The sequence below is a fragment of the Paenibacillus aestuarii genome (assembly GCF_027789125.1).
GTDB classification, from domain to species: Bacteria; Bacillota; Bacilli; order Paenibacillales; family NBRC-103111; genus Paenibacillus_E; species Paenibacillus_E aestuarii.
The window spans coordinates 57,672-435,080 of record NZ_JAQFVF010000023.1 but is presented as its reverse complement, the minus strand read 5'-3'; the positions used below and the strand labels follow the sequence as shown (position 1 = coordinate 435,080).

371 protein-coding genes, 1 tRNA gene, 2 riboswitches and 3 other annotated features are annotated in these 377,409 nt (G+C 49.8%); of the genes, 289 read left to right on the top strand and 83 right to left on the bottom strand.

All coding sequences use genetic code 11. From position 1 onward, the window contains the following. Window positions 1–258: transposase (locus tag O9139_RS10710; RefSeq protein ID WP_270879451.1), on the top strand; the 258-nt coding region annotated here is incomplete at its 5' end. A gap of 863 nt (window positions 259–1,121) precedes the next feature. Here the strand turns inward: O9139_RS10710 and O9139_RS10705 are convergent. After that, window positions 1,122–1,194 (bottom strand) — tRNA-Val (locus O9139_RS10705). A gap of 346 nt (window positions 1,195–1,540) precedes the next feature. Between O9139_RS10705 and O9139_RS10700 the strand changes: the two genes are divergently transcribed. Further along, the gene (locus O9139_RS10700) at window positions 1,541–1,735 is read left to right on the top strand and encodes a hypothetical protein (protein ID WP_270879450.1); all 195 of its coding nucleotides are present in this window, start codon (window positions 1,541–1,543) and stop codon (window positions 1,733–1,735) included. A 104-nt stretch (window positions 1,736–1,839) separates the two neighbouring features. Here O9139_RS10700 and O9139_RS10695 read toward each other — a convergent pair whose 3' ends face one another. Both O9139_RS10695 and O9139_RS10690 read right to left on the bottom strand, forming a co-directional pair. Next, window positions 1,840–2,049, bottom strand: a complete 210-nt coding sequence (locus O9139_RS10695; protein ID WP_270879449.1) for an alpha/beta-type small acid-soluble spore protein — start codon at window positions 2,047–2,049, stop codon at window positions 1,840–1,842. Window positions 2,050–2,193: 144 nt separating this feature from the next. After that, window positions 2,194–2,388 carry a hypothetical protein gene (locus O9139_RS10690; protein ID WP_270879448.1) on the bottom strand — a complete coding sequence of 65 codons (195 nt, stop codon included), beginning with the start codon at window positions 2,386–2,388 and terminating at the stop codon, window positions 2,194–2,196. Window positions 2,389–2,690: 302 nt separating this feature from the next. Here O9139_RS10690 and O9139_RS10685 point away from each other — a divergent pair, with 302 nt between their 5' ends. The 4 genes from O9139_RS10685 to O9139_RS10670 all read left to right on the top strand — a co-directional run bounded on the left by O9139_RS10685 (window position 2,691) and on the right by O9139_RS10670 (window position 4,662). Next, entirely contained in the window at window positions 2,691–3,017 is a 327-nt protein-coding gene (locus tag O9139_RS10685) for a hypothetical protein (RefSeq protein ID WP_270879447.1), read from the top strand. Window positions 3,018–3,117: 100 nt separating this feature from the next. Further along, window positions 3,118–3,669: a superoxide dismutase family protein gene (locus O9139_RS10680; protein WP_270879446.1), complete on the top strand. Its 552-nt coding sequence runs from the start codon at window positions 3,118–3,120 to the stop codon at window positions 3,667–3,669. Window positions 3,670–3,691: 22 nt separating this feature from the next. Further along, the gene (locus O9139_RS10675; protein ID WP_270879445.1) at window positions 3,692–4,255 is read left to right on the top strand and encodes a hypothetical protein; all 564 of its coding nucleotides are present in this window, start codon (window positions 3,692–3,694) and stop codon (window positions 4,253–4,255) included. 218 nt (window positions 4,256–4,473) lie between these two features. After that, window positions 4,474–4,662, top strand: coding sequence for a hypothetical protein (locus O9139_RS10670; RefSeq protein WP_270879444.1), 189 nt, complete (start codon window positions 4,474–4,476; stop codon window positions 4,660–4,662). Window positions 4,663–4,698: 36 nt separating this feature from the next. On the opposite strand, the gene O9139_RS10665 is transcribed toward O9139_RS10670, so the two are convergent. Beyond that, entirely contained in the window at window positions 4,699–5,118 is a 420-nt protein-coding gene (locus O9139_RS10665; RefSeq protein ID WP_270879443.1) for a CBS domain-containing protein, read from the bottom strand. Window positions 5,119–5,254: 136 nt separating this feature from the next. On the opposite strand from O9139_RS10665, the gene O9139_RS10660 reads away from it, so the two are divergent. Further along, a complete protein-coding gene (locus tag O9139_RS10660) occupies window positions 5,255–5,713 on the top strand; it encodes a divergent PAP2 family protein (RefSeq protein WP_270879442.1) in 459 nt (152 codons plus the stop codon). Window positions 5,714–5,801: 88 nt separating this feature from the next. Then, complete coding sequence (locus O9139_RS10655; RefSeq protein WP_377527147.1) at window positions 5,802–6,242, top strand: GNAT family N-acetyltransferase; 441 nt, start codon at window positions 5,802–5,804, stop codon at window positions 6,240–6,242. Here O9139_RS10655 and O9139_RS10650 read toward each other — a convergent pair. From O9139_RS10650 to O9139_RS10640, 3 genes are all read right to left on the bottom strand, one after another. Beyond that, the gene (locus O9139_RS10650; protein ID WP_270879441.1) at window positions 6,235–7,857 is read right to left on the bottom strand and encodes an ATP-binding protein; all 1,623 of its coding nucleotides are present in this window, start codon (window positions 7,855–7,857) and stop codon (window positions 6,235–6,237) included. The two genes, O9139_RS10655 and O9139_RS10650, sit on opposite strands and share 8 nt — an antisense overlap. Before the next feature lie 184 nt (window positions 7,858–8,041). Then, window positions 8,042–8,251, bottom strand: a complete 210-nt coding sequence (locus tag O9139_RS10645; protein WP_270879467.1) for a DUF3892 domain-containing protein — start codon at window positions 8,249–8,251, stop codon at window positions 8,042–8,044. 74 nt (window positions 8,252–8,325) lie between these two features. Continuing rightward, window positions 8,326–9,075 (bottom strand): MBL fold metallo-hydrolase, encoded by a 750-nt coding sequence (locus O9139_RS10640; protein ID WP_270879440.1) that lies wholly within the window; start codon window positions 9,073–9,075, stop codon window positions 8,326–8,328. Between the two features lie 170 nt (window positions 9,076–9,245). Here O9139_RS10640 and O9139_RS10635 point away from each other — a divergent pair, with 170 nt between their 5' ends. From O9139_RS10635 to O9139_RS10620, 4 genes are all read left to right on the top strand, one after another. Next, complete coding sequence (locus O9139_RS10635; protein WP_270879439.1) at window positions 9,246–9,749, top strand: CcdC family protein; 504 nt, start codon at window positions 9,246–9,248, stop codon at window positions 9,747–9,749. A 26-nt stretch (window positions 9,750–9,775) separates the two neighbouring features. Then, window positions 9,776–10,660 carry an alpha/beta hydrolase gene (locus O9139_RS10630; RefSeq protein WP_270879438.1) on the top strand — a complete coding sequence of 295 codons (885 nt, stop codon included), beginning with the start codon at window positions 9,776–9,778 and terminating at the stop codon, window positions 10,658–10,660. 80 nt (window positions 10,661–10,740) lie between these two features. Then, window positions 10,741–11,358: a stalk domain-containing protein gene (locus O9139_RS10625; RefSeq protein WP_270879437.1), complete on the top strand. Its 618-nt coding sequence runs from the start codon at window positions 10,741–10,743 to the stop codon at window positions 11,356–11,358. 92 nt (window positions 11,359–11,450) lie between these two features. Further along, window positions 11,451–11,759, top strand: coding sequence for a DUF1292 domain-containing protein (locus O9139_RS10620; RefSeq protein ID WP_270879436.1), 309 nt, complete (start codon window positions 11,451–11,453; stop codon window positions 11,757–11,759). A gap of 65 nt (window positions 11,760–11,824) precedes the next feature. Here the strand turns inward: O9139_RS10620 and O9139_RS10615 are convergent, their stop codons facing one another. Further along, window positions 11,825–12,244 (bottom strand): DUF1885 family protein, encoded by a 420-nt coding sequence (locus O9139_RS10615; protein ID WP_270879435.1) that lies wholly within the window; start codon window positions 12,242–12,244, stop codon window positions 11,825–11,827. Window positions 12,245–12,334: 90 nt separating this feature from the next. Next, entirely contained in the window at window positions 12,335–13,804 is a 1,470-nt protein-coding gene (locus tag O9139_RS10610) for an aminotransferase class I/II-fold pyridoxal phosphate-dependent enzyme (RefSeq protein ID WP_270879434.1), read from the bottom strand. A 171-nt stretch (window positions 13,805–13,975) separates the two neighbouring features. Here O9139_RS10610 and O9139_RS10605 point away from each other — a divergent pair, with 171 nt between their 5' ends. Then, window positions 13,976–15,229 carry an MFS transporter gene (locus O9139_RS10605; RefSeq protein WP_270879433.1) on the top strand — a complete coding sequence of 418 codons (1,254 nt, stop codon included), beginning with the start codon at window positions 13,976–13,978 and terminating at the stop codon, window positions 15,227–15,229. A 35-nt stretch (window positions 15,230–15,264) separates the two neighbouring features. Then, window positions 15,265–16,434, top strand: a complete 1,170-nt coding sequence (locus O9139_RS10600) for an MFS transporter (protein WP_270879432.1) — start codon at window positions 15,265–15,267, stop codon at window positions 16,432–16,434. A gap of 65 nt (window positions 16,435–16,499) precedes the next feature. On the opposite strand, the gene O9139_RS10595 is transcribed toward O9139_RS10600, so the two are convergent. Both O9139_RS10595 and O9139_RS10590 read right to left on the bottom strand, forming a co-directional pair. Beyond that, the gene (locus O9139_RS10595; RefSeq protein ID WP_270879431.1) at window positions 16,500–17,198 is read right to left on the bottom strand and encodes a hypothetical protein; all 699 of its coding nucleotides are present in this window, start codon (window positions 17,196–17,198) and stop codon (window positions 16,500–16,502) included. 104 nt (window positions 17,199–17,302) lie between these two features. Beyond that, a complete protein-coding gene (locus O9139_RS10590; protein ID WP_270879430.1) occupies window positions 17,303–17,956 on the bottom strand; it encodes a DUF1054 domain-containing protein in 654 nt (217 codons plus the stop codon). A 200-nt stretch (window positions 17,957–18,156) separates the two neighbouring features. On the opposite strand from O9139_RS10590, the gene O9139_RS10585 reads away from it, so the two are divergent. Then, window positions 18,157–19,002, top strand: a complete 846-nt coding sequence (locus tag O9139_RS10585; protein ID WP_270879429.1) for a stalk domain-containing protein — start codon at window positions 18,157–18,159, stop codon at window positions 19,000–19,002. Between the two features lie 54 nt (window positions 19,003–19,056). On the opposite strand, the gene O9139_RS10580 is transcribed toward O9139_RS10585, so the two are convergent. Then, window positions 19,057–19,167, bottom strand: coding sequence for a YjcZ family sporulation protein (locus tag O9139_RS10580; RefSeq protein WP_270879428.1), 111 nt, complete (start codon window positions 19,165–19,167; stop codon window positions 19,057–19,059). Between the two features lie 291 nt (window positions 19,168–19,458). Here O9139_RS10580 and O9139_RS10575 point away from each other — a divergent pair, with 291 nt between their 5' ends. From O9139_RS10575 to O9139_RS10560, 4 genes are all read left to right on the top strand, one after another. Beyond that, on the top strand, window positions 19,459–20,055 hold the full coding sequence (locus O9139_RS10575) for a hypothetical protein (RefSeq protein WP_270879427.1): 597 nt from the start codon (window positions 19,459–19,461) through the stop codon (window positions 20,053–20,055). Between the two features lie 244 nt (window positions 20,056–20,299). Further along, window positions 20,300–21,292: a LacI family DNA-binding transcriptional regulator gene (locus tag O9139_RS10570; RefSeq protein WP_270879426.1), complete on the top strand. Its 993-nt coding sequence runs from the start codon at window positions 20,300–20,302 to the stop codon at window positions 21,290–21,292. 31 nt (window positions 21,293–21,323) lie between these two features. Then, complete coding sequence (locus tag O9139_RS10565; RefSeq protein ID WP_270879425.1) at window positions 21,324–22,298, top strand: N-acetylglucosamine kinase; 975 nt, start codon at window positions 21,324–21,326, stop codon at window positions 22,296–22,298. Window positions 22,299–22,318: 20 nt separating this feature from the next. Next, window positions 22,319–23,620, top strand: coding sequence for a 6-phospho-beta-glucosidase (locus O9139_RS10560; RefSeq protein ID WP_270879424.1), 1,302 nt, complete (start codon window positions 22,319–22,321; stop codon window positions 23,618–23,620). Here O9139_RS10560 and O9139_RS10555 read toward each other — a convergent pair. Next, a complete protein-coding gene (locus tag O9139_RS10555; RefSeq protein ID WP_270879423.1) occupies window positions 23,613–23,735 on the bottom strand; it encodes a hypothetical protein in 123 nt (40 codons plus the stop codon). The genes O9139_RS10560 and O9139_RS10555 overlap by 8 nt on opposite strands. Window positions 23,736–23,861: 126 nt before the next feature. Here O9139_RS10555 and O9139_RS10550 point away from each other — a divergent pair, with 126 nt between their 5' ends. The 5 genes from O9139_RS10550 to gndA all read left to right on the top strand — a co-directional run bounded on the left by O9139_RS10550 (window position 23,862) and on the right by gndA (window position 29,983). Then, window positions 23,862–24,869 (top strand): LacI family DNA-binding transcriptional regulator, encoded by a 1,008-nt coding sequence (locus O9139_RS10550; protein ID WP_270879422.1) that lies wholly within the window; start codon window positions 23,862–23,864, stop codon window positions 24,867–24,869. An 18-nt stretch (window positions 24,870–24,887) separates the two neighbouring features. Then, on the top strand, window positions 24,888–26,177 hold the full coding sequence (locus O9139_RS10545) for a nickel pincer cofactor-dependent isomerase, group 22 (protein WP_270879421.1): 1,290 nt from the start codon (window positions 24,888–24,890) through the stop codon (window positions 26,175–26,177). Beyond that, window positions 26,155–27,723, top strand: coding sequence for a gluconokinase (gene gntK / locus O9139_RS10540; protein ID WP_270879420.1), 1,569 nt, complete (start codon window positions 26,155–26,157; stop codon window positions 27,721–27,723). Before O9139_RS10545 ends, gntK begins: the two co-directional genes overlap by 23 nt. Window positions 27,724–27,740: 17 nt before the next feature. After that, entirely contained in the window at window positions 27,741–28,508 is a 768-nt protein-coding gene (locus tag O9139_RS10535; RefSeq protein WP_270879419.1) for an SDR family oxidoreductase, read from the top strand. 65 nt (window positions 28,509–28,573) lie between these two features. After that, window positions 28,574–29,983 (top strand): NADP-dependent phosphogluconate dehydrogenase, encoded by a 1,410-nt coding sequence (gndA, locus tag O9139_RS10530; RefSeq protein ID WP_270879418.1) that lies wholly within the window; start codon window positions 28,574–28,576, stop codon window positions 29,981–29,983. Window positions 29,984–30,013: 30 nt separating this feature from the next. Here gndA and O9139_RS10525 read toward each other — a convergent pair whose 3' ends face one another. After that, entirely contained in the window at window positions 30,014–30,313 is a 300-nt protein-coding gene (locus O9139_RS10525; RefSeq protein WP_270879417.1) for a hypothetical protein, read from the bottom strand. Between the two features lie 352 nt (window positions 30,314–30,665). Continuing rightward, on the bottom strand, window positions 30,666–30,881 hold the full coding sequence (locus O9139_RS10520; RefSeq protein WP_270879416.1) for a hypothetical protein: 216 nt from the start codon (window positions 30,879–30,881) through the stop codon (window positions 30,666–30,668). Between the two features lie 282 nt (window positions 30,882–31,163). Between O9139_RS10520 and O9139_RS10515 the strand changes: the two genes are divergently transcribed. After that, window positions 31,164–31,691, top strand: a complete 528-nt coding sequence (locus O9139_RS10515) for a shikimate kinase (protein WP_270879415.1) — start codon at window positions 31,164–31,166, stop codon at window positions 31,689–31,691. 3 nt (window positions 31,692–31,694) lie between these two features. On the opposite strand, the gene O9139_RS10510 is transcribed toward O9139_RS10515, so the two are convergent. Next, window positions 31,695–31,985 (bottom strand): rhodanese-like domain-containing protein, encoded by a 291-nt coding sequence (locus tag O9139_RS10510; protein ID WP_270879414.1) that lies wholly within the window; start codon window positions 31,983–31,985, stop codon window positions 31,695–31,697. Window positions 31,986–32,263: 278 nt separating this feature from the next. Here O9139_RS10510 and aroA point away from each other — a divergent pair, with 278 nt between their 5' ends. From aroA to O9139_RS10495, 3 genes are read left to right on the top strand one after another with little or no spacing between them, the layout of a single operon-like run. Next, window positions 32,264–33,559: a 3-phosphoshikimate 1-carboxyvinyltransferase gene (aroA, locus tag O9139_RS10505; protein ID WP_270879413.1), complete on the top strand. Its 1,296-nt coding sequence runs from the start codon at window positions 32,264–32,266 to the stop codon at window positions 33,557–33,559. 34 nt (window positions 33,560–33,593) lie between these two features. Next, entirely contained in the window at window positions 33,594–34,415 is an 822-nt protein-coding gene (locus O9139_RS10500) for a C39 family peptidase (RefSeq protein ID WP_270879412.1), read from the top strand. 41 nt (window positions 34,416–34,456) lie between these two features. Next, window positions 34,457–34,882, top strand: coding sequence for a CoA-binding protein (locus O9139_RS10495; protein ID WP_270879411.1), 426 nt, complete (start codon window positions 34,457–34,459; stop codon window positions 34,880–34,882). 60 nt (window positions 34,883–34,942) lie between these two features. Here O9139_RS10495 and O9139_RS10490 read toward each other — a convergent pair whose 3' ends face one another. Continuing rightward, on the bottom strand, window positions 34,943–35,509 hold the full coding sequence (locus O9139_RS10490; RefSeq protein WP_270879410.1) for an NAD(P)/FAD-dependent oxidoreductase: 567 nt from the start codon (window positions 35,507–35,509) through the stop codon (window positions 34,943–34,945). Window positions 35,510–35,763: 254 nt separating this feature from the next. Here O9139_RS10490 and O9139_RS10485 point away from each other — a divergent pair, with 254 nt between their 5' ends. The 7 genes from O9139_RS10485 to O9139_RS10455 all read left to right on the top strand — a co-directional run bounded on the left by O9139_RS10485 (window position 35,764) and on the right by O9139_RS10455 (window position 43,319). After that, window positions 35,764–36,393 carry a hypothetical protein gene (locus O9139_RS10485; RefSeq protein ID WP_270879409.1) on the top strand — a complete coding sequence of 210 codons (630 nt, stop codon included), beginning with the start codon at window positions 35,764–35,766 and terminating at the stop codon, window positions 36,391–36,393. A gap of 146 nt (window positions 36,394–36,539) precedes the next feature. Then, on the top strand, window positions 36,540–38,429 hold the full coding sequence (locus O9139_RS10480; RefSeq protein ID WP_270879408.1) for a glucose PTS transporter subunit IIA: 1,890 nt from the start codon (window positions 36,540–36,542) through the stop codon (window positions 38,427–38,429). Then, the gene (ptsP, locus tag O9139_RS10475; protein WP_270879407.1) at window positions 38,426–40,201 is read left to right on the top strand and encodes a phosphoenolpyruvate--protein phosphotransferase; all 1,776 of its coding nucleotides are present in this window, start codon (window positions 38,426–38,428) and stop codon (window positions 40,199–40,201) included. The genes O9139_RS10480 and ptsP overlap by 4 nt, the downstream gene beginning before the upstream one ends. Window positions 40,202–40,251: 50 nt before the next feature. Further along, window positions 40,252–40,782, top strand: coding sequence for a type 1 glutamine amidotransferase domain-containing protein (locus O9139_RS10470; protein WP_270879406.1), 531 nt, complete (start codon window positions 40,252–40,254; stop codon window positions 40,780–40,782). A gap of 139 nt (window positions 40,783–40,921) precedes the next feature. Continuing rightward, window positions 40,922–41,329, top strand: a complete 408-nt coding sequence (locus O9139_RS10465; protein WP_270879405.1) for a hypothetical protein — start codon at window positions 40,922–40,924, stop codon at window positions 41,327–41,329. A 240-nt stretch (window positions 41,330–41,569) separates the two neighbouring features. After that, window positions 41,570–42,574: a catabolite control protein A gene (gene ccpA / locus O9139_RS10460; RefSeq protein WP_270879404.1), complete on the top strand. Its 1,005-nt coding sequence runs from the start codon at window positions 41,570–41,572 to the stop codon at window positions 42,572–42,574. Window positions 42,575–42,617: 43 nt separating this feature from the next. Further along, window positions 42,618–43,319: a 5'-methylthioadenosine/adenosylhomocysteine nucleosidase gene (locus tag O9139_RS10455; RefSeq protein WP_270879403.1), complete on the top strand. Its 702-nt coding sequence runs from the start codon at window positions 42,618–42,620 to the stop codon at window positions 43,317–43,319. A gap of 56 nt (window positions 43,320–43,375) precedes the next feature. Here O9139_RS10455 and O9139_RS10450 read toward each other — a convergent pair whose 3' ends face one another. After that, window positions 43,376–44,563 (bottom strand): acetoin utilization protein AcuC, encoded by a 1,188-nt coding sequence (locus tag O9139_RS10450; protein ID WP_270879402.1) that lies wholly within the window; start codon window positions 44,561–44,563, stop codon window positions 43,376–43,378. Between the two features lie 33 nt (window positions 44,564–44,596). Continuing rightward, entirely contained in the window at window positions 44,597–45,235 is a 639-nt protein-coding gene (locus O9139_RS10445; RefSeq protein WP_270879401.1) for a GNAT family N-acetyltransferase, read from the bottom strand. Window positions 45,236–45,454: 219 nt separating this feature from the next. Here O9139_RS10445 and acsA point away from each other — a divergent pair, with 219 nt between their 5' ends. Further along, window positions 45,455–47,179: an acetate--CoA ligase gene (gene acsA / locus O9139_RS10440; RefSeq protein ID WP_270879400.1), complete on the top strand. Its 1,725-nt coding sequence runs from the start codon at window positions 45,455–45,457 to the stop codon at window positions 47,177–47,179. 274 nt (window positions 47,180–47,453) lie between these two features. Here the strand turns inward: acsA and O9139_RS10435 are convergent, their stop codons facing one another. Then, on the bottom strand, window positions 47,454–50,579 hold the full coding sequence (locus tag O9139_RS10435; protein WP_270879399.1) for a transglycosylase domain-containing protein: 3,126 nt from the start codon (window positions 50,577–50,579) through the stop codon (window positions 47,454–47,456). A gap of 130 nt (window positions 50,580–50,709) precedes the next feature. Beyond that, window positions 50,710–50,988: a binding site (T-box leader), on the top strand. A gap of 49 nt (window positions 50,989–51,037) precedes the next feature. On the opposite strand from O9139_RS10435, the gene tyrS reads away from it, so the two are divergent. Continuing rightward, window positions 51,038–52,297, top strand: a complete 1,260-nt coding sequence (gene tyrS / locus O9139_RS10430) for a tyrosine--tRNA ligase (protein WP_270879398.1) — start codon at window positions 51,038–51,040, stop codon at window positions 52,295–52,297. 54 nt (window positions 52,298–52,351) lie between these two features. Here tyrS and rpsD read toward each other — a convergent pair whose 3' ends face one another. Next, a complete protein-coding gene (gene rpsD, locus O9139_RS10425; protein WP_270879397.1) occupies window positions 52,352–52,951 on the bottom strand; it encodes a 30S ribosomal protein S4 in 600 nt (199 codons plus the stop codon). Window positions 52,952–53,305: 354 nt separating this feature from the next. Here rpsD and O9139_RS10420 point away from each other — a divergent pair, with 354 nt between their 5' ends. The 4 genes from O9139_RS10420 (at window position 53,306) to O9139_RS10405 (ending at window position 56,923) form a co-directional block, all read left to right on the top strand. Further along, a complete protein-coding gene (locus O9139_RS10420) occupies window positions 53,306–55,282 on the top strand; it encodes a diguanylate cyclase (RefSeq protein ID WP_270879396.1) in 1,977 nt (658 codons plus the stop codon). A gap of 183 nt (window positions 55,283–55,465) precedes the next feature. Then, complete coding sequence (locus O9139_RS10415) at window positions 55,466–56,149, top strand: TVP38/TMEM64 family protein (protein WP_270879395.1); 684 nt, start codon at window positions 55,466–55,468, stop codon at window positions 56,147–56,149. Window positions 56,150–56,260: 111 nt separating this feature from the next. Next, entirely contained in the window at window positions 56,261–56,509 is a 249-nt protein-coding gene (locus tag O9139_RS10410; RefSeq protein ID WP_270879394.1) for an HPr family phosphocarrier protein, read from the top strand. A 126-nt stretch (window positions 56,510–56,635) separates the two neighbouring features. Next, window positions 56,636–56,923: a YlaN family protein gene (locus O9139_RS10405; RefSeq protein ID WP_270879393.1), complete on the top strand. Its 288-nt coding sequence runs from the start codon at window positions 56,636–56,638 to the stop codon at window positions 56,921–56,923. A gap of 178 nt (window positions 56,924–57,101) precedes the next feature. Here O9139_RS10405 and cax read toward each other — a convergent pair whose 3' ends face one another. Then, window positions 57,102–58,148: a calcium/proton exchanger gene (gene cax / locus O9139_RS10400; RefSeq protein WP_270879392.1), complete on the bottom strand. Its 1,047-nt coding sequence runs from the start codon at window positions 58,146–58,148 to the stop codon at window positions 57,102–57,104. Between the two features lie 170 nt (window positions 58,149–58,318). Between cax and O9139_RS10395 the strand changes: the two genes are divergently transcribed. Beyond that, a complete protein-coding gene (locus O9139_RS10395) occupies window positions 58,319–58,699 on the top strand; it encodes an Asp23/Gls24 family envelope stress response protein (RefSeq protein ID WP_270879391.1) in 381 nt (126 codons plus the stop codon). Window positions 58,700–58,714: 15 nt separating this feature from the next. Here O9139_RS10395 and ftsW read toward each other — a convergent pair whose 3' ends face one another. Further along, a complete protein-coding gene (ftsW, locus tag O9139_RS10390; RefSeq protein ID WP_270879390.1) occupies window positions 58,715–59,887 on the bottom strand; it encodes a putative lipid II flippase FtsW in 1,173 nt (390 codons plus the stop codon). A 13-nt stretch (window positions 59,888–59,900) separates the two neighbouring features. Continuing rightward, entirely contained in the window at window positions 59,901–60,248 is a 348-nt protein-coding gene (locus O9139_RS10385) for a YugN family protein (protein ID WP_270879389.1), read from the bottom strand. Window positions 60,249–60,456: 208 nt separating this feature from the next. Between O9139_RS10385 and O9139_RS10380 the strand changes: the two genes are divergently transcribed. From O9139_RS10380 to O9139_RS10350, 7 genes are all read left to right on the top strand, one after another. Further along, a complete protein-coding gene (locus O9139_RS10380; RefSeq protein ID WP_270879388.1) occupies window positions 60,457–61,626 on the top strand; it encodes a M20 family metallopeptidase in 1,170 nt (389 codons plus the stop codon). Window positions 61,627–61,718: 92 nt separating this feature from the next. Further along, window positions 61,719–62,162: a CBS domain-containing protein gene (locus tag O9139_RS10375; protein WP_270879387.1), complete on the top strand. Its 444-nt coding sequence runs from the start codon at window positions 61,719–61,721 to the stop codon at window positions 62,160–62,162. 208 nt (window positions 62,163–62,370) lie between these two features. Continuing rightward, window positions 62,371–63,531 (top strand): Gfo/Idh/MocA family protein, encoded by a 1,161-nt coding sequence (locus O9139_RS10370; RefSeq protein ID WP_270879386.1) that lies wholly within the window; start codon window positions 62,371–62,373, stop codon window positions 63,529–63,531. 33 nt (window positions 63,532–63,564) lie between these two features. Continuing rightward, on the top strand, window positions 63,565–64,638 hold the full coding sequence (locus O9139_RS10365) for a Gfo/Idh/MocA family protein (RefSeq protein ID WP_270879385.1): 1,074 nt from the start codon (window positions 63,565–63,567) through the stop codon (window positions 64,636–64,638). Between the two features lie 158 nt (window positions 64,639–64,796). Continuing rightward, window positions 64,797–66,524 carry a DNA repair helicase XPB gene (locus O9139_RS10360; protein ID WP_270879384.1) on the top strand — a complete coding sequence of 576 codons (1,728 nt, stop codon included), beginning with the start codon at window positions 64,797–64,799 and terminating at the stop codon, window positions 66,522–66,524. Further along, on the top strand, window positions 66,499–68,529 hold the full coding sequence (locus tag O9139_RS10355; protein WP_270879383.1) for a helicase-associated domain-containing protein: 2,031 nt from the start codon (window positions 66,499–66,501) through the stop codon (window positions 68,527–68,529). Before O9139_RS10360 ends, O9139_RS10355 begins: the two co-directional genes overlap by 26 nt. A gap of 71 nt (window positions 68,530–68,600) precedes the next feature. Continuing rightward, on the top strand, window positions 68,601–69,041 hold the full coding sequence (locus O9139_RS10350; protein ID WP_270879382.1) for a YlbF family regulator: 441 nt from the start codon (window positions 68,601–68,603) through the stop codon (window positions 69,039–69,041). An 8-nt stretch (window positions 69,042–69,049) separates the two neighbouring features. Here O9139_RS10350 and O9139_RS10345 read toward each other — a convergent pair whose 3' ends face one another. After that, window positions 69,050–70,054 (bottom strand): asparaginase, encoded by a 1,005-nt coding sequence (locus tag O9139_RS10345; protein ID WP_270879381.1) that lies wholly within the window; start codon window positions 70,052–70,054, stop codon window positions 69,050–69,052. A gap of 47 nt (window positions 70,055–70,101) precedes the next feature. Here O9139_RS10345 and O9139_RS10340 point away from each other — a divergent pair, with 47 nt between their 5' ends. The 6 genes from O9139_RS10340 to O9139_RS10315 all read left to right on the top strand — a co-directional run bounded on the left by O9139_RS10340 (window position 70,102) and on the right by O9139_RS10315 (window position 75,236). After that, window positions 70,102–70,365 carry a YlbG family protein gene (locus O9139_RS10340; RefSeq protein ID WP_270879380.1) on the top strand — a complete coding sequence of 88 codons (264 nt, stop codon included), beginning with the start codon at window positions 70,102–70,104 and terminating at the stop codon, window positions 70,363–70,365. A 223-nt stretch (window positions 70,366–70,588) separates the two neighbouring features. Then, the gene (locus O9139_RS10335) at window positions 70,589–71,026 is read left to right on the top strand and encodes a hypothetical protein (protein ID WP_270879379.1); all 438 of its coding nucleotides are present in this window, start codon (window positions 70,589–70,591) and stop codon (window positions 71,024–71,026) included. A 131-nt stretch (window positions 71,027–71,157) separates the two neighbouring features. Continuing rightward, a complete protein-coding gene (locus O9139_RS10330; protein ID WP_270879378.1) occupies window positions 71,158–72,069 on the top strand; it encodes a selenium metabolism-associated LysR family transcriptional regulator in 912 nt (303 codons plus the stop codon). A gap of 74 nt (window positions 72,070–72,143) precedes the next feature. Then, window positions 72,144–72,992 carry a PHP domain-containing protein gene (locus O9139_RS10325; RefSeq protein WP_270879377.1) on the top strand — a complete coding sequence of 283 codons (849 nt, stop codon included), beginning with the start codon at window positions 72,144–72,146 and terminating at the stop codon, window positions 72,990–72,992. A gap of 5 nt (window positions 72,993–72,997) precedes the next feature. Continuing rightward, window positions 72,998–73,879, top strand: a complete 882-nt coding sequence (galU, locus tag O9139_RS10320) for a UTP--glucose-1-phosphate uridylyltransferase GalU (RefSeq protein WP_270879376.1) — start codon at window positions 72,998–73,000, stop codon at window positions 73,877–73,879. A gap of 28 nt (window positions 73,880–73,907) precedes the next feature. Then, the gene (locus O9139_RS10315; protein WP_270879375.1) at window positions 73,908–75,236 is read left to right on the top strand and encodes a UDP-glucose dehydrogenase family protein; all 1,329 of its coding nucleotides are present in this window, start codon (window positions 73,908–73,910) and stop codon (window positions 75,234–75,236) included. Between the two features lie 51 nt (window positions 75,237–75,287). Here O9139_RS10315 and O9139_RS10310 read toward each other — a convergent pair whose 3' ends face one another. Next, a complete protein-coding gene (locus O9139_RS10310) occupies window positions 75,288–77,042 on the bottom strand; it encodes an Rqc2 family fibronectin-binding protein (protein WP_270879374.1) in 1,755 nt (584 codons plus the stop codon). Between the two features lie 189 nt (window positions 77,043–77,231). Here O9139_RS10310 and O9139_RS10305 point away from each other — a divergent pair, with 189 nt between their 5' ends. The 19 genes from O9139_RS10305 to spoVM all read left to right on the top strand — a co-directional run bounded on the left by O9139_RS10305 (window position 77,232) and on the right by spoVM (window position 98,047). Then, complete coding sequence (locus O9139_RS10305) at window positions 77,232–80,036, top strand: calcium-translocating P-type ATPase, SERCA-type (protein ID WP_270879373.1); 2,805 nt, start codon at window positions 77,232–77,234, stop codon at window positions 80,034–80,036. Window positions 80,037–80,316: 280 nt separating this feature from the next. Next, window positions 80,317–81,153: a diaminopimelate epimerase gene (gene dapF, locus O9139_RS10300; RefSeq protein ID WP_270879372.1), complete on the top strand. Its 837-nt coding sequence runs from the start codon at window positions 80,317–80,319 to the stop codon at window positions 81,151–81,153. Window positions 81,154–81,181: 28 nt separating this feature from the next. Further along, the gene (locus O9139_RS10295; RefSeq protein ID WP_270879371.1) at window positions 81,182–83,050 is read left to right on the top strand and encodes a bifunctional homocysteine S-methyltransferase/methylenetetrahydrofolate reductase; all 1,869 of its coding nucleotides are present in this window, start codon (window positions 81,182–81,184) and stop codon (window positions 83,048–83,050) included. A gap of 47 nt (window positions 83,051–83,097) precedes the next feature. Next, entirely contained in the window at window positions 83,098–83,970 is an 873-nt protein-coding gene (locus tag O9139_RS10290) for a YicC/YloC family endoribonuclease (RefSeq protein WP_270879370.1), read from the top strand. 32 nt (window positions 83,971–84,002) lie between these two features. Then, window positions 84,003–84,263 carry an extracellular matrix/biofilm regulator RemA gene (remA, locus tag O9139_RS10285; RefSeq protein ID WP_009672664.1) on the top strand — a complete coding sequence of 87 codons (261 nt, stop codon included), beginning with the start codon at window positions 84,003–84,005 and terminating at the stop codon, window positions 84,261–84,263. Beyond that, complete coding sequence (gene gmk, locus O9139_RS10280) at window positions 84,253–84,891, top strand: guanylate kinase (RefSeq protein WP_270879369.1); 639 nt, start codon at window positions 84,253–84,255, stop codon at window positions 84,889–84,891. Before remA ends, gmk begins: the two co-directional genes overlap by 11 nt. Before the next feature lie 3 nt (window positions 84,892–84,894). Continuing rightward, window positions 84,895–85,110, top strand: a complete 216-nt coding sequence (gene rpoZ, locus O9139_RS10275) for a DNA-directed RNA polymerase subunit omega (RefSeq protein WP_270879368.1) — start codon at window positions 84,895–84,897, stop codon at window positions 85,108–85,110. 65 nt (window positions 85,111–85,175) lie between these two features. Beyond that, window positions 85,176–86,384, top strand: a complete 1,209-nt coding sequence (gene coaBC, locus O9139_RS10270; protein WP_270879367.1) for a bifunctional phosphopantothenoylcysteine decarboxylase/phosphopantothenate--cysteine ligase CoaBC — start codon at window positions 85,176–85,178, stop codon at window positions 86,382–86,384. A gap of 14 nt (window positions 86,385–86,398) precedes the next feature. Continuing rightward, a complete protein-coding gene (priA, locus tag O9139_RS10265; RefSeq protein ID WP_270879366.1) occupies window positions 86,399–88,912 on the top strand; it encodes a primosomal protein N' in 2,514 nt (837 codons plus the stop codon). 41 nt (window positions 88,913–88,953) lie between these two features. Further along, a complete protein-coding gene (gene def, locus O9139_RS10260) occupies window positions 88,954–89,436 on the top strand; it encodes a peptide deformylase (RefSeq protein ID WP_270879365.1) in 483 nt (160 codons plus the stop codon). Beyond that, window positions 89,433–90,401, top strand: a complete 969-nt coding sequence (fmt, locus tag O9139_RS10255) for a methionyl-tRNA formyltransferase (RefSeq protein ID WP_270879364.1) — start codon at window positions 89,433–89,435, stop codon at window positions 90,399–90,401. Before def ends, fmt begins: the two co-directional genes overlap by 4 nt. A gap of 15 nt (window positions 90,402–90,416) precedes the next feature. After that, the gene (gene rsmB, locus O9139_RS10250) at window positions 90,417–91,883 is read left to right on the top strand and encodes a 16S rRNA (cytosine(967)-C(5))-methyltransferase RsmB (RefSeq protein WP_377527104.1); all 1,467 of its coding nucleotides are present in this window, start codon (window positions 90,417–90,419) and stop codon (window positions 91,881–91,883) included. 102 nt (window positions 91,884–91,985) lie between these two features. Further along, on the top strand, window positions 91,986–93,053 hold the full coding sequence (gene rlmN, locus O9139_RS10245; RefSeq protein WP_270879363.1) for a 23S rRNA (adenine(2503)-C(2))-methyltransferase RlmN: 1,068 nt from the start codon (window positions 91,986–91,988) through the stop codon (window positions 93,051–93,053). Window positions 93,054–93,068: 15 nt separating this feature from the next. Further along, window positions 93,069–93,824: a Stp1/IreP family PP2C-type Ser/Thr phosphatase gene (locus O9139_RS10240; protein WP_270879362.1), complete on the top strand. Its 756-nt coding sequence runs from the start codon at window positions 93,069–93,071 to the stop codon at window positions 93,822–93,824. A 6-nt stretch (window positions 93,825–93,830) separates the two neighbouring features. After that, window positions 93,831–95,933 carry a Stk1 family PASTA domain-containing Ser/Thr kinase gene (gene pknB, locus O9139_RS10235; protein ID WP_270879361.1) on the top strand — a complete coding sequence of 701 codons (2,103 nt, stop codon included), beginning with the start codon at window positions 93,831–93,833 and terminating at the stop codon, window positions 95,931–95,933. Beyond that, the gene (gene rsgA, locus O9139_RS10230) at window positions 95,933–96,859 is read left to right on the top strand and encodes a ribosome small subunit-dependent GTPase A (RefSeq protein ID WP_270879360.1); all 927 of its coding nucleotides are present in this window, start codon (window positions 95,933–95,935) and stop codon (window positions 96,857–96,859) included. Before pknB ends, rsgA begins: the two co-directional genes overlap by 1 nt. A gap of 4 nt (window positions 96,860–96,863) precedes the next feature. Beyond that, the gene (gene rpe / locus O9139_RS10225) at window positions 96,864–97,514 is read left to right on the top strand and encodes a ribulose-phosphate 3-epimerase (protein WP_270879359.1); all 651 of its coding nucleotides are present in this window, start codon (window positions 96,864–96,866) and stop codon (window positions 97,512–97,514) included. A gap of 17 nt (window positions 97,515–97,531) precedes the next feature. Further along, window positions 97,532–97,774, top strand: coding sequence for a hypothetical protein (locus O9139_RS10220; RefSeq protein ID WP_270879358.1), 243 nt, complete (start codon window positions 97,532–97,534; stop codon window positions 97,772–97,774). A gap of 192 nt (window positions 97,775–97,966) precedes the next feature. After that, complete coding sequence (spoVM, locus tag O9139_RS10215) at window positions 97,967–98,047, top strand: stage V sporulation protein SpoVM (protein ID WP_014652194.1); 81 nt, start codon at window positions 97,967–97,969, stop codon at window positions 98,045–98,047. Between the two features lie 70 nt (window positions 98,048–98,117). Here spoVM and rpmB read toward each other — a convergent pair whose 3' ends face one another. Further along, on the bottom strand, window positions 98,118–98,306 hold the full coding sequence (rpmB, locus tag O9139_RS10210) for a 50S ribosomal protein L28 (RefSeq protein ID WP_134754871.1): 189 nt from the start codon (window positions 98,304–98,306) through the stop codon (window positions 98,118–98,120). Window positions 98,307–98,599: 293 nt separating this feature from the next. Here rpmB and O9139_RS10205 point away from each other — a divergent pair, with 293 nt between their 5' ends. Genes O9139_RS10205 through recG form a run of 4 tightly spaced genes read left to right on the top strand, consistent with a single transcriptional unit; the run spans window position 98,600 to window position 103,668 of the window. Then, complete coding sequence (locus tag O9139_RS10205; protein WP_270879357.1) at window positions 98,600–98,959, top strand: Asp23/Gls24 family envelope stress response protein; 360 nt, start codon at window positions 98,600–98,602, stop codon at window positions 98,957–98,959. Between the two features lie 27 nt (window positions 98,960–98,986). Next, a complete protein-coding gene (locus O9139_RS10200) occupies window positions 98,987–100,735 on the top strand; it encodes a DAK2 domain-containing protein (protein WP_270879356.1) in 1,749 nt (582 codons plus the stop codon). Window positions 100,736–100,760: 25 nt separating this feature from the next. Next, window positions 100,761–101,618, top strand: coding sequence for a DegV family protein (locus tag O9139_RS10195; RefSeq protein WP_270879355.1), 858 nt, complete (start codon window positions 100,761–100,763; stop codon window positions 101,616–101,618). A gap of 4 nt (window positions 101,619–101,622) precedes the next feature. After that, window positions 101,623–103,668, top strand: coding sequence for an ATP-dependent DNA helicase RecG (gene recG, locus O9139_RS10190; protein ID WP_270879354.1), 2,046 nt, complete (start codon window positions 101,623–101,625; stop codon window positions 103,666–103,668). A 50-nt stretch (window positions 103,669–103,718) separates the two neighbouring features. Here recG and O9139_RS10185 read toward each other — a convergent pair whose 3' ends face one another. Continuing rightward, on the bottom strand, window positions 103,719–104,555 hold the full coding sequence (locus tag O9139_RS10185) for an AraC family transcriptional regulator (RefSeq protein ID WP_270879353.1): 837 nt from the start codon (window positions 104,553–104,555) through the stop codon (window positions 103,719–103,721). A gap of 131 nt (window positions 104,556–104,686) precedes the next feature. Between O9139_RS10185 and O9139_RS10180 the strand changes: the two genes are divergently transcribed. The 4 genes from O9139_RS10180 to O9139_RS10165 all read left to right on the top strand — a co-directional run bounded on the left by O9139_RS10180 (window position 104,687) and on the right by O9139_RS10165 (window position 107,426). Beyond that, window positions 104,687–106,006 carry an alpha-L-fucosidase gene (locus O9139_RS10180; RefSeq protein WP_270879352.1) on the top strand — a complete coding sequence of 440 codons (1,320 nt, stop codon included), beginning with the start codon at window positions 104,687–104,689 and terminating at the stop codon, window positions 106,004–106,006. Window positions 106,007–106,234: 228 nt separating this feature from the next. After that, entirely contained in the window at window positions 106,235–106,534 is a 300-nt protein-coding gene (locus O9139_RS10175) for a DUF1294 domain-containing protein (protein WP_270879351.1), read from the top strand. Window positions 106,535–106,662: 128 nt separating this feature from the next. Next, entirely contained in the window at window positions 106,663–106,950 is a 288-nt protein-coding gene (locus O9139_RS10170) for a stage VI sporulation protein F (RefSeq protein WP_270879350.1), read from the top strand. A 104-nt stretch (window positions 106,951–107,054) separates the two neighbouring features. Then, entirely contained in the window at window positions 107,055–107,426 is a 372-nt protein-coding gene (locus tag O9139_RS10165) for a hypothetical protein (RefSeq protein WP_270879349.1), read from the top strand. Window positions 107,427–107,482: 56 nt separating this feature from the next. Here O9139_RS10165 and tlp read toward each other — a convergent pair whose 3' ends face one another. Next, entirely contained in the window at window positions 107,483–107,698 is a 216-nt protein-coding gene (gene tlp, locus O9139_RS10160; RefSeq protein WP_270879348.1) for a small acid-soluble spore protein Tlp, read from the bottom strand. A gap of 283 nt (window positions 107,699–107,981) precedes the next feature. On the opposite strand from tlp, the gene O9139_RS10155 reads away from it, so the two are divergent. The 8 genes from O9139_RS10155 to O9139_RS10120 all read left to right on the top strand — a co-directional run bounded on the left by O9139_RS10155 (window position 107,982) and on the right by O9139_RS10120 (window position 115,121). After that, window positions 107,982–108,344, top strand: coding sequence for a CidA/LrgA family protein (locus tag O9139_RS10155; RefSeq protein ID WP_270879347.1), 363 nt, complete (start codon window positions 107,982–107,984; stop codon window positions 108,342–108,344). Next, window positions 108,334–109,026 (top strand): LrgB family protein, encoded by a 693-nt coding sequence (locus O9139_RS10150; protein ID WP_270879346.1) that lies wholly within the window; start codon window positions 108,334–108,336, stop codon window positions 109,024–109,026. The genes O9139_RS10155 and O9139_RS10150 overlap by 11 nt, the downstream gene beginning before the upstream one ends. 166 nt (window positions 109,027–109,192) lie before the next feature. Then, complete coding sequence (locus tag O9139_RS10145; protein ID WP_270879345.1) at window positions 109,193–109,963, top strand: GNAT family N-acetyltransferase; 771 nt, start codon at window positions 109,193–109,195, stop codon at window positions 109,961–109,963. Window positions 109,964–109,982: 19 nt separating this feature from the next. Beyond that, window positions 109,983–110,954 carry a lysophospholipid acyltransferase family protein gene (locus tag O9139_RS10140; RefSeq protein WP_270879344.1) on the top strand — a complete coding sequence of 324 codons (972 nt, stop codon included), beginning with the start codon at window positions 109,983–109,985 and terminating at the stop codon, window positions 110,952–110,954. 34 nt (window positions 110,955–110,988) lie between these two features. Beyond that, a complete protein-coding gene (locus O9139_RS10135; RefSeq protein WP_270879343.1) occupies window positions 110,989–111,987 on the top strand; it encodes a metal-dependent hydrolase in 999 nt (332 codons plus the stop codon). Window positions 111,988–112,157: 170 nt separating this feature from the next. Further along, window positions 112,158–112,673: a PulJ/GspJ family protein gene (locus O9139_RS10130; RefSeq protein WP_270879342.1), complete on the top strand. Its 516-nt coding sequence runs from the start codon at window positions 112,158–112,160 to the stop codon at window positions 112,671–112,673. After that, window positions 112,657–113,187, top strand: coding sequence for a prepilin-type N-terminal cleavage/methylation domain-containing protein (locus O9139_RS10125; RefSeq protein ID WP_270879341.1), 531 nt, complete (start codon window positions 112,657–112,659; stop codon window positions 113,185–113,187). Before O9139_RS10130 ends, O9139_RS10125 begins: the two co-directional genes overlap by 17 nt. A gap of 14 nt (window positions 113,188–113,201) precedes the next feature. After that, a complete protein-coding gene (locus O9139_RS10120; RefSeq protein WP_270879340.1) occupies window positions 113,202–115,121 on the top strand; it encodes a hypothetical protein in 1,920 nt (639 codons plus the stop codon). Between the two features lie 22 nt (window positions 115,122–115,143). Here O9139_RS10120 and O9139_RS10115 read toward each other — a convergent pair whose 3' ends face one another. Continuing rightward, window positions 115,144–119,844, bottom strand: a complete 4,701-nt coding sequence (locus O9139_RS10115; RefSeq protein ID WP_270879339.1) for a DUF5057 domain-containing protein — start codon at window positions 119,842–119,844, stop codon at window positions 115,144–115,146. Window positions 119,845–120,229: 385 nt separating this feature from the next. On the opposite strand from O9139_RS10115, the gene O9139_RS10110 reads away from it, so the two are divergent. From O9139_RS10110 to O9139_RS09970, 29 genes are all read left to right on the top strand, one after another. Next, on the top strand, window positions 120,230–121,894 hold the full coding sequence (locus O9139_RS10110) for a GspE/PulE family protein (protein ID WP_270879338.1): 1,665 nt from the start codon (window positions 120,230–120,232) through the stop codon (window positions 121,892–121,894). A 25-nt stretch (window positions 121,895–121,919) separates the two neighbouring features. Next, window positions 121,920–122,972, top strand: coding sequence for a type IV pilus twitching motility protein PilT (locus tag O9139_RS10105; RefSeq protein ID WP_270879337.1), 1,053 nt, complete (start codon window positions 121,920–121,922; stop codon window positions 122,970–122,972). After that, window positions 122,972–124,180 carry a type II secretion system F family protein gene (locus O9139_RS10100; protein ID WP_270879336.1) on the top strand — a complete coding sequence of 403 codons (1,209 nt, stop codon included), beginning with the start codon at window positions 122,972–122,974 and terminating at the stop codon, window positions 124,178–124,180. The genes O9139_RS10105 and O9139_RS10100 overlap by 1 nt, the downstream gene beginning before the upstream one ends. A 30-nt stretch (window positions 124,181–124,210) precedes the next feature. Next, window positions 124,211–124,684 carry a type II secretion system protein gene (locus tag O9139_RS10095; protein WP_270879335.1) on the top strand — a complete coding sequence of 158 codons (474 nt, stop codon included), beginning with the start codon at window positions 124,211–124,213 and terminating at the stop codon, window positions 124,682–124,684. A gap of 84 nt (window positions 124,685–124,768) precedes the next feature. Then, window positions 124,769–125,524: a prepilin peptidase gene (locus O9139_RS10090; protein ID WP_270879334.1), complete on the top strand. Its 756-nt coding sequence runs from the start codon at window positions 124,769–124,771 to the stop codon at window positions 125,522–125,524. 15 nt (window positions 125,525–125,539) lie between these two features. Next, window positions 125,540–127,123, top strand: a complete 1,584-nt coding sequence (gene pilM, locus O9139_RS10085; RefSeq protein WP_270879333.1) for a pilus assembly protein PilM — start codon at window positions 125,540–125,542, stop codon at window positions 127,121–127,123. Continuing rightward, the gene (pilO, locus tag O9139_RS10080) at window positions 127,107–127,709 is read left to right on the top strand and encodes a type 4a pilus biogenesis protein PilO (RefSeq protein WP_270879332.1); all 603 of its coding nucleotides are present in this window, start codon (window positions 127,107–127,109) and stop codon (window positions 127,707–127,709) included. Before pilM ends, pilO begins: the two co-directional genes overlap by 17 nt. Before the next feature lie 77 nt (window positions 127,710–127,786). Further along, window positions 127,787–128,002, top strand: a complete 216-nt coding sequence (locus tag O9139_RS10075; RefSeq protein ID WP_270879331.1) for a hypothetical protein — start codon at window positions 127,787–127,789, stop codon at window positions 128,000–128,002. A 213-nt stretch (window positions 128,003–128,215) separates the two neighbouring features. After that, on the top strand, window positions 128,216–130,462 hold the full coding sequence (locus O9139_RS10070; protein WP_270879465.1) for a DEAD/DEAH box helicase: 2,247 nt from the start codon (window positions 128,216–128,218) through the stop codon (window positions 130,460–130,462). 88 nt (window positions 130,463–130,550) lie between these two features. Beyond that, a complete protein-coding gene (locus tag O9139_RS10065) occupies window positions 130,551–131,954 on the top strand; it encodes a ribonuclease H-like domain-containing protein (protein ID WP_270879330.1) in 1,404 nt (467 codons plus the stop codon). 79 nt (window positions 131,955–132,033) lie between these two features. Further along, the gene (mutM, locus tag O9139_RS10060) at window positions 132,034–132,843 is read left to right on the top strand and encodes a bifunctional DNA-formamidopyrimidine glycosylase/DNA-(apurinic or apyrimidinic site) lyase (RefSeq protein ID WP_270879329.1); all 810 of its coding nucleotides are present in this window, start codon (window positions 132,034–132,036) and stop codon (window positions 132,841–132,843) included. A gap of 14 nt (window positions 132,844–132,857) precedes the next feature. After that, window positions 132,858–133,700: a deoxyribonuclease IV gene (locus O9139_RS10055; RefSeq protein WP_270879328.1), complete on the top strand. Its 843-nt coding sequence runs from the start codon at window positions 132,858–132,860 to the stop codon at window positions 133,698–133,700. Beyond that, window positions 133,697–134,044, top strand: coding sequence for a cyclic-phosphate processing receiver domain-containing protein (locus O9139_RS10050; protein ID WP_270879327.1), 348 nt, complete (start codon window positions 133,697–133,699; stop codon window positions 134,042–134,044). Before O9139_RS10055 ends, O9139_RS10050 begins: the two co-directional genes overlap by 4 nt. A gap of 54 nt (window positions 134,045–134,098) precedes the next feature. Continuing rightward, complete coding sequence (locus tag O9139_RS10045) at window positions 134,099–134,872, top strand: ABC transporter ATP-binding protein (RefSeq protein ID WP_270879326.1); 774 nt, start codon at window positions 134,099–134,101, stop codon at window positions 134,870–134,872. Window positions 134,873–134,915: 43 nt separating this feature from the next. After that, the gene (locus O9139_RS10040) at window positions 134,916–135,953 is read left to right on the top strand and encodes an SAM-dependent methyltransferase (protein ID WP_270879325.1); all 1,038 of its coding nucleotides are present in this window, start codon (window positions 134,916–134,918) and stop codon (window positions 135,951–135,953) included. Between the two features lie 85 nt (window positions 135,954–136,038). Next, window positions 136,039–137,685: a serine/threonine-protein kinase gene (locus O9139_RS10035; protein WP_270879324.1), complete on the top strand. Its 1,647-nt coding sequence runs from the start codon at window positions 136,039–136,041 to the stop codon at window positions 137,683–137,685. Window positions 137,686–137,729: 44 nt separating this feature from the next. Then, window positions 137,730–138,245 (top strand): acyl-CoA thioesterase, encoded by a 516-nt coding sequence (locus tag O9139_RS10030; protein ID WP_270879464.1) that lies wholly within the window; start codon window positions 137,730–137,732, stop codon window positions 138,243–138,245. 272 nt (window positions 138,246–138,517) lie between these two features. Beyond that, window positions 138,518–139,636 (top strand): P-loop NTPase family protein, encoded by a 1,119-nt coding sequence (locus O9139_RS10025; protein WP_270879323.1) that lies wholly within the window; start codon window positions 138,518–138,520, stop codon window positions 139,634–139,636. After that, window positions 139,633–140,247 carry an ATPase, T2SS/T4P/T4SS family gene (locus O9139_RS10020; RefSeq protein ID WP_270879322.1) on the top strand — a complete coding sequence of 205 codons (615 nt, stop codon included), beginning with the start codon at window positions 139,633–139,635 and terminating at the stop codon, window positions 140,245–140,247. Before O9139_RS10025 ends, O9139_RS10020 begins: the two co-directional genes overlap by 4 nt. Continuing rightward, window positions 140,214–141,167, top strand: coding sequence for a hypothetical protein (locus O9139_RS10015; protein WP_270879321.1), 954 nt, complete (start codon window positions 140,214–140,216; stop codon window positions 141,165–141,167). Before O9139_RS10020 ends, O9139_RS10015 begins: the two co-directional genes overlap by 34 nt. Next, on the top strand, window positions 141,151–143,448 hold the full coding sequence (locus O9139_RS10010; RefSeq protein ID WP_270879320.1) for a hypothetical protein: 2,298 nt from the start codon (window positions 141,151–141,153) through the stop codon (window positions 143,446–143,448). The genes O9139_RS10015 and O9139_RS10010 overlap by 17 nt, the downstream gene beginning before the upstream one ends. Further along, window positions 143,445–144,131 (top strand): TadE/TadG family type IV pilus assembly protein, encoded by a 687-nt coding sequence (locus O9139_RS10005; RefSeq protein ID WP_270879319.1) that lies wholly within the window; start codon window positions 143,445–143,447, stop codon window positions 144,129–144,131. Before O9139_RS10010 ends, O9139_RS10005 begins: the two co-directional genes overlap by 4 nt. A 30-nt stretch (window positions 144,132–144,161) precedes the next feature. Continuing rightward, entirely contained in the window at window positions 144,162–144,677 is a 516-nt protein-coding gene (locus O9139_RS10000; RefSeq protein WP_270879318.1) for an A24 family peptidase, read from the top strand. Window positions 144,678–144,690: 13 nt separating this feature from the next. Further along, window positions 144,691–146,172, top strand: a complete 1,482-nt coding sequence (locus O9139_RS09995) for a DUF6382 domain-containing protein (protein ID WP_270879317.1) — start codon at window positions 144,691–144,693, stop codon at window positions 146,170–146,172. Between the two features lie 24 nt (window positions 146,173–146,196). Continuing rightward, a complete protein-coding gene (locus O9139_RS09990; RefSeq protein ID WP_270879316.1) occupies window positions 146,197–146,643 on the top strand; it encodes a GNAT family N-acetyltransferase in 447 nt (148 codons plus the stop codon). A 99-nt stretch (window positions 146,644–146,742) separates the two neighbouring features. Then, window positions 146,743–147,033: a Dabb family protein gene (locus tag O9139_RS09985; RefSeq protein WP_270879315.1), complete on the top strand. Its 291-nt coding sequence runs from the start codon at window positions 146,743–146,745 to the stop codon at window positions 147,031–147,033. Window positions 147,034–147,137: 104 nt separating this feature from the next. Then, window positions 147,138–148,187: a M42 family metallopeptidase gene (locus tag O9139_RS09980; protein WP_270879314.1), complete on the top strand. Its 1,050-nt coding sequence runs from the start codon at window positions 147,138–147,140 to the stop codon at window positions 148,185–148,187. Continuing rightward, window positions 148,184–150,124 carry an ABC transporter ATP-binding protein gene (locus tag O9139_RS09975; RefSeq protein ID WP_270879313.1) on the top strand — a complete coding sequence of 647 codons (1,941 nt, stop codon included), beginning with the start codon at window positions 148,184–148,186 and terminating at the stop codon, window positions 150,122–150,124. The genes O9139_RS09980 and O9139_RS09975 overlap by 4 nt, the downstream gene beginning before the upstream one ends. A 37-nt stretch (window positions 150,125–150,161) precedes the next feature. Next, a complete protein-coding gene (locus tag O9139_RS09970; RefSeq protein ID WP_270879312.1) occupies window positions 150,162–151,775 on the top strand; it encodes an ABC-F family ATP-binding cassette domain-containing protein in 1,614 nt (537 codons plus the stop codon). A gap of 47 nt (window positions 151,776–151,822) precedes the next feature. Here the strand turns inward: O9139_RS09970 and O9139_RS09965 are convergent, their stop codons facing one another. After that, window positions 151,823–152,035, bottom strand: coding sequence for a hypothetical protein (locus O9139_RS09965; RefSeq protein ID WP_270879311.1), 213 nt, complete (start codon window positions 152,033–152,035; stop codon window positions 151,823–151,825). A gap of 71 nt (window positions 152,036–152,106) precedes the next feature. Between O9139_RS09965 and O9139_RS09960 the strand changes: the two genes are divergently transcribed. From O9139_RS09960 to O9139_RS09950, 3 genes are read left to right on the top strand one after another with little or no spacing between them, the layout of a single operon-like run. Next, a complete protein-coding gene (locus tag O9139_RS09960; protein WP_270879310.1) occupies window positions 152,107–152,625 on the top strand; it encodes a hypothetical protein in 519 nt (172 codons plus the stop codon). 1 nt (window position 152,626) lies between these two features. Then, complete coding sequence (locus tag O9139_RS09955; protein ID WP_270879309.1) at window positions 152,627–152,950, top strand: thioredoxin family protein; 324 nt, start codon at window positions 152,627–152,629, stop codon at window positions 152,948–152,950. Between the two features lie 20 nt (window positions 152,951–152,970). Continuing rightward, window positions 152,971–153,366 carry a kinase-associated lipoprotein B gene (locus O9139_RS09950; RefSeq protein ID WP_270879308.1) on the top strand — a complete coding sequence of 132 codons (396 nt, stop codon included), beginning with the start codon at window positions 152,971–152,973 and terminating at the stop codon, window positions 153,364–153,366. Here O9139_RS09950 and O9139_RS09945 read toward each other — a convergent pair. Next, a complete protein-coding gene (locus O9139_RS09945) occupies window positions 153,363–153,584 on the bottom strand; it encodes a hypothetical protein (RefSeq protein WP_270879307.1) in 222 nt (73 codons plus the stop codon). The genes O9139_RS09950 and O9139_RS09945 overlap by 4 nt on opposite strands. 298 nt (window positions 153,585–153,882) lie before the next feature. Here O9139_RS09945 and O9139_RS09940 point away from each other — a divergent pair, with 298 nt between their 5' ends. The 11 genes from O9139_RS09940 (at window position 153,883) to O9139_RS09890 (ending at window position 163,078) form a co-directional block, all read left to right on the top strand. Next, the gene (locus tag O9139_RS09940; protein WP_270879306.1) at window positions 153,883–154,956 is read left to right on the top strand and encodes a Gfo/Idh/MocA family protein; all 1,074 of its coding nucleotides are present in this window, start codon (window positions 153,883–153,885) and stop codon (window positions 154,954–154,956) included. A 19-nt stretch (window positions 154,957–154,975) separates the two neighbouring features. Then, the gene (locus O9139_RS09935; protein ID WP_270879305.1) at window positions 154,976–155,629 is read left to right on the top strand and encodes a trimeric intracellular cation channel family protein; all 654 of its coding nucleotides are present in this window, start codon (window positions 154,976–154,978) and stop codon (window positions 155,627–155,629) included. Window positions 155,630–155,647: 18 nt separating this feature from the next. Beyond that, window positions 155,648–156,133, top strand: coding sequence for a hypothetical protein (locus O9139_RS09930; protein ID WP_270879304.1), 486 nt, complete (start codon window positions 155,648–155,650; stop codon window positions 156,131–156,133). Window positions 156,134–156,260: 127 nt separating this feature from the next. Beyond that, on the top strand, window positions 156,261–156,413 hold the full coding sequence (locus O9139_RS09925; protein ID WP_270879303.1) for a hypothetical protein: 153 nt from the start codon (window positions 156,261–156,263) through the stop codon (window positions 156,411–156,413). A 34-nt stretch (window positions 156,414–156,447) separates the two neighbouring features. Further along, the gene (locus O9139_RS09920) at window positions 156,448–157,158 is read left to right on the top strand and encodes a YhcN/YlaJ family sporulation lipoprotein (RefSeq protein ID WP_270879302.1); all 711 of its coding nucleotides are present in this window, start codon (window positions 156,448–156,450) and stop codon (window positions 157,156–157,158) included. Window positions 157,159–157,216: 58 nt separating this feature from the next. Then, on the top strand, window positions 157,217–157,438 hold the full coding sequence (locus O9139_RS09915) for a hypothetical protein (protein ID WP_270879301.1): 222 nt from the start codon (window positions 157,217–157,219) through the stop codon (window positions 157,436–157,438). 65 nt (window positions 157,439–157,503) lie between these two features. Then, on the top strand, window positions 157,504–158,391 hold the full coding sequence (locus O9139_RS09910; RefSeq protein WP_270879300.1) for an ATP-binding protein: 888 nt from the start codon (window positions 157,504–157,506) through the stop codon (window positions 158,389–158,391). Window positions 158,392–158,449: 58 nt separating this feature from the next. Beyond that, window positions 158,450–160,327 (top strand): nitric oxide reductase activation protein NorD, encoded by a 1,878-nt coding sequence (locus O9139_RS09905; RefSeq protein ID WP_270879299.1) that lies wholly within the window; start codon window positions 158,450–158,452, stop codon window positions 160,325–160,327. Between the two features lie 142 nt (window positions 160,328–160,469). Then, window positions 160,470–161,648, top strand: a complete 1,179-nt coding sequence (gene purT / locus O9139_RS09900; protein WP_270879298.1) for a formate-dependent phosphoribosylglycinamide formyltransferase — start codon at window positions 160,470–160,472, stop codon at window positions 161,646–161,648. A gap of 58 nt (window positions 161,649–161,706) precedes the next feature. Beyond that, window positions 161,707–162,192, top strand: a complete 486-nt coding sequence (locus tag O9139_RS09895) for an acyl-CoA thioesterase (RefSeq protein ID WP_270879297.1) — start codon at window positions 161,707–161,709, stop codon at window positions 162,190–162,192. 91 nt (window positions 162,193–162,283) lie between these two features. Continuing rightward, a complete protein-coding gene (locus O9139_RS09890) occupies window positions 162,284–163,078 on the top strand; it encodes a TIGR00266 family protein (protein WP_270879296.1) in 795 nt (264 codons plus the stop codon). 58 nt (window positions 163,079–163,136) lie between these two features. On the opposite strand, the gene O9139_RS09885 is transcribed toward O9139_RS09890, so the two are convergent. Genes O9139_RS09885 through cysT form a run of 4 tightly spaced genes read right to left on the bottom strand, consistent with a single transcriptional unit; the run spans window position 163,137 to window position 166,993 of the window. After that, window positions 163,137–164,237, bottom strand: a complete 1,101-nt coding sequence (locus O9139_RS09885) for a sulfate ABC transporter substrate-binding protein (RefSeq protein WP_270879295.1) — start codon at window positions 164,235–164,237, stop codon at window positions 163,137–163,139. 22 nt (window positions 164,238–164,259) lie between these two features. Continuing rightward, window positions 164,260–165,345, bottom strand: coding sequence for a sulfate/molybdate ABC transporter ATP-binding protein (locus tag O9139_RS09880; protein WP_270879294.1), 1,086 nt, complete (start codon window positions 165,343–165,345; stop codon window positions 164,260–164,262). A gap of 41 nt (window positions 165,346–165,386) precedes the next feature. Then, window positions 165,387–166,190, bottom strand: a complete 804-nt coding sequence (locus tag O9139_RS09875) for a sulfate ABC transporter permease subunit (protein ID WP_270879293.1) — start codon at window positions 166,188–166,190, stop codon at window positions 165,387–165,389. After that, window positions 166,187–166,993, bottom strand: a complete 807-nt coding sequence (gene cysT / locus O9139_RS09870) for a sulfate ABC transporter permease subunit CysT (protein WP_270879292.1) — start codon at window positions 166,991–166,993, stop codon at window positions 166,187–166,189. Before cysT ends, O9139_RS09875 begins: the two co-directional genes overlap by 4 nt. 1,063 nt (window positions 166,994–168,056) lie before the next feature. On the opposite strand from cysT, the gene O9139_RS09865 reads away from it, so the two are divergent. From O9139_RS09865 to O9139_RS09855, 3 genes are all read left to right on the top strand, one after another. After that, entirely contained in the window at window positions 168,057–168,887 is an 831-nt protein-coding gene (locus tag O9139_RS09865; protein WP_270879463.1) for an alpha/beta hydrolase family protein, read from the top strand. 21 nt (window positions 168,888–168,908) lie between these two features. Next, on the top strand, window positions 168,909–169,118 hold the full coding sequence (locus tag O9139_RS09860; protein WP_270879291.1) for a YezD family protein: 210 nt from the start codon (window positions 168,909–168,911) through the stop codon (window positions 169,116–169,118). A gap of 111 nt (window positions 169,119–169,229) precedes the next feature. After that, entirely contained in the window at window positions 169,230–170,177 is a 948-nt protein-coding gene (locus tag O9139_RS09855; RefSeq protein WP_270879290.1) for an alpha/beta fold hydrolase, read from the top strand. A 6-nt stretch (window positions 170,178–170,183) separates the two neighbouring features. On the opposite strand, the gene O9139_RS09850 is transcribed toward O9139_RS09855, so the two are convergent. The 4 genes from O9139_RS09850 to O9139_RS09835 all read right to left on the bottom strand — a co-directional run bounded on the left by O9139_RS09850 (window position 170,184) and on the right by O9139_RS09835 (window position 173,103). After that, window positions 170,184–170,603 carry an ester cyclase gene (locus O9139_RS09850; protein WP_270879289.1) on the bottom strand — a complete coding sequence of 140 codons (420 nt, stop codon included), beginning with the start codon at window positions 170,601–170,603 and terminating at the stop codon, window positions 170,184–170,186. A 99-nt stretch (window positions 170,604–170,702) separates the two neighbouring features. Next, window positions 170,703–171,686 (bottom strand): electron transfer flavoprotein subunit alpha/FixB family protein, encoded by a 984-nt coding sequence (locus O9139_RS09845; RefSeq protein ID WP_270879288.1) that lies wholly within the window; start codon window positions 171,684–171,686, stop codon window positions 170,703–170,705. Window positions 171,687–171,705: 19 nt separating this feature from the next. Further along, window positions 171,706–172,467 carry an electron transfer flavoprotein subunit beta/FixA family protein gene (locus tag O9139_RS09840; protein ID WP_270879287.1) on the bottom strand — a complete coding sequence of 254 codons (762 nt, stop codon included), beginning with the start codon at window positions 172,465–172,467 and terminating at the stop codon, window positions 171,706–171,708. A 48-nt stretch (window positions 172,468–172,515) separates the two neighbouring features. Next, a complete protein-coding gene (locus O9139_RS09835) occupies window positions 172,516–173,103 on the bottom strand; it encodes a TetR/AcrR family transcriptional regulator (protein ID WP_270879286.1) in 588 nt (195 codons plus the stop codon). Window positions 173,104–173,411: 308 nt separating this feature from the next. Here O9139_RS09835 and O9139_RS09830 point away from each other — a divergent pair, with 308 nt between their 5' ends. The 8 genes from O9139_RS09830 to O9139_RS09795 all read left to right on the top strand — a co-directional run bounded on the left by O9139_RS09830 (window position 173,412) and on the right by O9139_RS09795 (window position 186,068). After that, complete coding sequence (locus O9139_RS09830; protein WP_270879285.1) at window positions 173,412–175,448, top strand: (Fe-S)-binding protein; 2,037 nt, start codon at window positions 173,412–173,414, stop codon at window positions 175,446–175,448. A gap of 67 nt (window positions 175,449–175,515) precedes the next feature. Next, the gene (locus O9139_RS09825; RefSeq protein WP_270879284.1) at window positions 175,516–177,909 is read left to right on the top strand and encodes a 3-hydroxyacyl-CoA dehydrogenase/enoyl-CoA hydratase family protein; all 2,394 of its coding nucleotides are present in this window, start codon (window positions 175,516–175,518) and stop codon (window positions 177,907–177,909) included. Between the two features lie 30 nt (window positions 177,910–177,939). Next, window positions 177,940–179,121, top strand: a complete 1,182-nt coding sequence (locus tag O9139_RS09820) for an acetyl-CoA C-acyltransferase (RefSeq protein WP_270879283.1) — start codon at window positions 177,940–177,942, stop codon at window positions 179,119–179,121. Window positions 179,122–179,180: 59 nt separating this feature from the next. Beyond that, on the top strand, window positions 179,181–180,953 hold the full coding sequence (locus O9139_RS09815; protein ID WP_270879282.1) for an acyl-CoA dehydrogenase family protein: 1,773 nt from the start codon (window positions 179,181–179,183) through the stop codon (window positions 180,951–180,953). A gap of 38 nt (window positions 180,954–180,991) precedes the next feature. Then, entirely contained in the window at window positions 180,992–182,671 is a 1,680-nt protein-coding gene (locus O9139_RS09810) for a long-chain-fatty-acid--CoA ligase (RefSeq protein ID WP_270879281.1), read from the top strand. A gap of 70 nt (window positions 182,672–182,741) precedes the next feature. Then, window positions 182,742–183,158, top strand: a complete 417-nt coding sequence (locus O9139_RS09805) for a PaaI family thioesterase (protein ID WP_270879280.1) — start codon at window positions 182,742–182,744, stop codon at window positions 183,156–183,158. A 223-nt stretch (window positions 183,159–183,381) separates the two neighbouring features. Next, window positions 183,382–183,777 carry a DUF4259 domain-containing protein gene (locus tag O9139_RS09800; RefSeq protein ID WP_270879279.1) on the top strand — a complete coding sequence of 132 codons (396 nt, stop codon included), beginning with the start codon at window positions 183,382–183,384 and terminating at the stop codon, window positions 183,775–183,777. A 680-nt stretch (window positions 183,778–184,457) separates the two neighbouring features. Beyond that, window positions 184,458–186,068, top strand: coding sequence for a PucR family transcriptional regulator (locus tag O9139_RS09795; RefSeq protein WP_270879278.1), 1,611 nt, complete (start codon window positions 184,458–184,460; stop codon window positions 186,066–186,068). A 199-nt stretch (window positions 186,069–186,267) separates the two neighbouring features. Here the strand turns inward: O9139_RS09795 and O9139_RS09790 are convergent, their stop codons facing one another. Then, window positions 186,268–186,993, bottom strand: coding sequence for a metallophosphoesterase (locus O9139_RS09790; protein WP_270879277.1), 726 nt, complete (start codon window positions 186,991–186,993; stop codon window positions 186,268–186,270). A gap of 158 nt (window positions 186,994–187,151) precedes the next feature. On the opposite strand from O9139_RS09790, the gene ytxJ reads away from it, so the two are divergent. Continuing rightward, window positions 187,152–187,493 (top strand): bacillithiol system redox-active protein YtxJ, encoded by a 342-nt coding sequence (gene ytxJ / locus O9139_RS09785; RefSeq protein ID WP_270879276.1) that lies wholly within the window; start codon window positions 187,152–187,154, stop codon window positions 187,491–187,493. A 59-nt stretch (window positions 187,494–187,552) separates the two neighbouring features. Here the strand turns inward: ytxJ and O9139_RS09780 are convergent, their stop codons facing one another. Continuing rightward, entirely contained in the window at window positions 187,553–189,640 is a 2,088-nt protein-coding gene (locus O9139_RS09780; protein WP_270879275.1) for a sensor domain-containing protein, read from the bottom strand. 220 nt (window positions 189,641–189,860) lie between these two features. Between O9139_RS09780 and O9139_RS09775 the strand changes: the two genes are divergently transcribed. Then, on the top strand, window positions 189,861–190,769 hold the full coding sequence (locus O9139_RS09775) for a DMT family transporter (protein ID WP_333742558.1): 909 nt from the start codon (window positions 189,861–189,863) through the stop codon (window positions 190,767–190,769). Continuing rightward, complete coding sequence (locus O9139_RS09770) at window positions 190,756–192,057, top strand: MFS transporter (RefSeq protein ID WP_270879274.1); 1,302 nt, start codon at window positions 190,756–190,758, stop codon at window positions 192,055–192,057. Before O9139_RS09775 ends, O9139_RS09770 begins: the two co-directional genes overlap by 14 nt. 58 nt (window positions 192,058–192,115) lie before the next feature. Here O9139_RS09770 and O9139_RS09765 read toward each other — a convergent pair whose 3' ends face one another. Then, window positions 192,116–193,279: a M20 family metallopeptidase gene (locus O9139_RS09765; protein ID WP_270879273.1), complete on the bottom strand. Its 1,164-nt coding sequence runs from the start codon at window positions 193,277–193,279 to the stop codon at window positions 192,116–192,118. A gap of 129 nt (window positions 193,280–193,408) precedes the next feature. Between O9139_RS09765 and O9139_RS09760 the strand changes: the two genes are divergently transcribed. Together O9139_RS09760 and O9139_RS09755 are read left to right on the top strand one after the other, a co-directional pair. After that, window positions 193,409–193,690 (top strand): hypothetical protein, encoded by a 282-nt coding sequence (locus O9139_RS09760; protein ID WP_270879272.1) that lies wholly within the window; start codon window positions 193,409–193,411, stop codon window positions 193,688–193,690. Between the two features lie 90 nt (window positions 193,691–193,780). Further along, window positions 193,781–194,434 (top strand): GDSL-type esterase/lipase family protein, encoded by a 654-nt coding sequence (locus O9139_RS09755; protein WP_270879271.1) that lies wholly within the window; start codon window positions 193,781–193,783, stop codon window positions 194,432–194,434. Here the strand turns inward: O9139_RS09755 and trhA are convergent. Continuing rightward, entirely contained in the window at window positions 194,431–195,060 is a 630-nt protein-coding gene (gene trhA / locus O9139_RS09750) for a PAQR family membrane homeostasis protein TrhA (RefSeq protein ID WP_270879270.1), read from the bottom strand. The two genes, O9139_RS09755 and trhA, sit on opposite strands and share 4 nt — an antisense overlap. A gap of 46 nt (window positions 195,061–195,106) precedes the next feature. Between trhA and O9139_RS09745 the strand changes: the two genes are divergently transcribed. The 5 genes from O9139_RS09745 to O9139_RS09725 all read left to right on the top strand — a co-directional run bounded on the left by O9139_RS09745 (window position 195,107) and on the right by O9139_RS09725 (window position 200,416). Then, window positions 195,107–195,877, top strand: a complete 771-nt coding sequence (locus O9139_RS09745) for an SDR family NAD(P)-dependent oxidoreductase (RefSeq protein WP_270879269.1) — start codon at window positions 195,107–195,109, stop codon at window positions 195,875–195,877. Between the two features lie 17 nt (window positions 195,878–195,894). Further along, window positions 195,895–197,541: a GAF domain-containing sensor histidine kinase gene (locus O9139_RS09740; protein WP_270879268.1), complete on the top strand. Its 1,647-nt coding sequence runs from the start codon at window positions 195,895–195,897 to the stop codon at window positions 197,539–197,541. 12 nt (window positions 197,542–197,553) lie between these two features. After that, complete coding sequence (locus tag O9139_RS09735; RefSeq protein WP_270879267.1) at window positions 197,554–198,201, top strand: response regulator; 648 nt, start codon at window positions 197,554–197,556, stop codon at window positions 198,199–198,201. 504 nt (window positions 198,202–198,705) lie between these two features. Next, window positions 198,706–199,554, top strand: coding sequence for a DegV family protein (locus tag O9139_RS09730; RefSeq protein WP_270879266.1), 849 nt, complete (start codon window positions 198,706–198,708; stop codon window positions 199,552–199,554). A gap of 19 nt (window positions 199,555–199,573) precedes the next feature. Then, window positions 199,574–200,416, top strand: a complete 843-nt coding sequence (locus tag O9139_RS09725) for a DegV family protein (protein WP_270879265.1) — start codon at window positions 199,574–199,576, stop codon at window positions 200,414–200,416. A 73-nt stretch (window positions 200,417–200,489) separates the two neighbouring features. On the opposite strand, the gene O9139_RS09720 is transcribed toward O9139_RS09725, so the two are convergent. After that, window positions 200,490–202,652, bottom strand: a complete 2,163-nt coding sequence (locus O9139_RS09720) for a HelD family protein (RefSeq protein WP_270879264.1) — start codon at window positions 202,650–202,652, stop codon at window positions 200,490–200,492. A gap of 188 nt (window positions 202,653–202,840) precedes the next feature. On the opposite strand from O9139_RS09720, the gene O9139_RS09715 reads away from it, so the two are divergent. The 4 genes from O9139_RS09715 (at window position 202,841) to O9139_RS09700 (ending at window position 205,018) form a co-directional block, all read left to right on the top strand. After that, complete coding sequence (locus tag O9139_RS09715; protein ID WP_270879263.1) at window positions 202,841–203,320, top strand: glutathione peroxidase; 480 nt, start codon at window positions 202,841–202,843, stop codon at window positions 203,318–203,320. Between the two features lie 275 nt (window positions 203,321–203,595). Beyond that, window positions 203,596–203,970, top strand: coding sequence for a hypothetical protein (locus O9139_RS09710; protein ID WP_270879262.1), 375 nt, complete (start codon window positions 203,596–203,598; stop codon window positions 203,968–203,970). 232 nt (window positions 203,971–204,202) lie between these two features. Next, window positions 204,203–204,739, top strand: a complete 537-nt coding sequence (locus O9139_RS09705) for an MOSC domain-containing protein (protein WP_270879261.1) — start codon at window positions 204,203–204,205, stop codon at window positions 204,737–204,739. 81 nt (window positions 204,740–204,820) lie between these two features. Next, a complete protein-coding gene (locus tag O9139_RS09700) occupies window positions 204,821–205,018 on the top strand; it encodes a hypothetical protein (protein WP_270879260.1) in 198 nt (65 codons plus the stop codon). Between the two features lie 54 nt (window positions 205,019–205,072). Here O9139_RS09700 and O9139_RS09695 read toward each other — a convergent pair whose 3' ends face one another. Both O9139_RS09695 and O9139_RS09690 read right to left on the bottom strand, forming a co-directional pair. Then, window positions 205,073–206,785: a vWA domain-containing protein gene (locus tag O9139_RS09695; protein ID WP_270879259.1), complete on the bottom strand. Its 1,713-nt coding sequence runs from the start codon at window positions 206,783–206,785 to the stop codon at window positions 205,073–205,075. 12 nt (window positions 206,786–206,797) lie between these two features. Continuing rightward, the gene (locus O9139_RS09690) at window positions 206,798–208,099 is read right to left on the bottom strand and encodes an AAA family ATPase (protein ID WP_270879258.1); all 1,302 of its coding nucleotides are present in this window, start codon (window positions 208,097–208,099) and stop codon (window positions 206,798–206,800) included. 115 nt (window positions 208,100–208,214) lie between these two features. Between O9139_RS09690 and O9139_RS09685 the strand changes: the two genes are divergently transcribed. The 4 genes from O9139_RS09685 to O9139_RS09670 all read left to right on the top strand — a co-directional run bounded on the left by O9139_RS09685 (window position 208,215) and on the right by O9139_RS09670 (window position 213,620). After that, window positions 208,215–208,712, top strand: a complete 498-nt coding sequence (locus O9139_RS09685; protein ID WP_270879461.1) for a metallophosphoesterase family protein — start codon at window positions 208,215–208,217, stop codon at window positions 208,710–208,712. Window positions 208,713–208,807: 95 nt separating this feature from the next. Further along, window positions 208,808–211,075, top strand: coding sequence for a type IA DNA topoisomerase (locus O9139_RS09680; RefSeq protein ID WP_270879257.1), 2,268 nt, complete (start codon window positions 208,808–208,810; stop codon window positions 211,073–211,075). Between the two features lie 15 nt (window positions 211,076–211,090). Further along, on the top strand, window positions 211,091–211,768 hold the full coding sequence (locus O9139_RS09675; RefSeq protein ID WP_377527055.1) for a uracil-DNA glycosylase: 678 nt from the start codon (window positions 211,091–211,093) through the stop codon (window positions 211,766–211,768). 157 nt (window positions 211,769–211,925) lie between these two features. Further along, window positions 211,926–213,620: a M3 family oligoendopeptidase gene (locus tag O9139_RS09670; protein ID WP_270879255.1), complete on the top strand. Its 1,695-nt coding sequence runs from the start codon at window positions 211,926–211,928 to the stop codon at window positions 213,618–213,620. Here O9139_RS09670 and O9139_RS09665 read toward each other — a convergent pair. Next, a complete protein-coding gene (locus O9139_RS09665) occupies window positions 213,617–214,546 on the bottom strand; it encodes a zinc dependent phospholipase C family protein (RefSeq protein WP_270879254.1) in 930 nt (309 codons plus the stop codon). The two genes, O9139_RS09670 and O9139_RS09665, sit on opposite strands and share 4 nt — an antisense overlap. A gap of 183 nt (window positions 214,547–214,729) precedes the next feature. On the opposite strand from O9139_RS09665, the gene O9139_RS09660 reads away from it, so the two are divergent. Beyond that, entirely contained in the window at window positions 214,730–216,967 is a 2,238-nt protein-coding gene (locus O9139_RS09660) for a PAS domain S-box protein (RefSeq protein WP_270879253.1), read from the top strand. Between the two features lie 58 nt (window positions 216,968–217,025). Here O9139_RS09660 and O9139_RS09655 read toward each other — a convergent pair whose 3' ends face one another. Continuing rightward, window positions 217,026–217,259, bottom strand: a complete 234-nt coding sequence (locus tag O9139_RS09655; RefSeq protein ID WP_270879252.1) for a hypothetical protein — start codon at window positions 217,257–217,259, stop codon at window positions 217,026–217,028. A 360-nt stretch (window positions 217,260–217,619) separates the two neighbouring features. Here O9139_RS09655 and O9139_RS09650 point away from each other — a divergent pair, with 360 nt between their 5' ends. The 10 genes from O9139_RS09650 to rocF all read left to right on the top strand — a co-directional run bounded on the left by O9139_RS09650 (window position 217,620) and on the right by rocF (window position 225,991). Then, window positions 217,620–218,276 (top strand): deoxynucleoside kinase, encoded by a 657-nt coding sequence (locus O9139_RS09650; protein ID WP_270879251.1) that lies wholly within the window; start codon window positions 217,620–217,622, stop codon window positions 218,274–218,276. Between the two features lie 426 nt (window positions 218,277–218,702). Next, window positions 218,703–219,698 (top strand): NAD-dependent epimerase/dehydratase family protein, encoded by a 996-nt coding sequence (locus O9139_RS09645; protein WP_270879250.1) that lies wholly within the window; start codon window positions 218,703–218,705, stop codon window positions 219,696–219,698. Window positions 219,699–219,704: 6 nt separating this feature from the next. Then, entirely contained in the window at window positions 219,705–219,944 is a 240-nt protein-coding gene (locus O9139_RS09640; protein ID WP_270879249.1) for a helix-turn-helix domain-containing protein, read from the top strand. 63 nt (window positions 219,945–220,007) lie between these two features. Next, on the top strand, window positions 220,008–220,316 hold the full coding sequence (locus tag O9139_RS09635) for a DUF4870 domain-containing protein (protein WP_270879248.1): 309 nt from the start codon (window positions 220,008–220,010) through the stop codon (window positions 220,314–220,316). Between the two features lie 126 nt (window positions 220,317–220,442). After that, window positions 220,443–220,688, top strand: a complete 246-nt coding sequence (locus O9139_RS09630) for a hypothetical protein (RefSeq protein WP_270879247.1) — start codon at window positions 220,443–220,445, stop codon at window positions 220,686–220,688. 269 nt (window positions 220,689–220,957) lie between these two features. Then, entirely contained in the window at window positions 220,958–221,950 is a 993-nt protein-coding gene (gene cyoA, locus O9139_RS09625) for a ubiquinol oxidase subunit II (protein ID WP_377527049.1), read from the top strand. Window positions 221,951–221,981: 31 nt separating this feature from the next. Next, entirely contained in the window at window positions 221,982–223,952 is a 1,971-nt protein-coding gene (locus O9139_RS09620) for a cbb3-type cytochrome c oxidase subunit I (protein WP_270879246.1), read from the top strand. After that, window positions 223,952–224,569, top strand: coding sequence for a cytochrome o ubiquinol oxidase subunit III (cyoC, locus tag O9139_RS09615; protein WP_270879245.1), 618 nt, complete (start codon window positions 223,952–223,954; stop codon window positions 224,567–224,569). Before O9139_RS09620 ends, cyoC begins: the two co-directional genes overlap by 1 nt. A 1-nt stretch (window position 224,570) precedes the next feature. Beyond that, window positions 224,571–224,912, top strand: a complete 342-nt coding sequence (gene cyoD / locus O9139_RS09610; protein ID WP_270879244.1) for a cytochrome o ubiquinol oxidase subunit IV — start codon at window positions 224,571–224,573, stop codon at window positions 224,910–224,912. A 140-nt stretch (window positions 224,913–225,052) separates the two neighbouring features. After that, complete coding sequence (gene rocF / locus O9139_RS09605; RefSeq protein WP_270879243.1) at window positions 225,053–225,991, top strand: arginase; 939 nt, start codon at window positions 225,053–225,055, stop codon at window positions 225,989–225,991. 186 nt (window positions 225,992–226,177) lie between these two features. Here rocF and O9139_RS09600 read toward each other — a convergent pair whose 3' ends face one another. Continuing rightward, a complete protein-coding gene (locus O9139_RS09600) occupies window positions 226,178–226,312 on the bottom strand; it encodes a hypothetical protein (RefSeq protein WP_270879242.1) in 135 nt (44 codons plus the stop codon). Window positions 226,313–226,480: 168 nt separating this feature from the next. Between O9139_RS09600 and O9139_RS09595 the strand changes: the two genes are divergently transcribed. Both O9139_RS09595 and O9139_RS09590 read left to right on the top strand, forming a co-directional pair. Beyond that, window positions 226,481–227,971 carry a L,D-transpeptidase family protein gene (locus O9139_RS09595; protein WP_270879241.1) on the top strand — a complete coding sequence of 497 codons (1,491 nt, stop codon included), beginning with the start codon at window positions 226,481–226,483 and terminating at the stop codon, window positions 227,969–227,971. 76 nt (window positions 227,972–228,047) lie between these two features. Beyond that, window positions 228,048–228,485, top strand: a complete 438-nt coding sequence (locus O9139_RS09590; RefSeq protein WP_270879240.1) for a carboxymuconolactone decarboxylase family protein — start codon at window positions 228,048–228,050, stop codon at window positions 228,483–228,485. A gap of 64 nt (window positions 228,486–228,549) precedes the next feature. On the opposite strand, the gene O9139_RS09585 is transcribed toward O9139_RS09590, so the two are convergent. Beyond that, the gene (locus O9139_RS09585) at window positions 228,550–229,665 is read right to left on the bottom strand and encodes an aminopeptidase (protein ID WP_270879239.1); all 1,116 of its coding nucleotides are present in this window, start codon (window positions 229,663–229,665) and stop codon (window positions 228,550–228,552) included. Between the two features lie 147 nt (window positions 229,666–229,812). On the opposite strand from O9139_RS09585, the gene O9139_RS09580 reads away from it, so the two are divergent. Both O9139_RS09580 and O9139_RS09575 read left to right on the top strand, forming a co-directional pair. After that, a complete protein-coding gene (locus O9139_RS09580; RefSeq protein ID WP_270879238.1) occupies window positions 229,813–230,355 on the top strand; it encodes a hypothetical protein in 543 nt (180 codons plus the stop codon). After that, complete coding sequence (locus tag O9139_RS09575) at window positions 230,345–231,523, top strand: MFS transporter (protein WP_270879237.1); 1,179 nt, start codon at window positions 230,345–230,347, stop codon at window positions 231,521–231,523. Before O9139_RS09580 ends, O9139_RS09575 begins: the two co-directional genes overlap by 11 nt. Window positions 231,524–231,547: 24 nt before the next feature. On the opposite strand, the gene udk is transcribed toward O9139_RS09575, so the two are convergent. Both udk and O9139_RS09565 read right to left on the bottom strand, forming a co-directional pair. Next, window positions 231,548–232,183 carry a uridine kinase gene (gene udk / locus O9139_RS09570; RefSeq protein WP_270879236.1) on the bottom strand — a complete coding sequence of 212 codons (636 nt, stop codon included), beginning with the start codon at window positions 232,181–232,183 and terminating at the stop codon, window positions 231,548–231,550. 117 nt (window positions 232,184–232,300) lie between these two features. Then, a complete protein-coding gene (locus O9139_RS09565; protein WP_270879235.1) occupies window positions 232,301–232,618 on the bottom strand; it encodes a hypothetical protein in 318 nt (105 codons plus the stop codon). 334 nt (window positions 232,619–232,952) lie between these two features. On the opposite strand from O9139_RS09565, the gene O9139_RS09560 reads away from it, so the two are divergent. The 10 genes from O9139_RS09560 to O9139_RS09515 all read left to right on the top strand — a co-directional run bounded on the left by O9139_RS09560 (window position 232,953) and on the right by O9139_RS09515 (window position 242,256). After that, on the top strand, window positions 232,953–233,330 hold the full coding sequence (locus tag O9139_RS09560) for a hypothetical protein (RefSeq protein ID WP_270879234.1): 378 nt from the start codon (window positions 232,953–232,955) through the stop codon (window positions 233,328–233,330). Between the two features lie 13 nt (window positions 233,331–233,343). Continuing rightward, window positions 233,344–234,879, top strand: a complete 1,536-nt coding sequence (locus tag O9139_RS09555; RefSeq protein WP_270879233.1) for a sensor histidine kinase — start codon at window positions 233,344–233,346, stop codon at window positions 234,877–234,879. Further along, on the top strand, window positions 234,876–236,438 hold the full coding sequence (locus O9139_RS09550) for a DUF3369 domain-containing protein (RefSeq protein ID WP_270879232.1): 1,563 nt from the start codon (window positions 234,876–234,878) through the stop codon (window positions 236,436–236,438). Before O9139_RS09555 ends, O9139_RS09550 begins: the two co-directional genes overlap by 4 nt. 315 nt (window positions 236,439–236,753) lie before the next feature. Beyond that, the gene (locus tag O9139_RS09545; protein ID WP_270879231.1) at window positions 236,754–237,611 is read left to right on the top strand and encodes a patatin-like phospholipase family protein; all 858 of its coding nucleotides are present in this window, start codon (window positions 236,754–236,756) and stop codon (window positions 237,609–237,611) included. A gap of 276 nt (window positions 237,612–237,887) precedes the next feature. Then, window positions 237,888–238,946 (top strand): ABC transporter substrate-binding protein, encoded by a 1,059-nt coding sequence (locus O9139_RS09540; protein ID WP_270879230.1) that lies wholly within the window; start codon window positions 237,888–237,890, stop codon window positions 238,944–238,946. Between the two features lie 26 nt (window positions 238,947–238,972). After that, window positions 238,973–239,263, top strand: a complete 291-nt coding sequence (locus O9139_RS09535; protein WP_270879229.1) for a thiamine-binding protein — start codon at window positions 238,973–238,975, stop codon at window positions 239,261–239,263. Further along, window positions 239,264–240,031: an ABC transporter permease gene (locus O9139_RS09530; RefSeq protein ID WP_270879228.1), complete on the top strand. Its 768-nt coding sequence runs from the start codon at window positions 239,264–239,266 to the stop codon at window positions 240,029–240,031. Window positions 240,032–240,050: 19 nt separating this feature from the next. Next, window positions 240,051–240,827, top strand: coding sequence for an ABC transporter ATP-binding protein (locus tag O9139_RS09525; RefSeq protein WP_270879227.1), 777 nt, complete (start codon window positions 240,051–240,053; stop codon window positions 240,825–240,827). Beyond that, window positions 240,811–241,614 (top strand): TatD family hydrolase, encoded by an 804-nt coding sequence (locus O9139_RS09520; protein ID WP_270879226.1) that lies wholly within the window; start codon window positions 240,811–240,813, stop codon window positions 241,612–241,614. The genes O9139_RS09525 and O9139_RS09520 overlap by 17 nt, the downstream gene beginning before the upstream one ends. Before the next feature lie 81 nt (window positions 241,615–241,695). After that, entirely contained in the window at window positions 241,696–242,256 is a 561-nt protein-coding gene (locus tag O9139_RS09515) for a DNA-3-methyladenine glycosylase I (RefSeq protein ID WP_270879225.1), read from the top strand. A gap of 125 nt (window positions 242,257–242,381) precedes the next feature. Here O9139_RS09515 and O9139_RS09510 read toward each other — a convergent pair whose 3' ends face one another. The 3 genes from O9139_RS09510 to O9139_RS09500 form a co-directional block, all read right to left on the bottom strand. Beyond that, entirely contained in the window at window positions 242,382–242,681 is a 300-nt protein-coding gene (locus O9139_RS09510) for a hypothetical protein (RefSeq protein ID WP_270879224.1), read from the bottom strand. A gap of 479 nt (window positions 242,682–243,160) precedes the next feature. After that, window positions 243,161–244,135, bottom strand: a complete 975-nt coding sequence (locus O9139_RS09505; RefSeq protein WP_270879223.1) for a YpdA family putative bacillithiol disulfide reductase — start codon at window positions 244,133–244,135, stop codon at window positions 243,161–243,163. Between the two features lie 146 nt (window positions 244,136–244,281). Next, the gene (locus O9139_RS09500) at window positions 244,282–244,467 is read right to left on the bottom strand and encodes a hypothetical protein (protein WP_270879222.1); all 186 of its coding nucleotides are present in this window, start codon (window positions 244,465–244,467) and stop codon (window positions 244,282–244,284) included. A gap of 166 nt (window positions 244,468–244,633) precedes the next feature. Here O9139_RS09500 and O9139_RS09495 point away from each other — a divergent pair, with 166 nt between their 5' ends. Continuing rightward, window positions 244,634–244,888, top strand: coding sequence for a DUF2164 domain-containing protein (locus tag O9139_RS09495; protein WP_270879221.1), 255 nt, complete (start codon window positions 244,634–244,636; stop codon window positions 244,886–244,888). 32 nt (window positions 244,889–244,920) lie between these two features. Beyond that, the gene (locus O9139_RS09490) at window positions 244,921–245,547 is read left to right on the top strand and encodes an NUDIX hydrolase (RefSeq protein ID WP_270879220.1); all 627 of its coding nucleotides are present in this window, start codon (window positions 244,921–244,923) and stop codon (window positions 245,545–245,547) included. Between the two features lie 63 nt (window positions 245,548–245,610). Here O9139_RS09490 and O9139_RS09485 read toward each other — a convergent pair whose 3' ends face one another. Further along, a complete protein-coding gene (locus O9139_RS09485) occupies window positions 245,611–245,775 on the bottom strand; it encodes a hypothetical protein (RefSeq protein ID WP_270879219.1) in 165 nt (54 codons plus the stop codon). A 15-nt stretch (window positions 245,776–245,790) separates the two neighbouring features. Further along, a complete protein-coding gene (locus O9139_RS09480) occupies window positions 245,791–246,045 on the bottom strand; it encodes a DUF2533 family protein (protein WP_270879218.1) in 255 nt (84 codons plus the stop codon). 148 nt (window positions 246,046–246,193) lie between these two features. Here O9139_RS09480 and hrpB point away from each other — a divergent pair, with 148 nt between their 5' ends. The 11 genes from hrpB (at window position 246,194) to O9139_RS09430 (ending at window position 255,508) form a co-directional block, all read left to right on the top strand. Then, window positions 246,194–248,683 (top strand): ATP-dependent helicase HrpB, encoded by a 2,490-nt coding sequence (hrpB, locus tag O9139_RS09475; RefSeq protein WP_270879217.1) that lies wholly within the window; start codon window positions 246,194–246,196, stop codon window positions 248,681–248,683. Window positions 248,684–248,705: 22 nt separating this feature from the next. Beyond that, a complete protein-coding gene (locus tag O9139_RS09470) occupies window positions 248,706–249,458 on the top strand; it encodes an alpha/beta hydrolase family protein (RefSeq protein ID WP_270879216.1) in 753 nt (250 codons plus the stop codon). Window positions 249,459–249,472: 14 nt separating this feature from the next. Then, window positions 249,473–249,727, top strand: coding sequence for a hypothetical protein (locus tag O9139_RS09465; RefSeq protein WP_270879215.1), 255 nt, complete (start codon window positions 249,473–249,475; stop codon window positions 249,725–249,727). Window positions 249,728–249,753: 26 nt separating this feature from the next. Then, window positions 249,754–250,380: a class I SAM-dependent methyltransferase gene (locus tag O9139_RS09460; protein ID WP_270879214.1), complete on the top strand. Its 627-nt coding sequence runs from the start codon at window positions 249,754–249,756 to the stop codon at window positions 250,378–250,380. 181 nt (window positions 250,381–250,561) lie between these two features. Further along, window positions 250,562–251,665: a GntR family transcriptional regulator gene (locus O9139_RS09455; protein ID WP_270879213.1), complete on the top strand. Its 1,104-nt coding sequence runs from the start codon at window positions 250,562–250,564 to the stop codon at window positions 251,663–251,665. A 382-nt stretch (window positions 251,666–252,047) separates the two neighbouring features. Beyond that, window positions 252,048–252,338: a glycosyl hydrolase family 18 protein gene (locus O9139_RS33180; RefSeq protein ID WP_333742554.1), complete on the top strand. Its 291-nt coding sequence runs from the start codon at window positions 252,048–252,050 to the stop codon at window positions 252,336–252,338. After that, on the top strand, window positions 252,322–252,465 hold the full coding sequence (locus tag O9139_RS33175; protein ID WP_333742553.1) for a hypothetical protein: 144 nt from the start codon (window positions 252,322–252,324) through the stop codon (window positions 252,463–252,465). The genes O9139_RS33180 and O9139_RS33175 overlap by 17 nt, the downstream gene beginning before the upstream one ends. 156 nt (window positions 252,466–252,621) lie before the next feature. Further along, entirely contained in the window at window positions 252,622–253,623 is a 1,002-nt protein-coding gene (locus O9139_RS09445; RefSeq protein ID WP_270879212.1) for an aldose 1-epimerase, read from the top strand. Window positions 253,624–253,722: 99 nt separating this feature from the next. Further along, entirely contained in the window at window positions 253,723–253,902 is a 180-nt protein-coding gene (locus tag O9139_RS09440; protein WP_270879211.1) for a hypothetical protein, read from the top strand. Window positions 253,903–254,014: 112 nt separating this feature from the next. Next, window positions 254,015–254,809, top strand: coding sequence for an ABC transporter ATP-binding protein (locus O9139_RS09435; RefSeq protein WP_270879210.1), 795 nt, complete (start codon window positions 254,015–254,017; stop codon window positions 254,807–254,809). A 156-nt stretch (window positions 254,810–254,965) separates the two neighbouring features. Further along, window positions 254,966–255,508 carry an NUDIX hydrolase gene (locus O9139_RS09430; protein WP_270879209.1) on the top strand — a complete coding sequence of 181 codons (543 nt, stop codon included), beginning with the start codon at window positions 254,966–254,968 and terminating at the stop codon, window positions 255,506–255,508. 4 nt (window positions 255,509–255,512) lie between these two features. Here the strand turns inward: O9139_RS09430 and O9139_RS09425 are convergent, their stop codons facing one another. Then, window positions 255,513–256,205 (bottom strand): class I SAM-dependent methyltransferase, encoded by a 693-nt coding sequence (locus tag O9139_RS09425; protein WP_270879208.1) that lies wholly within the window; start codon window positions 256,203–256,205, stop codon window positions 255,513–255,515. Window positions 256,206–256,347: 142 nt separating this feature from the next. Between O9139_RS09425 and O9139_RS09420 the strand changes: the two genes are divergently transcribed. Next, entirely contained in the window at window positions 256,348–257,070 is a 723-nt protein-coding gene (locus O9139_RS09420) for an AAA family ATPase (RefSeq protein WP_270879207.1), read from the top strand. Here O9139_RS09420 and O9139_RS09415 read toward each other — a convergent pair. Next, window positions 257,067–257,495 carry a threonine/serine exporter family protein gene (locus O9139_RS09415; RefSeq protein ID WP_270879206.1) on the bottom strand — a complete coding sequence of 143 codons (429 nt, stop codon included), beginning with the start codon at window positions 257,493–257,495 and terminating at the stop codon, window positions 257,067–257,069. The genes O9139_RS09420 and O9139_RS09415 overlap by 4 nt on opposite strands. Continuing rightward, complete coding sequence (locus tag O9139_RS09410; protein WP_270879205.1) at window positions 257,495–258,271, bottom strand: threonine/serine exporter family protein; 777 nt, start codon at window positions 258,269–258,271, stop codon at window positions 257,495–257,497. The genes O9139_RS09415 and O9139_RS09410 overlap by 1 nt, the downstream gene beginning before the upstream one ends. A gap of 152 nt (window positions 258,272–258,423) precedes the next feature. Between O9139_RS09410 and O9139_RS09405 the strand changes: the two genes are divergently transcribed. The 9 genes from O9139_RS09405 to msrA all read left to right on the top strand — a co-directional run bounded on the left by O9139_RS09405 (window position 258,424) and on the right by msrA (window position 264,970). After that, window positions 258,424–259,248 (top strand): metallophosphoesterase family protein, encoded by an 825-nt coding sequence (locus O9139_RS09405; protein ID WP_270879204.1) that lies wholly within the window; start codon window positions 258,424–258,426, stop codon window positions 259,246–259,248. Between the two features lie 32 nt (window positions 259,249–259,280). Further along, window positions 259,281–259,736: a GNAT family N-acetyltransferase gene (locus O9139_RS09400; protein WP_270879203.1), complete on the top strand. Its 456-nt coding sequence runs from the start codon at window positions 259,281–259,283 to the stop codon at window positions 259,734–259,736. A gap of 21 nt (window positions 259,737–259,757) precedes the next feature. Beyond that, a complete protein-coding gene (locus tag O9139_RS09395) occupies window positions 259,758–260,303 on the top strand; it encodes a DUF1697 domain-containing protein (protein WP_270879202.1) in 546 nt (181 codons plus the stop codon). A 1-nt stretch (window position 260,304) separates the two neighbouring features. Next, a complete protein-coding gene (locus O9139_RS09390) occupies window positions 260,305–260,733 on the top strand; it encodes a DUF6157 family protein (protein WP_270879201.1) in 429 nt (142 codons plus the stop codon). A gap of 132 nt (window positions 260,734–260,865) precedes the next feature. Then, complete coding sequence (locus O9139_RS09385; RefSeq protein ID WP_270879200.1) at window positions 260,866–261,621, top strand: DUF2087 domain-containing protein; 756 nt, start codon at window positions 260,866–260,868, stop codon at window positions 261,619–261,621. Window positions 261,622–261,650: 29 nt separating this feature from the next. Next, window positions 261,651–262,007, top strand: a complete 357-nt coding sequence (locus O9139_RS09380; RefSeq protein ID WP_270879199.1) for a GIY-YIG nuclease family protein — start codon at window positions 261,651–261,653, stop codon at window positions 262,005–262,007. 125 nt (window positions 262,008–262,132) lie between these two features. Beyond that, window positions 262,133–262,882, top strand: a complete 750-nt coding sequence (locus O9139_RS09375) for a polysaccharide deacetylase family protein (protein WP_270879198.1) — start codon at window positions 262,133–262,135, stop codon at window positions 262,880–262,882. A 95-nt stretch (window positions 262,883–262,977) separates the two neighbouring features. Continuing rightward, window positions 262,978–263,910 (top strand): manganese-dependent inorganic pyrophosphatase, encoded by a 933-nt coding sequence (locus O9139_RS09370; protein ID WP_270879197.1) that lies wholly within the window; start codon window positions 262,978–262,980, stop codon window positions 263,908–263,910. Window positions 263,911–264,016: 106 nt separating this feature from the next. Further along, window positions 264,017–264,970 carry a peptide-methionine (S)-S-oxide reductase MsrA gene (msrA, locus tag O9139_RS09365; RefSeq protein ID WP_270879196.1) on the top strand — a complete coding sequence of 318 codons (954 nt, stop codon included), beginning with the start codon at window positions 264,017–264,019 and terminating at the stop codon, window positions 264,968–264,970. 46 nt (window positions 264,971–265,016) lie between these two features. Here the strand turns inward: msrA and O9139_RS09360 are convergent, their stop codons facing one another. Continuing rightward, entirely contained in the window at window positions 265,017–265,907 is an 891-nt protein-coding gene (locus O9139_RS09360) for a cation diffusion facilitator family transporter (protein ID WP_270879195.1), read from the bottom strand. Between the two features lie 295 nt (window positions 265,908–266,202). On the opposite strand from O9139_RS09360, the gene O9139_RS09355 reads away from it, so the two are divergent. Both O9139_RS09355 and O9139_RS09350 read left to right on the top strand, forming a co-directional pair. Next, window positions 266,203–267,291, top strand: coding sequence for a M24 family metallopeptidase (locus tag O9139_RS09355; RefSeq protein ID WP_270879194.1), 1,089 nt, complete (start codon window positions 266,203–266,205; stop codon window positions 267,289–267,291). A 55-nt stretch (window positions 267,292–267,346) separates the two neighbouring features. Further along, the gene (locus tag O9139_RS09350; RefSeq protein ID WP_270879193.1) at window positions 267,347–267,610 is read left to right on the top strand and encodes an HPr family phosphocarrier protein; all 264 of its coding nucleotides are present in this window, start codon (window positions 267,347–267,349) and stop codon (window positions 267,608–267,610) included. Window positions 267,611–267,733: 123 nt separating this feature from the next. On the opposite strand, the gene O9139_RS09345 is transcribed toward O9139_RS09350, so the two are convergent. Further along, entirely contained in the window at window positions 267,734–268,612 is an 879-nt protein-coding gene (locus tag O9139_RS09345) for a LysR family transcriptional regulator (protein WP_270879192.1), read from the bottom strand. Between the two features lie 137 nt (window positions 268,613–268,749). On the opposite strand from O9139_RS09345, the gene O9139_RS09340 reads away from it, so the two are divergent. Further along, window positions 268,750–270,075, top strand: coding sequence for a uracil/xanthine transporter (locus O9139_RS09340; protein ID WP_270879191.1), 1,326 nt, complete (start codon window positions 268,750–268,752; stop codon window positions 270,073–270,075). Between the two features lie 40 nt (window positions 270,076–270,115). Then, window positions 270,116–271,147, top strand: a complete 1,032-nt coding sequence (locus O9139_RS09335) for a Gfo/Idh/MocA family protein (protein WP_270879190.1) — start codon at window positions 270,116–270,118, stop codon at window positions 271,145–271,147. A gap of 317 nt (window positions 271,148–271,464) precedes the next feature. Here O9139_RS09335 and O9139_RS09330 read toward each other — a convergent pair whose 3' ends face one another. After that, window positions 271,465–272,331 carry a YitT family protein gene (locus O9139_RS09330; RefSeq protein ID WP_270879189.1) on the bottom strand — a complete coding sequence of 289 codons (867 nt, stop codon included), beginning with the start codon at window positions 272,329–272,331 and terminating at the stop codon, window positions 271,465–271,467. A gap of 42 nt (window positions 272,332–272,373) precedes the next feature. Further along, complete coding sequence (locus tag O9139_RS09325) at window positions 272,374–272,733, bottom strand: hypothetical protein (RefSeq protein ID WP_270879188.1); 360 nt, start codon at window positions 272,731–272,733, stop codon at window positions 272,374–272,376. A gap of 189 nt (window positions 272,734–272,922) precedes the next feature. Between O9139_RS09325 and O9139_RS09320 the strand changes: the two genes are divergently transcribed. From O9139_RS09320 to O9139_RS09310, 3 genes are all read left to right on the top strand, one after another. Beyond that, window positions 272,923–274,839, top strand: a complete 1,917-nt coding sequence (locus O9139_RS09320) for a DUF2334 domain-containing protein (protein ID WP_270879187.1) — start codon at window positions 272,923–272,925, stop codon at window positions 274,837–274,839. 123 nt (window positions 274,840–274,962) lie between these two features. Continuing rightward, a complete protein-coding gene (locus O9139_RS09315) occupies window positions 274,963–275,163 on the top strand; it encodes a hypothetical protein (RefSeq protein ID WP_270879186.1) in 201 nt (66 codons plus the stop codon). Between the two features lie 201 nt (window positions 275,164–275,364). Continuing rightward, the gene (locus O9139_RS09310) at window positions 275,365–276,690 is read left to right on the top strand and encodes a polysaccharide deacetylase family protein (protein WP_270879185.1); all 1,326 of its coding nucleotides are present in this window, start codon (window positions 275,365–275,367) and stop codon (window positions 276,688–276,690) included. Between the two features lie 74 nt (window positions 276,691–276,764). Here O9139_RS09310 and O9139_RS09305 read toward each other — a convergent pair whose 3' ends face one another. Next, window positions 276,765–277,016 (bottom strand): hypothetical protein, encoded by a 252-nt coding sequence (locus tag O9139_RS09305; protein WP_270879184.1) that lies wholly within the window; start codon window positions 277,014–277,016, stop codon window positions 276,765–276,767. A 139-nt stretch (window positions 277,017–277,155) separates the two neighbouring features. Between O9139_RS09305 and O9139_RS09300 the strand changes: the two genes are divergently transcribed. Beyond that, a complete protein-coding gene (locus O9139_RS09300; protein WP_270879183.1) occupies window positions 277,156–277,689 on the top strand; it encodes an HXXEE domain-containing protein in 534 nt (177 codons plus the stop codon). Window positions 277,690–277,826: 137 nt separating this feature from the next. Beyond that, on the top strand, window positions 277,827–278,546 hold the full coding sequence (locus O9139_RS09295; RefSeq protein ID WP_270879182.1) for a YebC/PmpR family DNA-binding transcriptional regulator: 720 nt from the start codon (window positions 277,827–277,829) through the stop codon (window positions 278,544–278,546). A gap of 54 nt (window positions 278,547–278,600) precedes the next feature. Here the strand turns inward: O9139_RS09295 and O9139_RS09290 are convergent, their stop codons facing one another. Further along, window positions 278,601–279,047: a hypothetical protein gene (locus tag O9139_RS09290; RefSeq protein WP_270879181.1), complete on the bottom strand. Its 447-nt coding sequence runs from the start codon at window positions 279,045–279,047 to the stop codon at window positions 278,601–278,603. Window positions 279,048–279,191: 144 nt separating this feature from the next. Next, a riboswitch (Fluoride riboswitch) is annotated at window positions 279,192–279,252 on the top strand. A gap of 70 nt (window positions 279,253–279,322) precedes the next feature. On the opposite strand from O9139_RS09290, the gene O9139_RS09285 reads away from it, so the two are divergent. The 23 genes from O9139_RS09285 to O9139_RS09175 all read left to right on the top strand — a co-directional run bounded on the left by O9139_RS09285 (window position 279,323) and on the right by O9139_RS09175 (window position 309,398). Continuing rightward, the gene (locus O9139_RS09285; RefSeq protein ID WP_270879459.1) at window positions 279,323–280,630 is read left to right on the top strand and encodes a voltage-gated chloride channel family protein; all 1,308 of its coding nucleotides are present in this window, start codon (window positions 279,323–279,325) and stop codon (window positions 280,628–280,630) included. Window positions 280,631–281,169: 539 nt separating this feature from the next. Then, entirely contained in the window at window positions 281,170–282,087 is a 918-nt protein-coding gene (locus O9139_RS09280) for an ATP-dependent DNA ligase (RefSeq protein WP_270879180.1), read from the top strand. Window positions 282,088–282,293: 206 nt separating this feature from the next. Continuing rightward, window positions 282,294–283,892, top strand: coding sequence for a type 2 periplasmic-binding domain-containing protein (locus O9139_RS09275; protein ID WP_270879179.1), 1,599 nt, complete (start codon window positions 282,294–282,296; stop codon window positions 283,890–283,892). 130 nt (window positions 283,893–284,022) lie between these two features. Beyond that, window positions 284,023–284,235, top strand: coding sequence for a hypothetical protein (locus O9139_RS09270; protein WP_270879178.1), 213 nt, complete (start codon window positions 284,023–284,025; stop codon window positions 284,233–284,235). 575 nt (window positions 284,236–284,810) lie between these two features. Then, window positions 284,811–286,709: a glycoside hydrolase family protein gene (locus O9139_RS09265; RefSeq protein WP_270879177.1), complete on the top strand. Its 1,899-nt coding sequence runs from the start codon at window positions 284,811–284,813 to the stop codon at window positions 286,707–286,709. 174 nt (window positions 286,710–286,883) lie between these two features. Continuing rightward, window positions 286,884–287,858, top strand: coding sequence for an acetylxylan esterase (locus tag O9139_RS09260; protein WP_270879176.1), 975 nt, complete (start codon window positions 286,884–286,886; stop codon window positions 287,856–287,858). A gap of 735 nt (window positions 287,859–288,593) precedes the next feature. Beyond that, on the top strand, window positions 288,594–290,273 hold the full coding sequence (locus tag O9139_RS09255) for a cache domain-containing sensor histidine kinase (RefSeq protein ID WP_270879175.1): 1,680 nt from the start codon (window positions 288,594–288,596) through the stop codon (window positions 290,271–290,273). 16 nt (window positions 290,274–290,289) lie between these two features. Further along, window positions 290,290–291,792 carry a response regulator transcription factor gene (locus tag O9139_RS09250; protein ID WP_270879174.1) on the top strand — a complete coding sequence of 501 codons (1,503 nt, stop codon included), beginning with the start codon at window positions 290,290–290,292 and terminating at the stop codon, window positions 291,790–291,792. 94 nt (window positions 291,793–291,886) lie between these two features. After that, window positions 291,887–293,845, top strand: coding sequence for an ABC transporter substrate-binding protein (locus O9139_RS09245; RefSeq protein ID WP_270879173.1), 1,959 nt, complete (start codon window positions 291,887–291,889; stop codon window positions 293,843–293,845). Window positions 293,846–293,956: 111 nt separating this feature from the next. Beyond that, window positions 293,957–294,955, top strand: a complete 999-nt coding sequence (locus O9139_RS09240; RefSeq protein WP_270879172.1) for an ABC transporter permease — start codon at window positions 293,957–293,959, stop codon at window positions 294,953–294,955. Between the two features lie 8 nt (window positions 294,956–294,963). Then, complete coding sequence (locus O9139_RS09235; protein WP_270879171.1) at window positions 294,964–295,788, top strand: ABC transporter permease; 825 nt, start codon at window positions 294,964–294,966, stop codon at window positions 295,786–295,788. 1 nt (window position 295,789) lies between these two features. Further along, window positions 295,790–296,794, top strand: coding sequence for an ABC transporter ATP-binding protein (locus O9139_RS09230; RefSeq protein WP_270879170.1), 1,005 nt, complete (start codon window positions 295,790–295,792; stop codon window positions 296,792–296,794). Next, a complete protein-coding gene (locus O9139_RS09225) occupies window positions 296,772–297,821 on the top strand; it encodes an ABC transporter ATP-binding protein (RefSeq protein ID WP_270879169.1) in 1,050 nt (349 codons plus the stop codon). The genes O9139_RS09230 and O9139_RS09225 overlap by 23 nt, the downstream gene beginning before the upstream one ends. Before the next feature lie 17 nt (window positions 297,822–297,838). Next, window positions 297,839–298,945, top strand: coding sequence for a glycoside hydrolase family 172 protein (locus O9139_RS09220; RefSeq protein WP_270879168.1), 1,107 nt, complete (start codon window positions 297,839–297,841; stop codon window positions 298,943–298,945). A 166-nt stretch (window positions 298,946–299,111) separates the two neighbouring features. Continuing rightward, entirely contained in the window at window positions 299,112–299,750 is a 639-nt protein-coding gene (locus tag O9139_RS09215) for a YfbR-like 5'-deoxynucleotidase (RefSeq protein ID WP_270879458.1), read from the top strand. Between the two features lie 290 nt (window positions 299,751–300,040). Beyond that, entirely contained in the window at window positions 300,041–301,879 is a 1,839-nt protein-coding gene (locus O9139_RS09210) for a sigma-54-dependent Fis family transcriptional regulator (RefSeq protein WP_270879167.1), read from the top strand. Window positions 301,880–302,007: 128 nt separating this feature from the next. After that, window positions 302,008–302,967, top strand: coding sequence for a 2-keto-3-deoxygluconate permease (locus O9139_RS09205; RefSeq protein WP_270879166.1), 960 nt, complete (start codon window positions 302,008–302,010; stop codon window positions 302,965–302,967). A gap of 33 nt (window positions 302,968–303,000) precedes the next feature. Next, window positions 303,001–304,311 carry a four-carbon acid sugar kinase family protein gene (locus O9139_RS09200; RefSeq protein WP_270879165.1) on the top strand — a complete coding sequence of 437 codons (1,311 nt, stop codon included), beginning with the start codon at window positions 303,001–303,003 and terminating at the stop codon, window positions 304,309–304,311. Further along, the gene (gene pdxA, locus O9139_RS09195; protein ID WP_270879164.1) at window positions 304,304–305,302 is read left to right on the top strand and encodes a 4-hydroxythreonine-4-phosphate dehydrogenase PdxA; all 999 of its coding nucleotides are present in this window, start codon (window positions 304,304–304,306) and stop codon (window positions 305,300–305,302) included. Before O9139_RS09200 ends, pdxA begins: the two co-directional genes overlap by 8 nt. Window positions 305,303–305,426: 124 nt before the next feature. Continuing rightward, a complete protein-coding gene (locus O9139_RS09190) occupies window positions 305,427–305,855 on the top strand; it encodes a hypothetical protein (protein ID WP_270879163.1) in 429 nt (142 codons plus the stop codon). A 584-nt stretch (window positions 305,856–306,439) separates the two neighbouring features. After that, entirely contained in the window at window positions 306,440–307,378 is a 939-nt protein-coding gene (locus O9139_RS09185; RefSeq protein WP_270879162.1) for a ring-cleaving dioxygenase, read from the top strand. Window positions 307,379–307,439: 61 nt separating this feature from the next. After that, window positions 307,440–308,369 carry a DMT family transporter gene (locus tag O9139_RS09180; RefSeq protein ID WP_270879161.1) on the top strand — a complete coding sequence of 310 codons (930 nt, stop codon included), beginning with the start codon at window positions 307,440–307,442 and terminating at the stop codon, window positions 308,367–308,369. A gap of 165 nt (window positions 308,370–308,534) precedes the next feature. Beyond that, on the top strand, window positions 308,535–309,398 hold the full coding sequence (locus tag O9139_RS09175) for an RMD1 family protein (RefSeq protein ID WP_270879160.1): 864 nt from the start codon (window positions 308,535–308,537) through the stop codon (window positions 309,396–309,398). Window positions 309,399–309,457: 59 nt separating this feature from the next. On the opposite strand, the gene O9139_RS09170 is transcribed toward O9139_RS09175, so the two are convergent. The 3 genes from O9139_RS09170 to O9139_RS09160 form a co-directional block, all read right to left on the bottom strand. Then, complete coding sequence (locus tag O9139_RS09170) at window positions 309,458–309,550, bottom strand: YjcZ family sporulation protein (protein ID WP_270879159.1); 93 nt, start codon at window positions 309,548–309,550, stop codon at window positions 309,458–309,460. Window positions 309,551–309,665: 115 nt separating this feature from the next. Then, entirely contained in the window at window positions 309,666–311,192 is a 1,527-nt protein-coding gene (gene mctP / locus O9139_RS09165) for a monocarboxylate uptake permease MctP (protein ID WP_270879158.1), read from the bottom strand. Window positions 311,193–311,207: 15 nt separating this feature from the next. Further along, window positions 311,208–311,417, bottom strand: a complete 210-nt coding sequence (locus tag O9139_RS09160) for a DUF3311 domain-containing protein (RefSeq protein WP_270879157.1) — start codon at window positions 311,415–311,417, stop codon at window positions 311,208–311,210. 195 nt (window positions 311,418–311,612) lie between these two features. On the opposite strand from O9139_RS09160, the gene O9139_RS09155 reads away from it, so the two are divergent. From O9139_RS09155 to O9139_RS09130, 6 genes are all read left to right on the top strand, one after another. Then, window positions 311,613–312,956: an MFS transporter gene (locus O9139_RS09155; protein ID WP_270879156.1), complete on the top strand. Its 1,344-nt coding sequence runs from the start codon at window positions 311,613–311,615 to the stop codon at window positions 312,954–312,956. A 38-nt stretch (window positions 312,957–312,994) separates the two neighbouring features. Next, a riboswitch (ZMP/ZTP riboswitch) is annotated at window positions 312,995–313,074 on the top strand. A gap of 50 nt (window positions 313,075–313,124) precedes the next feature. Beyond that, window positions 313,125–313,970 (top strand): bifunctional 5,10-methylenetetrahydrofolate dehydrogenase/5,10-methenyltetrahydrofolate cyclohydrolase, encoded by an 846-nt coding sequence (locus O9139_RS09150; RefSeq protein WP_270879155.1) that lies wholly within the window; start codon window positions 313,125–313,127, stop codon window positions 313,968–313,970. A 100-nt stretch (window positions 313,971–314,070) separates the two neighbouring features. Beyond that, on the top strand, window positions 314,071–314,592 hold the full coding sequence (locus O9139_RS09145; RefSeq protein WP_270879154.1) for a GNAT family N-acetyltransferase: 522 nt from the start codon (window positions 314,071–314,073) through the stop codon (window positions 314,590–314,592). Window positions 314,593–314,867: 275 nt separating this feature from the next. Then, a complete protein-coding gene (locus tag O9139_RS09140) occupies window positions 314,868–315,503 on the top strand; it encodes an FMN-dependent NADH-azoreductase (RefSeq protein ID WP_270879153.1) in 636 nt (211 codons plus the stop codon). Between the two features lie 200 nt (window positions 315,504–315,703). Continuing rightward, on the top strand, window positions 315,704–315,868 hold the full coding sequence (locus tag O9139_RS09135; RefSeq protein ID WP_270879152.1) for a hypothetical protein: 165 nt from the start codon (window positions 315,704–315,706) through the stop codon (window positions 315,866–315,868). A gap of 323 nt (window positions 315,869–316,191) precedes the next feature. Further along, a complete protein-coding gene (locus O9139_RS09130) occupies window positions 316,192–316,923 on the top strand; it encodes a class I SAM-dependent methyltransferase (RefSeq protein WP_270879151.1) in 732 nt (243 codons plus the stop codon). Window positions 316,924–316,963: 40 nt separating this feature from the next. Here the strand turns inward: O9139_RS09130 and O9139_RS09125 are convergent, their stop codons facing one another. After that, window positions 316,964–317,779: a DUF2935 domain-containing protein gene (locus O9139_RS09125; RefSeq protein ID WP_270879457.1), complete on the bottom strand. Its 816-nt coding sequence runs from the start codon at window positions 317,777–317,779 to the stop codon at window positions 316,964–316,966. A 58-nt stretch (window positions 317,780–317,837) separates the two neighbouring features. Between O9139_RS09125 and O9139_RS09120 the strand changes: the two genes are divergently transcribed. Next, the gene (locus O9139_RS09120) at window positions 317,838–318,887 is read left to right on the top strand and encodes a sulfite oxidase (protein WP_270879150.1); all 1,050 of its coding nucleotides are present in this window, start codon (window positions 317,838–317,840) and stop codon (window positions 318,885–318,887) included. A 385-nt stretch (window positions 318,888–319,272) separates the two neighbouring features. Continuing rightward, window positions 319,273–320,994 carry a methyl-accepting chemotaxis protein gene (locus tag O9139_RS09115; protein ID WP_270879149.1) on the top strand — a complete coding sequence of 574 codons (1,722 nt, stop codon included), beginning with the start codon at window positions 319,273–319,275 and terminating at the stop codon, window positions 320,992–320,994. 52 nt (window positions 320,995–321,046) lie between these two features. Here the strand turns inward: O9139_RS09115 and O9139_RS09110 are convergent, their stop codons facing one another. After that, window positions 321,047–321,619: a GNAT family N-acetyltransferase gene (locus O9139_RS09110; RefSeq protein WP_270879148.1), complete on the bottom strand. Its 573-nt coding sequence runs from the start codon at window positions 321,617–321,619 to the stop codon at window positions 321,047–321,049. A 150-nt stretch (window positions 321,620–321,769) separates the two neighbouring features. Between O9139_RS09110 and O9139_RS09105 the strand changes: the two genes are divergently transcribed. Beyond that, window positions 321,770–322,207: a GNAT family N-acetyltransferase gene (locus O9139_RS09105; protein ID WP_270879147.1), complete on the top strand. Its 438-nt coding sequence runs from the start codon at window positions 321,770–321,772 to the stop codon at window positions 322,205–322,207. Window positions 322,208–322,268: 61 nt separating this feature from the next. On the opposite strand, the gene O9139_RS09100 is transcribed toward O9139_RS09105, so the two are convergent. Continuing rightward, a complete protein-coding gene (locus tag O9139_RS09100) occupies window positions 322,269–323,249 on the bottom strand; it encodes an aldo/keto reductase (RefSeq protein WP_270879146.1) in 981 nt (326 codons plus the stop codon). Between the two features lie 103 nt (window positions 323,250–323,352). Beyond that, complete coding sequence (locus O9139_RS09095) at window positions 323,353–324,021, bottom strand: hypothetical protein (RefSeq protein WP_270879145.1); 669 nt, start codon at window positions 324,019–324,021, stop codon at window positions 323,353–323,355. Window positions 324,022–324,229: 208 nt separating this feature from the next. On the opposite strand from O9139_RS09095, the gene O9139_RS09090 reads away from it, so the two are divergent. Beyond that, entirely contained in the window at window positions 324,230–325,645 is a 1,416-nt protein-coding gene (locus O9139_RS09090) for a LysM peptidoglycan-binding domain-containing protein (RefSeq protein ID WP_270879144.1), read from the top strand. A gap of 335 nt (window positions 325,646–325,980) precedes the next feature. Here O9139_RS09090 and O9139_RS09085 read toward each other — a convergent pair whose 3' ends face one another. Then, window positions 325,981–327,702: an ABC transporter ATP-binding protein gene (locus O9139_RS09085; RefSeq protein WP_270879143.1), complete on the bottom strand. Its 1,722-nt coding sequence runs from the start codon at window positions 327,700–327,702 to the stop codon at window positions 325,981–325,983. A 228-nt stretch (window positions 327,703–327,930) separates the two neighbouring features. On the opposite strand from O9139_RS09085, the gene O9139_RS09080 reads away from it, so the two are divergent. The 4 genes from O9139_RS09080 to O9139_RS09065 all read left to right on the top strand — a co-directional run bounded on the left by O9139_RS09080 (window position 327,931) and on the right by O9139_RS09065 (window position 332,099). Then, complete coding sequence (locus O9139_RS09080) at window positions 327,931–328,500, top strand: TetR/AcrR family transcriptional regulator (RefSeq protein WP_270879142.1); 570 nt, start codon at window positions 327,931–327,933, stop codon at window positions 328,498–328,500. 426 nt (window positions 328,501–328,926) lie between these two features. Beyond that, a complete protein-coding gene (locus O9139_RS09075) occupies window positions 328,927–330,243 on the top strand; it encodes a M14 family metallopeptidase (protein ID WP_270879141.1) in 1,317 nt (438 codons plus the stop codon). Window positions 330,244–330,323: 80 nt separating this feature from the next. Then, the gene (locus O9139_RS09070) at window positions 330,324–330,920 is read left to right on the top strand and encodes a DUF1003 domain-containing protein (protein WP_270879140.1); all 597 of its coding nucleotides are present in this window, start codon (window positions 330,324–330,326) and stop codon (window positions 330,918–330,920) included. Between the two features lie 261 nt (window positions 330,921–331,181). Further along, window positions 331,182–332,099: a phosphotransferase family protein gene (locus O9139_RS09065; protein WP_270879139.1), complete on the top strand. Its 918-nt coding sequence runs from the start codon at window positions 331,182–331,184 to the stop codon at window positions 332,097–332,099. A gap of 168 nt (window positions 332,100–332,267) precedes the next feature. Here O9139_RS09065 and O9139_RS09060 read toward each other — a convergent pair whose 3' ends face one another. After that, complete coding sequence (locus O9139_RS09060) at window positions 332,268–333,047, bottom strand: class I SAM-dependent methyltransferase (RefSeq protein WP_270879138.1); 780 nt, start codon at window positions 333,045–333,047, stop codon at window positions 332,268–332,270. A 269-nt stretch (window positions 333,048–333,316) separates the two neighbouring features. Here O9139_RS09060 and O9139_RS09055 point away from each other — a divergent pair, with 269 nt between their 5' ends. Next, the gene (locus tag O9139_RS09055; protein ID WP_270879137.1) at window positions 333,317–334,240 is read left to right on the top strand and encodes a tyrosine-type recombinase/integrase; all 924 of its coding nucleotides are present in this window, start codon (window positions 333,317–333,319) and stop codon (window positions 334,238–334,240) included. A gap of 61 nt (window positions 334,241–334,301) precedes the next feature. Here the strand turns inward: O9139_RS09055 and O9139_RS09050 are convergent, their stop codons facing one another. The 3 genes from O9139_RS09050 to O9139_RS09040 form a co-directional block, all read right to left on the bottom strand. After that, window positions 334,302–335,480 carry an NAD(P)/FAD-dependent oxidoreductase gene (locus O9139_RS09050; protein ID WP_270879136.1) on the bottom strand — a complete coding sequence of 393 codons (1,179 nt, stop codon included), beginning with the start codon at window positions 335,478–335,480 and terminating at the stop codon, window positions 334,302–334,304. A gap of 21 nt (window positions 335,481–335,501) precedes the next feature. Then, window positions 335,502–335,933 carry a DUF1641 domain-containing protein gene (locus O9139_RS09045; RefSeq protein WP_270879135.1) on the bottom strand — a complete coding sequence of 144 codons (432 nt, stop codon included), beginning with the start codon at window positions 335,931–335,933 and terminating at the stop codon, window positions 335,502–335,504. A 272-nt stretch (window positions 335,934–336,205) separates the two neighbouring features. Then, window positions 336,206–337,186: an aldo/keto reductase gene (locus O9139_RS09040; RefSeq protein WP_270879134.1), complete on the bottom strand. Its 981-nt coding sequence runs from the start codon at window positions 337,184–337,186 to the stop codon at window positions 336,206–336,208. A 247-nt stretch (window positions 337,187–337,433) separates the two neighbouring features. Between O9139_RS09040 and O9139_RS09035 the strand changes: the two genes are divergently transcribed. From O9139_RS09035 to O9139_RS09020, 4 genes are all read left to right on the top strand, one after another. Continuing rightward, window positions 337,434–338,657 (top strand): MFS transporter, encoded by a 1,224-nt coding sequence (locus O9139_RS09035; protein ID WP_377526992.1) that lies wholly within the window; start codon window positions 337,434–337,436, stop codon window positions 338,655–338,657. Window positions 338,658–338,736: 79 nt separating this feature from the next. Beyond that, window positions 338,737–339,243, top strand: a complete 507-nt coding sequence (locus O9139_RS09030; RefSeq protein ID WP_270879132.1) for a GNAT family N-acetyltransferase — start codon at window positions 338,737–338,739, stop codon at window positions 339,241–339,243. A 120-nt stretch (window positions 339,244–339,363) separates the two neighbouring features. Next, window positions 339,364–339,616 (top strand) — a binding site (T-box leader). A gap of 47 nt (window positions 339,617–339,663) precedes the next feature. Beyond that, on the top strand, window positions 339,664–342,744 hold the full coding sequence (gene ileS, locus O9139_RS09025) for an isoleucine--tRNA ligase (protein WP_270879131.1): 3,081 nt from the start codon (window positions 339,664–339,666) through the stop codon (window positions 342,742–342,744). 114 nt (window positions 342,745–342,858) lie between these two features. After that, window positions 342,859–343,383, top strand: coding sequence for a DinB family protein (locus O9139_RS09020; RefSeq protein WP_270879130.1), 525 nt, complete (start codon window positions 342,859–342,861; stop codon window positions 343,381–343,383). Window positions 343,384–343,444: 61 nt separating this feature from the next. Here the strand turns inward: O9139_RS09020 and O9139_RS09015 are convergent, their stop codons facing one another. Beyond that, entirely contained in the window at window positions 343,445–344,536 is a 1,092-nt protein-coding gene (locus O9139_RS09015) for an AbrB family transcriptional regulator (RefSeq protein WP_270879129.1), read from the bottom strand. A gap of 218 nt (window positions 344,537–344,754) precedes the next feature. Between O9139_RS09015 and O9139_RS09010 the strand changes: the two genes are divergently transcribed. From O9139_RS09010 to cysI, 4 genes are all read left to right on the top strand, one after another. Continuing rightward, window positions 344,755–345,648: a TetR/AcrR family transcriptional regulator gene (locus O9139_RS09010; RefSeq protein WP_270879128.1), complete on the top strand. Its 894-nt coding sequence runs from the start codon at window positions 344,755–344,757 to the stop codon at window positions 345,646–345,648. A gap of 146 nt (window positions 345,649–345,794) precedes the next feature. Continuing rightward, entirely contained in the window at window positions 345,795–346,730 is a 936-nt protein-coding gene (gene cysK, locus O9139_RS09005; RefSeq protein WP_270879127.1) for a cysteine synthase A, read from the top strand. A 145-nt stretch (window positions 346,731–346,875) separates the two neighbouring features. Beyond that, entirely contained in the window at window positions 346,876–348,699 is a 1,824-nt protein-coding gene (locus O9139_RS09000) for an assimilatory sulfite reductase (NADPH) flavoprotein subunit (RefSeq protein WP_270879126.1), read from the top strand. Window positions 348,700–348,743: 44 nt separating this feature from the next. Further along, window positions 348,744–350,465, top strand: coding sequence for an assimilatory sulfite reductase (NADPH) hemoprotein subunit (gene cysI, locus O9139_RS08995; RefSeq protein WP_270879125.1), 1,722 nt, complete (start codon window positions 348,744–348,746; stop codon window positions 350,463–350,465). A 96-nt stretch (window positions 350,466–350,561) separates the two neighbouring features. Here the strand turns inward: cysI and O9139_RS08990 are convergent, their stop codons facing one another. Continuing rightward, window positions 350,562–351,437, bottom strand: coding sequence for a LysR family transcriptional regulator (locus O9139_RS08990; protein WP_270879124.1), 876 nt, complete (start codon window positions 351,435–351,437; stop codon window positions 350,562–350,564). Window positions 351,438–351,565: 128 nt separating this feature from the next. On the opposite strand from O9139_RS08990, the gene O9139_RS08985 reads away from it, so the two are divergent. The 5 genes from O9139_RS08985 (at window position 351,566) to O9139_RS08965 (ending at window position 356,071) form a co-directional block, all read left to right on the top strand. Continuing rightward, the gene (locus O9139_RS08985) at window positions 351,566–352,309 is read left to right on the top strand and encodes an SDR family NAD(P)-dependent oxidoreductase (RefSeq protein WP_270879123.1); all 744 of its coding nucleotides are present in this window, start codon (window positions 351,566–351,568) and stop codon (window positions 352,307–352,309) included. Window positions 352,310–352,514: 205 nt separating this feature from the next. Next, complete coding sequence (nagA, locus tag O9139_RS08980) at window positions 352,515–353,675, top strand: N-acetylglucosamine-6-phosphate deacetylase (protein WP_270879122.1); 1,161 nt, start codon at window positions 352,515–352,517, stop codon at window positions 353,673–353,675. Next, window positions 353,665–354,648 carry an ROK family protein gene (locus tag O9139_RS08975; protein WP_270879121.1) on the top strand — a complete coding sequence of 328 codons (984 nt, stop codon included), beginning with the start codon at window positions 353,665–353,667 and terminating at the stop codon, window positions 354,646–354,648. Before nagA ends, O9139_RS08975 begins: the two co-directional genes overlap by 11 nt. A gap of 20 nt (window positions 354,649–354,668) precedes the next feature. Next, complete coding sequence (locus O9139_RS08970; RefSeq protein ID WP_270879456.1) at window positions 354,669–355,490, top strand: arylamine N-acetyltransferase family protein; 822 nt, start codon at window positions 354,669–354,671, stop codon at window positions 355,488–355,490. A 2-nt stretch (window positions 355,491–355,492) separates the two neighbouring features. Continuing rightward, the gene (locus O9139_RS08965; RefSeq protein ID WP_270879120.1) at window positions 355,493–356,071 is read left to right on the top strand and encodes an AAA family ATPase; all 579 of its coding nucleotides are present in this window, start codon (window positions 355,493–355,495) and stop codon (window positions 356,069–356,071) included. Between the two features lie 53 nt (window positions 356,072–356,124). Here O9139_RS08965 and O9139_RS08960 read toward each other — a convergent pair whose 3' ends face one another. Then, the gene (locus O9139_RS08960; RefSeq protein ID WP_270879119.1) at window positions 356,125–357,117 is read right to left on the bottom strand and encodes a hypothetical protein; all 993 of its coding nucleotides are present in this window, start codon (window positions 357,115–357,117) and stop codon (window positions 356,125–356,127) included. A gap of 128 nt (window positions 357,118–357,245) precedes the next feature. Here O9139_RS08960 and O9139_RS08955 point away from each other — a divergent pair, with 128 nt between their 5' ends. The 8 genes from O9139_RS08955 (at window position 357,246) to O9139_RS08920 (ending at window position 367,136) form a co-directional block, all read left to right on the top strand. Beyond that, a complete protein-coding gene (locus tag O9139_RS08955; protein ID WP_270879118.1) occupies window positions 357,246–358,652 on the top strand; it encodes an MATE family efflux transporter in 1,407 nt (468 codons plus the stop codon). A 218-nt stretch (window positions 358,653–358,870) separates the two neighbouring features. Continuing rightward, window positions 358,871–360,106, top strand: a complete 1,236-nt coding sequence (locus O9139_RS08950; RefSeq protein WP_270879117.1) for a response regulator — start codon at window positions 358,871–358,873, stop codon at window positions 360,104–360,106. Between the two features lie 21 nt (window positions 360,107–360,127). Further along, window positions 360,128–361,906, top strand: a complete 1,779-nt coding sequence (locus O9139_RS08945; protein WP_270879116.1) for a cache domain-containing sensor histidine kinase — start codon at window positions 360,128–360,130, stop codon at window positions 361,904–361,906. A gap of 129 nt (window positions 361,907–362,035) precedes the next feature. Continuing rightward, window positions 362,036–363,442 (top strand): ABC transporter substrate-binding protein, encoded by a 1,407-nt coding sequence (locus tag O9139_RS08940; protein WP_270879115.1) that lies wholly within the window; start codon window positions 362,036–362,038, stop codon window positions 363,440–363,442. A 17-nt stretch (window positions 363,443–363,459) separates the two neighbouring features. Next, complete coding sequence (locus O9139_RS08935; RefSeq protein ID WP_270879455.1) at window positions 363,460–364,413, top strand: carbohydrate ABC transporter permease; 954 nt, start codon at window positions 363,460–363,462, stop codon at window positions 364,411–364,413. Between the two features lie 12 nt (window positions 364,414–364,425). After that, window positions 364,426–365,259: a carbohydrate ABC transporter permease gene (locus tag O9139_RS08930; RefSeq protein ID WP_270879114.1), complete on the top strand. Its 834-nt coding sequence runs from the start codon at window positions 364,426–364,428 to the stop codon at window positions 365,257–365,259. A gap of 15 nt (window positions 365,260–365,274) precedes the next feature. Then, window positions 365,275–366,270, top strand: coding sequence for a Gfo/Idh/MocA family protein (locus tag O9139_RS08925; protein ID WP_270879113.1), 996 nt, complete (start codon window positions 365,275–365,277; stop codon window positions 366,268–366,270). Then, on the top strand, window positions 366,267–367,136 hold the full coding sequence (locus O9139_RS08920; RefSeq protein WP_270879112.1) for a sugar phosphate isomerase/epimerase family protein: 870 nt from the start codon (window positions 366,267–366,269) through the stop codon (window positions 367,134–367,136). The genes O9139_RS08925 and O9139_RS08920 overlap by 4 nt, the downstream gene beginning before the upstream one ends. A 54-nt stretch (window positions 367,137–367,190) precedes the next feature. On the opposite strand, the gene O9139_RS08915 is transcribed toward O9139_RS08920, so the two are convergent. Further along, complete coding sequence (locus O9139_RS08915; protein WP_270879111.1) at window positions 367,191–368,444, bottom strand: ATP-binding protein; 1,254 nt, start codon at window positions 368,442–368,444, stop codon at window positions 367,191–367,193. Window positions 368,445–368,671: 227 nt separating this feature from the next. Between O9139_RS08915 and O9139_RS08910 the strand changes: the two genes are divergently transcribed. From O9139_RS08910 to O9139_RS08860, 11 genes are all read left to right on the top strand, one after another. Then, window positions 368,672–368,929, top strand: coding sequence for a hypothetical protein (locus O9139_RS08910; protein WP_270879110.1), 258 nt, complete (start codon window positions 368,672–368,674; stop codon window positions 368,927–368,929). A gap of 175 nt (window positions 368,930–369,104) precedes the next feature. Further along, a complete protein-coding gene (locus O9139_RS08905; RefSeq protein WP_270879109.1) occupies window positions 369,105–369,494 on the top strand; it encodes a cupredoxin domain-containing protein in 390 nt (129 codons plus the stop codon). A gap of 109 nt (window positions 369,495–369,603) precedes the next feature. Then, a complete protein-coding gene (locus O9139_RS08900) occupies window positions 369,604–369,906 on the top strand; it encodes a hypothetical protein (RefSeq protein WP_270879108.1) in 303 nt (100 codons plus the stop codon). A gap of 147 nt (window positions 369,907–370,053) precedes the next feature. Then, window positions 370,054–371,331, top strand: coding sequence for a S1C family serine protease (locus O9139_RS08895; RefSeq protein ID WP_270879107.1), 1,278 nt, complete (start codon window positions 370,054–370,056; stop codon window positions 371,329–371,331). A 129-nt stretch (window positions 371,332–371,460) separates the two neighbouring features. After that, the gene (locus O9139_RS08890) at window positions 371,461–372,369 is read left to right on the top strand and encodes an aldo/keto reductase (RefSeq protein ID WP_270879106.1); all 909 of its coding nucleotides are present in this window, start codon (window positions 371,461–371,463) and stop codon (window positions 372,367–372,369) included. A 16-nt stretch (window positions 372,370–372,385) separates the two neighbouring features. Further along, window positions 372,386–372,910 (top strand): GNAT family N-acetyltransferase, encoded by a 525-nt coding sequence (locus O9139_RS08885; RefSeq protein ID WP_270879105.1) that lies wholly within the window; start codon window positions 372,386–372,388, stop codon window positions 372,908–372,910. A gap of 87 nt (window positions 372,911–372,997) precedes the next feature. Beyond that, window positions 372,998–373,264, top strand: a binding site (T-box leader). A gap of 132 nt (window positions 373,265–373,396) precedes the next feature. After that, entirely contained in the window at window positions 373,397–374,482 is a 1,086-nt protein-coding gene (gene asd / locus O9139_RS08880; RefSeq protein ID WP_270879104.1) for an aspartate-semialdehyde dehydrogenase, read from the top strand. Window positions 374,483–374,778: 296 nt separating this feature from the next. After that, on the top strand, window positions 374,779–375,243 hold the full coding sequence (gene lspA / locus O9139_RS08875; RefSeq protein WP_270879103.1) for a signal peptidase II: 465 nt from the start codon (window positions 374,779–374,781) through the stop codon (window positions 375,241–375,243). A gap of 36 nt (window positions 375,244–375,279) precedes the next feature. Then, window positions 375,280–376,506: an MFS transporter gene (locus O9139_RS08870; protein ID WP_270879102.1), complete on the top strand. Its 1,227-nt coding sequence runs from the start codon at window positions 375,280–375,282 to the stop codon at window positions 376,504–376,506. A gap of 96 nt (window positions 376,507–376,602) precedes the next feature. After that, window positions 376,603–376,956 carry an ASCH domain-containing protein gene (locus tag O9139_RS08865; RefSeq protein ID WP_270879101.1) on the top strand — a complete coding sequence of 118 codons (354 nt, stop codon included), beginning with the start codon at window positions 376,603–376,605 and terminating at the stop codon, window positions 376,954–376,956. An 8-nt stretch (window positions 376,957–376,964) separates the two neighbouring features. After that, window positions 376,965–377,399: a DUF2269 family protein gene (locus O9139_RS08860; protein WP_270879454.1), complete on the top strand. Its 435-nt coding sequence runs from the start codon at window positions 376,965–376,967 to the stop codon at window positions 377,397–377,399. Window positions 377,400–377,409: the final 10 nt, after the last annotated feature.

Genomic DNA, 377,409 nt, shown 5'->3' with positions numbered 1-377,409 from the left:
TGGACGGGACAGATGAAAATAAGCAAACGCGGAAGATCTCGCCTCCGTCGTTTCATCTACATGATGACCATGAGTATGGTGGGGAACAATCCAGAATTCAAAGCCATGCATGAATACAATGTACAGGTGAAAAAGATGAAGAAAATGAGATCTCTAATGAAATTGTGTGGTAAATTGGCTCGAATACTCGTTGGAATGGCCCGCAGCAACGAACCCTACAGCCCTGCTAAAACAATGCCACTTCAGTTAGCAGCTTAAGTAATAACCAATCGTTTCGTCTTACGAATTTTGGCTTATTCGCAGGATTTCAAAAGAAAGCACGGGGTACCGGATGTATTGAACCAAAGGGCAATGACCCGTAACGTTAGCAAGACCGGCCTCCACCCCTTGGACAGGCGTAACGAAGGAATGAGAGGGCAATGACCCGTTGAGACATGGGAGTGAAAACCTCCAGGGACGGTGTGGAGAATGCGTGCAGTATATGGAAATATATGGGGTGTAAACTTCCCCCTCTGTTTCAGTGCGCCTTCGTGTTGCCAAGGTCTATTACGGTGACTCTATTCCAAACCTCCTGTCTTTTAACAAGGGTGAAATCCTGCGAATAAGCGAGTATACGTGAGAAAACTTAATCGAACCGAGGGAGTTCAATAACGACATAACAGCATCCAGCACACGATCGATTGCCTTTGTTATTTGAGTAAATAGAGCTCGTTGTTACTTATGAATTATTGGATATGTTTTTTGAATTTGGCATATGGTCGTCAAAATATCTTGAAGAAACGAAGTTTTAAATGATGAAAATGCTTGAAAAAGTCGGTCAAACCCTTAAATTACAAGGATATTTTCATAAAGTCCTGCCAAATTAAAACGGCGACCGCTTGCGCGAACGCCTCATGGGAGAAGAGCGAATGTGCTTCTACTCTTTTTAAAATTGGAGTAGGCTAGTCGGGTGGAAATGATCTTTTTGGATTAATCGGAAAGAGTGATAACAGATTTGAAGGATTTGGTACCCCATTCGTACCCCAACGAGCGAAAATGGCATCTGTTATATACGAAAAAACAAAGCTGTACTAATGAAGAAAACCCGCGTCGCTCAAGGCTTCGCGGGTTTCTCTGTTATATGACCTGTAGTGGGCTCGAACCACTGACCCCCACCCTGTCAAGATGGTGCTCTCCCAGCTGAGCTAACAAGTCGAATGTGAAGACAATTACTAATATATCAACGAATTTGGATAATGTCAACAAAAACTTTATTTTTTCCAAAATGTAAAAATTCGTTGAAAGAAGCCTAACCCTCTCCGCTTCCGTTTAGATCGGGGTAAATACGTCTCGTTCTCCAGCGGTTGAGGCGGAGAATTGGATAAGAGCATGGAAAGTTCTTCTTGTGTAACACCTTGTGATGACATGTCTATGTTCTCAACCTCTCTACACATCGATGAATATAATGTAACATAATTAGGATCTATAAGATAGTTGGACTTTCATCTTTCCTTGATTTATGGTAACTTGTTGTCATTAGAGCAAGTAGGAGGCATACATAATGACCAAACAGCAGCATAGATGGAATCTGCGGTTAAAAAGCAGTAATGTATATTTAGGAACGGTTTATTTAGGGGATCCGCTACCGGAAATCGAAGACGTCATCATGATCGGAGATAAAAAATATACGATCTTGGAACTTGGCAGCTCCAGAGATGCCAGTGATGTTTTTGTGGAGGAAGTTAAGAAGAAATAAGACCCCACGTCGCCACGTTACAACATGAAAAAAGACTGTCATTCACTCTAAGGAGGATGGAGTGAAACAGTCTTTTTTGCTTTGCTTGCTCCTACATCAAAGGATTAGCGTTTAAAGCTGGACAGTTGCTGTTCAGCGATTTGCACCAATCGCTTCGTAATGTTGCCGCCGATGGCGCCTGCATCACGTGTAGCGAGATTACCGTTGTAGCCAGTTGGGGAGAGAGGAACACCAATTTCCTGAGCGACTTCGAACTTTAGTTGATCTAATGCTGCCTTTGCTTGTTGCACGACTAAAGTGTTGTTGTTAGCCATTCAAATTCATCTCCTTTTATATGGTACACCAGTATTATTTGAATGTTCAGTTTATTTATGCGCGGATTTGAAAAAAATTTTAAATCAGGAGAAAACAATAAACCCCCTTTCTTATTGAAAGGGGGGAACGTATATGTAATGAAATTATTCCTCTTCGGATTCGGAGCTTTCTTCAGCAGCTGCAACTTCTTCGACAGCTTCTGCTTCTTCAACTGCCTCTTCCGCAACAGCCTCTTCAACAGCGGCTTCTTCGTTAACGATTTCTTCGCTAACAACTTCTTCAGTGGACTCTTCAACTTGCTCTTCATTTACAGGAACTACTTCTTCTTCGTGGCTCATTCGGTCACCTCCCTATTGAATATACTCTAATTGTAAGCCCTTTCATAGCAGTTAACAAGTAGGGCAAGTCCCTTTCAAACAGATTTAGTGTAATCTTAATGTGCATGTCGGAAAACGGTGAAGTTGCGAGATGCATATTAGCGAATCTACACGGATTATACAAATAAATGCCGTTTCGCCAAGTGCTGCAGTCCCATGACAGCAAGGTTGTCCATTTCTCCGCTGCTGACAAGCATGTTTCCATTCTATGTGAATATATATGAGGCAAGAAGATTTGAAGGAAGAAGAATGGGGGAATGCGCATGAAGCGGACGGAAGTGATTTTGGAGTTGCAAATCGTGCCCGAATTGTTAAAGCAAGCTGAGTCCATGTATGTCGATGCGGTGAATGATTTGGCTTTGGCCAAGCATCAGCTGCTGTCGAAGGAATGTGAGGTCATTAACGAAGGATTGGTTACCGGCAAAAATGAAATGCAACGCCAAGCGGAAGTGTGGCCATATACGAAGGAACTTCAAGAGCAAGTGCTGCGAATGGCGGCTACCGTGGAGCATACCAAGGTCGAGTATCATTTTTACACCAGGAAACTGGAAAATTTACAGACGATCGCCAGACTTATGTCCATCATCTAGTCGAAAATTGTTCATCCTGGACGTTTACGCGTGAAAGCAGTTGCGCATCCTAAGGGTAGATTTGGTTATCACGCCTAGCAACCAGGAGGAACGATTCGACATGAAAGCTATGAAAACTATTGTAACTACAAGCATAATGGCGCTGATGTTAAGCGGCTGCCAGACGGCTCATCAAACGACGTCAGCCCAAGCCGAAGCGCCTAGCCAGCCGCGCATCATTAACTTGATCGGAGCGAGCGGCCAGACCGTTGGCACCGCGAAGCTGACGGAAGTACCCGAAGGCGTCCGGTTGGAGGTGCAGGTCAGCGGCCTCAAGCCCGGCTTGCACGGACTCCACTTCCATGAGAAGGCGCTCTGCGAAGGGCCAACCTTCGATTCTTCCGGGGCCCACCTGAATCCGACGCAAAAGCAGCATGGCTTTAACAATCCGAAAGGATACCATGCCGGGGATCTGCCAAACTTAGTGGTGGATGCGCAAGGAAACGGCAAATTCGACGCTGTCTCCAAATCGGTTGTCCTGCAGCCGGACAAGCCAAATTCATTGCTGAAGCCTGGCGGTACAAGCATCATCATTCATGAAATGGAAGACGACTATAAAACGGATCCGTCAGGCAACTCAGGCAAGCGGATCGCTTGCGGTGCGGTGAAATAATCGAAAGGGTTGAAGTAACAGCATGATCAAGACACAAGACCTGAAGCTGCAAATCGACGAGCTGACCAAGCAAAACGATCTGGTACTTATTGAGCTGGAACAGCTCAAAAAAATGTTAGGAAACAGCGATAATCAGCAAAATAATCAAGATAGCGGTCAAGGTTCTTATCAGAGCCAGGGCCAAGGACAGGGCCAAAATCAAGCGCAAGGGCAAGGCGGTAACCAGAGCAATCAGAACGGCAATCAACAAGCCTCAGGGACACAAGGACAGGGACAAGACTCTTATCAAGCACAGATGGGCCAGAATCAAAATCAAGGCCAAAATCAGGGTCAAGGGCAGAACGCGAATCAAAGCGGCGGCTCGAATAGTCAACAAGTTTCCGATTTAGCTTATGAATTATTGAAAATCAAAGATCTCGTCGGAAAGCTCGAGCAAAAAACGTCGCAGTACGTAAGCAGCCAGTCCCAAGGGTCTTTAACAGAGAAAGATGCAGTCAATCTCGTTCTAACGCTCATGAATGGCATGGTGGATTGGGCAAGTGAATTTGTTTCGTCCAAAGCTTCTTCCAATGGACAAGTACAGTAGAATCGTGTCTAACCAAAGGAAAGAGCCGCGAAACCGCGGCTCTTTTCCTTTTTTTGTCGAGATTATGCTCATTTCATCAATTTCAATTCATTTTGCTTTGATTGATTCTTTAGACGATTCGACAATATGCACTTATTTACAGGAACTGGATTGACCGATAAAGTATACAGTAGTAAGAGAGGTAGACAGACATTAATGAGCTGAAGAGGTGCGCGGCTATGAAAGAAATCGATATTAACCAATTAGTGCTTCAACTTGGCATTTCATCTGCAGCTTTCGTGAGCTGGCAGGAGAAGGATAAAGACAAGCCGCATACCCTAGAGGTTGCTGTCGTCTCCCTTGAGAAATCCGACGTCAAGCTGTCGCATGAATCTTCCATGGAAACCATCAATTTTCTTCTTGATTGACCCAACGCGCTAATCATTCCTCGCTGCACTTTAATGTCATGAACTCGAAGGTGTTTTAAACATCTGTTTCGCGCAGTATTCAATAATATCGCTCCGTCTAACGATCCCAATGAATTTGTCAGAGTCATCAACGACGGGAACAAAGTTTTGAACTTTCGCCAGATCAATGAGGTCATCCATTTTGGCATGAATGTGTACCGGCTTATTTTTCATACGCAGCGGAACTTCCTGCAGCAGATGGCGGTGAGCGTTTTCAAAAGTAACGCCTTCTGCGTTTTTAAGAAACCAGAGCAAGTCTCCTTCCGTGATAGTTCCTACATAATGTCCTTGATCGGATAAAATGGGCACGGCCGTGTATCGGTGATATTCCATACGTTCTAAGGTCTGGCGCAAGGTGGCCTGCATCGTGGTTGTAATGACTTCGGATTTGGGTAATAGGAAAAAGGCAATATTCATGAGTAACACTCCTTGGGGTTTTGCTTATTGGGCAAAACTTGTACATAAACATGAGGTTTATAATTTCACCTTCATTGTACCAAAAAAAGCGAATAGAATCTAAACCTGCGAAGGATTCTATGAGTGAGGTGAGCTTATGAATCGAGCGTTATCGACAGCCTTAATTGGAATAGGAGCGGCACAAGCGTTAAAGATCCCTTTATTTTATGCAAAAACGAGAGAGTGGGATTGGACCCAAGCCATACAATCCGGCGGGATGCCCAGTTCTCATTCAGCGGGTGTAACCGCCTTGACGACGTATATTGCTCTGAAGCGGGGTATATCGGCGATTGATTTTGCGGTCAGCACTGTGTTTGGCGCTGTTGTGATGTATGACGCCATGGGGGTTCGCCTAGCGGCAGGGGAGATTGCCTACGAAGTCAATGAAATCGACATTCAGGTAGAGAGGTTGGCCAGGCAGCACCCAGGACTGTATCATACGCGGCGGCGCAAAGAGTTGAAGGAACGACTAGGGCACTTGCCGCGAGAAGTGTTAGGAGGCGCTTTGTTGGGCCTGGCGGTCGGGGCGATCAGTTATGGATTGGAGCGAAAGTGACGGCAGGCGTACACATGTATAGACAACCTTTTGAGAATGGGATAAGATCAAGGAATGTGCACCAGTCTCAGAAAGGATGTCAATCGATATGGAAACCATTCGCGTCACTACAATGGAAGAGCTGCGAGCTTGTTTTGAAGTTCGTATGCAAGTGTTTGTTGAAGAACAGAAAGTGCCTGAAGAGTTGGAGATGGATGAGAAAGATGAGTCTCCTGAATCTTGTCATCATTTCCTTATTATGGATGAAGGTAAGCCGGTGGCTACCGCCCGTTGGTATTTTTATAAAGAAGATACGGCGAAGTTCCAGCGTGTTGCCGTCCTTGCCTCTCACAGAGGCCGTGGCTTAGGGAAGCAGCTGATTGTAGAGATGGAGAAGCAAGCGCGTGAGCTGAATGCCAAATACGCCCTGCTGGATGCGCAAGTTCAGGCAGAGGGTTTCTATACGCAGCTGGGATATAAGGTGATCTCGGAAGAACCGTTTTACGATGCTGACATCTTACATGTAAGAATGAAAAAGCCGCTTATCTAAAAGCGGCTTTTTCCATTTCATTATGGCTTTCTTCATCCGTGATCGGAAAGGTAATGATGAATCGTGCACCTTGGCCAGGCTGACTTTCCACTTCCAACGTGCCATAATGGTCTTGCACGATCTTGTGACAGATCGATAAGCCCAGGCCAGTGCCGGTTTCCTTCGTCGTATAGAATGGGTGAAATATTTTTTCAAGCAGCTCGCCTGGAATGCCTGGACCGTTGTCCTCGATGACCAGACTCGCATTCTTTTGATCGCGGCTTAATTTGATTTGGATAATTCCACTTTCTTCCATCGCTTCGAAAGCATTCTTCACCAGATTGAGCAGCAGCTGGATCATCTTATCCTGGTCCATCATCATATAGATCGGCTGGAAGGACTCGCTGTAATGGATTTCATGACCAAGCCGGGTCGCTTCGGATTCGGTGAGCGAGATCACCTTCAGCACACATTCATGCAGCGAATGGACCCGGAACTGAGTGGCGTGTGGCTTGGAGAACTGGAGGAATTCCGCGGTCAATTCGCTCATGCGATCGATTTCGTCCATAATCATGGAATACCAGTTCTCGATGTTATAGCCGTTCGCTCGAGAGATTTGCAGAAAACCGCGCACCGTCGTTAGAGGGTTGCGGATTTCATGCGCCATTCCCGAGGCCAGCTCGCCAACGACCCGCAGCTTCTCCGAACGCAGCATATGTTCTTCGCGTTTCAGCCACGCTTCGCGCTTCTTCGTAAACAAGTTATGCTCCGCCAGCAAAATTAAATCATCTTTCGTCTGCACTTCAGCCGGATAAGTGGCGATGCCATATGTAATTTGAATGCCGGTCAACTTTGGCAGCTCGGAATCTAACAGCAGCTGATACGAAGCGGAGTTCGGGTTGTCTTCTTTCAACGGGATGACGACGGCAAATTCATCACCGCCATACCGGGCGATAAATAAGGCGTCGGAGAATAAAATTTTGAGCAGCTCGGCGATCTGCTTCAAGATCAGGTTGCCCGCTTGAAACCCGCGTGTCGTATTCATCGATTTTAAATCGGTACAGTCAATTAAAATGAGAGCAATGCTTTGCTTATTTTCGACCAGCCGTTCTAGGCGCCGGTGGCTTTCTTCATAATTGTACAAACCGGTTAAGGAATCTTGCTTGGATAGCAGTACCTGTTCTTTTTTGAAAAGCTCGCATTGATTGAAGTTGATACGACTGGTGCGGGTAAGAATGGCGGCGGCTGCGAAATGCATCGCGCTGACGATCATATACAACCAGGGAACAGGGACTCCCTGATGGACCCACACGTAATAGATGCCGGTCATGTAAGCCAAGGCGTGAACAACGGTTAATATCCAAACCCTTGTTCGGTTGTCATCGACATTCATCTCTTTGCACAAAATCAGCAGGTACAGCGGCAAAGTCCAGTTGAGCTGGCTGACCCCATGAAAACAGATCATTAACAAAAGACGGATCCAAGGCATCAATGAGCCCATCGGTTTCATGGCCAAGCTCAAGACGAAAAGCAGACAGCATAAAATTAGGAGCAGCGGGCTAATAGCGGTATGCATCATATATGCACAAACTGTTAACACGCCGACATAAGTATACAGAATCCAGTTGAATGCCACCAAATCATCTCCTGCGTGCAATTGTCGGTATGTTTACACGTTCGATTGAAACTTGTCTAGTGATAAGTTCTCTGTCAAGATGAAAAACCCTGCCAAACTTCATGAAATTATAGGAAATAATCGCGGATTTGCACGAAAAAAAGAACCTGACGGCAAATCGTGCCGCCAGGTTCCGGTTTATGCTTTAAAAAGTGGGCAGTTGGTCCAAATTATTGGTCGGGTCGCCATCCGCATTGGAACGCAGATGCTCGTCGCCGTCGCGACCGCGAAACACATTGACATTCTCGATTTGTCCAGCTTTGGCCATCGCTTGCGCTTGCTTGTAGTCGACGACAGCTCCCGAGGACAGCTGCAGTTGAATGATGTCGCCATCACCATTTTTTCTGACTGCCATGACTTGCTCTTTGTTGCGGTTTGTATCCACAACCATCACCTCCCACAGCTTATTATGGAAGCTTCGGGAGTAAATTATGCATCAAGTGCAATGATTTGATGCTGCTGAATGAACCTCATGCGTCCGGTCTGACCGATGTATTGCGGCATCGTGTCATCATAATGCATGAGGTAGATGCGCTGCTGCACATCCGCCGGCAGTGTCAGCAGCTCGGCCAGCGTCGCATGGACGGCGCCATGCCCGGTTAATTGACAGTCATGCAGGATGGTGTGACAACCACGCTCATGCACGACCTGGAGAAGCAGTTGTTCATTGAAGCGAACGTCTGCGCTGTAGAACGTCTTATTATTAATGAAGAACGAATAGCTGATTTTATCCTGTATGTGCAAAGTGCGAATAGGTTCAATAACCAGCCCGGGCAGGAGCTTCGCCGGAGTATTCTCTGCTAGGAAGGTAACGTCAAAATAATCCGTTAAGCCTGTGAAACCTTCCGCCAGGTTATGCATGCTGCCTTTGAGCGTATGCTCCCAGAGGATCTCAGCCAGCGGTTCGGTGATGAAAAGCTTGATGCGCTTGTTGTTATATTGATAAAGCAAACGAAAGGCGATTTCCTCTAATCCGGCAACATGGTCAGCGTGGATATGCGAGATGACGATACCGTCCAGTTGATCCGGCTGGATGTTCAATTCATGCAAAGCTTTAGGCACACTCGCGCCGCAATCGATGAGAATTTTACCGTATTCGTTGATCAATAGCGCACTCGTGTTGTACAGCGTTTTGGCAAACGCGCTGCCGGTTCCGACCATTTGAATGTGTAAACTCATTCAGCCGCCTCCAATAATCGACAAAATAAAAAACCTTTTCCTACTGTAGCATGGTGTCTTGCGCAATTTCAACCTTTACGTGAAAGCCTTTGATCCGCATGGGGCAGGTGTTATAATGAAGAGTGAGGGTAGTTGAAGTTTAATATGAAGTTGTAATAGGAGGCAGTACGATGTCATTCACATTTGCTTCCCACCTGCATATGATCTCATTGATCGGGTCGATCGGTGCGGCGTTAGCGGTTATGTTCGTCCGCTTGCGTGCTACCTCGAAACCTGTTAACGCGATGAAAATTATTATGCCGCCGGTAGGGATGTCAACAGGGTTTCTAATGTTCGTGGCACCGATGGTGCGAATACCGTTCTTGTGGGGAATCGTCGCATTTCTCGTCGGAGCCGTGTTGTTTGCCTATCCGCTCATTCGAACGTCTACGTTCCATGTACAGGACGGCCTGGTGTATTTGAAACGATCCAAAGCGTTTCTCGGTATTTTGTTGATCTTGCTGATTATTCGGTTAACGCTGCACGAATACGTTGAGACCTACGTCTCGATTTATCAAACGGGGGCATTATTTTTCATCCTGGCCTACGGGATGCTGCTGCCTTGGCGGGTCGCCATGTATATGCAGTATCGCAAGCTGCTCAGCCGCTCGGATGTAGGGAAAGAAGCAGTATAGCGCTTAGAATGAGGTGTACGTAGAACATGATGGTGCTCTTCGTTGTCTTACTCATTATCATCGTTGCGGCCTTGGTCGGCATGTCGATCTATGTAGGCTGGCGTCTGACACATCCAGAACGCAAGCCTGTCGATGAGGCTCCGCAGGATTACGGCCTGCAGGCGCAGACGGTCACGTTCCCCAGCCGGACGGGAGATGTGCAGCTGCAAGGCTGGTTTATTCCGTCATCGAAGCAAGATTCGCCGCCGTTGACGATCATTTTATCGCACGGCTACGCCGGAACAAGGCTGGAGAAGGGTTTGCCTGCCTTGGCGCTGGCCGCCTCGCTGGTGCAGGCGGGTTATCATGTGCTGATGTTCGATTTTCGCAATTCAGGTTTATCCGAAGGACATCTGACGACTGTCGGCTATTTGGAAAAAGAAGATTTGCTTGGCGCCATCGATTGGGTCAAAGCGCATGTTCCCGGCAAAATCGGCTTGCTCGGATTCTCCATGGGGGGCAGCACCTCGATTCTGGCTGCAGCCGAAGAGCCGGCTGTGCAGGGCGTTGTCGCGGACAGCCCGTTCAGCCAATTGAGCCCGTATCTTCGGGCTAATTTGCCGGTCTGGTCCAAGCTGCCGCGCTATCCGTTCACCCCGCTCATCCTGGCCATTCTGCCGCGCTTAATCGGCGCCGACCCGCGACACGTGGATGCGCTTGCAGCGGTGGATCAGGTATACCCGCGACCGCTTCTGCTCATTCACAGTGAAGATGATTCGGCGATTCCGTGGAACAACAGTAAGGAAATGTGGAATAAGCATCCCGACACCTTTGATCTCTGGATTACCCGCCATGCCGCGCATGTAGGTTCCTACAGACTTCAGCCGGAGGCATACACCGAGCGCGTGATCTCTTTTTTTTCAAAAATATAAGACGTGCGCAACTCTTCCTCAGCTGTGGAGTATAAAGATGCATACACAAAGTCAGATCACAAGAGCTGGAGGTTAAGAGGATGAAGGTTCAGCGTATATTTGCGTTGATGCTGGTGTTTTTCGTACTTAGTACGGCTGGAGTTGTAGCCTCATCGGTATGGGGGGATTATAAAGGGTTTAGCATTGCTCGTCTTGTTGTTAACGGTCAAAATGGGGAATTTAGCGATTCGGACGTTCCGCCGTTAATCGTCGATGGTAAAACCGTTCTGCCGCTCCGTGCGCTTAGTGAGGCGCTGCAGGCGTTGGTGAAATGGGATAACACGTCCAAAACGGTTTCCCTATATAAGCCTAATGTACATATGTTCTTCACAACAGAAGTGCGCAAAGATTCAGCCATCGTTCCATTTGGCGTTGTGGAGCGTGGGAAGTCAGCCGATTTCATCGTGTTTGCCCAAGTGGATAACTTGAAGACGACGATCAACTCCGTACAGGTATCCGTGATTTCGCCAAGCGGGCAGAGCGTCGTGACACCGGTGGAGAAAGCAATCAGCGAATCGAAGGAGTCGTTCTGGCTGAAAGTTCCGCTTTACGGCGTATCCTTTGACGAGTCCGGGACGTATGTGGTGAAGTTCGCCATGAGACCTGAGGGCTCGAACGAGTATTCGGTTGTTTCCGAGAAGCAGATCCAGTCGGAGTAGAACTAGACTCCCAATATGTGGTTTGACCTCTTCATATGAAAATGTTACGATATTCACGTAACTAATTATTAAAATGAAATGAGGTTCTGCCTGTGAGCGATCAAAAGCACGATCATGTGCACGGCCCGGACTGTGACCACGATCACGAACATGGGGAAGATATTTTTATCGTAACCGACGAGAGCGGTGAAGAGCATGAGATGGTAATGGTATATACATTCCAATCTCAAGAGCAAGCTTATGCCGTATTACTCGATCGTAACGATCCTGAGGCAGATGGTGTCATTTTCCGTATTGAAGAAGAGGACGAAGACGCATACCTGGTCAATATCGAAGATGAAGAAGAATGGGAACGCGTAGTGACCATCTATAACGAAATTGTAGCTCAAGAAGAAGAATAAGAGCTATACATACGAGAAGAACCCCCTTTCAGACGTGGAAGGGGGTTTCTGCTTTTACGTGAAGTTTATTTTCTTGGGTTAAAATACATGATGCGACCATTAAATAGATGAAGTTCGGCTTTCAATAGTTTTCCGAGATATTTGCAAAACTCATTGCCTTTGGCCTTGTCTCCGTGAGTGGCATCGTCTGGCAGAACGACTTGCACATAATGACGGGCTTGTTCTTGATCGCCCTCGCTGCCGACACCGATGACGATGTATTTGTAGAGCGGCGTTCTACCTTTAAGATAGAACCATTTGCCTTCGCCTTCCGGTTTGGTTTCGATCGTATAAGGAAATCCGGCGTCATCGTACTCCCAGCCGAGCTGCTTGGCCGTCAACGCCAGCTGATCCTTGTAATGAAGCAGCCGTTGCTTCAGCTCGTCCAAGGATAACGCAGGGACAGCGGAGCCTGTTACGAATTTAATATAAGCGCTCTGAGCCATTGCTTTGATCACCTCGTATACTAAACGTCACACTCATCATAGCACCATGTAAACGGTTTTACAATATTTGCCGAAAAGGAAAAACGCAGGCTAAAAGATCGCCTGCGTTTCTACAATGACTTTCACAAATTGAACGCTGCGGTCTTCAGGTCCTTTAACCGGAAGGCCGACTTCGACGTGCTCAACGATATAGTCGATAAGCTCTTGCGTGATAACTTCGCCCGGCAGCAAGATCGGAATACCCGGTGGGTACACGTAAATGAACTCGGCGATGATCCGGTCGTGCGCGTCTTTGAACGGTATCGTCTCGGTTTCGCCGTAGAACGCGTCGCGCGGTGTCAGCGTCAGCTGAGGGATGGCCGGGATTTTGATCACGACCTCTTTCACATCCGTGGCATTGTCATTGATATGGGAGAGCTGTCGCAGCGCCTCCAGCAGAGTTTCGACATTATCACGTGTGTCGCCCGGTGTAATCAAGCAGAGGATATTGTACATATCGCTCATCTCGACTTCGATATTGTAATGCTCGCGCAGCCAATTCTCCGCTTCGAATCCGGTGATGCCCAGCTTGCGCACGTGCACGCATACTTTGGTCGGATCGTAGTTGAACGTCGCTTCCTCGCCTAGAATCTCCTCGCCAAAGCAATAAAGGTTGGTGATTTCATTGATTTGTCTGCGGGCGTATTGGGCAAGCTCGATCGTCTGCTCCGCCATCGCTCGGCCATTGAGCGCCAAATGTCGGCGAGCCGTGTCCAAGGAGCCCAGCAGAATATAGGATGTGGATGTCGTCGTCAGCATACTGATGATCGTCTGGATGCGTTTCGGATTCACGCGGTTGCCCTGCACATTCAGGACGGAGCTTTGGGTCATAGAGCCGCCAAGCTTATGCACGCTGGTTGCGGCCATATCGGCGCCGGCTTCCATCGCGGACATCGGCAGCTTCTCGTGGAAGTGAATCAAGACGCCGTGCGCCTCGTCGACGAGAACAGGAATATTGTAACTGTGCACGAGGTCTACAATCTCTTTGAGATTCGTACAGACGCCGTAGTACGTCGGGTTAATGACCAGCACCGCTTTGGCATCCGGGTGCTTCTCCAGCGCCCGGCGTACGGAGCGGGTCGGAATGCCGTGGTCGATACCGAGATTTTTATCGCGCATCGGTTGCACGAAGACAGGCTTGGCGCCGACAAAAATAATCGCGGCCAGCACGGATTTATGTACGTTACGCGGTACGATAATTTTATCGCCTTCGGAGCAGACGGTCATAATCATCGTCATAATCGCTCCGCTAGTTCCTTGCACGGAGAAGAACGTATGATCGGCGCCATAAGCGTCCGCAGCAAGCCTCTGGGCTTCCTCGATCACGCCCATTGGTTGATGCAGGTCATCCAGCGGTGCTATATTGATCAGGTCGATGGACAGGGCGTTGTCCCCAATAAAGGAACGAAATTCCGGGTCCATGCCGACTCCTTTTTTGTGGCCAGGTATGTGAAACTGAATCGGGTTCTTCTCTGCATGTTGAATGAGTGCGGAGAACAGGGGGGTACGGTTATGATCCACCTGATTATCGCTTCCCTTCTATCGTGGATTGCTTGTCGATCTTTGCAACAAACAAAAAAAGTATAACAAAATAAGTTTGACATGCAAGCTAAATTTTTGAAAATAGTTTATGTAGAAAGCGGAAAAACTAACAATATTCCTTAAAAATGCTGAAAACAGGGGGAGAAAACCGTGAATCTGCTGCAAAAATGGCAGCAAAACCGCTTATTTTCGCCATTTGTCCTGGAATTGCTTGTCATTATGTTTGTTGTCGAATTTGTGAAGGGCGCTTTGCTGCTAACGATTTTGCCTGTTTATATGAAAACATCGCTCGGCGCATCCGCGTTCGTCATCGGGTGGACACTTGCCGCCCAATATATCGGAGATAACCTGCTGCGTACGCCGGTCGGCTGGATCATTGATCGGATCGGCTATCGCTGGACGATGCTGACAGGCGTGCTGCTGACGTTCATGGCCGTCGTGGTCATTGCCACCACGACACAGTACATATGGACGATAGCCGCTTGCGCCATGCTCGGTTTCGGCACAGCGCCATTATGGCCGTGTGTCATTACCGGCACAACGGAAGTCGCCGGTGATGAAGCAAAGGGGACGATCATGAGCGTTGTTTATATGGCGTGGTTATCCGGCGTCGGGCTGGGGCCTGTGGCGATTAATTTTTTTATTCACGGCACCCAGTACAGCCTGGCCTTCCGCCTGCTGCTCGGCTGCATGACTGTGGTCGTGCTCGTCGCCTTGCTGCTGCCGAAGAAACAAGGAAAACATGGGGAAGAGGAGAAGGCGGCGACACTTGCAGTCACGGAGCGTAGGGAAGGCACATTCATACAAAGAGTGGCGGCCTACATGAAAGAAGTCCGCCGTTCCTTATCGGTAAGTCCGCTGATGTTCCCGGCGATGTTCGCTCAAACGTTCGCACTCGGCATCTTGACGCCTATTCTCACGCTTTACGCCAAAGAAGTGCTGAAATTATCTTCGTTACAGTACAGCATGTTTCTCATCGCCGGCGGCGCGGTTACGGTGATTTGCTTAGTCCCGATGGGCAAGCTGGTGGACCGGATCGGGATTCGTCCCTTCCTTATCCCAGGTTTTGCGATCAGCGCTGTAACACTTCTCTGTTTCAGCTTTACGAAATCGATGGCGCTGCTGTATGTCTTGGTCGCTGCACTGGGCATCGGCTATGCGCTGATTATTCCGTCCTGGAACGCGCTTATCGCATCCGCCATACCGCCGGAGAAACGCGGCACGGTGTGGGGCTTTTTCCTAACGATTGAAGGGTTGGGGATGATCGTAGGTCCTATCGTTTCGGGCAAGCTGTGGGATGTCTACGGTTATCATGCACCTTTCTTGATGAGCGGCAGCGTCCTGGTCGTCCTGCTTGTTCTCCAAATGTTCATTTCCATCGGAAAAAAAGGTATGGTACGATAATGGAAAACGTTTCATTTGGAGGATAGGCGAGCAACATGAACAAACAGATTGGAATCATCATGCTATTGTTGATGACCATATTTATCGGTTTCGGCATCATAATTCCCGTGCTCCCGGAAGTTGTGAAAGGAGCGGGTGCCGAGTATCATAACGCCCTGCTGCTCTCGGTTTATTCAGCCGCGTCGTTCCTGATGTCACCCGTATGGGGAGGGATTTCAGATCGGATCGGGAGAAGACCTATCATTTTGATCGGGCTTATCGGATTTTGCATTAGCTTTTTCATTTTCGGGCTGGCGAACGGACACCTATGGGTGATGTATGTGTCACGCGCATTCGGCGGGCTATTCTCCGGTGCGGCTACGGCATGCGCCGTTGCTTATGTCGCTGATATTACGACAGCGGATAACCGGACCAAAGGCATGGGTATGGTCGGCATGTCGATCGGTCTTGGTTTTATTTTCGGCCCGGCGCTCGGCGGCATCTTAAGCCGCTGGGGGACGGAGCTGCCGTTCTTCGCTGCAGCCGCTCTGGCGTTAGCCGCTTTCGTCTTCGCAGCGGCGATCCTTAAGGAATCGCTGCCGGTGGAGGGGCGCTCGTTGCAAAGAGAGAGCAAGCCATCGCGCTGGACGGCGTTCGCGGGTGCATCCAAGTATTTGTACGTCTTGTCCTTCTTTGTGTCCTTCACACTGGCGGGCCTTGAAGCGACGCTGCAATACTTTCAGATGGCCAAGATCGGCGCGACGCCATTCGATATCGGCATGATGTTCCTGGCCAGCGGCATCGTCGGCGCGCTCATCCAGGGCGGAGTCGTCCGCCGCTTGGTCAAGAACGGGTCCGAGCCGCGCGTGATCGCCATCGGACTGCTGTTATCGGCAGCAGGCTTCTTCCTGCTGCTGTATTCGACGAACGTTGCGACAGCTGCGCTCTACCTGTCCATATTCGGCGCTGGCAATGCGCTGATCCGCCCTTGTGTGACGTCGCTGATTACCCAGCGGACGAAGGTTGGGCAGGGCGTCGCGACAGGCCTCAGCTCCTCCATGGACAGCTTGGGCCGCATCGCCGGCCCGCTGCTCGGCGGCGCGGTGTTCACGATCGCGCACTCGCTGCCGTTCATCATTGGCGGCGTGCTCTGCCTCGCGGCTATCTTGCTGCTGCTGCGCTTCATGCTGCTGGACCGGCAAGCGCCGGTGCAGCAGGCGGCCTAAATGAAGAAGAAGCTGTACACTCACCCACAAGGGTGGTTGCACAGCTTCTTTTTTTGGTTGGCCGCTTATTCAGCCTTCCACTTGCGGTCGACCATTTGCTCGATGGACGGTGTCAACTGCTCCTTAATGGTGGCGACCAATTTGTCCTTGGACATCCCTTTGGCTTTGGCGATTTCCGTTAACGACTTGCCCGCTTTCAGTTGCGCGCGCAGCTCTTCCTTGCTCATACCAAGCGTCTGCGCCAGCTTCTCCTTGTCAGGCTTCAGCCCATGGCGGTGCCACTTGCCGTGCTGTTCTTTGGCGAATAAGTTCTTCTCGTTGAGAATGAACTTGAGATGCTCGTTCAGCCGCTGCTTCATGTGATCGCCTTGCTCGGCGGTCAGCTGCCCGTCTTTCACGGCTGCCTCGATTTTGCTCGTGCGCAGCTGCTGCAGCTTGGCGGTTAAATCGGCTTCGCTGACGCCTTTCTCCGCAGCGATTTGGACAATGCTCTTGCCGTCCTTCAGCGATTTCATCATCGCCTCTTTATCGATGCCGAGAATATTCGCGGATTCTTCCACAATCGGCCATTTCCGGCCGCGGTGGCCTTTGCCTTGTTCATCCGCGCTTTGGTCCACTTCGGCTTGCTGCTGCGCAAGCTGCTGAGCAGGGGCGGTGCCCTGTGCATGGGCGCTCGAACCGCTAAAGGCGAGCGAGCCTGCACTCAGCGCCAACGTAAAGGCGATGGAGCTGATGATGCGTTTTTTCATCGTATTAGGGTTCATGGAAAAACCCCTCCTTTCCGGTAGTTTCGGAATTACAGATTTTAGTCTGTACAGGAGGGGTTTATTTTAATTTAAAGTAACCTTAGGCTAACCTAAATTTTTCCTTAAACGGTCAAGGCGTCAGCAGCGCTTGCGCGAACGGCTGTTTGGTACAAAGGCATGAGCGTTTCGAACGTTTGTTTCACCAGCTGTTCCAAAGCGTCGCCCTGCGCAAGCAGCGGATCGGAGGCTTCCAGATTGCGGCCGATCAGCAGTTCAGCTTTCTTTACATCACGGAAGCGGGTTAGTGCGCTCTTCCAGCCCTCATCGTCCAAGCCTTGGACAGGCACGGTATCTTTTTTCATATGATCAAAAGAAAGCAGGAAATCGCCAGGCAGCATCGCGCGCAGCTCATCCAGTTCATTCATGTAAGCCGTCGCAATCTGGCCCTTGTTCGGAAGCTCATAAATCAACGCTAGCCAAATGAAAACCCGGTCGTCGAATAAGCCGACTTGGAAGTGGGGTACTTGCTTATATCCACGTTTGTAAGGGCAGATGGCCATCCAAGTATCGACGGGCGGATTCACGGTACGACGGGCATGCTTAGCGATATGTAGAAACATTTCGGTGCCGGATAATACGGACAAGTCGCCACAGAGCGAATCCCCAAGCGCTTTGAATTTCGGCTGAATGCGCTCGCGAATCGCCTCCATTCGGCCGTCCAGGCCCTCAATGGCGAAAGTTTCAAAATCGTGACGGGTAAAACCGGTAAAGTTCATGGCAAGGTTCCTCTCGTTTCACATCAATTGATCTTTAGTCTAAAACAAAATGGCGAAACTCGCAATCATCGCCGCCTATGGAGTGAAACCAGTAGTACTTTTGACATATTATGTTGAAAAAAGGAGGATTAATAGCAAAAACTGGCGAATATGTTTGACAAGGAAAGAACTGACTGATGGAGATAGGAGACTACCACCTCATGAAAATGCCTAAATGGATGAAACTGACAATCGCCGGCACCTTGATGGGGGCATGCTTTACTGCAGGTGTGTATGCGGACGATATCATTGAACGCGTTGATGCTTATTTGCGCCCTGATTTCAATATTGTCGTAAATGGTCAAACGGTCAAGCTGGAGAACCCGCCGCTGATTTATAACAATGCAAGTTACTTGCCCGTGAAGGAGATCGGCACCTATCTGGGGGCTGTGGTGAATTGGAAGGAAAGCAACAAAACGATCTACGTCAACAGCCGGATTAACCAGGGGCAGCCTGAATCAGGCAATGACACGAATTATACGGACATCGTCCTGGTATCGCCAAGTGCGCAATACGTGGAGTATCTCGGAGGCGTTTATCCGGTACTGCTCAACTATACGGATCAGCTTTATTACCGTTTGAAAGATATCGACCGTATGGGCATCGATACGCAAGGCTTGCGCAAGGCGAAAGACCGATATACCGGAGACCTCTATGTGAACGAGACGGAGCTAAAAACAAGATGGAAAGAGACGCCTCAACCGACCTACTTGGCTGATGAGCCTGTGGTTATTACGGGAGAGACGGATGCGTCTAAGCGCAAAGCGATTCAGAAATACGTTGACGACTTCCGTTATTATCAGATCGGCAAAGATTACTTTGCTGACGCGCCGATCATCGTCGATGCCCTGCTTGAAGAGAATACATACAGCTACCTGCTCTCGCAGAACGGTCATTTTTACCGAACAACGCTTAGGCTGACCAAGTCAACGGAATTCACCAATTCGACGACCTACATTGTCGGCAGCTCTTCCAAAGAGGATATTCAAGTGACGAGTGCTCAATAAGATGCAAAAAAATAAGGGCTGCCTGCTCGCACAGGTCAGCCCTTTTTTATTTGGTTAGATAACGAAAGCGCTGGTAATGATAACCAACAAAATGAAAAGAACCAAAATAGCTGCTGTCGAAGAGCCAACACCATATCCACAACCTACACCTGCTCCATAGCTCATTCCCGTTCACCCTTTCGTATTGAACTATTCAGTTACGAGATAGCATATGGCTGGTTCCGCTTTTAGGAATGGGCGAAAAGGCAAGCGGCGAATGATTGTGCTTCTGTCCTTAACCCAGCAAAATAGGCGCCGCGCGTTCAAACAGGCATTTATATTTTTGTGCTCATTTGCTTAAAAAAATGTCAATAATCCAAGTTGCTAAAACATAGAATTCATAATAAGATAAGGGTAAGAGGATAAGTTGTCTGAATATTTAAACAATGTAACTGATTCGATATGGAGGGGATTGCCGTGAGTAAAAGTCACGAAGTGGAATACTGCAACCTAGAACTACGATTTGATCGTCGGCTAATCCGGAATTTCATCAAAGCACTTATTCAGGAAGGTTATTCTTTGTACTGGAACGAAAGTGAGCAACAATTCATCATTTCGATTCGGACCGGACGCAAGCTGATCAAGCTGAAGTTCGAACGAATTGGTGAGAAATATAAAATCGTCGGCAACTATTCTTTCAAGGACGAGAAGCTGGCTGAAATGATGGAGAAATTGATTGGCGACACCCGCGGACATGCAGTTGTAAAGAGGTTTAAAGATCGGCAAATTCTCATCGAGAATATTATGTTCGGTGAAATCATCCGCATGGTGGAAATCAGCGGCATCGAGCATAAAGTGCTGTATCAGAAGGAGCCTGCCGTGACAGTAGAAGAAGTGATGCAAGCGCTTAGATCCAAGCGGACAGACGAACGCATACCGATTTTACGCATGGAACTCGATTATGAATTAGCAACCCTCCATGATGCCATAGCAGCCGGGGATCAACGGGCGGCGATGGAAAGCAAGCTGAAGCTGGCTGAGATGAGACAAGAGATGCTGTTATTGGAGATGTGAGATGATTATACTTATGTTTTAACGAGAGAGACGTATCCAGATACGGTCTCTCTTTTGTGTATTAAGCGCTTGTGCATCTGTGGGGCTTCGGTTATAATGACTGGGGTAGAAAGTTAAAGTGCTTTAACTTTTATAAATGATTTTTGCAAATTTAGACTTTGATTCGAGTATGGAAATATTTTTTTGAAGCAAAAGTTAAAGCGGTTAAACATTTATGCGCACGGCGCACGGGAGTTGCAGCTTGATGAAAGTAAGTATATTTGATGTCGCAAAGAAAAGCGGGCTTTCGGTCGTCACCGTATCGCGCGTTATTAACCAGGCGGGCACGGTACGAGAAAAGAACCGGCAAAAGGTACTGCAAGCGATGAAAGAGCTGGACTACCGGCCGAACGCCGCTGCGCGAAGCCTGGCCCGGGGTAAGACTGGGATTATCGGTCTGGCGATTACGACGCTGCACGATTCGTTCATGGATGCTGTCGTTAAAGAGATCAATGAACGACTGACGGCGCGAGGCTACTTTTTGGCTTTAGCCATTTCGCCGGAGGTGTTCTCGTCGTTCGAGCAATCGTTGTTTCAGGAGGACCGGGTGGACGGGGTAATTCTGCTTTCTCCGGTTCACGAAGACTCAGTCGTAATGGAGTTGAAAAAGAAGAAACTGCCCTTCATTTTGCTGGATAATCAACACGTTCACGCCTCCGTCTCTTCTGTCCTAGTCGACAATTTTAAAGGCGGATATGAGGCGACGAAGCATCTGATTGAGCTTGGTCATACGGAGATCGCGCATATCCGTGGGCGCAATTTGTTTCTGAGCAGCATTGAGCGGGAGCGCGGGTTTGTGATGGCCATGCAGGAAGCGGGATTAGATCCGTCGTGGATCGAGGAGGGCGATTTCAGCATCACGTCGGGGTATCAGGCAGTAAGCCGGTGGATGCAAGCAGGGCGAAGACCAAGCGCGGTGTTTGCTGCGGATGATTTGACGGCATTCGGTGTGATCGACGCGTACAAAAATCACGGATTCCAAGTACCGCGCGATTTATCAATCGTCGGCTTTGATGATCAGATCTATTCATCGGAGTTTCGCCCTATGCTAACAACCGTTAGGCAGCCTGCGGAGCAGATGGGCAAGCATGCCGTTGAAATGCTGCTGAAACGGATCGATGGGGAAACCAAGCGCAATGCGACCGTTGTACTGGAGCCGGAGCTCATCATCCGGGAATCGACAAGGAGTAAAGAATAATCATCAGGGAACTGCGAGGAGAGCTGGGGATATGAACTATTATCTGGGTGTGGATGCAGGCGGCAGTAAAACGTATACGCTCATTACGGATGAGCTAGGGAAGATCATCGGCAAAGGGGAGGCTGGCAACGGTAACCACCAAACCGGCGTAGAGCGGGCGCGAGCGAATATAACGAGCTCGGTGGAAATGGCTTTGCAGCAAGCGGGGCTTACACGCGAGGAGATTGCTTTTGCTTTTTTCGGCTTGGCGGGCGCAGACCGGCCGATTGATTACACGGTGCTTCGGCCGATGATCGCCGAGCTCGGTTTTGTGCGGCATGCCATCGATTGCGATACGATGATTGCCCTGCGCGCAGGAACGACGCAGCCGTTCGGCGTCGTGTTGATTTGCGGTACGGGTACGAACAGTGCAGGCCGCAACCGGCAGGGCGAGTTTTACCAATGCGGCGGCTTTACGTACCAATTCGGGGATTTCGGCGGGGGCGGCACCTTGGCGGTGGAAGCCTTTCGCTCGGTCATCCGGGCTTGGGACGGCAGGGAGCAGCCGACATTGCTGACGGAACTGCTGTTGAAAGAGTTGAACTATCGCAGTGTGCAGGAGATGTTCGACGATTTCATGGATCATAACAAGCGCGTGCCGCTGCATACGGCGAAGCTGCTCTTTCAAGCCGCTGAGCAAGGCGATGAGGTGGCATGCCGGATTCTAAGAATTCAGGGCGAAGAACTCGGGAAAGCCGCGACCGCCGTGATTCGCCGTTTGCACATGGAGCAGGAAACATTTGATGTCGTTCTGGCAGGCAGCATTGTCTCTAGAGGCGATGGCCCTTTTGTTCAACATTATATCGATCAGGCAGTCTTGGAGGCAGCGCCTTTGGCCAAGATCGTGAAGTTGAACGTGGAGCCCGTAGTCGGTGCCGTTTGGTTAGCGATGGAGGCCGCAGGTCAGCAGGTGACGGAAGCAGCTTACGAAAATTTGAGACAGATATCTGATTATCACCAAATCTAAAGGATGAGGATGTGTAAGCGATGAGAGGCGCATTGAAAATTGCAATCATTGGCGGAGGTTCTTCCTACACGCCGGAAATCGTAGAAGGCTTTATTTTGAGATATGCACAGCTGCCTGTAAAAGAGCTTTGGTTTGTTGATGTGGAAGCGGGTAAGCATAAACTGGAAATTGTGGGTAATTTGGCTAAACGAATGATCGAGAAATCTGGCCTGCCGATTGACGTTCATTTGACGCTGGACCGCCGCAAAGCGATTGAAGGTGCTGATTTTGTGTCCACCCAATTGCGCGTTGGACTCCTAGAAGCCCGCAAGTGGGATGAGCACATTCCTAATAAATACGGCGTAATTGGTCAGGAGACGACGGGACCAGGTGGTATGATGAAGGCGCTGCGGACGATTCCTGTGCTGCTGGATATATGCAAAGACATCGAGGAGTTGGCGCCGAATGCGTGGCTGTTGAATTTTACGAATCCTGCGGGCATGGTGACGGAAGCGATACATAAATATGGCAAAGTGAAAAGCATTGGTCTCTGCAACGCCCCGATCGGCATGCAAAAATGGCTGATGAAGAAATACAGCGTTCCCGCCGAGCAAATATATACGGAATTCGTCGGGATCAATCACCTTCATTGGGTCACGCGGGCTGAGATCGGCGGCGAAGATAAACTTCCCGAGCTGCTGGACCGTAGGGAAGAATATAGCGGCAAGAACGTCCCGGCCAGCGAATGGGATGCTGATTTCTTACGCTCGCTGCAGGCGCTGCCGTCGTATTATTTGAAATATTTTTATATGACTGATGTTATGGTGCAGGAGCAATTGGCATCGATGAAGGAAAGCGGCACGCGCGCCGAAGTCGTCAAACGGGTGGAAGACGAGCTGTTTGAATTGTATAAAGATCCGAATCTGCAGGAGAAGCCGAAGCAGCTGGAAAAACGGGGCGGAGCTTACTACTCAGAGGCGGCTGTGAATCTGATGGATTCTTTGTATAACGACAAACGGGATGTTCAGACGTTGAATGTCATGAATGGCAATATTATCGATTTTCTGCCGCAAGATGCGTGCATTGAAGTGAACTGCATTGTGACGGCGCAGGGACCGATCCCGGTCGCTTTGACGAAGGTGCCGGAGCATATCAAAGGGCTTATGCACGCGGTCAAAACCTACGAGCGCTTGACGATCGAGGCGGCGGTGCAGGGCAGCCGGGATTTGGCGCTGCAAGCGTTGGTGCACCACCCACTTGTGCCATCTGTCGGCATCGCAAAGCCGATGCTGGAAGAGATGCTGGAGCAGAATAAGCCGTATTTGCCGAACTTTTTTAAGTGAGGCAAGGAGCCCGGCTGCTCGCGCCGCCTCGCAGGTAACGGCGTGTCCAGCGATGCCCCTTGATCCGGCCAGCAGCGGGATTTCCACGCTGCTCGCGCCACCAAGTAAATAACATCAGCGCGCCTCCACAAAGGCCTGCCCCCGTCAATCTGATATGACGGAGGGCAGGCCTCCATTTTTTATCAAAGTCACTATTGTTAACGTGTGCATAAAGTGATATTCTTGCTTTAGAGGTGAATGTATGAGCGTTACCATAAAAGATATCGCACGATTGGCTGGCGTCTCGCACACCACCGTATCCAGAGCGCTTAATGACAGTCCCTTGATTACGGAGGAGACGAAGGAACGCATTCGCACAATCGCAGCAGAACTCGATTATTCTCCGAATTTCAGCGCGAAGAGTCTTGTGCTGGATCGTTCGTATAACTTAGGTCTATTCTTTACCACACTAAGCCAAGGAACATCAGCCGGCTTCTTCTATGAAGCCATTCGCGGCGTTAACAGTGTGATTCAGGACCGCTATCAACTTATCGTCAAAGGGATTGACGACTATACCAGCTTCCACGGCATCACACGCAAAAGCTTCGACGGCATCATCGTCGTCAGCCAGAGCGAAGAGGACCAGCCGTTCATTGAACACGCGGCAGCGAAAGGCATTCCGCTCGTCGTTTTGAACCGGCCTGTGGAAACGGCCGGCGTCCTGAACGTGCTTTCGGACGAAGAGCAGGGCGCGTTCCATGCAGCCTCCTTTTTGATCGAACAAGGGCATCGCCAGATCGCGCTCATCGAAGGCCGCGCCGGTTTTCAATCGGCACAGGACAGAAAGAACGGTTTCGAGCGGGCGATGAAGCACCATAACGTGGACGTCAAGCCGGGATCTCGTTACCCGGGCCTCTATGACCTGGAGAGCGGCTACTTGGCGATGCGGCAATTTTTGCAGCTGCCCACGAGCATGAGGCCGACTGCCGTATTTTCCTGCAACGACGAAATGGCGCTCGGTGCTATGAAAGCGATCTCCGAAGCCGGCATGCAGGTGCCGCGCGATATTTCGGTCATCGGCTTTGATGATACCGTTTTTGCCGCCTATGTGAATCCGGCGCTCACAACCGTCCGGAGGCCTATTGAACAAATCAGCAAAGTCGGCGCCATGCGCCTTCTTGGCAATATAGAAAACAAACAGCATCAGACAGAGCAAGTACGCATCAAGACAGAACTCATCATACGGGAATCCGTACAGAAGCTGACTTAACCACGGGAGGTTCAAACAATGAGCATTCTAAGAGAGTTACTGAAAGATATTCCAATTCCGCAAATGGTGCGTATTCGCCAGAAGTTCGACCGTACACGCCTCGAGCATCCGGAACAGGAGCTGCAAGCCAAATTGGCCGCCAGCAGCGCAATGGACAGCATTTTGCCCGGCCAGCAAGTCGCTGTTGCCGTAGGCAGCCGGGGGATTGCGAATATCGACGGCCTGACCAAAACGACGCTGGACGCGATCAAAGCCCGCGGCGCGCATCCGTTCATCGTCCCTTGTATGGGCAGCCATGGCGGGGCGACGGCGGAAGGGCAAGCGGAAGTGCTGAGCCACTTCGGCATTACAGAAGCAACGATGGGCGCTCCGATCCGCTCGTCGATGGAGGTCGTGCAGATCGATCAGCTGCCTAACGGCCTGCCCGTGTACGTGGACAAAATCGCTTCGCAAGCTGACGCCATCGTCGTCATTAACCGCGTGAAGCCGCATACAGCGTTTCGCGGACGCATTGAGAGCGGGATCATGAAAATGATCGCGATCGGTCTGGGCAAGCAAAAAGGCGCTGAAGCGTGCCACCAGCTCGGTTTTAAATATATGGCGGAAAATGTGCCAGCCATGGCCAGCATCATGATCGAAAAGCTGCCGATTGTGTTCGGCGTTGCGATCGTGGAGAATGCGTATGATGAAACGTGCCGCATTGAAGTGCTGCCGGCGGCGGAGATCGAAGCGCGCGAAGAAGAGCTGCTGGTCGAAGCGAAGTCCCGACTGCCCAAAATTTTGTTCGATGAGATTGACGTTCTGGTCATTGACTATATCGGTAAAAACATTAGCGGCGACGGCATGGATCCGAACGTGACAGGACGTTACCCGACTCCTTATGCACACGGCGGACCGGAAGTGTCCAAAATGGTCGTGCTCGACTTGACGCCGGAGACAAAGGGGAATGCTAACGGCGTAGGTACGGCGGATTTTACAACACAGCGGTTGGTTGACAAGACGAACCTGGAAGCCACTTACGCGAACGGCTTGACATCGACAGTATGTGCGCCGACCAAGCTCGCGACAACGCTGGAGAACGATTTTTATGCCATCAAAGCTGCGGTGAAAACGTGCAATATTCTGGATTATACGACCTGTAAGCTCGTGCGCATTCAGGATACACTGCACCTGGGCGAAATCGAAATTTCGGTGAACTTGCTGGAGGCTGCGCGTCAGCATGCGGATATTGAGATTTTGACGGAGCCTTTTGACCTGACATTTGACGCAGAAGGGAACATTGTTCATGACAGACCTCAAAGCCACTAAACCTTATGTGTTAGCGGCGGATATCGGCACGACCAGTACCAAAACGCTGCTGATCGATCGCCAAGGGCGCGTTCAGGCTTCGCACTCCATTGAATATCCGCTGTTTACACCGGCTCCCGACCGTGCCGAGCAGGATCCGCTGCAAATTTTTGACGCGGTTGTGCAAGGCATCGGAGCCGTTGTCCGCAAGCTCGGCATCAGCGCTGAAGAGGTGCTCTGCGTCTCGTTCAGCTCGGCGATGCACAGCTTGATCGCAGTTGATCGCGACGGCAACCCGCTTACGCAGTGCATCACGTGGGCTGATAACCGCAGCGCGAGCTATGCGGATAAGCTGAAGCAAAGCGGCTTGGGACAGCAGATTTATTCCCGCACAGGGACGCCGATTCATCCGATGTCGCCGCTGCTTAAGCTGATGTGGTTCCGGGATCAGATGCCGGAGCTCGTCAGCCAAACCTATAAATTCATTGGCATCAAGGAATTTGTGTTTGCCAAGCTGTTTGGCCGCTATATGATCGATCACTCGCTGGCCAGCGCGACAGGCATGTTCAACTTCCTGACCATGGACTGGGATGAGGAGGCGCTTCATCTGACTGGCGTTAAAGCTGATCAGCTCTCTGAGCTGGTGCCGACAACGCATCGCGTCGAAGGCCTCCAAGCCGAGCACGCTGCTGCGATGGGGCTTGCCGCGGACACGCCCTTCATCGTCGGGGCCTCCGACGGTGTGCTCGCCAATCTTGGCGTAGGCGCATTCGATCCTGGCGTGGTGGCAGTCACCATCGGGACTAGCGGCGCTGTGCGCAGCGTTGTGTCCAAGCCGCAGACGGATCCGGACGGAAAGCTGTTCTGCTATGCGCTTACCGAAGATTTCTGGGTCGTCGGCGGACCGATCAACAACGGCGGCATCGTGTTCCGTTGGGTACGCGACCAGATCGCAACGCTCGAGGCAGAGGAAGCGCGCCGCCAAGGCATCGATCCGTACGATTACTTGACGGAGCTGGCCTCGCAGGTTCCGGCTGGCTCGGACGGGCTGCTCTTCCTGCCGCTGCTGTCCGGTGAGCGTGCACCATACTGGAACGCGAATGCCCGCGGCGTCTACTTCGGACTGTCGCTGAGCCATCAGAAGAAGCATATGGTTCGCGCCGCACTCGAAGGCGTCATGTTCTCCATCCATGCTGTTTCCACCTCGCTGGAGCGAATGATGGGTCGCCCTTCTGTGATTCGGGCCTCCGGCGGTTTCGCCAGAAGCGAATTTTGGCGTCAAATGATGGCGAATATGATCGGCACGGAAGTAACCGTACCAGACTCGATCGAGAGCTCGGGGATCGGCGCTGCACTGCTGGGTCTGCTGGCTATGGGCGAGATTGAGGATTTAAGCTATGCGCATAATTGGATTCAGGTAGGCAAGGCTCATGAGGTCGTTGAAAGTGAATATCGCATCTATCAGCAATTGACATCTATTTATACAAGCGTATATCATCAGTTACAAGATCAATTCGATGCTATTACCGCCTTTCAACAGCAGCACCTTCAGAGCCCTCAAACATAAATGAAGGGATGAGAAAGATGAACTTATTTGATCTTTCAGGCAAAACAGCCGTCATTATTGGCGGTAACAGCACATTAGGCGGGTCGATGGCGGTAGCCATGGGCGGCCATGGCGCTAAAGTCGCGGTCGTCGGCCGTAACCAAGAGAAAAGCGAGCAAGTGCGCCAGAGCATTGAAGCGGCAGGCGGCGAAGCGAAATGCTTCCAAGCAGATGCCACCAGCCGTGAGGATTTGGAGCTTCTGTTGAAAGATGTGCTGGCATGGTCGGGCAGCGTAGATATTTTGATGAATTGTCCGGGTAAAAATAGCGCAACGCCTTTCTTTGACATTTCCATGGAAGAATGGGATTCTATAATGGAAGTGAATTTGAAAAGCGTCGTGTTAGCTTGCCAAGTATTTGGGAAATATATGGTCGAGCGTGGCGAAGGCGGAAGCATTATTAACATTTCGTCCGTTTCTTCGGATCCACCTCTTTCCCGCGTATTTACATACTCGGCATCCAAGGCAGCTGTTAACAATATTACGCAAAACTTGGCTCGCGAATTTGCTCCTAGCCGTGTGCGCGTGAACGCGATCATTCCTGGTTTCTTCCCAGCTGAGCAAAACCGGAAAATTTTGTCCCCAGAACGCATTGAATCCATCATGCGCCATACGCCGATGAACCGCTTCGGCGAAGCTGCTGAGCTGCAAGGAGCAGCGGTATTCTTGGCGTCCGAGCAAGCTTCCAGCTTTGTGACGGGTTCCGTGATTCGGGTTGACGGCGGTTTTGGAGCCATGACGATCTAACGTTTCCTGCGTGAGCTAAACACACGAATGATTCTACCTATTTATCGGAAGGGTGTATGAGAGAGATGTCTAAACAACAAATTGGTGTCGTCGGACTTGCGGTTATGGGTAAAAACCTGGCCCTGAACATTGAAAGCAGAGGGTTCAGCGTATCGGTGTTCAACCGTTCTCCAGAAAAAACGAAGGAGCTTCTTGCGGAAGCCCCTGACAAAAATCTGGTTGGTACATACAGCGTAGAGGAATTCGTACAATCTTTGGAAGTTCCACGCAAAATTTTGATCATGGTTAAAGCGGGCGGTCCTACGGACGATACGATCAACCAATTGCTGCCTCACCTTGACAAAGGTGACATTTTGATCGATGGCGGCAACGCGTTCTTCCCGGACACACAGCGCCGCAATAAAGATCTTGAAGCGCATGGCATCCGTTTCGTCGGTACAGGCGTATCCGGCGGTGAAGAAGGCGCTTTGAAAGGCCCATCTATTATGCCAGGCGGACAAGAGGACGCGTACAAATTGGTGGAGCCGATCCTTACAGCGATCTCTGCAAAAGTAAACGGCGATCCTTGCTGCACATACATCGGACCAGACGGTGCTGGCCACTATGTGAAAATGGTGCATAACGGCATCGAGTACGGTGACATGCAGCTGATTTGCGAAGCATATCAATTGCTCAAAGATGTGCTGAACGTAAGCACAGAAGAGCTGCACGAAATCTTCACAGAATGGAATAACGGCGAGCTCGACAGCTACCTGATCGAGATCACAAGAGATATCTTCACTAAATATGACCCTGAAACCGGCAAGCCGATGGTCGATGTTATTCTGGATTCGGCAGGACAAAAGGGAACAGGAAAATGGACCAGCCAAAGCTCTTTGGATCTTGGCGTACCGCTTTCCATCATTACAGAATCCGTGTTCTCCCGTTTCATCTCGGCGATGAAGGAAGAGCGCGTAGCGGCTAGCAAAGTGCTCAAAGGGCCTGCTGCTCCAGCATATACAGGCGATCGCAAAGCATTTATCGAAGCGGTTCGTCAAGCATTGTATGCTAGTAAAATTTGCTCTTATGCACAAGGCTTCGCTCAAATGAGAGCTGCTTCTGAAGAGTACAACTGGAACCTGCAGTACGGCAATATCGCGATGATTTTCCGCGGAGGCTGCATCATTCGCGCTAGATTCCTGCAAAACATCAAAGATGCTTACGACCGCAATCCAGAGCTCAGAAACTTGCTGCTCGATTCTTACTTCCAAGGCGTTGTTGAGAACTATCAAAATGCTTGGAGACAAGTTGTGGCTGAAGCGGTTACCCGCGGTGTGGCCGTACCAGCTTTTGCATCTGCGCTGGCTTACTACGACAGCTACCGTACGGAAAGATTGCCGGCTAACCTGCTGCAAGCGCAACGCGACTACTTCGGTGCGCATACATTCCAGCGTGTGGACAAAGCAGGCACATTCCACTTCAACTGGATGGATTAATAGCAGGCCCATGCTGATGGCAAGGCGTGCTTAACGATCCTCCTGTAAGCCGTATGCCGCTTCTTGAAGCCACATTTTCAGGCGGCTGGCTTCTTGATCGAAGCCGCTCCGCTTGTGAAGCAGCATCATCGCGACTTCGGCAAAATATCGAAAATTTTTCATTAAGCGTGGTTGAGCAAGACCTTGAAGTCCGGGGTCTTCTTCAGCCACTTTTTTCTTAATAAATTCCAGAATCCAGATGACGTCATCTTTGCAAAGCGGATAGTTGGGATGCAAGATTTGGTCCAGCCTGCTTTTCGTATGGTTCGGATAGGCGACAGTGTGGTTCAAAGTCCATCTCTCCTTGTCGACATAGGTTCTATAGTTCCATTTTTAGCTGTTCATGCTGGAATTTATTCACACTACTATATGTTTTTTTGAAGTATAATATGCTGAATTGCGGTCTCCTGTCTATGCTTGGTTTTACACATAGCTGCTTACTGAATTGCTGAATTTATTATACATTTTATTCCATATTTAAAAAATAATTTCTATTATAAAAGCGATCACTGAGTAGAAAAAAACGACACCAAAATTTTAGTGTCGGCTTGTTATTTTATTTATTATTCATCCGCGTAACTATTCGTGTCTGCCACCAAGGGGGATATGTAATTGCGGAAGATTAGTGTCAATTGCAAGCTGTCTAAAAAATAGGTACTCGCGCTTTATTTCCATCAATGGAATAAATAATGGCTTCAGAAGCAAATAAGTCGACTCGATCGATGGACTGAATGAGATTAATCATGGTCAACCTGTTGTAGCGTAAGGCGTTTATCAGTGCGGGAAGCAATCTGTGATCCGTACCGCCATTAAAGTTGACTAAGACTGTTCTTTTGTTAAACAAGATGCTCATGCTCAACGAATATCATCTCCTAAGAAGTTTTTCTATACAGCCTATTCGGTTATTCTTTGAAATTAGCATGAAAGATGTGTGCAAATTGTGTCAGTTTTTTTCAAAGAATAGCTTGTTCGATACGAAATGAGCCTTCTTAAGAATAACAAGATCCGGACAAAAAGTTGCTCGAAGTTTGACGATGAATTATGAAGATTTTTTTAACAGATTGTATTCATGACTTGTTTGCTTGTGGTATGATGTTGGGAAATGTTTTGTATGAAGCACCAAAGGGAAAAGGGGAGCATTGTGATTACGAACAATATCGTGCTTGTCGGTTTCATGGGGACGGGAAAATCTACCGTAGGGCGTTTATTGGCTGAGCGCTTGGGCTGGAATTTCCTGGACTCGGATGCCGAAATTGAGAAAAATGAGCAAACGTCAATTGCGGAAATTTTTCGTTTGCATGGCGAAGCACACTTCCGGCAGTTGGAGAGCCAAGCGCTTGCGGATATTTTGGCCGGGAGCGGACAAGTGCTGGCCACCGGCGGGGGAGCGGTGCTTGCCGAAACCAACCGTACCTGCATGCTTGGCAGCGGATGTGTCGTCGCGCTGCAAGCGACGCCGGAGAAGATCATTGCGCGTGTCAGCAGTGACCAGAGTCGCCCGCTCTTGCAAGGCAATCTGGAGGAACGTGTGCATGCCTTGATGGAAACGCGGAAGTCCGCCTATGACTTCGCGACGATGGCGATTGATACAACGGAGTTGACCGTGGAGCAGATTGTCGAGGAGATTATTGCCAGGACAGGGTTGAATCAAAAAGAAGGACAAGCGTAACGCTTAGTCCTCCCATTCCATCATGCCGCCTGTCATATTTTTGAGACCTTTGTACCCGAGCGATTCCAGGTAACCTAATGCCCGGCCGCTGCGGTTGCCGCTGCGGCAGACGAGGATGATTTCATCCGCTTTCGCGATTTCCTCATGCCGCTCCGGAAGCTGGCCGAGCGGGATATGCTTGGCACCGGGGATCATGCCTGCGGCGACTTCTTCGTCCTCGCGAACGTCGACGATCGTCAGCTTCTCGCCGCGACCCAGTCTTTCTTTAATTTCCGATGGTAAGATTGTATCCACGTGAAAGCCTCCTGGTTGTTTCAATATGCGAGGGAATCGTTCCCAACGTAAGTAATGATAGAAAGTTTTAAACCTGATGTCAAACGATATGCGTGTGAAACACGACGGCTTAACCGGCAAACATTCCCAAGCTGTAAGCCATATGGTACACTGACTGTAAAACTATTGGATTGTATGCTTATATGCCTTATAGCTATATCTGTGACATTTTATTAGCGTTCATAAGTTATTACATATAATTAGAATGATGCATTGCGTACAAAGGAGAGATCGTCCAGATGAAAGCTATTGTCAAACCAACAGCCCGACTGCAGGGTGAAATCAATGCCTTATCTTCCAAAAACTACACGACTCGTTATTTGCTGGTCGGCGCATTGGCGGAAGGGACAAGCACGATCTACTATCCTGCCCATAGTGAAGATAGCGATGCAATGAGACGTTGTGTCCGCGATCTCGGAGCCGTTATTGAGGAAGACGAAGAGAAAATCGTTATTACCGGCTTCGGCAAGCATCCTAAGCCTATCTCCGAACTTAACGTCGGCAATGCCGGCGCAGTTTTGCGCTTCTTAATGTCGATTGCGGCATTTTGCCCGGATTTGACGTTCGTCAATACATATCCCGAGTCGCTCGGTAAGCGTCCGCATGACGATTTAATTGACACTTTGCAGCAAATGGGTGTGGAAGTACAACATTCTAACGGCCGTCTGCCGATAACTATTAAAGGGGGACAACCCCACGGCGGTAAGTTAACCGTTTCCGGCAACGTCAGTTCGCAATTTTTGAGCTCACTGCTCTTTATGACGCCGCTTCTGGAAGAAGACACGGAAATTGAAGTGCTGCATGACCTGAAGTCCAAAATCATCGTTGGACAAACACTGGAAGTTCTTGGACAAGCTGGGATTATCGTGCATGCCAGCGAAGATTTGATGCACTATCGGATTCCAGGCGGACAATCCTATCAAGCGAAGGAATATGTCATTCAGGGAGACTATCCGGGCTCGGCTGCGATTTTGGCAGCAGCGGCAGTTACGGATTCCGATGTTCGCGTGCTCCGCTTGGAGGAGAACAGCAAGCAAGGCGAGCGTGCTTGTGTGGATGTGCTCAGAGCCATGGGCGTCGATTTGACCCATGATAACGGGGTTGTCCATGTGCGCGGTAACCAAAAGTTGAAAGCCGGCGAATTCGACGGCGACCATTTCACCGATGCCGTTCTGGCGATGGTGGCGGCGGCCGTATTTGCTGAAGGGACTTCCCGTTTCTATAATGTCGAGAATTTGCGTTACAAAGAATGCGACCGGATTACAGATTACTTGAATGAGCTGCGTAAAGCCGGAGCCGATGTCGAAGAGCGCCAGAGCGAAATTATCGTGCACGGCAAACCGCAAGGTGTTGAAGGCGGCGTAGAGATCAATGCGCATTATGACCACCGCGTCATTATGGCCTTGACGGTCGTCGGTCTTCGCTCCAAACAAGGGCTGATCATTAAAGACGCCCATCACGTAGCGAAATCTTACCCGCAATATTTTGATCATTTGCGCTCGATTGGTGCTCAAGTTGAACTCGTGAGCGAGTGATCATCACGTCAACGACTAGCAGGTGATAATCAACATGAGGATTATTTGGCAAGGATTGAAGGTGACGTTCGGTTTTTTTCTCGTCGCTGGACTCGTGTTTGCCAGCAGTGTTTTTGCCGTTTTACTATATGGGAAGGCAACCGGGAACTACCCGGTCGTGTTCGCGAACGGTCCGGTTATGCGCGAGGCTGCAAAAGCCGCCGCCGGGACAATAGCCGCGCCTACACCAATATCGCTGCCGGTACAGTCTAGGCAGACTAGCGCGATGTTGGATGCTCCCGCGATCAGACAGTTCCCTGAGCTGCCGGCTGGGTGCGAGATTACGACCTTAACGATGCTATTGCAGTTCAAGGGCATTCAGAAGGGCAAGATGGAACTTGTGGAAGAAATGCCGCGCGATAACACACCGATTAAGCTCAATGCGGACGGTACGCCTGCGTACTGGGGCAATCCGAACATCGGTTTCGTCGGTGATGTGACCCGCAAGGGGAGAGGCTTCGGTATTTATCACGCCGGCCTGTTTCCACTCTTGAAGAGCTATGTGCCGACTGCGATTGATGTGACAGGTGAATCCTTTGAGATGTACGAAGATCAAGTGGCGAGCGGAATTCCTGTCATGGTTTGGACGACAATTGATTATAATATGCCATATAAATGGGTGACGTGGGATACGCCGGTCGGCCCTATCCAAACCTCATTTTCTGAGCATGCCGTCCTGTTAGTCGGTTTTGATGAAGAGAATGTATATGTGAACGATCCGTATAACGGCAAGAAACAGTTCCAGGTGAACAAAGCGCAATTCATCCAAAGCTGGGAAGCGATGGGGAAACAGGGTTTGACCTATTTGAACAAGTAATGGCCCTGAAGTTAGGAATGTGAATAGAGGAGGACATGACAATGGCATTTGAGAATCCATCCCGTGAACACATTAAAGAAATTTTGGCGGGGGCAGGCAATATTGCTGTCGTCGGATTATCCGACAAACCGGACCGCACTTCGCACATGGTCGCTGCTGCGATGCAAAGCCGCGGCTACCGCATCATTCCGGTCAACCCTAATGCAACGGAAATTTTGGGTGAAAAGAGCTACGCGTCCTTGACAGATATTCCGGAGCCTGTCGATATCGTGAATGTGTTCCGACGCGCTGATCAAGTCGTGCCGATTGCGGAAGAAGCCGCGAAGATCAAAGCCAAAGTATTTTGGCTGCAGCTGGATATCGTGAATGACGAAGCAGCGCGCATCGCCAGCGAGGCGGGGCTCGAGGTCATCATGGATCGCTGCATCAAAGTCGAAGACGCGGTCTTGAACCCGCGCAATAACTAAAAGCAAAAACCGCCCTGCGCTTACGGATGTAAGTGCAGGGCGGTTTTTTTATTTCGCTGATTAAGCTTTCAATACATCGTGATCCACGTAGCGCGCGCCATTCAGCTCGCTGATGACATTAATGGCAACGCGGGCGCCGTCGCCGGCTGTAATAATCGTGTGCATGCTAACGCCGCCAATCGTACCGGCAGCCCATACGCCTGCAACATTGGTACGGCCTGCTGCATCGACGTCCGCAATCGTTTTGATGCGGGGCTCAGTGCCTGGTTTCGTTTGAATGCCTGAGGCTTCGAGCAAGTCGGCGAACAGGCCGGTACCCAGAATAACGTGAGTGCCTTCGTAGGAACCATTTTCTGTCACGACGCGAATGCCGGCATCGGTTTTTTCCAGCTGCGTAGCTTTGGCTTGCACGAATTCAGCGCCAAACTTGGCGGCTTGTTTTTTGCCGATTTCCACTAAATCCGGACCGCTAATCGCATCTACGCCGTAATGGTTCTCAATCCAAGCCCGTTTGGTTACGCTTTGGTCGCTGTCGATGACAAGTGTTTTCTTACCTGCTTTTGCGGTGAACAAGGCTGCGCTGGAACCGGTAGGTCCTGCTCCAATAATAACGACATCGTAAGACATAACGTCACTCCTCACTCCGTTTGCAAATTTTGGTACAAGGGCAATTATGCCATATTCGGCTTTACTTAGTCAACTTCTATGTATAGAAAGTATTTATTCGCACCGCCATTCGAAAACTTTCCTGCTAAACTCTTGGCAGCAATACCACTGATCACCAACTCCCCTTGTAAATAATATTAAGTGCAGCGGAAAGAATAAAAAAGGCTCTTTGACAGGGCTACACATCGAAAGAACTCAGAGGAGGATTTAACTACATGTATAACAAAAACTTCAGCAGCTTTGGTTCGACGACGTATGGCAATGCACAGCATTCTACAGGCACTCAGAGCTATAATAATCAGTTTACGGGCAGCCAGAGACAGTATCAGCCGGTAGGCATTGTACAGTCCTATTATGGGCAAAATACTGCGTCTCAAACAACGCAAAATTACCGAACACAACCTGTACAGCAACATATGCAGCAGCAAAACGTTTCCCCTGAGTCCTTTCATATGGCTAATTATCGCGGCTATCAGAATCAAAACCAAAATCAAAATATATCGCCAAGCTTTGGCACTAGCACAACAAGCAGCTATGGGATGAATAACTACAATACTAATCAGACGCAGACGCAAACCGGTGGATATGCTTCCCAGCAGCAGCAATTCAGCCCTTACGGCAGTTCTGCGCAATCCGGCGTCTACAACCAAACGATCGTATCACCGAACGCCTTCCACACGGCGAATTACAAAGGAAATATGAACCAGAACTTTGATTTCGGCACAACAAGCCGGACATCTGGGCAGACACAATCTGGATATATAATCCCTAATACGCCAACGCATCAAACAATGTCTGCAAATGCATTTAATCAAAATACTTCTTATGGATATAACTCCTTTTAATTGCTGAAGGGTATGAAAGGATATCCAAGCAGGTCGGTCGCCGGCCTGCTTATTTTGTTTTGACAAACAGGCTGACAAGCTATACGATTTGTATAGAAAAAGGTGACAAGTTGAACTTGTGCAACTTTTAAGGAGGTAGCCATCGGTTGAACTGGATGGGAAATTTACAACAACTCGGCCGCTCTTTAATGCTGCCTACCATTGCGCTTCCCATTGCGGCCGTGCTGCTTCGTTTAGGCGACCTGCCATGGGGTGCCATTCACGCTTCCAGTTTCGGAAACATGCTGCTGTTAGCCGGAAATACGGTTTTTGATTACATACCGATTATTTTCGCTGTAGGCGTTGCCCTGGGTTTGACGGAGAGCGCTGGGATTGCCGGCTTGTCCGCGATGTTGGGCTACTTTATGTTTACAAGGCTCGTTGAACACCAGCTGGGCTCCGATTTCCAATTGGGCGTATCCGGCGGAATTCTGATTGGATTGCTGTCCGCCATTATTTATCATCGGTTCAAAGAGGTTAAGCTTCCCGAATATATCCAGTTTTTCGGCGGGCCGCGCATTGTGCCGCTCGTGATGGGGCTTGCGACGCTCATCGTATCTTACATCATGATCGCTGTAGGCCCATATCTCGCGTTGGTGATGGGCAAGCTCTCCAGCGCGCTGCTCGGTATGGGCGGCTTCGGTACTTTCTTGTACGGGATCGCCCACCGTTTGCTGGTTCCATCCGGATTGCATCATATCCTCAACAATTTTTTCTGGTTTCAATTGGGCAGCTACCGCGCAGTAGACGGGCACACCGTGTATGGCGATTTGCCGCGCTTTTTTGCCGGTGATCCTACAGCGGGCGTTTACATGGCCGGATTGTACCCGATCATGATGTTTGCGCTGCCGGCGATAGCCTTTGCCATCATTGGCGAAGCGCGCGAAGATTTAAAGCCCAAGATCAAAGCCACCTTTTTAACTGCGGCGTTGGCTTGTTTTTTAACGGGAGTCACGGAGCCGATTGAATTTGCGTTTTTATTCGTTGCGCCGTACCTCTTTGTGATCCATGCGGTGCTATCCGGGTCGGCGATGTGGATTGCGTACTATCTCCATATTCGCCATGGGTTCTCTTATTCCGCGGGAGCGATCGATTATGTGATCAATCTCCATCTGTCCGATCATGGATTGCTGCTGATCCCGATCGGGATCGTTTACGGACTGCTCTATTATTTCTTATTCCGCTGGGCAATCCGTAAGTTTCAAATCCCGACTCCCGGCAGGGAAGAAGGATCGCCGCTGGAAGAGTGGGCCGGCGATATCCCGTACCGCTCCCCTCTTATTCTGCAAGCGCTCGGCGGCAAAGACAATATTAAGAAGATTGAAGCCTGCATCACTAGACTGCGACTGACATTGGGGAATGATCGACTGATGGACATCACGGCATTACGGCATTTGGGAGCAGCAGGCGTCATTCGTCTTGGGGGAGGCAATGTTCAAGTCGTGTTCGGAACATTCTCAGAACTGATTCGCGAAGAAATCATGAAAGTTTTACGCAAAGATATTCATGTCGTACTGTTTAATTCGCCGATGCAGGGGCGGATGATTCCGATTGAAGAAGTGCCAGACCGGATTTTTGCATCCAGACTGGTCGGCAACGGAGTGGCCTTTTTCCCGGAAAAAGGAGAGCTGCTCTCGCCTGTAGCCGGGACGATCATGCATATTTATCCGACCATGCACGCGCTTGGCATTTTGACCGATGAAGGGCTTGAAGTGCTGTTGCATATCGGGATCGATACAGCGAGCATTCCGGGGAAATGTTTCTCCGCAGTTGTAAAAGAAGGAGATCGTGTAGAGCCGGGTCAATTGCTGGTGAAATTCAATCTCAATAAAGTGAAGAAATTTGCTTCATCATTGGCGACACCTATGATTATTACGAATCCGGATCTTGTCAAGTCATGGAGCTTTGCTCCATTCAAAGCCGTGAAAAAAGGCCAAGGTTCCGTCATGTCCGTCGTCTTAAAGCCTACTAAAACGTCAGGAGGGGCAAACGGATGATCAGAGGGATAGGAGCTTCTTCAGGTATTGCGATGGGAAAAGCGTTCGTCATTCCGACATGGGAATGGGATTTTCCTGAAAAAATGATCGAAGTGACCGACCTCGCTTACGAATTCGAGCGGTTGTATGACGGCATTCGATCCTCTAAGGATGAGCTGGAACTCATTAAGCAAGAGATCAAAGAAGTTGTCGGACAGGATCAAGCCTATATATTTGATGCGCATTTGGCCATCTTGGAAGATCCGATTTTTATGAAAGAGATTCAAGGCATCATTGAGCTGCAGTACAAGGCGGCTGAAGTAGCAGTGAAGGAAGTTATTGACAAATTCGTTGAAATGTTCAATCTCATCGATGATGAATATATGAAAGAGCGGGCGCTCGACATTAAGGATGTGGGGAACAGGCTGCTAAAGCACCTGTTGGGCGATACGAGCTCGAATCTGCCTCCGGTGGATCATCCCTATATCCTCGTTGCCAAAGAGCTGACACCGTCGCAATTGGCGCATCTGGACCCAGGTAAAGTGCTGGGGCTGCTGACAATTCTCGGCGGCACGCATTCCCATGTATCGATCATGGCCCGGGCGATGTCGATTCCCTATGTCCTTGGTCTGGAGGGCAAGCTGCTGCGACCGATTCAAAACGGCGATTTCCTGATCATCGACGGTCAAGAAGGCACGCTGTATATCAATCCTGACCCGTTAACCATTGAGCGTTATCAGGCACGCAAGCGCAATTGGCTGGAATTCAAGGAAAGCTTGCAGGAGATTGCCGACGTCGCCCCCGTCACCTTGGATCACAAGCACGTGCATCTGCATGCGAACATGAACTCGGTGATGGAAATCGATCAAGTGCTGCGCAACGGCGCTTCGGGGGTCGGGCTGTTCCGCACGGAGTATTTATACATGGACCGCGACGCACTGCCCAGCGAGGACGAGCAGTTTGAGGTTTACCGCCATGCGGTGAAACAGCTGCAGGGCCGGCCGATCATCATTCGCACGCTAGATATCGGCGGGGATAAGAAGCTGGATTATTTGCCGCTGGCTAAGGAAGATAATCCGTTTCTCGGCTACAGGGCAATCCGCATATCGCTGGACCGTAAGGATCTGTTCATGATCCAGCTCAAAGCGATCCTGCGGGCAAGCAGTTACGGTCCGGTGAAGATCATGTATCCGATGGTGTCCTCACTCGATGAAGTGCGCAGAGCTAATGCGCTGTTGGAAGAAGCGAAGCAAGAGCTGCGCGAGAAGGGCATCGACTTCAATCCGCACATCGAAGTTGGGTTGACGATCGAGGTGCCTGCCGCGGCGCTGATTGCCGATGTGCTGGCCAGTGAAGTCAATTTCATCAGTATCGGCACGAACGATCTGGTGCAGTATGTGTTAGCCGTAGACCGGATGAACGAAGCGATCGCTCATCTCTATGAACCTTATCACCCGGCGGTAATCAGGCTGCTTAAGCATGTGATCGACTCGGCGAAGCGCGTAGGCATTCCTGTTGGTGTTTGTGGCGAAATGGCCGGAGATATCCGCGCGCTGCCGATCTGGCTCGGCCTGGGAATCGAAGAGCTGAGCATCTCCGTGCAGACGCTGCTGCAGGTCAAACACCGGCTGCTTGCGAGTGACGCCTCCAAGTGTAAAGAGCTGGTGGAGCGTGTGTTGGCCTGCCAGACCAGCGATCAAATCAAACAATTGCTTGCTGTGACGGAAGCTGCGGTCGAAGATGGCGATGAGTCTTCGCTGGCTGATGCCGGCTTCTTGGGGAAGAACGTTTAAGCGAGTATAAGGGTTGCGTTTAAAATGGAATAAAATGGAGGGGATCAACGATGGAATTAACAGGACAAAGAGTCCTTGCTTTTGTGGATGAAGAATTTGAAGATCTGGAAATGTGGTATCCGGTTCTTCGCTTAAGAGAGTCGGGAGCGGCTGTCGATATTGTCGGGCCTAAAGCGAAAACCGTCTATCACGGCAAATACGGTGTACCGATCACGACTGATTATGCCTTTGACGAAGTGAAGTCGTCCGATTATATCGGCCTGTACGTGCCTGGAGGCTGGGCGCCGGACAAGCTTCGCCGCTATTCGGATGTGCTGCGGCTAACGCAAGAGTTCCATGCCGCGGCAAAGCCGATCGCACAGATCTGCCATGCCGGCTGGGTGCTCATTTCTGCGAAGATTGTGCAAGGCTATACGATGACCTCGACACCGGGCATTCGGGACGATATCGAGAATGCCGGCGCGACTTGGGTGGATGAAGAAGTGGTCGTCGACCGCAACCTCATCTCCGGTCGCAGACCACCGGATCTTCCGGCGTTCAGCAAACGATTTGTCGAAGAACTAGCCAAGTTTAGTAAATAACTGGTTATCCGTAGTCCGCCTTCCAAGCGTGGCAAAAACTACTACTCTTTTTCAGAAGGAAAATAGGCGAGTTGATAGAATAACTTTAGTACAAAGTTTGATGTGTACTTGTCGTCTTTTTCATGAAGGAGTGTATAGGATGCAGAAGTATTGCAAGTGCGGACGGACAATGAATCTTCGTCTGCGCACAGTTATTTATCAAAATAAGGTCGACATTGAGAACGTGCCGATTTACTCTTGTGAAGCATGCGGCAGGAGCGAAGTCGTTCCTCATGTTAAACCTGAACTGACTGGCTTGATTGGCAAGCTGGGCAGCAAACCCGAGAAGCAGCAATACTTTTTCCATGAGATGTCAGAAATCGCTTATTTGCTGCTGAAAGTAACGGAAAAAGAACATATGAACGATTCCATGGAGAAGATCGTCGAGGAGCGCATCAATGAGCTGCTGGACATTCTGCTGCTTGCGCAATCGCTGGGCGATGAGCCATGGGCAGAGGAAATCCGCAGCCGTCTGTCACAAATTACACAAAATACAATGACAACCTAACAGCAACGAACGAGGGGAGGGGAAGCTTTCCCCGATTCCGGTTGTCAGGTATATGTTGACCAATCTCCAGTGAGGTTGGTTTTTTATTTAACCAAAAGTGTGGATTTGAAAATAAGTATGAAAATCTGTAAAATAGTTTTCAAAGCATTTTCAATATTAATTGCAAGATGTGTGAAAGTGTCGTATCATTACTGTAAATGATAGGATCGCAGAATAATTTGGGATATGGAGAGAGTAGCCGTGACCGTAACCATTTACGATGTAGCAAGAGAAGCTGGTGTCTCAATGGCAACCGTTTCCAGGGTTGTGAACAACAATCCGAACGTGAAGCCGCAAACTCGCAAAAAAGTTTTTGAAGCGATTGAACGTCTCGGTTATCGTCCGAATGCTGTGGCAAGAGGATTAGCGAGTAAGAAAACGACAACCGTTGGGGTTGTCATTCCCGATATTTCCAACTCGATCTTTGCCGAGGTTGCACGCGGAATCGAAGATATCGCGAACATGTACCATTACAACATTATTTTGAGTAATGCGGATAAGAAGAAGGAGAAAGAGATTCGCGTCATCAACACACTACTGGAGAAGCAGGTTGACGGTCTGTTGTTCATGGGCGGTGTTGTGACCGAGGATCACATCCAGGCATTTAAGACGTCCTCCGTACCCGTTGTCCTGTGTGGGACCAAAGATGAGAATAACACGATGGCCTACGTGGATATCGATCATGAAAAAGCGGCATTCGACGCCGTGAACGTCTTGATCGCCGCCGGCCACCGCGATATCGCGATGATTTCCGGTACGCTGCAAGACCCTGCGAACGGTTATGCGCGTTACCAAGGATATAAGAAGGCGTTGGAAGCTGCCGGCATTCCGCTTCGCGACGAATACGTCCGCATCGGCAACTACCGGTATGAGTCCAGCGTGGACGCAGTCAATCACTTCTTGCAGCTGTCACCGCGGCCCACAGCGATTTTCTCGGCAACGGACGAGATGGCCATCGGAGCCATACACACGATTCAAGATAACGGCCTGAGAGTGCCTCAGGATATTGCCGTCATCAGTGTGGATAATATTCGTATGGCTTCCATGGTAAGACCGACGCTGACGACAGTCGCTCAGCCTATGTATGACATCGGTGCCGTATCGATGCGCTTGTTGACCAAGCTGATGAATAAAGAAACGACAGATCACATGCAAGTGATCTTGCCGCACGAGATTATTCAACGCCAATCGGTGGCTCATTCCTAATGAGCCATCTTTTCATTTTAAGATAAGAAAGAGGATTCCGCCCATGACTTGGAATAAAATCGCCTTAATCGGCGCTATGAATGAAGAGATTGAGCTGCTGCTGTCTCATATGCAGGATGTCAAAGAGACGGTCAAGGCCGGCATTACATTTCGTGAAGGGCAATATTTCGGTAAAAACGTCGTTGTCTGCCGCACAGGCGTTGGCAAAGTGAATGCCGCTGTCACAACGCAGATTCTGATCGACCATTTCGCGGTACAGGCTGTCATCTTCACCGGCGTCGCAGGCGCACTGGACCCTGAGCTGAACATCGGCGACATCGTCGTTTCCAGGGAGTGCTTGCAGCACGATATGGATGTGACGGCGCTTGGATTCAAACGCGGCGTCATTCCTTACGAAGCCAAATCGGTTTTCGAAGCGGATGCGCAATTGGTCGAGGCGGCCATGGCTTCCGGAGAGCGCTTATTCAGTGGCAAAATGAAAAAGGGAGTTGTGCTGTCCGGCGATCAATTCGTCGCCAGCCGTGAGCTTGTCGCTCAGCTTCATCAAGAGCTCGGAGGAACTTGTGTGGAGATGGAAGGGGCTTCGGTCGCTCAAGTTTGCTCCATGAACGGAATCCCTTACGTGGTGATTCGCTCTATGTCCGATAAAGCCGATGGCTCGGCGCATGTGAACTTTGCCGAATTTACCGTTCAAGCTTCGGAGAATTCCTATAAAATGGTTGAAGATATGGTGAAGCATCTGTAAAAAAGAAAGCTCAGGAGGCGAGCCGCTGGCGCGGTGCTCCTGAGCTTTTTGGCATTTTATTTAAGATACATCATGGCGATTTCTTTCGTCTGCCGGTTTTTGTCAGTGATGATCTGGCGCCGCGGAATCGGCGTCCAGGCGTGCACCGGGTCCAGCCATGTCTCAGGCAGCGGACCCGGACTCTTGCCACCCCAGGCGTCCAGCCACGCCTGGGGTAGCCGCAGCTGGGGCTGCGCCTCCAGCTGGCCGATGATCGCCTGCTCGCTCATCACGAGCCAGAGCAGGCTCCAGGCACGCGGTACGACACGCCAGATGTCGTACCCGCCGCCCCCGAGCGCAATCCACTTCCCGTCGCACCACTGATGCGCCAGGGTGTGGATCAGCTCGGGCATGGCCTTGTACACGCGCATGGAGCAGCACACATGCGCGAGCGGGTCGAACGCATGGGCATCGCAGCCATGCTGGGAGACAATGACGTCCGGCTGGAAGCGTGCGATCGTCTCGGTGAGCACCTCGCCGAAGCATTCCAGCCAGGATTCATCCTCGGTGTAAGGCTCCACCGGGATATTAATGCTCGTGCCGAACGCTTCGCCTTCACCGCGTTCGTTCACAGCACCTGTGCCGGGAAATAAATATTTCCCGGTTTCGTGAATGGACAGCGTGCATACGCCGGGCTCGGTGTAGAAGCTCCACTGCACGCCGTCTCCGTGATGCACGTCCGTATCAACGTACAGCACCTTGGCGCCGTACTTGTCGCGAATGTGCGCAATCGCCGCCGAGGCGTCGTTGTAGACGCAGAACCCCGCGCCTTTGCTGTGCAGCGCGTGGTGCAGGCCGCCGCCCAGATGGAGCGCGTGCGGCGCGGCGCCGGACATCACCAGGTCCGCGGCGGTGATGGAGCCGCCGACGACCCGGGATGTGATGTCATGCATCCCGGCAAAATACGGCGTGTCGTCGGTATCGAGGCCATAGCGCCCTGCAGCCTGCACCCACGTATCCTCCGGTACTGGCGCGCTAAGCGCTTTCACGGCTTCGATATACGCAAGAGCATGCACGCGCAGCAGCTCGGCCGCTGTCGCCGGCCGGGGCAAGCACAGCGCGCTGTCGGGCAGCGCGCCGCATTTGCGCAGCAGGTCGACGGTCATGAGGAGCCGGTCTTGGTTGAACGGGTGATCTTCGTTAAACTTATACTGAATCTCTTGATCATCATAAATGAAGACGGGATTACTCGTTAATGTTTTCATATCTCCAAACTCCTCCAGAAACCATTGCAGTGCTTAATACATAAAACGCTGCTGAAAGCGTACGCGGTCGAACTGCTCGACAGAGGAGAGCGGCACCTTGCTGCCAATTCTGACCATCAGACAATTCGCCGGATGCGAGCAGATCTCGGGATCATCGGTAGCGAACCATACCATGTCCACGCATTTCATCAGCTTTTCCATCATTTGCCGATACTCCCATACGGTTAACCCGCAGGCTTCCAAATCCCAATGCCAATAGTATTCCGTTGTAAAGCAGATCACGTTTTCCATTTGCTCGTCCGCAAAAGCGAGCTGGATCATTTTTTTTCCCAATCCGATCGAACGGTACTCGTCCGCAACTTCAATAGCGCCAAGCTCGATTAAATCCTGCATGTTGCCTTGTGACCAGCGCTCGATTTCATCAGGGTAATGAAAGGTGACGTAGCCGACGATCATTGCGCCAGCCCGCGCCAAAATAATACGCCCTTCCGGTAATTCAGCAATTTCGACAAGTGCTTCATGCTGCTCTTTCGGTCTACGGAACGCATCCAGTTTGGGATGCATAGTTAATTCTTTTAAACTGTCCGGGGAAACCGGGCCTTCGATGATGATCTCAGGTTGCTCTGGAGCCGTGCATAAGCTTTGCGAGTGATATCGCTTGATATGCTGCATAACTTTTGCTCTCCTTTTGAAAAAAAACATGGGGATATTTCCTTTGTTATGAAGTCATAGTATATTCATATCAAATTTTGTATGGAAATAAAAGCATATTTAGCATAGGCGAAAAATTAGCGTTGTGTTATAATAGAATATGTCAAAAAGCGATCACATTTTGCGCGAAAAGATCACTAAAATGAAAGCGTTTAAATTCGTGAGGAGGGTTTTACGTAGATGGAACCGTTGAAAGTTGAACTCATTGAAGCAGTATCCCCAAACCCAAACATGAAAAGCTACGAGCAAGCTCGTGCAGAATTTGATTGGTCTGAAGTCGAGAACAGTTTTTCCTGGTCCGAAACCGGTAAAGTGAATCTGGCCTATGAAGCTATCGACCGGCATGCGGATTCCTCCAAAAGAGACAAAATTGCTTTATATTACAGTGACGCCGCACGCGATGAAGCGATCACGTTCGGAGAAATGAAAGCGAAATCAAACCAGTTCGGCAACGTACTGCGCAGCTTAGGTGTAACCAAAGGGGAGCGCGTCTTTATTTTCATGCCTCGTTCGCCGGAGCTGTACTATGCGCTGCTTGGCACGATTAAGGTTGGGGCCGTCGTAGGGCCGCTGTTCGAAGCCTTTATGGAAACAGCTGTGCGCGATCGTCTGGAAGACAGCGCAGCGGTAGCGATTGTGACAACGCCAAGCTTGCTGTCGCGGGTGCCGGTAAGCGAGCTTCCACATTTGAAGCATGTGATTCTCGTAGGTCAGGACATCGAGCTGGGCGAGGGTCAAGTTGACTTCTACAAACAAATGGAAGCGGCTTCGCCGGAGCTGGAGATCGAGTGGGTGGACCGCGAAGACGGACTGATCATTCACTATACATCCGGGTCTACTGGCAAGCCTAAAGGCGTATTCCACGTCCACAATGCGATGCTGCAGCATTATTATACAGGCAAGATTGTGTTGGATTTGCAAGAGGATGATATTTATTGGTGTACAGCGGACCCAGGCTGGGTCACAGGTACGTCGTATGGCGTATTCGCACCTTGGCTCAATGGAGCTACCAATGTGATTCGTGGCGGACGTTTCAGCCCGCAGGATTGGTACCAAACGATTCAAAAATACGGCGTAACGGTATGGTACAGCGCTCCGACTGCCTTCCGGATGCTGATGGGCGCGGGTGACGATGTTGTCAAGCAGTTTGATCTGTCTTCGCTTCGCCACGTGCTGAGCGTCGGCGAGCCGCTCAACCCGGAAGTTGTAAGATGGGGGCTTAAAGTCTACAACCAGCGTATACATGATACTTGGTGGATGACGGAAACAGGCGGGCAATTGATTTGTAATTACCCGTCTATGACGATCAAACCAGGTTCCATGGGACGTCCGATTCCAGGTGTGGAAGCGGCGATCATCGATGATGCGGGGAATGTTCTGCCTCCGTATCGAATGGGGAATCTGGCGATTAAGACGCCTTGGCCATCGATGATGCGCAAAATTTGGAACAATCCGGCCAAATACGAGGAGTACTTCCGTCTGAGCGGCTGGTACGTATCCGGTGACTCGGCTTATCAGGACGAGGACGGCTATTTCTGGTTCCAAGGCCGTGTCGATGACGTCATTAACACCGCCGGTGAGCGTGTAGGCCCGTTCGAAGTCGAGAGCAAGCTGGTTGAGCATCCGGCAGTTGCTGAAGCGGGCGTTATCGGTAAGCCGGATCCGATGCGCGGCGAAATCATCAAAGCTTTCATCGCGCTGCGCGAAGGATTCACACCATCCGATGAGCTGAAGGCGGAAATCTCCAAATTCGTCAAAGAAGGGCTCTCCGCACATGCGGCGCCACGTGAGATCGAATTCAGAGATAAGCTGCCCAAGACACGAAGCGGTAAAATTATGCGCCGTGTCCTCAAAGCTTGGGAGCTGAACTTGCCGACAGGTGATTTGTCGACTATTGAAGATTGATAGATGGCAGCAAGCCTTCTTCTTACCGGTTATCCGGTGGGAGGGGGGCTTTTCTTTTTTTCAGAAAATAGTTCTTTAACTATGGCCTCACCGACAATTAGCTCAACGTGCAGTATAGCGTTTAAGACCACCTGCAGCAGATGTTAGTCTTGTCACATGTGCTCTAGTCCGATTTTGCCGACATAATTGCAGCCTGCCTCCTCACGATAACCCGGTTGAGGCTTTTAAAAAAAACAGACCCGATGGACTCGGGTCTGTTTGTTCTGTTGAGCGATTAATTATTATAAGCGATGGCAGCGGACTGCTTGGATTCTCCGGCGTCGTTCACCGCGCTCACTTTGTAATAACCGTTGTACACAGCTGCAAAATAATGGAACTCGTTAGCGTTTTTGACGGACCCAAGCTTGGTGAAGGGGCCCTTTTCCTTATCGCTGAAGTATACATTATATTGCTTCACTTTATCTTTGCTAGGGTTCGCCTTCCATGTCAGCGTCAGACTGGAGGCGTCTTGCTTGGCTTTAAGGCCTGATGGCGCTGCCGGCAGGTCTTTAGTTTTGCCGTCATTAGCGCCGCCATCTTGCGCGTCATTCCCGCCGGCTGCCCCGTTACCGGAGTCCGGGTTCGCGCCCGGAACTTGGCTGCCGTCGGCAGGAGGGACGAACAGCGTATCTAGGGAGCTTCCGTCTGTGTAAGCGGAACGGCTAGGCGCTGATTCTTTGCCGGCTACGTCTACAGCGGTAATATAGTAGCCTTCAAGGCTTGACGGCGGAACCTGGTCAGTAAATTTCGTTTCAGCGCCGGCAAGTACCACTTTGCCGCCTATAAGCTGGAATTTACCGTGATTGTCCGACCGGTAGATACGATAGCCGACCAGATCCGGGCTCGGGCTCCCCTGGAAGGTGATCACGGCTGTATCGCCTGATTTGGTAGCGACAACCGTTGCCGGCGGTGTCGGAGCTTTGCCGTCATCGACGCGCGGGTCCGTCTCGGACGGTGCATCATCATCGTAATCGGTTGGCTTGTAATTATCGATCGGCTTTCTGCTTTTCTCCGGCAGTTTGCTCATCGCGTCTTCGACTTCTTTAAGCAGTTCGCTGATCGATTTTTGCCGCTTAATAACCGTTTTCTCTTGTACAAAATCGGCCGGCGTCCCGTCCTGCGCCAAATAATTCAATCCGTTGTAGGAGCTGATTTTGGCGTTGACCATCACGTTGTCGACATCGGTCGGCACGTATTTCTTATTGAAAATATCGGTCACGAGGTGATTCGTTTTCGAGGTCAGTTCGCTCGGCAGCTTGCCGGAGAGATCGGACACGGTTGCCGTGACGATACCGTCCGGCTTGGCAAATGCTTTGTTCGGGAACAACTCAGGCTTCTGTTCGATCGTGCTGTTCATGATCAAGGCCCAAATGTCCTTGGCATGGTACGTTTGCTGCGTCTTAGCATTCAGCTTATTAACCGGTTGGTCATAGCCAATCCAAACCCCGACAGTGATATCCGGCGTAAAGCCCATGAACCAGGCGTCCGCATCATCTTGCGTGGAGCCGGTTTTACCGGAAATCTCGATCTTGCCGTACGATTTGAACTTTTTCATCAAATCTGTCGCTGTACCTTCTTTGATCACAGTTTTCATCATATCGGTAATCAAATAGGCGGTTTGCTCGGAATACACCTGTGTTGGCTTTTGCTGATGCTCATAGATGACCGTGCCGTTCGAATCTTTAATTTGGCGAATCATGAAAGCATCGTTATAGGCGCCTTTGTTCGGAATCGATGTATAAGCGCTGGTCAGCTCTTCGACCGAGGTACCTTTGCTGAGTCCCCCGATAACGCCGGTTTGCGCATAGTAATCATCTTTTTGAATGGAGGTGATGCCTAATTTCTTGGCAAAATCCCACGCATCATTGATCCCGACTTTATTTAAAAAGATATCGATTGCCGGAATGTTATACGATTGATTCAAAGCTTTGCGCGCTGTCATCAGCCCGTGGAACTTGTGATCCCAGTTTTCCGGTAAATGGAAGCCCTTGACTCCGTCTTTCAAAATCAACGGTACATCATCGAGAATGCTGGCCGGTTGGATCAGCCCTTTGTCCAAGGCCGGTATGTATGCGGCGATCGGCTTCATCGTCGATCCTGGCTGGCGGTACGCCTGAGTGGCGTGATTCAGCTGTTCGTCGAAAAAGTTGCGGCCTTCGATCATGCCTTTGATCGCGCCGGTCTTATCAATCATGATGGCGCCGACTTGTTCATCGCCTTTTTTGTCATCTTTAGGCGCGAAGTTTTTCGGATTGGCGGCAATTTCGTGCATCGAGTCATAAATCGTTTTATCGATGGTCGTATAAATTTGATACCCGCCGCGCAGGAGCTGGGCTTGAACCCCTTTTAGCGCTTCATTATATGCTGCTTGATTTTTGACCGGATCGAGGTCCGGGTTTTGGACTTTGAGCAAAATTTCCGCCGCTTCTTTTTCCGTTTCAATCATTAAATACGGATAGGTCGTGTAGGCTTTCTGCGACGGAGCCGGCATGGAAGCCTTTAGATCGAATTTCAGCGCGTCCTGATATTGCTCATTCGTTATTTTGTTCTCTTCCAGCATCCGCTTAAGGACAAGCTGTTGACGCGTGACCGCGCGCTTGAAGTTATCCTCGTCAAACGTCGGCTTGCTGGTGAAGGCCGAGTACTGCGAAGGCGATTGCGGCAGTCCCGCCAAATAGGCCGCCTGCGCGACGTTCAGCTGTTTCAGATCGTCGATATTGAACAAGCCTTTGGCCGCCGCTTTGATCCCGTAGAGGTTATAGCCGGTCGCGCCGTTCCCATAAGGGATTTTGTTTAAATAGGCAAGCAAAATCTCGTCTTTGGACATCAATCGTTCCATACGCAGTGCGAGCAGAATTTCGCGGGCTTTACGCCCGTCATCGCGGTCCAGCGTTAGGAACACCCGTCTGGCCAGCTGTTGAGTAATCGTACTGCCGCCGGTCTGCACTTCTTCATTCAGCAGCTTTTGGGTCACCGCGCGATAAAGTCCGCGAATATCGATGCCTCGATGATTGTAGAAGTCCTTATCTTCGATGGAGAGGACGGCGTCCAGGACCACTTGCGGGATGTCCGCCAGTTCAACCAGCCGTCTGTCTTCTTCCGTTCGCAGCTGTCCGATCACTGTATCGTCATTGAAATAGGCGAATCCTGTGATAGCGTTATCCTGCATTTGCTGACGGATTTCTTCTTGGCTGCGCACCGGATCCTTCTTCACCAGAGCGCTCGTGTATCCGAATGCAGCCGCCCCGCCAGCAAGTCCCACCAAAAAGACGGTGATGAATGTCCATTTGAGTGTAATCCATGTTACTTTGAAGGTCGTTCTTACCCAAGGGCGATTCCATTTCGCAAAAATATTACGCATAAGTTCCAAATTCCTCCTTACATGAACGGTTCTAGTATACCATATCTGCCTGTATAGCGGTAACATTAGGAAACAAACAGGGGCTATGCTAATGTTTGACTTTCGTGCATGAGCTGTGATATAAATTGAATCAAATGCGTGGATAGATCAGCAGTAGGTAGCTTACGGATGCTTCCAGAGAGCCGGTGGATGGTGCGAACCGGTACCTGTATGCTAGTTGAATTACGGTCTTGAGCAGCAAATGGGAACCTGCAGCAGTTGGCTGCAGCAGTAGTGTTTGCCGGGTAAACTCCGTTACCGGTTATGAAGTGAAAATAGCCAGCGCGCCCCTTAACGAATTCCGTTATAGAGTACGAAGCTGCTGTTTTAATTAGGGTGGTACCGCGAGTTGAGCCTTCTCGTCCCTTTGTGGATGAGAAGGCTTTTTTGCATGTCAACAAAAGGAGAGATGGATGTCAATGAGTATTTTGAAAGATTTGGAATTCCGCGGCTTGCTGCATCAAATTACGGACCGCGAAGGCTTGGAGAAGAAACTGAGCGAGGAGAAAGTGGTGCTGTACTGCGGATTCGATCCGACAGCAGACAGCTTGCATATCGGAAGTTTGCTGCCGATTCTGACCTTGCGGCGCTTCCAGCTTGCCGGCCATGTGCCTCTGGCGCTGGTTGGCGGCGGGACAGGCTTGATCGGCGATCCGAGCGGTAAGGCGAATGAGAGAACGCTGAACGGACCTGAAGTGGTGGAAGCGTGGTCACAAAGCATTAAGAATCAATTGTCCCGTTTCTTGGACTTCAACGAGAATTTGGACAATCAGGCAGAGCTTGTTAACAACTATGACTGGCTGGGACCGCTGAATGTCATTGAGTTTTTACGCGATATCGGCAAAAGCTTTACGGTCAATTACATGCTCGCTAAAGATTCTGTTGACTCGCGGATTACGAAAGGCATTTCGTTCACGGAATTCAGCTATATGATCCTGCAATCGTACGATTTCCTCAAGCTGAGCGAAACGAAAAATTGCTCGCTGCAAATCGGCGGCAGTGATCAGTGGGGAAATATTACTGCAGGGCTCGAGCTGATTGGCAAAACAACGGAAAAACGTGCTTATGGCGCAACGCTGCCGCTTGTGACGAAGAGCGACGGGCAGAAGTTCGGCAAGACGGAAGGCGGCGCGATTTGGCTTGATGCGGACAAAACATCGCCTTACCAGTTCTATCAGTTCTGGGTGAACACAGATGATAACGATGTCGTGCGCTTCCTCAAATACTTCACGTTCATCAGCCATGAAGAAATCGAGCGTCTGGAGCAAGAAGTGAAGCAGCAGCCGGAGAAGCGGGAAGCGCAAAAAGTGCTTGCGCGTGAAGTGACGAAGCTCGTGCATGGGGAAGAAGCGCTGCAAAGCTCGCTCAACATTACTGCGGCATTGTTCAGCGGTAATATCCAGGAATTGTCCCGCACGGAGATTGAAGAAGCATTCAAGGATGTGCCTTCCACCACTCTGGAGCAGGACGATATGGCTCTGGTAGACTTGCTGATCGCTGTCGGCGCTGCGCCTTCCAAACGTCAAGCGCGCCAAGATATCGAGAGCGGGGCTGTGACTGTGAATGGCGTGCGTATCCAGCAAGTGGATGCGGTTGTAAACGAGCTGGGCAAATTGGGAGAATCGTATCTGATTGTCCGCCGCGGCAAAAAGAACTATTATCTTGTGAAGTTTGCTTAACCTATAAACACAACAAACCCCTTAGGGAAGTCCCTAAGGGGTTTATGTTTCCGATTAACGGCTGTAGAACTCGACGATTTGTTTCTCGTCAATTTCTTGTGGCAGTTCAGAACGCTCAGGCAGACGGATGTACTTGCCTTCTACGCTGGACTCGCTGAACTCCAGGTAAGCTGGCAGGTAGTTGCGGTTAGCAAGAGCTTCTTTAACTGTGGAAAGATTTTGGGATCTTTCACGCAGGGAGATAACGTCGCCAGTTGCAACGATGTAAGAAGGGATATCCACTTTCTTACCGTTCACTGTTACGTGACCGTGAGCGACCAATTGACGAGCGCCTGCACGGGAGTTGGAAAGACCAAGACGGTATACCAAGTTGTCCAGACGGCTTTCCAGCATGATCATGAAGTTTTCACCCGCGATACCTTTAAGCTTCGTAGCTTTGTCGAACAGGTTGCGGAATTGTTTTTCGTTCAAACCGTACATGTGACGCAGTTTTTGCTTCTCTTGAAGTTGAACGCCGTAACCGCTCAATTTTTTACGTTGTCCTGGGCCATGTTGACCTGGAGGGAAAGGGCGTTTCAATTCTTTACCAGTACCGCTCAAAGAAATACCAAGACGGCGGCTTAATTTAAATTTAGGTCCTGTATAACGTGACATGTAGGAAAAACTCCTTCTTTTTTACAAATAGTTAGTTAAATTGCTCTAAGGTGTCGGGGTGAAGACATGTGCCTGGTTTTGCTTAACGAATCGAATAATAGGATTCCCTGACAAGAGTAGTTCAGCCGCTGTCTTGTTAGGAGCAAAAGCAGTGAGGGTGATCACAAATGGCATTCACCAAATCATGGTTGTACTCGACTTCTAATTTTATTAAAAACAGAAGGCGGTGTCAAGTCTCAATCGTTAGGCTAAATCTGAAAAAATAGTGCATTGTGACTAGAAAAATAGTATGATATATAAGCATATTATTGCACGTTTCTATGTATTTTAAACTTTTCGGCAAAGGAGGGGCCTATGTACGAATTACTTCGCAGTAAAGATCAGCATCGTTGCGCGGAACACTTCGAAGAGTTCCTCCGTCATGGACTCTGTCTTCCTGCCGAAATTGCCGATATAGCGCAAGACGCCACGCAAGCGCTGCGCATACTTGTACCTGCTTGGCTGAACGAGGCGGGGGCGGCGATGCTGCCTCCGCAGACAGGGATCTGCTGCTGGAGCGCTGAGCTTGATGCGTTGGAAAGCTGCGCCGGAGGCTTAGGCTTAGCGCAAGAAGGCCTGTCAGCGTTTACAGACGAGCTTCTCAGCCGCGTTTGTCGCACACAATCGTTTCAGTGCCTCAGCGGAGCTGAAACGGGCGCCATGCTGCCTATTGAGGTTGCCGGGGCAGTAATTCCTATCAAGAACAGGCATGGCGGCGTATGCTGCGGATATTTCGCTTTATTTTCCACGCTCATCACGCAGCCCGCGGAACTGACCAATCTGCTGTATACCCTCAGCATTGCTCTAACCGGGAGCGCACAGCTTGCGGCAGAGCGCCATAAGTATCAGCAGCTGCTTAAATTGAATCAACAAACGGAGCGGCAAGCGCGGAAGCAGGATGTATTGTTTGAAGCTTCAAAGAAGCTGCACGCCCAAATTGATGTCGATGCCGTACTTAATGAAGTCATAGAGAGCATTCATAGTATATATCCTTTAATTCAAGTCGATTTACTGCTGTCCCAAGATAACGATAGTACCAATTTGCCGGTTAAACCGCTCAGTTTTCAAAATCAGGAAGATGATATTTGCACCCGCGCTTTTAAGGAGGGGCATTTGATTTATCAGCCTGCCTTGGATGTGAAGGGAACCGGAAGCACGGCGGTTAGTCAGCTCGCCGTCCCGTTGTCAGGCAAGCAGGGCGTTTACGGCGTTCTGCATCTGCAGATGGAGCCGGATGTGATTCAAGCTTCCGATTTGCAGTTTATCTCTTTGCTGGCGGATACGGCTGGCACCGCTTTCGAAAATGCTAAGCTGTATGAGCAGTCGAATTCCCTGATCAATGAGCTGCGGCTGATCAATGAAATTACGAAACGGTTAAACCAGAGTTTGCGTCTGAATGAGGTTTTCGATTTTGCTTCAGCGGAGTTGCTGGCGATCTTTGCTGCCGAATATTGCAGTATTTTGCAAATAGACCCTGGCAATGAGCGGCTCATCATGCAAGCGAGCAATCTGCCCGCACTGTACCATGAAACGTATTCGGTCTATGAAGGTTATTCGGGACAGATTTTCACTAGCAAGGAACCTGTCATTATTTCGGATTATGCAACAGGGTCCCAAGTGACATCGAAGTTCATGCAGATCTCCGGGGCGCGTTCGTTGATCGGTTCACCGATTATCATGAACGGCAAAGTTGTCGGGGTTATTTTAGTGGCGCATAGCAGCCCGAACTATTTTTCCTATGACAACTTTAAATTACTGGAGGCCTTGTCCGGGCACATCGGTTTGGCGGTGTCTAATGCCTCGCTGCATGCCGAAGTGAAGCGCATGGTCATCACCGATAATTTAACAGGATTGTATGCCCGCCATTACTTGGATGAGCAGGCGAATTTATTGCAGAAGAAAGATTTCTGCGGTTCGCTGATCGTTGTCGATATCGATAATTTCAAACGCGTGAACGATACGCACGGGCATCAGGTTGGCGATAAGATTTTAATCCAAGTGAGCCAAATTATCCGCTCCAGCATCCGCGATACGGACATCGCGGCGCGTTGGGGCGGGGAAGAGATTGCGGTGTATTTGCCGCAAGTGACGAAGGAGCAGACGCTGCGGATTGCCGAACGAATCCGTGCGCGCGTTCAGCAAGAGACGAACCCTCAGGTCACGGTGTCATGCGGCTTGTCCGATTGGAACTGGGAGCAGGACAAAATCAGCGTTGAGGCGCTCTTTTATCGGGCGGATATGGCTTTATATCAAGCGAAATATAACGGCCGCAACCAGATCAAAGTCGGCTGAAGCAGCGTCAGGGCACTTGTCTTCGGACAGGTGCTTTTTGTTGGCTGGATGCTGCACGTCAAGCATCGACATATTCCGTTGCGAGGCGGGGGAAATTCCATAAGGGAGAAGTCCTATATTTCTCTTTCTGAACTTCATCTAACATGATACAATAGTTGGGAATCAGGGAAGGATGGTCGAATTTTGTCATTATTTAAGAGATCGCGGCTGTTGCAGCTGTTCATTCTACTTGTAGTCGGCGGGGGCCTGATCTACTTTTTCTTTTTTAATAAGATGGGCATCAAGTTGACGCATACCAATATGCATCAATTATCCGATCATCTCCGTGATCTCGGATGGACAGGCCGCTGGATCGGCATGCTGTTAATCGTTGTGCAAACGTTTTTTCCGTTTGTACCGTTTGTGCTGGTCGCCGGAACGAATGTTGCCATTTGGGGGATCAAATGGGGCTTCATCGTGAACTATGTGATGTCGTGCGTGGGCGCAATCGCATCCTTTTATTTTGCCCGGTATTACGGACATGCCTGGGTGGAAGCGAAGCTGCAGAAGTTCCCTGTCGTGCAGCAGTTCAGCGTGCGTCTGGAGAAGCACGGGTTTCTCTATGTGCTGTTAGGCCGGTTGATTCCGGTTCTTCCATCCTCGGCGATTAATTTCGCTGCAGGTTTGACGCGGGTCCGGTTTATTCCGTTTCTATTGGGTACGCTAATTGGGAAATTGCCGATCGTTTTCCTGGAATCGATGATCGCTCATGACCTGTTCCACTTCCAAAAATATAAGGGAAGATTGTTGTGGCTTTTGTTTGTTTTTGTTGTTTTGCTCGTTCTGGGCAATGTCGTCAAGAAAGTGCTTACATCCAATCGTAAGTAGGGTTTGGGATTGGAGAATGAAGGAAATTTTTTGTTGCACTTTCCTACCCATTCAAGTTATCATAGAGGAAGTAAGTCGACCTATTGAAATGTGAATAATGGAGGAATGTACATGCCAAGTGCAAATAATGCAGCAATCGTTGAGATTTCTCAGACTGCTAACAAATTTAGATCGTCTATTGTATTGCAGTATGATAATAAGTATATCGATGTGAAAAGTATCCTCGGATTGTTCACAACATTGCTGAGCTCCAGCAACTACGACCTGCATGTTCATGGTCCAGATGCTGAAGAAGCGAAGAAAGCAATGGCTGAAGTGTTTGCGAAGCACAACTTGGGCGTTAACGTCGTTCAAGAATAGGATAAGCCGCTAAAAAGAAGGTACTCTCAGAATCTCTGAGGGTACCTTCTCTTGTATCTTGGCGCGATTTCGCTTAATATAGATCATATAAGGACGGATGACTTAGCGTATGGGGGGAAAGTTGGAATGTCTTCATCTGATCTAATGCTAAATTTGAATCAAAAAGCGCTTAGTCTTCTACAGGAAGATGCAGATAAAATCGAAAAGCTGATCGAAGTGCAGATGGAGAACTTGACAACTCGTCAATGTCCGCTGTATGAAGAAGTATTGGATACGCAAATGTACGGTCTTTCGAGAGAAATTGATTTTGCGATCCGTGCAGGCCTCGTCGCCGAAGCCACTGGCAAACAAATTCTCGTCAAGTTGGAACGTAATCTTGCCCAGCTATATGAAGCGCTTAACGCGAAAAAGTAACCCTGAAGGGTTACTTTTTTTTGTGAAAATGAGCAAAATCCTAACGACTGCCGCTCATCATCGCTACTGACACGTATGCGTGGTTCTTTACCACAATCGGAAGGCGTCGAAGAAATTAAAAAGGCTATGAAAATTTATCATAGCCTGTGACCCGGCCGAGGGTCATGAAAGGTTTTGTTTACACGAGGAAGAACACGACGCCAAGAATGATATAGACAACAAGCAGCAGCAAGCCTTCATACCAGTTAGTCGAGCCGTCTTGGGAGATGGACTTCGTAATGAACACGGCTACGGCGATGGCTGCCAGCTCATACGTGGAAAAAACGATATTCATGGGTGTGCCGCCAACAAAGAAGCTGACAATGACAAGGACTGGCGCTACGAACAAGGCAATTTGCAGGGAGCTGCCGATGGCAATTTCGACAGCGGCGCCCATCTTATTCTTCAACGCCATCATGACGGCGGCGCTATGTTCGGCCGCATTCCCGATGATCGCGATGAGGAAGGCGCCGACGAACAATTCGGACAAGCCGAATTTGTGCGTGACCTCTTCCAACGTGCCGACAAGCCATTCACTCGTGAAGGCCACCATTGCGGTAGCGAGTACGAGGAAAATAATCGAGGTCGACTTCGACCATGCGGCTTCCCCATGTTCAATGGCCTCATCCGAGAGAATATTCTTATGCGTGACCATGGAGAAGAGGAGCCAGAGCAAGTAAGCGGCGACCAGTAGGATCGCCACGATCATGCTCATCGAAGACGTCTCCTTCGTCGTAAGGCTGCCGGAAAATACAGCTGGAATAAACAAGGCGATGACGCCAAGCAGCATCAGCGACGAGTTATGCGAAGCCAGCTTGACATTAAAAGATTGCTCTTTGAACTTCAAGCCGCCGGCAAATACGCTGAGTCCGAGAACCAGCAGCAGGTTGCCGATGATAGATCCCGTCAAGCTCGCTTTAACAACATCGAATAGGCCGTCTTTGACCAGGAAGATCGCGATGATCAGCTCAGCCGCATTGCCAAAGGTGGCGTTCAGGAAGCCGCCGATGCGTTCTCCGGCGTAATGGGCTACACTTTCCGTTGCTTTGCCGAGGAAGCCGGCTACGAAAATAATGGCGATGGCGGCGATTATAAATTGAACCGTGTGGTTCCAGCTGGTAAAATGGGCAATGGCGCTAAGCCCAAATGTAACAATTAAACCTATATAAAACAATTTACCTTTCAAAATGTAAACCTCCGACTTGGTATTGGGATTTGGCATTTTTTGACTTCTTTAAATATACATATTTTGCATTGCAATGTAAATTCGAATCTTTGTTAAAGAGGGCCTGTCCTTGCATTCATCTAGCGAACTTATTACAATAGATTTATACCAAGAATTGGGGAGTGATCCATATGTCCGAAGAGAACCAAACCGGCTTAATTCGTATATCTGATGACGTAGTATCGACAATCGCAGGACTTGCTGCCCTGGAAACTCCAGGAATTGCAGGCATGTCCGGAGGCATCTCAGAAGGCTTGGCCAAGCGGTTAAGCGGCAAAAACGTTCAAAAAGGCGTGTCTGTAGAAGTAGGTCAAGTAGAGGCCGCTATCGATCTTCGTGTTATCGTGAATTACGGCTCCCGGATTCAGGACGTATGTCGGAATCTCCAGGAGAACGTACGCGAAGCGGTAGAGAACATGACGGGTTTGAATGTCGTCGAGGTGAATGTGAAGGTGGAGGGCGTAGCTTTCAAGGAAGACGAAATAGTCGATGACCCGAACCGGGTGAAATAATAAAGGGAAAAGACCCTATCGAATGGACATTCGAAGAGGGTCTTTTTTAGGTTCCGCGGCTGTTTTGCGGGTCTGTTCTCGGGATATGCTGAGCATGATGCCCATGCTAATCAGAGAGACCATCATGGAGGATCCGCCGGATGAGATGAAAGGGAGCGTAACACCGGTTAACGGCATCGCGCCTGTCACACCGCCGATATTAATGACGGTTTGAAACGCGAACATCCCCATGATGCCGACACCGGCAACCATTCCGAACATATCTGGGCTTCGCACCGCAACGAGGATACCGCGCCAGATGAACAGCAGGAACGTTAGAATGAACAAGGCGCTTCCCACGAATCCGAATTCTTCGCCAATGATCGCGAAGATGAAGTCGTTGTGCGCTTCAGGCAAATAGTGCAGCTTCTGGATGCTTTGCCCGAAGCCGGCGCCTGAAAAGCCGCCATGACCGAACGCATACAGCGATTGAACAACCTGGTAGCCTGTATTCGAGTGGTCGGAGAAAGGATCCATGAAAGAGGTCAAACGACCGACCCGATAGTTCTGATCATCGGAGTTCTGGTGAAGCAATAATGAAACACTGATAATCAGAGCACCGATAACGGCCAGGCCTGTCCCTAATGTAAAAATATGCTTCAAATTCGATCCGCCGACAAAAATGACGATCATCGAACATGCAAGCAGAATCATACAAGAACCAAAGTCAGGCTGCAGCATGATCAGCGTACAGACGAAGCCGACAATGACCAGAGCGGGAAAGAGCCCTTTCTTGAAATCGCGGAACTTCTCCTCTTTATTGCTGATCAGTGAAGCTAGGTAGAGAATTACAACCAACTTGGCGAACTCCGTCGGTTGGATCCCGAATCTGCCAATACTATACCAGCTTGCCGCGCCATTGGCTTTGTCCGTAAAAATAACGAAGATTAGGAGAACCACGGTAATAAAAAAGCTGGGAATCACCAGCTTTTTAAATTTGGAGTAATGTAAATTCATGCAGAAGAGCATAACTACCGAACCCAAAGCAACCGCAGTCAACTGTTTTTTGGTGAAGTACCAAGGATCATCCCATCTGTAAGCGCTTGTCATGGAACTGGCGCTGAATACCATAGCTAGTCCGAAGCAGACGAGAACGATAGTCAAGAACAGCAGCAAAAAATCCGGCGTTCCTCTGCGAGGGGGATTCATGCCGATTCCCCGCTTATTCCGCTAGCATTTGCTGCAATTGGGACAACTTTTGCGAAGAAGTCTTCATCACGGCATCAGGGACCGGAGAGTTGTAATCCAGACCGTGAGGGAATGTTTCTCTACCTATGTAAGCATCTTCAAGAAAAAGCACAGCATAAGGGGATTCTAGCTTGCCAGATTCTACGCGAGCGTTAACACGCAGGAAATAGTTCTCTTTGCCGGTTTTATCTTCAATTTTGAGGTCGTAAGTCGCACGGGTATATTCCCACTGCCAACGAACGAAGCCGAGCTTGGATGTCACTTCGTCCAAATGTGCAAGATCGCTTTTCATGCCTTTTAAGCCTTTTGATTCAATAATCACTGATTAACGCCTCCATATTGTACGTATGCATTCTTTATTCATGATAGTATGTTTCTACGGGTTCTGCAAGTCAACAGCTGGGTATAATTTCTACTATTTGATGGCGCTTAGCAGATGAAACCAGCGCTGGAATTTGATAGAATAGGTACAAATGTCGGCAGTAGTTAAAATTTAGCAACAAATTTGGATGACCGGAGGGTTTATTTAAATGAAAGAATTCGAAAACGGTTTTGAGCAAATTTTTGCTGAGATGGTAGGCTGGAGACGGTATTTGCACCAGCATCCCGAGCTCTCTTTTCAGGAGTACCGCACCGCAGAGTTCGTCGCCAATCACCTTCGCGAGTGGGGGCTTGAGGTCCGCACGCAAGTCGGCGGCAATGGCGTAGTAGGGCTGCTCCGCGGCGCGGGTCAAGGCCCGACTGTCGCGCTCAGAGCGGATATGGACGCGCTGCCGATTCAAGACGAGAAAAGCTGCGAGTACGCTTCGCTTGTCCAGGGGGTCATGCATGCGTGCGGTCACGACGCGCATACGTCGACGCTGCTTGGCATCGCGAAGGTGGCGAGCCAGCTCAAAGAGAAGCTGAAAGGTAACCTCGTGTTCCTCTTTCAGCATGCCGAAGAGACGACGCCTGGCGGAGCCAAGTCGATGATTGAAGCCGGCGCCCTGGAAGGCGTGGACGCCGTGTTCGGTGTGCACCTATGGACGCCGTTTCCTGTCGGCCATGTGTATGCCAAAGCCGGCCCGATGATGGCGGCGCCGGACGAGTTCACGATCCGCATCCAAGGCAAGGGCGGCCATGGCGGGCTGCCGCATCAAGCGGTAGACAGCATTCACGTTGGCGCGCAAGTCGTCGTCAACTTGCAGTCGATCGTGAGCAGGCAGGTGGATCCGATCGAGCCTTGCGTCGTGAGCATCGGTTCGTTCCACGCCGGGTCCAGCTTTAATGTCATTGCTGAGACTAGCACGTTGAACGGGACGGTGAGAACGTTCAGTTCCCAGCTTCAAGAGGAAGTGAAAGAGCGGATGGGGCGTATCGTAGATTCAGTCTGCAGCATGTATGGCGCTTCCTATACGTTCGATTATAAAATGGGCTATCCGCCGGTGGTGAATGATGCGGGAGAAGCTGCGCGGTTTGTCAAAGTGGGAGCCGAGCTGTTCGGCGAAGCGCATGTGCATGAAGCTCCGCTTGTTATGGCCGGAGAAGACTTCTCCTACTATTTGCATCATCGTCCGGGCTGCTATATGTTTGTGGGGGCCGGCAATGTGGAAGCCGGCATTGTTCATCCGCATCATCATCCCAGGTTCGATATCGATGAGCGTTCGATGTTGAATGCGGCCAAACTGCTGATCGGGATGGCTTTGGATTATATGGCATGAATGCTTTCTCCTTTTTCGACAGACGCTATCTTTGAAGCTGATCGCCCCGCGGGCGATGCTGATCATGGATACGTTAAGGAGGAGTAACGGATATGGCAGATGCAAGAACAGTGAAACAAATTATGGCGACAGATTGTGTGACGGTGACGTTGCAGGATAATGTCTATGAAATCGCCCTGAAAATGAAGCAGCACGATATCGGGTTTATCCCTGTCGTGGACGGCAAGAAGCTCGTCGGCGTCGTCACTGACCGCGATCTCGTGATTCGCGGCTATGCAGAGAAGAAATCCGGTTCGACGGCGGTGGCTGAAGTGATATCTAAAGATATTACGTCCATTGACGCGAATACAACTGTGGAAGAAGCCGCGAAAATCATGGCGAAAGACCAAATCCGACGCCTGCCTGTTGTGGAGAACGGCAATCTGGTCGGCGTCGTGGCGATCGGTGACCTTGCTGTGCGCGGCAAGTTTGAAGATGAAGCGGGCGAAGCGCTAAGCGTCATTTCGTCGGACCGCACGCCTGTCGGTGCCAGATAAGCTTTGAATAGGGATGAAGACCAGGAAACTGGTCTTTTTTTTATGCGCTTAGAGCGGCTGATTTGTAATACGGCTGCTGGGCTTCTTTTTGGATAACTGTCAAAGTTCGCAATAAGGTGGTCAATATGTGTCAAGATGGGGCTAGGTCAAATATGGTACAGTGAAGGAGTGTTAGGCGGATAATCACGATGATAAAGGTGGCTATGACATGGAAAAAGTACGGATTGGCATTATCGGTCTAGGCAATATGGGAACTGGACATGCCAACTATTTGATTAAACAAGAAGTTAAAGGCGCTGAGCTTTCAGCGATTTGCGAACCAAGACCCGACCGTCAACAATGGGCAAAAGAAAATTTGGGCGACAATGTGCAAATTTTTGACGATCTGGATAAGTTCCTTTCCTCAGGTACAATCGATGCCGTTCTGATCGCAACGCCACATTATGATCATCCAGAAGTGGCTATTAAAGCCTTTAATAACGGTCTGCACGTGCTTTGCGAGAAGCCTGCAGGTGTATATACAAAATCAGTTCGTCAAATGAACGAAGCGGCTAAAGCTTCCGGCAAAGTGTTCAGCATGATGTATAACCAAAGAACGAATCGGCTGTATAAGAAGCTGAAAGATCTGGTTTCCTCCGGCGAGCTGGGCGAGATTCGCAGAACGAATTGGATCATTACCAATTGGTACCGCTCCCAAAGCTATTATAATTCCGGCGGGTGGCGTGCGACTTGGGCTGGAGAAGGCGGCGGCGTACTGATTAACCAAGATCCGCATCAATTGGATCTCTGGCAGTGGACGATCGATATGATGCCGAAGCGCGTGCGCGCATTCTGTTATTTTGGCAAGCACCGGGATATTGAAGTAGAGGACGATGTAACCGCATTCGTCGAGTATGAGAACGGAGCAACAGGATTGTTCGTCACGACAACAGGCGAAGCGCCGGGAACGAACCGATTCGAACTGTCAGGCGACCGCGGCAAAATCGTTATCGAGGACGGCAAGCTGACCTTCTGGCGCCTGCGCGTATCGGAAAAAGAATTTAACGAGACGTTCACGGGCGGCTTTGGCCAGCCGGAATGCTGGAAATGCGAAATTCCCGTTGAAGGCAAAGAAACCGGACATCTGGGCATCACGCAAAACTTCGTCGATGCGATTCTGCACGGCACGCCGCTTGTTGCGCCAGGGGAAGAAGGCATTAAAGGGCTGATGCTTTCCAATGCGATGCTGTTATCCACTTGGACAGACAATTGGGTGGATCTGCCGATCGATGAGGATCTGTTCTATGAGCATCTTCAAAACAAGATCGCTAACTCCAAAGTGAAAAAAGACGCAGGCTATAAAACGCTTGAAGTAAAAGGAACTCATTAATTTTTTTGATCACATGATCACGGGGGAGAAACCATGCAAAAGAGCGATGGAATGAATTATGCACCACAAGGGAAGCCGAATGCGGTTGTCGGCAAGGGAGAATTCAAATTCGCGGCAATTGGTTTGGATCACGGTCATATTTACGGCATGTGCAACGGGTTGCTGGAAGCGGGAGCAGAGCTGAAATCCGTTTACGATAAAGATCCGGAGAAAGTGCAAGCTTTCTGCCAAAAGTTCCCACAAGCGCAAGCAGCTTCGTCAGAAGAAGAGATTCTGCAGGATCCGGAAGTTCAGCTGGTTGCCGGGGCCATCGTGCCTTCGGAACGCGGACCGCTCGGTCTTCGCGTCATGGAAGCAGGCAAAGATTACTTCACGGACAAAACGCCGTTCACCTCGCTGGAGCAGCTGGAAGCGGCGAAAGATAAAGTGAAAGAAACAGGCCGTAAGTATGCCGTTTACTACAGCGAGCGTTTGCATGTAGAGAGCGCTGTTTTTGCCGGTCAACTGATTCAAGAAGGGGCGATCGGCCGCGTCGTTCAAGTCCTTGGACTCGGGCCGCATCGTCTGAATGCACCATCCCGTCCGGAATGGTTTTTCAAGAAAGAAAATTACGGCGGCATTCTGTGTGACATCGGTAGCCATCAAATCGAGCAGTTCCTGTTCTATGCAGGCTGTAAAGATGCGAAGCTGGTAAGCTCCAAAGTGGCGAATTACAACAGCAAAGACTATCCGGAGCTCGAAGATTACGGGGATGCGACGCTTGTCGGCGATAACGGCGCAACGAACTATTTCCGCGTGGACTGGCTGACGCCTAAAGGGCTTGGCACATGGGGCGACGGCCGCACCGTGATCCTGGGCACCGAAGGCTACATAGAGCTGCGCAAATACATTGATGTAGCCCGCGATCCGCAAGGCGATCAGCTGTATTTGGTCAATGGCGAAGGCGAGAAGCATTTCAGCCTGAACGGCCAAGTTGGCTTCCCTTTCTTCGGCCAATTGATCTTGGATTGCATCAACCGTACGGAAAATGCAATGACACAGGAGCATGCGTTTAAAGCTGCGGAGCTGTGCTTGTTGGCGCAATTGCACGCTGAGCGCGTAGAATAGTTGCAATCATGAGAGGTTGTTCACTAAGTCATCATAATGGCTTAGGAGCAGCCTCTTTTTTCATTTCGGGGCGAGCAAGCTTGGATGTTTAAATCATAGGCATTCCTTTCATACTAGTTAAAAGAAAATAGCCTATGAAGCAAGGAGGCGGCAGCTGCATGAAATGGGATCCGACACGACCGCTCATCGTCCAAAACGATATGTCCGTGCTATTTGAAACAAACCACCCGGATTATGAAACCGTTCGTCAGACATTAGTGAAGTTCGCGGATTTAGTGAAAAGCCCTGAACACTTACATACATATCGAATTACACCGTTATCTTTATGGAATGCGGCGGCAGGCGGGATGCGTTTCGCGGAAATGACCGTATTCCTGCAAAACTATGCGAAATTCGGCGTTCCTACCGCTGTACTGAGCAGTATGCGCAAATATGTGAAGCGATACGGTCTTTTACGTATGGAAAATGTAGGGGATGAGCTGTACCTGGTGAGTGAAGATACGGTAGTGCTTAAAGAAATATGCGCGTTAGATTCTCTCCAAAGCTATTTGCACGACAGACGAGGCGACAGGGCTATCGCCATTTCGCCTGCACATCGAGGCCATCTGAAGCAGGAGCTGACCAAGCTGGGGTACCCTGTCGAAGATGCGGCTGCTTACCGACAAGGCGAGTACGTGCCGATTTCACTATGCAGTGATACGGATCATGCGGACAAGCCGTTTCAGCTTCGCGATTATCAAAAGCAGGCGGTCGATGCCTTCGAGCGGATCGGCGACGGGCGCAGCATAGGCAGCGGCGTCTTGGTGCTGCCATGCGGGGCGGGCAAGACGATCATCGGCATCGCGGCGATGGCGAGGTGCAGCTGTGCGACGCTGATTCTAACGTCCAATGTCACTTCGGTGAGGCAGTGGAAGCGGGAAATTATCGAGAAGACGGATCTCACGGAAGATCAGGTAGGCGAGTATAGCGGCGCAGTCAAAGAGGTACGGCCGATCACAATTGCCACCTATCAGATTATGACGCACCGCGGGAGTAAAGATGATCAATTCTCACATATGCAGCTGTTTCATGAGCGGGAGTGGGGGCTGATCATTTACGATGAGGTGCACTTGCTTCCTGCGCCTGTATTCCGGGCGACCGCAGACATTCAAGCGACGAAAAGGCTTGGGCTTACGGCGACCTTGATTCGCGAAGACGGCCGTGAAGAAGATGTGTTTTCGCTGGTCGGGCCTCGGCGCTACGAAATGGCGTGGAAGGAATTGGAAGCAAAGGGCTGGATTGCGACGGTGGCGTGCAAAGAGATTCGCGTGCCGTTGTCCACAGCCGATCGTGATCAATATGCAGCTTCCGGCGCACGGCAGCAATTCCGGATCGCCGGTGAGAATGCGGGCAAGCTGGATGTCATTGACCATCTGCTAAAGCTGCATGCTAAGGAGCAAAAGCTGATTATCGGTCAATATCTGGATCAGCTGGAACGGATCGCGGCGCATACAGGGGCTCCGTTGATCAGCGGCGAGATGGCGCATGATGATCGGGAGAAGCTGTATCAGCAGTTCAAGGCCGGCCGTCTTCCGCTGCTTATCGTCTCCAAAGTAGCGAACTTTGCCGTCGACCTGCCTGACGCGGCCGTCGCAATTCAAGTCTCAGGCAGCTATGGCTCTAGGCAGGAAGAAGCACAACGGCTCGGCCGTATTCTTCGCCCCAAACGGAACGGCGAGAATGCGGCTGTCTTTTATACGATTATTAGCGAAGACACGAAGGAACAGGATTTTGCCTTGAAACGGCAGCTGTTTCTCGTTGAACAAGGCTACCAATACAGCATCAGCGCATGGACTGAGCAAATTCAGGAAGGAGAGCGGGATGAAGTACGAGCATATCTTTCATAAAATGCCGCAGGCATTGCAAGCGCGAATCGCCGCTCAGCCGTGGTGCCAGGCATGGACGGGTCAAGGACTCCCTTTGATCCGAATTCTAACGCACCATAAGTATTTGGCGCAGTTGGTGCCAACGATGACGATGGCTGAATTGAAAACGCTGCGTCTGCTGATTTCGGCATTCGGCTGTGAGCCTTTTCACAGAGAAGCGCTTGAAAAGTATGGGCTAGCGCGCATGGCTGGAGCTGAAATCGCAGTCGGCCTGACCGGACTCCGCAGACTAGGCATCATCGCCGCGCTGCGTAAATCATGGGGGGAGCCCCTGTATGTGCTGCCGGAGGATGCTTTTAGCGTATGGCAGGAGCTCCTGCTGCCGGATGTTCAGCTGCAAACGCTTGATGCGGAGGATAACGACTTGGACCCGCTGGAAACGCCTGGCATGAGCGCGCGTGGTCTTGCTCAGCTTTTGTTTCATTTTTTGCTGGCATGTTCGCAGCAGGATTCGTTGCCTTTGACCAGCAAAGGTACGCTTCATAAAAAACAAATTCAAAAACTATCTAAACATCCCGTATTGCCGCAGGGTTCGTTTCAGGAAACCGGATTGACGTACGCTTTCCGCGACATCTATGAACCCGATGTGGCGATTTTGTTAGAAATGAGTATGCAATTAGGCATTTTGCTCCATGATGGTGACCGATACGTCTTGGATCACCATGCGCTGCACACGTGGCTAAGCCAGACCTATGAAAAGCAGCAACTGGGGCTCTATGCGATTTGGCGACAGCTATATATGCCTGCTCCTGCCACGCTGATGCACGGAATCGCGGTTTTGGAGCGTTGTCCAGCAGCGTGCTGGTGCAAGGTGGCGGATGTTGCCGCGGCGGCCAGTCTGCTCTCGTTTGTTCAGGAGCCAGAAGATGGGGCAACTGCTCTTATGAGGCAATGGATCCAGCCTCTGCATGCGTTCCGGTGGTTAGAGCTTGCCACGGATCATGATGGGCAGATTTGGGTGAAATGGCTCATTCCGGTCGGCAGCGGGAATGCACATGAGGAGTTAGCGGAGCTAGAAGGGCTTGAAGAATTGGCAAAGCGAGAAGAGCCGGCAGAAGGCCCATGCCTTTACGTGCAGCCAGACTTCGAAGTGCTGCTTGCACCGCATGCTTCGCTGTATGGCGAATGGCAGATTGCCGCTTTTGCCGTACTGCAGTCCTCGGATTTGATGCGCACGTACCGGATCACAAAGGAAAGTTTCCATCGCGCGGTAGAGAACGGGAGCAGTAGTGAGCGGATTTTACATGTGCTGCAAAAGAACGCATATTACGAAGTCCCTGAGCATGTGCAGACGACTTTGCAGCAGTGGGACCAACAGTCCGGGAAGCTGCAAATTGCGGAAGTGCTTCTGCTCCGCTGCGAATCGGCGGAAGTCGCGGATGCGCTCGCCCGGCATGAAGCGTGCGGGCAATTGCTGCAAGAGCGAATCGGCGCAGCGCACTTTACGATTCGCCCCGAACATCTGCACAGCCTAAGCAAGTGTCTCGAGCAGATGGGCTATCAACCGCGGTTCCTCGACGCCGGGCTCAAGGCGAAAGCAAAAGCATCGACAGCGGCAGCGGAGAAGCCGCGAAATCCGCAAGCCCACCAAGCCCCGGGGACGGCGCAAGGACTATTTTATACCCGTGATACTGTTCAGCTTTATGAGATGGATCCTGTGTGGCCGGAATGGGAAGAACTTTATCCCGCAATGAAAGATGTACCGGCCTTATGGTTAAGAGAGTTCAGGGATTACCACGGCTCCACCCGCAAGGAGATGATCCGCAAAGCGATTGAATGGAAAAGTCTGTTGCAACTGCGCAGCGAAGGTCGCAACCGTACGATTATTCCGCGGGCAATCTATGAGGAAAGATCAGGCTGGGTGTTCGTTGGGATGGAGGAGCACCAAGAGGTCACACTAAGAAGTGACGACTGGGCGGAGATGAAACTCATTTTGCCTGGCGTGAACGATGAGGAGAGTTTTTAAACACATCCGTATAGATCTGTGGTATGATAGAAAGTGTTATACCTTTAGAAAGGAAGGATGTTGATCTTCGTATGAATACGATTGAATTGGACACGCTCGATATGTCAGCAGTGCTTATGCAGGCTTACGACATGGGAGATATGATTAATTCCTCTGCCGAAGTTGCAGATTACTTATATTGGAAGTCCGTCGTAGACAGCAGTGAGGAAGTTCGCAAGATGAAGGCAGTATTCGCTAGAAAGAAAGAGTTGTTTGAGGAATGTGAACGTTTTGGCCACTACCATCCGAGTTATCATGAAGCGATGGATGCCGTGAAAGCGGCGCAAGCCGAACTTGATAAGATTGAGGCAGTCAAGCGGTTCAAAGAAGCCGAAGATCGTTTGGACGATTTGCTGTTTACGGTCTCGACGACGATTGCCCATGCCGTCTCGGATTCGATTAAAGTGCCGAGCAATAATCCCTTGCCAACCGGCAAAGGCTGCAGCTCCGGCGGAGGCTGCAGCTGCGGCTGATCACTTTCTTACAGATGAAAATCAGGCTGGATATAACCGACTTTCGTTCCTTGCCAGTTATGGACCGAAGGGATATGATAGCTTGCTAAGGCGTTAACCTCTAATTCTTGGAGCAAGCCCAGTTGCATTAAGGCTTCGACAACAGCCGGATACATGGCGCGTTGATTGCCGTCTTCGATTTTCAAGACGAAGCCTAGGCCTTGCTCCGGAATCGTGAGTGCATAGATGCCTTCAGCCCCCATTTTACCGATGATACGTCCGTTCGTCACCTCGATTAAGCTCGTGTCGAAGCGATCGCTGCCGGCGAGGTAATGCGGATATTGACGCAGTGCGGCAATGATTCTTCGGCAAGCGCTTGCACGTGTCGCATCGAGCTCGTCCAGTGATCCGATGCGTGCATACGCAAGGGCAAGCTTGTTGATCGGCATGCCGAACACCGGAACCCCGCAGCCGTCGATACCTAGCTGCATCTGATTGGTCGGCACGCTGGCCATTTCGCTGACTGCTTTCAGCATCAGCTGCTGCACAGGGTGTCCGATGCTCATATACGTCTCTGGCGAAGCTCCCAGATGCGCGCACAGCGCCAGCATCCCGGAATGCTTGCCTGAGCAGTTGTTATGCAGCGTCGTCGGCACCATGCCTTGCTCCCGCATCGCCTGCGCAGTCGGCGCATGGTAAGGGTCGTGAGCGCCGCATTGCAGGTGCTGCGGCGTGAGGCCGAGCTTGCCCAGAATGCCTTGGGCTGCGCTCACATGTTCCGCTTCCCCGTTGTGGGAAGCGCAGCATAGGGCGATTTCGGCTTCTCCGAGGCCGAAATGATCAGCCGCGCCGGATTCGATGATCGGCAGCGCTTGAATGAGCTTCGCCGTCGAACGGGCGAAGGTTAGCAGGTGCGGGTCGCCGGCCTGGTGAAGCAGCGTCCCTGCGGTATTCACGACCGCGAGATGAACGCGGTGGGTGCTTTCGGTAATAGCGCCGCGGTAGACGCGGACGATGGTGTCAGATGGCTTCATGTGTTAGTTTCACTCCACAGTAGGATAATTGAAAAGAGGTTGAGATCATGATGATTGAACGAAGCGGATTAATTGTTTGGGTCAACGATACGAAAGCGGCAAGAAATTTGGAACGCTTCGGTTCTCTCCATTACATATCCAAGAAAATGAATTATGCTGTCCTTTATATACACGCCAGTAAGCTGGATGAGACGATGCGCAGTCTGCAGAAGCTGCCTTATGTCAAGAAGATCGAGCGCTCCTACCGCAACGAAATCAAAACGGAATACAGTAGTAATATGCCGGACAAAACTAGATTTTACACCCTTTGAGGCTGCAGTGCAAAAGAAAGCTTCGAAAGAAGCTTTTTTATTTTTCGTTATTTATTGTTTGAATTTTTAGAAAATACGCATTTTTTTCAGATATCACAAATATTTATTAATAAATTTATAAAATTTCACATGGAAAAAATAGAAAGTATCAAGTAAAATAAAACTGACATTATCGGTTTAAATAGGTGGTAGGGCTTATTTTTATAGGAAAGGAGTTGTGATCATGAAAGACAAGGTCATGGGGAGATGGAGTACTTATGAACCATTCTTCGTACAGTTAGGAGACAAAAAGGTAGCGGATATCGTGATCACGAATCATGCTAGGCTGCGATGGAACGATCGCATTTCCGAGCAGAACAGTTCATTGGAAGAGATCTGCGCTTTTCTGTGGGAAAAGCTGAAAAATAATAAAATTATCCCTTACTACCGAAACGAAGAAGATGTCTATTTGGTCGATGAAGATCTCGTTGTGGTCGCAGAGTTTGCTCATCTGGAGAACGAAACCGACATCGCCGGCAATCCCCTCCATAAAATGATCATCGTCACCTTCTTGGGCAAAATGTCCGAGACCATTGAGCTTCGGGATCTGAAATCGTATTATTCTTGGCTGCGTCACTCCCGCCGGATGACTCTGATCAAGAACAGCCGCAAACGCCGCTAACTACATAGGCTTTACCCTATAGAGTATGCCCTCTAACAGCGGCATGCTCTTATTTTTTTGAGCGCAGCGTTGGCAAGATGGACTCCTAACCCGGATTCCCCTATAATGAAGGCAAAGAGAGGCGGAAAATCATGGCATTGAATTTTCATCAATTACATATTTTTTACACAGTCGCAGAAAAAGGAAGTTTTTCCCATGCGGCTGTTGCTTTACATATGACGCAGCCGGCAGTTACGATGCAGGTTCAGGCACTGGAGGACTATTTCGGCGTCAAGCTTTTTCACCGCAGCACGAAAAAAATCGAATTGTCAGAATCCGGCCGCGCGTTGCTGCCGTTCGCCAAGCGCAGCATCGAACTCATTCGCGAGACGGATGTGGCCATGTCCAAATTCACGAAAATGATCGATGGCAGACTGCAATTAGGGGCAAGCTTGACGATGGGCGAATATATTTTACCACGGCTGCTTGGTCCGTTCAGCAAAGACTACCCGAACATTTCGGTGTCGATGAAAGTGATGAACACGGCGCAGATTTTGGACGAAGTGTTGGGGCATCAGTTGAACTTTGGCCTTGTGGAAGCGCCGATTCATCATCCCGATGTACATACGGAAGCGATCCTTAGCGATGAGCTGAAGCTGATCGTGCCTGTCGGTCATCCTTTGGCCGATATGGATGTGATCACCTTTGATGAAGTGTTGAAATATCCGTTCGTGCTTCGTGAACAAGGTTCTGGAACGAGACGTGTGATGGAGGAGGAGCTTGCCCGGCTCAATGTCGATTACAGCGGGATGAAGATTGTCATGGAGCTTGGCAGCACGGGAGCCATCAAGTCAGCGGTAGAAGCGGGTTTGGGGATTTCGATCTTATCGCAGTCCTCTGTCAAGCATGAAGTGGCGCTAGGTTTAGTGAAGGTCAAACAAATCGAGAACATTACGTTTGCCCGTAACTTTTATGCGATCTACTTAAGCTCGACGCTGCTGCCGATATCGGCGGTCAGCTTCATGACATTTTTGCGGCAGGAAGATCTGAGCCGCTGGCTGTAATTTTTACATAATGAAGCAGCTTGCTTAATGCCTAGCTAATACAGGCTGCTTAAGATAAGAAGGGAGAACGATTTATGACTGCACGTAATGAAGCGGATTTGCATACGCATACAACGGCTTCAGACGGAACGCAAAAGCCTGCGGATAATGTCCGCATGGCGTACGCAGCCGGTCTGGGCGCAATCGCGATCACCGATCACGATACGGTCTCGGGCGTCGATGAAGCGCTGGCGGAAGGCCGCAAACTGGGCATTGAGGTCGTGCCTGGTGTCGAAATCAGCACCGTCGCTCGGGGACAAGATATCCATGTATTAGGTTATTACATAAATGTGCATGATAAACAATTGCTGGAGCGTCTGGAATCTCTCCGCGAGACGAGGGATTTACGCAATGCGATGATGCTTGAGCGCCTTCAGCAGCTCGGGCTGAGCATCACGATGGACGAGGTGCTGCAAGCCGTCGAGCATGTCAAAACGAAAGGCGATACGGTCGGCAGGCCGCATATTGCGGCTGTACTGCTTGCCAAAGGCTACGTTGCTTCCATAAGCGAGGCCTTTGAGCGTTATTTAGGAAAGGGTGCCGCAGCTTATGTGAACCCTCCCCGCATTGAACCGGAAACAGCAATTGCGTGGATTCATGAAGCAGGAGGGTCCGCAGTGCTAGCGCATCCGGGCATATACGGCGATGATGAACTCGTCGAATTAATTACGCAGCAAGGCCTGGACGGAATTGAAGTTTACCACTCCGACCATACGCCTGAGGATGAGGCGAGGTATTTACAACTTGCTGAGCAGAAGGGGCTTCTCATTACAGCCGGTTCCGATTTTCACGGAGAACGCGGAGGCGTGGTATTCCATGCGCCGATTGGAGCTAGACGCGTAAGCATTGAAGTACTTCACAATCTGCAGCAAAAGAGGGAGTAGTCTTGATGAAAAAAATACGCAAAGCGATCATTCCTGCCGCAGGCTTGGGCACCCGTTTTTTGCCAGCGACCAAAGCGCAGCCCAAAGAAATGCTGCCAATTGTCGATAAGCCTGCTATTCAATATATCGTGGAAGAAGCAATTGAATCCGGAATCGAGGATATTATCATTGTGACCGGCCGCAATAAGCGTGCAATTGAGGATCATTTTGACAAGTCCGTCGAGCTGGAGATGATGCTGGAAGAAAAAGGGAGCCAGAAACTGCTGGACATTGTGCAGTCGGTTTCCAACTTGGCGGATGTCCATTACATCCGGCAGAAGCAGCCGCTGGGGCTTGGCCATGCCATCTTTTGCGCCCGTAAGTTTATCGGCGATGAGCCGTTTGCGGTACTGTTAGGCGATGATATTTTGCAATCGGACCCGCCGGGACTCAAGCAGATGATCGATGTGTATGAACAGACGGAAACTTCCGTAATTGCTGTGCAGGAAGTGCCTTGGGAAGATGTCGATAAGTACGGAATTGTCTCTCCAGCTCACAGCGCTAACGGTTTTAAGTGGATTGAGGATTTAGTGGAAAAACCGGACCGCGAGCATGCTCCATCGAACTTGGCGGTCATAGGCCGCTATATTATTATGCCGGAAATTTTCCATATTCTTGAAGGGCAAGAGCCGGGAAGAGGTGGTGAGATTCAATTGACCGATGCGCTTCGCGTGCTCAATGCGCAGCAGCAGATGGTGGCTTATTTGATGCATGCCAAGCGTTACGATGTCGGCGACAAGCTCGGTTATATTGAAGCGACCATTGAACTCGCATTGCAACGCCCGGATTTACAGGACCAAGTGAAAAATTATCTCTTCTCATTGATTCGCAGCTGGGAAATCAAATAGAGGACACATACTTGGGAGGTAGAGTTAGATGGTTGTTGAGCGTATTGCAGTTATTGGAACAGGATATGTGGGTTTGGTTTCTGGAACAACTTTTGCGGAGCTGGGGCATTCGGTCATTTGCGCAGATTTGGATGAAGCCAAAATCGCCATGCTGCAGAGAGCGGAAATTCCGATCTATGAGCCCGGTTTGCAGGAGCTTGTTACATCCAATGTGCAAAAGAACCGTCTTGCTTTTACCTCTGACATTGGGGAAGCGATCCGTTCATCAGATATTCTTTTGATTGCGGTCGGCACACCGACACTGGAAAGTGGCGATGTTGACATGAAGTATGTGCACCATGTGATCGCCACCATCGTTTCGCATACGACGAGCGCGAAAGTGATTGTAATTAAGAGCACCGTGCCGGTCGGCACAGGCCGTCGAGTAGAACAAGAGCTGCGCACGGCACTTCCGCATATTCAGATCGATGTGGTCTCGAATCCGGAGTTTCTGCGCGAAGGCTCGGCGATCCATGATACGTTCCATCCGGATCGGATCGTGATCGGCGCCGAGCAGGCGGAAGCCGGCAAGCGCATCGCTGCGCTGCAGTCCGCCCTGCCAGGTGAGCTGCTCCTTACGGACCGCGAGAGCGCAGAGCTCATCAAATATGCTTCCAACGCCTTCCTGGCCGCCAAAATCTCTTTCATTAATGAGATGGCCCATGTTTGTGAAAAAGTAGGCGCAGATGTCGGTCTCGTCGCCAAAGGAATGGGACTGGATAAGCGCATTGGGCCTCATTTTCTGAATGCTGGGATCGGCTATGGCGGCTCCTGTTTTCCGAAGGATACGCGAGCCCAGCTCAAAATCGCCCAAAATGTTGATTACGACTTTAAAATACTGAGCGCCGTGATCGAGGTCAACCAGCTTCAGCGGGAGCGCTTCGTGGACAAAATCAAGGATACGCTCGGCGGCAAGCTTCATGGCAAACGCATAGCGGTGTTGGGGCTGGCGTTTAAGCCGAACACCGACGATCTCCGCGATGCTCCGGCGCTTGACGTCATCCATGCGCTGCAATCGCTCGGCGCAGAGATTCACGCGTATGATCCGGCAGCGCTCCACCACGCGTCCAAGCTGCTCAGGGACGTGCAGATGTACGATGATCTCTACGACGCGGCTTACGATGCCGACGCTATCGTCATCGCGACGGAGTGGGAGACGATACGCCAGATGAATGCCGAACGGATACGCAGCCTGATGAGATACCCGGTTATCATTGATGGGCGCAATATGTTCCGACCGGATGAGATGAGCAGGCTCGGGTTTACCTACGTGTCTGTCGGTCGGGCGGCTGCGATTCATATGGAAGCGGCCATATAAAAAGAAGCTGATCTGCTAGGCGAATAGCGCCTTACAGATCAGCTTCTTTTATTATTTGATCGTCACGCTGAGCTGCTTAATCTTGCTCTCATCCGGAGTGACGTACACCGTTTTTTGATTGACATAGATGACAAACCCCGGCTTGGAGCCGTTCGGCTTATGCACATGCTTAATCAATGTGTAATCGACTGGCACTTGACTCGACTGCTTCGCTTGGCTGAAATAAGCGGCTAGCTGGGCAGCTTCGAGGAGTGTCTCATCGGAGAAGTTATCGCTGCGGATGACGACATGCGAACCGGGAATATCTTTCGTATGCAGCCAGGTGTCCATCGGACTCGACAAGCGGTTCGTCAAATATTCGTTCTGCGTATTGTTCTTCCCGACATAGATCGGAACCCCATCCGTCGACGTATAACAAGCCAAAGCAGGCCGATCCTGCTTTTTCTTTTTGCGCTGCTTCTTGTTGCGGTCACGCAGATAGCCTTGTTCCATCAGCTCGTCGCGAATCTCCTCGATGTCCTGCAAGGATGCGACGCTTAGCTGCTGGAGCAGTGTGCTTAAATAGTCGATCTCCTGATGAGTCTGCGCGATCTGATCTTCCACGATAGCCGTGCTATTTTTCATTTTCGTATATTTTTTAAAGTAACGTTGGGCATTGTCCGATGGCGTGAGCAGAGGATCGAGTGCGATGCGGATCATCGCTTGTTCTTCATCGTAATAGTTGACCGTCTGCAGCTCTTTGTCGCCACGTTTGATTAGATGCAGAGACGCGGTCAGCAGTTCACCGAGAATCCGGTGCTTATCGGCATCCTTGGAATCTTCTAACGTTTCATGCAGTTTTTCTAGTTTTTTGACATTTTTATTTTTCTCGTTTTGCAAAAAGCGCAGCAGATCGGCTACGCGCTGCTTCACCGTGTCGCGCTCGGCCTTGTCGCCGTAAAACTGCTCCAGACAAGCGCTGGCCGTCGGATAGGTGGCGGAAGGGCCTTCAATGTGCGTCAGCGGGGTCATCGCAAAAAACAGTTTGCCGTTGGCCGATTGCTCCACAATGACAGGCTCGTACTTGTGCTCGCGCACCGCCGTCATGATCTCCGCAAACGCCTGCCATAGAGCTTCAGGTGCAAAGCTGAACTGGCCTCCAGGCCCAGGCGCATAGTTTCGGCTGCGGTACGTGATCTCTTTGGCGATCAACGGGCTTAGCCCGCTGAATGCGGCGACGATTCGCTGTTCAGGTTCATCCCGAGAATCGGTGTCAAAAACGCGGAGAAATGCCGCTTCATTGGTTTCCAGCGGATTCATTTTCTCTTGTTCAGGCGGGGCGACATATTGGCTGCCCGGCATGACGATCCGATAAGCGCTGATGGACGGAGTTACATGATGGATACCGTCGATAATCGTGTTCGTGCTTGGATCAAGCAAAATCATATTGCTGTGGCGTCCCATAATTTCCACAACAATCAATTTGCTGCTCATATCGCCCAGCTCATCGCGATGCCGCACCCGCATGTGCAGGATGCGCTCCATGCCTACCTGATCGACAGCTTCAATGATGCCGCCTTCCACATGTTTGCGCAGCAGCATGCAAAACATCGGCGCTTCCACAGGGTTCACATACGGTAATTCCGTGGCATGGACACGCGGATATGTCGGATTTGCCGATAACAACAGCTTGATGTTCTGTCCTTGTGCCCTGATATGCAGAACGACATCATTGTCGGTCGGCTGGTGAATTTTATTGATGCGGCCACCTACACACGCTTGTAATTCATGTACAACCGCATGCAGAACGAGTCCGTCTAATGCCATGATGCATACAACTCCAATCTATGATGAAAACAGTAATGAAAACAACGCTACGTATTATCATGCCATACTTTTCATAAAAACTTAAGCGCCTTTCTCCTGAAAAGATGATTAAAGGGATATTCTCCGGCTTGTCTGAATACAAATACGTAAGGACAAGAAACAACTGGCAATTGGGAGGGAGAAGGGCGGATGAGTCAGAACAAGTGGTACCAGATGACAGCGGAGGAGACCTTGCAATCTCAGCAGGTGAGTATGGAGCAAGGTTTGCCCTGGGAAGAAGCTTTGAAGCGGCTGGCGGATCACGGTAGGAATGAACTTTCAGAAGGGCAGCGCGTCTCACCGATCACGCTGTTTCTGAATCAATTTAAGGATTTTATGGTGCTGGTTTTATTGGGAGCCACCTTGATATCCGGGCTGCTTGGGGAGTATTTGGACGCGATTACAATTGTAATCATCATTATGATGAACGGTATCCTTGGCTTCGTACAGGAATTCCGTGCCGAGCGCTCGCTGCGTGCGTTGAAAGAGTTGTCAGCCCCGAATGCAAAAGTATGGAGGGAGCAAGGCGTTCATCAAATCCCGGCCCGCGATCTCGTTCCCGGCGATATCGTGCTTCTGGAAAGCGGTGACCGCGTTCCGGCAGATGTGCGCTTTTTGGTCGCCAACGGCATGTATATTGAAGAGTCAGCGCTTACCGGGGAATCTGTACCTGTGAGCAAGACGACGGAAGCGCTCATGGGGACAGATATTCCACTTGGCGATCAACGCAACCTGGGCTTTATGGGGACGATGATTGCCAGAGGAACGGGCAAAGCGGTCGTTGTCCGTACCGGCATGAATACGGAGATGGGGAAAATCGCCGATTTGATTCAAAATACCGAATCGATGGAAACCCCTTTACAGCACCGTTTGGAACAGTTAGGCAAAATATTGATCATTGTCGCCATCGCTTTGACGATTCTCGTAGTCGTCGCCGGTATCATGCACGGACAACCGCCATACGCGATGTTCCTTGCCGGCGTGAGCTTGGCTGTAGCAGCCATTCCGGAAGGATTGCCGGCGATTGTGACGATCGCCCTGGCGCTTGGCGTGCAGCGCATGATCAAACGCAAAGCCATCGTACGCAAGCTGCCTTCGGTCGAAACGCTTGGCTGCGCATCCGTGATTTGCTCTGACAAAACCGGTACCTTAACGCAGAACAAAATGACCGTAACCCATCTGTGGGTCGGCGGCGATGTGATGGAAGTGACAGGTGATGGATACTCGCCGGTCGGCGAAGTCCAGGTTGGCGGCCAATTGGCAGATCTGCGCAAGCATCCGATGCTGGTGAAGCTGCTTCAGCTCTCCGTGCTGTGCAACAATGCCATGTTGGTGGAGGAGAAGCAGGAACAGAAACGGAAGAAAGGCAAGGACAGCAAGGATAGCAGTGCGGAGACCGATTCGGTTTGGAACATTAAGGGGGATCCGACTGAAGGCGCGTTGGTCGTGCTCAGCGCCAAGAATGGGATCACTCACGAATCGCTCAGCGAACAATTCAGCCGCATCGCTGAATTCCCGTTCGATTCCGAGCGCAAGCGAATGTCCGTGCTTGTTACCTATAACGGCGGACGGATGGTATGCACGAAAGGCGCGCCGGACGTGCTTCTGCAGCACTGCAGCTATATTTTGTGGGATGGCAAGGTGATTCCGTTCACACAAACGCTTAAGCAGAAGGTGATGTCAGCCAATGAAGGGATGGCGAAATCTGCCTTGCGCGTGCTCGGGCTTGCTTATAGAGAGCTGAAAAGCAGCGACCGCTACGACGAATACGATGATGTGGAGAATAGTCTGGTCTTTGTTGGCTTGACGGGCATGATTGACCCGCCGCGTAAAGAAGTGCGCGATGCGATCGTCAGATGCCGCAAAGCGGGCATTAAGACCGTCATGATCACAGGCGATCATCAGACAACGGCGGAAGCGATCGCCAAGCAGTTAGGCATGATGCCGGCGAACGGCATCAGTCTAAGCGGCCAGCAGCTGTCGCAGTGGTCGGATGAGGAGCTGGAAACGCGCGCAGAAGATATTTACGTCTACGCACGTGTCTCTCCGGAGCACAAGCTGCGTATCGTCAAAGCGCTGCAGCGCAAAGGCCATGTCGTCGCGATGACAGGCGATGGCGTCAACGACGCGCCTGCGATTAAAGCCGCCGACATCGGTATTGCGATGGGAATTACCGGAACGGATGTGACGAAGGAAGCCTCGTCGCTCATTCTTAGCGACGATAACTTCTCCACGATCGTTGCCGCCATCGAAGAAGGGCGCGGTATCTATGAGAATATTCGCAAGTTCATCCGCTACTTGCTGGCTTCCAACGTCGGCGAGATTATGACGATGTTCATCGCCATGATGGCAGGCCTGCCGCTGCCGCTGGTGCCGATCCAAATTTTATGGGTCAACTTGGTCACCGACGGACTGCCGGCCATGGCGCTTGGTATTGACCAGGCGGAGAAAGATCTGATGCAGCACAAGCCGCGTTCATCGAAAGAAAATATTTTTGCCAGACGATTGGGCTGGAAAATTATTTCGCGCGGCATTCTGATCGGGGTCTGCACGCTCGGCGCCTTCTGGCTGGTGCTGAGAGGGGCTCCAGACGATGCTGACAACCTGCTCAGAGCGCAAAGCGTCGCATTTGCTACACTGGTCATGGCACAGCTGATTCACGTGTTTGACTGCCGAAGTTCACGCTCTATTTTTCACCGCAATCCGCTGCAAAACAAATATTTGGTGCTCGCCGTGCTATCCTCACTCATTCTAATGCTTGCAGTCATGTATGTGGATGAGCTGCAGCCGATTTTCAAAACCGTGCCGCTGGGCTGGAAAGATTGGATTCTCGTGCTGATTGCCGCAGGCATCCCGACGTTCCTCATGGGGCTGGGCAGTGTGCTGTCGCCGAAGAAGACGAAGCGTTCCGGACCTGTCCGTTACAATTCAAATTCGAAGCCGAGCTTTAGATAAGAGAAAGAAAGCCGCCTTATGAGCAGCAAGTCTGCTTGTAGGGTGGCTTTTGTTCGTTTGCAGCCGATGTACGGAATCCGCGTGGGGCGGTGCAGGTTGTTGAGAGTTGCAAGGCGGAAAGTTGCTTTAGCCGGTCCGACTGGTGAGCGAAGGGACACTGAAGAGCGTAAAAGTTGGTTTGCAGCGCCCTGTCAATCCCATTTCCATGGAAAACACTATGCATTCCACCTCTTTTGCGCTAGAATAAGGGCTAAAACATGAATGTGGAGTGCTGATGACCATGAATTTTACCAAAATGCACGGCTTAGGCAATGATTTTATTGTCATCGCTGGTGAACAAGAGCTTCCCGGTAACGTCGCCGACTTGGCTGTGCGATTGTGCAACCGATTTTTTGGCATTGGAGCCGACGGTTTAGTATATATTCTTCCGTCTGAGCAAGCGGATTTTAAAATGCGTATTATAAATTCTGACGGCACGGAGGCGGAGCAATGCGGCAACGCTATTCGCTGCGTGTCCAAATATGTGTACGATAACGGACTGACCGATCAACAGGAAATTACGGTCGAAACTTTGGGCGCAGGCGTGCAAAAAGTACAGCTCAGCGTGCAAGAGGGGAAAGTAGCCACTGTCCGCGTGAATATGGGGCAGCCCATTCTGCAAGGCCTGCAAGTGCCGACGACCGTCAATCAAGAGCAGGTCGTTGATTATCCGCTGGAAGTGGATGGTCATCAATTCCGGGTTACGGCCGTATCGATGGGCAATCCGCACTGCGTGATTTATGTGGAGGATGCGGTGAATTTTGATCTGGCCGTCTGGGGACCTAAGCTGGAAGTTCATCCAATGTTCCCGCGCAAAACGAACGTGGAGTTCGCAACGGTGCAAAACCGCACATTTACCGACATGCGGGTTTGGGAACGCGGAGCGGGTCCTACGCTAGCTTGCGGCACAGGAGCTTGCGCCACGCTGGTCGCTTCGGTAATGAACGGATTGGCCGACCGGGAGGGCACGGTGTCGCTGAAAGGCGGAGATTTGTTCATCGAATGGGATGAAGCCGACAATCATGTATACATGACAGGCCCGGCTGAAGAAGTTTTCAAGGGAAAGCTTGACATTTAAATTTGATAAAAACGGGTGGGAGCAGGTCATGAAAGCGGATCTTCGCACTGCGCTGTCGCGTGATATTCTGGTCGGCGACGGCGCCATGGGGACATATTTATACCAGATGGGTTTTCCCGTCGGCATTTCGTATGAAGAATTGAACTTGCTGCATCCAGAAACGATTGCCGAAGTGCATCGCCGCTACTTTGAGGCAGGCGCGCGTCTGATTGAGACGAATACTTTTTCGGCAAACAGGGAAAAACTGTCAAAATATGGCCTCGAAAGCGATGTCGAGGCGATCAACCGCGCAGGCGTGGAATTGGCGCGGAACGTGGTCGGCGATAACGCTTACGTGGTCGGCGCCATTGGTTCGATCCGCGCGGGCAAACGCAAAAACGTCCGCACCGCCGATGTCGAGCTGGCGCTGCGCGAGCAGATTGGCGTCCTCTTGGACTCGCCGGTGGACGGGCTGCTGTTGGAAACGTTTTATGATCTGGAGGAGCTGCTTCTGGCGCTGCGAATCATCCGCAGCATGAGCAGTCTTCCAGTTATTTGCCAATTTGCCAACGAAGGAACAGGCAGCACGCAGGACGGCGTTCCGCTGCAGGAAGCGTTTGAGCGTCTGCGGGACGAGGGCGCAGATGTGCTCGGCTTCAACTGCCGGGTAGGCCCGAACGGGATTCTCCGTTCCATCGAGAAACTATCGCCGCTCACCGGCGTGCCGTATTCGGTGTTCCCGAATGCAGGGCTGCCCGACTATGTGGACGGGCATTATACATATGCGGCGACACCGCAGTATTTCGCCGAGAGCGCGCTGCGCTTCGCCGACCTCGGCGCGCGCATCATCGGCGGGTGCTGCGGCACCACGCCGGAGCACATCGCCGCCATGGCCAAGGCGCTGCATGGCTACGTCCCGGCTGCGCCGGGTGTGGCGCGTACCGAAGAGGCTGTACGCGTGAAAGAGCCGGCGCCGGCCAAGCCTGCGCCGCCGGCGGTCAAACCGACGCTGCTCGACCTGGTCCGGCAGCGCAAAACCGTCATTGTCGAGCTGGACCCGCCGCGGGATCTCGACATTGAGAAGTTCATGCAGGGGTCCAAAGCCCTGCAGGATGCCCATGTCGACGCCATCACGATGGCCGACAATTCACTGGCGGTGACGCGCATGAGCAACCTGGCCCTCGGCCACCTCGTGCAGGATAAGCTCGGCGCGCGCCCGCTCATCCATATCGCGTGCCGCGACCGCAACATGATCGGGACGCAGTCCCATCTGATGGGCTTGCACGCGCTTGGCATGGACCACGTGCTGGCCGTGACCGGCGATCCCGCCAAATTCGGCGATTTGCCAGGGTCCAGCTCGGTGTACGATCTCACATCCTTTGAGATCATCCGTATGATCAAACAGCTGAACGACGGCATAGCTTTCTCTGGCAAGCCGCTCAAGCAAAAGGCGAATTTTATCGTCGGTGCAGCTTTTAATCCGAACGTCAAGCATTTGGATAAAGCTGTACAACGTCTGGAACGCAAAATCGAAGCAGGCGCCGATTACATTATGACGCAGCCGGTTTATGACGCTAAGCTGATCGAGCGGATTTATGCGTCTACGAAGCATTTGAACGTTCCGATTTTCATCGGGATCGCACCGCTGGCCAGCGGAGGGAACGCGGAATATTTGCATAACGAGGTGCCCGGCATTCAACTGTCCGATGAAGTCAGAGGCCGGATGAGCGGATTGAAAGGTGAAGAAGGCCGCGCGATGGGCGTGGAGATCGCCAAGGAGCTGCTCGATGCCGCGATGAACTATTTTAATGGAATCTACTTGATGACGCCATTTTTGCTCTATGAAATGTGCGTGGATCTGACCCAATATGTGTGGGAAAAGTCAAATCGCCATGATTCCCACTTGTACCCACTATGAAAATGAATTAAAATAGGTTAATGGATGTGATGAGGATGATTTGCAGTATGACCGGATTCGGACAAGCGAATCGTTCTTTTGCGGGATACAAGGTATTTATCGATGTCAAATCGGTCAATCATAGGTATTGTGAAGTAGCTGTGCGTATGCCCAAGGAATGGGCGGCTTTTGAGGACGCTTTGAAGAAGACCGCGCTGCTAGCGGTGAAGAGAGGGCGTGTTGACGTCTTCATTACAGCTGAGCGTGAAGCGGCATTAGCCAAGAACGTGACAGTTGACTTTGCATTGGCTGACGCCTATCTTCAAGCTGCCGAGCAGCTGAAGGAGCGCTATGGTTTTACAGAGCGGCTGGAACTCAAGGATTTGCTCAGATTGCCTGATCTTGTGCAGATGAAAGAAGAGCGCACAGACCCGGATGAGCAGATTCAAACCGAGCTGTGTGCCTGCCTTCTAGACGCCGTTACCCGCTTGACAGAGATGCGGCTGCGTGAAGGCGCATTCCTGGAGCAAGACATTCGCCTGCGGTTGAATGAGCTGAAGCGGGTCCATGCGGAGCTGCACGTTTATGCTCCTCAGGTCGTGCTTGATTATTCGGCGAAACTGAGCAGCCGGATCAATTCCCTTCTGCAGGATCAATCGCCAATCGATGAACAGCGATTAGCCGCAGAAATTGCAATCTTTGCCGAACGCTCGAACGTGGATGAAGAATTGACACGTCTGCAGAGTCATTTTCAACAGTTCGACAGCCTGCTTATCGATAGCGAGCCTGTTGGACGCAAGCTTGACTTCCTGATTCAGGAGATGAATCGCGAAGTGAATACGATTGGCTCCAAAGCGAATCATGCTGAGCTTACAACGAGAGTCATTCAAATGAAAGCAGAGCTTGAGAAAATGCGAGAACAAATACAGAATATCGAGTGAGGCAGCATGGGGCTTCACGAGGAGGAAGTTGAATGGCTATCAAATTAATCAATATCGGGTTCGGGAACATCGTATCGGCGAACCGCATTATCTCGATCGTCAGTCCGGAATCGGCGCCGATCAAGAGAATCATTCAGGAAGCACGTGACCGCCACATGCTGATTGACGCTACGTACGGAAGAAGGACCCGGGCCGTAATTATCACCGACAGCGATCACGTGATTTTGTCGGCGGTACAACCAGAAACGGTAGCGCATCGACTTTCGAACAAGGACGATGATCATGACGAGTAATACGAACACTCTCGAGCGTGAGAGAGGCATTTTAATTGTGTTGTCCGGTCCATCCGGCGTTGGCAAAGGTACGGTTTGCGCTGAACTGCGCAAATGTTCTCCTGATATTGTTTATTCGGTATCCGCGACGACGCGCTCGCCGAGACAAGGCGAAGTCGATGGCGTTAACTACTTTTTCAAGACGCGGGAGCAATTTCAGCAGATGATCGAAGCGGACGAAGTGCTGGAATGGGCAGAATATGTGGGTAATTATTACGGCACACCTAGACGATTTGTTGAAGAGACGCTGCGCGCCGGCCAAGATGTCATTCTGGAGATTGAAGTTCAGGGTGCGCTGCAGGTGAAGCAGAAGTTTCCAGAGGGCGTGTTTATTTTCCTGCTGCCGCCGTCGCTAGACGAGCTGGAGAACCGGATCGTGACCCGCGGTACGGAAACGGACGAAGTCATTCGCAGCCGGATGTCGGTTGCCGTGGATGAGATTCGCTTGATGGAGCATTACGATTATGCTATCGTTAATGATCGCGTTGAGACGGCTTGTTCCAAAATACAAGCGATTCTTTCGGCCGAACACTGCAAGAAAGACCGGATGTATCCGAAAGTCATACAATGGATTGGTGAGGTGAACTAAAATATGCTATATCCTTCAATTGATAAGCTGCTCGATAAAGTAGACAGCAAATATTCCTTGGTCGTTGCTGCTGCTAAGCGTGCAAGATTGCTGCGTGACGGCGCGAAATCCGATTTGAGAGGGCAAAAATCTCATAAACAAGTCGGCGTTGCTCTGGAAGAACTGTACGGCGACTATATCGCTTACGAAAAAATTCAGACCAAAGAAATCGTGAAATAATGCATCACCCCGACAACCCTTAGTGGTTGTTATTTTTTTCTTTTTTATGCAAAGGAGGATGTAGGGTGAGTGTTCTGCGTGGGAAAACAATCGTACTTGGAGTATGCGGAGGTATTGCCGCTTATAAAGCGGCCGCATTGACCAGCAAGCTGACGCAGGCGGGAGCGCATGTCCGTGTCATCATGACAGCGTCTGCGGTCCAATTCGTAGCGCCGTTAACGTTTCAAACGTTGTCGCGTCACCATGTGTTTGTGGATACGTTTGACGAGAAAGATCCTTCCGTCGTGTCGCATATTGATTTGGCGGACAGCGCCGATCTGGTGCTGATTGCGCCGGCTACGGCAAATATGATCGGCAAGGTAGCTTTGGGCCTTGGGGATGACATGCTCAGCACGACCCTGCTCGCGACAGAAGCGCCAATCTGGGTAGCCCCGGCGATGAATGTGCACATGTACGCGAATCCGGCCGTGCAGCAAAATATGCAAACGCTGCTGGATCGCGGCGTGCGCTTCATTGAGCCTGGCGAAGGGCAGCTGGCTTGCGGCTATGTCGGCAAGGGCCGTTTGGCGGAGCCAGAGGAAATCGTCGCTGCGCTTGAGCGTTATTTTGCCGGCAGCGCAATACTGCAAGGTAAGCGAGTGCTGGTCACAGCAGGCGGCACGATCGAGCGGATCGATCCGGTGCGCTATATCACTAACGATTCCTCAGGCAAAATGGGATACGCTATTGCAGAAGAAGCGGCGCGTATGGGCGCGCAGGTTACCCTCGTGTCGGGTCCGACGGCGCTGCCAGTACCGAAGGGCTGCCAACTCGTGCCGGTGAAGTCTGCTTTGGATATGCGCGAAGCGGTTCTGTCACGATTAGATGCCAGCGATTTGATTATTAAAGCGGCTGCAGTTGCCGACTATCGGCCGGCGGTTATCGAACCGCAAAAGATCAAGAAAAAATCGGATTCGCTCACCCTGGAGCTCGTGAAGAATCCTGACATTTTACAGGAAATCGGCACGTTAAAAAAGGAACAATTTGTCGTTGGCTTTGCGGCGGAGACGGAAAAATTGGACGAGCATGCGCTCGATAAGCTGCAGCGTAAAAACTGCGATTTGATCGTCGGCAACGACGTTTCGCAGGAAGGCGCCGGATTCAGCGGAGATACGAATGCGGTGCGGATTTTTGACCGCAACGGCCTGGTCGAGGCCCTTCCGGTGCAAAGCAAACAGGCGGTTGCTCGCAGACTGCTTGAAATCGCTGCGGCTCGGATGAAGCCTAAGCGTTAAGAAGGAGAATACGGATGTATGCAAAAGTCATTGTCGATGTGCCGGCGAAGCAAACGAATCGGGCATTTGACTATGAAGTGCCGGCACATTTGCACAAATGGGTTGAAGTAGGAAGCCGGGTCGGTGTACCATTTGGTCCGCGGACTTTGCAGGGGTTCGTCGTCGGGCTCCGCGAAGACACGCAGATGGACGTGGGGCGCGTGAAGCCGATCCAGAGCGTGCTGGATTTAGTTCCACCACTCACGGGTGAGCTTGTTAATTTGGGCCGTTGGATGAGCCGCAAATATTTGTGCCATGAAGTTTCGGCACTGCAAGCGATGCTTCCCGCCGCATTGAAAGCGAAATATGAGCGGGCGGTGCAAATCGGCGATGAAAGAGCTGTGCAGGCGATGCTGGATTTGCCCGATCTGCACGAAATCATTGAATTCGTAAGGGTTAAAGGCACTGTTTCGATGGACGCTCTCATGGAACGGTATGCAAGCGCCGGCGCACTGATCAAAGAATTGCTGGCCGCAGGCGTGCTTGCAGAGGTGCAGATGGTGAAAGACCGCATGTCGACGAAAAAAGCGTTGACGGTTTTTCCGCCGGAGGGCGGCGCAGGTCTTGAAGAGGCGCTGGCAGAGCTGCCGGCGAGGGCGAACAAGCAGCAGGAGGTGCTGCGGTATCTCATTGAGAATCCGTTCACGATCAAGCTGACGGAGCTTATGGAGGCCGTGCAGGTCGGCGCCGGGACGGTCAAAAGCTTGGCTGACCGCGGTTGGATCGAGCTGCGCGAAGTGGAAGTGCTGCGCGATCCGTACGCGGGACGCTCGTTTACACGGACGCAGGCGTTGCAACTAACGGAGGAGCAAAGCAGTGTATTCGCCCCTATCCGCAGCGCGGTTGCCGAGAAGCGGCATGAAGTTTTTTTATTGCATGGCGTCACGGGCAGCGGAAAGACGGAAGTTTATTTGCAATCCATCCAGGAATGTCTGGATCAAGGACGCGAAGCGATCGTGCTCGTACCGGAGATTTCGCTGACACCGCAGATGGTGGAGCGATTCAAAGGGCGGTTCGGCGATCTGGTCGCCGTTCTGCACAGCCGCCTCTCGGGTGGCGAGCGCTACGATGAATGGCGCAAAATTACCCGCAAGCAAGTCAAGGTAGTCATTGGCGCGCGTTCGGCGATTTTTGCTCCTTTTACGCAAATTGGTCTTATCATTATTGATGAAGAGCATGAATCGTCGTACAAACAGGAAGAAAGTCCCAAATATCATGCGCGCGATGTGTCGATTGAACGGGCCAGGCAGCATCATGCCGCTGTCGTACTGGGTTCTGCTACGCCTTCGCTAGAGAGTATTCAGAAAACGATGCGGACGCGCTCGCAACCGGTGCCTCCTTTTCAATTGCTGACGATGAAGGAACGGGTCGCTGGCAGACCGCTGCCCGCAGTGGAAATTGTTGACATGCGCGAGGAGCTGAAGGCGGGAAATCGTTCGATGTTCAGCAAGCCGTTGTATAAAGCGATCGAAGAACGGTTACACAAGGAAGAACAGACTGTTTTGCTGCTGAACCGCAGAGGCTACGCAACTTTTGTCATGTGCCGCACATGCGGGTACGTGGCAACTTGCCCGCACTGCGATATTTCCCTGACGTATCACCAGAGCTCGCGCATGCTGCGCTGCCATTACTGCGGGTATGCGGAACGTGAAGTTACGAAATGTCCAAGCTGCACTTCGGAGCATATCCGCCACTTCGGGACCGGGACGCAGCGCGTGGAAGAAGAGTTAAGCAAGCTGTTCCCCGGCATTCGCGTCATCCGCATGGATGTGGATACGACAACGGAAAAAGGCTCGCACGAAAAATGGCTGACGATGTTCCGTGAGAAACAGGCTGATGTGCTGCTGGGGACGCAAATGGTCGCGAAAGGCCTTGATTTTCCAGATGTGACGCTGGTGGGGGTTATTGCTGCCGATACGGTGCTGAATTTACCGGATTTCCGCTCGGCTGAACGAACGTTCCAACTGCTGACGCAGGTTGCGGGGCGCGCCGGACGTCATGAGAAGCCGGGTGAAGTCTTCGTGCAGACGTATACCCCTGAGCATTACAGCATCCAAAGCGCAAGCCGGCATGATTACATGGGCTTCGCCCGCCAAGAGCTCGATATTCGAGTCAATTTGGGCTATCCGCCGTATCAGAAGTTAATTCTGATCACGTTCTCCCATGAGGAGTTGACGCTGCTCGTTCGCTTTGCCGAAGTTTTCGTAACCCGACTAAAGGAATTCGTTGCCGAAGAGCTGAACAAACCCGCGGACTTGTTTCTCGACTTTACGAGCCCAAGTGAACCGTTCACGATGGAGGTTCTGGGGCCGGTCGCTTCGCCGATTTCCCGAATCAAAGATAGATATCGATTCCAATGCGTGGTAAAATATCGGGGGGATACACAGGCTGCAGAGCTTGTCGGCCGTACGGTCGCGTGGTTTGAAGAACGTACAGCGAAGGATAAGCTGCAAATCAGCGTCGATGTTGACCCGCAATTTTTGATGTAATCATGATCAAGAGAGACAGAAAATAGAGGTAGGTGCACGTTATGGCTATACGTATTATTGTTAAAGATCCGGATCCTGTACTGCGGGAGAAGGCGCTCACTGTAACTAAATTTAATGCAAATCTGCATAAACTGCTCGATGATATGGCTGACACGATGTATGATGCTGAAGGCGTAGGCCTCGCTGCTCCGCAAATCGGCATTTTGAAGCGCGTTATCGTGATGGATTGCGGCGAAGAGCACGGCGGTTTGATCGAAATGGTAAATCCGGAGATCGTGTCCGCAAGCGGCGAGCAGGACGGACCTGAGGGCTGCTTAAGTATCCCGGGTATTCGCGGAGATGTAAAAAGACCGATGAACGTCGTGGCCAAAGGTCAAGACCGCAACGGCAATCCAATTGAAGTTACCGGCACAGAACTGCTGGCGCGCTGCGTTTTTCACGAAATTGATCACCTGAACGGTATTCTGTTCACCGATTTGGCGTCCAAAACGTATACGAGTGAAGAAGAGGAAGAATTCGAGTGAATATCATTTTCATGGGTACGCCTGATTTTGCCGTACCCTCCTTGCGGGCGCTGCTCGCGGAAGGGTACAACGTTACGGCTGTGGTTACGCAGCCGGATCGGCCCAAAGGCCGCAAGCGCGTGCTGACGCCTCCGCCTGTGAAGGTGGAAGCGGAGAAGCACGGCATACCGGTTTTTCAACCGGAAAAGCTGCGCCAGGCCGATGCGGTCGAACAGCTGCGTCAATTCAAGCCGGATTTGATCGTGACAGCGGCTTACGGTCAAATTTTGCCGAAATCGGTGTTGTCGATGCCTGAGCACGGATGTATTAACATCCATGCCTCGCTGCTGCCCAAATATCGGGGCGGCGCGCCGATTCATCATGCCATTCTGCGTGGCGAGCCTGTTACGGGCGTGACCATTATGTACATGGCCGAAGGGCTGGATACCGGCGATATGATCAGCAAGGTGGAAGTGGCGATTGAAGACACGGACACGACAGGCACAATGTTCGAGAAGCTGAGCTTGGCGGGAGCGGACCTGCTGAAGCGCACGCTGCCGGATCTGCTGGCTGGGCGCATTCAAGCGGTTGCTCAGAATGAAGCGGATGCCGTGTATTCCCCGAACATCCGTCGTGAAGACGAGTTGATCGACTGGTCGCGCTCCGCCGTTGAGATTTGGAACCAAGTTCGCGGCTTAAACCCGTTCCCGGGCGCATATACGCTCTGGAATGGCGAAGTGATGAAAGTTTGGGCAGCAGCGAATCCACAGGCTGCACAGCCGAAGAGCCGAACGGACGTTCAGCTTGGCGGCGCAACACCGCAGCCGGGCACTGTGCTGCAAAGCAGCGAGCAGGGGATAGAAGTGATGACCGGCAGCGGCACCATCTGGCTGACTCAAATTCAACCAGCCGGCAAGAAGGCCATGCCTGTCGCCGAGCTTATCCGAGGTTTAAAGCTTTCAGAAGGTACCGTATACGGAATTTAATTGATAAAAAGAGGTATGCATTTGTCGACGCAAAAACCAAACCGTCCACAATCCGGAACGAGCCACAAGCCGCAGAAGCCTGCTAAGGCTTCTGCTTCCAAATCATCCTCGGGCGCTGCGAAGAGCAGCGCTATTCAGCGTTCCGCCCGCGATGCGGCGCTGGAAGTGCTGACGCGCGTTGAGGAGGATCAGTCCTACAGCAACTTGCTGCTCAATCAAACGCTGCAAAAATATGCGTTAGACCGGGCTGACGCAGGTCTGGCCACGGAGCTTGTTTACGGAACGATCGGACGTAAAAATACAATCGATTTCTTTTTGGAGCGCTTTGTCAGCAAAGGGCTAGCCAAGTTGGAGCCGTGGGTAAGATGTTTACTCCGGCTTAGTTTTTATCAGCTTCACTACCTCGACCGCATCCCAGATCATGCGGTGGTGAGCGAAGCTGTCAACATTGCCAAGCGCCGGGGCCATCAAGGCATCTCCGGCATGGTCAACGGCGTGCTGCGGGCCGTGCTCCGCAGCAAGGAAGAGCTAACGCTGCCGGCTGCGCTCGGCGACGTGAAGCGCATCGCACTCACCCATTCCCATCCGGAATGGCTGGTGCGGCGCTGGATTCGTCAGCTCGGACCAGAGCTGACGGAACAGATCTGTGCGGCGAACAACGAGCCGCCGCAGGTGAGCATCCGCGCGAACGAACGGCGCCGTACGCGCCAGCAGCTGATCGAGCAGCTGCTGGCGGAAGGCGTCAGCGCAGAAGCGTCGAAGCTAGCGCCGGCCGGTGTGCTGGTGCACGGCGCTGGCAATATGGCGCTCGACCCCGGCTTCAAGCAGGGCGACTTCTCCATCCAAGACGAGAGCTCGATGCTCGTCGCCGAGGCGCTCGCGCCAAAGCCGGGGATGAAGGTGCTCGACTGCTGTGCCGCCCCGGGTGGTAAAACCGCGCATATCGCCGAGAAAATGGACGATATCGGGGAGATTTGGGCTTGTGATCTGCATGAGCACAAGCAGAAGCTGATTGCCGATCAGGCGGATCGGCTCGGATTAACATCCATTCAGACGTTGGTGATGGATGCGCAGAAGCTGGATGAGCATTTTGCGGCGGAGTCGTTCGATCGCATTCTGCTCGATGCGCCGTGCTCCGGATTCGGCGTGATTCGGCGCAAGCCGGATTTGAAATGGGCGAAAGATGAGTCCGAGGTTGCCAGCATCAGCGAGCTGCAGCATGCGATTCTAAGCCGGGTGCACCGGCTGCTCAAGCCGGGCGGGGTGCTGGTGTACAGCACTTGCACGATTGAGCGGTCGGAGAACGAAGACATGATAGAGCGCTTCCTGTCACAGCACAGCGAGTTTGAACTGGCGCCGCTTCCAGCGGATGCATTCGCCGGTGTTGAGCCGCAGGCGGCAGCATCCGGCATGGTGCAGATCATGCCGCAGCAGTATCATTCGGACGGCTTCTTTATCGCCCGGCTGCAGAAACGCGCATAGTTTGGCAGAGCACAAGGACGTGTGTTCGGCATCCTTTTGTGATAAAATAGACAAGATCGTGAACGAAAAATATACGAAATAATTACAGGTTGTGATGAAAAGATGTCTTTGAAACCATATTTGAAAGAGAAACCTTTTGTATACGATTTAAACTGGGATGAGTGGCAAACTTGGGTGAAAGAGAACGGTGAGTCCTCTTTCCGTGCAGGCCAAATATTTGATTGGCTGTATATCAAGCGCGTCTTCAGTTTCGATGAGATGTCGAATTTGCCCAAATCGCTGCGCGACAAGCTGAAGGATTCCTTCGAGTTTGTGACGCTGGGGGAGATCACGAAGTACCAGTCACAGGACGGAACGGTTAAGTTTTTGTTTGAGCTGGAAGATAAGAATGCGATCGAAACGGTTGTTATGAAGCACAACTATGGCAACAGCATTTGTGTGACGACGCAAGTGGGCTGCCGTGTCGGCTGTACGTTCTGCGCCTCAACGCTCGGCGGCTTGAAACGTGATCTGCGCCCCGGTGAAATTGTCGCCCAGGTCGTCAAAGCGCAAAAGCTGCTTGATGAGACAGGGGAGCGCATCAGCTCCATCGTTATCATGGGGATTGGCGAACCGTTCGAGAACTATGAGTCGACGATGAACTTTTTGCGCATCATGATTCATCCGAAAGGTTTGAACATTGGCCAGCGCCATATTACTGTGTCGACAAGCGGGATCGTACCGAATATTTATAAGTTTGCCGATGAGAATTTGCAGGTTAATCTGGCGATTTCGATCCATGCGCCGAACGATGAGCTGCGCTCGAAGTTGATGCCGGTTAACCGGAGATTCCCATTCGTTGATTTGATTGAAGCATGCAAATATTACATCGCCAAGACAGGCAGACGGATTACGTTTGAATACGCGTTGATGGGTGAAGTCAATGACCAGCCTGAACACGCGGAAGAGCTGGCGAAAGTGCTCAAAGAAATGCCGCTGAGCCACGTGAACCTGATTCCCGTCAACTTCGTGGCGGAGCGGGATTTCAAGCGCACGCCGCGCGACGATATTTTTACGTTCCAGCGCATTCTCGAGAAGGGCAAAATTAATGCGACCATACGCCGTGAACAAGGCAGTGATATCGCTGCAGCCTGCGGTCAGCTGCGGGCAAAGCATATGGAGAGCAAGTAATGGGGTGAAATCGGGATGAAGATGGTGAGCCGTACCGATATTGGCAAAGTCCGTCAAGTAAATGAGGACCGTGCCGCCATTCATCATGAGCTTAATGGTCTTTCCCTTGCTATCGTGGCCGATGGCATGGGAGGGCATCAAGCCGGGGATATCGCGAGTCAAATGGCGATCGACATCATAGAGAGCGAGCTGCGGACGATCCATTGGGGCATGCCTGTGGAGGATTGCAAGATGGCCTTGCGCCAAGCGATTGAGCTGGCGAATGAGAAGATCTATGAATTTGCTTCAGGGCGAGAAAATTACCATGGCATGGGGACGACCGTCGTCGCTATGATCGCCTCGCAAGAGCTATTGATTATCGGGCACATTGGCGACAGCCGCGCCTACAAAATCAGCGGGGATGCGATTACCCAGCTGACGGAAGATCATTCGCTCGTCTATGAGCTCGTGAAGAACGGTCAAATTACACCGGAGGAAGCGGACCACCATCCGCGACGTAACTGGATTACCCGTGCACTAGGCACAGAGCCAGGCGTTGAAGTGGATCTGTACGAGTATGCATGGCGTGAAGGCGAGACGGTGCTCATATGTTCCGACGGACTGAGCGGACTCGTGGATGCCAATGAAATATGGAAAATTATTCGAAATAATCCGGAACTGGATACAGCGGCGGAGCGCTTGATCGCACGTGCGCTGGATGCCGGCGGAGACGATAATGTTACAGTCGTGTTACTGGCTCACGGTCATGATGCAAACGAGGAAAAGGGGTGATGAGGGTTGATCGGTAAAAAGCTTGGAGGCCGCTACGAAATATTGGAGAGAATCGGCGGAGGCGGCATGGCTTTGGTTTACAAAGGGCATGATCTTTTATTAAATCGAAAGGTCGCAGTGAAAGTGCTTCGCCAGCAGTACGTGCATGACGAAGAATTCATTCGCCGATTCCGCAGAGAAGCTCAAGCCGCCGCTTCACTTTCTCATCCGAATGTCGTCAGCATCTATGACGTCGGGCAAGAAGGCGAAGTGCATTACATTGTCATGGAATACATAGAAGGCACCACCCTGAACGATTTGATTAAGGAAAAAGCGCCTTTGCAGGTAGAGGATGCGGTTCATTACGCGGGTCAAATCGCCGATGCGCTCGATCACGCGCATCATAATGAAATCATTCACCGCGATATTAAGCCGCACAATATCCTAATCGGCAAGAACGGCCGGGTTAAAGTGACGGATTTCGGTATCGCGCGTGCGGCGACGTCATCCACGATCACGCAGACCGGATCGGTCGTCGGTTCTGTTCACTATTTTTCACCTGAACATGCGAAAGGAACGAATACCGGGGAGAAATCCGACTTGTATTCGCTTGGGATCGTCATGTATCAAATGCTGACAGGCCGCCTGCCATTCCTCGGCGAAAGCCCGATCAGCGTGGCGCTCAAGCATTTGCAGGAGGATGTGGAAGAGCCGCGCAAGGTGAACCCGCTTATTCCGCAAAGCGTTGAGAACGTGATCTTGAAGGCGATGCGCAAAAAGCCGGAGGAGCGTTACCAGTCGGCGAAGCAAATGATGGCGGATCTGGAAACGTGCCTCAGCCCGGAGCGCCGCAACGAGCCGAAGGTCGCGTTCTGGGATGCGGAGATGATGGATGAAGAGCGGACGCTCGTCATGCCGGCCATTCGCCCGAACCAGCTAGCTGACTACAAGGATGAAGAGGACGAGAAGCCTGCATACCGCGAAGAGCCCGAGCCGGTGAAGAAAAAGAGCTCGTGGGTAAAACCGACGATTTGGATCATCATCCTGCTCATTATTTTGGGCGGCATGTGGTATTTGGTCGGCTATGTGAAAAAGATGTTCGCGATCGAAACCGTCGAGGTTCCGAATGTCGTCAATGAAACGCTGACGCAGGCGCAGGCCGATCTGACGGCTGCGAAACTGAGCTGGACGATTGAGCACGATAAAGACAGCAAGCTGCCGAAGGACACGGTCGTCCGGCAAGATCCGAACGGCATTCGGATGAATGTCGGGACGAAAGTGACCTTGTACGTCAGCGATGGCGTGCCGAAGGTCAAGATGGAGAGCTATATCGGGCAATCGATCAAAGACGCCAGGCTGAAGCTGCAGGCGCTCGGAATCAAGGACGAGCAGATCACCGTCACGCAAGGGACGACAGAAGATACGCCGGATATCATTCAAAAGCAAACGCCGCTGGTCGGCGAAGAATTTGAAGTGGAGAAGGTGGCGATCGCCTTTACGGTGAGCAAAGCGAAGGAAACGTTCAAAATGCCGGATCTCGTCGGGCTATCGGAATCCGATGCCAAAGCGCAGATCGCTAAGCTGAATCTGAAGCTGCCTGTCAACGGCATTACGCGCGAGAAGAGCTACAAACAGCCGAAAGGGAAAGTCATTCAACAGTTTCCTTTCGATAAGAACGCTGACGTGTCAGCCGGATCGGAAATTAATCTGGTTATCAGCGACGGTCTGCCGGAAGATGCCGGACAGCTGAATGTCAGTATTCCGGTGAAACCGACGGAAGAAGGCAAAGATTCGGAATTCAAAATCGTCGTCAGCGATGCGCAATATGAGAACTTTGAGTATAAAACGGAGAAAGTGACCAAACCGCAAAATCTCGACGTCAAGGTCATCGTATCTCCTGATAAAAAAGCGGTTATTTTGATCAAAGAAGGCGACAACCTGGTGAATTCCATTACCCGCACGTATCAGGACTATCTGGACCAGAAAAATGGCAAAAACGTCGCGCCTACGCCAAGCCCGACACCTGGCATTAAGCAGCAGCAAAATAACGGGCCGGCCATTCCAGCCGGGGGCACAGGCAGCGGGACGAATGGCAGCACCTCGAAACCAGGTACTGGGGGAGGCAATTAATGCCACAAGGAGTTATCGTTAAGGCATTAAGCGGCTATTACTATGTGCTGCCGGAGGGAGCAGACCTGCGAACAGCAACGACCGTGACTTGCCGCGCCAGAGGCGTTTTTAAGAAGAAAAATATATCTCCCTTGGTCGGAGATGTCGTGACCTATGAGCTGACGGAGAACGGGGAAGGAACGGTTGTCGAGATCTTTCCCCGCACCTCCGAGTTGATCCGCCCGCCAATTGCTAACGTCAATCTTGTCGTGCTCGTGTTTGCCGTAACGGAACCGGTGCTGAATCTGCAGCTTCTGGACAAATTCCTGGTACATATCGAAAATACGGGTATCGACGTCCTGCTTTGCTTCACGAAGCGGGATTTGCTCACGGACGATCACGCGCCGGAATCGAAAGAAATGACGGTGTCCGAGCTCGAGCGGATCACGCGCTTATATGAAGGGATTGGCTATGATGTGCTGACGACCAGCTCGAAGCTGCATGAAGGCGTGGAAGCCATTTCGCAGCGTTTGAAGGGTGCGGTCAGCGTATTTGCTGGACAATCCGGCGTGGGCAAGTCATCGCTGCTCAATGAAATGATCAGCGGGGTCGATCTGGAGACGAACGCCATCAGCCAGCGGCTCGGCCGGGGCAAGCACACGACCCGCCATGTCGAGTTGCTCTCGCTCGACGAAGGCGGCTTGGTTGCGGATACGCCGGGCTTTAGCCAGCTTGATTTCATGGAGCTTGAAGTCGAGGGACTGGGGAGCTGCTTCAGGGAATTCGCCGAGTTCTCGGAAGGCTGCAAATTCCGCGGCTGCCTCCATCTGCACGAGCCAAGCTGCAAGGTCCGCGAGGCAGTCGCCGAAGGTTCGATCGCTGACTCGCGATATGAGCATTATTTGTTGTTTTTAACGGAAATGAAAGAGAAGAAGAGGAGGTATTAGACGAATGGTATATGTGGCACCTTCGATTTTATCAGCTGACTTTGCCAAGCTGGGTGATGAGATTCAGGAAGTCGAGCGCGGCGGCGCGGACTGGATCCACGTCGACGTCATGGACGGCCACTTCGTGCCGAATATTACGATCGGCCCGCTGGTGGTGGACGCGATCCGGCCGAAGACGAAGCTTCCGCTGGACGTGCATCTCATGATCGAGCAGCCGGACCGGTATATTCCGGATTTCGTCAAGGCGGGGGCCGATCTGATCTCGGTTCACGTTGAGGCTTGCACGCATTTGCATCGCACGCTGAACCTGATCAAGCAAAGCGGAATCAAGGCGGGTGTGGTGCTGAATCCGGCAACCCCGCTCACGATGATTGAGCATGTGCTGGACGAGCACCTGGATTTGGTGCTGATCATGACGGTCAATCCCGGGTTTGGCGGGCAAGCTTTCATTCCCGGCATGCTGAGCAAGATCCGTGCCTTGCGTGAGCAAGCCAACGCCAGAGGGCTTCACGGCCTCCATATCGAAGTGGATGGCGGGATCAATGATGTGACGGCTCGCCAAGTGGTGGAAGCCGGAGCAAACGTACTGGTGGCCGGTAACGCCGTATTCGGCCAGTCTAATCGGGCAGAGGCAATTCAGCGGATTCGGGGGTAGAAAGGGGACGGGGCAAGGTGAGAATTCTCTGGCTGTTCATTTACAGCGTCCTTTGCGGCGTGCTGCTGACCTTATATACGAACCTGCATGACATGTCCAAGTTTATCTTCTCGCTGGGTGCCCTTTATGCGGGCATCCGCTTTTTTCGCCGTTATGAACAGACGGGCCAGCGTGTCTGGTTTATCGTCCTGTCGGTTTTATTCTATTTCATTTTCAGTTTTGGATTTGCCTTGTATACACAAGTGCGCATAACCCCATAGATCTTGCATACATATAGTTACAAGAGCGGCATGCTCTTGTAGCTTTTTTTGCTTTCTGGAAGCTTAATTATGAGGGAGCCAGTAAATAGGAGACACATTTTTGCGGATTAGGCATATACTGTTGTGACGATTGTTGAGGCGCAGTGAAGATGCCATCTGTAAGCTCATGAAATCGCTGAGGAGGGGTAGAGTATGAAGTTCTACACAATCAAGCTACCAAAATTTTTGGGTGGATTCGTGAAGGCTGTACTGAATACGTTCAGCAAAAATTAACGGACATATACTTGAACCCAGAAATGCAAAAAAAGCACCTAAAAGGTGCTTTTTGTCTATCTTGCCGCGATTAAACGCGAGTCACTTTACCGGATTTCAACGCACGAGCGCTTACGTAAACACGTTTAGGTTTACCATCAACGAGGATGCGAACCTTTTGAACGTTAACTCCCCAAGTACGCTTGTTCTTGTTGTTAGCGTGAGAAACGTGATTTCCAGTGCCTGGACTTTTACCTGTAATAAAGCATTTGCGGGACATGTTTGACACCTCCTTCGGCAGTATACAAAGCAGCCTGGGTGGCAAGCCTAAGCTTGACATGACAGCTTTCCTCAAATTTAGACTTGGTTTTTACATCTTTACGATCGATAAGCAAAAACACACTTAGATATAATAGCATAGCGCCCTGAACCTAGTCAACGAATTACCTGTATTTTTACCGTTTATTTATTTATTATGTTATAGTACAATGAAGATTAGTCCATAATCGTCATACATAGAGAATTTCTTTTGCGACAGCAAAATGACATAAACATCGAAGGAGTTGTAGAAAGATGCCGATTGAGCTCACAACCGAATACGGAAAAGTTTACGTTACGAATGAAGTGATAGCAACTCTGGCAGGATCCGCTGCTTTGGAGTGTTATGGGCTTGTAGGCATGGCCACCAGAAAGCAGTTGAAAGACGGAATTGCCGAGCTGCTCGGCCGCGACAATTTGACCCGCGGAGTTGAAGTCCGTCGACAAGATGACAGAGTTGAAATCGATCTATATATCATTGTCAGCTATGGAACGAAAATTTCGGTTGTCGCCGGTAATGTCCAAACGAAAGTTAAATATATTTTAAACGAAGTCGTAGGACTCCATGTAGACGAAGTAAATATTTTTGTTCAAGGTGTTCGCGTAGCTAAGTAACCCCGATAATCAGGAAGGAGAATCGCTTTGAGTAAGCGCTTTATTTCAATAAATGGAAATGACTTCACAGCCATGGTCCTGGCAGGTGCGGAGAACCTTCGTCGCAATGTTGACAAGGTCAACGGACTGAACGTATTCCCCGTACCCGACGGAGATACTGGCACCAACATGAATTTAACCATCACCTCCGGGGTGGAGGAACTGAAGAAGAAGCCATCCTCTCATATTGGGAAAGCAGCGGACGCGTTGTCCAAAGGGCTACTGATGGGCGCGCGGGGGAACTCAGGCGTAATTTTGTCGCAGCTGTTTCGCGGATTCGCCAAGTATGTGCATGATTACGAATCCGTGAATGTCCAGCAGTTTGCGGCGGCTCTCCAGCAAGGGGTCGAGACAGCCTACAAAGCGGTAGTCAAACCGGTTGAAGGCACGATTCTGACCGTTTCCAAAGAAGCGGCCAAGCACGCAATGCAATATCGCCGCGGCGGCGATATTACGGATCTGATGCAAGAGGTGCTGCAGAAGGCGAAAGAAGCCCTTGCCAGAACGCCTGAGCAGCTTCCTGTGCTCAAGCAGGTCGGCGTCGTTGATGCCGGTGGACAAGGGCTTGTGTGCGTCTACGAAGGCTTTGTGACGGCGCTAAACGGTGGTCTGACCGATGCAATCGTTCAAGACGAATATGCCACCATGGACACGACGCTTGATCATGTTAACGTGGTGCCGGCGATGAATTTGGCCAAGGAAGCGCACGAGCTGCTCCCGGCGCAGGCGCATTTGGCAACGGAAGATATTGAGTTCGGCTACTGCACAGAATTTATGCTGACCATCCAACAGGGCAAAGTCAAAGGGATGGTTTTCGAAGAAGACCGCTTCCGCGAGCAACTGAGCAAATTGGGCGATTCCTTGCTCGTCGTCGCTGATGATGAGTTGGTCAAAGTGCACATTCATGCGGAATATCCGGGCGAAGTGATGAATCAAGCGATGAAGTACGGCGCTCTGAGCCGGATCAAAATCGAAAATATGCGCGATCAGCACACTCATATTCTGGAGGATGCTGCGTTAGGATATGCGGCGCCGGATGAAGCGGCTATTGATGTTGTCGTGCCTACTGTAGTGAATAAAGACTATGGGTTCGTGTCCGTCGCTTTGGGCGACGGCATTACTGACATTCTAACGAGCGTAGGCGTCGATGTCGTGCTATCCGGCGGACAAACGATGAATCCGAGCACAGAGGATATCGTCAATGCCGTGAACAGCATTGATGCGGATACGATTTTCGTGCTGCCTAACAACTCCAACATCATCCTAGCCGCGCAGCAAGCGGCAAGTTTGGTTGAAGGCAAGACGCTCGTCGTCATTCCGTCGAAGTCGATTCCGCAAGGGCTTGCCGCGATTTTGGCTTTCCAGGAGAAGGCGGATGTGAAGACGAACACGGAAGCCATGAGCGAATCGCTCCAGCGGGTGAAATCAGGTCAAGTGACCTATGCCGTGCGCGATACGAACATGGATGGCATCGAGATCAAGCAAGGACATTTTATCGGCATTCAAGACGGTAAAATCAAAAGCTCGGAAGCGAGTTTGATGGATGCTTGCAAAAAGCTCCTGGAAGAGATGGTCGAGGAAGGCAACGAAATCGTAACGATCCTGACAGGTGAAGACGCCAAAAAAGAAGAGACGGAAGAACTGGAAGCTTTCATTCAAGAGAAATATCCGGACATGGAAGTTGAGCTGCATCCTGGCGGTCAGCCGCTATATGCGTACCTGTTCTCTGTGGAGTAAAATATGATTAACTGAGGTGATCCCTGTGAAGAACATTCGGATTGTGACCGATAGTACGGCTGACATTCCATCGGCGCTAAGGGAACAACTCGGTATCGAGATGGTGCCGTTAAAAATACATTTTGGAAGCGAAGAATATTTGGATGCCGTGACGCTGCAGTCCAGTGCATTTTATGAGAAGTTGCAGTCGTCGCCGCATTTCCCTCGCACTTCGCAGCCTTCGCCGGCTGAGTTTCTGGGCGTATATCAGAGGCTGTTAGCCGAGCCGGATACGACGGTGATCTCCATCCACTTGTCATCATCGCTCAGCGGAACGTACCAGTCAGCTCTGCTCGCGTCCACGATGCTGGAAGAAGAAGCGGGAACCGTTCACGTGGTAGATTCACACTCCGCGTCTTATGGAATCGGCGCGCTGGTCGCTGCCGCTGCGGAAGCTGTTCAAGCAGGCCGGAGCGTGGAGGAGATTTTACAGCTCATCCAGACGATGCGCGATAACTTTTATATTTATTTTTTAGTGGATACACTAGAATTTCTGCAAAAAGGCGGAAGAATCGGCAAAGCGTCGGCTTTGTTTGGTTCTCTGCTGAATATCAAGCCGATCTTATCCCTGGATGCCAAAGGTGAAGTAGAGGCGATTGATAAGGTCCGTGGTCATAAAAAGGCAATTGCACGCATCCTGGAACTGTTGTCGGCGGATGTGTCCGGCCGCAGTATCAGGCAGTTGCACATTGCCCATGCGAATAATTTGGAAGGCGCGGAGCAGCTGCGCGAGGCGATATCGGGGCAATTTACCGTCGATCAAATCGGTTATATTACGCTCGGTCCGGTCATTGGCGCACATGCAGGGCCGGGGACGATTGCTGCTTTCGTGAGCATGGTGTAGGACAATGGAATTGAATCAATGCGAAGTACGCGAAGTCCATGGCGTTGGCGCTCAAAAAGCACTTGAGCTGAACGCCATGGGCATTTTTACGGTTATGGATTTGCTCGAATACGTGCCATTCCGCTATGAGGATTATACGGTTCGCGACTTGGCGAGCGTCAAAGACGGCGATCGGGTTACGGTGCAAGGCGTGATACTTGGTGAGCCTGTTCTGCAGCGCTACAGCGGCAAATCCCGGCTATCCTGCAAAGTGATGGTCGATCAGTTCTTGTTGACGGCGGTATGGTTCAACCGACACTTCCTGAAGGACCGGTTACGCCCGCAGCAGGAGATTGTATTAACCGGTAAATGGGACGCGAAGCGCAGGCAAATGAGCGTGTCCGACTCGGAGTTCCCCGGACAAGGCGAGAGCAAAACCGGCACCGTGCAGCCGGTCTACTCCATTGCCGGCACGATCACTCAGAAGTGGATGCGCAAAGTAGTTGCTCAGGCGCTAACGCAGTACAGCGCCATGATCAGTGAAGTGCTGCCGGCGGCGATCATGAGCCGGTATGGGTTCATGCCGCGCAGCAAGGCCTTGGCTGTGATCCACACACCGAGCGGTGTGGAGGAGGGCAAGCAGGCGCGCCGGCGCATGGTGTACGAGGAGCTGTTCCTCTTCCAGCTCAAGCTGCAGGCATACCGCGCGGTGACGCGAAGCCGCGCGGATGGGGTGAAACAGCAGGTGGATCTGCCTGCTGTCCGCGCCTTCGTGCGCGCGCTGCCCTTCCAGCTGACGGAGTCGCAGAAGAGGGTCGTCGGCGAGATCCTTCACGATATGCAGGAGCCATATTGCATGAACCGGCTGCTGCAGGGAGACGTCGGTGCCGGTAAGACCGTCGTGGCGGCGATCGCGCTGTTCGCGACGGTGAAGGCCGGCTTCCAAGGCGCTTTGATGGTGCCGACGGAGATTTTGGCCGAGCAGCATAAGCGCTCGCTTGACAAGCTATTCGAGCCGTACGGCTTGCAGGTCGCGCTGCTGACAGGCAGCTCGACTGACCGCCAGCGGCGCGACCTGCTGGCCTCCTTGCAGATGGGCATGATCGACGTTATCGTCGGTACGCATGCCCTGATTCAGGAGGACGTGTACTTCCGCCAGCTCGGCCTTGTCGTCACCGACGAGCAGCACCGGTTCGGGGTGAACCAGCGCAGCATTTTGCGGCGTAAGGGCATGAACCCCGATGTGCTGACGATGACGGCGACCCCGATTCCACGGACGCTGGCGATTACGGCGTTCGGCGATATGGACGTCTCGACGCTGCGTGAGCTGCCGAAGGGCCGCAAGCCGATCAAGACGTATGCCGTGCAGCATTCAATGCTGGAGCGCGTGCTGGGCTTTATACAGCGCGAAGTGGCGGCAGGCCGGCAAGCTTATGTCATCTGTCCCTTGATCGAAGAATCGGACAAGCTCGACGTACAAAATGCGATCGATGTGCACATTCAATTGCAGCAGCATTTTCCGCAGATGAAGATTGGCTTGCTGCACGGGCGGATGAGCGCGCAGGAGAAGGAAGCGGTCATGGCCGCTTTCAAAGAAGGAACGTTGTCGACGTTGGTTTCGACGACGGTAATTGAGGTCGGCGTGGATGTGCCGAACGCCACGCTTATGGTCATTTACGACGCCGATCGCTTCGGCCTGTCGCAGCTGCATCAGCTGCGCGGCCGCGTCGGCCGCGGCGAGCACCAGTCCTTCTGCGTGCTCATCGCCGACCCGAAGACGGAGGTCGGCAAGGAGCGCATGAAGGCGATGACGGACACGGCCGATGGCTTCGAGATCGCACGCCGCGATCTGGAGCTCCGCGGTCCGGGCGACTTCTTCGGCACGAAGCAGAGCGGCGCGCCGGAGTTCCGGATCGCCGACATGATGATCGACTTCGAGATCATGGAGCAGGCTCGCGACGATGCGGCGGAGCTTGTCGGCGACTCGAACTTCTGGACCAGCGCCGGCTTCATGCCGTTGCGCGCTTATTTGCAGCGCGCACAAGTGTTCGAGAGCGAAGTGCTGGATTAATAGAAAAAACGCTGGAATCGATAGAGCAAGTGAATCGATTCCAGCGTTTTTTAGTTTTGGCTGCGCACGTGGCTGCGGTATTCCGTCGGGGGAAAGCCGGTGTCTTTACGGAAGCTTTTGGTAAAGTGATTCGTGTCCTCGTAACCGGTCTGCTCGGCGATCTCTTTCATGCTCATCGCGGTGGTGGTGAGCAGGAATTTCGCTTTATCAATCCGCTTGCGGTGCATATATTTCGCTGGCGGCATGCCAAAATGCTTTTTAAAATATTTAATAAAATAGTTGGGGTGCAGGTGAACGCTCTTCGCCATCTGATCGACGGTGATGCTGATATGTAAGTTGGTTTCAATATAATGGCGCAGCTGATCGAGCCTGTCCATATCATCCGCCCGTTTCTGAAGCAGCTGGATCGGAACACTCTCCAAATAATTGGAAATAATTTGCAGGAGCAGCGCTTTTTCCCGCAGCTTGGAAGTCAAGTCCGGCTTGCCGAACAAGTGTGTGAGCTCTTGGAACCAGGCGGTCATCAGAGCGGGATCAGTCACCTGGATACATAAAGGGATGTCCAGCCATTGAAATAAATCGTACGAGCCGATATTCGCTGTAAAATGGCACCAATATTTCAAATAAGGGCGATCGCTAATCGTCGCGTACGATTGCAGCGAATGTGCGGGCAGCAGGCAGAGCTGGCCAGGCGCCGGATGAAAAGCATGATGGTCGGATTTGACCCAGCCTTCGCCGTCGATAATCCAGTACAGCTTGTTGTACTCGGGCGTGTAATCATAAGCTTGCCAATTGCTTGTGCATTGGGTCAGATGGGCTTCAAGTACATGAATCTGCAAGTTGTGCAGCATGTCGGAGAGAAAAGTCTGTTGCGGCGTTGTAATCATTCTGCTCACCTATTCAAGTTAATTATATCCTGATCAAGGTTAGTTCTGTACCTGTCGATTATAGCATATCCTTGCTAGACTTAGGCTGGGAAAAGAAATAATCGACCGAGGAAAGGTGAGTGTAGCGATCTATGACAAATGATAATGCGAATGTACAAGAGCGCATGGGGCGTACACAATGGTTTTTGGAGGACCGGTTCGGCATGTTTATCCATTGGGGCTTATATGCAATTCCGGCGAGAGGCGAATGGGTGCGGAGCGTGGAACGCATCACGGTAGAGGATTACCAGCCTTATTTTGACCAGTTTGATCCTGTGCGTTATGATGCTGCTGCTTGGGCGCGTGCGGCGAAACAGGCCGGTATGAAATACGCGGTGCTGACGGCCAAACATCATGATGGCTTCTGCCTTTTTGACAGCGCTCTCACAGATTATAAATCGACGAATACACCGGCAGGCCGTGATCTCGTACGCGAGTTTGTGGAAGCGTTTCGCGCCGAAGGGTTGAAAGTCGGGCTCTACTATTCGCTGATTGATTGGCATCATGAAGATTATCCGGCTTATGGCGACCGGATTCATCCGATGCGCGATAACGAGCAGTATAAGCGAAATCCGGAAACGTTTGACCGCTATTTAACCTATATGCATGGGCAGGTTCGCGAGCTGCTTACCGGGTACGGCAAGCTGGACATTATGTGGTTTGATTTTTCTTATGAGGAGATGATGGGTGAAAAGTGGAAAGCTTCGGAGCTGATGGCGATGATTCGCTCCTTGCAGCCGCATCTGATCGTGGATAACCGGTTAGAAGCGAGCGGTGAGCACGGCGGCAGCATTTTCACGAGCCATCCGAGCAGCTATGCCGGTGATTTTGCTTCGCCAGAACAGATTATTCCGCCGCAAGGTTTGACCGATAGCGATGGTCATTCCATTCCGTGGGAAGCATGTATTACTTTGAACAATAATTGGGGATATGCTGCCAATGATCAAATGTATAAGTCAGCGTCGACTGTCATCCGCAAACTGGTCGAATGTGTAAGCAAGAACGGCAATCTGCTGCTTAATGTCGGGCCAAATGCGCTTGGGGAGATTCCGCAGGCTTCGCTCGATATTTTGGCGGAAGTCGGGGCCTGGATGACTAGCAACAGCGCCAGCATTTATGGCTGTGCCCAAGCCGATTGGCCAAAGCCGGAGTGGGGGCGATATACACAGAATGGAAATAAGCTGTATGCCCATCTGTTTGAGGAGAGTGTGGGGCCGATTAATTTAAGCGGGCTGGCAGGTAGAGTGAAGCAGGCGAGATTGCTGGCGGACGGTTCGGAAGTGTTCGTTACCCGGCCATGGAATACGGCTCAATATCCGCATGATGCTTTTGTTAGCCTGGCGATGCCTGCGCATGCCAGTTATCCGCTGCCTGACCGCAGGGATACGGTGATAGAGTTGGAATTGGAGTAAAAAGCGAATCTTACAAGGATGCTTCTTTAGCCTGAGCTGAGCTCAGGCTTTTTGCTGCTGCTGAAATATAAGATTCGCGATCAGCTGACTTTGCTTTCGTGCGCCTCGGCTGTCCGGTTACTGACATTGATTGCAGCGCAGACATGCTGTATATGGCGACTTTATTCCAAGGGTTTCTAAGAATCAGTATTTGACCCGGAACGCTTTCGATTTTAAGATAATAGTAGATTGCTATTATCGATAGAAACGAAGGTAGAGCTTATGACGTACTTCCTCTGTTATTTGCTGTTAATGAATGTGATTACTTTCATCGAGATGGGGCATGACAAAGCCCAGGCCAAGAAGGGCGGTCAGCGCGTGCCGGAGAAGCGGTTGTTTCTGCTTGCTGCCATTGGCGGCGGCATCGGCGGCTGGCTCGGGATGAAAGCGTGGCGCCACAAGACGAAGCACACGTCCTTTATCGTCGGGATGCCGCTGCTTACCGGACTGAATGCCATCTGTGTCATCGCGGTCGTCATGAATATGTAGAAGGAGATTCAGCTGCCCGGGATGGCGGCTGTTTTTTTATGCCGATTTTGTGCCGTTCCGCTCAGCTAGTCAAGATTCGCTGAGCTTGCACATAAAATAGGAGCAAGACCTTGATTGGAGGTGCAGGCATGAGCTACCGACAGTATGGGATTGAACCGGCCCTCGTGGAGCGGGTTAAGTTCAAGTTGAAAAATCCGGAAGTCAAAGATCGCATGACCGTGCTGCTGCAAGGGGTGACGAAAACGGATTTGCAGGATCGCATGAAGGTGGCGGCGTTGGTTCAGGCGGCAGCCAGTGCCATTGGCGAGAATGTGATGGCCAGTCAGGCGAATCAGATTGTTGAGTTTGTGCTGGCGCAAAAAATTAATCCGTCGAGCACGCTGCATTTAATTCGTTTATGGGCAATGTTCCGATAATCCACCGCGTGGGAACGATCATCAATATTCGCTTGCATAACGAACAGGTGTTTGGTGTATAATGATATACGAATACATGTTCGCTTTTGGTGGTGATTGGACAGATGAACAGCCTATTGAGCAGGGATACGGATGAAGATGTGCAGATTATAAAATGTATGACGCTGCTTCCCATCTTGCGGGATATGGTGGCCAGAGACATGGAAGAACTTAGAGGCAATAAAGATAAAATCATTTATAATCATCTCATTTATTATCTTCGCGATCTCGAGCAATTGATATCGGCGGAACTGCAGGATATGATGCGGATTATGACCAAGCGCGATATGAGAATTGTACGTACCGAGCTGAAGTCGCGAGGGATCTATGTGGAATACAAGGCGCGCGGGTATCTCCATCATTATATGATGCTTCGCAGTCTGGTGAAGGCAGAGCTAATGACGATGCTGATGAAGATGCGGGGGAATTTGAACTAAAATTGATCCGGTTCGCTGTCTATGAGGCAGCAAACCGGAAGGGGACTGGCCAGGGACTAAACGTTCTGTTCGTCCTTCTTTTCCTCAATGAACCCGTTGATGGCTTGTTGTCTTCTTTGATTCTTCTCTTCGATGTTCTGCTTGTCTACCGCGGAAATTTCATCCGCATGCTCGTCCAAATAATCTTCGGCTTCATTCATATTAGCGAGCGTGTGGTCAATCGCGTTTTGCAAGCGAGCCGGGTTGTTGGAGCGATCGTCTGGTTTTGCCATTAGTCAGGTTCCTCCTTGGGTTGCGTGGATGTAAGGTTGATATTGACCCTCCCATACAATGCCTCAATCGGAAGAAGATTATACAAAACAAGTCAAGTTTAACGTGTTCCGTTCATACACTATCTTTGAGTATGTAGATAGAGGTGAATGGTATGGGAATTACGCTCGCGGAAGTGCTGCTTTCCATCTTTATATCCTCCATTTTTTATGTTATGTTGAGAGAAATCAGAAACGCTTGCAAAGACTCTCAATAGAACCGGTCTGCAGCTGAAACGGGGAAGTTATGCTAGGACTTGCTATTTTATTCGCATTTAATTTACTAGGTTATGCGATCCAAATGGGCCTGCACGTGCCGCTTCCCGGCAATGTGATCGGGCTTATTCTGTTTACGGCCGCACTGTTCGCCAAGTGGATCAAGCTGGCGTGGGTGGAAGAGGCAGCTTCCATGCTGACTAGGCACATGATGCTCTTCTTCTTACCCTTTACGGTCGGGGTGATCGCGTTCTTGCCGCTGCTCGGCAGCAATTGGTTGTCAGTGTGCGGCGGATTGTTCGGCGCCACCTTCGCCGTGCTGGCTGTTACAGGATGGGTGGCTAAGCGGCTGGGCATAGGGTCGCGGGAAGAAGGTGCCGCCCATGGGAAATAGCTTTGTCGGTCAACCGCTCTTTGGCTTATCACTGAGCGTCATTGTGTATACAGGCGCCTATATGCTGCAACAGCGGTGGCGCTTTTTACATCCGCTTTTTGTCTGTACAGGCTTGGTCATTCTCATCCTCATCAGCTTTCACATCCCTTATGAAGCTTACAAGCACGGCGCGGACTTCTTGACGCTTCTGCTCGGGCCTGCCACAGTAGCGCTCGGTGTGCCGCTATATAAGTACGCTTCGCTCATCCGTCAGCATTATAAACGCGTCTTGCTCAGCGTGCTTGCCGGTGCCCTTACGGGCATTACGGCGAGCGCCTTACTGGCCGGCCTGCTCGGCGGCAGCCGTACAGTGATTTTGAGCATGATGCCCAAATCCGTCAGTTCGCCGATTGCCCTAGAAATCGCCAGCCATTTGGGCGGCATCCCTGAATTGACCGCTGTCTTGACAACGTTGACAGGGCTTGTCGGCAGCATGTTTGGCACCCGCTTCCTGCGTTGGTTGGGCATCTATGATGACATTTCCATTGGCATCGCGATGGGAACGGCTGCCCACGGCATCGGGACGGCCAAAGTGCTGAAGGATTCCGAGCTGCAGGGAAGCTTCAGCGGGTTATCAATGGGCATATGCGGAATACTGACATCCATTCTTTTTGTTCCGCTGTATTTTTTGCTCGGCCATTAAATCAAATCAGCAAAGAACAAGGCAGATTCCTTTCTCGGGGAGTCTGTCTTTTTTATGTAGGCGCTTTAAAACTTACAAAACTTTTACAACACGAAAATGAGCGCTTAATAAAACTCTGCTAACCTTAAAGTTGAGTCGACACCACCAGTTGAAAGGCGTGAAGAGGATGAGTCAAAACCTTCTGAATTCGGCGCCGCAGCATGCCAAGCTGTCTGTCATGCTTGCTACAAGCGCTCATGAAATTGAACAGGCTATGCGTTTGAGGTATGAGGTTTTTGTAGAAGAAGAAAAAAATATGCGGATGCGAAATGAAGAAGGTTTAGAGCAGGACGCCTATGACGCGTATTGCGATCACTTAATTGTCAAGGATCTCGACGTAGACCGCGTGGTTGGTACGTATCGGCTGCTTCCGGGGGAACGCGCTCGGGACGGCATAGGCTTTTATTCCGAAACGGAGTTTGATTTGAGCGCCTATGAACCTTTTGCCAGGCAGACGTTAGAGCTGGGACGCAGCTGCATTGCTCCTGCTTATCGCGGGGGAAAAGCGATTCAACTGTTATGGGAAGGTATCGCCACCTACATTCAAGAGCGGAATTATTCGTATTTGATCGGCTGTGCCAGTGTACATATAAACGATATTGATGAATTAAACCTGATTTATTCCATGCTGCGCCAGAAGCAGGTAATTACCGACCGATTTGGCATTCAGCCTTTATCCACTCACCGTATCGCCGGCCTGAAGCAGCTGGAACTGGATATGAATGAGAAAGAATTGTTCCGCAAGCTGCCGCCGCTTATGAAGGGCTACCAGTGGCTTGGTGCGGAGATCGGTGGAGACCCTGCGTTTGACGAGCTCTTCCAGACGGTCGATTTCTTTATTATTTTGCAAAAAGACCGTGTGACTCGCCGCTATCAGCGCCATTTCCTGAATCAATAGAGAGAAGGGGGGAGCTGCAATGTACGATTGGATCGCAAAACTGACAAACGACGATACGGCTCTGCGCCGAATCGGAGGCGTGCTCGGTGTCCTGCCCGGATGGCTGATGGCAGCGCTGTGCCGATTGTTGGCCCGGCTGCTTTATATCGCCTCGCGCAGCAGCGTGCGCAGACGAATTGAATCCAACATGGCTGATGTGTTGAATTTACATCAGCCAGGCGTGCTGAATACGATCAGCTTGAACTATTTTCGGAACCTGGTCTATACGTTGTACGAAATTTTGTTCAGGTCTTACCGTTTAGATCGTGACGCATCCGGTACTTTTGCCGTGCAGGGACAGGCGAATTTTGATGAAGCGATGGAGCGCTCCCAAGGCAAGGGGCTGATCGTGTATACGCCGCATTTGGGTAATTTCTTTTATGCCTATTGGCATTTAACGCGCAAATATAACTGCTTGACGATAGCTTCTGCCGGCAGTGAGGAGCTGCGTCCGATGTATTTGAAATTTCAGGCGATGGGCTGCAGAGGGCTGGATTATGACAGCACACCACCGCTGGAAATGTACCGCACGTTAAAAAAACATTTGTCCGAAGGCGGTATCCTCTTTATTCTCGGCGATTTCTGGCGGCCGACATTTCCGACGTCCCGGTTATTCGGGAGGTTGACGCGTACGCCGGAAGGCGCTGCGATGCTCGCTCTTGAAAATAAGGTGCCTGTCGTGCCGTTCTACAGTTATCGGCTCAAGGGCTTTCAGCATCAGCTCGTTTTTGAAAAGCCGCTGTATCTCGATGAGCAGTTTACTCGCACTCAGCGTTCGGATGCCAATCAGGTTCTGAATGCGTTCATGGAGCAAGCGATTCGCGAGCATCCGTCCGAGTGGTTCTACTGGTTTAATGTGCATGAGCGCTGGGAGCCCGTACGGGCGGCGGATGATGCTGGGGAAAGTGAACAAGCGGAAGGTGAGCGGAACGTTTCCGGGAAAGCCGGATAACAACAAAGATGAGAGAAGGACAGGTGATCGGCCTATGGATACAGGGAGCCATTTGCTTTTTGGAGTCACACTTGCCGGATTGGCTTGCTTGGAGCCTGCCGTTGCGCAAGAGCCCGAGCTTGCCCATGCCATACTGACATGCACGCTGATCGGATCGCATGCGCCCGATTTTGACACCTTAGCCAGGCTGCGCGGTTACGCCAGCTATGTGCGCATTCATCGCGGGATTACGCACTCGCTGCCAGCGCTGCTGCTCTGGCCGCTCGTGATCAGCTTGCCGATTGCCGGCTTGTTCGGCGTCTGGGAACATCTGCTGAGCCTATATCTATGGACGTTTGCCGCAGTAAGCTTTCACGTGTTTCTTGATCTATTCAATGTGTATGGCGTTCAATGCTTCCGTCCGCTTTCCAAGAAATGGTTTCATTTGGATACGCTATGTCTCTATGAACCGTTTTTATTCGGCCTTCATAGTGCCGGGCTGCTGCTCTGGATCTTCCTTTGGCAGTTGCATGGCGGCAGTTTGATCGGCGTGATGTTCGCCTGGATTTACGGCATCACCTTTGCTTATATCGCCATACGCTTCGTACAGCGCCATTCGTTGATCCGCCGGGTGAAAAGCGCGCTGCAGCGCGACGGCATCTGTCACCTTATTCCAGGCCTGCACTGGTTTCACTGGCAGTTCGTACTGGAGAGCGATGACAGCTTCTATCTTGGCGTTATTCGCTACGGCAAGGTAGAAATTGATGAATCATTTGCCCGTACCGATTATATCGGGGATGACTCGCATCCGATCATTCGCGCTACGCTGTCCACGGATGGTGTGCGGGCGTTCCTGCATTTTGCACAGCGCATCTATGTGTGCTGGCGGGAAAAGCAGGACGGGGAAGGTTATGAGGTGCAGTGGCGCGATGTGCGCTTCTGGCACAAGAAGAAGCTGCCCTTTGGCGTCAATGTGCAGCTAGACCGTGACATGAACGTGGTCAGTGATACGCTCGGCTGGGATAAGAAAGCGTGGGACCCGCCATACGTGTGAATGTTTCATATGCAGCCTTGTTCTCTGAGGAGAGCGGGGCTTTTTTTATTAAAAATAAGCCTTGTTTGTCACTTTTTTACAAAAGAATACAAGCCTCAAGCCGCTCGGAATATGGTACAATAGAACTAGTGTTGTAGCGAAATATGACAAATGTTCAGGAGTAATGATGAATGAAGAATGGGAAATCCCGCGAAGCGGGTTTTACGCTGATCGAGGTGCTGGCATCGGTCGTTATTTTATCGATTGTATCGATCGCGATGTTCGCTTTTTTTAACAATGCGATGAGCTATAACAAAGGGAATCAGAACAAGACGGTGATGATTAACTTGGCGAGAAATACGCTTTTTTACATGGAGAAGCAAAGTTTTGATGAGTTGGATACTTATTTTGGCTCCCATGATCAAATTACGTTGGATGATTGCGATAGCAATATGGGATGTTCGCTGGGAAATGCGCTGCCCTCGATGAAAAGCAGCATCTACAACGTTTTTCATGCCGAGATCAATGGGATCAAGTACATATCAACAGTCACTTATCAACGGTCTCTCGTTGACGGTGACGGCAAGTGGACCTATTTATTGCCGATTAAAGTCACTGTGAAAGAGGAAGATGCCCCCTCTAGCAAAAACGGCAAACGTTACGAAGCGGATGTGGAGGGCTATGTAGTCGATGAAGCGATTCGTTAAATGGATGAAGCAAGAGGAAGGATTTACACTAGCTGAATTAATTGCCTCTTTGACGATACTTGGCATTGTGAGTGGCACCATCTATGCGGTGATCACATTCGGCTTTAATTCTTATAACAAAGTGACGGTTGAAAATGCGCTGCGTGACGAGGCCGATCTTATTATGTCATCTACGATGACGGAGCTGTATACGTTAGGACCAACTTCGATTAAGCAAGTGACGGACGGAATTGAGTTAACACGGACAGAGAAAGATTTGGAAGGCCATACCATTACCCACAATAGCCAGATTATGCTGAAGGAGTTAAGTGGCAAAGTTGGCTTATTCACAGGGGAAACGGGAAAACCAGCAACGATCGATGCTGATCTCAGTGGTTCCACCATTACGCTGGACTGTTCGGGTAAAGCTTCGGAGTGCAGCAGCGGACTTATTGAGATTGATTTGCATTTGGCGCAAAACGATAATCGGGGAACTGTGCATCGCATCAATCTGACGAGCAGGTTCGGATTTTGAAAAGGGGTGATGGTGTGAACCGGTTGCAAGACGAACGAGGCTCAACAATGCTGCTTGTGTTATTTATTATCGTGATTTTTACATTGTTAGGTCTTGCGGTTGTCAGCGCCAGCATCGGTGGAGCCGTCAGAACGGAGACGAAGCAAAAAGATGTGCAGAGCTTGCATTTGGCGGAAAAGGCGTTGAACGAAGCCGTAGCGATGGTGCAGGGCATGCTGAAGAAAGAGACGTCGATCAATATTGAGCAATTGCCAACCAAGCTAAATGCATTGAATGAAGCGATCAATCACCATGAAGTGAGCAGTCAATATGCGAATACTGTCGTTACAGATGCGGAGCTTGTTAAAGAAGAGCCGCCAATCATCGAGGTCCATGTCACGGCGACCATTGATGGTGTGAAACGAACGCTTACACAAAGGTTGGAAGTAAGCAATTTCCCGGATGTTCTGCGATATTCCGCAGGTTCAGAGAAAGGAAGCTTAATTATTAACGGGAATCCCTACTTTAATAATGGCGAAAGTGATGATCCTGAAGTAGGCGGTTTATATGCCGGAGAAGAGATTCGTATTAAAAATAGTGCCGAATATATGTATGACAATAATTCGGATTTAAGAGAACCGACCTGGTTTCCGGAATTGACCGGGACCGCTTACGTACATTCAATCAACAATATTAAATATTGCCAAGCTAAGGCGAACGTTCCTGAATCTTGTGCGTCTGCAACTGACTTTAATACGGTAAGGGAAGCGGATGGAAATACCCAGAATGAACCTGTTCAAACGGTACTTGGTCTGCAAAGTATTGCCGAAGTGAAAAGCGAGAAAGAGTTTGTCGGCATGAATATGCAAGAATCGTTCATCGATAAACTGACGGAAGCCATTGGGGGGACGGAAGCTGACCGCAATGAAATGGATGCGAGCTTTAAAGTCAGTCCTAGTCAGGCGGTTCAAACGGTAATCACGAAGCTCTCCGATGGGCTAGTAAGTCCTGACACTATTAATGGAGATGACAGCACAGAGGTCATCCAAGCCAAAAATAATGCTTGGTCTAGTTATAAGCAAGCGTTAAATGGACCTATTGGCAATATGACCATCGTACATAGGGGCAATCTAACTTTAGATCACGGCGATTATATGGGCATCAACTATTTGCCGCCGGTGTTAGGCTTGACAGGCGAAGAAGAGAATAAACAACCAGGCAAACAGTTCAGGGAAGCCATTCCAGGAAATCCTGGGTTTTATCACAGCAATTGGTTAATTGTGGATGGGGATCTTGATATTTATAACCCATTGAATGCGGCACCGCTCGATATTCGCGCTAATATTTTGGTTACGGGTGATGTTAATATTAGCGGTCAAGTTCGAATGGATGCCACCATTCTAGCGCTAGGTCAGACGACCATTCAAGATGCGTCGATTGAAGGGATGGAAAGGTACCAGAGCAATGGTGTTGCAGAGGCAGAAAAAAGTGAACTGGTTCTTTTTAGTCAAGGCAGCATTCTCATCACGAGAGTGAATACGAATACGGACGGGACCTTTAAAGATATTTCAGATTCAGCCTATCAAAACGTTTTCAAAGATTCGAAACCTGATCCAGGCGGGCTAACCAAATTGGACGCCTTCTTTTATACGGATGCTACGGCTGAATTATATGGCGTTGGTTCGATTTTCTGGATTAATGGCGGTTTCTTCTCAAAATATGATTTGAAAATTAATGCGGTGCGAGGCGATGTGCAGGTGAATTCGACCGGGACCGAAATTGAACTTAATAATGAGAATCAAAAAGATTTGGCATACAATCGTGCGCGATTCATCATTACGTATAACAGCAGTATTCTCGAACATCAATCGGCTGCTCTTCCGCGCGTGACTTCCTACCAATTGAAAAAAGGCAAAAAAATCATGAGCAATGAACAAACCCCGGTATCTCCTTAGAGATTCCGGGGCTTTTTTGTTGCTAATATTTGTTTTGTGAATTTCTTGGCGATTCAACGATAACCGTAACCGTATCGCGTTGTTGCGTACCATCATCATTGGTGTATGTCGCCGTCACTGTAGCCGTACCTTTGTTCACACCGGTTACGACACCGTCCACGACTTTAATGACGCTGCTGTCGGAAACGCTCCAATTCACTTGATCTTTGATCTCGCTTTTCATGGAGGAAGGAACGACAGTTGTCTCATTCCACAAATCGCGGGCGCTGTTCGTCGCCGATCCCAAAGTTAACTTGATCGGACCTTCCGGCAATTGGATGGCCGTCATGTTTTCTTTGACATTGATGGTTATTGTAGATGATTTTTCTTCGTTGTATTTACCTATCACGAGAAGCTTCACGATAACATTGCCGCGTTTTCTCCCTGTAAAGGTAACCTGTGAAGAGCTATCGGAACTTAAGGCAGCGCCGCCAGTTGTACCTTCTTCAAGAATGAACCATTTGTAACTGCTCACGGCTGCGCTGGAAGGTGTGATGACAGCTTTAAGGTTGACGGAATCATTCACATTCACAGGCGCTGTCGAGTTGTCTGCACGCGTAATGTCGACCGATTGAATCGGGTTTTTCACATGAATCGTGAAAGGCTCGGACGTGTACTTCACGCCTGCTGTCGTTGTGACCGTTACTTTACCAGTCACCGTGCCTTCTTGCAGTCCTTTAAAAGTTTTCGTTGCGCTTTTTCCGGATGGCGTGATGTCCGTCGCATGGCTAGCATCTGTAATTTCCCATGTCGGATCTTCAGCTAATTTCTGATTCGATGAGTTGAAACTCGCCGTAAGCGTAATCGCATCACCGACATTTAAATCCACAGATCCATTGACCAGCAGCTGCCCATTAAGATCAATCGTAACCGGATACTGCGACACAGTGATCGTCGCTGTGTCCTTGATATTCGGATTGTCCTTGGAAGTGACAGTGATAGTGGCCGTACCAGCAGCATTGCCTTTTATCATTCCGTTGCTGTCAACAGAGACAACGCTTGTGTTGCTGGAACTCCAATCGTAATTGGAGCTGACAAGGCCTGCCGGCGCTAACACCGGGTTCAGCGTAGCGGTTTCGCCTACGAGCAATTTGGCGTCATCCAGGTTAAAGTCGTATACCGTAACATGGAAGCTTGCCGGGTTCACGGTAGTCGGATAGGTATTGCCTTTATCTGTTGTAATGCTGATTGAGCCGTTAATGACTCCCGGGGTCTTGCCGAGCAGATTGCGAACCAAATCGTTATGGTCGGCGTTCTCCGTAAATGTTGCTTTCTGCTGATCTTCAGCAGTAACTAGCCACTTCACGCTGCTGATTTGTTCGTTAACCGTATCGAGATTAGCTTGGATCGTAATCTTATCACCGACTTTGACCATCGTTGGGCCATCGAACGTGAGAGAAGGCTTCTTCACGGTAATCGTCGCTGTGCTTGACAGATTGCTGCCGTCGGTCGATTTGACCGTTACCGATGCAGTTCCAGGCGCTAGACCTTTGATCGTGCCGCCGCTGACATCGACGATGCTTGGCTGGGTTGTGCTCCAGCTAAGCGTGGTGTTGCGGGCATCGACCGGTCCGTAGGCTGCACGGATCTCTTCGCCGACACGAATCGTCGCATCTTGAATCGATAAGCTTGTCAGTGGCTGGTAGACAGTCACTGTATAGGTTTTGGTATATGTCTGGCCTTTATCCGTTGTGACCGTAACTGTCACGGTGACAGTACCAGGTTGTTTACCTGACAATGTGCCTGTCGGCTGGTCGGCCACCGTAAATTGCGCAGTTGCATTATTCGACGAGCTCCACTGCAAAGAGGTGATGGCTTCATTGCCCGCTGTAACCAAGGCAGCCTGCAGATTGATGGCCGAGCCAACCGCAACTTCTGATGGGCCAGCAATGTTAAGTCCCGGTTCGATGACCGAAACGGTGCCCGTTGCCGTAAGACCGCTGCCGTCTGTTGCCGTAACCGTAATGCGAGCTGTACCTGCGTTGACCCCAGTCACTTGACCGCTGCTTGTAACGGTTACGTTACTTGTAGCGTCAGACGACCAGGTAAAGTTCTCGTTGCTATGGTACGTCGCGTCATCAGGACTATATTTCGGTAACAGCTTGGTGACATCGCCTTTCGCAATCGTAATGTTATCCAAGGATAAGGAAGTTAACTTTGTATAAGCTGAGAACACCTTATTCGGGAATTGAACGCTCTGCGAGCTGGTGCTGTTCAAATAATCCCGATAGCTTAATAGGGCATTCGTAAGCGAATAATCGCCATTGGTCGTTGGTTGCACGACGATCTGGAAGTTGTAGTTGTCTGCCACGAACTTATTGCCTTCCCGGCGGTAAGTAATGTTCGGCAGGTCTCCTTCCAGTGTGAAGCCGTTAGCCAATGTGCCTGTTTTTGTCAGTGTTGTTGGATAGTTGCTAAGCTGCAAATTAGCTGGGAATGTTTCCCGGTAATGAATCCCGCTAATCGTCAAATCACTGACATTCGTTGAAGCGCTGTAATCTTTAGCCGTTGGTTTGATCGCATAGTTGACCGTGATCGAACTATTTTTCTCCACTTTATCGGCAGAGATGGTCCGATCCGGCGTCAAGTTCGTCGATGTAATGACCTTGACGACGACTTCTTTTGTTTCCATAGCGCCTTGAGCGTCTTTCGTCGTCACCGAAATCGTGAGATCGCCGCCTGTCGCTGCCAACGGATTGGTAAAGGTTTTGGTAACCGTTTCGCCTTTAACTGTTTCGGTATCCGGCATGACAGTGTTCGTTATGACACGGCCGGACGCATCCGTGTATTTGAACGTAATTGAAGAGGTCACCTTCTTATCGTTCAAATCCAAATCGTTCGGCTTGAAGCTGACGGAAATGTCACTATTCGATGAAATATAGTTCTTATCCGTTGCTGAGAAAGGAACAGGAGCCAGGATGTCCAAAGTTGGCTTATGGTTCGAACCGATAAAAGCACGGAACATCGTGTTGACAAAAAGCTTTTGCTCCCAATCCGGGAAGTTGCTGTTTAGCTTGGAACCGACAAAGTTGTGACCCGTACCTGAATAGGTGACATTCCCTTTGGAATACGTGTAGTAGTGATTCCAACTGTCATCCTTATCTCGTGGACTGCCGTCAATGTTATACCATGGAATGAGCGACTTATCCTCTAAATCAAGTTTATAATATTGATCATGCGTCGTAGCGACCGCAGGCGTCGTTCCACTGATGTAAAAAGGATACTGGGTTAACAAGCCTTCGTTCACTTTTTTAGTTGATGTCGAAGAATAAGGGGCACTTAACCCCAAGTTCGTTTTCGTTCCGGTCTGGCCCGTTGCAATCTGGAAGTTCGTTATCCATGTCTGGTTACCTTCGTAAACCGTATCATGCGTAAACATGACGCCTTGGCCTGTTCGAATGAAGTCTTTTACAGCATCAGCCGGCGTTTGCGTAATGTTAGCCGTTTTGTTGTACTCATCGTTAAAGCCGAAAATAAGCATGTCATATCTGCTGTTCAGCTTTGCATACTCCGAGGCGTTGAACGTAGAGAAGTTCATTACAGAAATTTTGATTGTATAATCCTCTTGGTCCAAATAGCTCTGCGTCAAATTAGTGCTGTTTAGCAAACTGCTGGCGTTGCTCGTATTATCCGGAAGCACCTGAAGAACGTTAATAACCGGTTTTTGATCCTTAAAACGGAAAACTCCGGAAACGGCATCTTTCAGCTTGCCTGTGCTTGTCTGATCGACAACCTCCAGCCGCCAATAGTAAAGGCCGGAATAGCCCTTCGGCAGCGTAAATGAAATCGTATTGCCGTTCAGCGACGTGACAGGCGCTGTAGCGACCAATTGATTGGCATTGAAGCCAAGGACGCTGTCGACGCCCAAATACAGATTCGCTACGAGATTACGCTGGCTGATATTGCTGACACTGGATAGATCGAAATTATACGTTAGCGTGTCCCCAGCTGTATAACTGAAACTTTGATTGGCAGCAACCGTATAATCCTTCGGACCGCTATTTAACGTTATTTGAGGCCTAGCGCTCGCACGCGATGTGATATTTGTTTTGGTAATAAAATTGCTCTTGCTGGAAATATCCGAACTACTTACAAAGATGACGTTATCGTTTGGTTTAGGTGTAGCGTTATAAGGAGCAAATAAGTCGTAGAGCTTCTTATGGCTGGCAACGTAGTTGTTATTGCTATTCAGATAACCTTGCTGCAGCGCCCCGCGATGCCCGGTACTGTCGTCATACACGATAACCGGTAAACCTTTGCTTATGTACTTATCCCGGATTTCATCCGATTTAAGCGTTGTGATGTCGTTCTCTTCATAACGCGTATTATGATTGCGGGGACTTCCACTGCCTGTCTCCGGCGTAGGATTGAACAAGCTTTTGCCAAAATAAATGGCATCGTACTTGCCGTCCAGCTCGTCGCGAAGAGCGACGAATTTCTTCATGCTCACGGTTTCAACTTTAAATGTGTTGTCTGATCCGAGAATCGGACTTAAATCAGAAGTGATGGTGTCCGTATCACCACTTGCAGGTTTGTCCAAGTCTTTAATCTCAAGAATTTTAACAACTTTGCTCGCGCCAGTCGCATGGGCTGGTGTCGGCGGTATGCCGGCGAGACTAATTAAGCTTGTACTGAGCGAAGCGATCAATAAAAGACTGATCTTCTTTTTTTTCAATCGGTACATAGTTCTCTCCTCCTGTAATCTAGCAGCATGTTTCATTTGTTAAGCTGCACATGACTATTTTACTACTATTCCTAACATGAAAGAAATACTTTTTGTGCACATGACCGCGAAAAGTTTTCGATTAATTTCAGAATATGTCATTAATTGTCGAAACGAGCAAAAAAACGATAAAGCAATGATTAAATCTAGTATTTTTGCACGATGTTGCAAATATTACCTGCGAAATCTGCATGACTTTAAGCGGTAATTTATATACAAATTGTATCCTCGTACTGTATAATAGCCTTGTCTCTAACTAATTTAGCGAGAAGTCTTATCTACGTAATAGGACTTTGGAACTATATTGAAAAAAATATTAAGATTTTCGTTACGGGGTTGATTGAAAATGGCACTTGTTAGAAAAAGATTAGGAGACTTGTTAGTCGAAAGTGGCATTATTTCTGAAGACCAACTCCAAGAAGCGCTTAAAGAACAGAGCAAAAGCAAGCAGAAGCTCGGCGATTTGCTCATTACACAAGGATACATAACGGAACAGCAGCTGATTGAGGTGTTGGAGTTCCAGCTGGGCATTCCACACGTAAGTTTGTTCAAATACCAGATCAATCCGGACATTGCCAAGATTATTCCGGAAAGTATGGCGCGCCGGTATCAAGCGATACCGCTGCATAAAGAAGGCGGCAAGCTGATGGTCGCGATGGCCGATCCACTCGATTATTTCGCCATTGAAGAGTTGCGGATGAGCACAGGTTTCCGCATTGAACCGGCGATTTCCAGCAGGGACGAGCTGCAGCGCGCGATTGCAAGGCATTACGGCTTGCAGGATTCGATGAGCCAGATGATGACGGACATGCCCAATGCGGATGAGATTAAGGAAACGGAGATTACCGATGAAGATGCTCCGATCGTCCGCTTAGTGAACCAAATGATCCAGCAAGCGGTTCAGTTAAGGGCATCCGATATCCACGTCGATCCGGGTGAAGCGAATTTGACCATCCGTTATCGGATCGACGGTCATCTGCGGACTGAACGGGTCATCCCAAGGCAGATGCAGGGCTTTATTACGGCCCGCTTGAAAATTATGGCCAAGCTGAACATCGCCGAACGCAGGCTGCCGCAGGACGGAAGGATTAAAATGCATGTTGAATTCAAACATGTGGATATCCGGGTTTCTACGCTGCCGACCATTCATGGCGAGAAGATCGTGCTCCGGATTCTTGATTTGACGGCAGGGGTTAAGCCGATTGAACAACTGGATTTTGGCGCACGCAATATGACGGTGTTTAAAGAGATGATTGAGCAGCCGTACGGCATTCTGCTCATTACGGGTCCTACGGGAAGCGGGAAGACGACTACGCTTTATTCAGCGCTAAGCCATTTAAATAAAGAGAACGCCAATATTATCACGATTGAAGATCCGGTCGAGTACCAACTGCAAGGGATTAATCAGGTTCATGTCAATCCGACGATCGGACTAACGTTTGCCGCAGGGTTGAGATCGATTCTCAGGCAAGATCCGAACATCGTCATGGTCGGGGAAATTCGCGACGCAGAGACGGCAGAGATTGCAATTCGCGCCTCACTGACCGGGCATTTGGTGCTGTCAACCTTGCATACGAACGATTCCGTCAGTACGATTACGCGGTTCCGCGACATGGGGGTTGAACCGTATCTGATTGCATCGTCCTTGATTGGCGTCGTCGCCCAGCGATTGGTTCGCCGGATCTGCACGGAATGCAAGACGGCATACACGCCGACCGAGCAAGAGCTGATTTTTATGCAGAATAAACGCATTCATGCGGACAAGCTCTACAAAGGCGCAGGCTGTGGTGCTTGTAACCGTACCGGTTACCGCGGACGGGTGGCGATCCACGAAGTGCTGAAAGCCGACGATTCCTTGCGACAGCTCGTCAGCGACACGTCCACGCTTCAGGAATTGCGTGAAGCCGCGGCGAAGCAGGGGATGATCCAACTGCTGGATGACGGCATCCATAAAGTTGTGCAAGGGATTACGACCTTGCAGGAAGTCATTCGGGAGACAGTCGCACATTAATGCGCGGAAGAGAGGGGATGAAGCATTGCATACATCGCAGCAAGACATCTTTGCACTTTTGAGAACGGCCTATGAATCTAAAGCTTCCGATTTGCACTTGTCTGTCGGCTCTGCACCGGTACTCCGTGTGCATGGCATGCTGCAAGCCATCCCGCAGGAGCCTCTAACCGCAGAGGATACCCGAGCTATGGCCGAAGCGCTGCTTAGCCAGGAGCAAATTGCGCGGTTCCGCGAAGCGGGGGAGCTGGACTTCTCGTATGAGCTGGAAGGCATGTCCCGTTTCCGAATCAATGCCTACATGCAGCGCGGCCGTGTCAGCGTGGCGATCCGGACGATTCCGGCCAAGATTCCGAGTTTGGAGCAGCTCCAGCTGCCAGCCGTCATCAGCCAGCTTGCGCTCAAGCCGCAAGGTCTGGTGCTTGTGACGGGGCCCACCGGAAGCGGCAAATCTTCAACCCTCGCAGCGATGATCGATTACATTAATCGCCAAGAGAAGAAGCACATCGTCACACTGGAAGACCCGATTGAGTTTCTGCATCAACATGCATCGTCAGTGATTGACCAGCGGGAAGTTGGCAGCGATACGCGAAGCTTCGCCAATGGTTTAAGGGCTGCTCTGCGACAAGATCCCGACGTCATCCTGGTTGGCGAGATGCGAGATCTGGAGACGATCTCCGCAGCGGTCACAGCGGCGGAAACCGGTCATCTGGTATTTGCGACGTTGCATACGACAGACGCGCCGCAGACGATTGACCGGATCATCGATGCTTTTCCGGCGCATCAGCAGGGGCAGATCCGCGTCCAACTGGCAGCCGTACTGGCCAGTGTCGTTTCCCAGCGCTTGTTTCCGAAGCCTGGCGGACAGGGCCGGACTTGCGCAACGGAAATTATGATCAATACGCCAGCCGTAGCCAATCTCATTCGTTCGGAGAAGGTGCATCAGATCAAGAGCGTGATGCAGACGGGCCGCAGCCAAGGGATGCACACGCTGGACACGTCCATTAAGGAACTGATGCAGCGAGGGCTGATCGATCCCTTGGCCGCTAAAGGCTATTTGGTTGAAGCAGGAGTGATGTAATGCCGGAATATATTTACCTGGTCAGAGCCCCGCGCGGTAAACAGCAAAAAGGCAAAATTACAGCCTCGGACAAGTCCATTGCGGTTCAAGAGCTGCGAAGCAAAGGTTACATTGTTCTGTCAGTGAAAGAAGAACAGTTCAAAGCATTGAAGATGGATATATACATAGGCAATCCCGTGAAGGCGATACACTTTATTGTATATTGCAGGCAATTCGCAACATTAATACGCGCCGGCGTCAATATCGTCGAAGCAACGAACATCTTGGCCGCACAAACGGAAAGCAAGCCATTGCGCAAAGCTTTGATCCAAGTTGCAGCGAGCTTGGCGAAAGGGGTGTCGTTGTCGCAATCGATCATCGAACATAAGAAAATATTTCCATCGGTGTTCGTGAACATGATTCGTGCCGGGGAAGAAACCGGGGATTTGGACGGTACCCTCGATCGGATGGCGAAATTTTATGAGAAAGAGCACGTGACTCGCGAGAAAATTAAATCGGCGTTAACCTATCCGGTTGTCGTCGGGCTCATGGCCATGGCGGCTGTTGTTTATTTGTTAAAATCGGTTGTGCCGCAATTCGTCTCCATGTTTGAATCGATGCACGCTGAGCTGCCACTGGTTACAAAGTTTGTTCTGGCGCTTAGCAAGAGCGTTCAAAATCAGTGGTATGCCTGGGTGTTCGCGATCATTGCGATCATATTGATTTATCAAGTCGCCAAACGGACGCCTCAAGGCGCTTACGCGATCGATTATGCCGTGCTGAAAGCGCCTGTATTCGGCAAGCTGAGACAAAAAGGCGCGATCGCACAATTGACGCGGACGCTGTCCTCCCTATACGCAAGCTCGGTTCCGGTGCTCCAGTCCTTATCGATCGTCGAAGAAACCGTAAATAATCGCGTCATCGGCAGTTATATCCGCAAGTCGGCCGACTCACTTCGCCAGGGCAATCCGCTGTCGGAGCCGCTCAAGAAAGCTTGGGTATTCCCACCGCTGGTTACCCAAATGATCGCGATTGGTGAAGAGACCGGCTCGCTGGATCTGATGCTGGAGAAGGTTGCGGATTTCTATGAGATGGATGTAGAGAACACCGTTGACCGTCTCAAATCATTAATCGAGCCCTTGCTGCTCGTATTTTTGGCCGGCGTCGTCGGCACCATTGTGGCCGCGATTATGGTTCCGATGTTTACAATTTATTCTAATATTGGTTAATACAATCAATTATCCTGGGGAGGATTTTACATGAAATCATTGCTTAACAAATTCAAAAAAAATGAAAAAGGCTTTACACTGATCGAGTTGCTGGCAGTTATCGTTATTTTGGCGGTTATTGCGGCAATTGCGGTGCCACTGATTAGTAATATCATCAACAAGTCCAAGAATGACGCTGATATCGCAACTTTCCGTCAAGTTATGGATGCTGGCAGACTATATGTGACTGCTGAGTTAGCGGGAGATGCAAAAAATGTGACAATTCCAGTTATTAGCGGAACATTAAACAGTCAGACAAAAGGGCTGCAATTGCAAGGATACCTTGATAACAATTTAGTGCTTCCAAGTACAAAGAGTACAATTACAGGTGGAAGCGTGAATTATGACAGCAATGGGACATTAATATCGGTTAGTTTAACAACTGCTAATGGAACAGTTACTCAGCCTGCAAGTGTTTTAGTTGGATCTACAGCAACACCTACACCTACACCTACATCAACTTAATTTTAACCACCTATAACAACCCCAACAGGAGTCGGTTCATTCCGATTCCTGTTTTAAAATTTCAATAGAAAGCGATCCAACGCCATGACGACTCTTATTGCCATCTATTTGTTCATAATCGGTCTCGTGTTCGGCTCCTTTTTTAACGTGGTCGCCTTGCGCGTGCCTGCCGGACAATCCGTTCTGCATCCGCCGTCGTCATGCCCGAATTGCAAAACTCGTCTGAAGGCGAGAGATCTTTTACCAGTAATCAGCTATTTAGTGTCCGGCGGCAAATGCCGATATTGTGACTCGAAGGTAAGTGTGCTGTACCCGTTCGGAGAATTCGCAACAGGCTTGGCTTATGTATGGGCATATCTACACTTTGGCTTTACTTGGGAAGCCCTGACGGCATGGCTCCTCATCAGCTTGCTCGTTATCATCACGATTGCAGATTTGGTCTATATGCTCATACCCAACAAAGTTCTGCTCTTCTTTCTTCCACTGTTCATCATCATGCGGGTGATTAGCCATGAACTACCTTGGTGGCATTATGTAGTAGGGGCCATTGCAGGCGGAGGCTTGATTGTGCTCATAGCTGTGGTGTCCAGAGGCGGAATGGGAATGGGGGATGCCAAACTTATGCTGCTTTGCGGCTTCGTGCTGGGCTATTCGCAAATCATCATGGCATTGTTGTTAGCCTGTTTGATCGGCACAATAATAGGTGGCGTGCTGCAAGCACTGGGCATAACAAAACGAAAGCAACCGATACCATTTGGCCCGTATTTGGCTTTGGGAATTGGGATCGCGTATGGCTATGGATCGGATTTAATAAACGCATATCTTACATTAATCGGATAGCAGGATGTGATCATAATGTTGCTCGGCAACAAGCGAATTGGCATTACGATAGACTCAACGGGGGTTCGTTATGTTAAATTAAGAAAAAGAAAAACTTGGGAAATTGATGTCCGCGGACATCTGGCTATTCCTGAAGGCATCCTGTCCGAGGATCAAATTATTAATCATGAATCGCTAACCTTGCAAATGAAAGCGTGGGCGAAAGCGGAAGGGCTGAAAGGGGCGCATGCCATCCTAGCTATTCCCGTCTCACAAGTGATTATTCGCAAAATGACCATTCCGAGCGTCAAAGCGCATGAGTTGAAGCAGCTCGTCGAATTTGAAGTCGAAACGGCGCTTCATCTGCCATTTGAAGATCCTGTCTATGATTTCATCAAAGTCAGCCATGACGACGAGAATACGCAAATTCTGTTATATGCGGCGCCGAAAAAATATATTTTGGGCTATGTAAAGGCGCTGGAAGAAGCTGGGATCCATGTCAAAGCAGTGGAGTTCTCCGCGGTAGCGCTCGCTAGAGCGATTGCGGAGCAGCAGGACGAGCTGTTTGAAGAGTCGATGCTGGTGAGCTTGAACGAAGCTTCGCTAGATGTACATATGTTCCAAAATGGGAACCCGATCTTCATGCGGAGCATTGCGCTTTATGATCGAGGCGATTATGAGGACGGCCAATTAATGGCGGATCAAATCGGCGAAATTGTCGCGGAAATCTCACGGATGCTCAGTTTTTATCAATACAGTATTCAAGAAGGGGCAAGCCGCATCAGCTATATCATTGTGACGGGTACTGGGGAAGGACGGATGCAGCTGTGCAGCGAACTCAGTCAAGCGATGACAGAGATCCGGGTTACAGAGGCGGCTTTTGACGGATTCGCCAAGAAGCGCACGACTCGCTCGAATGTGAATGCATTCCGGGTCGGAATCGGCCTGGCTTTACAGAACAGGAGCAATGCGCGCGTTAATTTGCTGCCGACCGTCAAAACAGAAACCAAACTCAAATATATCGCCATCGCTTTGGTCGCTCTCGTCTGGGTCGCCGGCATGGGGTATACGGCAAATAATTATTTGACGAATCGAGCGCTCGTTCAGAGCAATGACACGAAGCTGGCTCAGCTGGCGCAGAGCAAAACGGCGCTGGAGGCGAAGTTGACGAAAAGCAGTGACACGCAGAACGACCCTGTGGTCTTCATTCAATCGATGAAAGCGAAGCAGAACGACGTCGTCGATGTCATAACGAATCTCAAGAATCCGCTGCCGGTTGACGCGCAGATGAGCACGGTTGCTTTTTCAGGTGAATCGCAGATTGCCTTAACGGTTATTTTTACCAGTATCGATGACTCCTCGAAATATTTGTTTGAATTGCGCAAATTAAATTTCGGCCAAAATGCGACGCTTCAAGCGATCACCGAAACGACTAGCGGCGCGACAGCCGCTGCCGATCCGAACGTAAGTGGCGGCGTCCAAGTCATAATGGGGCCGAAGCTGTATACGGCGAATTACGTGATCCCGTTGAAGAAGGATGCGGCCATACCGGCTAATGCGGCCAAAGACAGCACAGCAGCTGCTAAAGGAGGAGGCACTGGCAATGCTCAGCAAAAATAATTCACAAACGTTCATCCTTGCAGGCGCTGCCTTGCTGTTCCTCTGTTTATTCGCACTCTATTACTTGCTGCTGATGCCAAGCAAAAGCAAATTGAATGAGCAATCTTTGCAAATTAGCAATGCCCAGGCGCAAGTAGAGCTGATATCCAAAAAGGTAGCAGAAAAACAGAAATCCACACCAACCATGCCAATAAAAGATATCCAAGCGGCTCTGCCGCTCTGGGATAATATTGAGCAGCTGACACTCGATTTGAACAACCTGAAAACAGCTACCAATGTATCTTTTAGTAGTATCAGTTACACAACTGTAGATAAACCGCAGCAGCAAGCGGATGCAAGCACCAAGCTGACCAACCCGAATGTGAAAGAGGTGAAAGTAACGGCGGCCCTTTCCGGCACGTACGATGAAATCATCGCCACAATTGCCAAGCTGCAGAAGCTGCCACGAATCATTACAATTGAGACCGTCAATTTTGGCAGCCTGCCGAAAGATTTAACAAAGAAAATAACAGCAAATTTATCGTTCAAGGCTTACTACGATCCTTCTTATAAATCGAAAGTTGATAAAGTAGAATCTCCATACTAACCCCCTGTATGCTTATGATGGAAATAGGAAAAACTAGAAGTTATGAAATCATGAGCCAAGAGAGGTGCGTTCAGACGGTGAATTTTACAAGTCATGATGTTGCTATAATTGAAAGAGCCTTACGGACAGCGATCAAGGTTGAGCATGAAGAGCCCCGTTCCAGAGATTACATTGAAGTGCTGCTCAAGCTGCAGGAGAGCGCTAAGCAAGCTTTATACATGCATCCGCAGGTCGCCAGAGCCGAACATGATGGAATCACCTATGATTATGACGACTCTTCGGATCTGATGTAGACATACGAACGTGTATTCTGTAGAATAGAAGAAACGGATGCGTAAGGAGATTCGGCAGATGAATCCTTTAACAGGCATAGTTTCTTTCATCTCAGACAGGATAAGCATACGATACCCACGCGTGAACCGAAGTGGCCCACTTGCTGCCGGTTTGTTCGAGGGTATTTGTGCTGCTCGTAAATATAGAATGATTCATGGAGTGAAATATAGATGATTCGAAAAAAATCGTTAACAGAACTGATCCAGGGCCTCAAAGGCAATGAAAATATCGTCAATTGGCATGAAGTGGAGCCGCAAGAGGCGAGAACGCGCCCGATGCCGGAGGGCGTAGATCCGCGAATACGGCACGCGCTTGCGCAAAGAGGAATCGGCCAGTTGTACACGCACCAGCATACCGCTTTCGAAACCGTACGGCGTGGTGAGAATATCGTCGCTGTAACCCCGACAGCTTCGGGGAAAACGCTTTGCTACAACTTGCCGGTTCTTCAAGCGATTGCCGAAGACGACGGCAGCCGCGCGCTTTATTTATTCCCGACGAAGGCGTTGGCGCAAGACCAGAAGAGTGAATTAAACGAGATCATCACCGAAATGGGGATCGATATCAAGAGCTTCACCTATGACGGCGACACATCACCGGCGATCAGGCAGCTGGTCAGGACGGTCGGACATATTGTCATTACGAATCCTGACATGCTGCATGCCGCGATCCTTCCTCATCATACGAAGTGGGTCAGTTTATTCAGCAATCTGAAATACATTGTCATCGATGAGCTGCATACATACCGGGGCGTTTTTGGCTCGCATGTGGCGAATGTCATTCGGAGGCTAAAGCGAATTTGTAAGTTTTACGGCAGCAATCCGCTGTTCATTTGCACCTCCGCGACGATTGCCAACCCCAAAGAGCTGGCCGAGCAACTGACAGGCGAGCCTATGCGGCTAATTGACGATAACGGTGCGCCAAGAGGAAGAAAGCATTTTGTGTTTTATAATCCGCCTATTACCAATAAAGCGTTAAACATCCGCAAAAGTTCTATGGTGGAAGTCAATCATTTAGCTAAGGAATTTTTATCCAATAAAATTCAAACGATTATTTTTGCGCGCAGCCGCGTGCGGGTTGAAATCATTTTAAGTCATATCCAGGAACTGGTAAAAAATGAGATCGGGGCCAAGTCCATCCGCGGTTATCGCGGTGGCTATTTGCCGAATCAACGCCGGGAAATCGAGCGGGGACTACGGCACGGGGAGATTTTGGGCGTTGTCAGTACGAACGCTTTGGAGCTCGGCGTAGATATTGGACAACTGCAAGTGTGCATCATGACAGGGTACCCTGGCAGTGTCGCCAGCACCTGGCAGCAAGCCGGGCGAGCCGGTAGACGGCATGGGGAAGCACTCGTGCTGATGGTCGCGGGCAATACGCCGATCGATCAATATATCGTGCATAATCCGGAATATTTCTTCGATCGTTCTCCGGAATCGGCGAGAATTAACCCCGAGAATCTGATTATTCTCGTCGATCATTTGCGCTGTGCCGCTTATGAGCTCCCATTCAAACAAGGGGAGGAATTCGGTCCGCTAGAAATCGAAGACCTGCTCGAGTACTTGGTGGAAGAGCGCGTTCTGCATCGGGCAGGGGATTCTTTTTATTGGGCGAATCAATCGTTCCCGGCCAGCGAAGTGAGCCTGCGCTCAGCCGCACAAGAGAATGTCGTCATTGTCGATCAATCGGACATTGCCAACGTTCGAATTATCGGCGAAATGGACAGATTTAGCGCCATGACTCTTTTGCATGATGAAGCGATTTATTTGCATGAAGGCGTCCAGTATCAGGTCGAAAAGCTGGATTGGGATCACAAGAAGGCGTACGTGAGGGAAGTAAGTGTTGAATATTACACCGATGCGAATTTGGCCGTGAAGCTGAAAGTGCTGGAAGTTGACCGCACGGAAAAGAGGCGGACCGCTTCCATTCATTATGGCGACGTGCAAGTGAATGCCATGCCGACATTGTTTAAGAAAATCAAATTGACCAGCTTCGAAAACATCGGCTACGGTCCGATAAACTTGCCAGAAGAAGAGCTGCACACGAGCGGGACTTGGATCGAGCTGAATGAGGTAGACCCCGACATCGGGACGAAGACGCTGGAACAGCTGCTCTTAGGGATTTCCCATGTATTCAGGCATATCGTACCTATTCATGTAATGTGCGACCGGAGCGATATTCACGTCGTCTCGCAGATCAGGGCTGAGCATACGCAGCTGCCGACGATTTTCATCTATGATCATTACCCGGGAGGCATTGGGCTGGCTGAGGATGTGTACAGAAGATTTGATGAAATCAAAGCGGCGGCAAGGCATTTGATTCGCAAATGTCCATGCGAAGACGGCTGTCCTTCTTGCATCGGCACGGAGATTGAAGGAACTAAGGCCAAGCAGAAGAGCATCGAATTGCTAGGTATGCTATAACGATTTTCTATTATTGATAAATATGATCGGAAAAGGATGGGATGATGATGTGGAGCATCATGCATGTGCAGCCTGAAGGCGGTGCCCGATGAGCGGGCTCCGCGAGAAGCTCAGCCGCCTCCGCAAGCCCGAGGCGGCTGAGAAGGCACCGCCGCCGGCGCCAGAGGCCGGCGGCGAATGGGCGCAGCTCGGCGCCCATGTGGAAACGAGCCCGGCCGGCTCGTTCATTATGCGACGCCGTACGTACGGCGCGGACAGCATGCACGGCAAATATCGGCTGCGGGAGCTGGCCGATCATGCGCAGCAGCTGTCCTGCTTTCACGACCGCGACGCCGACGTCCGGATCGAAGCGCTGCTCTTCTTCGACACCGAGACGACCGGACTCGGCGTCGGTGCGGGCAACGTGCCGTTCATGGTCGGCATCGGCTATTATACTGGCGAGCTGTTCACCGTCGAACAGCTGCTGATCCGCAACCCTGCGGAAGAGCAAGCGATGCTTGTCTATTTGCAGGCGTTGCTATCGCGATTCACCCATATCGTCTCGTACAATGGGCGCACGTTTGACTGGCCGATCTTGAAGAACCGGTATGTGTTGAACCGGCTTCAACTGGACGATTCGGCGCTTCTGCAGCTCGACTTGTTGTATCCGTCGAGAAGTCTGTGGCGCAACACGCTGCCATCGTGCAGGCTGAGCAAAGTGGAGGAAAGCCGCCTTGGCTTCGAGCGGGCGGACGATGTGCCGGGATCGCTGGCGCCGACGTTGTATTTTCAGTATTTGGCTGAGAAAGATCCGGCAGTATTGCTGGGCGTCTTTGTCCATAATGAGCACGATATTGTCACGTTAGCGGCGCTGTCCATTCATTTTGGCCGGTTACTGGGTGGAGAACCGGGCTTGGCGGAACCGCTGCAGCATTTAGCGGGTATCGAACTGGAAGAGATATACCGGACAGGGCTCTGGCTGGATAAAATGGGGCGCAAAGCGCTGGCGGACATCTATTTGGACACGCTGTATGCGCGGCTGCTTGCGGAAGAACCGCCAACCGGGACTCAGGCGAATGAGGAGTCGGCGCTGCAAGCGCTAGCTGCCTTTTATAAGAAGAATGGCCAAGATGAGCGGGCCGTCGTCCTGTGGAAGCGCTGGGTCGAGGCGAAGCAGGCTTCCATGTTGCTGCAGCTTGAGCCTTATATGGAACTGGCGAAATATTACGAGCATCGCGAGAAAAATTTGCGCGAAGCGCTTCACTACGCCGAGGAAGCGTGGACGAAGCTGTGGCGGCGCCGTTCTTTGCAGCGCGGCAGCAGCAAACACCGAGAGATCGAGGAGGCGCTGGAGCATCGCATCCGCAGATTGAAGGAGAAGCTGACGAAGCTCGAGCAGGAGAAGCCGGAGCGTAAGCGGGCTGCCGCGTCCGGAGCTGGCGCCGGAGCTGGTGCTGGCGTAGCGAACAAGCGCCGGGTCAAGCCTGTGTATGCGAGCGAGGGGTTATTATGAGCCGCAAATAGGCGTCGAGCCGTTTATCTTGCCTTTATTTTGGACATAAAAGGAAGAAAACGGCAAGGAGCATTCGAGCATGCCAGAGCTTCCGGAGATGGAAACATATCGCCAGCAATTAGCGCCGCTGATCCAGGGTGTACCAATCACCGGCGTTGAAGTGACACGGCCAAAATCATTGAATGTCGAGCCCGAACAATTCGCACAATTGTTGAGGGGCAATCGCATTTTACAAATAAATCGGAGAGCCAAACATTTGCTATTCATCCTGGCTACGGGCGAACTGCTGGTCCTGCATTTGATGCTGGGCGGCTGGATGTATGTTGGCTCTGATGAGGATAAGCCAGACCGGACGTTTCAAGTGACGATTCATTTTGGTGCCAAAAGTCTGTACTTTATCGGCCTGCGGCTTGGCTATTTACATGTCCACCTGCCAGAGGAAGCCGAGGCTATATTTAAGAAGCTGGGGCCGGAGCCTTTGCAGGCTGATTTTACGTTTGAGCGGTTTCGGCAGACGCTGCAAGGGAAAAGAGGCAATCTCAAGGTGACGCTTGTCGATCAATCGGTCATATCGGGCATTGGCAACTGCTATTCCGATGAGATTTGCTTTTATGCCCAATTGCTGCCGACACGTAAAATTAACGATCTGAGCGAGGAAGAACTGCAGCGTCTGTACCAATCGATGCGGACAGTTCTGCTCGAAGCGATTCGTTATGGCGGCTATATGGAGTCGCCGCTGTATGCCGGTGATCGGTTGACCGGCGGATTTGATTCGCGCTGCCGCGTCTACGATCGTGAAGGCGAGCCCTGCGTGCGCTGCGGCCATCCGCTCGTCTTTGAGGAAGTGTCCAGCCGCAAATGCTTCTACTGCGCGAATTGCCAGGCATAAGGGGGCGGTTATGCATGTTTATCGGCTCACATGTTAGCACACGAGGCGGCTATATTGGTGCGGCCAAGACGGCGGTAGCGATTGGCGCGAATGCTTTTCAATATTTTCCGATGAATCCGCGCAGTTTGGCGACGAAAACAATCAATCTGAAGGATGCACAAGCATGCGCTGCGTATTGCCGTGAGCACGGCTTGTTGTCGATCGGGCATGCGCCTTATCCGCTGAATCCAGCCGCTGATGAGCAGGAACGCAGCTTGATGGTGCAGCTTTTGATCAATGGCCTGGAAATTACCGATGCCTGCGGTTCGGTGGGGCTTGTGGTGCATTTTGGAAAATATGTTGGGAAAGACCCGTTACAAGGGTACAAAAATATAATACAATGTTTGAATAGCGCTACGCGTGAATATAGAGGAAAATCAGTGATTTTGCTCGAAAACCAAGCTGGTGAAGGGTCGCAGCTGGGACTTGCCCTTGAAGAGATGGTGCAAGTACGCAAGCTCTGCGAGCAGCCGGAGCTCATCGGTTTTTGTCTGGATACGTGCCATGCTTTTGCCAGCGGCTTGTGGCAGGGGAGCAATTGGAAAGAACTGGAACGGCGCGGTGAGCAGTTGGACTATTTTCCCCATTTGAAAGCCATCCATCTCAATGACTCCGTTTATGCAGCGGGTTCGCGCCGGGACCGGCATGCGGCTATCGGTCAAGGGCATATTGGCGATGCGAATTTTAGCACGTTTTTAGCATCCAAATATGTCAGGCAAATCCCTATTGTCTTGGAGACGGGAACAGGCAGAGACGGGACCCACCGTGAGGAAATTTTGCATGTAAAATCGTTGATTGGAAAGGAAGGCTCTTCGTGATCCATGTCTATTTAGATGATCAGCGACCGTGTCCTCAGGGATTTGCACTGGCCAAAAATGCCGAAGAATGCATCCTGCTGCTGGAGTCCTGTGAAGTTGATATTTTAGCTTTAGATTATGATTTAGGGTGGAACACGACGGAGACGGGGATGGATGTCGTTTCTTGGATGATCAGCCAGCAAATTTTTCCCAAGCGCGTATACTTACACACATCCAATTCTTCTGCATGTACGCGGATGTATCAGATGCTGTATACGGCAAAGCCGGAAACGATGGAGCTCCATCCCCATCGGATGCCGGATGATCTGCTTTGGCAGATCGCGACAGATCAGGGAACGGCGTAAAGCGCTGTGTTATGATTGCGGTTGCGGTTCACCTATAGAAAGGAAGTTGGAATCATGATTCGGTTATCCGGTATTCATTTTATTCGTGAAGAAAGACACATTTTGCAAGATGTCAATTTGCATATGCAGCAAGGGGAACACTGGGTGTTGCTTGGACGCAACGGTTCCGGAAAAACGACCTTGTTGGAGATGATGAACGGCTATGAATTCCCGAGCAGAGGCAGCGTTGAGGTGCTGGGTAACCGGTACGGTCAATGTGACGTCAGAGAAGTTCGCAAGAAGATAGGCTACATCTCGCAATCGTTATTCGAAAAGCTCAATTTGAGCGACCCGGTATGGGAGGTTGTGGCGACAGGCGAATATGCCTTCCTGCGCTTTTATGAGGATATCCCGGCGGAAGTAAAAGAGCGGGCGCTGCAAATGCTGCAGAGGGTTCGCATCCTGCACCTGGCCGATCAACCGCTGGGCACTTTATCGCAAGGTGAACGCAAGAAAGTGATGCTTGCGCGCTCGCTGATGATGCAGCCCCATATTCTTGTCATGGATGAGCCTGCAGCAGGCCTCGATTTATATGAGCGTGAACGCTTGCTGACCGATATTAATGAACTGAGCAAGCAGGATATTATGGTTGTTTATGTCACCCATCATATTGAAGAAATCATACCCTTATTTACGCATGTTGCTCTCATTGAACAAGGTCAACTGATTGCTGCCGGACCGAAAAAAGAGGTATTAACCCCCGAGAACCTCCATCAGGCTTTCGGTGTCGAGCTTTCCATTGAATGGTCCAATGAGCGTCCATGGATTCAAGTTTTAAGCTCAAACTAATAGACTACAACATCATGTGTTTGTATAAGTAAAGGATGTCGCTATGACTACGTTAGCCAAATGTATTTGCACGTCGAATCACGGATTTGCCCAGTATGCGCAGGAAGAGATCCGCAGGCTGTTTCCAGCCGCCAAGTTTTCGCTGCTTGTGCCGACGGAAGTGTTCCTGTTCGAAACTGCTGCAGATCTGCAAGAAGTATTCACAACCTTGAAGGAGCAGGAGCCGATTTTTCTAAGGCATATCCAGCCGGTGCAGCAGGAATGGGAGCTGAGCCGCTCGGATGAGGACTTGGATGCGCTGCAAGCTTGGCTCGCGGATTTACCGTCCCAAGGGCTGGTACAGCCTGGGGATAAAATTGCCGTGCAAGTGCGCAAAGAGGAAAAGGCCGACGTACCGTATGCGCCTTTTGCCGTGAAAGCAGCGCTGGATGAAGTGATAACGGGTGAACTTCAAGCTGAGCCTGTCGTCCGGTATGCCGATCGCATCGTCTCGGTCTATGTGAGTGCGAACAAGCTGTATGCCGGCATTTCCGCGCCTGCGGATAATTTATCCGACTGGTCGGGCGGAGCGATTCGCTTCCATAAGGAAGAAGATCAAATATCCCGTGCCAAATTCAAGCTGCTGGAAGCTGAGCAGCGCTTTGGGCTGGATTTCAGCTGCGCTCGTGCTGCATTGGATATTGGCGCCGCTCCTGGCGGATGGACGTCGTTCCTGCTCGAACGGGGCTTGCGCGTGACGGCCATCGATCCTGCCGCCATGCATCCCAGCTTGCTTGGGAATCCGATGCTGACCGTATATAAGAAGAATGCCGGTGACGTCAAGCTCAGGCAAGATGAGTTCGATCTGCTCGTCTGCGATATGAGCTGGAGTCCGCGTCAGATGGCACGGCTTGTCGCCGATCTGTTGTACGCGTTGCAAAGCGGTGGTACGGCGATTATTACGGTGAAGCTGATGCATAAAAAACCGTTCCAAACGATTCGCGAACTGATGCAAGTGTTCGAGTCGTCTATGTTTCTTATTAAAGCCAAGCAATTGTTCCACAACCGTGAAGAGCTGACGCTCTATTTGCAAAAGTTATAGAAATTGGAAAATTAATCTAGATTTTTAATTGTCCCCCTCTTATAATCAAGGTGAAACTTATCAGTAGAGGGGGCGATTTGTTTACGTGCCTAATCAACAAAGAATCATTGGCGCTGATTTAGGCGGCAGATATCGGATTCTTTCCTTGCTCGGTCAGGGCGGAATGGGAAAAGTGTATTTAGCTGAAGATCTGAAGCTGAAAGGAAAGCGCTGGGCGATCAAAGAGTGTGCTGGATTTGCCGCTGATCCTGATTCCTTTTTGGAAGAGGCGGAGATGCTGGCGAGGTTGCAGCACCCGCAGATGCCGCAATTAGTGGATTATTTTTCGACGGATACCGGCAGCTGTTATATGGTTATGGATTATATTCAAGGTCCGACCTTGCAGGATCTGTTTGAACAACAAGGCAGGGAGCTACCGTTATCGCAAGTGATCCAGATTGCCATTCAATTGTGCGATTTGTTTCATTATTTGCATACATTTCAGCCTCGGCCGATTATTTATCGCGATTTGAAGCCGTCCAATGTAATGCTTGGCGAGCACGACATGGTGAGACTCATCGATTTTGGCGTTGCCAGGCATTACGCGATCGGACAGCAAGCGGATACCGTGCAAATCGGCACGGTCGGTTTTGCGGCACCGGAGCAGTTTATGGGCTTGCAAACGGATGCCCGTTCGGATTTATACACGCTGGGGGCCATGCTGTACTATTTGCTGACACGCGGGCGGTACGCCTATCAACGGCAGCACATGGGGAGCTTGCGCGCTAAAGTGCCGGAGCCGTTAGCGTCGACGATTGAGCTCCTGCTGCAAGAGTCGCCTGAGCTGCGCTGCCAGTCGGCGTTGGAAGTGAAGCATCGGCTTCGCGCACTTGATGCGGATACGGCGCGCGTGGCAGGCGAGCCGAAGGGCAGGATGAGCCGCAAGCAGCCAGTGTCTACGCAGGTGTCGGACAAGCTGATCCTTGTCGGGGGCTTATTTGCCGGAGCAGGATCCACCTTTGCCGCCGTTTCGCTGGCAAGGCTGTTGGATCACCTGCAAGTTCCTCATGCCGTCGTCGAGCATCCAGCTATAGAGCCGGATTTGTATATGCTGCTTTATGGCGATCAGCAAGCGCCTGCCCATTATGCCTATGCGGCTGCTGTGCTTTCCTCCGGCCAATCGCCGGTGGATACTGTGCCATGGCGTAGAGGGTTTACCACGTGGGTGCCCCTTCAGCCGGAGGGGTTTCAAGGAACGTGGCAGCCGTCTGATTCTTTTAAACTGCTGCATGCTGTGAAACAGCCGGTCGTGATCATGGACATATCTACAAAGTGGCAGGATGCCTCAGTGCAGGAGCTGATGGCTTGCGCAGACGAGATCGTCGTTGTATTGGATGCGTCTCCGGGCAAATGCAATCGCCCAAGCTCGCTGGCCCTTTTGCAGCTATTGGAGTCTTACCGTGCGCGAGGCATACATGTGCGCTATCTTGTCAATCGGCTGGAAGTCGGACAGTTGCACAAGGAATGGGTGGATTCGCTGCCTGAAGCGCCATTTTGCACCATTCCGGAAATATCCGCGGAAGTGGTCATGCGCGCAGTCCAGAAAGGTGAATGCGTCCAAGATCAGCAGCAAGTCTTGTCGCGTCTAGAGCAGACGATGCAGCCCTTGCTTCGGGCTATTATGCCTGAAGCTGTATTGTTGCGGCAGCGGCCACGGGCTAGGGTATCATTATTTTCCCGATTCAGAAGATGAAATGATTGAAAAGAGGGTCTATGGAAATGGAAATGGAAATGGAAATGGAAAAACGTTTTTCAAGAGAGTCCAGATGCTTCAAAACTTCAAGGATCTTCCCAACGGATGTGAACAATCATAATACGCTGTTCGGCGGCAAGCTGATGTCGTATATTGATGATATCGCCTCGATCGCTGCACACAAACATTGCCGTCGCTCCGTCGTTACAGCTTCCACGGATTCTGTAGACTTTTTGTATCCGATCCACACGTCGGATTCCGTTTGTCTCGAGTCATTTGTAACTTGGACAGGGAAAACATCGATGGAAGTTTTTGTGAAAGTGGTAACCGAGGATCTGAAAACCGGTGCACGGCGAATTGCGGCAACCTCGTTTCTGACCTTTGTCGCTTTGGATGATAATAATAAGCCGGCAGCGGTTCCTATAGTCGTTCCGGAGACGGAAGAAGAGATCAAACTGCACGAATCTGCGCCTCAACGGGCGGAAATTCGCCGTATTCGCCGAGAAGAGAGCAGGAAGTTAGCAGGACATTTCACAATGAAATATCCGTGGGAAATATAGATTGATTTTGCCATATTTTGTGATATAATGAATTTAATTGTATAATAACGAAGCGGAAGCACCGTTGATGGTGGAGAGCATTTCTCTACAATCAGCGGTGCTATTTGTTTTGTTCCTATGCAAATTTGTGAAGCCGATTAACAAGGAGTGTGATGCATGAAGCAGGCGACAGCAGCTCGAATTGCGATCGTCATGGGGATTATCAGTTGTGTGATCATCGCAAGCGGTTTTTTGGTGTGAATGGCCATTCATTTCCGGTAAAGGAGACCTCGATGAATAAAATTCAGCTTCATGTCCTGGATCAGGATACGGTTTATGCGGAGCGTCTAGCATCTTACATCCGCAGTTCCGAGTACGCAGAGCAGCTGCAGGTCAAGCTATTTTCGCAAGCGGAGCTTGTGCAGGAACTTGTGAATCGGCCGCAGCAGGATGGGATATTTTTATTTTCTGATTCGTTTATGCAGCTTTTTCAAAACAAAGGTATGTCCGTATGCATTATTAGATTGAGTGACACACAGGCAGTACGTGAGGAGAAAGAATCGAAATTCCCTTCTGTTTATCGATTTCAATCGTTGAATCAGTTGACGGCACGAATCATTGCTCTATATGCAGAGTCTGGTCAAGTTCCTGCCGCCAGTCAGATTAGCCGGCATACGCGGATCGTTTCCATCTATGGCAGCACAGGCAGCAACGGTAAGACGATGACCGCCATCCACTTAGCGAAGCAATTATGTTTTCGCGGAGAGCGAGTGTTTTATTTGAGCTTGGAGACGGTCAGTTCGGCGACGTTGTGGCTGCAGGGTGATCGAGCAGGATTGTCCCAGTTCTTATATTATGTGAAAAGCAAGCCCGAACTGAGCGGTCCCAAGCTGGAGCTGCTAAAATCGCACGATCCCAGATGGCGGGTCGACTATTTGAGTCCAACTGGGCACATAAGGGAAATGCATGACATGACGGGGGAGGATGTCAGTCTGCTGCTTGAAACGCTTGCTTCGTTAAACAAGTATGATGTGATCATTGTTGACTTGGAAGCATCTGTTCATCCAAGAATTATCAAGTGTTTAGAGCTAAGTGATCATGTGTTGTGGCTGATAATGGATGATTTAAATGATCTTTTTAAAACAAGGGAATTCATGCAAATGTTAGGGGATACCCGCAATGTTCATTTTCTTATTAGTAAATACACGGGCAAAATCGTTAATGACTTTTCCATGCTCGGATCACATGTGATTAGCGGCTATTTGCCATATATTCCGGAATGGAAATCCGTTCATGCGGCAGAGCAGGTCTGGCAATTTCCACTGTTTTCCGAGCAGGTGTATGATGCCTATCAAGCTTGTTTATTTGGTTCCCCACCCCGCCTGAGTGAACATATTGGAGCAGCAGGTTGATATATCAAACCGTGTACCTTGAATTGAAGCAGCAGATCAAGGAAAGGCTCGATCTCTCCAGCACGGTGAGTGATGAGCAGCTTAGTGAGCTGATTGAAGAGGCCGTATTTGGGAAGGCTGCGCAGATGGGATGGACATCCAGTGAAATTCGGGACGCAGTGCTGCGGATTTTTCATTCTTTCCGCGGGCTGGATGTTTTGCAGCCGTTGCTTGACGATCCATCCGTGACAGAAATTATGGTTAACGGTCCTAATGATATTTTTATCGAGCAGCATGGAGCTGTACAGCGGTTTGGTGACGTTTTTGAGAGTGAGGAAAAGCTGGAAGATCTGATTCAAACGATTGTGGCCAAAGTGAATCGCATAGTGAATCAAGGGTCACCTATTGTTGACGCTCGTCTGCAGGATGGATCCAGGGTCAATGTCGTGCTTCCGCCTGCTTCGCTTAGCGGCCCAACGCTCACGATCCGGAAATTCCCTGATAAGCCGATGCTGATGGTTGATTTGATCCGCAGAGGAAGCTTGACCGAGGAGGCGGCTGAGCTTCTGCGGATTATGGCGAACAGGGGAGCTTTACGATGGAAGCTTCTCTTATATTTCCGGCAATTCTAGTCTGCACCATAACGTTACTGTTCATCGGGATGTATGTGTATCAAAAAGTTTATGTCGAGCAAATGGCCCGAACAACAGCGGAACGGCTTGCTTACACATGGGACAACTCTCACAAAGACGTTGTGACGGGTCATTTTAATCCGAAAGAAAGAGACGGTTTGTATTGGCGGTTGGCACAAGACAGTATGTCAGATCTATTCGGCATGTTATTTACAAAGGGCTCAACGGAAGTCAATGTCCCTTCTGCCGGCAGTGAGGGGATGGGGCTCGTAGAAAGCAAGCTAGCGAGGTCAAGGGAAATTTTGCCTTCCGGCATCAATGGCGTAGTTCGATACTCCAATTACTTACTTGTGCGAAAAATTGAGGTCAATCTTCATAAACCGTTTTTGTTCCCCACTTTTGCGCTTAAACTGTTTGATTCCGGGGTCACGACTGGCCAATCGATCGCTTATGTTGTCGATCCCGTGGAACTAATTCGAATTACGGATATTACCCGCACATATATGAAAGAAATTAAAGGCCGCATAACCGCTCAAGAAGCAAAGGCTGCGTTGAAGGAGCCGGCACAAGGCTTGTCTGGCGAAGGCGTCAAGATCACTTCAGAGCGTCAAGCCGCTGCCTATCTAAAATCGTTGGTGGGTGGCAAAGAAGTTGTCTTCAGTACACCATCTGGTAAAAGCAGGACGATTGACGCCCTGGATGCTCAAGGCATCGCGCATCAAGCCTATTATAGCGTGATGGAATCGCAGCTAAGAAACGACCAAATGCTCAAAGATGTAGAACTGCTGGAACAAGGAACACAGGTGAAAGGGGTGGTCTGGCATTTCTTCAAAAAAGGAACGAATCAAAAGGAAGTACCTTCAGCAAATTTTCGTAAAGAATTGGAACGCAAAGGCATCGTTGTTGTCATTCACAATTAGCAGAGGGGATTTCTTACATAATTTTTCCAAATCCCAGCGCGGCACCGTGTCCATTTATTTAATTTTAATCATTGTACCGATCTTTTTCTTTCAAGCTGTTCTCATAGATTTTGCCAGGATAAAGCTAGCGGAAAAAGAAAGTGAAACAGCGGTAAAGACCGCTGTTCGGTCCGTGATGTCAGCTTACGAACCCGATTTGCAAGCGATGGGGCTGTACGGTTTAGGACTGAATAGGGAAGAAACAGAGAGCGTGTTCAGTAACGTATTTGCGCAAAACCTTTCCAGTTCGGTGTCACCTGGCTCATTTCACTATGTCGACAACAAGCCGCTAGATAATGCTTCTCGCATAACACCTGTATATTCCTTGGCCAGTCATGTTATTTTTAAGCAGCAAATTTTGGAGGACATGAAAATTAAGGCGCCAATTGAGTATACGCTGGAAATTCTCGACAAATTCAAAAAGAGTGGTGCATCCGATCATTTCCAGGAGGGCTCCGAGTTTTCCCAACATGCGGATGAACTTGGCCGTTTATTGGAGCAGCGGGAAGAAGCGCTTGATGAAGCATGGCGTTATGCCGAGGAAATGCACGCCAAAACGCTATCCTATCATACCTTTTACCAAGATCGTATCCGTCAATTAGACGGTATCGCTTCCCAAGTAGGCGTGCACACCATTGATGGCGTTCGAAGTGAACTAAATAATGTCAAGGTTCAATTAACGTCTGTCCAGAAATCAATTTCCGATGCGAACATGTCAATCGTTGCTCTTAGCCAGGCTGGAGCTCAAGCAGCAGCAAGTATTGGAGCGATTATACAAAACATACGAGCCCTGGAAGCTCAAGCGCGAGCGTTAACGCAAAAACAGTCTGATTTAGAACGAATTATAAATCTATTGCTACAGTATGCCGAATTAATTACGGTGATTAAACAGGAAGTTGTAGCGAATGGCGCGAAGATCAGCGAACTGCAGCAGCGGATTGAGCCTGTATTGCGCAAAGCGAAGCAAAAAAACGATGAAATTCGTGAGAAGCTAGGAGGGCTGCAAGAAGAAAATGGCAATCAAACCAAAGCGTATGAAGCGTTTCAAAGCATAGTCGTTTATGGCGATGACTATTTCTATAATTATCAGACGGCGGCTGCCGAAATCTCCGCTTTGTTCACTGCTTTTCAGCAAATTGTAGAATCCGTTTATTTGTATACCACGGACAATACGAATAAAGCCTTAACAGCCAATGATGCTTATAACAGCCGCTCAAATGATTTTTACGGCAAACAAAACGCGCTGGAGCAAGCAAGAATGAGTAAAAGCGGCTCCATTAAACAGCGCTCGAGTGAGCAAAAAAATAAAATACAGGTTGTGCTGGATCAAGTGAAGCAATCAATTGGCGGATGCAGTATGCTGCTTGGGCCCAATAGTGAGCGCGACTACTTTCAGCGTCTTCAAGGAAATGGGAGCGGGAATAACGGCTATTATCAGAAATATCGGGAAGTGAATGCGCAAGAATCATCCATCGGGAGTGAAATCGCCTACGACTTGGATAAGTCGGAGACTGCTAGTTTAAAGGCGATGAACATGCTCAGCATGTTTACCCAGGCGGCAGCCACATTAAGGGATGAGCTCTATGTGAATGAATTCGCTTTAACCAAATTCAACTATCGAACGTATGGGCTGGAGCAAGATGCCTCGGGTAATCCCAAAGTCGCTCACGAGATTGTCGATGTGGGTTCACATATGTTAACTAATCAAGAGGTTGAGTATCTGATTTACGGTTTCTCTTCATGTGCGGCTAATATGTCTTCCGCTTACGCGGAAATGTTCTCATTTCGCCTTGCGATCCGTACGCTTGAAGCGCTCATGGATCCTGAGAAAGAGCTGCTGAATATCGGATCGCCGTTGCTCGTATTTTTAACTGCAGCTGCTGAAGGGGCAGTGAAGGCTCTTCAGGATATGCAAAAATTAACCAAGGGCGACGCAGTGGAACTAACGTCCAAGCTGTCTGTCTCCGTGCTTAATTTGACATATAAGGATTATTTACGCATCTTCCTGTTGATGCACAGTAATAATGAGAAGCTAATGGCCCGTATGCAAGCGTTGATTGAACTCCAAACAGGAAAAAATTTGCTTGAACATGCAACTTATATGCAAGGATCAGCGGTCAGCAGCATTCGACTATGGTTTATTCCGCAATTGATGAAAATCATGGATAATTCTGGCCTGCTCGGCTGTCAGGTCGTACGCAGCAGATGTCAGATGACGTCGATAGCAGCTTTTGCCTATTGAGAAGCAAGGAGGTACGCATCATACGCAAGTTCACCAGCGATCAAGACGGGGGCATGGTGCTTGAGGCATCGCTCATACTGCCTATTTTTATCGTATTTGTTGTGGGACTAATAATTTGCATACAAATCGCAGTCATCGAAATCGCTTTGCAAACAAGTGTTTCGGAAGCAACTCGTTCCATTGCTGGACAAATATACCCAGCAAGGCTGCTTGCACAGGAGGCGAAAGTGAAGTTTGATCAGAGCCCTGCAGGCGAAAGGATTACATCCGCGATCCAACTAGTTCAGTCTACTCGAGACAAAGTGCTGGGAGCAGAACAATTGGCTGACGATTATGCCGCATATATTCCGGATTCTTTGTTGGAACTACTGAAATGGGAGCAGGAGCTGCGTGTCTCAGTCGAGGAGAAAGCGCAAGGTCAGCTTATAGAGATCTATGAGGAACATGTGGCCTCGCGGATTTATGCAGCGTTAACACCTGTTGTTTACGGATTTGGCGAAAGCAGAGCGATCAAAAAAGATAATTTTAAAGTTATTTCCGTAATCATGCCCGATTTGATAGGTGAAGGAGAGCCCTACTTCGGTATCGAAGCTCAGGTTACCTATAAGTTGCCAATACCCTTTTTCTCACAAACGATCACTTTGAAAAAAAGAGCTTACGAACGTGCGTGGATTGGCAAGTAAATTGTCAAATCCGTTGGAGCATACGGGGGGATGATGATGGTTCACGCAGCACTATTTATGTTAGTGGGGATTGCTTTTATTATTGATGCCAGGAAATCAATGATTCCTAATCGGTTGACTGTCACCGGCGTGATCACCGGCGGCATTATGCATACATGTACGCAAGGCTGGAATGGGCTCTGGTTTGCGCTGGTTGGGGCATTGAGCGGATTTTTGGCACTTATTGTATTGTATGCCCTTGGTGCACTAGGCGCAGGAGATGTCAAGTTATTCGCTGCTATCGGTTCAATCATGGGGACAGCCTTCGTTATCCAGAGCATTTACTATGCCCTCCTGTTTGCCGGCGTAATTGGCATTGGGTTATTAATTGCTAGCAAAAAAATGGCTGAAACAGGACATAAACTGGCAGGATGGTTGATTTCATTGACAATATTGAGAGACAAAAGCTTCATCACGGGAATGAAAAGACAGATCAATATCAAATTTCCTTTTATGTACGCAGCATTGCCAGGGGTTCTATTAGTCTGGTACGAAAATTTTATTTGAAGGAGGCCGTATTTTGAATCAAGAAATTTTTGGTTTGAAGTACGATTTTATATATCGTCAAGGTCATTATATGGAATTGTACCAAGATGAAGGGATCGCGCCTGAACAACTATCTGCACTGCAGCTGCGCATGCTGGAAGCGAATCAAGTTCCTCATTTGCTGCCCTTTGAGGTGAGGGAGTTCGATAATCGGTTGAGTCTGCTTTATAAATTATCACCCAGACGCATGCTGAATCAAGCGCTGAAGAACGAATCGCTTAACCAACAAAATTTTGCCAAACTCTTCTATGCCATTATTAGCGCTTTGGAGGAAAGTCATCATTACATGCTGCATCAGGACGGGTATGTGATGAAAGAAAATTTTATCTTTTTAGGAGTAGATTGGTCGGATGTATATTTGACTTATGTGCCGCTCACTCATATCGATGAAGGGGGGAGACAGCTTGAAGATTTTGGCTTGTTGATGGAGCGGATCGCTGATAAAGTGAGGGATGAAGATCTTCCGCATGTGAAAAGCATGATAGAGGAAATGAGCCTTATACATGATCATTCGCGATTAAAAGAAAAGCTGCTGGCAAGGATGCAGCCACCGCAAGCGGAAAAGCAATCGGAAAGAAACCATTTCCAGGGAAACCGGAATGAACTCACAGCTGTACAGGGGCTAAAGTCTCAGCAAAGCGTTGAATCGCCGATCTATCGCGGATTGCCAAAGCCAGTTTTGAACCAGCAACCGAGGCTCACTCCGATGCCAAGCGAAATCTATGCCCCTGCTAACGAGCCTTTGCATATGACAAATACGAAAGCTTCTTTCCTCAAGCTATCTAATAGGTCGCAGCTAATCGTTGCTGCAGTTTGTTTTCTGCTCGTCGCCTTCTTGTGGAAAAATTATATGACTTATCCAGCCGATGCAACATTGCGCTTTACAGTTGGATTAACGCTGCTGTTTGCTGATATTTGTTTCATAGTAACATTCATCGGCATTCCGCTGTTGAAAAGGGAACAAAGTGTAAAACAAGCACCATCCAGACATCAAGATATCTTAATAGAACAAAAGCTGCAGATCTCAGAAGCCGATCAGCAAGTAAGCGTAGAAGAATATTATCGTAATCTTCATATGCATACCACACTGTTGAACCCATCTGAACCGGATCAAACCGTCTATTTAGGATTAAATAATCACATGACACGCGCTCCCGAAATCATACTGGAGTACATCAAAGAAGGCCAGAGCCAGTCCGTCCACATAACAAGCAAGAGGTTTACGATTGGACGAGGCGAGAAGGGAAAGCTGGATCATGTCATCGATGTACCTGGTGTTTCGAGAATGCATGCTGAAATTAATCAACTTGAAGGAACTTATGAGCTTATCGATCTGGGCTCGACGAATGGAACTTCCGTGAATGAGCAGGCACTCGCTGCTCATCAGCCATATGTGCTGCAAGATGGAGATGTGATCCGGATTGCTAGTGTCGAACTGATCTTTCGCCTTAAATAAACCAAAAATGAAAGCAGGGGTTTAATGAACTTACGTACGCTGCATGAATCCGATTGCTACGAAATCCGCTCTGTGGTTAATGAATGGTGGGGAGGCCGTCAAATGACCCATTTACTGCCCCGCTTATTTTTTGAACATTTTCAAAACACAAGCTTTGTCATGATGTCGGGAAGCAAAATCGTTGGATTTGTAATTGGATTTATCTCTCCATCGAAAGAAAACGAGGCTTATATTCACTTCGTTGGCGTGCATCCTGACTTTAGAAAACAAGGGGTGGCACATCGACTCTATAATAAATTTTTTGAAGAAGTACGAGAGCGCGGTTGTGATACAATTCGCTGTATCACTTCACCAGTAAATGTCAAATCAATCGACTTTCATCATCGAATGGGCTTTACAGCAGATTATGCACCCGACTATGAAGGGCCCGACGAAGATCGGATCTTGTTTGTGAGGTACTTGAACTTGTAAACAGCTTTTTTCTATTTCTTGTCTGATCGCATCAGTGGTATAATAAGGTATTGCTAATAAGAACACACCAATTATCCGTTATCCATGGAGGAATGAGACTTGTTAACTCATGTCGTACTATTTAAACTTAAGGATCGCAGCCCGGAATCCGTGGAAGCGACGAGACAGGTTCTTGTCAATATGGAAGGCAAAATCCCAGTTTTGAAGCATATTGAAGTAGGTGTGGATGTGCATCATTTGGAGCGTTCGTATGATCTCGTATTGATTACGAAATTTGACTCTCCCGAAGATTTGCAAGTGTATGACACGCATCCCATACATGAAGAAGTGAAAGCTCATATGAAAAAAGTTTTGGACGGCACATCGGTTTGCGTTGATTTCCTTAGCTAAAGTGGTTTGAAAAACGAAGAAAAACAGTGTAGTATCCTTAGAAGAGGCTGCACTGTTTTTGTGTGTAAAAAAGCACTCATACTAGAATAAGGGTGGAATCCCGTTTGAAAACGAAACTGAACCAAGCCTACATGACGGAAATACTCGAAATGCTGCTGCGTACGCCAAGCCCGACAGGCTATACGCATCATATTATGAAAAAAGTGCAAGATCAGGTGAATCAACTAGGTTACGAGCTTACATATACAAACAAAGGCTGCGGCATCGTAACGATCCCTGGGGAACAAAGCGATCGTACGATCGGCATTTCCGCTCATGTCGATACGCTCGGAGCGATGGTCCGGTCGATCAAAGAAAACGGAAACTTGAAGATGACGTTTCTCGGTGGTTTTATGATGGGCGCCATTGAAAACGAGTATGTGCAAATTCACACCCGGGACGGTCGCGTCTATGACGGCACGATTTTAACGACGCGTCCTTCCGTACACGTGTACGAGGATGCGCGAGAGTTCAAACGCGAAGAGGCGAGCATGGAAGTTCGGATCGACGAGCTGGTGAAATCGAAGAATGATGTCGAAGCGCTGGGCATTCGTGTCGGGGATTATATTTCCTTTGATCCGCGTGTGCAAATCAAGGATAACGGATATGTAAAATCACGTCATCTCGATGATAAAGCCAGTGTCGCCTCCTTGTTCGGCTTGCTACGGCTTATCAAAGAGCAAAACTTGAAACCAGCGTACACCGTGAAGCTGTTTTTCTCGAATTATGAGGAAGTAGGACACGGCTCTTCCTTTATTCCGGACGATATCACCGAGCTGATAGCGGTTGATATGGGCGCTCTCGGCGACGATCTCAGCGGCAGCGAAAGAGATGTATCGATCTGCGCCAAAGATTCCTCGGGTCCATATGACTATCATATGACTTCTAAAATGGTTGATCTGGCCCAAAAACTGGAAATCGGCTACGCGATCGATATTTATCCACGCTACGGATCGGATGCATCCGCAGCGCTGCGCGGCGGCCGAGATATTCGCGCCGCTTTGGTAGGACCAGGCGTGCATGCTTCGCATAGTATGGAGCGGACGCATATGGATGCGGTTGTAAACACAGCTGCGCTGCTTGCTGCTTACATCATGGAGCCAGCTCAAGCATGAATATCCTCAGCGTGCAAAATATAACCAAAACTTATGGAGAAAAAGTGTTGTTCGATGATATTACGTTCACGGTGAACGAGAAGCAGCGCATCGGACTCATCGGCGTGAACGGCACAGGCAAGTCCACGCTGCTCAAACTGCTGGCGGGACTGGAAACCGCGGATCACGGCAAGCTTGTGCACGCGAACCATTTCCGGGTGGAATACCTGCCGCAGAACCCGGAGTTCGACCCGAACTCTACGGTACTGGAACAGGTATTCCACGGCGAAACGCCGCTCATGCAGACGCTACGCGACTATGAGCGTGCCTTGGCCGAGCTGGAGCAGGACCCCTCCAGCGAGGCCAAACAAGCGCGGCTGTTCAAAGCCCAGCAGCGCATGGAAGAGCACGGCGCATGGGAAGCGGCGACCGTGGCGAAAACAGTGCTGACGCGGCTCGGCATCAGCGAGTTTAATAAGCCCGTCGGCCAGCTGTCGGGCGGTCAGCGCAAACGCGTGGCCATGGCCCGCGTTTTGATCCAACCGGCCGACCTGCTCATCCTCGATGAGCCGACGAACCATATCGACAACGAGACCGCGATGTGGCTCGAGGAGTTCCTCAGCAAATGGCGCGGCGCGTTGCTGCTGGTTACGCACGACAGGTATTTCCTGGAGCGGGTGACAAACCGCATTCTGGAGCTGGACCGCGGCAAGATCTATAGCTACGAGGGCAACTACGAGGCGTTCCTCGAGAAGAAAGCGGAGCGGATGGAGTCCGAAGCCGCCAGTGAAGATAAGCGGCAGAACTTGCTGCGCCGCGAGCTCGCTTGGCTGCGCCGTGGCGCAAAGGCGCGCACGACGAAGCAGAAGGCGCGCGTGCAGCGCGCCGAGGAGCTGCGGGACCGCAAGGTCGACGGACCCGCGGAGAAGCTCGACATGGCGCTGGCTGGCAGCCGCCTGGGCAAGAAGGTGATGGAGCTCGAAGCCGTCACCAAAGCGTTCACGAGCGGGAAGCCGCTGATCCGCGACTTCAGTTACATCGTGATGCCAAACGACCGGCTCGGCATCATCGGTCCGAACGGCAGCGGCAAATCGACGCTACTGAATATGCTCGCTGGCCGCATCCAACCTGACAGCGGGACGATTGAGACCGGCCAGACTGTCAAGCTGGCGTACTACACGCAAGAGAACGTCGAGATGGACGAGAAAATGCGCGTCATCGAGTATATCAAAGAAGCCGCGGAAGTCATCCGCACGTCTGACGGCGAAGCGATATCGGCTTCGCAAATGCTTGAGCGCTTCCTGTTCTCTCCGACGCTGCAGTGGACGCCGATCGGCAAGCTGTCCGGCGGTGAGAAGCGCAGGCTGTACCTGCTGCGCACGCTCATGGGCGAGCCGAACGTCCTGCTGCTCGATGAGCCGACGAATGATTTGGACATCCAAACGCTGACGATTTTGGAAGATTATTTGGAGCAATTTCCAGGAGCTGTCATTACGGTATCGCATGACCGCTACTTTTTGGATCGGACCTGTACGCATCTGTTCGCTTTCGAAGGCGAGGGGCGCATCGAGCCGTTCATCGGCAATTATTCCGATTACTTGGAAGAAAAGCGCCAGCAGGAAGAAGCGGAGCAGCAGCGCAAAGAATGGCTGAAGCAGGCTGCGCCGGAGAAACCGGCGGCTGCTCCCACGGCCACCTCGCAAAGCGGGAGCAATCGTCCGAAAAAGCTCACATTCAAAGAGCAGAAAGAATGGGATGACATCGAGAACGTCATCGCTTCGCTGGAAGATAAAGCGTCAAGCTTGAAACAGCAGATTGAGACGGCGGGTAGCGATTTTGACCGTGTTCGGGAGCTCTATGAAGAAGAACAGAAAACGGCCGCAGATTTGGAAGCCGCGATGGAAAGATGGACTTATTTATCCGAGCTGGTAGAAGAAATAGAGCGAAATAAGGTATGATAGAATCAAACTAAATGAAAGCAGGTAAGTCTTATCCATGATAACTGTAAATAACGTAACGCTTCGTTACGGCAAGAGAGCGCTTTTTGAAGATGTCAATATCAAATTTACACCAGGCAACTGTTACGGTTTGATCGGGGCCAATGGCGCCGGCAAGTCCACATTTTTGAAAATTTTGTCTGGCGAGATTGAAAGCAATACAGGTGAAGTGAGCATCACACCAGGCGAGAGAATGGCTGTCCTGAAACAAAATCATTACGAATTCGATGAAATCGAAGTTTTGAAAACCGTCATCATGGGCCATGCGCGCCTTTTCAAGATTATGGAAGAAAAAGATGCTTTGTATGCCAAAGCGGATTTCTCCGAAGAAGACGGCATGAGAGCAGCTGAGTTGGAAGGCGAATTCCAGGATCTGGACGGCTGGCAAGCTGAATCCGATGCGGCTGAGCTGTTGATTGGTCTTGGCATCCCGACGTCTTTGCATGATACGAAAATGAAAGATCTGGAAGGCAACGAGAAAGTACGTGTTCTCCTCGCTCAAGCGCTGTTCGGCAGCCCGAATATCCTGCTGCTCGATGAGCCTACGAACCATTTGAACTTGGAATCCATCCGCTGGTTGGAACACTTCCTGGCGCGTTTTGAAGGCACTGTTATCGTGGTATCCCATGATCGCTACTTCTTGAACCAAGTATGTACGCATATCGCGGATATTGACTTCGGTAAAATCCAAATGTACGTCGGTAACTACGATTTCTGGTATGAGTCCAGTCAATTGGCCCTTAAGCTTGCTCGTGATGCGAACAAGAAAACCGAGGAGAAGCGTAAGGAACTGGAAGCCTTTATCGCGCGTTTCAGTGCGAATGCCTCCAAATCCAAGCAAGCGACTTCCCGTAAAAAGCAGCTCGAAAAGCTTACGCTTGAAGATATTCGACCTTCCAGCCGTAAATATCCGTTCATCAACTTTAAGTCCGAGCGTGAAGCTGGTAAGCAATTGTTAGCCGTTGAAGGATTGACGAAAACGGTCGACGGCGTGAAAGTGCTTGATAACCTGTCATTTACGATCAATAAAGGGGATAAAGTAGCTTTTGTTGGTCCGGACGGTATTGCCAAAACGACGCTGTTCAAAATCATTATGGGCGAATTGGAAGCGGACAGCGGTACTTACACGTGGGGGGTTACAACTTCACAGGCTTACTTCCCGAAAGACAGCCAAGAGTACTTTAATGTGGATATGAACCTGGTGGATTGGCTGCGTCAATATTCCAAAGACCAGGATGAATCGTTCCTCCGCGGCTTCTTGGGCCGCATGCTGTTCTCCGGCGAAGAAGCGCTGAAAAAAGCGAATGTGCTTTCCGGTGGCGAAAAAGTTCGCTGCATGTTCTCCAAAATGATGCTGAGCGGTTCCAACGTGCTCATTCTGGATGAGCCGACGAACCATTTGGACTTGGAGTCGATCACGGCGCTCAACAACGGTCTAGTTGACTTCGACGGCACAATTCTGTTCGTCTCCCATGACCATCAGTTCATCCAAACGATTGCCAACCGTATTATGGAAATCGGACCGAATGGTTTCATCGACAAGATGATCACATACGATGAGTATCTGGATAGCGAAGATGTAAAAAAACAACGCGAAACGCTGTACGCGTAAATAAAAAAAGCGCCCTGATCGGAATGCTCCGCAGGGCGCTCTTTTTGCTAGCTGCCGCCAGTCCGGCGACGTTGATTGTTGACTTTTTTAGTCATTTGGCTTTTCGCTGATTGATTACCCCCGCCTGCATAGTTGGGGTTGCCTTTTTGGTTCGCTTGATCTGCTTTTTTCTGTGCAAGCTTTTGCTTAATGGCATCAGCTAAGCTGACTTTTTTCTGACCAGCTTGCGATTCAAGCTGATCTTCAGGCTTGTCTGACATGGAAACACCTTCTTTACGTGATATTCTTTTAGTATAATCGAATCAAAGCAAAGATGAAAGAAGGTGGGCCTGTGTTCGACCCGACAATCTATGAGAATTTAAAGGTTGTGCTTGAAGGCGCAGTGTATGACCTGGACTTGAGCGGCCATATACTGGTGACGAAGCGTGCGGACCTTATTGATCTGTCCACCATGTCACGCTCGTATGTCATTGATTTTACGAAAAAAACGACCCGTCCAAGCAAAGCGGAACTTTGTTTGCATGTGCACTTGAGCGATCTCGCTGCGGAAATTTTGGAAAATCCGTCCGCCTCTCCAGGATGCACGCTGGAGATCAAATTGTATACCAAAGTAACCGACGCGGAGAAGGATTGTGCTGAAATTGAAAAGCAGTTGCTTCAGATTTGGGAGCATCGTCCGAAAATATCGCAGCAGCTTTCGTTTATGTATGGATCTGCGGTGTCATTCATGAACAATCAGATTACGCTATCGTTCGGAAGAAAAATCAATGAGAGTCATATCGATGATTTCTCGAGGCTGCTGGACTACGCCATGGACAGCCTGGCATGGCTGGATGAGCGAGGGATGTAGGATGGAAGAACTGTCGCAGCAGCAGCTCTATAACCGAGTGAACAGCAATCGGGAACAACCGTTGGCCGTGTTCGTCTACACCCCGTTCTGCGGCACGTGCAAAGTAACGGAGCGGATGCTTGAAGTGATACTGACGATGCAACCCAAGTTGCCGCTGGTGAAGAGCAATATCCTGTACCTGCCGCAAATTACGCAGGAATGGCAAATTACAAGCGTACCGTGCATCGTGATCATGGAGCCAGGAAAAGACAAGCGGTTCATATACCGTATGCAATCCGTGGACGAGCTGTATCGGCAGTTGATGCCATTGATCAGCTCTGAATAAAAAAATGGAGGTCATGAAGAATGAATATGGGATCGCTACAAATTGGAGATTTCGTAAGCGCTGAATATAAAACCGGAGTGTATATAGGGGAAGTGGTCGAAATGACCAGTGCGATTAAAGCAGCCGTTCGGATACTGGCCGTGAAAGAACATCCGACACAAGGTGATTTGCACAACCCGATGGATGCAGGTGTCGCTTTTTTCCACCAGCGCCGCGCGTTGGCCTATCAAGAAATTGCGCTTATGCCGATTTCGACCATTCGGCCTTATTCGGGCACTGTGCCTGATTATAAAGAATCGCTGAAGAGAGCGCTAACCGCACAAATGAGTAAGCTAGCGGACTTGGAAGCCTGGGCTCGTCGCTCTCTGCAGGAGCTTGAACAGCTGCATAATGACTATTTTCCCGGTCAAGCTTAGGATACTTCAAGATAAAGCTTTGTTCCGTCGTTATACTTGAAAATCGCGACATCCCCAATGATTTCAATGAGGGAGATCATTTTTAACTTCTTGCGAAATTCAAAATGAAGCTCCAGCTCCTTCAATTTTTGCCGAAGCAGCTCGATTTGGGAATGTTTATGCGTGTAATTTACGACAGGTATCGTTTTATTAATAAATTTGATGGATAGCGAATGCATGTCCATACCTCCTTGGTAGATGATTCTTCAATAAGTTTTCTACCTACTAAGATACATTTCAAATGTTAAATATGTTTTCGAACAACTATTAAAAAAGTATAAGTCTATTGCTTTATCAATGTATTCGCCTCATTTTGTCCGTATTCTGATTGAATGCCGTGCAGATTAGAGGAAAGAAACGCCCTGTACACGCCGAGGAATAGCGCACCATTCTCGCCTATTCCCAGTTGCGGGGAGACAAACCCACATTTATAATAAGAAAGATTGTATAAATAGAGACAGTGGAGGGTTACCGGTCATGACTTCGCAGAATCCGATTCGAATCGGGATTATTGGTTCCGGCAATATTGGAAATGTACATATGGAAGTGCTGAAGCAGATTCCAGACGCCCAGATTGCAGCGGTGACGGACGTTTATTTGCCGCTAGCTGAAGCTAGAGCCAAAGAGCATCAAATTGAGAAGGTATACGCAACAACGGAGCAGCTGCTGGCGGATGAGTCTATTGAAGCGGTCATCATCGCCGTATCCAATGAGTGGCATGCGCCAATCGCTGTTCAGGCGCTGCAAGCAGGCAAGCATGTGATGCTGGAGAAGCCGATGGCGATTAACCTGGAATCGGCCAAGCAAATCGTGGAGGCGGAGCGCAAGAGCGGCAAAGTGCTGATGATTCCTCACCAGCTCCGCTGGGAATCGCTGTCCATGCAAGTGAAGCAGCAGGTGGAGAAAGGGGCGCTAGGTCACATTTATCATGCGAAAGCAGGATGGGTGAGACGGAAGGGCATCCCTGGCTGGGGCACTTGGTTCACGCAAATGGAGAAATCCGGTGGCGGGCCGCTGATCGACCTTGGCGTGCATATGCTGGATCTGTCACTTTATTTGATGGGCAATCCGAGACCAGTTTCGGTTTATGGAGCTACGTACGCGGAGTTCGGCCCTCGCAAAAAGGGGATCGGCACATGGGGAACGCCGAACTGGAACGGCCGATATGATGTAGAAGACTTGGCGACGGCAATGATCAAGTTGGATAACGGCGCTACGCTCTCCCTAGATGTCAGCTGGGCGGCCCTCGTGGAAACCGACAATCAGCCGTACGTGCAGCTGCTCGGTTCCGAAGGCGGTGCCTCGATTCGCGGTACGAAGGGCAAATTGCTTGCTGAGTTGTTCGAGCGTGAAGCGGATGTAGATTTAAGCATCCCGGATCAAGATGAAGGCCCGCGGGTACGGATGGCCAAGCATTTCTTGGCATGCATCCGCGAAGGCAAACAGCCGATCACATCGGTCATGACCGGATATACGAATAATTTAATTTTGGATGCCATTTATCGTTCATCGCATACCGGCCGTGAAGTACAACTGGACTGGGACATCTAAGTGACAGGAGCTGCAGCAAGTGAACTGGGAATTATTTAGCATCATCGGCACGATCGCGTTTGCGGTGAGTGGTGCGATTGTCGCTATGGAAGAAGAATATGATATTCTAGGCGTCTATGTATTGGGCCTGGTGACGGCGTTTGGCGGCGGTGTGATCCGCAACCTGCTGATCGGCAAGCCGATTGTTTCGCTGTGGGAGCAAGGGCTTAATTTTCAAATCGCGTTATTTGCAATGACGCTCGTCTTTTTTTTGCCAGTTCGCTATATTCGTTTGTGGAAAACATGGGAAGCATTTTTCGATGCAATCGGATTGGCTGCATTCTCTATTCAAGGAGCCCTGTATGCGACCAATATGGGTCATCCGCTCAGCGCGGTCATCGTAGCAGCTGTACTGACGGGGATCGGCGGCGGGATGATTCGCGACGTTCTGGCGGGACGCAAGCCCTTGGTGCTGCGGGATGAGATTTACGCGGTCTGGGGGATGCTGGCAGGCGCTCTGGTTGGATTGGGCTGGGCGCAAGGCACTTGGCAGCTAGCCGTTCTGTTCGTCCTGATTGTTATTTTAAGGATGCTTTCTGTTGTAAATAAATGGAAGTTACCAAAACGTTCATTGCGGAACACCGCAACGAATCATGCTGCCATTCATCATTCTTCACATCGCGCTGAAGGCTAGTCAGGAAGGAGTGCGTATATGACGGAAAAATCGTTGCAGCACGAGCAAAAAATTGCTTCGGAAACGTTGGCTGAGCGAATTGTTTCTATTAAGGAGCTGCATGGCGGCGAGTTAGAACGGTACGAGATCGCCAAAGATCAAGAAACCGGCGAGCATTATTTGCATTATGCTTATTTGCATAGGGATTTCACCAATACGGGTGAGCCGGAATCTTTTCACTATTTGCTGCCGGTAGACAGCGATGATGTGTTAGGTCTGGTTTTCGGTGAGCAGCCGTTTGATTATCCGGCCAACTGGAACAAACCATTTTTGCGTAACGGCCCTGAAGGCTTCTACATTTGGTTTGATCCAGCGCCAGAAATCGGACAGCAGGAAGATGAACAAGTCGCAGCCGATCTGCTGCAAAAATTAAGAGCTTTTCGTGAGCAAGGCAACGTAGATGCTGCGTCCGTCCGTAAGCTGCTCGAAGAGCTGGATGAGACTCGCAATAAAGATGAATCTTGATCGAAACGGATCTAAGCCTGTTTTCGCATTTTATGCGGAGACGGGCTTTTTTTGTTTGGTAAAAATCAGGTTATTTGTCCATATTAACAATATGGAACGTTTACTGAAGAGGGGTGTGTTGGCAAGCATGAGAAGAGAGACTTATGAATTCGCCGATCTAGACAATAGAGAGGACTTGCTTCAGGAGCTACGCAGCTTGGAGTCGCGCATGAAGCATGAACTCGGTTATGACGTCGCGCTGATCGCGTACACGCCGGGAGATGACAGCCACGATAAGTAAGATCAGACTTCCAGAAAGGATAGTGGGGACGCACGTGAATAAGCACATCATCAAAATGTCAGCATTAGCTTTATTGCTTTGCATGCTTCCGGCTTGCGGACACAGCAACTCGCACAGCGAAGCAGGGGGAGCTACTTCCAACAATATGAATGCCGGAAGTTGGGATGCGGATTCACGTAATAATGAGAACCCGTCCATTGGCGCCAAAAGCATTGCACAATCCGCGCCGCCCTCGTTGGTTCCATCAACGATTGACAACACCAAAGCGCATGAGAATACACATCTGTTAATGAATCGCGATTTGGCCGATCACATCATGAAGACGGCCAAAGTCGGCTCCACAGCCGTGGCTGTCACCAATCATAATATTTATGTTGCTATAGACATGGGCGGCATGCAGGCAATGGGTGCCAGTGACCACCAGCATATGCTGAGTAAAACGAACAATCCGGAATCTGAAGCAGGCTTGTTCGGTTCAGGCGCAGGCACACAGATGGATTGGGTTTCTTCCAAGCCGCTCCCGGCAGATAGTACCAATGCGATTCGTCATGCAATTAATCGCGTTTACCCGGATGCGAACGTGTTTATTTCAACCAATCCGCATTTCGTCAACCGCATGCTGTATTACGACGCGCAGAAGCGTCAAAACAAGATGATGGATGCCTATTTAAACGAGTTTAATACGATGGTGCAATATGCTTTTCCAACCTATTCGACAGGCCAGAATCAGCTAATGAACAAATAAAACGGAACAACCCTCAGCTGCTAACAGGCACTGGGGGTTTTCCATTAGGAGAGCAGCCATGATCAGCAGATTTAAAATACGCGCTTATTGCAGTTCACCAAGATGCGAATACGTGCAAAAGGAAGATGTCATTGAAGCGATTAACTACGAGACCGCATACAGCCTGGCGCAATTATATAATGAGCTGCCAAGCAAGCAGCGCTGCCCGGAATGCGGGGAGCGGATGGCGTATTATTCGCATACGATCGTGAAAGACCCGTTTGTGGCCGACGGGATATAACTTGACATCTCCAGTTTCCTGATAAATAGTAAGGAATACACCTAGATCAGGAAAGGAATTTTTTTATGTCATTCTTTTTATGGCCAGAGCCTATTACAGAGCACTTAACGAATACCAAAAGGCGCGTCCTGGAGACGCTGACCAGCGAAGAGCGAAAGCTGATCGGAACGGCGAATTTTGAAGCGCCGCGCGAAGATGTCCTGCAAGATGCGGTGATTTCCCTATATCTCGGCAAAAATGTACTGCTTAAAGGGCCGACCGGCTCCGGTAAAACGAAGCTGGCGGAACATGTGTCCGCTCTGTTCGGACAGCCGCTGCATGCGGTGAACTGTTCCACGGATCTGGATGCAGAAGCGCTGCTGGGATTCAAAACATTGCAGCATCACGAGCAGGGCGGGAGCTCGATCACGTTCATTCCGGGACCGATCATCAAAGCGATGACCCGGGGACATTTCCTGTACATCGACGAGGTCAATATGGCGAAGCCGGAAACGCTGCCGCTCATTAACGGCGTTCTGGATCACCGTCGGACGATCACGAACCCGTTCACAGGCGAAGTCGTCACGGCTCATCCCGATTTTCGCGTGATAGCTGCTATCAATGAGGGCTACATTGGAACGGTGCCGCTCAATGAAGCTTTGAAGAACCGTTTTGTCACCATTGACGTACCTTACCTGCAAGGGGACAAGCTGCTGCAGCTGCTGCGCGGACAATCCGTGCTTAAGGACGAGAAGCAGCTCGCTACCTTTGTGCAATTATCCGCTGATTTGCTGACGCTCATTGAAATGGGTCAGCTCCCGGATGAAGCGGGATCGGTTCGCGCGCTGCTTGATGCATGCGATCTCGCCGCATACATACCGCCGATGCGCGCCGTAGCCAGAGCGATTGCCGATAAATTGGAGGACGAAAGGGAGCGTGCTGCTGTGATGAATGCAGCGGACACGTTATTCTAAACCGATGTTCGTAGGAAAATTAAGCTTACTGGATGATAAAATCGATTCGAGCCTCCACATGCAGTTAGTTGATCTGGCGCGGATGTTCACTGCCCGCAAAGAGCTGGAAGTGGAGGCAGCTTTTCATGCTGCTTATATGGAGAAGGAAGGGCGCATCACCGTGAGCCAATTTTGGCGCGACCTCCCAGCCGGTGATAAAGCGGCGGGCATGAAGAGCGACGTCTATTTGCACGGGATTGGGAGCGCTTGGCACACAGGTGCGGCAGCGGTTAGCGCGTATATGCGCGATAGCCAAGCGGAGCCCCTGCCGAAACTGGCCCTGCAGTTCTTCGCCTTGTGCGAAGATATGCGGCTGGAGCGCATCTGCCGCAGGCTTAGGCCAGGCACGGCGAAAGTTTTCGCACAGCGGCATCGCATCTATGCTGCCTACTATACACATAAGCTGCGTGTGCACCTGCAGAAGGGGGAACAGGCGGAAGCGGTTCTGTTATTCGTCTACGGCTGGTTTACCGGTGTCCACTGGAGCCAGTCGCAGTGGAACTTGGCGCCAGAGCAGACGCAAGGCATAGAGGCGCGAATTGCTGCATTGTATCCGCTGCTGGAACAGGTCGAGGAAGCGGAGCATACTGAAGAGGTGGCTGCCTGCTGCCAGCGGATGATGGATTTGCTGGCGCAGGGGCTGGCTCGTGATGCCCAGGCGCAATATTTTTGGATGCAGGCGGGAAGCGGCGTCGACGATCCGCTGCCCGCCTCGCATAAGGGTGAGCGAAAGCGCGCAAAGCGGCTCGCGAACGATGATGCGCTCCCCGGGGAAGAAGGGGAGCGCCAGCAGCCTGGCCAAGAGCGCATGCCGACTTGGCACCGCGAAACCAGCGACCCGAGCCCGGGGCTGCTGCGGTTCGAGCTTGAGCGCGGCACCCGCACGTCCGCGCTAGGCGATGCGCCGCGCGCAGGCGACGCCGCGGACCAGGCGCTGGCGATCGCGCAGGGCCGCTCGCTGCGCGCCGCACACACCGGCGCCGCCCCGGAGCGGCGCCAAAGCAACGCCGTGCCCCCAGCGGGCGGGCACGGGGAGGGCGCCACGAGCGCGTACGCGACCGCGACGTGGCTGCCGCCTCAGCGGCCCACTGCTGCGCAGGAGGCCGCTTATAAGAGCCTCAGCGAGCGCGTAGCGCCGCTCGCTAAGCCTTTGCAGCGCGCGATCCGGCGCACGCTGGAGCAGAAGCGGATCGCCCCCCGCGGCGACCGCTTGTTCGGGCGGCTCGACAAGCGGCTGACGCGAGCCGTCACGCAAGAGGCGCCGCGGCTCTTCTATAAGAAGCGCGCGCCTGTCCCGCAGCTCGACGCAGCGTTCGCGCTGCTCGTCGACTGCTCGGCGTCCATGTATGACAAAATGGACGAAACCAAGCTCGGTCTCGTGCTGTTCCACGAGACCTTGCGCGGGCTGCGCATCCCCCACGAAGTGGTGGGCTTCTGGGAAGACGCGGACCGTGTGACCGAGGAGGAGGCGCCGAACCTGTTCCAGGTGACGGTCGATTTTGCCTCCTCCTGCACGGCTGGGCGCGGGGCGGCCCTGCTGCAGCTTGAGCCGCAGCAGGACAACCGCGACGGCTTCGCCATTCGCAGCATGACGCGCAAGCTGCTTCGGCGGCCGGAGCGGCAGCGCGTCCTGCTCATTTTCTCGGACGGCGAGCCCTCGGCGGCCAACTACCACGAGGCGGGAATTATCGACACCTGCGAGGCGGTGCTGGAGGCGCGCCGCCAAGGCATCGAGGTGATCAGCGTGTTCCTCGCCGGGGGCACGGTGCATGAAACGCAGCGGATCACGATGCGGAACATATATGGGCGCAGCTCGATTGTCGTTCCCCATGTGGAAGAGCTGCCGCAGCAGCTGGCGCCGATTTTGCGCAAACTGCTGCTGAAATCTATCTTTTAGCAAATAAATCCTTTACAATAAAACGAGATCGGGATGTCGATTCAGGTCGAATCCAGGGGGATAGGAAGCATCACCGGTTTTTACATATCTTCATTTTCAGCACATATCATACTTAGGGTGAACCAAGGAGGACATTCATTTCATGTACGGAGCGCCATTATCGACAAATGCCAAAAAAATCATGCTGTTGGGGTCTGGAGAACTCGGCAAAGAGGTGGTCATCGAGGCTCAGCGTCTCGGCGTGGAGACGATCGCAGTTGACCGCTATGCCCATGCGCCGGCGATGCAAGTCGCTCACCGCAGCTATGTCATCGATATGCTGAACGGCGAACAGCTGCGCAGCCTAATCGAGCAGGAGCGCCCGGATTTGATCGTGCCGGAGATTGAAGCGATTGCCACTCCTGTGCTGGTGGAGCTGGAGCAGGAAGGCTATCGCGTCATTCCGACGGCGACAGCATCCCGGCTGACGATGGACCGCGAAGGCATTCGCCGTCTCGCCTCCGAAACGCTCAAGCTGAGCACAGCGAAATATGAATTCGCCGACAGCTTGGAAGAGCTTCATGCCGGCGTCGCCAAGATCGGAACGCCTTGCGTCATTAAGCCGATCATGAGCTCCTCCGGCAAAGGGCAAAGCATCTGCCGGACGCCGGATGATGTGGAACAATCGTGGAACATCGCGATGGAAGGCGGCCGGGCGAAAAATGCGCGCGTCATCATCGAGGAGTTCATCCATTTTGACTCGGAAATTACACTGCTCACTGTCCGCTCCGTATCCGGCACTACCTATTGCGCTCCGATCGGGCATATTCAGAAGGATGGAGATTACATTGAATCGTGGCAGCCGCATGCGATGAGCGCGCAGCAAATTGAAGAAGCGCAGCACATCGCCAAGACGATTACGGATGCGCTCGGAGGCTTCGGGATCTATGGCGTTGAATTGTTTCTAACGGCGAATGGCGTGTACTTCAGCGAAGTTTCCCCGCGTCCGCATGATACGGGCATGGTGACGATGGCGACGCAAGATCTTAGCGAATTTGCCCTGCATGCGAGGGCGATCCTCGGCTTGCCGATTACGGGCATTCGCTTGTTGACGCCAGGCGCCAGCTACACGCTGAAAGCCGACCGCGAGACCAAGGCGTACCAAATTGGCGGCTTGGAACAAGCTCTGTCTGTGCCGAATACGCAGGTGCGCATTTTTGGCAAGCCGGAGACGAAGGTGGGACGCCGGATGGCGGTTGCGCTCAGCAGTGCGGACACGGTGGAAGAGGCCCGTAAGCTGGCGAAGCAGGCGGCTGGTGAGCTTACGATCAGCTACGAATAAGACGCGGCTTTGAATGCGTTTTTTACGAACATCTTAGAACGGCACAGGAGGAATTATCTTGGATGCAAAACCAGCGAGACTCTCGCGGACAGTGTTAACAGAAATCATTTTGCCGGCCGATACGAATTATCACCATACCGTGTTTGGCGGCCGTGTTATGCAATATATCGATAAAGTGGCAACGATCGCTTCGATGCGCCATTCTCGTCGTGGCGTCGTGACGGCTTCCAGTGACAGCCTGGACTTCTTTGCGCCGGTCAAATTGGGTGAAGCGATTCAATTGGAAGCTGTCGTCACGTGGACGCACCGCAGCTCCATGGAAGTGTATGTGAAGGTGGAGTCGGAGAACTTGCTGACCGGCGAAAAGAAAACGACAGCCGAATCGTACCTCACCTTCGTGGCGTTGGACGAAAAGGGGCAGCCTACTCCCGTACCGGCCATCATCCCGGAGACAGACGAAGAGAAGCGGCTGTTTGAAACTGCCGCCGCCCGCTATGAAGCGCGCAAACAGCGTAAAGCGGAGCGGATGGCGCATACCTTTTAACACTTGTACCTCAGTTGAAACCAACGTTGCTTCAAACCGTAATAAGTAGAAGTATATATGGATTTTCAATATTAGGAGGAACCCAACCCGTATGAATGCACACGAAATCGATTATCGAATTCTCGGAAATGAAATGCAGTACGTGGAGATCGAATTGGACCCGGGCGAAAGCGTCGTTGCCGAAGCAGGCAGCATGATGATGATGGATCAGAACATCCACATGGAGACTATTTTCGGCGACGGCAGCAGCGACAACAAAGGCTTCATGGGCAAACTGCTCGGCGCAGGCAAACGGCTGCTGACGGGCGAGAGCTTGTTCATGACCGTGTTCACGAACCGCAGCTACAATGGCAAAGAGCAAGTGACCTTCGCGGCTCCGTATCCGGGGAAAATTTTGCCTATGGATTTGCAGGAGCTCGGCGGCAGGCTCATTTGCCAGAAGGATTCGTTCCTCTGCGCGGCTAAGGGCGTTTCGGTTGGCATTGCTTTCCAACGCAAGCTGGGTGCTGGATTTTTTGGCGGAGAAGGCTTCATCATGCAAAAAATCGAAGGCGACGGCTTGGCTTTCGTCCATGCCGGCGGTTCGATTGTGCAGCGCGATCTTCGTCCCGGTGAGATGATTCGTGTCGACACCGGCTGCTTAGTGGCGATGACCGATAATGTGGATTACGATATCGAGTTCGTAAAAGGTGTGAAAACCGCGTTCTTCGGCGGGGAAGGGTTGTTCTTCGCTACTCTGCGCGGACCAGGGCGCGTATGGATCCAAACGCTGCCGTTCAGCCGCTTGGCGGACCGGGTCGTATCCGCAGCCATGCCGGGTGGACGGAAGGAAGAAGGCGGGATTCTCGGCGGGCTCGGCAATCTGCTGGATGGCGACGGCCGATAAATATTGAAAAAGGTGCCTTGCAGTCATGGATAATGACTTGCAGAGCACCTTTTTTTTATTACTTCGCACCGCCTTGAGCAAGAATCGTTTCCCAAATGGCGCCTTTGCCGTAAAGTTCTTTGTTCACTTGATCCCAGCCGCCAAGGTACTTGATATCGAACAATCCTGAAGGATTCGTGTAGTTTTTCTCATACTGTTTGGCGATGGTCGGGTCTACCGGACGAAACCCTTTATCCGCAAACACTTTTTGTGCTTCAGGGCTCCATAAGTAGTCCAGGAACGCTTGCGCAGCTTCGCGGTTGCCGTGTTTGTCCACGTTCTTATCGATTAGCGCAACGGGATTCTCAATGGAAGTCGTGTACTGCGGAATCACTTCCACATATTTTTTGCCGCTCTGGATGCGCGCGATCAATTCATTCTCATAAGTGACAATCGCATCGCCTACACCTTTGTCGAAGGTGGTGAGGGAGTCTGCGCCGCTTTTATCGAGCACTTTAATATTTTTATAAACATCCGCTAGCAATTTCTTCGCTTGTTCCGGATCTTTTTTGCCGGCTGCTTCGGAAGCTTTCAGTCCAGCGCCATAGATGGCATTGATATCCCATTTGGCACCGCCGGAAGTACTAGGATTGGGGATCAGTACTTCAACGCCAGATTTGGTTAAATCGGCGAAGTCTTTAATGCCCTTTGGATTCCCTTCACGCACGCCAATGGCTGCGATAGAGCCAGTAATCATACCGCCATGCGGCTTGCTTTTCCAATCATTGGTAATGAGTCCTTTTTCCACGATTTTTTGAATGTCACCCTCCAGAGAGAGCGGGGCAATGTCAGCTTCGAAACCTTGGATAATGGCGGTTGCTTGTGAGCCGGAAGCTTGATAGGACTCCTTGAACTCGACCGTTTGACCGGTTTTCTTTTTCCATTCCTCTTTGAACTTAGGCAAAATTTGATCGAAAGAATCTTTCAAAATCGAGTAGGCGCCGATGGTGATCGTGACTGTGCCGCCTTCCGCTGCTTTCGGCGTACTGCCGGCAGCTGCTGTTGTTTGTGGTGAAGCCGATGAGCTTGGGGTCTTATCCGCCGTGCCGCAAGCTGTTAAAGAAAGGCTCGCCGTGAGCAAGACTGCGGTTAATGTACCTAACGTTTTTTTGTTTCTCATGAATGACAACTCCCCTTTGATTTTATATAAAAACAGGCATCGGATCTTGTTTTGCCTGATTTTCAATGATTTTGTTCCCGTTTGGTGCAAATACAGAGATTTGATGGATCAAAATATTGACCGCATCACCTGGCTTATAAAGCCGCTCTTTAACGGATTGGTAAGCGAAAAGCTTAAGTTCGCCGGTCTGAATCTCCAAGTACCAGGAATCTCCGCGAAAATGAACATGCGTCACAATGCCAGCTTCACCTGCAGTCGCCAAAATCGAAGTGTCATGCGGGCGGACTTCGATGGATTCCGGACGGATCAGCACGTTAACGTCGGGCAGCCATTTGCCATTCTGCTGCACCTCTTCCAAGTAAGGGAAGCCATGCAGCGGAACAAAATGGGGTAAAGTGTTCGACTCGCCGATGAAGGAAGCGACGAAGGAAGTGGCCGGTTTGGTGTAAATTTCCCATGGAGTGCCTTGCTGTTCGATCCGGCCTTGCTGCACGATAATAATTTCATCTGCAACCTCAATCGCTTCGTCTTGATCGTGTGTGACGAAGAGCGTCGTCACTTTAAACTCGTCGATTAGATTTCTCAGCCACAGCCGCAGCTCCTTGCGAATTTTGGCATCGATCGCTGCGAACGGTTCATCGAGCAGAAGGAGCCTCGGCTCCGGCGCCAACGCTCTGGCAAAGGCGACACGCTGTCTTTGACCGCCGGAAAGTTGGTGCGGGTATTTATGTTCATGTCCGCTCAAGCCCATCAATCCAACTAGGTAAGTAACCCGATCAATAATGTCGGATTTAGGCTTTTTCAAAACACGGAGCCCATACGCGATGTTATCGAACACAGACATGTGTTTGAACAACGCGTAGTTTTGGAAAACGAAGCCAATACCGCGCTCTTGAACGGGCAGCTGCGTCGCTACTTTACCGTCGAAATAAATGTCGCCGGTGCTCGGGCTTTCTAACCCGGAGAGCATGCGGAGAATTGACGTTTTCCCACCGCCGCTCGGACCGATCAAACCGACGAGGTGACCGCTCTCAATGCTGAAATTCACATCTTGGATCGCATGGAAATTTCCAAAGTATTTGTTGATTTGTTTAACCTCAATATGCATACAGGTGTCCTCCTGACAAAATCGAAATAAGGGTGAAACCACTAAGCTCTTAGGCGTTCACTGCGATGTTTCAACCATTCGAGAACGAGCAGAATGCCGATCGATATAAGTCCTAGAACGAATGCCAGCGCGTTAGCAGCGACGTTATTGAAATTTTCCGCATCCTGGTAAACCAGCGTGGTCGCTGTTTGAGTTTGGTTGATAATATTGCCGGAAACGACGAGGATGGAGCCGAATTCCCCGAGCGATCTGGCGATGGTAAGGATAAGACCATATAGGACGCCCCAACGGATAGCCGGCCAGGTGACTTGCAGGAATGTGCGCCAAGGTCCGGCGCCAAGAGTGGCGGAAGCTTCTTCCGATTGCGTGCCGATCTCCTCCAGCAGCGGGACAACTTCGCGCACCATTAAGGGAAACGTGATAAACACGGTGGCCAGAATCATGCCGGGCAGGGCATACACGATTTTCATGTGGTGAGCTTCAAAAAAAGTGCCAAGCATCGTATTCGGACCAAAAAGCAGGATGACCATCAACCCGACAATAATCGGCGATACGGCAAATGGCAGGTCGATGATGGCATTGATGAAAGGTTTCACCCAGCGCGCAATCCAGGATCCGCGAACGATTTCCAAAGACAAGTAAATGCCAACGATCGTATTCAGAACAGTGACAGTAATGACGATGATGAATGAGATATACATGGCATGAATCGCTTCAGGACGAGCAAGGGATTGGAAGAAAGCTCCTGCCCCTTCTTCAAACGCGCCAAACGTAATGCCGAGAAACGGAAGGATGATCAGTAACAAAATGACGAGAAAGGAAAATGTGATAAGTGCTCTTTTCATGCCAGGCGCCCCTTTCCATGCGTGAGTACGTTAATGATCCAAAGGATAAGGAGCGAAAGGGTCAATAGGATGACGGAGATGGCAGCTGCGCCTTCCGGGTTGTAGTTTTGCGTTTCGCCGTATATATAAACCGAAGCGACCATCGTTTTGCCGGGCAAGTTGCCGGAAATGAGCGAGATGGCGCCGAATTCGGCTAAGGAGCGGGAAAAGGCAAGCATGCTTCCGGCTATGATGCCTGGAAAAATAGCCGGAAATATCACTTTGCGGAACGTGTACCATTTGCCGGCGCCTAGTGTATAGCTGGCTTGTTCTTCTGCAGCGTCAAGCTGCTCCAGAAGCGGTTGAACGGTTCTGATCACAAAGGGGAACGTCACGAACACCAGTCCGATCACGATCGCCGTCTGGTTGTACAGCAGCGTAATGCCGAGATGGTCCAGCCAAATGCCCAGCGGACTTTTTGGTCCTAGCAGGGTGAGGAACATCAGACCGGCCACAGAGGTTGGCAGTGAGAAGGGCAGATCGACCATGCTGTTCAATATGCTTTTGCCACGAAACGTGTAGCGGACGAGCACATAGGCGATGATGCTGCCGACAACGGCTTCGATCAACGTCGAGATGATGCTCAGCTTGACGGTTAGCAGAATCGATTTCCAGGCTAACGGTCCCGTAACTTCCTTCCAAAACGCGTCCCACCCTAAGGAAAATCCTTTCACATAGATGGAGGCGATCGGCAGAATCAACAGAACGATCAGATAGCCGATAAGCACAGAATGAACCGTAGCTTTAAATATTTTGTTACTCACGTTACACCACCCGAAATTTATTAATCGCATTGAAATACTTGGAATTGAGTTGACTATAACAATGGATTTGCTTCGTTGTCAATAATTATTTTTTTAAAGACTCATAATATTCTCTTATAAAACAAGGCGAATTCGGCCGAATTTCTCGTTGACGCTGCGAATATTAGGTGATAAGATGGGTTTAATTCCAAGTGAATTAGTGTGAAATTAAAGCTATAAAACATAAATAAGAGTCAACCAGACCGCTGGAGACTCCCTCGTATCGAGCGTCCATATGATGGAGGCAGGAACAGGGGGTCTTTTTGTTTTATTCCATCAAGCTTTTCTCCCGATCGCAAGAACAAAGAGTCTTTGTTTAAGGTTGGTTCAGGATATGCAGGGGCGTATGTGCGAAGACATTTATAATAGTAGAAATAGAACAAGCTTCTGTCTTTTTGACTTATTTGTTCGTTCTTAGCTAGCCCCGTGGCGGCGTGGAGATTGGGAGAGGATCCGGCTCAATTGACCTTTGCAAGTGGGCATTTCCGGACAGCGGGATGCTGAGGGGCGGATAAAGTTGCTGTAGTTCGGTTTTGCCGGACTGCAGACGTGTGGCGGTGGGGAAATGGTGCTGCAGACCGAATGTGCCCAATTACAAGCTAGTTTTGGAGAGGATCCGGCTCAATTGACCTTTGCAAGTGGGTATTTCCGGACTTCGGGATGCTGAGAGGGGCATAAAAGTTGCTGTAGTTTGGTTTTATCGAACTGTAGATGTCTAGTCCAAAAATGAGTCGCAAAACTATCCGTCAGCAGGGTAGTTTTTTCTTTTATCAGGGATTGACACCTCTGAAAGCTGGTGCTAAGATAACTTTATAAATAAAACTAAGTAAACTTATCGGAATTATTTATTATCCACCGGACGACCGGAGAACGATAAAGGCACATCTGATTTTGATGATAGAAAGGGGATGTCGCTCGGATATCGTAGACGATTGCTGGATACGTTAAGTGGTGGCGATAATGGCAAGATTCGTAATAGGGCATAAGGCATTATACATATTGGAATGGAAGGAAGTCTTGCATGATGGAGCACACAATCACCATACAAAGCGAAAAATCGGAATTGGCGGCTACGCTGCATTACCCTACAAATCAAACGGAAGCCGGTCGGCCGGATTGTCAGCGATGGCCGCTGATCATCATATGTCATGGCTTCATCGGCAGCCGGATAGGTGTTGACCGTTTGTTTGTGAAGGCAGCCCGTGAGTTCAGCAGCCAAGGCTATTTTGTGCTTCGTTTTGATTATGGCGGTTGTGGTGAAAGCACGGGAGATTATGGAGCCGGCGGCTTGGATGTGCTGATCGAGCAGACACGAAGCGTCATTGATTATGCATTGACGATAGATTGTATTGATTTAAGCCGCGTCACCTTAGTCGGGCATAGCCTCGGCGGGGCGACTGCGATATTGACCGCAGCCAGAGACAGCCGCGTTAAGACACTTGTGCTCTGGTCGGCTGTGGCGCATCCTCACAATGACATTGTGCGCATTGTCGGCAAGAGTGAATACGAACGCCTGCCGCTTGGCGGCACCATCGATCATCACGGCTATTCTTTGACAAGCCGCTTTTTCGATTCGCTGTCGCAACATCAACCGTTTGAGCAGCTGCGTAAAGTGAACGGCGATGTGCTGCTGATCCACGGCACGGCCGATGACATGATCCCAGTTGATTATGCGCCGCTGTATCAAAAAATGTTTTGGATGCGCCAAGAAGGGCAATGCGATCTGGAGCTTATTTATCAGGCGGATCATACGTATTCATCCACAGCCACCACGAACGAATTGCTTGCGAAGACTCTCAATTGGCTGACGGCGATTCAGAGACAGAAAAAGGATTGGAATGATTGGACGATTTAATACGGAGCGGAGGGCTCGAAGATGGCAAAACCATTGGAGTTGGATGAAGTTTGGATGGAACGGATTAAACAAATTTTGAACGGATTGGAGTATGGCTCGGTACAAATCGTGGTACATGACGGGCGCATCGCACAGATCGATAAAACCGAACGGAAAAGGTTCGATACCCCATCTCCAGCACAATCTCCGTTGGTTGCGGTAAAAAGTGCAAAGCAGTCCAGCAAAGCCTAGCTTGCACGCCTCATTCATCTGCTTGTGAACAGCCCGCTTTCTTCGGAAAGGGGCTGTTTTCATGTCAAAGAAACGGTATACTTAAGCTATACATTCCGGAGGGGGAGCTGCATGCAGAAAAAGCACTTTGTATGGAAAGATTCAAAGGGCAACGCAATCTATGTCTATGAGTGGCTGCCGGATAAGCAAACACCGATCAAAGCTGTCGTTCAAATTTCGCATGGCATGGCGGAAACGGCAGCACGTTACGAACGGCTGGCATTATTTTTAACTCAGCAGGGCTATGCGGTGTATGCGAATGATCATCTAGGCCACGGCAAAACAGCCGGATCCCCTGAGCAAGTCGGGAAATTACCCAAAGATAGCTTTCGTTGCTTAGTGAGTCATATGAGCGGCATTACGAGCCACCTGCGGATTAAGTATGGAATGAAGCTGCCATTTTTCATATTTGGACACAGCATGGGTTCATTTTTGACGCAGCATTATATGGTCTCCTATATGAATACGAATCCGGACCACGTGCAAGGCTTCATTTTATCCGGATCCAACGGTCCGCAGGGAGCGATGCTGAACGGAGGAATCGCGATAGCGAGACTCGAATGCGCTTTATTAGGCGACCATCACCGCAGTAAAGTGATCAACACGCTTGTGTTTGGCGCCTATAATAAAAAGTTCGCCCCGAATCGCACACCATCGGATTGGATCAGCCGGGACGGACAAGAAGTCGATAAGTATGAAGCGGATCCCTATTGCGGTGTAATCTTTACTGCGGGTTTTTATCGGGATTTTTTCCGCGGGCTCAAAGAAATTCATCGTTACGACTATGTGTGCAAGCTGCGAAAAGGGCTGAAAGTATTCGTGCTGTCCGGGGAGGAGGATCCCGTCGGGGATCAAGGCAAAGGCGTGAAAAAGCTGATTCGTATGTACGAGAGTCTGGGCCTTCAGCATGTTAGCTACAAACTGTACCCAGGTGGACGTCACGAGATGCTCAATGAAACGAATCGCGATGAAGTGATGCAGGATGTATTGACCTGGCTGGACGGACAAGTACAACGCTAAGGTTGTTTATGCATTCCGCTGCAGCTGCGCACGGATACCTTCCCGGTCGATCTGAATCCAATACTCCACGATCCGGCCTTCCTCTACGCGATAAACGGCGCTGGCGATTTCGATAACGGTTCGGCCTGTCGGTGCGAAGCCATCCACCTCGCCGACATGCTGTCCGGTTTGCTTCCAACGCACATACACACGATTCTCCTGTGCGATGATTTCTTGGATTTCCAGCTGAAATGCGCCGTAAGCGTCCATCATTTCCCGCACATGGTCCGCATAATTGCCGGGCGTTCGCTTAACGGTCGTTTCGTTCTCAGCTGTCATTTGGTGCGCAAGCACTTGCTCAGCCATGAACTGGTGCGCTGCATCCGGGTTAAGTCCAGAGCGAACTTGAGCAAAAAATTGGCGAATCGTCTCGGTTGGTGATAACATAGCCTTTCTCTCCTATCTTTTTTAGTAAAGTTTACCTGCAATCGCGCTAAAAAACAATAAAAAAACCAGCTTGCGCACGAGCGGCAAGCTGGTTCATTCTTATTGCAGGAAACGGCGGAACTCTTCGGTCAGCAGCGGCACGACCTCAAACAGATCGCCGACGATGCCGTAGTCGGCGATTTTAAAGATCGGCGCCTCCGGGTCCTTATTGATCGCGATAATCACCCGCGAGCTGCTCATCCCCGCCAAATGCTGGATGGCGCCGCTAATGCCGCACGCGATGTAGATCTCCGGCGTCACGACCTTGCCGGTCTGGCCGATTTGCATCGCGTACTCGCAATATCCCGCGTCACACGCGCCGCGGGAAGCACCGACAGCGCCGCCGAGCACGGCCGCCAGCTCTTCGAGCGGGCGGAAGCCTTCGGCGCTGCGCACGCCCCGTCCGCCGGAGACGACGATCTTGGCTTCAGCCAAGTCGATGGCGCCGGACGTTTTTTTTACAACCTCCCGGACGATGGTGCGCAGGGAGGGAGCGGGGTAGGCAACATCGGTGACAGCGGCTTGACGCGAAGCGTCAGGCGCCTGCGGAGCGATGTTGTTGGGTCGTATCGTCACGATCCATGTGCTGTCGGGGTCGGTAAACGCTTTCTTCTCGACCGCTTTGCCGGCATACAGCGGTCTCGTGAACAGCACGCCACCGTCGCCGCGCTCGATGGCGGTCACGTCCGAAAGCTGACCGGCCTCAAGCTTCGCTGCGGTCAGCGGGGCAAGATCGCGGCCGCTCGCCGTGTGGCCGAAGTAGACGGCATGCGGCTTCAGTGTGTCGACCACCGCCAGCAATGCCGTCAAATACGCCTCCGAGCTGTAATGATCGAGCGCGGCGTCTTCGACGCTATAGATGGCGTCTGCGCCGTAAGCCGCCAGCTCGCCGGCTAGCGCTTTGCTGCCTGGCCCGCCGATCAGTACGGCCGCGATGGCATCGCCCTCTTCCGCAGATAGCTGAGCTGCGCGTAACGTTTCAAAGGATACTTGACGAAGCTTGCCGCCGCGAGCTTCCGCAACAATGAGAAATGTTTTTGGCATAGTAGTAGCCTCCTCTTGATTAGATCACTTTGGATTCGTTACGCAACGCCTGCACAAGTTCTGTCACTTGCTGGCCAAGTTCACCCTTAAGGATGCGTCCTGCTTTCCGCTCCGGCGGCAGCGCCAGTTCGACACGTTTGGTTTTGGCCAGAGCAGCACTTGCTTCAATATCGTCCAGCGTCAAATGCTGGAACGGCTTTTTCTTGGCTTTCATAATCCCCGGCAGAGAAGGGTAGCGCGGCTCATTGAGACCTTGTTGTGCGGTGAAGAGCGCAGGGAGCGGGACTTCAATGATCTCTACATCGCCTTCCGCGTCGCGGTGGGCGACGGCTGTACCGCTATCGAGATCCAGCTTCGTAATCGCAGTCACATGCGGGATCCCCAGCAGCGCCGCCACGCGAATGGCGACTTGGCTTGCGCCGTTGTCCACGGAGAAGTTGCCGCCGAGCAGCAAATCAATCGATTGTCCACGCAAATAAGAGGCCAATATTTCCGCAACCTCAAATTCATCCCCTTGAATACGATCATCCGATATCAGCACCGCTTCATCTGCACCCATAGCGAGCGCGGTGCGCAGAGCTTCGGCCGTACGGTCCGGTCCGACGGACACGACGGTTACTTTACCGCCTTGATCGTCACGGATTTGAATAGCCTGCTCAACGGCATATTCATCGTAAGGATTGATGACGAACTTCGCGCCATCCTCAACAACGCTTCCGCCTTGCAGCGTAATCTTTTCCTCCGTATCAAACGTTTGCTTCACCAATACAAAAATGTCCATACCCAAGCTCCTTTCTGAATATACATGTTATGAAGAGCTTACTAACGCTTATGCTTCAATGCCTTTCAAGAAGAAGTTGATGGTTTTGCCAACCTGCTCTGTGAGCGAGTACTTCCGGCCAGAGATGAGCCAGGAAGTGACGACTTCGTCCATCGCGCCGAAGATGAGGAGCCGCACGAGCTTGACATCCGTATCCGGGTGGAAGCTGCCGTCTTGCTTGCCTCTTTCCAGTATATTTTCGATGAAGGCAATATATCTCTTTAGCGCTTGGCCAATCTCTTTGCGCAGCCCAAGATCGCTCTGGCGCAGCTCGATTTGCGTTACATAGGCAAGATGGACGTTGTTCTCCAGCTCAGAGTAATGGATCTCACACACGCGCCGCAGCGATTCCTTGGCCGTCATCTGTTCGTGGATGCCTTCATTGAACTTGACGACAAGCTCACCGAGCTTCTCTTGAAAGAGGCTGGTCAAAATATCCTCCTTCTTCTTAAAGTAAAGATAGATCGTGCCATCTGCTACACCGGCTTCCTTGGCGATGCGCGATACTTGCGATTTGTGGTAGCCATTCTCAGCGAACACCTTGAGCGCGCCTTCGAGAATCGCGTAATACTTGTCTGGTTTTTTGCTACTTGTCAAGCGAATCACCTCGGTGTTAGAATACAGATATCGGTGAATGAATACTCATTCATTTCTTAATCTCATCATAAAATATGCAGTATACCTTGTCAACGGCGAATTCCAGGCATGAAGTTCAAGCAGGAAGCGGCATTCAGGTCTACTAAAAATTAACAAGCATCTTTCTAGTATGGCACTTTACTCCAAAATGAAAATGCTTTTTTACGAGGATGGAATGTAAGCGCTTTTACGGAAGGGGATGACGCAACCAGAGAAACAGATGTTGGCTCAGTAGGCAAGATGACTTAGCGGTTGAAGGAGGATGTCCAATGTCCGGTTCACTTATTCAGTTCCTATTGTTTCTGGCCGTTACCGGGTATGCGGTCTATCTGTTCGGCAGAGTGGTGTACCACCGATATTTGTATATCAAGCTTGGCAAGAACGTTCAATTAGAAAAAGAAGCGAAAGCAAGGTTGAAGGAATTCGCCATTCAGGTGTTTGGCCAAACGAAGCTATTGAAGGATAAAAAGAGCGGCATCATGCATATTGTGATCTTTTACGGCTTCATTATCCTGCAGTTGGGGGCCCTTGATCTGATTTTAAAAGGATTAATTGGCCATGGGTTACCTGTCCCGGGTTACTCGTTTTTTACCCTTATACAGGAGATCACGGTTGCACTCATCCTGATCGCCATGGGTTATGCAACATACAGGCGTTATGTGGAAAAGTTGAAAAGGCTGAAGCGCGGGTGGAAGCCGAGTATCGTCGTCTTCTTTATCTTCTTTTTGATGCTGTCTGTGCTGGTGACCGCAGGGTTCGAACGTGTGCGCGAGGGGCTGTCGTCCTCCAGCTTTGCGCCGATCTCTTCGCTGCTTGCTTCCGCCTTCAGCGGCATGTCGCCGATGGCGGCCACTGTTGGATTTTATGCTGGCTGGTGGCTGCATTTGCTTATTTTGCTTTCTTTTCTTATCTACGTGCCGCAATCGAAGCATTTCCATATTATTACGGCCCCGATCAATATTTTGCTTCGCCGTACAGAACCGGTCGGCAAGCTGGTTTCACTCGATTTGGAAGATGAGAATGCCGAATCGTTCGGCGTAGGCAAAATTGAGGAGTTCACGCAAAAGCAAATGCTCGATTTCTACTCCTGCGTGGAGTGCGGTCGCTGCACGAGCATGTGTCCCGCCAATACGACAGGCAAGCTGCTATCCCCCATGCATCTGATTACGAAGCTGCGCGATCATTTAACGGAGAAGGGCGCAGCTATCACATCTAAATCTCCGTGGGTTCCCGCCATGGCTTTTGCAGGACATCGAACACAAGATCCGCTTACAGCCGAGTTGATTGGCGACGTCATTACCGAGGAAGAGCTGTGGGCTTGCACGACATGCCGCAATTGCGAGGATCAGTGTCCGGTCGGCAACGAGCATGTGGATAAAATTATCGACTTGCGCCGCCATCTTGTCTTAACGCAAGGCAGTATGCCGCACGACGGGCAGCGCGCTTTGCAAAATATCGAACGGCAAGGGAATCCGTGGGGCATCAGCCGCAACGACCGTGTGAAGTGGGTTAAGGAAGTCGATCCCGACGGGGAGCTGCGAGTGCGCACGGTGAGGGAGAATCCGCAGTTCGAATATTTGTTTTTTGTAGGCTCCATGGGCTCTTATGATAACCGCAGCCGTAAGATTACGAAAGCGTTCGTCCGCTTAATGAATGAAGCCGGTATTTCGTTTGCCATATTGGGCAACGAGGAGAAAAATTCCGGCGATACCCCTAGACGTATGGGTAATGAATTTTTATTCCAGCAGCTGTGTGCAGACAATATTGCGACTTTTCAGAAGTATAAGGTGAAGAAAATCGTAACGGCTTGCCCGCACACGTACCATACCTTAAAAAACGAATATCCGGAATTCGGTTTGGAGGCGGAGGTTTATCACCATACCGAGCTGTTGGATCTATGGGTGAAGGAAGGGCGGCTTAAGCCGCAGCATGAAGTGCATGAGCGTATTACTTACCACGACTCCTGCTATTTGGGGCGGTACAACGAGGTGTATGATCAACCGCGTAATGTACTGAGAGCGATCCCCGGTGTCGAGCTGGTGGAGCAGGCGCGTTCCCGCGAGAACAGCATGTGCTGTGGAGCGGGAGGCGGCATGATGTGGATGGAGGAAACGGCAGGAACCCGTGTCAATGTGGCGCGGACCGAGCAGCTGCTCACCGTAAATCCGACGATCATCAGCTCCGCATGTCCATACTGCCTGACGATGGTTGAGGATGGCGCCAAGCTGAAGGAGGTCGATGAGCGGGTGAAGGCGCGGGATATCGCCGAGATTTTGGAGATGTCCGTATTCGGGGCATCGGCTTGAGGCAAGGGCTGATGCCGACTAAGCAAAAGATTAGCAGCTGATCACAATTTTAAGGAGGTTACTCCCAATGACAACGATCCGAACAGCGGCCGTAATCGGCTCCGGAGTGATGGGCTCCGGTATCGCCGCCCATTTAGCGAATGCAGGCATTCCCGTACTTCTGCTGGACATCGTGCCCAGTAAGCTGCTGCCGCAAGAAGAAGCGACTGGACTAACGCTGGAGCATCCCAAAGTCCGCAACCGGTTGGCGGTTCAAGCCATCGACAAGCTGCAAAAAACGAACCCGGCCCCGCTCTACAGCGAAAGCTTTGCCCAGCGCATTACGCCAGGTAATCTGGATGACCATCTGAGCAAGCTCGGCGAGGTCGACTGGATTATCGAAGTCGTTGTTGAGAATCTGCAGATTAAACAGCAGTTGATCAGCCGTATTGAAAGGGTCTGGAAGCCTGGGACGATTGTTTCCTCGAATACGTCAGGAATATCTATTAACGCCATGGCCGAGCAAGCAGGCAGTGAATTCAAAAAGCATTTCTTAGGCACGCATTTCTTCAACCCGCCGAGATATATGAAACTGCTGGAAGTGATTCCTGGCGAGCATACGGATCCGGCGATCGTGAATTTTATGACCGATTTTTGCGAAAAAAAGCTTGGTAAAGGCGTCGTGCAAGCGAAAGATACGCCGAATTTCATCGCCAATCGGATTGGCACGTATGGATTGCTGGTCACGCTGCGCGAGATGCTGGCAAAGGGCTACACAGTTGAAGAGGTGGACGCAGTAACAGGTCCGGCGATGGGCCGTCCGAAAAGCGCGACGTTCCGGACACTGGATCTGGTTGGACTAGACACGTTCGTTCATGTCGCGAACAATGTGTACCAGCTTGTAGACGATCCTGTGGAAAAGGAAATTTTTGAGAGTCCGGCGATTTTGCGCAGCATGGTGGAGAAGGGCTGGATCGGTGAAAAGCAGGGGCAAGGCTTTTATAAAAAGGTGCAAACCGACAGGGGCAAAGAGATTCAGGCTTTGGACCTGGTGACAATGGAATATGCAGTTGGCGGAAAAATTGGCGGAGCCTCCTTGGAAGCGTCCAAACAAGCCAAAGGTGCGGCGGCGAAAATCAAAGCGCTGCTTGGCGCCAAGGACCGATATTCTGAATTGGCGTGGAACATTTTGAAACCTGTGCTGCTGTACTCCGCAGACAAATTGGGGGAAATTGCCGATTCCATCGTGGACATTGATAATGCACTCAAATGGGGCTTCAACTGGGATCTGGGACCGTTTGAGACCTGGGATGCAATCGGTTTGAAGCGATCTGTGGAGCGTATGGAAGCAGAAGGAAGCGTCGTGCCGGCGTGGGTCAAAGAATGGATTGCTTTGGGGAACGACAGCTTCTATCGGCAAAATCAAGGACGGACATTCTATTACTTGGCTGGCGATTACCGGGGGCTTGAGACCAGACCGGAACTGATTTCCCTACAGACGCTCAAGCAGCAAAAAAAGGTCATTCGCGCAAACAGCGGAGCCAGTTTGATCGATATCGGCGACGGCGTGGCTTGTCTGGAGTTTCATTCACCGAATAACGCGATTGGCGCAGATATTTTAACGATGATTGGGCAGAGCGTAGACGAAGTACGGCAAAATTATCGCGGTTTAGTGCTGGCGAACGAGGGGAAAAACTTTTGCGTCGGCGCCAATTTAATGCTGCTGCTCATGGAAGCGCAGGATGGCGAGTGGGATGAAGTGGCGAACATCATCCGGCTGTTCCAGAACGCCATGATGAAGCTCAAAGGTCTGGAAAAACCGGTTGTGGCGGCTCCGCACCGCATGACGCTCGGTGGTGGCGTCGAAGCGTGTTTGCCTGCGGATCAAATCCTGTTCGCTGCGGAGACCTATTTCGGTCTCGTCGAAGTGGGGGTAGGCCTTATACCGGCGGGCGGGGGCTGTAAGGAGCTTGCGCTGCGCGCCAGCCAGCATATCGCAGATCCGGAGGTGGATCTGCAGCCGTTCATCAACCATGCCTTCGAAACGATCGCTATGGCTAAAGTATCGACGAGCGGCCATGATACGAAGCGCCTAGGCTTTATGCGGGCCCAGGATGGCGTTGTGATCAATCCGGATCACCGCGTGTATGAAGCGAAGCAAGCCGTGCTGCGCATGGATCAAGCAGGATATACGCCAAGACCGCAAGAGAAATTCCGTGTTGTCGGCGAGAATGGCAAGGCAGTGATGCAGATTGCGGCGTACACGATGCGCCAAGGCGGCTATATCAGCGATCACGATGTGTTGATTGCCAATAAGCTCGCACACATCTTGTCCGGCGGCAATCTTCCGGCTGGTACGCTCGTCACGGAGCAATATTTGCTCGATCTGGAGCTTGAAGCGTTCCTCAGCCTTTGCGGCGAGCCGAAGACGCAGCAGCGCATGCAGTATATGCTGTCCAAAGGAAAGCCGCTTCGCAACTAACAACACCATTTCGATAATGAGGTGAAACCGATGAAGGAAGCAGTCATAGTATCGATAACACGTACGGCGGTCGGTCGCGCGAAAAAAGGCAGCTTCGCGCAAACGCGTGCGGAAGACCTTGGCAAAGCGGTGCTGGAGGAAGCGCTTCGGCGCGCGCCAGGCTTGGAAAAGAGCGATGTGGAAGATATCATCATCGGATGCGCGATGCCTGAGGGCGAGCAAGGGTTGAACTTTGCCCGCACGATGGCGCTCTACGCGGGCTTCCCTGTGACCGTGCCGGCGATCACGGTCAATCGCTTCTGTTCCTCCGGGCTGCAGGCGATCGCTTATGCGGCGGAGCGCATCATGCTCGGGCACGCGGAGGTGATTGTCGCCGGAGGCGTAGAGAGCATGAGCCACGTCCCGATGACGGGCTTCAAGCTCTCGCCGCATCCGCAGCTCGTGGAGACCATGCCTGAGGTGTACATGGGCATGGGCCATACGGCCGAAGAGGTCGCCAGACGCTTCGGCATTACGCGCGAGGAGCAGGACGCCTTCGCGACGCGCAGTCACCGGAAGGCGGCAGCAGCGATTGCCGCCGGCAAGTTCAAAGACGAGATCGTGCCTGTGGCGACGTGTGTGAAAGGGCTGGACGAACGCGGGAAGGCGTTCGAGAAGAAGTTTGTGTTGGACACGGACGAGGGCGTGCGCCCGGATACGTCCGTGGAAGGGCTGAGCAAGCTGAAGCCGTCATTCAGCTTGAATGGGTCGGTGACGGCGGGCAATGCGTCACAGACGTCGGACGGCGCTGCGGCAGCGGTGTTGATGAGCCGCGAGCGTGCAGAGGCGCTGGGCTTAAAGCCGCTGGCGACGTTTCGTTCCTTTGCGTTGACGGGCGTGGAGCCGGAGATTATGGGCGTCGGTCCGGTGAAGGCGATCCCGAAGGCATTGCAGATGGCGGGAATCACACTCGATCAGGTGAAGCTGTTCGAAATCAACGAGGCGTTCGCCTCGCAGTGCGTCCATATCATCCGTGAGCTCGAACTCGATGAGGAGCTGGTGAACGTCAACGGTGGTGCCATCGCCCTTGGGCATCCGCTTGGCTGCACAGGCGCCAAGTTGACGGCGAGTCTCGTTCATGAGCTGCAGCGCAGAGGCGGCGGGTATGGCGTTGTTTCCATGTGTATCGGTGGCGGTATGGGAGCCGCAGGTGTTTTTGAAGTTCATGCTTAAGGCTAGTGGGGATATTTATGAAATTCATTTAAATTCCAATTCGTGGGAGAGATGATCGTATGGAAAATAAAGTGATCGGTGGCAGCTATGTCATTGCTGAAACAGATTTTAACACGATAGTAACGCCTGAGGATTTCACCGAAGAAACACGGATGATTGCCGAGACGACACGCGACTTCGTGACGGGAGAAGTGCTTCCGCATGATGAGCAGCTGGAGAAGCTGGATTACGACCTGACCGTTAGACTCATGCGCAAAGCGGGTGATTTAGGGCTGCTCGGCGCGGATGTGCCGGAAATTTACGGCGGTCTCGGGCTGGATAAAGTCAGCTCGACGGTTATTAGCGAGAATTTGGCGCGCGCTTCCTCGTTTGCGCTTTCCATCGGTGCGCATGTCGGGATCGGAACGCTGCCAATCGTTTTCTTCGGTACGCCGGATCAGAAGAAAAAATATTTGCCTGACTTGGCCACAGGCGCCAAAATCGCGGCTTATTGCTTGACGGAACCGACATCCGGTTCGGATGCGCTCGGCGCTAAAACGACGGCACGCCTCTCCGATGACGGCCGGCACTACATCTTGAACGGTTCGAAGCTGTATATTACGAACGCGGGATTTGCCGATATTTTTATCGTTTACGCCAAAATTAATGGCACGGATTTTACCGCTTTTATCGTGGAAAAAGGGCTGCCTGGCTTTACGCTGGGACCGGAAGAAAAGAAAATGGGCATCAAAGGCTCTTCGACCCGGCCGCTGTTTTTTGAAGACGTGCATGTGCCGGTGGAGAACTTGCTCGGCGAGATCGGCAAAGGCCATCTGATCGCTTTTAATATTCTCAACATTGGCCGCTTCAAACTGGCTGTGGGCTGTGTAGGCGCCGCTAAGGAGACGATTGCGCTTGCAAGCAGCTATGCGAATACGCGCCAGCAGTTCAACACGCCGATTTCCAAGTTCCCTTTAATTGGTAAAAAATTGGCGGATATGAATATCCGAACGTACCTCATGGAAAGTATGGTGTACCGGACGAGCGGCTTGTTCGACAGCATTTTGGCAGATATCGATCATACGAGCCTGGAGGCAGGTAAGCATTCGGCCAAAGGCATTTCGGAATATGCGTTAGAGTGCTCGATCAATAAAGTATTCGCCTCCGAGGGGCTCGACTTCGTCGCTGACGAAGGCGTGCAAATTCATGGCGGCTACGGTTTTATTCAAGAATACAAAGTGGAGCGGATTTATCGGGATTCACGGATTAACCGGATTTTTGAAGGAACGAATGAAATTAACCGCCTGCTTATTCCGGGAACGCTGGTCAAAAAAGCGATGAAAGGCGAGCTGCCTTTGCTGCAAAAAGCGCAAGCGCTCCAAGGGGAGCTGCTGGCTTTGGTGCCGGGCCAAGTCTTTGAAGGTGTGTTGGAAGAAGAGAAGCATCTCGTCGAAATGGCCAAAAAGATTTTCTTGATGGTTGGCGGTGTTGCCGTGCAAAAATACGGGATGGCGCTGGAGAAGCAGCAAGAGGTGTTGAGTAATTTGGCGGATATGATGATTCAAATTTTTGCGGCGGAGAGCGGTCTTCTGCGTACACAGAAACTGATGGCCAAAGGCGGGGAAGAGAAGGCGAAGCATGCCGTGCAAATGACGACGGTATTTGTTCACGAGGCGTTCGACAGCATCGAAGCATATGCGAAAGAAGCGTTAAGCACGATGGAAGAAGGCGATGTGCTGCGCACGCAGCTGTCGATCTTGAAAAAGCTGTGCCGCCGAAGCGGCGTGAACACGATTGGTTTGAAAAGGGAAATTGCTGCTCGCGTGATTCAAGGTGAAAAGTACGTCGTGTAATCCAGTTCACATCACGAAGCTGAAAGGGATGGTTTTGTATGTCTCCAACAAAGCCTTGGCTGCGTCACTATCCCAGTGAGGTGGCTCCGACTTTCGAGTACCCGAAGCATAATCTGGCACGTCTTTTGGTCCAATCAGCCAAAAAATTTCCGGACAGACCGGCGATCTATTTTATGGGCAAAAAAATGACGTACAAAGCGTTCCTTGAAGCATCGTATCGCTTTGCGAATGTGCTGACGGCATTGGGCGTGAATCGAGGCGACCGCGTGGCGATCATGATGCCGAATTGTCCGCCTGCCGTCATTGCTTACTTTGGAACTTTGATGATGGGGGGGATCGTCGTCCAGACGAGTCCGCTATATATGGAGCGGGAGTTGGTTCACCAGCTCTCTGATTCCGGAGCGAAGGTCATTGTGACGTTGGATTTGTTGTTCGCCCGTGTGCAGAAGGCCAAGGAGAAGACGCCTTCGCTAGAACATATCGTCGTTTCATCGATTAAGGACTACTTGCCTTTTCCGAAAAATGTGCTTTACCCGCTGAAAATGAAGAAGGATGGCGTCAACCTGGCGGTTGAACAGGGGGAAGGGGTGCACAGCTTCAAAAAGCTGCTGCGCTCCGCTTCCGCCACTCCTATCTGTGTAGATGTGGATGCTGAGCAAGATTTGGCGCTGCTGCAGTACACCGGCGGGACGACGGGGATTGCCAAAGGTGTGATGCTCACGCACTATAATGTGGTGGCTAACACGTATCAAACGAGTAACTGGTGTTACAAAGTTCAGTTTGGTGAAGAGCGCTTTTTGGGTGCCATTCCCTGTTTTCACGTGTTTGGTTTGACGGTGCTGCTGAATCAGTCCGTATTTCGGGCAGGGATGTTGATTCTCATACCGAAATTTGACATCAATTTGATTCTCGATACGATCAATGATCTGAAACCGACCATTTTTCCAGGTGCGCCGACCATGTATGTGGCATTGATTAATCACAAACGAATCCAAGATTACAATATTTCGTCCATCAACGTCTGTGTAAGCGGTTCGGCGCCCTTGCCCTTGGAGGTGCAGGAGCGGTTCGAAGCTTTGACCGGCGGGCGGATTGTCGAAGGATATGGGCTCACGGAGGCTTCTCCGGTCACGCATGCCAATCTTGTTTGGGGATATCGGAAGATCGGGACGATCGGAATTCCGTTTCCGGACACGGACGCCAAGGTGGTCAATTCGGAAACGGGCGAAGAGGTGCCGCTGGGTGAGATCGGCGAGCTGATTGTCAAAGGGCCGCAAGTGATGCGAGGCTACTGGAACCGCGATCGGGAGACGGCGATGACGCTGCGCGATGGCTGGCTGTATACGGGCGATATGGCGCGGATGGATGAGGATGGCTTTTTTGCTATTGTCGATAGGAAAAAAGATTTGATTATCGCTGGCGGTTACAATATTTACCCGCGTGAAGTTGAGGAGATTTTGTTCGAGCACCCGGCGATTATGGAAGCGGTGGTAATTGGCATCCCCGATGAGTATCGCGGGGAAACGGTTAAAGCATTTGTCGTTTTGAAGCCCGGCATGAAGCTGACGGAGCGAGAGCTTGAGCTCTGGTGCCGCGAGCGGTTAGCTGCCTTCAAAGTGCCGCGCAAGGTCGAGTTCCGCGAGACGCTGCCCAAAACGCTCGTTGGCAAAGTGCTGCGTCGCCAACTGCTGGAAGAAGAGCAGAAGCAGAGCTCTTAAGAGCTTGCTGTAATTTGACAAAATACGGAATAAAGAGAAAAATAGGAAGATGGAAACGGAGGGAAACCCTGTGAATGTAACCAATTCAGAATTAGAACAACGCCTGCAACGTCTGGCTTCGGCTGCGGAACCGACATTCTGGGGCTTTCTTGGTTGTGAGTTTGTTGGTTTGGAGAATGGTACAGTGACGATCGCACTGGATGCGAAGCCGCATCATTTGAATCCCCTGGGCATTGTGCATGGCGGCGTGCTTTCGTCGCTGCTGGATAATGCGATGGGGATTGTTGTCATGACGGCTCGCCCTGATGAGAAATCCGTCACGACGAACTTGAACGTACACTTCGTCTCACCGCTGAACGAAGGCCGGATGCTCGTAACGGCGGAAATCGTTCACCAGTCGCGCAAAATGATTACAACACAAGGCAGAGTCACCGATACCGAGGGCAACTTATGTGCCATGGGGACCGGGACGTTCCGTGTGATTTAATGTATGCAATGCGGAGTGTAGAGCAGGAATAGCGGAAGGGACCCTTTCGCTATTTGTGTCTAGTTGAGTGAAAAGCAGCCGATCGGTGGATCGGTTGCTTTTTAGTAGTTTCTAAGATACAGAAAATGTATATTAAGGTCGAATTTACTATGTTAAGATGTATAGTAGCTCTATACAAAGAGTGCCGGAATAAAAATAACATATTTGTTTGGAGGCAGTAATTATGGGTGCTTGGGGGACTAAATCATTTGATAACGATGATGCATTAGATTGGGTAGGGGATTTGCTTGATTCCGAAGGTCATGAATTTCTAAAAAAAACGTTAGAGTTGGTTGGTCATGAACAATATTTAGATGCTTGTGAAGCTTCTCAAGCCATTGCTGCAGCTGAAGTCGTAGCTGCTTTAATTGGAAGGCCAAGTGAGGACCTTTCTGAAGAGTTAATCGAGTGGCTTGATTCACAGAAAGATTTCGACAAAATTTTAGTTGAAGTTTCGAGAAAAGCACTAAAACGAGTTCTTGGTGATGATTCCGAGCTAAAGGATTTATGGGAAGAATCGGATTGTTATGAAGAGTGGCGTGGGCAGATTAAAGAGCTGGAAGGTCGATTGCAGGATTAATATGGATTGGAAATCAGTATTATTAATTTCGGTGATTTGCCTTTTTGGTGCTTTTGTCAGGTATTACTTATGGAATTTTAATTCACCGAACATATCGAAAAAGCATTTAATAATGATCTCCATTATTGATGGAATTGTAATTATTCCGATTTTAATCCTTGTTAAATTTAGAGATTACCATCCATATTAATTATCTAATTATTGGGGTTGGCTTAATTATTTGCTTGTTTTTAGAAGAAAAAATCGAAAAATATTCTGCTGCTGGATTCTAGAAAAAATGAATATCAGACGGGTTTCAGCGATCCAGTTTTCATCAAATACTTGGAGGTCCCCTGGGAGCTGCTTCATATTTTGTTTAAATGATGAAATCTTGAAATAAATTTTACTGAAAAAACGATTTAACATTGTAGTCGGCCTCTTTTAATTTACTACTAATTTCCAAATTATAACATCCAGCTAGTGCTAAAGACACGAAGAGTAAATATTAAGTTTTGAGCCATCCTCCCTCATACAAGTTGGAATATTAATATGATGTAAACATATATGACATCAAAATGTTCAATATTTCAAAAAAAGTTCAATTTTCTCTTGTTTATGTCATTTAAACTAACATAAAGTAGTTGACTCCCTTGCCAATGTCATCCTATAATCAAAAAAAAGGCAATGAGGGGGAACGCGTTATGCATCTGACAATCCGAGAGGCGTTAACAATCTATCCATTAACGGAAGCGAAGCTGGTGGCCGGCAAGCAGGGAGATTCGCGGATCGTTAAATCCGTCAACGTCATGGATGCGCCGGATATCGCAGATTGGACTAAATCAGGCGAGATGCTGTTCACAACGGCGTTCGCGATGAAAGACTCCCCTCAGGAAACCGTTAATTTGCTGCGCAAGTTAAACGAGCGGGGAGCAGCAGGGCTAGGCATCAAACTTGGTCGTTACTGGTCTGAACTGCCGCAGATGGTTGTAGAAGAAGCGAACCGTTTGCATTTTCCGATAATTGAGATGCCATTCCAGTTTACATTTTCCGATCAAATGAACGCGTTATTCAACGCAGAATACCGCAGAAATACACAGCAGCTGCAAAGCGTACTGGAAAAGCAGAAGAAATTAATGCAATTCGGCCTGAAGCAAGATGACATGGTCGCCATGTTCACAATGATTAGCAGCATTGTCGGTTATCCGATGGCAGTCATCGGCACGAATGGCCAAATTCTTTTTAATACGAGCTCATGGTCGAATGATCAGCTGCAAATGAACTGGCCTTGGAAGCGCAAAGCAGGCTGGGTATATACAGGGAAAGATCGCGCTTATCGAGTGGCGCTAACCGGGCAAGTGGATGAAGGGTTGGGCAGCTTGCTGATTATGCCTGACGCAGTGCTGATCGCGAATGTAGAAGAAGGTCTCTTTCAACAAGTTGCGGATATTTTAGCTTTTCATATGGGCTTTACGTTCAGGTCTCATATGGAGGAAACGGCCCAACGCGACTTGCAGAATGGGCTGGCGCGGTATTTGGAGCGGGGAACATCGCTGGAAGCGTTCATGGAACAAGCTCAAGCCAGAGGGGTGAACTTATTCGGTGGCGCTTATCAGTGCGTGATCGGCAAGCTGCGGAGCAATCAAGGCGCTAAGTTGACGGAAGAGTCTATCGCAGCTCAGCTCAAAGAGCTCAAGCGCTACATGGACGCGCAGCCCAAATCATCGAGCTTGCAAGCGCAGCATTTTGGGCTCAAAGATATGCTCTTCTCCATATACACGGCGAATACACCCGCTACGTTCCCGGAAGAGCAGCTGTCACAGATGTTGGCGAAGTATGCCGCCGATACTTCCGGTTTAAAAGAAGCCGATGGCGTATCCTTCTATGTCAGCCCGGTCAAAACAAAGCCGAACGCCCTGCGCGAAGCGTATTTGGAAAGCTTGGAAACAATGACCTTGTCAAGCCGGCTCGGCCTATGTGATCGTGTGCTTCAATATGAAACGATTGAATTTGCGCATTTGTTTCAGCATATTTCATCCGAGACGATGGAAGCCTATTGCACCAAAATATTGCGTCCGCTGCTGGAAAAGGATGCTGAATATTCGCAAGAGATGATCCGAACGCTGGAAGTATTCATCCGCAATGACGGCCAAGTAAGCGAAGCGGCCAAGCAATTATACATCCACCGCAATACGGTCACGTACCGTTTGGAAAAAATTAGTGATCTTCTGCAAGTGGACTTTAAAAAAGTCAACGATTTATTAAAGCTGAAAGCTGTATTTTTGTTCCGCCAATTTTTACATGCAAGAATATGAAGAAGAACCCTGAGCTTCGACTACGCTCAGGGTTTTGTGCTTTCCAGCGTCAGCACCGTAATTTCCGGGCGACACATGAAGCGGATGGGGTAGAGGGAGGTGCCGATCCCGCGAGTGGTATACACCAGCAGCTTCGAATTCGGCACTTGATGCAAACCCATCACATATTTATCGCCGAATGGCGGCGTTTTCACCGCCCCTAGCAGGGCAGGCGCACTTGGCCGCCGTGACTATGGCCGGAGAGCTGCAAATCGGCTGAATGAGCCCTAGCTCCAGCTCCAGCCCCAGCCCCAGCTGCGGCAACGTCGGCATAATTCGCCGAATGCGAGAGCAAGAGCGTGAACGCGTCGGCAGAGGAGCCGGCGAGCGCTTTGCTCAAATTCGGTTTGCCTGTCCACATGTCTTCTACGCCGGCAATTTGCAAAGTTTGGCCATTCTTGCGAATTGTCGCATGGGCGTTGGAGAGCACCTCGAATCCGCCATTTTTCAGGATGGCTGCTGTTTCGGTGGTACCCGTGTAGGTATCGTGGTTGCCAAGAACGGCCCACTTGCCGAGCGGTGCATCCACGCTAGCGAGGAGCCGGCTCGTTTCTTTCGGATCCTCACTCACCCAAGAATCGAATAAATCGCCTGTGAAGGTGAGAAGATCCGGCTTCAGCTGCCGCACAAGGTTCATGACTTTGGTGAGATGAGTCAGATTAAAATGATGACCGATATGTATATCGCTAATCTGCACAATATTGATGCCGTGAAAGGCTTGCGGCAGCCGAGCGAAGGGCATCCTGGTGCGGGTAATTTCGTACCAGCGCGGTTCCCACAACGATGAATAGCTGCCAGCTAAACTGCCGGCGGCCAGCAAAGCGCCGAGGGACAGCACGCCTTTTTTCAAAAAAGAACGCCTGGAGAGTAAGGGGTTAGGCGGCATACCGGCCTCCAATTGTATAATAAATGTATAAAATTACCATACAATTATACCATCTGGTAGGCGTTGAAAGCGAATGATACGCATGCAATACTCCTATTTGCATCTGACTGCCGCTTCTTTTATAATTATTCTCATTAAGAGGGAAGGGGGAAGTTCGCATGTCGGCTTGGAAAGAATTAACGACACTTGAAGAATGGCAGCAAGTGCTGGATCGCTCTGCAGAGAAACCGGTGGTAATCCTGAAGCACAGCACTACATGCCCAGTGAGCGCAAGCGCAATGGAAGAGTATGAGGAATATTTGGCGGGAGAGCCGAATCAAGATGTCGATTACTATATGGTAAAAGTCATTGAGTCGCGTCCTGTGTCCAATCAAATTGCCGAAGACCTCGGAATCAAACACGCTTCACCGCAAATCCTTTATTTTAAAAATAAAGAATCGATCTGGAACACATCGCATTGGTCGGTAACGGCTAAACATATGACAGCAGTATTGGATTAATACAGGAAAGCCCATGGAAGCAGTTCGTTGGACGAGCCGCTTCGCAAGGGCTTTTTTCTTTAGATGGTAGATTTCTTCAGCAGCGGGATGCAAACTTCAGGCGGAACGGGCTTGCTAAATAAATAGCCTTGCATTTCCGTGCAGCCAAGCTTAGGCAGTACCTCTCTCTGCAGCTGTGTTTCAACGCCTTCGACAATCACGCTCAAATTCAAATTATGCGCAAGGCCTACAATGGATGTGATAATGGCCGATTCCGAGCGATTAGCAATATTCGTAATAAAGGAGCGGTCGATTTTGAGGCGATGGATCGGAAACTTGCTCAAATAGCTGAGGGACGAGAAGCCCGTGCCGAAATCATCAATGGAAATTTGCACGCCTAACGCAACCAGGTTGTGTAATTGTTTTAACACAAATTCGGTGTTATGCATGGCGATACTTTCCGTAATCTCAAGTTCCAATGCGGTTGGCGGCAGTCCTGCAGCCCTTAAGATGCGATCCACGGTGTCGACGAAATCATCTTGCCGCAATTGAATTTGTGACAGGTTAACCGCGACGCGCAAATTGGTAAAGCCTTGATCATGCCATGTTTTACACTGTCTGCAGGCCATCTCTAACACTTTTTTACCGATTGGCACGATAAGTCCCGTTTCTTCGGCTATGGTAATAAAATCCCCCGGGTACATGAGTCCACGGAACGGATGATCCCATCGCACGAGCGCTTCCAAGCCGATGATTTTATCGGTCTGGACATCGATTTGCGGCTGATAATGTAGAATGAATTCGTCCCGTTTCAGCGCTTTGTGCAGCTCGCTCTCCAACTGTTGGCGGCGAATCGCTTCCTCATTCATCGATTGCGAATAAATTTTTACGTGATTTTTTCCGTATTCTTTCACTTTATAAAGGGCTGTGTCCGCATGATGCATCAGCATCTCCGCCTGGCTGCCGTGATCGGGATACAAGGCGACGCCAATACTGGCGGACAGGTAGAAATCCTGGCCTTGCAGCTGGAAGGGCTGGCGAAGTTCGTGCAAAATGCGTTCCGCAATCGGCTGTACATCTTCTGTTGTCCGCACATGAGGGATGCAAATGGTGAACTCGTCACCACCCATGCGACCGACGGTATCGATTTCACGCGTACTCGATTTCAACCGGGCAGCAACTTCTTTCAAGACAAGGTCGCCGAAACTGTGCCCTAGCGAATCATTAATAAATTTAAAGCCGTCCAAATCGAGATAGAGAATGGCAATTTTGGTCTGTCCTTCATCCGCCTCGTTCAGATGCAGCATTACTTTGCGCTCAAATAGTCGGCGGTTAGGCAGATCCGTCAAGGCATCGTAGTAGGCCATATACTGGATCAGATCTTCGGCTTGTTTCCGCTCGGTTATATTTTTGGCGATTCCATAGACGCCGTTAATCGTTCCGTCATAAGAAATTGGCACCAAGGTGACATGAAGTGCTAATTTTGCGCCATTTTTACTGGAAATCATCGTTTCAAAGTTTTGCGGTCGACCGCTCATTGTACGCTCGAACCCTTGGCGAAATTGATGAAGATCCTGAGGAGCGAACAGCTGTTCGACCGGAAGTCTGCCGAGTTCCTCCAGCGTATAGCCACTTAATCGGTAGGTCGCTGGATTCATCCCTGTCAATTTGCCAGACATATCTAATGAAATGACCGCATCCGGATTATTATCAAACAAGGACTGCAGTCGCTGCCGGCTTTCCATCAGCTTGCGTTCTACATCGTTGCTGTTGTCTGTTATATCCGAAACGACATACGCGTACGCTGTGACGGTGCCTTCCAGATCGCGAAGCGGCATCACGGATTCCTGCACGGTTAGCGTCGATTCGTCCTTGCATAGCCGGCGTGCGCCGGTTGTTTGAAATTCCCAATGGTTCACGTGGAGAAGTTCCTGAAAAGATTGTCGTACCTCTACAGGAATGGTGGGCAGCGATTGCCCGAACAATTCCGGAGCGTTCCAGCCAAAAGTCTTGTGAAATCTTTCATTACTATATTGAACGCGGTGATTGAGGTCGCAAACGACGAACGCGACGGCACTATGACCAGTCAATGCCTCAACGATTTCTTGCGCATAATGAAGATCCTGCTCAAGCTTATTCATTCGTTCGGTGCTGAAAAATGATGTCAATGCTGCAACCTCCGTAATTACGCAATTATCATAGTTTCCATTATATATGAAATTGCTCGACTTTGCCTGATAAATTATTTTTAACCCGGACAAAATTTGCTTGGATTCGACATGCGCCTGGCGTAATTGAACGTTGGCTGAAAAAAGATTGGCAAGGAACAGATCCTCTACTATACTTAAACGGAAACGTCTACCCGTATAAAGCAAGGAGAATTGTAAGTTGAATACAACGATGAATAAACCGAAAGTACCTGTATCCGTGTTTCTTTTTATCGGCATTATCGCTATATCGTTTTCATCCATATTTATTAAATGGTCGACAGCACCGGCCGCTGTCATCGCCATGTACCGTCTGCTGATGACCAATGTGTTAATGCTGCCATTTCTTTGGCGCTATATGCCAGAAATCGCTCGCATTGGAATTAAAGATTGGCTGCGGACGGCTGTTTCAGGCATCGCGCTCGGTCTGCATTTTTTATTTTGGATGGATTCGCTGCGCTACACGACCGTTGCCAGTTCAACCGCAATATTGACACTGGAGCCGATTCTTGTTTTAGTCGGCGGCTTCATCATGTTCGGTCAGCGAACGACCCGCACAGCTTTATTCGCGATGATCATCGCCATAGTCGGCGCTGTCTGCATCGGCTGGGGGGATTTCCGCTTCTCTGGCGACGCTCTCAAAGGAGATGTGCTCTCTTTGGTCGGGACGATCGCCGTTGCCGTACATATGCTTTTAGGTCAAAGCATTCGCAAACATATGTCCGCATTTGTGTACAGTTTTTTTGTCTTCCTGTTTGCTGCAGCCGTGCTTTTTGTATACAACTTGTTTGCCCAAGCGGCTTTTAGCGGGTATCCGCTGCGTGAATGGGGAATTTTCTTCCTGCTTGCCATCGTCCCGACCGTATTTGGCCATTATGTGTTCAATTGGTTGCTCAAATATATGAAAGCGACATCGATTTCCATGACGGTGCTCGGCGAGCCTCTGGGAGCAACACTGCTGGCTTATGTGCTTCTGGGCGAAACGGTTACGCTGCTGCAGCTTTGGGCGGGATGCTTACTGCTGGTGGGGGTAGGATTATTTCTTCGAAGTAACGAGAAAGAGACGGGGGTACAGCATGAGGTTCCGTGATTTTCATCGCAATGTAAAAATACGGATTGGCCTGTCATTTATTTCAGGCACAGCGAACAATATGGTGCTGCCGTTCATGTCCATTTATTTTTCAGGCAAAATGGGGGACACGAGCGCAGGTCTGGTCGTCATACTCGGAATCCTCGCTGGTGTACTGGCGGGCGTCATCGGCGGGTATTACGGAGATCGCATCGGCAGGAAGAAACTGATGCTGGCTGCTGAAGTCGGCTGGATGCTGTGTTTTGCCGGGATGGCCCTCTCGAACTCGCCATGGCTGGAATCGCCGGGAATCACGTTTGTGCTGATGATTGCCGTCAGCATGTTCTGGGGGATTCACGGTCCGGCGAGTGATGCGATGCTGCTCGATGTCACCGCTCCGGAGACGCGCAAGTACATGTATGCCATTACGTACTGGATGAACAACCTGAGCTTTGCTGTCGCCGGGATGGCCGGTGCGTTTTTGTTCAAATCGTACCTCTTCGAATTGTTTATCGGCTTATCGGTCATCGGACTTCTTTCATTACTTGTTACTTATTTCTTCATTAATGAAGTTTATCATCCGGTGCAGGGGACCAAAGAATGCAAAGAAGGCCACAACGCATCCGGAACACTCTCGATTTTTGCAAATTATAGCGCAGTGATCAAAGATTCGACTTTCATGATCTTCACCATTGCTTCTTTGCTGCTTGTTTCTGTAGAATTTCATCTTGGCAATTACATATCGGTGCGCTTGGGCAAAGAGATGGTCGATGCGCCATTCCTAGATTGGGGCAGTCTCAGCCTGCATGTGGACGGTTTGAAAATGATCGGCTTCCTACGCACGGAGAATACCGTCCTCGTCGTCGTACTTTCCCTGGTGATGACAGCGATCATGAAGCGCTTTCCGGACGGCAAAGTGCTGTTCATCGGCTATACCTGCTATATTCTAGGCTACAGCTATCTCGCATACAGCAATCAGCCTTGGCTCTTGCTGCTCACTATGCTGATCGCAACCGTTGGCGAACTGATGTATGTGCCGATCAAGCAGGCGTACCTCGGGGACATTGCGCCTGATCACGCGAGAAGCTCCTACATGGCTTTATACGGCTTAGTTTACAAAGGCGCGATGCTGCTTGGCGGAGGCGGTGTGATCCTCGGCGGGTATTTGTCTTCGTGGCTGATGGCCACGATGATCGGGGTGTGCGGTTTTGTCGGCATGATCATGTTTTATTCCATCTTGGTCCGTTTGTCGGAGCGCAAAACGAAGGCCGAGCACATCCACAATCATTCAACCGGCGTGACGGCGTAAGCCAACGCAAAAGGACTTCCAATTTCACGGGATCGTGGAGTTGGAAGTCCTTTATGCATTATATCTTCGCTTTGAACTCAGCTTTGATTCGTTCCAATAGCGCCGCATCAGACAGCACATCATAGGCCGTTTGCGCCAAAACTTTCGCCGTGAAAATCATGCTGTCCAAGGCACGTTCCTGCATCGCCAAGTCGCGAAACTCTTTGGTATGCAAATTATGTTTCTCGTCGATAATCTTGACGAATGGATGAATCGTCGGACATTGAATCGAGACATTCCCGAGGTCGAGGGAGCCGTGATCTTTGCCGATTTCGATCTCGTTCGGCTGAACGCCCATGGCATACAAATTCGCAGTAAACACCTCGGAAAACGTTTCATTCGTCCGCAGCTCATCGTACGAAAACTCGTAATTCGACGTGCGAAGCGTACAGCCGGTTTGCAAGGCAGCGCCTTCCGCACAGCGCAGCACTTTCTCGACGAGCTCGTTCGTGTAAGCGCGGGTTGCGGAACGGATATAAAATTGCGCCACCGCATAATCCGGAATAATATTCGGCGCTTTACCACCTTCGCTGATGATGCCGTGGATGCGCGCGTCGGATTTGACTTGCTGGCGAAGCGCATTGATCGAGTTGAACAGCTGCAGGACAGCATCCAATGCGTTGATGCCTTCATAAGGCTGGGCAGCGGCATGGGCCGGGCGGCCGAAAAACTCGTATTGGATGGCGTCCATCGCCAGCGATTCGCCGGATTTCTCATATGTATAGTAAGGATGCGCCATTAAAGCGATATCCACATCGTGGAACATGCCGGCTGCCGCCATCGGCACCTTGGCACCTTTCGTTTCCTCCGCAGGCGTGCCGTAAACGCGAATGACACCACCGGTTTCGGCGATTACCGCTTTCAGGCCGACCGCAGCGCCGATGCTCATCATGCAGATGAGATGATGGCCGCACGCGTGGCCGAGCTCAGCCAGCGCGTCATATTCAGCAAGGAAGGCCACGACAGGGCCGGGCTTGCCGGAATCGTATGTAGCCAGAAATGCTGTAGGGATATCTAAGACACCGCGTTCCACTTGGAAGCCGTGGTGCTCAAGCTCCTCGGTCAAGCGCGCAAAGGCGAGAAATTCTTCATGACCTAGCTCTGGATTCGCGCCAATGAAGCTGGAGATGGCTTTGAAACGGTCGGCGTGCTGATCAATCGTCTGATTAATGGTTGTTTTCATGGGGAAGCTCCTACTCCTTCATCAATCCGTTCTTATCTTTATTGTAGTATAAAGAAGAGCGAACTACCACTTTTTGCGAAGCTGAGTTACAATAGTTGACATATGTTTGTTAACAGGAGGTCAATTCGAATGATGAAATACGGCGCCGAGCCTCAGGAGCATCGGTTTACATTATCTTTATTGGAGAAAGAGACACGGGGGCAATGGCTGGATATTTTTCTCGGCATTCACCCGGAGGCTGGTCAAGCGCTGCCTGAGGAGCTGCAGGACCCATCGGTTCTCGTCATCTGCAACCAAGTGGGGGATATCATTCAAATCGTCCTGCTGGACGAAGGTTGTGATTGCGAGTATCAATTTACAGGGATGGAAAAAGATCAGATCGAAAGGTTCGTTCAACCGTTGCTCGCCTAGAAAAACTTCACCCCATGGCCTGGCTTGACGTGCCCAATTAGGGCGAACGTGCATACATTGGTAATAAGTCAGCTTGGGAGAGTGATTGCGGTGGAGAAGACGATCAATTATCTGGCATTCGGGGATTCGTTAACAGTAGGCTTTGGAGATCCGACCGGTTTGGGTTTTGTAGTCTTATACCAGCAATGGGTAGCGCAGCTGCTGCATGTGCCGGTTACCCTGCAGCACGCAGGCACAAACGGGGCAACGACGACAGAGCTGCTGAACCAGCTGGAGACGGATGCGAATTTGCAAGCGAAAGTCCGAGATGCGGATGTCATCACCATCACAGCAGGGGGCAACGACCTGATCCAGGCGGCAATTCCCTTTTTTTTTGAAAATGATTCTCAATACCTAAAGACCGCACTGCAAGTTTACGAAGCCAACTATCGGAAGCTCGTTGAGGTTATTGATCATTTGCATCAAGGCAGTGCGAAGCCATACGTCATGGCCCTCATCGGCCTGTATAACCCGCTGCCGCAAGTGCCGGATTCCGCTTACTGGGTGCAGCGTTTTAATTTGATTTTGCGTAAGTTGGAACAGCCGCATATTATTCATGTTCAGGTGTACGACGCCTTCATCGATAAAGATGACAGTTATCTGGCCGATGATTATATCCACCCGAACGAGCAAGGCTACGAAGCGGTTGCCCGTCAGGTGGAACGCACGGTTCCGGTGCAGCGATTGCAGGATTTGATCATTTAGTGCAGCACATAGCCATAAATGGATATGAAATGCGAAGCGCTGCCGGCTAAGACGAATATATGCCAAATCAAATGATGGTACGGGACTCGACGCCAGAGATAGAAGATGGTGCCGAACGTGTAAAGCAATCCGCCGATAACTAGCCAGAGGATCCCGCCAAAAGGAAGATTGGTATAGAGCGGTTTGAACGCCAGGATGACCAGCCAGCCCATGGCTATGTAGCATATCGTCGAAGTGACCATAAACCGTTTGACGAAAAAGAGTTTGAACACCATGCCGATTAAAGCCAGCCCCCAGATCACAGCGAATAGCGTCCAGCCTAAGGGACCGCGCAAGGTGACTAATAAGAAGGGGGTATAGGTGCCGGCGATTAACAAATAAATGGCGGCATGGTCCATAATTTCAAACAAATCTTTGAGCTTAGGATGCTGTACGCTGTGCAGCAGGGTGGAGCAGGAATAGAGCGTAACCAGCGCTGCGCCGAATATGCTGTAGCTGACAATATGCCAAGCATCCCCCCGCAAGCTTGCCTGCACGATAAGCAGGATGAATGCGACGATGCTTAGCAGCACGCCGATGCCGTGACTGATGGCATTAGCCCGTTCTTCACGAATTGAATAGTCCATACGATTAGCCTTCTTTCCATTTAATATAGAATAGGACGATGAAAATATGTATTTACCTTCATTTCAATTACATAATCAAGTTGCTGTAGTCACTGGAGCCGGCCGTGGCATCGGCAGGGCGCTTGCAATCGGGCTTGCGGAAGCCGGAGCGGATGTGGCTATTCTGGCCCGCACAGAAGAGGATCTTGCGCGCGTAGCTGCAGAAATCCGGGCGTTAGGTCGCCAAGCTTACCCGATTACCGTCGACGTTACCGACAGACAGCAAGTCGAGCAAGCGGTCAGCCAGCTCATCGAACAGACAGGACGGATCGATATTCTGATCAACAATGCCGGGATGAACATCCGCAGTCAAGCGCTGGCTGTGACCGATGAAGAATGGGACAAGATTATGCAGACTAATCTGAAATCGGCATTTTTATGCTCGCAAGTGATCGGCAGCCGGATGAAGGAGCAGGGCGCTGGAAAAATTATCAATATTTCATCTGTCGCTGGACAGGTTGCCCTAAGAACCGGTGTTGTATACGCCGCAACGAAAGCTGCCATGATTCAAATGACCAAAGTATTAGCACTGGAGTGGGGAAAATACGGCATCAATGTCAACAGCATCGGCCCCTGGTATTTTAAAACGCCGTTAACGGAAAAGCTGCTCGCGGATCCTGAGTATTTAGGCGAAATCGTCGCCCGTACACCGCTTGCGCGCGTTGGCGAGCTGCCGGAGCTGGTCGGTCCCGCCGTATTTTTGGCTTCTGAGGCAGCCAGCTATGTCACAGGACAGACGTTATTTGTTGATGGCGGAATGACCATTTACGGGTTCTAGAAAGGTGGAGGAGGCCTGTGTCTGCAGAAATTCGTGCGAATGAACTGGTGATTCTCAAAACGATCGCTGAAACGCTAAACCAGTCTAATGAGCTGGAGTCGGTTCTTTCCCTCGTCCTGGCGAAGCTGCTCGAGTTGACGAATTTGCAAGCCGGCTGGATTTTTCGCGTTAGCAAAGATACCGAGCTTGGGCATGTCTGCTTATCTGCCGAGGGGATCCCCGCAGCTTTGCGCCGCAGCGACATGGCCCCGTTGAAGGAGAAGCCCTGCTGGTGCATCGACCGTTTTCGCGATGGCCGCTTACGGCATGCCGTCAATATTTTGCGCTGTGAACGGCTGGAGGAAGAAGCGGAGATTGCCAACGGCGATACGGAAGGGATCAGCCATCATGCGACGATTCCGCTTTGGGCGGGCCAAGAGATGTTCGGCATTCTGAACGTCGCCTCACCGGGAAAGATTCATTTCACAGATGAGGAGCTGTCTCTGCTCCAATCCGTAGCGTACCAGATAGGTACGGCGATCGAACGGACGATGCTGTATCGGCAGCAGCAGAAGCGGGCCGCTCATTTTACCAAGCTCGGAGAGATCACGCGCTCAGTCGGCCGGCTGCTGACAACGGAAAAAATCCCCGGTGAATCCGTGCAGCGATTCGGCGAAGCGTTCGACATCCCGCTCGTTACGGTGTTCATCCAGGAAGGGGACAGTTTGTCACCGCGTACGGAATATATCAACGGGAAGGTGTATTCCTGCTGTCAACCGTTCAGCATGCGCAGTCTCGGACCGATCGCGCAAGCTTTCCGGCAGCAGGAAGTGATCTGCTTCGATCGGCACTTTACTACGCCGGGGGAGGGCAAAGAGAAGATGCTGTACCCTGACATCCGCTCTGGTGTCGCTGTGCCGATTCTGGTTCGGGATCAGGCGATCGGCGTATTTTTTCTGGGCAGCCCGAAGCGGCAATATTTTGATGCGGTCGACGCCGAGGTGGCAAGGGCGTTCGCTGATCATATTTCGCTTGCTTACGAGAACGCAAGAGTGTATGAACAGCGGCGTGACTTGGCGCGCAGTGAGGAGCGCAACCGTCTGGCGCGGGACCTGCACGATTCGGTCAGCCAAATGCTCTTTTCCCTCAATCTGACCTCGCGCGGCTTGGAAAGCATGCTGGGCGAAGCAGAGCCGGTGGTCAAGGACGCACTGAGCGACATTCGGCAGCTGTCGCAAAATTCGCTATCCGAGATGCGCTCGCTAATTTTACAGCTCAGGCCGGCAGGCTTGGAGCACGGCTTGCTTACAGGGCTTGCACAATACGGGAAGCAAATCGGACTGACGATCTCGACCCAAGTGGAAGGCGTCCAGGAACTGCCGCGGATGGTTGAGGAAGCGCTGTGGAGGATCGGGCAAGAAGCACTGAATAATGTCCTCAAGCACGCCAGGACGAAGTCAGCTGTCATTACGCTGCGCATCAAGGCGGAGCAGGTCTATTTTGAAATTAAAGATGATGGCATTGGATTTGTGATGGACCGCAGGACCCGCCAGGTTAAGTTCGGTATGCATACGATGCGGGAAAGAGCTGAAGCGCTCGGGGGAACTTGCAGTGTGCACAGCCAAAAAGGGAAGGGCACGATTATTCGTATTTCTTTGCCATTATCCATGATGATGCATTCATAAGAGGAGAGAATTATGTCCATTCGCGTTTTGCTGGTCGATGATCACGCCGTCGTGCTAAGGGGATTGCATTATTTTCTCGGTACGCAGGCTGGAATAGAAATTGTGGGCGAAGCTTCCAACGGAGAAGAAGCGCTGTCCAAAGTAAAGGAGCTTCATCCTGACGTTGTTGTCATCGATTTGATCATGCCCGTCATGAACGGGATTGAAGCTACACGTCAAATCAAATTGTTGTACCCGGATGTGAAAGTCATCGTCTTGACCACGTTCTCCGATCAGGATCACGTGCTGCCGGCGATCCGCGCCGGGGCGAACGGCTACCTGCTCAAGGATGTGCAGCCGGAGGAACTGGTGCTCGCCATTCGCGGCGCGCATTCTGGTCAAGCGCAGCTGCATCCGCGCATCACGGATCAACTGATGGCGCATCTGGCATCTCCAGCGCCGGAGGAAGCGGATGACAGCTGCATCGAGAGCTTGACTGTGCGTGAGCGAGAAGTGCTCGTGCTGCTGGCTCAAGGTAAAAGCAACAAGGAGATCGCCGCACACTGCCACATCACGGAAAAAACGGTGAAAACCCACGTCAGCCACCTGCTCAGCAAGTTGGGCTTAGCGGATCGCACGCAGGCGGCCATTTATGCCGTGAAGAAGGGGTTAAGCTCGTAAACTCAGCTACCCGAATCTACGCGATTTAGGCGATCCGGGCGGTCTACGACTTTGGTCGTACGACTCTGCCAGCCTGGTTGCTAGACTAATTATGTAGCGGCATCTCGTTCAAGGCGCCGACGCTGGAATCATGTTCCAATGCTAAGATTGGTTTATGAAACACGAACCATAAGCTAAGGGGATGAACGAGATGCTGGAGAATCCATTATTCGTTGAACAATATGTGTGTGCGAAGCAAAGCAGACTGTTGAAAGACGGCATGTTTGTGAATGTAAAAAAATGGTTGAAACGCGCTGAATGATTCGTGCGTATAGTAAATCAAGCATAAACCGCTGAGATCAGGCAATGGCGTACATGCGTACAGAAGCCTGTTATGTTAGCGGTTTATTTTTTTTCCGGCGGGCCTATCAGGGCGATTGAGCTTTCCATTTTGATCTATTATACTAATTTCGAATCCTCATTGGTTCGTAGTAGGGTTAGTTCATATGACTAGGTGGTTCGTATATGTCCCGCATTCAAATATTTACAGATAGCACGTGTGATTTAAGTGAAGAGTTAAAACAAGCTTTTCAGATTGAGGTCGTGCCGCTTTATGTGGTTTTTGAAAGTGAATCCTATCAGGACGGCACAACGATTCAGCCCAAGCGCCTTTTTGAGCTTGTTACGCAAACCGGGAAACTGCCTAAGACGGCTGCGCCATCTCCGGCGGACTTTGAACAGGCTTTTGCCCCGTACGTGGAAGCGGGTGACGATGTCGTTTATATCGGACTGTCTACGGAACTATCGTCCACCGTACAAAATGCGAAAGTCGCCGCCTCTCAGTTTGCAGATGGCCGGGTGACCGTGATCGATTCCCGCAATCTTTCCACAGGCATCGGATTGTTAGTCTTGAAAGCTGCGCAGGCCGTACAGGAAGGGAAGAGCGTGGATCAGATTGCAGAGCTGGTCGAAGCGCATGCAGCCAAGATCGAGGTCGAGTTCATCATCGACACACTGGAGTATCTGCATAAAGGTGGACGCTGTTCCAGTGTTCAAGCCTTTCTCGGGAGCTTGTTGAAGATTCGGCCGGTCGTGAAGGTGATCAACGGGGCGATGATGCTGACCGATAAAGTCCGGGGTAAGCGTGACAAAGCGCTCGCTCAGCTGTTGAACAATGCGCTTGCATACGCTGACAACATGGACGAAGATTTTCTATTCGTCACACACGCTGTGGCTTCTGACGAGGCCGCATATTTGAAAAAAGAAATCGAACAGCGCGCCAAGGTGAAGCGCGTTGTGATCACGGAAGCCGGCTGTGTGATTTCCAGCCACTGCGGTCCACAGACCGTAGGTATTGTATTCGCCAAAAAATAAGAAACGAGTGAAGATGAGCATGACGACAATCAAGATTATCACAGATGGCAGCTGCGATCTGCCCCAGAAGCTGGTAGAGGAGCTGGGCATATCGATCGTACCTTTATCCGTGCAATTTGGCGAAGAATGTATGCCCCCCAACATGGAAATGTGCGATTTTTATGCCAAAATGAAAAGAGAGAGCGAGCTGCCGAAGACATCGAGTCCGTCTCCGATTCATTTTTTGGCTGAATATCAGCGGGCGCATGCAGGTCAAGATATTCTTGTGCTTTGTCTCTCATCTGGAATTAGCAGCACGTATCACCATGCGATGATGGCGAAGGAAATGTTTTTGGAAGAAGGCTTTACAGGCAACATCGAGGTTGTGGATTCGAGAACGGCTTCTTTAGGGTTAGGCCTGCTTGTATTTAAAGCGGCGAAGATGGCCGAGAAGGGCCAATCCTTCGCGCAGATCGTGGAAGCGATGCACCGGGCGATTGATGCTTCGGGAACGTTTTTCTTTTTGGACACGTTGGAAAACGTTATCAAAGGCGGCAGACTGGATCGCGTACGCGGTGCCGTGGCGTCCGTGCTTAACATTAAGCTGCTAATGAAAGCCAGCGATGAAGGCACGATTGAGGTCATTGAGAAAATCCGCGGCACCCAGCAGGCGCTGAAACGAATGATCGAAAAAATCGGGGAAGCCGCGCATGATTATGAAGACGGTATCATTGCGATTGCCCATAGCAATTGTGAAGAGCGGGCGCGAGCGGTCATGCAGCAGCTTCAAGAGAAGCATCCTTTCCGTCAGGTGCTCTTCGCGAATATGGGAACAGTCATCGGGACGTACGCTGGCGAAGGCGGCGTGCTGGTAGCCTATTAGAACAGCGGATAGGACCTCCATTTTCACAATCAAGTGGATTTGGAGGTCCTTTTTTACGTTTAGCTGCTTGTTACTACTGCGGAGATTCCGTTGTCACGATGTCGGCGTCATCGGTATTGATGAGCGGTGACAGCTCACCTGCGGCGACCAGCCAAAGCTCATGCAGGGCGCGGGTGCAGCCCACATAGAGCAGTTTGGCGTCGATGAGTGTCGCCTCATAATGTTGTGCCGTGATATCCATCAGCACGACAGCGTCAAATTCCAGTCCTTTCGTCAAGTAGACGGGAAGGACGGAGATGCCCCCGCGATAGACGCGCTGCTTCGCGGTAATCAGATTCGCGTCGATGCCTGCCGCCGTTAGCTGGCCGTGAAGCTCCTCGGCCAATTTCTCGGTGCGCGCGACGATCGCGATCGTGCTGACATTGCCCTGCTGAAGCGTGGCAATCGCTTGTTGCACCAAGGGCAGACGACCCTTGGCGTCCGTCTGCAGCACGCGCACTTTGTTGCCGCTGCGGAAAACCGGCACCGCCAGCAGCGGATGCTCCACACCGCGCTGCAGTACTTGGTTCGCGAATTGGATAATTTCCATCGTGGACCGGTAGCTGCGCTCCAGCTCGAAATAGCCGGTTTCCTCTTCGCGGAACAAACTGGAAAATTCCTTCCAATCGAGAATGCCTTGGTAAGCATGGATCCCTTGGGACAAGTCCCCGAGGATCGTGAAAGAGCGGTTGCGCGTGTAACTGTCCAGCACAGCCACCTGGAAAGGCGAGAAGTCCTGGGCTTCGTCAATGACGACATGGTCGAACATCTGATCGGAAGCTATGCCGTTCAGCCGCGTATGAATGTACAGGAGGGGAGCGAGGTCTTCCAGCTGCACTTCTTTTTTCTTGAAAAGTTTTGCGGAAGCCGCCTGGATCCCCTCCGGGATTCGGGCAAGCAGTTCAGGCGGCAAACTGGCAGGGCGCCCTTGCTCGCTGAAAAGCATTTTATAGAACGTGAACGACGTATACTCTGGCCAGCCTGTCAAGTATGTGCGCAGGCGCTGAGCGGCTTTCTTTTTCAGCTCTTTTTTTCGCGTCTGCTCCCAAATCTTGTCGAGCTGCATCTCCATCCACCGTTTGATGCGGGCAATAACGCGCTCCCGTCTTTTGGCCATCGGATAATGCTTATTTTCCACGAAGAACCATTCGCGAATCATTGCGAGCGGCAGCTTCGCCCCTTCCCAAGGGAGGAAATCGGCCGTCGGCACGTACGATTCTTCAAAGAGTTTCAGGCAGTCATCCAAATATTGCTTAAAAGTGATCGAGCCCTTGAAGCGTCCTGGCGCTGTTTCATCGATGACGGGGCGCTTCGGCCCGACAGCAAACCAGGTCTGCAGGGTGAGGGAAGGATCGGCCAGCTTCACTTCGTTCTCAAGCACATCGAGGACCCAGTCCGTGAACGTGCTCTGCTGAATATTCCCGACGCCAAGCTCCGGCAGCACGCCGGAAATGTAGTCGAGGAACATGGAGTTCGGAGCAAAAATAACCATGCGTTCGGCACGGATTTGTTCACGATATTGATAGAGCAGGAAAGCAAGGCGGTGCAGAGCGACCGTTGTTTTACCGCTGCCCGCTACCCCTTGAATGATGAGCGCCGTGTTTTTGGCGGCACGAATAATGCGATCTTGTTCAGCTTGAATCGTTGATACGATATCGCGCAGTTTATTGTCTTTATTTTCGCCTAATCGATAAAGCAGGAATTCGTCGCCGACGGCCAGAGAGTCTTCTTCCCGGTTATACGTGTCAACGACCCGCTGCAAAATTTGCTTGCGAATCACCAGGTTGCGCTTCATATAGACGAGACCTTCGATCATGCCGTCCGGTGATTCATAAGAAGCGGGATCCAGTCCGCCGGTGAAGGAATAGAACAAGCTGGCGACAGGCGCGCGCCAATCGATGACGAGCAGCTGACCCGTGCGTTCGTCTTCGACGCCGGCTTTGCCAATGTAAAGTGGAGCGACTGCGGAATGTCCTGTTTCTTGAAAATCAAGCCGTCCAAAATAAGGCTCCTCAACCGCTTTGCCTAAATTGTCCCGGGCTTGCTCCCGCACGACTTCGAGTGCTTGCTCAGTCAGGTCAGGACCATAGTATACAGGTGTTGCCTGCAGGCGCTTAAGTTGTTTGTCAATTTCATTGCTTGTTTGCTCAAGCCGCTGAAGTTCTTCTTGATAGGCACTTTGAGTCTCTGTGTCCAAGATCAGTTACCTCCTAAGAGTTTAGAATGTTAGCATCTTCTGGAAAAGAAATAGGTAAACAGCATACCACATCTGGCGGCAATAAGGAAGTTCTGTGATGACGATCGTTCCTATTTTGGGTCGCAGGCAAATAATGCTATAATTATGATGTATGGAAACTATGGTTAAAAAGCAAAGGAGATGCAGCCATGTCTTTGTATGATATCGAAGTTCAAACCATCAAAGGGGTAACACGTTCCCTGGGGGATTATGCGGGAAAGGTGCTGCTTATTGTGAATACGGCAAGCGCCTGCGGCTTGACCCCGCACTACAAAGGTCTGCAAAGTTTGTATGAGAAGTACCAGGACCAGGGGCTGGTCGTACTGGGATTCCCTTGCAATCAATTCGCTGGCCAAGAGCCGGGCAGTAACGAAGAGATCCAAAGCTTTTGCGAGTTGAACTACAATGTAACATTCCCATTATTCGCAAAAGTAGATGTCAAGGGTGAAAATGCGCATCCTTTGTTTACATATCTCGTTACTCACACGCCGGAGCCTTACCGTACCGGGGAAATTGAATGGAATTTTGTCAAATGGCTTGTTGACGCGGAAGGCAACATTGTGAAACAATACAGCGCGCGAACGGAGCCTGCGGAGATTGCGCCGGATATTGAAGCACTTTTGGCATAGACGCCCTAGTTGTACAAAAAGATTGCATCATTGCTGTACAATCGCTATAATCAGATTAATTAACGATTTTGAAGGAGTCGAATCCTATGTCTAGTCATCGCAGATTCGTACAATTTCATTATTTTGTGAAGCGTTAGCACACACCTGTCATTTTCCAGGGTGGGCTAACGCATTTCGCGTTGGCCTCCCTGCGGGATAGCAAATCGCGCGGGACCAAGAGGTCCGGCGCGTTTTTTATTTAATCTCGCGCTCACGGAGCGGAAAGGATGGGCAGGATGCAGGAAGCGAATGGGAGAACGGAGAGTTGGGTCGAGAAGGCGATGGAGGAGCGTTCGGGGCTTTATGCTTGTCAGGCGATGATTATTCCGCTTGCTCCAAGGGCGGTCGAGGAGGCGGTTCGCCTCACTTTGGAGCTGCAATCGGTTAGCGTCAGCGCTAGATGGATGGAAGAGGCAGAGCTGGGCGAGGATGCGGGATCAATTACGGACACGGAGCAAGGACCGCGATTCGTCATCTGGATTGGTGAGGCAGAGCTGCATGATGAATGCGTGAAAATTTGTGATACATACGAGCAATGGGAGGCCCGCGTGCCGATGGATCTGGCGATTTATCGGATCGAGCGCACTTTTCCTCCGTTGAATTTTACATAGATGCGGGGGTGGGGGGAGCTGAGCAGCCGCGCTAGAGAGGGGCTTCAGTGCGCCTGCGTGGCAGGTGCCCGCGTCTTGGTGCGTGCTGGCAGGGTCACCATGCAGCTGCGTTCCCGGCAGGTGCTCAAGCCTTTGCCTATGCTGGATGATCCAACAAAAACCGCAAAACTTCGGCACATATGGCAGAATTAGTGCCTAGAGTGGTATAATATGTCAGGAAAGCAGGTGTGAAATGACTTTAATAGCTAGAGTTGAAGCTGTACTCATTGCGGATGATCCATCTACCTTTGTAACGAGAGAACTGGATAAAGTGGATTTGCACTTCGGCGGGATTGAAGGCGACCGCCATTTCGGTATCTTCGCCAAGGCTGATGTTAGACAGCCGATGTATCCGCGGGGGACGGAGATTATGAACCGCCGCCAACTGAGCATCGTATCCGTGGAAGAATTGCAAGGTATCGCGGATCGGCTTGGCGTGGAAGAGATTAGGCCTGAGTGGTTAGGCGCTAATATTGTGGTTAGCGGGATACCTGGCCTGGCCAAGCTTCCCATGGGCATACGAATGCTGCTTCCAAGCGGTGCTGGCGTTGTGTGCGAGGGAGAGAATGAGCCTTGTACAGGACCCGGCAAACAGATTGCCAATCATTACGGCATTAAAGAACTGACGCATCGCTTTGTCAAGGCCGCCTTACAGAGCCGAGGTATTGTGGCCTATGTCGAACGTCCCGGCGAGCTGAAACCAGGGGACGAGATCGAAATTCAAATTTAATTGCCGATACCCTCCAAAAGTCACAGACACGTCCGAATGATTGTAGTATCTTCATTACATAGCTAAGAAAGGTGGAGCAACATGTCGATTGCCAATTGCGAGCAGTGCGGACGAGTGATCTTGGTGAACTTTGATAAGCGCTGCAAACCATGTGCCGAACTTCACCTTCAGGAAACAAGGAAAGTGAAAGAGTTTGTTCGCCTGCACCCAAGAGCTAGCATCATGGACGTGTATCATCAGACCGGGGTATCTTTACAGACCATAAAAGAAATGATATGAAAATGGGAAAGAGTCCCTATTCTCCTGCCGGACAGCAGAGGAATAGGGACTTTTTTAATGTTTGGCGAAAACATCGAGCAGAAGCTCGTCCTTCACCACATCCTGCATATCCCATGCGGTTGCAAACCGGATCTGATGGGAGACGCCGACAATTTCGTATTTTTGGGCCAAATGTTGGCGGGCGGAGCCGATAATCAGAGAGTGGAGGCGCAGCTGCTTTTTGTGACCGAGCTGGCTCAGCTTCTGCAGCATGCCTGCGGAGAGCTGCCCGACACCGTCCGTCACCATGACGAAGTCGGCATCCTTAAAATGCGGCTGATGCTCGACAATGTCCATGCCGCGGGCCAGCGGCGCGTCGAAATTCGTGCCGCCGCCAAAAGCGAGCTGTGCGAGGCCATAGAAGCGATCCCAGTCGGGCCGCTTATGGTACAGCACATGCTCAACAAGCTCGCCCTTCGCGCCGAACAGCAGCAGAACAAAGTCGCGGCGTTCCAGCAGCGTGAAAGAGGCGAAGGTGGCAGTGAAGAGCTGTGCCAGCCTCAGCTTGCTGCCGCGCATCGAATGGGACGTGTCCAGCATGCAGATGACCGGACCTTTTTGCGGCTCATCCAACAGGCCGGTGTAGTTGTACGTCATTAGCTTATTTTCCATCCACTTGACGAGAAAATAGGGCTCAAAATCCTCATCCGCCAGCAGCGCGGCTTCACTCGGCAGCAGGTGCGCGATGTCGCCTGACTGGCGCAGGTCATCGTACGCTTCAGGGATGTAGGGCGAGCGCAGCTTCTTGCGCTGTACACGCAGGTGATGCAGATTGCGCCCAACCTCCTGCAGGAAGGCAATCAAATCTTTGCTGCGCTTCAGCTTGTCGATCCACTGCATGTAGTGTTCGAACGTCTGCCGTCTCAGCTTGCCCAGCTCGCTGCCCCAGCGGCGGTTCGCGAGCCGCTGGCTGGCTTGCACGAGCTCATGCACCTGAAAGCTGTCCGCTTCTTCGAGGGACAGCGTTTCCTTTAAAGCGCGGCCGAGCCAATCGCCCAGCTCGTCCTCAATCTCCTTCATCGCCGCCGTATCGCGCGCCGTCATGCGGCTCATCTGGCGCTCGCGGCGCTCGAGCTCCTCCTCAGCCTTGCGCAGCTTCGCCTTCAGCTTATCGCGCTTCATAAACTCCGTGCGCATTTCCTCTTGCAGTTCGAGGATGCGGCGTTTGAGTGCGAGAATCTCCGCTGCGACGAGCGGGCGCGAATCGAGCGCTTCTTGCTTGTCTTCCACAGTGCGCTTGCCCTGCTGCAGTGTGTAGCCGACAAGCCGAAGCTTCTCGATCTGCTTGTCCGTCAAGCGCTCGCTGACTTTGGCTTCGTCCTGCCCGCTTTGCTTCTGTTTCTCTTGCGTGCCGACATGAACAAGCTGCTGCTGCTCTTTCTGTCTTCGCTTCACTTCTTTCTCGTACGATTCGGTCAGCCACATGAGCGCTTTCAACGCGGTTTTGAAAGCAGCGTTTACTTGCCCGATGGTGCGGGGATGGATCGTCACATAGAAATATTGCTTGCGAAGAGTCAGGACGAGCCAGCGGTGAAAAGGGGATTCTTCCACCGTGCCATCGATCTCCGGCTTCGTCAAATAGAAGCACATGAAGAAATCGGCAAACAGCTCTAGCGTAAACCACGGCGACTGCCGGACCGCCTCACGCATCCATTCCTGCGCGACGCGGGAAGAATGCACATAGCCGTCAAATACATAACGGTCTACCCGAGTACAGCGTATGATCATTCACATTACCTCTTAAAGTGTATAGTCGTACACAATACCTGGAATTTCCCGATCAAACAATGTGCGATACAGCCCTTGAACGGATTGTAAAATGCGCTCGCCTTGAATGCGCAGATGGGTGAACTTCACCGCGTATTGCTCAGGATATTGCAGGAACACAGATTGCGAGGCGATCCATTCCGGCAGTTTCTTTTCCTTTTCCTGCCAATTGACGAGCCTGCCACGTAAACTTCTGGCCGTTTCTTCCAATTCTACACGGCAATCTTCCAGCGCGAGTTTTAGCCGCTCGGAAGCTTCTTTGCTTAGCGCGCCGCCGACTTCTTTTTTAAATTGAAAAGCATGCAACTCATCTTCTTTGTCCAACCATTTGCGCACAGTAAGTTGGTACGATTGCAGCGGCAGCTCTTGTTCCATTTCTTTTTTGAGCATCTCTTGGAACAGTCCGCTGAAAATTTCCTTCAGTTCGACGAGATCCTCCGGATAGTCCCAGAGCATATGCGGCGTTAGCACTGTGTCCCAGACGCCCGCTGTGCTGCGTCCGTGAATGGCTGCCGACACTTTCCAGGCATGACCGATTTTATTCCAGCGGCGGTCGGAGAGTATGTATTCTTTTTCCTCCAAGGCCGTCTTCAATTGAAAAAGCATATAAATGAGCGGCTCTGGTAAAGTAACGTCCAGTGCTTGAGCCTTGATCTGTTTCACCAGATCGGTGGAAAGCAAAGCCGGAACCGGTGTTGTGGGCGCCCCGAACATCAGTTCGAAACTGGAAATTTGCTTCACGTACTCCACTTCGTAGCGGAACAGGAAACGGTCATAGAGAGCAGCCAATTGCTCATTGTCCTCCGGCAGCTCGTTGGAGGCAGCCATCAGGAAGAGCAGCGGAGTCTGCTGCTTGGCGCGTCCGTTAAAGAAAACGCGTTCATTCAGTACAGATAACAAGGAGTTCAAGATAGCGCTGTTGGCCTTGAAAATTTCATCCAAAAACGCAAAGCGCGCATCCGGCAAATAACCTTGCGTGAGGCGGACGTACTCATCCTGCTTCAGTTTCTGCAGGGAGACGGGCCCGAACAGCTCGTCCGGCGTTGTGAAGCGGGTTAACAGGTAATCGAAGAAAGGCTCATTGCCGAACAACTGCGCCGTGGCCCGGGCTAGCTGTGACTTAGCTGAGCCGGGAGGGCCGACCAGCAGGACATTTTCGCCGCTCATCAAGGCTAATAACAGGACGCGAACGAGTTCTTCACGTTCCATGAAGCGCTTTTCGAGATGTCCCATTGCTTCTCTCAGTTTGTTCTGCACGACGATCGGTTCTTTCATAGAGCTGATCCTCACTCCTTCATCAAATCATAACTCTTATTGTACCAAACTGCAGAGCAAACATCGAATATGTTACAATGATTCTCATGGACAAGTTGAAGGAGCGCGGAAGATGATGCGAATTGGAGTCATTGCGGATACACATTTATCGGATCGGGTGCAAAAGCTGCCTGACGCCCTGATTCAAGGTTTGAAAGGCGTCGATCTCATTTTACATGCAGGCGATTGGGTGAGCCCGCTCGTCATTGATCTGGTGGAACAAATCGCACCTTGTGAAGGTGTGACGGGAAATAATGACGGACCGCTGATTCGTGAACGGTTCGGCATGAGCAAGCTGCTGACGCTGGAAGGCTATCGCATCGGGATGATTCACGGCGACGGTTATCGCAAAACGACGGAGGAGCGGGCACGGGAGGCGTTCCAGGCCGAACAGCCGGATGTGGTCATCTTCGGGCACTCGCACATTCCGTACCTGCAAAATATAGACGGCATCCTGATGTTTAATCCCGGTTCACCAACGGATAAAAGAAGGCAGCCAAGGTATTCCTACGGTATTCTGGAGTTAGGCAGTGCGATCCGTGCGGAGCATTTTTATTATGACAGTAAGCTCTAGCTTTTATTTGTCAAAGAGGAATTCCGCATTTGAGGTACGAATACATGTAAGTTGAAGAGTAATGAAGACAGCAAATTTCGACAAGAGGTATGGTAGTGAAAACTTTAGTCATTGCAGAAAAACCCGATATGGGCCGCAATATTGCGTCCGCTATCGAACCCAAAGCAGTAAACAAACGATCTTATTTGGAAGGCGATTCCTTCATTATTACATGGGCGATCGGTCATTTGATTGAATTGGCTGAACCTGATCAGTACGATGAGAAATATAAAAAGTGGAGCATCGATCATTTGCCGATTATTCCTCAAACATTCAAACTCGTACCAAACCCGCGGACTTATGATCAGTTGAAGGTTATCGCCGAACTGGCCAAAAAGTGCGACAAACTTGTGAATGCTTGCGATGCCGGGCGGGAAGGGCAGCACATCTTCTCCTTGATTCAGCGGCATTTGGGGCTGCGGCAGCCAGTCAAGCGTTTATGGATCTCAGACCTCACTTCTGAGACGATCCGTCAAGGTTTTGCTTCGATGAAGGACGGCTCAGAGTATGAGAACCTGACCCGGGCGGCCAGATCACGCAGTGAAGCGGATTGGCTGATCGGCATGAACGGCTCGCGCGCGTTTACGACCAAGCACAATGTGCTGTTGTCCGTAGGCCGGGTGCAGACGCCGGTGTTGGCGCTCATTTACGATCGTCAGAAGCAGATTGAGGCTTTTTCGTCTTTGAAGTTTTTTGAGCTTGAAGGCCACTTCGTCCAGGGGGACACGACCTATAAAGGGATGTGGCAGGGCGATCGTATGACGGACAAAGAAAAGGTCGAGGCGCTGGCTGCTAAAGTGAAAGGCAAACCCGCGCGGATAGCTTCATATGAAGTCAAAGATACGAAAGAGTACCCGTACAAGCTGTACGACTTGACTTTGCTTCAGCGGGAAGCTAACGGAAAACTTGGGTTTTCGGCGAAAAAGACGCTGGACACCGCGCAGGCGCTCTACGAGAAACATAAGGTGATCTCGTATCCGAGAACGAACTCCAACTATGTGACGGAGCAAAACATACCCGAGATGCACAAAGCGCTGTCCGCTTTGCAAGGAACTGCTTATCAGGAGCTGGTGCAGGGGGCGAACCGCAATCTCGTCCACAAAAATAATAAGGCAATCTGCAACCCGGCGAAGGTGGAGGATCACCACGCCATTTTGCCGACGAACCGGAAGGCAAGCGGCCTGAGTCCGGACGAGCAGAAGCTTTACGATATGATTGTGCGGCGGTTTTTATCGCAATTTTATCCGCCTGCCGAATATAAAATGCATACCGTCTTGACGGAGGTCGAACAGGAGCAATTCAAAACGACCGTCAAAGAGCTGCTGCAGCTTGGCTGGAAGGTGATTTACGCCGACCAGAAGAAAGACAAGCCCAAATCGTCCAAAGGCAAAGATAAAGATAAAGAGGCCGATGAGGAGGAAGAGGAGGTTGAGGTGGCGGAACCTTTTTCCGTCGATCCGGCAGCAGGTGTCCAGTGCAGCGATGCGATTGTGAAGGAGAAAGATACGCAGCCGCCAAAGCATTTCACGGAAGGCACCCTGCTCAAAGCGATGGAAAGCGCGGGCAAGCAGATCGAGGATGAAGAATTGCGCGATGCAATGAAAGATTCCGGTCTTGGCACACCGGCAACGCGCGCCGCTACTATCGAGCGCTTGAAGAAGGTGGGATACATCGATATGCAGGGGAAGAAAATTGCCCTGACGCAAAAAGGCCGCACAGCCGTCGAATTGATCCGCGGGGCAGGCGTCGAGCTGCTCACTTCGCCGGAAATGACCGGCCAATGGGAGCGCCGTTTGAATGAAATCGCCAGGGGTGCTGCTTCGGACGAGCAGTTCATGCATAACGTGAAACGTTTTGCAGCGCTGATCGTCGACAAGGTTCGGGTGCAGGCGAGAGCGGCCAAGACGGCCTTTGAAGGAGAAACGCCGGCGGCCTCCAGCGGCAAGCGAGGCGCTGCCAAAACGGGAGGGACCGTCTCTCGCCAAACAAGCGCCGCAGCTGCGCCGAAGAAAGCGGCGTCGGCCAAACAAACGCAGCCTGACGGAGCGCCGACTGTGCTGGCGACTTGTCCGCGGCCTGGTTGCGGAGGGTCGTTGTTCATGGGCCGCAAAGGCTACGGCTGCTCGCATTATAAAGAGGGCTGCAAGTTCGTCATCTGGAAAGAAAGCTTCGGCCGCAGCTTAACGGACACGCAGGTCCAGGCACTCGTGCAAAAAGGCAAAACGGCGAAGCTGAAGCTCGTGCTTGCTGACGGCACGCCGGTGGACGGCCGCATTGTGCTTAAAGATCCCGCGACTGGCGAACTGGGCACCGAGACCGATTAGAGAGAGGTGCAGATTATGTTTACTAACGACTGGTCGGCTTGTCTGGAACCGGAGATGCAAAAGCCTTATTTTATCAAGTTAAGTCAATTTCTTGACGATGAGTATCATTCCCGAACTATTTTCCCGGAAAAACAACTTGTGTTCCAAGCCCTTCACACGACTTCCTTGGCCGATACCAAGGTGGTCATTCTGGGTCAAGATCCTTACCACGGCAGAGGTCAAGCGCATGGTCTTAGCTTCTCTGTACAGCCCGGCATTGCCATTCCGCCTTCGCTGCAAAATATGTACAAAGAGCTGCAGGCGGATCTCGGCTGTCCGGTTCCGAATCACGGGTATCTGACGAAATGGGCCGAGCAGGGGGTGCTGCTGCTGAATACCGTGCTTACCGTACGCGAGGCTGAAGCGAATTCTCATAAGAACAAAGGTTGGGAATCATTCACGGACGCAGTCATTCAAACGCTGAATGAGCGAGAGAAGCCTGTCGTGTTTATCCTGTGGGGCGGTCATGCGCAAGCGAAGACGAAAATGATCGATACCGTGAAACATAAAATTATCGCCTCGCCGCACCCGAGCCCGTTATCTGCATACCGCGGCTTTTTCGGGAGCAAGCCTTATTCCAAGGCTAATCAGTATTTGCGTGAATTGGGAAGCCCTGAGATAGACTGGCAAATCCCGAATATTGAGGACTTCTAAACATTCGCTAAGCCTGCTTTCTGCGTTCCTGCATGAAGCGGGCTTTTTGCTGCGCAGTTCATCCAAATTACTCATTCCCAGCTTTATAAAGATGGTGTAAATTAGAAGTAGATCAATGGTTAAAAAAATTGACCGTTGCCCCAAGGAGGCTAAGCGCATGAAATTCCAACAATTTGAATATGTCAGACCTGATTTCGCTGCATTGGACCAAGAGTTTCATACCTTGCTCGACCGCTTCGCGCAATCGGGCTCGTTCGCAGAGCAAGATCATGCGATGGAAGCCATCGTCAATCTCCGTGGCGAATACGAATCCATGGAAGCGATTGCACGGATCCGGCACACAATGGATACGACAGACGCGTTTTACAAAGCGGAACAAGAGTTCATCGATGAGCACGCGCCGCTTTATCAGGGTTTGATTACGGAGTATTATCAAGCTTTGGTCGATTCGCCTTATCGCAGCGAGCTGGAAGCGAAATGGGGCAAACAGCTATTTACGATCGCGGAGCTTTCCCTTCGTACGTTCTCTCCAGAAATCGTCGATGATTTGGTTCAGGAGAATAAGCTGGCCAGTGAATACTCCAAGCTGCTCGCATCGGCGAAGCTGATGTATGAGGGCGAAGAGCGAAATTTGTCGCAATTGGCGCCATTTCAATTGTCAACGGACAGAACGGTGCGGAAAGCTGCGAATGATATGAAGTATAACTTCTTTGAGGAAAACGAGGCCGAGTTGGATGATATATACGACCAGCTCGTTCGCATTCGCACGACAATTGCCCGCAAGCTCGGTTTTTCCAACTTTGTTGAGTTAGCCTACATACGCCTTAATCGTTCCGACTATAACGCCGGGCAAGTGCAAGCGTTCCGCGATCAAGTGCTTACGCACATCGTTCCGGTAGCTACGAAGTTGAAGGATCGTCAGAAGGCCAGGATCGGCGTGGAATCGCTTCGTTACTATGATGATAAATATATATTCGCGACCGGCAATCCGAAGCCTCAAGGCGGACCGGACTGGATTGTCGAGCAGGCCCGCAGGATGTATGCGGAGCTTTCGCCGGAAACAAATGAATTTTTCAATTTTATGATTGACAACGGCTTAATGGACCTTGTCGCCAAGAAAGGGAAGCGCGTCGGCGGTTACTGCTCGTTTATTAGCAAGTATAAGGCGCCGTTCATTTTCTCCAATTTCAATGGAACGAGCGGTGATATCGACGTATTGACACATGAGGTGGGCCATGCATTCCAAGGCTATTGCAGCCGCGATTATGCCGTGCCTGAGTACACGTTCCCAACGCTGGAAGCATGCGAGATCCATTCCATGAGCATGGAGTTTCTGGCGTGGCCGTGGATGGAGCTGTTCTTCGCGGAGGAGACGGACAAATACAAGTTCAAACATTTGAGCGATTCGCTCATGTTCATCCCTTACGGCGTAGCTGTTGATGAATTCCAGCACCGCGTCTACGAGCAGCCGAACCTATCGCCGGCAGAGCGCAAGCTGGTTTGGCGTGAAATCGAACGCAAATATTTGCCGCATCGCGTCTACGAAGATCAGGCATATTTGGAAAGAGGTGGATTCTGGCAGCAGCAGCCGCATATTTTCAAAAGCCCGTTCTATTACATTGACTACACGCTTGCGCAAGTGTGCGCTCTGCAATTCTGGAAGCGGGCAAACGAAACTCCCGAACAGGCTTGGCAAGACTATTTGCGTCTTTGCAAGCAAGGCGGGAGCCAGTCGTTCTTATCGTTGGTTGAAGTGGCGGATCTCATCTCGCCGTTCCAAGATGGCTGTGTCGCTTCCATTATCGGCCATATCGAAGCCTGGCTTGACCAAGTGGATGATACCCAGCTTTAGATGATCGGCTGAACATGTACGATTTCATGGCCTTCTCCGCAAGGTTTGCCGGTTTCGTAAGATCGATTCCCCAGCACGTGCGAGAAGGCGGCGAAATCGGCGTCCTTACCGCTCTGCAGCGCTCGGATAGCGGCATGCAGAACCGTGAGGCCGTCTTCCAATGCAATATCCCATAAATCCCATACGCTGTACGTATACGTTTCGGCAAGCGATGTGGGGCAATTCCAGACGGCCTTGGCTTCGTTCATGTAATCGAGCGGAGCCGGCTTTTTGGTATAGACGAAGGGCGCGATTTGTCCCAAAGTCAAGAGGCGTTTGATGCCAGACGGGTCATGGAACAGTTTCTGGGCGCGAATCATGTCCCGGTACGCGTCGTTCCAATCGTTCTCCGATAAGTCCGCAGCCACTGGATAATGCTTGGAGGCGGAGCGCGAAAGCGCAGGTACAATGCCAAGCGGGAAGGCTTCACCGACGTAAATTTCTTTCCATACCGGCGTCTCCCAGGTGCTCAATCCGCGTTTGCGCTTGAGGACGATCGTATCCATAATAACTTCGAAGCGCTGGTGGTTCCACTTCTTAAATCCCGATTTATAGAAGACATAAGGATGCATATTGCGATCCAGGATGTGATGTGTCAGGAATCCCAGCACGTAAAGCACAGCAGGATTATACAAGCCCCTGCCTTGAACTTGCCTAACCAGATCAAGCAGGAACGGGCCGCATGCGTCCGTATGCATGCTGCTTCCGAGCGTACTCAGCTTCTTGTCCTTTTTCCATGGCAGAAAGTTATGATAAAACAAAAAATCCGGACCTTGACATCCGAGGGATAGCACGTGCTTGAGCTGTTTGTCATTCATTACGTTGGTATGACCCATATGAGTCAACAATTCTTGGCCGAAAATGAGATGTGTCCAAATATTGGGCACAGTAGTCACCCCTTATCAGATTACATACGATCTATTCTAGCACATCCTTCGACAAAGAGGGCGCATATCGAGCGCAATTTTGAATCCAGCCGTTTCTAAAGCAGGAATTAAATACAAGTCGTCGAAATCAACATGCGGTGATAGAACCTTCCAAACGGGTTTTGAAGATGGGAGATGTGAATCATGAACAATTTGCCGCTGGATGAGAAGGGTGAAGCTTCCCCTATGCTGCGGAAGCAGCCAGCTTGGAAAGACACGACCTTTGATGCCGCATTCGAATATGCAGCGATCGGAATGGCGCTGATATCCGTCGACGGCGCATGGTTAAGAATCAATAACTATTTGAGTGCACTTACAGGATATTCCTCTGAAGAGCTCTTATATACCGAAGTACATGGAATTTCGATGCGGGAAGAAGCGCAGAAGCTGCTCTCATTGATGTCGCAGTTGCGTAAGGGGAAGCTGAGTTCTTTTCAATTGGAACAGAGGTTTGTACATAAATCCGGGAAGCACGTCTGGGTGGACTGCAGCATGTCGCTGGCGAAGGATGAAGCAGGCGAACCGCTTTTTTTTATTGCCTATTATAGAGATATTTCACGCGGGACCGATATGGAACGAAAGCTGGCTGCAAGCGAGCAGCGTTACAAGTCGTTGATTGAACATAATCCGGCGGGCATTCTGACCTGCAATATGAATGGCATTATTCTCACTGCGAATCCTGCCATGGAACGGATTCTCGGCTTTTCGGAAATCGAGATGACGGGGCATCCGGTTAGCCGATTTCTGGATGATCTGGGGACAGGGAAGGTCTCCCTCCAGGAAGTCGACAACTATCTGCTCCGAGCAACGCACCGGAATGGGGAAACCATTGAACTAGGCGTGAAAAATGTGCCGATTATCGTAAACGGAATCGTGGAAGGTCTGTATATGATCGCCAGAGATATTACGCAGCATATCAAGGACCGTGAACAGCTGCGGATCGCGCAGCAAGATCTTCATGACACCGTACGGCGGCAGCAAGGCATGACGATGAAATTTCGCCAAGCCGGCGGGACATTCTTGCATACCTTATGCGATGGGGAGCTGCTATACCGGTTAGGCTTTAAGCCTGAGCACATTATCGGTAAAGGATTGTTCGAGATTTGGCCTTCTTCGTTGGCGGCCGTTATCGAGAATTACTATCACCGTGCCTGGAACGGGGAAGAGAATGTTATCTATGAGTCGACCTACCGGGACATTACCTATTTGACTTCCCTGCGGCCAATTAGGGAGCAAGGTGTCGTCGTAGAGGTCATCGGCTCTTGTGTCGATATAACAGAGCGGAAACGGATGGAAACCGAGCTGCGTGAGACGAAGGAACTGCTCGAATCGTTCATTAATAATACGACCGATGCGATCTGTGTGCTGGACTTGGACGCTAGCGTGATTTCGGTGAATGCCGCTTACGAGCAAGTGTTCGGTTGGACGCCGGAAGAGTTGAAGAATCAGCCGCTTCCGATTTATCCGGATTTTCTGGAGGATCAGCGGAATGAAATCTACGAGATGCTGCGTGCGGGGAAGCAGATCTCCGGGCTGGAAACGGTGCGGCAGCGCAAGGACGGGCAGCTCGTCCACGTCAGCGTGACGAAGACGCCGATCAAGAACGAGTGTGGCGCCATTATCGGCTTCGCTGGAATTGACCGCGATATTACCGAGCGCAAACGGACCGAGGAGCTGCTGCGCAAATCGGACAAGCTGTCTGTCGCCGGTCAGCTGGCGGCCGGGCTTGCACATGAAATCCGCAACCCGCTCACCTCGCTGCGCGGATTTCTTCAGCTGCTGCAGAGCGACCTGAAGGGCAAGCAGCATTATTTTGAGATCATGCTTTCCGAGCTTGACCGCATCAATTTCATTGTCAGCGAGTTCCTTGTGATTGCTAAGCCTGAAGCGCTGCATTATAAGCAAGGCCGTCTCGGTGACATCTTGCAAACGGTGGTCGCGCTGCTCGAGTCGCAAGCTGTGCTGAACAACACAAGCCTGACACTTGAATTTGTGACGGATGTCCCGGAGATCGTATGCTCCGAGATGCATTTGAAACAACTTTTCATTAATATTGTGAAAAATGCGATTGAAGCCATCTCGTCTGATGGTCAGATCCATATGACCGTATCCGTGGAAGCTGACGGTTATGTTCGTATTCGGACTAAGGATAATGGCTGCGGAATTCCGGAGGACAGGCTGAAGCAACTTGGTGAGCCTTTTTATACAACGAAGGAAAAAGGGACGGGGCTCGGACTCATGATGTGTTTCAAAATCGTGGAGGCTCATAAAGGCACGATGCAGATTCGCAGCGCGATCGGAGAAGGGACGACAATAGATATACGGCTGCCGATCGATCCTCCTGACGTTAGAACAACGATATCGAACTTGGCATTGGCCTGAAATAAGAATAAACCGCCGAATGATCTGCTGATCAGCAGATTCGGCGGTTTATTGGTCATTAACGGAGACTGAATTCATTGGTGTCTCTGGAGTAGATGACAGATTTGGATCCATCTGCGCCTTGATTACTGTAAATTTGCACATAATCTGCCGTATATTTCACGATATACCCTGTATCCGCTTGGTAATAAACGCCTACTTGGTCTAAGGACCAGACAAATACAGGTGCCTGCGTCAACGCAGCAGTAAATAGCTCAATATCCGATTCAAGTAATTTCGTTCCGTAGATCATCTTTGCACCTCAGTCATTATTGAACGTAGTTTGATTACACTACTAGAGACAGCATGAGAAATGGGTTCATCACGCCTTATTGATATTTTTTTATATAGCGTTTCCCAATCAGTCGACGTGCAATCAAGGTTTTGGTTTTTTATTTACTGCGGATCAAGTTTTCGACAAGGGAGTTTTCACCTGTCGAGCAAGTCCTGTCCGATGATTTACTTGTTGAAATTAAGCGAATAACGCAGAATGAGGGAGAAAATTAAAGTTCGAAAAAAAGGTTCCCACGATGCATATTTCCTTGTATAATAGGGAAGCTTTGCAACGATTGACATATGGTTAATATGAATGGGCAGAAGGAGAAAGGGGTCAATGGCTGTGATTGTGGTTGGGGGAATGATCGGGCTGGGTAAAACGTCAGTCGCCACATTGCTCGGGAAAGAACTGAATTCGGATGTATTTTTTGAAAGTGTGGACGACAATCCGATTTTACCGCTTTTTTATACATCATCTCCGGAAGAAATTGAGAGGAAGCGTTATCCGTTTCTGCTGCAATTGCACTTCCTGAATACACGCTTTAAATCGATTAAAGAAGCGTTGGTACATAATCGCAATGTACTAGACCGCAGCATTTATGAGGATTGGTATTTCGCTAAGGTGAACCGCGAATTAGGCCGAATTAGCCAACTGGAATTCGATGTATATGAAGGTCTGGCTGACAATATGATGGCTGAGCTTGCGGAACTGCCGAAGAAGGCGCCGGATTTGATGGTCTATTTGAAAGCTTCTTTCGAGACCGTCATGTACCGAATTGGTTTGCGGGGCCGCAGCTTTGAGCAGGACAAGTCCTTAGTTGATTACTATCGCCTGCTTTGGTCTGGTTACGACGAGTGGGTCATGAATCATTACCATGCCTCTGAAGTGCTCATCGTCGACATGGACCGTTTGGATGTTGTAAACCGTCCGCAAGATGCGGCTGAATTGGTACGCGATGTTCGTGAAAAATTGAATGATCTTGTGATTGCATAAGCGATAAGGCTGTTCGTTCGTCAAGGGTGACGAGGGGACAGCTTTTTTTGCTCCGTCATCACCGGTACTATCCGCTATAATTTTACCACCGTATGGCGAACGTGCTGTATCGCGGTTATGTCCACTTTCAGCAGATACAAGGCTTGCTTCACGCGCTCTAGTCCGATTTAGCCGACTTCTTGCAGCCTGCGCCCTTCTAGAACCGCTTTAGTCAGAACTTGCCCTCTTACTGACATGAAATTGCCGTCCGCGTGCTCAAACGGTCGCTTTAAGTTCGTAGATCCTGACTACTGTCATCATCATCGGAATTCATCTCAACCTAGCTCGGCTAAATTGGACTAGGTTGCTTTTAATTGTATTTACAATTCTTAATTTACGTAATAAAATATTTTTACGATAAAAAATAGTTGTGGAGGTATTTCGCTTATGAAACTGCTCATTCTTGGCGGGACCAAATTTCTTGGCAGAGCGATTGCTCAGGCTGCATGGGATCAAGGACATGAAGTGACGCTATTCCATCGGGGACAGCATGATGCTTCTATTTTTCCTGAAATGGAACACATTATCGGCGATCGCGACGGGCAGCTTGCGAAGCTGCAAGGCAAACGCTGGGATGCCGTTGTGGACACTAGCGGCTATTTGCCGCGCATTGTGGGCGATTCGGCGCGCTTCCTCCAAGATAAGGTCGATCATTATACTTTCATATCTTCGATTTCGGTATACGAGGATCTAACACAAATCGATGTCGATGAGCATGCGGCTGTAGCCCAGCTTCCGGAAGGCAGCAGCTTGGACGAGATCGGCCACAATTACGGCGCGCTTAAGGCGCTCTGTGAGCAAGCCGTTCAAGAAGTGATGCAGGGGAGGACGCTGGTGATCCGACCGGGGCTGATTGTAGGCCCTCACGATGCGTCGGATCGATTTACTTATTGGCCGGCCCGCATTCAGCGCGGTGGAGAGGTGTTGGTGCCGCTGCCGAGGGAGAGGAGTTTGCAATTCATCGATGTCAGGGATCTGGCCGCATGGATCGTGCGGTTGATCGAAAACAAAACAACAGGCACGATCCATACGAGTGGCAGTGATTACACGATGGAAGAGCTTGTTGAGACCTGTGCGCGCGTCAGTCAAGTAAAGCCGGCGTTGGTGTGGGTTGATGAACAGTTCCTCATCGAGCAGGGGGTTGGCGAGTGGATGGAGCTGCCGCTTTGGATTCGCCATGATAGCTTAATCGGTATGATGCATGTCGATAATACAAAAGCTAAAGCGGCAGGGCTGACAACCCGGCCGCTGACGGAGACGGCCCGAGATACTTTGGCCTGGGATCATAGCCGTCCTTTGGACACCGTCCGCAAAGCAGGCCTGGATCCGAAGCGCGAGGAGGAGCTGCTTCAGCGTTGGCGCAATCACGATGGAGGTGAGTAAATCGCCATGAAAGCGGAGCTTGGCCGCTGCCTGTTGGAAGAACGAATGGCCGAATCAGGCTTCAATAAAGAGGAGCTCGCCCGCATTTTGCTCTATAAACCGGAGAAGCTACAAGATTTCATCGATAACAAGCGGGTCATGTCACTTAAGAGTGCCGTTCACATTGCTGATGCGCTTCATTGTCATGCCGAAGAGCTGTACGAATGGAACGTTCCTGAAAGTTGTACGAGAAATCCTCACAATTAGTCAGCATACTTGGGTATCGCCGAATATAATGGATTATAATCCGTAAAAGAAGAGGTGCTGCCCATGTATGATTCTTCCGATATTCAGAACAATAAGGGAATGGCCATCCTTGCTTACATCTTGTTCTTTATACCGCTGATTGCCGCTAAAGATTCAAAATATGCTATGTATCACGCCAATCAAGGACTTACTTTGTTTTTGGCCTGCGTGGTTGCAAATGTCGTGCTGTCCATCATTCCGATTATCGGTTGGATCTTGCTGCCTCTAGCCAATCTAGGCTGCTGTGTGCTTGCGATTCTCGGCATCGTGGCTGCTGCACAGGGACAAGTGAAGCCATTGCCGCTGATTGGCAAATATACAATTTTGAAATAACTTCGTCCAAAAATAAAATTTGTCCATTTTTTGATCATCATGTGAATAAAATATGAACAAAATCGAAAAAGTGTGTTATAATACATATATAAAGCACTTACATTTGAAATTTTGAGGTGAATTCACATGGCCAAAACTATTTCTAAAGAAGACACACAACGCGACGTTACGCCATTAGTGAAACTGATGACAATCGGAGCATGGACATTACTCGGAATCGGCATCCTGTTATGCTTGTTTAATATCAATCACTTTAATGACCGCAACTCGTCCTTAATGGTCGGCGCCGGCTTTATGGTCGGTAGTGTGTTCATTTATGTGATTCGGACAGCCATTCACTTGGTTGATTCCCGCTCTAAACAGGAAGATTAACGTCTGCCGCCGTCCATTAATCACATAAGAGCAGCCCTTTAAGTGAAGAACTTAAAGGGTTTTTTACGTTTTCATAAATTTTCATTTTAGTCAACTAACGTTCTGTGACATTTATTTTACAGCTTGACGTCGATCCTTTGACGTATTTGTTAAGTCTTGGGGCGGCATGTTTATTTTTGGTTCGAATTTGCTATCTTAAGAGTATGCGAAAGCGAGTTAGAGAAAACTGAATACTTATTATCGGAGAGTGTGTCTGAGGGAGGATTAGGATGATGAAAATGAGAAAGTTCGTAAAAGCTGCATTCCCGATCTTGGCTTTGGCTATGATTGTGTTATTAGCTGGATGCAGTAACCAGGCCATGGTACTGGATCCGAAGGGTCCGATAGGAGCAGGTCAACGAGATTTGATTGTCATCTCGACGATTCTGTGTGCTGTCATTTTGGTCCCGGTGCTTGCCTTAACGGCCTGGATCGTCTGGCGCTATCGCGACAGCAAAGACAACAAAGCGACTTATAAACCTAACTGGTCGCATAGCAACACATTAGAAACAATATGGTGGGGAATCCCCATTGTAATTATTTTAATTCTTGCAATTGTAACAGCGAGGTACACGTATGCCTTAGAACCGTCGAAGGTGATTCAATCGGAGAAAAAGCCGGTTACCATCCAAGTGACGTCCCTCGACTGGAAATGGCTGTTCATGTATCCGGAACAAGGCATTGCAACTGTGAACTACTTGCAAATTCCTGAAGGTACGCCTATCAAGTTTGAATTGACGAGCGACGCGCCTATGAATTCCTTCTGGATTCCACAGCTGGGCGGTCAGATCTATTCGATGTCCGGCATGGCCATGACGCTTTACTTGCAAGCCGACGAAATCGGCCATTATTTCGGAACTGGAGCGAATTTCAGCGGCGAGCATTTTGCTGACATGACCTTCGATGTGAATGCGACCTCGCAAGCAGATTTCGATGCATGGGTTGCCAAAACGAAGCAAGCGCCAACTGCGCTTACGATGGACGGTTATGATGCTTTAGCGAAGCCTGGCAAATCGGGCGTTCAATATTTCTCCTCCATTCCAGATGGCTTGTTCCAGCACATAGTAACCAAGTATGCGAACGGCCAAATGATTCACACACAACCTGGAATGCACTCGCCTCAGCATAAAATGAAAGAGGAATCCGTTGTGGACGAGGTCAAGAAGCCGCAGCAACCGGATCCTAAAGCTCCAATGGATCATGGTTCGATGAATAATCATTAATAGATGTATTGTAGGAAAGGAAGTAATGCGCATGCTGGATTCAATTAAACAATTCGCATCCGAATTTTTTGTTACAGGCGATCCGATGATCTTGGGTGCTCAAGTCAGCATTGGACTATCTATGGTTGCCATGGTAGTTGTGCTTACCATGTTCAAGAAGTGGGGCTGGCTTTGGCGTGAATGGCTAACCAGCGTCGACCACAAACGCATCGGGATCATGTATATCATTTGCTCCATCCTGATGTTGTTCCGCGGCGGCGTCGATGCGCTGCTCATGCGCTTGCAGTTGGCTATGCCGGATAATCAGTTCCTGCAAGCGGAACACTATAACCAGATTTTTACAACGCATGGCGTTATCATGATTTTGTTCATGGCCATGCCGCTCATGTTCGGTTTGTTCAACATCGTCGTTCCGCTGCAAATCGGTGCACGCGACGTTGCCTATCCGTTCCTGAACTCACTCAGCTTCTGGATGTTCTTCTGGGGCGCCATGCTGTTCAACGTATCGTTCGTTATCGGTGGTTCGCCTGATGCAGGCTGGTTGTCTTATCCGCCGCTCTCTGAATTGTCGCATAGCCCGGGTATCGGACAAAACTTCTACATTTGGGGTATTCAGATTTCCGGTATCGGTTCCTTGGCGACAGGGATTAACTTTATCGTAACTATTTTGAAAATGAGAACACCAGGCATGACATTGATGAAAATGCCAATGTTCACTTGGTCTGTATTCTCAAGCTGTGTCATCATCATTTTCGCCTTCCCGATTTTGACGGTTACACTGGCATTGCTGTTCCTTGACCGTTTCGTCGGTGCTCACTTCTTCACCCTAGATGGCGGCGGTAACCCGATGATGTACATTAACTTGATCTGGATGTGGGGACATCCTGAGGTTTACATCGTTGTCCTGCCAGCGTTCGGTATTTTCTCGGATGTTGTATCTACGTTCTCCAAAAAGAAACTGTTCGGCTACAAATCCATGGTTTTCGCCATGTTGATTATTAGCTTGCTGTCCTTCTTCACTTGGGTTCACCATTTCTTCACTATGGGCTCCGGTGCAGATGTCAACGTATTCTTTGCGATTTCCACGATGGCGATTGCGATTCCGACCGGTGTGAAAATATTTAACTGGTTGTTCACGATGTACCGTGGCCGATTGAAATTTACGACGCCGATGCTGTGGACAATCGCATTCATTCCTTGTTTTGTCGTCGGGGGGATGACGGGTGTCCTGCTGTCTGTTGCGCCGGCTGACTTCCAGTTCCATAACAGCTATTTCTTGATCGCGCACTTCCACCAAGTGTTGATCGGTGGGGTTGCCTTCGGATACTTTGCAGGTCTATACTACTGGTGGCCAAAAATGTTCGGCTTCAGTCTGAACGAGCACTTGGGCAAATGGGCATTCTGGCTGTGGAACATCGGTTTCTACGTATGTTTCATGCCGCAATACTTCCTGGGCTTGGACGGTATGACACGTCGTACGTACACATACAGCTGGGATATGGGCTGGGGACCACTGAACCTGGTTTCCACCATCGGCGGATTCTTGATGGGTGTCGGCTTCTTGTTCCAAGTATGGCAAATTGCTCATAGTATTAAATTTATTAAACAACACCGTGCGTCTGGTGACCCTTGGGATGGCCGTACGCTGGAGTGGTCGATTCCATCGCCGGCTCCGATCTACAACTTTGCGGTTCTGCCAACCGTGAAATCGACGGACGAATGGTGGGAGCAAAAGCAAAACAAAACGGCAGCTTCGAAAGGCGCCGTTCATTACGAACCGATTCATATGCCGAAAAACTCGGCGATTCCGTTCATCAAATCGTCGCTTTGGTTCTTTGCCGGCTTCGGTTTCGTATGGGGCTGGCTGTGGCTAGCAATTCCAGCTATGATTGGCGTCGCGATCTGCATGGTTGCCCGCTCGTTCTCCTACGACACGGATTACTACATTCCGGTTGAAGAAATCAAACAAACTGAAGCTGCATGGAAAGGGGCGAAGGTCTAATGGCACACGCTGCTGCTCATTCCGAACACCATGCGCACGATCACGATCACGAACATGATCACGAATCGCTCAAGACGTTCGGATTCTGGATTTTCCTAATTACTGACTGTATTCTATTCGGCAGCTTGTTTGCCACTTATATCGTTCTGCATCACAATACAAACGGCGGTCCTACGGCTGAAGAATTGTTCAAAATGCCGGGAATCATCGCCGAAACGTTCATCTTGTTGACAAGTAGTTTCACGAGCGGTCTGGCTGTGCTTGGTATGCATAAAGGCAATACCAAGCAGCTGATCGGCTGGTTGATCGTGACGATCCTGTTAGGTGCTTCCTTTATCACCTTGGAGGTCACAGAGTTTTATTCGATGGTTACGCATGAACATGCGACGATCAGCACGAGTGCATTCTTGTCAGGCTTCTTTACGCTTGTAGGTACACACGGACTGCACGTGTCCGTAGGTTTGGTGTGGATGATCGGCCTGATCTTCCAGCTAAGCCGCCGAGGCATTACCGCTGTAACCAAGCGCAAAGTTGAAGTTATTTCGCTGTACTGGCACTTTCTTGACGTCGTGTGGATCTTCGTCTTCACAGTTGTCTATTTGATGGGGGTGATGTAGGATGAGTCAATCAAAAACAGGTTCCAACCATCATGCCCATGCATCGCATGAATCCCACGGATCGCTGAAATCATACGTCATCGGGTTCATCCTGTCGATCGTCTTGACGATCATTCCGCTTGTGGTTGTTATGAATCACATGATGGGCAAAGTGGGTACATTAGTGCTAATTCTGCTGATGGCTGTGCTGCAGTTTGGCGTTCAATTGTTCTTCTTCATGCATGTCAAAGAAGGCGAAAATGCGCATTGGAATATTATGGCCCTCATTTTCGGTCTGATCGTTCTGTTGACGATAGTAGCTGGCTCCGTCTGGATTATGACCTACAACCAAGTTGCTCATTAATCCGATCTGACTTTAATCGATTTACCACACACAAGCTGTTGGCACTATGGTGTCAGCAGCTTTTTTCTCTTTACTCATAGGCCATGCTTCGACCTCGTACAATAAAACCAAGGTGAAAACTACCACGGAGGTGTCGAGCCATGAACCCTGCCTTGCATCCGAAAGTGGCGATTATCGGAGTTCCTATGGACCTGGGCGCTGATCGGCGAGGTGTAGATATGGGGCCTAGCGCGATTCGCTGCGCTTGCTTGGAGCAACGATTAACAGGTATTGGCTATCAAGTTTTTGACCAGGGTGATCTTGTGGTTCGGCGTAAGCCGCATGTGCAGACCGGCGGAGGGCTGCAGCAGCAAGCTGCGCAGAACGCCAATTTGAAGTACTTGGACGAAACGGCTAAAGTGAACGAGGAACTGTATGACCTGGTCAATGAGACTATGGCGCAGGGGTTGTTTCCGCTTGTGCTTGGTGGCGATCACAGCATTGCAATAGGCACACTGGCAGCTGTTCGGCAGCACCATGCGTCTATTGGCGTCATCTGGTTCGATTCGCACGGCGATGTTAACACGGCGCAAACTTCACCTTCCGGTAATATTCATGGGATGTCGTTGGCGGTGGCGCTAGGGTACGGTCACCCGAAGCTTACCGCGATTGGGGGGACGCATCCGAAGGTGAAGCCGGAGCATGTTGCCATCATTGGCGCCCGCTGCTTGGATCCGGGGGAGCGCGTGTTTCTCAAGCAGCACGGCATCCAAGTGTGGACGATGCATGAAATCGACCGGCTGGGCATGGCGCGCGTGATGGAGCAGGCCATCGATCGGGTGACGAAGGGGACGTCAGGCGTCCATCTAAGTCTGGATCTGGATGGGCTCGATCCGATCTACGCGCCAGGTGTTGGGACGCCGGTGCCATCCGGGATATCAGCGCGTGAAAGTTACTTGGCGATGGAGCTTCTGTCGGAGGCGGGGGTGCTCGTTAGCGCTGAAGCGGTGGAGGTGAATCCGATATTGGATCACCATAATCAGACGGCCAAAGTCGCCGTATCGCTTATTGCTTCGTTGTTTGGCGAGCGGATTTTGTAGGCCAGTGGTGGAGCGCGACGAGCCAAGTCGAGCGACTTCAGCGTCGTCATAAAGCATTTAAGTACGCGGGAGCGGGCTTCTGGAAGTAGTTAAGAAGGTAAAGCTTATGAATGTCAGCGGTGCCACGGATCGGGGCGCAGCACAAAAAGCGGAACTCATCGTTCCGCTTTTTCTTTGTTCCGCGCTTTAGCAATTATTTCTGTTCTGGCGCTCTTTCATTTCTTGTTTTTCCTCTTGCGCTGCGCGTTCACCATACTGATCCAAGCGGCCTGGGCTGCTGGACGGGCCTCGATTTTTCGGCGAATTGTTTCTTCCACCCATGTTGATCACCTCCGTCGGTTCAGGTTTTGCTTTTTTCCGCGGAATCATACGTGACGCAACAAAACAGTTGCCAGCACGAGTAGTGCATGATACATTATGTATCAGAGGTACGTTTTGTATCGAGTGATACGTAATGTATCAAACATTATGTGAATGGAGAGGAGCCGATTGATTCGACGCAGCCAACGTTTTCGTCATTATTTGGATGATAACTTGATTCGTTTGCACAAAAACTTATTTATTAGTCCGTCAGATCCCCAGTATTACGAAAAAGTCATCCGCTATCTGGATGCGCGTTCGCCTGAAGCGCATTATAATCTTGGGCAAAACTTCCGGATAAAGGGCAATCGGAAAAGAGCTTTGTTTCATTACAAAGAAGCGTTGAAAACGTATCCGTCTCCCTATTATTCCGCTGCGAACCGGGCTGTCTATGAAATGAATCAGGAAGAGGCCGCCGCCACAACCGCGCTGCAGCATGCAGGTGCTATCGGGGATGAAAAGCGCAAGCCGCTTTTGCCGCCGTTGATGAAAGCGCTGTTGATTACACTTCTAGTACTGAACCTGATCCTCTGTGCATTGTACTTCATCGATAGTCCAGTCAAAAAAGTGATTTCTTCTCTGAAAGTTTGGCCGGTAGGCGCCGAGGTGACCTATGAAACGGTGGACAAGCCGTATATCATGTATTTCCCGCCTCAGGTGAAGCAAGAGGAGATGGAAGCCGCGCTGCAGAAGCAAGCGGTTGCCTTGACCAAAGACGATCCTGAGCAAAATGTCGTGCTTTACGGACTCCTTTCAAGCGATGCCCGAGATCAGGGAAAGACGCTGCTGCTGACCAATGAGGAGCTAATCAAGAGCGCTGTCGTCACCGCTCAGTATCATCCAGGTTCAGATCGCACGGTTAAAATTCGATTTTTGAACAGCCAGCTCAACCAGCACCAACCGCTTAGTGCGATTGGTGCTAATTTAGTTCGCACGGCATTAGCCGCCTATCACAAAGAATATGACGTCTATCCCGGATCTGTGGAAGCGCTGGTGCAGGATTATCCGCAAAATTTTCTGAGCTTTATCCCCGTCGAACCGAATTCAAGCTCTAACGTGATTCATTTAGCGGAGGACGATAGCGGCGGTTGGGTCTATGACCCGTTCGCCGACGGGCTTGACCATATCTTCTATCCGAATGTAAGCGGCGGCAGTGAGATGCCTTATGAGCCGTTCTACATCAATGTAGATAAGCAGGCGCATAATCTCAAATTTATCAGCGGCGACCGTTTGTTGTATCAAGCCGCTATTGGCCTCGGGGCTAACGACAGCACGCCCGAAGGGGACTTTTATGTACAGGATCGCGTCATCAAACCGCAAGGCAGGCACCCGAATGTCTTCGGTGATGCCGGATTAGGGCTGGGGAACATTGCGCTGCACGGCACCAATGAACGCGACTCCATCGGCGAGGATCGCTCACTAGGCTGCGTTCGTCTATCGAATGAGGATGTCGGACAACTGTACACATTCGTCCCCAAGGGGATGGAAGTTCATATCGGATCGGCGACACGCCTTGCTAAGGGATTAACGCCGGTCGCAGATATGCAGGAACTCATCCCAGCTGAGCAGCCGGCCATCGTGCAAACGCCTGCCCATCAAATTTTCAACTGGTTAGGATAAAAGCTGTCACAAAATAAAACTCGGTTTCGTCCTAAGGAAGGAAGTAACCTAAAGAGAACCTTGAGGAGGAACCAACATGTCAGTAAGAATGGATTACAGAAAAGAGAATCCGGCAGCCTACCAAGCGCTGCTCGGACTTGAGAAGTTTGTGGTGGAAAGCAGTCTCGACAAGAAGTTGATTGAACTGATTAAGCTGCGTGCCTCGCAAATAAATGGCTGTGCTTTTTGCCTGAATATGCATGCCAAGGATGCTAGGGCAATGGGGGAGACCGAGCAGCGGATCTACCTGCTCAACGCTTGGCGCGAAGCTCCGTACTACACTGCAGCAGAGAGAGCCGTCCTGGCGTTGACTGAGGTCATTACACGAATATCGGATGCCGGTGTGCCGCAGCACATTTATGATGACGTTCGTGAGCATTTTGATGGCAAGCAGTTTGTGGAGCTGGTGATGGCGATTAATGCCATTAACAGTTGGAACCGCATCGCAATCTCGACAGGTATGATGCCAAATTAAGGAAAAAGCAGCTGATGCAAAGAGGGAATGTCGCATTCCCCATGCTCAGCTGCTTTATTATTGACTACATTAAATTCTCAGGATTTAATTTCTCCAGTTCAGGAATGACGAAGCGGCCGTCTTTGCGGATCAGGACATCGTCGAAGTAAATTTCGCCGCCGCCGTATTCAGGGCGTTGAATCAGAACCATATCCCAGTGAACGGAGGAACGGTTGGTGTTATCGGCAGTTTCATAGGCTTGACCAGGTGTGAAGTGGATGCTGCCGTCGATTTTTTCATCGAATAAAATATCTTTCATCGGATGTTTAATGTATGGATTCACGCCGATCGCGAACTCACCAACGAAGCGCGCGCCTTCATCCGTATCCAAAATTTCGTTCAGCTTCTTCGAATCGTTGCTGGATGCTTCGACAATTTTGCCATTCTCGAAACGGAGTACGATATTTTCAAAGGAAGTGCCCGAATAAATCGTTGGCGTATTATAGCTGATCACACCGTTAACGGAATCTTTAACAGGCGCTGTGTACACTTCACCGTCCGGAATGTTGCGAAGACCTGCGCATTTCACCGCGCCAATTCCTTTGATCGAGAAGGAGATGTCAGTGCCAGGCGAAACGAGACGGACGCGATCCGTACGATTCATCAACGCTACGAGGGATTCCATCGCTTCACCCATTTTGCTGTAATCCAAGTTACATACGTTGAAATAGAAATCTTCAAAAGCTTCTGTGCTCGTGTTAGCAAGCTGCGCCATGGAGGCATTTGGATAACGCATTACGCACCATTTGGTGTTGTTGATCCGCTCATCGAACAGCGGGCGCTGGAAATGCTTCAAATACAGCTTCATTTGCGCATCAGCCACGTCGGAAGATTCGGTAATGTTGTCGCCGCTGCGAACAGCCACGTAAGCATCCATTTGTTTCATCCGGACCATTTCAAAATCAGACCAAGCTTTGAACTGCTCTTCTGAGCCGCCCATTTGCAGGCTTCTCAAGATTGCAGGCTCGCGAAGTTCTACGAACGGTTGTCCACCAACAGCGTACACTTCTTCTATAAAGCATTTGGCAAGTTCGGGATCCTTGATGCCGATCAATTCGATTAATATTTTCTCACCGGGCTTCAGGCTCACGGAGTAGCGAATGATGTTGCGTGCGAAGGTTTGCAGTCTAGGATCTCTCATACGATAATTCTCCTTCAAAATATGTATTCTAACTCTCAAATTATACCTCATTCTTCCTGATGAAGCGAGTCGCGGCATTTCGCAACGCTATGCAGGGTATGCTACAATGGAGAGCGGCTTCAATGCGTGTGACAGAAGGAGGAAGTTATGGCAAGAGAGCAGATCAAAGTTCCTTTCGGGTATGAGCAGCCAGCCCGATCCCATAAAGGATCGCTCCTGATTTTTGAGACCTTCGAGGATTGGAACGAAGTGGATATGCGTGCGATGATCGATTTCGCAGAGGCACGTAAATTTGTGCGCGCGATCTTTTACCCTCAGCATGAAGAGACGCTCAGGCGCATGGGAATCCCATGCGAAATGCCTTATTACGCGCGAATCAAGCTCTTGGAAAGCATGCTGCAGGAGATACAGTCAAATGTAACGGTTGACGTCGACGCTTGGGAAGGGAAGAGGAAGAAGTATACGCCACTGGACACTTCCTTGCATTTTTTAACCGACAAGTACCATGGTCCGTACTTCATCGCGATGAGTGACAGATATATGAATCTGTTCGTCACTTACCCATCCTTCAAGGAATGGATCAAACATGCAAGATTTTTCATCCTTCCCCGATTCGGCGTGCCTCTTAATCAGAAGCTGCATGATTACGCGGAGCGATGGGAAGTTGTAGAGATGATTAATGGCGTATAATAATACGATGACACGCGGTAAGCTGCTGATTCTCATCCTGGCCGTCGTTGTAGCCGGAATCAGCCAAGGCATGCTGCTGCCGCTGTTAACGATTCTGCTGGATCGGTCGGGTCTCTCGGCCGATGCCAACGGCATGAATGCGGCGGCGCTGTACATCGGTATTTTTGCGACGATGTTTTTTATCGAGAAGCCGGTTGGCCGGTTTGGCTATAAGCCGATAATTGCCACAGGGCTCGTCCTGGTGACGCTCGCCACATGCCTATTTCCGGTGTGGCAGCATCCAGCGTTCTGGTTTATTCTCCGGTTGATGGTCGGAGTCGGCGACAGCGCGCTGCACTATGCCACGCAACTGTGGATTGTGGCATCAAGCCCCAAAGAACGCAGAGGCCGCAATATCTCCCTTTACGGCATGGCTTACGGCGCTGGATTCAGCTTAGGTCCGCTCGGCATTAATCTTTTGAAAGTCGGGTTATGGGCCCCATTTCTAACCACGACGGTGTTCTTCCTAGTTGTGCTGCTTTTGCTTCTGCGGCTGGCGAATGCGCATCCCGAGCACAACGAAAAAGGGGAAGGCGTACATAAACGCGCTTCCAAAGTCTATCGGCTGGCCTGGTTTCCGCTGATCCCATCCTTGCTTTATGGGTACATGGAAGCTGCGATGAACAGCAACTTCCCGCTGTACGGCTTGCGCATCGGGCTTCACGAAGCCGATATCGGACTTCTTCTTCCTATTATTGGTATTGGCAGCCTGATCACACAATTGCCTCTCGGCATTTGGAGCGATCGGATCGGACGCAAGAACATCCTGATGGCCGCAGGGCTTGTCGGCTCGCTTGCCTTCCTGTGTGTGCCCTTCGCGGGCAGCAACCAGTGGTTGATCGGCCTGTTATTCGCCCTGGCAGGCGGGATGGTCGGCTCGTTTTTCTCGTTAGGCTTAGCTTATGCGGCTGATGTGCTGCCTAGACAGCTGCTGCCAACCGCGAATGTGATCGGCTCGATTCAATACAGCATGGGCAGTATCGCCGGTCCGATGATCGGCGGACTCAGCATCCGGTTTATCGGCGCTGAGAGCATTTTTTACTTTCTGGGCCTCTTTTATTTTTTATTTGCGCTAACCGGGTTTGGCTATCAACGCGCGGCTGCATGGCAAAAGACACTCGAACCGTAACGGTTGGAGTGTCTTTTTTGTCGTTTATCCGATTTCGTAAGCTGCCGCTCGGTCTATCATATAACGTTCTGTTAATATCGTTAGCATCGAAATGCCGATTTCATTTTCGCCGCCTTCTGGGATAATGATATCCGCATACTTCTTGGATGGTTCAATAAAGGCGTCATGCATAGGCTTGACTGTCGTTAAATATTGATCGAACACGGATTGCAGCGTACGTCCGCGCTCATTAATGTCACGCGTTAAGCGTCGTAAAATTCGTACATCGGGATCTGTATCGACGAACACTTTGATATTCAGCGCGTTGCGCAGCTCTTCGTCTGTAAGGACATGAATGCCTTCGATCAGGACAATCGGCTTCACATCGATCCGAATCGTCTCAGCGGAGCGGGCGTGCTGCGAGAAATCGTAGACAGGGATGTTGACCGATCGGCCTTCTCTTAACTCCATCAGGTGCTCAAGCAGCAGTGTGTTCTCGAATGCATTCGGATGATCATAATTAATGCTTTCCCGTTCTGCAAAAGAAAGTCCGTTATGATGAATATAATAATTATCTTGTGAAATCAACGTCACATTAGTAGAACCCAATTTATTCATGATCGAACGAGCGACTGTTGTTTTACCTGAACCGGTTCCCCCGGCAATACCTATTACTAGCATGAACTATAGTGCCTCCCCAAATAACTTAAAACTCATACCGACTAGTTTAACATAATGTTCGCCAAAAATGAAAAAAAAGCGATCGAAAACATCGATCACTTTGCAAGTGCATCATTTTTAACGGATTTGTCTTGGGGTGTGGAACTTCTCTGTATTGAAATCGATATCTTGTGAAGCCTGGGAAAGCTGCTCTAACTTCATTTTAATCTGCTGGCCGTATTGCTCATTATTAAATGATTCCAGCTGGCCTTGCGCTTCCGCAACCTGCTGTTTGGCCTGAACAAGTGCGGCTTGCGACGACTGAATCGCTTGCGGATCCGCTTGTGTCATTGCAGCTTGCAGCTTGTGTTCTGCTTTCTGGGCGAGCATGATCGCTTGTTCGGCGGCTTCCAGGGCATGTTTGACTGGCTCTTGATGCTGTCTCGTGTCTGTCATGGGATGAGGTTCCTCCTATAAGGTTTGAAGTAAGCGATGGATGTTGATTTGACTTTACTTACCATGCACCAAAACGGGGGAAATCATTCCTTGATGTGGGAAATGGAGATAGTTTTATTTCCTGGGCAAGCGCAAAATATGAGCATTCATATGTTTATTCGACATTAATAGTCAGATAATTCGGAAGAAACGGATAAGTCAAACATTTAACCCCGTATATCAGTTGATTTTAAAAATTTGTATAAGAAAAAGAGGGGTTTTGTTTCTAAGCTAGAATTGTTGTTTTTATTGGATAATTAGACACATTGCGGCTTGTCAGGAGATGAATCTGAACATGAAAATCAAACATATATTCGCTGTCGCGGCATTGACTGCGCTGCTTGCCGGATGTGGAGCAGCCAAGACCGATTCGACAGTCGCAGCTACATATAAGCCAACATTGGATTACCAGGCTACGGTGAATGGGGATACGGTGGTGCTCAATATTTCGACTGATCTGCAGCTATCTCTCGAGCATTACGACCATGAGCGCAAACAGGGTGAGGGTCATATTCATCTGTTTTTGGATGATGGGAACAAGGTAATTGTCACGAACAAGCAATACGTACTCGATCATGTGCCGAAGGGAACTCACCAGGTCACACTTTCCCTGCATAATAATGACCATACTCCTTATAACGTCAGCAAAACGATCAGCTTTGAAGTGAAGTAAGGAGATATCATTGATGCCATTAAAGAAAAAACGAATGAGCTTGCAAAAACGAATTATTTTACTAGTCACAAGTGTGACAGTTGTCATGCTTTCAACGATGATCGCCTTCGATACGATTAGTATTAATCAATCCATTCGCCAGGCGTATGTGAGCCAAATTAGCGGAATTACGCTGGCCATTAACGGCCGCTATGAAGAGTCCCGATCGATCCAAGACGTTCAACAAATTTTCGATTATATTCAATATAAGAATGCCCGCGTACTGGATATGAAATTGTACAATAAGGAAGGGCGTATTCTTGCCGCTTCGAATCGCACTGTGGTCGGGCAAACAGTGAATGCGATGATGTTCAAGATTCCGAATCAGGATCAAACGATCGTGGACAGGCTTCCAATGGAGAAAAGCAATAAACCAGTCGTTCGTCTCATTGCTCCGCTGCAGGAGGATGGTACGGTTGTCGGCGCGGTCGAAATTATTTTCGATTCTTCCGAAGAAACAGCTTTGCTGAATAACAGGCGGTCATTGATCTTCGTTGTGGGGATCAGCGATGCGATTCTGCTATCCGTTCTGCTCTGGATCATCCTGCGCAAAATCGTGCTGAGACCTTTAAAAAGGCTGCGCGAGGCTGCAATTATTGTGAAGCAAGGCGGCGAGTTGCCGAAGCTTGAGTTCTATGCATCTCCCGAAATTGAAGATGTGTCAAATGCTTTTAATGACATGGTACATAACCTGGAAGTCAGGTATCAGGAATTGCAAGACGCGCTCAAAACGCTGCAGAGAACACAAGATAAATTGATACAATCGGAGAAAATGGGGGCACTAGGCGGCCTTGTAGCTGGTGTAGCGCATGAAATCAATACGCCTCTCGGCATCGGTGTGACCGCTGTGTCGTATCTGGATGACAAGGCGAAACATTTCCAAAACTTATTTGAATCGGGCAAAATGAAAAAATCAGACTTGGAGCACTTCTTGTCCATCGTGCAAGAGTCAAATGCGATGGTGCAAACCAATCTGGAACGCGCTTCATCACTAGTCAGGAGCTTCAAGCAAATTTCCGTGGATCAAAGTATGGAAATGAGGCGAATGTTTCAGCTATCTGAATATTTGCAAGGTATTATCCTTAGTTTGAAGCCAACATTGAAAAAGACAAAGCTGCGTGTTCATGTGGAATGCGCGGATGCCATTATGCTCTGTACTTATCCAGGGGCGTTATCGCAAATTGTGACGAACTTGGTGATGAATTCGTTGAACCATGCCTACTCTTCTGAAGAGGAAGGAAATCTGATCTTGCGTGCCGAGGAATACGAGGATCGGGTGACCTTGTATTATTCCGATGACGGGAAAGGGATGAGTCAGGACGTGCTGGAACATATTTTTGACCCATTCTTCACGACGAGCCGCGGCAAGGGTGGAACAGGGCTTGGTATGAACATCGTATACAATCTCGTCACCCAGACGCTGGGTGGGACAATTAGCTGCTATAGTGTCGTCGGACAAGGCAGTCTATTTCAAATTGAAATTCCGAACAAGGAGGAGGAAGATCGATGACACTTCAAGATCAAGATGATCTGTTATTTGCTGATGAGGACGAATCGGATGCCTCTTTAATTGTAGAAAACGAGCAAGAACCGTGGATCATTCTTGTCGTAGATGACGAGAAGCAAGTCCATCAAGTGACCAGAATGGTGCTGGAGGACTTTGAGTTCGATGGAAGAAAACTGGCGATTCACAGCGCATATTCCGCTAATGAAGCCAGAAAGCTGATTGCCGTTCAGCCGAATGCAGCCTTGATCCTGTTGGATGTTGTGATGGAGCAGGAGGATTCGGGCTTACAATTGGTCAAGTTCATTCGGGAGGAGCTCAAAAACAGCGCCATCCGTGTCATTTTGCGAACCGGACAGCCGGGACAAGCCCCGGAACGCACGGTGATTATGAATTATGACATTAATGATTATAAGGAAAAGACGGAGCTAACGACCCAGAAACTTTTCACCACTGTCATCACGGCGTTAAGATCTTATCGCGATATCCGTACGATCGAAAAGAGCCGCTCAGGTTTAGAGGAAATTATTAAATCGTCAGCAACGCTATTCGAGCTGCAATCGATGAAGAAGTTTGCTTCTGGTGTTCTAACGCAGCTGACCTCTATTGTCAACTTACATAAAAATGCCATCCATTGCAGCTTTGCCGTGACCAGGGGTGTTGAAGACATCTATATTTTGGCAGCAAGCGGAGATTTCGCGGCGAGCAGCGATCAACGAGCGCGGGATGCTGTGCCGGCCGAAGTGCTGAAGGAAATCGAGCAAGCTTTTGCCTTGAAGAAAAGTTCATTTGGCAGTGAACACTTTGTGATTTATTTCCAAAGTAAAATGGGAATGGAAAATGTGATTTACATGAATGGTTTCAAACCGTTAAGTGAATGGGAGCACTATTTGGTGGACATTTACTGCACGAACGTTTCTGTTGCCTTTGAAAATATTTATTTGAACCAGGAACTGGAAAACACCCAGAAAGAGATCATTTACACAATGGGTGAAATCACGGAGACGCGGTCGAAGGAAACGGGCCATCATGTGAAGCGGGTCGCCGAATATTCCCGTCTGCTTGCTTTGAAATATGGTCTCTCCGAGCAAGATGCGGAGATTATCCGCTTGGCTTCTCCGATGCATGACGTCGGGAAAGTTGGCATTCCGGATGCAATTTTGAACAAACCGGGTAAATTGACTTCACAGGAATTTGAAGTTATGAAGACTCACTCCAATCTCGGTTATGAAATGCTTAAGCATTCTAATAAACAAGTGCTGAATGCAGCGGCGATCATCGCGCAGCAGCATCATGAGAAATTCGACGGCACCGGCTATCCGCAAGGGTTGCGAGGCGAGGGCATTCACATCTTCGGACGTATTACGGCGCTGGCTGATGTGTTCGACGCTCTGTGCAGCGATCGGGTATACAAAAAAGCGTGGGAGCTTGATCAAGTGATCGAGCTGCTGCAGAGCGAGCGTGGCCGCCATTTTGACCCGGTTATCGTAGATCTGTTCTTGGCAAACCTGGATGAGTTCCTGGCGATTAAAGAACGGTTCAAGGAGCAGTCGCTGCCAGCATAAGAATAATGCCGAAATTAAATCATCTGGGCCTCAGCAAAATCAACAGCATCAGGTTAGATTTTTAATGGATGCGCATTTGCTGAAGAAGCAGAAATCCGACGAATTCCCGGCAAGTTTGAACGGGATCCCTTAAAGTATGACGTATGGCGTGAGAACAAAGGCTGTTTCCCTTCGTGTGCCGAAAGGGGGCAGCCTTTATACTGTGCCAGGACAGACAGCATCCGAATGGTAGTAGCCCTTTTCTTTTATTGGCAAATTCCTGTATGCTTAAGAATAGCATGGCGTTGCCGACGCCAACAGATAGAGAGAGAAGGTGTGCTCGTGGAAGGCGTAGGCCTCGTACTTGAAGGCGGTGGTATGCGTGGCGTATACACGGCCGGTGTTTTGGAATATTTTATGGAACAAGATTGGTATTTCCCATATGTCATCGGCGTATCAGCCGGCGCTTGCAACGCTGCTTCGTATATTTCGAAACAGCCCGGACGTAATAAGAAAGTGACGATCGGTTACGTCGGCGATACCCGTTATTTAAGCTATCGCAATCTGTTGCGGCATAGAAGTATATTTGGGATGGACTTCATTTTTAATATAATTCCTAATCAACTTGTGCCCTTTGATTTTGATACGTTCTTTGCTTCGCCGCAGCAGTTTGTCATCGGGACAACGGATGCGCATACCGGGGAGCCAGTTTACTATACGAAGCATCAATTGAACGAACAGACGATGCCAATCGTACAAGCTTCGAGTTCATTGCCTTTTGTGTCCACGCCGATTCATTATGAGGGTAGGACATTGTTCGATGGCGGGCTCGTGGATCCGATTCCGATTGAGCGCTCCATCGCCGATGGCAATACCAAACATGTGATCGTATTGACGAAGGAGGCCGGGTATCGAAAAAGCCCCTTTAAGCAAAGATGGCTAGCCAAGAGCTTTTATCCGCAGTACGAAGGGCTCGTCAATGTACTCGTGAATCGCAGTGAAATCTATAACCGGACTTTGGAGAAAGTCGAACAGATGGAACGGGAAGGCAGCGCGATCGTTATTCGACCCTCTTCGAAAGTCGTTGTAGGCCGTATGGAGAAAGATCCGGACAAGTTAGAGGCGCTCTATCAACTCGGGTATGCAGACGCCAAAAGTTGGGGTCCCAAAATGAAAGAATGGCTGTTTGCCTAAATTTTCATGGATTTTCATTGCAATCGTCGTCAAGTTGATGTATGGTAGATACAAACCAATAAGACCCACGGGAGCTTGAGGAGTCAGGCTGAGAATGTGACCGTAACCGTCACTTACCGTTAATCTGATCTGGGTAATGCCAGCGTAGAGAATTCGCATGAAGCTAATTGCCTTACGGATATATGCCGTTTGGTTCTATGATTTTCTACTCATATGGCGCTCCCGGATACCGGGGGCTTTTTCTTTTGGTTGCAAACAGAGAGGAGAAACTAAGTAATGAAATGGAGTAAAATCGCACCACTTATGCTGGTCAGCGCAGCAATCGCTGTATCCGGCTGCGGCAATCAAGCCGCACAACCTAACGCAGGAGCAACAGCTTCTCCGTCAGCTGCAATGACAACGGCTGCAAGCCAAGCGCCGGTGAAGAAGTTAACCGATGTGAAGGTGGTTCTAGACTGGACACCGAACACCAACCACACAGGGCTGTATGTTGCCAAGGACCAGGGATATTTTGAACAAGAAGGATTGAATGTACAAATCATTCAGCCTGGCGAAGGCGGCGCCGATGCTATGATCGCGTCCGGTGCTGCTGACTTCGGTGTCAGCTATCAAGAAGGCATTACCCAAGGCCGCATTCAGGGCGTGCCGATTGTTTCGATTGCTGCAGTCATTCAGCATAACACTTCAGGTTTTGCGTCGCCGGTTGCCAAAAATATCAAATCGCCGAAAGACTTTGAAAACAAAACGTATGGCGGATGGGGTTCACCTGCTGAAAATGCGATGATCGAATCGCTGATGCAAACGGAGAAAGCTGATCCAAACAAAGTGAAGATCGTGAACATTGGTGATGCCGATTACTTCACAGCAGTAAAACGGGATATCGACTTCGCTTGGATTTATTATGCCTGGACAGGCGTGGATGCCGAGCTGCGCGGAGAGCCGATGAACATGATTTATTTAAACAAATATTCGGATAAACTGGACTATTATACACCTGTACTGGCTACCAGTGAAAAAATGATTAAAGAGAAGCCGGACTTAGTCAAAGCGTTCACTGCTGCTGCGGCCAAAGGATATCAATTCGCCATCGATAAGCCGGAAGATGCAGCGAATATCCTGATCAAAGCTGTTCCGGATCTCGATCCTAAGTTGGTGATGGCGAGTCAGAAATGGCTGAGCCCGCGCTATAAAGATGACGCTCCGCGTTGGGGCGAACAAAAGCGTTCAGTTTGGGATAATTACGCGAACTGGATGCTGGATCATAAGCTGCTGGATAAAAACCTTGACGTAGACCATGCATTTACGAATGACTTCTTGCCAGCATCTTCCAAATAATAGCAGACGGAGAGGAGCCCGTTCCCATGGCAAATGCACTTGTCAGCATTCAAATTTTACCGAAAACCAAAAACAATGATGACATTATTCCTTATGTCGATCGCGCGATTGAAGTCATAGCCAAATCCGGGGTGAAACATCTGGTTAGCCCGCTCGAAACGACGATGGAAGGGGACTTGGATCAATTGCTTGCCATCGTGAAGGAAATGAACGAGGCAATGATTGAGATGGGGAGCCCGAATGTGATCTCCCAAGTGAAAATCTATTTCAATCCGTCCGGAGCCTCCATGGACAAGCTGACGGAGAAATATAGATAAATGAAACAGCAGCGCTGGATTCGTGCAGGATGGCCGCCTATAGTCGTGGTCATCCTTGTGCTGCTTTTATGGCAGCTTGCCGTGACTTGGGGGAACACGGCCAGTTGGTTATTGCCCAGTCCGCTCAAGATTGTGACGGAGGGCACCACGGACATGCCGCGTGTCTGGATGCATACGCTGGCCACGATAAAAATCATGCTGATCGGCTTCGTGGTTGGTTCAGGCCTAGGCTTGGTGCTTGCGAGTGTCTTGCATATCGTACCGGGATTCAAAGCTGGCTTTTATCCGCTGCTCATTTTGTCCCAGAACGTACCTACCATCGCATTAGGCCCGCTGCTGATCATCTTATTCGGATTCGGAGTTCTGCCGAAAATCATTCTGATTTCATTAGTATGTTTTTTTCCAGTCACGATGGCCACTCTGGATGGATTCATGCAGACGGATCGAATGATGTATAACTATATGCTGATGCTAGGAGCAAGTAAGCGACAAATCTTTTTCAAGCTTGAATTGCCGCATGCGCTTCCTTTTTTATTTTCCGGGTTGAAAATCTCGGCTACCTATAGCGTAATGGGCGCAGTGATCGCTGAATGGTTAGGCGGCGGACAAGGCTTAGGCTACTATATGATATTGCAGAAATCATCCTTTAGAGCCGATCGTGAATTTGTCGCTATCCTTGTCATCGTCGCTCTAAGCTTGCTATTTTTTTGGCTGATCGCACTGCTGGAGAAATGGATCATCCGTTGGAACGTTAAACGTTCTTCATAGAGGGAGGGTGGGGGCGAGTATGAGCAAATTAGAGCTAAAAAACATTCATCAATCTTTCCCTTCAAAAAAACAAACCACAATGGTACTCTCCGATATTTCGCTGAAAGTGAATGATGGCGAATTCGTTTCCATCATCGGCCCTTCAGGGAGCGGGAAGAGCACGTTGTTTCATATTATTGGCGGGCTGCTAATGCCTACATCCGGCGAAGTCCTATTAGACGGCACTCCTGTGACAGGTCAGAAGGGATTGATCAGCTATATGCCGCAGCAGCCGGCGCTGTTTCCATGGCGCTCCATTGAGGAGAATGTCATTCTCGCGCAAGAAGTGGCCGGTATCGCTCGTGATCATGCGCTGGCTGCGGCAAGAGAGTGGCTGCCGAGAGTTGGACTCGGCGGGTACGAGAAAGAATTGCCCCATGTGCTTTCCGGCGGCATGCAGCAGCGGGTATCGTTTCTGCGGGCACTATTGAGCCCGAAAGAGCTGATGTGTCTGGACGAACCGTTCGGTGCGCTGGATGCTTTAACAAGGCAAGAGATGCAAGCCTGGTTACTAAATATTTGGGAGCAGAATAAACGTTCGATCCTCTTTGTCACACATAGTATAGAAGAAGCGTTATACTTGTCCGATCGCATCTACGTATTATCGAACAAGCCGTCGACCGTGCTCGAAGAACTTGTTGTGCCGTTCGGGCGCCCGCGTCAAGAAGCGATCATGAAGGACGTGCTGTTTCAAGAACTGCGCCAACATATACAAGGTCATCTACGTAAGGAGGTGCAACATGATCAAGGGCGTTGAGGCTCACATCCATTTGGATATGTATGAGGAATCCAAAGCGCGGGAAATCGCAGCTGAACTGCATGATCATCATGTGTTAGCGATTATTGCCGTTTCCAGGCATCTTGCCTCGTCGAATGCCACGAAAGCGCTGCGCGATCATGCGCCGGATCGCGTGTTTGCCGCATATGGCTTTCATCCGGAACAACAGCTGCCGACTGAGGACGAGCTCACGGCGCTTGAAAGCTGGATCATAGAGCATGCCGATGAAGCCGTTGCGATCGGAGAGATCGGCTTACCTTACTACATGCGTAAGGAAGCGGAGGAACAAGGCGCTGAATTCGATCTTGAACCCTATATCAAGGTTCTCGATCGCATGTTGCGCTTAGCGGCCCGTTTGCACAAGCCTGTCGCCTTACACGCCGTGTATGAAGATGCCGATATCGTTTGCGATCTCTTAGACCGGCATGGAATCCGCAAAGCCCATTTTCATTGGTTTAAAGGGTCAAGCCTGACGTTGCAGCGCATGATGAATTCGGGTTTCATGATCTCGATAACGCCTGACGTCCTGTATGAGAATGAAATTCAGGATCTGGTCCGCATCTATCCTATCGAGCAGATGATGGTGGAAACGGATGGACCCTGGCCTTTTGAAGGGCCTTTTGAAGGACGTGAAACACATCCGCATATGATTTTTGCGGTTATCGAACAAATTGCCAACATCAAACATATCCCGCTGCAAGAAGCGGCAGACCGGCTTCTTCGGAATACGGTGCAGTTTTATTCACTGCCTATCAACAACGAATAGGCTGCTGGACAAGCCTGCGTTCTGCACGATATAATGAAATGAGAACGTATGTTTGATTTCTGGAGAGAGAGTTGATGTGGCATGACGGTAAGATGCGGCTGGGTCAATGAAGATCCGCTATATATCGAGTATCATGATCACGAATGGGGTGTTCCTGTTCACGATGATCAGAAATTGTTTGAAATGTTGAATTTGGAAGGTGCGCAAGCGGGACTCAGCTGGTATACGATTCTGAAGAAGCGCGAGAACTATCGTGAAGCGTTCGATCAGTTCGATGCTGCTCTGATTGCTAGCTACGATGATGAGAAGCTGGCCTCACTTTTGAGCAATCCAGGCATTGTCCGCAATCGTTTGAAGATTGCCGCTGTCGTGGAGAATGCCAAAGCGTTTCTGCGCGTTCAGCAGCAATTCGGCAGCTTCGATGCGTATATTTGGAGCTTTGTCGGCGGTGAGCCCATTGTGAACGAAAGGGAAAGTCTTAGTCAAGTTCCGACCTCAACTGCACAGTCCGATGCGATGAGCAAAGATTTGAAAAAGCGCGGCTTCAAATTCGTGGGTTCAACGATTTGCTATGCCTATATGCAAGCAACCGGAATGGTCAACGACCATGTTCAAGCGTGTTTCAAACATCAGCCAAAATAAGCAATAGGAGGTGAACTTCGCAGCAGATTAATTCTGTCTGGAGCGCGCCTCTTTTCTTAAGTAAGCCGATGTGCTATCAGTTAACCGCATGCGCCTAAGCGGAATAGGCCCATGCGGTTATTTTATTATGCATATTGCAAGATCTTCTCTTGCAAATTCGCTTTAATCAGATGGATTCGCTTGCGTACATAAAAGTCATAAACGGCGCCAGTCAACTCGCGCGGCTTAATCCGGTTATTCGTATCGTTGTCGATGATCGTTACAGAACCGTCGTCGTAAAACTTGAACGTATAGTCAATATACGAATGATCTGTTTCGTCAATCAGTTCCTCAATCTGCCCGGGCAGTAGACTGTCGGAGTTACATAACGCCTTATGGTACCAATAGTCTCGCTCGATAAAACGAAAATTGTGACTTCTGCTCATTATGCAACAACCTCCTTCGATAATGGGAACGTTTGTTTGTACCCTCATTATACCAAACATTTGTTCGTGGATGCAAGTGGTTTGCATAGAAAATGGGAATTCGTTTCATATTAGTTTCTGCAGCTATGTCTCAACCGGAAGGAGGCGTTGGGAATGATTGACAGAGAAAAAGGCGTGAACGGTTCGCAGCAAGTGGAAAGAGAGTCTGGTCAGAAGCAGAAGCTGGGCAGATCGGCCGCGAAGAAGAAGTCGAAATAGTAAGCGATTTGCGAACAAATAAACGAAAAATGGAGCTAAGCAGCTATGTGCTTAACTCCATTTTTTACCTCATATGGGCAGCTGGTCACCTTATCCTGCAAAAATAGCAGGATAATCGCAACCTATCTGCAGTTCGGCGCAATCCAGTCAAATATCCTGCTAGATTTGCAGGATACATCAAAAATCATGGTACTTTTGCAGGATAAGCGTCCGGTTTGTCTCTATTCCGTCTTCGAACAGATATGCTCAGTAATCGCAACCCCGTGCAAGCGCCCGCTCTCAATAAAAATTTCATTAGCGGCAAATTTGGATGCCGCAACAACGCCGGCAACGTACAAGCCTTGCACGCTAGTTTCCATCGACTCGCTCACGATCGGAGCCGCCGTCTCCTCGTAGAACTCAACACCCAGCGAGATCAGCAAATCCCGGTCTGGGCGAAAGCCGGTCAACGCCAGCACGAATTCATTATCCAGGTTGACGCGTTCACCGCCTTGATTGACAATGATGTCATGTTCGCGGATTTCCTCGACCGTTGAATCAAACAGCATCTGGATGCGGCCCTTATTCACCGCGCCCTCAAACAGCGGGCGTACCCACGGCTTAATATTGGCCGAGAATTGGCTGCCACGGTACACGACCGTTACTTCCGCGCCGACCCGAATAAGGTCCATGGCCGCATCAACAGCAGAGTTGTTGCCGCCGATAATGGCCACTTTTGCGCCTGAATAAGGGTGTGCTTCCTTATAGTAATGCGTAACTTTGGGCAGCTCTTCACCAGGAATCCCCAGCATGTTCGGATGGTCAAAATAGCCAGTAGCCATAACAACATATTTCGTTATGTAGGTGGCTTCATTGCCAAACTGATCCCGTGTTCGCACTACGAACAGTTCTTCTTGCTTCTCAATGGCAATGACTTCCTCATAAGAGCGAATGCGAAGGTTTTCTCTTCGGGCTACTTCCCGATAGTATACTAACGCTTCTTGACGATACGGTTTTTCGTGTGGTGTTGTAAACGAATAACTGCCGATTTCCAACATTTCAGGCGTGCTAAAAAATTGCAAATATGTGGGATATAAATAAATAGAGTGCACGATACAATTTTTCTCTATAATTAATGGCGAAAAACCTGCGCGCTGCAGCTCGACAGCAGCTGACAGTCCACAAGGCCCGGCTCCCACTATAATCACTTGTTCCAAGATATGTCCCTCCTCAGTCCCTCAGTATAAATCTATCTTTACATAGTAACGCAAGCGAAGCGAAGATGCCAGAATCAGCAAAAAAAAGGACAGCTGACGCCCCCACATGAAAGGAGATCGCCGGCTGCCCGGTTCGGAAGCAAATCCTAAGGTTTTACTACATTTTGCTGTGTTTGTTCTTGTCCTTCGCTCAAATCATCCTTGGAGATGTTTACGGAAGTCATATTCGGGGCATTTTCCAACGTATCATTGACAAATTCCATATCTTGATTTTTCGCATTCATATTCGTAGTTCCTGTGTAGTTCCCGCGATGCGTATTATTTTCAACCATAGGTGTCTAGTCCCCCTTTCCAAAAAATGTAACGTTCGGCATTAACATGCGCACTTCGCCCTTTAATTATTCATCACCCGCCAAGCAGGCTGCGCAGAGGAGCGGAGATAGAAACGTTCTCATTTGTCCGTTATAATGGAAAATAACGATAGGGAGGGAACGCAAGTTGAAACCTTTAAAACTGCCAAAAGAAGAGAAAGAATTATTAATTGATGACTTGCAGGGTCATTTGGAACTTGAACATGATATAACATTAGGACGCTTGGCGACAGAACAGCTTGTCGATTTCATGCTGCAGCAATTGGCGGCTCCGATATATAATCAAGCGGTGGAGGATGCGCGTGCAGTGCTGATGGAGCGAATGGCCTCGCTAGAGGATGATTTGTATGCACTGAAGCGCTCCAAGCCCGGAAGAAGATAAGTCTGATAACCGATAAGGAAGGAGAAGGCAGCGTGAGCAAGCAAGAAGAGATCTTTGATATTTATGATGAACAAATGAATTGGATCGGTACGGCACCACGTTCAGAAGTGCATGCCCAAGGGCATTGGCACCAGACATTTCAATGCTGGATTCTGAGCTGTGAAGAGTCGGAGCCGAACCTGCTGCTGCAATTGCGCTCTGCGGACAAAGACTTATTTCCCAATTTGCTCGATATTTCCTCGGCCGGACATTTGGCAGCAGGGGAAACGGTGCGGGATGGAGTTCGCGAGCTGGAGGAAGAGCTGGGGCTGAAGGTAGAGTTTGATGAATTACTCGCCTGTGGCACATTCGCCGAAGAAGACCTTATGTCGGAATCGCTGATTGATCGCGAGTTTTGTCATATTTTTATTTATCGCTGTGATCAGCCGCTTAAGAATTATCAACTGCAGGAAGCGGAAGTCAGCGGTATTTTTGCGGTGAAAATGAAGGCATTTGAGAAGTTGGTGAGCGGAGAAGCTGCATCGGCTACAGTTAGTGGCATCATGCTGGCAAACGATGAAGTGACAAGAGAAATTGCCTTATCAGATCTCGTGCCGCATCCAGCCGCATATTATCAATTGTTGTTTCAAGCTATACGCAGGTATGAGTTAGTGGACTGAGCGACAAAACGGGAGACAGCAAAAAAGAACCGTCCTTCAACGGTTCTTCTGAGCAGCAAAGGCTTAGACAAAGTATTGATTGGCTATGTACGCATACAGGAAATAACAAACGATTGAAAGCACAACAAGCAGAATGCCTGATGCAATCTTACGCTTAAAAAGAAGCAGGAAGCCTAAGCTGAATGCGGACCCCATGACCAGCATGGATACAAACGTTAAAATGCCCATCGTACGGTTTACTCCTTACTTGTTGTTGACGTATTCACGTACCATATCTTCAGTTACATAGGAACGGAGCGGCGAAATGCCTTTCTTCGCATGTGCGATGATTTCTGCGGTAATGGCATTGATTTCATCGACATTGAAAGAAAGACCACGCCGGCATAGATCGAGGCAGGCTTCGATCGCTTGTTCGCGCTGCTCATCCAGTTCAGCAAACCGAACCAAATGCAAATGCTGCGCCGTGGAATGCTTCGATATCGCTTCATGTACATTCATGTTAAAGTTCTCCTTCGGTGACCAGTTTCTCCCTTAGTATACACGATTGCTCGGAGAAGGAACAGGTTTCGACAGGAAAACGAGCGGTCAAGCAAGAATATTCAAAAGTATAATGAAACCACCTATAGATGTACCGGAGTGAACACAAATGAACCCATTGCCGATTCAATCGGTATTACCTGAGTTAAAAGAAGCATTATTACATCACCAATGCGCTGTTCTGGTCGCCGAGCCTGGAGCGGGAAAAACGACACAAGTGCCCTTGGCGCTCCTGGATGAGCCTTGGCTGCAAGGTAGGAAAATTGTCATGCTGGAGCCGCGAAGGCTGGCAGCCCGCTCAGCAGCCCGCTATATGGCCCAGCAGCGGGGAGAGCAGGTAGGCGAGACGATCGGTTACCGCGTGAAAAATGACACCCGCGTCGGCCCCAAGACGCGCATCGAAGTGATCACAGAAGGCATCCTGACGCGCATGCTGCAATCCGATCCGGCGCTGGAAGGGATTGGCGCAGTCATTTTTGACGAGTTCCATGAGCGGAGCTTGCATGCCGATGTCGGTCTTGCCTTTAGCAAGCAATCGCAATCGCTGCTCAGAGAGGATTTGCGCCTGCTGATCATGTCGGCGACCATCGAAGCGGAAGAAGTGGCAGCGATGCTGGACGATGCGCCGGTTTTAAGAAGCGAAGGCCGATCTTATCCAGTTGAAACCCGTTATCTGGAAAAACAGCTTGAAGGCAGAGTTGAAACGGCTGTTGCCAAAAGCATTCAGCATGCGCTGCAGGCGCATGAAGGAAGCATGCTGGTGTTTCTGCCGGGCGCTGCCGAAATCCACCGTGTCGAGAGCCTGCTTGCGCCGCTTCAGATATCGCAAGATGTCATCGTAGCGCCGCTATACGGCAATTTGTCGCAGGAAGCGCAAGATTTGGCTTTGACCCCCTGCCGCCACGGTCAACGGAAAATCGTGCTGGCGACTTCGATTGCGGAGACCAGCTTGACGGTAGAAGGCGTCACAGTTGTGATCGACAGCGGGCTCATGCGGGTGTCGCGTTTTTCACCGCGAACGGGCATGACCCGGCTGACGACCGTTCCTGTGTCGCAAGCCTCGGCGGATCAGCGGCGGGGCCGCGCCGGCCGGCTCGGTCCAGGCGTCTGCTACCGCCTGTGGACCGAGCAGGAGCACCGGCATAAGCCGCAGGCCGGCACGCCGGAGATCCGCGAGGCGGACCTCGCGCCCTTGGCGCTCGAGCTGGCCGCCTGGGGCGTCCCAGACCCAGCGGAGCTGGTCTGGCTCGATCCCCCGCCTGCCCCGGCCTACCGGCAGGCGCGGGAACTGCTCGTGCAGCTCGGCGCGCTGCACGAGAGCGGCGGCCTAACCCCGCACGGCAAGCGCCTGGCGGAGTTAGGCCTGCACCCCCGGCTTGCGCACATGGTGCTGCAAGCCGTTCCGCTCGAGCTCGGCGCCATGGCGTGCGAGCTCGCAGTCCTGCTGAGCGAGCGCGACATTCTGCGCGCCGCCAAAGACCGCGATGCGGATGTGCGCACCCGCATCGAAGCGCTCTGGCGTGCTGACCGGGCGGAGCAGCGCGGGGAGATCGACTTTGGCTTATGCCGCCGGATTGCGGCGGAAGCCAAAGTCTTGCAACAGTCGCTGGGTATCCGCCCCAGCGGCAAGGAAACGGCGGCGGCGAGCGGCTTGCTGCTCGCCAGCGCCTATCCCGACCGGATCGCGCAGCGGCGCTCGACCGGCCGATTTTTGCTCAGCAGCGGGCGTGGTGCCGTGCTGCCGGAACTGCAGCTGCTATCGAATGAACCTTACCTCGTCGCAGTCGAGCTGGACGATGTCGGCAGCGAGAGCCGCATTTACTTGGCAGCGCCCATCGCGGAGGATGAGCTGCTGGACGCTTATCAGGATCAGCTGATCCGTGAACAGGAAGTAGCATGGGACGCGCAAACGCAAAGCGTCAAAGCAAGAGAACGGATTCGGCTTGGAGCGATCGTGATTAAGGAAGTACCGATCAGCAGCCCTGACCCGGATCGGCGGGTTGCTGCTTTTGTGCAAGGTCTCGCGCAGGATTCACTTGACAGCCTGCCATGGACGCGCAATGCCCGGTCACTGCAGCAGCGGGTAAACTTTTTGCACCATGTTGACAAGGATTGGCCTGATATGAGCGAGGTTGTCTTGCAGGATACGCTGGCAGACTGGCTGGCTCCGCATCTTTATGAGGTCAAGAATCGTAATGACTTGCAGCGGCTGCCGCTCACGAGTATTTTAGAAGAGATGCTGACTTGGGAACAGCGGAGGCAGCTGGAGGAATGGGCGCCGACACATATCCAAGTACCCAGCGGATCGCGGATTCCCGTTGATTACAGTGAACCGGTATCACCGACACTTGCGGTGCGGCTGCAGGAAATGTTTGGCCTGGCGGATACACCGCGCATTGCCAAAGGCCGCGTGCCGCTGACGATTCATCTGCTTTCGCCGGCATCGCGCCCGGTGCAGGTGACGAGGGATTTGGCGAGCTTTTGGCGGAATACGTATTTCGAAGTAAAAAAAGATCTCAAAGGCCGCTATCCCAAACACTATTGGCCGGACGATCCGATGACAGCCGTGCCCACGAACAGGGCGAAGCCGAGGGTATAGACCTGCACGAAAGGATGCATGTATGAGCCTGTCTACAAATAAGCGGATCGCGGTATACATATCGGCGGGCTTCGCCACAGCGCCTAATTTTTTAGATGCGTTTGCTGCCGAACTGGCGTCCCGGTTTCAGCAATCAGGCTGGCATGGGCAAGTGAGCATTCATTTCCCGTATGGGGACTGGTCGCGGAATGCGCTGCGGCAGCTGCATGAAATCGGCAAAGATTTGTGGATGAAGAGATCAACAGCTTCGGGTACCGATTCGGCTCCGGTGGGGCAGCCAGACTACGGCGCGAAAAGTTTGTATACATTTATTCGCCAGCATGCTTCGCCTGAAGAGCCGTTGCTCTTGATTGGCCACAGTGGAGGAGCCGTTGCCTCCATGCAAGCAGCCGAGCTTTTGAGCAAGGAAGGCAGAGAGGTTATCGGTGTCATCCAGATCGGCTCGCCCAAAAACTGGATTCCAGCCCCTTGGAAAGAGCGGGTGCTCTATATTCATGCCGAGTATCGCCGAAAAAGCACGCTGGATCCCGTTCCGTGGATCGGCAGCTGGGGCGGCTGGATCCGAATGCCTTCGGGAAGATGGCGCTGGAGCCGGGAGAAGCATGCGCCTGTCAGTCGTCAAGGGGTGTCCATCCTGGGTGGACATGCCGATTATTTTCGCGATCATGAGCCCTATGTAGAAGCGGGAATGACCAATATGCACAAAACAGTGAATGCCATATGGGCTTGGCTGGACAAGCTGATTTTACAGATAGATGAACCCATAAATGAATGAAAAGGACGATGAGCATGATTGAAATTTTGAAAGCTACGATGGAACACAGCAAAGAGGACGGCTATTTAGGACATGTGGAGTTCACGGTACAAGGACATGAGTTTCCTTACGAGATCACCCTGCAGAGCAAAAGCCGCAGAGACTGGAGTTATGCCCTGAATTTTTCCAAAGAGTCCGGAAAAGAAGAAGATATTGAAGCCGTTGAAGAGCTGTTGGAGGAAGATGAAGTTTTTGATCAGCTAGTTGATGCGGCGTTGAGCAGCCTCTAGGCTGTAAGACAAAGGGAGCGTGTGGCGTGGAAGATACACAAGTCAAATCCATCTTGAAAACGAGCTATGACCAACAAGCTCAACAGCGCAATCAATCGGAAGTCCAGTCTTGGAAAATAACCGAGATGCAGAAGTTTCTCGCTCATTTGAAGCCGGCAGCAGCGGTTGTGGATTTGGGGAGCGGCCCGGGGCATCAAGCCGAATATTTGCAGCAGCATGGCTGTGACGTGACCTGCGTCGATTTATCCGAAGAGATGGTTCGCATTTGCCGGCAAAAAGGTCTGAGAGCGGAAGCGATGGATTTTTATGCGCTGGCATTCGTTCCGGAGTCATTCGATGCCGTATGGACGATGAATGCGCTGCTGCATGTGCCTAAGGCAAGCCTCCGGCAGGTGCTCGAGCAGATTGAGCGAGTGCTAAAGCCGGACGGTCTCCTCTACCTTGGCTTATATGGCGGCTATGAAAGCGAAGGGATCTGGGAGGAAGATAACTACAGGCCGCAGCGGTTTTTTGCTTTTTATGAGGATGCGCATATTCAGCGCTTGGTGGCGGAAGTGTTTGATATGGAACAGTTTACGATTGTAACAATGGAAGACGGCATGAAACTGCATTACCAATCGATTATTGCGCGAAAAAAGCAGGTGCGGTCTTAGACAATAGGCACTGGCTCACCTTGCTCAGCTTACGCTGGAAAACCCGTTTATGGACGGGTTTTTCCTTTTTTTGTAACAGAACGCGTTGGTACGTCTCCTCAGTGGAATCAGCTCATATGTACATACAAGTTCAAGCAATGCTATAATACGACAAGAATGAATGAAACACCTGAGGTGAAGCATGAAAGAAAAGCAATTGCCCAAGTACTTGCAGTTAAAACAGGAAATTTTGGAATGGCTCCATGCCGGGAAATTAAAGCCGGACGAGCAGATGCCTTCAGAGAATGAAATTGCCGAGCAATTTCAGTTGAGCCGGCAAACCGTACGGCAAACGTTCGGGGAGCTGGAGCAGGAAGGCTGGCTGTACCGCGTTCAAGGGAAAGGGACTTTTGTCTCCACACCGCAAATGCAAAAAGGGCGCGACATCCAGACGATCGGGGTCGTGACCACATATATTTCCGACTATATCTTCCCGCATATTGTGCGCGGTGCTGAAGCCGCTTTGAGAAATAAAGGCTATAGGCTGCTGCTGTCCAGCACGGACAACGACAAGGAAAAAGAGAAGGAAAGCCTGCATATGCTGATGAGTCAGCCGCTCAGCGGGTTAATCATTGAGCCGACGAAAAGTGCGGAAGGAAATCCGAATCTTAATTATTTCTTATCGCTCGATTACCACAACATCCCATATTTGATGATCAATGCACGTTATCCGGAAATGAACTGTCCCTCATTGATCGTAGACGATGAAGAGGGCGGGTTTCTGGCGGCGCAGCATCTTATCAAGCTTGGGCACCGGCGGATTGCCGGATTTTTCAAAACCGATGATTTGCAAGGGGTGAACCGGCTTAAAGGGTTTATTCGCGCACATCGGCACGAGCAAATTCCTTTGTCTCCGGATTGTGTGGTCGATTATACGACCGAGGAGAAAACGACGACGCCATACGAAAGTGCGCTGGCGATGCTGGCTGACGGCGAACAGCGGCCTACGGCCATCGTCTGCTATAACGATGAGCTTGCCGTGCAGCTGCTGGAAGCCATTCGCACCGTCGGATTACAAGTCCCGGAGGACATTTCGATCGTCGGCTTTGACGACTCTTCCTTGGCCACGGCGACGGAAGTGAAATTAACGACTTTAGCCCATCCTAAAGCAGAATTGGGTACCGATGCGGCTGAGTTGTTAATCCAAATGATTGAAAAAACAAGTGTCAACAGCCCCGATGCCGGGAAAATATACAAGCCTGAATTAGTCATTCGGGAATCTACAGCACGTCTTTTACCCCGCTAAAAAATACGCCATTCAACTTGTACGGACAAGTTTTTTGGTTTGAGTAGCAAGCGTACAAGGAAGCTCTCTATGCGCAAATTCTATGTGCAGCGTCGATTGCGGGACAGAACCCGGGAGAGGGTGCTCCTTGATCTCAGTAACGGCACAGAGCGTGTAGATCATGTGCAGCCTGAACTGTGTGGCGCAGAGTGGTTAGCGGAAAGGAATTCCACGTTGGTTTCATAGGCTTCAGAGTAAATAGCGGAAGGGGACTTCCGCTATTAATTATTTTCAGGCTAGCGGATGTGGGATAGCGGAACGGGAGTTCCGTTATTCCTAATTTTCGCGCCAATTTGAAAGGTTGCAGCGAGGAAAGCGGAGCCACAGTTCTGCTTTTTTATTTTTGCGGCAGAACGCACCGTTCTACTATGATCCTGCAGATCCCAATGCCGATCCGACTCATTTCAATGTCGATTCCAGTATCACCTCATTTCTCTCCGCAGGTGTGCCTGCAGCGAAGCTCGTGCTCGGACTTCCTTATTATGGAAGAGGGTGGGGCGGCTGTGCCAATGTGAACGGCGGTCAATACCAAAGCTGCAGCGGCGTCTCGCAAACAGGCACATGGGAGCATGGTTCATACGATTTCAACGATCTGCAAGCCAATTACATTAACAAAAATGGCTACACCCGATGAGCAATCCATTCAAGCCCAAATTGATTACATTAAATCCAAAGGCCTAGGCGGCGCGATGACTTGGGAGGTGACCGGTGACCGCAACAAGACGCTGCAGATGATAGTGAAGCAAGGACTGCTGCCTTAACTTGTCATAAGAGACCATGTGTCTACCAGGGCACAGGTCTCTTTTGTCCATTTGGCGAGTTCCTTTCTTCCATTGACTTCAATCTGCGAAATGAATTAAAGTTAGTTTAATGGCTTGACCAATTATTGGCACAGTAGTGGGAGGAGAGCTTGGCGTATGACAGCGAAAGCATTTGCGGGCACGTATCAAGGAGAAAAGGCGGTTTGGCTGCAAGTAGGCCGTTATGAAGCAGCAGTATTACCGGAAATCGGTGCGAATTTGATTGCATTCCGGGATGTAGAAAGCGGTTACCGGTTTTTACATGAGCCGACATTGGAAGAGATGGACTCTTTTAAAGCGAGACCGATCATTCACGGCATTCCCGTTTTATTTCCGCCTAACCGTTATGAAGACGGCAAATTTCCTTGGAACGGCAAAGTTTACGAATTTCCGGTGAACGAAGCGAAAACCGGCAACCACTTGCACGGATTCGTCCATGACATTCCATGGGCGGTTGAGAAGGCTACCGCCGATGAAACCGAGAGCCGTGTAACGTTGGCGCTGCAAGTAAGAGAGGGACATGCTGTTTACACTTACTTACCGCACGAGTTTACGATTCGTTTGACATACACGTTGAACGCTCACGGTTTGCATAAGCAAATCAGTGTTCATAATGAAGGCAAAGATGCGATGCCATGTCTGCTGGCGTTCCACACGGCCATCAATGCGCCATTTGCGCCGAATAGCAGCGCAGCGGACTACACGTTCAAGATGACGATCGGCAATCGCTGGGCGTTGAACGACAGAATGCTGCCGACAGGTGAATTCCAGCCATTAACGGCGGACGAAGAGAAGATGAAGACAGGTGGTTTGTCGCCATTTTTCGCTTCGATGGACAACCATTACACAACAGCCCCGCAAAACGGCCGCAATTACATGGAATTGACGGACGCCAAAGCTGGTGTGAAGCTGGTTTACGATGTTGGCACGTCGTACAAGCAATGGATGATTTGGAATAACGGAGCGACAGAAGGCTTCTTCTGCCCAGAACCGCAGATGAATTTGGTCAATGCGCCGAATGTGAAGCAGCTGCCTGCCGACCAAATCGGTCTGGTGTCTCTAGCCCCAGGTGAAGTTTGGGAAGAGACAGGCCGGCTTTACGTCATTGAACTTGCATAATAGAAATTGAAGCGTATGGCTTGAACCCCTTTCGACGGCAGGATAAATCCGGCTGTTCGGAGGGGGTTTTCACCTGAGATTAGAAATGAGGAAAGATGAATGTCCATTGACAATATGTCCGTAGATGAGCTGAAGGATGAAGTCGTCAAGCTCAGAGAGGAAAATTTGATGTTAAAGCAGGAAATCGCCAAGCTGCGCAGCGCCAAGCGTCCAGCGTCGAAAGCGACGCAAGCGATGGAAACGATGTCAACAAAGTTGAAAGAGGCGCTCCGGGAGTAGTTGTGCATTGACTTTAGCTGCTATCTCTTTTATAATGAGAATCGTTATCATTCAATTAATAATGATTCTCATTATATACTCTTCAGAATAGATAGAGCGGGAGATGAGCTTTTTGGGAAAAGATCGTTTGGTTACGCTGCATTTGGATATCGCTTATGAGGAGCGTTTGATTGTTCGAGATTTGAACGTGTCCATGCCCAACGGGCAAATCACGGCCTTGGTCGGTGCGAACGGTTCTGGGAAATCGACGATCTTGAAAACGCTGGCGCGTATTTTGAAGCCAAAGCATGGCAGTGTTCTGCTGGACGGCGAATCGATACATAAGCAATCGACGAAAGAAGTTGCCAAGCAATTGGCGATCCTGCCGCAAAACCCGACCGCTCCGGACGGATTGACGGTCGCTGAATTGGTCGGATATGGCCGTTATCCGCATCAGAAAGGGTTTGGCTCCTTGACGGAGGAGGATCGCAAGATCATTCACAGCGTCATTGAGGTGACGGGGATGAGCGCCTTTGCAGATCGTCCGGTAGATCAGTTGTCCGGCGGTCAGCGTCAGCGGGCGTGGATCGCGATGGCGCTGGCGCAGCAGACGGACATTGTGCTGTTGGATGAGCCGACGACGTTCCTGGACATGGCGCATCAGCTGGAAGTGCTGAAGCTGCTGGAGCGGCTGAAGGAGCAAGAAGGACGGACGATAATTATGGTCGTCCACGATCTGAACCATGCTACGCGCTATGCGCAGCATGTTGTTGCGATCAAGAACGGCAAGGTGGTCGCAGAAGGCTCGCCGAACGAAGTCGTGACGCCGGAAGTGCTGCGCGAGGTGTTCGGCATCGAGGCCGACATCGTCGAGGATCCGCGCACGGGTACGCCGCTTTGCTTGCCATATGAGCTGGCCTTGGCCTAGTGAGTGGCGCAGCGGCAGGATAGAAGACAGCTTGAATGAGCTGTCTTTTTTGCGTTGCAGCCGTTGTGGTCACCTGATGCTCCCGGCTGCGCAACTTTCGCTGTGCGGGCAAGTCAAACTAACTATACATAGAAATGATTGGATAGGAGCGCTCAAATGAACCCGAACATCATCAAATACAATCTCTGCTTCATTCAACGCGGCGATGAAATTTTGCTGCTCAACCGCGAGAAATCTAGCTGGATGGGCTGTTGGAATGGCGTCGGCGGGAAGGTCGAGCTAGGCGAGGCTACCAGAGCAGCCATGAAGCGGGAAATTCACGAGGAAACACAGATCGAGCGCTATTCGCTTCATTTTAAAGGGCTTGTGACGTGGACCGAGGATGGCGCCGATTTTGGCGGCATGTATCTCTATTTGGCTGAATTGCCAAGCGACTATTCCTATGCAACCCCGATACGTACGGATGAAGGCATCCTGGATTGGAAAAAACTCGCATGGATCCATCACCCGGAAAATATGGGGGTTGCAACGAATATACCGCAGTGTCTGACATATTCGCTGCAACTTGAAGGCTGCTATGATCATCACTGTGTTTATGAACGTGGACAAATGCGAGAGATGATCTCGACGCCGGTTCCAGCAGCGATCGAACAGAATGCAGAGGCATTGGCGCAATATTTGCGGAGCCGCTACCTCTAAACTTCTAAAGCTTCCTGCCGTACATCACAACAAAGTTGTAGTACTTGTATACACAATCCGTGTCGGAGAAGCCGGCCTTACGCAGCCAGCCAAGCTGCTGATCGAGCGGCGCCATTTTATCCAGCTTGGTGCGCTCATATGCGGCTGTCAGCGCATCGCGGCTCAAGTCTGTGCGCTCAATTTTCTCTTGCCAGTCGGAGCGGTACAGCTGGTCCAGATAAGGCGTGCTGCCCAGCACTTGATCCGCGTTGACGAAGATGCCGCCCGGCTTCAGCAGCTGGTAGACGCGCCTGTAGAGCGCTTCTTTTTCCTCGTCCTCCAAATGGTGGATAGATAGCGAGGATATGATACAATCGTAAGATACCGGATAGTCATAGTGAAAGTAGTCCCCAGCAATATACGTAATGTGAGGATGATCGGCGCCAAAGCGCGCCTTAGCTACGTCCAGCATCGCTTCCGATAAGTCGATCAGCGTCAAGTTGGCATCTGGATAGCGCTCCAAGGCAAAACGGGAGAACAGTCCAGTACCAGCCCCGAGATCCAGAATGTGCGGTGCGCTATCCTCGGCTTGGATCAGTGAAGCGGCAATCTGATAAAAATCATCAAAGCACGGAATCAGTTTTTTCCGCTGTCCGTCATAGTTGGCGGCGACTTCGTCGAACTTCGACTGGATAGGACTTCTTTTGGAATCGTTCATACGTGTACACTCCATTCTAAGCGTTGTCTTGGAATAATCTTATCGGAACTAATCACCGAGTACCAATATATAGTAATAATGAACTTGATAGGTAAAACCTATAAACGAAACGAAATCTATATACAAATTCAAGGTGATGCTTATGTTTTTGCACGAAATAACAAAATTGAACGAAGTCATTCCCAACGAGCGCCAATACCCGTTCCACATTCCAGCGATCCGGCAACTAGACAGGCTGCGCCTGGAGAAGCGCGTCACTTTTTTTGTAGGTGAAAATGGTTCCGGTAAATCGACGTTACTGGAAGCGATAGCGTATCAGTGCGGATTTCATACCGGCGGGGGCGGGCGGAATAACAGCTATGAACTGGACGCCTCCGAATCGCATCTAGGCCAATTCATCCGCTTATCGTGGAAGCCGAAGGTGAGTAATGGGTTCTTTTTGCGTGCGGAATCGTTCTATCAGTTCGCTTCCCATATCGATGAGCTGGCGAAGGAAGACCTGCGCATTTACGATTATTACGGCGGCAAATCGCTGCATCACCAGTCGCATGGTGAATCGTTTTTATCGTTATTCAAAAACCGATTCGGCCGGCCAGGCCTGTATCTGCTGGATGAACCTGAGGCCGCGCTGTCGCCGACGAGACAACTCTCTTTTTTAAGCCTGATTCATGAATTGCAAAAGAGTGCGCAGCTCATCATCGCTACACACTCTCCGATTTTGCTCGGCTATCCGGATGCCGATATTATTCATTTTGATGATCAACCGCTGGCCAGAATCCGCTATGAGGACACCGACCATTATCAGATTACGCGCCGTTTTTTGGAGAACAGGCAGATGTTCCTCAGAGAGCTTATGGCTGATTAACGAGGCTTCGATTTGCCCATGACATGGTTAATTACTTCCGAGAACACAAGTCCGATCGCAATCGCACCAGAGAGCATAAACGCTTTGGTTGCCAGCTGGACGGCAAGGTCATACTGGTTCTCCACGACATTGCGCATGGCGTCATACGCCAGTCCTCCGGGAACGAGCGGAATGATGCCGGAGACACTGAACACGATGACAGGTGTTTTATAGATTTTGGAAAAAATTTGGCTGGTCAACGTCACGACAAATGAAGCGATCAATGTGGCCATGATCGGATTGAGCGGAATTTGCAGGAACAGCAAATAGAGCATCCAGCCCGCCATGCCGACAAACCCGCACTGCAGAAGCGTTCGTCTTGGCACATTAAAAAGTATGGCAAAAGCGGCGGTGGCTACAAAGCTGGTCGCAAGCTGCGCAAGCATTAAGCCATCCCCTCTCCGTTATAAAATGACAGAACGAAGGCAATGCCCGCCCCAATGGCAAAAGCGGTAAAAAAAGCTTCGGCACCCTTGGAGACTCCGGAAACGAAATGACCGGCCATTAAATCCCGGACCGCATTTGTAATAAGCAGTCCCGGAACGAGCGGCATGACCGACCCGATGATGATTTTATCCAGATCGTGGCCAATGCCGATTCGCAGAAGCAGGAACGCCATCGCGCCAATCAACAGGGAGGCCAGGAACTCGGCGAAAAATTTAATCGGCACCACACGATGAAAGTAGATGAGAAAAGAAAGTCCAGCGCCGCCGATCACAAACGCAGAGACAAAATCGTGCCATTGACCGTTAAACATAATAAGAAAACAACCGCTTGCGACGGCGGCTGACAAGATCTTGAACCAGTTCGGGTAGCTCGGGCTTGCTTTATCAATGCGCTCCAGGAGGCGGTTCGCTTCCGCCACCGAAAGCTGGCCTTGGCTGATCCGCCGCGAGATGGCGTTTACCTCCGTCACTTTATGAAGATCTGTCGATCGTTCAGATATCCGGATTAACCGGGTGATCTGTTCAGGACCGTCGAATGAAAAAATGATGCCGGTCGGCGTTACGAAGCTATGTGCGTTAGGAAAACCAAAAGCGCCTGCAATGCGGATCATTGTGTCCTCCACGCGGTACGTTTCACCGCCGTTCTCTAGCATGATTTTCCCGGCCTTGAGACACACTTGGGCAATCTCGTATGTAGATGGGGGAGATTCATCCATCGGTCAATTCTCCTTTTGCAGGTATTTGCCCAAAGTATAGTATACGGTACAAAGGCTTTCAAGCTTTTCATGGAAATCTTTGAAAATTGTTGTTGGATGGATGCAACATTCTGTTGTAAACTCACTATATATCGATCACAACGAGGGATTTCATGCGGCAATTCGATCTTATATCCGATATTCATCTGGATTTTTGGGTGAATGAGACATCGAGCTTATGGTGGCAGGAGTGGAAGTTAAAGCGATTTATCCGCAAGTTGCTGCCTGAAGATGTCTCCAACACACTGCTTATAGCCGGAGACTTAGGTCATAGCAATAAGCAAAACTACCTCTTCCTCAAACAGTTGAAGAAGTATTATGCCAATATTGTTGTGGTGATGGGCAATCACGATTATTACTTGGACAAGGCGTCGCTCGCCCGGCAGGGGAGCCGGGATTCGATGGACCGCTGTCGTCATATGATGATGATCGCCGACAGGCTGCCGGGGATCCGCTATTTGGACGGCGACACGGTGATGCTTGATGGCATCGTATTCGGCGGCTGCGGCATGTGGTATGACCTGCAATATGGCATTCAAGTGCTCAAATCGACGCAGGATCATATTTTCAAGCAATGGATTCAAGTGTCCAATGATTACACGCACCTGCGCGGCAAGCCGCGAATGACCTTGGACATGTTTCAGCTGGAGAAGGCGAAGCTGGAAAAAGTGATCGCCGCGTCTGACGTCATCGTGACCCATGTATCACCGGATTGGAGCCGGGTGCCGAAGGGGCGAGAGCTGGAGCTGACGACGAGCTTTTATTATTTTGACGGATCGGGATATGCCGACCAGCTAGCCGGTAAAATTTGGTGCTTCGGTCATATTCATGAGAGAATGGATTACGTGGAGCACCGCTGCAGATTTATTAACGCATCGCTTGGGTACCCCAAACAGCGGAGGGAAGTACCGGCGAAAATTCGCACGATTACGATTTAACATTTTTGGAAATAATGGAGGCTGCTTGGATCATGGGTTTCAACATACAGCTTGTACATCATACAAATGCGGACTTATTAGCACTTATTGCCAAATTGGATCAGGATTTAATGGAACGGTATCCGATAGATGAAATCCATTTTGTCGACTTTACCGATCCTTCCGTGGAACAAATTACATTCGCCGTTGTCTATGACGGTGAAACGCCTGTCGGCTGTGGCGCGCTGCGTCCGATTGATGCGGATAGCACCGAATTGAAGCGATTTTTTGTTGACAAATCGTACCGCAAACGGGGCATCGCCACGCAATTGCTGGCATTCCTGGAGCAACAAGCGATTGGCTTGGGCTATTCTATCATTCGTTTGGAAACCGGCGCTCCGCAACCGGAGGCTATCGCCTTATATACGAAGAACGGCTATTATCCGATCGAGCCATTTGGAGAATATGTGCACACCGCGAGCAGTTTATGTTTTGAAAAAAAGTTTTGAGAAGAAGAGAGGGTGCTTCTCATGCCAACATATATCGCACTGCTGCGCGGCATTAATGTCAGCGGGCAAAAAATGATCAAAATGGATCAGCTCCGCGGCATGTTTGAAACCATGGGGTTTCAACAAGTGATAACTTACATTCAGAGCGGAAATGTCATCTTTGAGGCAGAGCAGCTGGAAAGCTCCAAATTGGAGGCGCAGATTGAACAAGCGATCAAACAAACATTTGATTTTGATGTGCCTGTGCTGATTCGAACTTCGGCGGAATGGGAGGACGTTTTGACCGCCAATCCTTTTCCTCCTTGCAATGACAGCGGGGCGAAGCTTTATGTCACTTTGCTGGCGAATCAGCCTGCGCCAGAAGCTATAGCCAAGCTGCAGGCGGCTCAGAATGACGTTGACCAATTTCGCTTGGTCGACCGCCAAGTGTACATAGTTTCGGCAAATTACGGGAAGTCAAAGTTCAGCAACACGTTTATCGAGAAAAAGTTAGGCGTGAAAGCAACGACCCGCAATTGGGAAACGATGGGCAAGCTCAGTCAACTCGCGGCTGGAGGAGGCCAATAATATGGGAAGTTACGTAAACACTTTCATTCGAGTATCGCCTGATTGTCCTGTCGAACATGGAGTTGTGCCAACGGCCAAAAAAGACACCAAACCGGCGCATTTGATTCAATATGAGCTGCTTATCAATGAGCCGTATGCTTATACGCAAGATGAGCTAATCTTCGCTATACATATTCGGCATAAGCAAATTCCGCAAAGCGAGGTCGAAGAACGGGGCGATGACATCCATGCAGCGCTATTTGCCAAAAACCACCCATGTTTGCGGGCATCGATGCTGCCAAAGAAATACGGTTGGGGCGTACATTATAATGACGCTGGGAGGATCGCCATTTATCCGATGGAGTCCGAAGCCTACCAGGCTTTTATCGATGCTGAACATGCTGCGAATGGCCCTAAGCTGTTGTATGCGATGCGGAATTCCCGGGGCTGAATAACTAAACCATAGAGTTAAGCGTGCGTAGCCGCTTAGCTCTTTTTTGTTATTTCTGCAGATTGACAAAATCGTAGACAATGTATTAATATGTCTACTGTAAGACAAACGAAGAAAAGGTGTGTTTGTGATATGAGCATAGATGAATGGTTCTGGAATGCATCGGTTGATGAAATGAAGAGCGGGTATGTACAGGAAGGCGATCAGTTTACTTGCCTTTTATGTGGCAGCCAAACGGAAAGAGGGGTCGTCTACCCGCATGCCGGCGCTTTTTACGAGGCAGAGCGGTATATGAAGATCCATATTCAGCAAGCGCATGGCTCTGTATTTCATTATTTGATCGGATTGGATAAGAAGCTGACAGGTCTAACAGACCATCAAAATAGTTTAATCCAGCTCTTTTACGAAGGGAAAAGTGACAGTGAGGTGCAGCAGGCAATGGGGATCGGGAGCGCCTCCACGATTCGCAACCACCGTTTTGGGCTGAAAGAAAAGGAGCGGCAGTCGAAAGTATTTTTAACTTTGATGGAGCTTCTGAAGGAAAAAGACCAGCACGCGCCGGCATTTGTCGATTTCCACAAAACCGCGACGATGGTCGACGAACGCTACAATGTGACCCAGGATGAGTACGATAAAATCGTCAAAAAATACTTTCCTGATGGCCTTGGCGGCGGTCTTACAGCTTTTGGCAAACAGGAAAAACACAAGCTGATCGTGCTGAAAGAAATCGTTAAGCAGTTTGAGGCGGAACGAACGTATGATGAAAAGGAAGTCAATGAGATTTTAAAGCCGATTTATCATGATCATGTATTGCTGCGCAGATATTTAATTGAATATGGTTTTTTAGATCGTAAGGATGATGGCAGTCAATATTGGCGGAAAGGTTGAACATCATGAAGAAGAAGGAGTCGAATGAGATGAACCGGAGAAAAGAACTGCAGCAAATGTATAAAGAGTTGAAAACCGAAGCGGGTGTTTATCAGATCCGCAACACCGTAAACGGTAAAATTTTTATCGATACGCTTCGCAATGTGAAGTCGATTAACGGACGGCAAGGGCTGCTCGGGATGGGCACGCATCTTAACCGCCAGCTGCAGGAGGAATGGAAGCAGTACGGGGCGGATGCGTTCGCTTTTGAATTTCTAGAAACGTTTGAAGTGAAGGATGAGCCGTTCTTCGATGTGAAGGATGAGCTGAAGAAGCGCGAGGCCAAATGGATCGAGCAGCTTCAACCGTACGATGAACGCGGCTATCATAAACGTAAAAGCAATTAAAGCTATGGGAGTGGAGCGCCTGGTGCAGGGCGCCCACTCCTTTTCACATATTTAGGCATCGAGTTGGTTAGCCTGAGGGGATAAGGTAATCCGTTACCAGACGTGTTGATGAACGGAGGTCTATTATGCACACATGGCGCCGCATCGCCGCCATATTAACGACCCTGATGCTCGCCGCGCCGCTCATCGGGGCCGATCAGGCGAAGCGTGTCGTTGCCATCCCCGTGCTGAATTATCACAGCATCGGGGATTCGCCTGGCAACATCTACATGCTTCGCCCGGATCATTTTGCCCGCCAGATGGATTACTTGGCGGCGCATCAGTACACCCCGCTAACGCTGCAAGAGTTTGCGCTCATCCTGGAGAAGAAGAAGGTCGCCCCGGACAAGCCGGTGCTGCTGACCTTCGACGACGGGTACGCCAGCAATTATGAGCTGGCGATGCCTGTGTTGAAGTCGCACGATTTCCCGGCGACTGTGTTCATCTTGCCCGGTATGGTCGGGCAAGGCGCGTATTTGTCCTGGCCGCAGATCCGGGAGATGCGGGAGAACAAGTGGGATGTGCAGCCCCACACGATGACCCACCCGCATCTGCCGCAGCTGGCGGCCGAAGCCCAGCGCGAGGAGATCGTCACCTCGCGTCATGAGATTGAACGTCAGCTCGGGACGGTGGCTGACGTGTTCGCTTATCCGTACGGCGAGTATAACGAGACGACGCTCGGTATTTTACAGGAGGCGGGCTTCCGCTACGCCTTCACGACGCTGCCCGGTATGGCCACATCCGCGCAGCCGCCGTTAGAGCTGCACCGCATCGTGGTGCAGGAAGGGGATAGCTTCCGGACGTGGAAACGGAAGCTGAAAAAGAATACACACTAATGCCTAAGGTTTAGTAGTGAATTTACTTGAATATTTTAGTATAATCCTAAATAGAGACGAAACCTTCGTCATTTTAACATGTTAGGAGTTCTAAAATGGAAAAAACATTGATTTTCGGACATAAAAATCCGGACACTGACTCAATCTGCTCAGCACTTGCTTATGCAGCTCTGAAAACAAAGCTCGGACAAAACGTTGAGGCTGTTCGTCTAGGCAGCGTAAACGGCGAAACTCAATTTGCTCTGGATACATTCAAAGTAGCAGCACCTCGTCAAGTGGATACCGTTGCCAATGAAGCGAAGAACGTGATTCTGGTTGACCACGTAGAGCGTCAACAAAGCGCTAACGACATCGATCAAGTGCGCGTCGTTGAAGTCATTGACCACCACCGCATCGCGAACTTTGAAACGAGCCATCCGCTGTACTACCGCGCTGAGCCTGTAGGCTGCACGGCTACGATTTTAAATAAATTGTACAAAGAGAACGGCGTAGCTATCGATAAAGAAATCGCAGGCTTGATGCTGTCTGCGATCATCTCCGACTCTTTGCTGTTCAAATCCCCGACTTGCACCGAGCAAGACGTGGCTGCAGCGCGTGAGCTTGCAGAAATCGCCGGCGTGAACGCCGAGAGCTACGGTCTTGACATGCTCAAAGCGGGTGCTGACCTGAGCGACAAAACGATTGCTCAATTGATCTCGCTGGATGCGAAAGAATTCCAAATGGGCAGCTACAAAGTAGAAATCGCCCAAGTAAACGCTGTTGACGTGAATGAAGTGCTTGCGCGTCAAGAAGACTTGGAAGCAGCGATTACAACGATCATCGCTGACAAAAACCTGGATCTGTTCCTGTTCGTTGTCACAGATATTTTGAACAACGACTCCGTAGGCTTGGCACTAGGTCGCAAAGCTGACGCTGTTGAGAAAGCTTACAACGTGACATTGAACGACAACAAAGCAACACTGAAAGGCGTTGTTTCACGTAAATCGCAAATCGTGCCTGTGTTGACAGATACATTTAACAGCCTGTAGGTCAAACCCAAACGAGCACCGTTCATGGAGATGAGCGGTGCTTTTGGTGCTGCGCCTATTTTTTGCTATGATAAGAGTAGATAAAAGTAAGGAGAGTGAGAACATAATGAGTGAATTAGCAACATTTGCCGGTGGCTGCTTCTGGTGCATGGTGAAGCCTTTTGATCAATGGGACGGCATTATCCAAGTCACTTCCGGCTACACGGGCGGACATAAAGAGAATCCTACGTATCAAGAAGTGTGTTCCGAGACGACAGGCCACGCGGAAGCGGTGCAAATCGAGTTTGATCCGCAAATCATCAGTTATCAGGAATTATTGAACGTATATTGGCAGCAGATCGATCCGACCGATCCTGAAGGCCAGTTTCATGATAAAGGGCATTCGTATCGCACGGCGATCTTTTACCACAGTGAAGAGCAGCGGCAGCTTGCTGAAGCATCGAAGCGGGAACTGCAGGCGAGCGGCAGATTCGACAAGCCGATCGTGACGGAGATCGTGCCTGCGTCGACGTTTTATCCGGCTGAAGAGTATCATCAGGACTATTACAAGAAAAATGCGCTCCGCTACAAAATGTACCGCAGTGGTTCGGGCAGAGACGCTTTTATTAAGAAGCATTGGGGCAAAGCCAAAAATGTGGCCGAGCTGAAACAGCGCTTAACCCCGCTGCAATTTGAAGTTACGCAAAATAGCGCGACGGAACCGCCTTTCCGCAATGAATTTTGGGATCACCATGAAGAAGGGCTGTACGTGGATATCGTATCCGGCGAACCGCTGTTCAGCTCGCAAGATAAATTCGATTCCGGCTGCGGCTGGCCGAGTTTCACACAACCGATTGAGCAAGCTTCAACGACGGAAGAGATCGATATCACCCACGGCATGATTCGTACCGAAGTGCGTAGCAAAGAGTCCGACTCTCATTTGGGCCACGTATTCAATGATGGTCCAGGACCGAATGGTCTCCGTTATTGCATCAATTCGGCTGCGCTGCGCTTTATCCCGAAAGCTGATTTGGAAAAAGAAGGGTATGGCCAATACGCTGACCTGTTCAAAAATCATTGATGACAGCAAAGGACTTCCCTTATACAGGGAAGTCCTTTTATGTTAGCTAATCTTTGTACCAAGGATTCAAATGGATCAGCACTTCATCAACGTCTGCATGCTGGTTCATAATCGATCGCTTGATCTCCCTTGAAATGTCGTGCCCTTGCTGCACGGTCAACTCGCCGGGAATGGAGACGCGCGCATCGACCAAAATGTAATGGCCGTGCTCCCGTGCGCGAATGCGATCGATTCGCTTCACTTGCGGAATGGCTTCGATGAGTGACGTATACTGCAAAATCTTTTCCTGATCGACCGTCTTTTCCATCAATACATCAAACGATTCTTTGCCCATTTCAATGGCGAGTTTGAGTACCAGCAGCGTAACGATCAGCCCCGCAGCGGCGTCGCCGTAGGCCAACACATGAATGCCATAAGCTTTGCCGATAAAAGCAAGCCCAATCCCGACGACTGCGGCCAGCGAAGCATAGACGTCAGCCAAGTGATCATTGGCCGTGGCGATCAGTCCTTTGCTGTTTGTTCGTTTCCCGATGTTCATCGTGTACACATAGAGGACATATTTCCATACGAGCGATACGAAGGCTGCAGCAAGCGCAATCAGGCTAGGCTGTGTAGGCTCCTCAAACAAAGCTGCGATAGAATGATAGCCAATGTATATGGCGGCTAACCCCAAAATAAAGGCGACAAATCCGGAGCCTAGCACTTCAGCTTTACCGTGGCCGTAGGGATGATCATCGTCTGCTGGAAGCTTGGATATCCGCATGGAACTTAATGCGGCAATCGTCGCGATAATGTCACCGGCATTATGAACCCCGTCTGCTAGAAGAACCTCACTATGAAAGATTAGACCAATGACAATTTTGATAGCAGTAAGGATTATGTTACTTAGCAGCGAGACCCAAATAGCCCAGACGGATGATTTGTTGTCAATGCTCATCAATGATGACCTCCTACAGAAGTTTTTCCCCAAGGAAAAAAAATCCCTTGACCTGTCGGCCAAGGGATGGGGCTTATTTTTTGATGGGAATCTAGCAATTGATTGGTTAACATAGCGTATACACATCACTTTTCAAAAAATATCATCTAATGATACCTCATTTTAAGAGAAGTTACAAGATGTCATTCGGGGAAATAATTTGTAAGCTGTCGACTTTAATCTTCGAATGCACTCATGATACAATTTAATTGAAGACTTCGTGGACACATCATTAGAGAAAGGTTGTCGTAACTCGATGAACGAAAGATTGTTGAAATTGAATGCCCTTCTGGAGTCGGAAGGGCTCGACGCGGCTTTTATTACGCTGCCTAAGCTTGTGTATTATTTTACAGGCTTTTATTCAGAACCACACGAACGATTGATGGCACTTGTCTGTGTGAAAGGGGAGGAGCCTTTCTTATTCGTTCCAGTGCTTGATCATGAGAAAGCGTCCCGGACGTCAAGCGTAAGCCGAATTTACTCGCACCGCGATGAAGAGAATCCGTTTGAAGCGCTAAAATGTCATTTGCAAGCGGGCATCTCGCGAATCGGCATTCAAGCTGAACATATGAATGTTAAGCGCTATCATGCTTTTATGGAGATGACTGGGGCTAGCGATGCCGTCGACCTGGAGCCTCATCTTACGTCGATGCGAGTCATCAAAAGCGATTCGGAAATCGCTGTTATGAAACGGGCTATTCACTGTATTGAAGAAGTGATCCGCACCACGCTTCCATTGATTAAGCCGGGCATCACGGAGCTGGACGTCGTCGCCGAAATGGAGTACCGCATGAAAAAACTGGGTGCCGATGGCCCCTCTTTCGAGACGATGGTACTTGCCGGAGAGAAGTCCGGGCTTCCGCATGGCGTGCCAGGTCAAACCGTGATTCGCGAAGGCGAGCTGCTGTTGATTGATGCTGGTGTTTTTGTCGATGGCTATGCCTCGGACATTACGCGCACATTCGCAGTCGGGCAGATCAGCGATCAACTGCAACAAATCTACAACGCCGTGCTTGAGGCGAATGAAAGCATGATTCGCGCCGGTCGGCCTGGCGTGGCCATCGGCAGCTTGGATACGGCTGCACGCAATGTCATCGCCAGTAAAGGGTACGGAGATTACTTCATTACGCGGGCAGGTCATGGTCTCGGTTTAGAGATTCATGAATACCCGTCCATTTACGGCGGTAATCCGGATCTATTGCGCTCTGGCATGGTCTATACGGCTGAACCGGGCATCTATATGTCTGGCCTCGGCGGCGTACGCATCGAAGATAACGTTTTGGTTACAGACGACGGGGTAGAGGTCTTGACTTCTTTTCCTAAACAATTGACCATCATCGGTTAACCAGCTAATTCACCCTACTAACTGATCCTATCAAGTTAAAAAGGAAGGTGAGCAAATGCGAGTGCACGAATTTGTTATTCAATCTGACATCGCGCGCAGCGATCTGACAAACGTATCCAACCAATCCTCGCATTTCATATCGGATATCACCTTAGAATTTGCATACGATGATCTCAAACATATTGTCGATGTCAAAAGCCTTCTCGGCATGCTCCTTGTGCCGATTAAGGCAGGAACATTGGTTCGGCTTGTAACTAAAGGCAAAGATGAAGAAGAGGCCATGCATTACATGTATAATCTGCTGGCATCTTTTCGTTAAAATGAAAAAGGGCTCTTACAGCTAGTAGCTGTAGGGCCCTTTTTTGATTGCGTTTGAGCGGCTATGCATGCTTGCCAGAGCAAAATCTTACAAGATGGTGTCTATGAAGCTAAAAATCCTGAGTTACTTCATTTCATGAGCCAACAATTCAATAAAACGCTGAGCTGCTTTGGACAAGTAATGTTGTTTTAGCCAAATAACCGCCGAAGACGCAGTGGCTTCGGAGTCTTCGATGTCATAGGCTTGGACACGGTAACCTCGATGCTTACGGAGCACAGTTTCCGGTACGATTGTGCTGCCAAAGCCGGAAGCGACTAATTCCATGAGAATGGAAATATCCGAGCACTCGCCGATAATATGCGGTTGCAGCTGTTTGATCCGGAATTCCTCGAGGATTAAATGAAAGATGCCTAGCCCGTCCGTACTCGGTAAGATGAGTGCATGTTTCTCAATGCTTTCCAATGTTACGGAGTGATTGTCGTTCAATTGCGGGATCGAGGTTACAAAATAAAACCGTTCTTTTTGCAGCTGCAACACCGAATAGTCCTCCAGCAGGAGGGGCAAACGAATGATGGCCAATTCGATGACTTTCTCCTTGATCAATTTCGCGAGCTGAGCGGATTCGTTTTGCTGGATTTTGTACGTAATGTGTGGGTACGTTTCACGGAAAGATTGAAGCAGTTTCGGCAGCGGGTAATACGAAATCGTATTGACACCGATCGAAAGTTTGCCGCGGATACCGCTGCTGATCTGGGTGACCTCGGTTTGTGCTTCTTCCAGATCCTTAGTAATTTTTTCGGCGTAGCGGTAAAGGGTTGCTCCAGCCTCGGTTAGTTCCAGATAGCGCCCCCGCTTTTCAAAAAGCGAAACACCGAGCTCCTGCTCCAGAAGCTTCAACTGTTGACTTAGCGGCGGTTGAGCCATGTGCAGCTTTTTCGCTGCTGCTGTGATTTGTTTTGCTTCGGCAATGGCTAAGAAATAGCGGAGTTGTTTGATATCCAACGGACGGCGACCTCATTTCCCATACGAAAATCGTATATAAAAGCAACAAAATATATATTTTTTATATTTTAGTACTCATGTTATCATATTTTTGCACAAAAGGATTGGCAAATTTCACAAGAAAGGTAACAGATCTGATGTTAAAACAATTATCGCCAAAAATTTGGCTCGCTGGTGTTCAGTGGCTTTTTTTTATGTTCACGAATACGATTGTTGTACCGCTTTCGATAGGGCACGCGTTTAACTTGCCTGCGGCAGAGATCGCTGGAGCTATGCAGCGTTCGTTTATTTTGACCGGTGTAATCTGCATCCTGCAAGCATTATGGGGTCACCGGTATGCGGTGATGGATGGACCGGCAGGGATTTGGTGGGGGCTCGTACTTAACCTTTGTGCGTCAGCTCAATCGGTTGGGATGAGTTTGACGGAAGTCGGCGGCGGGCTCGCCAGTGGGTTTCTTTTAGCAGGGCTCACGATGATTGTCTTAGGAAGTCTAGGCTTCGCTTCGTTTTTGAAAAAAATCTTTACCCCGATTGTTATGGGCGTTTCGTTATTTTTGCTGACGATTCAATTGGTGATGAACTTTTTTAAAGGGATGCTTGGTTTCAATGGGGCCGGTGAAATTGACATGAAAGTAGCCGGGTTGTCAATTGTGATTGCGATCATGGTTGGACTGCTGCATATCAGAGGATCGAAATTCATTAGCAGTTATTCGATTTTGATAGGGATTCTAGTCGGCTGGATTGCCTATGTGTGCTTGATACCAAACGTATCTGCGCCGCCAACGGAAGCAGGCTCCTTATTTGCGTTATTCCCTTGGGGCAAGCCGAATATGCAATGGGGAATTATTTTAACGGCGTTTATTGTTGGATTGATTAATATGACAAATACGATTACTTGTTTGTCAACCGTGGAAAAGCTGTATCAAACGACTACGACCAAATCTCAATATAAGCGTTCGTATGTCTGGACAGGACTTTTTACCACTTTTTCCGCTTGCTTCGGTTTGCTGCCATTCGGTTTGTTCACATCCTCGGTAGGTTTGTTAGAGAGTACGAAAATTTTGGAACGGCGCGCGCTTATGCTTGGTGGCGGGATGTTCGCTGCGCTGGGCTTTATTCCAGTATTAGGCCATTTGTTCTCTTCGCTGCCGGCCAGTGTAGGTAACGCGGTTTTGTTTGTCGCATATCTACAGATGTTCGGAACTTCGTTTCGTACCATTCAAGGAATTACATTTAATTCCAAAACGATTTATCGCATCGCGCTGCCCGTGCTACTAGGGATTAGCATTATGAACACTTCGCCGCAAGCTTTTTCGCTGCTGCCTTTGTATTTGCGTCCGTTAGTGAGCAATGGTTTGGTTATGGGCGTAGTACTTTCTTTATTGCTAGAGACTCTGGTAAACTGGAAGAAATACGAGCTGCCGCTGGCTTCCACGCCCTTGGCCGTTTCAAGGGGCAAATAAGTGAAGCAGCAATAGCGCGGGCGAGAGGGGCCTAGGCGAGATGAGTGCTTATCGAGTTGTAGTTGTCGGTTGTGGAAGCATGGCAAATGTGTGGGTAGAGGACACCAAGGGACGACATGACGTGGAAATTGTGGCGCTGGTCGATATTAAAGCGGAGTTTGCTCAAGCGATGGCAGATCGCCATGGGTTAACGTGCGCGATTTATACCGATGTGGAGCAGGCGATTCAAGAGACGGGTGCAAATCTGGTGATGGACATAACGATACCGTCGAGTCACCATCATGTTTGCACGTCGGCTTTGCGGCATGGATGCGACGTCTTCGGCGAAAAGCCGATGGCAGCCACGATGGAAGAAGCGCGAGCGATCGTGGCTTTAGCGGAGCAGACGGGCAAGAGCCTATCCGTCATGCAGAACCGGCGCTACAACGCGAATATTCGCGCGTTGCGCGGGCTGATCGATGCGGGCACGATCGGCCGCATCGGCTATATCGGCGCCGACTTTTTCTTGGCGCCGCATTTCGGGGGCTTTCGCGATGCGATGGAAAGCCCGCTGATCCTGGACATGGCCATCCACACGTTCGACCAGGCTCGCTTCTTGATTAAGGCAGACCCTGTGTCGGTGTACTGCCATGAGTTCAATCCTCCCGGCTCCTGGTACGCCGGGAGCGCCTCCGCCATCTGCATCTATGAGATGTCAGATGGTACGGTCTTCTGCTACCGCGGCTCATGGAGCGCGGAGGGAGCGCCGACTTCCTGGGAGTCGGCGTGGCGCGTGACCGGCGAGCTGGGCACCGCCGTTTGGGACGGCGAGCATGCGCCGTTCGCCGAGATCGTCGGGCCGGGCGAGCAGGCCGGCAAGTTCTTGCGCGAGCATGCGCGCATCGAGGCAGATGTGAGCTGGCCCGGGCACAGCGGGCATCGCGGTTGCCTCGATGAGATGTTCGCTGCGCTGCAGGAAGGCCGGCGCGCGGAAACCGACTGCCGCGACAATATTAAAAGCATGGCCATGGTGCTTGGCGCGCTGGAGAGCGCGAGGAGCGGCCGGAAGATCGATTTGGCCGCTTATTATTAAACACGAAAAAGGAACTTCGCGTGATTCGGCGAAGTTCCTTTTTTATTGCTTATTCTTCTTCATCCCATTTACGGGAGTAGGCTTTTTTCGTCGCCCAAAAGGTAAGAGCGATAATGATGACCAGTGCGATGACTCCTAAAATAATGGCGCTAAGCATGCGATCACATTCCTTATTCGATATCGATTATTTGACCATTATAAGCGATTTCTATGGAATTCATCAATGGATCCAGCCGCGTGTGCGATGATCTAGCCGTAGGCGAGGCCGCGGATGCAGCAAAAAGGCACGGAAGAAAAACTCCGCGCCAGTCTGCATCTTAATGGATATCCTTTTTCTTGAAGCGGCCGCCCTTCACATCGTGGATGTTGCCGATAGCCAGAAACGCTCGCGGATCGAGCTCGTCGACGATCGACTTCAGCTTCGCTTCTTCCAAGCGGGTGATGACGCTGAAGATGACTTTTTTGTCATTTCCGGTAAATGCGCCCTCACCCATCAAGTAAGTGACACCGCGACCTAGCCGCTCTGTGATCGCTTCGCCAATCTGCTCAGATTCGTCGCTGATGATCCAAACCGATTTGGATTGATCCAAGCCTTCGATCGTAATATCGATCAATTTAAAAGCGATATAGTAAGCGATAAGGGAGTACATGGCATGATCCCAACCGAACACAAACCCGGCGCTGCCGAGAATGAAGAAGTTGATGAACATGACGATCTCGCCGACGGAAAACGGCGTCTTCTTGCTGACCAGAATCGCTACGATTTCAGAACCGTCCAAGGAGCCCCCGGAGCGGATGACGAGACCGACCCCAATCCCGAGTGTAATACCGCCAAATACAGCAGCGAGCAGCGGATCGATCGTGATCGCTTGCACGGGATGCAGCAGCGAGCTTCCGATTGACATGACGATGACGGAAAATAAAGTTGAGAAAGCAAACGTTTTACCAATTTGTTTGTAACCTAACAGTAGGAAAGGCAAATTTAAAATGACCAGAAATACGCCAAGGGGCAAGCCGGTTATATGCGAGATGATGATGGAAATACCGACAATACCGCCATCAATAATGTTGTTAGGTACTAGAAAGATCTCTAGACCCACGGAGAACAAAGCGGATCCAATTAACATAAAAACAATTCGACGCAAAAACTTGACTGGTGTTAACTTTTGATGCTGTGTAGGCATGTACTGTTCCTCTCTTCCACATTTCATTCATTGATGAATTAATTATCGTGATGAAGTCGTATGAATGAGGCCTACGTACATGGACATGAATTTGCGGAATTCTAGCATGGCTTCCTTCAATTGTTCTCGTATTTTGGACAGTAAAAAAGGAATAAAGAGTACGAAAACAAATATATAGTGAAGACGGAGAAGGTCGTCATGCGAGTGAATGATATGAATATAAGTTTGGATGATCTGCTTATTCGGAATACTCTCCTGATGGGTCAGGACTTGCGTATTGCTGGATTGAACCAACTGTTCGACATCTAGTGGAAAGTGTTGGGAGATCGGTGGCGTTAACGGAAAGACGAACATTCCGATCACGATCCATACCAATACGACCCAGCATTTCTTGCGTGTCATATGAGGCAGCGTGATCTCCTCCGTTCAAGTAGCATTTAAATTTGCTTGCATTGTAGCACTAACGCTGCCCGGAGTCAAACCGCGAGCTTGTCTAACCACGTCAAAAATTGTTGCAATTTTGTAGACAAAAAGACATAGATATAGTACAACTGAGCCATCAGGATTCATCAGTTTGAGGGGAGTAGCGATATGAAAGGCCGCCTTAATAAACATCAATGGATGAAGCTTTTGATTCCCTCATTTTTAGCTTGCAGTTTATTTTTTGGACTGTATCACATGATTACTGTTGAAGGCGCGGAGTCGAGTCCGCACTTTGTGATGATGCGGCTGGAGGACATCGGGCCTGGAGGATACTACAGTTCGCTGGATGGACTCGGTAAGCTCCGGACAGTGCTGGAGATGCTTAAGCAAGAGCATATTCCGTACAGTATGGCGGTCATCCCAAGATGGATCAATGTATCGGAGAACGGTGCACGGTATGACCGGGCTTTAAATCAACAAGGCCAGCCCTATATCGATGCTTTCAATCAAGTGCTGCATCAAGCGATGGCTGGCGGCGGTACGATCGGCATGCACGGCTATACGCACCAAACCGGCGATGTATGGCGCGAGGATGGTCATCAAGCTTCCGGGATCGGCAACGAATTTGATATTGCCGGGGAAGCGCGTACAGCTACGCCTCAATTTGCCGAACAGCGTCTGCAGGAAGGGCTCCGTGTCCTTCGGCAAGCGGGATATATGCCGCATTTTTGGGAAGCCCCGCACTACCATACGGCGCCGGCGCAGGATAGCGTTTTTCAAGCGTATTTCGGCCTTATTTATCAAGCTCGCGTATCGGTCAATCCGAATCCTGCCAGAGCCCAATATCAGAATGAGCTTAACACAGGTTTCGGTGCGACTACTTACGGCTCTGTGTATGTACCGACACCGCTATCGTATATCCCCGGCAACAGGGATGAAAAAGTGATTCTTAATCAAATCGGCAAAACAGACCGCGTGAATTCGTTTTTTTATCATCCGTATCTCGAATTTGATCAATTGCAGCCTGTGGAAGATTCGGATGGCAGGCCTTTGATTCGCGATGGTTTGCCTGAGTTTACGTATCCCAAGAGTTTGAAGAGCAATTTGCAAAAGCTGATCGCCCAGGTTCGTCAAAAAGGATACGTCTTCTATAGCCTCCATGACTACGTGCCTTTTACACCCGCACATCGCGTGAACGTAGCTAATGTCCGGCAAGCTTCGGATGTGCAGATCGGTGATGTGAGGGGCCGGGGGCAGATGGATATCGTCGCTTGGTCGCGAACATTAGGGGAATTCACCGTCACGGCGGGTCAATTTAACGGTCAGCGGAACGAAGCGCAGCCGGCGCCTCAGGTTTGGGCGACGATGGCCAAGTCGGATGGCGCTGCGTTTACATTAAATGACCGGAATGGAGACGGGAAGAAGGGACTCTGGGTCGTCCATCCATCTGGCAAGCTGGAAAGCTACTTTTCGGCTGGTAACCGCTTTATTATGAACCACCGCTGGGCGATTCCTGCGAATCGCTGGCTTGATCTTTATGAGTTGCGCCAACCTGACGGCGATTGTGTCCTGGCAGGTCAGTCCCAGGATCGGACACAATTGCTTGGCGTTTATTTACATAAAGGTGTTGCGAAGCCGATTAAGCCTTATGTGTTTAAGACAGCTGCTGTCAGGGAACTGATCGTGCGGGAACTAAAAGGGCAAAACAAGCAAAGCTTATTTATGTCGAAGCCCGACACTTCGGAAGGGATCCAATTGGATTTTGACCGTAATCATTTACAGTGGGCAGCCAAGAAAGTGACTTTCAACGTGCCGGCTGAGCTGGGTGAAATCCGTTTCGGCGATTTTAACGGCGATGGCAAAGAAGACATTTTGCGCTGGGATGAGAAGAACTTAACGAGCCGTGTGTATCATCAAACCGATGACCATACGTATCAACTTCTTTCTGTCTTCGGACCTTGGGGGCGGAAAAACAGTCGCCTGTTCATCGCTGATTTTGACGGCAACGGGAAGAAAGATATCGCACTGATGAGCAATGATGACGCTTCGCTGGACATTGCGCTTTCCTATCAAAGAAATGAATGAAGAGCCATAGACTTAAAAAGTTGTATATTTGTATCAGGTGAAACTGTCTACTACTTTCTATCCTATCTCACATATACTAGTATGTGCTTGCAAACCAGATATGGAATATGAGGTGGACTTAAAGTGAAAGAAAATGAATTAGTGATTCGCTATAATCTCTTACCGTGGTATAATGAACTAGATGACCTCATTGATATCGACCAGCCGGATTTTCCTGCTGCGTTCCGTGGACGCATTCATGCCTTGGGGGAATATACGTTGACATCCATTACGAACAAAGAAGCTCACTTTCAAAAAACAAGTTCAAAGTCGAAATCTGAATAACCATAGATATGCTGTGTCGTCCTTTTCCAAAAGGATGAGATGGCATTTTTTGTATGTATTGAAAATGAATGGCTTGTAGGTAAACAAAACAAGATAACTGATATGTCGTTACAGCAACCAGCTCGTTTGAATAAACAGGTCGTTATTTCTGATTCTAATCATATATTGATAAGGCAGGCGAAAGAGGGGATGGGGATAGGGATGAGTACGTTGTTGTGGGTTCTATTACTGTTGTTGCTGGTTTATTCGATATTGCCTACAATCCTTATCCGATTATTCGGTATTGGTGTTTATAAGAAGGGGAGAGGCGGCAATGGCATCGCGCTAACTTTTGACGATGGGCCAGATCCCGAGTACACGCCGCAATTGCTTGATCTTCTGAAAAAGCACCAAGTGAAAGCGACTTTTTTCGTTCTTGGCTCCAAAGCAGAGCAGCATCCTGAGTTGATTCGGCGCATACATCTCGAAGGACATTTGATCGGTGTCCATAACTATGTGCATTGGGCGAATGCCTTTCTCCCTCCGCGCAAGGTGAGAGCTCAGCTAAACAGCTCCATTGCCGTGATTGAGAAAATAACCGGGGAAACGCCGATATTTTACAGGCCGCCATGGGGCATTTTCAATTTGTTCGATTTCTTATTAATGAAACGATTCCGTGTGGTGTTATGGTCGTTAATGGTGGGGGATTGGCGGAGCAGCGGTGGCAAGGAGCGAATTATCAAGAAGCTGCTGGCGAAGCTCAGCAGCAACGATATCATCGTGCTCCATGATAGCGGACAGACTTTTGGCGCGGACGAAGATGCCCCTGTGCATATGCTGGAGGCGCTTGCCGATTTCCTGGACATCTGCAAGCGTCGCGGATTCACTTTTTTGCGGATTGACACGTACACGCAAATTGATGAGCTGGCGAAGCGGCAGCCGGCCAGTTGGGTGAAAAAAGGACTCATCCAAGTATGGCTCAGATGGGACCGGCTTTTCCACTGGTGGTTCAATATTCGTCCGATTGACCTGCACCATCCGATCTTTTATAGCCGCGTATGCAAATACAAAGGGAAGCCGCTGCAATTGGACAACGGCGAGGAAATCCGCTCCGGCGATTTGGTGCTGGAGCTCCATTTCAATAATGAACGGTTGTTTCATATGATGGCGGAGTCGAATTCCATGGTCCAGTTAGCCGTCCATATGATTCGTGAAGTGCAGCGCTTCCTGCCCGTGCTCACGGCGTATTTATACATGCACCGCGAGGTGAGAGGTGTATATGGCGTTACGATGATTCATCGCGGCTCCAGGCAGTTGGGCTTCACGGTGGAGCAGCTGCCGGAAGGTCTGTTTAAAAAAGCTAGCCAGCTTTACTTGCGGCTGCTGCTTTATGTGTTTCATCCGAATGGCCGTGAGAGGTTGGAGGCAAGCAAAAGCCAGCTCTCACCCCGTATCGTTGCGATCTCCGTGCAAGAGCTGATGAAGCGCTATCCGGTTGAACCCAGTATGACGGCTGCAGAAACGCGGAGTTTTGCGGTTCAGGGCTGAGCAGGCAGCGATAAGAAAAAATAGGAGCTATGCAGCTTTAAGCTGCTAGCTCCTTTTTTGATAAATATTAGCGGTTAGCACCGTCCAAACGGGAAAAACGGTCTTGTATCCAGCAGTGCAATGGCAAGCAAATCAAACAATACTAGCGGGATGATGAAAGGGAAGAAGGAGACGTGAGCTTTGTTGCCAGGCCTTACCGTTTTTAAATAAACTTTGTTGTTATCGACCTTGACAATCGTTCCTGTAAACGTGCCCTTCGTCGTTTTGATCCTCACTTGGCGGTGGAGGTACCTTTTACATAATTTGTAATTTTCCGATCGATTCATGTGGAATACCTCCTTTCTACTCGTAACTAATCTAGTATATGTTCGTCTCATAGAAGAAGTGTGGACAGAAGGGAATTTATGTATGGGAGGAGAAAGATAGTAGCAGCGTATGAAACAGAGGATCTCGTAGGAGGCAATTATGCTAGAATGGCTGCAATTGAACATCAATCTGTCGACACTCATCTGGTTATTTCCGGCTACGTTCATGCTGCATGATTTCGAAGAGATTATATTCGTAGAAGCATGGTTTAAAAAGTATGGCAGTCATGTAGCGGCGAGAGTTCCATTCCGCATGCAAAAGGTTTTCGCCGATATGGCGCTGGTCACTTCCGCCCGTTTTGCAATCCCTGTGCTGCTGCAATTCGTCGTATATATTGGCGCCAGTTATTTGGCTGCAGAGAAACAGATTGTTGGTCCGTTCGTCGGCTTCAATCTGCTGCTTTTTCTGCACATTTTCACCCATGTCGGTCAGAGTTTGTTATTCAGGGTCTATGCCCTCGGGACTTTGACCGCCGTGCTGATTACATTGCCTTATAGTTTATATGTTGGCTACCGTTTGCTGCTCGAAGGGATCATTGATTATGGAGATTTCATAAGGTATGCACCGTATGGGCTGGTGACGATAGGGATCGTTCTGGCGGGTCATCGTATAGCGCGCGAGGTGTTGCGCTGAAGGAGTCGGAGTGCGCTGCGCAGGGAGCAAATAGGAGCGGGACGGCGCTCGCTGTGAAGATTTGATATTAATTTTTCCATATTGGAACAAAATCGGTTATAATATAAGGTGAAATCAATATAGAAAGTGGGATCATCGTGGGCCGTAAGTGGAATAACATTAAAGAAAAGAAAGCCAGTAAAGATGCAAATACAAGCCGTATTTATGCCAAATTCGGTCTTGAAATCTATGTAGCTGCGCGGAAAGGGGAGCCGGATCCGGAAGCGAACCGTGCCCTGAAAGTCGTACTTGAACGTGCGAAGACATACAACGTGCCTAAAGCGATTATCGACCGTGCCATCGATAAAGCCAAAGGCAGCTCGGATGAGATTTATGAAGAGCTTCGCTATGAAGGATTCGGACCGAACGGTTCTATGGTGATCGTGGATGCGCTGACCAATAACGTGAACCGGACCGCTCCTGCTGTTCGTTCTTGCTTTACGAAAAGCGGCGGGAACATGGGTGTAAGCGGCTCTGTATCGTATATGTTCGATCAGACGGCCGTTATCGGTATCGAAGATAAAAGCATGGATGAAGTGATGGAGATTTTGCTGGAAGCGGATGTTGACGTTCGCGACATCGTGGAGGAAGATGAAACGGTGATGGTGTATGCCGATCCGGAGCAATTCTCCGCTGTGCAAGAAGCGTTCAAGCAAGTGGGCATCACGGAATTTGCGATCGCTGAGGTCACAATGCTCGCACAGAACTTCGTAACTTTGCCGGAAGATGGACAAGCACAATTCGAAAAGCTGATTGACGCCCTGGAAGACTTGGAGGATGTTCAGCAAGTTTATCATAACGTGGAGTTTGAAGACTAAAGCATCGGAGGAACTCACTTTTTGTATGGAAACTCATACAAGGAGTGGGTTTTTTTATGATTTTTTTCTTAGGAAAAATAAATGCCATCTAATAAAGAGCGTGCCCAATAGATAGAAGGGTGCTGAATACCATAATTTCCAACCTTTTGGGACAATATAGCCGGTTAACGTACAAAGCCACTCATAGAAAATTGAAAAAAGCACGACAGCTACCAGATATAGGATGAAGCTCTTTTTACTTCGGGGCATAAAGTTTAAAATAATGATTGCTGCTGAAGGGGCAAGAGTTGCTTGTAAGGGCAAGTCAAAGAAATCAATGGCGGGTTCATTGCCAAAGTCGTAAAGATCGAAAATGACACCCAATATGAGATCGGTATACACCGTTAAAGCGGCCATCCAGCCCCAAGTAATATAGATTTCTCGTCTGGAGAGATATTTAGGCATGAACCAAATGATGAAAAGTGCGATTATGAATGTGAAATAAGGCAAAATGAACTCCATATATGTAACCACCAGTATGCAAAGTGAAGTACTTAATCAGTTTTCACCAAATTCGATTTGAAATAAACGTCCGATCCGATTGTACGTCCACCTTTCAAATATAATTGACATGAACGGCAAAGGTCGCTTATAGTATAAAATAGTAATCGAATAGGCGATGGAGTTCGCCGTTAACCGCCATTGTGCTAATGACTCCTACCAGTTTATTTGACATGGACTGGTAGGATTTTTTGTTTTTATCATCATTTTTAAAAGGAGAGACGAGCAGTTTGAAAATGTTCTTTGAAGGCCAAGCATTAAGAGTCAGGGGCTATGCGGAAAGATGGATTCATGTTGGTATCTTGGTTTCATTACTCAAATGGCTTGTATTAGGTGGACTTGTAGGAATCTTTACTGGCTCCGCATCAGCGCTGTTCCTAGCGAGTTTAGATTGGGCAACGAACACGCGAACTACCCATACATGGTTATTATGGCTTTTGCCTATTGGCGGTGCTGTTGTCAGTTACCTATATTTGAAGTTTGGCAAAGATTCATCCAAAGGCAATAATCTTATCCTCGAGCAAATTCATGAAGGCAATGGCACGATCCCTTTTCGAATGGCACCTCTCGTTTTGTTCGGAACGATAATAACGCATCTTTTCGGTGGTTCGGCAGGACGTGAAGGAACGGCGGTACAAATGGGGGGCAGTTTATCCGAATGGATTGGTAAACTTTTTAAATTAAACTCCCATGACCGTAAAATCATTTTGATGTGCGGCATTAGTAGCGGCTTTGGCTCAGTTTTCGGCACTCCATTGGCAGGTACGGTTTTCGGTCTTGAGGTTCTTGTGATTGGTCTTATACGATACGAAGCCCTGATTCCCTGCTTCATAGCAAGTTTTGTAGGCGATAAAATGACAACAGCTTGGGGGATCCAACATTTACATTATCACATGGGCATAGTACCTGGCTTTAGTACCCTACTCTTATTGAAAGTCGTATTTGCAGCCGTCTTGTTCGGGTTAACAGGTTTATTGTTCAGTAAACTTACCCATCGTCTAAAAGCTATATTTTCGAAGCTATTTAAGAATCCTGTCATGAAAAGTTTTTGCGGTGGATTCGTTATTATTGGGATGGTCTATCTGCTTGGCACAAGAGCATATCTAGGCTTGGGTATACCGCTCATTCAACAGTCATTCAATGAAAGTGTATCTCCCTTAACCTTTTTGCTGAAAACACTCTTTACGTCAGTTACGTTAGGAGCGGGTTTCCAAGGCGGAGAAGTAACTCCATTATTTGCAATCGGTTCGACTTTGGGAAGTGCATTGGCACATTATTTGCATTTATCTGTTCCATTCTTAGCGGCAATTGGTTTTATCTCTGTTTTCAGTGGTGCAACCAACACCCCTCTTGCTTGTTTCATTATGGGAATCGAACTGTTCGGGGCGGAAGGTGCTGTATATATGTTCATCGGTTGCATTATTAGTTACTTGTTCTCAGGTCATACAGGCATATATGTAGCCCAAAGAATCGGTATTTCAAAAAGTAGGGAAGTCATCATCGAGGAAAATGCTACGCTTGGTTCTCAGCATACCAAAAAGTAATCGCGATTAGGAGGGACGTTTTGTACCCACGCGTGAATACATTGGGTATTACGGTTTAAATTTATTGCTTGAGAGTGTGATAGAGAAAGCATCATGTTCGATAATTACGCGCTCAGAGTATACGGTAGATTCCAATTTAAATTTGCATGACCATTTTTATGGATATTTTAATGAAGGATTTGAATATGTCGGGTTAATACCAATTTTTTTCGTATATCCGGCTGTTTCCATCATCTATCTGAATTTGTATCCTAATGGAAAGCCTATGCGGCAGCAGATTGGTTTTATTACGTTTCATGGCACCTATGGAATTCTTTGTTGATCTATCCATTTTTGTTAGTCATGTTGGTACTCAATTATAAATTTATTCGGCGATTGTGGGAAAGGGGCTATGGGTAAGTCAGTTCCGTTATAGTCGCATTGCTGGAGTAATTGCCAAGGAATAACTAGTAAAAATCCCGTCCACAATGGAATAAGGTGCGAGGTTAGATATTAACAAACCGGATTAATAAAATTGATTTAGCCGGGAGGCACATACGATGCTTTTCACGCCCATCAAGCCGATGCTTGCGAGCAGCTGGACAAGTCCATTTGACGATGCCAATTACATATTTGAGCCCAAATGGGACGGCTCACGCATCCTGCTGCATAAACAGGGCAGCCGGATCGAAGCCTACACGCGAAACGGGAGCAAGGTGACGAGCCAATTTCCGGAGATCGGGCTGGTCGGCGCTGGGATCAAGCTGCATTCGGCGATCTTGGACTGCGAAGGCATTGTCATCCGGGGCGGGCAAGCATGTTTCGATGATGTTTCGTACAGGCTGCGCCTCAGCCAGTCGATGAAAATCAAGCAGGCTGCCGGCACGCATCCCGTGACGTTTGTGGCGTTCGACCTCCTATACTCGGACCGGCCGCACGTGGATGAACCACTAGTAACCCGCAAAGCGCGGTTAATGGATGCCATCGAAACGACGCCTGTGCTTATGCCGACGATGTACGTCGAAGATCAAGGGCAGGCGATGTTTGACGTTACGCGCGAGCAGGGCATGGAGGGGATGATCGCCAAGCGAAAAGATACGGCGTACGTGCAAGGCGTCAGAAGCGCCGACTGGCTGAAAATGAAGCATGCCCGAACGATCGATGTCATGATTCTGGGCTACAAGCTGAACCCCTTTGAGCTTGTAATTGGGCTCAATTTTAGAACGGTAAAGCATAAGCCTGTCGGTTTTGTCAGGGATGGATTTACGGAGCACGATCAGGCGGTGTTTGTTAAGCTAGCGCAAAAGCTGTCGACAAGGATGGATCAACAAACCTATTGGATGGAGCCCCCACAGTTGTGCTGCCGGATCACGTATCTGGATCGATCAGACACGCACCAGCTTGGGTCTACAGTCTTTGTTCAGTTTTTGCCCGAAAAAGATCCTGAAACTTGCATATGGCCATCATCAGGTACCTAAAAAAAACACGATCCGATCTAAAGGAATTCTATAGTGTGGATGGGCGTGCAAGCTTTACTATTAATGCATAAGTTGGCAGCGCTTACATTCAGGAGAGTTGCAGAATTGCCGTACACTTATTACACTGTGCAGCCGGATTTAACAGAAAGCAAAGCTGAATCGCGTGCTTTCGTTTAATCATATAATGAACAGGAATGAGGGGTACGATGAAAAAATGGAAGTGGATGGCAAGTACAGTGGCGGTTGCCTTAACCGTCGGTACGATTGGCTGCTCGAATCCGAGTACGAACAACGCTACAGGCACGAATGCTCCGGTCAATTCCTCAGAGACACCGAAGGCTGCAGCAGAAACGCCTAAGGCACAGCAAGGCCCCACGAAATTTAGCATCTCTTTGCGCACGCTGAACTTTGATTACGTGGAGAAGGCCGTCAATAATCTGAATGATGACAAATGGGTCAAAGAGTTAGAAAAGAAAACGAATTCGGATCTGGATATCCGCCTCGTTCCGCACGCTGAATTTGAGAAGAAGATGATTCAAATGTTTGCAACAGGCGATATACCGGAAGTTGTGCAGGCGAATGCCAGCACCACAGGCAAAGAGCTCGCGGGATCCGTGCAAGCCGGCGTATTTTTGGATCTAACCGGTCTGCTCAAGCAGTACGGTCCGAACTTAATGAAAGCAATCCCGCAAGCCGCATGGGATGAAGTGACGCTGAACGGCAAAATTTACGCGATCCCGGAATTTATTTCCCAACCCTCCCGCCGTTCAACATGGGTACGGGAAGATTTGATGAAGAAGGCTGGTATCACGAAGGATCCGAAGACGGTCGAGGAATACATGGATATGCTGCGCTCCTTCAAAAAGCTTGGCGTCGAGAACCCGTTCATGGGACGCCAAGACTTCAAATACGCAGACTTATTCTTTGGGGCGTATGACGTTTACCCTTATTCCAGCCAGTATGAAGTTGTGAACGGCACTGTTCAACCGAAATTTTTCGATACGGAAAATATGGAAAAGGCGCTGCAAACGTATAAAACGATGTTCGACGAAGGTCTGATCAATAAAGAATTCGCAACGATTAATCCGACGAATTTTAAAAATATTATTTTGCAAGGAAAAGCCGGCATGTGGGAAATGAATGCGCAAGAGATGCTGCAATGGCAGACTCAACTGCAGCAGGCTGTTCCGGATGCCAAGATCAAAATTATTCCTTCTCCAGCCGGTACGGACGGGAAGGGCGGCGGCTACTTATACTCTTCAGGCGCACGAGCGTACTTCATCAACGCGAAAACACCGAAAGAGAAGCTTGCCGGTATCATCAAGTTCTTCGACTGGCAAGTGACGGAAGAAGCCGATAAGTGGTTTGATCTCACACTGCCGATCGATCCAAAGACGGATGCTGAAGTATCCGAACAGCGCTATTTAAGCGGCTTCCTGCATATGGTGAAGGACGATGCCTACCGCAAACAAATTCTAGGTGCGACGCCTGCGGGCCAAGAACTGCTGAAGACGTTCGAAACGATTTTGCCGAATGAAGGACGTGGTGGCCTTGAGTTCGATCCTGCGCTGCAAACGATGCAAAAAAATCCCGATATCGCGCCTTTATCCGATACGCCTCCGCCGGTATTGCTAACACATATGGTGAAAATGGTCTACGGTAAAGAGCCAATCACGGATTGGCCGAAGGTCATTGAAGAATGGAAAAGCAAAGGCGGCAATGATGCTTTGAAGGAAGCGAACGATCTGTTCCAGAAGAAAAGCGGATTTAAGCTGCGCGGTCCGGAAGCGCAGAAATGGAAGTAAGTGAAAGACAAAACCGTCTTCCTGGAGATGATTCAGGGAGGCGGTTTTTGTGTATCCGTAGTATCATTGATAGAGGCGCAGGCAATCCTATAGAGGAAATTTCATAATTATGGAAGGAGTGGCGCGTTACATGGACGCAAAAGAAGAATTTGAAGAGCAGTTGATCCGCAAGCTCACAGAAGGCGAGATCGCGCAAGAGGACACGGAAGAAGAAGCGCGAAAACGGCTGCCGATGAAATCAGAGTTTCGTATTCAGGCCCAGGTGGATCCGGTGCAAGAGGAAACGAAGCAGTATAGAAAAATGGCGGATGAAATCGATGACCGTTACGATAAGTATAATTAAACCTATAAGCCGTGTGAGGATGAACCTCGCGCGGCTTTTTATTAAGTAATGATTTATAAGTTCGCATTCATAGAGCCTTCCAGGACGTGGATATTTTCTTCAGGTCAGCTCTATAACAAAAATATTTTAACTTAGGCTATGTTCCGGAAGTGCTGCATTTATGTGAAAGCGTCTACATGTAAACACCGCCGCAAAAAGGACACTCAAGGAATCGCTGGAATTACTCAAGATGTTCGAAGGGTACCGCTCTTCGCCGCCAGGGACGATGATCACGGTGAATGCCCCCGATACGTCAGTTCACATAGATGACCGCAGCCTGGAATGGCTGCGGTTGCTTTTCGTGCTTCAACCATCATGAGGTTAACTGCAGGTTCATAGGTTGTATAGAAGGGAAGTGGACCGGCCTTGGCCCTTGCTGGAAAAAGAGAAGACTGGATGTGAGCTTAAAAATGAGATCTAGGAATCTAGGGTTCGATCCAAATTTGAGCCGATTTGTAAAGCGGATCACTTGCGATGCAATTGGAACAGTATCACCTGCATATACCATGCACAGATTGGATGCACATGTCAGTCACATGCGTTTGAACTTTGTGCTGCCCGAATCTATTCGGCAGGATGATTGGCAGCTGGAGCTTGAGCCCGCATTTACGCCAACGTTTCATTGGGCGCCGCATCTGACGCCGACGGATCAGCATATTATTGATCAGCACAGCTTTCGCTCACCGGCCTTAATCGCTCAGGACGAGCGGCAATTATTGATCTTGATTCCCGATTTGGATCTCATGCTTGAAGGGAGCCCAGTGCGTTGGTACATGGACCTTGATGCGTCCCGTCAGATTATTAAGCTCGGGATGAGCGAATATCAAGTGAGTGGACATGTACTGTATGAACGGAAAGAAGGGGCGGTTTATCCTCAAGGCGAGGTGAAGATCGGCTTCTACTTGATGACATTCGAAGAACCGGAAATGTTGGCGAATCCGTGGAGACCAGTTTTAAGTTTCTTATGGGAAAAATGGGGCTCTCCGCTGGTACGTTCTGGCGCTCCGCTTCCGATGTCGGCAGCGAGACATGTTCAGCATGCCTATCACTGGGCCTTCCAATCGTGGAAAGAGGCGGTGTGGCAGCAATTTGAGCTAAACGGGGCGACGGTCGGAGCCTGCACGTTTATTGTAAATGTGACACAAAGCCCCAATTACCCGGGAACTGTCAACGAGCGTGAAATGCGCTCGATTTGGAATCAGGCTTGGTTCAGCTCGCTCCGCTCCGCGCAAGGTGTATACCGCTACGGCAAAGAAATCGGCGACGAGAGCCTTATTCGCAAAGCAAATATGACGAAGGAATTGGCGCTATCAGCGCCACAGCGCAGCGGATTTTTTCCGTCTGTGATCGCGACGGAGATGGAGCAGATTGAAGTTGGCGGCAAGTTGGTGAATCGCTCCAAAGGTTGGGAAACTGCGCACTGGGGAAATTCCAATCGCAATCCTATTCAAGCATGGCAATCTGTTAAGGATGCACCTTACCATGTTTTGGATATGAGTTGGACAGCTCTATTAATGCTGCGATGGTATGAATCCTTTGACAAGGATGTGCGTCTGCTTGCCTATGCGCGCAGCTATGCTGAAGCGTTGATTGAGCTGCAGGATGATAGAGGCTTTTTCCCTGCATGGTTGGATGCGCACAGTTTGGAACCGCTTGATATTCTAAGTGACTCTCCTGAAACCTCGCTTTCAGCGACTTTCTTGCTTAAGCTTGCTCAGCTCACCGGCAATGAAACTTTTGCGAGTTGCGCTTTGCGGGCAGCGGATGCAGTTGTGCGGGAAATCGTCCCAGTAGGCCGTTGGGAAGATTTTGAAACTTATTGGTCATGCAGTTCATTCGGGAATAAAGACCATGTCGGCCTTAAGTTCAGTCGCAACAATATGTATAAACAATGCAATTTCTCGATGTTCTGGACGGCTGAAGCGCTGCTCGCATGTTACGAATATACGAAGGAAATTAGGTATTTACAACTTGGCGAACGCTGTCTGGACGAGATGCTGATGACACAAGCCTCCTGGCAGCCGCCTTACATTCACGTTCAGGCGCTTGGCGGTTTCGGTGTCATGAACTGCGATGGCGAGTGGAACGATTCGCGTCAAAGTTTATTTGCTGAACTTATATTAGCATATGGGAAAGAGCTGGGCCGAGAGGAGTATGTGGAGCGGGGGATAGCCGCCTTGAAATGCGCTTTTGTCATGATGTACTGCCCAGAAAATCCCGAATCGATGAAGCAGTGGGAACATGCTTATCCGTTTTTCAATGAGCGGGATTATGGATTTATGATGGAAAATTACGGCCATGGGGGCGCTGTTAACGATAAGGGCCTCGGTATCGGTGAATTTACGATTTTCGATTGGGGCAACGGGGCTGCTGCGGAAGCTTACTTGCGGATTAAAGCTCGATATCCGGAACTTGTGTCCTCATATGGGCTTTAACGGGTGACTGAAGTGATGACCGAAATTAGGCTATTGTGCCTGGTTTCGGTTTTTTGTTTGTGTTTGTGTTTGCGTGCTGTGGTATGGCTGCTAGTGGAACTGTTTCTATTTCAGCTGCTTTTTTTGTGGTAGAATGGGCGTATTGGTTGAATTTGGCTGGGAAGGAAGAATGGGATGGGCTATATCGAAGAGAAAACAAAGGACTTATATGCCTATTTACCTGCATTAACGAAGAAAGATGATTTTGAACACTTTTGGGCCCGTACGATCGCGCAGGCGAAGGACGTTCCGCTACGTGCCGAGCGAGCGGAAGTCGACTACCCGAGTCCGCACGTGAAAGTGTACGCGATATCTTACAATGGTATGGATGAAACGCGAATTCATGGATGGTTCATTGTCCCTTCTTTTATCGGTAAAACAAGTTATCCATGCCTAATTCATTATCACGGATTTTCTGGTAGTCGTGGCAAGCCATCGGATTATATGCATTGGGTAACGATGGGATTTGCTGTTCTGGCCGTCGATTGCCGGGACCAAGGCGGTAGCACGGGGAATAGCGCTGCGTATTCTCACGGTTTTACGACCAATGTGGCCAGCAAAGGGATTCATAACAAGGACGAGTATTACTACCGTTTTGCTTATATGGATGGCTTAAAAGCGATCGATATGGCTGTTACGCAGCCGGAAGTTGATCAGGAGAAGCTTGTGATCGAGGGCGGCAGCCAAGGCGGAGCTTTGGGCATGGCGGTATGTGCACTGGATGACAGGCCGGCACTAGCGCTGGTCGATGTGCCAAGCAACAGCGATCTCGTCAGCCGCATTGAGGGCAATCACGGCGCGTTTGCCAGCGTAGCTGATTATTTGAAAATGCATCCTGAACAGACGGATCTTGTCATGGATAATCTTAGCTATTTTGACACGATGAATATGGCGGACAAAATCAAATGCCCTGTATTTGCTTCTGTTGCGCTAAAAGATGAAACTTGCCCGGCGCAAATGTATTTTGCCACTTATAATCGCATTCAAAGTGAGAAGGAGATCATCATGTATCCTTTCAATGGGCACGAAGGCGGTGGGTCTACGCATACGGAAGCGAAGCTGGCATATTTGGAGAAGCATTATGCGGATTGGTTTCGTTTGTTTACATAATAAATATGATGTAAACATGATTGGGGCTTATCCGCGACTTGCAAAGCGGAAAATCCGCGTTAGCGTTCAAGCGGGCACGTGCGAGATGACCTGCAGCGTGGCATATCCGCGCTAGAACCGCTTTCTGCGCCCCAGCGCGTGCCGACTCGCGCACCTTCGGATAGCTGCAATGCGCCGCTGAGCTCTAGACCTAGTTTCTAAAGAAAAATTTATATTTAAATCGACACGTTTCAACATTTCTCCCGCCGAGGTCCTTGGTATATTAGGTATATCATACTACTGGACTGAGGGGATCGATAAACATGCCTAGTTATTATTTTCGAGAATTATGGACGCCGCTAAAATATATTGGGATTCGGTTTTATCGGGACGAAGAGTATGACTTGTGGGTGAAATACTGGAGCAAGCCGAAACAATTAATCAAATAACATGCCCTTTTTACTATGGGATGGCCCAAGACTACCATGCGAATGGTAGTCTTTTTGATATTTTCGACGAAGCATCGACACAGGTTGACAGTGGAGACCGTGAAACAATTGGTTCTTGACGGTTGTTGGGTTGTGGTTTAAAATACATGTAATCGTTTACACATGCTATTCACAAGGCTTTTCACATTGTTGTTCAAGTACATTTTCATATGGATCTTTGCATGGCAATTCACTTGTTTTTCACGAAGCTGTGCAGGTGACTGTGCATACGGCTAAATTATTCGCGGATTAGCCAAAGGAGGAGATGATGGGGGGCTTACGATTACGCACAATCAAGTCGAAAATCATCGCGGTGTTTATCGGTTTTACCTGTATGGTCGTGATGCTGCAATTCGGCATCTTTCAGCAGTGGATAGGCACGATGATTTTGGATAACTCAGAATCCTACTTTCAAGAAACTGTCCATCAAATCGGCAAACGGATGGAATTGCAGCTAAAGCAGTTTCGCACAATGGCCGAAGGCATTGGCCGTAATCAGGTCGTCATTAACTATTTGGCTGATTTAAAATTTCAGCAGATCAATTATCAGATCGCCAAGTACAAAATTAACTATGAGGTGCTGCGGGTCACTAAGCTCGATTGGGTCGATAACATGGTGATCTATCCAGTCTACGATCCTCCAATAAACTTATATTATACAGTTCCAGTCTTTGACCCGGAGCCGTCCATCGAGAATATGCTGCAGTCGAACTATAATCCGCCGCAAAAGTCGTTATTATGGATGCGCTTACATAATTCAACGAACCAAATATCCGCCATTATCCCTATTGATGAAAATGGACGATTAGGGGTATTATCGATCGGCTTGAAGCCGGCCATTTTCAGTGAAATTTTGGATGAAGCGAAGATTGGCAAGCATGGAACTGTTTATGTGGTCAAAGATGGCGTGATCGTCTATGCGCAAGATCCAGCTTTGATCGGTGTTTCTGTATCGAAGCTCCAGCAAGACCGGGACACACAAGTCGAGTACACGATGGATGAAGCGGGTTGGACCCTTATAGGTAGAGTGCCGCAGTCCGAATTGTGGAATCAGATCACGAAGTTCAATCGCATTTTTGTGCTGATGGTCATCGTGCTGCTGGCAGCGATTATGTGCTTCGCCATCGTCGCGATGCGTCTGGTGCTGAGGCCGTTGAAGATCATTATTAAAGGGATGGAGCGTGTCCAGCAAGGTGATCTGACCGTGGTGTTAGCACATAAGAACGAAGATGAGTTCGGCCGCATATTGGATCATTTTAACTATATGGTTGAGCGGATTCAAGGGTTGATCCAGACGATCTATAAGCAGCAAAGGCATCAACGCAAAGCGGAAATATTGAGTTTGCTAGCCAAGCTTAATCCTCATTTCTTATATAACTCGCTGGATATGATCTACTGGAAAGCGATTATGAAAGGCGAAGACGAGATTGGCAATACGATTGTCGCACTTTCCAATATTTTACGTTACTCCATTTCGCAGAAGGACGAATTTGTGCCTGTGGCGGAAGATATGAAACAGCTAGAAAGCTATTTGCAAATTCAAAAACTAAGGTTTGAGGATAAGCTTCACTATCATTTTGATATTCCACCGGCAATGAAGAACTGCCAAATTCCGAAGCTGCTCATCCAACCTCTTGTTGAGAATGCGATTAAATATGCGTTTCGCGATATGAAAGACGAGGGATGTATGACGATTTGCGGGCAGCTTGAGGACGGTGATCTCGTTTTCCATGTCATCGATAACGGGATCGGAATGTCGTCGGAGAAAGTGGAAAAGCTCATCGCATCCTGCGAGATGCAAAGTGAGGAGACCGGCATCGGGATTCGCCTCGTTCATCAACGAATCGTTTATTTGTACGGTGAGGGCTACGGAATCTCGATCAACAGCGAAATAGGCAGGGGTACAACCGTAAGTCTAAGGCTTGGGGAAAGAAAATTATTGATATAAAGAGGGGGCTCTTTATATGTTAAGGATTTTGCTTGTCGATGATGAAAGAACCGTGCTGAATGGATTATCGCACATATTAAACAAATATTGTCCCAACTACGAGATTGTCGGTATGGCCCAGCATGCCAAGGATGCTTTGCAGCTTATGCAGTTTACACCGGTGGATGTGGTCATTACGGATGTTTCGATGCCAGAAATGGATGGCATTGAACTGACCAAAACGATTGAGTTCTTATATCCGCATGTGTCTGTCATCATTTTGAGCGGACATGCGGATTTTGAGTTTGTCCGGCAAACGATGAAGCACGGTGCCTGCGACTATTTATTGAAGCCTTGCAACTATCAGACGATTTTGGAGCTTCTGCAAAAAATCGAGGATCGGGTAGCCGAGCAGGGGGAGGAGTCCCTGGGGCGAGCGAAAAAAAATGCGCTTCTAGCCGCGCTGCAGGGCAAGCAAGCGCTATCCGATGCCCTCTTTCCCATCCATCGGAATTACCGGCTGATTCTGATTACTGCTGCCGGGAATCGTCATCTTATCTCGGAGAAAGAAATTGTGCCTATACTGGAAAAGATCAGTGTCAAGGAGGATGTGTACGAATGCGTTTCGCTTGGCAGCGAAGGGCTGATTGTCATCTGGGCGACCCGTGACGAGACTCCGCTCCATGAAAGGTTGTATACGTGCCGGCAAAACTTAATCCAACAAGGCTGGATCACGCATTGGGCGATCAGCGATGTGATTTCTGACAAGTTGTCGTTGAAGGACGCTTTTGCCCACTGTAAGAAAATGGCGGATTTCCTTTCTTTCCATGAGGAAGCTGCTGTGCTCTCAGCAGATCGCTTTGAGACTTATTTGAATAAGCAAAAGCAGATTGGCGTCCATGATTATTTTTCCTTTCAATCGATCAGCAAACATCTACAATCTGGCGATGCGGTAAAGCTCAAAATATATTTGGATACGAGCTTGCATGAAATTCGCGAGCGCCATATCCGGTGGGAGCCGAATAAGCTCAGGAACGAATTGCTCAAAGAATTGCTGCAGCTGGAGCAATGCCTGGTCGAACATGGCTACCGGCCGAGCGCGATGGAAGCTGTTGATTATGTGAAGGAGTTAAATCAAATCTTAACGCAGAGAGAACTGTTCGATTGGTTACATAAAGTGATTTTCGCTATCTTGAAGGATACGCAGGACGAAGAACAGACACCGCATTATATTGTGACAGCGATCAAATTCATGGAGAGGCACTATATGGAAGAGATCGATCTGAAACGGATATCGGAGGAAGTCTATCTCAATCCTTGGTATTTCAGCAGTCAATTTAAAAAGTACATGCAGCTTTCGTTCAGCGAATATTTGAACCATATGCGGGTTAAAATCGCCAAACAATTTTTGAAGCAAAAAGATTTGAAAGTGTATCAAGTCGCTGAAATGGTCGGCTTTCAAGATGCGGCTTATTTCAGTACCGTGTTCAAGAGTATAGAGAGCATGAGTCCGAAAGACTTCCAGAAAACGGTTTCATAAGAACCCAATCCTTTTACAAGAAATCAAATGTTTTTCAAAAGTTTATGGAAAAGCAAGTGATAAACTGAAGGAAATCAGATGAAGGAGGGTTTCAATGAAACGTAAAAAAGCAGTGATCAGCGCTATGCTCACCACGTTAGTTTTGCTTTCCGCGTGTGAATCAGGGGGTACGACAACGGATAATGCATCAACGAATCAACCTTCAAGCACTGGGCAAGGCGCAAGCCAGGGTCAAAGCCAAGGTCGGATGACCGAAGTCGGTACACCGAGAAATCAGACGCTCGTCGTCGATATTCTTAGCGGTAAAGCCGCCGACCCCGACAGGATGAACCCATACATGCCGGGGGCCGTGCCAATGGACAGCGGGCTGCACCAATTGGTCTACTCGAACCTGTGGGAGATCGATACGGTGAAAGGCCAACAAATTCCTGACTTGGCTGCGACGTTCCCACAAGCTACGGACAGCTCGAACACGAAATTTACGTTTAAGCTGCAAGAAGGCTTGACATGGTCCGATGGTACAGAGTTTACTTCCGCAGACGTGGAGTATACAGCCAATATGCTGTTGAAGACCAAAGATCTCGGCTACAGCGGTTATTTCTCAAGTTTGGTGAAAAGTATGAAAGCGGTTGATAAATATACCATTGAAGTGGAGACTGTAAATCCGGAAACACGTCTGGCGCAAAAACTTGGCGTTGTCATCTGGGGAACCTCCTTCAGGGTGATGCCGAAGCATATTTGGGAAAAAGAAGATCCGACGAAGTTTAAATTCACAGACCCAGTCGGTATAGGTCCTTATAAATTAAAGCAGCACGATCCACAAGGCAACTGGATGCTGTATGAGAAACGGACAGATTGGCAGAAGAGTGACGTCGGTAAACTGGTTGGCGAGCCAGGGCCTCAATACATTTTATTCCAATCTTTCGGACCGGAAGAGAAGCGGATCATGGCAGCTATCGGGCATGATATGGACATTCTTCAAGATATTACGCCGGAAAGCTGGGATGTGCTGCGCCAGAAGAACGAGTTTGCCAAAGCTTGGTACAGCAACTTCCCTTATGCGGACATGAATGACCCTTGCGAACGCGGGATGTCCTTCAATGCTTCCAAAGCGCCTTATGACAACGCTGATGTTCGTTGGGCTTTAACGCTGATGACTGATATCAAGAACGTCTCGATGGCTACCTTCGGTGGTATGCTGCGCGTGTCGCCGATCATGGCTCCGCCAATTTCCGTTCTGCAGGAAGCCTACCATAAACCAATGACTGATTGGCTGAAAAACTTCCAATTGAGCGATGGCTACAAACCGTTCGATCAAAGCTACGCATCCGGTATGGTGGATATGCTGAAGCAGCAAGGCGTAAAAGGGCTGCCAACGGATAAGGATGCAATCGATACATTTGGTGTTGGCTGGTTCAAATATGATCCTGCGGAAGCGGCCCAATTGCTGCAAAAAGCCGGATTTAAGAAAAATGGCGACAAATGGCTGAAACCGGATGGCACCCCTTGGAAGTTGACGATCAATGCGCCGGCTAACTTTGAAGTAGAATCAATGCGTTTGGCTTTTGCGGTTGCTGACAGCTGGAGAAAGAACGGCGTAGATGTAAACGTACAGCAAATGGACGCAGCTACGTTCTGGGACAGCGAATCGACAGGCAACTTCGAAGTTGGCTCCTACTGGCCAGCATGCGGTTTGCTTCCAGATACGACGTCCAACTTGCAAGGCTGGCATAAGCAATACATCGTTCCTAACGGCAAGCAAGCGCCAGGCAACCGTAATCGTTGGGCCAATGATAAAGTAAGCTCACTGATCGACGAATTGAACGGATTGAAGAGCGATGATCCGAAAGTCATTGCCGATATTACGGATATCCATAAAGAATTCGTCAAAGGCATGCCGTTTATCCCGATGTTCGGTACGTCCAAGTTCGTCCCTGTCGATACGTACTACTGGCAAGGTTTCCAAACCGCAGATAATCAATTCGAAGGTCCTTGGTGGTGGTGGTCGCAGTTTAAGTTCTACACCCCACACTACAAGCCTACCGGCAAGTAATAGCCAGCTGTAAGCTTTGCTCCAGCCAGTCCTGCATACTGACATCATGCTACGCCGGTACGCAGGCTGGTTGTATCAAGCAGGGGCGATCGAGGAGGGAGAGGCGTTCCCATGGGATTTTATAAATTTTTGCTATCCAGAGTTGTGACATTCTTGTTGGTTGTATTTATCGGGATTACGACGGTGTTCTTCGTGCCCAGGTTTTTGCCGTCTGACCCTGTCGAAGCTATGATTGGCCAAATGACGTCGAAGTCAGCTTTCATGGATCCCAAAGCGGTGGCAACACTGCGTGAAACGTTGAATCAGTCGTTTGGTCTCGAAGGCTCGGCGTTCGAGCAGTACCTCGGATTTTTTAAACGCGTTGTGATTACCCACGACTTCGGTCCGTCGCTTGCGAACTACCCCGCACCGGTCAATGAACTTATCGGTCGTGCATTGCCTTGGACAATGGGTCTGCTGCTGACGTCCACGCTGATCTCTTGGGTCATCGGGAATGCGATCGGCCTGCTTGCCGGATTCCGCAAAAACAAAATGTACTCCAAAGCGCTTGAAGCGATCTCTATCGCGCTGTATCCGATTCCTTATTACATTTTCGCATTAGTCCTGATCATGCTATTTGCTTATGTGCTGCCGATTTTCCCGTTATCCGCCAATTTTCAAGGACATGGCTTCACTTGGCCGCATATCAAAAGTTTGATCATCAACTCCACGCTGCCTGCCCTGTCGATGATATTGGTTGGCACAGGTTGGTGGGTAATTAGTATGAAGACTTTATCGGCAGGGATTGCCGAAGAAGATTATGTGCATTTCGCCCGGCTTAAAGGGTTGAAGGAATCCAAAATCATGAGTAAATATGTGCTGCCTAACGCTGCGCTTCCGCAAGTTACGATGCTGGCCTTGCAGATTGGGACGATTTTCAACGGTGCACTTGTGACTGAAATTTTGTTCGGGTATCCAGGAGTCGGAACATTAATCTACAGCGGGATTCTACAAGCGGACTACAACTTAATTATGGGAACAATCACCATTTCCATTATCGCCGTTGCCGGTGCGACGTTTATCGTCGACTTGTTGTACCCATTCCTAGATCCTCGAGTTCGATATAAATAGGAGGGCTCATGAAAAATTGGAACCTTCGTCTGAAGATCGGTGTCTTCGTTATCGTGATTTTTCTAATTCTCGGCTTCATCCTGCCGTTGTTCAACTCGGGTAATCCGATGGAATGGGGGACCTATCCGAAAAATTTGAAGCCCAGCGCCGCACACTGGTTCGGGACTACTAATCTCGGCCAGGATACGTTCTGGCTGCTTGCCAAATCGATTCAGAACTCCTTCATTATCGGTTTGCTCGTAGCTTTCTTCGCGACGGTCATCGGCGCGATTCTCGGACTGCTCGCCGGCTTCAAAGGCGGCTTCCTCGATCGACTGATCACGCTGCTCACTGACTCGTTCATCGTCATACCGTCCTTGCCGATTCTGATTCTGCTTGGCACGATGCTCAAAGGCAGAGCTTCGCTGCTGTACATTGCCATCATTCTCATTATTTTCAACTGGCCCTGGCCGGCCAGACAGCTTCGCGCGATGGCGTTGTCACTGCGTGAACGCGAGTTCATTTCGACAGCACTGTTCTCCGGTATGGGCACGTTCAAAATTATTGTCAAAGAGATTTTCCCCTTTGTCGCAGGCTGGTCCATCGCCAACTTTGTTAACACGATTCTCGTCGCGATCGGCTCTGAATCGGGTTTAGCTGTTATCGGCATGTCCAGTAACGAAAAAGCGACGCTGGGGACAATGATCTATTGGGCCAATCAGCATCAAGCGATGTTAGCCGGACGTTGGTGGTGGATCGGCTCCCCCGTCATCGCCATCGCCCTGATCTTTATTGCCCTGTTTCTGACAATGACAGGATATCAGCAATATTCTGCGTTAAGGAGAGGGAAATAATATGTTGAGACTTAATCAGGTGAGTGCGCAATATAACATGCTGAACGGTTATGTGAAAGCTGTGGACCGGGTCCATTTTGATGTGAAAAAAAATGAAATCTTCGGCATCGCCGGCGAATCCGGCTGCGGCAAATCGACGTTGCTGAAGGTTATGTATGATCTGATCAGCTATCCGCTCGAAATCTCGCATGGTTCTGTGGAGATTCATTCCCAAGATAAGAACGGTCAAACGACGATACATACGAATGGCAGCATTCATAAAAGCTGGTGGAAAGTGATTTCGTATGTGCCGCAAGGGGCCATGCACGTAATGAATCCGGTGGCACGGATTAAAGACCAATTTTTTGACGCCATCAGCAAATATCATGACAAGAAAGACAAAAAAGAGCTGCAAGCGGAAATCACACGCTACTTACAGGAATTGGAACTTCCACCGGAGGTACTGAAGGCATATCCGCATCAACTCAGCGGAGGGATGCGTCAGCGAGTGCTCATCGCCCTGGCTACGTTTCTGCACCCTGACATTGTGCTTGCCGACGAGCCGACAACAGCGCTGGATGTCGTCGTGCAGAGAGGCATCTTAACGATGTTATCCACCGTGCAGAAAAAAATGAAAAACTCGATGGTCATCGTCTCCCATGACATGGGCGTCCACTACCAGATTACGGATCGCATGGGCATTATGTATGCCGGGCAAATGATTGAAGTGGGGCCGACGGAACAGATTTTCAACAACCCGCAGCATCCTTATACGAAAATGCTCATCCATGCGCTGCCGAAAGTCGGTGACAACTCGCAAAAAGAAGGGATCCCGGGAACGCCGCCTTCCTTGCGCGAACCGCCGACCGGTTGCCGGTTTGCAGCGCGCTGCCCGCATGCGATGGAGCTGTGCCGCATCTCCGACCCTGCCCGGGTCACCGTTGGCGAAGACCATTATGCCAGCTGCCATCTGCTGGACTACGGAATCGGAGGGGGGAATCACGGTGCGGCCTATCTTACAAATTAACGACGTATCGCGGACGTTTAAGCTTGGCGGCATGTTTTTCGGCAAAAAAATTGCTGCAGTCGATCAAGTGGCGATTGAGCTCCCCGGCGATAAACCGCAAATTATGAGCATCGTGGGCGAGTCCGGAAGCGGCAAAACGACGCTGGCCAAACTGATTCTGCGGCTGCTGGACCCTTCTTCCGGCACTATCGTCCTTGATGGTGTGCCATTATCTGCTTATAACAAGCGTGATAAACGGAAGGAATTTTTGAAGAAAGTCCAGCCGATCTTCCAAAATCCGTTCACTTCATTCAGCGCGAGGAAAACGGTGGATACGTACTTATTTGAAACAGCGATGAACCTGGATGTAGCTGCCAATAAGAAGGAAGCGCTCGCCGTCGTGACCGACGTGCTGAAGTCGGTAGGTTTAGAATACGCCCATATAAAAGGGAAGTACCCGAACCAGTTCTCGGGCGGGGAGCTGCAGCGAATTTCCATTGCTCGGGCGTTAATCCCCAAGCCCAGCTTGATCGTTGCCGATGAGCCCGTGGCGATGATCGACGCCTCGCTGCGTATGAATATTGTCAACTTGTTCAAGAAGCTGAAAGATGAATATAACGTCAATTTTATCTATATCACGCATGATTTGTCCACGGCTTATTACGTGAGTGATTACATCGCCACGATGTATAAAGGTAACCTCATTGAGTTCGGCCATGCGCGTAATATTTTGAACAATCCGTCGCATCCATATACGGAGCTGCTGCTGGATTCGATTCCGAGGGTGGGGAAGAAGTGGGCCGAGGATGCGCTGCTGGCGGATTTTGAAAGCAAGCAGGAGAGTGAAGCAGGCTGCAAATTTGCCGGCCGCTGTCCGTATGCCAAAGATGTTTGCCATTCTGTAGAACCGTATATGGTCCATTTGGATACCGAACACAAGGTGCTCTGCCTGAAGCATAACGATTACAAAACAGGCAACCTGGCGTTCGTCCATAAGAATTCCAATCACTCGGACAAGAAAGACAATTCGCATTCCATATCTGGTTAAAATGAGGAGGTTGCTGTATGCTGCAAAATCATGGTTTAGGCTTTGGATTATCTTCCGCTCCGCTGCTGTCGAACGCCAAGACACGTTCGATTAGTGCGGAGAACCCGCGAGGCGAGGTGGGGGCCGGGGGCAAAGAAGCGAGCAATCTCGGCGTTGCCCGCAAAGGCCGTCCTTGCATTATGTTGAAGCAAGGAGATACGGTGACGTTGGCCGAAATCACGGGCACCGGTGTGATCCAGCACTTCTGGATTACGGTGACGGACCGTACGGACAAAGGTTATTTTGTACTGCGCGATCTGGTTCTGCGCATGTATTGGGATGACGAGGCAACACCGTCCGTTGAAGTGCCTCTGGGCGATTTTTTCTGCAACGGCTTTGGGGCAAGAAGCAATGTGAATTCACTGCCGATTGCCGTGAATCCAACCGGCGGCATGAACTGTTATTTCCCGATGCCATTCCGCAAATCGGCGAAGATTACGATTGAAAATCAACATGCAGCGGATATTAGCGGCTTTTTCTACCAATTTAATTACACCCTGGTCGATTCAATTCCAGATGAAGCCGCCTATTTCCATGCGCAGTGGCGTAGAGAGAATATCACGACTGAAGCGAAAGATTTTACGATTCTCGACAATGTGAAGGGCAAAGGGCACTACGTGGGGACGTACCTAGCCTGGGCTGCACTCGAACGTTACTGGTGGGGTGAAGGGGAAATCAAGTTTTTCATGGATGGCGATGAGGAGTGGCCGACGATCTGCGGAACAGGGACGGAAGATTATTTCGGAGGTGCCTGGTGCTTCTATGAAAAGAAGGACGGGAAGATCGTCGAGACACCGTATTCAACGCCGTTCCTAGGTTATCCGTACTATTCCAAGCAGGATAATACGCGCTCAGATATATTCGGCGAAGACAGTGTGCCGATGCATGGTTTGTACCGCTGGCATTTGATGGATCCGATCCGCTTCGAGAACGAATTGCGCGTAACGATTCAACAAATGGGCCATAACAGCCGGCAATTGTTTGAAAGAACGGATGATGTTTCCTCTGTGGCTTATTGGTATCAAGCTGAACCGCATGCGCCATTCCCGCAGCTGCTTCCGGTGGAGCGTAGATGGCCAAGATAATGAAGACGTTTACAAGCACGGCTCTCCGCGAGGGCTGTGCTTTTTTATCAGTTGATCTTAATATAACCTCAATAAAATCTAACACTTTTATGAGTAATCCTAACACTTATTAAATATTTACTCACTAGAATGTGGGTCAGGTCATTATTTAGGAGGACAAGAATTGGTGGGAATCCTTTCCTATTTTCAAAACTTAACGAAGCTCGAGAAGATTGTCCGTCACCCGGTTCAAATTAAATTTGAAGAATATAGCGTTGCTGCACATTCATGGAAAGTTATCCAATATGCCAAAGTTTATGCAGATATCGAAGAACAGCACGGTGCTGTGATAGATTGGAAGAAATTATATCAACTGGCTTCCCGTCATGATTATGGCGAAATTTTTGTTAATGAATTCAAAACCCCGAAGATGTTTGTTTCCTCGGAACTGCAAAGTATGGTCGAGAAAGTGGAACAAGCAATGATCTATAACTTTGTAGAAGAGCAAATCCCGGCGACGTATAGATCTATTTTCCATCAGCAGCTGATGGAGGTGAAGGATAATTCGATTGAATGCCAGATCGTCCTAGCTGCAGATGGAACCGATCATGTGTTCGAAGCGTTCGCTGAATTCCAACGAGGGAATGAGAGCGAAGAATATGTGACGATGTATCAAAACGCATTAATAACCTTGAAGGGCATTCGCTTACATTGTCTTGATCATTTTCTCCAAGTGATCCTCCCCGATTTATTGCATCAACCGATCGCGGCGAATTTGGATATCCAACATCTCACAGATGAAGCATTGGCGCTTCACATCGTATAACTCACCTGCGTCAGCAGGTTTTTTTATTTTCACATATATAACGTGATGCTATGGATTCAACTTTACTTAGTTTTTACAAGCGGCTTGTCCACTAAACATGGGATCGATATAAAAAAGAAATACGGATAAAGGAGGAATGGATTAGATGGGAATCCAGTAATAGTGGTTAATTCAATAGTTCCAACGAACAACATCCCGCTGATGCGGTTTGTTGTTTTTTTGTTGTTGTAAAACCGTGTATACTTAGTTCATATGGTTTATTTTGCAACATCGACAAGTGGAGGAAAACGATGAAGATCAGAGTGCTGGCTATTGCACCATATGAGGGGCTAAAAGGTTTATTGGAAAGCATGGTCCAAGACGATTCGCGGATCGAATTGGATATTGAAGTTGCTGATTTGCACAACGCGATTCCTATCGTCCATGCAGCGAAAGATCGCTACGACGTCATATTAAGCCGGGGGGGAACCTCCAGGTTGATCCGCAGGCATGTGACCATTCCTGTGGTTGATATACCCGTCTCCGGATACGATATATTACGCGTTTTGACATTAGTGAAAAATTCAAATAGCAAAGTTGCGATTATCGGTTTTCCGAATATATGCCGCGGCGTTGCTGAAGTATCCAGCCTGCTGGACTTCGATATTCCGATCTATTCGGTTGAAGAAGCGGAAGATGTGCCGGAAGCGCTGCAGAAAGCCTTTGCTCATGGCATTCAAATCGTGCTCGGTGACGTCGTGACCGTGAACACAGCCGAGCAAATGGGTTATAACGGCATTCTGATTACGACCGGCCGGGAATCCGTAATCGAAGCGCTCGGCGAAGTGAAACGCATGTATGATGTTGTCTGGCGAGCTCAAGAAAATGAACATTTGTTCGAGCGCATCCTAGAGCATCACCGGACAGGCGTGATGGCGGTCGATGAAAAAGGAGGTGTCATCTATGCCAACGAAGCGGCCTCCGCCTTGCTGGGATACGATCGCACCGTAATACGCGGCATGAATTTGACAGGGATTGACCCGGTCTGGGGGCGGTACCTGGAAGAGGCGACGCGACTGCAGGCGGATACCGCGCAGAAGCAAACGCGATGGTTTCAGCGGCGGCAAATCAACATTGAAATCATCGTTCCAGCGGAGCAAAGCAAAACGAACTGCAAATTTTTTATTTATTTATATCCGGCCCAGACGAAGCAGGACAGCACGGTTATTAGTAGTTTTGAAATCACCGAGCGCATTGCAGCTTTTGCCCAAATCATGGGTTCGAGCAGCCCTATTCAGCAAACGATCAAGCGGGCGAAAACGATGGCGCAATCGGACCTGCCGCTGTGGATTGCAGGTGAGGCGGGGAGCGGGAAGAAGCTGTTCTGCCAGGCGATTCATTCAGCTAGTTCGCACGCCAGCGACGAACTTCATATCATTCCCTGCGACCAATTGAGCGAAGAGGAGCAAGCGGCCATGCTGTTCGGGACGGATGTAACGCCCGGGCTGCTGTTCAAAGAATCCGTCGGCACGATCTGTCTGGAACAAATCCAACAACTCAGCCTTGCCTTGCAGCGCAAACTGCTAACCGTGATGCAAGCGGGAACTCAGGCTCGCCTGATCGTCACAAGCATTCAACCCATCAAGCTGTTGTTAAAAAGAGAAGAAATGGATCATGACTTTGTACAAGCTTTCATGGACATGAATCTCAGCCTGCCCCCTTTGCGTGAACGGTTGGAGGACATTGAGGAGATCGCCCGTGTGCTGATCGCCAATTATAACTCGCGGCATGGCAAGCAAATCGTCGGTATTCGGCCCGAAGTTCTCGAGGATGATCTCATGCATAAACTGTGGCCAGGCAATATTGAACAGCTTAAGCTCGTGATCGAAAGCATGCTGGCCTGCACGAACGGCCATTATGTAGGTGTGAAGGAAGCGAAGGACGGATGGCGCAAAGTGAAGGAAAGCTTGCAATCGGATGTTGTCCGTCATACTGCGGAGCTGAATTTATCGGGAACATGGGATGAAATTGAGCAGCGAATCTTGCTGGAGATTTTACAAAAAGAGGGAATGAATCAGTCCAAGGCGGCTAAGCGGCTAGGCATCAACCGCTCGACACTATGGCGTAAGTTGAAAGATGTGTTGCAATAACAAACAGTTCACCCCGTTGTTTCTCGGCTAATTCCTATCATATAATGATTACACAAGCAATGAGTTGCATCAATGTTGCAATATGCAACATTTGTAACAACATGAACTTACATCTAGGAGGAAGCCATATGAGAATCAAAGCAACAATTGAGAAAGTTCCAGGAGGCATGATGATTGTGCCGCTCATTCTTGGGGCTATCATCACCACCTTATTTCCGAATATGGGTAAAACGTTCGGCTCGTTTACAGGAGCTTTAATGACAGGATCACTTCCCATATTAGCTGTGTTCTATGTTTGTATGGGATCGACCATTAACTTCAAAGCGACCCCGTACATTTTGAAAAAAGGCGGAACGCTTTTAGGCACCAAAATTTTAACTGCTATTATCGTCGGCTTTATCGCTGCCAAGTTTTTGGGCAACGGCATGATTAGTGAAGGATTCTTCGCGGGTCTCTCCGTACTGGCGATCGTTGCCGCGATGAATGACACGAATGGCGGACTTTACATGGCCTTGATGGGCCAATTCGGTAAGAAAGAAGACGTAGGTGCTTACTCGGTTATGAGTTTGGAATCCGGTCCGTTCTTCTCGATGATTTCCCTTGGTGTTGCTGGTTTGGCTGCGTTCCCTTGGCAAACATTTGTCGGCGCGATTTTGCCGCTGATTATCGGGATGATTCTTGGAAACCTCGATAAAGACATGCGTGAATTTCTGTCCAAAGCCGTTCCGGTTCTAGTTCCTTTCTTTGCTTTTGCGCTTGGCGCCGGTCTGAACCTTCAGACGGTATGGAAAGCGGGCATCCTTGGCGTGCTGCTTGGTGTTGCTGTCGTCGCAGTAACTGGAGTTACCTTGATTCTGACAGACCGCTTGATCGGCGGCAACGGAATTGCTGGTATTTCAGCAGCTTCCACTGCCGGTAACGCAGCCGGTGTACCGGCGGCTGTTGCAGCAGCGAATGCGGCTTACGCGCCATTGGTACCGTCCGCTACCGCATTGGTTGCTTCCTGTGTCATCGTGACTGCTGTACTCGTTCCGATCGTCACAGCCTGGTACGCCAAAAAAATCGGAGTAAAGAGTCAAATCGTCTAAATGGATAGAGATTTGCATGGGAGGAAGAACACCATGAGACATATTGCCATCATTGCCGATGATTTGACCGGAGCGTCCGATTCAGGTGTACAATTCGCTAGAAAAGGGCTGCAGACGCAAGTGATCTTCGATGTGATGCAAATTGCTAATCAAACTCAAGCAACGGAGGCTGTCGTGGTAGATACCGACAGCCGTTCCGTCGCTACTGAGATCGCGTATGCGAATGTAAGGGAAGCCGCGCAACAAGTGAAAGAAGCAGGCTTTTCCTTCGTTTATAAAAAGATGGATTCGACGCTTCGCGGCAACTTGGGGACAGAAATCGATGCCGTGATGGATGTCATCCCCTTTGATTTTGCCGTCGTCGCACCAGCATTTCCCAAGATCGGCCGAACGACTGCACAAGGCGTGCATTATTTGAACGGGGTGCCCGTCAGTCAAACGGAGATTGCCAATGATCCGAAATGCCCTGTCCGCCAATCCGACTTAGTTCAACTGTTTGCCGCTCAATCCAAACGTAGAGTCGGACTGATTTCTTTAGCTATTTTACATGCCGGCAAAGAGCAGGTTTTGAAAAGCATACAAGCTTTGTTGGAAGCAAAAAATGAACTTATCGTATTTGATGCTGAGACTGAAGAAGATTTGCAGCAGATCGTCAATTGGATTTCCGAGAGCGACTATCAACCGCTATGGGCGGGTTCTGCCGGGATGGCGGATTACTTGCCGGAGGCGCTGGCTCTGCCCGTTAACACGGCAGACATGATCGAGCTGCCTCCGGTCACGAAGCCTGTCATGTTAGTGGCCGGCAGTATTTCCAAAGTGACACGCCATCAGGTGGCGACTTACAATTTGGACCCTACAATTGTCGCCATTGAAATGAACACGGTGGTCGCGATTGCCTCTGAAGAGGGAGCGCAGCAAGAGATGGAGCGCTGCAAAAAAGAGCTGTTGACGGCCATCGACGCTGGGCATGACGTATCTTTGTTCGCAAGCTCTTCGCCTGAGCAAGTGGCGAAAACCAAAGAAGCCGGCGCAGGACGCGGGTTGGATGGCAACGGTGTATCCAACCAAATCGCCAACCTGCTTGGCGAGATTGCATCGGACTTGATGCAGCGCACTGCCTTGCAAGGCGTTATTCTGACCGGCGGCGATACGGCCAAAGCTGTTTGCCGACACTTGGGCGTCCCAAGCATTCAACTTGTCCGGGAACTTGAGCCGGGTATTCCACTAGGATTAATGGTGAAGGAAGTGCCTGTACAAGTCGTGACTAAAGCAGGGGCTTTCGGCAATGAACATAGCTTATCGTATGCGAAAAAAGTTTTAAAAGGAGAACAATCCAATGAATAGACCAATTATCGGTATCACTATGGGTGATGGCGCCGGCGTAGGTCCGGAAATCATCATGAAGTCGTTGAAAGATGCGGGGGTCTATGAGACTTGCAGACCTTTTGTCATTGGCGACGCGAAAATTTTGGAAAGAGCAGATCAGTTTGTGCAGACAGGACTGCGCATTCGTGCGATCCAATCCGTAGAAGAGGCTCAGTTCGAGTACGGCACGGTGGATTGCTTTGATTTGAACTTGCTGCCTGCGGATCTTCCGATCGGGCAAGTGTCCAAAGAAGCGGGCCATGCGGCGTTCATGTATTTGAAACAAGCGATCGAGCTCGCGAACGCTGGAGCCATTGATGCCATCTGTACCGCTCCGCTGAACAAAGAAGCTCTGCATAAAGGCGGACATATTTATCCGGGTCATACGGAGATTTTGGCAGACTTGACGGGCACCAGCGATTTCTCGATGATGCTATCCGCGCCAAAGCTGAAAGTCATCCACGTGACGACGCACGTCGGCATCATTGATGCTGTCCGCATGATCAACGCGGATCGCGTTTACAAAGTGATTCGCATGGCACACGAAACGTTGAAAAAAGCCGGCTACGCCGCTCCGAAGATTGCCGTCTGCGGTATTAATCCGCATGCGGGTGAGAATGGCCTTTTTGGCTATGGGGAAGAAGAAGAGAAGATCATTCCAGGTGTGCAAAAGGCGCAGAGCGAAGGGATTGATGCCGTCGGCCCGCTGCCGGCGGACACTTTGTTCTTCCGCGCAACGCGTGGTGACTTCGACATCGTCGTCGCCATGTATCATGATCAGGGCCACGGGCCGATCAAGGTACTGGGTCTGGAAGCCGGTGTGAACATCACAGTCGGTCTTCCGATCATCCGCACAAGCGTCGACCACGGTACCGCTTTTGATATCGCAGGCAAAGGCATCGCCGATGAGCAAAGCTTGAAAGAAGCTTTGAAGCAAGCGATCGAATTGGCGCCTAAGCGCGAGCAATAATTCGGTAAAAGAGCTCAACACATATGTGTTGAGCTCTTTTGTTTTCATGTGGCGTGCGCCGTGCTCACCATGCATCCTCCACATAGACTGCTAGTATCCAAACAATGGGGGAGCGTGGCAGTTTATGGCAAAGCAAAGCGGACGGTTCACGTTGCGAATCCGAACACAGTTCCAGTTCAGGGCAAGCGATCGGACGCTGAATCGCATCCTTGGTGCGATCGCAAATCAGCATATCAATATCACGGGGTATAACCAAATGAAAAAAGGTTCCATCAACGCAGTCACTCTTGTAGTCGGACCGCCGAATATGGCTAGTCCAAGCGCCGACGCTGCAGTTCGGCAAATTCTTCGCGGACTGCATGTGATGTTCCGCGAAAGGTCCGTGATCCGGATTAGCAACATTCCTGCCGGCATCCCCGGTATTAATCACAGCATCTACCAAGCTTTGTTTCGCAAGGTGCGCGTGAATGCGATGTACGATGGCGAGGAGAATGCGACATTCGTTCAGACTTCGAACAATCGAGAGGCGATTCAGATTTTGAGGGAGATTTAATATGGAGGGTCTCGCTTGTTCTTGGAGAGGGGGTGACGGGCATGGCTTGCTGCGCGCTCCAGACCGATTTTGCCGACTTATTGCAGCGCAGCGCGCGACCCTCTCAATCACTCCGGCAATCCGATTTTGCCCACTTACAGACATGAAATTACGATCTGCGGACCCAAAAGCCGCTGTAAGTGGGCAAAACTTGCTGCTTCCGCTCATCACCGGTACTGAGCGCAGTGAATTAGGCGAATTCGGTCTAAAGCCTCGTAATCACTTGCACAACGTGCTGTATAAGAATATTTTACATGAGAGCCTGTGACCCGATCGAGGGTCTTGAGAAATATTGATTACATAATAAATATTATGTAATAAAAATGATGAGGCTGCTTACCCGCTCCAAACTCGGACAGGCCCACTGTACTCTGGCTGCTTCCCCGCTCCATACTTGATCAGGCCCGCCACGTCTAAAGTGGCTTCACCGCCTGCATCTCCGCCTCCCATGCCGCGGGAACGAGTTTTTTATAGCTCCTGTGATTAACAATTGATTATTTTAGATAAAATATCTGGGAAATGAACAAAAAATAGGAGGCATCTTTGTGTCTAAGCATACGACAGGCATTCATCATATCACCGCATTTGCAGGCGATCCGCAGGCGAATGTTGATTTTTACGCTGGAATTCTTGGCCTGAGGCTGGTGAAACGAACGATTAACTTTGATGCGCCCGACGTGTATCATTTGTATTTTGGCAACGAACAGGGATCGCCAGGGACGGTCATGACATTCTTCCCGGCCGCAGGGTCGCCTAGAGGGACGATCGGTGGCGGGCAAGTCGGGAGGATCACGTTTGCCGTACCGATTGGCGCCTTGAGCTATTGGGAGGAGCGCCTCAACAAATTCCGCATCGCCTGTTCGACGACCAAGAGGTTCGATGAAGATTTTTTACAGTTTATGGATAATGAAGGGCTGCAGCTCGAACTGGTCGAACGGGAAAAAGGCGTGAACAGTACCTGGTCGTTTAGCGGCGTCCCCGAGGACAAAGCGATCAAGGGCTTCGGAGGCGCTATCTTGTACAGTGTGCATGCCCAGAACACGATAGACGTGCTGCAAAATGTGTTGGGTCTCAAAAAGGTTGGCGAACAAGGGGAGTTTGCGCGCTTTCAGACTTCGGGCGACATCGGGAATATCATTGACGTTCTGCTCAAAGACAAGGAATGGGGCGTAGGCGGTGCTGGTACGGTTCACCATATTGCATGGCGCGCGAACGATGACAAGGATCATGAAGAATGGCAGTTGGAGGTAAAACATCATGATTTCCAACCGACACAAATCATTGACCGCCAATACTTCCATGCGATTTACTTCAGGGAAAAGGGAGGAATCCTTTTTGAAATCGCCACTGATCCGCCAGGGTTTGCCAAAGATGAGCCACCGCATGCGTTAGGCGAAAAAGTCATGCTTCCAGCCTGGTTCGAACCGAATCGTGAACAAATTGAAGCGAATCTGCAGCCAATCCAAGTTCGGGAATTGGGTTGAAAAAAAAGCTCGGTTGACATAAACTCAGATAAGTATTTTCTTCTAGAGGAGAGGTCATCCGATGAATCATCAATCACAGTACAAAGCCAGCCTGCTTCTGTTAATTGCAGCTTGTATTTGGGGGTTTGCTTTTGTCGCGCAACGGGAGGGCATGTCGCACACAGGTCCTTTTACGTTTAATGCGGTTCGTTTCGCTTTAGGGGCATTATCCTTGCTCCCTGTCATTTACCTGATGGGCCGAAAGTCCGCGTCATCAGCGCAGTTCCAGGCGCCTAAAGCCTCCACGAAATCAGCAGCGATTGCCGGTTTGTGCGCAGGCTTAATCTTATTTTGCGGCGCATCCTTGCAGCAGATCGGGCTGGTTTATACGACGGCAGGCAAGGCCGCTTTTGTTACCGGCTTGTACATCGTTATCGTACCTTTCTTGGGCTTGTTCCTGCGGCAACGACTGCAAATCAACAGTTGGGTAGGCGCAATTCTGGCTGTTATAGGCTTATATTTTCTATGCGTCACCGATGATTGGTCACTGGCTAAAGGGGATTTGTACGAATTAATCGGGGCTATGTTCTGGTCGGTACATATATTGCTCATCGATAAGCTGTCCCGCAAGACGGATGTGCTCAAGCTGTCCTTATTTCAAATTATCACTTGTTCCATCCTCAGCTTTATTGCAGCTTGTTTCACGGAGACGATTGATTTTACCGGTCTTTCGAAGGCGTTAATTCCGCTTCTGTTCGGCGGTATCGTGTCCGTTGGCATCGCTTATACGCTGCAGGTTGTGGGGCAAAAAAATGCGAATCCGACGCAAGCGGCCATTGTGCTAAGCATGGAAACCGTATTTGCCGCCATTGGCGGGTACCTAATCCTGGGTGAACAACTGGGGACCCGTGGTTTCATCGGCTGTGCGCTGATGCTGATCGGGATGATCATACCGCAGCTGCCGCAACTCAAAAGTTTGCGCTCTGCAAGGTTATATTCCGAATTGAAATAGCAGGAAAAGCTCCGAGCTGAATCGGGGCTTTTTTTGTTCTACTTGTCTTTATTAGCGATACCATGTATGAAAGGGATTTTCGCTATACATGCTAAGAGGTACCTGAAGGACGAAAGGGAGGAGACAGATGAGGAATCATCAACCAGAGGGGCTCGGAACGGTATCATGCAGCTGAATGCGGCGGAAACTACGAATTTTACATTTAAGGCGCTTGCCATCACGAATGAAATTGATTTGAATAAAATTGCCATCCATTGCGGTATTCCCAAAAAATATACATGGGAACAGCCCTTAATGTTGAGAAGCGACCTTCTCGCTTCCATCTTGCAAAAAGCGATGAATCCCTTGCAGCAAGTGCTTGTCTTTTCATTTGGCAGCGTTGTTTTTATAAATATTGAAAATGTAAATGAGATTACACGGTTTTTAATTTTCATTCAAACGTTCGAACCTGGCATCGACCTCCATCCTGCAGAGAAATACACAGATGACTACAGTCTTCACATAGAAACTGTAGATAGTATGGAATTGACTGATGAGTATGTCATCGTATCCGAGTACGAATCTTTTTACCCGGAACTGATCTCTACCGTACTGGCCAAATCCGTCGCTTTGGAGCGCATCGAGGAGCAATTGGGAGCCATTCAGGATAATCTGGAAAATATGATCGACCGTTTGGAAAAAGGGAAGCTGAGCGTCAGCAACAAGGAATTAGCTTTCACCACCGCTAAAGTCGTACGCCATGAATATAACACCCTTGCTTACATCATGATTTTGGATAAGCCTGATTTGACATGGACTCATAGTACGGCGAGCGAATTTTATGATAAAATGATGGATTTCTTTGAACTCAATGACCGGTACAAAATTTTAAAGAGTAAAACAGACATTCTGTATCATATATTGGATGGTTTTTCCAATATTAGCCATTCGATTCGCGGGTTATTCGTGGAATGGATTGTTGTGATCCTGATTGTGATTGAGGTCGTCATCACGATTCTGCAAATCGTAGGCTGGATTCCTTCACACTGAGGAAAAGCCCTTGATCCTTCTACCGAAGGACCGAGGGCTTTGGATTAGGATTCATATGATTACCATACGAATGCCATAGAAACGATAACCAGAAGAATGAATAGAACCAGAATCGCTGCTGCACTAGTGCCGAATCCAACTCCGTATCCCATATTTCCACCCCCATTCACGATGTGGGTTACACTACTCTGCTAATGTATGACAATTAGCGGAGATTTGATTGGACGAATGCACAGATTAGCGCAATCAGTGAATGGGAGTCGAGCTTTAGCGGCTCTCGGAGGCGTCAAAATGATAATCCTGCGGCTGCGTTTCATCATGCCCATTGCTGATATTGAGGGCACGGAAAAGCCATGTGAGGACAACGGCGACGAGGAAGTTCAGCACCAGCGCATACAAGCCTGAGTAAACCGTAGTCGAACCGGATAGGCCGAATGGCAGTTTGAATTGGTTGCCATAATTAGTGGCGACAGCCATGTACGTCCCCGAAACCATGCCGACAAGCCATCCAATCACCATCGCCCAGCGATTCAGCCATTTGCTGTATAAGCCGACGATCACTGCCGGCAGCGTTTGCAGAATCCAGATGCCGCCTAATAGCTGTAGATTAATGGCATCCTGTTTATTCATCAAGAAGATGAACAATAGAGCACCGATTTTGACGATCAGCGATACCCATTTCGCTACTTTGGATTCCTGCGCGTCGGTAGCTTGTTTGTTGATGTACGCTTTGTAGATGCTGCGGGAGAACAGGTTGGCTGCCGCAATTGACATTATTGCAGCCGGGACAAGTGCGCCTATGCCGATCGCGGCGAAGGCAAACCCTGCGAACCAGTCGGGGAACATTTTGGAAATGAGCTCCGGTATAGCCGCGTTTCCGTCCTTGGTTGTGATGCCAGCCGCTATAGCCATGAAACCGAGCAGCGCAATAATGCCAAGCACGAAAGAGTACGCTGGCAGCAGCGCGGTATTGCGCTTAATGACATTGCGGCTGCTGGAGCTGAAGATGCCGATCAGCGAATGCGGGTAAAGGAATAAAGCCAGGGCGGAGCCCAGCGCTAATGTCGCGTATGGCGCATAGGTCGCTGGCCCGAGGAGCACAGCGGCTTTATGCTTCGCAGCTGCCGCGTCAAAGATAGGACCGAACCCGCCCAGCTTGTAAGGAATATAAATAACCGCGACGATGACGGTAATATAAATCATTAAGTCTTTCACGATCGCGATGGCTGCAGGCGCGCGAAGTCCGCTGTTGAACGTGTATATCGCCAGCACGAGGAAAGCGATGATCAGCGGAAGGTCGTGCATAAAGCCCGTACCTGTGAAGCCCATCGTATCGAGGACGGCCTGCATGCCGACTAGCTGAAGCGCGATATAGGGCATCGTCGCCAGGATACCGGTGATGGCAACCGTTAAGGCTAGCGTGTCGCTGCCGAAGCGGCCCTTAACGAAATCAGCGGCCGTAATGTAGCCGTGCTTTTTGGCAACCGACCACAGCCGAGGCATGACGATAAACACAAACGGGTAGATGAGAATCGTGTAAGGAACTGCGAAAAAGCCAATCGCTCCCTTGCCATACATGGAAGCAGGGACTGCAATGAATGTATATGCGGTGTAAAGATCTCCTCCGAGTAAGAACCAGGTAATAAGCGTTCCGAATCTTCTTCCGCCTAAGCCCCATTCATCGAGCAGGGCCAGGTTGCCTCTACGCCATCTGGAAGAATAGAATCCGAGTACTGTGACAAAAAGGAAGAATACTAAGAAGATGATAAATGCAGTCCAATTGATATGCATCATGATTCCTTCTTTCTCTTATTTTCGCTTCGTTGCGAAATAGACGACATACGTGATGATGGCACTAATGATGACCCACAGCATCTGATACCAATAAAAGAAAGGCATCCCGGCCAGACTCGGCTCGGCGGTTGAGTAGTAGGAAGGCCACAGCAGCGCGATAAAGGGGATCAGAAGAAGCCAGTACCAAGCGCGGTTAACCTTCTTGTTATCTTCATTGTTTGGCATGTTACGCGTCACGCTCCTTTCATTAGAAGATCCCATGAAAACGTTTTCGTTCATTCTTATATGTAATTCACCAATTCCGAAAATATACGTGCGTTTACATATAGGAACACTCTTTTATTTATTTGAGCAATAGGAGTATAATACATAGATACAAGGGGATCGCAACTTATTGTAAAGACAGGACGTGAAACAAAAATGAATGACAAAGTTGTGATGCCGGTCTGGACGATCGGCTTATTTATCGTTGTCATGAACACCACAATGTTCAATGTATCGCTCCCGAGCATTATTCATGATCTGAACATTTCCGCGGATCTGGGCTCTTGGGTCATTTCGAGTTATTCCATCGGTTACGCGCTGTCCACGGTGATCTACAGCAGGCTTACCGACACCGTTCCTTTACGCAGACTGCTGTTGGTCGGATTGTTGACATTAGGCCTCTCGTCAGTAATCGGCATTATTGCCCATGATTTCAAAATGCTGCTGATCGCACGTATTTTGCAATCTGCAGGCGCCGGCGTCATGGCCGGACTTGGCCTTGTGATGGCAAGCCGCTATATTCCGATCGAACGGCGGGGCTCGGCGATTGCCATGATATCGGCAGGGAGTGCCATGGCATTTGGCCTAGGACCGATCGTCGGCGGACTCATCAGTGAATATTGGGGCTGGAATGGACTGTTCGCCATTACTTGCCTGGTCCTTTTCATCCTTCCTATTTTGCTGCGTCTCATGCCCAAAGAGAAACCATTGCCTTTCCGCTTCGATCTAATCGGCGCGGTGCTGACCGTGCTCAATGCGGCTACACTGCTGCTTGCTGTCACACAGCTTTCGTATATTTGGCTGGCGGTCAGCGCGATGACCTTCTTGCTGCATGGGTGGCATTTGCGCAGAGGAAAAGAAACTTTTATTAATCCGAACTTGCTGAGCAACGCTTCGTTTCGCAAACTGAGCGTGGTCGGTTTCTGTATTCTTGTGCTCAACCTTGGCAATTTATTTCTGATGCCGCTTGTGCTTGCGAACTTATTTCACCGCTCCCCGATGGAAATCGGCTTGACGATTGCTCCTGGCGCTGTATTGTCTGCCATCTTAACCCGCTTTGTCGGCCGTTGGATTGACCGTTATGGCAATCTGCGCTTTTTATTTCTCGGACATGCGGTTATGGCTTTTGTCATGTTATTATTTTTCACCGGTGTAGGTGCGTCATGGGTGGTTACACTGCTTGGTTATATTTGTTTTTCGCCATCGTTCTCAGCGACGATTGCTTCTTTGAACAATGAAACTTCCCGCATTTTGCCCAAGGCCCAGATCGGCTCCGGTATGGGACTGATGCAGCTTATTCAATTTTGTGGCGGTTCGATTTCTGTGGCCGTATGTGGGATCTTGCTCGAAATCCAGAAGCAAACGACACTGCTGCAAGCATACAAACATGTGTACGGCGTGCTGCTGCTGATTGGTCTCGTATCTGCCGCGATGCTTCTTTGGTATAAACTCTCATCTTCGAAGGAAGCGAATAAGCAGAGCGTGCCATCTAATGCTTGATTTCTTGGCGGAAGTGCGTTTATAATTAGACAAAACTTAGCGGCATGTGCGACTGGCGTAAACGTGGAGAACCACGAGGGAGCACATGCTGATACAGCCGTACGCCTGGGCAGAGGTAAGGAATTCATATTCCTTGCCTCTTTTTATTTTTGGAGAGGGTTGATATCCATGGTAACGGACAAATTAATTCTTAATGGTAATCAGGTAGCGGAAAGCATCAAAGAAGCGCTGGTGGAGCGGATTCAGCAGCTATCGCACAAAGGGATCGTTCCTTGCTTGGCAACGGTTCTGGTTGGCGAAAACCCCGCTTCGGCTACGTATGTGCGGATGAAAGGCAATGCCTGCAAGAGACTCGGCATGCAATCCATACGGATTGATCTGCCGGAGGCGACGACAACGAAGGAGCTGGTTGCGGCAATTCAACAGCTGAACGATGATCCTGGCGTGCATGGCATCTTATTGCAGCATCCTGTTCCTGCTCATATTGACGAACGTGCTGCGTTCGATGCGATTCGCATTGAAAAAGATGTCGACGGTGTCACGACGCTCGGTTATGCGCAGAACGCGTTTGGTTTTGCCAAGTTTCCGTCCTGTACACCTGCGGCTATTATGGCGATACTGGCCTATTACAACCTGCCTATAAAAGGAAAGCATGCCGTCGTCATCGGAAGAAGCCCGATTCTCGGCAAACCGGTGTCGGCGATGTTGCTTAATCAGGATGCAACGGTGACTACGTGCCACTCGAGAACGACCCATTTGGAAGATCTGGTCCGTTTGGGCGATATCGTCGTTGCAGCGGTCGGTAAGCCGAATTTTGTCAAGGGTGATTGGATCAAACCGGGTGCCGTCGTTTTGGACGCAGGTTATAACGAAGGGAATATCGGGGATGTCGACTTTGAAGCTTGCGTAGAGAACGCTTATGCCATTACACCTGTTCCGGCCGGAGTTGGTCCGGTTACGATTGCGACTTTGTTGAAGCATACGGTTGATGCTGCTGAATTATTAAGTGAGTAGGGCTGGGGATAAGGCTTCGTGGATGCCAAATGTTGACATCGAACAAGTGTTCTGTGTACAATGAACATATATAGAATTTTGTTGGCAGGAGGGCGTTTCCATGAATATGGCTCAAGTGGCATTAGAACCCTGGTCATCGGCAGATCTGGAGCTGCTTAGGCTCATCAATGCTCCAGAAATGATGGAACATTTGGGTGGCCCTGAAACGGATGAGCAGCTGCAAGCCCGACATCAGCGATATTTGGCGCTTGAAGGGCAGGGGAGAGGGCGCATGTTCCGCATCGTACTGCTTCCTGGTTTAGAGACAGTTGGCAGCATCGGCTATTGGGACAGCGTTTGGACCGAGGAGCGCATCTATGAAATCGGCTGGAGTGTGCTCCCGTCTTATCAAGGCAGAGGGATTGCCTCCGCGGCCGTTGCTAAAGCAATTGTTCTGGCCAGCAGGGAGAATAAGTATAAGTATGTGCACGCGTTCCCGGCAGTGGATAATCCAGCCTCGAACGCCGTCTGCCGCAAGCTTCAGTTTGAGCTGCTGCGGGCATGCGAATTTGAATATCCGCCAGGTAATAGGATGCAATGTCATGATTGGCGATTGGAGTTAAACGCTCAGACATTTGAGTAGTAGAGAAATAGTTGAAGTAGTACGATAATTGCGGAAATGTGCGGCGCTTGGAGCTTCCAGGTGCCGTATTTTTTTACTTTTTTGCATAATTGTCCACCGGTTGGTGCACGTTATAAGTAGCTGTTTGGCAGATGAAATGTCAGGGAAAATCAGCTGCTTATTTTTGTTGCATGGTTATCTGAAAATTAGATAACAACTTTAAGCTTGCAACTTATTAAAAATAAGTTATAATAAAATTTGTAACAAATTAAATTACAGAATGTGAGAGTGAAACCATGGCAACAGTATTGTACATTACCGCACACCCGAATGATCATCAAGCTTCCTTTAGTATGGCAGTAGGTAAAGAATTCGTTGAAGCTTACCGTGAAGCAAATCCAAATGATGAAGTTATCCATCTTGACTTATACAAGTTGAACATTCCTCATATCGATGGTGATGTGTTCAGCGGTTGGGGCAAACTGCGTTCCGGTTCTGAGTTCAGCGCACTGTCCGCTGACGAAAAAGCGAAAGTTGCCCGCCTTGGCGAAATCGTTGATCAATACATTTCTGCAGACAAATATGTATATGTGTCTCCAATGTGGAACTTCTCCTTCCCGCCAATCCTGAAAGCTTATATCGATGCAATCTGCGTAGCGGGCAAAACATTCAAATACACAGAACATGGTCCAGTGGGCTTGCTGAACGATAAAAAAGCGCTGCACATTCAAGCTTCCGGCGGTGTTTACTCCGAAGGTCCTGCTGCAGGCTTCGAAAGCGGCCACAGCTACTTGAAAAAAATTATGCAATTCACTGGCGTACCTAGTTTTGAAGGCATCTTTGTTGAAGGTATGGCTGCTATGGCGGACAAAGCGGAAGAAATTAAAGCTAACGCGATTACAAAAGCAAAAGAAGTGGCAAAACGCTTCTAATATAAATAAAGGGGTTCACATAGCTAATATGTGGACCCCTTTTTTTGTGGAGGGATAAACTTTTTTTGTTTTTATGACGTATATGTATATTGCTTTTTGCACAAGATTTAGGTAGTCTGAAATTAGTGGAAGATAGCGCTTACATGATGGGTAGCGCTCCACTGCAAGAAGGACTGTAACAACCGCCGGGGGGTGAGTCCATGTCCAAGCAAGAGTACACGGCACCAGGTTATTTTGACGGTTCAGTGAATGTTGAATTCGCTGAGGAGCTGATTGAAGGCGCAAAGGTTGAGTCCGGCGCTGAGCAAACCGGTGATAACGAAGAATGGCGCCGATACGTCAGTGGAAATCCTTACGGTGCTTAATCAACTAGAGGAAGTCGTTCAATAGAACCCGGGAAGAGAACCGCATTGGCTTAGGCTAATGCGGTTTTTTAATTTGTGGTGGAAACGGGCCAAACCGAGCCCATAGCCATCATCGAGCATGTCATAGTACCAATATTCATTTTATAAAAGTAAAAAGAGTTGAATACGGCCAGAACAGATGCTGTCGGATCCAATCCTTTATTAGGGTGACGGCGTATTTTTTGATTATATTGAATTTTACTATCGTATAGTTGCCTGCAGCTGGTGTAAAGTTAAGGAATGAGTGCTTAAAGCGGCGGAACCAGTGGGAGGATTGCATACATATGAAACAGAACAAATATGATGATGCGAGTTTTTACGCCAATTACAGTCAAATGCCCCGCTCCATCGGCGGGCTGGATGCGGCTGGGGAATGGGGAGCCTTTCGGGCGATGCTGCCTGAGCTTCGCGATGCAAACGTACTCGATCTTGGCTGCGGATTCGGCTGGCATTGCCGTTACGCACGCGAGCGGGAAGCTCGCTCGGTGATAGGCGTCGACCTGTCGGAGAATATGCTGGAACGCGCCAGAGCGATGACGAACGACCCCAAGATCGAATACCGGCGTCTGGCTATTGAAGATATTGAGTTTGCCGAGGGAGTTTTCGATGTGGTCATCAGCTCGCTTGCCCTCCATTATATCGAAAATTTCGATCGGATTTGTCAGAAAGTTTATCATAGCCTCAAAGCTGGAGGCGCTTTTGTATTCTCCGTCGAACATCCTATCTTTACGGCAATAGCCGCTCAAGACTGGTATTACGGCACGCATGATGAGAAATTACACTGGCCCGTCGATAATTATCATGATGAAGGTCCGCGACTCGCCAGGTTTCTCGATCATGATGTCGTCAAGTACCATCGCACCGTAACGAGCTATGTTCAAGGACTTATCGAAGCCGGATTCACACTGACACAGTTATCCGAGCTTAAGCCCTCACCGGAGATGCTGGAGAAGAACCCGGCTTGGCGGGAGGAAACCCGCCGTCCGATGTTCCTCTTAATGTCAGCAGTCAAATAAACAAAAAAGCCGGAATCCTATGGATTTCGGCTTTCCATTTTTACCGATCCACTCGCGGTGTCGTCGGACTACAATCCTTCATCGGAATTTCCCCTAATTGCGCGAGTTTGTTCAAATAATAGCATTCCTCGCGGAATAGATGATCGGGGAGAAGCGGAGTCATGCTGCTAAGCAGCTCATTGGATAAATCCAACTCCTTCAATTCATTGAGAAAATTCATGAACAGACCCATTTCCAGGTTGATATCTTGATGAAACTTGGCGAAGACAGGGTAATCCTTTCTCATCGTTCGTAAATATCCGGCTAGCTCGATGGCTTTCAAGTAAAATTCGTTAAAATGCTGCTCGAAACCGTTACTTTTGGCAATGAACTGTCTTTCAGCAAAGTCCAAGTTCTTGGCGATGGTTGCGGAGTGAAATGCAGCATCGGTGAGCCATACCAAATCGTAATGCAGCGGAGGATATTGCGGAACAGGCCGGCCGGCCAGCAGCTCTTGCAAGATTCGCACGTATTCATCGAGCTCGTTCACCATATGATTAAAAAATGAAGGAGAGATTCCGATTTTAACTGCACCAAGCAATGATCGATCCAAGAGATTCAGTTTGAAGGCACGCAAGTGGACGGTAGCATGGTAGGCGGCATGATTCAAGGTCCATAGCTGAGAGGCATCGAGCAGGGAACGAGACTGTGCCAATAAATCGTCAAACAGGCGGATGAATTGCCCCGAAGCTTGGATATCGATCGTTTCTACTGGATACAGCGTGCTATGTATAAACCGGGAATGATCACCTAAAATTTGCAGCCAAAATTGATGCTCGTATTGTGCGCTATGCGGCTCTACGTGCAGCAAGGACATCAACTCCTCTACGTTCATATGCTCCAATGTATGAATATTACGAAAGGATGATAACTAATTGCTATATCAACCGCATTTAATTACAAGGCGAATTGTACCGGAGAATCAGGAATTCCCTATGTTGTCATTATCCAGCCGGATTACACCTGAGCATCTGTTCTATGTGCGTAATCATTTTCCTTATCCGGTTGTTGATTTATCATCATGGAAGCTAGGCATTGGGGGATTGGTTGATCAGCCTGCTAACTATAGCTACGAAGATTTGCTGCGGATGCCGCAGTATTCGCTCGCTGTGACCTTGCAATGCGCCGGCGAGAAACGGGCGTACTTTCATCCGCTGACGCCGGGTGAGCAGTGGGAGTTAGGGGCGAACAGCCATGCTGTGTGGACCGGGGTTCGGCTTGCCGATCTCCTTCGGGCAGCAGGTATCCGCCGCAATGCTTTGGAAGTCACATTTGAAGGAATGGATCGGGGCGGAAGAACGGATATGCCGGGGGAATTTACTTTCATGAGAAGCTTGCCTATTCCGGTGGCCTGTCATCCCGATTTACTGATTGCCCTATATATGAACGGCCAGCCGCTTCCTTTTCGTCATGGGTATCCAGCGAGACTGATTGTGCCAGGCTGGTATGGCATGGCCTCAGTCAAATGGCTGCAACGTATTACGGTAATCGATGAACCGTTTCAAGGCCCATTTCAAACGAATGACTATGTTTATCTTCGTGAAGGCGGGGACCAGCCTGCTTCCGAACCGGTGACACGCATTCGACTCAATGCCATGATCGCTCAGCCAACCGATCAAGAAGTAATAGCCCGGGGGAACCACTGGATCACTGGCGCGGCCATTGCGGGAGATCATCCCGTTGCACTCGTCGAGATCAGCATAGACCATGGAGACACGTGGCATGCTGCTTCATGGATAGACCCCCATGAAACGTATGCATGGCGACGGTGGTGCTATCTATGGGGAGCTGACCAGAAGGGCACTTTCAGCATGATGGCCAGGGCAGTGGACCTGTTAGGAAACACCCAACCGGTCAGGCCGGATTGGAACAAAAAAGGGTATGGCTATAATGCCATTCAAAAGATACAGGTCCATGTAGAGTGAAAAAGCGAGGAGGAAGGTTGGTAATTTGATGAATAAATTGTAATAATAATGAAATCTATTTTTCATCTGGTATTAATATAACAAGCCTATAATAAAGAAGACCCCCCTTTTATATATACACTCTTCAGACCCTCAGCCCGTTTGCTGTGGGTCTCTTTTTGTGTTCATCTTGAAACTTCAAATAAATTCGTTATAATAGCAATAATAACAACATTTTCTATTCAATCATTGTGAAATCCAATAATGGAAATGTTAGTCATGTGTGTGACCGTTTCATTAGGAGGGGTATATTACGGAATTCATAGATGATAGCTAGCTATTTTTGTCGTATATACTTTACATAATTCGCGACAAATCATCAACCATACAACAGGAGTGAAACATCATGAACTTTACTGCTTCTCGTTTGAATCGAATCGCTTACAAAATCTCAGTTGGCTATGTCATTGTCATTATTTTATTCCTCATTTCCATTTTGAGTGTCGTACGTCAGCTAAATGCATTTCAAACTGAAGTTGCTTTTATTACGAATCATGATATGCAAGTTGACAGCTTAGCTCAATCGATTGAGAAAGATCTTGTCGATATGGAAACCGGTCAACGCGGATATGTGGTAACAAATGATAACAAATATTTGGCGCCGTATAATTCCGGCAAGCAAAATTGGAAACAACATTATGATGAGCTCTTCGGGATGATCGCTGATAATCCAAGCCAACAAGATAAGTTGAAGGTGGTTCAACAAAAAGCAGAGGAATGGATTCAGATTGCAGGCGAAGATGTCATTACTATGCAGACAAATGGTGATACAGAAGGCGTTAAGAAATTTTTTGCTGAAGATCCGGGGAAACAAGTGATGGATGACTTACGGAATCAGCTAGCCACGTTTCGCGCTACGGAAAAAGAACTGACCAAAGAACGAGTCAACGTGCTGGATGTGAAAGGGAAGCAGCTTATCATATTCCTTTACGGATCGCTGGCTGTTGTCGTCATCGTTGCAGCTATTTCCTCCTTTATTACAGGCTCGTTCACGTCGAGAAATGTACGTAAAGTTGGCATAGCGCTGTCCGACATTGCTTCATCTGGCGGTGATCTGACCAAACGTATCGAGGTCAATACCAAAGATGAAACTTATGAATTAGCTAATGAGGCGAATAAGCTGCTGGCGAGTTTGCAGGTTATGATCGCTGACATACAATCAAGCGCCGGAGAGCTTTCCCGTTCTTCAATTGCGTTGATGAATGGCACAGAAGAAAGTACCCGAGCATCGGAACAGATTGCCTCATCTGTCCAACGCGTTGCTGAAGGGGCAGAGCTGCAAGTTTCCCAATCTCAAGAAATTACAGCTATCATGGATGAGACCGTCACGGGGTTAGAGCAAGTGGCGGCTACAACGACTGATGTGGCTGATCTCGCCAAACATACGCAAAAGGTTGCTAGTCAGAGTGCTAAAGAAATGATGGAGAACGGAGATAAAATCAGCAAGATTGAATTGACTTTCTCAGAGATTAAAACTTCAGCGGTCGAGCTCGGGCGTTTTTCTGATCAAATTAAACAAGTGGTCACACGCATCCAAGGGATTTCCAGTCAGACAAGCTTGCTATCGCTGAATGCCGCTATCGAAGCGGCAAGAGCAGGGGAGCACGGGAGGGGTTTTGCGGTAGTTGCCGGTGAAATTCGCAAGCTCGCAGACCAAGCGGAACAGTCAACCATGGAAATTAAAGACACCATTGAAACGATGCTAGGCGGCATTCATGGGCTTGTCCAGAAGGTTACTCATCGGAGTGCAGATGTAGGAAGTGGCTTTGAAGCGATGAAAAATGCAGGGAATTCCTTCCTTTCCATTACGGATCGTGTTAATAGCCTCAGCGCTCAAGTCATGGAAGTTGCTGCGACGGTAGAGCAAATGTCAGCCGGAAGTAAGTCGATTGGAACGTCGATTAAGCAAATAACGAAAATAACGGAAGAGACGGCCGCTTTCACTGAAGAGGTTGCTGCTATGACGGAAGAACAGACAGCGACAAGTCAAGATATGCTGCGGACGGCAATGAAATTGAGCGAAATGTCCAATTCCATGCAAATTTTGGTGGGGAAATTCAAAGTATAATGAAAAAGCAGGGCGGTATCTGAAGCACATTGACTTCGGGGCCGCCCTTTCGTTATTTATTCCATTTATAAAAGGCTTGGATAAATCCATCGAATACATCATGACTGAAAGTAAAACCACGGCTGAGGTAAAAGTTGCTTGCAGCATCATTGCCATTAGACACATAAATCATGATGAGGTCCACATCCGGCAAACTTTCGAGCCACCCCATCGACATGCTGAATAGTTGTGAACCGAGGCCCAGATCCCGATAGCCGTCGCGGATGTACAGATTGTTCAAACATCCCATTCTAGCCGGAAGATGGTCCCAATCCGGGTAGAAACCAAGGCTTTTTTTCGGATCTTGAATAGGCGCCCAGGCCGGGAACTCCCGTCTAGTCTTATCGATAGCGTCTACTGTCGAAAAAGCATAGCCGACAGGCACACCATTGTCCTTGGCAACAATCACTTGGCTCGCCAAAGCATGTTCAAAGCTTTTTTTCATTCTTGTATCAAAATTCATGAGGTCAAAAGCTTCTGGCGCAAGCTTCGCCTTCGCTTTTTGAAAAGCCATAAGTTCGTTGCATAGTTCTCTGCACTGCTCAATATTGCCATCTGTCACCGTTTCGATTGTGATATTTCGCATTCTTTCACCCTCATTGATTTTAATGGAAGTCTATCCCCATTCTACTATAGAATCGTTTATACCGAAACTTTACGCAGGATTATGGCAAGCGAGGTAGAAACCATTTGATAGTATCAATTATTCTCAATTATTCATAAGGGGCACATACCAATGATTCAAGTACAAAAGGCAACAAAACAAGATCTTGGCTGGATTAACGAGCAGTATCAACAGATCGGCTTCGTTCCATCGGACTTGGAGACGGATACCGTATTCCTAGCCATTCTGGACGATGAGTATGTGGGGCTGGGGCGTATTGTGAAATATGATGAACATCATTATGAACTCGGCGGCATATATACGGTAGAGAAGCATCGAGGGATGAATGTTGCCAGTTATGTGGTTAGTCGGCTGGTAGAATATGTAAGGTCGGCAGGGATTGAGCATGTGTATTGTATTCCTTTTGAGAAGTTGACTTTATTTTATGAGAAGTTTGGATTTCATGATGTGGAAGAGCTCGGTGCGGTTCCTAAGCAAATAGCCGATAAGTACTACTGGTGTTTAAAGCAATATGAGGAGCGGGTTGTTTTGAAAAAGTTGGCGTTATAAGTGAAAAAAAGCAGCGGCAAAGCCGCTGCTTTTTCGTATTCGGCACTTGTCGATGCGTGCCTTACTGAAATCCCCTCACAGGATGCGGGACATAGTTCGCTTCCAGCTCCTGGATATCATTCGGAGTCAGCGAGAGCTCCAGCGCTGCAGTCGCGTCTTCCAGATGGGAAAGTTTCGTCGCACCGATGATCGGCGCCGTCACTGGCGACTTCGCAAGCACCCAAGCTAGCGCAACCTGGGCTTGGTTGACACCTCGGTTCGCAGCGATTCGGGCAACAATCTCCACAATGGCTTTATCCGCATCGATCGCCGCTGTGTATAAAGTTTGACCGAATAAGTCCGACTCCGAACGTTCGCTGCTTTCATCCCACGGGCGCGTCAAACGGCCCCGGGCTAAAGGACTCCATGGAATCACACCGACCCCGATGTCCTTACAAAGAGGAAGCATCTCGCGTTCTTCTTCACGATACAATAAGTTTAGATGATTTTGCATGCTGACGAACTTCGTCCAGCCATTCTTCTCTGCAGTATGCTGGGCTTTCAGAAACTGCCAGGCATACATCGAAGAAGCGCCGATATACCGGGCTTTGCCGGATTTGACGACATCGTGCAGAGCTTCCATCGTTTCTTCAATTGGCGTCTCCGGATCCCAGCGATGGATCTGATAAAGATCGATGTAATCCGTTCCCAGCCGTTTCAGACTTTGATCCACCTCGCTGAGAATCGCTTTACGCGATAATCCGGCTCCATTCGGGGCAGGGGACATGCGGCCATGTACCTTCGTCGCGATGACGACATCTTCACGCCGGGCAAAATCGTTCAATGCCCGTCCGACAATTTCTTCGCTAGTTCCGTCAGAGTAGACATTGGCAGTATCGAAGAAATTAATGCCAAGGTCCAAAGCCTTGCGAATAAAAGGGCGGCTTCGTTCCTCATCCAGCGTCCATGCATGCGAACCTCGATCTGGCATTCCATAGCTCATGCAGCCCAGGCATAGTCTGGACACTTTCAGACCCGTATGGCCTAATCGGGTGTATTCCACTGTCATTCCTCCTGTTACTCTTAACTAGACTTACTTACGAAGATAAGCCTGTACATTCTATTATAGATGAATGGAAAACAATTTGCAGGAAGTATCTGGAATGTTACAGGTCGTCCGTCAAAACAAGTGAATCGCCGCTTACGATCCCTCTTAGCTTCAGCAAAGCAAGATTCACGTAAGTGGTGCCCTCATAGGTAAACGATCCAGTTCCTTTGGAATATTGGCTATTGGCAGCGAATAATCCGACCAGTTGGCCGTTGAGACTTAGTTGAACCATAGGGTCGCCCCAGCTAATCGTATAGAAGCTGCTTAATGTAGAAAGCGAGACATATTGCGCGCCATCGACTTGGATCATAGAAAAATCACCGGTGCTTTTCTGCGACTTTTCATCCTGCAGGTTCAGCGTCACTGACTTCAGTGACTGAAAGCCGCCTTTCAGATCTCCGGCAACAGGAGGGGCTGGTGTTGCGGATGGAGTAGGGGAAGGAGTAGGGCTCGGCACGACAGGCAGCTCCGCTTTTTTCTTCAATGATATACCAAGATCTGCATCAAATGAAACCTCGTATCCGGTCGCTTCACCGAATGCGCGAACCGGCAAATAGGAGGTGCCGTCCACGACGATGGCTGGGTTGTTCAAGGATTTCCCTTCGATCTGGATGGGGAAGGCACCTTGAATCATTTTGCCTATCATACTCGTTACTTCTTCTGCGTGCGCAGATAAAGTGGTTGCCATGAGAAATCCGGCGACTCCGCCGATGATATACTTTTTCAACTGTTGCACCGCCTTTTGCAATCTTTCAATCTTTATAAGCATACAAATGAAACAAAACAGATCTAGCACTAATGATACGCTATGTCGTTTTTGGGCTGCAACTGTTCCTTGCTGGTAAACCTTTGGAAGCAAGGTCATGTGCCCAGAACGCTCCAGACCGTAGCGGAATCAAGCGCCATGAACATTTTGGCGAGAGGGAGGGAGTTTCATGCAAATTCATGTAGTGCAAAAAGGTGAAGACTTGTGGGTGCTGGCAAAGCAGTACGGCGTAACTGTCGAGCGGATGATCGCGGTTAACGGGCTTGAGGATCCGGATCATTTGGTGATCGGGCTCGCACTGCTCATTCCTGAGTCGTACCCATCGTATGTCGTTCGCGCAGGTGACACACTTGGTACGATTGCCGGCCGTTATGGCATCCGTGTGGGTGCCATTGCGCAAGCGAATGGAATCCGTGAAGGTGCGCCGCTTATGCCGGGTCAACAGTTAGTGATTCCGGTGCTGAATCATACCGTAAAGGCAGGGGAGTCGCTTTGGGCGATCGCTCATCGTTACGGCGTTTCCATGCAGGCAATAATGAGAGCCAATGGGCTTACGAATGCGAATCTGCTTCATACTGGTCAAACTTTGCGGATCCCGGAAAAGCAGAAAGAAACCATCGATGTCAATGCGTATACGAACGTATTCGGAGAGGAAGCTGCCAAGCAAGTGCGGCAGGATGGCGCGCATTTAACGTATTTATGCCCCTTTGGGTACCGCATGAAAGACGATGGAAGTCTTGAGCCGGTAGATGATCAGGCGCTCCTGGCGGCAGCTGAAGAGGAACGTGTCGTTCCTGTTATGTCGATCACCAACTTTTCCGCGACCGAAGCCGGTTCGAAGCTTGCCCATACGATTTTGTCGAGCAGCGAGCTGCAAAATAAGCTGATCACCAACATCCTGGCGATCATGGAAAGCAAAGGCTATCGCGGTTTGAATGTAGATTTTGAGAACGTGTATCCCAGCGACCGCGAAGCTTATAACGATTTCCTGCGGCTCGCGGTCCGCAGGTTGCATGAAAAAGGCTTTTTCGTCTCTTCGGCACTTGCCCCCAAAACAAGTTCAGACCAGAAGGGGCTGCTGTACGAAGCGCATGACTATGCTGCGCATGGTGAGATTGTTGACTTCGTCGTGCTAATGACGTATGAGTGGGGCTATCGTTTCGGACCTCCGCAGGCGATTTCGCCGATTAACGAAATACAGCGAGTGCTTGATTATGCGGTGACCGTCATCCCCAATCATAAAATATTTATGGGCTTCCAGCTCTACGCACGGGATTGGCTTCTTCCCCATGTCAAGGGACAGCAGGCTGAAACGTTCGATATGCAGGAAGCTGTGCGCCGTGCGATTAAGCATGGAGCGGAGATCAAGTACGATCAAAAAAGCCAGACCCCTTTTTATCGCTATACAGATGATCAACAGCGAACACATGAGGTTTGGTTCGAGGATGCACGAAGCGCGCAGGCTAAGTTTGACCTCATTCCTACCTATAACCTAAGAGGCGTAAGTTATTGGGTACTCGGTTATCCGTTTCCGCAAAATTGGGTCCTTCTAGAAGATAATTTTCACTTGCGCAAACTTCTTTGAGTGGGGCAAATTAGCAGGGTGATCCTGTTCAAGCGAGGAAGGAGGGTGGTATAATTAGGAAGAGATGAGTGTAGAGGGAAGGGTCATGCAGGATGGACATGGATTACTTCATGCTAATATTCGGCTGTATATTCGCTGTAGGCGCAGTGGTCGGACTCGGATTTCTATTGATGCTGTTACGCCGTGAGCGAGACACGGATAACTAAGTGAGGTGGAGTCCTCGGGTCGCTGAGCGAGGCCATACATAGCAAAAAGCGGAAGCTGAACTTCCGCTTTTTGCTTTTTTATGTGCTGTATGAACATAATGTGCAACGAGTGTTCCGTCATTTTTCCGTTTACTGCAGCTGATAAAACTTGGCGTACAGCCCATTTTGCTCGAGGAGCTGTGCATGCGTTCCTTCTTCTGCCAGGCCTTGTTCGGATAAAACGAGAATCCGGTCGGCGTGCCGAATGGTCGACAGCCGATGCGCGATGACGAACGTTGTGCGGTTTTTGGCCAACTGTTCTAAGCTTTCCTGAACGGCTCTTTCACTTTCGTTGTCCAAAGCGGACGTCGCCTCATCCAAAATGAGGATCGTCGGGTTTTTGAGAAACACTCGAGCGATACTGATCCGCTGCTTTTGGCCCCCAGAAAGCATAATACCGCGCTGTCCGATATTCGTCTCGTAGCCAGCGGGAAGCCGCATAATAAACTCATGTGCGTTTGCTTGCTTGGCTGCCGCAATCAATTCTTCGTCCGATGCCCCGGGTTTCCCGTATAAAATATTGTCTCTGATCGTCCCCGCAAACAAATATACGTCCTGGTGGACAATGCCGATATGGCTGCGCAACGATTTCAGCTGAATCGCTTTAATATCGAAATCATCAATTCGGATCGATCCCGCTTTCGGTTCGTAAAAGCGCGGCAGCAGACTGCAGAGTGTCGATTTGCCGACGCCCGAGCTGCCGACAAGTGCGACATATTCACCGGGTTTCACCGTCAAACTAAAGTTGCTTAACACTTCATTCGACTCGTCGGCATATCGGAAGCTGACGTTGTCGAATTCCACTTTGCCTTGCATGCTGTGTAGATCAGCGGCGTCCGGCCCATCCACAATATCCGGTTTCACAGCCATCAATTCCCGAAATCGTTCGAATCCGGCCATCCCGTTTTGCAGGTTTTGCGTAAAGTTGACTAATCGTTTCACAGGGTCGGTCAAAGTCGTGATATAAAGCAGGAATGTGATCAACTCCGTGAGCATCAATTGCTTGTAGCTGACGAGCAGAGCGCCAACAATGACAACGGCTAGCGTCATGAAAGAGATGAAGGCGGTCATGCCGTTAAAAAACCAAGCTTCAGTGAAGTACCCTTTTTTTCTGCTCTCCAGGAAAAAGTGGTTGCTGCGTTTAAACTTGTCAGCTTCGAGCTCTTCGTTGGCAAATGACTGAACGACCCGGATCCCGGACAAGCTGTCCTCGACTTGCGCGTTGACATCCCCGATGCGCTCTTTGCTTTGCTTTAGCGCTTTCTTCACCTTCAAGCTGTTGTGATAAGCAAAAAGAATCATCAGCGGAAAGATGACAAACATCGTCGCCGTCAGCGCTACATTGATATTAGCCAGGATAATAAATGAACCTATAATTCTGACCAATGAGATCGTAGCGTCCTCCGGCCCATGATGCGCGAGCTCTGAAATGTCGAACAAGTCAGAGGTAATTCGAGACATAAGCTGTCCGGTTCGGGCCTTGTTATGGTATTCAAACGAAAACTGTTGAACATGCTGAAACAACTCATTCCGCATGTCGGTCTCCATCTTGGCGCCCATCGCATGGCCGTAATAATCGGTATAGAAATTGCTCATATACTCGACGACGATTAAAAACAAGAACAGGCCGATCATGCGAATAAGCGTATCTGCAGCGATTCCTGCGTTCGTTAAAGCTTTAGTCGTAATTTGATGGACTAATAGGGGATAGATCAGCACGGGCACCGAAGCCAATGCGGCGAAAAACAAATCCATCGCCAAAGCCTTTTTGTAAGGCTTGTAGTAGGCTATGAAGGTTTGTAAAGTCTTCAAGGAATACTCCTCCTAATTTCGTGTTGGCAGGAAGCGTCATTCGTTTGGTCATGGATATTGTTTTCATCCTAATCCCCTCCAGTAGTATCATTAGGTTCATGGTAGCTTTCCGGCATCCGGCAAACAATTGAACAAATTATTATAATTAATTTTTATTCTTTTCTTGAGCGCTGGCGACTTCAAGAAACTTTAATTGACTTCGTATCTACTAAAAGGTAGAATGTCAGCATGACGAAAACAAATAACACATCGGAGCTGATCTTGGATACAGCTCAAGCGATCGTTCAACAGTTCGGTTTCAACGGATTCAGCTATGCACATATTGCAGAAAAAATTGGGATAAGGACAGCAAGCATTCATTATTATTTCCCCAATAAGGAGGACTTAGGGGAAGCGCTCATTGCCCGCTATCTCAAAAACTTCATTGCGGCAAGTGTGCAAATCGATTCCGAAACCGATCATCATTTGGAAAAGCTGCAAAAGTTCATCTTGTTGTACAGTGAACCCTTACAAGAGAACTGTACTTGTCTGAGTGTCATGTTATCCTCTGACTTAGCCACTTTAACGGAGCAAGTAAGGGAAGGATTAGCGCAATTTTTCTCCGCCAATTTGACATGGCTGCAGCAGGTGTTTGAACAAGGGCGCCGCGAAGGGCATTTATTTTTTAAAGGTAATGCCGAAGCGCAGGCCCATCAATTTCTTGCTTCGCTTCAAGGCGCGCAATTGATTGCAAGAAGTTTTCGTGATGGGAATCGCTTCGAACTAATCGCCAATGGTTTATTATCCGCTTTGACTTAGAATGGAGGCGGATGGTTTTCAATTGTTAAAACCACCTTTTAGTAGATAGGTATTCTTTCATACTTAAATGAGGTGTCAATTGTTACAGGCGGCAGAAGTGGTGTGGGGAAAGCATAGGCCATTGTGGTTAAGCCACGGGCGAGCGTGACTAATAATGATCGCTAGAAACGGCAGCAATCTCAGCGCTTTAATCGGAGCTGCTGTTACGTCTTTGTGGGAGCTGTCAGCTTGCCCACAGGTATTGGACGTTCTAACCGTAAGCAGTTCAGAGTATCGAATTGAATGATCTAGAGTGAAGGAGCTTGCTTACGGCAAGCTTCTTTTTTACTTAAACAACGTGGCAGGATAGTGTACACAGAAAACGAATATAATGATGGGTGCAAAAAATAAATCTAAAAATATTCCACGAAGAGAGCGATGCTGATCATGGATCGTTTACCGACAAGGCAGGTAGAGCCGCTGCAAAGTCCGCCGACTGGAAAAAAAAGCAAGTTCCCTATCAAAACGGCAGGTATCGCACTGGCGATCGTATTGCTGATTGAGCTGGCGGGTCCTCAGGTGCTTCTCCAGTTATCCAAACCAAAGCCAGCACCAGCACAAGGCTCACCCGCGGGGCTGAGCTATTTTCCCGATAGCTATGAAGCCTCGCGGCAGCGATTTATCCAGGGGAAGTCAACGTTGAAATCCTACGGCAGCGGTATCAAGCTGACCAGCTACCCGGTCGGCGGCGAGAACGGACTGTATATCGATGCCATGAAGGCTGATGCGACAAAGACCATGCAAAACCTGATTATTTTGACTTCCGGCATGCATGGGGTTGAAGGATACGTCGGCTCGGCGATGATCGAGTTGTTCCGAAACGAATTTATGCCGAAGCTTGATCCGACGACGACGGGCGTCATCTGGGTACATGCGGCGAACCCATGGGGGATGAAGCATAATCATCGCTATAATGAAGATCATGTCGATCTGAATCGTAATTTTTTCGATCAGCCCGATGCTTACGGCAAGCAGCAAAATCCTTCGTATCAAGTGATGCGCAGCTTTCTCGAAAAGCCTTCGCCTGTCGGAAATGCGGTGAATCACGAGGTCGCCTTTTTCGGGGATTTGATCGGGGAGATCATCCGTCATGGCACGGGAACGATATCAGAAGCGCTGCTCCAGGGGCAATATGAGAATCCGCAAGGCGTCTATTATGGCGGTGCTAAAGCGGAGCGTTCCACGCAGATTTTGCAGCACATCTACGAGGAGGCGCTGAACAGCGGCTATGCCCGTATCGTCCATGTGGATTTGCATACAGGCTATGGTCCGCGTGATCAGATGAGCATCTTCAGCGCTAGCAAGGAAACGATGACGGAAGAACAGGCGAGCCAAGCATTTCAATATCCGCTGGTACTGACGCCTACGTCGAAAGATTACTATGCGACTAGTGGTGACAACACGGAATATTTCTACACGCTCAAGCAGCGTTTGCAGAGCAGCGCCGATCTGTACTCGACGACCTTCGAATTCGGTACGATGGGGGTCGATACTTGGGGCTCGGTACGTTCGCTGCGCAATACGATCGATGAGAATAGTCTCTATGCGAATGGTTCCACGAGTCCGATCACAGAACAGATCATTTTAAACCGCTATAAAGAAATGTTTGATCCGTCGGATGCCGAATGGCGGCTTAAAGCAGTCGCCGATTTCCGTCAAGCGATGAGCGGAGTGTTGAAGTATAAAGGGATGTTGGCCAAATAACGGATAATAACCCGCGGATCTGCTCAAAATAAGTTCGGTGGAACCATGCACTAATTGTGTACAAGGACGGAACTAAAGAAATGACGAATCCGGATAATGACACGGAAAACATTTTTGATGAGGCATCTATCATTCAAGGTTTTGATATTGAACTAAGTGAAAAAAATGCGCAGCGCATCGATCGATTAGTAGACGATTATGAAAATAGTATTCTAAGTAGAGTGGATGAAGAGTACTCGGAGAATTCCACATTTTCCGATCGCCTTGCCGATAATATTGCCAAGTTCGGTGGAAGCTGGACGTTTATTGGTTATTTTGGTGCATTTTTGGTCGTTTGGATGATATGGAACACGCTCCCTTTCCTTAAGCCCTTACACTTTGATGAACCACCGTTCATCCTCCTCAACCTTTGCTTATCTTTTCTTGCAGCTTTTCAAGCGCCAATCATTATGATGAGCCAAAATCGCCAAAATGCCAGGGATAAACATGAGTCAGTGATCGATTTTGCCATCAACTACAAAGCTGAGCAAGAAATTGAGGATATGCAAAGCCACTTGCACCGGATTGAAGAAAATGGTGTGAAGAACAAAGAGGAGTTTAGCAGCGAATTAATGCAAATTAAACAGCTGCTTGCTTCTATTGAAGCTAAATTGGAGAATAAGATAAACGATCGCTGAATAAAACAACAAGAGTGAAGCTGCCAGAGTAGGATTGGCGGCTTTTTTATGTGGTTAAAGATATGGTTCAGATGTAGACATATTACATAATAAATATTATGTAAACTAACATCTCTTGCTGTGTGATAATCTGACAACTAACGAACCGCTATTGTCGAAACTACCATATATTTCGTGCTTATTGCGCTCGCCCGGGAAATATTTAAAATTATTTCCTTTTTACGAAGAAGCGGACAATTTGAATGTGAGAGGAGAATTACCATGCAAATTTCAGCGATTAGAGCGAATATCAGGCCACTGCAGCATGCGACGGCAGTCACACAAATCCATAAAGGGTTTTCTTATGATGGAAAATATTTAATTTACGAAGGCGATGACACACCGGTTTATGTGCTGCGCACGGCAGCTTTACAGCAGTTTGACCGCAAGTTACGCGAATTTGAGGCGGTCTGTGCGATTTACGGCCTTGGTGTCCGCACCTCTGAGCCCATTTCATTCGGCACGATTGAAGAGCTCGATACCTGTTACATGGTATTGCGTTACGTTGAAGGGGAGGATGCTTCAGAGAAGCTGCCCTCGATGACCGCAGAAGAGCAGTATCGCGTAGGTGTCGAAGCAGGGCGGGAGCTGCTTAAGATGCATCAATTGGAAGCACCTGGGGACTTGGATGCTTGGTCCCGGCAAAGAGTAGAGAAGCACAACCGTCAGTTGGCAGAATATAAGCGCTGTGGAGTGAAGATCCCTGAGGAGCAAGCGGTTCTTTCGTTTATCGAAGCACATTTGCCACTGCTCGAAGGTCGCCCGAATCGCTTTCAGCACGACGACTTTCATCCGGCCAATCTACTTGTTAATGAGGGCGCTTACGTTGCAGCTATCGATTTCAACCGTTACGATTGGGGAGACCCGTATCATGATTTTCTGAAAATTGCCTACTTCAGTCGCGAAGTGAGCATTCCTTTTTCGATCGGGCAAATCGACGGGTATTTCAATAAACAGATTCCGGAACATTTTTGGAACTTGTATGCGCTATATTCGGCATTGATCATGTTCGCAACGATCTCTTGGACACTCCAAGTCGTGCCGAAGCAGCTCGATAGTATGATGGCACGAATACGGACGGTTCTGGATGATCACAGGAATTTTACCAGCGCTGTTCCGATTTGGTATGGAAGCTGGTAACGGCTGAATTTCGTTAACGAGATTAAGTAAGATAGTAAGGCGGGGAGCTTATGACAGTATCGGCAGACGCTTCATGATAAAATTGCAAAACAATAGTAACCACTTCATTGTTAGGAGTGGCTTTGTTTAGAAAATACTATAAAAGGGGCCAGCTTTTGTACATATGATTTATGATTTTGTCGCTTGATAAACAAATTTCTGTTTACTATTTGATGGTTGCTTATTATCGTCGAAATCAGCAGTAATAACAACATCTGTGAATCCTACATTTTCAAGAATGTATTTAAATTCTTCTACGCCATACCATCGTAAGGCAAAACGTTGCAACTCAGTTTGAATCAAATTTCCATGATGCCACTTTTCGTATTTTAGATAATTAACTTTATTTTGATTGAAAAACAAATCGGCTTCAACGCACTTGCCTTCCATGGTTATGATGTCACCATTTGGTAAGTGATAAATTGCCGAGCCGTCCCATTTTCCCATATCTGAGCTGTTCATTTGATTGTCTGGCAAAAACAGATCAAGAATCAGTTTTCCACCCAGCTCAAGGTGCTCGTACAGACGAGTTAGGGCTTTCTTCGATTCGTCTCGTTGTTCTATTAACAAAAATGAGCCTCCAGCAATGATGATCGCTTCATACTTATGTGGAAGTGAAAGTTCCTGTAAGTTAGCTTCATATAAATTGGTTTGTAGTCCACGTTCTTCACAGCGCCTTCGGCAAGAAGCTAGCATTTGAGGGGAGTAATCGACGCCATCCACATGAAGACCAGCTTCAAGCAGGGGAATTAGCATACGTCCAGAACCAACCATTGCTTCTAGAATGCGTCTTTTACAATGTTTTAATTTGTCCCGATAATATTCTACGTCTCCGCCAAGGGAATGGCCTACTTTCTTGGTTAAGTCATAAACCTCCGTACAAAGCTCACCATAATAACTAAACGACATAAGCATCTCCTCCGCGTAACTATTCAAATTAGATTAGCTCAATTATATAATGTTTGGTAAAATTCGGGCAAAGGAATTAATGCTTAAATAAAAACATTCGCCTTTATGAAGCCGATCAACGAATTCAAAGGAGCATCTTATGAGCACCTCTAGCCGAACACACGTGTTCATGCTAAAATATAAGACTAGCACTAGCACCAAATATAGATTTGATGCCAGTTTTTTTCGCGATTTTAACCCCAAATGACAGCATAGAAGAGGGAATAACGATGTCCATCGCTGCAGCCGAGCAATATTTAGATGATTTTATGCTATATTTGCAAAATGGCGGTTATACGCCACGAACGCAAGACGAATATGTGAAGGAAGCCAAATCGTTCATGCTGAACGTAAGAAGCTCTGAGATCGAAGATATATCCAAAGCCGATATCATGAGATATCAAAAAGTGCTAAGAGTCCGCGGCGCAGGCAGCGCAACGATTAATCGGATGTTGTCCGCGATCAATTGTTTTTTCAAAGCTTTAATCGAGTTCGAAATCATTACTCTGAATCCGGCATTATCCATCAAAAAAGCGAAGGTCGAGAAAAACAAGCTTCCCGTCTATTTGGAAGAGAATGAACTCGCGGACTTTTTGCTGCAAGTGACGGGCAAGCACCAGCTTCGGAACCTGGCGATTTGCTTGTTGATGTGCTACGGGGGGCTGCGCGTCGCGGAAGTTCAGTCGTTGAACTTGGATCATTTTCGCCGCGGGGCGGATCCGGCGTTGATCTTTATGGGCAAAGGGCAGAAGTGGCGAGTCGTTCCGCTCCATCCTGACATTGTTGCCATTTTGGAGCAATACGTCAATGATGCGAGAATTGATCCCAAAGAAGGCGATACTGCGGCGTTTTTCGTTTCGCAGGAAGGGCGCAGAATTGGGCGAAGAACGATACAAGGCATCGTCGATCGCACAGGCACCGCTTGGAAGAAGGAGGCCCAGATGGTTATCGATAAAAAGATTAGCAGCCACAAATTGCGGCATACGTTTGCAACAACGCATTTTCGCAATGGAACGGATCTCCGGACGCTGCAGGAGCTGCTCGGTCACTCGGATATTTCAACAACGCAAATCTATACGCACGTTGACAATCGCCAGTTGTCGGAAGCGCAAGCGAAGATTCGCCCGCAAATTCCAGTTATTTCATACGGATAGGGAAGGGTTCATCATAAAAATAACCCGCTGCCAATACGGCAGCGGGTTATTAGCGTTCAGCCTAGTACGCAAGCGCGAACAGACCATGAATGTGGGAAAGGTAACGGATGTTGCTCGCTTCTTTCATCAGCGAAGCTGGCAAACCTTTCAATTGCGTGTTATTTCCGCCGATCGTGCCGATGCCGTCTTTGCGGCCAAGGCTGCCGAGCGTTCCGGAGAATACAGGCGTGAATTTCTCCATAGCGCCGCCTTTGATTTGAACGGCAAGGTTGTGGCCGACTGTTTCGCCCATTTGCCAAGCCAATTGAGCTGTCGGAGGATAAGGTCTTTCGCCGCCTTCAGGGAAGACAACCGCGCAGTCGCCTGCCAGGAAAACATCCGCATGCGAAGTGGATTGTAGCGTCGACGTTACCGTCGCGCGGCCGCGATCTTCTGCGATGCCGCAGCTGCCCACGACAGGGTTGCCTTTAACGCCGCCAGTCCAAATGATAGTATTGGATTCGATCGTTTGACCGTTTTTCAGCGAAACGGTATTTTTCGTAGCTTCCGTGATGGCAACACCAGTCAAGAAAGTAACGCCGCGTTTCTCCAAGCTGGATACCGCGCGTTCGATCAGTACTTTCGGGAATACCGGAAGAATTGCAGGGCCTGCTTCTACGCAATAGATGGAGATGTCGTTGAAGTCAATACCTTTGCTGCGGCAAACTTCAGGAAGTTTATCCGCGAATTCGCCGACAAGCTCAACGCCAGTCAGGCCGCCGCCGCCAACAACGATGGTTGCGTCAGCTTTATTGCCGGATGCTTTGTAAGCGTCCAAACGACCTTCAACATGCTCGCGGATGCGGTTCGCGTCTGAAGCCGACTTCAGGACGAAGCTGTTTTCTTCCAGGCCAGGAATGCCGAAGTAGTTCGTTTCGCTACCCATAGCAATAACCAGTGCATCGTATGTATATGCACCGTTCGAAGTAATGACTTGCTTGTCATTCGGCTTGATTTCAGTAATCGTGTCAACGACGATATTGACGTCTTTATCGCCAAGCAATTTCTGAAGCGGAAGGGCAACAGCTTGCTCTTTGATTGTGCCGCCAGCCAAACGGTGCAGTTCTGTAATAATTTGGTGAGTAGAAAAACGGTTGATGATTGTAATGTGGGCTTCTGCAGCCGACAAATGTTTGCGCGCAGTTAGTGCTGTTAGAAGACCGCCGTAGCCGCCGCCAAGAATAAGAATTTGTTTAGCCATCGTTACCATCCCTTGTCCGTATTAATTTTTGCGTTCAGCGAGTACGTTCAAGAAAGCTTGAGCAAAACGAAGCGTTTTTTGCACTTCCGGATCTTTCAGCATTCTCAGGATGCCGAACAGACCGATCGTTGTACCAGCTTCAGCCTGGGAGCGTTCACCGGCTTCAATAGCTGCCGCTGCAATGTCTTTTGCTTTTTCTTGTACGGGTTTGACGAATTCACCGATACCATGAGCAAAATCGTTGATCAACACCTTGTCAGTAGCAATGTTTTGAGCGAAATCGTACGCTTTGGTCATTGCAGTTACCATTTCAGCCAGTTTAGGCAGGTTGTCAACCAAGATAGTCAGCGATTGTTGCACCTCAGGTTTGAGTAATTGGTCAAGTACGTCTAACGATTTTGGTTCCGCAGCCAGTGTCGCTGCTACTTCTTGAATAGCATTGTTCTGTGACATATGCAAAATCCTCCTTTGCGTTGAGAAAAAATCAGGTACTGTCACAATGTGTACGGGGGATTCTAACATCTTTTCCCAGATGGTTGTAACAATTTTCACATATGAAAATAGCCATCAACTTCGCCACAATGGAGCTAAACCGTGTTATTTTATTTTACACCTTTTGGTACTGAAATAAAAAATGAAAATATTGCAAATTTGTGACGTTTACTTAAATTTTACGAAGCATTAAAGAACCCTGCGGCTCCACAGAGGGGGCCGCAGGGTTGATATTACCAGGCGTAGGCAGCAGGTGCGCTGCCGCCAGGTCCCGGGAAAATCTGATCGAGCTGCTGCAGCGTCTCCTCGTTAAATGCAATGTCAACGACGCGCAAGGTGTTCTCGAATTGTTCGAGCGTCCGCGGACCGATAATTGGCGCGGTCATGGCAGGGTTAACGAGCGTCCAAGCGAGCGCTACGTTGGCTTCACTTTCGCCGAGCTCCTTGCACAAGCGGCTGAACGCTTCCAACTGGCCGCGGCGCTGCTCCGCGCGTTCCTGATTGCGCGCGCTTCTGGAGCCGGCAGCGGGGTTCAGGGCGTTGCCGCCGAGCAGGCCGCCGTCGAGCGGGCTCCAGGCGATAACGCCGATGCCGTATTCCTCAGCGGCTGGTAGCACTTCCAGCTCAGGCAAGCGGCAGAGGAGGCTATATTTATGCTGCTCGGAAACAAGGCCGAGCACTTTATGATTTTTGGCTTCATATTGCGCTTTCACGAGATCTCTACCGGCAAAGTTGCTGGCGCCGACGTAACCGATTTTCCCTTGGTATTGATGAATGCGGAACGCTTCCCATAGTTCATCCCAAGCGACATTGCGGTCCACATGGTGCATTTGGTATAGCTCGATATGATCCGTCTGCAGACGCTCAAGAGAGGCTTCTAGATGGCGGCGGATCTTATAAGCCGACAAACCCCGTGCTGCATTAGGGCCGTCATGCGGATCTTCCATATCGCCGAACACTTTGGTCGCGAGTACAACTTTTTCCCTGCGGCCGCCGCCTTGAGCGAACCAACGTCCGATGATTTCCTCGGTTTTGCCGCGCGAACCAATCCCGCCATACACATTCGCCGTATCGAAGAAATTCACGCCTGCATCGATGGCGGCATCCATAATCCGAAAAGCTTCTTTCTCATCGGTATCAACGCCAAAATTCATCGTGCCCAGACAAAGCTTGCTTACTTTTAACCCAGAACGTCCTAAATATGTGTATTTCACTGTGAATACCTCCTTATTTATCCAAACGTTAGTGGTCATAAGTCCATCATAGCGCGCATGTCTGTATTAGAACAGTACGCAAAAATAGTATAGGTACTCAAATAGAATGGACTAAGTTACCTGCAGGTAAGGAGCAATTGAGCTGATGACAACAAAAAATGAGCAGAAGGAAGGCAGTTATTGCCTACCTGTCGAATATAGTTGAGGAGGAGTGATTCGCCATCCATATATAGAGAGAAAAGAGGAGTTGAACGTGTCAAAAGTTTTAAGCAAAAGCGTACCTGTGTCAGCGACGGTTTTTCCCATCTTGTTCGCCATCAGTATCGTTCATTTGTTGAATGATACGATGCAATCGACAGTTACAGCGTTGTTCCCGATTCTCAAGGATTCGCTGCAGCTCAATTATACGCAAGTCGGGATTATCGCCTTTGCGATGAACATTACGGCATCGCTTATGCAGCCGTTTGTCGGGTACTTTTCGGATTTGAAGCCGAGACCGTACATATTGCCAATCGGTGTATGCTTTACGCTCGCGGGCATCGTTGCTTTGGCGGTAGCGCCTTATTATGCGCTTATTTTGTTAGCGGTCGTGTCCATGGGCATTGGCTCTGCGATTTTTCATCCCGAATCATCGCGTGTCGCGTATTTGTCGGCAGGTGAGCGAAGAGGGCTGGCGCAATCGATTTTCCAGGTCGGGGGCAATATCGGCAGTGCGCTCGGACCGATCATGACCGCTGTTCTTTTTGTAAAAATCGGACAATTCGGTGTGATTTGGTTCTCTTTTGCCGCCATTGTCGCCATCGTCATCCAGACCTTTGTGGCCAGGTGGTATAGCAGACAAAACGTGCAGCCGCGCAAGGCAAAAGCAGCGTCAACCGCAGCGGCGGGGGCAGCGCGCAAACTTTCCGCGAAGCAGGTGGGCTGGGCGATCGTTACGCTGGTTTTTCTTGTTTTTACCAAGCACATTTATATGTCCAGCATTACCAGCTATTACTCGTTCTATTTAATTGACGATTATGGAGTATCTGTTGGGCGCGCGCAGTGGTTTTTATTTGCCTTTCTGGCGGCATCCGCGGCCGGAACGTTTATCGGCGGACCGCTTGCCGATCGGTATGGACGGCGCAACATCATTTGGTTTTCGATTTTAGGGACTGCACCGTTCTCCATCCTGCTGCCCTATGCGAACTTGATGTGGTCGGGCGTTTTATGCATCTGCGCAGGCTTCATTTTATCTTCAGCGTTTTCCATTATCGTTGTTTTCGCTCAAGAGCTGCTGCCTGGCAAAGTCGGCCTCATCTCCGGCTTGTTCTTTGGCTTGGCTTTCGGCATTGGAGGTTTAGGTTCAGCGGTGTTGGGCTGGGTCGCGGATGCGACAAGCATCGCCTTCATTATGAAGCTGTGCGCATACCTACCGCTGTTGGGGATCGTCGCGGTCCTGCTGCCTAAAGATGACAAAGTGCGAGCGATCTAAGGGAGAGGCAGTAGGATTAGTTCGGTTCTAATCCGGCTGCCTTTTTTATTTGGTAATTACTAGCATGGAGGAGAATTGTATGAACTATCGCGTTCTTGAGGAAGCAGATGCAGCCGCATATCGGCAGGTTAGATTGAGTGCCTTGCAAATTAACCCGGAAGCGTTCGGTTCCACTTATGAGAGGGAATTTCAATTTACGCTTGAAATGGTGATGGAGCGCATAAAGCCGACTGCGGAGAAATTTACGCTAGGCGCATTTCAAGAGGACGGCACATTGGTCGGCATAGCCGCTTTTGTGCGCGAGACAGGCTTCAAAACAGCTCATAAAGGGAATATTTATGGCATGTTTATTGCACCGGAAGCGCGTGGTGGAGGCGTGGGGAAAGCGCTCCTGCTGGAGCTCATTCGTCTAGCGAAGGAGACCGCTGCTGGATTGGAGCAAATCCATCTAAGCGTTGTATCCGAGAACGCAGGCGCGAAAAAACTGTATGCATCGTTAGGCTTCGAAGTCTATGGTGTAGAGCGGCACGCCTTGAAAGTCAATGGGTTGTATTATGATGAGGATTTGATGTTGTTAATGCTATAAATAATTAATGGCATTAAATGTTTGTGGTGATCCAAAGGGCGCCGTTCGAGGCGCTCGCGTGAGCCGCCTATTGACATTCCACACAATATGCTGTAATAATTAATTATCTGAATGATCTGACTAAATTCATTGACGAGAACAAGTACGCTAATCCCTTGTCCCCCAGAGAGTTGGCCCTGCGCTGAAAGCCAACGTTCAAGAGTTAGCTGAATATCCTCTCCGAGAAGGAAAGCTGAAGCAAGCGAGTAAGCTGACCCGGGATTCCGCCGTTACAAGGGACACGTATGATGGTACGTTGATGAGGCGCCGGTGATCGGAATTAGTCGATCCTCGGAACGAGGGTGGTATCGCGAGATGAAATCTCGTCCCTTACGGGGCGGGATTTTTTTGTTTTTTTACGAACAGAAAGGATGAGCAAAGATGAGAAAAGTTGATGTCAAAGAGACAGCAAGAGCCCGCGAGCTGCGCATCTTGGATCAATGGAAGCAGCAGGATACGTTTCGCGCTTCCATGAGCCACCGGGCCGGGCAGCCACGCTTTGTATTTTATGAAGGACCGCCAACAGCCAATGGCAAGCCGCACATCGGACACGTGCTTGGGCGCGTAATCAAAGATTTTATCGGACGTTATAAAACGATGTCAGGTTACCAAGTCGTGCGAAAAGCCGGCTGGGATACGCACGGCCTGCCCGTGGAGTTGGGCGTTGAGAAAAAGCTGGGCATTTCCGGCAAGCAGGAGATCGAGAAGTACGGGATCGCCGCATTCGTAGAACAATGTAAAAGCAGTGTGTTTGAGTACGAGAAACAATGGCGGGAACTGACAGAGGCAATCGCATACTGGACAGACATGGATCACCCGTATGTGACGCTGACGAATGACTATATCGAAAGCGTCTGGCATATTTTGGCTGACATTCATGCCAAAGGACTGCTCTACAAAGGCCACCGCGTCAGCCCGTACTGTCCGGATTGCCAAACGACCCTCAGCTCCCATGAAGTGGCGCAAGGTTATGAAGACGTGACAGATTTGAGTGCTACGGTCAAATTTCCAAGCAAGCAGGGGCCGGAAATTTTTCTGGCTTGGACGACAACCCCGTGGACGCTGCCTGCAAACACAGCGCTAGCGGTGAATAAGAACATCGATTACGTGAAAGTCAGACAGGATGGCAGTATTTATGTGCTGGCCCGGCAATTAGCGGATAAGGTGTTTAAGGGAGATTATGAAATCTTGTCATCGCACAAAGGTACCGAATTCGTTGGCACCGCCTATGAGCCGCCTTTTGGCTACCTTCGCTTAAGCAAAGGGCACTACGTGGTCGATGCCGACTATGTCAGTGATAAAAGCGGGACTGGCATCGTCCATCTTGCACCGGCACATGGGGAAGATGACTATCGGACGTGCCGTGAGCACGGCCTCGATTTCGTCAACGTCGTGGACAATGCAGGACGGTATACCGCGCAGGTCACGGACTTTGCAGGGCGCTTCGTGAAAGATTGCGATGTCGACATTGTCAAGGATTTGGCCGCACGCGGCCTGCTGTTCGCCAAAGAGCGCTACACGCACAGCTACCCATTCTGCTGGCGCTGCAAGTCTCCGCTTCTGTACTATGCGATGGAGAGCTGGTTCATCCGCACGACCGCCGTGAAAGATCAGCTGATCGCTAATAACAGCAAAGTCAATTGGTATCCTGGCCATCTCCGCGAGGGCCGTTTTGGCAAGTTTCTGGAAGAGCTTGTCGATTGGAATATAAGCCGGAACCGCTACTGGGGAACACCACTCAACGTGTGGCAATGTCAGGATTGCGGAAGTGAATTCGCGCCCAGCAGCATAAACGAACTGCGCGCAAGAGCGGTATCTCCGCTTGCTGACAATTTGGAGCTGCACAAACCATACGTCGATGAAGTGAAGCTGCGCTGTTCCTGCGGCTGCGAGATGAGCAGAACGCCGGAAGTGATCGACGTCTGGTTTGACAGCGGATCCATGCCGTTTGCCCAATATCATCATCCTTTTGGCGATGAGGCTTTGTTTCAAGAACAGTACCCTGCGGATATGATCTGCGAGGGGATCGATCAGACAAGAGGCTGGTTTTTCAGCCTTATGGCAGTATCTACGCTGTATAACGGGCAAGCGCCGTATAAAGCTGTCATATCCACCGGTCACGTGCTCGATGAAAACGGCTTGAAAATGTCGAAGAGCAAAGGCAATGTCATCGACCCGTGGGAAATCATTGACGTCTACGGGGCGGATGCCTTCCGTTGGGCGCTGCTCTCAGACAGCGCTCCCTGGAACAGCAAGCGGTTTTCCAAGCAGATCGTCGCTGAGGCGAAGTCCAAAGTGATCGATACGATCCATAATGCGCATGCGTTTTATGCGATGTATGCCCTAATTGATCAGTTCACGCCCGAAGTAGGGCGGCCTCAAGCTTCCGGTCATGAATTAGACCGCTGGGTGTTGTCAAGGTTGAATACAACGCTGCGGCAAGTGTTGAAGGGTCTGGAAGATTACGATTTATTGAATCCGGCGAAGCAAATCGAAGTATTCGTAGATGAGCTGAGCAATTGGTATATCCGCAGGTCACGCGACCGTTTCTGGGCTAGCGGCATGACCGAGGACAAAAGAGACGCCTATCGAACGCTGCGCGACGTTTTGCTGAAACTGGCGCGCATGATCGCGCCATACAGCCCTCTTTTGGCCGAGGATTTGCACAACAACCTTGGCGGTGAAGGAAGCGTCCATCTAGCCGATTACCCGCAGGTGGATGAGGACGCTATCGATGAAGCGCTGGAGCGCGACATGGCCACGACTCGGCAGATCGTCGAATTGGCGCGCAGCATTCGCAGCGACACCGGCATCAAGACGCGCCAGCCTTTGTCAGAGTTGATCATCTCCATCGAACAACCGTTCGATCTCCAGCGATTTGCTGACATCATTCAGGATGAAATGAACGTGAAGTCGGTACGCTTAGAGCCAAACGACAGCTCCTTCGTCGACTATCAATTGAAGCTGAATCTGAAAGTCGCCGGGCAAAAATATGGCAAATTCGTAGGCCCGCTGCAGCAGCATTTGAAACAAATGTCAGCATTGGATGCCAAACGAACCGTTGATGAGGGTTCCGTAAAAGTTACTTTAGGTGACCAAGCATTCGTTTTAACAGCCGAAGAGTTGTTAGTCGAAAAGCTTGGCAAGTCAGGGTTTGCTTCCGCATCCGGATATCAAATGAATGTGGCTTTAAATACGGTGATCACGGAGGAATTGGAGCAGGAAGGCTTTGTGCGCGAAGTGATCCGGGCCGTACAAGATTACCGCAAAAGGCTGGATTTACCGATCGACAAGCGGGTCACGCTGACATTCGATGCCGATGACTCACAGAGAAAGGTTCTGGAGCGCTTTGCCGACGTATTACACGAAAATGTCATATTAGCGGAAATGAAATTCGCCAACGTAACGGACATGGCGTCCATCATACCAGGCAACGAATCGCTACGCGTACGTATTGATTAAGTCTAGAATGAACAGTTGTCATGCAGCTGCTCATTTCTCATTTTTCAGCATAATAGCAAAAATTCATGATATAACTGAATCAGCGAGGCATAAGACAATGGAGAGGGCGATGGAATGAATTTTGAACTCGACGAAGCGATTGAAGTCATGGAGCGAACTCCGAAGGCGTTGACGTTATTTTTGTCAGGATTATCGGCCGGTTGGCTGCAAGGGAATGAAGGAGAGGGAACGTGGAATGCCACGGAGGTCATTGACCACCTCATCGAAGCGGAAAAAACGAATTGGATTCCTAGACTAAACACGATTCTTCAAGATGGTGAAAACAAACCATTCCCACCATTTGATCGCTTTGCACATTTAAATGATAAAACGGCAGCCACGATCGAAGAGAAGCTGCTAGCTTTTCAGCAAATACGCACAGTGAATCTTGCCTATATACGTTCCGTAATTGATCCAGCACAGCATTTTGAAAGGACGGGCAGGCATCCTGCTTTTGGCTTGGTGAAGGTGAGAGAATTGCTGGCGACGTGGGTCGTGCATGATTTGACGCATATGGCGCAGATCGTACGAGTAATGGCTGAGCGGTATCGAGTGGACGTTGGACCGTGGAGTGAGTATTTAGGGATATTGAAAAAATAAAAAGGCACCTCAGCAACCATCATATGGTTGGAGACACCTCTGACTTTTCGCCATGATCGCGTTAATTATTTGCTCCGGCAAGTTCCTCATTGGAGGCTTTTGGAATTAGCCGTTTGAAGATCAGCTTGAGCAGCGGAGGCACAGCGAAAAAGATAAACCATGTTCGAAAAATTTGATAGCTGCTAATAATGGCTATATCAGCATTGACTTCTTTGCCCATGATGCCCATCTGATCCATACCGCCGGGAGCCATGCTTAAGAAAGCCGTCGCGGGAGAGAAGCTGTGCCAATGGGTCAGCAGTACGCTGAGGCCAAGAGAACCACCGATTAGCACGACTCCGCTGCAGATCGACAGCGTGATGATCCTGATTTTATGGGTCAGACTTTCCGGTTTGAGCAATAAGCCGACGTATGTGCCGATGAGCAATTGCGCGATGTCCAGCAGACTTGATGGCAGCGCAGGACCGGATACGCTTGACAAGTGTAGTACTGCGGTCACGATCATCGGGCCCAGTAAATACGCGGAGGGGAAGCGGATTCTTTGCGCTAGTAAAGCCGCTGCTACACACACCACAGCGAATAAAATAATATTCGGGAACAGATCGCCCCAATGCGCGCTTGCGTTTGACAGTGCTGCATCGACTGCTGAGCGGCTACCGCCGAACAGCGGGCTGAACACAAGCTGCGGCACGATGAAAATAATCATCATCAACCGCGACACCTGCAGGAAGGTGACGATGGTCAAATCAATGCCTTTCGTATCTTCCGCCAAAATGATCATCTGCGATAATCCGCCGGGAATGCTGCCCAAGATGACGGTAGGCAGCGGCTGGCCGGACAATTTGGCTACGATCAAACCGATGGCCCCACTAAACAGGATAAGCAGCACGGTCATCATCAACATGCTTGGCAGCAGCAGCCCCATCTCGCTGAGCGTTTCTCTGGTGAACGAAAGTCCGATGGAATATCCGATAATAATTAATGCTGTATTGCGCAAATATCCGGGCCATACAGGCTTCATTTTTTTCAATACTCTGGCCCCAATGAAGGCGAATACCATCGGACCCAGCAGCCAGGGCAGCGGGGAGTGGATCAGGGTGAACAATACACCGCCGACTATAGCTAACAGTAATGTAACGAGAAAACGACTCATGCCTGATCAACCATAATCATTTTCATACATTCAGCAATACGCATTTCAGCCCGATACTTGCCAGAAGTCACCGTGACATCAAGCAAGTTCTCGGTCACCTCCTTCGTGATAAGTGCAAAAACTCATGAGTTCAGTATAGAACTCGTTAGTTTTGCAGTCAATCTATAACGTTGACTCCAGCGAGCTGCTTATGTCAAGATATGGACGGGGGGATCGGGATGGAAGAAATGAAAAAGCAGAAGGTGCTGGACACCGCCATGGAGCTCTTCCGCTTAAAAGGTTACAGCGCTGCATCCATGCAGGATATCGCTGACGCCTGCGGTATGGCTAAAGCGAGTATATATAAATTTTTTGCTTCCAAAGAAGAATTATTTACGGATGCTTTCGCCGCCTGCCATCAGAATCTGCTGGATCAGGCTGCCGAAATGGAGCGAGAGGGAGCCCGGCTTCACTTGTCCCCAAGAGAGCGCTTGCAGAGGAAGATCGAATTCCTTTTTCAATATACAGTTGAAAATCATTTGTTCATGCTCGATTTCAAAGAGCTGCCAATTACAACGAACGAACATTTCATTGCTGCCTGGAAGCATAAGAAGAGAGCACTGCATGTGTGGCGCCGCGAATTGCTGATCGAAGCCTATGGGGATCGGATCGAGCCGTATATATGGGATGTTGTGGCTATTTTTCGCGGTATTTACATTGAATACTTAGGTTATGTACAGCAAAAAGTGATCGCGCTCCCGATGGCGGAGCTGGCTGCTTTCATCGTGGATCGGATGGATGCTTTGGTTGATGACCTGCTTCGCAAGTCACCGAGACCGGTCATTGATCAACTGAATACGCATTTCAATTATTTGCATCCTAGCGATGCGGAGATGAGACAGGCTACGCTCCAGCAATTGATCGCCCTTATTGGCGGGAAGATCGAACAGCTGTCACAACCGGACGCCATTCGTGAGGAGCTTGGGCAAGTATCGGTAATGCTGGAGGCAGCTTGCGGAACGGAACCTGCGAATCCGACGCTTATCCGCGTCCTCGCCGCCTACTTGGACGGATACCCGGAGCTTAAGCCCTATTTGCGCCAGCTCCATTATCTACTAGGTAACAAATTGTGAGCAGTTAAGACCGCATTCCAGCCGGAGTGCGGTTTTATTTTGAACATTTGCAGGAGAAGCGTTGTTGTATTTCATTACAGGGCATGTTAAGGTGTACATATAAACCCGACTAAATGAGTTGGAATTTGATTGCAGGAGGGCTTACTTTGACAGGAATCGCTAAAAATCTGACCGAGCTCATCGGGAATACCCCGTTGCTTGAGCTTGGCAATTTTGCTCGTAAACATGAGGTTTCAGCGAAGTTGATTGCGAAACTAGAATATTTTAACCCTGCCGGCAGTGTGAAAGACCGGATTGGGTTTGCCATGATCAAAGATGCGGAGGAAAAAGGTCATCTTCATTCGGGTTCGGTCATTATTGAGCCGACCAGCGGAAATACCGGGGTTGGCCTCGCATTTGCCGCAGCCGCCCTTGGCTACAAGCTGATTATTACGCTTCCTGAAAGCTTTAGCATGGAGCGGCGGAAGCTGCTGCTTGCCCTGGGGGCGGAACTTGTGTTGACGCCGGCGGCGGAAGGGATGTCGGGTGCTATCCGCAGGGCGGAGGAAATCGCGGCCGCTACGCCGAACGCTTTTATCCCGCAGCAATTTACGAATCCGGCTAATCCGGACATTCATAGAAAAACGACGGCCGAAGAAATTTGGCGTGACACCGAGGGCAACGTGGATATTTTCGTTGCCGGCGTCGGTACCGGAGGGACGATTTCGGGCGTTGGGGAACGCTTAAAAGAGCGGAACCCTGCGGTCCGGATCGTCGCTGTTGAGCCGTTCGATTCCCCGGTGCTGTCCGGCGGCAAGCGGGGCGGGCATGCGATCCAAGGGATCGGAGCGGGTTTTGTACCCGACAACTACCATCCTGAAGTCGTCGATGAAATCATCCAAGTGAAGAATGAGGATGCTTATGAAACTGCACGGACACTTGCGAGAGTTGAAGGATTATTAGTAGGCATCTCATCCGGCGCAGCGGTTTACGCAGCTCTTGAACTGGCGAAACGCCCGGAGAATGAAGGCAGACATATTGTCGTTCTGCTGCCGGATACCGGTGAACGTTATTTATCGACACCTCTTTTTCCAGAAGCCTAATGATTTATAAGAATAACTGATAGATCATATAAGAGGATTCTAATTGACCCTTTTCGACAACTGTGATAGCTTCAAGAGAGTGAATTAAATAAGATGCGAATACTAGGATTTAATATTATTGGCAAGCTATGAGAGGTGGATACATTTGGTACTTCAAGTCGTGAACAGCCCCTTTAATCAGGATCAAGTAGAATTGCTGAATCGTTTGTTACCTACATTATCAGATCATCAACGAATCTGGCTGAGCGGGTACCTGTCTGCTCCTCAAGGCGCAGCAGCGGCTGCAATTCCTGGCGGCGTGCCAAGCGCGGCACCAGCAGGCGGCGCGCCTGCGGTTTCCAAGGAAGTGACGGTCCTTTTCGGCTCACAAACAGGCAAGTCCCAAGGTTTGGCCAAAAAAATGACCGCAAAACTTCAGCAGCTCGGCTTTCAAGTTACGCTTGCTTCCATGGGCGATTTTAAACCGAATAACTTAAAGAAAGTGAAAAACCTGCTCATCGTCGTCAGTACGCACGGTGAAGGCGACCCACCGGATAACGCGCTTTCGTTTCACGAGTTTCTTCACAGCAAAAGAGCGCCTCAGCTGGAAGATCTGCAATTTTCCGTACTCGCGCTGGGGGATACGTCCTATGAGTTTTTCTGTAAAACAGGCAAAGATTTCGATCAAAGACTGGAAGAACTTGGCGCTAAGCGCTTAAGCCCACGTATCGACTGCGATGTGGATTTCGATGAGTCCGCAGCAGAGTGGATGAATCAGGTGCTCGCATCCTTGAGCGAAGCAACTTCAGCTCCGGCGGCAGTAGGCGGCAATATATCGAGCGTGGAAAGCGGCGGTGAATCCGAGTTTTCTAGAACGAATCCGTTTCAAGCGGAAGTTTTGGAGAATTTAAATTTGAACGGTCGCGGATCTGATCGCGAAACCCGTCATGTGGAGATCTCTTTGGAAGGATCGAATTTGCAGTATGAACCTGGCGATTGCTTGGGAATCTACGCAGAAAACCACCCGCGTCTCGTTGAGGAATTGATCCAAGCGCTGGCTTGGAATGCGGATGAACTGGTGGCCGTGAATAAAAATGGTGACAAACTGCCGCTTCAAGAGGCGCTGCTGCGCAATTTTGAGATCTCGGTGCTGACAAAGCCACTGCTGGAGCAAGCTGCCAAATTAAGCCCGGATAAAGGTCTGCAAGAACTGCTAGCGGCAGGACGCGAGCAGGAATTGAAGTCGTACCTGTCCGGTCGCGATCTGTTGGACTTGGTGCAGGATTACTCCTTCAAAGGTGTAGCGACTCAAGATTTCGTCTCGATATTGCGAAAAATGCCAGCTCGCTTGTACTCTATTGCAAGCAGCTCCAAAGCATTCCCTGATGAAGTGCACGTGACTGTGCGCACGGTGCGTTACGAATCCCTCGGAAGAGAGCGTTACGGCGTGTGCTCCGTACATCTTGCCGAGCGCATCGCGGCGGGCGACAAACTGCCGGTCTATATTCAAAACAACCCGAATTTCAAGCTTCCTGACAATCCGGAAACGCCTGTCATTATGATCGGGCCTGGTACCGGTGTTGCTCCTTTCCGAGCGTTCCTCGGCGAGCGTGAAGAGACGGGCGCTACTGGAAGTACATGGCTGTTCTACGGTGACCAGCATTTCTCCACAGACTTCCTGTACCAGGTAGAATGGCAAAAATGGCTGAAAAACGGCGTGCTGACGCGCATGGACGTTGCCTTCTCCCGAGACACGGATCAGAAGGTTTATGTGCAGCACAGAATGCTGGAGAAGAGTGCGGACCTCTATAAATGGCTGCAAGAAGGAGCACATATTTACGTGTGCGGCGACGAAAAGAAAATGGCGCATGACGTACATCGCGCATTGGCAACAATTATAGAGCAGGAAGGCGGCTTCAGTGCGGAAGAAGCTGCGGAATATTTGACTCGTATGCAACAGCAAAAACGTTATCAACGGGATGTTTATTAAGATCATATATCCCTAAGATCGATCACTAGAGGGGTGAGGGCAACATGTCTGAAAATAATTTGCTTTCCAAGAATAGTGCGCCACATAGCGATGTTGAGGAAATCAAGATTCGAAGCAATTACTTGCGGGGCAGCTTAGAAGAAACGTTAAAAGATCGCATCACCGGATCCATCCCCGAGGATGATAACCGCTTGATGAAGTTTCACGGCAGTTACATGCAGGATGACCGTGACTTGCGGAATGAACGGGCTAAGCAGAAGCTCGAGCCTGCTTATCAATTCATGCTGCGCGTGCGCGCAGCCGGCGGTATCGTAACGCCTGCGCAGTGGTTGATGATGGACGACGTCTCGCAGAAATATGCCAACGGCACGATTCGTTTGACGACGCGTCAATCTTTCCAACTGCATGGCATTATTAAGTGGAACATGAAACAGACGATCCGCGAAGTCAACGATGCGATGCTGAGCACGCTGGCTGCTTGCGGCGACGTTAACCGTAACGTGATGTGCAATCCGAATCCGTACCAATCCGATGTCCATGCCGAAGTGTATGAGTGGGCTAGCCGGATCAGCGATCATCTGGATCCTCGTACGAAAGCCTACCATGAAATTTGGCTGGACGGGGAAAAAGTAGTGGACAGCTTAGAAGGCGTGGAACAAGAACCGATCTATGGTCCTGTATACTTGCCGCGTAAGTTCAAAATCGGTGTTGCTGTTCCGCCATCCAATGATGTCGATGTATTCTCGCAAGATCTTGGGTTCATCGCGATTGTTGAGAACGGCCGCTTGGCCGGCTTCAACGTAACCGTCGGCGGCGGAATGGGGATGTCTCACGGCGATCCGCTGACGTATCCTCAGGTCGCGCAAGTGATCGGCTTCATCAAGCCGGAACAAGCCGTTGATTTGGCCGAGAAGACCGTGATGATTCAACGGGATTACGGGGATCGTTCGGTGCGGAAGCATGCCCGCTTCAAATATACGATCGATGACCGCGGTATTGCATGGTTCATCGGGGAATTGCAATCGCGCCTGGGCTGGCAGCTGGAAGAAGCGCGTCCTTACCATTTTGATCATAATGGTGACCGTTATGGTTGGGTGGAAGGCAGCAACGGCAGCTGGCATTACACGCTGTTTATCCAAAACGGCCGCGTGAAGGATGAAGAGAACTATCAGCTGATGACTGGCCTCCGGGAAATTGCCAAAGTGCATACGGGAGATTTCAGATTGACAGCGAACCAAAACCTTGTCATCGGCAATGTGAGTGCAGATAAGAAGGAGCAGGTCGAAGCTTTGATTCAAGCTTACGGTCTCACGGACGGCAACTATTATTCGGCACTGCGCAGAAGCTCGATGGCTTGCGTGGCGCTGCCGACTTGCGGTCTGGCTATGGCGGAGTCGGAGCGATACTTGCCGACACTGATTGAGAAGATCGAGCCGATGTTGGATGAAGCCGGTCTGCGTGACAAAGAGATCGTCATCCGGATGACGGGCTGCCCGAACGGTTGCGCGCGTCCAATGCTGGCGGAAATTGCCTTCATCGGTAAGGCGCCAGGCAAATACAATATGTATTTGGGCGGCGGACATACCGGAAACCGTTTGAACAAGCTTTATAAAGAAAACATTGGCGAAGCGGAGATTCTCGAATCCCTGCAGCCGATTGTGAATCAATATGCGAAGGAACGTTTAGATAACGAGCATTTTGGTGATTTCGTCATCCGTGCGGGTTATGTCAAAGAAGTTCGTTCAGGTCAAGATTTCCACGCATAACCATTGCAAGCTGTCACCGCGTCTTTTGGACGTTGGAGGCAGCTTGTTTGCGTTTGGACGAATGACGGTAGAGAATTTGTTCTCGATGTTCTCGAGCTAGGGAAGAAGCTCCTGTTTGAGAAAATGGTACAGTTTCGCTGATGCCGGCGATAGATTGCCGGTCTTGCGCATCAATCCTGACAACAGATCGATCTGCGGGCCGCTGATGGAGCGCGCTGTTGTGCCAGGCGGCATAGGATGCAAGAGGATTTCTGGAACTAGTGCCATACCTAAGCCCGCTGCAACATAGCTTTTTAATGCTGTCATACTGCCAATTTCCATCGTTTCTACGGAAATCGGCCCTGCTTCCTGCAGGATCATTTCCAGCTTTCGTCTATAAGGGCATATGGCTGACGTAATGAGTAACCGGTGCCCTTGAAGATGCTGCGGTTCAACAGCTTCCAGTGCGCTTAGCGGATGGTGTTCAGGTAAGAGGGCGACGAACTTTTCAAGAAATAGCGGCTCAAAATAAAGCTCCGTACCTACGTCCGGCGGCGAACATATAGCAAAATCAAGCCGCCCTTGCAGCAATGATTCCGCTAGCGCAGGTGTACTGGCAATATCTAAAGAGATGCGTATGCGCGGATAGCGTGTGATGAATCGGCGGATGAGCGGAGGCAACCGGTGGCTGGCGGTTGGCTCTGTCACACCTAAACGAACGGTTCCCGCTTCGCCATGCTGCATATCTGTCATATCGGCCGTCAGCTGCTTCATGCGCTGAATGATCTCTTGGCTTTGCTCATAGAACAGCCGTCCTGCTTCCGTTAAGCGGAAGCTTTTGCCGCGTTCAAGGAGTTGGACACCTAGCGTGGCTTCCAGCTTTTGAATTTGCATCGTCACGGTGGATTGCGCATAATTCAATTCCTCAGCTGCGCGGTGGAAGCTTTCATGTTTCACGATAAGATGAAAAGTTTCTAAAGTTTTTAAATCCATGCGTGGTTGGCCTCCTTGTGTGCGTGGTTGTTCAAAAATTTTGAACTATGGATTCATTTAATTCAATTATACAGAAATTTAAATCTCCTTTAAAATGAATGTATTCACACATTTATGGAGGCGATCTTATGCATGTAGCTAATAAAGTAGCACTAGTTACCGGGGGAGGGACTGGGATCGGTCGGGCGACTGCTCTTCAGCTTGCCAAGCGCGGAGCTGCCGTCGGGGTGAACTATTCCCGATCTGCATCCGAAGCGGAAGAGACAGTGGAACGAATTCTCCGTGAGGGCGGACGGGCAATTGCCCTACAAGCTGACGTTGCCAAGGACATGGAAGTTAGGAAGATGGCCAGTACGCTGGCGGAACAGTTCGGGACAATCGATTTGCTGGTGAATAATGCCAGTATTACCCGGCATATTCCGCTGGATGATTTGGAGGCGGCAACCGAGGATATTTGGGACGATATTTTTAGCGTCAATGTAAAGGGCATGTTTCACTGTGCGAGAGCCGTCGCGCCTTATATGCAAAATAACCCGCACGGAGGAGCTATTGTCAACCTGGGGAGTATCGCGGGCACAACCGGGTCCGGGTCATCGCTACCTTATGCAGTCTCCAAAGCGGCCGTACACGGCATGACCAAATCGCTGGCACGTGCGCTTGCCCCTCAGATTAGAGTCAACTGTGTCGTTCCTGGCGCTGTTGCCACCAGATGGTGGGCGGGTAGAGAGGAACAAATGCAGCGCCTCGCTCCGAATTTGCTGCTCCAGCAGATCTCTACGCTAGAGGATATTGCTCAATTCATCTGCGCAGCGCTGGAGCAGGAGGCGATGACGGGGCAGATCATTACAGTGGATAGCGGGCAAACGCTGTGAAGGGTTTGCTCGGTGCAGCGAGCTTTTTTTCAAATTTCCTCTGCGGATAGAAAGGTTTTTTTCCATGATAAGCCAATTAATAAATAACGCTGTATGAGCCTGAGCATGATGATCATACTCGCCGGAATAAGAAGCTGCCTATCGAAGATATAGATAGGGAGAGAGTGCTTTTCCAACACGTCTGCAGAGGAGTGGAGTTAAGCTCATGGAAGATCAGTTGACCGCTTATATCAACGCAACCGTGTATACACCCCAAGGCGTCCTGCAAGAGGGACGGATGATTGTCAATCAAGCAGGCGCTATCGTGGCTGTCGGGGATATCGAACTCGCACTGCCAGATGGCGTGGACATCGTCGATTTAACCGGCTGCACGGTACTGCCTGGTTTTATCGATGTGCATGTGCATGGCGGCGGCGGGCATCAGATGATGGACGGCACGTACGAAGGCTTAGACGGTATGAGCCGCTATCACGCGGCGCATGGCACCACATCGTTCCTGGCGACGACGGGGACCGACGCCCAGGATCGCCTGTGCCGGGCACTTGCCAATGCGGCAGCCGGCATCAATCAGGGCGTCAGCGGCGCGGAAGTGCTGGGCATTCATCTGGAAGGCCCATACATCGACTTCAAGCGCAGCGGCGCGCAAAAGCGCGACTACATTCGTCTGCCGCAGCGCGACGAACTCGCGCTATTTCTCGCTGCAGCGGAGGATCACATCAAGCTGGTGACGCTGGCGCCGGAGGTCGAAGGAGGCATGGAAACCGTTCGCTGGCTCATTGAGCGCGGGATCACAGTCTCCATCGGTCATTCCAATGCCACGTATGAAGAGGTGTGTGAAGCAGTGGCGCTAGGAGCCCGCCATACGACACACCACTTCAACGGCATGAGCCCGTTTCACCATCGCGAACCGGGCGTCGCCGGTGCAGGGCTCATGCTGCCGCAGCTGACGACAGAATTGATCGCAGACGGGATCCATGTGCATCCGGCGGCAGCCAAATTTCTGTTCCAGACCAAAGGCGCGGCGAACGTGTGTATGATCACCGATGCAGTTCGCTGCGCGGGGATGCCGGATGGCATCTACGGTCATGTCAAAGTGGAGAACGGAACCGTTACATTGCTTGACGGTTCGAGCTTGGCCGGCAGCACACTGACGACGATCCAAGCGTTCCGCAACATGCTGGAATTTACTGGACTTCCGCCAGAGGCAATCCTGCCATCCTTGACAGAGGTGCCTGCGCGGCAAATCGGCGTCAGTGAGCGCAAAGGCTCGATTGCACCCGGCAAAGATGCCGATTTTCTTGTTACCGATGCTCGTTGGGACATTCATTCTACATTTGTGAAAGGCAAGAAAGTGTATGGCCGATGAGCAGCGGATGCCAATCGATGCGGGAATCGATATCGGCGGGACGAATACGGTTATCGGCTTGTTCGACAGCCAGCGCAACTTGCTGGCCAAAACAACGATACCGACATTTTTAAGTGCTTCCCCCGAGCGGGAATGGACGAACAACCCTGAGGCGTTTTACGAACGCTTACACGAAGCGATCGTCAAGTTAGCCGAGTCGATCGGCGGCAGCGGCTGCTTGGCCAAAGTCGGCATCGGCGTGCCGGGCCAAGTCGATACGACGTGCGGAATCGTCATCCGCGCGTCCAATATGCGCTGGCACGACGTCCCGCTCGCGGCAGCGATGCGCGGAAGACTAGGCGTGCCAGTTAAAATCGAAAACGATGTTCGAGCTTACACGCTGGGCGAGGCGCTTGCAGGCGCTGGCCAAGGCTTCCGCAACATCGTCTGCCTGACGCTCGGCACCGGTCTTGCCGCCGGCATTATCGCGGACGGGCGGCTGATCAGGGGCGGCGCCTGGCACGCCGGCGAGATCGGCCATGATCCCGTGCCGGGCGTTGCCTATCGGTGCAATTGCGGCAAGACGGGGTGTCTGGAGACGGTGGCGTCCGCTACCGGGATTGCCCGTATAGCGAAGGACGCTGTTCACGCCGGTGAAACGACGACACTTGCTCAAGGCGGTAACCCTGAACAGTTGACGGCTCACGAGGTGTTTCAAGCCTGTTTGCAGGGGGATGCGGTCGCACTTGGAGTTTTCCGTCAGGTGGCAACGATGCTGGGGCAAAAATTGCTTTCCGCGATCTACCTGCTTAATCCTGATATTGTGATCATTGGCGGCGGGGTGGCGGCCGCAGGTGAGATCTTGCTGTCCCCGATTCGCGCTGTGCTGGAGGATGGTTATTTTTCCAAAACCGCCTGTCCGCAGATTTGTATAGGAACATTAGGCGACAGTGCGGGGCTCCTTGGCGCCGTACATTTGTTCGATATTTCTTAGTGAGGGGAAGATGATGTGTGATTGAACTTGACCGAGAACAGCTCAAGCCGGAAGTGCTTGCCTATTTAGATCGCATCGGCTATCACGGCCCGTTGGATGGCAGTGCGGAAGTTTTAGCCGAATTGCAGGAGCGGCATTTGCATGCGGTACCCTATGAGAATTTGGATATATTAAACAAGATTCCGCTCTCGCTTGCGCAGGAAGATTTGTATCGTAAAATCGTGCTGCGCCGACGCGGGGGCTATTGCTTTGAGCTCAATGCGCTGTTTGGCTGGCTGCTGCGCGAGTTGAACTACCCGGTCACCAATCTGTTCGGCCGGTTTTGGCGGGACGAGCCTAATCCGCCGCCGAAACGCCGTCATCATGTCTTGAAGGTCGAGGCGTCCGGCACGAGCTTTCTTTGCGATGTCGGGGTTGGCGGTATTGTTCCGCGAAGGCCAATCGCCTTGGAAGAGGGGCGCGTGCAACAGCAAGGAGCGGAAACTTATCGCCTGGAGGTCGATGCGTTTTTTGGCTGGGTGCTTTGCGAGGAAAAGAGCGGCTCCTGGCAGCGCATCTATTCGTTTACCGAGGAGCCTCAGCTGGCGAGGGATTTCACGATGGCATCGTACTGGTGTGAGCATGCGCTGGATTCCATTTTTACCCAAATTGAAATGGTGGCTATTCGCACGCCAGAAGGTCGTGTCACCGTCGCTGACGGTGAGTTCCGCATCTTTACCGCCGATGGGGTGCAGACTTTCAGCCCGCAAACCAAAGAGGAATATAGTTCGGCATTACTGACATATTTCGGAATTCCACTGAAGCCTGCAGAACTGCAATGGCTGAATACGAGGAGTCGATAACGTTGGCACAACCTTTATTCATCATCGTCAATGGCCTTCCCGGCGCCGGAAAGTCGACGCTCGCGAATCGGCTTGCGCATGACTTGCATGTGCCGCTGTTTTCCCGGGACCGTATCTATGAAACCTTATTCGATGCGATGGACTGTCCAAGCAACGGTTGTCCGCCGCTTTTGGCGCCTGCCGCTTTTACGATGATGTACGCTTCGGCTGGAACGGTGTTGGCAGCGGGCCAACCGGTGATGATCGAGGGATTTTTTGGTCGCCCGGAAATACGCAGCGCGGAACTGCTTCAATTGCAGCAAGCCTACCCGTTTGAACCGTTGCAAATCGTATGCCGAGCGAATGGGGAAGTGCTGCTGCGGCGTTTTCACGAAAGAATCGGATCGGTGGGCCGCCATGCGAGTCATAGCGATCTGTCATGGATTGAGCAGGAAGGAAATAAAGAGCGGCTCCTGCAGGGGGATCTTACTCCCTTGAGCATCGGCGGGACAATCCGCGAAATTGAGACAACGACGCCAGACAGTTTTGACTATACGCAGCTTTTGCAGGAAGTGAGCGCTGAACTGGCGCGGAGAAAGTAAGTCTATGAAAAAGCCGCAGTCCTACCGGCACACGCCCTGGACTACGGCTTTATTTACTTGCCCAACTCTTGAATGAGCTTTTTGAACGTGTCGTACGCAGGCTTCGGCGAATAATCGTCACGCACGATCCCAAATTGGTGGAAGAGATCGTCCTTGGCACTATCCGCATCCCGCAGCCCAAATAGCTCGTAATGCGTGATATTCAGTTCATTCCGCAAGCGATAGACGGTACGAATGACCGATTCCAGAACGTGTGTTTGGCGTTCGTAAGATCGTTCGACGGGGTTAAAAGGATTTTTGCCTGTCGGCCAGCCGTTTTCTGTTACCCGTATTGGTACATGGGCCGGCAAACCGAGGATAGTTAAATCTTTTTCACGAAACTGCCGCAGTGTGCGCTCCACAGCAGCAGGAACTTCGCTGAGCTCCAGCGGATTCTCGTCAAATACGTCGACATAAAAATTGTGTGCGACAAAGTCCACAGAACGAATGAAACGTTCGCCGCCAAGCTTAGCGAGATTTTCCCAAAAATGAGGGAGGGTTACAGCGCTTTCCGGGACGGAACCGAACCCGATCTGGACGCGATCTTGTAGATTCAGCTGCGTAACTTCCGCTTTAGCGGCAACGACGCCTTCCACTAAAGCTTGCAGGACATAGGGCTTGGAACCGTCCATGAACGATAAGTTCGGTTCATTCGTAATTTGCAGCGATGTCAACTGGGACCCATGATTGCGAAGCAACTTACGGATAAAGCCAAGCCAGCCTTCCAGATCGATGTCCGGTTCCTGCAGGCATCCTACGGTAAGATCAGTCATTACGCCGCCTTGCGCATACCGCTCTGCAGCTGCCAGCATCCGGCCTTCGGAATCGGGGCCGTAATAGATGACATAATTTCTCGCGTGCAGCGTTTTATCGCTTACACGAAGGTCTTGCAGCGCAGCCTGGATCTTCTCATAATCATCCTGGGGGCCGACTGCCAAACCTGTTGGCGTTCCTGCGACGCCTAATGGATAGATCCCAAACGTCAATCCTGATTCTTTCTCTTTCATAGCCTACACGCCTCCTCTTGTGGCAACGTCTATGTTATCATGCGAGAAAATTGGAAAAAATCATTCATCCTTCATTTTAATGTGTTATAGTAAATAAAAAAATGCTTCTCACATAAGAAAGTGACGCTATGAATCCTCCATTATTGAAAGTTCGCATGCAAGGCATTTTGAACCGGCATTTGACGGGCGAATCTATCGACTATCGGCAAATTTACACGTTATTTGTGCCCATACTCATTGATCAGGCTTTTATTACTTGCCTCAACTTGTTTAACTCGGCGATGATCAGTTCGTCGGGCGTGGCAGCGATCAGCGCTGTGAACATGGTCGATTCGTTGAATATGTTTCTGATCAGCGTGTTTGTCGCACTCTCGACCGGGGGGACGGTTGTCGTCGCTCAATATAAAGGGAGCGGGAATGAGCGAATGGTTTCCAGAGCGGCTGCATGCTCGGTATCGTCCGTAGCCTTGATGGCGCTATGTATCAGCCTTGTGTTGATCGTACTTCACAATCCGATCCTGAAATTATTGTTTGGAGCAGCGGAAGCGGACGTATTCGCCAATGCCAAGATCTATCTGATTGGCAGCAGCATTTCCTACCTCGGCATCGCCATCGTGGAAGCGGTATGCGGTGCGCTGCGGGGAATCGGGAAGAGCAGAGGCTCTTTGGTGCTTTCCTTAATTATGAACGTGACTTATCTGATCTTGAATGTCGTCTTCATTAACATGCTCCATATGGGTGTCCATGGGATGAACCTGGCGGTGAATATATCCCGTTTTGGGGCTGCGGCATTCGCGCTCGTCTATTTAACAAGAATCGATACGAGTCTGCATATCCAAATCAAGGATATCATCCATTTTCATTATGCAACACTGAAAAAGATTTTGTTTATTGGACTCCCGTTTGCTGCGGAGCAAATGTTTTTTAACGGGGGCAAAATTTTAACGCAAGTCTTTATCGTCAGTCTCGGTACACATGCCATGGCCGTCAATGCTATTGCTTCATCGCTTGCCGGTGTGTTACAGATTCCATCGGGTGCGCTGCAGCTGACTACGGTTACCGTAATCGGTCAATGTATCGGACGGCAAAATATAAAGGATGCCCGCAAATTCACGCGATCGTTTCTCTGGTTGTCGTCGATCTCCTTTGTCATGATGGCTATGATCGTTTTTCCGCTATTTAAACCGATTGTGGGCCTATTTCACCCACCAGCGGAAATTGTGCACAGCATCTTCATTGTGGTGCTAATTTGCGCCATCGCCCAAATACCTTTGTGGCCGATCAGCTTCTTGCTGCCATCTGCGTTAAGAGCTGCAGGAGATTCCAAGTTTACATCGGTGACTTCGATGCTTTCCATGTGGTTGTTCCGGATCGTTCTTGGCTACTTGCTGGGGATCGTCTTCCACTTCGGCATTATCGGCGTATGGCTGGCTATGAATATTGAATGGGGCATGCGTGGATTTATTTTCATGATGCGCTTCCATGGGGACAAATGGTATCGGCACAAATTGATAGAAACTTCGGCCAATGAGTAATTAAAAAGCTGCCTGGCAAGTCATCGCTGATGACTTCGGGCAGCTTTTTTGCATGCTGTTTCACTGCTCTCTGCACAAAGTTCCGTCTGCAAAGATGATGATATCGAATGAACGTTCCTTTTAAAACCTACCATATTATTGTAAAGTATGGGAAAATGATGATAGTCATCTTGGTAAAAGTCATTGTTGCAGCTTGAACATGGGAAAGGAGCATGGTCATGTACTCTTTATTAATCGTTGATGATGAAAGGTGGGTTCGGCAAGGGCTGCGCACTACGATTGATTGGCAGGCGGAAGGGGTTGAAGTACTGGGGGATGCGGAAGATGGAGAGGAGGCGCTGGCCTTCCTGGATACACAGGTACCGGATATCATTATTACGGATATCAAGATGCCGAGGATGGACGGGCTGGCCTTCATTGAAGCGGTCAAGGCGCGCCAACTGCTTTGCAAATTCATTATTATTAGTGGTTACAGTGAATTCAGCTACGCGCAGAAAGCGATGCGGTTTGGAGTGGCCGATTACGTGCTGAAACCGATTGAGGAAACGCAAGTTCTCGAGGTCGTGCGCCAATGTATAGCGCAAATTCAGCGAGAGAATCATGAACAGGATGAAATCGCGCAAATGTCAGCACGCATGAGGGAAAGCTTACCGCTGGCAAGGCAGCAATATGTGGAGACAATGCTCTTGAATGAAAGTGCTTCAAACGAGCGGAATGTCAAATTGTGGGACCAATTGCACTTTCGGCTTGATCCCAACCATCTTCAAGTCATGATCATGAAAGTGTATGATTGGGGACCGCATGCTGAGAATGCGAAGGATCATTATGCTCTCCGACGGGCCATCGGCAATTTCGCGAAAGCGGAATTCGCACAAGTGGCCGATGTTTCTATGTTGACATGCCCTTTGGATCATTGCGGAGATGCGGATCTCGCGCTCCTTCATTCACCAGCCAGCCAAGAAATCGGACAAGCGGCGATGGAAACTTTTATCAAAGCTTGCCGGACCTATCTGGGAATCGGCATTAATGTCGGGATGAGCCGCAACTGCGACATAACGAAGCTGCATGCCGCTTTTCGTGAGGCCGTTCAAGCAAGCGAGGATGCACTTTATGTGCATGAACGGGGCAACCGAAATAGATTTGTGGAGCTGGCGATGGATTTTACGGCAAAACATTTTACAGAACCTTTGACAATGAATCAGGTTGCTGAACATTTGTATTTGAATCCTTCGTATTTCAGCAAGCTTTTTCATGAGAAGACAGGGGAAACGTTCAGCAAATATCTGATTCGGCTCCGCACGAGCAAGGCCAAGGAGCTGTTGAAGATGACTACACTGAAAATTTATGAGGTAGCGGAGCAAGTTGGATATCAAGATTTCCGGCACTTCGTCAAGCTCTTCAAGGAGCAAGAGGGCATGACTCCTGCTCAATACCGGGATGTGGGGAAGAAGTAAACGGATCGGGGAGGACTCGGCATGAATCTTCATTCGTATTTGAAATGGCGGTCAGTCGGCTATAAATTGTTTATTTTATTTTTTGTCAGTATGTCGGCTTCAATCGTCCTCATGGGTTATTTGTCTTATCACAAAGCGAATGACATCATCAGCTCTAAAGTGTCGCAAGTCGCTTGGCAAACCGTGCAGCAGGCAGACCGCCGTTTGGAATTAATGTTGAACGAATATGTCAACCGGTCGTTACTTGTATTTGGGAATAAGGAAATCCAAAAAGGCATTATCGGTAAATATCAAGATAGCTATGATCAAAGCTATAATAACCAGCTAATTTCCCAGTTTCTTTCCAATCTCGTCAATGTGAAAAATGATACGTTGAGCATCTACATCCTGGGTGAGCGCAGCGCGTCGTATCGGTTCGTGAATGGGGGCTTTACGGAGCTTCCAGTCGTCAGCAAAGAGCAGCAGTCCGAAGATTGGTACCAACAAATTCGTGCTGCAAACGGTCAAATCGTATGGTACGGCATTCGCACCCCGCTGATCCAAACGAACACGGATGAGATCCAAAAACCTGTGTTCGTGCTGGGCAGAGCGATCAAAAATTTTGATAATCTCGACCAGACGCTTGGCATCCTAATTATGGAATTTGATCCAGCGCCGATTCAGCAGTTTTTATCGGAAGTGGATTTTCAAGCGCAGGGTACAACGTATATCGTTGACACAGACAATACGATCATGGCGGACGGGAATGGCACGCAAAACATGAGACCGCTCGGCGTCAAGCTACCGGCGATTCATAGCGGGTATTTGACCGATTCGGTCGAAGGTGAAGAAGCGATGGTCGTGTATGATCAATTGACAATCAATCATTGGCGGCTGGTTGGCATCGCGCCGATTCATAATTTGATCAGCGATTCCAGAGAAATCGGTTATTACACGATTTATTTGGTCATTGGCTTTAGTTTGGTTGCGACCGCCCTGGCGCTGCTGGTAGCCAAACAGATGCACAAACCGGTGCGCGTGCTAATGAGATCAATGGGCAAGGCTCGTGATGGCGATTTCGAGGTGCAGATTGCCGATGAGCGCAGCGATGAATTCGGTATGCTGTATCGCAGCTTCAATAAAATGGTGTCGAGAATTAATGAGCTTATTAATGAGGTCTACGTGCAAAAGCTGCTGAAAAAAGAAATTCAATTGAAAATGATGGCTTCGCAAATCAATGCCCACTTTTTGTACAATACGTTGGATTCGATTCATTGGATCGCCCGCATTCACAAAGTGGACGAGATCAGCACGATGATTTTTGGCTTATCCAAGTATTTGCGGATCAGCTTAAGTGAAGGCAATGATTTCGTGACGATCAGGGAAAGCGCAGAATTGTTGGAGAGCTATTTGGCAATTCAAAAAGTGCGGTATCAGGACAAATTCCATGTCACGATGCAGATGGACCCGTCGTTGCTAAACTATCGGGTGTTGAAATTCGTTTTTCAGCCTCTGGTGGAAAATGCGATTTATCACGGATTGGAAAATAAACGGGGAAGCGGGCGGCTTCATATTCGCTGGATCATGGAGGACCATATCTTATTTTTTGAAGTTGAAGATGACGGTATCGGCATTGAGGCCACCAAGCTGATGGAACTGGAGGAAGCGATGTCGCGTGAAGATGGAAGCGAGGGGCAGCATTTTGCCTTGAGAAATATTAACTCACAAATCAAGCTTACCTATGGTAAAGAATCGGGCCTTTACATCGAGAGCACAGCTGGCGTTGGCACGAAGGTAACGCTGATTCTCCCGCTAAGATAAGAGATTGCCTCCCGAACGAAACAAAAATAATACACTAAAAACAAAAATTCCCTCGTTAAATAGGAGGTATGTAAGCGCCTACAATGAAGATAAGCTTTCGAGCGATTACACCCAAAAAGGAGGATCTTTATGAACAATGAGAAGAGTTCTAAAGGTTGGAACCGTAACAAACTAGTGGCATTGCCCTGTACGGCTACGCTGGCGATCACGTTGGCCATATCTGGCTGCAGTTCGTCGAACACCGCTTCCAGCAGTCCTGGCGGCAAGAGCGCAGATTCGAATAGTACACAGAATAGCTCGCCCAATGCTTCAACAAGCAAGAATGGCCCCGTTACGATTGATTTTTGGTTCCCTTGGGGCGGAGATTATCAAAAAGATTTCAAAGCTAATGTCGTTGACGTGTTTGAAAAAGAGCATCCGAATATAAAAGTGAAAATGACATTCGTCGAGACGACAGGCCAGACGCAAGCTTCGGATAAACTCTTAACCGCTATTGCCGGCGGCAATCCGCCTGACGTTGCCTTATTTGACCGGTTCCTTATCGGTTCCTGGGCGGCCAAAGGTTCATTGACGGATTTATCCAGCTTCGTGAAGAGCAGTGGAATCACGCCGGATGATTACTATAAAGGCCTTTGGTCGGAAGTCGTCTACAAAGATAAAGTGTACGCACTGCCGTGGGGTACGGACAATCGCGGAATGTATTATAACAAAACGTTAATGAAAGAGGCCGGGCTTGACCCGAATAAACCGCCGCAAACGATCGAAGAATTGGATCAAATGGCGGAAAAAATATTCAAAAAGGGCAGTGGCAATAAATATTCGCAAGTTGGTTTCATCCCGTGGATGAATCAAGGCTATTTCTATACGCAAGCTTGGAATTGGGGCGGAAAATGGGAGGACAGCAACCATAATTTGACGCCGAACGATCCGCAAAACGTGAAAGCGCTCGCTTGGATGGCGGGTTATGCCAAAAAATATGATATCGCTAACTTGACAAGCTTCTCTGATGCGATGGGGCAGACGGGCATGAATCCGTTCTGGACGGGCAAAGTTGGATTTGAGTTCGACGGCAACTGGATCTTGAACGATTTGGCCAAATATAAGTTGAACTTTGATTGGGGCGTAGCGCCAATGCCTGCTGCTGAAGGCAATAAATCCGTGACATGGGCGGGCGGCTGGTCGTACGTGATGCCGAAAGGCTCCAAGCATGAGCAAGAAGCATGGGAATTTATCAAGTTTGTTGCCCATAAGGAAGGTACACTGCTGTGGGCAAAACGTCCGAAGGCAGGCTACGATATTACGGCGATGCCTAACGTGAACGATGAGATGAAGCTATCTGAAAACCCCAACTTGAAAGTATTCCTGGATTTGATGCCTACCGCTTATACGCGTCCTGTTTCGCCCGTAGGCGCATTCCTGTGGAATGAAGCGAATCGTGTGCAGGATTTGGCCATACACGGCAAAGGCGAGCCACAAGCGCTTCTGGACGAAGTGAAGAAGAATGTCGATGCGGAACTTGCGAAAATAGGCAACTAGGAGGGAGCCGATTGACTGTGACCGATACGGATAATCCGGCTTCAACGCTAACGGCTTCTGCAGGCGCCGTGAAGGTGAAAAAGACTCGCTTCGAAAAAAAGATCTCACTGTTCGGCTTCATCTTTGCCTTGCCTTGGATTCTCGGCCTGCTGCTTTTTCACGCCTACCCGCTTGTCATGTCCGCTTATTACAGCCTGACGACTTATAGCATCCTGGAGTCCGGCGATTTTATCGGCTTGAAAAATTATATCGATCTTATTCATGACCGGGTATTCTGGATCAGTATTTATAATACCTTGTACTATACGGTTATTTTTGTTCCGCTAAGCGTAGCCGTCGGCGTAGGATTAGCCCTGCTCTTGAACTTGAAAATACGTGGTCAGGGCATATACCGTACGCTCTTCTTCATCCCCAGCCTAGTCCCGCCTGTAGCCACGACCATCATCTGGCTATGGCTGCTGAATCCGCAGTTCGGGCTTGTGAACTTTTGGTTGGAAAAAATAGGTATTGATGGTCCGCCCTGGATTGGAAGTGAGACATGGTCGAAGCCATCGCTCATTCTGATGAGCTTATGGGGAACCGGGCAGGCGGTCGTCATTTATTTGGCAGGTCTGCAAGATATCCCTCAGGATTACTACGATGCCGCCAACGTGGATGGAGCCAGTGCCTGGCAGCGCACGAAGACGATCACCTTGCCGCTGTTGACGCCCGTCATCTTCTTTAACTTGATCATGGGCACGATCGGCGCTTTGCAAAACTTCGTGCTGCCTTTCATGCTCACGAACGGACAAGGCACGCCTGCCAACTCCATGATGTTCTACGTGATGTATTTGTACACGAACGGCTTCGGCTATTTGAAGATGGGGTATGCTTCGGCCATGGCCTGGATTCTGTTCTTGATTGTGGTCGCATTGACAGCGCTTATATTCAGTACTCAGAAGCGTTGGGTCCATTATCAAGGAAAAGAATAGGGGGTCATGTTCATGGGGAGCAACCGACTTGGAATTGTTCAAAGGCTATTTGCCCATTTGGTGCTCATTGCGATAGGCGCTTTCTTTCTGTCTCCGTTCTTATGGATGGTATCCACATCCTTGAAATCAAACAGCGAGCTGTTTCAATGGCCGCCGGTCTGGATACCGAGCGAGATGATGTGGAGCAACTACCCAGCTGCACTGGATTACATTCCATTCTACAAATATTTATCGAATACGCTGTTCATTGCAGGCTTATCAACATTCGCCGTCTTATTTTCCTGCCCGCTCGTCGCCTACAGCTTGGCTAGAATTCCATGGCGAGGGTCCAAACCGTTATTCGCCATCACCCTCATCGTCATGATGCTGCCTTACCAGGTGACCATGATTCCGATCTTTATCGCGTTCAAAAACTTCGGCTGGGTCGGGACGAATATTCCGCTGTGGCTGCCGGCATTTTTCGGAGCGCCGTTCTACATCTTTTTGCTTCGCCAGTTTTTCATGGGGCTGCCGAAAGAGCTGGAAGACGCCGCCCGGATCGATGGAGCTTCAGAGCTGCGCATTTACGGACAAATTATGCTTCCGCTGTGCCGTCCCGCTTTGCTGACAATTGCACTGTTTCAATTCATGGGCAGCTGGACGGATTATCAAGGCCCGCTGATCTATTTGTCCGAAGAGAGCCAGTACACGCTTATGCTGGGCATGCAGGCGTTCAAGTCGCAGCATGGCGCCGAATGGCAAATGATGATGGCAACGCTGGTCATGATCACTCTGCCCATTATCTTGCTTTATTTCTTGGTGCAAAGAGCATTTATTCGCGGAATTACATTTTCTGGAATTAAATAAGGAGGCACTCATTCAATGAGTCATATTCGGATAGGCATGATTGGCACCGGTGGAATTTCCCATTTGCACGGCCGACAGCTGCAAGAGCTTCCAGAAGTTGAGATTGTTGCACTTTGCGATACAAGCGAGGCCAACAGGGCTAAATTCGCAGTCCAATTTGATCTCCCCGACGTTTTGCATTTTACTGACTATGCGCAAATGTTGGAGGAAGCGGAGCTGGATGCGGTCGTCATTTGTTCTCCGCATACGCTGCACTTCCGGCAGGCGACTGATGCGCTGCAAATGGGGCTGCATGTGCTGATCGAAAAGCCGATGACCTGCTCATCCGCGGAAGCGGAGCAATTGATCAAGACGGCGGAGCAGTCCGGAAAAGTGATGCAGGTCTCTTATCAGCGCCATTTTCAGCCGGAATTTCTATACATTCGCGAGGCGATCGCCAGCGGTGAAATTGGCAAGCTGACTTCGGTCACCGCTTCGTTGTATCAGGAATGGAAGCAGGGAACGACCGGCTTGTGGCGGCAGGTGCCATCGCTCTCGGGAGGCGGTATGCTGATGGACTCCGGCAGCCATATCGTTGATATGCTTTTGTGGACGACAGGGTTGACACCGCTTGAAGTGAAACCGAATCTGCATATGCAAGGTGCACCGGTGGAGATTGACTCGTTCACATCCATCCGCTTTGCTGAAGGCGCTGTCGCCGGGTTGAATATCGTCGGTTATGCGCCGTGCTGGCATGAAACGTACGTATTCTGCGGAGAGAAGGGCGGCATCTTCTACGACAATGGCTCCATTACGATCCGCCGATTGGGACAGAAGCCGATTGTCCCTGAGCTGCCGAAGCAAACGACAAACCAGGATAAGAGCTTCATCGATGCCATTCTTGGCCGCCATGAAGTGAAGGTTCCGGGAACATTTGCCCTGAAAGTTGTGAAGCTCACGGAGATGATCTATTGTGCTGCCGGATATGAGCCGTTACTTCATGAAAAAGTTGAAGGAGAGAGCGCGCGATGACATGGCCAATTGGTATGCGCATTCCGCCGCATCTTCGCGCCGAAGGGATGGAGCAGGTCGCCCGCTGGGCAGCGGAAGCAGGGCTGGATGTGCTGGACGTCCCGGTGCTGAATGCGGAAGTTAAACAGATTTGTGAGGCAAGCGGCATCGGGATCGGATCAGTGGATGCGATTCATAACGGACCGCTGCTGAGCAAGGATGACGCCCGGCGCGAGCAAGCTGCAGAGGCGCTCAAGCAGCAGATGACTGAGGTCGCCGCACTCGGCGGGAACGTGCTGTTCATGTGCCTCGTGCCGGAAGATGTCACAATCCCGCGGCATGAAAGCTTCGCGATTTGGAAGGACACCTTCCCGGAGCTGATCCGCCATGCGGAGCACGAAGGCGTCTATATCGCCATCGAAGGCTGGCCGGGTCCCGCTCCGCATTATCCGACGATCGGCTGTACGCCGGAGATGTGGCGCGCGATGTTCGAAGCGATTCCGTCGCGGTACTTCGGCTTGAACTATGACCCGTCGCATCTGGTGCGGTTAGGGATTGATTATTTGCGCGCATTGACGGAATTTGGCGATCGCATTCATCATTGTCATGGCAAAGATACGGAGATTCTGCATGACGAGTTATATGCATGCGGCTCCTTGCCGGCGACTTTCGGAGCCAAATACGGGTTCTCCGAAGGCTCGTGGCGCTACACAATTCCCGGACACGGCGCTGTCGAGTGGAGCAAAATCGCTGTGCGTCTGGATCGTCTTGGCTATCAAGGCGCGATCAGTATCGAGCTGGAAGATCACCGCTTCTGGGGGACGCTGGCCAAGGAGCAGGAAGGAATTGTCAAGGCGCTTGCGCATTTGCGGCGGTATTTTGGGTAAAACCGCAAAAATAAGCCCGCAGACCGTTGAAATCGGCCTGCGGGCTCTTCGTCGTTACGTTATTCGCGGAAGATAGATGGAAAACTCGGTTCCCACGTCTAGTTCGCTCGTGATTTTTACTTTTCCGTGAAAATTGCGGATAATTTGCAGGCTGACCATCATGCCCAACCCTGTTCCGCTTTCTTTGAGCGAGTAAAAAGGAGCGCCTAGTTTATCAATTTGTTCCTTGGTCATGCCGATGCCTTGATCTTTGACGCAAATTTCAACGTACCTTTCGTCGTTCGAAAAGCAGGACAACCAGATCGTTCCGCCGCCTGGCATGGATTCTATCGCATTTTTCAATATGTTAATGAGCGATTGATTCAGTTTCTGGGGATTGGCTTCGATCCAGCAATTGTCTTCATAACGAGTCTGAATGGTGACGTTGTTCGAAATGGCGTAGCTTTGAATGAGATTCTCTACGCGACGCAGCTCCAAAGCGACATCGAAGCGCGTAAGATCCTGCGCAGCAGGCTTTCCGTAAGCTAATAAATCATCAATAATAGCATTGGCACGATCTAATTCCTCGATGGAGTAGCGGATGTATTGTTTGTTTTTTGCAGGTAGATGCGGCTCGTTCAGAAGCTGAAGAAAACCGCGCGTCACCTGCATCGGATTGCGAATTTCATGAGCAAACACGCTCGTTAACACACTGACAACCCGCAGCCGCTCAGCTTCCGACAGAAGCTGCTGATTCTTCAGAATGATTTCCCTGGTGAATTCATTCAAGGACGTGAAGAACCCGACAAAGATGAGGGTGGTTAGCAGATGGATGATCTGGATTTGAATAACTTCCCGTGAGATCGGATGAAATAAGAATCCGGTGAGAGAGCCGATTATGCTGTAATATGCCGATAAAAGAAGGACGATGCGAACCCTTTTATTTTTACTCGCGCTTATAAAATGCTTTTGAAAATATAGGAAAACCGGTAAACCAAAGAGCAGCGTAATAATCGTATTGTAAAAACCTAAGTCAACGCCGATGTACAAACGATAGAGGACAATTAATAGTGACAAAAATATGCCGGATTCCACGCCGCCATAAAGCGTACCGAGCAACATAGGGATAATACGGATATCGAGGCGATATTCGTCACCTACATAAGCCGGAAAAGTCATACATAAGAGGATGGCCGTGCCGAAGACGAAGGGCATAATCACTTTCAAACGCGTATTTCGTTCAAGTCGCTCGGCAAAAAAGATTTGAAAAGCAAACAATAAACAAGTAACAAGCGCCAATTGTAACAGAAAATCTTTAATAACAGTCATTCTTGTTCGATCACCTTTAAATGTAAGTGCTTGAAAAGCATCTTCTTCTATTGTCAATAAATTTCGACAGTGTAAAAGCAATCTCCTGCTTAGCATTCCGACTATTCTGATCGGTTACAAAAATTTGCAGCTATTTCCGAGAATATTACGTCATGTTGGTAGCTATTGTTGACTTTCCTAGTTCTGGAGCTTAATCTGAGGAAAAGTTCGGAAGGAATGCGGGACATATGGTAGAATGCCCTAAATGTAATAAAATCGTTGATTATCAACGATATTGTTCCAAATGCGGCGCCATCATCATCGAAACAGCTGAAGATCGCTTCAACGCGGCCGCGGATCTGATGCTGGGCGCTCTACAGACAGAACTGCAGACCAGAAAGAGAAAACGCCGAATGAAATATACGATGATAGGCGTTAGTGTTGCGGTTGTTTTGGCAGCTGCAGGTATTGTCTACACCTTTTTTGTCAAACATAAGCTGATGTAACCAAAAGAGCCTTGCTGCGCAAGTGAATGCGGCGGCTCTTTTTTTGCTCTATTCATAGAATGCTCAAATGTTTGTTTATAATATGTCATATATGAAGGCAGAGCTTTGCTGCCGAACCGTTATACTTAAAAGGAATACACGGATACAATGGAAAGAAGCTTAAGGAGATGTTGTTATGAAAAAGAAATGGAAATTAGCTTTCACGGCGGCGGGTTTAATCATAGGCGTAAGCGCGGCCCTTCTTATATATACTCAAGGTCGCCCTGATCCCGTGGATCCATTGTTGGCCGAGCAAGCTGCGGGTTACCAAGTTGCGACCGTACAAGTGACTGCAGACGGCTTTGTTCCGAATCATCTTGATTTGAAAGCCGGTGTCCCTGCGAAAATCAATTTCATCAAAACGACAGGGCTTACGTGCATCAAAAGCATGGCATCCACAGAACTAGGTCTGGACGTCCCGCTGGACAAGGGCAATAATATTGTAACTTTGGACCATGTACAGCCCGGTACTTACACCTACCACTGTGGAATGTATATGTACAATGGGACTTTTACGATAAACTAAGATGAACGCAGCCGCAAGGCTGCTTGCTGTTTAATTGGAGGCTGAGCTCAAGGTTAGTATGCCAAGCTGTTTTCAATTTAAATCTGTTCATGAAATGGAGATGGATGACATGGCTTTCGGGGTAACCAAGAGCGAATTGAACGCGTGGAAAAGTAAATGTGCGCAAGGAGAGATTGCTTTCTTGACGCATTATTGGCTGGATCCACGATTCAGCGGCGTTAAGACGGTAACCAAAGTAGGCTGCTGCGATGTCGACCGGCTGCAAGCGTGGTGTCGCGCCAATGGTCTGGATCCGGCTTACATCCATTACCGCGAGCAATATCCTCATTATGATTTAATCGGCAAGAAACAGGTCGAAATTTTAAAGAAAGAGGAACTCATCGATCATTTGCAGCGATTTAAATTAATTTGAACTTCAAGTTCTAAAGCATCTCTTCAGCGAATACTCAGTTAACTTTTAACTTATCATCAGCCTAATTTAAGTCTCGTTTCATGTTAGTTGTCTATGATAGTTACATCGGCACCACACAATAGACGCTAACGAAAGGCGGTATGACATATGACTGAACATAATAACATGAACGAAAATCGCAATGAAGAGATGAACCACATGATAAATTTAAAAGATATACAGGTAACGAACAAACCTCGAAGCTCGATGATGAGAACCGCTTTTGCGGCATTCATGGCTGGAGCGCTCGCCGTCGGCGGCTTGATGTACACTTCAGATAAATTGGATCTGTTTGGTGTAGATGGTCATAACGTTCAAACGAGTGCAGCGGCAGCCACAGCTAACACCACTGGCGGTGTGCAAACCGCATCGCTGAACAGCAATGGAACGAACAGTGTCGCACAAATTGCCAAAGCTTCAAGCCCTGCGATTGTTAAAATCGAAACAAAAATAAATCAGAAGAGCCAAGGAAATACGAGAAGAAATATGTTGGGGCAAGATTCGCAAAGTGGCGATACGATTGAGAATGGCATTGGCTCCGGGTTTATTTTTGACTCCAACGGCTATATTCTCACGAATGAGCACGTGATTGACGGTGCGGATGAAATTGACGTATACGTTCAGGGTTACGATACTCCGTTTACAGCGAAATTGCTAGGCAGCAGCTACGATCTGGACTTGGCGGTCCTTAAAATAGATGGTGATAAAGCATTCCCTTCTTTGAAAATTGGCAATTCGGACGATACGCAAATCGGCGACTGGCTTGTGGCGATCGGCAATCCGTATGATTTTGACTACTCCGTTACAACCGGCGTATTAAGCGCCAAAGAGCGGGAAATCAGCATCGACGATGAACAAGGCACGCGGAATTATAAGCATTTGCTGCAGACCGATACAGCGATTAATCCAGGGAACTCCGGCGGCCCGCTTCTCAATATGAATGGCGAAGTCATCGGGGTGAATACAGCTGTCAATTCGCAAGCGCAAGGCATGGGTTTTGCGATTCCGGCCAGCACCATCAACTCTGTGATCGATAAGCTGAAAAATAACGAAACGATTCCCAAAGAACCCGCTCCTTACATTGGAGTTGCTCTGCAGAATCTGACAAATGACATGCTGTCAGATTTAAAAATTAAAAGCACGAACGGTGCTGTCGTTGCCGAAGTCGTGGAAGGATCCCCGGCATTCGCGGCAGGCATCCGTCAATATGACGTGATTCAAGATGTTAACGGCAAAGCCATCGCCAATGCAGATGAACTGACCAAAGCCATTCAGTCTGCGGCTGTAGGCGATCAAATCAAATTAACGATCTCCCGTGACGGACAAACGAAGGAAGTCACCGTGAAAGTCGGGGATAAAAACACGGTGAAAAGCTATCAAGGCTAACAGTGGCGTGGATATATAAGGAATAGTATGGTACGATAAACGTAGATTGGATGGGAATGACTGCCGCTAGGCAGTCATTTGCTTTTTACTATGCGTTTAGACGGAAACATCGGATAGGAGGATGATTAGATGAAGCGCAATCGCTTAGGCAAATCGGATTTATTCGTCAGCGAAATCGGTCTTGGCTGCATGTCATTAGGAACGGAGGCAACCATAGCCATTCCGATCATTCATGAAGCCCTTGAGCAAGGGATCAATTTTCTCGATACGGCCGATCTCTATGATGCTGGCCGAAATGAAGAATTGGTGGGCCAAGCGATCCGCGGCCGGCGAAAGGATGTTATCATCGCGACGAAAGTCGGCAATCGGCGCGAGCCTGGTAAGGATGGCTGGACGTGGGACCCGTCCAAAGCTTATATTTTATCCGCTGTGAAGGAGAGTTTAAGAAGGCTCGGGACGGACTACATCGACTTATATCAGCTCCATGGAGGCACGCTGGAAGATCCGATGGACGAGACGATCGAAGCCTTCGAACAGCTGCAGCGGGAAGGACTCATCAGGCATTATGGCATTTCCTCCATAAGGCCGAATGTCATTCGCGAATACGTCCGCCGCTCCGGCATCGTTAGCGTCATGAACCAGTACAGCATCCTCGACCGCCGCGCCGAGGAGGAGGTTCTGCCGCTGCTGGGAGCGCACGAGATCGGACTGATTGCGCGCGGGCCGCTCGCCGGCGGCATCCTTACAGCAGGCGGGGAGCGCAAGACGCAGCGCGACTACCTGGACTACAGCCAGGCGGAACTGCCGGCCTTGCGGCGCAGCCTGCTGGACATCGCCGGCTCCGCACGTACGCTGGAGCAGACGGCCATCCGCTACGTGCTAAGCGACCCGGCGGTCAGCGTCGTCATTCCCGGCGCCAGCAGCCTGGAACAGCTGAGAAGCAATCTATCGGCTGCCGGTGCTGTGCCGCTAACGGCCGCAGAACGCCAAGCCATTCAAGCCGCTTCACGCGCTAACCGATACACGGCTCACCGATAATGGAGGTGCGCCTGGTATGATCGCAGATTTTGATGCAGAATGGCATATACGCCGTCTAGCGCATGAAGATGTGCCGCTGGTGCGCGCACTTATGCTAGACGTTATTTCGCGGCTGCCTGAACCGGATCATTTTGCTATGGATGATGAACCGTATTTGCACCACCATGTGGAAGAGCAGGGCGAAATCTTTGGCGCTTTTTTGCATGATCAGCTTGTCGCCTATTCGGTTCTGGCATTTCCCGGTACGTCGGAAAAAAACTTGGCGCGGGAGTTTGGCGTCCCGGAGGAAGAATTACCTTACGTCGGCGTTTTAGATGCTACGGTTGTCCATGAAACGGCGCGCGGACGGGGGCTGCAGCGGCATTTCCATGAAGTTCGTGAGCAGCGGGCTTGTGAGCGCGGGTGTCTGTATTTGTACTCGACTGTACATCCTGATAATCGCCCAAGTCGGCTGAACCTGGAAGCAGCTGGATTTGTCCGACAATTCACCCGCCTCATGTATGGCGGCAAGCTCAGGCATTGCTACGCCAAACGGTTATAGGACCTTCAAGAACATCCGCACATTTTTAAAAAATTTTAAAAATTGTATTTACCTGATTAAAGTTATTTGATAAAATAACTCCAACATTCAAATGCGGTGAAGAGACGAGTAAATAATTGAAATCTTTCACAGAGAGCTCCGTCAGCTGAAAAGGAGTAAAGAAATCTTTATTGAAGAAAAACTCAGAGCAGCACACCGGAACCCGAAGTAGCGGGGGATGGTGTGACAGGAGCTCCTGTTACAGAGCTAAAGTATAAGCATTAGTATGATAATGCCGTACTTGAAGAGGCCCATATGGCGACATATCGGCGAATCTGGGGTGGTACCACGAGTATACAAAATCTCGTCCCTAAGACTGACATAAGTCTTGGGGGTGGGATTTTTTTTGTTACTGTCCATATGGCAGGAATGGGACGCAAGCGGTGCACCAAATGAAACGGTTTGAATAGTTAGTTAGAGACCCTATGGAAAGGATTTGAATATCAGATGACAGCGAAGTTGAAGGTTGGTATTGTTGGAGGAACGGGTATGGTGGGTCAGCGTTTTGTACAGCTGCTCGATCAGCACCCATGGTTTCAAGTAACGGCGATTGCGGCTAGCAGCGGTTCCGCAGGCAAAACATATGAAGAGTCTGTGCAAGGCAGATGGAAAATGTCCGGTGCCATTCCGGAAGAGGTCAGACATATTATTGTGCAAGATGCATCCAAAGTGGAAGAGGTCGCCGCTGATGTCGACTTTATTTTCTGCGCGGTCGATATGAAGAAAGAGGAGATTAAGGCGTTGGAAGAAGCCTACGCTAAAACGGGCACGCCGGTCATTTCCAATAACTCGGCTCATCGCTGGACACCTGATGTCCCAATGATTATTCCTGAAATTAACCCAAGTCATATGGGTGTTATTGAAGCTCAGCGCAAAAGACTTGGCACGGCTACAGGATTCATTGCTGTGAAGCCGAATTGCTCCATTCAGAGCTATGTGCCGGCGCTTCATGCTCTGCTTGATTTCAAGCCGACCAAAGTCGTGGCTTCGACTTATCAGGCGATTTCCGGGGCAGGCAAAAACTTCACGGATTGGCCGGAAATGCTGGACAATATCATCCCGTTCATTGGCGGCGAGGAAGAAAAAAGCGAGCAGGAGCCGCTGCGTATCTGGGGCAGCGTTGTAGGTGATGAGATTGTCAAAGCGAGCGCGCCTTTGATCACAACGCAATGCATTCGCGTGCCGGTGACAGATGGTCACTTGGCTACGGTGTTCGTTTCCTTTGAGAACAAACCGTCCAAAGCAGAGATTTTGGATCGCTGGTACAACTTCAAAGGTCGTCCGCAAGAACTGGGACTGCCAAGCGCGCCTAAACAGTTCATCACCTATTTTGAAGAAGAGAACAGACCGCAAACTCGTCTGGATCGCGAGATCGAGCGTGGTATGGGCGTTTCGGCGGGCCGTTTGCGTGAGGACTCTTTATACGATTTTAAATTTGTCGGACTATCGCATAACACATTGCGCGGAGCAGCCGGCGGCGCCGTTCTGATTGCTGAACTGTTGAAAGCGGAAGGGTATATCCAAGCTAAATAAAGAAGTTATTTCGTTCATAAAAAAAGCAATCCCCTTACGCTTGAAAAATTAAGGTGGATTGCTTTTTCTTTATAAAGAAAAGTTGCTGTATAGCGATTAAGACAACTTGCACCATACTCGATCCTCAAGCCGTCCGACTTTGCCCACGGAAATTTCTATCCGCGTGAAAAAAACGCTTGTAAGTGGGCAAAACCTAACTACTGCCGCTCATCACCGGTACTGACTCAACTTACTCTCCCGAGATTTAATTGTGATATACTGAAGATTCATAGACGGAAGGGAGGAAAGTGGGCGTCATGCTATTTTATCTCATAGCTGGATTGGTAGTTGTCATTGATCAAGTATCTAAATATTTAATTCGAACATATGTTCAGGTTGGTGAAACGATCACCTATTGGCATTTGAATCTCACCCATTACGAGAATAGCGGTATGGCGCGCAGCATGTTTCAAGGGTACAGCCGATTATTTGCTGTGATTGCCGTCTTGTTCGTCATTGGCGTTCTTTATTACCGCCGATCCTGGAAACTGCAAGGCAAATGGCTGGACATTGGGCTTGCTTTTCTCGTTGGTGGCGCAGTTGGCAATGGGATTGACCGGATCATATTTGGACAAGTGACTGATTTTTTAATATCCCGTTCAGGTCGCGGCATTCTTAATTTGGCAGATCATGCGATTAATATCGGCGTTCTGTTCGTCATTATCCATGGTTGTATTCACTTCTTGCAAACGAAGCTGCGCAGCAGCAGGCTTGAAGAGTGATTTCGCGCCAAAAGTTATTGAAAAAGGAGATTACATATGGATCATTCCTTGCTTCGGAACCGAACGTTCATGTATATGATGATCGGTGAAGCTATCCAAGGCGGCGGGATTTGGACCAGCATCATCGCCAACTTGCAATTTATGCAGAACCATGTCCCGTCAGATTTGGGCAAAAGCTTAATTTTGATGTGCGGGCTTTTTCTCGGCGTATTGATTTCGCCACAGGCTGGCGTATGGGCAGACCGCTATGATAAGAAGAAAATTTTATTTATTTCAGGCCTGGTACGTTGTCTTGCGCCAATTGTCATGTTCGCGGCAATTCGATTCGAGTCCGTCGCTCTTATGCTTCTTTCTGTCGTCATCATGCAATTGGCCGCCACGGTGTACATGCCGACTGTTCAAGCCGCATTGCCTGCGGTCGTTCCCGCTTCCAAGCTGCTCAAAGCGAACAGCATCAACTTCAATGTCACGACGATCGCGAGAATCGGCGGCACGGCTATCGCAGGCATTTTGGTCGTTGTCATGAATTTGTATACGGTTTATGCGATGTCACTCGTTTTTTATGCCTTCCTCGTCCTGTTGATTACCAGGTTGAATATTCCGAAACATGCGGAAGGCAGTCCAGGCAAAAAACAGGAGAAAATCAAGTTCTCGGAGATGTTCCCGCTAATTCGCCAAGAGACATCGATCCTGATTGCCTTGATCAACAGCGGTGTCATCACGTTATTTCTCGGCGGTTTTAACTTGCTCGTCTTGAAGTTTAGTCAAATCCAGCATAAGCCAGAGTTGATGGGGTGGATTTACTCGATTGAAGGATCCAGCATTCTGGTGGTCGGCTTGTTCGCCAAACGTCTGATCGGTACGCGCAATTTGGTGATCAGCTCGACACTGTTCATGCTGTTGTTTGCACTTGCTTTTGCCGGAATGTCCTTTAGTGAGAACAGCTATGCGGTACTCAGTTCTTTTGTCTTATTTGGCTGCGCGGTCGCCTTCTTCTTCCCGATGGTGTCGACTTTATTTCAAATCAAAGTGCCGCGAGAAACGCAAGGCCGCTTCTTCTCCTTCCGGGGCATGCTGGACCGCGTCATGTTTCAGGTAGCTTTGCTTGCGACGGGTGCGTGCTTGGATTGGCTCGGCATCTCCGCCTTCATGGTGATTCTGGCTATCGTAACGATCCTAAGCGGACTGGTCACGCTGCTCGTTGCTAAGCGCAAAGGGGTAGACGTTCGCCAGCCATTCGTGGGTGAGACGGCAAAAGGTTAAGGGAACATTTGTTCTCTAGTTTGTGTATAGAGCAAATTTCCAATTTGCTGCAATTTATGATAAAGTGGGTTGACGATATGAAGGAGGAACAATACCGTGTCACAACCAACAGATTCCAACTCTTTGCCACCCAAAACATGTACAATTGAGCGATTAGTCACCTTGCCCGCCGATGTAGAGAAAGTCATTCAAGGGCGCAAAACAGCCACACGCCGCAACGGCCGCTATGCCGATGTGGGAGAAATCATGACGCTTGAAGGCCATGAATTCGTGGTGGAGAACGTATATTCGCAATCGCTTGGTGAATTAACCGAGGACAATGCGAAGCAAGAGGGGTATGCCGACCTCGAAGCGTATAAGCAATCCATCCTGTCGATGCATCCTGGCATGCCTTGGTTGCCGCAGATGAAAGTATGGGTGCATGAGTTCCGGCCGGTTTCACAGAAATAAACGTGATCATTCTGCATAACCTTTTGCTCTATGTGCACATTCTTAGTGCCATTGTCTCGATCGGCCCGTTTTTTGTCCTGCTGCCGACCGCCAAGAAATTGGCTACGGCAGAGGGGGCTGAGCAAGAGGCCTATCTGCTGACATTCAGATTTGCGATCCGGTTGGCGAAACATACAGGCCACATATTGGTCGTATCCGGCATCTTACTTGCCGTCATGGGATCATGGTCGTGGAATACGCCATGGATTGTTATGACGGTGCTTATTTTGCTTAGTTCATTATTTTTTCTGGCTCGCGCTTTTTCACCGAAGCTAAGAAAACTTAATGAACCGGGGCAGGATAAACAGCAGATCGTTCGAGCGCTGCAGCGCTCGATCTGGATTTATCTATTTCTTTTATTAATGATGCTTTGGTTTATGGTGACCAAGCCTTCGCTGTGGTAATATTGGGTGA

What these genes read in the sequence shown, in the direction of transcription:
- O9139_RS10700 (WP_270879450.1), top strand. Translation starts at nt 1,541, where the DNA reads ATGACCAAACAGCAGCATAGATGGAATCTGCGGTTAAAAAGCAGTAAT.
- O9139_RS10695 (WP_270879449.1), bottom strand. Translation starts at nt 2,049, where the DNA reads ATGGCTAACAACAACACTTTAGTCGTGCAACAAGCAAAGGCAGCATTA.
- O9139_RS10690 (WP_270879448.1), bottom strand. Translation starts at nt 2,388, where the DNA reads ATGAGCCACGAAGAAGAAGTAGTTCCTGTAAATGAAGAGCAAGTTGAA.
- O9139_RS10685 (WP_270879447.1), top strand. Translation starts at nt 2,691, where the DNA reads ATGAAGCGGACGGAAGTGATTTTGGAGTTGCAAATCGTGCCCGAATTG.
- O9139_RS10680 (WP_270879446.1), top strand. Translation starts at nt 3,118, where the DNA reads ATGAAAGCTATGAAAACTATTGTAACTACAAGCATAATGGCGCTGATG.
- O9139_RS10675 (WP_270879445.1), top strand. Translation starts at nt 3,692, where the DNA reads ATGATCAAGACACAAGACCTGAAGCTGCAAATCGACGAGCTGACCAAG.
- O9139_RS10670 (WP_270879444.1), top strand. Translation starts at nt 4,474, where the DNA reads ATGAAAGAAATCGATATTAACCAATTAGTGCTTCAACTTGGCATTTCA.
- O9139_RS10665 (WP_270879443.1), bottom strand. Translation starts at nt 5,118, where the DNA reads ATGAATATTGCCTTTTTCCTATTACCCAAATCCGAAGTCATTACAACC.
- O9139_RS10660 (WP_270879442.1), top strand. Translation starts at nt 5,255, where the DNA reads ATGAATCGAGCGTTATCGACAGCCTTAATTGGAATAGGAGCGGCACAA.
- O9139_RS10655 (WP_377527147.1), top strand. Translation starts at nt 5,802, where the DNA reads ATGGAAACCATTCGCGTCACTACAATGGAAGAGCTGCGAGCTTGTTTT.
- O9139_RS10645 (WP_270879467.1), bottom strand. Translation starts at nt 8,251, where the DNA reads ATGGCAGTCAGAAAAAATGGTGATGGCGACATCATTCAACTGCAGCTG.
- O9139_RS10640 (WP_270879440.1), bottom strand. Translation starts at nt 9,075, where the DNA reads ATGAGTTTACACATTCAAATGGTCGGAACCGGCAGCGCGTTTGCCAAA.
- O9139_RS10635 (WP_270879439.1), top strand. Translation starts at nt 9,246, where the DNA reads ATGTCATTCACATTTGCTTCCCACCTGCATATGATCTCATTGATCGGG.
- O9139_RS10630 (WP_270879438.1), top strand. Translation starts at nt 9,776, where the DNA reads ATGATGGTGCTCTTCGTTGTCTTACTCATTATCATCGTTGCGGCCTTG.
- O9139_RS10625 (WP_270879437.1), top strand. Translation starts at nt 10,741, where the DNA reads ATGAAGGTTCAGCGTATATTTGCGTTGATGCTGGTGTTTTTCGTACTT.
- O9139_RS10615 (WP_270879435.1), bottom strand. Translation starts at nt 12,244, where the DNA reads ATGGCTCAGAGCGCTTATATTAAATTCGTAACAGGCTCCGCTGTCCCT.
- O9139_RS10600 (WP_270879432.1), top strand. Translation starts at nt 15,265, where the DNA reads ATGAACAAACAGATTGGAATCATCATGCTATTGTTGATGACCATATTT.
- O9139_RS10595 (WP_270879431.1), bottom strand. Translation starts at nt 17,198, where the DNA reads ATGAACCCTAATACGATGAAAAAACGCATCATCAGCTCCATCGCCTTT.
- O9139_RS10590 (WP_270879430.1), bottom strand. Translation starts at nt 17,956, where the DNA reads ATGAACTTTACCGGTTTTACCCGTCACGATTTTGAAACTTTCGCCATT.
- O9139_RS10585 (WP_270879429.1), top strand. Translation starts at nt 18,157, where the DNA reads ATGAAAATGCCTAAATGGATGAAACTGACAATCGCCGGCACCTTGATG.
- O9139_RS10580 (WP_270879428.1), bottom strand. Translation starts at nt 19,167, where the DNA reads ATGAGCTATGGAGCAGGTGTAGGTTGTGGATATGGTGTTGGCTCTTCG.
- O9139_RS10570 (WP_270879426.1), top strand. Translation starts at nt 20,300, where the DNA reads ATGAAAGTAAGTATATTTGATGTCGCAAAGAAAAGCGGGCTTTCGGTC.
- O9139_RS10565 (WP_270879425.1), top strand. Translation starts at nt 21,324, where the DNA reads ATGAACTATTATCTGGGTGTGGATGCAGGCGGCAGTAAAACGTATACG.
- O9139_RS10560 (WP_270879424.1), top strand. Translation starts at nt 22,319, where the DNA reads ATGAGAGGCGCATTGAAAATTGCAATCATTGGCGGAGGTTCTTCCTAC.
- O9139_RS10555 (WP_270879423.1), bottom strand. Translation starts at nt 23,735, where the DNA reads ATGTTATTTACTTGGTGGCGCGAGCAGCGTGGAAATCCCGCTGCTGGC.
- O9139_RS10550 (WP_270879422.1), top strand. Translation starts at nt 23,862, where the DNA reads ATGAGCGTTACCATAAAAGATATCGCACGATTGGCTGGCGTCTCGCAC.
- O9139_RS10545 (WP_270879421.1), top strand. Translation starts at nt 24,888, where the DNA reads ATGAGCATTCTAAGAGAGTTACTGAAAGATATTCCAATTCCGCAAATG.
- gntK (WP_270879420.1), top strand. Translation starts at nt 26,155, where the DNA reads ATGACAGACCTCAAAGCCACTAAACCTTATGTGTTAGCGGCGGATATC.
- O9139_RS10535 (WP_270879419.1), top strand. Translation starts at nt 27,741, where the DNA reads ATGAACTTATTTGATCTTTCAGGCAAAACAGCCGTCATTATTGGCGGT.
- gndA (WP_270879418.1), top strand. Translation starts at nt 28,574, where the DNA reads ATGTCTAAACAACAAATTGGTGTCGTCGGACTTGCGGTTATGGGTAAA.
- aroA (WP_270879413.1), top strand. Translation starts at nt 32,264, where the DNA reads ATGAAAGCTATTGTCAAACCAACAGCCCGACTGCAGGGTGAAATCAAT.
- O9139_RS10500 (WP_270879412.1), top strand. Translation starts at nt 33,594, where the DNA reads ATGAGGATTATTTGGCAAGGATTGAAGGTGACGTTCGGTTTTTTTCTC.
- O9139_RS10495 (WP_270879411.1), top strand. Translation starts at nt 34,457, where the DNA reads ATGGCATTTGAGAATCCATCCCGTGAACACATTAAAGAAATTTTGGCG.
- O9139_RS10490 (WP_270879410.1), bottom strand. Translation starts at nt 35,509, where the DNA reads ATGTCTTACGATGTCGTTATTATTGGAGCAGGACCTACCGGTTCCAGC.
- O9139_RS10485 (WP_270879409.1), top strand. Translation starts at nt 35,764, where the DNA reads ATGTATAACAAAAACTTCAGCAGCTTTGGTTCGACGACGTATGGCAAT.
- ptsP (WP_270879407.1), top strand. Translation starts at nt 38,426, where the DNA reads ATGATCAGAGGGATAGGAGCTTCTTCAGGTATTGCGATGGGAAAAGCG.
- O9139_RS10470 (WP_270879406.1), top strand. Translation starts at nt 40,252, where the DNA reads ATGGAATTAACAGGACAAAGAGTCCTTGCTTTTGTGGATGAAGAATTT.
- O9139_RS10465 (WP_270879405.1), top strand. Translation starts at nt 40,922, where the DNA reads ATGCAGAAGTATTGCAAGTGCGGACGGACAATGAATCTTCGTCTGCGC.
- O9139_RS10455 (WP_270879403.1), top strand. Translation starts at nt 42,618, where the DNA reads ATGACTTGGAATAAAATCGCCTTAATCGGCGCTATGAATGAAGAGATT.
- O9139_RS10450 (WP_270879402.1), bottom strand. Translation starts at nt 44,563, where the DNA reads ATGAAAACATTAACGAGTAATCCCGTCTTCATTTATGATGATCAAGAG.
- O9139_RS10445 (WP_270879401.1), bottom strand. Translation starts at nt 45,235, where the DNA reads ATGCAGCATATCAAGCGATATCACTCGCAAAGCTTATGCACGGCTCCA.
- acsA (WP_270879400.1), top strand. Translation starts at nt 45,455, where the DNA reads ATGGAACCGTTGAAAGTTGAACTCATTGAAGCAGTATCCCCAAACCCA.
- O9139_RS10435 (WP_270879399.1), bottom strand. Translation starts at nt 50,579, where the DNA reads ATGCGTAATATTTTTGCGAAATGGAATCGCCCTTGGGTAAGAACGACC.
- tyrS (WP_270879398.1), top strand. Translation starts at nt 51,038, where the DNA reads ATGAGTATTTTGAAAGATTTGGAATTCCGCGGCTTGCTGCATCAAATT.
- rpsD (WP_270879397.1), bottom strand. Translation starts at nt 52,951, where the DNA reads ATGTCACGTTATACAGGACCTAAATTTAAATTAAGCCGCCGTCTTGGT.
- O9139_RS10420 (WP_270879396.1), top strand. Translation starts at nt 53,306, where the DNA reads ATGTACGAATTACTTCGCAGTAAAGATCAGCATCGTTGCGCGGAACAC.
- O9139_RS10410 (WP_270879394.1), top strand. Translation starts at nt 56,261, where the DNA reads ATGCCAAGTGCAAATAATGCAGCAATCGTTGAGATTTCTCAGACTGCT.
- O9139_RS10405 (WP_270879393.1), top strand. Translation starts at nt 56,636, where the DNA reads ATGTCTTCATCTGATCTAATGCTAAATTTGAATCAAAAAGCGCTTAGT.
- O9139_RS10395 (WP_270879391.1), top strand. Translation starts at nt 58,319, where the DNA reads ATGTCCGAAGAGAACCAAACCGGCTTAATTCGTATATCTGATGACGTA.
- ftsW (WP_270879390.1), bottom strand. Translation starts at nt 59,887, where the DNA reads ATGAATCCCCCTCGCAGAGGAACGCCGGATTTTTTGCTGCTGTTCTTG.
- O9139_RS10380 (WP_270879388.1), top strand. Translation starts at nt 60,457, where the DNA reads ATGAAAGAATTCGAAAACGGTTTTGAGCAAATTTTTGCTGAGATGGTA.
- O9139_RS10375 (WP_270879387.1), top strand. Translation starts at nt 61,719, where the DNA reads ATGGCAGATGCAAGAACAGTGAAACAAATTATGGCGACAGATTGTGTG.
- O9139_RS10370 (WP_270879386.1), top strand. Translation starts at nt 62,371, where the DNA reads ATGGAAAAAGTACGGATTGGCATTATCGGTCTAGGCAATATGGGAACT.
- O9139_RS10365 (WP_270879385.1), top strand. Translation starts at nt 63,565, where the DNA reads ATGCAAAAGAGCGATGGAATGAATTATGCACCACAAGGGAAGCCGAAT.
- O9139_RS10360 (WP_270879384.1), top strand. Translation starts at nt 64,797, where the DNA reads ATGAAATGGGATCCGACACGACCGCTCATCGTCCAAAACGATATGTCC.
- O9139_RS10355 (WP_270879383.1), top strand. Translation starts at nt 66,499, where the DNA reads ATGAAGTACGAGCATATCTTTCATAAAATGCCGCAGGCATTGCAAGCG.
- O9139_RS10350 (WP_270879382.1), top strand. Translation starts at nt 68,601, where the DNA reads ATGAATACGATTGAATTGGACACGCTCGATATGTCAGCAGTGCTTATG.
- O9139_RS10345 (WP_270879381.1), bottom strand. Translation starts at nt 70,054, where the DNA reads ATGAAGCCATCTGACACCATCGTCCGCGTCTACCGCGGCGCTATTACC.
- O9139_RS10340 (WP_270879380.1), top strand. Translation starts at nt 70,102, where the DNA reads ATGATGATTGAACGAAGCGGATTAATTGTTTGGGTCAACGATACGAAA.
- O9139_RS10335 (WP_270879379.1), top strand. Translation starts at nt 70,589, where the DNA reads ATGAAAGACAAGGTCATGGGGAGATGGAGTACTTATGAACCATTCTTC.
- O9139_RS10330 (WP_270879378.1), top strand. Translation starts at nt 71,158, where the DNA reads ATGGCATTGAATTTTCATCAATTACATATTTTTTACACAGTCGCAGAA.
- O9139_RS10325 (WP_270879377.1), top strand. Translation starts at nt 72,144, where the DNA reads ATGACTGCACGTAATGAAGCGGATTTGCATACGCATACAACGGCTTCA.
- galU (WP_270879376.1), top strand. Translation starts at nt 72,998, where the DNA reads ATGAAAAAAATACGCAAAGCGATCATTCCTGCCGCAGGCTTGGGCACC.
- O9139_RS10315 (WP_270879375.1), top strand. Translation starts at nt 73,908, where the DNA reads ATGGTTGTTGAGCGTATTGCAGTTATTGGAACAGGATATGTGGGTTTG.
- O9139_RS10310 (WP_270879374.1), bottom strand. Translation starts at nt 77,042, where the DNA reads ATGGCATTAGACGGACTCGTTCTGCATGCGGTTGTACATGAATTACAA.
- O9139_RS10305 (WP_270879373.1), top strand. Translation starts at nt 77,232, where the DNA reads ATGAGTCAGAACAAGTGGTACCAGATGACAGCGGAGGAGACCTTGCAA.
- dapF (WP_270879372.1), top strand. Translation starts at nt 80,317, where the DNA reads ATGAATTTTACCAAAATGCACGGCTTAGGCAATGATTTTATTGTCATC.
- O9139_RS10295 (WP_270879371.1), top strand. Translation starts at nt 81,182, where the DNA reads ATGAAAGCGGATCTTCGCACTGCGCTGTCGCGTGATATTCTGGTCGGC.
- O9139_RS10290 (WP_270879370.1), top strand. Translation starts at nt 83,098, where the DNA reads ATGACCGGATTCGGACAAGCGAATCGTTCTTTTGCGGGATACAAGGTA.
- remA (WP_009672664.1), top strand. Translation starts at nt 84,003, where the DNA reads ATGGCTATCAAATTAATCAATATCGGGTTCGGGAACATCGTATCGGCG.
- gmk (WP_270879369.1), top strand. Translation starts at nt 84,253, where the DNA reads ATGACGAGTAATACGAACACTCTCGAGCGTGAGAGAGGCATTTTAATT.
- rpoZ (WP_270879368.1), top strand. Translation starts at nt 84,895, where the DNA reads ATGCTATATCCTTCAATTGATAAGCTGCTCGATAAAGTAGACAGCAAA.
- priA (WP_270879366.1), top strand. Translation starts at nt 86,399, where the DNA reads ATGTATGCAAAAGTCATTGTCGATGTGCCGGCGAAGCAAACGAATCGG.
- def (WP_270879365.1), top strand. Translation starts at nt 88,954, where the DNA reads ATGGCTATACGTATTATTGTTAAAGATCCGGATCCTGTACTGCGGGAG.
- rsmB (WP_377527104.1), top strand. Translation starts at nt 90,417, where the DNA reads ATGCATTTGTCGACGCAAAAACCAAACCGTCCACAATCCGGAACGAGC.
- rlmN (WP_270879363.1), top strand. Translation starts at nt 91,986, where the DNA reads ATGTCTTTGAAACCATATTTGAAAGAGAAACCTTTTGTATACGATTTA.
- O9139_RS10240 (WP_270879362.1), top strand. Translation starts at nt 93,069, where the DNA reads ATGAAGATGGTGAGCCGTACCGATATTGGCAAAGTCCGTCAAGTAAAT.
- rsgA (WP_270879360.1), top strand. Translation starts at nt 95,933, where the DNA reads ATGCCACAAGGAGTTATCGTTAAGGCATTAAGCGGCTATTACTATGTG.
- rpe (WP_270879359.1), top strand. Translation starts at nt 96,864, where the DNA reads ATGGTATATGTGGCACCTTCGATTTTATCAGCTGACTTTGCCAAGCTG.
- spoVM (WP_014652194.1), top strand. Translation starts at nt 97,967, where the DNA reads ATGAAGTTCTACACAATCAAGCTACCAAAATTTTTGGGTGGATTCGTG.
- rpmB (WP_134754871.1), bottom strand. Translation starts at nt 98,306, where the DNA reads ATGTCCCGCAAATGCTTTATTACAGGTAAAAGTCCAGGCACTGGAAAT.
- O9139_RS10205 (WP_270879357.1), top strand. Translation starts at nt 98,600, where the DNA reads ATGCCGATTGAGCTCACAACCGAATACGGAAAAGTTTACGTTACGAAT.
- recG (WP_270879354.1), top strand. Translation starts at nt 101,623, where the DNA reads ATGGAATTGAATCAATGCGAAGTACGCGAAGTCCATGGCGTTGGCGCT.
- O9139_RS10185 (WP_270879353.1), bottom strand. Translation starts at nt 104,555, where the DNA reads ATGATTACAACGCCGCAACAGACTTTTCTCTCCGACATGCTGCACAAC.
- O9139_RS10180 (WP_270879352.1), top strand. Translation starts at nt 104,687, where the DNA reads ATGACAAATGATAATGCGAATGTACAAGAGCGCATGGGGCGTACACAA.
- O9139_RS10170 (WP_270879350.1), top strand. Translation starts at nt 106,663, where the DNA reads ATGAGCTACCGACAGTATGGGATTGAACCGGCCCTCGTGGAGCGGGTT.
- O9139_RS10165 (WP_270879349.1), top strand. Translation starts at nt 107,055, where the DNA reads ATGAACAGCCTATTGAGCAGGGATACGGATGAAGATGTGCAGATTATA.
- tlp (WP_270879348.1), bottom strand. Translation starts at nt 107,698, where the DNA reads ATGGCAAAACCAGACGATCGCTCCAACAACCCGGCTCGCTTGCAAAAC.
- O9139_RS10155 (WP_270879347.1), top strand. Translation starts at nt 107,982, where the DNA reads ATGCTAGGACTTGCTATTTTATTCGCATTTAATTTACTAGGTTATGCG.
- O9139_RS10150 (WP_270879346.1), top strand. Translation starts at nt 108,334, where the DNA reads ATGGGAAATAGCTTTGTCGGTCAACCGCTCTTTGGCTTATCACTGAGC.
- O9139_RS10145 (WP_270879345.1), top strand. Translation starts at nt 109,193, where the DNA reads ATGAGTCAAAACCTTCTGAATTCGGCGCCGCAGCATGCCAAGCTGTCT.
- O9139_RS10140 (WP_270879344.1), top strand. Translation starts at nt 109,983, where the DNA reads ATGTACGATTGGATCGCAAAACTGACAAACGACGATACGGCTCTGCGC.
- O9139_RS10135 (WP_270879343.1), top strand. Translation starts at nt 110,989, where the DNA reads ATGGATACAGGGAGCCATTTGCTTTTTGGAGTCACACTTGCCGGATTG.
- O9139_RS10130 (WP_270879342.1), top strand. Translation starts at nt 112,158, where the DNA reads ATGAAGAATGGGAAATCCCGCGAAGCGGGTTTTACGCTGATCGAGGTG.
- O9139_RS10125 (WP_270879341.1), top strand. Translation starts at nt 112,657, where the DNA reads ATGAAGCGATTCGTTAAATGGATGAAGCAAGAGGAAGGATTTACACTA.
- O9139_RS10115 (WP_270879339.1), bottom strand. Translation starts at nt 119,844, where the DNA reads ATGTACCGATTGAAAAAAAAGAAGATCAGTCTTTTATTGATCGCTTCG.
- O9139_RS10110 (WP_270879338.1), top strand. Translation starts at nt 120,230, where the DNA reads ATGGCACTTGTTAGAAAAAGATTAGGAGACTTGTTAGTCGAAAGTGGC.
- O9139_RS10100 (WP_270879336.1), top strand. Translation starts at nt 122,972, where the DNA reads ATGCCGGAATATATTTACCTGGTCAGAGCCCCGCGCGGTAAACAGCAA.
- O9139_RS10095 (WP_270879335.1), top strand. Translation starts at nt 124,211, where the DNA reads ATGAAATCATTGCTTAACAAATTCAAAAAAAATGAAAAAGGCTTTACA.
- O9139_RS10090 (WP_270879334.1), top strand. Translation starts at nt 124,769, where the DNA reads ATGACGACTCTTATTGCCATCTATTTGTTCATAATCGGTCTCGTGTTC.
- pilM (WP_270879333.1), top strand. Translation starts at nt 125,540, where the DNA reads ATGTTGCTCGGCAACAAGCGAATTGGCATTACGATAGACTCAACGGGG.
- pilO (WP_270879332.1), top strand. Translation starts at nt 127,107, where the DNA reads ATGCTCAGCAAAAATAATTCACAAACGTTCATCCTTGCAGGCGCTGCC.
- O9139_RS10065 (WP_270879330.1), top strand. Translation starts at nt 130,551, where the DNA reads ATGAGCGGGCTCCGCGAGAAGCTCAGCCGCCTCCGCAAGCCCGAGGCG.
- mutM (WP_270879329.1), top strand. Translation starts at nt 132,034, where the DNA reads ATGCCAGAGCTTCCGGAGATGGAAACATATCGCCAGCAATTAGCGCCG.
- O9139_RS10055 (WP_270879328.1), top strand. Translation starts at nt 132,858, where the DNA reads ATGTTTATCGGCTCACATGTTAGCACACGAGGCGGCTATATTGGTGCG.
- O9139_RS10045 (WP_270879326.1), top strand. Translation starts at nt 134,099, where the DNA reads ATGATTCGGTTATCCGGTATTCATTTTATTCGTGAAGAAAGACACATT.
- O9139_RS10040 (WP_270879325.1), top strand. Translation starts at nt 134,916, where the DNA reads ATGACTACGTTAGCCAAATGTATTTGCACGTCGAATCACGGATTTGCC.
- O9139_RS10030 (WP_270879464.1), top strand. Translation starts at nt 137,730, where the DNA reads ATGGAAAAACGTTTTTCAAGAGAGTCCAGATGCTTCAAAACTTCAAGG.
- O9139_RS10025 (WP_270879323.1), top strand. Translation starts at nt 138,518, where the DNA reads ATGAATAAAATTCAGCTTCATGTCCTGGATCAGGATACGGTTTATGCG.
- O9139_RS10015 (WP_270879321.1), top strand. Translation starts at nt 140,214, where the DNA reads ATGGAAGCTTCTCTTATATTTCCGGCAATTCTAGTCTGCACCATAACG.
- O9139_RS10000 (WP_270879318.1), top strand. Translation starts at nt 144,162, where the DNA reads ATGATGATGGTTCACGCAGCACTATTTATGTTAGTGGGGATTGCTTTT.
- O9139_RS09990 (WP_270879316.1), top strand. Translation starts at nt 146,197, where the DNA reads ATGAACTTACGTACGCTGCATGAATCCGATTGCTACGAAATCCGCTCT.
- O9139_RS09975 (WP_270879313.1), top strand. Translation starts at nt 148,184, where the DNA reads ATGAATATCCTCAGCGTGCAAAATATAACCAAAACTTATGGAGAAAAA.
- O9139_RS09970 (WP_270879312.1), top strand. Translation starts at nt 150,162, where the DNA reads ATGATAACTGTAAATAACGTAACGCTTCGTTACGGCAAGAGAGCGCTT.
- O9139_RS09965 (WP_270879311.1), bottom strand. Translation starts at nt 152,035, where the DNA reads ATGTCAGACAAGCCTGAAGATCAGCTTGAATCGCAAGCTGGTCAGAAA.
- O9139_RS09955 (WP_270879309.1), top strand. Translation starts at nt 152,627, where the DNA reads ATGGAAGAACTGTCGCAGCAGCAGCTCTATAACCGAGTGAACAGCAAT.
- O9139_RS09950 (WP_270879308.1), top strand. Translation starts at nt 152,971, where the DNA reads ATGAATATGGGATCGCTACAAATTGGAGATTTCGTAAGCGCTGAATAT.
- O9139_RS09945 (WP_270879307.1), bottom strand. Translation starts at nt 153,584, where the DNA reads ATGCATTCGCTATCCATCAAATTTATTAATAAAACGATACCTGTCGTA.
- O9139_RS09940 (WP_270879306.1), top strand. Translation starts at nt 153,883, where the DNA reads ATGACTTCGCAGAATCCGATTCGAATCGGGATTATTGGTTCCGGCAAT.
- O9139_RS09930 (WP_270879304.1), top strand. Translation starts at nt 155,648, where the DNA reads ATGACGGAAAAATCGTTGCAGCACGAGCAAAAAATTGCTTCGGAAACG.
- O9139_RS09925 (WP_270879303.1), top strand. Translation starts at nt 156,261, where the DNA reads ATGAGAAGAGAGACTTATGAATTCGCCGATCTAGACAATAGAGAGGAC.
- O9139_RS09915 (WP_270879301.1), top strand. Translation starts at nt 157,217, where the DNA reads ATGATCAGCAGATTTAAAATACGCGCTTATTGCAGTTCACCAAGATGC.
- O9139_RS09910 (WP_270879300.1), top strand. Translation starts at nt 157,504, where the DNA reads ATGTCATTCTTTTTATGGCCAGAGCCTATTACAGAGCACTTAACGAAT.
- O9139_RS09905 (WP_270879299.1), top strand. Translation starts at nt 158,450, where the DNA reads ATGCAGTTAGTTGATCTGGCGCGGATGTTCACTGCCCGCAAAGAGCTG.
- purT (WP_270879298.1), top strand. Translation starts at nt 160,470, where the DNA reads ATGTACGGAGCGCCATTATCGACAAATGCCAAAAAAATCATGCTGTTG.
- O9139_RS09890 (WP_270879296.1), top strand. Translation starts at nt 162,284, where the DNA reads ATGAATGCACACGAAATCGATTATCGAATTCTCGGAAATGAAATGCAG.
- O9139_RS09885 (WP_270879295.1), bottom strand. Translation starts at nt 164,237, where the DNA reads ATGAGAAACAAAAAAACGTTAGGTACATTAACCGCAGTCTTGCTCACG.
- O9139_RS09880 (WP_270879294.1), bottom strand. Translation starts at nt 165,345, where the DNA reads ATGCATATTGAGGTTAAACAAATCAACAAATACTTTGGAAATTTCCAT.
- O9139_RS09875 (WP_270879293.1), bottom strand. Translation starts at nt 166,190, where the DNA reads ATGAAAAGAGCACTTATCACATTTTCCTTTCTCGTCATTTTGTTACTG.
- O9139_RS09865 (WP_270879463.1), top strand. Translation starts at nt 168,057, where the DNA reads ATGGAGCACACAATCACCATACAAAGCGAAAAATCGGAATTGGCGGCT.
- O9139_RS09860 (WP_270879291.1), top strand. Translation starts at nt 168,909, where the DNA reads ATGGCAAAACCATTGGAGTTGGATGAAGTTTGGATGGAACGGATTAAA.
- O9139_RS09855 (WP_270879290.1), top strand. Translation starts at nt 169,230, where the DNA reads ATGCAGAAAAAGCACTTTGTATGGAAAGATTCAAAGGGCAACGCAATC.
- O9139_RS09850 (WP_270879289.1), bottom strand. Translation starts at nt 170,603, where the DNA reads ATGTTATCACCAACCGAGACGATTCGCCAATTTTTTGCTCAAGTTCGC.
- O9139_RS09845 (WP_270879288.1), bottom strand. Translation starts at nt 171,686, where the DNA reads ATGCCAAAAACATTTCTCATTGTTGCGGAAGCTCGCGGCGGCAAGCTT.
- O9139_RS09840 (WP_270879287.1), bottom strand. Translation starts at nt 172,467, where the DNA reads ATGGACATTTTTGTATTGGTGAAGCAAACGTTTGATACGGAGGAAAAG.
- O9139_RS09830 (WP_270879285.1), top strand. Translation starts at nt 173,412, where the DNA reads ATGTCCGGTTCACTTATTCAGTTCCTATTGTTTCTGGCCGTTACCGGG.
- O9139_RS09825 (WP_270879284.1), top strand. Translation starts at nt 175,516, where the DNA reads ATGACAACGATCCGAACAGCGGCCGTAATCGGCTCCGGAGTGATGGGC.
- O9139_RS09820 (WP_270879283.1), top strand. Translation starts at nt 177,940, where the DNA reads ATGAAGGAAGCAGTCATAGTATCGATAACACGTACGGCGGTCGGTCGC.
- O9139_RS09815 (WP_270879282.1), top strand. Translation starts at nt 179,181, where the DNA reads ATGGAAAATAAAGTGATCGGTGGCAGCTATGTCATTGCTGAAACAGAT.
- O9139_RS09810 (WP_270879281.1), top strand. Translation starts at nt 180,992, where the DNA reads ATGTCTCCAACAAAGCCTTGGCTGCGTCACTATCCCAGTGAGGTGGCT.
- O9139_RS09800 (WP_270879279.1), top strand. Translation starts at nt 183,382, where the DNA reads ATGGGTGCTTGGGGGACTAAATCATTTGATAACGATGATGCATTAGAT.
- O9139_RS09795 (WP_270879278.1), top strand. Translation starts at nt 184,458, where the DNA reads ATGCATCTGACAATCCGAGAGGCGTTAACAATCTATCCATTAACGGAA.
- O9139_RS09790 (WP_270879277.1), bottom strand. Translation starts at nt 186,993, where the DNA reads ATGCCGCCTAACCCCTTACTCTCCAGGCGTTCTTTTTTGAAAAAAGGC.
- ytxJ (WP_270879276.1), top strand. Translation starts at nt 187,152, where the DNA reads ATGTCGGCTTGGAAAGAATTAACGACACTTGAAGAATGGCAGCAAGTG.
- O9139_RS09770 (WP_270879274.1), top strand. Translation starts at nt 190,756, where the DNA reads ATGAGGTTCCGTGATTTTCATCGCAATGTAAAAATACGGATTGGCCTG.
- O9139_RS09765 (WP_270879273.1), bottom strand. Translation starts at nt 193,279, where the DNA reads ATGAAAACAACCATTAATCAGACGATTGATCAGCACGCCGACCGTTTC.
- O9139_RS09760 (WP_270879272.1), top strand. Translation starts at nt 193,409, where the DNA reads ATGATGAAATACGGCGCCGAGCCTCAGGAGCATCGGTTTACATTATCT.
- trhA (WP_270879270.1), bottom strand. Translation starts at nt 195,060, where the DNA reads ATGGACTATTCAATTCGTGAAGAACGGGCTAATGCCATCAGTCACGGC.
- O9139_RS09745 (WP_270879269.1), top strand. Translation starts at nt 195,107, where the DNA reads ATGTATTTACCTTCATTTCAATTACATAATCAAGTTGCTGTAGTCACT.
- O9139_RS09735 (WP_270879267.1), top strand. Translation starts at nt 197,554, where the DNA reads ATGTCCATTCGCGTTTTGCTGGTCGATGATCACGCCGTCGTGCTAAGG.
- O9139_RS09730 (WP_270879266.1), top strand. Translation starts at nt 198,706, where the DNA reads ATGTCCCGCATTCAAATATTTACAGATAGCACGTGTGATTTAAGTGAA.
- O9139_RS09725 (WP_270879265.1), top strand. Translation starts at nt 199,574, where the DNA reads ATGACGACAATCAAGATTATCACAGATGGCAGCTGCGATCTGCCCCAG.
- O9139_RS09715 (WP_270879263.1), top strand. Translation starts at nt 202,841, where the DNA reads ATGTCTTTGTATGATATCGAAGTTCAAACCATCAAAGGGGTAACACGT.
- O9139_RS09710 (WP_270879262.1), top strand. Translation starts at nt 203,596, where the DNA reads ATGCAGGAAGCGAATGGGAGAACGGAGAGTTGGGTCGAGAAGGCGATG.
- O9139_RS09705 (WP_270879261.1), top strand. Translation starts at nt 204,203, where the DNA reads ATGACTTTAATAGCTAGAGTTGAAGCTGTACTCATTGCGGATGATCCA.
- O9139_RS09700 (WP_270879260.1), top strand. Translation starts at nt 204,821, where the DNA reads ATGTCGATTGCCAATTGCGAGCAGTGCGGACGAGTGATCTTGGTGAAC.
- O9139_RS09695 (WP_270879259.1), bottom strand. Translation starts at nt 206,785, where the DNA reads ATGATCATACGCTGTACTCGGGTAGACCGTTATGTATTTGACGGCTAT.
- O9139_RS09690 (WP_270879258.1), bottom strand. Translation starts at nt 208,099, where the DNA reads ATGAAAGAACCGATCGTCGTGCAGAACAAACTGAGAGAAGCAATGGGA.
- O9139_RS09685 (WP_270879461.1), top strand. Translation starts at nt 208,215, where the DNA reads ATGCGAATTGGAGTCATTGCGGATACACATTTATCGGATCGGGTGCAA.
- O9139_RS09675 (WP_377527055.1), top strand. Translation starts at nt 211,091, where the DNA reads ATGTTTACTAACGACTGGTCGGCTTGTCTGGAACCGGAGATGCAAAAG.
- O9139_RS09670 (WP_270879255.1), top strand. Translation starts at nt 211,926, where the DNA reads ATGAAATTCCAACAATTTGAATATGTCAGACCTGATTTCGCTGCATTG.
- O9139_RS09660 (WP_270879253.1), top strand. Translation starts at nt 214,730, where the DNA reads ATGAACAATTTGCCGCTGGATGAGAAGGGTGAAGCTTCCCCTATGCTG.
- O9139_RS09655 (WP_270879252.1), bottom strand. Translation starts at nt 217,259, where the DNA reads ATGATCTACGGAACGAAATTACTTGAATCGGATATTGAGCTATTTACT.
- O9139_RS09650 (WP_270879251.1), top strand. Translation starts at nt 217,620, where the DNA reads ATGGCTGTGATTGTGGTTGGGGGAATGATCGGGCTGGGTAAAACGTCA.
- O9139_RS09645 (WP_270879250.1), top strand. Translation starts at nt 218,703, where the DNA reads ATGAAACTGCTCATTCTTGGCGGGACCAAATTTCTTGGCAGAGCGATT.
- O9139_RS09640 (WP_270879249.1), top strand. Translation starts at nt 219,705, where the DNA reads ATGAAAGCGGAGCTTGGCCGCTGCCTGTTGGAAGAACGAATGGCCGAA.
- O9139_RS09635 (WP_270879248.1), top strand. Translation starts at nt 220,008, where the DNA reads ATGTATGATTCTTCCGATATTCAGAACAATAAGGGAATGGCCATCCTT.
- O9139_RS09630 (WP_270879247.1), top strand. Translation starts at nt 220,443, where the DNA reads ATGGCCAAAACTATTTCTAAAGAAGACACACAACGCGACGTTACGCCA.
- cyoA (WP_377527049.1), top strand. Translation starts at nt 220,958, where the DNA reads ATGATGAAAATGAGAAAGTTCGTAAAAGCTGCATTCCCGATCTTGGCT.
- O9139_RS09620 (WP_270879246.1), top strand. Translation starts at nt 221,982, where the DNA reads ATGCTGGATTCAATTAAACAATTCGCATCCGAATTTTTTGTTACAGGC.
- cyoC (WP_270879245.1), top strand. Translation starts at nt 223,952, where the DNA reads ATGGCACACGCTGCTGCTCATTCCGAACACCATGCGCACGATCACGAT.
- cyoD (WP_270879244.1), top strand. Translation starts at nt 224,571, where the DNA reads ATGAGTCAATCAAAAACAGGTTCCAACCATCATGCCCATGCATCGCAT.
- rocF (WP_270879243.1), top strand. Translation starts at nt 225,053, where the DNA reads ATGAACCCTGCCTTGCATCCGAAAGTGGCGATTATCGGAGTTCCTATG.
- O9139_RS09600 (WP_270879242.1), bottom strand. Translation starts at nt 226,312, where the DNA reads ATGGGTGGAAGAAACAATTCGCCGAAAAATCGAGGCCCGTCCAGCAGC.
- O9139_RS09590 (WP_270879240.1), top strand. Translation starts at nt 228,048, where the DNA reads ATGTCAGTAAGAATGGATTACAGAAAAGAGAATCCGGCAGCCTACCAA.
- O9139_RS09585 (WP_270879239.1), bottom strand. Translation starts at nt 229,665, where the DNA reads ATGAGAGATCCTAGACTGCAAACCTTCGCACGCAACATCATTCGCTAC.
- O9139_RS09580 (WP_270879238.1), top strand. Translation starts at nt 229,813, where the DNA reads ATGGCAAGAGAGCAGATCAAAGTTCCTTTCGGGTATGAGCAGCCAGCC.
- O9139_RS09575 (WP_270879237.1), top strand. Translation starts at nt 230,345, where the DNA reads ATGGCGTATAATAATACGATGACACGCGGTAAGCTGCTGATTCTCATC.
- udk (WP_270879236.1), bottom strand. Translation starts at nt 232,183, where the DNA reads ATGCTAGTAATAGGTATTGCCGGGGGAACCGGTTCAGGTAAAACAACA.
- O9139_RS09565 (WP_270879235.1), bottom strand. Translation starts at nt 232,618, where the DNA reads ATGACAGACACGAGACAGCATCAAGAGCCAGTCAAACATGCCCTGGAA.
- O9139_RS09560 (WP_270879234.1), top strand. Translation starts at nt 232,953, where the DNA reads ATGAAAATCAAACATATATTCGCTGTCGCGGCATTGACTGCGCTGCTT.
- O9139_RS09555 (WP_270879233.1), top strand. Translation starts at nt 233,344, where the DNA reads ATGCCATTAAAGAAAAAACGAATGAGCTTGCAAAAACGAATTATTTTA.
- O9139_RS09550 (WP_270879232.1), top strand. Translation starts at nt 234,876, where the DNA reads ATGACACTTCAAGATCAAGATGATCTGTTATTTGCTGATGAGGACGAA.
- O9139_RS09540 (WP_270879230.1), top strand. Translation starts at nt 237,888, where the DNA reads ATGAAATGGAGTAAAATCGCACCACTTATGCTGGTCAGCGCAGCAATC.
- O9139_RS09535 (WP_270879229.1), top strand. Translation starts at nt 238,973, where the DNA reads ATGGCAAATGCACTTGTCAGCATTCAAATTTTACCGAAAACCAAAAAC.
- O9139_RS09530 (WP_270879228.1), top strand. Translation starts at nt 239,264, where the DNA reads ATGAAACAGCAGCGCTGGATTCGTGCAGGATGGCCGCCTATAGTCGTG.
- O9139_RS09525 (WP_270879227.1), top strand. Translation starts at nt 240,051, where the DNA reads ATGAGCAAATTAGAGCTAAAAAACATTCATCAATCTTTCCCTTCAAAA.
- O9139_RS09520 (WP_270879226.1), top strand. Translation starts at nt 240,811, where the DNA reads ATGATCAAGGGCGTTGAGGCTCACATCCATTTGGATATGTATGAGGAA.
- O9139_RS09515 (WP_270879225.1), top strand. Translation starts at nt 241,696, where the DNA reads ATGACGGTAAGATGCGGCTGGGTCAATGAAGATCCGCTATATATCGAG.
- O9139_RS09510 (WP_270879224.1), bottom strand. Translation starts at nt 242,681, where the DNA reads ATGAGCAGAAGTCACAATTTTCGTTTTATCGAGCGAGACTATTGGTAC.
- O9139_RS09500 (WP_270879222.1), bottom strand. Translation starts at nt 244,467, where the DNA reads ATGGTTGAAAATAATACGCATCGCGGGAACTACACAGGAACTACGAAT.
- O9139_RS09485 (WP_270879219.1), bottom strand. Translation starts at nt 245,775, where the DNA reads ATGGGCATTTTAACGTTTGTATCCATGCTGGTCATGGGGTCCGCATTC.
- O9139_RS09480 (WP_270879218.1), bottom strand. Translation starts at nt 246,045, where the DNA reads ATGAATGTACATGAAGCGATATCGAAGCATTCCACGGCGCAGCATTTG.
- hrpB (WP_270879217.1), top strand. Translation starts at nt 246,194, where the DNA reads ATGAACCCATTGCCGATTCAATCGGTATTACCTGAGTTAAAAGAAGCA.
- O9139_RS09470 (WP_270879216.1), top strand. Translation starts at nt 248,706, where the DNA reads ATGAGCCTGTCTACAAATAAGCGGATCGCGGTATACATATCGGCGGGC.
- O9139_RS09465 (WP_270879215.1), top strand. Translation starts at nt 249,473, where the DNA reads ATGATTGAAATTTTGAAAGCTACGATGGAACACAGCAAAGAGGACGGC.
- O9139_RS09455 (WP_270879213.1), top strand. Translation starts at nt 250,562, where the DNA reads ATGAAAGAAAAGCAATTGCCCAAGTACTTGCAGTTAAAACAGGAAATT.
- O9139_RS33175 (WP_333742553.1), top strand. Translation starts at nt 252,322, where the DNA reads ATGGCTACACCCGATGAGCAATCCATTCAAGCCCAAATTGATTACATT.
- O9139_RS09445 (WP_270879212.1), top strand. Translation starts at nt 252,622, where the DNA reads ATGACAGCGAAAGCATTTGCGGGCACGTATCAAGGAGAAAAGGCGGTT.
- O9139_RS09440 (WP_270879211.1), top strand. Translation starts at nt 253,723, where the DNA reads ATGTCCATTGACAATATGTCCGTAGATGAGCTGAAGGATGAAGTCGTC.
- O9139_RS09430 (WP_270879209.1), top strand. Translation starts at nt 254,966, where the DNA reads ATGAACCCGAACATCATCAAATACAATCTCTGCTTCATTCAACGCGGC.
- O9139_RS09425 (WP_270879208.1), bottom strand. Translation starts at nt 256,205, where the DNA reads ATGAACGATTCCAAAAGAAGTCCTATCCAGTCGAAGTTCGACGAAGTC.
- O9139_RS09420 (WP_270879207.1), top strand. Translation starts at nt 256,348, where the DNA reads ATGTTTTTGCACGAAATAACAAAATTGAACGAAGTCATTCCCAACGAG.
- O9139_RS09415 (WP_270879206.1), bottom strand. Translation starts at nt 257,495, where the DNA reads ATGCTTGCGCAGCTTGCGACCAGCTTTGTAGCCACCGCCGCTTTTGCC.
- O9139_RS09410 (WP_270879205.1), bottom strand. Translation starts at nt 258,271, where the DNA reads ATGGATGAATCTCCCCCATCTACATACGAGATTGCCCAAGTGTGTCTC.
- O9139_RS09405 (WP_270879204.1), top strand. Translation starts at nt 258,424, where the DNA reads ATGCGGCAATTCGATCTTATATCCGATATTCATCTGGATTTTTGGGTG.
- O9139_RS09400 (WP_270879203.1), top strand. Translation starts at nt 259,281, where the DNA reads ATGGGTTTCAACATACAGCTTGTACATCATACAAATGCGGACTTATTA.
- O9139_RS09395 (WP_270879202.1), top strand. Translation starts at nt 259,758, where the DNA reads ATGCCAACATATATCGCACTGCTGCGCGGCATTAATGTCAGCGGGCAA.
- O9139_RS09390 (WP_270879201.1), top strand. Translation starts at nt 260,305, where the DNA reads ATGGGAAGTTACGTAAACACTTTCATTCGAGTATCGCCTGATTGTCCT.
- O9139_RS09385 (WP_270879200.1), top strand. Translation starts at nt 260,866, where the DNA reads ATGAGCATAGATGAATGGTTCTGGAATGCATCGGTTGATGAAATGAAG.
- O9139_RS09380 (WP_270879199.1), top strand. Translation starts at nt 261,651, where the DNA reads ATGAACCGGAGAAAAGAACTGCAGCAAATGTATAAAGAGTTGAAAACC.
- O9139_RS09375 (WP_270879198.1), top strand. Translation starts at nt 262,133, where the DNA reads ATGCACACATGGCGCCGCATCGCCGCCATATTAACGACCCTGATGCTC.
- O9139_RS09370 (WP_270879197.1), top strand. Translation starts at nt 262,978, where the DNA reads ATGGAAAAAACATTGATTTTCGGACATAAAAATCCGGACACTGACTCA.
- msrA (WP_270879196.1), top strand. Translation starts at nt 264,017, where the DNA reads ATGAGTGAATTAGCAACATTTGCCGGTGGCTGCTTCTGGTGCATGGTG.
- O9139_RS09360 (WP_270879195.1), bottom strand. Translation starts at nt 265,907, where the DNA reads ATGAGCATTGACAACAAATCATCCGTCTGGGCTATTTGGGTCTCGCTG.
- O9139_RS09355 (WP_270879194.1), top strand. Translation starts at nt 266,203, where the DNA reads ATGAACGAAAGATTGTTGAAATTGAATGCCCTTCTGGAGTCGGAAGGG.
- O9139_RS09350 (WP_270879193.1), top strand. Translation starts at nt 267,347, where the DNA reads ATGCGAGTGCACGAATTTGTTATTCAATCTGACATCGCGCGCAGCGAT.
- O9139_RS09340 (WP_270879191.1), top strand. Translation starts at nt 268,750, where the DNA reads ATGTTAAAACAATTATCGCCAAAAATTTGGCTCGCTGGTGTTCAGTGG.
- O9139_RS09335 (WP_270879190.1), top strand. Translation starts at nt 270,116, where the DNA reads ATGAGTGCTTATCGAGTTGTAGTTGTCGGTTGTGGAAGCATGGCAAAT.
- O9139_RS09330 (WP_270879189.1), bottom strand. Translation starts at nt 272,331, where the DNA reads ATGCCTACACAGCATCAAAAGTTAACACCAGTCAAGTTTTTGCGTCGA.
- O9139_RS09325 (WP_270879188.1), bottom strand. Translation starts at nt 272,733, where the DNA reads ATGACACGCAAGAAATGCTGGGTCGTATTGGTATGGATCGTGATCGGA.
- O9139_RS09320 (WP_270879187.1), top strand. Translation starts at nt 272,923, where the DNA reads ATGAAAGGCCGCCTTAATAAACATCAATGGATGAAGCTTTTGATTCCC.
- O9139_RS09310 (WP_270879185.1), top strand. Translation starts at nt 275,365, where the DNA reads ATGAGTACGTTGTTGTGGGTTCTATTACTGTTGTTGCTGGTTTATTCG.
- O9139_RS09305 (WP_270879184.1), bottom strand. Translation starts at nt 277,016, where the DNA reads ATGAATCGATCGGAAAATTACAAATTATGTAAAAGGTACCTCCACCGC.
- O9139_RS09300 (WP_270879183.1), top strand. Translation starts at nt 277,156, where the DNA reads ATGCTAGAATGGCTGCAATTGAACATCAATCTGTCGACACTCATCTGG.
- O9139_RS09290 (WP_270879181.1), bottom strand. Translation starts at nt 279,047, where the DNA reads ATGGAGTTCATTTTGCCTTATTTCACATTCATAATCGCACTTTTCATC.
- O9139_RS09285 (WP_270879459.1), top strand. Translation starts at nt 279,323, where the DNA reads ATGTTCTTTGAAGGCCAAGCATTAAGAGTCAGGGGCTATGCGGAAAGA.
- O9139_RS09280 (WP_270879180.1), top strand. Translation starts at nt 281,170, where the DNA reads ATGCTTTTCACGCCCATCAAGCCGATGCTTGCGAGCAGCTGGACAAGT.
- O9139_RS09275 (WP_270879179.1), top strand. Translation starts at nt 282,294, where the DNA reads ATGAAAAAATGGAAGTGGATGGCAAGTACAGTGGCGGTTGCCTTAACC.
- O9139_RS09270 (WP_270879178.1), top strand. Translation starts at nt 284,023, where the DNA reads ATGGACGCAAAAGAAGAATTTGAAGAGCAGTTGATCCGCAAGCTCACA.
- O9139_RS09265 (WP_270879177.1), top strand. Translation starts at nt 284,811, where the DNA reads ATGCGTTTGAACTTTGTGCTGCCCGAATCTATTCGGCAGGATGATTGG.
- O9139_RS09260 (WP_270879176.1), top strand. Translation starts at nt 286,884, where the DNA reads ATGGGCTATATCGAAGAGAAAACAAAGGACTTATATGCCTATTTACCT.
- O9139_RS09255 (WP_270879175.1), top strand. Translation starts at nt 288,594, where the DNA reads ATGGGGGGCTTACGATTACGCACAATCAAGTCGAAAATCATCGCGGTG.
- O9139_RS09250 (WP_270879174.1), top strand. Translation starts at nt 290,290, where the DNA reads ATGTTAAGGATTTTGCTTGTCGATGATGAAAGAACCGTGCTGAATGGA.
- O9139_RS09245 (WP_270879173.1), top strand. Translation starts at nt 291,887, where the DNA reads ATGAAACGTAAAAAAGCAGTGATCAGCGCTATGCTCACCACGTTAGTT.
- O9139_RS09240 (WP_270879172.1), top strand. Translation starts at nt 293,957, where the DNA reads ATGGGATTTTATAAATTTTTGCTATCCAGAGTTGTGACATTCTTGTTG.
- O9139_RS09235 (WP_270879171.1), top strand. Translation starts at nt 294,964, where the DNA reads ATGAAAAATTGGAACCTTCGTCTGAAGATCGGTGTCTTCGTTATCGTG.
- O9139_RS09230 (WP_270879170.1), top strand. Translation starts at nt 295,790, where the DNA reads ATGTTGAGACTTAATCAGGTGAGTGCGCAATATAACATGCTGAACGGT.
- O9139_RS09220 (WP_270879168.1), top strand. Translation starts at nt 297,839, where the DNA reads ATGCTGCAAAATCATGGTTTAGGCTTTGGATTATCTTCCGCTCCGCTG.
- O9139_RS09210 (WP_270879167.1), top strand. Translation starts at nt 300,041, where the DNA reads ATGAAGATCAGAGTGCTGGCTATTGCACCATATGAGGGGCTAAAAGGT.
- O9139_RS09205 (WP_270879166.1), top strand. Translation starts at nt 302,008, where the DNA reads ATGAGAATCAAAGCAACAATTGAGAAAGTTCCAGGAGGCATGATGATT.
- O9139_RS09200 (WP_270879165.1), top strand. Translation starts at nt 303,001, where the DNA reads ATGAGACATATTGCCATCATTGCCGATGATTTGACCGGAGCGTCCGAT.
- pdxA (WP_270879164.1), top strand. Translation starts at nt 304,304, where the DNA reads ATGAATAGACCAATTATCGGTATCACTATGGGTGATGGCGCCGGCGTA.
- O9139_RS09190 (WP_270879163.1), top strand. Translation starts at nt 305,427, where the DNA reads ATGGCAAAGCAAAGCGGACGGTTCACGTTGCGAATCCGAACACAGTTC.
- O9139_RS09180 (WP_270879161.1), top strand. Translation starts at nt 307,440, where the DNA reads ATGAATCATCAATCACAGTACAAAGCCAGCCTGCTTCTGTTAATTGCA.
- O9139_RS09175 (WP_270879160.1), top strand. Translation starts at nt 308,535, where the DNA reads ATGCAGCTGAATGCGGCGGAAACTACGAATTTTACATTTAAGGCGCTT.
- O9139_RS09170 (WP_270879159.1), bottom strand. Translation starts at nt 309,550, where the DNA reads ATGGGATACGGAGTTGGATTCGGCACTAGTGCAGCAGCGATTCTGGTT.
- mctP (WP_270879158.1), bottom strand. Translation starts at nt 311,192, where the DNA reads ATGATGCATATCAATTGGACTGCATTTATCATCTTCTTAGTATTCTTC.
- O9139_RS09160 (WP_270879157.1), bottom strand. Translation starts at nt 311,417, where the DNA reads ATGCCAAACAATGAAGATAACAAGAAGGTTAACCGCGCTTGGTACTGG.
- O9139_RS09155 (WP_270879156.1), top strand. Translation starts at nt 311,613, where the DNA reads ATGAATGACAAAGTTGTGATGCCGGTCTGGACGATCGGCTTATTTATC.
- O9139_RS09150 (WP_270879155.1), top strand. Translation starts at nt 313,125, where the DNA reads ATGGTAACGGACAAATTAATTCTTAATGGTAATCAGGTAGCGGAAAGC.
- O9139_RS09145 (WP_270879154.1), top strand. Translation starts at nt 314,071, where the DNA reads ATGAATATGGCTCAAGTGGCATTAGAACCCTGGTCATCGGCAGATCTG.
- O9139_RS09140 (WP_270879153.1), top strand. Translation starts at nt 314,868, where the DNA reads ATGGCAACAGTATTGTACATTACCGCACACCCGAATGATCATCAAGCT.
- O9139_RS09135 (WP_270879152.1), top strand. Translation starts at nt 315,704, where the DNA reads ATGTCCAAGCAAGAGTACACGGCACCAGGTTATTTTGACGGTTCAGTG.
- O9139_RS09130 (WP_270879151.1), top strand. Translation starts at nt 316,192, where the DNA reads ATGAAACAGAACAAATATGATGATGCGAGTTTTTACGCCAATTACAGT.
- O9139_RS09125 (WP_270879457.1), bottom strand. Translation starts at nt 317,779, where the DNA reads ATGTCCTTGCTGCACGTAGAGCCGCATAGCGCACAATACGAGCATCAA.
- O9139_RS09115 (WP_270879149.1), top strand. Translation starts at nt 319,273, where the DNA reads ATGAACTTTACTGCTTCTCGTTTGAATCGAATCGCTTACAAAATCTCA.
- O9139_RS09110 (WP_270879148.1), bottom strand. Translation starts at nt 321,619, where the DNA reads ATGCGAAATATCACAATCGAAACGGTGACAGATGGCAATATTGAGCAG.
- O9139_RS09105 (WP_270879147.1), top strand. Translation starts at nt 321,770, where the DNA reads ATGATTCAAGTACAAAAGGCAACAAAACAAGATCTTGGCTGGATTAAC.
- O9139_RS09090 (WP_270879144.1), top strand. Translation starts at nt 324,230, where the DNA reads ATGCAAATTCATGTAGTGCAAAAAGGTGAAGACTTGTGGGTGCTGGCA.
- O9139_RS09080 (WP_270879142.1), top strand. Translation starts at nt 327,931, where the DNA reads ATGACGAAAACAAATAACACATCGGAGCTGATCTTGGATACAGCTCAA.
- O9139_RS09075 (WP_270879141.1), top strand. Translation starts at nt 328,927, where the DNA reads ATGGATCGTTTACCGACAAGGCAGGTAGAGCCGCTGCAAAGTCCGCCG.
- O9139_RS09070 (WP_270879140.1), top strand. Translation starts at nt 330,324, where the DNA reads ATGACGAATCCGGATAATGACACGGAAAACATTTTTGATGAGGCATCT.
- O9139_RS09065 (WP_270879139.1), top strand. Translation starts at nt 331,182, where the DNA reads ATGCAAATTTCAGCGATTAGAGCGAATATCAGGCCACTGCAGCATGCG.
- O9139_RS09060 (WP_270879138.1), bottom strand. Translation starts at nt 333,047, where the DNA reads ATGTCGTTTAGTTATTATGGTGAGCTTTGTACGGAGGTTTATGACTTA.
- O9139_RS09055 (WP_270879137.1), top strand. Translation starts at nt 333,317, where the DNA reads ATGTCCATCGCTGCAGCCGAGCAATATTTAGATGATTTTATGCTATAT.
- O9139_RS09050 (WP_270879136.1), bottom strand. Translation starts at nt 335,480, where the DNA reads ATGGCTAAACAAATTCTTATTCTTGGCGGCGGCTACGGCGGTCTTCTA.
- O9139_RS09045 (WP_270879135.1), bottom strand. Translation starts at nt 335,933, where the DNA reads ATGTCACAGAACAATGCTATTCAAGAAGTAGCAGCGACACTGGCTGCG.
- O9139_RS09030 (WP_270879132.1), top strand. Translation starts at nt 338,737, where the DNA reads ATGAACTATCGCGTTCTTGAGGAAGCAGATGCAGCCGCATATCGGCAG.
- ileS (WP_270879131.1), top strand. Translation starts at nt 339,664, where the DNA reads ATGAGAAAAGTTGATGTCAAAGAGACAGCAAGAGCCCGCGAGCTGCGC.
- O9139_RS09020 (WP_270879130.1), top strand. Translation starts at nt 342,859, where the DNA reads ATGAATTTTGAACTCGACGAAGCGATTGAAGTCATGGAGCGAACTCCG.
- O9139_RS09015 (WP_270879129.1), bottom strand. Translation starts at nt 344,536, where the DNA reads ATGAGTCGTTTTCTCGTTACATTACTGTTAGCTATAGTCGGCGGTGTA.
- O9139_RS09010 (WP_270879128.1), top strand. Translation starts at nt 344,755, where the DNA reads ATGGAAGAAATGAAAAAGCAGAAGGTGCTGGACACCGCCATGGAGCTC.
- cysI (WP_270879125.1), top strand. Translation starts at nt 348,744, where the DNA reads ATGTCTGAAAATAATTTGCTTTCCAAGAATAGTGCGCCACATAGCGAT.
- O9139_RS08990 (WP_270879124.1), bottom strand. Translation starts at nt 351,437, where the DNA reads ATGGATTTAAAAACTTTAGAAACTTTTCATCTTATCGTGAAACATGAA.
- O9139_RS08985 (WP_270879123.1), top strand. Translation starts at nt 351,566, where the DNA reads ATGCATGTAGCTAATAAAGTAGCACTAGTTACCGGGGGAGGGACTGGG.
- nagA (WP_270879122.1), top strand. Translation starts at nt 352,515, where the DNA reads ATGGAAGATCAGTTGACCGCTTATATCAACGCAACCGTGTATACACCC.
- O9139_RS08975 (WP_270879121.1), top strand. Translation starts at nt 353,665, where the DNA reads ATGGCCGATGAGCAGCGGATGCCAATCGATGCGGGAATCGATATCGGC.
- O9139_RS08960 (WP_270879119.1), bottom strand. Translation starts at nt 357,117, where the DNA reads ATGAAAGAGAAAGAATCAGGATTGACGTTTGGGATCTATCCATTAGGC.
- O9139_RS08955 (WP_270879118.1), top strand. Translation starts at nt 357,246, where the DNA reads ATGAATCCTCCATTATTGAAAGTTCGCATGCAAGGCATTTTGAACCGG.
- O9139_RS08950 (WP_270879117.1), top strand. Translation starts at nt 358,871, where the DNA reads ATGTACTCTTTATTAATCGTTGATGATGAAAGGTGGGTTCGGCAAGGG.
- O9139_RS08945 (WP_270879116.1), top strand. Translation starts at nt 360,128, where the DNA reads ATGAATCTTCATTCGTATTTGAAATGGCGGTCAGTCGGCTATAAATTG.
- O9139_RS08940 (WP_270879115.1), top strand. Translation starts at nt 362,036, where the DNA reads ATGAACAATGAGAAGAGTTCTAAAGGTTGGAACCGTAACAAACTAGTG.
- O9139_RS08930 (WP_270879114.1), top strand. Translation starts at nt 364,426, where the DNA reads ATGGGGAGCAACCGACTTGGAATTGTTCAAAGGCTATTTGCCCATTTG.
- O9139_RS08925 (WP_270879113.1), top strand. Translation starts at nt 365,275, where the DNA reads ATGAGTCATATTCGGATAGGCATGATTGGCACCGGTGGAATTTCCCAT.
- O9139_RS08920 (WP_270879112.1), top strand. Translation starts at nt 366,267, where the DNA reads ATGACATGGCCAATTGGTATGCGCATTCCGCCGCATCTTCGCGCCGAA.
- O9139_RS08915 (WP_270879111.1), bottom strand. Translation starts at nt 368,444, where the DNA reads ATGACTGTTATTAAAGATTTTCTGTTACAATTGGCGCTTGTTACTTGT.
- O9139_RS08910 (WP_270879110.1), top strand. Translation starts at nt 368,672, where the DNA reads ATGGTAGAATGCCCTAAATGTAATAAAATCGTTGATTATCAACGATAT.
- O9139_RS08905 (WP_270879109.1), top strand. Translation starts at nt 369,105, where the DNA reads ATGAAAAAGAAATGGAAATTAGCTTTCACGGCGGCGGGTTTAATCATA.
- O9139_RS08900 (WP_270879108.1), top strand. Translation starts at nt 369,604, where the DNA reads ATGGCTTTCGGGGTAACCAAGAGCGAATTGAACGCGTGGAAAAGTAAA.
- O9139_RS08895 (WP_270879107.1), top strand. Translation starts at nt 370,054, where the DNA reads ATGACTGAACATAATAACATGAACGAAAATCGCAATGAAGAGATGAAC.
- O9139_RS08890 (WP_270879106.1), top strand. Translation starts at nt 371,461, where the DNA reads ATGAAGCGCAATCGCTTAGGCAAATCGGATTTATTCGTCAGCGAAATC.
- O9139_RS08885 (WP_270879105.1), top strand. Translation starts at nt 372,386, where the DNA reads ATGATCGCAGATTTTGATGCAGAATGGCATATACGCCGTCTAGCGCAT.
- asd (WP_270879104.1), top strand. Translation starts at nt 373,397, where the DNA reads ATGACAGCGAAGTTGAAGGTTGGTATTGTTGGAGGAACGGGTATGGTG.
- lspA (WP_270879103.1), top strand. Translation starts at nt 374,779, where the DNA reads ATGCTATTTTATCTCATAGCTGGATTGGTAGTTGTCATTGATCAAGTA.
- O9139_RS08870 (WP_270879102.1), top strand. Translation starts at nt 375,280, where the DNA reads ATGGATCATTCCTTGCTTCGGAACCGAACGTTCATGTATATGATGATC.